We start from the raw sequence: 461,373 nt of genomic DNA, 5'->3' as shown, positions 1-461,373 counted from the left end.
TGGACACCATCAACCTCGACGTGCCACTGGCCGTACCGGGCGTTGAGACTGGCCTGCTGAACCCACGCAACACCTGGGCTGACAAAGCCGCCTACGACGAAGCCGCCAAAGCACTGGCTGGCCTGTTCATCGAGAACTTCAAGAAGTTCGACGTGAGCGACGCGATCAAGGCTGCCGGTCCTCAGTTGTAAGCGTTGGTTTGATGCCATGAGAAAACCGCCTTTCGGGGCGGTTTTTTTATGGGCGTGATTCAGGCCGGCAGAAAACGTAACTGCCATTATTCAAGCCAAATGGGCGCTCAACGACCAGAATAATGGCACTTATGCGTTTGGCCCTATGCCCTCCAATTCTGGTGTATCCCACCGCTGGGCCTTGATCGCTTGGTAAAGCATTCCGATAGTCAGTGGGACTTTGTCGCCACGCCCCTTCGCCCTGCGCTTGAAGAAGACATCAAACCCTTGCGGTTGAAAGCAGCGATAGGCGTCGCCGAGACAAAATGGTAATAAATCACTCGAGCTCCACCTCGTTTTCCGTGTCCCTTTGCGGATCCCTCCTGTTCCTTCAATAACGTCGCCAGCCGAAGGGTTCAACACCCGCAGCTTCTGCAACGCGATATAGGCATCGTCATCCAGTAACTCTTTGGCTCGACGAGTGAAGTTTGGAGTCCCAATGAAAATCATTGTTGATGTGCGCCACTGGTTGACTTTAGGGCAACGCCGATCAGACTCAATGGACTTTCATCTATTCAATTGTGCCGGTTGTTTGATTGTTCTCACGTAGAAAGTGGGAACGATCTGTTCACTCGACTTTAGGCTGGCGCTTTCCAGTTGAGCAGGCGTTGCCGGGCGATGTCGAGCAGGTCGTTGCCGTCCTGGGTCAGCAGGTACAGCGCGCTGACGATATTGGGGATGTCGCTGGTGTCGGCCTCTTTGAAGCACAGGCAGTACAGGGTTTCCAACAGGTTGCTGGCGGCGCGGATGCGTTGGTGGGCGGCGTCGAGGATCTCGACCGGATCGGCTTCGGTGTCGATCACCAGTACCGGAGTATCGCTGTAGCGGGTTTTGAGCGGGCGATAGCGGTCGTTGAGTGATTCGGGGTTGTTCATCAAGGTCAGTCCTGTACGAAGTCGGCAAGTGTGCCCGGCAGGCCGAGACACTGTTTTCAGCCGCGCCGCAAACTATAGAAGGGCGTGAGGCGGTGCCACAAGACGGCTGAGATGGACAGGTTTTGTAGGGTCTTTACTGGCTTTTGAGGAAGAAGCCTACGAGTTGATGGCGGTTTTTTACCCTGAAACTGGCAGTGGTAAAAATACCTACGGCTTTATCAGTCGACGCGTCGAAATGCTCGGTAAAGGGTGCTTCAGAAACGGTAGGGTGTTTCGAGTTTTGTAGTGAATGGGCCGCCTCTTCGCGGGCAAGCCCGCTCCCACAGGTTTAGCATCGTCCTCAATTTTGTGAACGGCGGGGATCCTTGTGGGAGCGAGCTTGCTCGCGATGGCGCCCTGACAGTCGCTCCATTCCATAAGCCTTGCGATTCTGCCGAACCATCCGCTGTATCATCCCGAATCGTTTTGCCCCCCGACCTTTTCTCGACTCGCTGCCATCGCCGACTAGGCTTTGCACTTCGCAGCGGTCAACGGAGTGACAGCTTATGCACAACACCCTGGAACAGGTTTTCGGTTATCCACAGTTTCGGCCCGGCCAGGAGGCGGCGGTCAGCGCGGTGCTGGCGGGGCGCTCGGCGGCGGCGATTTTCCCCACGGGCTCTGGCAAGTCCCTGTGCTATCAGCTTTCGGCCGTCTTGCTGCCACACCTGACGCTGGTGGTCTCGCCGTTACTGGCGTTGATGCAGGATCAACTGGCGTTCCTGCAGCGCCACGGCATTGCCGCGGGCAGTATCGATTCGGCCCAGAGCCGCGATGACGCCAGCGATGTCATGGCCCGCGCCAAGTCCGGCGAATTAAAGATTTTGATGATCTCGGTGGAGCGCCTGAAAAACGAGCGCTTTCGCAACTTCTTGCAGCAGGTGCCGATCTCGCTGCTGGTGGTGGACGAGGCGCATTGCATCTCGGAGTGGGGCCACAACTTCCGCCCCGACTACCTCAAGCTTCCCGACTATCAGCGCCAGTTCAACATTCCTCAGGTATTGCTACTGACGGCGACAGCGACGCCCAAGGTGATCGCCGACATGCAGGCCAAATTCGCCATCGCCCCCGACGACGTGGTGACCACCGGTTTCTATCGGCCGAACCTCAATCTGCTGGTGGAACCGGTGCGCGGGCAGGACAAGCGCCGACGTCTTGTCGAGTGGATGAACCAGCGTCCCGACCAGCCGAGCATCGTCTACGTTACCCTGCAGAAAACCGCCGAACAGATCGCCGAGCACCTGAGCCGCAACGGCATTCAGGCCGAGGCCTATCACGCCGGGTTGCCCCATGAACAACGCGAAGCGATCCAGAAGCGCTTCATGGGCGGGCAGTCCAATTGCATCGTCGCCACCATCGCGTTCGGCATGGGCATCGACAAGAGTGACATCCGCAACGTGGTGCATTTCGATCTGCCCAAATCCATCGAAAACTACAGCCAGGAAATCGGCCGTGCCGGGCGTGACGGACAGCCATCCGACTGTCTGGTCCTGGCCAACCGCGACAGCCTTAACGTGCTGGAAAACTTCGTCTATGGCGACACCCCGGAGCTGGACGGCATCCGCCGCGTGCTCGACGAAATGCAGGCCGCCGCGCCCGAGGGGCAATGGGAGTTTTTGCTGGGGCCTTTGGCGGATCAGAGCAACATTCGCCAACTGCCACTCAAGACCTTGCTGGTGCAACTGGAACTGCGTGGCCTGATCGCCCCGCGTTACGCCTACTACGCTGAATACCGATTCAAGTATTTGCTGGAGCCCGAGGCGTTGCTGACGCGTTTCGAGGGCGAGCGCAGGGATTTCGTCGAAGCGATCATCCAGACCTCCAGCCGCGCACGGACCTGGGCCACGGTGAATTTCGAGGCGCTGTATCAGCAGCATCAGGCCGAGCGCAGCCGTGTGGTCAAGGCGCTCGATTACTTCCAGGAGAAGGGTTGGGTCGAGCTGGAAAGCAAGCAGATGACCGAGGTCTACAGCCTGCTGCAAACCGGTTTCGATAGCGTCGCGTTGAGTGAAGAGCTGCACGGGTATTTCACCCGGCATGAACAAACCGAAATCGCGCGGATTCACGCCATGCTGGACCTGTTCGCTACCGAGCATTGCCTGGGCTATCGCCTGGCCGAGTATTTCGGCGACACCAACGCCCCCACGCAATGCGGACATTGCTCGGTGTGTCACGGGCAGGTGGCGCGATTGCCGGAGCCACCGCCATTGCCGGCGCTTGTGGATAAAAACTTCGAGGCCTTGTGTGGGGACTTTATCCACAGGCATCAACAGCACACGGGCGGCGTGCCATCGGCGGAGCGGGTGACGCGGTTTCTGTGCGGGATCAGCGTGCCGCTGTTCACCAAACTCAAGGCGCGGGCGATCTCGGGGTTTGCGGTGCTTGAGGATTATCCATACGCCGAGGTACGTGGGTGGGCTGAACAGCACCTGGCAAGCGCGGTGTCCCCCGACGATGCTTCGTGACACGGTTTTCGACGTAGACTGGCAGCCCGACTCCAGGAACCCACGCTGATGCCTCAACGCTCCGATTACCCGCATTTCCAACCCATCACCACGCGCTGGCACGACAACGATGCCTACGGGCACGTGAACAACGTGACCTACTACAGCTTCTTCGATACGGCGGTGAACACCTACCTGATTGAGGTCGGGGGGCTGGACATCCACGATGGCGAGGTGGTGGGCTTCGTGGTGAGTTCGGCCTGTGATTACTTTGCTTCCGTCGCTTTCCCGGACCGCATCGAGATCGGTTTGCGGGTAGGCAAGTTGGGCAACAGTTCGGTGCAGTATGAGTTGGCAGTGTTCAAGGCCGGGGAGGATGAAGCCTGTGCGGCGGGGCGCTTCGTGCACGTGTTTGTGGATCGTGCGTCAAATCAGCCGGTGGCGATTCCCGGGCAGTTGCGCGCAGCGCTGGAGCGCCTGGTGGTTTAGACGGGCAAAAAAATCGCAGCCCGTGGGCTGCGATTTTTTGAAGTACCGGCTGACGAGGCGATCCAGGCCTCAGTCGCGATAGTACCTGTGGTGCTTGCGATGACCGTAGGCATGGCCGCGACCAGGGTGGCCGTCACGGTAGTAACGACGATCATCATGGCCACGATAGGAGCGACGATCGTCTTCCTCGTTGCTCTTGTTGCCCATGTAGTTACCCAGCGCGCCACCCGCGCCGCCGCCTGCTGCGGAGCCGATCAGGCTGCCGGTGGTGCCGCCCATGCTGCGGCCGACCACGTTACCGCCTGCTGCGCCCAGCGCACCACCAATGGCGGCTTCACCGCGGCTGTGTTTGTTTGCGCCGACTGCGCTACCACCCGCGCCACCCAGGGCCGCGCCAATGGTGGAACCCGTATTGCCGCCTAACGACTGACCGACGACTGAGCCCAGAACCCCGCCCAATGCGCCGCCCACACCTGCTTCGGTGGTGCCGCCAGCGGAGGCGAAGCCACTGACCAGGCCAAGGGACAACAAGAGAATCGAGGAGAACTTCATAGAGGAACCTCAAGGGGATGACGGCGCGATCCTGAGGCTGTGTCATAAGTGTGACAATCGAAATCCGACGAGTAACACGACTTGCGCACATTTCTATAAGTTGCTGTTTTTTCGGCGGAACTTAACGGTTTTTGGCCGGTCTGTTGCTACTTGGCAAAGGCCGTTTTTACGCAAAAACGGCCTTTTTTGTGGGCGATGGGAAAGTGTCGAATCATCTCATCATGTGTTGCCATGTCGGACGCCATCGCGGGCAAGCCACGCTCCCACAGTATTTAAGTCGTACATGGGAAATGCATATAACTCAAACCCTGTGGGAGCGTGGCTTGCCCGCGATGGGGCTCGACCTGCCGCCGCTTAAGCCGACCTGGCCATGATCAACCCGGTCTCGCTCGCCGCTTCCAGGCGGATGGCGACGAACTTCGACGTTGGCGTATGGCTGCCATCCCCGGTGCTTTCCAGCGGCACCAACGGGTTTACCTCCGGATAGTAGGCCGCTGCCTGCCCGGCCGGGATATCAAACGCCAGCAGCGTGAAGCCTTTCACCCGACGCTCCAGGCCGTCATCCCAGATCGATACGATGTCCGCCTTCTGCCCTGGCTTGAAGCCCAGGCGAATGATGTCGGCTTCGTTGACGAACAACACGTCACGCTGGCCTTTGACCCCGCGATAGCGGTCATTGAGCCCGTAGATCGTGGTGTTGTACTGATCGTGGGAGCGCATCGATTGCAGGATCAGGTCCGGCCGTACGCCGGTGGCGCGGGTGCGCTCGTGCACCAGGTCCTTGGGCAAAACGTTCGGGCGGAAGTTGGCCCGGCCTGACGGGGTGTTCCACTTGCGCGCACCGGCGCTGTTGCCGAGGTAGAACCCCCCTGGATTCTTGATTTTCTCGTTGAAGTCCTTGAAGCCGGGGATGGTGTCGGCAATCAGGTCGCGGATGCGCCTGTAGTCGGCCACCAGCCAGTTCCAGCCCACCGGGTAGTTGCCCAGTGTGGCTGCCGCAATGCCGGCCAAAATCGCCGGCTCCGAACGCATCTGGTTCGACAGCGGCTCCAATTGGCCGTTGGAGGCGTGGACCATGCTGAACGAGTCTTCGACGGTCACCGCTTGGGGGCCTTCGGTTTGTCGGTCGATATCGGTCCGGCCCAGGCACGGCAAGATCAGCGCGTCCTTGCCGTGGGCCAGATGGCTGCGATTGAGCTTGGTGCTGATTTGTACGGTCAGGTCACAATTGCTCAGGGCCTGGAAGGTCCTTGGGCTGTCGGGGGTGGCTTGAGCGAAGTTGCCGCCCAGCGCCATGAACACTTTGGCGCGGCCTTCAGCCATGGCGTGAATCGCCTCGACCACGTTGTGACCGTTTTCACGTGGCACTTTGAATGGGAAACGACGCTCCAGCGCATCGAGGAACGCCACCGGCGGGCGCTCGTTGATGCCCATGGTCCGATCGCCCTGTACGTTACTGTGGCCACGCACCGGGCACAGGCCCGCGCCCGGACGCCCGATGTTGCCGCGCAGCAGCATCAGGTTGGCGATTTCCTGGATGGTCGCCACCGAATGGCGATGCTGGGTGATGCCCATGGCCCAGCACATGATGACGTTCTTGCCTTTGGCGTACATGCGCGCGGCTTGCTCGATTTCCACCAAGGGCAGGCCGGACTGCTCGACGATCTGCTCCCACGGGGTATCGTCAATGACGGCCAGGTAATCCAGCACGTTGACGCTGTGTTCATTGAGGAAATCGTGATCGAACACGGCAGGTTCACCCGCCTTCTGCGCGTCGCGCTCCCACTGCAACAGGAACTTGGCCATGCCCCGCATGATCGCCATGTCGCCGCCCAGTGCCGGGCGGAAGTACGCGGTGTTGGTCGGCTTGTCACCATTGGTGAGCATTTCGATCGGGTGTTGCGGGTGCTGGAAGCGTTCCAGGCCCCGTTCTTTGAGCGGGTTGATACACACCACTTGAGCGCCACGTTTCACCGCATCGCGCAGCGGTTCGAGCATCCGTGGATGGTTGGTGCCGGGGTTCTGGCCCCAGACGAAAATGGCATCGGCGTGCTCAAAGTCATCGAAGGTCACAGTGCCCTTGCCGACACCAACGCTCTGCGCCAACGCGACACCACTGGCCTCGTGGCACATGTTCGAGCAGTCGGGGAAGTTGTTGGTGCCGTAGGCGCGCACAAACAATTGATAGAGAAAAGCCGCTTCGTTACTGGCCCGTCCCGAGGTGTAGAACTCGGCTTGATCCGGGCTCGACAGCCCGCGCAGATGCTTGGCGATCAGGGCAAAGGCATCGTCCCAGCTGATGGGTTGGTAGCGATCGGTCTCGGCGTTGTAGCGCAACGGCTCAGTCAGGCGGCCCTGGTATTCAAGCCAGTAGTCGCTCTGCTCCAGCAACGAGGTGACGCTGTGTCTGGCGAAGAATTTGCCATCGACACGCCGTTTGGTCGCTTCCCAGTTCACCGCTTTGGCGCCGTTCTCGCAGAACGCCACCATGCCGCCTTCCAGCGAATCGCCCCAGGCGCAACCGGGGCAATCGAAGCCGCCGTTCTTGTTGGTCTTGAGCATCATGCGCAGGTTTTTCAGCGCGTTGTCGCTGGTCAACCAGGCTTGGGCGACGCTAATCAGCGCGCCCCAACCACCGGCCGGACCTTTGTAGGGTTTGTAGCGAGGAACGGGTGTCTGGTCGGCTTGACGGTGTTGACTCACGCTTGATTCTCCAAAGCCGGGCTGTAAACCCGTGGCGCATTCTTCTGTGGCAAATGGATGAGATTGAGGTTGTGGCGACGGGCCCATTGCACGGCAAGGCCTGTGGGTGAAGACAGGCTGACCAGGGTCTGGATGCCGGCGCGCAGCACTTTCTGGATTAATTCGAGGCTGCAACGGCTGGTGACAATCGCCAGTCCGCCGCTGATCGGGATATTGCGACGGATCAGGCCGCCAATCAGTTTGTCGAGGGCGTTGTGCCGGCCGATGTCTTCGCGACCCAGCAACAATTGGCCCTGATCGTTCATGAACACCGCAGCGTGCACCGCACCGCAATACTGGCCCAGCGGCTGGAACTCACCGATGCGCTGGCGCAGGCCGTCGAGCCATTCGGCGGGCGGCAACGGTGCGCCGGGCAGCACCTGCAGGTCCGGCAATGCCTGTTCGACCGCTTCCACGCCGCAGAGCCCGCAACCGCTGGTGCCGGCCAGTTGCCGGCGCTGTTGCTTGAGGTTCCAGAACGCGCGGTTGGCAATGGTCACTTGCGCGTATTGCGCCGAACCCGAGCCGCTGAGTTGCAGGTCATAAATCTCGCCAGCGTCCTGGATGATGCCGCTGCCAAGACTGAAGCCGACGACGAAGTCTTCAAGATCGGTCGGTGTCACCAGCATGACCGCCTGGCTGATGCCGTTGTAGGCAATCGCCAGCGCGACTTCCTCGGCCAACGCTGTGCTGGCCGATTCAGAGTATTGAAGGTTGCTGTAGCTGTAAGTCTGGCTGGCAGCGGGCTCGGGCGTTTTGGAGGCGGGCGCCGAGCAGTCAGGGCGCTTGGCGTTCATGGCATCACCGACGATTTGATCAGCTTTAAGACTAGGCGCGACAACATGTCACGTCTAATTGCTATTACTGATCCACCGATAGATGGCGTCGATCAAGCCTTCGCTAGCGATTGTTGCAGGATCGCAAAACACGCTTCCGCCAGCGCCGATCGTGGGGCGCTGCGCCGCATGATCAACCCCAGTCGGGCCAGGGTCTGGGCATCGTCGATGGGGTGCAGGCGCAGATGGTCGGTGAGTTGTTCAAAACCGCCATCCAGCGGCATCACGGCACAGCACAGACCCCCGTGCACTGCCTGTAACAATTGATGCACCGCGTCGGTTTGCAGCAACGGTTGCGGCGTCAGGCCTCGGATGTGGAAGTTGTGGTCGATGGACTGGCGAAAGTGCATGCCACTGGTGAGCATCCCCAGCGGCAGTTCGATCAACGATTCCCAAGTCAGTGGCGACTCGCCAAAGGAGAAAAAACGCTGATCGTAAAGCAGGCCCATGCGCGCTTCGCTGAACGTCAGCGACTCGAAGCGTTCGCTGTCCAGGCGTTCCAGGTAAGAGACGCCGATATCCAGTCGATTATTCGCCAGTTGTTCGAGGATCTGCTCGGAGCTCAACGCCGACAGTTCGAAGCGCAGGTTCGGGTGTTGCGTGTGCAGGCGTTGCAGCAGCGGCAGTGGATCGAAACTCGACAACGGCACCACGCCCAGGCGCAACGTACCGACCAGGTTGCCGCGACAGGCGGCGGCCTCGGCGTACAGGCCATCGTAGGCGGCCAGAACCGTGCGCGCCCAGGCCAGCACCCGCTCGCCGGGCGCGGTGAAGCCTTCGAAGCGCTGACCGCGATTGACCAGCGGCAAGTCGAGTTCTTCTTCGAGGTTGCGCAGGCGCATGGACAGGGTCGGCTGAGTGATGTGGCAGCGCGCGGCGGCCTGGCCGAAGTGGCGTGTTTCGTCGAGAGCGATGAGGAATTTCAGTTGTTTGATGTCCATCTTCGCTCCAGGGCGGCTCCAGGGGGTTGAGCAAGTACGGATTCTATCGCCAGGGGGAAGCGGCGTCATTGGTCGGGTTGGATCCACAAGCCACAGGGATGGTCTAGGCTTTTGCGTCTGAACATTTAATTCCCATGGAGAGCACCTGATGAGCCTGTTCAGTTTTCTAAAAGAAGCCGGTGAAAAAATCCTCGATGCGCTGACGCCGGACAAGGCTGAGGCCAACAGTGAAGCGTTGACCAAGCACGTGCAAAGCGCGCTGACGGGGATCGACACGTCGAAGATTCAGGTGAAGGTCGAGGGCGATAAAGTCATTGCCAGCGGCGAAGCGAATACGCAGGAAGAGAAGGAAAAAATCCTCCTGGCGCTGGGCAACGTGGCGGGTGTCAGCGGCGTTGAAGACCAGATTACCGTGACCGGGCCCGTCGTGGTGGCGGCCAAGTTTGTCGTGGTCGAGAAGGGTGACACGCTGAGCGCCATCTCCCTGCGCGTTTATGGCAACGCCAACCTGTACAACAAAATCTTCGAAGCCAACAAACCGATGCTCAAGGACGTGAACAAGATCTATCCGGGACAGTCGTTGCGGATTCCCGAGTAAGGCTTTAGCCCGTGTGATGGCCATCGCGGGCAAGCCACGCTCCCACAGCGTTATACGCAATCTTGTGGGAGCGTGGCTTGCCCGCGATGCCGGCGCCTCGGTCTCAGAGGCCTTCGATAAGCGTCCGATAATCCTCCACCGCCGCAAACTCTGCCGTGTCCTTCGGCCCCTTTCGGCTGTCCGGCTCTTTCACCGCCAGTAAATGCGCCACACCAAATTCCCGGGCACTGCGCAGGATCGGCAGGGTGTCGTCGATGAACAGGCTGCGTGCCGGGTCGAAGTCGATGTCGGCCTGTAACGCCTCCCAGAACTGCGGGTTTTCCTTGGGGAAACCGTAGTCGTGGGAGCTGATCAAGCGTTCGAAGTAGGGCGCCAGTTCGATTCTTTCGAGTTTCAATGACAGGGAGTCGCGGTGGGCATTGGTGATCAGTACCACCCGTTTACCCGCCCGTTTGATCGCCGCCAGGAAGGTGTCCGCATCCGGGCGCAGGGCGATCAGGTGCGCGGTTTCCAGTTTCAATTCGCGCACTGGCAGCTTGAGTTCGGCACTCCAGAAATCCAGGCAGTACCACTGCAACAGACCGGCATTGCGTTCGAACAGCGGTTGCAGTTCCAGCTCGGCCATGGCCCGGCTGACCCCGTGCAAGTCGGCATAACGCTGGGGCAGGTGCTCCAGCCAGAAATGGTTGTCGAAGTGCAGATCCAGCAGCGTGCCGTCCATGTCCAGCAGAACGGTGTCGATGTCGTGCCAGGGCAGCAGGGGCATAAAAAACTTCTCCAGCGGTAAAAAAGGTATCCGAAGACAACAATCAGGATAGGCCGGGTATAGTAACCCGCTATTGCCCAGGAGCCGCTCATGCGCCAGAAACCCACCGTCCTCGCCCGCGAGATAGTCGCCACCAGCCGTTTGTTCTGTGTCGAAGAACTGAAGCTGCGCTTTTCCAACGGCGTGGAGCGCACTTATGAGCGATTGGTCGGCAAGGGCGCCGGGTATGGCGCGGTGATGGTCGTGGCGATGCTCGACGCCGAGCATGCGGTGCTGGTCGAAGAGTATTGCGGCGGCACCGATGCCTATGAACTGTCACTGCCCAAAGGCTTGATCGAGCCGGGTGAAGACGTGCTGGCGGCGGCCGAGCGGGAGCTCAAGGAAGAGGCTGGTTTTGGTGCCCGGCAATTGGAGCATCTGACCGAGTTGTCATTGTCGCCCGGCTACATGAGCCAGAAAATCCAGGTGGTACTGGCCACGGACCTCTATGAAGAACGTCTGGAGGGTGACGAGCCGGAGCCGATGGGCCAGAGCAAGGTCAACCTGCGCGAGCTGTCCACTCTGGTGCAGAACCCACAGTTCACTGAGGGGCGAGCCTTGGCGGCGCTGTACCTGGCCCGTGACTTGCTGACTCAACGCGGAGTGTTCCTGCCATGAATTTCTCTCATCCATTGATGGCGCCGGTGGTCGAACTGGCGTTGCAGGCGGGCGAAGCGATCCTGCCGTTCTGGCGCACAGGCACGGCGGTGACGACCAAGGCCGACGACTCTCCGGTGACCGCCGCCGACCTGGCTGCCCATCACTTGATCCTGGCCGGCCTGACGGCACTCGATCCGAGCATCCCGGTGCTGTCCGAAGAGGACGCCAACATCCCCCGGAGCGTGCGCGCCGGGTGGCAGCGCTGGTGGTTGGTAGACCCATTGGATGGGACCAAAGAGTTCATTTCCGGCAGTGAAGAGTTCACGGTCAACATCGCCCTGATCGAGCAGGGCCGTGTGGTGTTTGGCGTGGTGTCGATGCCGACCAATGGGCGCTTTTACGTGGGCGGTGCCGGATGGGGGGCGTGGCGTGGTGACAGGGGCGAAGCGCCGCTGCCGATTCAGGTTCGCGAAGTGCCGCCGGCGGGTGCCCCGTTCACAGTGGTCGCCAGCCGTCGCCATTCCAGCCCTGAGCAAGAACGTTTGCTGGCCGGGTTGAGCGCCAGTCTGGGTGAGTTGGAACTGGCCAATATCGGCAGTTCATTGAAATTTTGTCTGTTGGCCGAAGGGGCGGCGGATTGTTATCCGCGCCTGGCACCCACCTCGCAGTGGGACACGGCCGCAGCGCAAGGCGTGCTGGAAGGGGCGGGTGGCGAGGTGCTGGAGCTGAGCGGTGCGCCTTTCAGCTATCCGGCCCGGGAATCGTTGTTGAATGAGTTCTTTTTGGCACTGCCGGCGAAGGCGGCGTGGCGGGAGAAATTGCTCGAGCTGGCCCGCTCCTGACGTTTTCTTAGATCTGTGGCGAGGGAGCAAGCGCCCTCGCCACAGGGTTTTGCATCGTCCTCACGTTCAGCGGTGCAGCACGTACTGCCCGGTGAACGTCACGGCATCTTCCTCGCTTCCCGCATTCACGACCCGGGTATGCAGTGTCAAACGCGCCCGGCCGTAACGCTGGTACATGGTCAGGAATTTCTTCCACACCGCTGCACTCGGCGCCTGGCAAATGGCGTTCGCATCGCCGGTCACAGGGAGCGGGTAGCTGATCTGCCCTTCCTGAATCACGATGTGCCCGTCTTCAATCCCTTCTTCTTTCAGTCGCAAATGCAGCCAGCCCCAGCCGGCCAGTACCGCGCCGCAATACAGGCTGCCGCCGAACATGGTGCTCTTGTGGTTGACGTTGGCGTCCAGCGGCAAATACAAGCGCAGCTGCTGATCGTGCCAGTCGAGCACTTTGAGGCCCATGTCCCGCGTGAGGGGGATGTCGTGATGGAGGACGGTTTCCAGGTAACGACTGTCGCGGTTCATGCGGGGCCTCATGTTTGAAGTGGATGATTAGACAGTGGGTCAATCGAGTTCGTCGGTGTGGCTGGAGACGCCGCTGTCGGCGAAGCTCAGGCCGTGCTTGCGCAGCTTGTCGTGCAAGGTCTTGCGTGGAATGCCCAAGGCTTCGGCGACGCTGCGCAGCGAACTGTGCGAGCGCGCCAGTTCGGCGGCGATCAGGGTTTTTTCGAAGTTTTCCACTTGTTCGCTCAGGCCACCGCTGACCACCGCCAGCGGCGCCCCGGCCGTGTCTTGCAGCCCTGAGTTGTCCAGTGCCAGCTCCAGGCCGAGGGCGAAGCGTTCGGCGGCGTTTTGCAGTTCGCGCACATTGCCGGGCCAGGTGTGACGCAACAGCTGCGCGCGTTGCCCGGGTTGCAGCTCGTGGGGCGGCAAGCCATGGCGGGCACTGGCTTCATCGGCGAAATGCTGGAACAGCATCAAGGCATCTTCGCCGCGCTCGCGCAGGGGGGGAATACGCAGCGGTGCGACGTTCAGTCGGTAATACAAGTCGGCGCGAAAACGCCCTTGATCGGCAGACTGGCGCAGGTCTTCCTTGGTGGCGGCGATGATACGGATGTCCAGCGGGATCAGTTGATTGCCACCCAGGCGTTCGACCACCCGTTCTTGCAGCAAACGCAGCAACTTCACCTGCACATCCAGGCTCATGCTTTCGATTTCATCGAGGAACAGCGTGCCGCCGTTGGCGAATTCGAACTTGCCGATGCGACGCTTCTGCGCCCCCGTGAAGGCGCCCGGCTCGTGACCGAACAGCTCGCTTTCGACCACCGATTCGGCCAGTGCGCCGGCGTTGATTGCCACGAACGGACCGCTACGCCGATTGGACAGGTCATGCAACGCCCGCGCGACCACTTCTTTACCCGCCCCGGTTTCGCCAAGGATCAGTACGTCGGCTTTGGTCGCCGCCAGGGCCCCGATTTGTTCGCGCAGGCGCAGGATCGAGGGCGACTGCCCGACCAGACGGGTGGTCAATTCATTGCGGTCGCTCAGGGCCAGACGCAGGCTGCGGTTGTCCAGCACCAGTCGGCGCAAGGCCAGGGCGCGGCGCACACTGTCGAGCAGGGCGTCGCTGGCGAAAGGTTTTTCCAGGAAGTCGTAGGCGCCGGCGCGCATGGCTTGCACCGCCAGTGGCACGTCACCGTGACCGGTAATCAGCAGCACCGGCAACTCCGGGTCCTGGGCGTGGAGTTCAGTCAGCAGTTCCAGGCCGTCCATGCCCGGCATGCGGATATCGCTGACCACAACGCCCGGCCAGTCGCGTTCCAGCTGTGCGGCCAGGCCCTTGGCTTCGGCCAGCGGCAGGATTTTCAGGCCGGCCAGATCCAGCGTCTGGCTCAAGGCCTGGCGCAGGTGGGGATCGTCGTCGATCAACACGACCTGGATGCGGTTGTCGATGGTCATGCACTTCGGTCCTCGGACGGTTGCAGGCTCACACCCGGTGCGCCTGCGCGCAGCTTCAGGGTAATCAATGCGCCACCTTCCTTGTGGTTGGCGAACGACAGTTCACCGCCAAAGGCGCGCATCAGGGTTTCGCAGATCGCCAGCCCCAACCCCAGGCCCTGGGTGCGGGTCTTGGTGGTGTAGAAGGGCTCGCTGGCGCGGCCAAGGGCTTCCATGCAAAAGCCGGGGCCGTTGTCGCGAATGTACAGGTGGACGCCGTCAGCGGTGGATTGGGCACTTAGCCAGAGTTTGCGCGGCGGGCCTTTTTCCGTCAGGGCGTCCAGGGCGTTGGCCAGCAGATTGCCGAGCACCTGGCGCAGACGGGTTTCCCCGGCCTCGACCCACAGGGTGGCGGCGGGTAAATCGCGGATCAGTTCGACCTCCATGCTGCGCCGACGCTTGGCCAGCAACGCCAGGGCGTCGTCCAGCGCCGGTTGCAGGGCGACGCTTTCCGGGGCGTGGCGATCACGGCGGGCAAAGGCGCGCAGATGGGCGATGATCGAGGCCATGCGCCCGGTCAATTCGCTGATCAATTTGAGATTGCTCCGGGCGTCGTCGGTGCGCTGGTGATCGAGCAGTACTTCGGCGTTTTCCGCGTAGCTGCGAATCGCGGCCAGCGGTTGGTTGAGTTCGTGGCTGATGCTCGCCGACATCGTGCCCAGCGCCGACAGTTTGCCGGCCTGCACCAGATCGTCCTGCGCGCGCACCAGTTCCTGCTGGGCCTGTTCGCGCTCCAGCACTTCCTGTTTGAGTCGACGGTTGAGGCCTTCCAGATCGCTGGTGCGCTCGGCGACCCGGGCTTCCAGTTCGCGTCGGGCCTTGGCTTCGAATGCGATTCGGTCGAGGTAATGGCGGCGGCGCTGCATCATCAGGCCGAGCAGTAGCATCAGCACCAACAGCGTCGCGCCACCGATGGCGACGACCGTTCGCACCGGGCGGTCAATCAGGGTGCGCGGCGCGAGAATGCTGACGTCCCAGCCGGTTTCCGCGATCGACTGGGTCTGGGTCAGCCAGGCGTCGGGGTTGAGATTCAAGGGCTTGGGCTCGCGCGTCGGATAAGGCTGGATCGCGGTGATCGCCTGGCTCTCTTCATCGTTCAGCGGACGGGTCGCGCGAAAGCGCCATTCCGGTCGCGAGGTGATGATGACGACGCCGTTATGGTCGGTCAGTAGCAACTGTTCCGGGGTTTTGCCCCACAGGCTTTCGGTGTGGTCGAGATCAACCTTCACCACCAGTACGCCGATGATTTTCTCGCCCTCACGCACCGCCGCGGCGAAGAAGTAGCCGCGTTTGGCGGACGTGGTGCCCAGCCCGAAAAAGCGCCCGAGCCGGCCGGCCATGGCTTCGCTGAAGTACGGACGGAAGGCAAAGTTACGGCCGACGAAGCTGTCGTGCTTGTCCCAGTTGGACGCGGCCAGGGTCTTGCCTGTGGTGTCCATCAGGTACATGACTTCGGCCCCGGTCTGGGCGCTGATGTTCTTCAGCAGGCGGTTGGCGTTGCCTTGGGTGACGCCGTCGTCCGGCGCACCGAGCACGGCGCGCAGGGCCGGCAGATCGCCGAGAATCTGCGGCAGTACCTCATAGCGATGCAGGGTGCCCAGCAGGTTGGCGACATAGAGATCGAGGGTCTGCCGGTTCTGGCTGGCCAGCTCGCTACGGTAATAGCGCTCGGCCAGATGCTCCAGCGGCCACAACAACGGCGCCAGGCACAAGGCGAGCAGCGCCAGGCTGCGCCAGCGAGGTCTGCGGGGGAGGGTCGGGGTCATAAGCATCGAGCGCCTGTGGGTACAGGCGCATTATGCCTAGGCTTGCGGGCGCAGTCTGCGCACCTGGGGGCAGGTGCGCCTGCGCGGTGAAGCTTCAGGTCGGGTTTCAGGCAAATACTTCGGCGTCCTTGAGCAATGCCCCGACCTTATCCTTGGCCGACAGTTGCGGTGCGGCGTCCAGTTGCCAGTCGATGGCCAGGTCCGGGTCATCCCAACGAATGCAGCGCTCGGCCGACGGGTTGTAGTAGTCGGTGGTCTTGTAGAGGAATTCGGCGTAGTCGCTCAACACCACGAAGCCATGGGCAAAGCCTTCAGGAATCCAGAGCTGGCGATTATTGGCGGCGGACAGACGCACCGCGACCCATTTTCCGAAATGCGGCGAGCTGCGGCGGATGTCCACGGCGACGTCGAGCACTTCACCGGCCGTGACTCGAACCAGCTTGCCCTGCGTGTTTTGCAGTTGGTAATGCAGGCCACGAAGCACGCCTTTTTGCGAGCGCGAGTGATTGTCCTGAACGAACGGTGTGTTCAGGCCGGTCGCTTCTTCGAAAGCCTTTGCGTTGAAGCTTTCGTAAAAGAACCCCCGCTCGTCACCAAACACCTTGGGTTCGATGATCAGAACACCGGGCAGGTCGGTGGTGACTACATTCATGGTGTTTCTCCAGTGCTAGGCGTAGATGGTCGACATTCTTGCGTAGAGTCTTGTTCAAGACGAGTGGCGCGTCATTTTTCTTTTTCCGTTTACCCGGCCGGCCCGTCGTCAGACGGGTGAAGGGGGTTGCGTATCGCCCCAAGCAGTGGCGATATAGGCGCCTAATAATATTTCAGGGGTCGTTGTATGCCGCTCGCCACGTTGATTCATCGCGCCAGTTTGCCCAGTCCGCAAGTGTCTGCGGAGCAAGCGCATGAGCTGTTGCAGGAGCATTACGGGCTCGGCGGAAGGTTGCAGGCCCTTGGCAGCCAGCAGGATTTGAATTACCGCGTTGACAGCGACCAGGGCCGTTTCGTCCTGAAAATCTGCCGGGGCGACTATTCGGCGCTGGAACTGCAAGCCCAGCACGCGGGGCTCAAACATCTGGGCGAACACCCGGACGTGCACGTGCCGCGGGTGATTCCCGCGAAGAATGGTGCGGACCTGCTGACGCTGGAAGTCGGTGGCCAAGCGGTACACGTGCGCTTGCTGGACTACATCGAAGGCCAGTCCCTGACCCATCTGGACCATTTCAATCGCACGGTGGTGGCCGGTTTCGGTCGCTTGTGCGGCGAGATGGACCTGGCGCTGGCGGCTTTCGATCATCCGGGGCTGGAGCGCACCCTGCAGTGGGACGCTCGCCATGCTCAGGCGTTGATCGCGCATTTGTTGCCGGTGATCCAGGACTACACTCAGCGCCAGTTGATCGCCGAAGCGGCGGAGCAGGCCGAACGCCATTTGCAGCCACTGGTGGACAAGCTGCCGGTGCAGGCCATCCATATGGACATCACCGACGATAACGTGGTGTGGCAGCGCGATGCGCAACGCCACTGGCAGCTGCAGGGCGTGATCGATTTCGGTGATTTGATCCGCACCTGGCGCATCACCGACCTGTCGGTGACCTGCGCGGCGTTGCTGCATCACGCCGATGGCGACCCGTTCTGCATTTTGCCGGCGGTGCAGGCTTATCACGCGGTCAATCCGCTGACCCATGAAGAACTGCTGGCGTTGTGGCCGCTGATCGTCGCTCGTGCGGCGGTGTTGGTGCTCAGTGGTGAGCAGCAAGTCAGCATCGATCCGGGCAATGATTACAGTCGTGACAACCTGACTCACGAGTGGGAAATTTTCCGCGTCGCCACGTCGGTGCCATTGGCCTTGATGGAAGCGGCGATCCTGACGTCGGTGGGCCAGAACCTGCCGGAAATTGGCAGCGAAGGCTTCGCGCCGCTGCTGCCAAGCCTGGTCGGTCGCGAGTTTGCCTTGATCGATCTGGGGGTGCTCAGCCCGCATTTCGACGCCGGTAACTGGGAGCAGGAGGGCGTGGATCAGCGGTTGCTGGACGAAGCGGCCGCCGCCCACGGCCTGGCGGCCAGTCGTTACGGGCAATACCGCTTGTCCCGCACCCGACCGGACAGCGCCATCGAACCGGACACCTGTCCGTTGCACGTCGAATTGCGCGTACCCGACGGCACGGCGGTCGAATCGCCGTTTGCCGGCATGATCCATCAACCGTCGCCTGGCGTGTTGCAACTCGACGGCCCGCAACTGAGCGTGCGGCTCCAGGGCGTCACACCGTCACTGCATACCGGGGCGGCGCTGGTCAAAGGACAGGTGCTGGGTACGGTCAGCGGGCCGCTGATCGTGCAACTGGCCCGTGGTGCATCGTTGACGGCACCGTTGTTCTGCACGCCTTCACGTGCCGCCGCCTGGCAAGCGTTGTGCCCGTCACCGGCGGCGCTGCTGGGGCTGGCCTGCGATGCTGAAGCCGAACTCGACGCACACACCCTGTTGGCCCGTCGCGACGCCAGTTTCGCCCGCACGCAAAAACACTATTACGTCGACCCGCCGCGCATTGAACGCGGCTGGCGCAACCACCTGATCGACATGCAGGGCCGCTCCTACCTCGACATGCTCAACAACGTCGCGGTGCTGGGGCACGGCCATCCGCGCATGGCAGCGGTCGCCAGTCGCCAGTGGTCGTTGCTCAACACCAACTCGCGGTTCAACTACGCGGCAGTCGCCGAGTTTTCCGAGCGCTTGTTGAAGCTGGCGCCGGACTCCATGGACCGCGTGTTCCTGGTCAACAGCGGCAGCGAGGCCAATGACCTGGCGATCCGCCTGGCGTGGGCCTACAGCGGCGGCCGCGACATGCTCAGCGTGCTGGAGGCCTATCACGGCTGGACGGTGGGCGCCGATGCGGTCTCGACCTCGATTGCCGACAACCCGAAAGCCTTGAGCAGTCGTCCGGACTGGGTGCACCCGGTGACGGCACCGAACACGTATCGCGGCGAGTTCCGTGGCCCGGACAGTGCGCCGGACTATGTGCGCAGCGTTGAACACAACCTGGCAAAAATCGCCGAACAAAAACGCCAGCTGGCCGGCTTCATCTGCGAGCCGGTGTACGGCAATGCCGGTGGCATTTCGCTGCCGCCGGGGTACCTGAAGCAGGTCTATGCCATGGTTCGTGCCCGGGGCGGTGTGTGCATCGCCGACGAAGTGCAAGTCGGTTACGGGCGCATGGGTCATTTCTTCTGGGGCTTCGAAGAGCAGGGCGTGGTGCCGGACATCATCACCATGGCCAAAGGCATGGGCAACGGCCAGCCTCTGGGGGCGGTGATCACTCGCCGGGAGATCGCCGAAGCACTGGAAGCCGAGGGGTATTTCTTCTCGTCCGCCGGCGGCAGTCCGGTGAGCTGCCAGGTCGGCATGGCGGTGCTGGATGTGATGGAAGAGGAAAAACTCTGGGAAAATGCTCAGGTCGTTGGCGGATATTTCAAGGAGCGTCTGGAAGCGCTGATCGACATTCATCCGCTGGTGGGCGCGGTGCACGGTTCCGGGTTCTACCTGGGCGTGGAATTGATCCGCAACCGCGAAACCCTGGAACCGGCGACCGAGGAAACCACCGCGCTGTGCGATCGTTTGCGCGAGTTGGGCATCTTCATGCAGCCGACGGGCGATTTCCTGAACGTCCTCAAGATCAAACCGCCGATGGTCACTTCGCGCCGCAGCGTGGATTTCTTTGTCGACATGCTTTCGAAGGTGCTCGCCGAGGGGCTGTAATTCCATACCCCTGTAGGCGCGAGCCTGCTCGCGATGAGGTCGTGTCAGTCACGGATTTTTTGATTGATACACCGCCATCGCGAGCAAGCTCGTTTCCACAGGAATGGTGGCATAAGTTCGATTGTTATCGGGTTTAAGTGTGTATTTTTAGACGTAAGGCATATTTGTCACTTTTAAAGCCGATTTTTATCGGCTATAAAGTCGCCAATGCCAGGGCGTGGATAAACCATGCCCGACCGTCACGCACTTGCCCGGAGATGATTCATGAGCCGTAACGTTACCGTCGCCGCCACTCAGATGGCCTGTTCCTGGGACCTTGAAGGCAATATTGAAGTCGCTGAACGGTTGGTCCGTGAAGCCGCCGCCAAAGGCGCGCAGATCATCCTGATCCAGGAACTGTTCGAGGCGCCGTACTTCTGCCAGAAGCCGAACCCGGATTACCTGCAGCTGGCCACGACGGTCGAAGACAACGTCGCCATCAAGCATTTCCAGAAAGTCGCCAGGGAACTGCAAGTGGTGCTGCCGATCAGCTTCTACGAATTGGCCGGCCGCGCTCGTTTCAACAGCATCGCGATCATCGACGCTGACGGCAGCAACCTCGGGATTTATCGTAAAAGCCACATCCCGGACGGTCCTGGTTACCACGAGAAGTACTACTTCAACCCGGGCGATACCGGCTTCAAGGTCTGGAATACCCGTTACGCGAAAATCGGCGTGGGCATCTGCTGGGACCAGTGGTTCCCCGAGGCTGCGCGCAGCATGGCGTTGCAAGGCGCGGAAATTCTGTTCTACCCGACCGCCATCGGCAGCGAGCCCCACGACAAGACCATTTCGTCCCGCGATCACTGGCAACGCGTGCAACAGGGGCACGCCGGCGCAAACCTGATGCCGCTGATCGCCAGTAACCGCATCGGCAACGAAGAGCAAGATGGCTACGACATTACCTTTTATGGTTCGTCGTTCATCGCCAACCAGTTCGGCGAGAAGGTGCAAGAACTCAACGAAACCGAAGAAGGCATTCTGGTTCACACCTTCGACCTCGAAAAACTCGAACATACACGCAGCGCGTGGGGCTCCTTCCGCGACCGCCGCCCTAACCTGTATGGTGCTATCAAAACCCTCGACGGATCCCTGGAGTCCTGACTGCCATGACGACTATGAACAGCACCCCTCGCGCAGACGGCTTCTACATGCCGGCCGAGTGGGCACCACAAACCCAGACCTGGATGATCTGGCCCGAGCGCCCGGACAACTGGCGCCTGGGCGGCAAACCGGCGCAAGCCGCGCACGTGGCGGTGGCCAAGGCCATCGCCCGTTTTGAACCGGTCACCGTGGCCGTTTCCGCCGGCCAGTATGAAAACGCCCGTGCCCGTCTGGACGCGCCGAATATCCGCGTAGTGGAGATGTCCAGTGACGACGCCTGGGTCCGGGATACCGGCCCGACGTTCGTCATCAACGACAACGGCGAAGTCCGTGGCGTGAACTGGGATTTCAATGCGTGGGGCGGCTTTGACGGTGGCCTGTATTCGCCGTGGAACCGCGACTCGCAGGTGGGTGGCAAAATCCTCGAGATCGAGCGCAGCCCGCGCTATCGCACTGAAGGCTTTGTGCTTGAAGGCGGTTCGATCCACGTCGATGGCGAGGGCACGCTGATCACCACCGAAGAATGCCTGCTCAATCGCAATCGAAATCCGCACCTGAACCGTGCAGAGATCGAAGCGGTGCTCAGCGCACATCTGGCTGTGGATAAAATCATCTGGCTGCCGGACGGTCTGTTCAACGACGAAACCGACGGCCATGTGGATAACTTCTGCTGTTACGTGCGTCCGGGCGAAGTATTGTTGGCCTGGACCGATGATCCGCAGGACCCGAACTACCCGCGTTGCCAGGCTGCGATGAACGTGCTGAAAAGTAGCACGGACGCCAAGGGGCGCCCTTTTACAGTGCACAAAATGCCGATTCCGGGACCGCTGTATGCGACCGAGGAAGAATGCGCGGGTGTCGATCCGGTGGACGGCACTCAGGAGCGTAACCCGACTGTTCGTCTGGCCGGTTCCTATGTGAACTTCCTGATCGTCAACGGCGGCATCATCGCTCCGAGCTTCGACGACCCGCTGGATGCGCCGGCAAAAGAGATCTTGCAGAGCCTGTTCCCGCAACACGAAGTGGTGATGGTGCCAGGCCGCGAACTGTTACTGGGCGGCGGTAACATCCACTGCCTTACCCAACAACAGCCAGCGCCGCACAAAGAGTGAGTGCAGTTGTAACAGCTTGAGTTGATTGCAAATTCGTTCTGGCAAACGTTTTCGCGCCCAGCTTCACGGCAAGCCCGCAGCCCTACAGGACTGCGGGCTTTTTTGTATCCGCTTGTCGGCTGCCTGCACACATTGGCATAGCTCTTGTATCTGTGATGGTGCAATGCAGGGAGGGGGAGAACTTAGTTGTTCTGTCATAAACCTTGGATAAAGTCAGGCCGCTCACAAACCAGGAGAGAGCGCAGAAATGAACGCCGAAGTGAATGTGGTGAGCGAGCGGGCGTTGCATCCCCTGGCAGTAACCAGCGAATCGCTCCAGATCCTGGCGCACTGGTTCAAGTCCAATGGGACGCGTCAGATCGCAGACAGTGATCCGCGCCGGATGATAATCGAGCGTTACCCCGCTGGCTTGTTCAGCGAGGCTGAGCTAGATGCGTTGTGGGATGTGATGGAAGGATAAGTAGAAAAACAACGGATTGATCAACGAAGAACGCTGCCGGCATGGCAGCGTTTTTTTATGTCCGAAGCACCCTCATCGACCTCGGCCCATGGCCTGGAAAGCAAGCCGCAGGACATTCATCTCGCTTGCGTCAGGCGCTGCCGGCAAAAGTGCCTTCCGCCGAATCGATGGCTGTACCATTTGATGTTTTCTGCCAAGTAAAGTCATTTCTTAGACGATTTTTGCCTAATTACAGACGATTCATCAAATTGACACACCCTTGAGGCCGCAGCTACGATTCGGCCCAACGCCTGTGGCTGACTGCCATAATCCAAAATAATAAAAAGGCCCGCCGCGAGTCATCGTGGGCGGGCTTTTTTGTTTGCGAAATGAAAAAAGAGCGCGAAAGTGCCATTTCAGCCGTTCGACACAGCGCGTACCTACCCGTAATAAGGAAAACAAAATGTTGAACAAGCGAATCAGCCTGATCGCTCTGGGGATTTTGAGCACTTCACAGGTCATGGCTAACGACCAGGCCGAATCCAAGGGGTTTGTTGAGGACAGCAGCCTCAAAGTACTGCTGCGCAACGCCTACATGAACCGTGACTACAAAGACGGCAACCCGGATAAATCCGAGTGGGGCCAAGCGGCCATCGGTACATTCTCGTCCGGCTTTACCCAGGGCACCGTGGGCGTGGGTGTGGACGCTTTCGGTTTGTACGCACTTAACCTGGAGCGCAGTGAAGACCGTAGCGGCGCCCAAGGCATCGACTTTTTCAAAAAAGGTGACAGCGGCCAACCGGCTAACGACCTGTCCAAGGGCGGCGCAGCCGTCAAATTCCGCCTATCCAGCACCACGCTGACCTACGGCGACCAGATGCCGGCCCTGCCGGTATTGAGCTACGACAACGTGCGTCTGCTGCCGGAAAGCTACACCGGCACCCTGATCACCTCCAAGGAGATCAAAGGCCTGGAACTGAACGCCGGTCGCTTCACCGCCGAATCGCGCAAAAGCGCTGAAGGCCGTGACAGCGGTGGCTTGAAGTCGATCAACGTGTTGGGCGGCAGCTACCAGTTCACCGAGCAATTCAAGGCAGCGCTGTACGCTTCCGACGTCGAAGACGTACTGAAGAAACAATACGTGAACGCCAACTACGTGTTCCCGATCGACAAGGATCAGTCCCTGACCCTGGACTTCAACGGCTACCGTACCAAGCTGGACGATTCTTACGTACGCGACAACAACCTCACCGGCGACGACAACAAGATCTGGAGCCTGGCGGCGACATACGCCACCGGCCCACACTCGTTCATCCTTGGCTACCAGCGCAGCACGGGTGACAGCAACCTGGGTTACCCATACGGTGGCTACCAGAAGGATCAAGGTCGCGTCGGTGACGGTGGCAACACCATCTACCTGTCCAACTCCTACTGGTCCGACTTCAACGCCGAAGACGAACGCAGCTGGCAACTGGGCTACGGCCTGGACTTCAGCGCCTTCGGTGTTCCTGGCCTGAGCTACAACTTCGCCTACGTGCGTGGTGACAACATCACCACCTCCACCAGCACAGACGGCACTGAGCGCGAAATCTTCAACCAGTTCAAATACGTCGTGCAAAGCGGCCCGGCCAAAGACCTGAGCGTGAAACTGCGCAGCTCTGTCCTGCGTGTTTCGCAGAAGTCGAGCGAGTACAACGTCAGCGGTAACGAAGTGCGCGTGTTCGTGGATTACCCGATCAACATTTTCTGATGATCGATTGCGGTATCGAAGCCTGATGCAAGGCTGAGCGCAAAGAGAAGCCCCGACTGGTTCGGGGCTTTTTTGTGGGGGCTCGTACAGCCACCATTACGCGATATCGCAGACACAAAAAAGTGCAGGTGCAGCGGGGGCGCCATGTTCAGTTGTTGCCGGAGTGAGGTGCGCTCCCTCCAGTACACCGCACATTTTTTCGCTCAGTCGACATAGGTCACGTATCCGGCCATCAAGTTCGGCCGCTCGAACGTATCGATTTCCTCGACGCGCTGATGCATTTCGCTGACGATCTGCTTGAACGTCGCATCATCCATGTCGATCCAGTAACGCGGGTTGCGGCCGGTGAGGCGGTCGTATTCGGCGGTGGTGGGGTCGAGGTGGCGGTATTCTTCGTACTGCGGCAAGTCCGGCAACGGGCGGCTGACGTCCATGTAGTTCTGGATGAAATCCCACAGGGCGCAAGGCGGTTGGAAGTCGGGACCGGGGCACAGCAGCGCGCCGAAGTTGATCATGATGTTGCGGTAGCGATGGGCGAGGTAAAGCACGTTCAACGGCATGCCCTGACTGTCCGGGGACGTGGCGATGTAGGCGTCAAACTCGTAGAACGGCGCGGTGAGTTCACCGATGGTGCCGTTCTTTTTGTATTCACCGTTGTTTTTGTAGTCGAAGACCGTGACCAGGCCGGTGCGGCGGTTGAGCTCCCAGATGGGGCCTCGGGAGGGTTTTATCCAGAGGTTGGGGAACTTATCTATTACCAACTTACCTATTGCCCAGGAGCCCAATGGAATTCCAAGGGTTATGGATGAATATTTTGTGATATTAAGCGCCGTCTCCTGCCAGCTCTCTTCGGCATTAATTAGTATTAAAGTGGAGATGGAAAGCAATATAAACAAAGAAAACCAAAATAAAAATTTCCCTATAGAGTACAAATAAATCCAGAAGTGTGATGCGCCTGAAAAAAGTGCATATCTGAAACATTCATGATCGTCTCTGACGTGGAAATCGACATGTTCGAATGAGCTTGAAGTATAGGTCCCTGCGGCTATTTGCTCTTCACGTTCTTTTTTAGATTTTTCATGAAGGCGAAGTTTCTTTGGCGAAAATTTTTCGAGAAAACTCGCAGGCGCTATTTCATCCGGACTACCCCAAGGTAATCTGACCTTGGCAAGCCGCATGATCCATGAACGCTCAGCAGAGCGTTCTTGTTGGGGAACTTCCGTCGCTCCATAAGCAGTCTTGGCGTAATACGATGTATTGCTCATGAATCAGTATTCCGCGATCTGTTTGTCACTTCGTCTGCCCAGTAGAGTGCACCCACGCTGCCGAAATCGGGTTTTATATGGGTGGCAAAAAACGGCGTACCATCCTTCGGTGGTGGCGCAGGAAAATGCCAGCGTTGATTAAGTTGCTCCAGTACACACTGAGCCCGGACTTGCCATTGATGGGCGATGCCGGATGAGCCGGTTACCGGGTCGAAGGCGTAGCTCGCTGGGGTTTTGAAAAACAGTTCCAGCCCCTGCGGTAGCAGCCGTTGGGCATTGGGTGGAACGAGGCGGCTATCGATCAGTTTTGTGAACGGCACCGTTTCACTTTTGAGGCGACCACCTTTGAGTTCGAAGGTATTAAGTCGACAGTGGGCATTGATGTTCAGGGTGCCGAGGTTTGCAATTAAGCCCGGCAAGTTACTTTCAATGCGAATGCAGGTATTGGACGAGATCACTTGAAAAGGTGTCCTGGCGCGAAAGTCGAGTTTGGCATTAGGGACGAATTGAGGGTTGGGGCCTATGTTGATGCGAATGTCGGCAAACAAACTGATCAGGTAATAAAAACCACGTTGCGGATCCAGCAGGTGCACGTTATCTGAATGAACTTGCGTGCCGAACGGGCCATTGACCAGCCACTCTTCGATGGGCTTGTCGCTCAGCCACCAGGCCAATCCGGCACCGATCACGATCAATATCAGCGCTGCCCAGCCACCTGGGCCCAGACCGAGAAAGGTGATGCCGCTAACAACCAAATTACTGAGAGCGCTGATGGCGCCGCCCGCAGCCATCATCAGATAGCCCCAGCTGGCATCGTCGCCCCATTTCCACGCAAACCAGGCATCTGTCAGGCATATACCCGAAAAAATCAGACCACTGGCCATTTGTGCAAATAGGCGTCCGGTGAGTTCCTTCGCTAAATGTTCTGCTAGACGGCCGAAAAATTTCTGAGCGGCCTCAACAGGGATATTGAATAGCACTTTTCGCCCAACCGCTAAAACAGACTGTGTACTGGCAAATTTTACCGTCAACATTTCTAGCGCAATAGTAAGATCAACTGCTGCTCCGCCCATCCCGAGAAATGCTCTTCCGAATCCTTTCTCTCTTTCGGTTTGTTTGAACGAATTGTTCTCCACCCTCACATTCCAAACCTCCAACATCAAAACCCCCGCCGCAAACGGCAACGAGCCCAGCACGCGATGAACCCGGCTGTTAGCCGACTCGACATGCTCATCCACGCCCCGCTGCAACGGACTTTTCACGTACGCATCACCCGTCGCCCGCGCCTCCACATCGGCTTTGTAAACCGCGTTGATCCGCTGATTCAGCACGCTGAGATTGTTCGCCGTCGGATGCTTCAGCGGGATCGCCAGCAGCGTGTGATGGGTTTCGCGAAGGGCGTACGGGGTGTCGAGTACGTCGTCGCGCACCTTCAGCGGTCGGCCCTGGGCATCCAGGTACTGACCCATCACCCGGTGTGGCCGCTGATCGCCGGACGGCACATCGGTCAGGCCAAAAACGTAGTAATGCTGCGGGTCGGCGTCACGCCGCTGGATGAAGTGCGCGTCGCCAAAGGTCTTGGGCATCAGGCTGCGCAACAGCCCCACGCCGAGGCCGTGCAGATAGGTGCTGGCGGGCATGGCCTGGCCGGTGTGTGGCCCGGACGGTTTGTTCACCGCGCTGCTGGCGGTTTCCAGGGCGCCCGCGAGGTTTTCGTAGATGCCGATCAGGCTACCGGCGGCCGCTTTCGATTGCCCGGTGAGGGTGCTGTTCAGGCTGCCGCTGGCCAGCAGGTCTTTGAGCAAGTGGCCGTCGAGGTGGTCGACCTGCGGGTAATAGGGCCCCGGGTGACTTTCGAATGCGGCGAGGTCATCGGCGCGTAAATGACCATCGCCCTCGTTGAGGTTTGTCTGGGTGGGTGGCACATAGGGCGCGGCCAGCGCCGCTTCATCGACGGCGGGCCAGAGCATCGGGTGCAGCGGGTGCGCCGGGTCGTGGGCGATGTCGTTGAGCAGGGTCTGGCCGACGCTGGCCCGTGGACTGTAGAGACTCACGCCGCTCAGCGCGTTGGTGACGTCGCCGTTGCTGGCCAACGGATCGAGTTGCGCGGGCACCGTGGCCAGGGCCGCGAACGTCTGGCTCACGGCAAACAGCGCGGCGAGGTAGTCAAAGCCGTCCTGACTCAAATGATCGGCCAGGGTTTGCTGCGTGACCGGTTGCTGCAGGCACTCGGCCAGCAGCGCCTGCGCCATGTTCAGTTGTTGCCAGATCAAGGCGCGCTCGGCGCTGGCGGTGAAACGGTTGATGTCGCGGCGCCCGGCCTCCTTCACTTTGTCGAAACAGGCGTGCAGCGGGTTCTTCTGGCCGCCGAGGGTGGCCGGCACGATCAGTTGCTGGACCATCACCGCGCTGGCGTGGTGGGGATAAAGGCTGGCGCGCTCGGCATACAGCGCCAGCAATTGCTGTTGCTGCCGGATCTGCGAAAGCAGGTGCCGCAAACGGTAGCGCGGGTCCTCCAGCAGCACGCCGCACACGCGCCGTTGGCGGGCGGTCTCCAGCACGTCGACGACGCTGGGCTGGGGTTGCCACAGATCCGCTTCATCGTCTGGCGGGGTCTTTCCTTGCAAGCGCTGCAACAGCGTGGCGAGGCAGTCGGCCCAGGCGCTGCTTTCGAACGTGGCGGGCACATCCGGCGTGGCGCCCTGCTCCCACTGAGCCAGGCAGCGCCTGGCTTCGAATTTGCGTTGTGCGGCAAATTGCCCCGACAGGTCGCATACGTAACGCCCCGGATGCTCCAGCCCATATTCGAAACCGCTCTGGCGTGCCCGTTGCGGGGCGATCAGGCTGAGCGGAAAAGCGCGTTCGGCCAGGTTGCGCCAGGTGACGCTGGCTTTCGTCGCGCTGTCGGACGCCTGGGCATCCCACGCATTGAAGCGCCCGAAGGCCTCGAGCATCGCCTGCCCGTCGGGCTGCGGGTCGAAAAGCCGTTCGAACGTCTGACTGTCGCACGGCAACGTGGGGCTCTGACAACGCCGGGCGCGTAACTCCGGGTCCTCCTCGAGGCGTTTGACGCGGGCAGCACTGAGCTGGATCTCGCTGAAACACAGTTGCACCGCTTCGGCCGGTTGCCGATTCCAGGTGGCGGGCAGCCAGATGTCGCTGAGTGCGACACCCCTGGCCAGGCGGTAGTCGTCGCACAGATCCTGGCCTTCGCGAAACATCGGCACGTCAATGTCGTGGTAAGTCGTGCGTTCGCCGTCCTGCCGCACTTCCAGTTCACGCCACAGGCGCCCGCGGTAAAACACATAGACAAAGCCGCTGCGGCACAGGACCGGCGTGCCGAGGTCGTGGCGGCTGCGCGCACCGGGCAGCGCGACGAAAGGCACGACGGGGACGATCTGGTTCCACTGCGCATCCAGTTGGCGCGGGGTGATCCGTACGTCCTCCAGCAACGGCAGGCGAATGGGCGCCCCATGGGTCGTGGCAATTTCCAGCCACAACTGATGCTCGTACCGGGCGTACCAGTTCCACACGAACAGCTCGCAGTGGACGCTGAATAAACGCTCCGTTTCGCGATCCACCTCATCGGTCAGGGCCGGCAGCGGTTCAATGCCTGACCGGTCGAAGAGCACCAGGCGCTGGTCTTTGGAATGGCCGGTGCCGATCACCTGGACGATCAGCCTGTCGGGCTCGCAGCAAGGACCGGCGGACAATCTTCCCAGGCGCTTCATGACTTAACCTGCGTGCAGTGGGTGCTGCGTTTCAGATCAAGGCGCAAAGGTCGGCGGATGGCTTCCTTGCCGGTGGACTCAAGGACTTGCAGGTTCTGATTGAATCCCTGTTTGTCCTGGATAAAAGAGGCTGGGTCGGCAGGGCTGAACATCACACATCCCTTGTGCTGGTTTAGTAAGGGCGGGACTGTGGATGAGTGAATACGGGATTAATGCAGGGCGGCTCGGTTTCTTGTGTGGGAAACGTGTTTTTGTTGTGTGGGATTTTTCGTTTGGCTCTTCCAGAAAAAGAAGGCCCCACATTACTGCGGGGCCTTCCTTGAGATTTCGGAGCGAAACCTGGAAGCGGGGGAAAACAGACGGGAATCCTTTTCACATAGAGCACTGTCTATGAACCGAATTACTAATTACACAGCGTAACTAATGATGTTCCCATCCCCACCTTTATCCCCTCCAGCGAACGCCATACATTGAGCTCCAACGCCTCTCCCATCATCCCGACGGGAAGGTCACTGGAGATTCCTCAATGCCTTTCGTAAGCGTGCGCATCACCCGCGATGGCGTGACCACTGAGCAGAAAGCTCAGGTGATCGCGGAAATCACTGAAACACTGGAACGTGTCCTCAACAAGCGTCCAGACCTGACCCACATCGTGATCGAGGAAGTCGACACCGATAACTGGGGTTACGCCGGGATCACCACCACTCAGTACCGCCAGCAACTGGCGCAAGAGGGGCAGTCATGACGCCGTCGGTGACCATCGATTTCGTCTCCGACGTGGTGTGCCCATGGTGCGCTCTGGGGGCGACGGCGCTCGAGCAGGCCATCGAGAACGTGGCGGGTGAGGTTTCGGTCGAGCTGACCTACAAGCCTTTCGAGCTGAACCCGAACATGCCGGCCGAAGGCGAAAAAGCCGTCGAGCACCTGATGCGCAAATACGGTCGTACCGCCCAAGACGTCGCCAATGGCAAAGCGATGCAGATCGAACGCGGCAATGCCATCGGCTTCAAGTTCGACCTGGAGAAGCGCACCCACTTCTACAACACCTTCGACGCTCACCGCTTGCTGCTTTGGGCGTTGGAGCAAGGGCGTCAGGTGGCGCTGAAGAAGATCCTGCTTCGCGCTTACTTCAGCGAAGGCCAGAACCCGAGTGATCAGCAGACGCTGGCGCGGTTGGCGGCAGAAGCCGGGTTGGACCAGGAACAGGCGAGCGAGGTGTTGGCGTCTGGCGCGTACGCCGCCGAGGTGCGTGAACTTGAGGCTTTTTACCAGCAGCGCGGTATCAATTCGGTCCCGGCCCTGGTGTTGAACGACCGTCATCTGGTGTCCGGTTCGCAATCGGTCGAGTACTACGAGCAGATGTTGAGACAAATGGCGTCGGCCTCCGCCGAAGCCTGATTACTTGTTTTTTCAAATCATCATTTATCAGCAGAGGTTCATCATGAGCAATTCGAAAAAAGTCGTTGTCATCACTGGCGCATCCCAAGGTCTCGGCGACGGCATGGTCAAGGCCTTCCGTGAACTCGGTTACCAGATCGTCGCCACTTCGCGTTCGATCAAGCCGTCGACCGATCCGGACATCCTCACTGTGGCCGGCGACATCGGCGAACCGGCCACCGCACAGCGCGTCATCCGTGAAGCGATCGCACGTTTTGGCCGTATCGATACGCTGGTTAACAATGCCGGGATCTTCATCGCCAAGCCGTTCACCGCGTACACCGCTGAAGACTACGCCAACGTGCTGTCGGTGAACCTCAACGGCTTCTTCTACATCACCCAGCTGGCCATTGCCGAGATGGAGAAAAACGGCAGCGGCCACGTCGTCAACATCACCACCAGCCTGGTGGACCACGCCATCGACGGCGTGCCATCGGTACTGGCCTCGCTGACCAAAGGTGGCCTGAACGCGGCGACCAAATCCCTGGCCATCGAGTACGCCAAGCGCGGCATTCGGGTGAACGCAGTGTCGCCAGGCATCATCAAGACCCCGATGCACGGCGAAGAAACCCACGCCGCACTGGGCGCTCTGCACCCGGTCGGGCACATGGGCGAGATCGATGACATTGCTAACGCGGTCGTGTACCTGGACGGCGCCAAATTTGTCACTGGCGAAATCCTGCACGTCGATGGTGGTCAGAGCGCGGGTCACTAAGACCCGGGTTTTAAAGCGGTAGAAACAACAAAGCCCTCGTATTGCTGCGAGGGCTTTGTCGTGGAACCTGTCCTGTCATTCTATTCCTGGCGTTCATCCATCTGTATCAAGACGCCGGGTTGTTCATGTCAGGTGACGGATTGCCGAAGTTGTTCAAGCCTCAGGTCAAGCTCTGGCAAGAGGCGGTTGTGTGAAAGGACCGTCCGCTGGTGGCCCTGTAATCACTCGACTGCGATCGTCAATTCCGGGTTGCCGAAGCCTTTGAGTTCTGCGTTCGATTTCTCGAAATAACGGCGCCAGAAACCTTCGAGGTTCTGGATCATCTTGCCGCTACGATAGCCGTTCTTGATTTGTGTAGGCACGAATGCGGCGCCGTGAACGTAGACCCTGGCCCCGGAAAAATCTGCCAGCAATTGCTGTTTTTCGACCTTCGCCAATTCCACGGCAGGGTTTATCTCGCGGATGCCGTTGTTGGTGTAGAAGCTGCCGAAGTCACTGTATTCGAGCATGTCGGACATCAGCAGGATGACCCGCTCGTTCACGCCTTCGGCATTTTTGATGTCATCGCCGATGGACTTCAGGCTGAACAGGATTTCGCTGCGCGGAATGTCCGAGCTGGATTTGCCCATTGCGTTGGAAAAAGCCTTTCCGAACCGTTGGTACAACGCAGCAGACTGACCCTTCAGGCAGGCATCGAACTTTCGGCTGGCCATCATCGGTACGTCGCCGAGTACGGCCGGATCGATCGGTTTTTCAAGCTCGCCGGCGAATTGCAGACGGGTGTAGTGACCTTCCAGGTAGGCGCTGAACGAGTAAAGCCGCAGCTTGTCACCGGGCTGGATAAAGCGCTTGATGTGGCCCCAGGCGGTTTTTTGCAAGTCAGGCGTCAATGGCGTTGTCTGATCGACAACGACGGTCAGTAGGCGGCCGGAAGGTGCACTGCGAAAGTTCTCGATTTTCGCTTGGGCGTAGCAGCTCGGGACATCATTGCGCTCCGCTGCCACGAGGGCAGCGGGGGCAAATGCCAGAGCCAGGATCAGGCTCTTGAACTTCATTAAGCCTCCGACTTGTCGAGTAGCTGGAGTTTGCGGGCGCGGCGGATGACGGCGGCGTCCACGCCTTTTTTGTTGGCCACGTAGTCGATGTCGTCTTCCTCGTAGCCGGTCAGGTCGCCGAAGGCGTTGTGATCAAAGGTTGTCTGCGCAGGTGCGGCAGTCGGCGTCGGCGTCGGGGCTGCTTCAACGGCTTGGGCGACTTCGGCCACGGGGGGCTCGACCGGTGCAACAACGGCGGCGGTCGTTGGTGCCGCGTTGGGTTTGGCGTTAAAAATGCTCAGTCCGGCAAACTGCTTTTTGAAATCTGCCAGCGTCGGATCATTGTCGGCGATTTGCTCGAAACGAGGGCCGGCCACCGAGATCAGGTCGTTGATCCTTGCGTTGTCACCGGCTTCAATCGCGGCGGACAGATCTGCCACGACCTTCTTGAAGTAGTTTTCAATGACCTTGCGGCTTTCTTTGCCCAGGTTGTCGGTGACATTCTTGCGCGCCTTGGCTGCGTTCTTTTCGTCTTCCTGGGCGATATAGGACTCGAACGTGCGGTTCAACAGGTCCGAACGCAGCGCTTCCAGTTCTTTACCGCCGACGCGGAACACCTTCATTTGCAAACCTTGCAACGTGCCCAGCGAGGCCTGGGCATCGTTGGCAACCCCACGGGCTTTGTTGGCGTGGTAACGCATGAAGTCGTCGGCGCTGGAGAATTTGTGCGTCCGTTCCCAGGCCTTGCGTGAGTGTGTGCCGGCAAAACCGAAGATGAAGGCCAGGTACGTCGAGCTCGCCTGGATAAAGATAAACAGACCGCTCAGTACGGCAAAGGTGACCAGCGATGCACGGTGCAACGAATCGATCTGATCTTGAGCCGATTTGTGGGTGGCACTGTCGGACAGGGTTTTCATGTCATCCGGAATCGGCACGTTGTCTGCCGCCGGGAAGTCATCTGCGGACTGCATCACTGCAGGTGGATTGGCGATCAAGTCGGATTCTTGAGCGTTGAGCGTCTCGGTACGGACCCAAAACGCGGCCACCGCCAGACCAATGATGAATACGCCATAGCCGATCAGCATGGTGAAGCGCTTGGCTGGCATGTCGCCATCTTTGTCCACTTTTACGCGGTTCAGCATTTGTTGATAGGGCGCGCAGCTATCGTCGTCGTTGGTGTTGTCGATGGTGATGATGTGAGTACTGATCATGTCGCCGCCCGCGCCTGTGCGGCGCAGGTTTTCATAAGACATGATGTTGTCGACGACGCGGTTCTTGTAGAGCGCGCGGCCGGCAAATTCGGAAAGGAACAAACCGATGATCGAGATCACCAGGCCGATGGCGAAAGCGCCGGCCAGTGCGGTGTTTGGTGTGGCCAGTGTCAGGGCAAAAGGCGCCAGCGCGAAACCGAAGGCCGTGGCCTCGATCAGCATCAGGACGATGATCAGCGTCCACAGGCCAAGGCCTTTCTCCCGCCGGCCGTCCTCCTGGATCTTGCCGAGGTAGTCCTGGCTGCGACGGAAATTGGCTTCCGAGGGCTGATGTTCCCGGTAGTACTTATCGTAGAACGAGCACAGCTCCAGCTCGGATGAAAGAAAACCGATGGGCTTGGCGTTGGTATCGCTTGGCTTTTCCTTTTCACCGGGATGTTTGACCCAGTGACTGATGCGGCCAAGTCCGGGCAAGCGAATACGGACTTTCATAAGCCAGTACTTGAATGACGACCAGTAGACAATCACCGGGATTGAAAGCAGGACGGTAAAGACCACCGGAATGATCACGTACCAGTACGCGGTGAAAAACGAACGGAAAATTTCGAGCATTGCGTGTCCCTCTAGACTTATCGGCGCTTCGGTGTGAACTGAGCGACGTAAGCGTCACCCTGTTTCGGGTAATAGATTTCGCCAGCGATGGCGCTGCCAGCACGCTTGTCGAAAACGATGTCCATGCAAGTCACTGGGGACTTGGACTGGTCGACGGCAAACACCCGATAAAGAATCTTGTTCTCCCCTTCATAGGTATTAGCGACGGAGAGGTATGGCTGACTCTGATGCTTTTGCGGGGTTGCGTAGTCGGTGATGAACTGCATTTTCGGCGCTTGAGCGACCTTGGCGTCGTCACGCAAAACCGCAATCGGGCCAACGGTGACGGAGTGACCGTTGACCGCAGTTGCCCAGGGCTTGCCAGTCAGGCCAGGGAAGAATTCGTTGGTCGCGAACTCGTTCAGCGGCTTGTCATCGGCCAGGTTCTTGACTTGGCCTTCGATACGGGGAAGGTCGGCGACACATGAACTCAAGGGTGCAGTCGCATTGGCGGTGCCAATCAAGGAGAAGGGCGAGCTTTTGGGTGTGATGCCCATGGCCAGGATCGAGCGAGTGTCGGTGACAGCATTACCGCCGAAGTCGACACCTCCTTCACCGCCCAGCGGAACAATGGCTGATTTGGCAGGGGAAGCCGTCGTGGAGGCCGGCGCCTGGGCAACCGGTTGTGGCACTTGCACCGCAGGCTGTTGACTCGCCGTCACGACAGGTTTGGCCGGGGTCGATTTAGCCACGGCCGGTTTGGCCTTGGCCGCAGGCGCGGTGCCATGTGCCAGGTACTTGGCGTTACTGCGCTCGCTACGGACGCGTTCAACCAGCAATTTCTCGTTGTCGATCTCGACGAATTCGACGCGACGGTTCTCGGTACGACCTTGCTCTGTGTCGTTACTGGCGAGAGGTCGAGACGCCCCGGCGCCCTGATAGTAAATGTCCTGGCGAGCGATACCGGCATCCGCAAGGATCTGGCCCACGGCACGAGCGCGTTGCTCGGACAGTTTCTGGTTGAATTCAGCCGCACCGGTCGCATCGGTGTGGCCAACCACCAGAATCTTCTTGAGCGTCTGAGGGGTTTGTTGGGGGGCTGGTTGCTTGTCGGCCAATGCTGCGGCCAGGCGCGTCAGTTTCCGCCTGCCTTCAGTGGTCAGCTCCGCGGAACCAACAGCAAACATTTCGGATGACTGCAGTTGAGCTTCAACACCCACGGACTGCACGTTCGGTGTGGCCGCAGGCTGGGCGACGTTGGCATTCAACTCGCTGACCTGCATCACCAGGCCTTCTTCTTTTGCGACAGCCTGAAGCTTCTGCACCCGCTCGCGGTACAGCAGCGCGACGCCACACCCGGCGCCTGCGCCGATCAATGCACCTTTCTTGTAGGCATTGGCGTCGCCCTTGGTTAACGCGACGACTGCAACCCCCAGGACCGCACCCACCGCGCCACCGGCAACGCAGGCGCTTGTCCCGGAAGACTGCCCCATGTACTGATCGACGTGGGCGCAACCACTAAGGCCAACGGCAATCGCGACGGCGAGCGCTGTCGGTCTCAAAACATGATTTAAAAACATCCGAATGCCATCTCCCCATTCCATAGTCCGTCAAACTGACGGATTTTTCTTCGGCCAATGGCCGAATGCTCCAGGCCCGAGGGGATCAAGACCCCCTGGGTGTCTTCTGATTGTTTGAAAAAACGCTTTCCAAAGGCCCGATCTCTCGAACCTGCGCAGCAATGTTCGAAAACAGAACGTCAAGGCCAGGCGGCATGCCCGTTGGATTGTTTGATGTGAAGGAATGCCTTCACCGTCCTGATCCAGGGTCGGTGTGGCTTTACGCTTGTCTGGGGTCTTGCGTGGTATTGCAGACGAACAGCACTAAAGCCGCGCGCATGGGGCGCAGCCGCAAGAAAATGCGTGATGCCTGGGTTGAGGCAGAAGCTCATGGGAAAAATATCCGTATAAGTGCAAGCCCTGAGGGCCGACACATCCATGTCCGTATGCCGCTGTACTCGCGAGAAGGAGTGCAGGGGAACCACTGTGGCAATGATACTGCTGTTTTGCTACGTGGTGGCACTCTGATATGCAGAAAAGCCAATGAGGTTGTGGGCAGAAGCGAGGGGGGAGCTGGGAGGAGAGGGGGGCAGAAACAACAAAGCCCCTGCATTTCTGCAGGGGCTTTGTTTTGTATGGTGCCGGCACCAGGAATCGAACCCGGGACCTACTGATTACAAGTCAGTTGCTCTACCATCTGAGCTATACCGGCGTGTCAGGGCGACGATTATAGCGATTGGATTGGTTATGTAAACCCCTGAATTCTGACTATTTTTGCTTTTGTGTCAGTCCGGCCCTGCGGACTCTTCCGCAGAGCCGGGCGGCGGGATTGCCTGGAGGGGTCAAACGCTGTTTTTGACGGCGTTGATCAGGTCTTGGCTCAGCACTTGCGCGGGCGCTACTTGCACGCTTTGGGTGTAGAACGGCGGCAGGTTCTGGGCCAGTGTCGACAACGCTTGAGCCGTGGTGTTGCCCGGCAATAGCACGTATTGCAGGTTGGACGGATAGCTCTGCGGCACGGGGCCTTCCATGGTCGAGCCGTATGCACCGAAGGTCATCACTGCCTGCGGGGTGGTGGGGTCGGGGGCATACAGAAAGACGAAGGTGCCGTACTTCGGATGGGTCAGGTATTGCTCGGCCTGAGCGCGAACGGCCGGATCGGGGTCATTCATCAGTGTCCAGCGCATGACCGCGTAGTTACGGGTCGTTTCCATAAACGCTGTACGAATCGGTGACTGATTCTCGAGGCCTCCCAGGCACACCAGCAAATTGCCGAACGGGTCGATGAGTACCACCGAATTGAATACCGGACTTTGCTGCGCGGTTTTGACCAGTGCGGGGGCAAGTTCTGCGCCGGGGTCGCGCGGGTTCGCCGATTGCACGGTCAGCGCAAATGGACTGAGTGCAGTGAGTGCCTGGCGCACTTTGCTGTTGGCCGGGAGCGTGGACGGATTTTTCAGCTGGTCTGGCGGCAAACCGCTGTTGTTGCTGGCCTCGCGCACCGTGTTGACGCTGGCGGAGAAGATCGAGCTGGTGAGGAAATACGCGGCCGAGTCGATGGACTGGCCACCGAACACGGGGCTGGTTGACCCCTGATAGGCTCGGCTGACCGGCGCTGCAATCGCGTAGTAGCCCCAGGTGTTCTGCGCTTGCTGGCGAATGTGCGGTGGTAGCGACGGAAAAGTGAATTGGCTGTTGTAGTTGATGCCCGCGTAGTCATCGATTGCACTGACGGCAACATTGAAACCTGCGGTCAGTAGCGAGCCGGCGCACATGGCGCAGGGGTCCAGCGTAGTGACGATGGTCAGTTGGTCGGGAGGGGGCAGCTTCAGTGGCGAGGCGTTTTCGTAATACCAGTCCACCAGTTGTCGTTCGCCGTGGGCAGTAGGGTCGTGGGGCAGGAACTCAGTCGTGCCACCGCCGGGAAACGGCATTAATACGTTGTTGTGCAGCGCAGCAATCACTTGCCCTGTTGCATTGTTGATGATGGCGCCACCCACCGCGAAGGTTTGCTGCAATGCAGCTTCAATGGCTTGGTTGGCAACGGCGTCGACGGCTTCCTGCGCATTGTTCAGTGTGCTCATGGTTTCTCAGCTCCTTGCTGACTGATCGCCAGACAATTCTGACGCTGGGCAAAGATAGTTGAGGTTTTCAGCGTCGTTTATGTTCTTTTGGTTTAACGCTTATGCACAACGTCGTTGTCGGCGCACGCAATCGTGCGTGAATTTGTGGACTCGTTCTCATCTGGTCCGCAAATCACTGTTTTTCAGGTTTTTTATTCAGGTGTACGAAATCTGAACAGTATCGTTTCACCCCTGAAACAGCTGTTAATGTTGGATCCACGAAATTTTCATCAACAGAGTTATCCACAGGCTGCACAGCCTTAAGGGCGTTCTGCCAATAACAGGAAATTGCGCGGCGTCAGCGGGGTTTCGCAGAAGGTGCCGAGGCGTACGGTGTAGCCCTGATCGAGCAGGAAAAGCGCTCGATCGAGTACCAGCCAAAGCTCCAGTGGGCGTCGGAAAAGGCCACGCAACAGCTCAAGATTGCGCACTTGCGCCAGGCGCTGCCAACCGCTGGCTTCCAGTACCCCCCAATTTTGCTGGCCGACTGTGGATAAGTCTTTGAGTCGGGCCAGATGCTGGCAGTACTCGGCGAAGGGGCTGTCCAGCCAGGCGCTGGGCAAGGAAGGCGTTGGCAGGTACTCATCCACGCCACGCACCTGGCGTTGCAGCAGGTCGAAGGCCAGTCGCCGGGCCATGGAGGTGTCGCGCTGACGACGGACGCGCGCACCCGCGGTAACGGTTTCGCTCATCGGCAGTGCGAGATCGTCGATAGAGAGCTGTAGCTCGGAGTGCCTGGCGGCCGAAGATATCGGTGAGTACTGGGGAAGATTGATTCGGTTATAGCAGCAAGGCGCGATGGCGATTTGTTTGCAGCCCGCTGCGCTGGCCAGATGGATCAGTTGCACGTGCAGATCACCACAGGCATGCAGGGCTACCGGTGTGTGGCCAACGCTCAGTAACGTAGCGGTATCCGCCGCGAGCACATCCTGCTCGACATGCAGCGCATGCAGTTGATGACGTTGGCTGAGTGCCTGGCCGCTGGCAACCAGCGCCGGGTCGTATTCGAGGCAGGTCAGTTGTTGACCGGTTTGCAGCAACCGTCGGCCCAGGTGCCCTTTGCCCGAGCACCAGTCCAGCCAGTGCCTTGGTGCCTCCGCAAACTGCAATCGACTGGCGAAGGCTTCGATCTGTTGCCACTTGCGTCCCGGTACATCCACGTTCAGTCGATGACCCGCAGCCTCCAGTGCATGCGCCGGCAACTCACCCACTGCAGCCAATTCAAGGGACATCGCCGCCAATGAAGCAAAAGGCTCCGGCGCGTCCAGCAGGGCAGGTTGGTTGTGGGCGTTTTCTGCGTCTTCCAGGGATCGGCCACGTAGCCAGACGGCCAATTCGGGGTAGGTCGTTTCCCAGGGAAGCTGCAGATGAGTAAACGGTCGAGGCTTCCACAGCGCCTGATGCTGTGTCAGAAACGCATCCAGCGCGGTGAAGCGGGCGAGCAGGGCCTCGCCCGTCAACACCTGGGAATCAACGCCCTTGGCAGGCATCGACGCGCAACCAGCGCTCCAGCAGCTTGAAGCCGCGCACCAGCACGTAAGCCATCGCCAGGTAGAACATGCCGGCGGCGAAGAAGATCTCCACCGGCAGGTAGGTCCGGGCAATGATGGTGCGGGCCATGCCGGTCAGTTCCAGCAGGGTCACGGTGCTGGCCAGGGCGCTGGCCTTGAGCATCAGGATCACTTCGTTGCTGTAGGCCGGCAGGCCGATGCGCGCGGCACGGGGCAGGATGATGTAGATCAGCGCCTTGGCCTTGGACATGCCCAGGGCTCGCGCCGCTTCGATTTCGCCCGGCGGAATCGCCTGGATCGCGCCGCGCAGGATCTCGGCGATGTAGGCCGCGGTGTGCAGGGTCATGGTAGCCGTGGCGCACCAGAACGGATCGCGCAGGTAGGGCCACATCGAGCTGTTGCGGATCACATCGAACTGCGCCAGGCCGTAATAGACGAGGAACAGTTGAACCAGCAACGGCGTGCCACGGAAAAAGAAGATGTAGCCGTACGGAAATGCCCGCACCCACCACAGGCGCGATGAACGAGCGATGCCCAGCGGAATCGCCAGCAGCAGGCCGGCGATCACGGCGATGGCCACCAGCTCCAGGGTCAGGGTTGCGCCCTGGGCCAGTTTTGGCAGCCACTTGATGATGATTTCCCAGTTCATTGGGCGCTCCTCGCGAAGCCGCGAGCGGCGCGTTTTTCCAGGAAGTGCATGCCGGTCATGGCCAGGATCGTCAGGCTCAGGTACATGAATGCGGCGACCATATAGAAGGTGAACGGTTGCTTGGACACGGTCACGCCGATTTGCGCGTGACGCATGATTTCTTCCAGGCCGATCACTGACACCAGTGCGGTGTCCTTCATCAGGATCATGAACAGGTTGCCCAGGCCGGGCAGGGCGATGCGCCACATCTGCGGCATGATCAGTTTGGTGAAGATGCGCCATTTCGACAGGCCCAGGGCTACACCGGCTTCACGATGGCCTTTGGGAATGGCGAGGATCGCACCGCGAAACACTTCCGTGGCGTAGGCGCCGAAGCACAGGCCCAGGGCGATGACGCCGGCGGCGAAGGCGTTGAGTTCCAGGTCGGGGTTGCCGAAGAACTCGCCCAGGGCGCGCATCAGGTTGACGGTGCCGAAGTAGATCAGCAGGACCCAGAGCAATTCCGGGATACCGCGAACCAGGGTCGAATACGTGCCGCCAAGCCATTGCAGCGGCTTGTACGGTGAAGTCTTGGCCAAGGCGCCGAGCAGACCGAGTACCAGTCCCAGGCACAAGGCCGAGAGCGCCAGTTTCACAGTCATCAGCGCGCCGGCGGCGAGCGCCGGGCCGAATCCGTAGAGGTCGATAATCATGGATTTCTTTTCAAATCGCGGCAGGCAAGGCCGGGGACCAGCGCCGTCAGCAGGCGGCACCGGTCCGGCAGGTCAGTATCAATAGATGCTGAACGGGAAGTACTTGTCGTTGATTTTCTTGTAGGTACCGTCAGCAACGATTTCTTTCAACGCGGCGTTCAGCTTTTCGCGGATCGGGTCGTTCTTGCGAACGGCGATGCCGATCTTGTCGCTTTCTTCCACCGGGTCGCCCTTGAATTCGTAGGCGCGTCCGGCGTCGCTTTTCAGCCACTCGTAGTTGACGTACTTGTCCGCCAGGATGCCGTCCAGGCGACCGGAAGTCAGGTCGAGGTAGGCGTTTTCCTGAGTGTCGTAGAGTTTGACTTCAACGCCTTCCATGTTGTCTTCCATCCAGGTGCCGGCGAGGGTCGCACGTTGTGCGCCGATCACTTTGCCTTGCAGGGAAGCCTTGTCGGTCTTGAACTCTTTATCTTTCGGCGCGATGAATTGCAGCTTGTTGGAGTAGTACGGGTTGGTGAAGTCCACCGCTTGCTTGCGCTCGTCGGTGATCGACATCGACGAGATCAGGAAGTCGAACTTCTTGGCGTTCAGGGCCGGGATGATGCCGTCCCAGTCGGACGTCACAACGGTGCATTCGACTTTCATCTTGGCGCACAGGGCTTCGCCGATTTCCTTGTCGAAGCCAACAACGTTGCCACTGGCATCTTTATTGTTGAACGGCGGGTAGGCCGCTTCGATGCCCATCTTCAGGGTTTCGGCCATGGCACCGGCGCTGAAGGCCAGGGTGACGGCGGCAGCCAGGAAGATCTTTTTGTAGTTCTGCATGCGGGTAGCTCCGTTAGCGGTTGCTGGACATGAATTGTTTGCAGCGTGCCGAAAGCGGGTTTTCAAACACCTGCTGTGGCGATCCTTGCTCTTCTACCAGGCCCTGGTGGAGAAACACCACTTCGCTGGAGACCTGACGGGCGAAGCCCATTTCATGGGTGACCAGCAGCATGGTGCGGCCTTCTTCGGCCAGTGCGCGGATGACATTAAGTACTTCCTGGACCATTTCCGGGTCAAGGGCGGAGGTGGGCTCGTCGAACAGGATGACCTTGGGCTGCATGGCCAGGGTGCGGGCGATGGCCGCACGCTGTTGCTGGCCGCCGGACAGTTGCGCCGGGTAAGCATGGCGCTTGTCGGCGATGCCGACCTTGGCCAGCAAGGCTTCGGCGACCTCGATGGCTTCGGCCTTGCTCTGGCCGAGCACGCGGCGCGGGGCCTCGATGATGTTGTCGAGCACGCTCATGTGCGGCCACAGATTAAAGTTTTGAAATACAAAACCAATTTCACTGCGCAGACGGTTGATCTGCTTACCGTCGGCAGCGACCAGTTCGCCATTCTTGGCGGCTTTGAGCTTGAGTTCTTCGCCGGCTACCAGGATCTGGCCCTGGTGCGGGTTTTCCAGCAGGTTGATGCAGCGCAGGAACGTGGACTTGCCGGAACCGGAAGAACCCAGGATCGAGATCACATCGCCATCGCGGGCTGTCAGCGAGATGCCTTTGAGCACCTCCAGCGAGCCGTAGCGTTTGTGCAAGTTGCGGATTTCAAGCGCGGGCGTGGCCTCAGCCATGTGCGTTCCTCATTGTGTTTTGCGCTCCTGCTGTTGGTGGCCTTCCTGGCGAGGCGGCCAAGCTAGCATAGCGTTTCAAAGGCAGCCAACAGCGCTACGGGCAGTAAACGGGTGGCATGGGGCAGGTTGTCGCATCGGCACAGCAGACTGTCGCCCCATCAACAACCGAACAGTCGTTTGAACCCTGCTTCTGGAGAGAAAGCCAGGCGGCTGTTCTAAAAAAGGGCGCGATGTTGCCAGCTTTGGCGGGGGGTTGGAAGCGCTAACAGGCCAAAGGTTGCCGATCTGCCCTTTTATCGTGCGTCGAGCTATTTTTGTGTGTGTTTCCGGTGCGCGGGATTGTCACTTCAAGTGAGTCGCAGGGTAACGTTCTGGCAAAGTGCCATTAATATCAAGGGCTTGCGATGACTGTCCGGTCAGGTGGAAAGCGCCGGAATAGGCGGCTTTGAAACATTTTGGCGCAATTATTGCGTGCAGATTCCGGAACACCTCCGTTTGTTTCTTTTTACACAGAAGGCGCCGAGGGGGTGAACGCATTCGCTTCTCCTTACAAAGGTAGTTTCAATGAGCAGTACCCATAGCTCTAATGGCCTCGAACAGGGGCTCAAACCGCGTCATGTGACCATGCTGTCGATTGCCGGGGTAATCGGTGCCGGCCTGTTCGTCGGCTCGGGTCACGCAATCGCCGCCGCAGGCCCGGCCGTCCTGTTGGCCTACGCCGCCGCCGGTATGCTGGTGGTGTTGGTTATGCGCATGCTCGGCGAAATGGCAGTCGCCTCGCCGGACACAGGCTCCTTCTCGACGTACGCCGATCGCGCGATCGGTCACTGGGCCGGTTTCACCATCGGCTGGTTGTACTGGTGGTTCTGGGTGCTCGTCATCCCGCTGGAGGCCAACGCCGCCGCGACCATCCTGCATGCCTGGTTCCCTAACGTGGCTATCTGGGCCTTTGCCTTGGTGATCACGATGTTGCTGACAGTGACCAACCTGTTCAGCGTGAAGAACTATGGCGAGTTCGAATTCTGGTTTGCCCTGGTCAAGGTCCTGGCGATCATCGGTTTCATTGTGCTCGGCGTGCTGGCGATCTTCGGCTTCCTGCCAGGCAGCCAGGTCAGCGGCGTTTCGCACCTGTTCGATACTCAGGGCTTCCTGCCAAACGGCATGGGCGCGGTGTTGGGCGCGATCCTGACCACCATGTTCTCCTTCATGGGGACCGAGATCGTGACCATCGCGGCCGCGGAATCGAAGAACCCTGGCAAGCAAATTTCCAAGGCCACCAACTCGGTGATCTGGCGGATCGGCTTGTTCTACCTCGTATCGATCTTCATCGTCGTGGCCCTGGTGCCGTGGAACGATCCGCTACTGGCCAGCCTGGGTTCCTACCAGACCGTGCTTGAGCGCATGGGCATTCCGAATGCCAAAATGGTTGTTGATATCGTGGTATTGGTCGCCGTGACCAGCTGCCTGAACTCGGCGCTCTACACCTCGTCGCGCATGTTGTTCTCCCTGGGCAAGCGCGGTGATGCGCCGGCCATGTCCACCCGCACCAACAACAGCGGCACGCCATACTGGGCGGTGATGTTGTCCACAGGTGCTGCGTTCCTGGCGACATTCGCCAACTACGTGGCCCCGGCGGCAGTGTTCGAATTCCTGCTGGCCAGCTCCGGTGCCATTGCGCTGCTGGTGTACCTGGTGATTGCGATCTCACAACTGCGCATGCGCAAACAGCGTATGGCTCGCGGCGAGAAAATCGTCTTCAGCATGTGGCTGTTCCCGGGCCTGACCTACGCGGTGATCGTGTTCATCGTCGGCGCCTTGACCATCATGCTGTTCCAGGAGGCCCATCGTGTGGAAATCCTCGCGACCGGCCTGCTCGCCGTCATGGTGGTTGCGGCCGGCCTGCTGGTGGCTCGCCGTCGTCGTAGCGAGAAGATGATTGGAGCGGTTGCGCGCTGAGTCTCTGACTCAGGCCAAGCGTTGTTGAAATAAAAAAACGGCCGCTGTCAGCGATGACAAGCGGCCGTTTTTATTTGTCTCGAAATCTTTACTCGCCTTTCGCTTCCTGGGCATCCAGCGTCTGGCGATAGCTGTCGAGTGCATCGCCGAAGTCGCTGATGAACTGCGGGTCGGTCAGCCAGGCCTGGGCGGTATCGCGGTCCATGCCGTCGGCCCACATGCGATAGTCGATCAGCATGTCGGCAGCCAGGTGGGTGGCGGCCATGGCTTCGTTGTCGGCGTTTTCCATGTCCAGCAGTTCGGGATGGTCGTTGATGATCCCGGCGAGATCGGTCAGCAGGGTCAGCAGCATGTCATTGCGACCGATGGCTTCCGCGTCGCGCATCTTGCTGAACATCGCCAGGGTGTATTCCGGGATCGGCTCGCCGATTTCGCCCAGGTCATCGTCCAGCGCGGCGGGTTTTCTGCCGTGGATGTTGATTTGCCTGGCTTTGGCTTTTGCACGTTTGGCGCGTTTCTGTTGCTTGTTCAGGGAGGCCATGGGAACTCAGTTCGGTTTCTGTTGGGTTTGGGTCGCGATGGCGTCGGACGCCGCCACGTAATCAGCCTGGAAGGCCGGGGACTCGATCCACGCCAGGGCGCCGGCTTCATCGGTGTCGGCGGACCATTGGCGATACTCGATCAGCGCGGCGAGGATGAAATCCATCGCGCCTTCTTCGCCTTCCTGCTCGTAGACCAGTTCCAGCAGCGGGTCTTCGAGGAAGGCCGTGCACATGGCTTGCTGGCTGATCTTTTGCGCGTCGATCATTTTCTTGAACAGTTCGGTCAGGTCCACCGACTCGAAGTCGATGCGGTCGTCGTTCGGGTCCAGCTCAACCGGCGCGGCGGCCCGTTGCGTGCGGTTCTGCTTGGCCTTGGCCTTGGCGCGGGAGGCGCGTTTTTGCTGCTTGTTGGCGGAGGCCATGGGCGTCGTTCCGTAATTCGTTGAAAGGGCGGCTTATTCAGCTGCGGGGCACCGTCCGCCCGGGTGTGCCGGGGGCCAGCTCACCGTTTTGCAGCCAGGACAATGCAATGGGCCATAGTGTGGCTTGGTATGCGCTGCGAAAAAAGGCGAAATGCCCAACTTCTTTTTCGCCGATGTCTTGGGGCGCAATGCGCAGGTGGGTGTTGCTGGCGTGGGTGAAGTAGCCGAGCAGGCGTTCGATGGCCGGGATCGTGCCATAGGGGTCGTCGCTGATGCTGATGGCCAGGGCTTTCGCGGTGACAGCGGCAAAATTTCTGACATGGAGATCCTGGCCGCTGGGGCGCCTTTCGTAACGAGCGGTGGGCGTACACCAGTCACGGACCACGCCGGCGGGCGTGTCTTCCAGCCAGCCGAGGCGCTTGCCGGGAAAGTAACCGTAGATCATCGTGATCAACGGCATCACCACATGCCACTTGCCCAGCATCCGCCAGCGATGAGCCGGCGCATAGTCGCGCCAGTACGCGAATTGCGCGCCAACGGTCAACAGGCGGCGGATAAGCCGTCCCGACGCTCCCAGGCCCGCTGCACAGCCTCCAAAGCTGTGTCCGACCACATCGATCGGCTGATTGGGAAACTCACGCTGTGCGCGCTTGAGCATCGCTTCGAAATCCAGGGCGCCCCAGTCGGACCATGACGCCTTCAATCCTTTCAGCGACGCGGGGCGCGATTCACCGATGCCGCGGTAGTCATAGGTGATCACGTCGAAGTCATTGGCAAACAGGTAGTCGGCGAATCGCGAGTAGTGACGGCAGCGCACCGAGGTGGCGGCGTTGATGATGACGACCGGGCGCTGAGTGTCCCTGGCAGCGTGCCGCCAGTTGAAACCTCCGAGTAAAAAGCCATCTGCGGCGGGCTCCTTGAAGGGCTCGCCGAGTGCGTCACTTGCCAGCGGCAGCTCGATTTGAGTGGCGGCGAGGGGTGGGGTTTCCTGCAAGTTCATCGGTGCCCGTCCTTTGCGGATAGTTGCCAACGATAGTCTTCACGCGGCAGATGAACAATCCATCGGGGTTATCGTTGGTTCTGACTCAGCGGCGCTTAGCAGTCCGGGGTCGTTTCGTGCTCGCCCCAAGACTGAATCAATCTAAAACTCCTGCCTTCGCGCGCAAATCAAAAGAAGGGTAACGAATGGGTTCTGAAGAGCCCGGGAGTCACCATCATGAAAACCTTCCATTCACTGCTGTTGCCCATCGCCACCGTCGGCGTATTTGTGTTTTCAGCCATATCGCCTGCCGCCAGCCTGGAGCCCGTTGACGGTTCGGGCGTGCAGATTCAGCGTCAAGAGGAAAACGGAATTGCCTATCTGTCTGGCGGCATCGGTGAAGATGAAGCGCACGCCATCCAGCAGGCCACAGGCTACAACCTGCACATGACCTTCTCCGTTGGCCCCCTGAACGAGTACATCCCTGATGTGAGCGTGGTCATACAGAAAGACCACGGACAAACCGTGCTGACATTGAACGAGGCCGGCCCGTTGGTTTATGTGCAATTGCCCGCTGGCAAATACACCGTCGTCGCCTCGCGTAACGGCGAGGAGCGGCGTGACACGGCGGATATCGGCAGCGGAGCGGCCCGCAACATGGTCTTTCACTGGAACAGTAAAAGTTAGCGAGTGGGCAAAAACCGGGGGAGGGAAATAGAACCCTGAACCTTTTGATTCAGGGTTTTTTGTATGTGTGGGCGGTGATTGGTTGGGGGGAGCCGGTTGATTGGAGTGCTCATAACCAAGCCAGCGATTGGATCACCGCAACGCGCAAGGGGTTGGTTTCTACGCTTAGCAGCTTGATGGCCAAGGCGCAGCAGACCACGATCAACATGGGTTTGATCAGTCGTGGACCGACTCGAACAGCGGCTCTGGCACCCAGTTGCGCGCCGACGAAGGCTGCCAAAGCCATGGCGATGGCCACTGGCCAGATGATCACGCCTTTGGTTATGAAGATCGAAAGAGAGCCGAGATTGCAGGAGGCGTTGGCCAGTTTGGTAAAACTCATGGCTCGCATCATGCCCAGGCCGCAGAGAAGTACGAATCCGACAATGAAGAAAGAGCCCACGCCCGGGCCAAATATGCCGTCGTAGAAACCCAGGATCGGCGCCAGGGTAAAGGAAAACAGCAGAATGCCGATTCTTTTGCGTCGATCTTCATTGGCCAGCTTTGGAGATAGCGCAAAATAAATGGCCACCAGAATCAGCATGATGGGCACGCATACTTCCAGATAGCGCTTATCAATAGAGCTGACCAGTAAGGCGCCACTGGCGCCACCCATAAATCCGCAGATAACCAGGAAGCGGCCTTCACGCCACTCGATAAGTCCTTTGCGAGCAAAGGTCACCGTGGCAGAAACAGTTGCCGACGCGGCCTGGAACTTGTTCGTTGCAATCGCGCTGATCGGATCTACCCCTGCCAGAAACAAGGCAGGCAAAGTGATCAGGCCACCCCCACCGGCAATCGCATCAAAAAAGCCGGCGCAGAAAGCGACGAGCGCCAACATGCCAATGAGATCCCAAGACATTACATTCCTCCCTGTTGGTAATTGGCCGGCAATCACATGATTGGTCATGCAACGGCCCGAACTTAAGCAATCAGCCCTGCACCAGTAATGGATCCTCTGAAATTACGATAGGGGTGGAAAATTTTGAAAGTCCGAAAGTACGGACCAGAGTCGGTGCACCAGTAAGGCACCACTGCGTGGAGGGGTAAGCGCGAGATGGCGCGGGAGTTCGGTTCTTTGATTTGCGGCTCGTCATTGATTCTGATGAGTCCATCATCCAAGCCGTTCTCAAGTCCGCAAACAGCCGTTTTTCACTGGCTGCTTGCGGAATGCATTGCGCTAGGGTTTTCGGTTTGCCAAAGCGCAATGGATGGATTGCCGAACAAACACCTGGGGGGATGTGTTAGCGGATGCTGCGGATGTTGCCTTTGTTGCCTTTTACCGTGACGGAAACTTTTTTGAAGATGAAGTAGTTTTCTTCGTTCACTTCATAGCGAGGGGCGACGATCAGATCGGCTCCGGAGGATTTGACCGCTTTGTAGGCCGCAGCCGATTTGACGGCGCTGACGGGATCCAGACCCAGACCGCTCAGGCCACCGCTCTCGCCGCCGTAGCTGACGCCATCCGCAAACTGGGAGTCGCCACCAAACTTGAGGACGCCGAACAGGACGTTAACCGAAGATTGGCCGGAGATGGTGTCACCGACGGCGATGTCTGCTTTCAGGTCTGCTTTGACGGTGCTGTCGATCGGCGAAGAAGGTTGGCTGTTGTTGTAGCTGACGCAGCCGCTTGCTGTCGCAATAATTGTCGACAGGGCGAGGAACTTCAAAAGCGTATTCAAGAAATGTTTCCTTACTTTGAAACGTTGAATGCAGGCAGATTTGCTGCTGCAAAAGTTTCACTTTGTAAGGGGGGTGCGCTCAATGAGACGTATCCCAAGGTGATGTGTGAGGAGGGGGATGCGACTAGAGAGAAAAGGGCGTGGCTGGCGTAGGAATTTTCGGCGGTGTTAGGACTGGACAAATCACGGGCATAAAAAAAACCCTGAATCTTGCGATTCAGGGTTTTCGGTATTTGGTGCCCAGAGACGGAATCGAACCGCCGACACGGGGATTTTCAATCCCCTGCTCTACCGACTGAGCTATCTGGGCAACGGGGCGCATTAAAAGGGTTTTTCGGATTTACGTCAACGACTTTTTTAAAATTTCTTAAATTAATTCCGTCGCTTACGATCCGCCCCCCGATTTTGCAGGGTTACTCTGCAGGCGGAACGTAGCCTTCAGCCTTGGCGTAATCCTCGCCGGAGAAGTACTTGTCCATCTCGCCCTGCAAATATTTGCGGTCTTCGGCGTTCATCATGTTCAGGCGTTTTTCGTTGATCAGCAGGGTCTGGTGCTTTTGCCAGTCGGCCCAGGCCTTGGCCGAGACGTGGTCAAAAATGTCCTGGCCCTTGGCGCCCGGGAATGGAGCGCGCTCCAGGGCTGGCAATTCTTCTTTGTACTTGCGGCACATGATGGTGCGGGTCATGACGACTCTCCTGCGTTCAATACGGCGGCCGCGCGTTCGAGCAAGGTTTTGACCGGGGCGGCAAGGCCCAGGCGCGGCGGGGTGGCGAGGTTATACCAGAGCCAGTCGGCCTCGGCCACGTGGTGGCCGTCCTCCTGGACCTGTACCAGCCAGGGTTCGATGGATAACTGAAAATGGCTGAAGGTGTGCACCAGGTTCGGCAGGGCCTGTTGGTTGCCCAGCGCCAGAGAGTGCTGCGACGCCAGGTGCTGCAGGTCGTCGAGGTCATCGAGTTCCGGCAGGCTCCACAAACCGCCCCACAGGCCCGTGGAAGGGCGACGGTAGAGCAGAATCGCGCCGTCGCCATTGGCGAGCAGCGGCATCAGCGTGCGCTTCTGTGGCACGGCCTTGCGCGGTTTGGGGATCGGGTAGCGTGTCTCCAGACCGAGCATGTGCGCTTCACAGCCCTTTTGCAGCGGGCAGAGCAGGCAACTCGGCTTGCTGCGGGTACAGAGCGTGGCACCCAGATCCATCATCGCCTGGGTGTAGGCGTTGACCCGGTCATGGGGCGTAAAGCGTTCAGCGTTGGCCCAGAGCTGTTTGGCGACCTTGGGCTCGCCCGGATAACCCTCTTGCGCCGTAAACCGCGCCAGCACGCGTTTGACGTTGCCGTCGAGGATCGGCGCGCGCAGGCCCATGCTGATGCTGGCAATGGCCCCGGCTGTCGACAGACCGATGCCCGGAAGGTCGGTGAGTTTTTCCACGTCCCGCGGAAATTCGCCGCCGTACTGTTCGACGACGATCTTCGCGGTCTTTTGCAGGTTGCGCGCACGGGTGTAGTAGCCCAGGCCTGTCCACAGGTGCAGCACTTCGTCTTCCGGCGCAGCGGCCAGGGCTTCGACCGTCGGCAGCGAGGCCATGAAGCGGTCGAAGTAATTGAGCACGGTGCTGACCTGGGTCTGCTGCAGCATGATTTCCGAAACCCACACCCGATACGGGTTGATGTCCTGCTGCCAGGGCAGGTCGTGACGGCCGTGGCGGTCGTACCAGTCCAGCACCGCCGTTGAAAACTGCTCGGCTTTCATCGCTTGAACAGCCCCTTGAGTGCATCTTTCAGTTCAGGGCTGACTTTGTCGCCCAGCTTCTCGTCGATTTTTTCGCTGATCTTGTCGCCTGCCAGTTTGCTCGCGACCTGACCCATGCGCTCGTTATCGAGACGGCAAGCCTTGGCACCGAGCTCCAGCGGGCCGCGGCAACGCAGTGGCCACTCGATGCCGACAAACTTGTCGCCCACCTGGCAAGCGGGGTCCGGCATGGCGCTGGTATCGCCTTCGACGATGATGCCCACGCGGTAATCCATGCCCAGCACCCGCAGGTCGACATCACCGTCACCCTTGACGGTCATGCCCGGGATGCGCACTTTCAGGTCCGGGTTGCTGGCCACGCCGTTGTGGAAGGTCAGGTTGCCCTTGAGCTCCTGGAACGGTGTGTCCTTGCCCCGTGGCTCGCCGCTGAGGCTTTTGCGGTTGAGCGTGGCGATGCCCTTGCACAGTTGTTGTTCAAGGTTGGCGTTGAGCAACACGCCATTGTTGATGACGAAGCCGGCGTTGCCATTGAGGGTTTCGATCAGCGCTTTCTGGCTGTTGCCGTTGCCGGTCAGGTTGCTGTTGAGTGTGACCAGACCTTTGACCGGTGGATTCTTGCCCTGGCTTTCGAGGATTTTCTCCACCGGAACCCGGTTGATTTTCGTCTGCAGGTTCAGCGCGGGTACCTGCTGGCGTACATCCAGGGTGCCGGTGGCTTCGAAATTGCCTCCGTACAGATCGCCACGCAGGTTTGTCAGGGTCAGCAGTCCGCCCTGGCCGTTGGCCTTGAGCACGGCGTTCTGGATTGGCAGTTTGTCCAGGGTCAACTGGCCGAAGGTCAGATCGGCATCCACATCAAGTTTGCTCAGGCGCTCCACCGGCAACAGGCGCTCGCTGCTCCAAGCCCCCTTGGTCGGTGCCTGTGGCAGTGGTGTGCTGCCCGCGCCGGCCAGGGCATCCGCTTCGGTGCTGGCGACTTCGGCCTGACGCACTTGCGTCGCGCTGTTGGCCTCCGCCGATTTTGGCCGCAGGTAACGGTCGACATTGAAGGTGTCGGCCTTGAGCACCGCCCGCAGCGATTGCTTGGCGAAGTCCTCGACGGCGATGCGGCCACTGAAGGTGCTGTCGTCGACTTTGAGGTTGATGTCGTCCAGTACAAGGCTGCTCGGCGTGCCCGACAGGCGACTGACCAGTTCGACCTTGCTCAGGCTGCCCTCGGCCATGGCCGGGAGGGTCTGACCGATGCTGTCGACGAACTTCGCCAGATCAAACTGGGCGATCGAGAGGCCGCCACTGACCTGCGGCGTCTTGTCGAGGTCATTGACCTTCAGTTCACCCAGCGCACGCAGTTGGTTAGCGGAGATTTTGATGCCGGTCCACTCGGCGACGTTGGCCGCCTTGTCCAGTAACAACTGGCCCTGGGCGGCGAAGGTCATGGTCTTGCCTTGCAGCGGGTCGCCGGCCACTTCGCCGGACAGTCGCATGTCTTCGAGTTTGTAGCGCTGCAAGGCGCGTTCGAAACGCAGCTCGCCGTTGAGTTCGGTGCGCACCCGCAGAACCGGCTGGTTGGTACCCAGGAAAGCGGTGAGTTTGACCGGGATACTGGTCGAGTCATGCACCGGGCCGGTACTGAGCTGAATGCTTTCGGCGCTGAACTGCTTGCCGGTCTGCTCGTCGTTGTATTCAACGCGGGCGTTATTGATGGTCAGGCTGTCGATGTCGAGGCGGATCGGCTGGGACGGTTTTTCAACCTGGGCCGTGGTTGGGGGGGGCGATTCATTGGCGGTAGCGGCAGGCGTGCCAGCAGTGGTCGGCGCCGGGACCTTGCCGATGTCTTGCCAATTGCCGTGGCCATCCTTATCGCGGGTCAGGCGCAGATTCAGGCCTTCGACGCGCACATCGCTCATTTGCACTTCACGGCGCAGCAGCGGCAGCACGCGGACCGACAGGCCGAGCATCTGCAAGTCGGCAAACGGTTCGGTGGGCTTGGCCAGGGTCGCAACACCGGCATCGTGCAACTCCAGGCCCAGCCATGGGAACAGGCTCCAGCCGATATCGCCATTGAGCGTCAGCTCGATGTGGGCCTTGTCGCGGGCTATCTGGCGAATCTTGTCTTTGTAGTCGTTGGGATCGAAGAGGTGGGTCAGGGCAAAGCCCAGCGCCACAATGATCAGCAACAGCCCGAGAAGCACCAGACCCAGGATTTTGCCGAACGCTTTCATGGGCGAGTCCTTTTAATTAGTCGAATTCGTAATTTAGCCGAGGAGTATAGCGCCCCAAAACGGACGACCGGTCAGCGATCATTCCGCCAGAGCATCCAGCGGTACATGCAACTTGGCAGCCAGTGCTTGGGCTTCCAGATGTCCGGCGGGGGCCAGAAGACGCAATGAGGCGCCCGATTGCGCAGCCATTTTCTGCACTTCGCACACCAGGCGTTCTGCTACCCCACGACGACGGGTGATTTTTCGTACGCACAATTGAGACAAATACCAAGCGTCGGGGTGCCGTTGCAGGCGGGCAGCGCCCAACAGTCGGTCGTTGAAGCGTCCTGCAATCAGCGAACCTTCCTGCAGGCAGCTTTCAATCAGCTGTGTATCTGTGGCAAACGGTGTGAACAGCCAGTCCGGGGCATCGCGGTAAATTTTCTGCAGGTCTTGCTGATCCTGGTAGGTGGCTTCGTTCAGCGGCTCGACAATGATCGGCATATCGTTTCCTGTCAGTTATAAACGGATTGCTCCCTGTCGGAGATGCCGGCGGCTCGGGCCGTTCGGCAGCACCCACAGGAGAAGAGATCGGATAACGTACAAAACATGATGTCAGTTTGGTTTTACTGTCACGTGCAAATGGTAACCTTCGTCCGTTCGTCGGTCCTTCTGCGGCGAGTCGTCGCAGCAAAATGCAGCTTTAGCCTGAAAAAAACGGTCGTGCCTGCGTGCAATCAAGGCTGAGGGTGAGGAGTGACTGACGCACCATACTAATAATTGGGGGATACACAATGACCACGAGCATAGCGGCGGACGGCTTGAAAGCCGATCAGCCCGCGTTCCTGTCCAAGGAGCGCATCATCGCCAAGCCCGGTTTCAACCGTTGGCTGGTGCCACCGGCCGCGCTGGCCATCCACTTGTGCATCGGCATGGCCTACGGTTTCTCGGTGTTCTGGCTGCCACTGTCCAAGGCGCTGGGCATTACCGCTCCGGTGGCTTGCGCGCCGGACATGAGCTTCATCGCTCAAGTCTTTTCTTCGCAATGCGACTGGCCGATCTCGATGCTCGGCTGGATCTACACCTTGTTCTTCATCTTCCTGGGTTGCTCGGCAGCGATCTGGGGTGGCTGGCTGGAACATGCCGGGCCACGCAAGGCTGGCGTTGTGTCGGCGCTGTGCTGGTGCGGTGGTCTGCTGATTTCGGCGCTGGGTGTGTACACGCACCAGATCTGGCTGATGTGGATCGGCTCCGGTGTGATTGGTGGTATCGGCCTGGGCCTGGGTTATATCTCGCCAGTGTCGACCCTGATCAAGTGGTTCCCGGACAAGCGTGGCATGGCCACCGGCATGGCGATCATGGGCTTCGGCGGTGGCGCGATGGTCGGTGCACCATTGGCTGCGGCGTTGATGGGGCATTTCGCCTCGCCCACCAGCGTCGGCGTGTGGCAGAGCTTCCTGGTGATGGCCGCGATCTATTTCGTGTTCATGATCGGTGGCGCCTTGTCCTACCGCGTGCCGCCTACTGGCTGGAAGCCTGAAGGCTGGACCGCGCCGGTGAAGAAAGCGTCGAACGCGATGATCACGCATCGCCACGTCCACGTGAATGTGGCGTGGAAGACCCCGCAATTCCGTCTGGTGTGGCTGGTGCTGTGCCTGAACGTGTCCGCCGGTATCGGCATCCTGGGCATGGCTTCGCCATTGTTGCAGGAAGTGTTCGCCGGCAAGTTGCTGGGTAATGGGCTGACGTTTGGTCAGCTGGACGCGGCGCAACTGGCTTCGATTGCCGCGATCGCCGCGGGCTTCACTGGTCTGCTGAGCCTGTTCAACATCGGTGGCCGCTTCTTCTGGGCTTCGTTCTCGGACTATCTGGGCCGCAAAAACACCTACTTCGTGTTCTTCGCCCTGGGCTTTGCCCTGTATGCGCTGATCCCGAACCTCGGTCATTTGGGCAACATCTCGCTGTTCGTGGCGGCGTTCTGCATCATTCTGTCGATGTACGGCGGTGGCTTTGCAACGGTGCCGGCTTATCTGGCTGACCTGTTCGGTACGCAAATGGTCGGTGCGATTCACGGTCGTCTGCTGACCGCGTGGGCGGCGGCGGGTGTGTTGGGTCCGGTGTTGGTGAACTACCTGCGCGAGTATCAGCTGAGCATCGGCGTTGAGCGTGCGGCTGCCTACGACATCACCTTGTACATCCTCGCCGGCCTGCTGGTGCTGGGCTTCCTGTGCAACCTGCTGGTGCGCCCGGTGGCCGACAAGTATTTCATGACCGACGCCGAACTGGCCGCCGAACAGGCGCTGGGCCACGACAAGGGCGCTGACAGCAGCACCGTGCTGGAGTGGAAAGCTGATGCGGGCTCCAAGCCGTTGGCGGTGGCGGCGTGGCTGGTAGTGGGCCTTCCGTTGGCGTGGGGTGTGTGGGTGACCCTGCAAAAAACGGCAGTGTTGTTCCACTAAGGAACTGGCCCGAGTATTTTCAGGCCGATACCGAACCTGTGGGAGCGAGCTCGCTCCCACAGTTGTTTCATACCGTCCAGAATGGCTTGTATGGACATGTACATCGCCGACACCCCCGGATTCACTCCGTCAGCGATATCACCTCCCGTGTTTCTGTTTCCGGCCCGCGCCCCTATAATGGTTGCCTTTTTCGCCCAATGATTTTGCGGAGCTGGTGATGGCCGAACGTAAGGCGTCTGTCGAGCGCGACACTCTGGAAACCCAGATCAAAGCCTCGATCAACCTGGATGGCACCGGAAAGGCCCGATTTGAGATCGGTGTTCCTTTTCTTGAGCACATGCTCGACCAGATCGCCCGTCACGGGCTGATCGACCTGGATATCGTCAGTAAAGGCGACCTGCATATCGATGACCACCACACGGTGGAAGATGTCGGTATCACCCTGGGTCAGGCATTCACCAAAGCCATCGGCGACAAGAAAGGTATCCGTCGCTACGGTCACGCCTACGTGCCGCTCGATGAAGCGCTGTCGCGCGTGGTGATCGACTTCTCCGGCCGTCCCGGCCTGCAGATGCATGTTCCGTATACCCGCGCGACTGTCGGCGGCTTCGACGTTGACCTGTTCCAGGAATTCTTCCAGGGCTTCGTCAACCACGCCAATGTCACCCTGCACATCGACAACCTGCGTGGCCACAACACCCACCACCAGATCGAAACCGTGTTCAAGGCTTTCGGCCGCGCCCTGCGCATGGCCGTCGAACTCGATGATCGCATGGCCGGGCAAATGCCATCGACCAAGGGCGTCCTGTAATGCAGACAGTTGCGGTTATCGATTACGGCATGGGCAACCTGCACTCGGTGGCCAAGGCCCTCGAGCACGTCGGTGCCGGCAAGGTCCTGATCACCAGCGATGCGAATGTGATTCGCGAAGCCGACCGGGTGGTTTTCCCCGGCGTCGGCGCGATTCGCGATTGCATGGCGGAGATCCGTCGCCTGGGCTTCGACTCGCTGGTGCGTGAAGTCAGCCAGGACCGTCCGTTCCTCGGCATCTGTGTCGGCATGCAAGCCTTGCTCGACAGCAGTGAAGAGAACGACGGCGTCGACTGCATCGGCCTGTTCCCGGGCCAGGTGAAGTTCTTTGGCAAGGATCTCGTCGAAGACGGCGAACACCTGAAAGTCCCGCACATGGGCTGGAACGAAGTGAAGCAGAAGGTGAGTCACCCGCTGTGGCACGATATTCCGGACCTGGCGCGCTTCTACTTCGTACACAGCTACTACATCGCCGCCGCCAATGCGCGTCAGGTGGTCGGTGGCGGTCACTACGGTGTCGATTTCGCCGCGGCGCTGGCCGATGGCTCGCGTTTCGCCGTGCAGTTCCACCCGGAGAAGAGCCATACCCATGGCCTGCAGTTGCTGCAGAACTTCGCTGCGTGGGACGGTCGCTGGTAAATGGCCATCAAGAAATCCAGGCCGCCGATCCTCACGCTCACCCCTGAGCAGGAGAGCGAGGCCAACAGCAAGATCAAGCGTTTCATGGAAGACCGCTTCGAACTCGACCTCGGCACATTCGAGGCGGCTGAGATTCTTGAGCTGTTTACCCGTGAAATTGCTCCGCACTATTACAACAGGGCGATTTTCGATGTGCAGACGCACCTCAAAGAGAGGTTCGAAAGCATCGAAAGCGACCTGTGGGCGCTCGAAAAAAGCAGTTGAAAGCTTCAAGCTTCAAGCTGCAAGAATTAGTACGCGTGCTTGCTTGCAGCTTATAGCTTGCAGCTTGCAGCTCTTTTGACGAAGGAAAAAGCATGCTCATTATTCCCGCTATCGATCTTAAAGACGGTGCCTGTGTTCGTCTGCGCCAGGGCCGCATGGAAGATTCCACAGTGTTCTCCGATGATCCGGTGAGCATGGCTGCCAAGTGGGTCGAGGGTGGTTGCCGTCGTCTGCATCTGGTCGACCTGAACGGCGCCTTCGAAGGCCAGCCGGTCAACGGCGAAGTGGTGACCGCGATTGCCAAGCGCTATCCGAACCTGCCGATCCAGATCGGCGGCGGTATCCGTTCCCTGGAAACCATCGAGCACTACGTCAAAGCGGGCGTGAGCTACGTGATCATCGGTACCAAGGCCGTGAAGGATCCAGCGTTCGTTGCCGAAGCCTGCCGCGCGTTCCCCGGCAAGGTGATCGTCGGCCTGGATGCCAAGGATGGTTTCGTCGCCACCGACGGCTGGGCTGAAATCAGCACCATTCAGGTCATCGACCTGGCCAAGCAGTTTGAAGCCGACGGCGTGTCCGCCATCGTTTATACCGACATCGCCAAAGACGGCATGATGCAGGGCTGCAACGTACCGTTCACCGCCGCGCTGGCCGCTGCCACCAGGATCCCGGTGATCGCTTCCGGGGGTATCCACAACCTGGGCGACATCAAGACGCTGCTCGACGCCAAGGCGCCAGGCATCATCGGCGCCATCACCGGCCGGGCGATCTACGAGGGCACGCTGGATGTGGCAGAAGCTCAGGCTTTCTGCGATAGCTACGCGACCAGCTCCAAGCTGTAAGCTACAAGCTGCAAGTTAGAAGCGTGACTGCGGTCCGTTCTTTCTTGTAGCTTGAAGCTTGAAGCTTGCAACTCTTAATCGGAGATTAAGCATGGCCCTGGCCAAACGCATCATCCCTTGCCTGGACGTGGATAACGGCCGGGTGGTCAAGGGTGTGAAATTCGAAAACATCCGCGATGCCGGTGACCCGGTGGAAATCGCCCGTCGCTACGACGAGCAGGGCGCGGACGAGATTACTTTTCTCGACATCACCGCCAGCGTCGATGGTCGCGACACCACGTTGCATACCGTCGAGCGCATGGCCAGCCAGGTGTTCATCCCGCTGACCGTGGGCGGTGGCGTGCGCACCGTGCAAGACATTCGCAACCTGCTCAATGCCGGTGCGGACAAGGTCTCGATCAACACTGCAGCAGTGTTCAACCCGGAGTTCGTCGGCGAAGCGGCGCAGCATTTCGGTTCGCAATGCATCGTGGTCGCGATCGACGCGAAGAAGGTTTCCGGCCCGGGCGAAACCCCGCGCTGGGAAATCTTCACCCACGGCGGGCGCAAGCCGACCGGCCTCGACGCGGTTGAGTGGGCGAAGAAAATGGAAGGCCTGGGTGCTGGCGAGATCCTGCTGACCAGCATGGACCAGGACGGCATGAAAAACGGCTTCGACCTGGGCGTCACCCGGGCCATCAGCGATGCGCTGGGGATTCCGGTGATCGCTTCCGGCGGCGTCGGCAATCTGCAACACCTGGCCGACGGTATCCTCGAAGGCCACGCCAGCGCGGTGTTGGCAGCGAGTATCTTCCACTTCGGCGAATACACCGTGCAGGAAGCCAAGGCTTATATGGCCCATCGCGGAATTGTGATGCGCTAAGCTCTGCGCGAAAACTGCCTGCGCGACAATCATGCTGCGTTAAAAACAGGCTCGGAATGCTCATGTAGGCCCCTACAGTCGAACGCGACCCCGGCCGTTCCTCGCCTGTTTTTGCCTTGCCTGATTGCCGCTCGGCAAGTTTTCGCACAGACCTTCAACAAACCGATGCAGGCCAGTGGACATCATGGCGGGCTCAAGGCACTCTTGGGTACGCCATGGATTTCGGTAGCCAGACAATGTTTAAACGCCTTCTGCTTGTCCTCGCCAGCGCTTGCCTGTTGTTCCTCAGTGGAGTGCGGGCGGCAGACAATCCCGCCACCGACATAGTGTTGCTGACGGAAAACTTCCCTCCGTACAACATGGCGAAGAATGGCAAGAACTTTGCGCAGGACGAAAACATCAATGGCATCGCCACCGATATCGTCCGCGAAATTTTCAAGCGCGCCGAGATTACCTACAGCCTGACGCTACGTTTCCCATGGGAACGAATCTACAAACTCACCCTGGAAAAGCCCGGCTACGGGGTGTTCGTCATGGCGCGGCTGCCTGATCGCGAAAAACTCTTCAAATGGGTTGGCCCCATCGGTCCGGACGACTGGATCATGTTGGCCAAAGCTGACAGCAAAATCACCCTCGAAACCCTGGATGACGCCCGTCAATACAAGATTGGCGCCTACAAAGGCGACGCGATCGCCGAGACACTGGCCAAGCAGGGGCTCAATCCCATCGTGGTGCTACGCGATCAGGATAACGCCAGCAAGCTGGTCAACGGCCAGATCGATCTGTGGGCGACGGGAGATCCGGCCGGGCGCTACCTGGCGCGTCAGGAAGGCGTAAACGGGCTCAAGACCGTATTGCGGTTCAACAGTGCCGAGTTGTACCTGGCGTTGAACAAGGATGTGCCGGACGAGATGGTGGCCAGGCTTCAGGCGGCGCTGGATCAACTGCGCAAGGAAGGCAAGGTGGAAGAGATCATGGCGCGGTATCTCTAAAGCCGCTCTGCGGAGTTTTTTGCATTCCCCCGTGGGGGTGCGTGCTGCCGCTAACTAGCGGTACACCCCGTCCTTTCCATGGGCAGCTGTCGCCCTATTGCTGCGTACACTGATCATCTGCTTGATATCGATCCAGTTGATGCCCTGAGCCTTGAGCTTGGGCAGTTCGCGCTCCAGGACCGCCAGCGTCTGCGGATACGGATGCCCGATCATCACCGCCGAACCCTGTTTTTGCGCCAGGCTGATCGCCGTCTGGAGCTGCGTGAGGATCGCCGCCTCGGTGCGCTCGTCGTCCAGGAACACATCCCGAGAAACACTCGCCAGGCCGATCTTCTGCGCTTCGGCAGCCGCCACGGTTTGCGCGCTGGTGCGGCTATCGACGAAGAATTTGTGCCTCCCCTGCAAGTTCGCCATCAACCACGCCATCGCTGGTTGCTGAGCGGTCATGCGACTGCCCATGTGGTTGTTGATTCCGGCGGTGAAGGGCACTGCTTTGAACGCGGCGTCGAGGCGTTTCTCAAGTTCTTCGATGGGCAGGTCAGGGTGCCAGGCGAACGGACCGGTGGCCGGGTCCATGGGCATGTGCAGGATGACGATTTTGCCAGCGCGATGGGCCTCGCGAGCGAATTCGCCGGCGTGGGGCGTGTCGGGCATGATCGCCGTAGTCACCGGGCCGGGCAGCGCCAGCACACGACGATCCCGGGGCAAATTTTGCCCCAGGTCATCGATGATCAGGCTCAGATAGGCTTTGTGAGGCTTCTGCCTGGCGGGCTCCGCGTGAACAGTACCCGCCAGACAGCACAACAGCACGAGGATGAAGCGCAGCGTCATCCTCAACGGCCGGACGTAATGCTCAGCCCTTTGAGCAGGCTCAGGGCCTGGGCCAGTTGGTAATCATCGTCCTGCGGCATTGGCTTGGCCTTGCCGCTGGAACCGGTTGGTTTGTCGGCGCCGCCGTTGCCATTGCCCAGGTGGCCTTGCAGATCGGCTTCCTTGAAGTACTCGCCGTCCTGCTCGTTGGTGATCTTGGCCTTGCGCACCTCGATGTCCGGCACGATGCCCTGCGCCTGGATCGAGCGGCCGTTCGGCGTGTAGTACAGCGCCGTGGTGATCTTCAGCGCGCGGTCGTTGTTCAGCGGCAGCACGGTTTGGACCGAGCCTTTGCCGAAACTGGTGGTGCCCATCAGCACGGCGCGTTTCTGATCCTGCAGGGCACCGGCGACGATTTCCGAAGCCGAGGCGCTGCCGCCGTTGATCAGCACGACCATTGGCACGGCTTCGCTTTCGTCCTTGCCGGTGGCCGAGAAGCGCAGCTCGGAGTTGGCGATGCGGCCCTTGGTGTAGACGATCAGACCTTTGGTGATGAAGTGGTCGACCACTTCCACTGCCGCTTGCAGCACCCCGCCAGGGTTGTTGCGCAGGTCAAGAATAATGCCGTTGAGCTTCTTGCCGTTTTCCTTGCGCAGCTTGGCCAGAGCCTTGGAGACTTCTTCGCCGGTCTTGACCTGGAATTGGGTGATGCGGATGTAGCCGTAGCCGGACTCCAGCAGCTGGCTCTTCACGCTCTTCACTTGGATGATGGCGCGGGCCAGGGTCACGTCGAACGGCGTACCGCCATCGCGCACCAGGGTCAGGGTGATTTTCTGGCCGATCTTGCCGCGCATCTTGTCCACGGCTTCGGTCATGCTCTGGCCGCGAGTCGGCTGGCCATTGATCTTGACGATGAAGTCGCCGGCCTGGATGCCAGCCTTGGAGGCCGGGGTGTCATCGATGGGCGATACCACCTTGATGAAGCCGTCTTCGGCGCCGACTTCGATGCCCAGACCGCCGAATTCGCCGCTGGTGCTTTCCTGCAGTTCGGCGAAGTCTTCCGGGCCCAGATAGGCAGAGTGCGGATCAAGGTTGCTGAGCATGCCCTTGATGGCGTTTTCCAACAGGGTCTTGTCGTCTACCGGCTCGACATAAGCGGCTTTGATCCGATCCATGACCTCGGCAAAGGTGCGCAACTCTTCCAGGGGCAATGGCGCCTTGGTGGTCGCAGCAGTGCCAGCAGGCGCGACGGCCGGGGCCGGTTGAGCGGCAAACGCCAACGGCGCGCCGATCACCAGGGCGATCGTCAGGGCCAGCGAGGTAAGGCGGGACAAATGCAGCATGTCGAACGAACTCCTGAATTAGGCGGCACGCTTATCCTTGCGCGCGGCACCATTGCGCCGGATCACTCGGGTGACCCTGCTGACGAATAGCAAAATACAGCGCTGGTGTGTCCTGCCCGCCACTGTTACCGACAGTGGAGATGGACTCACCGGCTTTTACCACGTCACCCGCAGACTTGAGCAGCGTCTGGTTGTGACCGTAAAGACTCAAAAAACCGTTGCCGTGGTCGAGAATCACCAGCAACCCGGCACCGCGCAACCAGTCGGCGAACACGACGCGACCGCCGTGAACCGCATGCACCGCGCTGCCGGCGGAGGCGCCGATCATCACGCCGTCCCACTTGGTCCGGGCATCGTCGCCACGGCTTTCACCGAAGCGTGCCAACAGTCGACCGTCGACAGGCCATGGAAGTTTGCCTCGGGTTGACGCAAATGGACCGCCAAACGTCTCGCCTGAACTGGAGACCAGTGCGCCAGGTGTCGATTTAACGGGTTTGCGTGGGGCGTCGTCGGTGGCTTCTGCCTGTGCCTGGGCCTCACGTAAACGCTTTTTTTCGGCTTCCTGCTGGGCTATCAGCGCTTTTTGCCGCGCTTCTTCAGCCTCACGAGCCTGGCGGGCCAGGGTTTCTTCGATGGTTTTAAGGACTTTAGACAGGTCTGCCTGATCCTGCTCGCGGGCGGCCAGTTTCTGGTCGCGCGCCTTGACGTCGTCATTGAGCTTGGCCAGGACTTGCTGGCGCTCCTGGCGAACTTTCTCGAGTTCGCCGCGCTGGGTTTCCAGGCTGCTTTGCTGCACGAGCAATTGCGCTTGCTGGGCGGCGATGTCTTTTTCGACATTAGCCAGCTGGCGCAGGGTTTCGTTGAAGTTCTTCAGCTGTTCCAGGCGGGCCTGGCTCAGGTAGTCGTAATAGGTGAGGGTGCGGGCGAATTTCTCGGGGTTCTGCTGATTGAGCAGCAGCTTGAGATACTCCTGACGGCCATTCTGGTAGGCCGCGCGGGCCTGGATGGCGATCAGTCGTTGCTGTTCAGTGCGTGCGCTCTGGAGTTTTTTTTTCTCTGCATCGAGCCGCTGCAGCTCGGATTCGCTCTTCTTCAGCTCTTTTTGCAGGGCTTCGACCTGCTTCTCGAGCTTGCCCATTTCGGTCTCGGTGCCTTTCAGATCTTTCTGGATACCGGATTTTTCTTCCTGCAATTTGCCCAGCAGTTTTTTCAGCTCGGCAATGTCCTGGCGCGTAGCGTCCAGCTGCTGTTGGGTTTGCGCGCGCTCGTCAGCAAAGGCCGGTTGGAGCAGGCAAGTCAGAGCGAGGGCTATCAGGACGCGAAGCATAGAGGCGGGCGACACCAGGGAAAGGGACGGCCTAGTATGCCCGCCCCACGCTGCAAAAAAAACGCCCAATTGGGGCTGTGTGATAACTGGAGGGGAATGCAGGGGGAATTAGGCTTCCAAACCGCCAAAAACCACTGTGGGAGCGGGCTTGCCCGCGATGGCGGCCTGACATTCAACATAGAAGTTGGCTGGCAGATTGCTATCGCTGGCAAGCCAGCTCCCACAGGGATTAACGGTGATTACACCAAAATGGAAGTCCCGGTCATTTCCGCCGGTTTTTCCAGGCCCAGCAGTTTCAGCATGGTCGGGGCCACATCCGCCAGCACGCCGCCTTCGCGAACCTTCAGGTCGCGCTTGCCAACATAAATGAACGGCACCGGCTCGGTGGTGTGCGCGGTGTGCGCTTGACCGGTGGATTCATCGGACATCTGCTCGACATTGCCGTGGTCGGCGGTGATCAGCGCTTCGCCACCGACTTTTTCCAGGGCTTCGACGATACGGCCGACGCACTGGTCCAGGCATTCAACGGCTTTTACCGCCGCGTCGAACACGCCGCTGTGGCCAACCATGTCGCCGTTGGCGTAATTGACGACGATCACGTCATAACGCTGGTGTTCGATGGCATCGACGATGCGATCGGTCACTTCCGGCGCGCTCATCTCTGGCTGCAAGTCATAAGTGGTGACTTTCGGCGACGGAATCAGGATGCGCTCTTCGCCCGGGAACGGTTCTTCGCGACCACCGGAAAAGAAGAAGGTCACGTGGGCGTATTTCTCGGTTTCAGCGATGCGCAGCTGAGTCTTGCCGTTTTTCGCCAGGTAATCGCCCAGCACGTTTTCCAGGCTGCCGGCGGCGAAGGCGGCTGGCGCGGGAATGCTGGCGGCGTATTGGGTCAGCATCACGAAGCCGGCCAGTTTTGGCTGGCGCGCGCGTTCGAACTCCTTGAAGTCGTCTTCAACGAAAACGCGGGTCAGCTCGCGGGCGCGGTCGGCGCGGAAGTTCATGAAGACAACGGCGTCGCCGTCCTCGACTTTCACCGGTTCACCGATGGAGGTGGCCTTGACGAACTCGTCGCTCTCGCCACGCTCGTAGGCCGCTTGCAGGCCTTCCTGGGCGGTGGCGGCGTTGAATTCGCCCTGGCCATCGACAATCAGGTTGTAGGCCTGGGCTACGCGGTCCCAGCGGTTGTCGCGGTCCATGGCGAAATAACGACCGATGAGGCTGGCGATGCGGCCCTTGCCCAGCGCCTGGAAAGCCGCGTCCAGCAGTTCGATCGACGATTGCGCGCTTTTCGGTGGGGTATCGCGGCCATCGAGGAAGGCGTGCAGGTAGATTTTTTCCGCGCCGCGCTTGGCGGCCAGTTCAGCCATGGCGACCAGGTGATCCTGGTGACTGTGCACCCCGCCATCGGACAACAGGCCCATGAAATGCACGGCTTTACCGGCGGCAACAGCTTTGTCCACGGCGGCGCAGATGGTCGGGTTCTCGAAGAACTCACCGTCGCGGATCGATTTGGTCACGCGAGTGAAGTCCTGATACACCACGCGGCCAGCGCCGAGGTTCATGTGGCCAACTTCGGAGTTACCCATCTGGCCATCCGGCAGGCCGACGTCCATGCCGCTGCCCGAGATCAGGCCGTTCGGCGCGGTGGCCCACAAACGGTCGAGCACAGGCTTCTTGGCGGCATAGATGGCATTGCCTTCCTGGCTTTCACTGTGACCGAAGCCGTCGAGAATCATCAGGACCAAAGGTTTAGGCGTGGTAGTCATGGAATCCACTCGTGGCTGAGATAAAAAGGGGTGATGGAAAAGGGAGTGGCAGTTTAAAGCGAAGTTCCTGCGGCGTCACCGCCGGACGGGGTTTGGCCCACCTTGGTGGCTGTGTATACTGGCCGACATTTTAACGCCCTGGAACCTCCTTCGATGGTTGCTCACCTGATTGAATTTGCCACTAACCACTACATTCTCGTCGGTATCTTCGTCGTACTGCTGGCGTTGCTGATTGCCTACCAAATGCAGGGCGGCGGCCGTAGCCTGAGCACCGGCGAACTGACCGCACTGGTCAACAAGGACGCCGGGGTAGTGGTCGACATCCGTCCGAGCAAGGATTTCGCCGCTGGTCACATCGTGGGCGCGGTGAACATTCCCCAGGACAAACTGGCCGCCCGCATCGGCGAGCTGGAAAAACACAAGGCCAAGACCATCATTCTGGTCGATGCCCTGGGCCAGACCGCCGGCACTCACGCTCGCGAGCTGATGAAATCCGGCTTCACCGCCGCCAAGTTGTCCGGTGGCGTTTCCAGCTGGAAAGCCGACAACCTGCCGCTGGTGAAGTGATATGAGCAACGTCGTCGTCTATTCCAGCGATTACTGCCCTTATTGCTCGCGAGCCAAGTACCTGCTCGAGAACAAAGGCGTGGCCTTCGAAGAGATCAAGGTCGATGGCAAGCCGCAGGTGCGCGCCGCAATGGCTCAAAAAGCCGGACGTACGTCCGTGCCGCAGATCTGGATCGGCAGCACCCATGTTGGCGGTTGTGATGATTTGTTTGCCCTGGAGCGCGCCGGCAAGCTCGACGCGATGCTCAAGGCCTGACTGCTGTATTCAAAACAAGCAAACCTAAAAGACCCCTGGATCAAGAAGGATCTGCGATGACTGACCAACAGAACACTGCTGCGAACGAAGAAGAAACTGCACCGCAATTCTCCTTGCAGCGCATTTATGTCCGTGACCTGTCCTTCGAAGCCCCGAAAAGCCCGGCGATCTTCCGCCAGCAGTGGGAACCGAGCGTCGGTCTGGACCTGAACACCCGTCAAAAGGCTCTGGAAAACGATTTCCATGAAGTCGTGCTGACCCTGTCGGTCACGGTGAAGAACGGTGACGAAGTGGCGTTCATCGCTGAAGTGCAACAGGCCGGGATCTTCCTGATCAAGAACCTGGATGACGCTTCGATGAGCCACACCCTCGGCGCGTTCTGCCCGAACATCCTGTTCCCGTACGCTCGCGAAACCCTGGACAGCCTGGTGACCCGTGGTTCGTTCCCGGCGCTGATGCTGGCTCCGGTTAACTTCGACGCGCTGTACGCGCAAGAGCTGCAACGCATGCAGGCGGCTGGCGAGACTCCAACCGTTCAATAAGCGGGTCCAAATGTGGGAGCGAGCTTGCTCGCGATGAGGTCATCAGCTTCAACATTGATGTTGACTGAAACACCGCCATCGCGAGCAAGTTCGCTCCCACATTTTTTTGCGGTGTTATTTGAAGCCGTTCTGCCGCCAAGCCTCGTACACGGCCACGGCTACGGTGTTGGACAGGTTCAGGCTGCGGCAGCCTTCGCGCATCGGCAGGCGCAGGCGTTGTTCGCCGGGCAGCGCGTCCAGCACTTCGGCGGGCAGGCCACGGCTTTCGGGGCCGAACAGGAAGGCATCACCCTCGGCGAAGCTGGCGTCGTGGAATGGCCGCGAACCCTTGGTGGTGAAGGCGAACACTCGCGGATGGCCGAGGCTTTCCAGGCAGCTCGCAAGGTCTGCGTGGCGTTGCAGGGTGGCATACTCGTGATAGTCGAGGCCGGCCCGGCGCAGTCGCTTGTCGTCCATCTCGAAGCCCAGCGGTTCGATCAAATGCAGGTGGCAGCCGCTGTTGGCGCACAGCCTGATAACGTTGCCGGTATTCGGCGGAATTTCCGGTTGGAAGAGGATGACGTGAAACATGCACGGCTCCGAAGGTAAAGATGAGCGGCATTCTACGCCGCAACCCGACTCTCGTTCGAAACTATTCCCGCGCGTGATGGGTTCGCTGGCGATTGTCGGGGTGATGGTCGGGATGATGATCGGACGCCTGACCACGCCCGACCCCAGCGAACTGCAGCAGGTCGAAGTGATGGATAACGGGCTGGTGGTCTGGTTCAACAATGAACCCAAGGTCCATGGCGAGATTGTCGATGGCAGTGTCGCGTTGTTGTTCGAAGCCGAAGGCAAGGTGCAAAAGGGTCAACTCAAGCTCAACGGCAAGGACGTCAACTGGCGAACGCGTTTGAGTGATGGGGGGTTGTTGCTGACGCTGGTGGCGGCCCGGCCCCTGCAGGGCGACTGGACCGGAAGCGAGGTCGATGACCGCTGGCGGCTGGAGATCCATCTCCGAGAGCAATAAAAGAGGGAATCCCCGGCCTGCCTGTACCAAGGTTCCCAAAACGGGAGGGTTCACGCATTGCATCGTGAACCCGGTGTAAAGGGGGAATCCCCGGCCTGCCTGTACCAAGGTTCCCAAAACGGGAGGGTTCGCGCATTGCATCGTGAACCCGGTGTAAAGGGGGAATCCCCGGCCTGCCTGTACCAAGGTTCCCAAAACGGGAGGGTTCGCGCATTGCATCGTGAACCCGGTGTAAAGAGGGAATCCCCGGCCTGCCTGTACCAAGGACCCCAAAAACGGCGGCTCGTCGCTAGTGCGGTGTGAGCCCGGTGTAAAGGGGGAATCCCCGGCCTGCCTGTACCAAGGTCCCCGAAACTGGGTAGTGAACTGAATCACTGAATGGACTATTGCAGGGGGCGTGCCAGGTTTTAACAATATGAAACAGATATCCGCCGGATAACGCTGAAAGCCCCGTATTTCGGGGCTTTCGTGTTTTTTCGATTGGGGTTCGATTGCGAATTCAGGCGAGATGTCGGATCAGAAGTAGTGCCCGATTGCAGGTCACGGTGCGTTGCGGCGGTGCACAGGGTGCTAAATGTTGGCCGGCAGCAATGATGTTGAATGTGCCGGCCCCATCGCGAGCAGGCTCGCTCCTACAGGGGAGTGGTGTTCACGCGATTGCGAAAACACTCAGGACCCACGGTGGGAGCGAGCCTGCTCGCGATTGGATGCTGTGGTGAGTGAAGCACTGAAGGTTGCTTAACCTTCATCCCCCTCATCGTCATCCCCGCCATCGACCTTCATCCCCAGCTCCTTGATCTTGCGAGTCAGGGTGTTGCGACCCCAGCCCAGCAACACGGCGGCATCGCGACGACGGCCTGCGGTGTGCTTGAGGGCGGTTTCGATCATGATCCGTTCGAACGCCGGCACCGCGCTGTCGAGCAGACTCGACTGGCCACGCGCCAGCGCCTGATCAGCCCATTGGCGCAGCGCCTGCTCCCAATTGGTCACCGGTGCCGAATCCTGAGGCAGGCTCAGCAGCTCCGGCGGCAAGTCACCGATGTGCACTTCACGGCCTGATGCCATGACGGTGATCCAGCGGCAAGTGTTCTCCAGCTGACGCACGTTGCCCGGCCATGGCAGGTTTTTCAGGTATTCCTCGGTTTCGTTTTTCAGCAGCTTCGGCTCGACGGCCAGCTCCTGCGCGGCACGGCTGAGGAAGTGCTTGGCCAGGGTCGGGATGTCTTCGCGACGATCCGACAGGCGCGGAATGTGGATGCGGATCACGTTGAGGCGGTGAAACAAGTCCTCACGGAATTTCCCGGCGTGCACCAGGGTTTCCAGATTCTGGTGCGTTGCGGCGATGATTCGCACATCGACCTTCACCGGCACGTGACCACCGACGCGATAGAACTCGCCATCGGCCAGGACCCGCAGCAGCCGAGTCTGGGTGTCGGCCGGCATATCGCCGATTTCATCGAGGAACAGCGTGCCGCCGTCCGCCTGCTCGAAACGCCCGCGCCGCAGGTTAGCCGCGCCGGTGAAGGCGCCTTTCTCGTGGCCGAACAGCTCGGATTCCATCAGGTCTTTGGGGATCGCCGCCATGTTCAGCGCAATGAACGGCGACGCCGCGCGCGGACTGTGACGGTGCAGGGCGTGGGCCACCAGTTCTTTACCGGTACCCGATTCGCCATTGATCAGCACGGTGATGTTGGAGTGGCTCAAGCGCCCGATGGCGCGAAACACTTCCTGCATCGCCGGCGCTTCGCCGATGATTTCGGGGGTGCGGGTCAGGGTCGGGGCGACTTCGAGTCCTTGCTGTTCCTGGGCGTGCTGGTTGGCGCGCTTGACCAGGGACACCGCCTCGTCGACATCGAACGGCTTGGGCAGGTATTCGAACGCACCGCCCTGGTAGGACGCGACAGCGCTGTCCAGATCGGAGTGCGCGGTCATGATGATCACCGGCAGCCGTGGGTGTTGTTCGCGAATCCGTGCCAGAAGGTCCAGGCCGCTGGCGCCTGGCATGCGGATGTCGGAGATGATCACGTCCGGCTGCTGGCGAGCCAGGCGGCTCATCACGCCATCGGCGCTGTCGAAGCTTTGCGTGGTCATGCCTTCTTGTTGCAAGGCTTTTTCCAGGACCCAACGGATAGAACGGTCGTCATCGACGATCCACACGGTTTCACTACGGCTCATGTCGATGTGGCTCCTTGTTCCAGTGGCAGAAAGATCGAGAAAGTGGTGTGGCCCGGGTGGCTGTCACACTCGATCAGGCCCTGGTGCTGGCTGATGATGTTCTGGGTAATGGACAGGCCCAGCCCGGTACCGTCCGGACGGCCGCTGACCATGGGAAAGAAAATGGTTTCCTGTAGTTCCGCAGGAATGCCCGGGCCGTTGTCGATGATTTCGATCTTGGTCACCAGACGATGGCGTACGTGGCCGATGGTGAATTGGCGCATGGCACGGGTGCGCAGCGTGATGCGGCCCAGGCGCAGCTCGTTCTGGCTGCTGATCGCTTGCATTGCGTTACGCACGATGTTCAGCACGGCCTGAATCATTTGTTCGCGGTCGATCAGGACGTCCGGAATGCTTGGGTCGTAATCGCGCACCAATGTGATGCAGCCCTGACTTTCGGCCTCGACCAAGTGACAGACGCGCTCCAGCACTTCATGGATGTTGCACATGGCCAGCGACGGCAGTTTGTTGGAGCCGAGCATGCGATCCACCAGATTACGCAGGCGATCGGCTTCTTCAATGATCACGTTGGTGTAGTCGCGCAGGCTTTCTTCCGGCAGTTCGCGGGCCAGCAATTGTGCCGCGCCACGAATCCCGCCCAGCGGGTTCTTGATTTCGTGCGCCAGGCCACGCACCAGCATCTTGCTGGTTTCCTGTTTCGACAGCTGCGCTTCTTCCTTGGTGATCCGCAACAAACGGTCACGGGGATGGACCTCGAGCAATAGCAGGGTGTCGCCATTGCTCAGGATCGGCGTGACCGCGTAATCGACCGTCAGGGTCTGGCCGGTGAGGGCGGTGAGCATCGCTTCGCGCTTGGTGAACGGATGCGCCTGCTGCACCGCCTGGCGCAAGGAATTCAGCGCCTCGGTGGACTCGGTGAACAGCTCGCTGATGAACTGCCCGTGGCTGCGCTGGCCGCTGATGGCCAGGAGCATTTCCGCGGCCGGGTTCATGTACTCAAGGCGCAATTCGGCATCGAGCAGGATGGTCGCCGTGGTCAGGTTGTCGAGTAGCAAGCGGTGTAGTGCGTCACTGATGGTCATTCAGGACCTCTTTTGGCGCATGAATAAAGAGCTGATGCGAGGAAACTGCAAAAACCAAACCAAGGCTCCGAAAAGAAGCGTCGTCCCCCTGAAACAGGCGTTTGACGCTCGATTGCGTGGCGCTCTGCCAGCTTTTGCGGGTACTTTCGAACCAAAATGGGTTGGATTTCGACGTGAGTGCAACCAATCGCACCAATATAGTGCGCAAACCTGAACGAGATGGGGAGAAGCGCAGGCGTAGATTTTTTGTGGCGGGTCGGCCGCTGAAGACCCGATTCCGGCAGCGTGAACCGGCAAGCGATCAGCGCCAGGCGTTCAACGCTTATGCACCCGTTGCAGGGTAAAAGTCACGGTTGGGCTTTGCTGTATGACCGTATCGCCATCGATCACTTGCACGGCGATACGATGCTGGCCGCGATCGATATTCACCAGTTGCAGGATCGGTACGTTACCGGGTTGGCCATACGGTTGATCGTCCAGCCATAGTCTGAGCAGATGCGTTCCTTGCAGGCGAGGCTTGATGAGTACGTTGACGGTGAAGGTGCCGTCGTTGGCGCGCAGGGCTTCGGTGACGGGCAGGCCAGTGAGTTCCAGTACCTCATACGTGACGTGAGGTTGTTCGGGGTTGGCGGCTTTGTCTGGCGGTTCCGGTTTTCTCGGTGGCTGACTTTCGACACTGTTGAGTGGTGGCAACTCGACCGGTTGGGCTTTAACGCCATCTGGCGGTTGATTGCTGTATCCGGTGTTGCCATCGGCGTCGGTGTATTTGTAAATCTGCGCCATCACGGGAAAAGCCAAAGACAGCAGCAAAAGCATTGATAACAGCCGCATTCAGACTCCAGGTGGGCCGCGAGGATTACTCCGACAATGGAATACCTTGGCTGCCAGCATAGAACACAATAAGTTCTACCGGCTTGTTACCGGTCTTTCCACGATGCGTGATATTGACCATTTCAGCCAGCGCGTCGCCCTGTTTGAAGTGCTGGATCTTGCCGTTGTCCCTGCTCTCCACCGTCAATTCGCCCGCAAGAATGTATGCCGCGTTGGGGATCGGGTGGGTATGCCAGTCGAGTTCGGTGTTGGCAGGTATCTTGAGTTTGAGCATTGACAGTTCGGGTGCGGAGTCGGGGTAGCGAATGTAAGGCGTGCTGTCCCAGGATGTGCTGGTTTGCAGCAGGATTTTGCGTTCGATACCCGCCGGAGGTGAGGCGGGGCTGCAGCCCAGCAACGCAGTGGTCAAAGTGGCGATCAGGGGTGTGAGCAGGCAGGTCTTCATTCTTCCATCCATTGAATTCAAGCAAGTCGATATAGGCTACGAGCTACTCGAATGGATTGATGCCGGACGATGCTGTGAATGTCCGAGGAGAATGAGCAAGCCGTTGTCGGAAACTGCCCACAAAAAAGGCCTTCCGAAGAAGGCCTCTTTTTTGTCACGCCGCTTGCGCAGGCGCTACCGGATTAGCAGCTGTAGTACAGCTCGTATTCCAGTGGGTGTACGAAGGTACGAACCTTGATTTCTTCTTCGCTTTTCAGGGCGATGTAAGCGTCGATGAAGTCGTCGCTGAAAACGCCGCCTTTGGTCAGGAACGCACGACCTTTGTCCAGCTCTTCCAGGGCTTCTTTCAGGCTGCCGCAAACTTGTGGGATCTCTTTCGCCTCTTCAGGCGGCAGGTCGTACAGGTTTTTGTCAGCTGCATCGCCAGGGTGGATCTTGTTCTGGATGCCGTCCAGGCCAGCCATCAGCAGTGCGGCGAACGCCAGGTACGGGTTGGCAGCCGGGTCCGGGAAGCGCGCTTCGATACGGCGGGCTTTCGGGCTCGACACGTAAGGAATACGGATCGAAGCGGAACGGTTGCGAGCCGAGTAGGCCAGCATTACTGGAGCTTCGAAACCTGGAACCAGACGCTTGTAGGAGTTGGTGGCCGGGTTGGTGAAGCCGTTCAGGGCCTTACCGTGCTTGATGATGCCGCCGATGAAGTACAGGGCGGTATCGGACAGGCCGGCATAGCCTTCGCCTGCGAAGGTGTTCTTGCCATCTTTCCAGATGGACATGTGTACGTGCATGCCCGAACCGTTGTCGCCGTACAGAGGCTTAGGCATGAAGGTAGCGGTACGGCCGTAGGCATCGGCAACGTTGTGCACGACGTACTTCAGGGTTTGGGTTTCGTCGGCTTTCTTCACCAGGGTGTTGAACTTGACGCCGATTTCGTTCTGGCCGGCAGTTGCCACTTCGTGGTGGTGAACTTCGACGGTCAGGCCCATTTCTTCCAGTGCGTTGCACATGGAGGTACGGATTTCGTGGTCGTGGTCGAACGGTGGAACCGGGAAGTAGCCGCCTTTGACGCCTGGACGGTGGCCCTTGTTGCCGCCTTCGATGTCCTGGTCGGACATCCAGGAACCTTGTTCGGAGTAGATCTTGAACATGGAACCGGAAATGTCGGACTTGAACTTGACTTGGTCGAAGATGAAGAACTCTGGCTCTGGACCGGCGAACACGGTGTCACCGATACCGGTGGCTTTCAGGTGCTCTTCGGCGCGCTTGGCGATCGCACGTGGGTCGCGATCGTAGCCTTGCATGCTCGAAGGTTCGATGATGTCGCAGACCAGGATCAGGGTCGGCTCTTCGGTGAACGGGTCGAGAACGGCGGTGGAATCGTCCGGCATCAGGATCATGTCGGAGGCTTCGATGCCTTTCCAGCCAGCGATGGAAGAACCGTCGAACATCTTGCCGACTTCGAAGAAGTCTTCATCCAGCGCGTCGCGAGCCGGCATGGTCACGTGGTGCTGAGTGCCTTTGGTGTCCGTGAACCGCAGATCAATCCACTTGACGTCATGATCTTTGATGAGTTGAACCGACTTCGACATAGTGTCCTCCGGGTGGCTTAGGGCTGGTAGTGGATGCCCTTAAATGTTTGTGATGCCGGCGCGAATACTCTGCCAAGGCAACCTGCCTCACAAGGGAGCAAATTGCATGCCAGTGCCCCAGCATGGGTTTTTTGCCCCAATTTCACGCTTATAGAGGTGCGAGGCCTATAAATGCTTGAATTAGCGCCCCTTAATGTGGCGCTCAGACCTCAAAGTGACCTGTTTTGGTGCGTGCAAAACCTTCTGCACATTAACTGGTTAAACCTTGAGCAATTTCCGCTATAATCCGCGCCCCCCTTTTTCGGCTGGCCCAGCGCGCGCTGTTTTCATGAAACTAATCGTAAAAGTCTTTCCCGAGATCACCATCAAGAGCCGCCCGGTACGGATGCGTTTCATCCGCCAATTGGCCAAGAACATCCGTGCCGTGCTCCGCGATCTGGACCCGGCTGTGGTGGTGAACGGTGTGTGGGACAACCTCGAGCTGGAAACCCGTGTCAGCGACCCCAAGGCCCTGAAAGAGATGGGCGAGCGCCTGAGCTGCATGCCGGGCATCGCGCACTTCCTGCAGATCGACGAATACCCGCTGGGCGATTTCGACGACATCGTCGAAAAGTGCAAGCAGCACTACGGTGATGCACTGGCCGGGAAGATTTTTTCGGTGCGCTGCAAGCGCGCCGGCAAGCACCCATTCAGCTCAATCGACATCGAGAAATATGTCGGCAGCCAGTTGCGCCGTCAGTGCGGTGCCGCCGGGATCGACCTGAAAAAGCCGGAAGTCGAAGTCCGCATCGAAGTTCGCGACCAACGGTTGTTCGTGATCCACAGCCAGCACAACGGCATCGGCGGTTATCCGCTGGGTGCGCTGGAGCAGACGCTGGTCTTGATGTCCGGCGGTTTCGACTCGACCGTCGCCGCCTACCAGATCATGCGCCGTGGCCTGATGGCCCATTTCTGCTTCTTCAACCTGGGCGGCAGGGCCCATGAATTGGGCGTTATGGAAGTCGCGCATTTCATCTGGAAGAAGTACGGCAGCTCCCAACGCGTGTTATTTGTCAGTGTGCCATTCGAGGAAGTGCTGGGAGAAATTCTCGGTAAAGTCGATAACAGTCATATGGGCGTAGTATTGAAGCGTATGATGTTGCGCGCTGCGTCCCAAATCGCCGATCGCCTGCACATTGACGCATTGGTTACCGGTGAAGCGATTTCCCAGGTTTCGAGCCAGACACTGCCGAACCTGTCCGTGATCGACTGCGTGACCGACAAGCTGGTGCTGCGCCCACTGATCGCCAGCCACAAGCAGGACATCATCGACCTGGCCAACGAAATCGGTACCGCCGACTTCGCCCGGCACATGCCGGAGTACTGCGGGGTCATTTCGGTGAACCCCAAGACGGCGGCCAAGCGCCATCGGGTGGAGCACGAAGAGAAAGAATTCGACATGGCGGTGCTTGAGCGTGCGCTCGAGAACGCCAAACTGGTGCCGATCGATCGCGTAATCGATGAATTGGGCCAGGACGTTCAGATTGAAGAAGTCAGCGAAGCGCTGGCCGGTCAGATCGTGATCGACATCCGCCACCCGGATGCCGCCGAGGATGACCCGCTGGAACTCGCTGGTATCGAGGTACAAACGATGCCGTTTTATGCTCTGAACGCTCGTTTCAAGGAACTGGACCCTACTCGCCAGTACCTGTTGTATTGCGACAAAGGCGTGATGAGTCGCCTGCATGCCCACCATTTGCTCAGTGAGGGGCATGCCAATGTGCGCGTTTATCGACCGAGCTAAGTGCCCGGGGCTGTTTGCCTGTGGCTTGCGTCACCGGCCCCCCGACGCCGCCGTCAAGCTGTAACGGCTTTCACGGACGCTACTGTTAATCGCTGCCACGACCTGTCAGCACACCGAATCCTCTGATCGAGATACACAAGTGATCGAAAATCTACGCAACATCGCCATCATTGCCCACGTTGACCATGGTAAAACCACCCTGGTAGACAAACTCCTGCGTCAATCCGGCACCCTGGAGCGCAACGAGCTCAACGACGAGCGCGTGATGGACTCCAACGACCAGGAAAAAGAGCGCGGTATTACCATTCTGGCGAAAAACACCGCCATCAACTGGAACGGCTACCACATCAACATCGTGGACACCCCGGGCCACGCCGACTTCGGCGGTGAAGTTGAACGCGTAATGTCGATGGTCGACTCCGTTCTGCTGCTGGTTGACGCTCAAGACGGCCCTATGCCGCAAACCCGTTTCGTGACCAAGAAGGCTTTCGAAGCCGGCCTGCGTCCAATCGTGTGCATCAACAAGGTTGACCGTCCAGGCGCGCGTCCGGACTGGGTTCTGGACCAGATCTTCGACCTGTTCGACAACCTGGGTGCCACCGAAGAACAGCTGGACTTCAAAGTCGTCTACGCCTCGGCCCTGAACGGTATTGCCGGTCTGGACCACAACGAAATGGCTGAAGACATGACCCCGCTGTACCAGTCGATCGTCGACAACGTACCGGCGCCGGCTGTTGACCGTGACGGTCCGTTCCAGATGCAAATCTCCGCACTGGACTACAACAGCTTCCTGGGTGTTATCGGCGTTGGCCGTATCGCTCGTGGTCGCGTCAAGCCGAACACTCCGGTTGTGGCGATCAGCGCCGACGGCAAAAAGCGTAACGGTCGTATCCTGAAGCTGATGGGTCACCACGGTTTGCACCGTGTCGACGTTGAAGAAGCAGCTGCCGGCGACATCGTGTGCATCAGCGGTATGGACGAGTTGTTCATCTCCGACACCCTGTGCCAGCTCGACACCCCGGAAGCGATGAAGCCTCTGACCGTTGACGAGCCAACCGTTTCCATGACCTTCCAGGTAAACGACTCGCCTTTCTGCGGTAAAGAAGGCAAGTTCGTGACTTCCCGTAACATCAAGGAACGTCTGGACAAAGAGCTGCTGTACAACGTTGCACTGCGCGTTGAAGAAGGCGACTCGGCTGACAAGTTCAAGGTTTCCGGCCGTGGTGAGCTGCACCTCTCGGTACTGATCGAAACCATGCGTCGCGAAGGCTTCGAAATGGCTGTAGGCCGTCCGGAAGTGATCATCCGTCTGGTTGACGGCGTGAAGCACGAACCGTACGAAAACGTGACCATCGACCTGCCGGAAGAATCCCAAGGCAAGGTGATGGAAGAGATGGGCCTGCGTAAGGGCGACCTGACCAACATGGTGCCGGATGGCAAGGGCCGTGTACGTCTGGAATACAACATCCCTGCTCGTGGTCTGATCGGTTTCCGTAACCAGTTCCTGACCCTGACCAACGGTGCTGGCATCCTGACCTCGATCTTCGACCGTTACGACGTGATGAAGTCCGGCGACATGTCCGGCCGTCAGAACGGCGTTCTGGTTTCGGTTGAAACTGGCAAGGCGCTGACCTACTCCCTGGAAACCCTGCAGGCGCGTGGCAAGCTGTTCGTTGAACACGGTCAGGAAATCTACAACGGTCAGATCGTTGGTCTGAACAGCCGTGACAACGACCTGGGCGTTAACCCTACCAAGGGCAAGAAGCTCGACAACATGCGTGCTTCGGGTAAAGACGAAACCATCGCCCTGGTTCCACCTGTTCGCTTCACCCTGGAACAGGCTCTGGAATTCATCCAGGACGACGAGCTGTGTGAAGTCACTCCTAAGTCCATCCGTCTTCGCAAGAAGATCCTGGACGAAAGCGAGCGTACCCGCGCTGCCAAGAAAGCCAAGGCGTAACCTTTAGCCTGGCTCAACGAAAACGCCCCCGGTCGAAAGGCCGGGGGCGTTTTTGTTTGTCTGCGATTAGTCTGGAGTTCGTGCGGTGTCGGTGCTGCCCTCTTCGCTGGCAAGCCAGCTCCCACAGGGTTTTGAGTCGTACATGAAATTTTTGTACGACAACAATCATTGTGGGAGCTGGCTTGCCAGCGAAGGCGGCCGATCAGCCACCGCCAATGTCAGGCGGAATCAGAACCGCTCGATATGCCGCGAATTTTTCTCGCGCTCCACTTCTTTGGGCTTGTACGCGCAATACCCCGGCCGCGGGCCGATTTTCGGGTGGTTTCGGCAGGTGTCCGGGCGCTTTTCATAAATAGTGCACAGACGGCTCTTACGATCCAGGTACAGGCAATCGTTGTTGCTCATGCGCTGAAGGGTGAAGATCTCGGACTTCTGGTTGTAGCGCTCGACGATCCCTTCCTTCTGCAGGCGCTTGGCGATGTTCTTCGGCGGGTCGCCGCGCTCGAACTCGTCGACGATACCGATACGGATCAGATCCTTGATCTTGACCTCGACAGGCAGCGTGCAGCAGCTGGATATGCAGGAGCCGCACATCGGAGCAGAGTACTTGGCCCAGGTATCGAGTCGGTCGATCTCCGCGGCGGCGATCAGGTTCGGCTTCATCATCGGTTGTTACCAGCATGCATCAGGGCGCGCGATCATACCGGGACTGGTGGATTTTTGAACAACCTTTCGCCAGATTTTTTGCGTTGGGTGGCCGATTGGCCATAAATTCGGCACGGCCCCTGCATTGATTCCAGTACACGACAATGTATTAACGATCTAAGTCGCACTAACAGGAAAAACTGCCGAACCAGAGCCTCTACCGCCTGTCAGACCGTCTAGGCTCAGACAACTCAAAGCTCGCTCGAGGTCTTATCGATGACTCAAGAACCACTTGTTCGCGAAGCAGAGGTGGCCGCATTCCGCGACGCCGTCTTGACCAAGCTCACCTACGCGGTGGGCAAAGACCCGGATCACGCCTTCGACCATGACTGGTTCGAAGCCATTGCGCTGGCGGCGCGTGATCACATGGTGGAGCACTGGATGGACCATACGCGCCAGATCTACCGCAAAGGTCAGAAGCGCGTTTACTACCTGTCCCTGGAATTCCTCATCGGCCGCTTGCTCTACGACAGCCTGAGCAACCTCGGTTTGCTGGACGTGGCGCGTGAAGCGCTGACCGAGCTGGGCGTCGACCTTGAACGCATTCGCTTGCTGGAGCCCGACGCAGCGCTCGGCAATGGCGGCCTCGGTCGTCTGGCGGCGTGCTTCATGGAAAGCATGTCGACCCTGGGCATCGCCGGTCATGGCTATGGCATTCGGTACGAGCATGGCTTGTTCCGTCAGGCCATTGTCGACGGCTGGCAACAGGAGCAGACCGAACACTGGCTGGATTTCGGCAACCCCTGGGAGTTCGAGCGGCCGGAAGTGGTGTATCCGATTGGTTTCGGCGGCAGCGTCGAGACCGTGACCGATGAAGGCGGCAAGTCCAGGCAAGTCTGGCACCCGGCGGAAACCGTGCGGGCCATTGCCTACGACACGCCGGTGGTCGGCTGGCGCGGGGCGAGCGTGAACACGCTGCGACTGTGGCGTGCGCGGGCCATGGAAGATCTGCACCTGGAACGTTTCAACGCCGGTGACCACCTGGGAGCGGTCGCCGAAGTGGCCCGGGCCGAAAGTATCTCCCGCGTGCTCTACCCGGCCGACAGCACCGAAGCCGGCCAGGAACTGCGCCTGCGCCAGGAATACTTCTTCGTCGCCGCGTCCCTGCAGGATTTGCTGCGCCGCCATCGCAACATGCACACCTCGGTACTGACGCTGGGCGATCACGCGGCGATCCAGCTCAATGACACCCACCCGTCGATTGCCGTGGCCGAGCTGATGCGTCAATTGGTCGACGTCTACGATGTGGCGTGGGACGCCGCCTGGCAGGTTACGGTCGACACGTTGTCCTACACCAACCACACGCTGTTGCCCGAAGCGCTGGAAACCTGGCCGGTCGGCTTGATGGAGCGCATGCTGCCGCGGCACATGCAGATCATTTACCTGATCAACGCCCAGCACATCGACTCGTTGCGGGCCAAAGGCATTCACGACTTCGACGTGTTGCGCGCGGTATCACTGATCGAAGAAGACAACGGCCGCCGCGTGCGCATGGGCAACCTGGCATTCCTCGGCTCCCACAGCGTCAATGGCGTGTCCGGGCTGCACACGCAGTTGATGCGCAAAACCGTGTTCTCCGAACTGCACAAGCTCTATCCGGACCGGATCAATAACAAAACCAACGGCATCACCTTCCGCCGTTGGCTCTATCAGGCCAACTCCGAACTGACGTCGATGCTGGTCGATGCCCTTGGCCCGCAGCTGCTGGACAACCCTGAAGATCGCTTGCTCGGTCTGGAACCGTTCGCCGACAAGAGCGCATTCCGCAAGGCGTTTGCCGAGCAACGGCTGCACAGCAAAAGAGCCCTGGCCTACATCATTCACGAACGGCTGGGGGTGGCGGTCAACCCGGCGGCCATGTTCGACGTGCAGGTCAAGCGCATCCACGAATACAAACGGCAACTGCTCAACCTGATGCACACCGTGGCGCTCTATCAGGCGATTCGTGCCGAGCCGGAGGTCGATTGGGTGCCGCGGGTGAAAATCTTTGCCGGCAAGGCGGCGGCGAGTTATCACCAGGCCAAGCTGATCATCAAACTGACCAACGACATCGCCCGGGTGGTGAACAACGACCCGACCGTGCGTGGGTTGCTGAAAGTGGTGTTCCTGCCCAACTACAACGTCAGCCTGGCGGAAAGCATCATTCCGGCGGCGGACTTGTCCGAGCAGATCTCTACCGCCGGCTACGAAGCCTCGGGCACCAGTAACATGAAATTCGGCCTGAACGGCGCGTTGACCATTGGCACACTGGACGGCGCCAACGTGGAAATGTGCGAACGCATCGGCGCCGAACACATGTTCATCTTCGGTCTGAGTGCCCAGCAAGTCGAAGCGCGCAAGCAGAACCAGGAGTTCAGCGCAGTGCCGGACATCGCCGCATCCCATCGGCTCAGCGACGTGTTGCAAGCCATTCGTAGCGGGGTGTTCTCGCCGGATGATCCGTCCCGTTACACCGGACTGATCGATTCACTGGTGGATTACGACCGCTTCCTGGTGTGCGCCGATTTCGACTCCTACTGGAATGCGCAAATGCGCGTCGAAGCCCATTGGCATGACTCGAACGAATGGTGGCGCTCTGCGGTGCTGAACACGGCGCGGATGGGCTGGTTTTCGTCCGACCGGACCATTCGTGAGTACGCGACCGATATCTGGAAGGCACTGGAGTAACTATTCGCCCGGCCCGATATACTGGCGCCCGGGAAAGATCGCAGCCTTCGGTGGCGCCTACAGGTGAACATATCGTCCTGTAGGCGCTGCCGAAGGCTGCGATCTTTTGGGGCTGGCCAGGCTAGTCTTTCAGGGATTGTGCTCAAGGATATCGACCATGCAATGGATGTTCATGCTGATTGGCCTGGTGCTGGGCTGGATACTCGATGAGTCGTTCAGCGATGCGCTGCTCGGCGCGTTACTCGGGTTGGGCATCGGCCAGGCCATTCGCATCGCTCGATTGGGTTCCCAGGCCAACGAGCAGCGTCGCTTGCTGGAGCAGGCGCAGGTCGCGCTGCATGCGGTCGAGCAACGGCTCGCGGTGCTGGAAGTCACCAGCGTTGCAGCGTCTGAAACCCGCGAACCGGTCATGGGTGAAACTGTTCCCGTCCCGGACCTCGTTGGTGCGCAAGCCCCGGCCGAAACCCCGGAATTGATCTGGGAGCTGCCGCCCGAACTCGAACCCGTCGCTGCTGCGGCCACCGAAGCCAGTCGTCCGTCACCGGTCGATGCGTGGAAACCGGAGCCGGTTGCCCGCGAGGCACAATCCCCTGCCATTCCTCGCGGCCCCAATTTCATCGAGCGCGCGATCAGCGGTGCCCGTGCGTGGCTGTTCGGCGGCAACACCGTGCTGCGGGTCGGCGTCGTGCTGTTATTCCTCGGTCTGGCCTTCCTGCTGCGTTACGCCACTGAAGGCATGGTGGTGCCGATCGAGTTGCGTTACGCCGCAGTCGCGGCGGTGGCACTCGGTCTGCTTGGGTTGGGTTGGTGGCTGCGAACACGCAACAACCATTACGCGTTAATGCTGCAAGGCACCGGTATCGCGGTGTTGTACTTGACGGTGTTTGCGGCGATGCGTCTGCACCCGTTGCTCGAACCCTCGGCGGCGCTGGGGTTGCTGGTGGCGGTGACGGTGTTTTCAGCGATTCTGGCCATTACCCAGGATGCCTTGGGGCTGGCCGCTGCCGCCGCGCTGGGTGGGTTCGCCGCGCCGATCCTGACCTCTACCGGTGCCGGCAATCACGTCGCTTTGTTCAGCTACTTCGCGCTACTCAATGCCGGCATCCTCGCCATCGCGTGGTTCAAGGCCTGGCGCCTGCTGAACCTGATCGGCTTTGTCGGCACCTTCGGTATCGGCTTCGCCTGGGGGCTGCGTTCCTATACGCCAGAGTTGCTGTGGAGCACCCAGCCGTTTCTGATTCTGTTCTTCCTGATGTACCTGGCCATCGGCCTGTTGTTTGCCCGACGAAAGCTGCTGGAGATGAGCGACGCGCCCGAGGATGACAGCCGTGAAGCGCTGCTGCACTGGTCGGCGCGCAAAGGCGATTACGTCGATGGCACGATGCTGTTCGGCCCGCCATTGGTGGGTTTCGGATTGCAGTTCGCCTTGGTGCAGCACCTGGAGTTCGCCGCTGCGTTCAGTGCCTTGGCACTGGGCATGATCTACATGGGGCTGGCGCGGGCATTGATGGGGGGCCGGGCGCTACTGCTGGCGGAAACCTGCCTGGCGCTGGGCGTGATCTTCGCCAGTCTGGCGATTCCACTGGGGCTCGATGCGCGGTGGACATCCGCGGCATGGGCGGTGGAGGGGGCGGGTATTTTCTGGCTTGGCTTGCGTCAGCAACGACCGCTGGCCCGCGCGTTTGCGTTGTTCCTGCAATTGGGGGCGGCGCTGGCGTTTCTGAGCGAGTTGCGCGGCGGCGAGAGCAGCTTGCTGGACGGCGCGCCGCTGGGGGCATTGATGCTCGGCGCCGCGCTGCTGTTCAGTTTTTATCAACTACACAAAGCCTTGCCTGAACAGGTCTCGAATTGGGAACGACAGGGCCTGCCGGTGCTGGCTTGCCTCGGCCTGACGTTTCTCTATCTGCTGGCGCCGCTGTTCTTCTTCACCCATGGCACGGCGATCAGTTGGGCGCTGGCGGGGCTGGCGACCCTGTTCGTCGGCTTGCGCCTGCAATCGCGCACCTTCCTGTTCACTGCGTTTGCCGTGCAGTTGTTGGGCGGCGCGCTGTTCCTGTTGCGCCTGCAAGGCGCCGGCGACGAGTCTGGCGCGGTGTTGAGCGCCGGTTGGAACGGATTGCTCAGTGCATCCTTGATCGGCTTGGCGTTGATCGTCGGCATGCTGTTGGCGGCGCGTGATGACAGGGTACGCAGCGATGTGCGACTGCTGCGCGGATTGTCGGTGGTGTTATTGGCCGGTCTGATGCTGATCAACCTCGCGGTGTTGTTTGTCCTGCCATGGCAAACGGCGAGTGCGGTGTGGGCGGCCAGTGGTTTGTTGATCATCTGGCTGAGCCTGTACCTGAAGCAGCGGGTGAGTTTTGCCTTTGGCCTGGTGTTGCAGGTGATTGGCGGCGCGGCCTTCCTGATGGCCGGGCCGGAGTTGCTCGGGCCGTTGACCAGTGAAGGTTTGCGCCCCTTGGCCCATGGCGGTTTCTGGACGCCGCTGGTCTTGGGGTTGGCTGCACTGGTCGGGGCCTGGCGTTTGCAGCTCGGCAACCATGACACGGCGTTCGCTGTGCTGAACTTGCAGCGTTTGTCCGATGTGTTGCTGGTGTGGGGCGCGGGCTGGTGGGCGCTGGCGTGGATCAGTGAAGTACTGCGTTTTGCCCCGCTGAATCTGCAAGCGACTTTGCTGCTCGCCGTTGCCGCGCTAAGCGTTGCGCTATGGGGGTGGCTGACGCTGCGCCTGAAATGGCCGTCGCTGGGTTTACTCTGCACGTTGCTGATTCCGGCGGCTGGCCTGGTGTTGCTCGGCGCCTGGCATGGGCGTTATCACCCGGCGGCCAATGTCGGATGGCTGGCGTGGTTGGGCGTGTTTGTCGTGCACTTCATCGCGTTGCGACGTTTGGCTCCGATGCTGCCGGGGCGGGCGCTGAGTGCCGCCCACGTACTCGGCTGCTGGCTGTTGATCGGTGTGCTGGCCCTGGAACTGCGCTATGGCCTGCTGCTGTTGTCCGAGCAGTACAACGCTTGGCGCTGGTTGGGTTGGGCGATCCTGCCGAGCCTGTATCTGGTGCTGATGGCCGCTGCGCGTGCATGGCCTTGGCCGGTTTCGGCTTATCCCCGCGAGTACCGCGTGTATGCCGCCGCGCCGTTGGCCTTGCTGATGCTGGGCTGGTTCTGGCTGGCCAATATCGTCAGTGACGGCACCGCCGAACCGCTGCCGTACGTGCCGTTGATCAACCCGCTCGAATTGGGTTTGTTGTTTGCGCTGTCCGGTGTCTACGCCTGGTCCCGCAGCGCGGTGACACAACGGGTTATCGGCAGCGTTTACGCCGCTTGCGCCACGCAACTGATCGCCGGTGTCTCGTTGTTCGCGTTCTTCACTGCGCTGGTGATGCGTACCGCGCACCATTGGGGCGGTGTAGCGTTCGAGCTGGATGCGTTGCTCGAATCCATGTTGGTGCAGGCCGGCCTGTCGATCGTCTGGACCTTGATGGCCTTGGGGCTGATGATTGGTGGCCATTTGCGCCACCGTCGCGAAGTCTGGTTGATCGGTGCGGCGCTGATCGGCGTGGTGGTGGCCAAGCTGTTCTTTGTTGAGTTGAGTAACCGCGGCGGTCTGGCGCGGATCGTTTCGTTTATCGGCGTTGGTGTATTGCTGCTGGTGGTGGGCTATTTCGCCCCGTTGCCGCCCAAGCGCGCCGAGCCTGTGCCGGAAGCTGAAAAACCGGCCCCGGAATCCGAAGGAGTGTCGTCTTGAGTCATAAGCTGAACCTGGGCTGGTTGGGCGCAGTTGCAATGGGAATGGCCATGGCCGCTGTTGCCCAGGACAAACCGGCGGACTTCGCCACGCAGGTGCCGTTGTCCGTCAGTGGCGAAGGCCCGTGGTATCGCCTCGATTTGCCCATGGTCGTGCAACTGAATGCACGGCAGACCGACCTGAGCGATGTACGTGTGTTCGACGCGGCGGGTGATGCACAGGCCTACGCCCTGGCCCGGGAAACCGCGCAAACCGCTGACAACCGCAGGCTGACCGACGTGAAATGGTTCCCGCTGTACAACTCGATGGACGCCACCGAACACGCGCCAAGCGTGCGGGTGCAGTCGAGCGCCAATGGCACCCTGGTCGAGGTGCAGCCCTCCAGTCAGCTGGAGGCCGGCGAAGAAGCGTTGCGTGGCTGGTTGCTCGACGCCAGTGCCATCAAGGCGCCGTTGCAGCAGCTGATTCTCGACTGGACCAGTGAGCGCGATGGTTTTCAACGTTTCAGCATCGAGGCCAGCGACGATTTGCAGCATTGGCAGTCCTGGGGCGAAGGACAGGTGGCGCGGCTGACCTTTGCCGATGAGCGGGTCGAACAACACGAGGTCGGTCTGCCAGGACTGTCGGCGCGCTATCTGCGCTTGCTGTGGGACACCCCGTACTCGGCACCGACCCTCACGTCGGCGCAACTGGAAAGCGCCAGCTCCCGCCGCCTGCCGCTGCCGTTGGTCTGGTCGCCAGCGTTGGCCGGCAGCAGCGTGAAGGCCGGTGAATACACCTGGCAGTTGCCGATGGGGCTGAACGTCGAGCGGGTGCAGGTCGAGTTGAGCCAGCCCAACAGCCTGGCGCCAGTGACCTTGGACGGGCGTCGGGACAGCAGCCTGCCATGGCAACCGATGAGCAGCGCTTTGCTCTATCGCCTGACGCAGAACGGCCAGGATGTGGTGCAGAACGAGCTACAGCTGCCGGGGCAAACGGTCCAGCAGTTGAAACTGACCGTGGACGAGCGCGGCGGCGGTCTGGGTGCTCAGGCTCCGATGGTCAAGTACGCCGTGCGCGCCACGCAATTGGTGTTCCTGGCTCGCGGGCCGGGGCCTTATACCCTGGCGCTGGGAAGTTCCACGGTGAAGGCCGCTAACTTGCCGTTGTCGACGCTGATTCCGGATTACAGCGCTGCGAAACTGGCGACGCTGGGCAAGGCTTCGGTCGAGGGTGGGGGTGTGGTTACGCCGGTTGCCTCGCCGGTGCAGGCGTCCACAGGCACTGACTGGAAGAAATTCGGCCTGTGGGCCGTTTTGTTGCTGAGCGTGCTGTTCCTGGCGGCGATGGCGTTCAGTCTGCTGCGCAAACCGCCCGCCAAATCCTGAACTCGGGTGCTTCGCACCCCATCGCGAGCAGGCTCGCTCCCACAAGAAAGCGCAGTACCCGTGGGAGCGGGCTTGCCCGCGATAGCGGTCGATCAGTCAATGGAAAGGCTGAAATGACCGCTACTTTTCGGCTCACACCCGGACCATTTCCAACTACGCTGAACCCCGCGCATGAACTCTCTTCGGTCGATCACGTCTGATAGGAGGAAATGCGCCCCGACTCGCGTTAAACTGCGCGGGTTTTTAGCCCCCCATTCCTCCGGAGCCTTCCATGTCCCGCGTTACCTTGAGTCGCTATTTGATTGAGCAGACCCGTAGCAACAACACTCCTGCCGATCTGCGCTTCCTGATCGAAGTGGTGGCGCGTGCCTGCAAGGAGATCAGCCACGCCGTTTCCAAAGGCGCCCTGGGCGGCGTTCTGGGCAGCATGGGCACTGAAAACGTCCAGGGCGAAGTGCAGAAGAAGCTCGACGTTCTGTCCAACGAGATCCTGCTGGAAGCCAACGAATGGGGCGGTCACCTGGCTGGCATGGCGTCCGAAGAAATGGACAATGCTTACCAGATCCCGGGCAAATACCCGAAAGGCGCCTACCTGCTGGTTTTCGACCCGCTGGACGGTTCGTCGAACATCGACATCAACGCACCGGTCGGTACCATCTTCTCGGTGCTGCGCTGCCCGAGCGAATACCTGAGCCAGAACGAAGCCCTGAACGAAAAGGCCTTCCTGCAGCCAGGCACCCAGCAAGTAGCCGCCGGTTATGCCATCTACGGTCCGCAGACCATGCTGGTGTTGACCCTGGGCGACGGCGTCAAAGGTTTCACCCTGGACCGCGAAATGGGCAGCTTCGTACTCACCCACGAAGACATCACCATTCCTGAAACCACCCAGGAATTCGCCATCAACATGTCCAACCAGCGTCACTGGGAAGCCCCGGTGCAACGCTACGTCAGCGAATTGCTGGCGGGCGAAGAAGGCCCGCTGAAAAAGAACTACAACATGCGCTGGGTCGCCGCGATGGTGGCTGACGTGCACCGCATCCTGACCCGTGGCGGTCTGTTCATGTACCCACGCGACAGCCGCGAGCCATCGAAGCCGGGCAAACTGCGCCTGATGTACGAAGCCAACCCGATGTCGTTCCTGGTGGAACAGGCGGGCGGCGCGTCCACCGACGGCCACCAGCGCATCCTCGACATCAAGCCTGACGGCCTGCACCAGCGTGTTGCGGTGTTCCTCGGCTCGAAAGAAGAAGTTGCACGTGTCACGGGTTACCACAAGGAATAAACCATGAACGCGCCCTGGCAGCCGTTGCTCGAATGGTGGTTCGGTAAAGCCGAATCTTCCAGGGAGGTGGCGGCTGACAAGGGCACGTTATGGTTCGGCAAGCGTGACAGCCAGGACCTCGAAGCGCGCACGCGTTTCGGGGGCCAGGTCGAGCAGGCGCTGACCGGCGGTTTGACCGATTGGGCGCAATGCCCCGAAGGTTGGCTGGCTCTGGTGCTGCTACTCGATCAACTCCCGCGAATGATCTTTCGCGACTCCCCCAAGGCTTTTTCCGGCGACACCAGGGCTCAGGCGCTGGTAGCGCAAGGCATGGCTGCGGACTTCGATCGCCAGTTGCGCCCCATTCAGCGGGTGTTCATCTACCTGGTGTTCGAACACAGCGAACATCTGGCGGTACAGAACGAAGGTGTCTCGCGTTACATCGAACTGGTGGCGCAACAGCCGGACGTCGATCGGGCGCTGTTTGCCGACTATCTGGATTACGCCGAAAAGCATCAGAAAGTGATTGCGCAGTTTGGACGGTTTCCCCATCGCAATGCGGTGTTGGGGCGGGCGTCTACGGCTGAGGAGTTGGCGTTTCTGTCGAAGCCGGGGTCACGGTTCTAGCTTTTTGGGGCGGCGGCTTCCATCGCCAGCAGGCTGGCTCCCACATTTGATCTGTGGCGCTCACAAATCCCCTGTGGGAGCTAGCCTGCTAGCGATTGTGCCGGTAGCAGCACCTCAGATTCTGAAACTACCCACCAGATGCTTCAATCGCACCGCCTGCTGCTCCAGATCTGAACACGCGCGCAAATCCCCTGTGGGAGCTAGCCTGCTAGCGATTGTGCCGGTAGCAGCACCTCAGATTCTGAAACTACCCACCAGGTGCTTCAATCGCGCCGCCTGCTGTTCCAGGTCTGAACACGCGCGCAAAGTCGCCTGCAGGTTCTCCACACCTTCCTGGTTCAGCGTGTTGATCTCGGTGATGTCGACGTTGATCGATTCCACCACGGCTGTCTGTTCTTCGGTCGCGGTGGCGACCGACTGGTTCATGCCGTCGATTTCGCCGATGCGCTGGGTCACGCTGCCCAGGCGTTCTCCGGCCTGGTTGGCGATGCCGACACTGCTTTCGCTCTGGCGCTGACTGTCGGTCATGATGGTGACCGCTTCCCGCGCGCCGACCTGCAGTTCTTCGATCATCTTCTGCACTTGCTGTGCCGAATCCTGAGTGCGGTGGGCGAGGTTGCGCACCTCATCGGCCACCACTGCAAACCCGCGTCCGGCTTCACCGGCACGCGCCGCTTCAATGGCAGCGTTCAGCGCCAGCAGGTTGGTCTGCTGGGAGATACTGGTGATCACGTCCAGAATCTGCCCGATGTTGACGGTGTTGCTGTTGAGCGTCTCGATGTTGCCGCACGAATCGCTGATCTTCGCCGAGAGCTGCTGCATCGCGCTGATGGTTTTGTCCACCACCTGCTGACCGTCTTCGGCCAGGCTACGGGCATCGCTCGAATGCTGGGAGGCGAGGGCAGCGTTCTGGGCGATTTCCTGGGCGGCGGCGCCGAGCTGGTTGATCGCCGCAGCGACGCTGCTGGTACGCGAGGCCTGCTGGTCGGAGTTGAACATCGACGAGTTCGAGGCGGCCACCACACGCAGCGCCACTTCGTTGACCTGGCCGGTGGCCGAGGACACTTCAATGATCGAGGTGTGAATGCGTTCGACAAAGCGGTTGAATGACAGCCCCAGCGCGCCGAATTCGTCGTGACCGTGAATGGTCAGGCGTTTGGTCAGATCCCCTTCGCCTTCGGCGATGTCATGCATGGCGCGACCCATGGCCAGCAACGGCTGCATCAGGAAACTGATCAGCATGCTCAGCAACGCGATGATGATCACCACGGCAATCACCATGGCGATGAGCGCCGAGGTGCGGAATTCGCTGAGCATCGAGAACGCGGTGTCCTGGTCCAGCACCAGCGCCACATACCAATCGGCTGAAGGCACGCCGTTGACGTGGGTGAACGAGATGAACTGTTTCTTTGCGTCGACCTCGATTTCTTTCAGGCCCGGGCTGACTTTCGGCACACCGTTGGGGTAGGCATCGGCCAGGTTTTTGAGCACCAGTTTGCTGTCCGGATGGATCAGGATCTTGCCGTCGGCGCTGACAATGAAGGCATGACCGTGACCGCCGAAGTTCAGCGAGTTGATGATTGCACTGATGCTGGACAGGTCGATGTCGGCGCCGGCGACGCCGATCATCTGGCCCTGGCGTTGTACCGGGGTCGCGACGGTGATCACCAGTTTGCCCGACGAGGCGGAGATATACGGTTCGGTGACGATGGTCTGCTGCGCGCCGGTGGCCGCCTTGTACCAGCCACGGGCGCGCGGATCGTAGTCCGCCGCACGGTTACCGGTCGGGACCGAGAACATGACGCCGTCGGCACCGCCGAAGTAACTCAGCTGGAAGTTGCCGGTGTAGGCGGGCAAGTCGATGATGCGTTTCAGGCTGGCGGGGGCGCTGCCATCGGCGCTGACCTGTTGGGCCATCGATTGCAGCAACTGTATGCGGCTTTCCAGCCAGGTCTGAATATTACGGGTGGTCAGGCTGCCGAGTTCCTGCATCGAGGCTTCGGTGCTGTTATGCAGCGTTTGACGCTGGCGATAGTCGTTGAACAGGATGAAACAAGCGAATGCAACGGCCACCACGAGGGCAGCAGCCAACAAAATCTTGTGGCTGAACTTCATGTTTCTGGTCATTAAATGAACTACCGCGGAAAGACAGGACAACAAAGGTGGGGGCAAGCGCCACGGTCGTGGGCTTTGCGCTGCCTTTTATGTCGACAGAGTGGCGCCAAAGATTAGACGCTTTTTTGCGAAACCCGACGAAATGCTCAAGAGCCAGGCGAAGTGGCTGAATCTTCGGCAATAGGCGGACGAGCGGCCCAATAAATAGGCGCTCGGCCAGGGAACCAGACAGGGGTTTTCTCTTCTAAGGTTCAGTTTGGCTGCCATGCCAATCCCCTTCACCCCTGGAGTTACACCATGTCGCTGCGATCCATTGCCTTGCTTTCGTTCTGCGTGCTGTTGGCTGCGTGCAGCAAGGTCAATCAGGAAAACTACTCGAAGCTCTCTGCCGGCATGTCCAAGGCCGACGTAGAAGTCTTGTTGGGCAAGCCGGCCGACTGCTCTGGCGCGCTGGGCATGTCCAGTTGCACCTGGGGTGACAAGAACAGCTTTATCAGCGTGCAGTATGCCGGTGACAAAGTGCTGATGTTTTCCGGCCAAGGCCTGAAGTAAACCGGGGCTACGTGCCCACGGGAGAAAAACAATGAAGCGGTTGTTGATAATGCTTTTTGCCGGCCTGGTATTGGCCGGCTGTGCCACTTCTGGCCAGGATCCGTTGGCGCCCAAGACCGCCAACAGCGTCAACCTCAAGCGTTACCAGGGCACCTGGTACGAGTTGGCACGTCTGCCGATGTATTTCCAGCGCGACTGTGCGCAATCCGAAGCCCACTACACGCTCAAGCCGGATGGCAACGTGGCGGTGCTGAACCGCTGTCTGACAGCGCAATGGCAATGGGAAGAGGTCAAGGGCACGGCTTATCCACAGGTGCCGGGCAAGACCGACAAATTGTGGGTCGAGTTCGATACCTGGTTTTCGAGGCTGATTCCGGGTGTGGCGAAGGGCGAGTACTGGGTGTTGTACGTCAGCGATGACTACAAGACCGCGATCGTCGGCGACCCGAGCCGACGTTACCTGTGGCTGCTGTCGCGCACGCCGACCGTCAATGGTGTGGTGCGTGAAGAACTGCTGAGCAAGGCGCGTCAGCAGGGATACGACACCACGCGGCTGATCTGGCGAGCGTCGGACACGCAGATGGCCAAGACCTCGAACTAATAGCACATGACCCTGTAGGAGCGAGCCTGCTCGCGATGGAGTATCAGACACAAGATGTCGACTGACACACCATCACGAGCAAGCTCGCAACCACAGGTTTTTGTGTCAGTTCAGAAGTTCGCGCAGCACCTGGGTGAAGGCACGGTTGCTTTCCTCTTCCCCGGCATGACGCCCGTCGCGCACGACCCACTGACCGTTCACCAGCACGTCCCGCACCTGACGGTCGCCACCGGCAAACAACCATCGGTTCAGAATCCCGTCGCCACTGGCCGTTGCCAGGTACGGATCGTTGCCGTCCAGCACCAGCCAATCCGCACGCTTGCCCACTTCCAGCGCACCGATCGGTTGTCCCAGCGCCTGAGCGCCGCCATCCAGCGCCGCGTCATACAGGGTGCGCCCGACCATGGGCTGATCCGCGCCATACAAGCGATTGCGCCGTTGATCGCGCAGACGCTGGCCGTATTCCAGCCAACGCAATTCTTCCACCACGCTCAATGACACATGGCTGTCGGAACCGATGCCCAGGCGTCCGCCTTGTGCGAGGAAGTCCACCGCCGGGAAAATCCCGTCGCCCAGGTTGGCTTCGGTGGTCAGGCACAGGCCGGCAATGGCGCGACTCTTGGCCATCAGCGTGACTTCTTCCGTGTTGGCGTGGGTGGCGTGGACCAGGCACCAGCGCTGATCGACTTCGGTATTTTCGTACAGCCATTGCAGCGGGCGGCGACCGCTCCAGGTCAGGCAGTCGTCGACTTCTTTTTGCTGTTCGGCGATGTGGATGTGCACCGGGCACTGCTTGTCGCTGGCGGCCAGCACTTCGCTGATCTGCTGCGGTGTCACCGCGCGCAGCGAGTGGAAACACAGGCCCAGCGACTGGGCCGGTTGCTGCGCCAGAATCGGCTGCAGGCGCGATTGCAGCTTGAGGTAGCTGTCGGTGCTGTTGATGAAGCGGCGCTGGCCCTCGTTCGGCGTCTGGCCACCGAAGCCGGAGTGGCTGTAGAGCACCGGCAGCAGGGTCAAACCGATACCGGCGGAACGGGCGGCCTGGCTGATACGCAGGGCCAGTTCGGCCGGGTCGGCGTAAGGCTGGCCGTTGTTGTCGTGGTGGACGTAATGAAATTCCGCCACCGAGGTGTACCCGGCCTTGAGCATTTCGATGTACAGCTGACGGGCGATGACGCCGAGTTGTTCCGGGCTGATTTTTCCGACGAGGCGATACATCAAGTCGCGCCAGGTCCAGAAACTGTCGTTCGGATTCCCCGCCACTTCCGCCAGCCCGGCCATGGCCCGCTGGAAGGCGTGAGAGTGCAGGTTCGGCATGCCGGGCAAGAGCGGACCGCTCAGCCGTTCGGCGCCCTCTGCGTGGGAATCGGCCTGGATTTGGGTCAAGACGCCATCGGCGCTGACCTCAAGACGTACATTGTTGGCCCATCCACTAGGCAACAGCGCGCGTTCGGCAAAGAAGGCGGACATGGTTCAGCACCCCATCGTGTGTTATTTGTATATACATATACAGACGTTTGCCTGCCCGGTAAACTCCGGCAAGCTAGCAACCCTATTCAAACGAACAAGGATTAACCGTGCCGACTCCGCCTCCAGTCTCTCCGTTGGCCGCGAACATGGGCGACAGTCCGGCGCCCTTGTACGCCCGCGTCAAACAAATGATTACCCAGCAAATCGACAGTGGAAACTGGCCGCCGCACTACCGCGTTCCGTCGGAAAGCGAGCTGGTCAATCAGTTGGGCTTCAGCCGCATGACCATCAACCGCGCCCTGCGCGAGATGACCGCTGACGGTCTGTTGGTGCGCATGCAAGGCGTCGGCACGTTCGTCGCCGAGCCGAAAAGCCAGTCCGCGCTGTTTGAAGTGCACAACATTGCCGATGAAATCGCTTCCCGAGGCCATCGCCACACGTGCAAGGTCATCACCCTGGAAGAAGAGGCCGCCGGCTCGGAACGCGCCCTGGCCCTCGACATGCGCGAAGGGCAGAAAGTCTTCCATTCGTTGATCGTGCATTTCGAGAACGATATTCCGGTGCAAATCGAAGACCGTTTCGTCAATGCGCTGGTGGCGCCGGATTACCTCAAGCAGGACTTCACCCTGCAAACGCCTTACGCCTACCTCAACCAGGTCGCGCCGCTGACCGAAGGCGAGCACGTGGTCGAGGCCATTCTGGCTGAGCCGTCCGAATGCAAATTGCTGCAGATTGAAAAAGGCGAGCCGTGCCTGCTGATTCGTCGCCGCACCTGGTCCGGCCGTCAGCCGGTGACCGCCGCCCGTTTGATCCACCCTGGTTCCCGTCATCGTCTGGAAGGCCGGTTTCATAAATGAACGAGTTGAAAGTTTTACGCGCCAAAGACTATCCGCGCATGCCCTGGAAAAACGGCGGCGGCAGCACTGAAGAAATCAGCCGCGATGCCGGCACCGGCCTGGACGGCTTCGGCTGGCGCCTGTCGATTGCCGACATCGGTGAGTCGGGCGGTTTCTCAACTTTCGCCGGTTACGAGCGGATCATCACCGTGTTGCAGGGCGACGGCATGACGTTGTCGGTGGACGGCCAGAACACGCGACCGCTGTTACCGCTCGACCCGTTTGCCTTCAGTGGCGAGAGCAAAGTTACCTGCGCGCTGCTCGGTGGAGCGATCCGCGATTTCAACCTGATCTATGCGCCGCAGCGCTACCGTGCACGGTTGCAGTGGCTGGCCGGCGAGCAGCGGTTTTTCAGCGAGGCCAGCACACTGCTGGTGTTCAGCGTGAGCGAGCAATCTGACGTATCGGTCGATCACCGCGTCCAGCCATTGGGGCTCCATGATTGCCTGCAGCTGGAGGCCAATGACGGGTTGCTGGACGTCACCATCAAGGGTTTGTGCTGCGTGATCGAACTCACCTCGCGCGGCTGATCCCGATTACTCCCGTTCGAGGGTAAAGCCTCGAACGGTTGCCTCCAGTTCACTCGACATCCTTTTCAGCGCCTGGATGGTTTTCACCACGTCCTGTTGCGCCACGACATTCTCCTCGACCCGCTGCGCCACGGTTTCCACATTGCGTGCCACGTCTTCGCTGGCTTCGCGTTGTTCCTGCAAGGCATGGGAAATCTGGCTGACGGCGTTGAGTGACGCATCGAGCACGGCCTTGACGTCATTCATCGACGCGCCCGCGCTGTCGATCAGCTGCTGGCCCTGAAGCACCCGCTCGCGGCCCGTGTTCATGCTGCTGCTGGCTTTTCGCATGCCGCTTTGAATGGTGCTCACCAGCACCACAATCTCGGCGGTGGAACGGGTCGTGCGGGTCGCCAGCTCCCGCACCTCGTCGGCCACCACGGCAAACCCGCGACCTTGCTCGCCGGCCCGCGACGCCTCGATGGCGGCATTGAGGGCGAGCAGGTTGGTCTGTTCGGCAATGCTGTGGATCACGTCGACAATGTTCCCGATGGCGTTGGAGTGCTGGGTCAATTGGTCGATTTCACTCGACGTCTGGGTCACCAGTTGGGCGATCTGCTGCATCTCGATGATAGAGCGGTCCATGCTGGCAATGCCCAGGGCGGTGATCTGCTCGGCCTTTTGTGTGGTGTCGTGCGCCCGGGCGGCGTTTTCGGCGATGTGCGTGATGTTGGCTGACATCTGCTCTGCCGCGGCGGCAATGGAAGAGGTCGCGCCATTTTGCTCGGCGGCCTGCTTCAGGCCTTGCTCGGACGAAATGCTCAGGTTCAGGGTCGAGGACTCGATGTACCGCGAGGCCTCGCGTACCTTGCCGATCATGCTGGCCAGGCTGCGCCGCATGGCCTCGACCGATTGCATGACACCTGTGGGGCTCGCGTTGCCGATCGCCGGATCGCCGAGCATGCCCTGGGCAATCCGTGTGCTGATATTGGCCAGTTCGTGGGGCTCGGCGCCCAGGTATCGCGCCAGTCTGGCACCGAACAGCAGCGCATAAAGGCTGCCACACAACAGTGCGAAGGCCAGGACCCCGGCCATCAGCCTGATGTTGATCTCGTAAAGTGCCTCGCTGAGTTCGAACTGTTGGCGAGCTTCTTTCAGTTGAGCATCCGTCAGTTGCGAAAACAGTGAGGTCAGCGGGTCGATCAAGGGGTACAGCTGGTGTGCGGCGAAATCCTCCAGGCGCTGACTGGAGGCGTCGTTGCGGTTCAAGACCGCCTGCAATCGCTGGAGCGGCGCTTCGGTGGCCTGCATCAGCGGCGTGATTTCGTTGATCAGTCGCACCTCTTCATCAATCAGGCGGGTCGACAGGTAGGTGCGCCAGAGTGGATCGATCTCAAGCATTGCCTGGCGTATCTGTTGCGCCGCCTCGACGCCACTGTGGATGCCATCGCGGGCCTTGTGGATGGCATCGACGATCTGGACGGAATACAGCTCGGAAATTTTCTTCAGGTCCTGTTGCGGGATGACCCGGTCGAGGTAAACCGTTTCCAGTCCCTGGACCGTAGCGCGCATGCCGTACAGGCCCAGTGCGCCGATGCCGGTCACGCTGCTCAGCAGGATGCCGGCCAGCAACAGGAGATGGGTTTTGACTTTCCATTGTTTCATTGCGCGTTCCTCGCAGGAGTGACTTCAGGGGGCTTGCTCGTGAAGTCGGCGAGGATCATTGGAGGTGGAGTCGGACGCTTCTGATGAGGTTGTAGGGTGTTTCTGGAATGCGCTTAATTGGGCATCACGTGTTACCGAACGCCCCAACGTGGCGCAAAACCACGTTGCAGTAACCGCCGTCACCCCCGCAAAAAATCCCCGCGAAAAATCCCCGCGAAAAATTTTATCCACGGCAGAACCCGCGATTCAGGCGCTCTCCAGTCGTTTCAGAGTTTTTCTTGAATGCCTGTCCAGAAAGTTGGCCGCTTGATTGCATATGCTTGTATGTACAAGTAAAGACGTATGCGTATGAGTCGATCGAGACTCTCCGCAGCGTCCACTGTTTCGCTTGTCGCGCAACGATGCGCACAGGCTGCTTGCCCCCTGCCAGGGTTGGTTTGAATTGATCGCTGAGGAGTCTTTTTCGTGACTGACAATACCCAGAAACCTACGAAATACCGTGACGTCGAAATCCGCGCTGCCCGCGGCAACAAGCTGACCGCCAAGAGCTGGCTGACCGAAGCGCCGCTGCGCATGCTGATGAACAACCTCGACCCGGAAGTGGCCGAGAACCCGAAGGAACTGGTGGTTTACGGTGGTATCGGTCGTGCGGCGCGTAACTGGGAGTGCTACGACAAAATCGTCGAGAGCCTGACCCACCTGAACGACGACGAGACCCTGCTGGTGCAATCCGGCAAGCCGGTCGGCGTGTTCAAGACCCACGCCAACGCCCCGCGCGTATTGATCGCCAACTCCAACCTGGTGCCGCACTGGGCGAACTGGGAACACTTCAACGAACTGGACGCCAAAGGCCTGGCCATGTACGGCCAGATGACCGCCGGCAGCTGGATCTACATCGGCAGCCAGGGCATCGTCCAGGGCACCTACGAAACCTTCGTCGAAGCGGGTCGCCAGCACTACAACGATGATCTGAAAGGCCGTTGGGTCCTGACTGCAGGTCTGGGTGGCATGGGTGGCGCTCAACCTCTGGCCGCCACCCTGGCCGGTGCCTGCTCGCTGAACATCGAATGCCAACAGGTGAGCATCGATTTCCGTCTGAAAAGCCGCTATGTCGATGAGCAAGCCAAAGACCTCGACGACGCGCTGGCTCGCATCGAAAAATACACCGCCGAAGGCAAGGCCATCTCCATCGCGCTGCTGGGCAACGCCGCGGAAATTCTGCCGGAACTGGTCCGTCGCGGCGTGCGCCCGGACATGGTGACCGACCAGACCAGCGCCCACGACCCGCTCAATGGCTACCTGCCAGCCGGCTGGACCTGGGACGAATACCGCGCTCGCGCCAAGACCGAACCTGCCGCTGTGATCAAGGCCGCCAAGCAATCGATGGCGGTGCACGTCAAAGCGATGCTCGACTTCCAGAAGCAAGGCATCCCGACCTTCGACTACGGCAACAACATCCGCCAGATGGCCCAGGAAGAAGGCGTTGAAAACGCCTTCGACTTCCCGGGCTTCGTACCGGCGTACATCCGTCCGCTGTTCTGCCGTGGCATCGGCCCGTTCCGTTGGGCGGCACTGTCGGGCGATCCGCAAGACATCTACAAGACCGACGCCAAGGTCAAGGAACTGATCCCGGACGACGCGCACCTGCACAACTGGCTGGACATGGCCCGCGAGCGCATCAGCTTCCAGGGCCTGCCGGCACGTATCTGCTGGGTCGGCCTGGGCCTGCGCGCCAAACTCGGCTTGGCGTTCAACGAAATGGTACGCAGCGGCGAGCTGTCGGCGCCGATCGTGATCGGTCGCGACCACCTCGATTCCGGCTCGGTTGCCAGCCCGAACCGTGAAACCGAATCGATGCAGGATGGTTCCGATGCCGTATCCGACTGGCCACTGCTCAACGCCCTGCTGAACACCGCGAGCGGCGCGACCTGGGTGTCCCTGCACCACGGCGGCGGTGTCGGCATGGGCTTCTCCCAGCACTCGGGCATGGTGATTGTCTGCGACGGTACCGACGAAGCGGCCGAGCGTATCGCTCGCGTGCTGCATAACGACCCGGCCACCGGTGTCATGCGTCACGCCGATGCCGGTTACCAGATCGCCATTGATTGCGCCAAGGAACAGGGCCTGAACCTGCCGATGATCACCGGCAAGTAATGCTTGCCCCTGTAGGAACGAGCCAGCTCGCGATGGTGTGTCAGTCGACACAGCGCTGAATGACACTCCATCGCGAGCGGGCTCGCTCCTACAGGGGAGCCCACCCACCCACAATAACAATCCACAGAGGTTGAACCATGGCTGTCAGCAGCGAACGTGCTGGTAACAAACCGTTGATCGAAAAGCGTTCGATCGACTACATCCCGGAGGCGGAAAGACACGGTCGTCTGTTGAGCCAGTTCACCCTGTGGATGGGTGCCAACCTGCAAATCACCGCGATTGTCACCGGGGCCCTGGCCGTGGTGTTGGGCGGTGACGTGTTCTGGTCGTTGATCGGTCTGTTGATCGGTCAACTGCTCGGCGGCGCCGTCATGGCCCTGCATGCCGCGCAAGGGCCCAAGCTGGGCCTGCCGCAGATGATCTCCAGCCGTGTGCAGTTCGGCGTTTATGGCGCGGCCATCCCGATCGTGCTGGTCTGTTTGATGTACCTCGGTTTCACGGCAACGGGAACCGTGCTTTCCGGCCAGGCGCTGGGCCAGTTGTTTGGCGTCAGCGACAGCGTCGGCATCCTTCTTTTCGCCAGTGTCATCGTGCTGGTCACGGTGCTTGGTTATCGAGTGATCCATTGGATCGGCCGTGTTGCCAGTGTCATTGGCGTGATTGCCTTTGTTTATCTGTTCAGTCGTTTGATGAGCCAGGTTGACGTTGGCGCGCTGTTGCAAATTCGCCACTTCAGCTGGAGCAGCTTCCTGCTGGCGGTGTCGCTCGCGGCGTCCTGGCAGATCGCTTTCGGCCCTTACGTGGCTGACTATTCCCGCTACTTGCCGAGCAAGATTTCCTCGGTAAAAACCTTTTTCGCCGCGGGTGCGGGTTCGGTCATTGGCGCACAGGTGGCGATGGTCCTTGGCGTGTTCGCCGCCGCGTCGGCCAACGGGCAATTCGCCGGCCATGAAGTGGCCTACATCGTGGGTCTGGGCGGTACCGGTGCCACTGCTGCGCTGCTGTACTTCAGCATCGCGTTCGGCAAGGTCACCATTTCCACGCTGAACTCCTACGGCAGCTTCATGTGCATCGCGACCATCATCAGCGGTTTCCGGGGTGATCTGAAGGTCACGCGCTTGCAGCGTCTGGTCTTCGTGCTGGTCATTGTCGGTGCCGCGACCCTGATGGCGTTGCTCGGTCAGCACTCGTTCCTCGGTGCGTTCAAGTCCTTCATCCTGTTCCTGCTGGCGTTCTTTACGCCATGGAGCGCGATCAACCTGGTGGACTACTACTGCATCACCCGCGAGCGTTACGACGTGCCGGCGCTGGCCGACCCGAAGGGTCGCTACGGTCGTTGGAACGTCCTCGGCATCAGCGTCTATGTTTTCGGGGTGCTGGTGCAGTTGCCGTTCATTTCCACCAAGTTCTACACCGGTTCGCTGGTCGCCGCCCTGGGTGATGTGGATATTTCCTGGATCATCGGTCTGGTGCTGCCAGCAGCCCTGTACTACGTGTGTGCGAAAAAATGGCACGGCACAGTGCCCGATCACCTGATTCTGCCGGTCGAGCAGAACAGCGTTGTACAACCTGAAACACGTGGGGCCGGCCGCGCTGCGGCGCAGGCCTGATTGGACGTTGCCAGGGCTGGATGCCTCTTGACTGCCGTAAGCCAATTCATGATTAGGAGCGTCACAACAATGAAATCGAACAAGACCCTGCTGACCACTTTGCTTTCCATGGGCCTGCTGGCCAGCGCCGGCGCCACTCAGGCGGCGGGTTGGTGCGAGTCGGGTAAACCGGTGAAATTTGCCGGCCTGAACTGGGAAAGCGCCATGCTCCTGACCGACGTGCTGCAAGTCGTGTTGGAGAAAGGCTACGACTGTAAGACCGACAGCCTGCCGGGCAACTCCATCACCATGGAAAACGCCCTGAGCAGCAACGACATCCAAGTATTTGCCGAAGAGTGGGTTGGCCGCAGCGAGGTCTGGAACAAGGCTGAGAAGGCCGGCAAAGTCATCGGTGTGGGTGCTCCGGTCGTGGGTGCTGTCGAAGGCTGGTACGTGCCGCGCTACGTGATCGAAGGCGATGCCAAGCGCAAGCTGGAAGCCAAGGCGCCGGATCTGAAAGCCATTGCCGATCTGGGTAAATACTCGGCGGTTTTCAAGGACGCCGAAGAACCGTCCAAGGGCCGTTTCTACAACTGCCCGGCCGGCTGGACCTGCGAACTCGACAACAGTGAAATGCTGAAAAGCTACGGCCTGGAAAGCAGCTACACCAACTTCCGCCCAGGCACCGGCCCGGCGCTGGATGCTGCCGTATTGTCGAGCTACAAGCGTGGCGAGCCGATCCTGTTCTACTACTGGTCGCCAACGCCGCTGATGGGCCAGGTCGACGTGGTCAAACTGGAAGAAAAACCAGGCGTCGACAAGACCGTGAGCATCAAGGTCGGCCTGTCCAAGACGTTCCATGACGAAGCGCCGGAACTGGTGGCCGTGCTGGAAAAGGTCAACCTGCCGATCGACCTGCTGAACCAGAACCTGGGTCGCATGACCAAGGAGCGGATCGAGTCGCCAAAACTGGCCAAGATCTTCCTGAAGGAACATCCTGAAGTCTGGCATGCATGGGTGAGCGAAGACGCAGCCAAAAAGATCGACGCTGCGCTTTGAAAACTACTGCGCTCGACAATACTGCGTTGAAAGCAGGCTCAAAATGCTCATTGACTAAAGTCAACTCCGCTTTCTCGCCTGCTTTCGCCTTGTCTTGCCTTCGCTCGCTACGTTTTCAAACAGCTTGTTTATAAGGGCAAGCTTTTCAGCACCGCAAGCGGTGCTGAAAAGCCCTTGATTGAGAGCTTCTTATGTTTCCCGAAAGCTTTACCTTTTCCATCGCCGACTGGGTCAACGGTTGGGTCGATTCACTGGTCACCAACTACGGCGACGTGTTCCGGCACATCTCCGACACCCTGTTGTGGGCCATCGTCAATCTCGAAAGCCTGCTGCGCGCGGCGCCCTGGTGGCTGATGCTGGCCATCGTGGCGGGCGTGGCCTGGCACGCGACCCGTAAGGTCGTGACCACCGTGGTGATCGTCGGCTTGTTGTTCCTGGTAGGGGCGGTCGGCCTCTGGGACAAGCTGATGCAAACCCTGGCGCTGATGATGGTGGCGACGATCATCTCGGTGCTGATCGGCATTCCGCTGGGCATTCTTTCGGCGCGCAGCAATCGCCTGCGTTCGGTGCTGATGCCGTTGCTGGACATCATGCAGACCATGCCGAGCTTCGTGTACCTGATCCCGGTGCTGATGCTGTTCGGCCTGGGCAAGGTCCCGGCGATTTTCGCCACGGTGATCTACGCCGCACCGCCGCTGATCCGTCTGACCGATCTGGGTATTCGCCAGGTCGACGGCGAAGTGATGGAGGCAATCAACGCCTTCGGTGCCAACCGCTGGCAGCAACTGTTCGGCGTGCAACTGCCGCTGGCCCTGCCGAGCATCATGGCGGGTATCAACCAGACCACCATGATGGCCCTGTCGATGGTGGTGATCGCCTCGATGATCGGCGCCCGTGGCCTGGGTGAAGACGTGCTGGTGGGGATTCAGACCCTCAACGTCGGACGTGGCCTGGAAGCCGGTCTGGCGATCGTGATTCTGGCAGTGGTGATCGACCGCATTACACAAGCGTACGGTCGCGCACGGCATGAGGTGAGCAAATGAACATGGCTACCGTGAGCAAGATCGAAGTCAAAAACGTCTTCAAGATTTTCGGCAACCGTGCCAAGGACGCGCTGGCCATGGTTGGCCAGGGCAAGACCAAGGATCAAGTGCTGGCCGAAACCGGCTGCGTGGTGGGTGTGAACGACCTGTCGTTGAGCATCGGCAGCGGTGAAATCTTCGTGATCATGGGCCTGTCGGGTTCCGGCAAATCCACCCTGGTACGCCACTTCAACCGCCTGATCGATCCGACCAGCGGCGCGATCCTGGTGGACGGCGTGGACATCCTGCAATACGACATGGAAGCCCTGCGCGAATTTCGCCGGCGAAAAATCAGCATGGTGTTCCAGAGCTTCGGCCTGTTGCCGCACAAGACCGTGCTGGACAACGTCGCCTACGGCCTGAAGATCCGTGGCGAGAGCAAGCAAATGTGCGCCGAGCGCGCGCTGCACTGGATCAACACCGTGGGCCTCAAGGGCTACGAAAACAAATACCCGCACCAGCTCTCGGGCGGTATGCGTCAGCGTGTGGGCCTGGCCCGTGCCTTGGCGGCGGACACCGACATCATTTTGATGGACGAAGCCTTCAGTGCGCTTGACCCGCTGATTCGCGCCGAAATGCAGGACCAGTTGCTGGAACTGCAAAAGACCCTGCACAAAACCATCGTTTTCATCACCCACGACCTCGACGAGGCCGTGCGCATCGGCAACCGCATCGCGATCCTCAAGGACGGCCGCCTGATCCAGGTCGGCACGCCGAAAGAGATCCTGCATTCGCCAGCCGATGAGTATGTCGACCGCTTCGTGCAGCGTCGGGCGGCGGTGGTTTAAGAGATTTTGCGGTGAGTGAGCTGGCCTCTTCGCTGGCAAGCCAGCTCCCACAGCAATAGGTTGTGTTGCACAGAGGGTGTGCACACCCCTGAACACTGTGGGAGCTGGCTTGCCAGCGATGGCGTCGGCGATGCTGCATCAATATTCAGGTATGAGGTTGAAGATGTCCCAGGCTGAAAAAATCGTTATCGCTGACGCTTCCGTGCGTTGGCAGGATGTGGTCGCCGTCGCCCGTCATGGCGCACAGCTGGAGCTGTCGGCGCCGGTCTGGGCACGGATTGAAAACGCGCAGGCCATCGTCCAGCGCATCGTCACCAGCGGCGAGCGCGCCTACGGCATCAACACCGGCCTGGGCGCGTTGTGCAACGTTTCGCTGCAGGACGAACAACTCAGCCAGTTGTCGCGCAACACCCTGCTGAGCCACGCCTGCGGCGTTGGCGCCCCGCTGAGCGATGAGCAGACTCGCTCAATCATGTGCGCCGCTATCGTCAACTACAGCCACGGTAAATCCGGGCTGCATCGCCAAGTGGTTGAAGCGCTGCTGGCGCTGCTCAACCGTGGCATCACCCCGCAAGTGCCATCCCAGGGCTCGGTGGGCTACCTGACCCACATGGCTCATATCGGCATCGCCCTGCTGGGCGTCGGTAATGTGAGCTATCGCGGGCAGATCGTTTCCGCGCAGCAGGCCCTGGCAGAAGAAGGGCTGCAACCGGTCAAGCTGGGTGCCAAGGATGGGTTGTGCCTGGTCAACGGCACGCCCTGCATGACCGGCCTGAGCTGCCTGGCGATCGCCGATGCCACGCGCCTGCTGCATTGGGCGGATGTGGTCGGCGCCATGAGTTTCGAAGCCCAGCGCGGCCAGATCGACGCCTTCGATGCCGAGATCATCGCGCTCAAGCCGCATCCGGGCATGCAGCAGGTCGGGATCAACCTGCGGGCCTTGCTCGATGGCAGCGAGGTAATCGCACAGAGCAAAGGCATCCGTACCCAGGACGCCCTGAGTATTCGCTCGATCCCGCAGGTGCACGGCGCGGCCCGCGACCAACTGGTGCACGCGACCCGACAGATCGAAACCGAACTCAACAGCGCCACCGACAACCCGCTGGTGCTGGGCACCGCAGACAATTACCGCGTGGTGTCCCAGGCCAACCCGCACGGCCAGTCCGTGGCACTGGCGGCGGACCTGCTGGCCATCGCCATGGCGGAAATCGGCTCCATCGCCGAGCGTCGCCTGGACCGTTTGATCAACCCGCACGTCAGCGGTCTGCCGGCCTTCCTGGTGGCCAACCCGGGGGTGAACTCCGGGATGATGATCGTGCAATACGTCGCCGCTTCCTTGTGCGCGGAAAACCGCCAATTGGCGCAACCGGCGGTGCTCGACAACTACGTCACCTCGGGCCTGCAGGAAGATCACCTGAGCCTGGGCACCAACGCCGCGCTGAAACTGCACCGCGCCCTGGAGAACTGCACGCAGATCCTCGCCATCGAGTACTTGCTGGCGGCCCAGGCGTTTGAATTTTTGAAAGAGCAGCGCTTCGGTGCGGGCACTGATGCGGCGTGGCGCCTGCTGCGTGAGCGGGTTCCGGCCTACGATCAGGACCGTTGGTTGGCACCGGACATTGCTGCGGCAGCCGCTGTCTTGAAAGAACCGGATTTGCTGCACAAGGCTTTGCCGAGCCTGAACTGATTTCCACACAAAACCAGCGTGCCAAGGCGCGGCTCCCCAAAAGGGAGACGCGACGGACAACGGACATCTCCGGAGCGTCTGGTTAGTTAGTAAAAAACTCTCAAAAGGAGCACAAAATGACTGCGCTAAACCTGATCCCCGGTCAACTGAGCCTGGCCCAACTGCGTGATGTTTATCAGCAACCCGTGACACTGACCCTCGACCACAGCGCTTCGGCCCAGATCGAAGCCAGCGTCGCTTGCGTGGAACAGATCCTCGCCGAGAACCGTACCGCGTACGGCATCAACACTGGTTTCGGCCTGCTGGCTTCGACCCGCATTGCCAGCGAAGACCTGGAAAACCTTCAGCGCTCGCTGGTGCTGTCCCACGCGGCCGGTGTCGGCCAGCCGATCAGCGACGACCTGGTGCGCTTGATCATGGTGCTCAAGGTCAACAGCCTGAGCCGTGGTTTCTCCGGCATTCGCCGGGTGGTGATCGATGCGCTGATTGCCCTGATCAACGCCGAGGTTTACCCGCACGTTCCGCTGAAAGGCTCGGTTGGCGCGTCGGGCGACCTGGCGCCTTTGGCCCACATGTCACTGGTGCTGCTGGGCGAGGGCAAGGCGCGCTACAAGGGCGAGTGGATGGAAGCGACCGAAGCGCTGAAAGTCGCCGGCCTGACCCCGCTGACCCTGGCCGCAAAAGAAGGCCTGGCGCTGCTCAACGGCACCCAGGTGTCCACCGCATTTGCCCTGCGCGGCCTGTTCGAAGGCGAAGACCTGTTCGCCGGCGCCCTGGCCCTGGGTGGCCTGACCGTTGAAGCGGTACTGGGCTCGCGTTCGCCGTTCGATGCGCGCATCCACGCCGCCCGTGGCCAGAAGGGCCAGATTGACGCCGCTGCCGCCTATCGCGATCTGCTGGGCGAGCGCAGCGAAGTCTCCGACTCCCACGAGAACTGCGAAAAGGTCCAGGACCCGTACTCCTTGCGCTGCCAGCCGCAAGTCATGGGCGCGTGCCTGACCCAGTTCCGCCAGGCTGCCGAAGTGCTGGCCATCGAAGCCAACGCCGTCTCGGACAACCCGCTGGTGTTCGCTGCTGAAGGCGATGTGATCTCCGGCGGTAACTTCCACGCCGAACCGGTGGCCATGGCCGCCGACAACATGGCGTTGGCCATTGCCGAAATCGGCTCCCTGAGCGAGCGCCGCATCTCGCTGATGATGGACAAGCACATGTCGCAACTGCCGCCATTCCTGGTGGCCAATGGCGGCGTGAACTCCGGCTTCATGATCGCCCAGGTGACCGCGGCGGCACTGGCCAGCGAGAACAAGGCCCTGTCCCATCCGCATTCGGTGGACAGCCTGCCGACGTCCGCCAACCAGGAAGACCATGTGTCCATGGCCCCGGCGGCGGGCAAGCGTCTGTGGGAAATGGCCGAGAACACTCGCGGGATTCTCGCCGTTGAATGGCTGGCAGCGGTTCAAGGCCTGGACCTGCGCAACGGTCTGAAGACCTCGCCGAAACTGGAACAGGCCCGGGCGATTCTGCGTAAAGAAGTGCCGTTTTATGAGAAAGACCGTTTCTTCGCGCCGGACATCAACGCGGCCACCGAGTTGCTGGCGTCGCGTTGCCTGAACGACCTGGTGTCGGCGAAGTTGCTGCCGAGCCTGTAATGGCCAATCGCGGGCAAGCCCGCTCCCACAGGCTTTTGCTGTGAACACAGGATTGCAGGCAACCCTGATTACTGTGGGAGCTGGCTTGCCAGCGAATCGATTTTGAACAAGACGAGGACTTGGGATGAAAACCCTCTGGCAACACTGCCACGTCGCAACCATGGCGCAAGGCGTCTACTCGATCATCGAGGATGCGGCCATCGTGACGTCCGGTGCGCACATTGAGTGGGTTGGCCCGCGCGCTGAATTGCCCGCAGGCGAGTACACGACGGTCACTGATTTGAACGGGGCCTGGGTGACACCGGGCCTGATCGACTGCCACACCCACACGGTGTTCGGCGGTAATCGCAGCGGTGAATTCGAACAGCGCCTGCAAGGCGTCAGCTACGCGGAAATCGCAGCAGCCGGCGGTGGCATCGCCAGCACCGTGCGCGCCACCCGCGCGGCCAGCGAAGATGAGCTGTTCGCCAGCGCCGCCAGGCGTCTGAAAAGCCTGATGCGCGATGGCGTCACCAGCATCGAAATCAAATCCGGTTACGGCCTCGACCTGGCCAACGAACGCAAGATGTTGCGGGTGGCCCGTCGCCTGGGCGCCGAGCTGCCGATCAGCGTGCGCAGCACTTGCCTGGCCGCCCATGCGTTGCCGCCGGAGTATGTGGATCGCGCCGACGACTACATCGATCACATCTGCGCCGAGATGCTCCCGGCCCTGGCTGCCGAAGGGCTGGTGGATGCGGTGGATGCGTTCTGCGAATACCTGGCGTTTTCCCCGGCGCAGGTCGAGCGGGTGTTCATCACCGCTCAGGAACTGGGGTTGCCGGTGAAACTGCATGCCGAGCAATTGTCGTCCCTGCACGGTTCGACCCTGGCGGCGCGTTACCACGCACTGTCCGCCGATCATCTGGAGTTCATGACCGAAGATGATGCCATCGCCATGGCCAAGTCCGGCACCGTCGCTGTCCTGTTGCCCGGCGCTTTTTACTTCCTGCGCGAAACCCAATTGCCGCCGATGGACGCCCTGCGCAAGCACGGGGTGAAAATCGCCATCGCCAGTGACCTCAACCCCGGCACTTCACCGGCACTGTCGTTGCGCCTGATGCTGAACATGGCGTGCACCTGTTTCCGCATGACCCCGGAAGAAGCTCTGGCCGGCGCCACGATTCATGCCGCCACTGCTCTGGGCATGGCCGATACCCATGGTTCGCTGGAGGTGGGCAAGGTCGCGGATTTTGTCGCCTGGCAAATCGATCGCCCCGCTGACCTGTCTTACTGGCTGGGCGGTGATCTGGAAAAACGCGTCGTGCGTCACGGCGTCGAAACGAGTCTGTAGGAGAGCAGTTGTGGATAAGGTTCTGAACTTCAAACAAGGCCGCGTGCCACTGCTGATCAGCATGCCCCACGCCGGTGTGCGCCTGACCCCGGCGGTCGAGGCCGGGTTGATCCCGGCCGCGAAAAGCCTGCCGGACACCGACTGGCACATCCCGCAGCTTTACGATTTCGCCGCCGAACTGGGTGCCAGCACCCTGGCTGCCGAATACTCGCGGTTCGTCATCGACCTGAACCGGCCGTCCGACGACAAACCGTTGTACGTGGGTGCGACCACCGGCCTGTACCCGGCGACGCTGTTTGACGGTGTGCCACTGTTCCGCGAAGGGCTGGAGCCTTCGAAAGAAGAGCGTGCGACTTATCTGGAGCAGATCTGGACGCCATACCACAGCACCTTGCAGCAGGAGCTGGCGCGCCTCAAAGCCGAATTCGGCTATGCGCTGCTGTTCGATGCGCACTCCATCCGCTCGATCATCCCGCACCTGTTCGACGGCAAACTGCCGGACTTCAACCTCGGCACCTTCAACGGCGCCAGTTGCGATCCACAGCTTGCGACTCAATTGGAAGCGATCTGCGCCGCACACCCGGACTACAGCCATGTGCTGAACGGACGCTTCAAGGGCGGCCACATCACCCGGCATTACGGCAACCCGGCGCAGAACATCCATGCCGTGCAACTGGAGTTGGGGCAGTGCACGTACATGGAAGAGTTCGAGCCGTTCCGCTATCGGGCGGATCTGGCGGAGCCGACGCAGGTGGTGTTGAAGGCGTTGTTGCAAGGATTGTTGGTATGGGGTGAGAAGCATTACAGCGCTTGAGGCCCTGGTGTGACGCTTGCGGTGAGGGTGCTTGCTTGCGCCTCGGCGGCGAAGCCGTCGTAAAACCGGAAAGTCGGGTTTTTCTGGCGAAACGCGGTTGAATGATAGGAGGACTGCTGCGCAGTCCGGCGGGCGCAAGTGCCCTTTCATCGTAACAGCCGGGTGATTGGGCGATTACTCTTCGGGACATTCAAGAAGATGCCTACAAGTCCTGTTGCCGTATGCCGAGCTTTTCCTGTCTGAAAGTAATTACTGTTTGAACGAGAGGGAACTCGTTACTCAAGTCATTATTTTTGGAAGGTGTATCAATGAAATTTAAAGCAATAACAGCTGCGATATTAAGCGCGTGCGCATTGGAAGCTCAGGCATTGGACATTGATCATTGCCCTTTGCCCCAGCATATAAAAAACACACTGGGTATCTATACGGCACCGACTGTGAGCCGCAAGGGGCAATGGATCGGGACCGCGTCCGCTTCTCGCACAGCGGCAGATGACCGTTATTCAACAGCGGCGGTGTCGGCTTTCCAGGGTGCGGTGTTTTATACGACAGAGCAAAATGGTACGAGCCGCGGGGTTTTGAGTCGCTGTATGTACTTGAATGACAGTAGAGAGCGCTTGGACTTGTACTATCGCCCGGACGTACGACCCGATCTCGCGGTCAAATTGCTTGACCTGAAACATTGGAAACTTCAGCCCGCGACTTCCACCGGATTAGTTACTTACATGTGCAAAAACAAGCAGCAGGGTGGATGCGTTTTTGCGGTCGTTGAATGACGTATTCCAGGCCGCTGACTGACCGTCATTGCCGTGCAAAAAAACACGGTCAGCACAGTCCGCTTTTTCCGCTCCTTTGCTGCATGAACATCTCAAGCATCGGAACAGGTTTTTGTGTCGAGGGAGCCGACGCGGGTGGTGTTGAAGTAGTTGTTGCAAGGCCTGCTCGCCTGGGGTGAAAAACACGACGGGCATTAAGGCTTCTGTAGGAGCGAGCCTGCTCGCGAAAAACGTCAGGTCAATGTGCGCATTCAGACAGCCCGCGTCATCGTTGTCCTCCATCGTCGGAACGCCGCCCGGATCAAGCTCGCTCCTACAGGCCAGCCTGCTAGTCGCCACCGTGCAAAACACGGTCGCCACAGTTCGCTTTTACCCCTCGTCTGCTGCGTAATGTTCTGGCCACGGTGCACAAAGACACCGAACCCATAACAATCCGCTGCCGCACGAGATCATTCTGATGAAAAGACTGTTCACCCGCTGTCTCTCAATCCTCTGCGGCACCGCTCTGCTGAGCACCAGCGCCCTGGCGGCTGATGACGCTTCCTGCAAAGCCGTGCGCATGGGCGTGGTCAACTGGACCGACGTGATCGCCACCAGCGGCATGGCCGATGTATTGCTCAACGGCCTCGGCTATGAAAGCAAGCAAACCAGCGCCGTGCAGCAAATCATCTTCGCCGGCATTCGCGACAAACGCCTGGATATTTTCCTCGGTTACTGGAAACCGGCGATGGACAAAAACATCGCGCCGTTCCTGGCCGCCAATCAAGTGAAGGTCCTGGACAAACCAAGCCTGGCCGATGCCCAGGCAACGCTCGCGGTGCCTGACTATGTCGCGGCCGCCGGTTTGAAAACCTTTGCCGATATCGCCAGGTTCAAGGATCAGCTCGGGGGCAAGATCTATGGCATCGAACCGGGCAGTGGCGCCAACACCACGATCAAAACCATGATCGAGACCAATCACTTTGGCCTCAAGGACTTCAAACTGATCGAGTCCGGAGAGGCCGGCATGCTCGCTGCCGTGCAACGGGCGGTGAATCGCAAGGAGTTCGTGGTGTTCGTCGGCTGGACCCCGCACCCGATGAACATCAACATGAAAATCGCGTACCTGACCGGCAGCGAAGACGTCTACGGGCCGAACGAAGGGGCGGCGACCGTTTCCACCGTGACCGCCCCGGATTACGCCGAGCGCTGCCCGAACGTCAATCGGCTGCTGGAGAACCTGACCTTCACCGCCGCCCAGGAAAGCCAGTTGATGGTGCCGATCATGGAACGCCAGACGGCGCAGGACGTTGCCAGAAAATGGCTGCGTGAACACCCGGAAGACCTTCAGCGCTGGCTGGCAGGTGTCAGCAGTTTTGACGGCAAGGATGGCGTGGCGGCGGTGCAGGCCAGTCTGAAAAACTGACACCCAAACCCTGTAGGAGCGAGCTCGCTCGCGATAAACCCGAGAACCCCGCGGGGTATCAGGCTTACCGCGTTATCGTTGGCCATTATCGCGAGCAGGCTCGCTCCTACAGGGGTATACATTCCCCCTCCCTGAACGGGCAGCAGTCTCATGGCGCCTTATCCGCTTTCCGAACAGATGACGGCTTTCGTCGAGAAAACCGTCAGTTTCAACAGCACTGACAGCAGCCTCGCCGGATTGCGCCAGGCCTACAGCGAGATGTGCAGGGCGTTCACCCCGCCACGTCCCGCCGGCCTCTACGTGGTGGACTTTGAATTGTCCGGCGTCCCGGTGCGGTCCTATCAACCGCCGGTTTCGCCGCCGACCGGTGGTGCGCCGTGCATCGTCTATCTGCATGGCGGCGGTTGGGTCGTAGGGGGCCTGGACTCCCACGACTTCATTTGTGCCGAACTGGCGTCGACCCTGGGCGTGCTGGTGATTGCGGTCGATTACCGGCTCGCGCCGGAGCATCCGTTTCCGGCGGCGTTCGATGATTGTCTGAAGGCCTGGCGCGGGTTGCGAAGCGGGCCTTTCCGTCTCGACCCCCAACGCACGCTGGTGGCCGGTGACAGCGCCGGTGGCAATCTGGCCGCTACACTGTGCCTGGCATTGCGTGACGCGGGTGAGCCCGTGCCGGCCGCGCAAGTGCTGATCTATCCCGGACTGGGTGGCGATCAACATCTGGCTTCGCGCAGTGAGTGCATCGATGCTCCGTTGCTGAGCAGCAGTGATGTGGATTGTTACCACGCCTTGTACCTGCGGGGCTCCCCGCAGCCTGGGCCCTATGCGATGCCGTTGCTCGCCGCAGATCTTCGCCGATTGCCGCCGGCCTTCATCGCGGTGGCGCAATTCGATCCGCTGCGCGATGACGGTGTGCTGTATGCCGAGCGACTTAATGCTGCCGGCGTAGCAGCGACGTTGTATTACGGCGAGGGCCTGGTACACGGTTGCCTCCGGGCGCGGGGACAGGTTGCCGAGGTCGACAGGCTCTATGAAAACCTGCTCGGTTATCTGGCGCCCAGACTCTGACTCTGCAAGGGCATGCTCATTGGCGTAATTCGGGTTTATGATGCCCAACGGCAGAATAATTGAAGTCCCCCCAGGGATGACCCAGACCCCTTACGGAGCGCGCAATGCAGACTTTGTACCCGCAGATCAAACCCTACGCCCGGCATGATCTGGCTGTCGATGAAACCCATACGCTCTACGTCGACGAAAGCGGTTCACCGGAAGGGTTGCCGGTCGTGTTCATCCACGGCGGCCCCGGCGCCGGGTGTGACGCCCAGAGTCGCTGCTACTTCGATCCAAATCTGTATCGCATTGTTACCTTCGATCAGCGCGGTTGTGGTCGTTCCACCCCCCACGCCAGCCTGGAAAACAACACCACCTGGGATCTGGTCGCCGACCTTGAGCGGATTCGCAAACACCTGGGCATTGAGAAATGGGTGCTGTTCGGTGGCTCCTGGGGTTCGACCCTGGCGCTGGCCTACGCGCAAACCCACCCGGAACGTGTGCACGGTCTGATCGTGCGCGGGATTTTTCTCTGCCGGCCGCAGGAAATCGAGTGGTTCTACCAGGCCGGTGCCAGTCGTCTGTTCCCCGATTACTGGCAGGACTACATTGCGCCGATCCCGCTGGACGAGCGCCACGACTTGCTCACGGCTTTCCACAAGCGCCTGACCGGCAACGATCAAATCGCTCAGATGCATGCGGCCAAGGCCTGGTCCACCTGGGAAGGCCGGACCGCGACCCTGCGTCCCAATCCGCTGTTGGTCGATCGTTTCTCCGAACCGCAGCGTGCACTGTCGATCGCCCGTATCGAGTGCCACTACTTCACCAACAACGCATTCCTCGAGCCGAACCAGTTGATTCGCGACATGGGCAAAATCGCCCATTTGCCCGGCGTGATCGTCCACGGTCGTTATGACGTGATTTGCCCGCTGGATAACGCCTGGGAACTGCACCAGGCCTGGCCGAACAGCGAGCTGCAAATTATCCGTGACGCCGGTCATGCCGCCGCTGAACCGGGGATTACCGACGCCTTGGTGCGTGCCGCTGATCAGATGGCCCGGCGCCTGCTCGACCTGGCTCCTGAAGAAGCATGAAGGGGCTGCTGCAGCGCGTGCGTGGCGCGCGGGTCGAGGTGGCGGGCGAGGTGGTCGGAGCAATCGACCAGGGTTTGCTGGTGCTGGTAGCCGTCGAGCCCGAAGACACTCGGGCCAGCGCCGACAAACTTCTCAATAAGCTGCTTAACTATCGAGTGTTCAGTGACGCCGAGGGCAAGATGAACCTGTCCCTGGCGGACGTGGGCGGCGGGTTGCTGCTGGTCTCGCAGTTCACCCTGGCCGCCGACACCAAGAGCGGGTTGCGCCCGAGTTTCTCGACCGCGGCCCCTCCGGCCCTGGGCGAGGAGCTTTTCGACTATCTATTAGGCAAAGCGAAACAGGTGCATGGCACTGTGGCATCAGGTAGATTCGGCGCGGATATGCAGGTGCACCTGGTCAATGATGGCCCGGTAACCTTCCTGTTACAGACGTAAAACCGCTTGAAACCCTGTTTTGCGCCGTTTTCGACTGAAAACAGGGGTTTTTCCCGATAAATACTTTGTTACCCCTGATGCGTTGTAACGCGGGCTACTAGATAATCGCGCGCTACGGGGATCAGCGTTCGTTGGTCCATTTTGACTTAGGTAGAGACTTGTCCTGAACCGTTTGGGGAATCATTTAGCCCCATCGGAGTCGGAACAATGCTCGCCAACTTGGCAAGAGTGGTCTGTAAGGCCGGTTTTTTCGTACCGGATTCCGTACATACCCTTTAACTGGCCGTTGGTTTTTTGATCTGTTTTCGGCGAGGGTTGCTCGTGATTGTTAGTCCCTGTAACGCACCAAAATTGTCTGCCAAACGGTTTCGTAGCGCTCTGGTAGCGGGCTCTGCTCTGCTCACCTTGCTCAGCGCCGGCCAGCTTTGGGCTTTCAATCTGGATGATGTCTCGGCCAAGGCAAAAGAATTGGCCGGGCAAAAATACGAAGCGCCGCGCAGTAACCTGCCGAACGAATTCCGCGAGATGAAATTCGCGGACTATCAGAAAATTCGTTTTCTGACGGAAAAAGCCGAATGGGCGGACCAGAAAACCCCGTTCAAGCTGTCGTTCTATCACCAGGGCATGCACTTCGATACGCCGGTGAAAATCAACGAAATCACGGCGAACAACGTCGAAGAGATCAAATACGACCCAAGTCGCTTCGACTTCGGCGACGTGAAATTCGATCCAAAAGCCACCGAACAACTGGGCTACGCCGGATTCCGTGTGCTGTACCCGGTCAACAAGGCTGACAAGCAAGACGAAATCATGACCATGCTCGGCGCGAGTTATTTCCGCGTTGTCGGCAAGGGCCACGTCTATGGCTTGTCCGCTCGCGGCATGGCGATCGATACCGCGCTGCCGTCCGGCGAAGAATTCCCGCGTTTTCGCGAATTCTGGATTCAACAGCCCAAACCGGGCGACAAGCACCTGGTGATCTTCGCGTTGCTGGATTCGCCACGGGCGACCGGTGCCTATCGCCTGATCCTGCGTCCGGGCAGCGACACCATCGTCGACGTCAAGGCGCAGATGTTCCTGCGTGACAAAGTCGCCAAGCTTGGCGTTGCGCCGCTGACGAGCATGTACCTGTTCGGCGCCAACCAGCCGTCGAAAGTGCTGAACTACCGTCGCGAATTGCATGATTCCAGCGGTCTGTCGATCCACGCCGGTAACGGCGAGTGGATCTGGCGTCCGCTGAACAACCCGAAACACCTGGCCGTGAGCAACTTCTCGGTCGAAAACCCGCGCGGTTTCGGGCTGCTGCAACGTGGTCGTGACTTCAGCCACTACGAAGACCTCGACGACCGCTACGACAAGCGCCCAAGTGCCTGGATCGAACCGAAAGGCGATTGGGGCAAGGGCTCCGTCGATCTGGTAGAGATTCCGACCGCCGACGAAACCAACGACAATATCGTGGCCTTCTGGAGCCCGGAAAAACTGCCGGAACCTGGCCAGCCGCTCGATGTCGCATATCGTATGCACTGGACCATGGACGAAGCGTCCATCCACGCTCCGGACAGCGCCTGGGTCAAGCAGACCCTGCGCTCCACCGGTGACGTGAAACAGTCCAACCTGATTCGTCAGCCGGACGGTAGCGTCGCCTACCTGGTGGACTTCGAAGGCCCGTCCCTGGCGGCACTGCCAGAGAATACCGACGTTCGCAGCCAGGTGAGCGTTGGCGACAACGCCGAGCTGGTGGAAAACAGCGTGCGTTACAACCCTGAAACCAAGGGCTGGCGCCTGACCCTGCGCATGAAGATCAAGGACCCGAGCAAGTCCACCGAGATGCGTGCGGCGCTGGTTCAGAACGTCACGCCTGCCGACCTGGCCAAGACTTCGATTCCGGCCTCCAGCTCCTCCGTGGCCAAGGCCGACAAGGTCGCCGCCAAACAACAGGAGAAAGCGGACAAGGAAGCCAAGCAGGCCGAGGCCAAACAGGGTGACGCCAAGCCGGTTGCAGAAGCCAAGGACAAGGCCAATAAAGACGCCAAGCAGCCTGTCGCTGCCGATGCGGCCCCAGCCACACCGGAATCGGCATCGACTGAAGAAGTCCTGACCGAGACCTGGAGCTATCAGTTGCCTGCCGATGAGTAATTCACACGTACAGCCAGAGACTCTGTCCGAGTACCTGGCGCACCTGCCGATGACCGACCAGCAGCGCGCGGAACTCGCGGGCTGCCAGTCTTTCAGCGAACTGCACGAACGCCTGTCGTCCCAGGCGTTCGACGCCCCGACCGATGCCGCCCAGGCCTCGGTCGGCAAGCGCCTGACCCTGAGTACCGCCGAAGAGTTGCAGGACGCCGAAATGCTGGTGCTCGACGCCAACGGTCGGGTCTGCCTTAAGGCGACCCCGCCGATCCGTCGGACCAAAGTCGTGCCGGAGCCATGGCGCACCAATATCCTGGTGCGTGGCTGGCGCCGGTTGACCGGCCGCACCAATCCACCCGCGCCGCCAAAAGATGAGCGTGTGCTGCCGGCTGCGCGCTGGCGCACTGTGGGTTCGATCCGTCGCTACATTCTGTTGCTGCTGATGCTGGGCCAGACCATCGTGGCTGGCTGGTACATGAAAGGCATCATGCCGTACCAGGGCTGGTCGTTCGTCGACCTCGAAGAAGTCCTGCACCAACCGCTGCTGCAAACCGCCACGCAAGTGCTGCCGTATGCGTTGCAGACCAGCATCCTGATCCTGTTCGGAATTCTGTTCTGCTGGGTTTCCGCCGGTTTCTGGACGGCACTGATGGGCTTCCTGGAGTTGCTCACCGGTCACGACAAGTACCGCATTTCCGGCGCCAGCGCCGGCAATGAGCCGATTCCGAAAGACGCGCGCACTGCATTGGTGATGCCGATCTGCAACGAAGACGTGCCTCGGGTATTTGCCGGTCTGCGCGCGACCTTCGAGTCGGTCGCGGCCACGGGCGACCTGGATCGCTTCGACTTCTTCGTCCTCAGCGACAGTAACGACGCCGACATCTGCGTTGCCGAACAACAGGCCTGGCTGGACGTCTGCCGCGAGGCCGGTGGCTTCGGCAAGATCTTCTATCGCCGCCGTCGTCGTCGCGTCAAGCGCAAGAGCGGTAACCTCGACGACTTCTGCCGTCGTTGGGGCGGTGACTACAAATACATGGTCGTACTCGACGCCGACTCGGTGATGAGCGGTGAGTGCCTGACCAGTCTGGTGCGCTTGATGGAAGCCACGCCGGACGCCGGGATCATCCAGACCGCGCCGCGTGCGTCGGGCATGGACACCCTGTATGCGCGCATGCAGCAGTTCGCCACCCGTGTGTACGGCCCGCTGTTCACCGCCGGCTTGCACTTCTGGCAGTTGGGCGAATCCCACTACTGGGGCCACAACGCGATCATCCGCATGAAGCCGTTTATCGACCACTGCGCCTTGGCGCCGTTGCCCGGTAAAGGCGCGTTTTCCGGTGCGATTCTGTCCCACGACTTCGTCGAAGCCGCGTTGATGCGCCGTGCCGGCTGGGGCGTGTGGATTGCCTACGACTTGCCTGGCAGTTACGAAGAGCTGCCGCCGAACCTGCTGGACGAACTCAAGCGTGACCGTCGCTGGTGCCACGGCAACCTGATGAACTTCCGCCTGTTCCTGGTCAAGGGCATGCACCCGGTGCACCGTGCGGTGTTCCTCACGGGCGTGATGTCTTACCTGTCGGCACCGTTGTGGTTCTTCTTCCTCGTGCTGTCGACCGCGCTGCTGGCGGTCAACACGTTGATGGAGCCGCAATACTTCCTCGAACCGCGCCAGCTCTATCCGCTGTGGCCACAATGGCACCCGGACAAGGCCATTGCGCTGTTCTCGACCACCATCGTGCTGCTGTTCCTGCCGAAACTGTTGAGCATCATCCTGATCTGGGCCAAGGGCGCGAAAGAGTTCGGTGGCAAGTTCAAGGTGACCCTGTCCATGTTGCTGGAGATGCTGTTCTCCATGCTGCTGGCGCCGGTGCGGATGATTTTCCACACCCGTTTCGTCCTCGCCGCGTTCCTCGGCTGGGCCGCGACCTGGAACTCGCCGCAGCGTGACGACGACTCCACGCCATGGAGCGAAGCGGTCAAACGCCACGGTCCGCAAACCTTGCTCGGCTTCTTCTGGGCCTTGCTGGTGATCTGGCTGAACCCGAGCTTCCTCTGGTGGCTGGTGCCGATTGTCGGTTCGTTGATGCTGTCGATCCCGGTATCGGTGATTTCCAGTCGTGTCGGCCTGGGCCTCAAGTCCCGTGACGAGAGCCTGTTCCTGATCCCCGAGGAATACAATCCGCCGCAGGCGTTGCTGGCCACTGACCAGTACACCCACGAAAACCGCTGGCATGCACTGAACGACGGCTTCATCCGTGCGGTGGTCGATCCTCAGCAGAACGCCCTGGCGTGCTCGCTGGCGACCTCCCGTCACCGTGAGGCGGAACCGATCGAGTGGCTGCGCGTCGAGCGGGTACGGCATGCGATGAAAGTCGGGCCTGAAGGGCTGACCAACAATGAGCGCGTGCAACTGTTGAGCGACCCGGTGGCATTGGCTCGCCTGCATGAGCAGGTCTGGAGCGAAGGTCACCAGGAGTGGCTGGGCGCGTGGCGCAAGTCGGTCATGGCCGACCCCCATGCACCGCTGCTGCCGCTCAAGCCCGTGAGCGTTCAGCCACAGTTGGCCTGATGAAAAAACCCGCGAAAGCGGGTTTTTTTATGATCGTTCGCCAGTGATGGGGCCACCAGCATCAGGCAACAAATCCTGCCTAAACCCTTGTGCAATCGAGTGAGTGCGTTAGCATCCGTCCCCGAATGGGTGCGCCCGGACCGTTTCGTGTCCGTATCTGTCTGTTTTTATTCGAAAACTGTCGATTTGGCGCCGCAAATGCAATGGTTTTGGGGGCTTGAAGATGAAGAAGTATCTGTCGATGCTGCTGGTCGGCGTCACGGCATTGGTTGCAGTCAACGCGGCACAGGCCGGTGCCATCGATGACGCGGTCAAACGCGGCACCTTGAAAGTCGGCATGGACCCGACCTACATGCCATTCGAAATGACCAACAAGCGTGGCGAGATCATCGGTTTTGAAGTCGACCTCCTCAAAGCCATGTCCAAGGCGATGGGCGTCAAGCTGGAGCTGGTGTCCACCGGTTACGACGGCATCATCCCGGCCCTGCTTACCGACAAGTTCGACATGATCGGCAGCGGCATGACCCTGACCCAGGAACGTAACCTGCGCCTGAACTTCAGCGAACCCTTCATCGTGGTCGGCCAGACGTTGCTGATCCGCAAGGAGCTGGAGGGCACCATCACGTCCTACAAAGACCTGAACACCGCCGACTACCGCATCACTTCCAAACTCGGCACGACGGGCGAATTGGTCGCCAAAAAGTTGATCGCCAAAGCCAAATACCATGGCTACGACAACGAGCAGGAAGCCGTGCTCGACGTGGTCAACGGCAAGGCGGATGCCTTCATCTACGACGCGCCTTACAACGTGGTCGCGGTGAACAAGGTCGGCAACGGCAAACTGGTGTTCCTCGACAAGCCGTTCACTTACGAGCCCCTGGCGTTTGGTCTGAAGAAGGGTGATTACGACAGCATCAACTTCATCAACAACTTCCTGCACCAGATCCACGAAGACGGCACCTACGATCGTATCCATGACAAGTGGTTCAAGAGCACCGAGTGGCTCAAGGACATGGAGTAACACTCGGTCACGTAGACCGCGTCGCTGCAATCGCGAGCAAGCTCGCTCCCTCGGTTGATCCGGTTGAACCCAGGTTTTGTGCCCGGCACAACCCCTGTGGGAGCGAGCTTGCTCGCGATTGCGGCCTGCCATGCGACACAGAATTCGGAACTTGCAAAATAGATGAAACAGAAAAAAGCCCAATGGCCCTGGCACGTATTGACCGTGCTGGTGCTGATCGGCCTGGCTGGTGCGTTGTATTACGCCACCTCGCTGATGTCCTACGAATGGCGCTGGAACCGCGTTCCGCAATACTTTGCCTACCACGCCGAAGAGTCCCAGCGCGCCGCCGACATCTCCACCGTCAGCGAACTGGTGCGCAAGGGCGACAAGGCTGAAGTGACCCTGCGCAACGATGCGGGCGACGAGCAACGCCTGATCGTCGATGACAACAGCCTGCAAGTCGCCCAGGGCGATGATGTGGCCGAAGGCGATGTCATCGGCGTGACCCGTCATTGGGCCGCAGGACCGTTGCTGTGGGGCCTCTGGACCACCCTGTGGCTGTCGGTGGTGTCCGGTGTGCTTGGCCTGTTGATCGGTCTCGCCACCGGTCTGTGCCGGCTGTCGAACAACCCGACCCTGCGTGACCTCTCGACCCTTTACGTCGAACTGGTCCGCGGTACGCCGTTGCTGGTACAGATTTTTATTTTCTACTTCTTCATCGGTACGGTGATGAACCTGTCCCGGGAGTTCGCCGGGATCGCCGCGCTGTCGCTGTTCACGGGTGCCTATGTGGCGGAAATCATCCGTTCCGGCGTGCAGTCGATCGCCCGTGGCCAGAACGAAGCCGCGCGTTCGCTGGGCTTGAGTGCCGGCCAGTCGATGCGTCACGTGGTGTTGCCGCAAGCGTTCAAACGCGTGCTGCCGCCCCTGGCCGGGCAGTTCATCAGCCTGGTCAAGGACACTTCGCTGGTGTCGGTGATCGCGATTACCGAGCTGCTGAAAAGCGGTCGCGAAGTCATCACCACCTCGTTTTCGCCGTTCGAAATCCTGTTCTGCGTCGCCGGCCTGTACCTGTTGATCAACCTGCCGCTGTCGAAAATCGCCAGCCGGCTTGAGCGGAGGCTCGCGCAAAGTGATTGAAGTCCGCGATCTGGTAAAAGTCTTCGACACCCGTGGCCAGGTGGTGCGCGCGGTGGATAACGTCAGCACAACCGTCGCCAAGGGCGAAGTGTTAGTGGTGATCGGCCCCTCCGGTTCCGGCAAGTCGACCTTTCTGCGCTGCCTCAATGGCCTGGAAGAATTCGATTCGGGTTCGGTGAGCATTGACGGTGTGCAACTGGCCGACCCGAAAACCGATGTGAATGCCTATCGTCGCGAAGTCGGCATGGTGTTTCAGCATTTCAACCTGTTCCCACACATGACCGTGCTGGAAAACCTCTGCCTGGCGCAGAAGGTCGTGCGCAAGCGTGGCAAGAAAGAGCGCGAGGCCAAGGCCATGGCGTTGCTGGAAAAGGTCGGTATTGCGCAGAAGGCCAATGAGTTCCCCTCGCGCCTGTCCGGCGGCCAGCAGCAGCGCGTGGCGATTGCCCGGGCGCTGGCGATGGAGCCGAAGGTCATGCTGTTCGACGAGCCGACGTCGGCGCTGGATCCGGAGATGGTCGGTGAAGTGCTGGACGTGATGAAAAACCTGGCCGTGGAAGGCATGACCATGGTTTGCGTCACCCACGAAATGGGCTTCGCCCGGGAAGTGGCGGACCGGGTGCTGTTCTTCGATCACGGCAAATTGCTCGAAGACGCCTCACCGGCGGAGTTCTTCAATGCACCGAAGGATCCGCGGGCGCAGGCGTTTTTGCGGCAGGTCCTTTAAAAGCAACGGCCTGGGGGGCCGCTCATCGCTAGCAGGCTAGCTCCCACAGGGTTTGGTGTGGACACCAAAAATCCACTGTGGGAGCCAGCCTGCTGGCGATTGCATCACCTCGGTTCTAAGCGAGCTGAGGCAAATGAATCACCTCAAACCCGGAACCGCCCCACCAGCATCTGCAGATGAGTCCCCAGCCGCGCCAGCTCAGCGCTGGACGCCGCCGTTTCTTCGCTCGCCGCTGACGTCTGATCCGACACATCCCTCACGTTCAGCACGCTGCGGTTGATCTCTTCCGCCACGGCGCTCTGCTGCTCGGCAGCGGCGGCAATCTGCTGGTTCATCGCCTGGATCGCCGACACGGTGCGGGTGATGCTTTCCAGTGAGCCACCGGCGCGGCGGGTCAGTTCGACGCTGCTGTCGGTCAGGCTGCGGCTGTTGTCCATGATGGTCGCCACTTGCTGGGTGCCGCTCTGCAGGCCGACGATCAGTTCTTCGATCTCTTCGGTGGATTTCTGGGTGCGCTGGGCCAGGCTGCGGACTTCGTCGGCGACCACGGCAAAACCGCGCCCGGCCTCACCCGCGCGCGCCGCTTCGATCGCTGCGTTCAGCGCCAGCAGGTTGGTTTGCTGGGCCACGGACTTGATCACGTCGAGGACGCTGCCGATCTTGTCGCTTTCACACTTGAGCTCGCCCATGGCCTCGGTGGAGTGACTGACTTCCAGGGCCAGGCGCTCGATCTGTGCGATCGCTTCAGCCACCACCTTGTCGCCTTCACGGGCCTGCTGGTCGGCAGCGACAGCGGCCTCGGAGGCTTCTTCGGCGTTGCGCGCGACTTCCTGCACCGTGGCGGTCATTTCATTCATGGCGGTCGCCACCTGGTCGGTTTCGACTTTCTGGCTATTGACCCCGGCGCTGGTCTGCTCGGTGACCGCCGACAACTGTTCGGCGGCGCTGGCGATTTGCGTGACACCATCACTGATGCCGCCGATCAGTTCGCGAAGGCCCAGGGTCATGCTCTGAATGGCACGTTGCAACTGGCCCAATTCGTCCTGGCGTTTGGAGGTCAGGTTGTGAGTCAGGTCGCCGGCAGCGATGCGCTCGGCCACTTTGAGGGTCTGACCCAGCGGGATCACGATCTGCCGGGTGATCGACCACGCGGCAAACAGGCCAAAGGCGAGCGCCAGTGCGGTGGCCAACAGCAACGTGTTCTTGGCGTGGGCGACATCGGTGTCACGCACGATCGTTTGCGAAATGGTGAGCTTCTTGCTGACGTCGATCAGGATCTGACCTTGCGCCGCCATGCGTTGGAGCGCGTCGACGCTAGCGACCTGGGCATCACGGAACTGTCTGACCGCCGCGCGGTAGGCTTTGAGGGATTCGGCGGCCTGCTGCAGATTGGCGGTGTGTTGTTCCGGCAGTGTGGATGGCAGGTTTTCGAGGTACTTCAGCGTGCTGTCAATGGCATCCAGTGCGGGCTGCTCGGCCTCGGTCTTGCCGCTGTAGGTGTAGCCGCGAACCTGGAAGCGTGCTTGCTGAAGCAGTTTGCTCAGGTTGATCACGCTGTTGAAGGCGCTGAGGCTGTCGCCCTGCAGCATCGATTTTTCCACTTCGGCCACGCGAGCCGCCGCGTTGTCTGCCGTGGCGCCGAGTTTGCTGCGGGCGTCTTCACGACTGGTACCGGCCTGGATCATGGCGGCGAAGGCTTGCTTGTACTGGCCGACGGCGGCCAGTTGCTGTTCGATCATGGCCGCGTCGGCAGGCTGATCGATCATCTTGCGGGCGGATTGCAGGCTGGTGTCGAGCTTGACCAACTGCTCGTTGACGGCGCCCGTGCCTTGTTCGCCATGCTGCATTTCATAGTTAAGGCGCGCAACGCGCAGGTCTTTGGTCAGGTCGTTGATTTCGGAAATGAATGCCAGCTTATCGCCGCGGCTCGTCACGTCGCTCAGGCCGGTCCAGCCGGTGACCGTGGTCAGCAGCGTCAGCAGCAAGACAAGACCGAAGCCGATGCCCAATTTGCGATTAACGCCTACGTTTCCCAGCTTATCGGCCAGCCATGGGTACATGCTGCAACTCCCTCAAACAACATATTGATTTTGAGGGTATATCGGCGGGCGAGCCGGGTTCTGTAGGCGTCGCCCGACGGGTGGCAGATGAAAGGCCTGTGGGCGAGCCTGCTCAGGGGGGAAGTGTCTGGTTTAGAAGAGTCGTGCCAGCAGGGCGGTGACGGCGGTCTCAACCCGCAGGATGCGCTCGCCCAATTGCACCGGCTGCAAACCGGCTTTGCCGAACAAGTCGATTTCGTAAGGAATCCAGCCACCCTCCGGACCGATGGCCAGGGTCACCGGTTCGCTCAGCGCGCGCGGGCAGGGCGGGTAATGGCCCGGATGGCCGACGAGGCCAAGGGTGCCTTCGACGATGGCCGGCAGGCGATCTTCGACGAACGGCTTGAAGCGTTTCTCGATGACGACTTGCGGCAGCACGCTGTCCCGGGCCTGTTCGAGGCCGAGGATCAACTGCTCGCGAATCGCTTCAGGCTCCAGGAACGGGGTCTGCCAGAAGCTCTTCTCGACGCGATAGCTGTTGACCAGCACGATTCGTGGCACACCCATGGCCGCCACGGTCTGGAACACCCTGCGCAGCATCTTGGGCCGTGGCAGGGCCAGCACCAGGGTCAATGGCAGCTTGGCCGGCGGTGGCTGGTCGAGGGTGACGCGCAATTCCGCTTCATCGGCATCCAGGCGCAGCACCTCGGCCGAACCCATCAGCCCGTCGATACGCCCGACACGCATGCTGTCGCCGACTTCGCAGCGGTGGACTTCCTGCATGTGGGTCAACCGGCGATCACGCAAGATCACCCGGTCGGCCGCGATGAAGTCGGCCGATTCAAGGAGCAGGAGGTTCACGCTTGGGTCGCTGGCGGCTGGTCGTTGTGATCGTCAGCCGGCTGATCGTCCGGATGTTCGCCGCGCTTGCTGACCAGGCTGCCAAACAGGATGCCGATCTCGAACAGCAGCCACATCGGTACGGCCAGCAGGGTCTGCGAGAAGATATCCGGCGGCGTCAGAATCATGCCGACCACGAAGCAGCCGATGATCACGTACGGGCGGATTTTCTTCAGGTATTTGACGTCGACCACGCCGATCCAGACCAGCAGCACCACGGCCACCGGAATCTCGAACGCGACACCGAAGGCGAAGAACAGCGTCATGACGAAGTCGAGGTAGCTGGTGATGTCGGTCATCATTTCCACGCCGGCCGGCGTGGCGGCGGCGAAGAATTTGAAGATCAGCGGAAACACCAGGTAATAGGCGAACGCCATGCCGGTGTAGAAGAGCATGATGCTGGAGATCAGCAAGGGCACGGCAATGCGCTTCTCGTGCTTGTACAGGCCCGGCGCGATGAAGCCCCAGATCTGGTGCAGGATCACCGGGATCGCCAGGAACAGCGACACCATCATCGTCAGTTTCAGCGGCGTCAGGAATGGCGACGACACATCGGTGGCGATCATCGTCGCGCCTGCTGGCAAATAGGCGCGCAGCGGCGTCGAGACGAAGGTGTAGATCTGCTGGGTGAAGGCGAACAACCCGGCGAAGATGACGAAGATCGCCGCTACGCAGCGCAGCAGGCGGGTACGCAACTCGGTGAGGTGCGAAACCAGCGGCATGTGCTGGTCGTTTTCAGGAAGATCGCTCATGGGGCTCGCGGCGGCAGTGTTGGGTCATGAGGAGCCGGCGCGACAGGCGCGGCGGCTGGAGCAGCGGGTTCAACCGCAGGTGCCGCCACAACGGGCGCCGCTTCGGTTGTCGCGACAACGGGGGCTGGTGCAGGCGTTGGCGTGGCAGCCGCGGGTGTGTGGATCGACTGCTCGCCCACATGCTCCACCGGCGTCGGCTCCTGCTGGGTCGGCGTGAAGATCTTCCGCGCCTCCTGCTCAAGCGACAGGATGTGCTCGTTGTGCAGTTGCCGACGAATCTCGTCGGCACCGATTTCACGTTCAACTTCCTGTTTGATCGCGTTGAAGCTGCGCTTCAGACGCCCGACCCACAGGCCGGCGGTGCGCGCAGCGCCCGGCAGACGCTCGGGCCCCAGCACCAGCAGGGCGACGAGGCCGACGAGCAGCAGTTCAGAGAAGCTGATACCAAACATTAGTCAGTGCTCACACGTCTTTGCGGATCGGCTCTTCGACTTTTTGCGCCTGCACGTCGATGGTGTGCGGCTGGTTGACAGAGGGCTGTGGTTGAGCGGGCGGAACAGGTTGGGCCGGCGTCGCGGTCGGATCAGCCGGTTTTTCGTCGTCGTTCATGGCTTTGCGGAAGCCTTTGATCGATTCGCCGACGTCGGTGCCGAGGTTTTTCAGTTTCTTGGTGCCGAACACCAGTACCACGACAACCAGGATGACGATCCAGTGTTTCCAGTCAAAAATGCCCATGCTGCTGCTCCTCTCTAATCGTTATTCAGGCGGACGGGCGCGAGGCTTTCTCGGCGTGTCCGGACAGACCGAAGCGACGGTCCAGTTCATCGAGTACAGCCTGTGGATGCTGCCCCAATTGAGCGAGCATGACCATGCTGTGGAACCACAAATCGGCGGTTTCATAGATCACATCGCTGCAGTCGCCGCTGATGGCGGCGTCCTTGGCGGCGATGATGGTTTCGACCGACTCTTCGCCGACTTTTTCCAGAATCTTGTTCAAGCCCTTGTGGTACAGGCTGGCGACGTACGAGCTATCGGCAGTGGCGCCTTTGCGCTCTTCCAGCACAGCGGCCAGACGGGTCAGAGTGTCACTCATGTTTGTGTCCTGCGGAATAGATGGCATTAGGATCTTTCAGGACCGGGTCGACGGTTGTCCAGTCGCCGTTCTCGAAGACGCGATAGAAGCAGCTCTGGCGGCCGGTATGGCAGGCAATGTCGCCGATCTGTTCGACCATCAGGATGATCACGTCGGCGTCGCAGTCCAGGCGCATTTCGTGCAGCTTCTGCACGTGGCCGGACTCTTCGCCCTTGCGCCACAGCTTGCCACGGGAGCGCGACCAGTAAATGGCGCGGTTCTCGGCAGCGGTCAACGCCAGTGCTTCACGGTTCATCCAGGCCATCATCAGGACGCGCCCGGTCTTGTGATCCTGGGCAATCGCCGGCACCAGGCCATCAGCGTCCCATTTGATCTCGTCCAGCCAGTTTTTCATGTTCCGTCCCGGAGCAGCGGCGAGCTTTAAGCTGCAAGCTGCAAGTAAAAAACAATCTGCGTCGTGCTAACGAATCGCTTGAAGCTTGAAGCTTATCGCTTGCAGCTCAATCCGGCTATCGACGAACGACCAGATACAAGCCGACGGCCATCATGATGCCGGCCGGCCAATACGCCAACTGGTTCAACGGCCCACCGGCGGCGAGAAGGGCGCCACCGGCCAGATGCGCGGTACCGAGCAGGCGCAGGAACCAGTCGTCGCGAGGTCGATGCCAGGGTGGCGGCGGGTCGTTGGCATGGGGTTGGGACATGCGTTCGAGCAGGTCGCGGGCCATGTTGGCCAGGTGCGGGATCTGCTCGAACTGGCTCTGCACATTGCCGAGCAAGGCTTTGGGGCTGACCCGCTCGCGCATCCAGCGCTCCAGGAACGGCTGGGCGGTGTTCCACAGGTCGAGGTCCGGATACAGCTGACGGCCCAGGCCTTCGATGTTCAGCAGGGTTTTTTGCAGCAGTACGAGTTGCGGCTGCACTTCCATGTTGAAGCGCCGCGCGGTCTGGAACAGGCGCATCAGCACCTGGCCGAATGAAATATCTTTTAACGGTTTTTCGAAAATCGGCTCGCACACGGTACGGATCGCCGCTTCGAACTCGTTGAGCTTGGTCTCCGCCGGCACCCAGCCCGAGTCGATGTGCAATTGCGCCACGCGACGGTAATCACGCTTGAAGAACGCGAACAGGTTGCGGGCCAGGTAATCCTGGTCTTCCGGGGTCAGGCTGCCGACGATGCCGCAGTCGATCGCAATGTACTGCGGACTCCACGGGTTCACGGTGCTGACGAAGATGTTGCCAGGGTGCATGTCGGCGTGGAAGAAGCTGTCGCGGAACACCTGGGTGAAGAAAATCTCCACGCCGCGTTCGGCCAGCATCTTCATGTCGGTGCGCTGGTCGGCCAGGGTCGCCAGATCGGTGACCTGGATGCCGTAGATGCGCTCCATCACCAGCACTTTCGGCCGGCACCAGTCCCAATAGACCTGCGGCACATACAGCAACGGCGAACCGTCGAAGTTGCGCTTCAGCTGGCTGGCGTTGGCGGCTTCGCGCAGCAGGTCGAGTTCGTCGTAGATGGTTTTTTCGTAGTCGCTGACCACGTCCACCGGGTGCAGCAGGCGAGCGTCGGCGGAGAGTTTTTCGGCGGCGCGGGCGAGGATGAACAGCCACGCCAGATCCTGGGCGATCACCGGTTTCAGCCCTGGACGAATCACTTTGACCACGACTTCTTCGCCGGTTTTCAGCTGCGCGGCGTGCACCTGCGCCACCGAGGCCGAGGCCAGCGGTTCGACATCGAAACGGCTGAAGACTTCGCTGATTTTCTTGCCCAGCTGCTCTTCGATCAGCTTGACCGACAGCTGCGAATCGAACGGCGGGACGCGGTCCTGCAGCTTCATCAGCTCATCGGCGATGTCTTCGGGCAGCAAGTCGCGGCGGGTGGACAGGATCTGTCCGAACTTGATGAAAATCGGCCCCAGGTCCTGCATCGCCAGGCGCAGTCGTGCGCCCCGGCTCAGGTCCAGCGTCTTGCGCGGGAACCAGCGCCACGGCAGGGCGTAACGCAGCGCCCGCAGAAACCAGGGCAGCGGCAGGGCGAACAGCAGGTCATCGAGGCGGTAGCGGATCACGACGCGCTGGATGCGCAACAAACGGCGGACGGCAAGCAGCTTCATGCGTTATCGCTTGGGTCGAGGGATCGGGAAAGGCGCTCGAAACGCGCCTCGAGACGTTCCAGATCGAGCTTGATCTGGTCCAGTTCACTGAATCGGGCTTCGGCTTCGCGCTGACCGACGAGGGTGCGCGATTCTTCGGCCAGGTATTCGCCAAGGTTCTGGCCCAGGCTGGCGAACCCTTGCTGATACCAGCGGGCGCGGCTGCGCAGGTGACCACCGACCAGTTGTGTGGCGACAGGGCCGAGCCAGCGTGAGAGTTCGTACTCCCAGTCCAGCTCCAGGTCCTGAAGGATGGCTGCCAGCTCCAGCAGCACGCCGCTGTCACCCTCGAGCTCGACCTCGGGCCCATGCAACACCGACGTCTTGTCCTTGCTCATCGCCAGTTTCAGCAGGCTCGAGGCCGGGGCCCGCAAGGTGCAGTCGGCACCGGTTTCCCACTGGGAAGCCAGCATCAGGCCTTCGTCGCTGGGCAGGATGAACACTTGAAACGCCGGGCTGCGGCAATCGACGGCAATCACCCTGCCGCTCAAATGCGCCAGCCGCGGCAGCGCCGTGCTGTCGAGGCGCAGCACCCGGTTCAGACCGAGTTCAACGCTGGCGAGCAGGCCGGCGAGCAGCATCAGGGCTTGATGCCGCGGTGCAGGGCGACGATGCCCGCGGTCATGTTGTGATAGGTCACGCGGTCGAAACCGGCCTCGACCATCATCGACTTCAGGGTTTCCTGATTCGGGTGCATGCGGATCGATTCGGCCAGGTAGCGATAGCTTTCCGAATCGTTGGTGATCAGCTTGCCCATCAGCGGCATGAAGGCGAACGAGTAGGCGTCGTAGGCTTTGGACATCAGCGCGTTGGTCGGCTTGGAGAACTCCAGCACCAACAGGCGGCCGCCTGGCTTGAGTACGCGAAGCATCGAACGCAGGGCATCTTCCTTGTGCGTGACGTTGCGCAGACCGAAGGCGATGGTCACGCAGTCGAAGTGGTTGTCCGGGAACGGCAGTTTTTCCGCGTCGGCCTGGACGAATTCAACGTTGCCGGCCACACCGAGGTCCAGCAGGCGGTCACGACCGACCTTGAGCATGGATTCATTGATGTCGGCCAACACGACCTGGCCGGTCGGGCCAACGAGGTGCGAGAACTTGCGGGTCAGGTCGCCGGTACCGCCGGCGATGTCCAGCACGCGATTGCCTGTGCGTACACCCGACAATTCGATCGCAAAACGCTTCCACAGGCGGTGCATGCCACCCGACAGGAGGTCGTTCATCAAGTCGTACTTGGCGGCTACCGAATGGAAAACCTCAGCGACTTTTTCCGCTTTCTGGCTTTCCGGAACGTTTTTGAAGCCGAAGTGAGTGGTGGGTTCGGCATCGCTGCCTTTGCGCTGATCAGTCATATCGCTGTCACCAAAATAGAATGCGCGACATTCTAATCCCCAAGGGATGCTTTGTCTTGGCAAGGCTGAAGGTAAGATGGATCACCCTCGGGACGTTTTGCCGCATCAGTGGTCAAGATTCACCGAACAAGCATTCATAAAGCAGGAGTCATTCGATGGCCCATATTAGTGTTGAGCGTGCCCACGGCCTGGGTAAGGAAGCGGCTCGCGAGAAGGCCAACAAGCTGGCGCAGAAACTTTCCGATCAATATGGCCTTGAGCCGCAGTGGTCTGGCGACACCTTGAACCTCAAGCGTTCGGGTGTGAAAGGCGCAGTGCATGTCAGTGACGATTCGATCAAGGTCGATGTGGAACTTGGCCTGATGATGTCGGCCATGAGCGGCATGATCAAATCGGAAATCGAAAAGGCGCTGGATAAAGCTTTGGCCTGATCAGGTGCTTTCCATGAAATGAGGTCCCTGTGGGAGCGGGCTTGCCCGCGATGAGGCCGGCACATCCAGCATCTTTATTGGATGACCCACCGCCATCGCGGGCAAGCCCGCTCTCACAGGTTTCGTGTTTGCTCTGCTTGCTGTTTATGTCAGTTGTTAGGGTGCCGTTTCTAATTTTTCTCCCTACTTTGTGCCAGAGCCCGACACTTTCACGGGCAGTTCCTCAAACCTTTTGCGCGTGAGGTGCACCATGGCCAAAGTTATTTTGAAGAAAAAAATCGACGCATCGACCACCGCCCTGAGCGACGTCAAATCCTATGCCCGCAAGATCTGGCTGGCAGGCCTGGGTGCCTACACCAAGGTTGGCCAAGAGGGCAGCGACTACTTTCAAGAGTTGATCAAGGCTGGTCAAACTGTTGAAAAGAAAGGCAAAAAAGCGGTCACTGAAAAGCTTGAAGCGGCGAATGCCGAGATCGATGAAGCAAAAGACGAAGTGCGCACTTTCAAAGGCAAGGTCGAAGTTCAACTCGACAAAGTGGAGAAGGCGTTCGACACGCGTGTCGCAAGTGCCTTGAATCGTATCGGCATTCCGTCTAAACATGACGTTGAGACACTCTCTGCCAAGCTCGATGAGCTGACGGCATTGCTCGAACGCGTCGCGCGTAAATCTTAAGGAGAACGGGATGGCTGGCAAAAAGAATACTGAAAAAGAAGGCAGCTCGTGGATCGGGAAAGTCGAAGACTACTCCCGAAAAATCTGGCTGGCGGGTTTAGGCGTGTACTCGAAGATCGACACTGACGGCAGCAAACTCTTCGATGCATTGGTTAAGGACGGCGAAAAAGCCGAGAAGCTGACCAAGAGCGCGGTTGGCAAAACTGTCGACGCCGCCAAGGACTCCGCTTCTTCGGCCAAGTCGCGCATCAGCGGCGTGAAAGATCGTGCACTGGGCAAGTGGGACGAGCTGGAAGGCGCTTTCGACAAGCGTCTGAACAGCGCTATCTCGCGCCTGGGCGTACCGAGCCGCAACGAAGTCAAGGCACTGCACAGCAAGGTCGATACCCTGACCAAGCAGATCGAAAAGCTCACCGGTGCCAAGGTTGCGCCTGTCGCGGCGAAAACCGCGGCCGCCAAACCAGCGGCTAAACCAGCCGCCAAAACCGCTGCCAAGCCACTGGCTAAAGCGGCGGCTAAACCGGCTGCCAAGCCAGCGGCGAAAACGGCCGCTGCCAAACCCGCTGCAGCCAAACCAGCGGCTAAACCGGTTGCCGCAAAAGCCGCCGCTAAACCTGCTGCCAAGCCTGCCGCCGCCAAGCCTGCAGCGAAAACCGCAGCGGCCAAGCCGGCAGCCAAACCAGCAGCAAAACCTGCCGCTGCGAAGAAGCCAGTGGTGAAAAAACCGGCCGCTCCAAAAGCTGCCGCACCAAAACCAGCAGTGGCTGCCGCAACGCCGGCAGCACCGGTCAGCTCGTCGAACTCCGCGACCGCGCCGACCCCTGCTGTAACCCCGACTGCCGCGCCGGCACCTTCGACGCCAACCAGTCAGTCCTGATTTTTTCAGGGCTCAAAAGAACGCCCGGCCTGCCAAGGCCGGGCGTTTTTGTTTGTGCAGCATTTTGAAAGCACCACAAACCTGATGTGGGAGCGAGCCCTGCTCGCGATGAGGCCATCACATTCAAAAATTTTGCCTACTGACACACCGCCATCGCGAGCAGGCTCGCTCCCACAGGGATAGGTGTGATCAGCATTAGTCGTGGTCTTCCAGGTACTGCATCGCGAGTCGCTCCGTCGCCACCTTGATCGGCGGCAGCAGATGAGGCGCCACCAGCATCATGATCTGGTAGACCACCAATCGCACTTCACCTTCGCGATCGAGAATCCGTTGATAGTCCAGCGAGAACAGCAGCGTCATGGTGATCTGCTCCACCAGTTGCCCCAGCGCCTGGGTGTCGCTGACCAATTGCCCCTGGGCTTTCAATCGCGCCAGTAACGACGCCAGCGTGCGCTTGAGTGCATTGAGCAGGTTGCGGATGCCCTTGGCCAGCTTCGGCAGGCGGCCGGCCAGGTTCGACAGGTCCTGGAACAGAAACCGGTAGTGGGCCAGGCGTTCGACGATCAGGTGCAGGAACAGCCAGTAATCTTCCGGTGCCAGTTCAACGTCCGATGGCGGGTCGAGCAGCGGGGCCAGCTCATTCTGGAAGCGTTCGAACAACCCGAGAATCAGCGGCTCCTTGCCGTGGAAGTGGTAGTAGAGGTTGCCGGGGCTGATGCCCATTTCGTTGGCAACTTCCATGGTGGAGACGTTTGGTTCGCCCTTCTGATTGAACAACTGCAGGGCACATTCGAGGATGCGGTCGCGGGTTTTCATCCAGTCTTCTTATTGATCGGGTGATGCCACGGCCGGTCGGGGCCGTGGGTCGTTGAGTGTCAGCGCACGCGCACGTAAGTACCGGGTGCCGCCTCCATGGGTGGATAGTTCTGGTTGCCGAGGGCCATCTGGGTTTCCTTTAGCGCCCCCGAGCGTTCCTGAATCCAGCTCAGCCACGGGGTCCACCAGCTGCCATCGACGTGCTTGGCATCGTAGTACCAGGCCCGTGGATCACTGCTCAGTTTGCCGTTCTCGACGTAGTTGGCTTTCGGGTTGTTCGGCGGGTTGAGAATGCTCTGCACGTGTCCGCTGTTGGACAGCACGAAGCGGCGATCACCCCCGAGCAGCAGCGTCGAGCGATACACCGCGTCCCACGGTGTGATGTGGTCATTGATACCGGCCACGCTGAAGCTGTCGACGGTGACCTTCTGCAAGTCGATCGGCGTGCCACACACTTCCAGGCCGCCCGGGTGGGTGAGCGGGTTGTGCTTGAAAAAATCCAGCAGGTCGCCATGCAGGGCCGCCGGCAAGCGCGTGTTGTCGTTGTTCCAGTAGAGGATGTCGAACGCCGGGGGTTCTTTGCCCAACAGGTAGTTGTTGACGAAATAGCTCCAGATCAAGTCGTTGGGTCGCATCCAGGCGAACACCTTGGCCATGTCGCGACCGTCGAGCACGCCTTTCTGGTAGGAACGACGCTTGGCGGCTTCCAGGGTCTGTTCGTCGGCGAACAGGGTCGCTGGCGAGTCCAGCTGACTGTCGAGCAGGCTCACCAGATACGTCGCGCTGGAGACCCGGCGCAGTTGCCGTTTGGCTTGCAAGTGACCTTGCAACGCAGCGATGGTCAGCCCGCCGGCGCAGGCGCCCATCAGGTTGACTTCGCGGGCACCGGTGATCGCCCGGCACACATTCATGGCTTCTTCAACCGCCTCGACGTAGGTCGACAGGCCCCATTCGCGGTGACGCACATCCGGGTTGCGCCAGCTGATCACGAAGGTTTGCAGGCTGTTCTTGAGGGCGAACTGGACAAAGCTGTTGTGCGGGCTCAGGTCGAAAATGTAGTACTTGTTGATCTGCGGCGGAACCACCAGCAGCGGCTTGGAATACTGCTTTTCGCTCATCGGCTTGTACTGGATCAGTTCCAGCAATTCGTTGCGAAACACCACGGCGCCGGTGGTGGTGGCGACGGTCTTGCCGACTTCGAAAGCCTGTTTGGTGACTTGCCGGGGCAGGCCGTCGTTGTGCAGCAAGTCATCCACCAGGTGACCGATCCCGCGCACCAGGCTGTTGCCGCCGGAGTTGAAGATCTCCTTGATCGCCAGTGGATTGAGCAGGCTGTTGGACGGTGACACGGCATCGTTGAGCAGGGCGAAGGCGAAATGCGCGCGGGCACGATCGTCCGGGCTCATGTTGCTGTCGTCGATCCAGCTCTTGACCTGCTTTTGCCAAGCCAGGTAGGCCTGCAAGCTGCGACGGTAAAACGGGTTGAGGCTCCAGGCCGGGTCGGCGAAACGGCTGTCCTGTGGATTGGTCGGGTGCAGGGTCTCACCGAGCAGCACACGGCCCAGCTGCCCGCCCAGTTTCAGGGCGTGCCGGGCGCTGTGCACCGGGTTGCGCAGGCCATGGGCGGCAACGCTGCGCAGGGTCGAAATCAGATCCCGGCCGCGCAGGCCGGTAATCGCACTCTGTGCGTTGATGAACGCGGCGGGAGTGGGCAAAGTGTCCCGCGCTGGTTTGTCACGCATGAGTCAACACTCCTTCGTTTTCAGGCCAAAAACACACAACCGAACCAGAACACCATAGACGCTGTTTCGGGTTGTTGCGCGGCGCGGCGTCCTGCCGCCCGTCAATGAGCCGCTAACCGCCCAATGGCGCCGGGTGAGGATGCATCACGGCGCGTTGTCGTTCTTCTTCGAGGAATTTCATGATGATCGGCGCCACCGCTTCGGCTCGTGTGATCAAAAACAGATGGCCGTCATCGATGATGTGCAGCTGGGCATTGGGAATCCGCCAGGCCAGCAAGCGCATGTTGATCAGCGGGATCAACGGATCGTCATCGCCCGCCAGTACCAGGGTCGGCTGATGGATCTTGTGCAGCCAGTGGATGCTGGTCCAGCCGAGGCCGGCAAACAGTTGCCAGTAGTAACCGAGCTTGCCTGCCGAACGCACTTTTGCCGCATGGCTCGCGGCCAGTGTCGGGTCGCGGCGAAATGAGCCGCCGTAGATCATCGGTGCAATGCGAATCACGTGCGACGGCTGGATGTAGCGCCTCGGACTGGCCATCATCCACAGCACTTTCGGCTTGCCCGGCACCATCACCGCGCCTGCGGCGGTGGCGGCCAGCACCAGTTTCTTGCAGCGCTCCGGATAGTCGTAGGCGAACTGCTGGGCAAGGGCGCCGCCCCAGGACACGCCGATGACGTTGACCTGCCCGTAGTCGAGGTAGTCGAGCATGCGTGCCGTCAGTTTGGCCAGGCCCGGAAAGCGATACGGTCGATTCGGCGTCGAAGAGCCACCGACACCGGGCACGTCGAAAGCGATGACTTCCAGGTCCGGGTCCAGTGCCGCGACGAACGGAAACACCAGCTCCAGGTTGGCGCCGATGCCGTTGAAAATCAGCAAGGGCGTCAAGTGAGGCTTGCCGGGGCGTACCGCCGTGCGGAGGGTCTGGCCATCCAGGTCGACGGTACGAAATATGAACGGTTGCGGCATGCTTCTGGCCCTGTTTATGAATTCATCCCCGACCCCTGTAGGCGCGAGCCTGCTTGCGAAAAATGTTAAGGCAACGCGTTAATTCAGACAGCATGCGTTTTCGTTAACGTCCATCGCGAGCGAGCTCGCGCCTACAGGAAGTGCGGGGTGCGTCAGTTACCGCTCGTGTACGTAAGTGCCTGGCGCAGTCTCGCCTGCCGGAAAAGCCTTGTTGCCCAGTTTCGCCGGGGCCTTTTTCAGTTCGCCCGAACGCTGGGCCTGCCAGGCCTGCCAGTGCAGCCACCAGGAGTCGGTGTGCTTGGTGGAATTCTCTTGCCACTCCTCGGCATTGGCAGCCATTTCGGTGCTGGTCATGTAACGGGATTTCGGATTGCCCGGCGGGTTCAGGATGCTCTGGATATGCCCGCTGCTGGACAGCACGAACTCGACATTGCCGCCGAACAGTTGCGCCGACTTGTAGCAGGACTTCCACGGGGTGATGTGGTCGTTGGTGCCGGCCAGGGAAAAGATGTCGGCCGTGACCTGCTTCAGGTCGATGGGCGTGCCGCACACTTCCAGTGCATTGGGGCGAATCAGCGGGTTGTTTTTGAACATCTCGATCAGGTCGCCATGGAACGCGGCGGGCAACCGGGTGGTGTCGTTGTTCCAGAACAGGATGTCGAACACCGGCGGTTCGTTGCCCAACAGGTAGTTGTTGACCCAGTAGTTCCAGATCAGGTCGTTGGGACGCATCCACGCAAAGACTTTCGCCATGTCGCGGCCTTCCAGTACGCCGGCCTGGTAGGAGTGGCGCTTGGCGGCTTCGAGGGTCTGCTCGTTGACGAACAGGGCGACGTCGCTGTCCAGCGTGGTATCGAGCACGCTGACCAGCAGGGTGAGGGCGTTGACCTTGTTCTCGCCGATTGCAGCGTAGTGGCCTAGCAGGGCGGTGCAGGTGATACCACCGGAGCAGGCGCCGAGCATGTTCACATCTTTGCTGCCGGTGATGGCGGTGACCACGTCGACCGCTTCCTTGAGCGCCTCGATGTAGGTCGACAGACCCCACTCGCGCTGTTCCTTGGTCGGGTTGCGCCAGCTGACGATGAAGGTCTGCACATTATTGCGCAGGCAAAACCGCGCCAGGCTCTTGTCCGGGCTCAGGTCGAAAACGTAGAACTTGTTGATCTGTGGCGGCACCACCAGCAATGGACGCTCGTGGACTTGCTCGGTAATCGGCTTGTACTGGATCAGCTCCAGCACATCGTTGCGAAAGACCACTGCACCGTCGGTCACGCCGAGGCTCTTGCCGACCTCGAACGCGCCCATGTTAACCTGGCTCGGCATGCCGCCGTTGTGCACAAGGTCCTTGGCCATATGCGAAAGACCATCGAGCAGGCTCTTGCCGCCGGTTTCGAAGAAGCGTTTGACGGCCGCCGGGTTGGCCGCCGTGTTGGTCGGGGCCATGGCTTCGGTCATGAGGTTGATCACGAAGTGCCCGCGAGCGGCGTCACTGGCCGAGAGTTTGCTGTCATCGATCCAGTCGTGGAGTTCCTTGCGCCACGCCAGGTAGGTTTGCAGGTAGCGTTTGTAGAGTGGGTTCTGGCTCCAGGCCGGATCGGCGAAGCGACGGTCGTCGCTGCCCGGTTGCAGTGCGGATTTGCCGAACAGCACGTTCTTGAGTTCAAGGCCGAAGTGCGCAACATGCTTGGCGCTGTGCACCGGTTGTTTGATGGCCTGCCTGAGCACCATTCGAGCAGAAGCCAGTAGATCCTTTCCACGCAGTCCAACGACAGGATTCAGTCCCAAGGTGTTTTCCGAGGCCTGATACTTCAAGTCATCGTTATTCTTGTTACTCATCTACGACGCTCCATTGTCCTGAGACGAGTACCCGGGGCCTGCTGTGCAGCTACACAGCCAATGCCAGGTACTACTGCTCGGGTGACCGTTAGTGCTGCATCGCTGCTTTTGTTTCGCAGAGAACACTGCAGGGAACTTGCCAGCTCCATTGGTTACCCGAGTTTAATTTTTTTCGCAAGCAGGCCAATGACTGACCTTACGGCCAAGCATTCAAACAGATGAAATTAGAAAATGCCCTCTAAAGAGCAAGAGGCTCAGGCTAGAGCATCAGCTTGACGACGGATTCGTTCGGGTCGCGGGTTTTTCCGGCAGCTTTGAGCTCGGCAAGATAATCCTCCCAGAGTGCGTCATGACGGCGCCCCAGCTCATAGAGGTATTCCCAGGTGAACAGGCCGCTGTCATGGCCGTCATCGAAGGTCAATTTCAGTGCGTACTGACCGGCCGGTTCTATCTTGTTCAGGCCTACGTTGATTTTGCCAAATTGCAGGATGGGTTTGCCGTGGCCCTGGACTTCGGCGGAAGGAGAGTGCACGCGAAGGAATTCGGCGGGCAGGGTGAATTCCTCGCCGGTCGCGTATTTGAGCGTCAGGGTTTTCGAGGCTTTGTGCAGTTTGATGTCGGTGGGAAGTTGGGTCATGACCTGAGTTCCGTTAGGGGTGGAACCCTGTAGGAGCGAGCTTGCTCGCGATGGCCGTTAACGATAACGCGTGTTGTCTGAACAAACGCGTCGCTCTCGGGTTCATCGCGAGCAGGCTCGCTCCTACAAGTGTTGCTTACAGGATATAACGGGACAGGTCTTCGTTCTGCGCCAATTCGCCGAGGTGGCTGTTGACGTAGTCAGCGTCGATCTGGATCGCCTTGTCGTCATGGGCACTGGCCAGGTCGCCGGCGCTGAACGACACTTCTTCAAGCAGGCGCTCAAGCAGCGTGTGCAGACGACGGGCACCGATGTTTTCGGTTTTCTCGTTGACCTGCCAGGCGATTTCCGCAATGCGTTTGATGCCGCTTGGCTGGAACTCGATGGTCAGGCCTTCGGTTTTCAGCAGTGCACAGTATTGCTCGGTAAGCGAAGCGTGCGGTTCGCTGAGAATGCGTTCGAAGTCTTCCGGCGACAGTGCCTTCAGTTCGACACGAATCGGCAGGCGACCTTGCAGCTCCGGCACCAGATCGCTCGGCTTGCTCAGGTGGAAAGCGCCCGAGGCGATGAACAGGATGTGGTCGGTTTTGACCATGCCCAGTTTGGTGTTGACGGTGCAACCTTCGATCAGTGGCAGCAAGTCGCGCTGCACACCCTCGCGGGACACATCGGCGCCGCCGACATTGCCGCGCTTGGCGACCTTGTCGATTTCGTCGATGAACACGATGCCGTGCTGCTCGACCGCTTCCAGTGCCTTGGCCTTCAACTCTTCATCGTTGACCAGGCGACTGGCTTCTTCGTCGCGCACCATTTTCAGCGCTTCCTTGACCTTGAGCTTGCGGCTCTTGCGTTTGCCTTTGCCCATGTTGGCGAACAGGCTCTGCAATTGGTTGGTCATTTCTTCCATGCCCGGTGGCGCGGAGATATCGACGCCGGCGATTTCGGCGACTTCGATTTCGATCTCCTTGTCATCCAGTTGACCTTCGCGCAGGCGCTTGCGGAACAGCTGACGGGTGTTGGAATCCGAGGTCGGGGCATCGTCGTTGCTGAAGCCCATGCGCGGTGGCGGCAGCAGCGCGTCGAGGATGCGCTCTTCAGCGGCGTCTTCGGCGCGGTGGCGAACCTTGATGATTTCCTGTTCGCGCAGCAGTTTGATCGCCGCATCGGCCAGGTCACGAATGATCGATTCGACGTCGCGGCCGACGTAGCCGACTTCAGTGAACTTGGTGGCTTCGACCTTGATGAACGGTGCGTTGGCCAGTTTGGCCAGGCGACGGGCGATTTCGGTTTTACCGACACCGGTCGGGCCGATCATCAGAATGTTTTTCGGGGTGACTTCAACGCGCAGCTCTTCGGGCAGCTGCATCCGGCGCCAGCGATTGCGCAGGGCAATGGCGACGGCGCGCTTGGCATCGTCCTGGCCGATGATATGGCGATTGAGTTCGTGGACGATTTCACGGGGAGTCATGGACATAGTATTTGGCGGACCTCAAGCAAGAATGAGCCGTGGCGCGATGGCCGGAGCGGACTTATTCGGCGCAGTCCTGCTCCTCAATGGTCTGGGTGTGGTTGGTGAATACACAGATGTCGCCGGCAATGCCCAGGGCGGTCTCGACGATTTCCCGGGCCGACAGATCGGTTTTCTTCAGCAGTGCGCTGGCGGCGGCCTGGGCGTAAGCGCCACCGGAGCCCATGGCGATCAAGCCATCTTCAGGTTCAACCACATCGCCGTTGCCGGTGATGATCAGCGAGGCGTCTTTGTTGGCGACGGCGAGCATGGCTTCGAGGCGGCTCAGTGAACGGTCGGTTCGCCATTCTTTGGCGAGTTCGACGGCGGCACGAACCAGGTGGCCCTGATGCTTTTCCAGCTGGCCTTCGAAACGTTCGAACAGGGTAAAGGCGTCAGCGGTGGCGCCGGCAAAACCGGCGATGACCTGACCGTGGTACAGGCGGCGAACTTTTTTCGCGTTGCCTTTCATCACGGTATTGCCAAGGGATACCTGGCCGTCGCCGCCCATGACGACTTTGCCGTGGCGGCGAACTGAAACGATGGTGGTCAAGGGAAGAGTCTCCACGCAGCGGGGCGAAAATGCCTTATGCCCACTCATATGGGGGTGGTGAAGTGGATTTCAACTGTAGGACGGGAGAGGGGACGAGTGGTGTATTGCGATGGTGATGGAGTGCCGCTGTCACCGTTGTGGCGAGGGAGCTTGCTCCCGCTTGGCTGCGAAGCAGCCACAAACCCGGTCCCCGCGGTCTGCCTCATGGACCGCAAATGCTGGTTTTGGGAGTGCTCCGCACTCCAGCGGGAGCAAGCTCCCTCGCCGCAAGGGGCGTTATCGGCTCTGGCGCTGTTGTAACAACAGGTTGCTGAAGCCGGCGCCGGCCAGTTGTTTCTGGGCGGTGGTCAGTTGTTCGCGGTTGCTGAACGGTCCGACCAGAACCCGATACCAGGTCTCGTCTTTCACTGTGCCGGATTCGACCGCCACCGCCTGGCCGAGCAGGATGATCTGCGCACGAACCTTGTCGGCGTCAGTTTGCTTTCGGAACGAACCCGCCTGGAGGAAGAACTTGGTCACCGGCGCGGCTTTGGTGACGGGTGGCGCGGGTGGCGGCGTGATACCGGACAGCGCCGCCTGAGCGCGGGCGGTGTCGATCTTCGCCGCTTCCGCCGGTGTAACCGGCGTCGTCGGAACGGCCGGCACTTGCGGCGTCGGCAGGGTTTTTTCCGGCACGGCATCCGGCGGCACGATGACTTCCGATTCCGGCAGCAAGGTGTAGAAGTCGTACTTCGGCTTCACCGGTTGCGTCGGGCTCGGCGGGGTCTTGTTGGCCTCGGCGATCTTGGTGGCTTTCTGCTGTTGTTGCTCCACCTTCTCGCGTTTGACCGTATCGCTGCCCTTGCCCGGCTCCAGCTTCATCAGGAATACGATGAATGCGCCGACCGTCAGGCCGATGGCCATCCACAGCCAACCCGGAATCGGCTGCTTCGCTGGAGCTTGGTAACGGCTGGCGCCACGCTTGGGTGCAGGTTTTTTCTTGGCAGCCAACTTACATACGCTCCAGAGTTTCCAGGCCCAAGAGTTCCAGGCCTTGCTTGAGGGTGCGTCCGGTCAGCGCGGCGAGGCGAAGGCGGCTCTGCATTTGCGCCGGGGTATCGGCGGCGAGGATCGGGCAGTTCTCGTAGAAGCTGGAGAACAGGCCGGCGACGTCATACAGATAAGTGCAGAGAATGTGCGGCGTGCCTTTTTCAGCCACGTTATTCAGCACTTCGCCGAATTGCGCGAGTTTTGCCGCCAGTTCGTGTTCGTGGGGCGCTTCGAGGACGATCTGGCCGTCGACTTCGCTGAAGTCCTTGCCGAGTTTGCGGAACACGCCGGCCACGCGGGTATACGCATACAGCAGGTACGGGGCGGTGTTGCCTTCGAAGTTCAGCATCAGGTCGAAGTTGAAGCTGTAGTCGCTGGTGCGGTGCTTGGACAGGTCGGCGTATTTCACCGCGCCGATGCCCACGACCCTGGCGATGTTGCGCAGCTCGGCTTCGGCCAGTTCCGGGTTCTTGTCCTTGACCAGGGTGTAGGCGCGTTCCTGGGCTTCGGTCAGCAGATCGATCAGCTTCACGGTGCCGCCATCGCGGGTCTTGAACGGGCGGCCATCAGCGCCGTTCATGGTGCCGAAGCCCATGTGCTCCATGTCCATCGGGTGGGTCACGAAGCCGGCCTTGCGCGCCACGGCGAACACTTGCTGGAAGTGCAGGGCCTGACGCTGGTCGACGAAGTACAAGGCGCGGTCGGCCTTGAGCTTGCCGCTGCGGTAGCGCACGGCGGCCAGGTCGGTGGTGGCGTAGAGGTAGCCACCATCGGCCTTGACGATGATCACCGGCAGCGGATCGCCGTCGGCGTTCTTGAATTCATCGAGGAACACGCACTGGGCGCCATTGCTCTCGACCAGCATGCCAGCGGCCTTGAGGTCGTTGACCACGTTGATCAAGTCGTCGTTGTAGGCGCTTTCGCCCATCACGTCAGCCATGGTCAGCTTGACGTTCAACAGCTCGTAGATTTTCTGGCAGTGGGACAGCGAGATGTCCTTGAACTTGGTCCACAGCGCCAGGCAGTCCGGGTCACCGGCCTGCAACTTGACCACCAGGCCACGGGCGCGATCGGCGAATTCTTCGGATTCGTCGAAGCGCTGCTTGGCGGCGCGGTAGAAGTTTTCCAGGTCCGACAGCTCGTCGCTGGTGATCGGGTTTTCCTGCAGATAGGCCATCAACATGCCGAACTGGGTGCCCCAGTCGCCAACGTGGTTCTGGCGGATCACTTCGTCGCCGAGGAACTCGAGCACCCGTGCCACGCCGTCGCCGATGATGGTCGAGCGCAGGTGGCCGACGTGCATTTCCTTGGCCAGGTTCGGGGCCGACAGGTCAACCACCGTGCGTTGCACCGGGCCGGCCTTGCGAACGCCGATGTGCTCATCGGCCAGGGCGGCGTCCAGGCGGGTCGCCAGGGCATCGGTGTTCTGGAAGAAGTTGAGGAAGCCGGGGCCGGCGATTTCGGCCTTGGTGACATTTTCGTCAGCCGGCAGCGCGGCGATGATTTTCTCGGCCAGGTCACGCGGCTTCATGCCGGCAGGCTTGGCCAGCATCATGGCGATGTTGCTGGCGAAGTCGCCGTTCTTCTTATCGCGAGAGTTTTCCACCTGGATCGCCGGCGTCAGGCCTTCAGGCAACACACCTTCGTTGACGAGTTGGGTGATGGCTTGTTGGATCAGCTGGCGAATGGTGTCTTTCATGGTCTTCTCTTTCGACCGCTGGCGCGGCGGCGCATCGTGCGCTGGTGGAAAAACTGGGCATTATCCGTGGCGAAGACGGGCTTGCCAACCTTAGCAGGCAGGATGTGGATGTGTGGTGACAATTAAGGCCCCATCGCGAGTAAGCTCCCACAGGTTTTGGGGTGGATACAGGTTGTAGTTCCACCCTGGAACCACTGCGGGAGCGAGCGTGCTCGCGATGGCGGTACCCAAATCAATACAAATCGACCGGATCCACATCCAGCGACCAGCGCACCGCCCGCCCGCTCGGCATCTGCTCCAGCACCAGCAACCAACTGGCAAGCAAGCGATGCAGCGGCCCCCGCGCGGTGGCTTGCAACAATAGCTGTGCACGATAGCGTCCGGCGCGGCGTTCCATCGGTGCCGGTACCGGCCCCAGCAATTCGATGCCGGTCAAACCCTGTTCGGCCAGCAGGCGTTCGGCCTCGCTGCACGCCTCGTCGAGAAATCCTTCGGCCTGTCCCGGCTTGTGCGCTTCGGCTCGCAGCAGTGCCAGGTGCGCAAAGGGCGGCAGGCCTGCCGCGCGGCGTTCACTCAAGGCTTGCTCGGCAAAGGCGAAATAACCTTGCTCGGTCAATTGCACCAGCAGCGGGTGATCGGCCAAATGCGTCTGGATGATCACCTTGCCCGGCTCTTCGGCACGCCCGGCACGCCCGGCGACCTGGACAATCAGCTGTGCCATGCGCTCGCTGGCACGGAAGTCACCGGAAAACAGCCCGCCATCGGCGTCGAGAATCGACACCAGGGTCACCCGTGGAAAGTGATGCCCTTTGGCAAGCATTTGTGTGCCCACCAGGATGCAGGGCTGGCCTTTCTGGATGGTCGCGAACAACTGATTCATGGCGTCTTTGCGCGAAGTGCTGTCGCGGTCCACCCGCAAAACCGGGTAGTCGGGGAACAAAATGCCCAGTCGCTCTTCGGCCCGTTCGGTACCTGCCCCCACCGGACGCAAATCGACCTTGTTGCATTTCGGGCACTGGCGCGGCACTCGCTCGACGTAGCCGCAATGGTGGCAGCGCAACTCGCCGTGGCGCTGGTGCACGGTCATCCGCGCATCGCAGCGCTGGCATTCGGACATCCAGCCGCAATCGTGACAGAGCAGGGTCGGTGCGAAGCCGCGGCGATTGAGGAACACCAATACTTGTTGGCCAGCAGCCAGCGTCTGACCGATGGCTTGTTGCATCGGCCCGGAAATGCCGCTGTCCAGTGGGCGACTTTTTACGTCAAGGCGCAGAAAGCGTGGCTGCTTGGCGCCACCGGCGCGCTCATTCAGGCGCAGGAGGCCGTAGCGTCCGGTGTAGGCGTTGTGCAGGCTTTCCAGCGAGGGTGTAGCGGAGCCGAGCACGATCGGGATGTTTTCCTGGCGGGCGCGCACCAGGGCCAGGTCGCGGGCGTGGTAGCGCAGGCCTTCCTGCTGTTTATACGAGCCGTCGTGTTCTTCATCGATGATGATCAGGCCGGGATTCTTCATCGGCGTGAACAGTGCCGAGCGGGTGCCAATAATGATATCGGCTTCGCCGTCGCGGGCGGCGAGCCAGGCATCGAGGCGTTCACGATCGTTGACGGCCGAGTGGATCAGGGCGATGCGCGCATTGAAGCGCTGTTCGAAGCGCGCCAGGGTCTGCGGGCCGAGGTTGATTTCCGGGATCAGCACCAGCGCTTGTTTACCGGCCTCCAGGGTTTCGCGGATCAGTTGCAAATAGACTTCGGTCTTGCCACTGCCGGTGACGCCGGCCAGCAGGAACGCGTGATAACTGTCGAATCCGGCGCGAATCGCTTCATAAGCGGCGCGCTGCTCCGGATTGAGCGGCAGTTCAGGCTGCGCCAGCCAGTGTTCGTGGCGTGCGCCGGGAGCGTGCTTGCGTATCTCTACCTGCACCAGGTCTTTAGCCAGCAACAGGTCGAGGCTGTCCTTGCTCAGCATCAGTTTGCTCAGCAATTGATGTGCGACGCCGTGGGGGTGCTGGGCCAGCGTCGCCAGTGCTTCACGTTGGCGCGGGGCGCGGGCGATCCGCGGGTCATCGAGGCTGGCGCCGGGGGCAGCGGACCAGAAACGCTCCTGGCGCGCCTCGGCCAGTTCGCCCTGACGCAGCAGCACCGGCAGCGCCCAGCTCAAGGTGTCGCCGAGACTGTGCTGGTAATACTGGGAAGTCCACAGGCATAGCTTGAACAGGGCGGGTGGCAGCGGCGGCGTGGCATCGAGCAATGCCAGCGCGGGCTTGAGTTTTTCCGCCGGGACTTCGCTGGTGTCGGTGACCTCCACCAGAATCCCGATCATCTCCCGCCGGCCGAACGGCACCCGCAGGCGCATGCCGGGATGCAACTGGGCGCGCAGGACCCCGGCCGGAGCTCGGTAGTCGAACAGGCGGCGCAGCGGCGAAGGCAAAGCGAGGCGCAGGATGGCGTCGGGCACGCGGGGAGTCTCGATAGACAGGCAACAAAAGGGCTAGGCGCATAACGTGTGGGAGCGAGCCTGCTCGCGATGACGGCGTGTCAGTCAGCATTCATCGCGACTGGTACACCGCTATCGCGAGCAGACTCGCTCCCACCGGGGATCGCGTATTGGCTCGGGAGCCTAGCAGACGGTCGGTCTCAGGGACAGCTTGCGTGATTGGCATTGTCTGGTAGAATCCGCGGCCTAATTACGTGCGGTATTCAACAATAGTGTTGGGTGGCGGCACGCTAGCCCGAGGAACACATCATGAAAGCTGATATCCATCCAGAATACCCAGCAGTTGCTGTTACCTGCAGCTGCGGCAACAAGTTCGAAACCCGTTCGACCTACGGCAAAGCCCTGGCGATCGACGTTTGCAACGAATGCCACCCGTTCTACACCGGTAAGCAAAAGACTCTGGACACTGGCGGCCGCGTTCAGCGTTTCGCAGACCGTTTCGGTGCTTTCGGCGCGAAAAAGGCCTAAGGCCGATCAACTTGGGAGGCCGTTTCGGTTTTTCCATGCTGATGAAAAAGGCGTCCCTTGCGGGCGCCTTTTTTGTGTCCGCGATTTGGCTCTCCGGCGCCCAGGCCTTCTGCCCGGCACCGAGTGGTCTGGCATCGGTCGCGGTGCAGCGGGTAGTGGACGGTGACACGCTGCGCCTCGCGGATGGTCGCAGTGTGCGCATGATCGGCTTGAATACGCCGGAGCTGGGCAAGAAAGGCCGGTCCCACGAACCATTTGCCGTGGCGGCGCGAAAGCGTCTCGAAGCCTTGGTGGCCGCGAGCGGCGGACGGGTCGGATTGCTTCCCGGCAAGGAAGGCAAGGATCACTACGGCCGTACCCTGGCCCATGTCTACGGTGCCGAGGGTGCCAACCTCGAAGCGCAGATGCTCGCCGAAGGACTCGGCTTTCAAGTGGCAGTCGCACCCAATGTCGATTTGGTCGACTGTCAGCAAGCGGCAGAACGCAGCGCCCGACAGGCCGGTCTTGGTGTGTGGCGACAGTCACCTGTACTAAAGGCGGAGCAGATCAATACCTCCGGGTTTGCCGTGCTCAGCGGTCGTGTGAGCAAGGTTCAGCGCAATCGCGGCGGGGTTTGGATCGAGTTGCAGGATTCGGTTGTATTGCGCGTTGCACCCAATGTGCTGGACAGATTCCCCGCTGCCACGCTTGATGGCCTCAAAGGCAAGCAAGTCGAGGCTCGCGGCTGGGTGCTGGATCGTTCGCGCAAGGGCGGTCTCAAGGAGGGGCAGGCGCGCTGGATGTTGCCGTTGACCGATCCGGCGATGCTTCAGGTCGCGCACTGATAAAAAATTGTAGACATTTTTTATGTCGATTGTGAACAGTCTATCCCTTGTGTTCCGCGGCTCTTGGCCCAAAGTCGTAGGTCAGGGTGCTTGACAGGGGTGACCGGTCAGTCTTGTGGGGATTTTGCGAGGCGCGTATCCTCGCTGACCAGTCTGTCCAACAGTAAAAGCGGAATGCCCCCATGTCTGATTTGAAAACTGCCGCTCTCGAATATCATGCCAATCCTCGTCCAGGGAAGCTGAGCGTCGAGCTCACCAAGGCCACCGCTACCGCCCGCGACCTGTCGCTGGCCTACAGCCCCGGCGTAGCCGAACCAGTACGCGAAATCGCTCGCGACCCTGAACTGGCCTACAAATACACCGGCAAAGGCAACCTGGTTGCAGTCATTTCCGATGGCACCGCGATTCTGGGTCTGGGTAACCTCGGCCCATTGGCCTCTAAGCCAGTCATGGAAGGCAAGGGCGTGCTGTTCAAGCGCTTTGCCGGCATCGACGTTTTCGACATCGAAGTCGACTCCGAAAGCCCGCAAGCCTTCATCGACACCGTCAAGCGCATCTCCATCACCTTCGGTGGCATCAACCTGGAAGACATCAAGGCGCCTGAGTGCTTTGAGATCGAACGTGCTCTGATCGAGCAGTGCGACATCCCGGTATTCCACGATGACCAGCACGGTACCGCTATCGTGACCGCCGCTGGCATGATCAACGCCCTGGAAATCGCCGGTAAAACCCTGCCGGAAGCCAAGATCGTTTGCCTGGGCGCCGGCGCTGCCGCGATCTCCTGCATGAAGCTGCTGGTCAGCATGGGCGCGAACATCGAAAACATCTTCATGGTTGACCGTACCGGCGTGATCCACTCCGGCCGTGACGACCTGAACCAGTACAAGGCTGTCTTCGCCCACGCGACCGACAAACGTACCCTGGCAGACGCTCTGGAAGGTGCAGACGTGTTCGTCGGCTTGTCCGGTCCGAACCTGCTGAGCGCTGAAGGCCTGAAATCCATGGCGGCCAACCCGATCGTGTTCGCTTGCTCGAACCCTGATCCGGAAATCTCCCCGGAACTGGCACACGCGACCCGTAACGACGTGATCATGGCCACCGGTCGTTCCGACTACCCGAACCAGGTCAACAACGTACTGGGCTTCCCGTTCATCTTCCGTGGTGCCCTGGACGTTCGCGCCAAGCGCATCAACGAGGAAATGAAAGTGGCTGCGGCCAACGCCCTGCGTGAACTGGCCAAGCTGCCAGTACCTCAGGACGTGTGTGATGCCTACGGTGGTGCGCCGCTGGAATTCGGTCGTGAGTACATCATTCCGAAGCCAATGGACAAGCGCCTGATCACCCTGATCTCCGACGCTGTGGCCAAGGCCGCAATCGAGACCGGTGTGGCGACCCTGCCGTATCCGAAGAACTACCCGCTCAAAAGCGTGGATGACGTGTTCAACGGCTAAGCCGTTGTAGCGCTTCAAAAGAAAGCCCCGGCTCGTGAGAGTCGGGGCTTTTTTTGTTGTCTGGAGGGTCGATGGCGCAGTTGTGTGTGCTGCCAAACCCTGTAGGAGCGAGCCTGCTCGCGAAAAATAGTCAGACAACGCGGGTATTCAGACTACCCGCGTCATTGTTGACGACCATCGCGAGCAGGCTCGCTCCTACGGGCTGCTTCTCTAGAACAGGTCGATCGGCGCCGATTCATCCGCTGGCAGCGGGCTGCCCGGCGCATTGCCGTTGCCCAGTTCGCTGGCCGACGGTGGCGTGTCTTCGGCCTTGAACAGTTCGAAGTAGGCTCCAGGCGTGCCTGGGCTTGCCGCACGGCCACTGACCGGGTCGACGCGCAAGCTCAGGATGCCTTCCGGCTCCGGTTGGGTGTGTGGTGGCAGGCCTTTAAGCGCGGCGCCCATGTAGGTCATCCAGATCGGCAGCGCGACGGTGCCGCCGAACTCCTTGCGCCCCAGGCTTTCCGGCTGATCGAAGCCGGTCCAGACGGTGGTCACGTAATCGGCGTTGTAACCGGAGAACCAGGCGTCCTTGGACTCGTTGGTGGTCCCGGTCTTGCCGGCGATGTCAGGGCGACCCAAGGCCAGTGCACGGCGGCCGGTGCCGAGTTTGATCACATCTTCAAGCATGCTGTTGAGGATGTAAGTGGTACGGCCATCGACGATGCGCTCAGCCACGGCCGGTGCCTGTGGCGCCGGTTGGGTAGTTGGCGCTTCACCCGGCATTGCGTTGACCGTGAAGGCCTGGGCGGACGGTGCGGCGATGCCGTCGTTGGCGGCGCCGCCTTTCGGCACGCTTGCCGGGTTGGCGACGAACAGCGTGTCGCCGTTGCGGCTTTCGATCTTGTCGATGATGTAAGGGGTGATCTTGTAGCCGCCGTTGGCGAAGGTGCTCCAGCCGGTGGCGATCTCCATTGGCGTCAGGGTCGCGGTGCCCAGGGCCAGGGACAGGTTGGGCGGCAGATCCTGCTTGTTGAAGCCAAAGCGGGTGATGTAGTCGATGGTTTTGCCAACGCCCATCGCCTGCAGCAGGCGGATCGACACCAGGTTACGCGACTTGTACAGCGCTTCGCGCAAGCGGATCGGGCCGAGGAAAGTGTTGGTGTCGTTTTTCGGACGCCAGACCTTGTCCAGGTACTCATCGACGAACACGATCGGTGCGTCGTTCACCAGGCTGGCGGCGGTGTAGCCGTTATCCAGCGCAGCGGCGTAGACGAAAGGCTTGAAGCTCGAGCCCGGCTGGCGTTTGGCCTGCAAGGCGCGGTTGTAGTTGCTCTGCTCGAAGGCGAAGCCACCGACCAGCGCGCGGATCGCGCCGTTTTGCGGATCAAGTGAAACCAGCGCGCCCTGGGCCTGCGGGATCTGGCTGAACTTCAACGAATTGTCCGCCTGACGTTGCACGCGAATCAGGTCCCCGACCTGGGCCACGTCGGACGGCTGCTTCGGATTAGCGCCCATGCTGTTGGTGTTCAGGAACGGACGCGCCCATTTCATGCTGTCCCAGCTGACGTGCTCGTCGCCATTGCGGGTCAGCACCTGCAGGCCGTTCTTCTCGACCTGAGTGACGATGGCCGGTTCAAGGCTGCTAATGGTGCGCTGCTTGGTCAGCTCGGTCGCCCAGGCCTCGCGGGTCTTGCCCGGCAGGCGCGACTCAGGGCCGCGATAGCCGTGGCGCTGGTCATAGGTCATCAGGCCTTCATGGACCGCGGTGTTGGCCATTTCCTGCAGATTGCTCGGCACGGTGGTGGTCACGCGGAAACCTTCGGTGTAGGCGTCGCTGCCATAACGGCCGACCATTTCGGCACGGGCCATCTCGGCAATGTACGGCGCATTCACTTCCGGCGTCGGGACGTGATAGCTGGCGTTCAGCGGTTCGTTGATCGCGGTGGTGTAGTCGGCCTCGCTGATTTTGCCGAGCTTGTACATGCGCCCCAGGATCCAGTCGCGACGCTCTTTGCTGCGGGCCGGGTTGGCCAGCGGGTTGAAGCGCGACGGGGCTTTGGGCAGGCCGGCGATCATCGCCATCTGCGCGAGGCTGACGTCACGAATCGATTTGCCGTAATAGACCTGCGCCGCCGCCTCGATACCGTAGGCGCGGTTGCCCAGATAGATCTTGTTGACGTACAGCTCGAGGATCTCGTCCTTGGTCAGTTGCCGTTCGATCTGCAAGGCCAGGAGGATTTCAGTGGTCTTGCGCGAGAAGCTGCGTTCGCTGGTCAGGAAGAAGTTCTTCGCCACCTGCATGGTGATGGTGCTGCCGCCGGACTGGATGTGCCCGCTTTTCACCAATTGGGTGGCGGCACGCATCAGGCTGCTGGGGTCGACGCCGTAGTGATTGGCGAAGTTATCGTCTTCAGCACTTAGTAACGCATTAATGAAGTTGGGGGGAATGTCGGCGAAACGGATCGGTGTACGGCGCATTTCGCCGAATTCTGCGATCAACTTGTTGTCGCTGCTATAGACCCGCAAAGGGATCTGCAACTGGATGCTTCGCAACGCCTCTACGGACGGCAATCCGGGGCTAAGGTAGAGAAACGCCCCGCTCAGACCCAGAAGCAGTCCGCAGAAAACCGCGACGATGGACCAACCGAAAAATTTCAGCAGACGAATCAAGGCTTTTGGATATCCAGGGCAAAGAATGAATTAGGCATCAGGGTTCAGGCTAAAGGCGAACGACCCGCGCTTGAGAAAAGCGGAAAAAAACGCTGGGCATTATAAGCATTTTTCCGCCAGAAGCGTCATTTGCGCTGATGTCAAGACGGGCGGATGGAACGCAAAACATAAAGCAGAGTCCGTAACTCACGGATAGTCATAGGGAATTGCCAGTGCCAGGACTCTTCAACAAAAAGGCCGATACGCTTTTGGGTATCGACATCAGCTCCACTTCGGTGAAGCTTCTGGCGCTGAGCCGCCAGGGCGCCCGTTATCGGGTCGAGGCCTATGCGGTCGAACCGCTGCCCGCCAACGCCGTTATCGAAAAAAATATTGCCGAGCTCGATGCTGTGGGCCAGGCGCTCTCTCGCGTGTTGATCAAGGCCAGAACCCGCCTCAGGAACGTGGCTGTGGCGGTGGCGGGCTCGGCAGTGATCACCAAGACCATCGAGATGGACGCCGGACTTTGCGACGACGACATGGAAAACCAGTTGAAGATCGAGGCCGATCAGTACATTCCCTATCCGCTGGACGAAGTCGCCATCGACTTTGAAGTACAGGGCGCTTCAGCGCGCAATCCCGAGCGGGTCGATGTGCTGCTCGCGGCCTGCCGCAGGGAAAACGTCGAGGTCCGTGAGGCAGCCCTGGCTCTGGCCGGCCTCACCGCTCGCGTGGTCGACGTCGAGGCTCATGCCCTGGAACGATCATTCGGGTTGCTGGCCAATCAAACGGTGCTGCCCAAGGACGGCCCGGTGGCAGTGGTCGACATCGGGGCGACCATGACCACCCTGAGCGTATTGCACCACGGGCGCATCATCTACACCCGCGAACAACTGTTCGGTGGCCGGCAGCTGACGGAGGACATCCAGCGCCGCTACGGCCTGACCCTCGAACAGGCGGGGTTGGCAAAGAAGCAGGGTGGTTTGCCGGATGATTACGTCAGTGCAGTGTTGCAGCCGTTTCGCGAGGCGCTGGTGCAACAGGTATCGCGTTCATTGCAGTTTTTCTTCGCTGGCGGCCAATACGACGCTATCGATCACATCCTGCTGGTCGGCGGCTCCGCGTCAATCTATGGGCTGGAACGGTTGTTCGAGGAGCGTTTGGGCACACCGACCCAGGTGGCCAACCCATTTGCCGGAATGACGTTGAGCGCCAAGGTCAACGCCGCCGCCCTGGCCAGCGACGCGCCGGCCATGATGATTGCCTGCGGGCTGGCCCTCAGGAGCTTCGACTGATGGCGCGGATCAATCTTTTGCCCTGGCGCGAAGAGCGGCGCGAGGAGCGTCGAAAACGTTTTTTATTGATTTTGGCAGGCGTGCTGGTGGGATCGGCGGGTGCGGTGCTGGTTGCGAATCAAGCCATCAACGGCGCCATTGAACGGCAAGTCGCCCGTAACAATTACATCAATCAGCAGATTGTCGTGGTCGACGAGCGGATCAAACAGATCGGCGAGCTCAAGGCGCGTCGCCAGCAATTGCTCGAGCGCATGCGCATCATCCAGGACCTGCAAGGCAATCGGCCGATCAGTGGGCGAATTTTTGATCAGTTGGCGCGGACCCTGCCTGACGGGGTGTATTTCACCGAAGTCAAAAGGGTCGGCAAAACCTTGTCGATTTCTGGCGCCGCTGAATCCAACAATCGTGTTTCCGACCTGATGCGCAACTTGAACGCTTCGGACTGGTTCGATGCACCGAGCCTGACCGAAGTCAAAGCGACCACTGCGGGTCAGTTGGATCAGGCCAATGTCTTCCAGTTGACCGTTCGTCAGACTCAACCGGTCGCCGTGGAGGATGAACAATGAGTCCTTCCGGATGGCTGGAAGAGCTGCGCAGTATCGATATTCACGAACTGGGCACCCACAACATCGGTTCATGGCCACCAGCGATCAAGGTTCTTGTGGGCGTGTTGGTCATGATTCTGGTCCTGGCGCTCGGTTACAGCATTTCCACAAGTGAGGTTCAGAGCCAGCTCGACCTCAAGCGCGAAGAAGAGACGGCCCTCAAGGAGCAGTTCGCCACCAAGGCGCACAGTGCGGCGAATCTGGCGCGCTATACCCAGCAACTGAAAGAGATGGAAAACTCTTTTGGTGTGCTGCTGCGGCAACTGCCCAGTGATACCGAAGTGCCCGGCTTGCTGGAGGACATCACTCGCACAGGTCTGGGTAGCGGGTTGGAGTTTGAAGAGATCAAGCTGCTGCCGGAGGTGACCCGGCCGTTCTACATCGAACTGCCGATCCAGATCACCGTGACCGGTACCTATCACGACCTGGCCACGTTCGTCAGTGGTGTGGCCGGGTTGCCGCGCATCGTTACCCTGCATGATTTCGACCTGGCACCGGCCAAACCCGACGGCGGCCCGAAGCTGCGCATGAGCATCCTTGCCAAGACCTATCGCTACAACGATCAGGGGGCGCATCAATGAGCCCGATTCGTTGTTTATCGATGGTCGTGTCGCTCGTCGTCCTTGCCGGCTGTGGCGGTGGCGATGACTTCGGCGACCTGGATGCCTACCTGGACGAAATGCGCCTGCGCGCACCAGACAAGATTGAACCAACGCCCACAATCCGGTCTTACCCGACATTCACTTACAACGCAGCCAACCTGCGCAGCCCGTTTTCACCCCAGGTCAGAATCGACCTGTCCGGTCAGAAACACGGCTCAAGCAACGTCGAGCCCGACCCCGACCGAATCAAGCAATACCTTGAGGGGTTCAACATCGAGCAGTTTGAAATGGTCGGCACGATCTCCAATGCGGCGGGCTCCTTTGCATTGCTGCGCGGGGCTGGCGGGGTGCACAGGCTGAAAGTCGGTGATTACCTGGGGCGTAATGACGGGCGGATCGTCGCCATCAGCGGCTCACAAGTGGATGTGGTCGAAATCGTCCCCGACGGCGAAGGTGCCTGGCTGGAACGGCCGCGGACCCTCCCTCTGAAAGAGCACTCATAGTGGAACTGGAAAAATGAACAGGACTTTCTCAGCCCTCGGAATGACGCTATGGATAGCGTTGTTGTCGCCGATGGCACAAGCGGCCAGCCTCAAGGCGCTGGATGTTGCGGCGCTGCCGGGAGACCGCGTCGAGTTGAAGCTGGCATTCGACGAGCCGCCACCGGCCCCTCAGGGTTACACCACAGCATCACCGGCGCGGATCGCACTGGATCTGCCGGGTGTCGTCAGTCAATTGGCGAACAAAACCCGTGACCTGGGCGCTGGCAATGCCCGAAGCGCGACAGTGGTGGAAGTCGAGGATCGTACGCGTCTGATCATCAATTTGACCCAATCAGCCCCCTACAGCACGCGAGTCGAGGGCAACAACCTGTTCGTGGTGGTCGGGCAGGGCGGCAAAATCGCGGCGACCACATCTCCCACCATCGCAACGCCGGCCCCGGCGCGCCCCCCAATGCCATCGAGCAAGGCTATTCGCGGTGTGGATTTCCAGCGGGGTACCCAGGGCGAAGGCAATGTGCTGATCGATCTGTCGGATCCGTCGATTGCGCCGGACATTCAGGAGCGCGACGGCAAGATCATCGTCGGGTTTGCCAGGACCCAATTGCCCGACCCCTTGCGCGTGCGTCTGGATGTGAAGGATTTCGCCACGCCGGTACAGTTCGTCAACGCCAGCGCCACGGGTGATCGGGCCACCATCACGATCGAGCCCGGCGGCGGCGCCTTCGACTACTCAACCTATCAGACCGAAAACAAACTGACCGTCAGCGTCCGTCCGGTGACCGCCGACGACCTGCAAAAGCGGGATGCCGACCGCCATGCCTACAGCGGCGAAAAACTTTCTTTGAATTTTCAGGACATCGACGTGCGCTCGGTGCTGCAACTGATCGCTGATTTCACCAATCTCAATCTGGTCGCTAGCGACACCGTGCAGGGCGGCATTACCTTGCGCCTGCAGAACGTACCTTGGGATCAGGCGCTGGATCTGGTGCTGAAAACCAAGGGGCTGGACAAGCGCAAGATCGGTAACGTCCTGCTGGTGGCGCCGGCCGACGAAATTGCCGCCCGGGAACGTCAGGAGCTGGAATCGCAAAAACAGATCGCCGATCTGGCACCGCTACGGCGGGAACTGTTGCAGGTCAATTACGCCAAGGCGGCGGATATCGCCAAACTCTTCCAGTCGGTGACCAGTGCCGAGGCGAAAGTCGACGAACGGGGCTCTATTACCGTCGATGAGCGTACCAACAACATCATTGCCTACCAGACCCAGGATCGACTCGACGAACTGCGGCGAATCGTTGCCCAGCTGGATATTCCGGTGCGTCAGGTCATGATCGAAGCGCGAATCGTCGAAGCCAACGTCGATTACGACAAAAGCCTGGGCGTGCGCTGGGGCGGTTCCGTCCAGAACAGGGGCAACTGGAATACATCCGGGGTCAGCAACGGCGCCAACGGCTCCTCGACCATTGGCACGCCGGGCAGCACCAGCACCAATTCACCGTTCGTCGATTTAGGGGCGGCGAACAACACCTCGGGGATCGGCATTGCGTTCATCACCGATAACGTCTTGCTGGACCTTGAGCTGACGGCCATGGAGAAGACCGGAAACGGGGAAATCGTCTCGCAACCTAAGGTCGTCACGTCCGACAAGGAAACCGCCAAGATCCTCAAGGGCACCGAGATTCCCTATCAGGAAGCCAGTTCCAGCGGCGCGACTTCGGTGTCCTTCAAGGAAGCATCGCTGTCGCTGGAAGTGACGCCACAGATTACTCCGGACAACCGGATCATCATGGAGGTCAAGGTCACCAAGGACGAACCGGACTACCTGAACAAGGTCCAGGATGTGCCGCCCATCAAGAAAAACGAGGTCAATGCCAAGGTCCTGGTCAACGATGGAGAGACCATCGTCATTGGCGGTGTTTTCTCAAATACTCAAAGCAAGGTTGTAGATAAGGTGCCATTTCTTGGCGATGTGCCGTATCTTGGCCGCCTTTTCCGGCGTGACGTGGTTTCGGAGAAAAAATCCGAGCTGTTGGTGTTTCTCACTCCGCGTATCATGAATAACCAGGCGATTGCTGTGAGTCGTTGATTCTGTGCGAAATTTGATTCTTGTAGGACCGATGGGCGCTGGAAAAAGCACCATCGGCCGGTTGCTGGCCAAAGAGCTGCGCTTGCCATTCAAAGATTCCGATAAGGAAATTGAATTACGCACGGGCGCCAATATCCCATGGATCTTCGATAAAGAAGGCGAACCGGGCTTTCGTGACCGCGAGGAGGCAATGATTGCCGAGCTGTGCGATTACGATGGTGTGGTGCTGGCGACCGGCGGCGGTGCAGTAATGCGCGAAGCCAATCGTCGGGCCCTGCACGCCGGTGGGCGGGTGGTTTATCTGCATGCCTCTGTCGAGCAGCAGGTCGGCCGTACGTCCCGCGACCGCAATCGGCCCTTGTTGCGCACCGCCGATCCGGCCAAGACCCTTCGGGATCTGCTGGCGATCCGCGATCCGCTGTATCGGGAAATCGCTGATCTGGTGGTGGAAACCGATGAGCGGCCGCCACGCATGGTCGTGCTCGATATCCTGGAACGCTTGCAGCAGCTGCCTCCCCGTTAATGCGCGGCGCGAAATGCGCTATCCTCGGCGTCCTGCCGCAACCGCTCAAGGTTGTGGCGAACGGCGACCCAGCGGCGTCAATAACAGCAAAGGCCGTGGACATTCGTTAACTCAAGGCGGAACGCCTGATTCCATCTTCACTGTGGGGACACATGCAGACACTCAAGGTCGATCTAGGCGAGCGCAGCTACCCGATTCATATTGGCGAAGGTTTGTTGGATCAGCCTGAGCTGCTGATCCCGCATATTCGCGGACGGCAAGTGGCAATCATCTCCAATGAAACGGTCGCGCCGCTCTATCTTGAACGTCTGACTCGCAGCCTCGCGCAGTTCTCGGTGATTTCCGTCGTGTTGCCCGACGGCGAAGCCTTCAAAACCTGGGAAACCCTGCAACTGATCTTCGATGGCCTGCTGACCGCACGGCACGACCGCCGTACCACGGTGATCGCCCTGGGTGGCGGTGTGATCGGTGACATGGCCGGTTTTGCTGCCGCCTGCTATCAGCGCGGCGTCGATTTCATTCAGGTTCCGACCACACTGCTGTCGCAAGTGGACTCCTCGGTGGGCGGCAAGACCGGGATCAACCACCCGCTGGGCAAGAACATGGTGGGTGCCTTCTATCAGCCGAATGTGGTGCTGATCGACACGGCCTCCCTCAATACCCTGCCGGCCCGCGAACTGTCCGCCGGTCTGGCTGAGGTCATCAAATACGGGCTGATCTGTGATGAGCCGTTCCTGACCTGGCTCGAAGACAACGTCGATCGCCTGCGTAATCTGGATCAGCAAGCCCTGACCTACGCCATCGAACGCTCCTGCGCGGCCAAGGCAGCGGTGGTCGGCGCCGACGAAAAGGAAACCGGTGTTCGTGCCACCTTGAACCTGGGCCACACCTTCGGTCACGCCATCGAAACCCACATGGGGTATGGTGTCTGGCTTCATGGTGAGGCCGTCGCTGCTGGCACCGTAATGGCGCTGGAAATGTCCGCCCGCCTGGGCTGGATCAGCGAACAGGACCGTGATCGCGGCATTCGTCTGTTCCAGCGCGCCGGGCTGCCGGTCATTCCGCCCGAGGAGATGACGGAAGCCGATTTTCTCGAACATATGGCAATTGATAAAAAAGTGATCGACGGTCGTTTGCGCCTGGTGCTGCTGCGCCAAATGGGCGAGGCAGTGGTGACCGACGATTATCCGAAAGAGGTTTTACAGGCCACGCTGGGAGCGGATTACCGCGCCCTGGCTCAGCTTAAAGGTTAATAAGATCGCGATGACTAGTTTGCATGCGGACGAGGCTTTCCTCGGCCATTACCAGTTGAGTCATGACCCTTTTGCTCCACGGGTGCCTGGCTTCAAGTTTTTCCCGGCCCAGCGCAAACCGGTGCTGGGACAGCTGCACCACCTGGCGCGTTACAGCCAGTTGCTGTTGGTCGTTACAGGGCCCCAAGGCAGCGGCAAGACGCTGTTGCGCCAGGCCCTGGTGGCCAGCACCAACAAACAGTCCGTGCAAAGCGTGGTGGTTTCCGCCCGTGGCGCAGGCGATTCGGCTGGCATCCTGCGGCAGGTTGCCCAGGCGCTGGACGTTGCCCAGGCCGAGATCGGCGCGATTCTGGCGCAGGTGGTGCAACTGGCGCTGACCGGTCAGGAAGTCTATCTGCTGGTGGATGACGCCGAGCAACTCGACGAGTCCGCGCTCGAAGCCTTGATGGCCCTGGCCGCCGGCGCGCCGGAAGGCCGTCCGCACGTGTTCCTGTTCGGTGAGTCCTCGCTGATCGCTCAGCTGGAGCAGTTGAGCCTGGAGGAAGAGCGTTTCCACGTCATCGAGCTGCAGCCTTATACCGTAGAGGAAACTCGCGAATACCTGGACCAGCGCCTCGAAGGCGCTGGCCGGGGTATCGAACTTTTTACCGCGGATCAGATCTCTGATATTCATGAAAGCTCCGACGGTTGGCCTGGCAACATCAATCAGGTCGCCCGCGATGCCATGATCGAAGCCATGATTGCCAGCCGCACAGCGGTCAAGCGTCCAAGTATGGGGTTCAATATGCCGAAGAAACACGTATTGGCGATTTCCGCCGTCGTTGTGGTCGCGGTGGCCGCCGCCTGGTTGATGCCGGGTCGCAACAAAGCGCCGACCACGGGTGCGCCTGCCAACGAACAGGCGCAACTGCCACTTGGCCAGGGCCAACCGCAAGCCAATGGTGGTGCGCCGTCTGTCGAATTCGCCGGCAATACGCAGCCGATGCCGTTGCCGTTGGTCGGTAATTCGCAACCGGTCATGCGTGGTCCGCTGGCCGAAGCTGCGGGTGGCATTTCCGAGGGAGATGATGGCGTGCCGGTCGAAGGCTCCAGCGCCACGCCGCCGACCGTGACCACGACTGCGCCGCCTGTGGGCGTGCCTGCCGGTCCTGCACCGACACCCGCAGCCAAGCCGACGCCTGCTCCGACTCAAGTCGCTACCGCCAAGCCAGCGCCGGTTCCAGCGGCCAAGCCTGCACCCGCGCCCGTGGCTAAAGCCGCACCAGCGGCCAAGCCGGTCGAGAAGCCAGTCGAGAAACCTGCCGCCGTGGCCAAGGCCGCGGGCGGCACCTGGTACGCAGGTCAGGCTCCGGGCAACTACGTGGTGCAGATCCTCGGCACCAGCTCTGAAGCGGCCGCGCAAAACTTCGTCAAGGAGCAGGGCGGCGAGTACCGCTACTTCAAGAAAGTCCTCAACGGCAAGCCGCTCTATGTGATCACCTACGGCAGTTTCGCCAATCGTGATGCAGCCGTTTCCGCCATCAAGGCCTTGCCAGCGAAGGTTCAGGCTGGTAAACCTTGGCCTCGCACTGTCGCCAGCGTCCAACAGGAACTGGCAACAACTCGCTGAAGATTCGGCGGCCTTACCCAGGCCGCCTCTCCAAGCACCTCAAAATTTCTACAAGCGCGCCGTCTCTACAGACCGCGTGCCTTGTGGTGTCTGCGTCACAGTAGTCTTTGAGTCGTTGCGGTCAAGATTAAAAAAAGTTTTGACTAGCACAGCAGATCGCTTTAAACCTTTCACAAATGCGACATGAATTTGCGACATTTCGTCGTCAAATTTGTGAGGCCCAGTGACGGTGTGTACAATGACCTCCCTTTTGCCCCCGCAAAGCCGGCGTACGTTCGGTGTGGATGGTAAGTGGTTGAATTAAAAAGAAATTTGCCTCGATAAGAGGCAGCCTGGTGAGAAAGTGTCTATGAAAGCAGGTCTGTACCAACCAGATGAATTCAAGGATAACTGCGGTTTCGGCCTGATAGCTCATATGCAGGGCGAGCCCAGTCATACCCTTTTGCAAACGGCCATCGAGGCCCTGACCTGCATGACCCACCGCGGTGGGATTAATGCCGACGGCAAGACCGGTGACGGTTGCGGTCTGCTAATTCAAAAGCCGGACGTGTTCCTGCGAGCCATCGCCCAGGAAACGTTCGGCGTCGAACTGCCCAAGCAATATGCCGTGGGCATGGTCTTCTTCAACCAGGACCCGGTCAAAGCCGAAGCCGCTCGCGAGAACATGAACCGCGAGATCCTGGCCGCCGGCCTGCAGTTGGTCGGCTGGCGCAAAGTACCGATCGATACCAGCGTCCTCGGCCGCCTGGCCCTTGAGCGCCTGCCGCAGATCGAGCAGGTGTACATCGGCGGTGAAGGCCTGAGCGACCAGGACATGGCCGTCAAGCTGTTCACTTCCCGTCGTCGCTCGTCCGTGGCCAACGCCGCCGACGTCGATCACTACGTCTGCAGCTTTTCCCACAAGACCATCATTTATAAAGGCCTGATGATGCCGGCGGACTTGACCGCCTTCTATCCAGACCTGAGCGATGAGCGCCTGCAAACCTCGATTTGCGTGTTCCACCAGCGCTTCTCCACCAACACCCTGCCGAAATGGCCGCTGGCTCAACCGTTCCGCTTCCTGGCGCACAACGGCGAGATCAACACCATCACCGGCAACCGCAACTGGGCCGTGGCCCGTCGCACCAAGTTCACCAACGATTTGATGGACCTGGAAGAACTCGGCCCGCTGGTCAACCGCGTCGGTTCCGACTCCTCCAGCATGGACAACATGCTCGAGCTGATGGTCACCGGTGGCATCGACCTGTTCCGTGGCGTGCGGATGATCATTCCGCCTGCGTGGCAGAACGTCGAGACCATGGACCCGGATCTGCGTGCGTTCTACGAATACAACTCGATGCACATGGAACCGTGGGACGGCCCGGCCGGCGTGGTCATGACCGATGGTCGCTACGCGGTGTGCCTGCTCGACCGTAACGGTCTGCGTCCGGCGCGCTGGGTCACCACCAAGAACGGCTTCATCACCCTGGCCTCGGAAATCGGTGTCTGGAACTACCAGCCTGAAGACGTGATCGCCAAGGGCCGTGTGGGCCCTGGCCAGATCTTTGCCGTGGACACCGAAACCGGTCAGATCCTCGACACCGATGCCATCGACAACCGCCTGAAGTCTCGTCATCCGTACAAGCAATGGCTGCGCAAGAACGCCCTGCGCATCCAGGCGACCATGGAAGACAACGACCACGGTTCGGCGTTCTACGACGTCGACCAGCTCAAGCAATACATGAAGATGTACCAGGTCACGTTCGAAGAGCGCGACCAGGTGCTGCGTCCGCTCGGCGAACAGGGCTACGAAGCCGTGGGCTCCATGGGCGACGATACGCCGATGGCCGTGCTGTCCCAGCGCGTGCGCACGCCGTACGACTATTTCCGCCAGCAGTTCGCGCAGGTGACCAACCCGCCGATCGACCCGCTGCGTGAAGCCATCGTCATGTCGCTGGAAATCTGCCTCGGTGCCGAGCGCAACATTTTCCAGGAGTCGCCGGAGCACGCCTCGCGCGTGATCCTCAGCTCGCCGGTCATTTCTCCGGCCAAGTGGCGCTCGCTGATGAACCTCGATCGTCCGGGCTTCGAGCGCGCGATCATCGACCTGAACTACGACGAAAGCGTCGGCCTCGAAGCGGCGATCCGCAACGTTGCCGATCAGGCTGAAGAAGCCGTGCGCGCCGGTCGTACCCAGGTCGTACTGAGTGACCGTCACATCGCCCCGGGCAAACTGCCGATCCACGCTTCCCTGGCCACCGGCGCGGTGCACCATCGCCTGACCGAAAAAGGCCTGCGTTGCGACTCCAACATCCTGGTGGAAACCGCGACAGCGCGTGACCCGCATCACTTCGCGGTGTTGATCGGTTTCGGTGCCTCTGCCGTTTATCCGTTCCTGGCTTATGAAGTGCTGGGTGACCTGATCCGTACCGGTGAAGTGCTGGGTGACCTCTACGAGGTGTTCAAGAACTACCGTAAAGGCATCACCAAAGGCCTGCTCAAGATCCTGTCGAAGATGGGTATCTCGACCATCACGTCCTACCGTGGCGCGCAGTTGTTCGAAGCCATCGGCCTGTCCGAGGAAGTCTGCAACCTGAGCTTCCGTGGCGTGCCAAGCCGCATCAAGGGTGCGCGTTTCGTCGACATCGAAGCCGAGCAGAAAGCCCTGGCCACCGAAGCCTGGAGCCCGCGTAAGCCGATCCAGCAAGGCGGCCTGCTGAAGTTCGTCCACGGTGGCGAATATCACGCGTACAACCCGGACGTGGTCAACACCCTGCAAGCCGCTGTGCAGCAGGGCGACTACAGCAAGTTCAAGGAATACACATCGCTGGTGGACAACCGCCCGGTGTCGATGATCCGCGACCTGCTGAAAGTCAAAACCCTCGACACGCCGCTGGACATCAGCGAGATCGAACCGCTGGAATCGGTGCTCAAGCGCTTTGACTCCGCCGGTATCTCCCTGGGCGCCCTGTCGCCGGAAGCTCACGAAGCCCTGGCCGAAGCCATGAACCGCCTCGGTGCGCGTTCCAACTCCGGTGAAGGCGGCGAAGACCCTGCGCGCTACGGCACCATCCGTAGCTCGAAAATCAAGCAAGTTGCCACTGGCCGTTTTGGCGTGACCCCGGAATACCTGGTCAATGCCGAAGTGCTGCAGATCAAGGTCGCCCAAGGCGCCAAGCCAGGCGAGGGCGGTCAACTGCCGGGCGGCAAGGTCAACGGTCTGATCGCCAAGCTGCGTTATGCAGTACCGGGCGTGACCCTGATTTCGCCACCGCCGCACCACGACATCTACTCGATCGAAGACTTGTCGCAGCTGATTTTCGACCTGAAACAAGTCAACCCGAAAGCGCTGGTCTCGGTGAAGCTGGTAGCAGAAGCGGGCGTCGGCACCATCGCTGCCGGCGTGGCCAAGGCCTACGCGGACCTGATCACCATCTCCGGCTACGACGGCGGGACCGGTGCATCGCCGCTGACCTCGATCAAATACGCGGGCGCCCCGTGGGAACTCGGCCTGGCCGAAACCCACCAGACCCTGCGCGGCAACGACCTGCGCGGCAAAGTCCGGGTACAAACCGACGGCGGCCTGAAAACCGGCCTCGACGTGATCAAGGCCGCCATCCTCGGCGCTGAAAGCTTCGGCTTCGGCACCGCGCCGATGATCGCCCTGGGTTGCAAATACCTGCGCATCTGCCACTTGAACAACTGCGCTACCGGCGTTGCGACCCAGAACGAGAAGCTGCGCAAGGATCACTACATCGGCACCGTCGACATGGTGGTGAACTTCTTCACCTACGTCGCCGAAGAAACCCGCGAGTGGCTGGCCAAGCTGGGTGTGCGCTCCCTCGAAGAGCTGATCGGCCGTACCGATCTGCTGGAAATCATCGAAGGGCAGACCGCCAAGCAGCATCACCTGGACCTGACCCCGTTGCTGGGCAGCGATCACGTGCCGGCGGACAAGCCACAGTTCTGCGGCGTGGACCGTAACCCGCCGTTCGACAAGGGCCTGCTGGCCGAGAAAATGGTCGACATGGCCACCTCGGCGATCAACGACCTGAGCGGCGCCGAATTCGCCCTGGATATCTGCAACTGCGACCGTTCCATCGGCGCGCGGATCTCCGGCGAAATCGCCCGCAAGCACGGCAACCAGGGCATGGCGAATGCGCCGATCACGTTCCGTTTCAAAGGGACTGCCGGTCAGAGCTTCGGCGTGTGGAACGCCGGTGGTCTGAACATGTACCTGGAAGGCGATGCCAACGACTACGTCGGCAAGGGCATGACCGGTGGCAAGCTGGTCATCGTTCCGCCGACGGGCAGCGTCTACAAGACTCAGGACAGTGCCATCATCGGCAACACCTGCCTGTACGGCGCCACGGGCGGCAAGCTGTTCGCCGCCGGCACCGCGGGTGAGCGTTTCGCCGTGCGTAACTCCGGTGCCCACACCGTCGTGGAAGGCACCGGCGATCACTGCTGCGAGTACATGACCGGTGGTTTCGTCTGTGTGCTGGGCAAGACCGGTTACAACTTCGGCTCAGGCATGACCGGTGGTTTCGCCTACGTGCTCGACCAGGACAACACCTTCGTTGACCGGGTCAACCACGAACTGGTGGAAATCCAGCGGATCAGCGGCGAGGCGATGGAAGCCTACCGTAGCCACTTGCAGCGCGTGCTGAACGAGTACGTCGAGGAAACCGACAGCGAGTGGGGTCGTGAGCTCGCCGAAAACCTCGACGATTACGTGCGCCGTTTCTGGCTGGTCAAACCTAAGGCGGCGAGCTTGAAATCTCTGCTTTCCAGTACTCGTGCGAGTCCGCAGTAAACGACGCAGCAGCAAGCGGCAAGCTTCAAGCCGCAAGTTAACAGCAGTGCGCGTTGTGCCTGCCACCGTGATTGTCTTGCAGCTTGAAGCTTGTAGCTTGAAGCTGTCGTGTAAGAGGTTTTGAAGATGGGCGAACGTCTCAGCAACGACTTCCAATTCATCGAGGTCGGGCGCAAGGATCCGAAGAAGAAACTGTTGCGTCAACGCAAGAAAGAGTTCGTGGAAATCTACGAACCGTTCAAACCCCAGCAGTCGGCCGACCAGGCCCACCGCTGCCTGGGTTGCGGTAACCCGTATTGCGAATGGAAGTGCCCGGTGCACAACTTCATTCCCAACTGGCTCAAGCTGGTGGCCGAGGGCAACATCCTCCAGGCCGCCGAGCTGTCGCACCAGACCAACACCCTGCCGGAAGTCTGCGGCCGGGTGTGCCCGCAGGATCGTCTGTGCGAGGGTGCCTGCACCCTTAACGACGGTTTCGGCGCGGTCACCATCGGTTCGGTAGAGAAGTACATCACCGACACCGCGTTCGCCATGGGCTGGCGCCCGGACATGTCCAAGGTCAAACCGACCGGCAAGCGCGTCGCGATCATCGGTGCGGGCCCGGCGGGCCTGGGTTGTGCCGACGTGCTGGTGCGCGGTGGCGTGACCCCGGTGGTGTTCGACAAGAACCCGGAAATCGGCGGTCTGCTGACCTTCGGTATCCCTGAGTTCAAGCTGGAAAAGACCGTGCTGAGCAATCGCCGCGAAGTCTTCACCGGCATGGGTATCCAGTTCCGCCTCAACACCGAGGTGGGCAAGGACATCACCATGGAGCAACTGCTCGAAGAATACGATGCGGTCTTCATGGGCATGGGCACCTACACCTACATGAAGGGCGGCTTTGCCGGTGAGGACCTGCCGGGCGTTTACGACGCACTGGACTTCCTTATAGCCAACGTCAACCGCAACCTGGGCTTTGAAAAGTCGCCGGAAGATTTCGTCGACATGAAAGGCAAGAAGGTCGTGGTGCTGGGCGGTGGTGACACGGCGATGGACTGCAACCGTACGTCGATCCGCCAGGGCGCCAAGTCGGTGACCTGTGCCTATCGTCGTGACGAAGCGAACATGCCGGGCTCGCGCAAAGAGGTGAAGAACGCCAAGGAAGAAGGCGTGAAATTCCTCTACAACCGTCAGCCGATTGCCATCGTCGGTGAGGACAAGGTCGAAGGCGTGAAAGTGGTCGAGACCCGTCTCGGCGAACCGGACGCCCGTGGCCGTCGCAGCCCCGAGCCGATTCCGGGCTCCGAAGAGATCATCCCGGCCGACGCCGTGGTCATCGCCTTCGGTTTCCGTCCGAGCCCGGCGCCGTGGTTCGAACAGTTCAGCATCCAGACCGACAGCCAGGGCCGCGTTGTCGCGCCTGAGCAGGGTCAGTACAAGCACCAGACCAGCAACCCGAAGATCTTCGCCGGTGGCGATATGGTCCGCGGTTCCGACCTGGTGGTGACGGCGATCTTTGAAGGCCGTAATGCGGCTGAAGGGATCCTGGATTACCTGGGCGTCTAATCCGCGTCCAACTGGCTGCAACGCAATACCTGTGGGAGCTGGCTTGCCAGCGATAGCAGCACCTCGGTCTACCTGACAAACCGAGGTGTCTGCATCGCCGGCAAGCCAGCTCCCACAGTGTTTTGTGCTGCTACAAAACCTGCATTTCACCGCGACAAATTGACCCGATAGACAAAAGGCTGACCTGCATCCGTGCCTTTTGCGCCCGGCTCTGAGAAAATGCCCGCACTTTTTTTCCGGATGCCGACATGACTGCCCTGAAGAACGACCGTTTCCTGCGCGCCCTGCTCAAGCAACCCGTAGACGTCACTCCCGTGTGGATGATGCGTCAGGCCGGTCGCTACCTGCCGGAATACCGCGCCAGCCGAGCCAAGGCCGGCGATTTCATGAGCCTGTGCATGAACCCGTCGTTCGCTTGCGAAGTCACGATGCAGCCGCTCGACCGTTATCCACAACTGGATGCGGCGATCCTCTTTTCCGACATCCTGACCATTCCCGATGCCATGGGCCAAGGCCTGTACTTCGAAACCGGCGAAGGTCCACGCTTCAAGAAAGTCGTCAGCACCCTGGCCGACATCGAAGCCTTACCGATTCCCGATCCGCAGAAAGACCTCGGCTACGTGATGGACGCGGTCAGCACCATCCGCCGCGAACTGAACGGCCGAGTGCCGCTGATCGGCTTCTCCGGCAGCCCGTGGACCCTGGCCACCTACATGGTCGAAGGCGGCTCGTCGAAAGACTTCCGCAAGACCAAAGCCATGCTCTACGACAACCCGCAAGCCATGCACCTGCTGCTGGACAAGCTCGCGCAGTCGGTCACCAGCTACCTCAACGGCCAGATCATGGCCGGTGCGCAAGCGGTGCAGATCTTCGACACCTGGGGCGGCAACCTGTCGGCGGCGGCTTATCAGGAGTTCTCCCTGGCCTACATGCGCAAAATCGTCAGCGGCCTGATCCGCGAGCACGAAGGTCGCAAGGTGCCGGTGATCCTGTTCACCAAGAACGGCGGCCTGTGGCTGGAAAGCATCGCCGACGCCGGTGCTGATGCACTGGGCCTGGACTGGACATGTGACATCGGCAACGCCCGTGAGCGTGTCGGCAGCAAAGTCGCACTGCAGGGCAACATGGACCCGACCGTGCTCTATGCCAAGCCAGAAGCGATTCGCACCGAAGTCGGGCGCATTCTCGCCAGCTACGGCAAAGGCAGTGGTCACGTGTTCAACCTCGGTCACGGCATCACGCCGGAAGTCGATCCGGAACACGCTGGCGCCTTCCTGCGCGCGGTGCATGAGTTGTCGGCGCAGTATCACGAGTAACGGATTCTGCAATGATCAGAAGCCTGTTCGGCCTGGTGCCGGACAGGCTTTTTTTATGCCTTTCAACTTCGTGTTTAGTCGAGAGGGAGCTTCTTGTAAGAAGTTTTTCATTTCTTGTCGGATGTAGGCGCATAGAGACTGATCCTGCGGTAAGCAGAGATTTTCCCTACATAGCAAACGAATTTATCCAAGTAAGGTTTCGGACCCTTGCGCAGCCCCTCGCTGAGCAATGTCGCAAACATTGGCGCCCGTTCTGCGCGTCTTGATCTTCGATAAGTAGTCTGGAATTCATTTGATGAAAAATACGTCTTATAAGGGAAGTGCGTTCGCTGCCTGCACCTCCTCAATGATCCTGTTATCGGCAATGTTGGCATCCCAAAGTGCTTCCGCTCACGGCTACCTGGAAGTACCGCCTTCGCGCGCACTGGCTTGCCAGAAAGGCTTGAACACCAACTGTGGCGGCGCGCAATACGAACCACAAAGCGTCGGCGAAACCTTCAAGGGCTTTCCGGCCGGCGTGGGTGGTGCGCCTCTGCAAGGACCGGTCGACGGCAAGATCCCGAGTGGTGGTCACTCGCTGTTCTCCGCCCTGGACGCTCAGTCCGCCACGCGTTGGCACCTGACGGAAATCAAGGACCGCAACATCGATTTCCAATGGCGCTACACGGCTGTGCACCCGGCCACCAAGCATGAATACTTCATTACCCGCAACAACTGGAACCCGAACGAAGCGCTGAAACGCGCCACCTTCGAAAGCACGCCGTTCTGCACCATCGACGGCGGCAATCAGAAGCCGGAGTCCGGCGCCAAGCACAACTGCAACATCCCCGCGGACAAAAACGGTCACCACGTGATTCTGGCGATCTGGACCGTCGGTGATACCGATGCGGCGTTTTACAACGCGGCGGACGTGAACGTCATTGCCGAGCCTGAGTTGCCGGGCGGCTGGTCTTCCGTGGGCGGCATCGCGCCTTCGACCGCCTTGCTGGTAGGTGACAAGGTCAAGGCCCGTGCCTTCTCCGCCAATGGCGAGAGCTCGAACTACAGCGTTGAAATCTCCATCGACAACGCTGAAGACGGTTCGCCAAACAATTGGTCGTTCAAGCTGGCCGAAGCCATCAACAAGGCTCACACCCTGGTCCGGGCAGGCGTTCGCGATGAAAACGGAACCATTGAGCCGGTCAAGGGCAACAACAGCCTGTATGCGCAAAAAGAAAGCGGTGTAATCCGCTACGAAGTGCAGCTGGACATGAGGGAAGACGCTGCCGCGCGCATGGCGGTGGCGTCCCAGCAACCGGAATACGTTCTGGACAAAGGCCAGGCCAAGGTCGAGTTCAGCATGATTGCCAACCGCAAGATGAACGTCGAAGCGACCCTGCACGACGAGCACAACAAGCTGGTCGGTTCCACCTCGGCACAGGTCGACAGCGGCTCGACATCGCTGACTCTGGATGTGCGCAGCAACCCGGGCAAACACACCCTGACGCTGGTGGGCACCACCCTGGATGGCCGCACTACTCGCCAGGACACCCAGGCCACCCAACTGACCGGTGATGGCGCCGGTGCCGACTATGACTTCGTGTTCCCGGAAGGCATCAGCGACTACACCGCCGGCACCAAAGTGTTGCAGCCAAAGACCAACGAAGTCTTTGAATGCAAGCCGTTCCCGGAGTCGGGCTACTGCAAGCAATACAGCCCGACCGCCACTGGCTTTGAGCCGGGTGTCGGTGCGCACTGGCACATGGCGTGGAACAAGCTCTAAGTCCCGCCGCAGTACTTCAGGCGACCTCTTGAGGGTCGTCTGAAGGCGAACTCTTCTGTTGGATAATCAAGTGAACCAGTCGTGACGTTTTCACTGATGACGGTTACCCGTTTCGGCTTACGCCTGCGCAACGTTGGCCTGCTGCTTTTGCCGGTGGGCTACAGCGTGTTTCTGGCGTGGCAGGAGTGGCGCTTTCGTGAATTCTTCGTTCGGCCCCCCCTGACAGTGACCACTGTAACGGCTGCCCCCGCCACCCTCCGTGACGCTCTCGATGCCACGGCAGTGGCCACCGTGCTTGGCCTGACGACACAAACCGCGCTGCTTGCCAGTGCCGAACCGCTGACCTTGCAAGCGAGCTTTGTCGTCAGCAGCGGTTTATCCCGTGCCTTGCTGACCGATGCCCAAGGCTCGCGCATGTATCAAGTGGGCGAGCGCCTGCCCGGTGGCAGTGTTCTGCGCCGCGTCGAGGCCAATCAAGTGGTGTTGTGGAACAAGGGACGAGAGGAGCGATTGACGCTGCAACCACCTGTCGCGCGTTTCCTGCGCCCAGTCGAATCCCCCGTCGATGCACGACCTCCCGTTATTTCTACGCGTTATCTACGCCCGATTATCGGGCCGTCAGAGTGATCAAACCCATGAACAGCTTCACTGGCGCGCAAGCCTTGCGTTCCATGTTTCTCATTGTCGTCCTGGCGATCGTGCCTCTTCCCGGCGCACTTCAGGCCGCGGAAGAAAAGTGGCAGTTGGCGATGAACAACGCCGAGCTGCGCGACATCGTCGAAGAGATCTCCTCCATTCTCGGCACCACCGTGGTGCTTGATCCCAGGGTTTCCGGGCGTATCACGGTGATGTCCCGGCAGGCCCTCGACCGTGAGGGCGTTCGCCGGCTGTTTTACGCCGTGTTGGATGCCCACAACTTCACGGTGATCGACGAGGGTGACCGGATCCTGATCACGCCTGTGACCGACGCCAAGACCCGCGCCAGCGGCTCGGCGCAAAATGCCACGGCCTCGCAATTCGTCACCCGGGTCATTGAGCTCAACACCAGCAGCGCCAACGATATTGCCGGTCTGGTCCGGCCTTTGGTGTCGGTCAACGGCTATGTCGGGCCTTCGGCGTCGGCCAATGCGCTGGTGATCACGGACACGACCGCCAATGTGCAACGAATTACCCAAGTGGTGCGGCAACTGGATGCCGGAAAGAACAGCCTGCATGCGGTGGTTCAACTGCGTCATGCCCAGGCCAGCGACGTGGCTCCGGTGATGGAGGCCTCTCTGGGCAAACGGACTGCCGATACGCCAATCCAGGTGCTGGCGGATACCCGAACCAATCGTCTGATTCTCATTGGCCCGGCCGCCGTCCGCCAACGCTTGGCCGGCCTGGCCCGTCGTCTCGACATCCCTGCCACCGAGTTGCCTGACAACGCCCGGGTGATCCGCCTGCGCCACAGCGATGCCAGGCAATTGGCGGAGATTCTGGAAACCATGGGCCAGGGCCGCAAAGCTGCACCGACCCTGAGCGGCAGCAAGGAAACGGCCTCCGGTGCGACATTCATGATCAAGGCCGATGAAAGCCAGAACGCGTTGGTGCTGATCGCCGAGCCAGCGCAGGTCAGGACCATCGAAAGCATCGTGCGTCAGTTGGATCAGCCGCGAGCGCAGGTGTTGATCCATGCGGCCATCGTCGAAATTTCCGGCGACATCGCCGAAGCCGTGGGTGTGCAGTGGGGCCTGAACACCGGTGACGCCAAAGGCTTCATCAACTTCCCCGGCACCGACATTCCCATTGTCGGCGGCCTGACGTTCGACGAGAAAAAATCGGCGCCCGAAGGTGCGCTGTTGCGTCTGGGAAGCGACCGTTTCGGCGCATTGATTTCGGCGCTGGCCAGCAACACCCGCAGCAACCTGCTGTCCACGCCGAGCCTGTTGACGCTGGACAACCAGGAAGCGGAAATCATCGTCGGCCAGAACGTGCCGTTCAAAACCGGTTCCTACGCCACCAACAGCAGCGGCGCGGATAACCCGTTCACCACGGTCGAGCGCAAGGACGTGGGCATCAGCCTGAAGATCAAGCCGTACATCAATGAAGGCTCGACCTTGCGCCTGGAGGTCGAGCAGGAAGTCTCGGACATCGCGCCCTCGATATCGGGCATCGACTCTTCGGACCTGATCACCAACAAACGAGCGCTCAAGAGCACCATCCTCGCCGACGACGGCGAAATCATCGTGATTGGCGGCCTGATCCGCGACAGCGTGCGCACCCAGAAAAGCGGTGTGCCGCTGCTGCGCGACATTCCCTACCTCGGCGCGCTGTTTCGCTGGAACCGCGATACCCAGACCAAAAGCAACCTGATGGTGTTCTTGCGGCCGACCATCGTGCGCAGCAAGGAAGACCTGGTCGAGGTCAGCCGGCAGCGTTACAACGCGCTGCATGACTTGAGTCAGAGCGGGGCGCGGGGCAACAACTCGTTGCTGCTGCCCGCCGATGCGCGTCAGTTGTTCGAACCGGGTTCCGATGCGCCGCTGTTCGATCTGCGCAAGCCAGCGACGAGTGCGCCATGACCGCCGTGAGCGATGTCTGCGAGCCGCTGCCGTTCGGGTTTGCCCGGCGTTTCGGTGTCTTGCTGGAGCGTGACGGTGACGAGTGGGGGCTGGCGCTGCGCGCCGATACGTCGCTCACCGCGCTGGCCGAAGCACGGCGGATATGCGGTCGGGAACTGCCGCTGCGGCTGTTGCCAGCGCCGGTATTTGCCGCACGTCTGGCAGCGGCGTACCGCGAAGGTCAGAGCGCGGCGGAACAGGTCGCTCAAGGGCTGGATGAGGACCTGGACTTGCTCAGTCTGGTGGATCAGGTGCCGCAAACCGCCGACTTGCTGGAACAGCAGGGCGATGCGCCGATCATTCGCCTGATCAACGCGCTGCTCAGCGAAGCCGTGCGCGAACAGGCCTCGGATGTGCACCTGGAAACCTTCGAGCAGTACCTGTCGGTGCGCATGCGCGTCGATGGGCAATTGCGCGAAATGCTCCGGCCACGGCGTGAACTGGCGACGCTGCTGGTGTCGCGGATCAAGGTCATGGCGCGGCTGGATATCGCTGAAAAGCGCGTGCCCCAGGATGGCCGCATGGCCCTGCGCCTGGCCGGGCATGAAGTGGATGTGCGGGTCTCGACCCTGCCATCGGCGCACGGTGAACGAGTGGTATTGCGCCTGCTCGACAAACAGGCCGGGCGCCTCGAATTGCAGCGCTTGGGCATGCCGGACGGGACCCTGGCGGACCTGCGCGAACTGCTCGGCAAACCCCACGGCATCCTGCTGGTCACCGGGCCGACGGGCTCCGGCAAGACCACCAGTCTGTACGCGGCGTTGAGCAGCCTGAACGACCAGACGCGCAACATCCTCACCGTCGAAGACCCCATCGAATATCACCTGCCGGGTGTCGGCCAGATGCCGGTCAATCCGAAGGTGGACATGACCTTTGCCCGCGGTTTGCGGGCGATTCTGCGTCAGGACCCGGACGTGGTGATGGTCGGCGAAATCCGTGATCGCGAGACGGCGGAAATCGCCGTGCAGGCCTCGCTCACCGGTCATCTCGTGCTCTCGACCTTGCACACCAACAGCGCGGTCGGCGCGGTCACGCGGCTGGTGGACATGGGCGTCGATGCCTATCTGCTGGCGTCGTCGCTGGTGGGCATTCTGGCCCAACGCCTGCTGCGCACCCTGTGTCCGCATTGCAAGGCGCCTTACAGCGCTGATGCAGCCACCCGCCAGCGGCTGGGGTATGACGCGACGACGCCATTGCAACTGTTCCGGGCGGTAGGTTGTGAACAGTGCCAGCACGGTTATCGCGGGCGCATCGGCATCTACGAATTGATCAGTGTGACGCCGGCCATTTCTGCGCTGATTCATCAGGGGGGCAGCGAACAGGCGTTGCTCAGCGAGGCGCGCAAAGCATCGCACAGCCTGTTTCAGGACGGTCGACAGCGGGTGATCGACGGCCTGACCAGCCTTGACGAGTTACTGCGTGTGACTCGGGAGGACTAAGGCATGCCGACATTCGACTACCGCGCCGACGACGCCCAGGGCCGCCGCTGCAAAGGCCGGCTTGAGGCTGACAGCCCTCGACATGCCCGGCAGCTGTTACGCGAGCGCGGCTTGTGGCCCCGTGACGTGAGCGAGATCCGGGTGACTGCCGGCACCAAGACCTCGTTTGGTACCGGTCGTTTGAGTGCCGCCGATCTGGCATTGCTGACACTGCAGCTGTCTACCTTGGTCCAGGCCGGTCTGCCGCTGGAGGAAGCCCTCGATGCAGTGGCCAAACAGAGTGCCAAACGTCGGGTTGCCAGCCTGATATCGGCCGTCAGAAGCCGAGTGATGGAGGGCCATGCGCTGGCCACGGCCTTGGCCCGGTTCCCCAAGGCCTTCCCCGAACTGTTCCGCGCCACGGTCGCCGCGGGTGAGCGCTCCGGTCATCTGGGCCATGTGCTGGAGCAACTGGCTGCGTATACCCAGGCGCGTCAGGCCTCGCGGCAAAAGATCCAGATGGCCTTGGTCTACCCGGCGATTCTGATGCTGGCCAGCGTGGTGATCGTCGGTTTTCTGCTCGGTTACGTGGTGCCGGACGTGGTGAAGATTTTTGTCGACAGCGGTCAGGCACTGCCGTGGCTGACCCGAGCGCTGATCAGTGCCAGTGACGGACTGCGCAGCCATGGCCTGATGTTGCTCGGCGTGATCGCGATGGTGGTGGGTGTCTGGCGCTGGAGCCTGCGTCAGCCAGTCTGGCGGCTGCGCTGGCATCGCCTGATGCTGAACCTGCCGGTGATCGGCGAAGTGCTGCGGGCGATGGAGGCCGCGCGGTTCGCCAGCACCCTGGCCATCCTCGGCAAAAGTGCGGTGCCGCTGGTCGACGCCCTGGAAATCGCCGCCGCCGTCATCGGCAACCTGACTATTCGCGCACGCATGGCCGACGTGGCCCGCTCGGTCCGCGAAGGCGGGACTCTGACCCGTGGCCTGGAACAGAGCGGCGACATCCCGCCGATGATGCTGCACATGATCGCCAGTGGCGAACGGGCCGGCGAACTCGACCGCATGCTGGCCCGCGCCGCCGAACAACAGGAAAGCAGCCTGGCGGCGCGCATCGCCCTGGTGGTCAGCCTGTTCGAACCGGCCATGCTCGTGCTGATGGGTGGCGTCGTGCTGCTCATTGTGCTGGCCATCTTGCTCCCGATTCTCAGCCTCAACCAATTGGTGAATTGACCTTGAACGCCCTACATCGCAGAACATCCCAGCGCGGTTTTACCCTGATCGAAATCATGGTGGTGGTGGTCATCATCGGCATTCTCGGGGCCATCGTGGTGCCGCAGTTCATGAGCCGCCCCGACCAGGCCAAAGTCACCGCCGCCAAAGTCGATATCCAGGCCATTGCCACGGCCCTGGAAATGTATCGCCTCGACAACTTCCAGTACCCCTCGACCCAGCAGGGCCTGGAGGCCTTGGTCAAGCGTCCGTCCGGGCAGCCGGCGGCACGAAACTGGAACCCTCAGGGCTACTTGAAAAGTCTGCCCGTCGATCCGTGGAGCACGCCCTATCAGTACCTCAACCCGGGCGTGAAATCGGCCAATGGCGGCTATGACTTGTACTCCCTGGGTTCCGACGGCGTGGTCGGTGGCGAAGGGCACGCGGCTGACATCGGCAACTGGGGTGGTTGAACCATGCCAAGTCGCTGCAGGGGGTTTACCTTGCTGGAATTAATGATCGTGATCGTGTTAATCGGCGTGCTGGTGGGCATGGTGAGTTTCGCCACCGGCATGAACCCGGCGCGTCAGGCCAGGCAGGAAGCGGTTGCGCTCGCGGGCATGATTGGACAGCTACGCCAGCAGGCGGTGCTCGAAAGCCAGGAGCATGGTGTGCGCCTGAGTACCGACGGCTACCGGGCGATGCGGCTCGGTGTGCGCGGCTGGGAACCCGTGTCGTCGTTTCATCGATGGCCCGACCATCTGCGCCTGCGCCTGAAACACGACGGTTATTCCGTGAGCCTCGGCGCCGACGAAGGCCCTCCGCAATTGCTGATGCTCAGCAGCGATGAAACCAGCACCTTCACCCTGACGTTCGAGACCCGTGGCAGGGACTGGTTGAGCCTGTCCAGCGACGGTATCAGTGAGGTGGTGATCGATGGCTAGGCCGTCGATCCTGCCTCGCATGGACGGATTCACCCTGCTGGAAATCATGGTGGCGCTGGCGATATTCGCCACCCTGGCGACGGCTGTATTGTCCGCGAGCCAATACGTCGTGAAGCAGGCGGCAGTGGTCGAAGAGCGACTGATCGCGGCCTGGGTGGCGGACAACGCGTTGGCCGAATGGCACCTGCAATCCACGCCGGCCATAGGGCCGCAGCAACGGCTTGTGCACATGGATCGGCGTGACTGGGTCGTGCGTCAGCGCGCCCGCAACGGCAGCGACCCGCGTCTGCTCGAAGTCGATGTCGAGGTCAGCCTTGCCGGTCGCGAGCAGGTGCTGCACCGCGCCAGTGGCTGGATACTCAATCGCCATGAATAGGCAGGCCGGGTTCACCTTGCTGGAGTTGGTGATCGCCTTGGCGATCTTCGCCCTGTTGGGGCTGGCCAGCTGGACGCTGTTCGACGGAGTGGTGCGTGTTCAGCGCAGCACCATGACCCACGAAGGTGAATTCAGGCGTCTGCAACGCGCCGTGGCGGTGATCGAGCGCGATCTGCTGCACGTCACCGAACAGCCGATCATGCTGGGGCAAACGCAGCTGCAATTGCAGCGTGGCAACTGGCGCAACCCACTGGATCAAGCCCGCAGTGAACGCCAAGCGCTGACCTATCGCCTCGACAACGGCGTGTTGTGGCGTGACAGTCGAGCCGAAGGCACGCAGATCGAGCAGCGGCAAAAACTGCTCGAGGATGTCCGGCACTTGAGCTGGCGCCTGTTCGATCGCCAGGCCGGTTGGCGCAGCGATTGGCCGACCGGCCAGGCGGTCGATGCCCCGCTGGCGCTGGAAGTGCAACTGTCGACAGGTCGTTTCGAGTCGATTCGGCGGGTGCTGTTGTTGCCGGGGGCCTGGCCATGAAGACGAGCCAGCGAGGCATGGCCTTGATCAGCGTGTTGCTGGTCATGAGCCTTGCCCTGGTGATCATCGGCGGGGTGCTGCGCAGCCATCGGCTGTTGCTGCAGAGCAGCGCTCAGCAGTTGCAGCAGATGCACTTGAAGCAACTCGCCCTGGCCAATGAAACCTGGACGTTGCTGCGGTTGCAGGACGCCGGGCAAACGGCAGGGAGCCCGGTCGATCTGACTCAGGATTGGGCAACAGTCCGTGGTTACGAGGTTGAAGACACGCAAGTACGGGTCGCGGTCGAGGACCTGGCCGGACGTTTCAACGTCAATGCCCTGTTGATTCAGGGTCAGATTGATCAGGTCACGCTCAATCGCTGGCATCGCCTGCTGGCGTTGCTCGAATTGCCCGCACTGCCATTGGCGCCGGTGGGCGCGTTGCGAGAAACGAGTCAACTGCGCCTGCTGCCGGGTGTCGACGGTGAACGGCTGCGTCGGCTGGAGCCTTGGGTCGCAACGTTGCCCAAAGAAGCCGCGCTGAACATCAATACGGCCCCGGAAGTAGTCTTGCGTTCAATCGACGGCCTCGACGCGGCAACGGTAACCGCGTTGCTGCGCCAGCGCTCGACAACGTCTTGGCCGAGCGTTCAGGCCTTCACCCAAGACCCGATGCTTGAGGGGCTGGGCTTGAGCAGCCACGGCCTGGGCATCGATAGCCGCTGGTACCGGATCACGGTCCAGGTGACCCAGGGGCAAAGCCGTTTGCGCCTGGCCACCGATGTCGAACGCGATCCTAAAACACGCCAACTGAAGATCCTGCAACGGCGTGTGCTGCCGTCGAATTCCCACGAGATAAACCCATGAAAACCTGGCTCTACCTGACGGCCGAAGGCCTGGCCACGCCGTCGCTCGACTGGCCCTGTTGTGTGTGGTCGTCGACCGGCCAACGACGTCTTATGCCGCTGATCCAGGCGGCGCCGGGACTGAAGGGGCAGGCCGTCGACCTGTTGTTGCCCATGGAACTCTGCAGTTGGGTACGCAGTGAGCCCTGGCCCGCCAGACGCCGACCCGCTGCACAAACCATCGCCTTCGCCGTTGAAGATCAACTGGGTGAATCACTGGAAAAACTGCACCTGAGCGTCGGCACTCGCGACCCGCAAGGGCGTTATCCGGTGATGGTGATCAATCGCGAACGCTTCACCGCCGTGCTTCAGCTGTTGAAGGAGGCGGGCATCGAAGTGCGTTCGGTCTTCGTCGATGCCGATCGGTTGCCACGGGACCAGACGCTCGGCGTCTGGTGGTTCGGCCGCTGGATGCTCGGCGGTGGTTTGTCCGCTCGTCTGACGTTGGCGGAGGATGGACTGACACTGCTCAAACCGGGGCTGCCCATCGATATTCAGTGGCGTGACGAGCGACAGGAGAGGGCCGATGCGGATCAATGGCTGACCCAGGCGTCGCCACAGGCCATCAATCTGCTGCACGGTGATTTTGCCCGGCAGCGCAAGCGTCTGCCCTGGCGTCTGGGTGGGTTGGCCATGGCCATGCTGTTGGCGCTGAACTGGGGCGCCAGTGAAGCGCGAATCCACTTTCTCGACAGCCAGGGCCGTGAGCTCCACAGCCGCAACGAACAGCAGTTCAAGGCGCTTTACCCGGAACAGACACGCATCGTCGATCTGGCGGCGCAACTCGGCGCCCTGCAAATCCAGGGCGCGGAGCCACAGGCCAGCCGTATCGCCGGCCTGGTCAATCTGGTCGAGCAAGTCATTGGGGCCAGTCCGGTCGAAGTCCAGCGCATCGAGTTTCGCCAGGGTGACGGCTGGAAAATCCAGCTGACCGCCAACAGCTTTGCCGAGCTTGAGTTGCTGCGCGAGCGTGGGCGGCAACAGGGAACGCCCGTGCGCATCGACAACGCGAGCAAGAACCAAAACGGTGTCCAGGCAACCCTGACCGTGGAGCAAGAGGCATGAAGCCACACGAGCTTAAAGCAGCGACGTTACGACGCTGGGCGCGTCTGTCCATTCGAGAGCAGAGGCTGCTAGGGGGGCTGAGTGTGTTTGTCCTGAGTGTCGCGGCGTTCAGTCTGCTCTGGCAACCGACGCAACAACGACTGATGACGGCCGAGCGTCAGTATCAACAGCAGCTGGCGCTGGCGGCCCGACTGCAACAGGCGCGACCTTCCAGCCATCGGCCAACACCGGTCGATCAGCCCCTGTCGTTGCGCATCAGCGAAAGCGCAGCCACCGCAGGGCTTGAGTTGCAGCAGATGGACAGCGACAACGACCTGCTGCGCCTGACCGTCCGTGGTGAAGCCATGACATTGCTGCCATGGCTGGACCGCATCGAACGTGACGGTATTGCGCTGCAGTCGCTGACCCTGGAAAAGCGCGACGCCGTGCTGGAGGCGCGAATGGTGCTCAGATAGTCGCGCCGGTGCCCGGCAACGGCGGCAACTTCGCCAGTTTCAGCGCGACCAGCAGCGCCACCAACAGCAGCCCGCCGATGAATAAACCGATACCGTTCCAGCCGCCCAGGTGCCAGAACACCCCGCCCGCCGTGCCGGCAATGCTCGAACCGGCGTAGTAGCTGAACAGGTACAGCGACGATGCCTGGCCCTTGGCCTTGGTGGCGCGGCGGCCGATCCAGCTGCTGGCCACGGAGTGGGCGGCGAAGAAACCGAAAGTGAACACCAGCATGCCGAAGATCACCAGCGGCAGCGCTGTGAACATCGTCAGGGCAAGACCGGCGAGCATCAGCACGATGGTGCTCCAGAGCACCTTGCGCCGGCCGAGTTTGTCGGCCAGCGAGCCGATTTTCGCCGAACTGTAGATACCCGACAGGTACACCACCGACAGCAGCCCGACGAAGGCTTGCTCCATGTGGTACGGCTCGGCCAGCAGCCGATAGCCGATGTAGTTGAACAGCGTGACGAACGCGCCCATCAACACGAAGGCTTCGAGAAACAGCAGCGGCAGGCCAGCGTCGCGAAAGTGCATGGTGAAGCCATCGAGCAGGCTGCGCGGGTGCAACGAGCGGGCGCGGAAGTTGCGCGATTCCGGGAGGATTTTCCAGAACACCGCCGCCGCAATCAGTGCCAGGCCACCGATCACCAGCATTGCCGTGTGCCAACTGACGAAGTCGATCAACACCCCGGTAATCAGTCGCCCGCTCATCCCGCCGATGGCGTTGCCGCCGATGTACAGGCCCATCGCCAGGCCGATGTGATGCGGGTGAATTTCTTCGCTCAGATAGGTCATGGCCACCGCCGCCAGGCCACTCAGCGACAAACCGATCAGCGCGCGCATCAGCAGCACCCCGTGCCAGCTCGGCATCATCGAACTGGCGATGGTGCACAGTGCGGCGGCGAACAACGCCGCGACCATCACCGGTTTGCGCCCGACGCGATCTGACAGGGGACCGGTGATCAACAGGCCGATAGCGAGCATGCCAGTGGCCACCGACAGGATCAGGCTGCTTTGCGCCGCGTTGATCGAATACTCGTGGGACAACAGCGGCATCATCGGCTGCACGCAGTACAGCAGGGCAAAGGTCGCGAAGCCACCGCAGAACAGCGCCAGCACCGTGCGCATGAACGCCGGCGTGCCTTTTTCGATGTAGATCTCCTTGAGTTCAGCGACGACATCGTCCTGTACGGCAGGTGGAACTTCATGGGCAAGTGGGGCGACAGCAGTTTTCACGTTGGACCTCGGGAGGGGCGCAGCCGGTCAGGCAATGAAAAAAGCATATAGCTGGCTAATGATTCAATCCAATATATTGTTCGACCTGTTTGATAGCTTTTACGACCTAATGGAAATCCCATGGAATTGCGTCATCTGCGCTACTTCATCGCCGTTGCCGAAGAACTGCATTTTGGCCGCGCCGCCCAAGTGCTGGGCATCTCGCAGCCACCGCTGAGCCAGCAGATTCAGGCGCTGGAACAGGAGGTCGGAGCGCGGTTGTTCGAACGTACCAATCGTCGGGTCGAGCTGAGCGAGGCGGGTCGACTGTTTCTCGAAGAGGCTCGGCTGGTGCTGGCCCAAGTCGACAAAGCGGCAGATGTCGCCCGCCGGGCCCAGCTCGGTGAGTTGGGTGAATTGAAGATCGGTTTCACCTCGTCGGCACCGTTCAACTCGACCATTCCCCAGGCGATTTTCTCGTTTCGCCAGCGTTTCCCGGCGGTGCACCTGAACCTGAGGGAAATGAGCAGCACCCAAGTGGCCGATGCGCTGGTGGACGAATCGATCGAGGTCGGCATCATGCGGCCATTGGGCCTGCCGGACTCCCTCAGCGTGGTGGAGTTGATGCGCGAGCCGCTGGTGGCGGTGCTCAGCTCCAAGCACCCGTTGGTCAAGGACAGTGAAGAGGGATTGTTCCTGTCGGCCCTGGCTCTGGAGCCTTTCGTATTTTTCCCGCGCAGTTACGGCAGTGGCCTGTACGCACAACTCCTCAGCCTGGCCCGCGACGCCGGCTTCAGCCCGCACTTCGCCCAAGAGGCCGGCGAGGCGATGACCATCATCGGTTTGGTGGCGGCGGGTTTGGGGGTGTCGGTGTTGCCGGCGTCCTACCAGCGGATGCGCATTGATGGCGTGGTCTATCGACCCTTGCTCGACCCGGCGGCGGTGTCGGCGGTGTGGCTGGTGCAACGCAAGGATCAGAAATCGCCGATGGCGAGAGCGTTTGTGGAGTTGTTGACGAGGAAGGTTGAGCCGCTGAAGCCGTGACGGTGTGAACACAATATTCCCTGTAGGAGCGAGCTTGCTCGCGATGGACTAAAGAACACCGCGTGCATCCAGGAAGCACGTGTCATCGTTAAGGACCATCGCGAGCAAGCTCGCTCCTACAGATCAGAGTTTTCGCCGCTGCCCGTGGGACATTTCTGAACTACCCAGGATAGGCTACAGCGCCTTGCGACGTTGCCTGCAACTACCCCAGAATCCGCCGGCTTGTGCGCTTCGGGGGCCATCGTTAACTTGATCGGCGTCACTGATGGTCAGTGATCGGGTTTAGTAGCCCGTTCCGAAGTAAGCGCATTAGCGCTCCTGATAGGCAGGTATTCCCGTACCTGCCCTTGATGGCAGCCGTGCGCAGGGCGTCTTCGGGCGCGCCGGGGTACATCGGCCGGTCTACTAACCTGCGTACAGCTGCCACCCTTTTGATAAGTCGCGATGAGGTGTCGGCCCGATCTGCTACAGGACGCTTAATCATGACCGATTCAGAAAATTCAGCGGACACCGGTCCGCACGCGCCACACCGGCCGAGCAGCATCTTCCTCATCGACCCCGATATCGACAACCACACCCTGCTGGAACACGCCTGTGTGTCCCTGGCCTCCGCCAACGTGATGGCCATGGATTTCGCCAGGTACCTGAAGGGGTCGCAGAGCGACACCTTGGTGGGGATCCAGCAATTGATCATGCTGGGCGAGCTGGCGGTCAATCGGGTGCTGAATACACTCGATCCGCCCTAACCATTGTAGGAGCGAGCTTGCTCCGGGCGGCGTGCCGACGATGGACGTCAACGATAGCGCGCGGTGCCTGAATGACCGAGTTGTTTGGACGTTTTTCGCGAGCAGGGCTCGCTCCCACAAATAGGATTCTGCTTACGCCCAGCGCTTGAAAATCAACGAAGTATTCACCCCGCCAAACGCAAAGTTGTTGTTCATCACGTACTGGTTGCTCATCTGCCGAAACTCGCCGCGCAGGTAATCCAGCTTGCCGCAGTGCGGGTCGACTTCGTCGAGGTTGAGGGTGTGGACGTACAGGTCGCGGTTCATCATTTCGATGCTGAACCAGGATTCCAGTGCGCCGCAGGCGCCGAGGGTGTGGCCGAGGAAGCTTTTTTGCGAGCTGATCGGCATGTGCTCGCCGAACAGGGTGCTGGTGGCCAGGGTTTCGGCGATGTCGCCCTGTTCGGTGGCGGTGCCGTGGCCGTTCACGTAGCCGATGTCCGAAGGCTTGAGTCCGGCGTCTTCCAGCGCCAGTTCCATGGCCCGGCGCATGGTGACTTGCTCCGGACGAGTGGTGTGCTGGCCGTCGGCGTTGCTGCCGAAACCGACGATCTCGGCATGGATGTGCGCGCCACGGGCCAGGGCGTGCTCCAGTTCTTCCAGCACCAGCATGCCGCCGCCTTCACCGATCACCAGGCCATCGCGGCCCTTGTCGTAGGGGCGTGGGCTGGTTTGCGGGGCGTCGTTTTTCAGGCTGGTGGCGTAGAGCGCGTCGAAGACCATGGCTTCGGTCGGGCAAAGCTCTTCGGCGCCACCGGCCAGCATCAATGGCAGGCGGCCGAACTTGATCGCCTCGTAGGCGTAGCCGATGCCCTGGCTGCCGCTGGTGCAGGCGCTGGAGGTCGGGATCAGGCGGCCGGTGAGGCCGAAGAAAATGCTGATATTCGCGGCCGTGGTGTGCGGCATCATGCGCACGTAGGAGTTGGCGTTCAGGCCCTCGGCGACCGAGTTGAGTAGCATGTTGCCGAACGCCTTGATCTCGTCGGTGCTGCCGGTCGATGAGCCGCAGGCGACGCCCATGCGTCCGTCCTTGATCGATTCGTCGCCCAACAGCCCGGCGTCGGCAAGCGCCATCTCCGCCGCACCCACCGCAAGCCGCGACACCCGGCCCATGCTGCGCAGTTGTTTGCGCGTCCAGTGGCTTGGCACCTTGAAGTCGTCGATGGGGCCGGCCAGACGGGTGTTGAGTTCGGTAAAGCGATCCCATTCATCCATGCGACGGATGCCGCTGCGGTTGGCCGCGAAGTGGCCGACGATGGTTTCCCAATCGCTGCCCAGGGACGTGATGCCGGCCATGCCGGTGACGACGACGCGCTTCATCAGCACAGGCCTCCGTTGACGGCCAGAACCTGCCGGGTGATGTACGAGGCTTCCGCCGACATCAGGAAATTCACCGCACCGGCCACCTCTTCAGGGGTGCCCATGCGTTGAGCAGGGATCATTTTCATCAGTTCTTCCACCGGCACGTTTTCATCGAGCATGGCTGTGTCGATCAGGCCGGGTGCGACACAGTTGACGGTGATTTTGCGCTTGCCCAACTCGATCGCCAACGCCTTGGCAGCACCGATCAACCCGGCCTTCGAGGCGCTGTAGTTGACCTGGCCACGGTTGCCGATCAGCCCGGACACCGAGGTAATGCAGACAATTCGCCCGGCGGCGCGACGACGGATCATCGGCATCATCACCGGGTGCAGCACGTTGTAGAAACCGTCGAGGTTGGTGCGCATCACCACATCCCAATCATCCTCGCTCAGCGCCGGAAAAGCACCGTCACGGGTCAGGCCGGCGTTGAGCACTACGCCGTAATAGGCGCCATGGGCCTCGACGTCGGCCTCAAGGATGGCTTTGCAGCGGGCGCGGTCGGACACGTCGAATTGCAGGACGCGGGCCTGGCGCCCCAAGGCTTCGATGTCGGCCTTCACTGTTTCGGCGTCTGCCAGGCCGCTGCGGCAATGCAACACGATATCGTGCCCGGCCTGGGCCAGGCGCAGGGCGATGGCGCGGCCGATACCACGGCTGGAACCGGTGACCAGTACGGATTCAGTCATGATTGTGTTCCTTGTGACGAGCCTTCGGGCTCTGAAAGATATTGAGTCGGCTGGGGCGGGCGATACACGTTCAGACGGGCGGTGGCGTGAATGCCCGGCGCATTGATGTGGCATTCGAACACGCCCATGCCGTTATCGTCTTCGAGCGAGCGGAGGCCGTGGATGGTCAGCTCGGTGCCGGCCGGGAAGCTTTCGACATTGCATTCGAATTTACGACTGCCGAGCAGGAAACCGAGCGCTACGGCATCGCCGCGCTGGCGCGCATGGCAACCGGCGAAGGCGGCGACACTCTGGGCCATCAGTTCAATGCCGACCCAGGCCGGCAGGCTGCCGTCCGGTTGGCTGAACAGGCCATCGGGCCTGACGGTGAGACGGGTGTGGATCTGCTCTTCATCGAACGCCAGGATCTGCTCGATGAGGATCATGTCGCCAGCGTGGGGCAGCAGTTCGGCGAGCGGCCAGTCAATCATGGGGCGTCTCCGATAATCAGGCTGACGTTATTACCACCGAAAGCGAAGGAATTGCTCATCAGGTAGCGGGGACCAGTGGACGTCAGGCGCGTGGCCGGGGTCACCCAATTCAGGGCGGGCAGTTCAGGGTCCGCCTGGCCATCCCAGACGTGCGGCGGCAGAGCGTGCTCGCGATTGCCGGTGCTCAGGCTCAACCAGCAGAACGCCGCTTCCAGCGCCCCGGCGGCGCCGAGGGTGTGGCCGGTCATGGGTTTGGTCGAGGAGCACGGCACCCCTTCAGGGAACACCGCCGCGACGGCATGGCTTTCCATGGCATCGTTGTGCGCGGTGGCGGTGCCATGCAGGTTCAGGTAGCTGATCTGTTGTGGTTGCAGCCCCGCGCGATGCAAGGCTTTGCGCATCGCTTGTCGGGCGCCGCGGCCGCTCGGTTCCGGTGCGGAAATGTGATGCGCATCCGAGCTGGCGCCACTGCCCAGCAGGGCAATCGCTTGACCGTCGCCGGGCTGCTTGCTCATCAGGAACAGCACGGCGGCTTCGCCGATGTTGATGCCGTTGCGGTGGCGCGAAAACGGGTTGCAGCGCTGCCCGGACACGGCTTCCAGCGCCGAGAAACCGTTGAGGGTCAGCTTGCAGAGGGTGTCGACACCCCCGCACAGCACCACGTCGCACACGCCCAGGTCCAGCAGACGCTGGGCGCTCATCAGGGCACGGGCGCTGGAGGTGCAGGCCGTGGAAATCACGTAGGCCGGCCCGCTCACCTGCAGCCAGTCGGCGAGGAAATTGGCCGGTGCACCGAGTTCCTGTTGCTGATAGTCGTAGTCGGCCGGGAACTGCTGGTCGCGAATGTAGTGGGCCAGGCCCTGGCTGGCTTCGTCGATGCCTGAGGTGCTGGTGCCCAGTACGATGCCGATGCGATCGCGGCCGTAGGTCTGGATCGCGCGGTCGATGTCCGGGCGAATTTGCAGGGCGGCTTCCAGCAGCAATTGGTTGTTGCGGCTGCGTTGCCGGATCAACTCGGGTGGAATCGCCGCCAGCTCGCCTGCGACCGTGCCTACCGGCAACGACCGCTCCGGTACCCAGCCGGCTTCGCTGCGCATGCCGGAGCAATCGCCGGCAAACAGGTTACGCGTCACTTCCTGCTTGTCGCGGCCCAGGGCGCAGATCACGCCGAGGGCATTCAGGTAGGCGGTCATGGTGCCTCCCCGCTCAGGGGCGTGACTTGATATTTCGGGCCTTTGGGCAGGTTCAATTCAAAGCTCATCGGTTGTGAATAACGAACGTCCCAGCGTTCGGGCAGGGAGCGTTGCGCGCCATGTTGCCAGGCAGCAGGATAGTTGCCGTGCAACTCGTCCTTGGGCGTCAGGGCAAACAGCAGCGCCGCGAACAGCTCCCGGGCTTCGGGGTTGGGCGGCAGCAGGCCGTCGGCGTGCCAGGTTCCGTCGACCAGCTTCTGACGTGCCTGCGGGATGCCCAGCAGGTCCATCATCGACCAGCGGATGCCCGGGCCTTCACGCTGGATCACCAGCACCCAGTCCTGGCGTTGTTCGGCCTGCAGGCGCTGGATGTGCAGTTGCAGCGGCAGCGACAGGTTCGGAGTGTGCTCGGGCAGCGGCGGCTGGCTGGCGCAGGCGCTCAGCAGCAGGGCCGCGGCAAACAGCAGAAATCGCAGAACGTCCGCTATCCCTGTGGGAGCGAGCTTGCTCGCGATGACGGCAGTACAGTCGGCATTCAGGGTGACTGATCCACCGCTATCGCGAGCAGGCTCGCTGCCACAGGTCATGCATGCTGAGTGACGGATGGTGAGCATCAAACTCCACCTTTCAACGGTTTGCGCGCCACCACATTGACCAGGGTTTCTTCCCGTTGGCCAAAGGGTTTTGGCTGGCACAGACCCAAGCGTTCCAGCAGACCGAAATCCTTGGCGCGGCTCCACCAGAGGTACGGATAAGACACATTGTGCGAACCGAATTCAAAACCCTGGCCCCGGATCATTTCCAGATACTGTGCGGCACTTTTTTGCACGTGCATCGGATGCCGGAACAACCAGCGAATCACCCAGGTATCGATGTAAGCCTCGGTGGATTCGGCGAACATCAGGTAGCCGCCCGGCTTGAGTACGCGGTAGAACTCGGCCAGTGCCTTTTCCTGTTCCACCAGATGATGGAACGTCTGGTGACAGAACAGCAGGTCGACGCTGGCGTCCGGTACGCCCAGGGTGGCGCAGTCGCTGCCGATCAACTCCACGGCAATACCCTGATAGACCGCTTCTTCACGGCTCTGGTTCAGGCTGTGGGGGTCAGCGTCCACGCCAATCAGACGTTCGGGCATGAACGTCTGCTGTAGGTACTTGAACGACTTGCCTTGACCGCAGCCCGCGTCCAGCAGCACCGGATTGCTCGGCAGCGCCTCGCTGAACAGGCTGCGCAAATCGTCGATCGCCACGCGCAGCACGCGGTACTGCCAGGTGTAGCTGCGCAGGAACCACAGGCCGAAACGGGTTTCTTCGACGTAGTTGTCGCTCAAGTAGCTCATGTCGCATCCCGTGCGCAGAGTTGGGAAATCACTTTCAGACGGCGTTTGGCTTCGCTGACGAACGGGTTGCGCTCGTCCCAGGCGTAGCCGGCCAGAATCGAGCTGATCATGCGGCGGATCTCCCCGGAGCTGCCCTCGTGATAAATCACGTCCTGGAAGGTCCCGGCGTACCAGCCTTCGACGTAGCAACGAAAGGTATCGACTCCGCGCTTGAGCGGCCCGGCGAACTCCTTTTCCCAGTCGACGGTTTCGCCTTGCAACTGCCGGTGCAGGACGCCGGCGGCCATGCTCGCCGAACGCATGGCAATGGTCACGCCGGACGAGAACACCGGGTCGAGGAATTCGGCAGCATTGCCCAGCAACGCGAAGCCCGGCCCATGCAGGGTCTTGACGTTGGCCGAATAGCCGCCAATGGTCCGCGCGGGCGTGTCCCACACCGCGTTGTTCAGCACGCCGGACAGGCTTGGCGTCTCGGCAATGAAACCGCGCAGGCAATCGTCCAGATCGTCGGTGCGGCCCTCGAAATGCTCCGCTGCGGCGACCACGCCGACCGAGCAGCGACCGTTGCTGAACGGGATGGTCCAGAACCAGACATCGCGTTTGTCGGGATGAGTGGTGACGAGGATCTTGGTGCGGTCGAAGGTCGGGCTGTCGATGCCGTCTTCGATATGGGTGAACACCGCCTGGCGCACCGGGAAATTCGACGGCGCTTCGAGGTCGAGCAAGCGCGGCAGCACACGACCGTAACCGCTGGCGTCGAGCATGAAGTCAGCCTCGATGCGGTATTCGCTGCCGTCCTCGCGACGCACGCCGAGTAGCGGGTGCGGCAAATCGACCTCGACACTGACGATGGCTTCGCCGTAGCGGATTTCCACGCCTTGCAGCGCGGCCTGATCGGCCAGCAGTTTGTCGAAGTCGGCGCGCTGGACCTGGAAGGTCGTCGGCTTGCCCTGGGTAAAGGTGTCACCGAAATCGAAAGCGCTGTAACGCTCGCCCCAGGCAAACGCAGCGCCGGTTTTCACCTGGAACCCCGCCGCATTGACGGCGTCCAGCATGCCCGCCTCTTCGACGAAGTCCAGACAGTGCGCCAACAGGCTTTCGCCGATGGAAAAGCGTGGGAAATGCTGACGCTCGATCACCAGCACGTCATGACCCTGGCGTTTGAGCAGCGCGGCGGCGATGGCACCCGAAGGGCCTGCGCCGATGACCACGATCTGGCGACGTTCCATTTCAACGGTTGGCATGGGGGCTCCTTGCCGGGGCGGCAGCTTTCAGGGGAATCCGGTGCATGCCGGCCAGTGCCGGCAGCAGTGTCGCGATCAGGCCCATCAGCATCAGCGCAAAGTACAGCGCCGGGCTGATGAGCAGTTGTTGCAACAGCAGGTTGAGAAACACGATCTCACTCAAGCCGCGAATGTTCAGCAACACGCTTTCCCGCCAGCGGCTCGCGCCCTGGAACGAAGCGCCGGCCCAGCCGAGGCCTAGCCAGTTGCCGAGCATTTTGCTGGCAATCGGTAACAGCAGCAGGGCCGCCAGTTGCACCCAGCCAAGACTGTCCATGGCGCTGTGCACATTAATCTGCACGATGCCGAACGTGAGGATCAGCGGGATGGCGATGTACGTCTGCAGAAAAATCATCCAGCGCACCGGAAACGGCAGTATCAGCGGCGCCTTCAGGGCGGCCATGAGCAGCAGATAACCGATGCCGAAAATCAACGCATTGAGCTTGTAGTGTTCGGCCACCACCAGCAGCGCGAAAAAGCATCCGCTGTACAGCCATGCCTGGCGCAGGCCGAGCAGGCGCAGCAGCACCGGCAGACAGGCGCCGGCCAGCGGCAGCAGCAAACTGCTCAGGTGCAGGGTGCCCTGGGCGATGGCGAACAAGGTCCAGCAAGTGAGGTCGATGAGGATCGCTGTCTGCACCAGTCGCCGGGTGGCGGCAGGCGGGTAATTGATATGCCGAAGGTACAGGTACAACACCGGAATGGCGGTAATGGCGAACAACAGGCCGACCGCCAGCGAGCTGATCCAGGGCTGCGGTGGCAGCAGCCAGAACGCCGTGGCCAGGCCGCAGGCAAACGGAATACAGAAACTCGGCAGGGCGATTTTCAGGCTCTGGCGATCCAGGTGCAGGTCGATCACGTCACTGAGGATGTAGCCCAGCAGCAGCGCGAAACTCAGGCTGTAGAGGTTCTTCAGCCAGATAGGCGACACCAGCGCCGCACCGCTCAACTGCCAGTGGGGTTCGATCCAGAAATACATCAGCAGCGGCAGGCCAACGGTTGCCAGCAATAACTGGCTGACGATCGGGATCAAGCCCAGATGCCGGCCCAGTCGGGTCGCCACGGCAAACAACGCCAGGGCCATCGCCCAAAACAACGCAACGATCATTGTGCCGGCTCCTCAATGGTGGGCGATGGCCTGTGTTTTCCGGCCCAGGGGGCGAGCATGAAGCTGAAGATCAGGCCCAGGCTGACCGACAGACCGAAGTTGCTCACCGCTGGCGTGCTCGACACCGCCAGCAGGCCGAACGACAGCCAGGTGGTCAGCGCCGCCAGCAACGTGCCCAGCAGGCTCACGGCGGCGCCGCCGACCTGCTCGCGCATGAGGATCGCGTAATCGACGCTGATGGCCGTCACCAGCAGCAGGCCGAACAGGCTGAACAGGGTCAACGGCTGCCCCAGCCAACCGAGGCTGGCGAGGCTGCACAGCGCCGCCAGCAGTGGCAGGGAGACAATACGCAACGCGCCGCCGAGGCCAAACGGCAGCATCAGCACCAGCACAATCAGCGCGCAGGAGGCGAGTTTCAGTTCGGCGGCACTGATCTGGGTGGCGGCGAAAACGTTGTTCAGTTCACCGAGCCGGTCGACCAACTGCACCCCTGGCAGATCCAGTGCCTGGATGCGCAGCAGTGACGGGTTGTTCAGGCCTTGCAGGCTGACCATCGCCGCCACGCCATCATCGGTCGGCCCCAGCCACAATGCCCGATACGGTTCGGCCAAGGGCCCGGCCAGTGCCGCGTCGATGTCTTCGACGGGCAGTGCCTGCAAGGTTTTCAGCTCCGCTTGCAGCGCCTCGGCCGGCACGCCGACATCGAGCAGCGGCTGCCAGACGCCGGGCAATGTGCTCAATGCTTCGCGCACCCGGTGCTGTTCGCTCGGCGGGCTCACCAGTTGGTTGAGCGACAGGTAACCCTGAAGCTTATTCAGGTTGATCAGCTGATCCAGGCGTTCGCTCAGGGCGGTCTGGCGTTCGAGCAGTTCCTGTTGATTGGCCGCGCGCACCAGGAAGAACTGACTGGTGGGCTGATAGCCGGTGATGCGGGCAATGGTCTGGGCTTCGTCAGTCAATTGCTGCGGTGCGCCGACCCATTGGCGAATGTCATTGCGGGTCCCGAGCTGCAGCAGGCCGCCGACGCAGAAGGCCATCAGCAGTGCAAACAGCACGGGCGTGCGCAGGCGCTGGAGCAACGCTTCACGTATCCCCAGCAAATACTCACAAACCCGCAACGGCCATTGCGCCGGACGCAGATCCACACCCTTGAGCAACGCCGGCAGCAGGCACACGGCGGACAAATAGGCCCCCAGCAGACCCGCCGCAGAGAACACCGCGATCTGCGTCAGCGCCGGAAATGGCGTCCAGGCCAGGGCCAGGTAGCCGATGGCGCTGGTGATCAGGCTCAGGGTCAAGCCGGGCAAGGTCAGGCGCAGGGCCGGCCAACTGTGCCAGGGTTTCAGGCTCCAGCTTTTGGACAGGTAATGCAGTGGGTAGTCGACCGCCACGCCGATCAGGCTCGAACCCAGCACCAGCGTCATCACATGCATGTGGCCGAACACCGTCACGCAAGCCACCGCGCCGAACAGCATGCCCACCAGCACCGGAACAAACGCCAGCAACACGCGCCAGCGGCGGAAGGCCAGCAACAGCAGCAACAGAATCCCCACCGTGGCACCGCCGCCGACCCAGGTCATCTCACGGGCGGCTTGTCGTTGCCCGCTGGCGGCGTACAGCAATCCGCTGGCCGCGAGCAGTTGCACGTCAGACTCGGCCGCTTGTTCACGACTGTGCTGGAGCAGGTCGGCCACTTGCAGCGGCAGGTTCATGTCGAAGGCGTTGCCGGTGCTTCGCGCGCGCAGCAGCACCCAGCTTTTGCCATCGGCATCGGCGATCAAGGCACCGCTGCCGATGTCCAGTTGCACCGAACCGTGCTGCGGCTGGCTGTTCTGGATGCGCCCGGTCAGGCCGAGCCAGTCGTCCTGGCTCGACACCAGGCTGAAACCGGTGAACGGGTCGAACAGTGCTTGCACCCGCTGCTGGATAAAGGCGTCTGGATGTTCGATCAATTGCTGTCGGTCGTCAGCCGAAAGCATCGCCAGCCGGCCCTGCAGCAGTTGCGTACGCAAAGCCGGCAAGTCGGCTTGCAGGTTCCACTGGACCTTCTCGAACAGCCCGCTGGCCTGCCATTGATCGCCCAGTTTCTGCGCCATGGCGATGGCTTGCTGGCGGTCGGCATGACCGACCAGCACCAGCATCTCGCGGTTCAGCGGTTCCTGCATGCGTTGTTCAGCGCGCAGTTCCAGCGCGTCCGGGGTCGTGCCGGGCACCAGTTCCATCAGGTTGGCCGACAGCGGTGCACCGTTACGCCATTGCCAGCCGGCGAGCGCCAGCACCGCCAGCAGCAGGATCAGGAACAGCCGGGGAAGCGCGCGTTCACTCGGCAAAGTCGTGTTGCTCCGCGTCACTCAACGGTTGGGCGCTGGTGCTGTCCTGCATGCGCAACAGGGTGCTGTCGCCCTGGGTTTCCAGCAGCTCGATGCTGTGCACCAGTTCGCCGCCGGTGATGTTGATCTGGGTGAACACCTGCTTGAGCAGCATTGAGCGCGGCACCAGCGTCAGCCGCCAGTCCTGCGCTTCGCCGCTCAGCGACAGTTCGAAATCCCGCTGCAGCCCGCTGCTATCGCCTTGCAGAACAGCGAGGAACAGACGGTTCTGCTCGGCCCCGGCGCTCTTGCCCGGCAACATCTGCCAACCGCTGGCATCACGCCGGGCAATGCCTTGGTCGGTTATGCGGTAATCCTGCTGCAGCGGCGTTTTGAGCAGCCACAACAGACCGTGGTTTTTCGCCAGGACGAACGTGCCCTTGCTGGTCAGCGGTTGAGGCAGCGCACGCAGGTGTTTTTCCTGGATGAACTGGCCATGGATCACCTCGGGCCTGGCCAGTTGATCGCTGAGTTGTTGCAGGTCGAAGGCGTTGGCCAGCCCTGGAATGCCCAGCAACACGCAGAACACGGTAGGCGCGAGCCTGCTCGCGAAAAACCTGAGGGCGCCGCGGAGTGTCAGGTGCCCAGGGTTATCGTTAACGACCATCGCGACGGTGCGACGATTCGACAGGCTCGCTCTTACAGGGGAACGGGGGAGGCAGAAAATCATGCCAGCATCCTCTCGACAGCGTCGGTAAACACCTTGGGCGAGGCCAGCTGCATTTCGCGGTTGTGCATGCTGACAGCCACCTGCACGGAGACGGCGCGGGTCAAGCGTTCGCCGGTTTCCACGTCACTGATCAGGTAGTTGATCTTCAGACGGTTTTCCCACTCCACCAGATTGGCCCGCACGTTCAGCTTCTGGCCGAACACCGCGCCGCGCACGTAGCGCAACTGCAGGTCGATGACCGGCCAGGCATAGCCCGAGTCGGACATGGCGCTGTAGTTGTGGCCGATTTTGTCGAGCAGCGCACAGCGGGCGACTTCCAGGTATTTGACGTAGTGGCCGTGCCATACGACGTTCATGCTGTCGACGTCAAAGAACGGCACGAGGATTTCCGTATCGATGTGAAGCACTCCTTTGCTACGCATGCAGCCTCCAGTGTTGTTCAGCGATACGTTGCAGGCACAGGCGCAATTCACCTTCCAGCGCGCGGTCTTCGATGACCGGCGGGAAGTCTTTGGCCAGTTCCTCGTGCATGGTCGCCAGGGCCGGTGGCAGCGGTCGGGCGTCTTCGGCCTGACCGCGCAGCCAGACGCCCTGGTTGGCGGCCAGCAGCGTGGCGGCGGCGACCTGTTCGGTCAGTTCCAGTACGCGAATCGCATCGCGGGCGGCGATGGTGCCCATGCTCACCTTGTCCTGGTTGTGGCACTCGGTGGAGCGCGAGAACACGCTGGCCGGCATGGTGTTTTTCAAGGCTTCGGCGGTCCAGGCGCTGGTGCCGATCTGCACCGCCTTGAAGCCGTGGTTGAGCATCGCGCGGTCGGCGCTGGCGCCGGACAGGTTGCTCGGCAAACCATGGTTGTAACGCTCGTCCACCAGCAGCGCGAGTTGTCGATCCAGCAGGTCGGCGACGTTGGCCACGAGGTTTTTCAGGCTGTCCATGGCGAACGCGATGTGGCCGCCGTAGAAGTGCCCGCCGTGCAGCACGCGTTCGGCCTCGGCATCGATGATCGGGTTGTCGTTGGCGCTGTTGAGTTCGATCTCGATGAACGAACGCAGCCAGTTCAGGCTGTCGGCCAGCACGCCGAGGACGTGGGGCGCGCAGCGCAGGGAATAGCGGTCCTGCAGGCGATGCAGCGGCGCGGTCGGCGCGTCGATCGCCAGGTCCTTGCGCAGCCACGCGGCCACTTGCATCTGCCCCGGGTGTGGCTTGGCGGCGAACAGGCGTTCGTCGAAATGCTCCGGATTGCCTTGCAGGGCGACCACGTTCAGCGCGGTGATGCGCGTGGCCAGTTGCAGCAGGTAATCAGCACGGGCGTAGGCCAGGCAAGCAAGCCCGGTCATGACGGCGGTGCCGTTCATCAGGGCCAGGGCTTCTTTGGGTCGCAGCACCAGCGGCTGCCAACCGAGTTCACGATGCACGTCGGCGGCCTGGCGCCGTTCGCCGTGGAACATCACTTCGCGCTCGCCGGACAGGGTCGCGGCGACATAGGACAGCGGCGTCAGATCGCCGCTGGCGCCCACCGAGCCTTCTTCCGGAATCAGCGGCAGGATGTCGTGCTCGAGGAACGCTTGCAGGCGCTCCAGCAATTCCACCCGAACGCCGGACACGCCGTGACAGAGCGACTGCAAGCGCGCCGCCAGCACGGCGCGAGTGGCCTGGGCATCAAGCAGTTTGCCCAGCCCGCAACCGTGGAAGGTGTACAGATGACGCGGCAGCGCTTCGACATGATGCAGCGGCACCGCCACCACGCAGGAATCGCCGTAACCGGTGGTCACGCCATAGATCACGCCTTCCTTGTCCAGCAGGGAATCGAGGAATTGCGCGCCCTTGGCGATGCGCCGGCGGAACTCGGGGTCGCCTTGCAACTGCGTCGGCACCTGACGGTTGGCCAGGGCCAGCACGTCTTCGATGCGCAAAGGGAGTTCGCCGAAGGTTACCGGCTCAAGCGTTGGCGTCGTCATCGGTCTTCCAGAAAGGGTAAAAGTTGAACCATTGTTGAGGGGCTTCGAGGCAATAGTGACTCAGGCGCTCGGCATAGCGGGAAGCCCACTGATGAATGACCTGCTCACGGTCGCTGCGCTTCCAGGTGATGGCGTCAGCGAAGGGTTCGAGGGTCAGCCGATAATCGCCATCGGGTTTCTTCAGGCACAGCAGCAGGTTGACCGGGCATTTCAACAGGCCGGCCAGCAGCCACGGCCCCTGCGGGAATTTTGCCGGATAGCCAAGGAAGTCCACGGTCACGCTGCGCCCGCCATGCAACGGCACACGGTCGCCGGCGATGGCCAGCCATTCGCCGCGCTCCAGGCGTTCATGCAGTTGCAGCATGATCACCGGGTCCAGCTCGCTGACCTGGATCAGGCGCAGATTGGTCGCGCCCGCTTCGCCCAGCAGACGGTTGAAATGCTCGGCGTGCTTGGTGTGCACCAACACGTTCATCGTGACCTTCTCGCCGATTTCCGCCAGTGCGCGGCACACTTCGAGGTTGCCCAGGTGCGCGCCCACCAGCATCTGCCCGCGAGTGCCGCGCAACTGGTTGCGCAACAATGCCGGGTCGATGATTTCGATCTGCTCGATGCTCAGCTTGCCGTTCCACACATCGAGCTTGTCGAGCATGGAATCGGCGAACGCCATGAACTGGCCAAACACCCGCCACTGGTTCGGCCGCAAATCGGGGCGAGCGCTCCAGTCAGCCAGCCGTTGCTGGTACTGCCAGGCGCTGTGGCGAGCGCTGCGGCCGAACAGGAAAAAGTACAACACGATGCCGTACAGCAACGGGCTCAGCAGACGCCGACCGAGCACTTTGGCGGCGAACGCGGTGAACTTCATCAGCCAGAAACTGCCGCGCTCCTCGCGATCGGCCCAGTGTTGCTTGTCTGTATTCATGTGCGCCACCGCCGCCAGAGGATCAGGGGCGAGCGCAACAACATGCCGAAGAACAGCCGGGTGTGCATGCGCGAAATCAGTACGTTGTCGTGGAACATCCGGAAGTGCGAAACGCCGTCCAGCGGGTAATGGACTTTGGTTTGCAGCCAGACCATGGGCAGATTGCGCCAGGCCAGGCGCACCAGGATGTCCGAGTCGAAATCCATGCGCTTGCCGATTTTCGTCGACTCGATCAGCGCCAGGGTCGGCGGCAACGGATAGAGGCGAAAGCCGCACATGGAATCGCGAATCTGCAACGACAGGGTGTTGATCCAGACCATGACGTGCGTCAGGTAGCGCGCATACAAACGACCCTTGGGCACGCTGTCGTCGTATTGCGGGTAACCGCAGATCACGGCCTCGGGATGGGCACGGGACAGTTCGATAAAGCGTGTGACGTCCTGCAGGTCGTGCTGGCCATCGGCATCCACCTGCAAGGCATGGCTGAAACCCAGGCGCGACGCTTCGCGCATCCCGGTCATCACTGCGCCGCCCTTGCCCTGATTGGTGGCGAGGCGAATCAGGTGAACGTCGTCGCGCAGGGCCAGTTGATCCAGGACGTCGGCGCAGGATTCATCGCTGGCGTCGTCCACCAGAATGCACGGCAGATGACGGGTGAGCAGGGCGTCGACCACGGTGGTGATGGCGGTTTCGTGGTTGTAGACCGGGATAACGGCGCAGGGTCTATGCATGTTGGCTTTCACCTGAAAGTCCGAGGTGACCGCATCGCGAGCAAGCTCGCTCCCACAGAGGCGCTGCGTTGTTCACAAATTCAATGTGGGAGCGAGCCTGCTCGCGATTGAGTGCGCAGCACTCACTGAAGCTACACATGTGCAGCCTCCAGCAAAATCCGCCCGCTGGAGCAGGTGGCGGTTTCATTGCGGTAGGCGAAGTACAACTTGCTGCGTGCCGGGTCGAAACGCAGGTGCAACTGGACTTCATCGCCGGGGCGCACCAGTTGCTGGAACTTCAGCACTTCCATGCCGGCGAATTTTTCCGGCAGGTTCATCAATTGTTGGCCGAGCTTCAGCGCCCACTCCACTTGCACCACACCGGGCAATACCGGCGCCCGAGGGAAATGCCCGCTGAAGTAGGCGAGGTCGGGCGGCACGGCCAGTTGCAGGCTCCACTCGCCTTCGGTTTCGATTTGCTCCAGCACCTGCGGCGCCTTGGGGCGCGGCGCCAATAACAGGGCTTCGACATCGGCCTGGGGCAGTTTGCCCTGGCTGTTCAGCGGCAGTTGTCGCAGCAGGCGCCAGCGCCGTGGCAGGGCCAGGGCTTCGCAATGCTGACTCAGGTGTTGGCGCAGTTCCTGGGTGAGGGTGCGTCGGCCTTGATTGCGCAGGGCATGCAGACCGGATTCGCTCAGGACCAGCAGCGCACCCAGGGAGGCGCGGTTTTCCTGAACCACGCCGAGCCGCGCTTCGACGACCCATTCATGGTCGACCAAGGCCTTTTCCAGCATCGGCAGCGAGATGCGCTTTTCTTCCAGCTTGACGATCCGGTCCAGCCGTCCGAGCAGTTCGAAACGGCCATCCGCCGCGATGCGCACAGCGTCGGCGGTGTGTTCGACATGACCGGCCGGCAAGTAAGGCGAGGTGATCAGCAGCGCGCCGTCAGTGTCCTGGCTCAGTGCCACGTCGGCGAAGGGCTGCCACAGATCGTGGCCCTGACGCCAGGCGATACCGCCGGTTTCCGAACTGCCGAGGATTTCCGTCGGCCATTGATGCAGGCGTTGCTGCAGGCTTTGTGCGGCGTCTGCCGGCAGTGCACCGCCAGACGAAAATACCCGGCGCACCGTGCTCAAGGCCGGCCAATCGAGGTTGTCACCCATGCGCTTGAGCAGTGCCGGGCTGGCGACCCAGGCAAAGGCCGGGTACTCGCGACTGGCGCGTTGCAGGTCTTCGGGAAAGGCCAGTTGTTTGCGCACGAACGAACGCCCGGCGCACAGCGGCCACAGCACCCGAAACAGCAGGCCGTAAATGTGTTGAGTCGCCACGCTGCCGATGATGCAGGCCGGTCCCAGGTCGGCGCCCCACAGTTGCTCCAGGGCTTGGACTTCGTTGACCAGTTGGCGCAGGGTTTTGTCGATGCGCTTGGGTTCGCCGCTGGAGCCAGACGTGCACAGGCTCAGCGAACAGCGGTCCAGGTCCAGTGCCGCGGCGCTGAGGGGCGGCGCGTTGAAATCGGACAGGTGCGCGTCATCGGGCTGATCGGTCAGCCACAGATCGACGTCGCTCGACCAGCGCTGGCGGGTCTGGGCTTGCAGATCGGTCGGCAGCAAGACACTGACGCCGGCACGCCAGGCACCGAGCAGGGCGATCGCCAGGTCGGCGGCGTCTTCAAGGTGCACGGCAACGCGCTGCACACCCTGGGCTTGCAGGCCGGCGGCCAGGCTCAGGGACTGGGCGCACAGTTGTGCGTGATTGAGCGGGGGTTCGGCCGTTACGGCACGATCCGCTTCAGCCTTGAGCAACAGCTGCTCAAGTTTTATCCAATTCATGGGCGGCCTCGTACCCGTTGTCGTATTAGCCATTCAATGGCAAACATCAGGCCTATCAATCCGTAGGAAATCAGGCCGGTGTATAACATCCACCAGCTCAGCGGCGCCCACAGTGTCAGGGCGGCAGCACACAAACCGTTGCAGAGAAAAAAAACGCTCCAGGCGATGGTCACCTGGCGGGTGTAACGAACGCCTTTGGCCGGCAGGTGCGGTTCACGCAGACGGGCCAGGCGTTCGACCATGGGCGGGCCGTATATCAGGCTGAGTCCGAACAGCGCCAACATGAAACCGCTGATCAACACCGGATACCAGCGCAACAGCACCGGGCTGTCGAACAGCGCCAGCAACAGGCAGAACACGATCGCCACCATGGCCATCCACCGGCTACCGGGTCGTTGCCGACCGGTCAGTGCGCGGGCCAGCCACAGGCTGCCCAGCAGCAGTCCGAACTGCCATGGGGCGAAGTGCTCCATGCCGAAATACACCGCGAAGGGGTACAGCAGGCCCGCCAGCAGCAGGCCGAGGCCAATCAATCGGCTCATGCGGCCGGTTGAACCAGACGGTAGACCGCCTCGACCACGTCGCTGACGGTGCGCACCGACTTGAATTCTTCGGCGGCGATTTTCTTGCCGGTCTGACGTTTGATGTGATCGATCAGGTCGACCGCATCAATGCTGTCGATTTCCAGGTCCTGATACAGGTTGGATTCGAGGCTCACACGCTCGGGCTCCAGCTCGAACAGCTCTACCAAGGCATCGCGCAGGGTGTTGAAAATGTCGTCACGAGTTTGCATGGTCCGGTCTCAAGCTGCCTGTTTTGCAGTGACGAACGCCGCAAGGCTCGCCACGTTACTGAAGTGATTACGCGTGTCCTTGGCGTCGGCATCGATTTTGATGCCGTATTTTTTCTGGATCGCCAGGCCGAGTTCCAGCGCGTCTACCGAATCCAGGCCCAGGCCTTCGCCGAACAGCGTCTGGTCGTCGCCGATGTCTTGGGCGCTGATGTCTTCGAGGCCCAGGGCTTCGATGATCAGATTTTTTATTTCCAGCACCAGGTTTTTAGTGTGCAGATCGCTCATCTTCGGCGAGCTCCTTAATGAAGTAAGAATGCAGATAGTCGTTGAGCTTTCGCGAGGCCTGCGGAGCCGGGCCCAGCGCGGCGAAGGCCTGTGGGTCTATATCGGCCCCGACACGAAAACTGAAGTGCACGCGTCGTTTCGGGATCCGATACCAAGGCTCGGCCTTGGTCAATGTGGTCGGGCTGACCTTGATAACGACCGGGGTGAGGATTTTCGCACCCCGCAGCGCTATTGCCGCCGCCCCCCGATGAAAGGCCGGCGCCTGGCCGGGTTGGGTGCGGGTGCCTTCGGGAAAGATGATCAGGGTTTGGCCATTTTTCAGTGCATCGGCGGCGGCATCGAGCATCTCCATGCTGCCGTCGTTGCTGATGTAGTCGGTGCGGCGCAACGGACCGCGGGTGAACGGATTCTCCCACAGGCTTTGCTTGACCACGCAGTTGCTGTGGCGCACCAGGCCAATCAGGAACACCACGTCGATCAGCGACGGGTGATTGGCGATGATCATCTGCCCCGGACGGCCGAGTTTTTCCGCGCCTTGAATGTCGTAGGTCAGCACACCGACACGGGCCATGAAACGGACGAAAAACCAGAAGCAGCGACTGACGGTTTGCCGCGCGCGCAAGCGGTGGGTCTGGGCATCGCCGGGAAGGCAGCCGAGCAGCGGGAAAATCACCAGGCGCAGGCACATCCCGCCCACCCCGAACAGGGTGAAGCTTGCGGCGGTCGCCAGCAGGCGCCAGTAATAGGCGTCGCGGTTTTTCTCGGTCAAGGGCTGCGTTGCCAAGTCCATACACGATTTTTCCAGGCATGTTGGCAGGTGGTTTGCTGGCCCAGCAGCATGCACAACAGATTCAGTGCATGGGGCCAGCGAACGTTGGACAACGCATCCGCGGGGCTGTTCAGGGACAGCTGCCAGTCATTTCCGGGGGTGATCAGCAGGCCGACGGCATACGGGAAGGGCACATCGTCGATCCAGGTCGAGTAGGCCTGGGGCGGTTGTTCTTCGGTGATGATCACTAATACCGCGGGCGCGCCTTCGTTCAGCAGTGCCGCAGCCTCCAGCATGCCATGCTCCAGGCCATCGCCAGCCGCGGCCAGGGCGGTCATTTCGCTGGTTTCGCCGCGCATGATCGACCACAGGCCAATAATCGCGTTGTGCACGGAAAGGCTGAACTGGGTCGGCGACAGCGGCTGCTCAGCGGCCAGATCGCTGAGGATGTCGAAGGTCCGAGGGGTTTCACCGTGACGGGAAATGAAGACCAGCGGCAAGTCCTGGCGACCCTCGGCCAATGGCCAGCCGACACTGAAGGCCATCCGCGCCAGACGGCTGAGACGCCGGCGCTGCATCGCCGGCAGAAACGACACGTCAGGGGCTGCATCGCTGCCCGGCAGCACGACGGGCTGTCGGCACCAGGCCTGCCAATCGGCCACGCTCTCGAGTCCCGGGGCCCACGCGCGCCATTGGGCGATGTTGAAGTTGATCACAGACATTCATCCCGCCCTTGCGGGCTTGCTTGACGCGGTGATGACTGAAAGCCACGACTCACCCGCGCGGCGCTTGGCGCCGAGTGGCGCGCATTATCGCGGTGCGGCGAACGCGTAGCAAATACTGGTTACATTTTGCTCAACGTTATGTACAGAACAGGTTCGAAAAAATTGAACATTTGACAATTATTCCGATTATTGCGCGGCCCGTTTGTCGGTTCTGTCGGTGATTCATGCCGTTTTTTGAGGCGGGCTAGCCACTGAGCGTGCAGTCCCTCTCCAACGAGGTAGCGAAGCAGCGTCGAGGACCACTACACTCGGTCATTCTTTGATACACGGAGGTTTTGACAATGCGGCGCGTGGTGTTCAATCAGAAAGGTGGCGTAGGCAAGTCCAGTATTGCCTGCAATTTGGCGGCGGTCAGTGCCAGCGAGGGTTATCGCACCCTGTTAGTGGACCTCGATGCCCAGGCCAACTCCACTCAGTATCTGACGGGACTTACCGGCGATGATATCCCGATGGGTATTGCCGACTTTTTCAAGCAAACCCTGTCTTCCGGGCCGTTCTCCAAAAAGAACAAGGTCGATATCTACGAAACCCCGTTCGATAACCTGCACGTCATCACGGCCACGGCCGAGCTGGCGGATTTGCAGCCAAAGCTTGAAGCCAAGCACAAGATCAACAAGCTGCGTAAGTTGCTCGAAGAGCTCGGTGAAGATTACGACCGTATCTACCTCGACACGCCGCCCGCGCTGAATTTTTACGCCGTATCGGCACTGATTGCCGCCGATCGTGTGCTGATCCCCTTTGATTGCGACAGTTTTTCGCGCCAGGCCCTTTATGGCCTGCTGGCGGAAATCGAAGAATTGAAGGAGGACCACAACGAAGGGCTGGAAGTCGAGGGCATCGTGGTCAACCAGTTCCAGGCGCGTGCCAGCCTGCCGCAGCAAATCCTTGACGAACTGATCGCCGAAGGCCTGCCGGTATTGCCGGTGTACCTGGCCACTTCGGTGCGCATGCGCGAATCCCACCAGGCCAATACGCCGCTGATCCATCTCGACCCGCGGCACAAGCTGACCCAGCAGTTCGTCGAACTGCACAATCTGCTGGAAAACGCCTGATCCTTTCTGATTGCAAAAAAAACCTGTGGGAGTGGGCTTGCTCCCACAGGTGTCATTCAGATTCCTTGGCTACGCAGCCAGCTCATCAGCTGCGGTAACGGGAACGCCCCGCTCTGACGTGCGACTTCCCGGCCGTTCTTGAACAGAATCAGGCTCGGAATCGAGCGAATGCCCAACTGCGCCGACAATTGCTGGTTCGCCTCGCTGTCCAGCTTGGCCAGTCGACACTTGCCCGCCAATTGCCCGGCCGCCTGCTCGAACACCGGTGCAAACGACTTGCACGGCCCGCACCAGTCCGCCCAAACGTCCACCAGGAGCGGCAAATCGCCCTTGATCTGGCTGGCGTAATCGCCTTGTTTCAACTCAAACGGTTTGTTCAGCAGAACCTCGGCCTTGCAGCGCCCGCATTTGGGGTGGTCGTTCAGGCGTTCGGCCGGGATGCGGTTGAGGCCGTTGCAGTGGGGGCAGGGGATGAGGAGTGGGTCGGTCATCTGGTAGGTCCGGTAGGAAGCGGGTTCTCCTTATCTGGAGACGCCCGCTCTGGTTTTCAATCATGCACCGACTTCAGGAAGAACAACTGATCTCCAGGTGCTTGCCCCATTCCGGTGGCCGTTCGGCGTAGCTTTCCATTCCCGGTTGTTCCTCGAACGGCTTGCTCAGCACCGCGTGCAGCCGTCGGACTTCCGAGTAATCGCCACGTTCCGCCGCATCGATGGCCTTTTGCGCCAGGTAGTTACGCAGGATGTACAGCGGGTTGACCGCATGCATCCGGGCACGGCGTTGTTCCTGGTCCAGCTCGCCTTCCCGGGCGACCCGGGCGGTGTACTGCTCGCCCCAGGCATCGAAACCCTTGAGGTCGACGAAGTCGTCGCGCAAGCGAGCGACGGCTGCTTCAGGTGATTCTTCGCCCAGGCGGCGGAAGAACAGGCTGTAATCGACGCCGCTGTTTTGCATCAGTTGCAGCAAGTGCTCCAGCAGTTTCTGGTCATCGTCTTCGGCCGTGGTCAGGCCGAGGCGGCGACGCATCAGGTCGAGGTAGTGGGCCTGGAACAGCGGCAGGTACAGCCCCAGGGTTTCGCGCAGGGCCTCGACGCTGATGAACGGCGTCAGGGCCTGAGCCAGGGCGCTGAGGTTCCATTGGCCGATGGGCACCTGGTTGCTGAAGGAGTAGCGGCCCTGATCGTCGGAGTGGTTGCAGATGAAGTTGGCGTCGAAGTCGTCGAGGAAGGCGAACGGGCCGAAGTCGAAGGTGATGCCCAGGATCGACATGTTGTCGGTGTTCATCACCCCGTGGCAAAAGCCGTACGCCTGCCATTTGGCGATCAGTTCGGCATTGCGCTCGACGATCTCGCGGAACATCGCCAGGTAGGGCTCCGGCTGTTCCAGGCACTCTGGAAAGTGCATGGCGAGGATGTGGCCGCCGAGTTCTTTCTGCTGCTCGGGACGTTTGGTGTAGTAGAAATACTCGAAATGCCCGAAGCGCACGTGGCTCGGTGCCAGGCGCAGGACCATGGCTGCCCGTTCCTGCTTCTCGCGCCAGACCGGCGTGTCCGAGCCGATCACGCACAGTGCCCGGGTGGTCGGGATGTTCAGGGCGTGCAGGGCTTCGGAGGCGAGGAATTCACGGATCGACGAGCGCAGCACCGCCCGTCCGTCGCCCATGCGCGAAAAGGGCGTCTGGCCGGCACCCTTGAGGTGCAGGTCCCAATGTTCGCCGGCCTCGTTGTACACCTCGCCCAGCAATAACCCGCGACCGTCGCCCAGCTGCGGGTTGTAGGAGCCGAACTGATGACCGGAGTAGACCATGGCCCTGGGAATGGCATCGGCCCACAGCTTGTGGCCGCTGAACAACTCGGCGAACTCTTGGGTTTCAGCGACGGCCGGGTCGAGGTCCAGTAGCGCCATGGCGGCAGGGCTGGCCACGACCAGGCGCGGGTTGTCGATGGGCTCGGGCAACACATGGGCGGAAAACGCATCGCCCAGGCGGTCGAAGCGATTATCGAAGGTCAGTTCGTCGAGGGCTTTCAAAGGCCGTCTCCAGCAGAATGTCCGAGCATTCTGCTGGGGAATGGCCGGTTAGTCGAGTTTGGCGGCGGGCGGCTCTTGCTGCGGTTTGCCATCAATCGGCTGCGCGATGGTTTTGGTTTCCGGTTCGACCGGCACCAACTTGTATTCCTCACCGTGGAGGTTCTTGAGGTAGATCTCCATCTGCCGGAACGAGATGTTGATGTGCTGCTTCTTGAATTCGCGGTTGATGAAGCGGTTGACCTCGTCGATCACCGGGTTGCGGTCGCCGAGATCGCGCACGTGCATGCGCAATTCGTGGTCGAGGGTGCTTTCGCCGAAATTCAGGAAGTACACGTTCGGTTCCGGTTCCTTCAGCACGCGCGGGTTTTCCCGTGCGGCCTTGAGCAGCAGTTCCTTCACCAGGTCCAGATCGGAACCGTAATCCACGCCGAGCTTGAGGGTCACTCGGGTGATGGTGTCGGTCAGCGACCAGTTGATCAATTGCCCGGTAATGAACGTCTTGTTCGGGACGATGATGTCCTTGCGGTCGAAGTCGGTGATGGTGGTGGCACGGATGCGGATCTTGCTCACCGTGCCCGACAGGTTGCCGATGGTGATGGTATCGCCGATCCGCACCGGGCGTTCGAACAGGATCATGATGCCGGAGATGAAGTTGGCGAAGATCTCCTGCATGCCGAAACCGAGGCCGACCGAGAGGGCCGCCACCAGCCATTGCAATTTGTCCCAGCTCACGCCAAGGGTCGACAGTGTCGAGACGAAGCCGACGCCAGCGATCACGTAGGACAGCAGTGTGGTGGTGGCGTAGGCGCTGCCCTGGGCCAGGTTGAGCTTCGACAGCACGAACACTTCCAGCAGGCCCGGCAAGTTGCGCGCCAGGGCGAAGGTGATGCCGATGATGATCAGCGCGCCGAGCATGTCGCCGATGCTGATCGGCACCATGCTCATGTTGGCGCCGGTGCCGCTGGTGTATTCGTAGAGGGTGATGTTGTCCAGGTACGAAAACACGGTGATCAAGTCAGCCCAGACCCAATACAGCGCTGCCATGAAGCCGCCGAGCAGTGCCAGGCGGATCAGGCGCAGGGACTGTTCGTTGACCTTTTCGATGTCCATGGTCGGTTCTTCGATGACCGCTTCGCCGTCGCCGGCCTCTTTGGCCGCCTGACGCTTGGCCAAGGCGCGCTGGTAGGCCAGGCGCCGGGCGGCCACGCTGAGGCCGCGCACGAAGGTGGCCTCGATCACCAGCCAGAACATCAGCAGGTAGAGGGTATTGATCAAGCGGTCGCTGAGTTTGAGCGCGGTGTAGTAGTAGCCGAAGCACACGGCGACGAACAAGGCGACCGGCAGCGCCGTGAACAGAATCCCCAGCGCCTTGCGGAACAGTGAAGCGGTTTCGTGGTTCGGGCTGCTGATCAGCAGGCGGCTGAGCAACAAGGTCATCAAGGCGTAGCAGATCAGCACCACCGGCATGCCGAGCACGTCATCGGCCAGCGCCGCCGGTTGCAGTTCGGCCACCGCCACCACAGTGACCAGTGCCATGACGACCATGCCCAGACGGCGGATCCAGCCGCGCAGGAATTCCACCTGGGGCTTTTCCCAGCGGAAATGCAGTTCTGCCACACCGCCCGGCGCGAGTATCCGATAGGCGGTGTAGAACACCAGCCAGGCCCCGGCCATTTGCAGCAACGCCGCGCCCATATTGGCGTTCTGCCCTCGGGCGTCGATTTGCAGGGCCAGGCCGCACAAGCCCAGGCCCAGCGAGACCGGCATCGCCAGCAGGATGTTGATCAGGATCGCCTGGGGCGTGTGCCACTGGCTGTCGCGCTTGAAGTGGCCGATGTCCTGGTGAACCTTGTTCAGGCGCGCATACAGACTCTTGCGTCGCCAAAGCAGGGCACCGATCAACAGCGCCAGGGGCAGGAACAGCAGCGGTCGCTGGGTCAGGCCATCGATCAGTTCGCTCAGGCTTGAGGCCCACGGCAGGCTATCGACCTGGCGTTGCAGGCGTTCCGGCACGCTGCGCATCCATTCGAGGTCCAGCGGTTTGTTGCTGGGAATCCAGAACATCTGCTCATCCAGCGTCGCCCGCAGGCTTTGCGCGGTGCTGAGCAATTGCTTCTGATTCAGTTGCAGCGTGATCGATTCATTGAGCATCGCGCTCAGTTCACGGTTCAGGCGCTCCAGCAGGTCGACGCGGGTCGTGGCCAGTTCCATCAGGCTTTTGCGCAGTTGCGGGGTCACTTGCTCCGGTGGCTGGGTCGACAGCAGGTTGTCGACATAAGCGGCCGGGTTGCTGAGCAATTCTCGTTGCTGGCTGACTTCGAACTGATACAGGCGAATGTCGGCGATCTGGTCGGCCAGATTGCGATCGACCCTCAGGCGCGGCAGCGCCTGTTTCTGCTTGTAGAGAATCTTGGACAGCAGCAGGCTGCCCTTGAGCACGCTGATTTGCTCATCCAGGGCGGAATCGCTCTGGGTCACGCTGTCCAGTTGTTGCTTGGTTTGCAAGTTCTGCTGGGTGACCTCGTTGAGGCGGTCAGTGCTCTTGAGCAGGTAGTCGGAGAGCTTCAGGTTGGCCGTGCTTTCGGTGGCCAGCAGGCTGCTGCCCCCGGCTTTCTGCGCTTCGATGGACTGTTGCGTCACTGTTTCCTGGGATTGGGCCAGACGCTTCTGGTTGATCAGGTTTTGCAGCTCCTGGATTTCCTGATCGAGACGGTCGGATTTTTCCGAGAGCAAGTCATGCTGGCTGTTGCCCAAATCCTGCAGCTGGGTATTACCGGCCAGTTCCTGGCGACGGAGCGGAATCAGCGCATTGAGTGCCGCCAGCTCGGCGTTGAGCTGGTCGCGCTGCTCGGCGCTCAAGGTCTTGCCGCTGTCCTTGCCGGTCTTGAGGATGTTGTTGATCTGCTGGATGCGTGTCTGGCTGGCGGAAATTTCCGCCTGAGCGCGCTCGGGGCGCGTCTGCGCGGTAATGATCAGGCTGTTGGCATCGCCCAGGGCTTTTTGCAAATCGCTTTGCTGGGTCGAGCGCTCGGTCAGCATTTGCTCGAGTTGCTGAATCGACTCTTTGGTGAAGCGTTGCGCCACCGGCACGACACTGGTGGCCTTCAGACGCGTCAATTCGCGCTGGTTCTCGATGGTCTGTTTGGGGGCGCTGGCCAATAGCTGCTTGAGATCGCTCAGCTTTTGCTCGTAATCACGCCGGTTGTTGAGCTGTGTCAGCGTGTTTTGCAGGACCGATTGCAGGGCCTTTTGATCGGCTTCCGGCAGTTTGCGGTCGGCGATCTTGTCCAGGCTCGCCTGCACGGCTTCGCGGGTGGGCGGTTCGGCGGCTTGTAACGTACCGACGGAGAGACTCAGGCCCAGAAGGACCATGACGAAAAAGGTGCGCAGGCTTGACATAGAGACCGATCAAAAAACGAAACGAAGAATGGAGTTTAGAGGAAGAGTCCGGGCCCCGGGCGACTTCCTTCGGGGAATTTGACGCCCACTTTGGCGATCTTGTTCCCCTCCATCACCGCGACGGTCCAGATCGTGTTGTTCCACTCCACCTGGTCGCCGACGACTGGAGCACCGCCCACTTTCTGGGCAATGAAGTGGCCCAGGGACATGTCCGGGTCAATGCCTTCGACTTTCAACCCGTACAGGGCCGCAACCGCGGCCAACTGGGCATCTCCTTCGAGTACGAAGTCGCCGAAGAAGCGCAAATCGAGACCCCGCTGCGGTGCCTGGCTGAACAGTTTTCCGAGGGCTGGAAGGTTGTGTTCATGGCCAATGACACAGAGTAAATCATCGACTTCGAGCACCGTACTACCCGACGGATGGAGCAGTTGCTGGCCGCGAAACAGGGCGGCGATGCGGGTGCCTTCGGGCATTTTCAGCTCGCGAAGGGGCGAGCCGATGCACCATTTCTCGGCACCGAGGCGATAAACGAACAGCTCCCATTCACTGGTGACGTGCACTTCCAGGGCCGAGCGGGAGATCGGCGCGGGCTCTGGCGGGACGGTCACTTTCAACAGTTTTGCCACCCACGGCAGGCTGGTGCCCTGCACCAGCAGCGAGACCAGCACGATGAAGAACGCCAGGTTGAAGTAGAGCTGGGCGTTGGGCAGGCCGGCCATCAGCGGGAACACCGCGAGAATGATCGGCACCGCGCCACGCAATCCGACCCAGGAAATGAACGCCTTTTCTCGGCCATGGAACGCCTTGAAGGGCAGCAGGCCGACGACCACCGACAGCGGTCGGGCAAACAGAATCATCCACAGCGCCAGGCCCAGCGCCGGCAGTGCAATCGGCAGCAGGTCATGGGGTGTGACCAGCAGCCCCAGCACCAGGAACATGCCGATCTGTGCCAGCCAGGCCATGCCGTCGAGCATGTGCAGGATGCCGTGGCGACTGCGCACCGGACGGTTGCCGATCACCAGGCCGCACAGGTACACCGCCAGGAAGCCGCTGCCATGCAAGGCGTTGGTCAGGGCAAACACCACCAGGCCCCCGGCGATGACCAGGATCGGATAGAGGCCGGTGGCCAGATTGATGCGGTTGACCAATTGCAGCATGAGCCAGCCGCCGCCCAGGCCAATCAGGCCACCGATACCGAACTCGCGCAGCAGGTGGGTCAGCAGGCTCCAGTGCAGGCCGGTCTGGCCGCTGGCGAGCATGTCGATCAAGGTCACCGTGAGGAACACCGCCATCGGGTCGTTGCTGCCGGATTCGATTTCCAGACTCGCGGTCACCCGCTCGTTCAGGCCTTTGCCGCCCAGTAGCGAAAACACCGCCGCGGCGTCGGTGGAGCCGACGATGGCGCCGATCAGCAAGCCTTGAATCAGATTGAGGTCAAACAGCCAGGCGGCGGCCATGCCGGTCAGCCCGGTGGTAATCAACACGCCGATGGTCGCCAGCGACAGCGCCGGCCACAACGCCACGCGGAAACTCGAGACCCGGGTGCGTAACCCGCCATCGAGCAGGATCACGGCCAGTGCAAGGTTGCCGACCAGATAGGCCGTCGGGTAGTTGTCGAAAATAATGCCACCGCCATCGACGCCGGCGGACATGCCGACGGCCAGGATGATCACCAGAATCGGGATGCCGAGGCGCGAGGAAAGTGAGCTCACCAGAATGCTCGCACCTACCAGCAACGCGCCGATCAAGAACAGGCTGTTGATGGTCGTCGCATTCAAAGGCAGTACTCCGGAAAGCTGAAAGGCGGGCACAAACTGACCATGCAGTCTGCGTGCCAGCGATTCTAACCTGTTGAAATGTGATGCTGTCAAAAAGCTTTTGAAACGCAGAACTCTGTAGGAGCGAGCTTGCTCGCCATGATTTCAATGACGACGCGCTGAGTCAGGCAGTACGCGTTATCGTTGACGTCCTTCGCGAGCGAGCTCGCTCCTACAAGGAGCGGTTACAGGCTGAACCGCCCGACCATGCTGTTCAGGTCAACCGCCAAACGCGACAGTTCGCTACTGGCTGCACTGGTCTGGTTGGCACCGGTGGCCGATTGCACCGACAGGTCACGGATGTTCACCAGGTTGCGGTCCACTTCACGGGCCACCTGCGCCTGCTCTTCAGCGGCGCTGGCGATGACCAGGTTGCGCTGGTTGATTTCGACGACGGCGCTGTTGATGGTGTCCAGCGACATTCCGGCACCACGGGCGATGTTCAGGGTCGACTCGGCGCGCTCGGTGCTGTTTCGCATCGAATCCACCGCGTGCTCGGTTCCACTCTGGATGCTGCCGATCATGCGTTCGATTTCGCTGGTGGACTGTTGGGTGCGATGGGCCAGGGCCCGTACTTCGTCCGCCACCACGGCAAAGCCGCGACCGGCTTCACCTGCACGAGCAGCCTCGATCGCGGCGTTCAACGCCAGCAGGTTGGTCTGGTCGGCCAGCCCGCGAATCACGTCCAGCACCTTGCCGATGTCGCGGGACTCATTGGCCAGGTCGCCGATGAGGGTCGCGGTGCTTTGCACGTCGGCGCTCATGCGTTCAATGGCGCTGACGGTTTCCTGCACCAGATCACGGCCATCCCCGGCAGACGCGGTGGCGCTCTGCGAGGCTTCGGAGGTGCTGACGGCATTGCGCGCGACTTCTTCCACGGCGCTGGTCATTTCGTTGACTGCGGTTGCAGCCTGCTCGATCTCGTTGTTCTGCCGGGTCAGGCCGCGAGCGCTTTCGTCGGTGACGCTGTTGAGTTCCTCAGCGGCAGAGGCCAGTTGCGTGGCCGAGCCGGAAATGCGCAACAGGGTGTCGCGCAGCTTGTCCTGCATCTTCGCCATCGCCGCCAGCAGGCGGCCAGCCTCGTCCTCGCCATCGACCGTAATCGGGCGAGTCAGGTTGCCTTCGGCGATGCTCTCGGCGGCACCCAGGGCATTGGCAATGGGTTTGGTGATGCTGTTGATCAGCAACCAGGCGAGGGCCAGGGTCAGTGCGGTAGCCGCCACCAGCAAGGCGATGACCAGATCGAACGCCGAATCATATTGATCGGCGGCCTGCTGGTTGGTGTCGCGGGTCTGCTGGGTATTGATCTCCAGCAGACGGTTCAACACGGCGTTCACAGCCTCGGAGTTGTTGAGCAAATCGGTGTTGAGCAGGTTGCGCAGTTCATCGACCTGATTGTTGCGCGACAGGGTCTTCATCCGGTCTTCGATCTGGCGGTATTGCCCCAGCAGTTGCACGTATTGATCGTAGGCCGCGCGTTCCTGAGGGCTGGCGATCAGTTTTTCATAGGTCGCTTGTGCGGCGTGGATCTGCTGGTTGCGCGTCTCCAGCAATTCCATGGTTTTTTGCTGGACGTCCGGTTCGCGATTGACCAGCAAGCGATACGACAGCACGCGCAGGCGCAAGGTGAGTTGGGTGAACTCATCGAGGCTCTGGATGCTCGGCACGCTGTTCAAGGTGATTTCTTCGGCGGCGCCACGGATCTTGCTCATCTGATTCAAGGCAAACACCCCCAGAATCATCATCAAGCCGCCGATCAGGGCGAAGCTGAGGAACGCCCGTGGAGCGATATTCATATTTCGAAGGGACATGGCGGTTACCGAAAAAGGCGCACCTGAGCGGTGCCGAGGCTGACGTATGGAGGGCTTATCGGTCATGCGCCTCAAGTCTTGAGCCCTTGCGCGGTTTTTGCCGTTAACCGGTCGTTATCTGTAGGAGCGAGCCTGCTCGCGATGGACGTCAACGATTACGCGGGCTGTCTGGAAGAACGCGTAATCGTTGACCACCATCGCGAGCGAGCTCGCTACTACATAAGGGCTGGCGACGAAGTGCAGGAACCAGATGAGCCAATCACAGTCTTTAAAACTCGCGAGGACAGTCGCCGTCAGGAAGATCAAGGCTTTGCGCCCGTATAACCCTGGCATCCACCGTGACTTTTCTTTATCGTACGCGCCCTTTGAAAACCCCGGAAAAATCAAAATGTTGGAAGCATCCCTTAGCCAATTGGAACAACTGGTCAGCGACCTGGTGCAACAGAACCAGGGCCTGCTCAGCACCAACCAGGCCCTGAGCGCAGAACTGGCCCAGGCCAAAGATGAAAACGAAAGCCTGCAACTGAGCCTGATGGAGCAGGAAGAGAAGCAAGGCGCCACCGCAGCCCGCATCCAGGCTCTGGTTGAGCGCGTCAGCGCAGGCCCAGTCAACGCATGAGTTACAACGCCGCAGGGGTAAGAGTCGTCTCGATTCTGGGGGAGGACTATTCGATCAAGGCGCCGGCCGGGGAAGAGCAAACCCTGCTGGACGCTGCAATGATGCTCAAGGCTGCCCTGGCCGAAACCAAAAGGAAGTACCCGACGCTGATCGGTGACCGACTGCTGGTGCTGGCCGCGATGAACCTGTGCTCGCAGCAGATCGAAATGCAGAAGCAACACAAGCTCGAACTCGACCGTTACCAAGAGCAAGTCAGCGCCACGGTTGAAGTGATCTCCAAGACGATCAATCAGGCCTGATCGGCTTTGCGCACAACCAAAGAATAAATTGTCGATTTAGTTGTATACAATCGGCACGGCTGTTGCAGTGTTTCAGCCTCTTATTCTTTGGGGGTGCTCCATGCAGTTCTGGCGACGCAGTATTCAATGGCAGTTGATCCTGAGCATGGGCACCGCCCTGCTGGTCAGCATTCTGATTGTGGTTGGCATTTATACCCTCGTGGTCAACCGCCTCGCCGAGCGCTATCTGGTCGAACAAGCTCTACCGTCAAGCATCGAAGCGATGCGCAACGACATCGAGCGCATCCTCGTTCAGCCCCTCACCGCCGCCAAGGACATCGCCAGCAACAGCATGGTGCGCGACTGGCTGGCCGAGGGTGAAAACAGTGCCCAGAGCGCGACGTTCACCACGTACCTCGAAGGCATCAGGGCCGAACACAAAGCCTTTACCGCGCTGATTGTCGGGACTGCCTCCAACCATTACTTCACCGAAAAAGGCCTGGACCGCACCCTCAGCCGTACCAACCCCAAGGATGCCTGGTTCTATTCATTCCTCGACAGCAACCAGCCGCGCACCCTCAATATCGACAACGACACGGCCACCGGAGAATTGGCGCTTTTCATCGACCTTAAAGTCGAGAAGGCCGGCAAAGTCGTGGGCGTTGCCGGCCTTGGCCTGAGCATGAAAGAGCTGTCGGAGCTGATCCACAATTTCAACTTCGGCGAGCGCGGCAAGGTCTATCTCGTGCGTTCCGACGGTTTGATCCAGGTTCATCCCGAGGCGCAGTTCAGCGGCAAACGCACCTTGGCCGAGCAGATCGGCGCGTCAGCCGCCCAAACGGTGATGGGTCAACCCTCTACCTCCAAAACGTCTGCCACCCACAGTGGCTTTGTGCGTGATGGCGAGGATTTCCTGGCATTGAGCCTGCCGCTGCGCGACCTGGGCTGGACCCTGGTGGCCGAAGTGCCGCAGTCGCAGATCTACGCCGAAGCCCGTCGCGCCCTGTGGATGAGCAGCGGCATTGGCCTGGCGGTGGCGCTGGTGTGCCTGTTGCTGGTGGTGTTGCTGGCCCGTGGGTTGGTCCGGCCGATTCGTCAGGTAACAGCGGCATTGGTGGCCATTGGTAGCGGTGGTGGAGATTTGACCCAACGGTTAGATTCCAGCCGCGCCGATGAGCTGGGTGATCTGGCTCGCGGCTTCAATTGCTTCCTCGACAGTCAGCGCAACATGATCGGTGAAGTGCTGACCACCAGCGAGCAATTGCGCACAGCGGTCGGCCAAGTGGCGCGGGTGGTGGATAACACGGCCGAGCGCTCCGGGCGTCAGCAGGAAATGACCGACATGGTCGCCACGGCGGTTCATGAAATGGGCCTGACCGTGCAGGAAATCGCGCAGAACGCCGGCAATGCAGCCGTCGCTTCGCAAAACGCTCGCGATGAGGCGTTGCAGGCACGGGAAGTGGTGGGTGGGTCTATCCGGCACATCGAGAGCATGTCCGATGAAATCGGCGTTGCCGCCAGCGCCGTGGGCGAATTGGCCAATCAGGTGGCCTCCATCGATCAGGTATTGGCGGTGATTCGCGGCATCTCCGAGCAGACCAATTTGCTGGCGCTGAACGCCGCCATCGAGGCGGCGCGGGCCGGTGACATGGGGCGTGGATTCGCCGTGGTGGCCGATGAAGTGCGGACCCTGGCACGACGCACGCAAACGTCCACCGACGAGATTCAGCAGATGATCGGCAGCCTCAAGCAAGGCGCGGAGAATGCGGTGTCGTCGATGCATTCCGGGCAGGCCGCGACCGGCACCGGGGTTGAGTCGAGCCAGCGCACCGGGGCATCGTTGACCGCGATTACCGGGCAGGTCGAGCGTATCAGCGACATGAACCACCAAGTGGCGACGGCGACGGAAGAGCAGTCGGCAGTGACCGAAGAGATCAACCGCAACGTGCAGGGCATCTCCGATCTGGCGCGGGCGACGGCGGGGGAGGTCCGGGCTTGTCGGGAGGACTGTCAGACGCTGCAGCGGCTGGCGGATGATCTGGCGCGGCAGATGGGTGGGTTCAAACTCAGTTGATGTGTTGACTGTGGTAACGGCTTCGCGGGCAAGCCCGCTCCCACAGGGTTTGTGTGTTGAACACAGGTTTTGTGAACAACAGGGATTCCTGTGGGAGCTGGCTTGCCAGCGAATGGATGTCAGCTACAGCACAAGGCTGGGATCAGAACCACTCATCCTGCATGCCCAGACACACATCATCCCGAGCCTCAAGAATTGTCAGTTCATGATGGCAAGCCGGCACTTCCCAGGTCAGGAAGTACCGCGCCGCTTGCAGCTTGCCTTTATAGAAGCTCACATCCGCCGCGTTGCCCTTGGCCAGTCCTTCCTCGGCGCGGATCGCCTGTTCCAGCCAGCGCCAGCCAATCACCGTATGCCCGAACACTTTCAGGTACAGCGCCGAGTTCGCCAGGCTGCTGTTAACCTTGCCCTGGGCCAGATCGGTCAGCAGGCCGATGGTCACGGCCTGCAGGCGCGCCACCAGTTGCTCCAGCGGCTCGCGCAGTGCGGTCAGCGATTCAAACGCGTGTGCACGTTTGCCGGTGTCGGCGATCAGGCGGATCAGTTGCTTGAGCCCTGCGCCACCGTTTTGTGCCAGTTTGCGCCCCAGCAAGTCCAGCGACTGAATGCCGTGGGTGCCTTCGTGGATCGGGTTCAGGCGGTTGTCGCGGTAGTACTGCTCCACCGGGTATTCGCGGGTATAGCCGTGGCCGCCGAGAATCTGGATCGCCAGTTCGTTGGCCTTCAGGCAAAACTCCGACGGCCAGGACTTGACGATCGGCGTCAACAAATCCAGCAGTTCATGGGCCTGCTTGCGCTCGGCTTCGGTCTCCAGGGTGGTGGTGTCATCGAACAGTCTTGCGGCGTACAGCCCGAGGTCGAACGAGCCTTCGACGTAAGCCTTCTGGGTCAGCAGCATGCGTTTGACGTCGGCGTGCTGAATGATCGCCACCGGCGCGGTGTTCGGGTCCTTGCTGTCCGGTACGCGACCCTGGGGCCGCTCGCGGGCGTATGCCAGGGAGTACAGATAACCGGCGTAACCAAGCATCACCGCGCCCATGCCGACACCGATCCGTGCCTCGTTCATCATCTGGAACATGTAGCTCAAGCCATGGTGCGGCTTGCCCACCAGATAGCCGACACACTCGCCGTTATCGCCGAAGTTCAGCGCCGTGGACGTAGTGCCGCGCCAGCCCATCTTGTGGAACAGCCCAGCGAGCAAAACGTCGTTACGCTGACCGAGGCTGCCGTCATCGTTGACCAGAAACTTGGGCACGATAAACAGCGAAATGCCTTTCACCCCGGCCGGTGCGTCCGGCAGCTTGGCCAGCACCATGTGCACGATGTTTTCCGACAGCGGGTGATCGCCGCCGGAGATGAAGATTTTGTTGCCCTTGAGTCGATAAGTGCCGTCAGGCGCCGGTTCGGCCCGGGTCCGAATATCCGACAGCGATGAGCCGGCATGGGGTTCGGTCAGGGCCATGGTGCCGAAGAAGCGGCCGTCGATCATCGGTTGCAGGAAGCGGCGCTTCTGCTCCTCGGTACCGAAGCTTTCGATCAGGTTCGCCGCGCCCATGGTCAGGAACGGGTACGAGGTCGACGCCGCGTTGGCCGACTGGAAATGCGCGAAGCAGGCCTGGGACAGCAGTGTCGGAAGTTGCATGCCGCCCGCTTCGAAACTGCGCGCCGCATTGAGGAAGCCGGCTTCAAGAAAGGCATCCACCGCCGGTTTCACTTCCGGAATCAGGATCGCCTGACCGTCCTCGTAGCGCGGTTCGTTCTCGTCACCCTTGCGGTTGTGCGGGGCGAAGAACTTCTCGGCGATGTTGCGGGCGGTGCCAAGCGCGGCATCGAAGGTTTCGCGATTGTGCTCGGCGAAACGCTCACGCTGGGTCAGGCCCTCGGCATCGAGGACTTCATACAGCTCGAAAGCCAGATTGCGGGAACTGAGCAACGTCTCGGACATGGCGACCTACCTTTTATTGGGATGGGCCGAGTCTAGGCGTGGGAATAAAGGCTGAACAGGATGATTGATGAGGGTGATGGTGGGGTGCGGGCAACGCTAATCAAATGTGGGAGCGAGCCTGCTCGCGATGACGGCTGCACATCCAAAAAAGATGTGGCTGACAGACCGCTATCGCGAGCAGGCTCGCTCCCACAGGGATTGCGCAAACCGGGCACCCATTGCAGGTGCCCGGTCTTGTTGCGGTTTAACCGATGGTCATCAGGCTGGCGTTACCACCCGCTGCGGCGGTGTTGACGCTCAATGCGCGCTCAATCACCAGGCGCTCCAGCGCAATGTTGGTTTCACCTTGCGACAAGCCCTGCACGCCAACGATGGCGCCGGCACGCTTGGCCACTTGTTGGCAGACCGCACGCAACTGATCGGAATGGCCATGATGCAGAACCGCATCAAACACCACTTCATCCTTGTTCCAGTCGGAAACCAGCTTGATGCGCGCCTGAATGTCCTTCGGCAAGCGTGCGAACAAGGCCTTGGTCAGTTCAGCTTCCGGCCATACCGCCGAACCGCCTACCGCCAATACCGCTGCCAGTTGCGTCAGCAGATCGCCTTCGACTTCCGCCAGGCACAGCACGTGCTCGCGCGGCAGGATCGCATAGCTGTTGCGCTCGCCGGTCGGGCCGGCCAGCAGGCGGGTGATGCCGCTTTGCGATTGGGCGGCGAACTGCGCGCACAGGGCGCCCAGGTCGGCGAGCTTGTTGCTGTCGGCCCAGGCTTTCAGGGCGGTCAGCGGTTTGCTCATGGTTTCACGCAAGCGAACGTCCGGTGCTGCGATGGCGTCGCCACGGGCGAAGGATTGTTCAATCGCATCGGTAGGACGCGTCGACAGCAGGCGGTACAGGTACAGCGGACCACCGGCTTTCGGACCGGTACCCGACAAGCCTTCGCCGCCGAACGGCTGGACGCCCACCACGGCACCGACGATGTTGCGGTTGACGTAGACGTTACCGGCGTTGACGTTATCGATCACCTTGGCGATGGTCTCGTCGATGCGGGTGTGCACGCCCAGGGTCAGGCCGTAGCCGGAGGCGTTGATCTGGCCGATCAGTTGGTCGATGTCTTTGCGCTTGTAGCGAACGACGTGCAGCACCGGGCCGAAGATCTCCCGTTGCAGTTCGTCGAAGCTTTCCAGTTCGATCAGCGTTGGCATTACGAAGGTGCCGCGCTTGATTTCTTCGGCATCGGCGATGGCCACCTGGTACACGCTGCGACCTTTGTCGCGCATGGCCTGGATGTGCTTCTCGATGCCGGCCTTGGCTTCGGCGTCGATCACCGGGCCGATGTCCACGGACAGGCGCTCGGGGTTGCCGAGGCGGCTTTCAGCCATGGCGCCCTTGAGCATTTCGATGACGCGGTCGGCGGAATCTTCCTGCAGGCACAGTACCCGCAGGGCCGAGCAACGCTGGCCGGCGCTGTCGAAGGCCGACGAAACGACGTCGATCACCACTTGTTCGGTCAGTGCCGAAGAGTCGACGATCATCGCGTTCTGGCCACCGGTTTCGGCGATCAGCGGAATCGGACGACCCTGGTTGTCGAGGCGGCCGGCGATGTTGCGTTGCAACAGGCGAGCGACTTCGGTGGAGCCGGTGAACATCACGCCCTTGACGCGATCATCGCCCACCAGGCCGGCACCGACGGTTTCCCCACGGCCTGGCAGCAGTTGCAGCACGCCTTCCGGAATCCCGGCTTCGAGCAGCAGGCGCACGGCTTGAGCGGCGACCAGCGGGGTTTGTTCCGCAGGCTTGGCCAGTACCGGGTTGCCGGCCGCCAGCGCAGCGGCGACTTGACCGCTGAAGATCGCCAACGGGAAGTTCCACGGGCTGATGCACACGACAGGGCCCAGCGGACGGTGCGCGTCGTTGGTGAAATCGTTGCGCGCCTGCACCGCGTAGTAACGCAGGAAGTCCACGGCTTCACGCACTTCGGCGATGGCGTTGGCGAAGGTCTTGCCGGCTTCGCGAGCCAGCAGGCCCATCAGCGGCTGAATCTCGCCTTCCATCAAGTCGGCGGCGCGTTCCAGGATCGCGGCGCGCTCGGCAGGCGGTGTGGCCTGCCAGATCGGCGCAGCGTTCAGTGCGCACTGGATGGCGTTGTCGACGTCTTCGACAGTCGCTTCCTGCACGTGGCCGACCACGTCACGCAGATCGGACGGGTTCAGCACCGGCGCAGGGGTTTCAGTGCTGGAGGCGCAACCGAGCATCGGCGCGGCTTTCCAGTGGTTGTGCGCGGTCGCCAGCAGGGCGCAGGACAGGGAGGCCAGGCGATGTTCGTTGGCCATGTCGATGCCGCTGGAGTTGGCGCGCTCGGCGCCATACAGGTCACGCGGCAGCGGAATGCGCGGGTGCGGCAGGCCGAAGCCGCCTTCCAGCGTCGCCATTTGCTCGATGCTGGCCACTGGATCGGCCACCAGCTCCTGAATCGAAATCGACTGGTCGGCAATACGGTTGACGAACGAAGTGTTCGCGCCGTTTTCCAGCAGGCGACGTACCAGATAGGCCAGCAGGGTTTCGTGAGTGCCGACCGGAGCGTACACGCGGCACGGACGGTTCAGCTTGCCTTCGGAAACCTTGCCGACGACCTGTTCGTACAGCGGTTCACCCATGCCGTGCAGGCACTGGAATTCGTACTGGCCCGGGTAATAGTTCTGACCGGCGATGTGATAAATGGCCGACAGGGTGTGGGCGTTGTGCGTGGCGAACTGCGGGTAGATGACTTCCGGCACCGACAGCAGTTTGCGTGCGCAAGCGATGTAGGACACGTCGGTGTACACCTTGCGGGTGTACACCGGATAGCCTTCCAGGCCTTCGACCTGGGCGCGCTTGATTTCGCTGTCCCAGTACGCGCCTTTTACCAGGCGGATCATCAGGCGATGACGGCTGCGGCGAGCCAGGTCGATCACGTAGTCGATCACGTACGGGCAACGCTTCTGGTAAGCCTGGATCACGAAGCCGATGCCGTTCCAGCCGGTCAGTTGCGGCTCGAAGCACAGGCGCTCGAGCAGATCCAGCGACAGCTCGAGGCGGTCGGCTTCTTCGGCGTCGATGTTCAGGCCGATGTCGTACTGCTTGGCCAGCAGGGTCAGCGACAGCAGGCGCGGGTACAGCTCGTCCATCACGCGCTCGTATTGCGCGCGGCTGTAGCGCGGGTGCAAGGCCGACAGCTTGATCGAGATGCCCGGGCCTTCATAAATCCCGCGACCGTGGGACGCTTTGCCGATCGAGTGGATGGCTTGTTCGTACGAGGCCAGGTACTTCTGGGCGTCGTGTTCGGTCAGCGCGGCTTCACCGAGCATGTCGTAGGAGTAACGGAAGCCCTTGGCTTCGAATTTGCTGGCGTTGGCCAGGGCTTCGGCGATGGTTTCACCGGTGACGAACTGCTCGCCCATCAGGCGCATCGCCATGTCGACGCCCTTGCGGATCATCGGTTCGCCGCTCTTGCCGATGATGCGGCTCAGGGACGAGGTCAGGCCTGTTTCGTTATGGGTAGAGACCAGTTTGCCGGTCAGCAACAGGCCCCAGGTCGCGGCGTTGACGAACAGCGAAGGGCTGTTACCCAGGTGTGGCTGCCAGTTGCCGGTGCTGATCTTGTCGCGGATCAGTGCGTCACGGGTGCCTTTGTCCGGGATGCGCAGCAGCGCTTCGGCCAGGCACATCAGCGCCACGCCTTCCTGGGACGACAGGGAAAATTCCTGCAGCAGGCCTTGAACGATGCCGGCACGACCGCCCGCGCTCTTCTGATTGCGCAGTTTTTCGGCAATCGAGGCGGCGAGTTTGTTGGTGGCTTCGGCCATTGGCGCCGGCAGGCGAGCCTGCTCGATCAGCATCGGCACCACTTCCGGTTCCGGACGACGGTAAGCGGCGGTGATCGAGGCGCGCAGCACCGATTGCGGCAGGATGCTTTCGGCGAATTCGAGGAAGCACTGGTGCGCGTGGTCGACATGGACTTCGCCCGTGTCGTCAGCGTCCTTGCTGGTCAAACCGTTCAGCTCGGTCAGGGTTGCACCACCCTCGAGTTTCTCCAGGTAATTGAAAATTGCCTGCTTGATCAGCCAGTGCGGCGTGCGATCAATCGAGGTCGCGGCAGCCTTGAGGCGTTCGCGGGTCGGGTCATCAAGTTTGACCCCAAGGGTGGTGGTAGCCATGTTTTTATCCTCATGTTTGCCACGACTGCGTGGCATCAGCTGGCGGCAAGATTAGCCGTGCGCCGAAAGAGGTGCAACCGGGTGCAACCCTTTTTTTGTCGGAATATTCAGCAGCTCGTCAGGAAATAAATTCTGGTACGAACGTACTGTGCCTGCTTGGTGCTTTTGCTTCTATCGCGTCGTATCTACTGCGCTAAAAGGGAGCAAAAAGGCCTGCTTTTGCTGAAAATCCGATTAGGTGCAACTAATTCTCCAGAAATGGGTTGCACCTTATTTACTTTGTTGAATAGCATTCGCGCCCCAAGGTGCAACCAGTCATAAAGGCTGGTGCACCGGCTGATGGCTTTCCTGGGGAAACATCAGTCATAAATGCGCGGGATCCCGGATCGTCTGTCAAACGTCATCGTTTGCGAGCGGTTCACCAGCCGCCGCTACATAAAAACAAAGCCAGGGCGTAACTTAATGAGCGTAAGCAACCCAACCCTGATCACGTTCGTGATCTACATCGCAGCCATGGTGCTGATCGGCTTCATGGCCTATCGCTCCACCAACAACCTTTCTGACTACATTCTCGGCGGTCGTAGCCTGGGCAGCGTCGTCACGGCACTGTCCGCGGGCGCATCCGACATGAGCGGCTGGTTGTTGATGGGCCTGCCGGGCGCCATCTACATGTCCGGTCTGTCCGAAAGCTGGATCGCCATCGGCCTGATCATCGGTGCCTACCTGAACTGGCTGTTCGTCGCCGGCCGTCTGCGCGTGCAGACCGAGCACAACGGCGATGCCCTGACGCTGCCGGACTACTTCGCCAGCCGTTTCGAAGATAAAAGCGGGCTGCTGCGGATCATCTCTGCGGTCGTGATCCTGGTGTTCTTCACCATCTACTGCGCTTCCGGCATTGTGGCCGGTGCCCGTCTGTTCGAAAGCACCTTCGGCATGTCCTACGAGACCGCGCTGTGGGCCGGTGCTGCGGCGACGATTGCCTACACCTTCGTGGGCGGTTTCCTGGCAGTGAGCTGGACGGACACCGTACAAGCCACCCTGATGATTTTCGCCTTGTTGCTGACGCCGATCATCGTGCTGCTGGCTACCGGTGGCGTCGATACCACGTTCCTGGCCATCGAAGCGCAAGATCCAAGCAACTTCGACATGCTCAAGGGCACGACCTTCATCGGCATCATCTCGCTGATGGGCTGGGGCCTGGGTTACTTCGGCCAGCCGCACATCCTCGCGCGTTTCATGGCGGCGGATTCGGTCAAATCGATTGCCAACGCCCGTCGCATCTCCATGACCTGGATGATCCTGTGCCTGGGCGGCACCGTTGCGGTAGGTTTCTTCGGTATCGCTTACTTCTCGGCTCACCCTGAAGTGGCCGGTGCCGTCACCGAAAACCATGAGCGCGTGTTCATCGAACTGGCGAAAATCCTGTTCAACCCATGGGTGGCCGGTGTCCTGCTGTCGGCAATTCTGGCGGCCGTGATGAGCACCCTGAGCTGCCAACTGCTGGTGTGCTCCAGCGCCCTGACCGAAGACTTCTACAAAACCTTCCTGCGTAAAAGCGCTTCCCAAGTTGAACTGGTCTGGGTCGGCCGTGCCATGGTGCTGCTGGTTGCCCTGATCGCGATCGGTCTGGCGGCCAACCCGAGCAACCGCGTACTGGGGCTGGTGAGTTATGCATGGGCCGGTTTCGGTGCTGCATTCGGTCCGGTCGTGCTGATCTCGGTGATCTGGAAAGACATGACCCGCAACGGCGCACTGGCCGGTATCCTGGTCGGCGCGATCACCGTGATCGTGTGGAAACACTTCGAACTGCTGGGCCTGTACGAAATCATCCCTGGCTTCATCTTCGCCAGCCTGGCGATCTACATCGTCAGCAAACTGGGTAACCCGACTAGCGGCATGCTGTCGCGCTTCGCTGCTGCCGAGGCAGATTTCCGTTTGAACAAGTGATAAGCGTGGGCTGAGTCTCAGCTCTATCCACCGATACGGCCCGTCTCCTACTGGAGGCGGGCCGTTTTTTTTGAGGGTTGGGATCTGGCCGGTCTGCCTTGAGTTCAGGTCGGTCATGCTGCTGGTCTGGGTTCACTGCAACGTCAGGCGCACGAAATTTCCGGGCAACGTCTTCGGACATTTCCTTCAAAACGTAACGGTTTTCGTGAACTGTTGGCGCGTCGGTTTCATGGGTAGTCTTTGGCGGTCACTGACCATTCAGTGATGGGGTGTAGGAACCCGTTAAGACCAGTTGAAACGCTTTGGTGTCGACACCTGATTTGCGGCCACTAACGTGCGTCCGTAAGATCTGTTGCGGCGGCTGTGCGCGGGCACGCTTCGGCGTGGTCGAGTTCTCTGGTCTCGATATTCCTACCCCGCGTATGGCTGCCACCCAAGCCCGTAGGAAGGCCGATGGTAGCCCCGCTTCTACCAGAGGTTAAAAAATGAAAACCATACATCCCGATCCACCCTACGAAAAACCGACCCCTCATCCCGACAACCGCTTCATGGCATTGACCAGCAACTGCAGCGACATGCCCACCCTGTTCGTCGACACCCACGCGCCGCTCGATGTTTTGTATGACGCGGCCAACCATCGCATTCGCGCCGTCACCCAGGTGCTTGAAAACCTGTCGATGCGCGGTTCGATCGAGTGCGAGTCCTTTATCCTCAGCGACTTTGCCTTGCTCTGCGCCATTTCGTTGCGCGATGGCTGCGATGTGCTGGATGTGGTTGGGCGGCGGTTGCGGGCTCGGTCGCCGCTGTAGTGTAGGGGGCCGCTCTGTCGCCAACCCCTGACTTGCCGGCCGGTAAAAGGTAAACTTCCCGGCCTTCGCAGGAGCAGCCATGAATTATCGTCACGCCTTCCATGCCGGCAATCACGCCGATGTGTTCAAACACCTGACCTTGACCCGCCTCATCGCCCTGATGTCGCGCAAGGAACAGCCGTTTGCCTATCTCGACACCCACGCCGGCATTGGTCTGTATGACCTCCAAGGCGATCAGGCCAGTCGTACCGGTGAGTACCTGGAGGGCATCGCGCGTTTGTGGGATCAGCCGGACCTGCCGCTCCTGACCGCCGATTACATGCAGGTGCTGCACGAAATGAACCCGGATGGCCAGTTGCGCTATTACCCGGGCTCGCCGGAGTTGGCGCGGCGCCTGACCCGTCCGCAGGATCGTGTTTTGCTCAATGAGAAGCACCCGGAAGACGGCGTATTGCTCAAGGACAACATGGCCGGCGATCGTCGGGTCAAGGTGCACTTGGGCGAGGGCTGGCATGTGCCGCGTGCCTTGCTGCCGGTGCCGGAGAAGCGCGCGGTGATGTTGATCGACCCGCCGTTCGAACAGCTCGACGAGATGCAGCGCTGCGCGGCGTCCTTGAAAGAGGCGATTGGCCGGATGCGGCAAACCGTGGCGGCGATCTGGTACCCGGTGAAGGACCAGCGTGCGTTGCGCCGTTTCTATCAGGACCTCGCCGGTACGGGCGCGCCGAAGTTGCTGCGCGTGGAGTTGCTGGTGCATCCGCTGGATACGCCAAACAGCCTGAACGGTTCCGGGCTGGCGATTGCCAATCCGCCGTGGGGGCTGGAGGAAGAGTTGCGTGAGTTGCTGCCGTGGTTGTCCGAGAAGCTCGGGCAGACCCAGGGTGGGTGGCGCATGGATTGGTTGATTGCCGAGAGTTGATTCTGTACCTGTAGGAGCGAGCTTGCTCGCGAAGGTCGTGAACGATAACGCGTAAACCCGGATGCTTCGCGGTGCACCCGGGTTTTTCGCGAGCAGGCTCGCTCCTACAGGTTTGTTGACCGATTAAATCGGGCAAGTCACGCCGGTACCGCCAATCCCGCAATAGCCTTCAGGGTTTTTCGCCAGGTATTGCTGGTGATACGCCTCGGCGTAGTAGAAGGTCGGGGCTTCATCGATTTCGGTGGTGATGATGCCTTTGCCGGCCTTGGTCAGTTCGGCCTGGAACACCTGCGCGCTCTTCTTCGCCGCTTCCAGTTGCTCTGGTTTGATGGCGTAGATCACCGAACGGTATTGGGTGCCGATGTCGTTGCCCTGGCGCATGCCCTGGGTCGGGTTGTGCAGTTCCCAGAACATCTTCAGCAGCTCTTCGTAGCTGACTTTTTCCGGCTCGTAGACCACGAGCACGACTTCGCTGTGGCCGGTCAGGCCCGAGCAGACTTCTTCGTACGTCGGGTTCGGCGTGAAACCGCCGGCATAACCCACGGCGGTGCTGTACACGCCTTCACGCTGCCAGAACCGACGCTCCGCGCCCCAGAAACAGCCCAGGCCGAAGATGGCGAACTCGACGTTGCCGGGGAACGGACCCAGCAGCGGGTTGTGGTTGACGAAGTGTTTGTCCGGCACCTTGATCGGGGTTTCGCGGCCGGGCAGAGCTTGTTCTTTAGTAGGGAGCACGTTTTTGTTCACCAGAATTTCCGAGCGCAGAACCATCATCAGTCCTCTCAGTCAGGTTGAGATGTAAATAATCAGACCGCCAGTGTGCCCAATACCGTCCATTTACGCACTAACCCTGTGGGGCCAGGTGTGCTGTCAGGCGGTCGGGCCGCGCGGGTAGCGTTGGAGCTTTTCGATCAGCTCGGAGCCCGGGATCGGTTTGTCGAACAGGTAGCCCTGGCCAACGTCGCAGCGATGGCGACGCAGGAAGGCCAGTTGCTGGGCGGTCTCGATGCCTTCAGCCACGACCTTGAGTTTCAGGTTATGGGCCATGGCGATCACCGCGGAGGTGATTTCCATGTCGTCCTGGTTGTCCGGGATTTCGTGAATGAAGCTTCGATCGATCTTAATGATGTCGATGGGGAATTTTTTCAAGTAACTGAGCGACGAATAGCCGGTGCCGAAGTCGTCCATGGCCAGGGTCAGGCCCAGGCGCTTGAGCTGGTCGAGTTGCAGGTGGGTGTCTTCGGTGGCCTCCAGCAACAGGCCTTCGGTCAGTTCCAGTTCCAGCAAGTGGGCGGGCAGCGCTTCTTCCTTGAGGATGTTGGCGATGGAGGCCACCAGGTCCGGGTCGGAAAACTGTTTGGGCGACAGGTTGATCGCCACCTGAAGATTGCCCATGCCCGCGGCGGTCAGCTCTTTGCTCTTGCGACAGGCCTGGCGCGCGATCCATTTGCCGATGGGAATGATCAGGCCGGTTTCCTCGGCCACGCTGATGAACTGGTCCGGACGGATCATGCCTTTTTCCGGATGATTCCAGCGCAGCAGCGCTTCCATCCCCAGCAGGCGACCGCTGCGCAGGCACAGCTTGGGCTGGTAGAACACATCGAGTTCGTTCTGGGTCAGGGCGCGGCGCAGGTTGTTTTCAACGAACAGCTTGTAGCTGGCCTCGGCGTTCAGGGCTTCGGTGAACACTTGCACCTGGTGTTTGCCGTTGGCCTTGGCCTTGTGCAGCGCCAGGCCGGCGTTACGCATCAGGGTCTGCGGGTCGCGTCCGTGCAGTGGCGCGCAGGCCAGGCCCACGGAGCCGGTCACGCTGATCAACTGGTTGTCGACGAACATGGGTTTGTCGAGGGTTGCCAGCAGTTGATTGGCCACTTGTTGGCTTGTCGCCAGGTCGCTGTTGTCCAGCAACACGGCGAATTCGTTACTGGCAAAACGCGCCAGGCTGCCACTCGGGATAAGGCTGTTGCGCAGGCGTCGGGCCAGGCTGATCAGCAGTTTGTCGCCGGTCTGGTGACCGAGGCTGTCGTTGATCCGCTTGAAGTTATCGATGTCCACCAGCAACAGGCTGATCGGGGTGTCGGCATCGCGGGCGAAGCGTTCGTCGAGGTTGCGGATGAACGCCGGGCGATTGCCCAGGTTGGTCAGGTTGTCGGTGTAGGCCAGGCGCTCGATGCGTTGCTGGGCGAGCTTGGTCTGGGTGATGTCTTCGTAGATGCCGATGTAATGGGTCAGCTCGCGATTGTCGCCGTAGACCTTGGAAATCGACAACTGGCCCCAGTACGGTTCGAGGTTTTTGCGCCGGCTCTTGAATTCGCCTTGCCAGCTGTTGCTCTTGGCCAGCGCCGAGGGCGCGTCGAACAACAGTTCGCTGAGGTTTTCCAGGGCCGGCAGTTCCGACAGCCGCTGGCCATGGACTTCTTCGGTGCTGTACTGGGTGATCGCGGTGAAGCTCGGGTTGACGTACTCCACCACCCCATCGCAATTGACCAGCAAAAAGGCGTTGGCACTTTGCTCGACCGCCCGCTGGAACAGGTGCAGCGCGCTGGTGGCGGTGCGCCGGTTGTGATTGCTGATGACCTGGGCGAACTGATCGGCCAGTTCGCCGGCAAAGGCGATTTCGTCCGACTGCCAGAGGCGGGTCGCACCGGATTGCTCCAGGCACAGTACGCCGACCACTTGGCCATCGACCCGAATGCTGGCGTCGAGCATCGCGTTGACATTGCGTGGGAGCAGGCTTTCGGCCATGTCCCGGGTGCGCGGGTCGCGAATGGCGTTGTGGGCATCGATGGCGCGGCCGGTTTGCAAGGCTTCAAGGTAGTCGGGGAAATGGCTGGCGTCGATGGGCGCCGGCAGCAGGTATTCCCCGCTGGTGCGGTGATAGGCCGAGATGGGCACCAGCATCGAGCCTTCCAGGTTCCACAGGCTGGCGCAGTCGATTGCGTAGATATCACAGGCGCTGCGCGTAATCAGCTCGGCGGCTTCTTGCAGGGAATTGTTGCTGCTGTAGCGTTGGCGGGTCAGCAGCAGGATCAGGTCCTGCTGGGCGCGCGCCCGTTCCAGATGCTGCAGTTGTTCCTGCTGGGCGCGCTGGTTGAGTTCCAGGGCGATTTGCAGGCGCGAGTTCTGGTTTTCGAGATCCAGTGCCGGCAGCAAGGGGTCATCTTCGAACAGGCCGTCGATCACCAGCAGGTAACCGCGCAGCAGGTGTCGATTGTGTTGCTTGTAGGGTTCGCCCATTTCCAGCAGGTTCAGCGAGCCGGAGGCGGTGTGCAGGGTGTAGCGGATCAGGTAGTGCGAGTTTTCGCTCAGTTGGTGCTGGATCGCATCATGCAATTGATAGCGCGCTTCCGGCTCCATCAGGCTGGCGTAGGGCGAGCCGACCAGAGCGCACAGCTCCATGGCCGGCAGGCCGAACTGGCGTTCGCAATTGGGATCAAGAAACAGCAGCGCCCAGCTTGCTTCATTCAGCCGTTCGAAACGCAGCATGCCGAGCCGCGAGGGCACAGGCAACTGCGTCACTACCTCGGCCACCATACGGCTGGCGGCATCGGGTTGGCTTTTCATGGAGGGAAACTCGCTTCGAATTTGCTGAATGCGCCGGGCTTTCGCCCCTTTACTGTTGCCTGCCGCAAGGTTGCATCATTGCGATACCGACTGACAAGAGACATGAAGGCCAAGTGCTATAAGAATATGTCCTTCGAAGTGAAGATTTCTTCAATCGGCGTCAGGATTAAAGGTGTTGGCAGAACAGAGCGCAACCTTTTGGCAGCTATATATGGAAATGGCGGACCTCTTGGCAGTGCCACGGACTGCGACTTTTTCTCCTAGCGCAACGAAATACGGGTCGCCTGTAGAAGGTTGCCATCCCGATCGTGATAGCGCACATGAATGTGCTGCGTATCGACGATCACGTGCGCGAAGTTGTCCTGGCTGATCACTTTGCCGGTCAGTTGCTGGTGATAGTCCCCCGCAGCGGTTCTGACCAAGGGTTGGTCGAGGATGAAGGTTTCGGCTTTGGCGTAGGGCAGCATTTTGCTGTTGCACAGCGGTGAGGAGACGATGGTGTGGAGTTCGAAGTCAGGGTCTTCACTGTGGGTCAGGCGGCTGGTCAGGGAGCCGTGGACGTCATCGGAAACGAAGACGACATTCTTGATGCGGTGAGTACGAATCGTCTCCAGCAGTCGTAGCCGTTGCTCGGGGAAGGCTTGCCAGGCGTCATCGTCCGAGCGCTTGCAGTCAGGGTAGAGCATCACGCTGGTGACCACGAATTTGACCCGCGCCGGGCTGTGGATCAGCCATTTGCACAATGCGTATTCCTGCTCGGCATCCAGAATGCGGCGGTCGGCTGCCGAAAGATTGCGCCGTGTTCTGCTGTCGGTGACAAACCATTCGATATCGCCTTCTGTGAACAGATACCAATATTTGTCCAGTTCTCTATTTATTTTCCCGCTGGCAGAAAGTTCGTGCGCAGGGCTGTGGCTGGCTTGATATAACTCGTAGGCCTTTGTTGCATTGGCATATAAGTGGTCGTCGGATTTGTTCTTGTTGGCTGGCCAGTTGTCCTCGATTTCATGATCATCGAGGATCATATAAGTTGGCAGGCTGGACATTAACTTTGCGATGTTCGGTTGCGAGAATGCCACGCGGTACTTGTGAATAATTTCCCCGAGTTCCCGGTCGGGGGCGAGGAAGTTCAGATCATCGACGTAAATCTGATCACCTGTCATTAACATGGCGCTGACGGGCGGCTCGGCTTGTTCGACCACATTGGATATCGAGGCAAAAATCCTGTCGCCCACATGAGGCGCGGCGGCAATGCCCGCGGTGATGCGCAGATAGCGGCAAGACCCCACAATGTAGGCTCTGGGCAGGGTCTGCTGGCTGGAGCGGGTGCGAAAGCGGTGGATCTGTCGCGGCCATTGCAGCGGCAGCTCCTGAACCGTCTCCACGGTGTGCACCGGGTTCATCGGGCTAAACCAGCCGGCCTGGTATTCATGGTCGGTGTCGGCAGCCAGATCGTTGAGCGCAATGACTCCGGACATGTCGCGCAGGCTGTCGAGTTTTGCGAAAGTGCCTTTTGACCAGCGTTCTTCACCCCGTCGTCGATAGCGAATGCCGGCAAATACCAGGGCGCCGTTATGTTTATCTCCGCGTAAGAATATTCGGACGTGGTTAGTTGTTGTATGGCCAATAATCGGGCCCACTGTTGGTTGAAACATATTCGATTCCATTCGGCGTTCTGCCATTCGGTCAGGTGATATTTTTTGGGTATGTGCAATAACGGTGTAACTAAGACTAATTATTGAACCCTGAAAAATATCGAGCCGAAATGGATTGGAGTTGTGGGCGATATCAGCCACAAATGTAGGAAGGCATTCTTTTCAGTTAAAAGTTTCGGGCAAAAAAAAGCCCCGCCAAATTGGCGGGGTTGAGGTACGAGCGTGGCGCTCGGAAAACGGAACGCGACAGGCCCTCCGGTGAAGGAGGGCCGGCCGGGGTTACAGCAGGATGGTGCGGATGTCCGCCAGCAGGTCGCTCAGACGCTTGGTGAAGCGTGCAGCAGCGGCGCCGTTGATCACGCGGTGATCGTAGGACAGCGACAGTGGCAGCATCAGTTTCGGCTGGAAGGCTTTGCCGTCCCAGACTGGCTGGATGGTTGCCTTGGAAACGCCGAGGATCGCCACTTCCGGCGCGTTGACGATCGGCGTGAAGCCGGTGCCGCCAATGTGGCCGAGGCTGGAAATGGTGAAGCAGGCGCCTTGCATGTCGTCAGCGGTAAGCTTCTTGTCGCGGGCCTTGGCAGCCAGAGCAGCCGCTTCAGCCGCAAGCTGCAGCAGGCTCTTCTGGTCGACGTTCTTGATGACCGGTACCAGCAGGCCTTCTGGCGTGTCGACCGCGAAGCCGATGTTCACGTACTTCTTGCGGATGATCGCCTTGCCGCTCGGAGCCAGCGAACTGTTGAAGTCCGGCAGTTCCTTGAGCAGGTGGGCGCAGGACTTGAGCAGCAGCGGCAGGATGGTCAGCTTGACGCCAGCCTTCTCTGCAACGGCTTTTTGAGCGATACGGAACGCTTCCAGCTCAGTGATATCAGCCGAATCGAACTGAGTCACGTGCGGGATGTTCAGCCAGCTGCGATGCAGGCTCGACGCGCCGATTTGCATCAGGCGGCTCATCGGCACTTCTTCGGTTTCACCGAAGCGGCTGAAGTCCACGACCGGAATCGGCGGGATGCCCGCGCCACCGGTTGCGCCGGCCGCAGCGGCCGGTGCTTCCTTGGCCTTCTGCATCATGGCTTTGACGTAAACCTGCACGTCTTCCTTGAGGATGCGACCGTGCGGACCGCTGGCGCCCACGGCGTTCAGCTCGACACCGAATTCGCGGGCCAGTTGGCGCACGGCCGGACCGGCGTGAACCTTGGCGCCAGGCTTGGCTGGAGCCGCAGCCGGGGCAGCAACCGGTGCGGCCGCAGCAGGAGCAGCAGCGGCGGCTGGAGCTGGAGCACTCGGAGCAGCGGCGGCAGGTGCCGGAGCAGCAGCCGGTGCGGCGCCTTTGACTTTCAGCTTCAGGATCAGGTCGCCGGTACCGACTTCGTCGTCCAGCTTGATCGAAACGCTTTCCACCACGCCAGCGGCAGGCGACGGGATTTCCATGCTCGCCTTGTCGGATTCCAGGGTGATCAGCGACTGGTCGGCTTCAACGCTGTCGCCGGCCTTGACCAGGACTTCGATGATCTTGGCCTTGCCCGACGAACCGATGTCCGGAACGTGGATGTCCTGAACGCTGTCGGCCACCGGTGCGGCCGGAGCAGCAGCAGCGGCTGGCGCTGGCGCAGCGGCGGTAGGTGCGGCAGCCTGGGCCGGAGCGGCCGCAGCCGGCGCCGCAGCACCCGCCACTTCCAGGTCCAGAATCAGGTCGCCGGTGCCGACTTCGTCGTTCAGCTTGACGCTGATCGCTTTGACCACGCCAGCGGCAGGCGACGGGATTTCCATGCTGGCCTTGTCGGATTCCAGGGTGATCAGCGACTGATCAGCCTCGACGGTGTCGCCGACCTTGACCTGGATCTCGATGATCTGGGCCTTGCCCGACGAACCGATGTCCGGCACGTGCACTTGCTGAACCGAAGCGGCAGCAGGTGCAGCGGCAGGCGCGGCCGGTGCTGGAGCGGCGGCAGGAGCAGCTTCTGCTTTTGCAGCAGGCGCAGCGGCAGCCGCCGGGGCCGCCGCAGCGGCACCTTCGACTTCCAGCTCCAGCAACTCGTCGCCTTCTTTCAGGCGATCGCCCAGCTTCACTTTCAGGCTCTTGATGATGCCGGCCTTGGGAGCAGGGACTTCCATGCTCGCCTTGTCCGATTCCAGCGTCAGGATGCTCTGATCGGCTTCGATACGGTCGCCGACCTTCACAAACAGTTCAATTACTTCACCTTCACCGCTGCCGATGTCAGGTACGCGAATGAGTTCGCTCACAAAATCTCTCCTCAGCAGTCCAGTGGGTTGCGTTTTTCCGGGTTGATACCGAACTTGGCGATGGCCTCGGCCACCACTTTAGGTTCGATGTCACCACGGTCAGCCAGGGCTTCCAGGGCTGCCAGCACCACGAAATGACGGTCGACTTCGAAGAAATGACGCAGTTTCTTGCGGCTGTCGCTGCGACCGAAACCGTCGGTGCCCAGGACTTTGAATTCCTTGGACGGTACCCACTGACGGATCTGCTCGGCGAACAGTTTCATGTAGTCGGTAGAGGCGATGACCGGACCTTTGCGGCCGTTCAGGCACTCTTCCACATAGCTGAGCTTAGGCTTCTGGCCAGGGTGCAGACGGTTGCTGCGCTCAACGGCCAGGCCGTCGCGACGCAGTTCGTTGAAGCTGGTAACGCTCCACACATCGGCGCCGACGTTGAACTCTTCACGCAGGATCTTCGCGGCTTCGCGGACTTCACGCAGGATGGTGCCGGAGCCCATCAGCTGAACGTGGTGCGCCGCTTCGCGGTTGTCTTCCTCGAGCAGGTACATGCCCTTGACGATGCCTTCCTCGACACCGGCCGGCATGGCTGGCTGCTGGTAGGATTCGTTCATCACGGTGATGTAGTAGAAGATGTCCTGTTGTTCTTCGGTCATCTTCTTCATGCCGTCCTGGATGATCACCGCCAGCTCGTAGCCGTAGGTTGGATCAAAGGTGCGGCAGTTCGGGATGGTGGCCGCCAGGATGTGGCTGTGACCGTCTTCGTGTTGCAGGCCTTCGCCGTTGAGCGTGGTGCGGCCGGCGGTGCCGCCGATCAGGAAGCCACGGGTACGGCTGTCGCCAGCGGCCCAAGCCAGGTCGCCGATGCGCTGGAAGCCGAACATCGAATAGAAGATGTAGAACGGCAGCATTGGCTGGTTGTGGTTGGAGTACGAAGTACCGGCAGCGATGAAGGAGCTCATGGCGCCCGCTTCGTTGATGCCTTCTTCGAGGATCTGGCCCTTCTTGTCTTCCTTGTAGAACATCACCTGGTCTTTATCGACTGGCTCGTAGAGCTGGCCGACGGAGGAGTAGATGCCCAACTGACGGAACATGCCTTCCATACCGAAGGTACGGGCTTCGTCCGGGATGATCGGGACGATGCGCGGGCCGATTTCCTTGTCCTTGACCAGTTGCGCCAGGATGCGCACGAAGGCCATGGTGGTGGAGATTTCACGGTCGCCCGAGCCGTCGAGGATCGCCTTGAGGGTATCGAGGGACGGGGTCGGTACGCTGAAGCTCTGTGCGCGACGCTGTGGTACGAAACCGCCCAGTGCAGTGCGGCGCTCGCTCAGGTAGCGGGCTTCGGCGCTGTTTGGCTCCGGCCGGAAGAACGGCAGGTTTTCCAGCTCTTCGTCCTTGACCGGAATGTCGAAGCGGTCGCGGAACAACTTCAGGCTGTCGACATCGACTTTCTTGGTGTTGTGCGCGGTGTTTTTCGCTTCGCCGGCACCGGTGCCATAACCCTTGATGGTCTTGGCCAGGATGACGGTCGGTTGTTCTTTGTGGTTGACCGCTTCGTGGTATGCCGCATAGACCTTGTACGGGTCGTGGCCGCCACGGTTGAGCTTCCAGATCTCGTCGTCGGACAGGTCTGCAACCATCGCCTTGAGTTCTGGCGAGTTGAAGAAGTGTTCACGCACGAACGCGCCGTCTTTGGCTTTGTAGTTCTGGTACTCGCCGTCGATGACTTCGTCCATGCGACGTTGCAGGATGCCGTCGACGTCCTTGGCCAGCAGTGGGTCCCAGAAACGGCCCCAGATGACTTTGGTCACGTTCCACTGAGCACCGCGGAACACGCCTTCGAGTTCCTGGATGATCTTGCCGTTGCCGCGAACCGGGCCGTCGAGGCGCTGCAGGTTGCAGTTGATGACGAAGATCAGGTTGTCGAGCTTCTCGCGGCCAGCCAGCGAGATCGCGCCCAGGGATTCCGGCTCGTCGCACTCGCCGTCGCCCAGGAAGCACCAGATTTTTTGCTTGCCGGCAGGAATGAAGCCACGGGCTTCCAGGTACTTCATGAAACGTGCCTGGTAGATCGCCTGGATCGGGCCCAGACCCATGGACACGGTCGGGAACTGCCAGAAGTCAGGCATCAGCCACGGGTGCGGGTAGGACGACAGGCCCTGACCGTCGACTTCCTGGCGGAAGTTGTTCATCTGGTCTTCGGTGATGCGGCCTTCCATGAACGCACGGGCGTAAACACCTGGGGAAGTGTGGCCCTGGAAGTAGATCAGGTCGCCGCCGTGCTCGTCGGTCGGGGCCTGGAAGAAGTAGTTGAAGCCGATGTCATACAGGGTCGCGCTGGAAGCGAAGCTGGAGATGTGACCGCCGAGGTCAGAATCTTTCAGGTTCGTACGCATTACCATGGCCATCGCGTTCCAGCGTACCAGCGAGCGAATGCGGCGTTCCATGAACAGGTCGCCAGGCATGCGTGCTTCGTGGGTAACGGGGATCGTGTTGCGGTAAGGCGTGGTGATGGCGTAAGGCAACTGCGAACCGCTGCGGGTCGCGAGTTCACCCATACGGGTCATCAGATAGTGAGCACGGTCTTCGCCTTCTTTGTCGAGAACCGATTCCAGGGCGTCCAGCCATTCCTGGGTTTCGACGGGATCGAGGTCTTGCATGGCTTGCTCCAGGGCGGAAAGGCTACCAGAATCGGTTGCCTGAGTTAGCGACTGGCCTTGTGGGCAGACGTTATGAATTCTTGGATTGCCGATAGGTTGTTCCGGCGGCGTGTAGTTTTACTACAAATCATCCGGCATTTCAGCCTTGTTAATGTATATACGAGTAGTAAAACTACAGATAAGCGGCTTGTGGCCCCCGGCTGCGTTGTGAGAATAATCGTTAAGGTTGGTCTTTTGCCAACCGAAAAAGGTGAAAGCTTGATGCTGGCTGCCAAAAAAAAAGAATTTTCAGCTATTTCTAACTTTTGTTCGACAGTCCTCCAGGTAGTGTGTTTGCCCGATTCACTACATGCAGCCCAATACACGCCGATCAAGGATAGACCATGAGCCTCCCTTCGCTCGCCGAACTGCCCGCCATTCTGCTGCCGTTTGTCACCCGTGCAGAGCAGTCGTTTCGTACCGCCGTCAGCGCTTTGGACGATGACCATGGCCTGTCCGCCTGGACGCCTGAACGCTGGGCGCAATTTGCCCGCGTGACCGCCGCCAGCGATTTCGTGATTGAACAGAGTGTTCGTGACCCTTTGATGTTGCTGGACCTGGTGCGGTCCGGCGAACTGGATCGCTGCTTTGCTCCCGGCGAGTTGTGCGCGCAGATTGCCGCGGCGGTGAGCGCCGCCGAGACCGATGATCAGCTCGGTCGCGCGTTGCGCCGTCAACGTGCGCGTCATCAGGTACGGATTATCTGGCGTGACCTGACCCGCCAGGCCGATCTGGTGCAGACCTGCCGCGACCTTTCCGACATGGCCGATGCCAGCATCGACCAGGCCTATCAGTGGCTGTACTCGCGCCATTGCCTGCAGTTCGGCGTGCCGACCGGTCGACGCAGTGGCCAGCCGCAGCAAATGGTTGTCCTCGGCATGGGCAAGCTCGGTGCGGTGGAACTCAATCTGTCGTCGGACATCGACCTGATCTTCGCTTACCCCGAAGGCGGCGAAACCGTTGGCGTGAAACGTCCGCTGGATAACCAGGAATTTTTCATCCGTCTTGGCCAGCGCCTGATCAAGGCGCTGGACCCGATGACCGTCGACGGCTTTGTGTTCCGCGTCGACATGCGCCTGCGGCCTTACGGTTCGGCGGGCGCCCTGGTCCTGAGCTTCAACGCGTTGGAGCAGTACTACCAGGACCAGGGCCGCGACTGGGAACGCTACGCGATGATCAAGTCGCGGGTGGTGGCTGGCGATCAAGTGGCCGGCGCGCAACTGCAAGAGATGCTGCGCCCCTTCGTTTACCGGCGTTATCTGGACTTTTCGGCCATCGAAGCGCTGCGCACCATGAAGCAGCTGATCCAGCAGGAAGTGCGGCGCAAGGGCATGGCCGACAACATCAAGCTGGGCTCCGGTGGCATCCGGGAAGTCGAGTTCATCGCCCAGGCTTTCCAGTTGATCCATGGCGGCCGCGACTTGAGCCTGCAACAGCGTCCACTATTAAAGGTATTGAGCACGCTGGAAGGTCAGGGTTATCTGCCGCCGGCGGTGATCAGCGAGCTGCGCGAAGGCTACGAATTCCTGCGATACACCGAACATGCGATCCAGACGATTGCCGACCGCCAGACGCAGATGCTGCCCGATGGCGAACAGGATCAGGCGCGCATTGCCTTTATGTTGGGCTTCGCCGATTGGGCGGCTTTTCATGAGCAACTGATGTATTGGCGCGGCCGCATTGCCTGGCACTTCGCCCAGGTGATCGCCGATCCCGACGAAGACGGTGTCGAAAGCGAAGTGGTGGTCGGTGGTGAGTGGTTGCCTCTATGGGAAGAGGCTCAGGATGAAGAGGCGGCCTGTCGCCAGTTGCAGGAGGGCGGTTTCACCGATGCGCCCAAGGCGCTCAAAGCCTTGGCCGGCCTGCGCGGCAGTCCTCAATTACGCGCCATGCAGCGTCTGGGGCGCGAGCGCCTCGATGCGTTTATCCCGCGCTTGCTGGCTCAAGCGGTGGAACACGCCAACCCGGATCTGGTGCTGGAGCGGGTGCTGCCACTGGTGGAAGCCGTGGCTCGCCGTTCGGCGTATCTGGTGCTGCTGACCGAAAACCCCGGCGCCTTGCGACGCCTGCTGACCTTGTGCGCGGCGAGCCCGTGGATCGCTGAGCAGATCACGCGCTTCCCGTTGCTGCTCGACGAACTGCTCAACGAAGGCCGGCTGTTCAAGCCACCCCTTGCGCCGGAACTGGCCGCCGAATTGCGCGAGCGGCTGACGCGGATTCCCGAAGACGACCTCGAACAGCAAATGGAAGCCTTGCGCCATTTCAAACTGGCGCACCGCTTGCGGGTGGCCGCGTCGGAAATCGCCGGCAGCCTGCCGCTGATGAAAGTCAGTGATTACCTGACCTGGCTCGCCGAAGCGATTCTGGAGCAAGTGCTCGCCCTGGCCTGGCGTCAAACCGTGGCCAAGTACGGTACGCCGCTGCGCACAGACGGTACCCTGTGCGATCCTGGCTTCATCATTGTCGGTTATGGAAAGGTCGGCGGCCTGGAGTTGGGGCATGGTTCGGACCTGGATCTGGTGTTCATCCATGATGGCGATCCGCAAGCGGAAACCGACGGGCCGAAGCCTATCGACGGTGCGCAATTCTTTACCCGCCTGGGGCAACGGATCATTCACTTGCTGACGGCCCAGACCAACTCCGGCCAGCTCTATGAAGTGGATATGCGCCTGCGACCGTCCGGTGCGGCAGGGTTGCTGGTGAGTTCGCTGGGGGCTTTTGCCCGCTATCAGGAAAACGAAGCCTGGACCTGGGAGCATCAGGCATTGGTTCGGGCTCGGGTGCTCGTGGGCAGTGAAGATGTTGGCCGGGCGTTCGAACAGGTTCGCGCGTCGATCCTGGGCAAGACGCGTGATTTGCCGACCTTGCGCCAGGAGGTCAGCGAGATGCGCGCCAAGATGCGCGACAACCTCGGCAGCAAGGGCACTGCCGCCGGCACCGCGGCAAATGCCTTCGAGGCCACGGCGCCGTTCGATCTCAAGCAGGACGCCGGAGGTATCGTCGATATTGAATTTATGGTGCAATACGCGGCCCTGGCGTGGTCCGAAACACATCCGCCATTGCTGCGCTGGACGGACAATATCCGCATTCTGGAAGAGCTGGAGCACGAAGGCCTGATGCCCGCCGAAGATGCCAGCCTGTTGCGAGAAGCCTATAAAGCTTACCGCTCCGCCGCCCATCGGCAGGCCTTGCAGAAGGACCCGGGGGTGATTCCCGGCGACCAGTTCGCGGACGAGCGGCGTCAGGTCATGCGGATCTGGCGTGAGTTGGGGCTAAGCTGAAACGGGATATTTGATACGCCAATATCCCCTGTAGGAGCGAGCCTGCTCGCGATGAACTTGAGAGCGCCGCGGGGTGCCAGACTTGCCACGTTATCGTTAACGACCATCGCGAGCAGGCTCGCTCCTACAGTAGATTTGCGTTGTTCTGTAGAATTTTCGAGGCGGGGAGGCATAGGCCTCCCCGGATCGTTTTTGGAAACCACATGAAAATTCTGATCGTTGGGCCCAGTTGGGTCGGTGACATGGTGATGGCGCAGACACTGTTTCAGTGTCTCAAACAACGCCACCCGCAATGCGAAATCGACGTGCTGGCCCCCGAGTGGAGCCGGCCGATTCTTGAGCGCATGCCCGAAGTCCGCCAGGCCTTGAGCTTTCCGCTCGGTCACGGCGCGCTGGAGCTGGCGACGCGTCGGCGTATCGGAAAATCCCTGGCCGACCAGTACGACCAGGCGATCCTGTTGCCCAATTCCCTGAAGTCGGCGCTGGTGCCGTTCTTTGCCGGCATTCCCAAGCGCACCGGTTGGCGCGGTGAGTTCCGTTACGGCCTGCTCAATGACGTGCGCACGCTGGACAAGGAACGTTACCCGCTGATGATCGAGCGCTTCATGGCCCTGGCGTACGAGCCGGGTGTTGAATTGCCCAAGCCTTACCCACGGCCGAGCCTGCGGATCGACCCGGTGACCCGCGAAGCGGCACTGGCCAAGTTCGGTCTGGCCCTCGATCGTCCGGTGCTGGCGCTGTGCCCGGGCGCCGAGTTCGGCGAGTCCAAGCGCTGGCCGTCCGAGCACTACGCCAAGGTCGCCGAAGCGAAGATCCGCGAGGGCTGGCAAGTCTGGCTGTTCGGTTCGAAAAACGATCACGCCGTGGGCGAGGACATTCGTTCGCGCCTGATTCCCGGTTTGCGCGAAGAATCGGTGAACCTCAGTGGTGGCACTTCGCTGGCCGAGGCGATCGATCTGCTGTCCTGCGCCGATTCGGTCGTGTCCAACGACTCCGGCCTGATGCACGTCGCCGCCGCCCTGAATCGTCCCCTGGTGGCGGTCTACGGTTCGACGTCGCCGGGTTTCACGCCGCCGCTGGCCGAGCATGTCGAGATCGTGCGCCTGGGCATCGAATGCAGTCCCTGCTTCGACCGCACCTGCCGCTTCGGTCATTACAACTGCCTGCGCCAGCTCATGCCGCAAGCGGTGAACGAAGCCTTGCAGCGTTTGCAGGGCACTGTGGTCGAGGTCCAATAGCTTGCGGGTACTGCTGATCAAGACTTCATCGCTGGGCGACGTGATTCATGCGTTACCGGCATTGACCGATGCTGCGCGGGCGATTCCCGGCATCAAGTTCGATTGGGTGGTGGAAGAGGGTTTTGCCGAGATCCCGACCTGGCACCCGGCGGTGGGCAAGGTGATTCCGGTGGCGATCCGTCGCTGGCGCAAGAACATCTGGCAGACCATCAAGAGCGGGGAGTGGAAGCGCTTCAAGCAAAGCGTTCGTGCGACTAAATACGATCTGGTCATCGATGCCCAGGGCCTGCTGAAAAGCGCCTGGCTGACCCGTTACGTCAAGGCGCCGGTGGCCGGCCTCGATAAAAGCTCGGCACGCGAGCCGATCGCTGCGCGTTTCTATGATCGGCGCCTGGCGGTTGCCCGTGGCCAGCACGCGGTGGAGCGGGTCCGTCAGTTATTCGCCATCGCCCTCGGCTATGACCTGCCCAAGGGCTTGGGCGATTACGGTCTGAGCGTCGAGCGTCTGGTGGAATTGCCACGCAAGAATCCTTACGTGCTGTTTCTGCACGGCACCACCTGGGACACCAAGCACTGGCCCGAAGCCTACTGGCGCGAGCTGGCCGAGCGTGTCGGGTATCTGGGCGTCGGGGTGAAGTTGCCTTGGGGCAATGCCGTCGAGAAGGCCCGCGCCGAGCGCATCGCCAAAGACATGAAGCACGTCGAAGTGCTGCCCAAGCTGAATCTGGCCGGTGTTGGCAAAGTGTTGGCCGGCGCGCAAGGCTGCGTGGCAGTGGACACCGGCTTGGGTCATCTGGCCGCTGCACTGGATGTGCCGACGCTGTCACTGTTCGGCCCGACCAATCCGGGCCTGACCGGGGCCTATGGCAAGTCGCAGATTCACCTGGCCAGCGACTTCCCTTGCGCGCCGTGCCTGCAAAAGAAATGCACCTATCAACCGACGGCCGAAGATGCCCGTCGGTTCGACCTGAAACGCGAGTGGCCGCTGTGCTTCACGCGTCTGAATCCTGAGCGTGTCGCGAGCCGACTGAGCACGTTGTTACTGGCTGAGGAGCTGCGCTGATGCAATTGGCATTTGTCCTGTACAAATATTTCCCCTTTGGCGGCTTGCAGCGTGACTTCATGCGCATTGCCCTGGAGTGCCAAAAGCGCGGTCACCAGATTCGCGTCTACACGTTGATCTGGGAGGGGGACGTGCCGCCGGGCTTTGAAGTGCTGGTCGCACCGGTCAAGGCGTTCTTCAACCACCGGCGCAACGAAAAACTCAGCGAGTGGATGGAGGCGGACCTGGCCAAGCGTCCGGTCGATCGCTTGATCGGCTTCAACAAAATGCCGGGCCTGGACGTCTATTACGCCGCCGACGGTTGCTTCGAAGACAAAGCGCAAAACCTGCGCAACTCGCTGTACCGTCGCTGGGGTCGCTATCGCCACTTCGCCGAGTACGAGCGCGCGGTGTTCGCCAGGGATGCCAAGACTGAAATCCTGATGATTTCCGAAGTGCAGCAACCGTTGTTCATCAAGCACTACGACACGCCGCTGGAGCGCTTCCACCTGCTGCCGCCAGGCATTGCCCAGGACCGTCGCCGCCCGGCGGATGCGGACGAAATCCGCGCCGGCTTCCGCGCCGAATTCAGCTTGAAGGATGATGAGCTGCTGTTGGTCCAGATCGGTTCCGGATTCAAGACCAAAGGCGTGGATCGCAGCCTCAAGGCCTTGGCCGCGTTGCCCGCTGATCTGAAGAAACGCACCCGGCTGTTTGTAATTGGTCAGGACGACCCCAAGTTATTCCAGATGCAGAGCGCCACGTTGGGGCTTGGCGATAACGTGACGTTCCTCAAGGGTCGCAGCGATATTCCGCGCTTCCTGCTCGGTGCCGATCTGTTGATCCATCCGGCGTACAACGAAAACACCGGCACTGTGCTGCTTGAAGCGCTGGTGGCCGGGTTGCCGGTGCTGGTGAGTGCGGTGTGCGGTTACGCCCATTACATTGCCGAGGCCGATGCCGGCCTGGTGCTGGACGAACCGTTCGAGCAGGCGCAATTGACGCAGTATCTGACGGGCATGTTGAACGACGCTCAAGCACGGGCGGCCTGGAGCCGCAACGGTGTGGCCTTCGCCGAGACGGCCGACCTCTATAGCATGCCGCAGCACGCGGCCGATGTGATTCTGGCGGAGCACGCTGAATGAAGTTGATGCTGGCTGAACCGTTCAAGAGCCTTTGGGCTGGACGCGACCCGTTCGCGGAAGTCGAGGGGCTTCAGGGCGAGGTGTACCGCGAGCTCGAAGCTCGCCGCACCCTGCGCACTGAAGTGGACGGCAACGGGTTTTTCGTGAAGATTCATCGTGGCATCGGCTGGGGTGAGATCTTCAAGAACCTGCTCACCGCCAAGTTACCGGTACTCGGCGCGGGCCAGGAGTGGAAAGCCATCCAGCGCCTGCAGGAAGTCGGCGTGCCGACCATGACCGCCGTGGCTTACGGCGAAAAGGGCAGCAACCCGGCGGATCAGCATTCGTTCATCGTCACCGAAGAGCTGGCACCGACCGTCAGCCTCGAAGATTTCAGCATCGATTGGGTCAGACAACCGCCGGAGCCAAAACTCAAGCGTGCGCTGATCGCCGAAGTGGCGCGCATGACCGGCATGATGCACCGCGCCGGGGTCAACCATCGCGATTGCTACATCTGCCACTTCCTGCTGCACACCGACAAACCGGTCACCGCAGACGACTTCAAGCTCTCGGTGATCGACCTGCACCGCGCCCAGACCCGCCCGGCGATCACCCGGCGCTGGCGCAACAAGGATCTGGCGGCGCTGTATTTTTCAGCGCTGGATATCGGATTGACCCGGCGCGACAAGTTGCGTTTCCTCAAGGGTTACTTCCAGCAGCCACTGCGCCAGATCCTCGCCGAAGAAGCGTCGCTGCTGGCCTGGCTCGAAGGCAAGGCCAACAAACTCTACGACCGTAAGCAGCGATATGGGGATGCGCTCTGATGTCGGGCTGGACACTGGAACCGGCATACAGCGATCTGGCAGACGACTTCGGCAGTCTGGAGGCAGTGTTTGCGCTTGAGGGTGAACGCCTGACACGTGATCCGCTGTCCGAGGTCATCCGCGTACAGCGCAATGGCGTCAACTATTACGTCAAACGCTATGTCGGGGCAGGCAAAGGCCTGCGCCGCTACCTCGGCAAGCCGAGGGTGAAAATGGAATGGCAGAACCTCAAGCGCTTCGCCAAATGGGGCATTCCCACCGCCGAGGTCGTAGCGTGGGGCCTGGAGCGGCGCGGCGCGGCTTACGATCGAGGGGCGATGATCACCCGCGAGCTGCCGCATACCGAAGACTTGTCGGCGCTGGCCGACCGGCACGACCTGAAACTGGCAGACCGTGCGTGGGTCGACACGGTCAGCCGCCAGTTGGCCGGCTACACCCGGACCATGCACGATCACCGCTTTACCCATAACGATTTGAAATGGCGCAACCTGCTGATCGACGATCAGGCCAGGCTGTTCCTGATCGATTGCCCCAACGGTGATTTTTGGCGCGGTTTCTGGCTCAAGTACCGCATTACCAAGGATCTGGCGTGTCTCGACAAGGTCGCCAAGTATCACTTGTCGGCTACCCAGCGCCTGCGCTTTTACTTGCAATACCGCCAACGGACCCGGCTCAATGCGGCCGACAAAAAACGGATCCGGCACGTGGTGAGATTTTTCGAGGGGCGTGAATGACTGATTTCCTGGCGGCTGAAGACCGTGAGCTGCTTGAGCGCCACGGTCTCGGCACTTTCGACGCCCTCTGGACCCGGCAGCTGGATGCCGTGGACGAGCCCAACTCTGTTCCTGGCGGCTGGAGCAGCGTGTTTCGACTGAACCTGGAAGGTCATGGTTTTTACCTCAAGCGCCAAAGCAACTACCTGATGCGCACTTTGCATGCGCCTTTTGGCGAGCCCAGTTTCGCCCGCGAATTCCGCAACATCAGCCGCTACGAAAAGCTCGGTATTCCGGCGTTGGAAGCGGCGTTCTTCGGTCAGCGCAGAGTCAATGGCGAAGTCCGGGCCATTCTGCTGACACGTGCCCTGGATGGCTGGGATGACCTGGATTCGCTGTTGCAGCGCTGGTCGGACCTGAGCGAGGCGCAGCACTCGGCCATATTGCGGGCCTGCGGGCAATTGGCGCGGCTTGTGCACAGCCGGCGCCAGGTGCACGGCTGTTTTTATCCCAAGCACATATTTCTGCGGGCCACCGGTGACGGCTATCAAGCCCAGTTGATCGACCTGGAAAAGACCCGGCCGTTGCTGTTTGGTCAGCGTGACCGGGTCAAGGATCTGGAGCCGTTGCTGCGTCGGGCGTCTGTGTGGAGTACCGCGCAAGTACGCGAGCTGTTGGCCGCGTACCTGGATCAAGCGCAGGACAGTTCGCTGGTCGATAGCTGGGCAGCGCGACTGACCGCGCGCCGCGACCACAAGGAGCAACGCTGATGCACTTGTCCGAGCTGAAAAACGCTGGCCGTAGCCCGAGCCTGCCGCTTAGCCTCTCGTTGGCCGATGCCGCCGGGCCGGCCGATTTGCAGTTGCTGAGCCTGTTACGGGTTTTACCGGGGCAGCGTTATGTGGGCGCCGGTATCTGGCGCGGACGCCCGGTATTGGCCAAGCTGTTGGTGGGCAGCAAGGCGGCGCGGCATTTTCAGCGAGAGCTGGCTGGCGTTCGTCTACTCGCCGAACAAGGACTGACCACGCCACTGTTGTTGGCCGATGGCCTCAAGGATGGCGAGGGCGGTTGGCTGCTGTTCGATTTTCTTGAGGGCGCCGAAAGCCTCGATGATGCCTGGAAGCGGGTTGAACACCTGCCAATGCTGGCCGATGAGCAATCAGCCGTCCTCGCAGAAGCCCTGGGCGCGATCGGGCAAATGCACCGCAAGGGCCTTTGGCAGGAAGACTTGCACCTGGACAACCTCTTGCGCCAGGGCAATCGCCTCTATTTGATCGATGGCGCCGGGATCCGCAGCGAAACGCCTGGCCAGCCATTGTCGCGCCAGAAAGTCCTGGAAAACCTCGGGGTGTTTTTTGCCCAGTTGCCCAAGTCAATGGAGCCGTACATCGAGGAGTTGCTGGTCTATTACCTGTTGAGCAACGGCGAGCATGCCTTGCCCATGGAGGCCTTGCAGAAACAGATCGACAAGGTCCGCAGCTGGCGCCTCAAAGACTTCCTGATCAAGGTCGGTCGCGATTGCACGCTGTTCAGTGTCCGGCGTGGCGCATTCGGTTTGCAGGCCATTCGTCGCGAAGAAGAGGCGGCGATGCTGCCGGTTCTGGCGCAGGCCGATGCCTTGCTCGATCAGGGCCATCTGTACAAGACTGGCGGCGCGGCGAGTGTCGGCAAGGTCGAGGCGGGCGGTCGTACACTGGTCATCAAGCGCTATAACATCAAGGGTTTCGCCCATTGGCTCAAACGCTTCTGGCGCCCGAGTCGTGCCTGGCATTCCTGGCGCGAAGGCAATCGCCTGGCGTTCCTTGGCATCGCTACGCCCAAACCCCTGGCGTTGCTGGAGAAGCGTTTTTTCTGGCTGCGCAGCCGTGCCTATCTGGTCACCGAGTATCTACCGGGGCCGGATATCATCGAGCGTTTTGCGCCTTACGTTGAAAATGGCGACGCTCCAGAGGCCGAGTTGTTGGCGCTGGATCACCTGTTCGCCGAATTGATTCGAGCGCGCATCAGTCATGGCGATTTCAAGGGGCACAACCTGTTCTGGCAGCAGGATCGCTGGGCGCTGATCGACCTGGATTCGATGTGTCAGCACGGCTCGCTCGGCAGCTTCGCGCCGGCGTATGCGCGGGATCGGGCGAGGTTCATGCGTAACTGGCCGCAAAGCAGCGCCCTCTATCGAGTCATCGATGAGCGTTTGCCCAAAGACATCGTCAGTGCTGACTGAATCGCCTTCGTAAGCCAGTCGAGGAGGCCCGAACAGCCAGCAATAAATCGGGACAAGTCCCTGGGAATTGTCCTACGCGATCTTGAGAAGCCATGAACTGTGGCCTGAATGACCACGGTGCTAGTTTGCCTGACGTTCTCGGAGGGCAGACTTTGACAATGAAAATGGCGGTTGCATTGGGTGCCATCGCACTGACGCTGGTGGGTTGCGGAACCGTTACAACGGTGCTGCAGGAGGATGCAGACGCGGCTCGGGGGCTTCGAAGGCAAAAAACCTATTGCCAGTCCATTCCTCGGGTCTACAGCGGGTTGGCCTACGATTTTTGTGTATTAAATGCGCCGCCCGATCCCACGGGTATCCTCGTTCCATTCGTTCTGCTGGACCTTGCCCTGTCGGGAGTACTGGACACCGTTGTGTTGCCGTACACGATTTACCAGCAGGGCATGGAGGGCAATGTCCGCATTTACTGGCGGCCTGCACGCGGATAATCAGTGATGCTGTCACCGCTGTGAGTGCTTGCCGCTGCTTTTAAGCTATAATCCCGCCCTTTAGCTGTCTCTCGCCGCTTGCGAGGGCGCATTATTTTTTGAGGCGCGTTGCGCCTGCATGCAGACTTAAGAGGCTAGACCCCTGTGGCATTGACGATTCTTGGCCTGTCCGGCGCCCTTAGCCATGATCCTTCCGCAGCCCTGTATATCGACGGCAAGCTAGTCGCGGCTGCCGAAGAAGAGCGCTTTGTGCGCGATAAACATGCAAAGAACCGCATGCCTTACGAATCGGCGAAGTTCTGCCTGGAACAAGCCGGCATCAAGCCTTCCGACGTTGACGTGGTGGCGATTCCGTTCGCGCCCATCAGCCTGTTCGGCAAGGCGCGCTGGCATTACGCCAAGCGTTACTGGTACGCCCCGGATCGCGCCCTCGACGCGATTCTGATGGGCAACCGTCGCTACAAGCGCTATCGCAACAAGATCGTCTGGTGCCTTGAGCAGCTGGGCTTCGATCCGAAGAAAATCAAGATCGAGCCGGTCGAGCACCACTTGGCCCACGCTTCCAGCGCTTACCATTGCTCTGGCTTCAAAGAGAAAACCGCGATTCTGGGGATCGATGGCAAGGGCGAATACGCCACGACCTTCTTCGGTTACGGTGAAAACGGCAAGATCCACAAGATCAAGGAATTCTTCGATCCTGACTCCCTCGGCGGCCTGTACGGCGCGATCACCGAGTTCCTCGGTTTCGAGATGCTGGACGGTGAGTTCAAGGTCATGGGCATGGCGCCGTATGGCGATGCCAGCAAGTATGATTTCTCGCGCCTGGCCTCGTTCGAAAACGGCGAACTGGTGATCAACACCGACTACGCCAACGTCATCGGTCTGCGCCGCTATAAAGAGAAGGGCAAGGGTTTCTACTTCTCGCCGAAGCTGATCGAGTGGCTGGGTCCGAAGCGCGAAGGCGATATCGCCGACGAGCCTTACATCCACTACGCCGCGAGCATGCAAGCGCTGTTCGAAAAAATCTCGCTGCAGATGATCGACTACTACCTGGGTGACGTGCTCAAGCAGACCGGCAAGCTGGCCTTCGCTGGCGGCTGCGCGCTGAACGTCAAGCTGAACCAGAAAATCATCGCCCGCGACGATATCAAGGAACTGTTCGTGCAGCCTGCGTCCGGCGACGCCGGCACCGCGGTCGGCGCCGCAGCCTATGTGTCCCACGCCCGTGGCGTACCGGTCGAGAAGATGGAGCACGTCTACCTCGGCCCGTCGTACAGCAACGAAGATGTGATCGCCGCGTGCGCCCGTCACGAGAACAAGCCGAAATGGCGCAAGCTCGACAACATGCCGGAGCAGATCGCCAAAATCATGGTCGATGGCAACCCGGTGGCGTGGTTCCAGGGGCGCATGGAGTTCGGTCCGCGTGCGTTGGGCGGTCGTTCGATCATCGGTTGCCCGAGCGTGCCTGGTGTGGCGGATCGCATCAACCACCAGATCAAGTTCCGCGAGCGCTGGAGGCCTTTCTGCCCGTCGATGCTCGACACCGTGGCGCCGCAAATGATCAAGATCGATCACCCTGCACCGTTCATGACCTTCACTTTCGAAGTGGCTGAAGAGTGGAAAACCCGCGTGCCGGAAGTCGTCCATGAAGACGGCACTTCCCGTGCCCAGGTGCTCAAGCGCGAATACAACCCGCGCTATTACGACATGATGAAGGCGCTGGAAGTGTTGACCGGTAACGGCGTGTCGCTGAACACCTCGCTCAACCGTCGCGGCGAACCGATGATTTGCTCGCCGACAGATGCCTTGAACATGTTCTTCGGTTCCGATCTACAGTACTTGATCATGGAAGACATTCTGGTGGTCAAAGAGGGCGCCAACGCTTATGACACGCTCGGCTGAACGCCATGTGCTGCAGTTCTGTCACGGCTATGACGGCCCGTTTCTGGACTGCGCCCGGCAGTACGCCAGCCTGTTCGCGGGGACCGGTTATCGTGTGACCACGGTGTTTCTGACCGGGGTTGCCGACGCCGAAGTCGCCGCGGCTTGTGCCTGCGATGAAGTGTTGTTCATGGAATACAGCTCCAGGGCCATTCGTGGCCTGAAGCTGGGAGCCATCGGCGATCTGCGCAAGATCGCCGCTTCGCGTAATTTCAGTTTCTGCATTGCCCATCGTTTCAAACCAATCTATATCGCCTTGCTTGGCACTTCGCTGCCCGTGATTGGCGTGCATCACGCGTTTGGCGATTACAAGCGCCGCAGCCGTAAACTCTTCGCACACATTTTTCGCAAGCGTCTGAGCCTGCTCGGGGTGTCCGATGCGGTTCGCGATGACATGCGTGAATGCTTGCCCAAGTGGCCGGCGGCGCGGATTCAGACGCTCTACAACCGCATTGATGTGCCGGCCTTGCAGGCCAGCCAGGTGTCGGCCGGTGAAGCGCGGGAAATCCTGGGCCTGTCGCCGGATGCCTGGATTGTCGGCAACGTCGGGCGGCTGCACCCGGACAAGGATCAGGCCACTTTGCTGGAAGGTTTTGCCACGGCTTTGCCGGGTTTGCCGGCCAACAGTCAACTGGTGATCCTCGGCAAAGGTCGTCTCGAGGAAGACCTCAAGGCCCAGGCCCGCGAGCTGGGAGTTGGCGACCGTGTCCTGTTTCTCGGCCAGGTACCCGAGGCGCGCCGTTATTTCCGCGCCTTCGATGTGTTTGCCCTCAGCTCCGATCACGAGCCGTTCGGCATGGTGCTGCTCGAAGCCATGGCCGCCGGTGTACCGTTGCTCGCCACGGCGTGTGGCGGGGCGAAGGAAGTGGTCGAGGGTGTGGGCATTCTGTTCCCGCTGGGCGATGCTGAACACCTGGCCCAAGGGCTGCAACATCTGGCGGCAATGAACGAACAGCAACGTCACCGGTGTGCCGAGCTGATGCTTGATCGCCTGCATGAGCGCTTCTCCGACCGCGCGGTAGGCGATGCTTTCTGGCATTTGCCACACGTTATCGAAATGGCGCCGAGGGGCTGATGCTCAACCGATTTCAAGGCTGGCGCGAACGTGGCTGGTCGGTAGCTGATGCTTCGACCTATGCCCAGGCCTGGCAGCGTTATGGCGGCAGTGTCGCCACTCATCCATTGGTGGTCGAACGGCTGGCTCAGTTGGCCGACATTCCGGTTCGTTACCTGGCCTGGGAGCAAAGTGGCGAAGTCAAGGCGGCGATTCCGACCTGGGGTCGTGATCTCGCCCTGTCCAAGGACGTGCTCAAACGCAAGGGTAAAAAGGGCCTGTTCGATCTCGGCAATGCCGAGATCATTCTTCCGGCCGCAGAAGATGCCCAGGTGCCCCTGCGTCATCGCGCTCGTTATTTGTCGGCCCTGAACGAAAACCGTTTCACCGGTATCAGGCTGCAGGCCGAACAGTTGGCCATGGCCCGTACCCCCGAAGAGCTGTCGAAGAAGTTTCGCTACAACCAGCGCCGTGAACTCAGGTTGCTGGAAGAAGCGGGCGGGGTGGTGCGAGCGGTTTCCGAGTTTTCCAGTGTTGAGCTGGCGGCGATCTACTGTGACCTGTTTCAGCGCCGCTGGGGCTTTCCGGCGACGGGCGCGGAACGCATGGCCGAGGTCATCGAGTTGTTGCGTGAGCTGTTGATCGGTTCGGTGATTTTCCTCAATGATGCGCCGATTGCGATACAGCTGGTTTACCGCGTCGAGACGCCGCAGTGGATCAGCGTCGAGTACATCAATGGTGGCGTCGACCCCGAAACCCGAGAATTCAGCCCCGGCAGCGTGCTGAGTTTTCTCAATACCCAAAGTGCCTGGGAGCATGCCCGGGCGCTGGATAAACCCTTGCGCTTTTCCTTCGGTCGCGCCGACCGGGAATACAAGGATCGCTGGTGCAACCCCGTGCCGGTCTTCACCGTATGAGTCAGCCCGTGAGCCGAAAACAGCAACTGCTCAAGCGCCATCGACGCAACAAGCGTATCAGCCTGCTCATGGCGCTGGCGCTGTTGATCGCCAGTGGCGTCGTGGTGGCCTGGTGGTTGCCACTGGTGCTCGCGGTTCTGGGCTGGATTGCCCACGAGGCCTGGTTTGCCGACCATCTTTTCTATTCGCCCAAAGACGATTACCAATACAGCTTCCCGCCGTACACGCCACAACCCAAGGTTCATTTGAGCGGTGAGCATTTACGGCTCGATGACGGTGTCATGTTGGTCGACGACGCGACACTGGTGCTGGCGCTGCGGGTTGAAAGTACCTGGCTGGGGCGCTTTATCGATCCGGTGGTCGAGTTGTCAGGTGGCGATAACCCTGACCGACAAACGTTCGAGCGTGGGGTCAATGGTCTGCGCTATCTCAACTTGAGTGGTCAGGCGCAGGTGCTGTCGCGCGGAGAGTTGCGTTTGCGCGGGCGTTTCTGCCGGCTGCTCGGTGAGCCTGTGCTTTGGGCTTTCGAGCATCCGGATTTTCGCCGTCAGCGGGTGATGGTGATTGCGCCCCATGCCGATGATGCCGAGCTGGCGGCCTATGGCTTGTACAGTCAAGCCGACGAGGCCTGGATCGTCACGCTCACCGCCGGTGAAATAGAAGCCGAACACTTTCAGCAGGTCGGTCTGAACAAGGTCGAGGCTGCGCGTTTGAAAGGGCGTTTGCGAGCCTGGGACAGTATTGCCGTACCGCGCTGGGCCGGGGTTCCCGAAGCCCATTGCGTGCAACTGGGCTACTTCTGTCTGCAATTGGCAGCCATGCAAGCCTCGCCTGCCCAGCCAGTGGGTTCGCGGGAGGCGGATCTAAATGACACGCGATTGTTCCGCCACCTCAATCCCTTTGCTCTGCCGGGGGACGTAGACGGTTCGCCGACCTGGAACAATCTGTTGGCCGACCTGCGCGAGCTGTTGTTGCGAGCCCGCCCCGAAGTCCTCGTATTGCCACACCCGACCCTCGATCCACACCCGGATCACATCTGTGCTCAGGAAGCGGTCCTTGAGGCACTGCGAGGGCTGACGTGGCAGCCGACCACCGTGCTCGGTTACGCCAACCACCTGCATGACAATGATCGTTGGCCAATGGGTGATGCCGGCCAAGGTATCGCGTTGCCGCCAGCCTTCGATTCGTCGATGCCGATGCAGCCTTATTGCCTGCCTGTTTCTTTAGCGTTGCAACGCGATAAGGCCATGGCACTGGGCATGATGCACGACTTGCAGCCACCGATGCCGTTCAAGCGACGGGTGCGGCGATTGATACAGTGGTTGCTGGCCAGTAGAGTGCCCCCCCTCTATGGAGAAAATGATTTCTTTCGCAAGGCAGTCAGGCGTCAGGAGTTGTTCTGGCTTCTGAAGCGTTTTGAAACATCTGTGAAGCAGAACTGAAGCACCGCGCCGCCTAGTATGGCGGCGTTTTGAGCATTTACAGGTGAATTTTTTGTGATCAATCCATCCCCGCGAATATTGTTTCTGATGCCTTATTTCGGTCGTTGGCCGTTCTGGATGCCGTTTTTTCTGGAGAGCTGCCGCCGCAATCCCGACATCGACTGGTTGTTTTTCAGTGACTGCGGGGTTCCCGAGAATTTGCCGCCTAACGTCACCGTCGAGAGCATGACGTTCAGTGACTACTGCGGGATGGTGTCGGAGCGGCTGGACATCGACTTTGCGCCGAAGGAAGCTTACAAGCTGTGCGACATTCGGCCGGCGTTCGGGCTTATTCACGCCGACCGCCTGCAAGGCTACGATTTCTGGGGCTTCGGCGATATTGATCTGGTGTATGGTGACCTGCGCAGTTACTTCACTGCGGATCGCCTCGCTTCTTATGATCTGTTTTCCACCCACGAGCGACGAGTCGCGGGGCACCTCTGCCTGATCAGGAATACCACCCGCAAGCGCGAGTTGTTCCGCCAGATCAAGGACTGGAAAACACGCTTCACCGATCAGAAACATCACGCACTGGATGAGGGCGCATTCAGCCGAATCTTTCTATGGCGCAAGAATTTTCCCGAGCCTTTGTTCAAGCTGGTGGGCAAGTTCAACCCGTGGCGTCGCACCAGCGAATTCACCGAGGCATTCAGCACCCCGGGTGGTTGCATAAAGTGGCATGACGGCACGGAGAATTTTCCGCACAAATGGTATTGGCGCGATGGCAGTGTGAGTAATGATCGCGATGGCGATCGCCGGTTTCCGTATTTCCACTTTGTCTGCTGGAAGCGCAACGAGTGGCCACGGTTGCCAGAACCTGATCCGGCCGAGGTCAAGCGCCTCGCTGCTGAACCCGCCTGGGTTATCGACGCGACTGGTTTTCATCGGGGAGAGTTATGAGTCAACGGTCAAAGGTTCTGCAGTTGCAGCCTGACTACAACGTCAAGGCCCATGATTTTGCTGATCTCGCGGAGCAGATCGTCAAGGCCCTGCCCAGCGATCGCTATGAAGTCACCGCAGCGTTTTTGCGAGGCAAGCCTGGACCTGGCGAGGCGGTGAGCCGTGCCGACCGTTCAGTGTATTTCGAGTTTTCCGACAAGGCACTCAAGGGCATGCGCCTGCGTGCCATGTGGCGTCTGTATCAGTTCTGCCGCAAAGAGAAATTCGATGTGGTGATCTGCAACCGTTTCAAGCCAGTGAACATGATGCTGACACTCAATCGTTGGTTGAAAGTGCCTCTGTGTATTGGTATTTCCCATGGGTTCGGCGAGTACGACCGGTTTTATCGGCGCCGCCAGACTCAGCGTCTGATCGATCGGCACTGGCGTTTTGTCGGCGTGTCGCCAGCGGTCAAGCAATACCTGCTGGATTGTGACTGCGGCTTCACTGATCAGAATACCTATGCCATCACCAATGCCATCGACATCGAACAGGCCGAAGGCTTGCAGCACAGCCGTGAGCGTGCCCGCGAGTTGTTGGGCATCGATCCGTCGGTGCGGTTGATCGGTGCGCTGGGGCGCTTGGTGCCGATCAAGGGGCACACGTATCTGTTGCAGGCGTTCGCTGCTATCAAGGATAAGTATCCAGCCACTCAATTAGCGATTATCGGCGCCGGACGGGAAGAGTCGCGTCTGGCTGCCGAGATCGAGCGCCTGGGGTTGAGCGGTCGTGCGCATTTGCTCGGTTTCAGGGAGAACGCCTTGCAATACGTTCGCGCGTTTGACATCTGGACCATGCCATCCCTGGCTGAAGGCCTGGGTCTGGCGCTGCTCGAAGGCATGAGCGGCCATCTGCCGGTGATTGCTTCGAACGTGCCAGCCATGCTGCCATTGATCCAGGGCGCAGGTGGTCTGCCCATCACGCCTGCCGATGTGCCGAGCCTGGTCGCGGCCTTGGACAACTACCTGGGTCTGTCGGACGAAGAGCTCAAGGCCAAGGGCGAGCAAGCTTATCGTTATCTTCAGGAACAACATGACATCGAGGTGTTCCGCCAGGAATACCTGAACCTGATCGACTCTGGTTTGAGCCAGGCCCGCAAGGAACAACCATGAGCAACGCTCAACCTCTCGTAACGGTCATCATCGCCTCGTATAACCATGGTCGTTATATCGAGCAGAGCATTCTCAGTGTCCTAAATCAGACCTATCAGAACATCGAACTGCTGGTGGTCGATGATGGTTCCAGCGATGACAGTGTTGAGCGAATCAACGCTTTGCAGGCCCAACACGGGTTCGATTTCCGGGTCCAGAAGAATCAGGGGCTGACCAACACCCTGAACGGCGCGATTGCCCGTTCCAGCGGCAGCCTGATCGTGCCGTTCGGTTCCGATGACATCATGCTGCCGGACCGCATTGCCATCCAGGTCGAGTACATGGACGGCAAACCTGAAGTCGGGATTTGCGCCGGCAACATCGAGCTGATCGACGCTGACGGCAACCTGTACCCGGAGAAGCGTCAGCGTCGCGATGTGCCGTTCCGTCGCCTGGACTTCGACGACATGTTCCTGGAGCGCAAACCCTATCCTCCTGCACCGACCCTGATGATCCGCCGCGAAGCGCTGGACAAAGTGGGCGGGTTTGACCCGAACATTCGCCTGGAGGATTTGCTGATCGAGTTGAAGGTGACCCGCGCCGGTTACTTCATCGATGGTTTGAACGTGGTGATGGCGCGCTATCGCAAGCACGCCACCAACTCCTACAAAAATCATCGCTTCATGATCGACAACATTCTTCGATCCTACGCGCTCTTTAGCGACCATCCGTTGTACGACGAGGTGCGCTACAAGTTCCTGAGCTCCATGTTCCTGAAAACCGCCAACCGTGATCGCAAGCTGGCCCGCGAGCTGCTGGCACAGATCCCGTTCAAGGCCTGGAACAAGAAGACCTGGCGTGGCCTGGGCCGCCTGTTCTTCTCACCGCTGGAAAAAGATTGAGCCAGGATTGGTTTCAACCGCTTTGCAGTGATGGTATCGAAGGTTTCCTTGCTTGCGCCCGCCAGCCCGTGCGGTCGTTCAACCAAGTGGGGCGGATGTTTCCGAAAGTCTTTTTTGAGTATTCCTGTTTTGACGTAGCCAGTGCAGGGTTTTCTTGCCCGCGTTGATGCCTGGTTTCTCGATATACAGGTAGGTCATGCTGCTGATCAAAATCAGCAAGCAGCTACCCAGGGCGAGCAGTGGCAGGAAAACCCGGATTTCGCGGGCGTCCAGGTGCAACATCAGCGGCAGTCGCTGCATCAGCACCCAGATCAAGAAGCCATGCAGCAAGTAAGTGCTATAGCTGATCTCTCCGAGCCAGCGGATGCTGCGTGGTCTAAGGGCTCCAAACAGAGGGTTTCCAGAAGCTACGATCACGAAAAACAACGAAATCAGCAACAACGATTCCAGGCTGAAGGCGCGGTCGAATGCCGTAAATGCAATGGCTAGCGCCAGCAAGGCAATTGCACCGGCCAGAGGGGTCTTGCCCCAGGCCAGCAAATGCGGGCGGCGAATCCAGTACGCCGCTGCAATGCCACCGAGAAAGCCGGCCAGGAAATGTTTCTTCAGTGAGTGCTCCCAGCCAACCAGTTGATACAGGGCATAAATGCCGATCAGGCACAGCACCGTCTGTAGCCAACCGCCACGATAGACAAAAATCAGTCCAGCCAGTGGCAGGGCCATGTAGAAGAACACTTCGTAAGCCAGGGTCCAGGTGACATTGGAGATCAGCATCCCGGTTTGGTGGTATTGATTGACGTCCGGTCGGTCGAAGGTCAACCAGGACAGGATCTGTCCAATGAACTGGGTGCCAGAGTCCTTGAGTTCCCAGTTCTGCAGATAGAACACCGTCACAAAGACCAACGCCATCAGTGGCAGGTAAAGCGGGTAGAGGCGAAAGAGTCTCGATACCGCAAAGGCCAGCCAGTCATGTTGCCGCCCTTGGGTGAGCAACCGGTCCCAGAACAGAAATCCGGTGATCATGAAAAACAGCGCAACGCTGCCCTGGCCAAGTTGCGAGTAGAAATTGCTCGGCGGTAAATCGATCTTGCCCGTGCTCAGGAATATCCAGGTAATGATTGAATGGTGGATAAACACGCCGAACGCGAGATATCCGCGCAGTCCATCAATGCTGGCAAAGCGACTGTTACCCGCATGTTCCAGATGATCGGAGATTTTCGGTACGGCGCGTAGCACAAGTGCAGCGGTCACGATGGCGAGCAGGTAGGCCGCTATCGCGTAAATCGGATTGATTTCATTCATGGGTGAGCCCGGACCGGGGAGTTTCCGGTCAGCACTTGTTTGTGCAGGTTATCCACGTCGGCTTTCGATGCCATCGCAGCGTATCCATTGAGCAGCGCTTCGAAATGATCCTCGAACAGCCAGCGCTTATCGACGGTATAACGCTGCATATGACGCAAATTACGCTGACGCAGGGACGGACTCAATGATGAAGGGTAGATGCGCATATCCGCCAGATCGATCAGCCCGAACTCACCGTCTTCCAGTACCAGCACGTTCCCCAAGTGGAGAGAGCGGAAGTAGACACCTTGCTCATGCAGTTGCGCCATGAATTTGCCGAAACGTTCCACTAGCGTCTGACGTACCGAGGGGGCGGTAATGCCTTGCAGGACTTGGCGCAAAGTGTGCCCTGGCAAGGGCGAGTAGTGCACGGCGGTACTGCCGTCTTCGAGCCGGTACAGGTCAAGGATGGGGGGGGTCGGAATACCCATCGTGCGCAGTTGCACACTGTTAATGGCAAAACGTTGGGAATACGGGTTGAAACTGCCCGATGTATACCACCGGCGGCGTCGAAACAGCTTGAGGAAACTGCCGTCGATCAGGCGCAGGACCTTCGGCCCCAAACCATCTTCTTCGACGATTTGCGCATTGGCAGTGAGCTGTTGCAGGGCGCTCGCGGTCACTGTTTTGATCGGCATGGCCAGTAAGCGTCTGGCCCGCAGGTTGATGCTCAATGCGGCAATCAGTGCCAGGGGAATCCACAACAGGAACCAGTGCTCTTTTGGCCGGGAAATAATCCCTCCGCCTTCAGTCAGGCCTGCTCCGATGCCAAATACCAGCCAGGCTGAAGCGATGATAAACAGCGGTTGCAGGCGGTTGCGCCAGCTACACAGAAGGCCTTGAGCCTGGAAGAACAGCCAGGGTAACAAGCCGACAATACCGACGTAATAGAGCACGCCAAGTGCAAAACTATGGGGCTCCATCAGGTTGAATCCGATGCCGGGGTCGAGGGTCAGGTCGGCGTTGAAGCCATGTCCGATCCACGGGTGATTGGCAATTTTTTGCAGAGCCATCTGCCATATCTCGAAACGGTAGGAGTCACCCCGTTCATTGATCATTCGCGAAAACATCACGGCAACGGTGGCACCCGTGACGAAGAGTGCGCCAAGCAAGGCAACGGATCGCCGATTCCAGCAAATGAAGCTTAGCCAGAGCGCGGCCAGTGTCAGTGCGACCAGTGGTGTCCTTGAGCCGGTAGCCATCACTGCGGCGAACATGACCGCCATTGCGGGAATGCTCAGCCAGAGTATCTGGTGACGCTTGCAAGTCATGCTCAAACTCAGCCAGTAGGTGCAGAAAAAACCGAATAAATGGGAGCTGAGCAGCGGATTGTCGAAGGCGCCAACACCAATCAGGCGCATGCCCGGTTCGTAGACGCGGGCAAACATGTACAGGTTGTAGATCGATGCGATCAACGCCACCGTTGCTGCGCAAAACAGCAACGGCTGGATAATTTCGCTGCGAAAACGCACCAGCAGGTAGCACCCGGCGAACAGCAGCAATGTGTGCAAGGGTGGTTTGAACTCACCACCGATATTTTGCTCGCTTGGACCCCAGAACAGGCTGAGCAGCGCCCAAGCCACGAACAGCAGTACTGCGACGAAGATTGGCTCGTTGAGCAGTTCTTTGCCCACCCGCGGGCGCAAGCACAGTGCTAGCAGCGCTGGAATGCTGAACAGGCCATAAAAAAGTTTGTGGAGCAGACTGCGCCCTGGAAGAAAAAACAGCGCGCAAAGCAGCAACAAATAACCGAGCGGCAAAATCCACAGGCAAATGAAATCGAAGACACGATTGGAAGTATTGTTCAGGCCGTTTAATTGCATGCTGAGTGATTCATTCCTGAGTTGAACGACCATGTTAAGGCTGGGCGGGCTGGATATAGGTTTGGGGGCGTCACAATACCAGTCTTTACGCGATTGCCAGAACCCTGAAGAAGCTGTGCTAAAGTCTGCGTCCTTTTTATCGACATTCGCGTGATATGACCGACTCCAGTCTCTCCGCAAGCCCATCGAGCTTGAAAATCTACTTCCGCCTGCTCGGCTATGTCCGGCCGTACATCAGTATGTTCCTGATCAGCATTGTCGGATTCCTGATTTTCGCTTCGACGCAGCCAATGCTGGGCTACATCCTGAAGTACTTCGTCGATGGCCTGTCCAATCCGCAAGCAGTGCTATTCCCGACCGTGCCGTACCTGCGCGACTTGCAGCTGCTGCAGGCAGTGCCCTTGCTGATCATTCTGATCGCAGCGTGGCAGGGGCTGGGGTCCTATCTGGGCAACTACTTCCTGGCCAAGGTCTCCCTTGGGCTGGTCCATGACCTGCGAGTCCAGTTGTTCAACAACCTGTTGGTGCTGCCGAACCGATACTTCGACAAGCATAACTCGGGTCATCTGATTTCACGTATCACCTTCAACGTGACCATGGTCACGGGGGCGGCGACAGATGCGATCAAGGTCGTAATTCGTGAAGGCATGACGGTGATCTTCCTGTTTGCCTCGCTGCTGTTCATGAACTGGCGCCTGACGCTGGTGATGGTCGCCATCCTGCCGCTCATCGCCGTGATGGTGCGTACGGCGAGCAAGAAATTTCGCAAACAGAGCAAGAAGATCCAGTTGGCGATGGGCGATGTGACGCATGTGGCCTCGGAAACCATCCAGGGCTATCGCGTGGTTCGCAGTTTCGGTGGTGAGGTTTACGAAGAAAAGCGTTTCTTCGAAGCCAGTCAGGGCAACACCGACAAGCAGTTGCGTATGACCCGTACCGGTGCCATCTACACGCCATTACTGCAACTGGTGATCTATACCGCCATGGCGGCGCTGATGTTCCTGGTGCTGTACCTGCGTGGTGACGCGTCCGCTGGTGACATGGTTGCCTATATCACGCTGGCTGGCCTTTTGCCCAAGCCCATCCGTCAATTGTCCGAGGTCAGCTCGACCATCCAGAAGGGGGTCGCAGGTGCCGAGAGCATCTTCGAGCAATTGGATGTCGAGCCTGAAGTCGATACCGGCACCATCGAGCGTGATGTTGTCAGCGGTCGTCTGGAGGTGCGTAACCTCAGTTTTACTTATCCCGACACCGAGCGTCAGGTGCTCGACGACATCAGCTTCTCGGTAGAGCCAGGGCAAATGGTCGCGCTGGTGGGACGTTCCGGCAGTGGCAAGTCGACGCTGGCCAACCTGATCCCGCGCTTCTATCACCACGACAAGGGCCAGATCCTCATCGATGGCGTTGAGGTGGAAGAATACAAACTGCTGAACCTGCGCAAGCACATCGCCCAGGTGACTCAGCATGTAACGCTGTTCAGCGACACCGTGGCCAACAACATTGCCTATGGCGATCTGGCCGGCGCGCCTCGTGAAGATATCGAGAAAGCCGCGAGAGACGCCTACGCGATGGATTTCATCAAGCAGTTGCCTGAGGGGCTTGATACCCAGGTTGGCGAAAACGGCGTATTGCTGTCCGGTGGCCAGCGGCAGCGCCTGGCGATTGCGCGGGCACTGTTGAAGAATGCACCCTTGCTGATTCTCGACGAGGCCACGTCGGCACTTGATACCGAATCCGAACGCCACATTCAGGCTGCGCTGGATCAGGTCATGAAAGGCCGCACCACTCTGGTGATTGCTCACCGGCTGTCGACCATCGAGAAGGCTGACCTGATCCTGGTCATGGATCAGGGGAAAATCGTCGAGCGTGGCACCCACGCTCAACTGCTGGCGCAAAATGGCTACTACTCGCGTCTGAATGCCATGGGCCTGGATGCCCCGACGCAAGACATCGCTTGAGACCGATAGCCGAGTGAGCATGGTTCACCCTTGTACACACCGGGCGTGCAATGCGCCCGGTGGCAATGGCAGCAATCTGCGCGTCGGCGATTTGCCGCGTGGGACGTTATCGGGGTGTTTGTGAGCGAGCCGCTGGAAACGGACGCCTGCAGGCGCTTGCCCGATGTCCTGCTCAAAAAATGAGCAAAAAAACCTGCTGAATGATCCGGTTGCAGCCGCACAAGCCCATGCCCACCCTGTGTTAATATCGCGCCCCTGTTCATTTTGTATGTGGGTTGCTCCATGAAGTTGTCCATGCCGCGATTCGATCAAGCCCCTGTCTTGGTGGTCGGCGATGTCATGCTCGACCGTTACTGGCATGGTGGTACCTCACGGATTTCCCCTGAGGCACCCGTACCGGTCGTTAAGGTCGAGAACATTGAGGACCGCCCGGGCGGTGCCGCCAACGTTGCGTTGAACATTGCCGCGCTCGGCGCGCCGGCCTCGCTGGTTGGCGTGACAGGCGACGATGAAGCCGCCGACAGCCTGGTCAATAGCCTCAAGGGCGCAGGTGTGCGGGCGCTGTTCCAGCGTATTGCGCACCAGCCGACCATCGTCAAACTGCGGGTCATGAGTCGTCACCAGCAATTGCTGCGTATCGATTTCGAAGAGCCGTTCTCCACCGACGCCATGGCGCTGGCGGTGCAAGTCGACGAATTGCTCGAAGGCATCAAGGTGCTGGTGCTGTCCGACTACGGCAAAGGCGCGCTGAAAAATCATCAGGTGCTGATCCAGGCGGCCCGTGCCCGTGGCATTCCGGTGCTGGCTGATCCCAAGGGCAAGGATTTCTCGATTTACCGGGGTGCGAGCCTGATCACGCCGAACCTCAGCGAGTTCGAAACCATCGTCGGTGGCTGCGCCGATGAGCACGAGCTGGTGAGCAAGGGCGCGAAGCTGATGCACGATCTCGAGCTCGGCGCCTTGCTGGTGACCCGTGGCGAGCATGGCATGACCCTGCTGCGTCCGGATCATCCGGCGTTGCACCTGCCGGCCCGTGCCCGTGAAGTGTTTGACGTGACCGGTGCCGGCGACACAGTGATTTCCACCCTGGCGGCGGCCATTGCTGCCGGTGAGGAGTTACCCCATGCGGTAGCCCTGGCCAACCTGGCCGCGGGCATCGTGGTCGGCAAGCTGGGTACGGCGGCCATTAGCGCACCGGAACTGCGCCGCGCCATTCAGCGTGAAGAAGGTTCCGAGCGTGGTGTGCTTGGTCTCGAGCAGTTGTTGCTCGCCGTTGACGACGCCCGTGCGCACAACGAGAAAATCGTGTTCACCAACGGCTGCTTCGACATCCTGCATGCCGGTCATGTGACGTATCTGGAACAGGCGCGGGCCCAGGGTGATCGCCTGATCGTCGCGGTCAACGACGACGCATCGGTGAGTCGCCTGAAGGGGCCGGGTCGTCCGATCAACAGTGTTGACCGACGCATGGCGGTACTGGCGGGGCTGGGTGCTGTTGACTGGGTGATCAGTTTCCCGGAAGGCACGCCGGAAAACCTGCTGCGCGAGGTCAAACCTGATGTGCTGGTCAAGGGTGGGGACTACGGGATTGACCAAGTGGTCGGCGCGGACATCGTGGCGGCTTACGGCGGCACCGTGAAAGTGCTGGGGCTGGTGGAAAACAGTTCCACTACCGCGATTGTCGAGAAGATTCGCAAGTCCGAATAACGCAGCTTTTGTAAGAGCGAGTTTGCTCGCGAAAAACCTGGGAGCACTGCGGGGCGCCAGGTTTTCCGCGTCATCGTTGGCCTCCATCGCGAGCAGGCTCGCTCCTACAGGGTACGCGGCACGATCTTCTTCAGCAGCAGCTTTGCCTTCCCCCGCAAGCGGGCCAGTCCGGAATCCTTCCCCGGTGGCGTCAAGCCTTGCTGGCTCACCCAATCCTTCCAGCGGATCCGCTCATCCCTCACCAGCCAGCCTTCCTGTCGGGCAAAGCTTTCAGCCAAGTACAGTCCGCGCGTGCTGGCCGGGTGCAACTGATCCTTTTTCAAGGTGTAGAGCTCAGCCATGGGGCGGCCGTCCTGCAAGGGCATCAGGTACAAATCGGGACGCTTGCGATCGAGTCGGGCGACCAGTTGATCGCCTTCCAGCCGTTCATCAACATGAAACAAACTCAAGGATTTGGCTTCCTTGGGCACGTCCAGGCGCAAATCGTAGATCAATTGCAGCGACGCCGTCGGCAGATGCACGTAGGCGCGCGGTCGTTCGATCAACTGCAGATTGGCGCAACGCACCGGCCGAGCCGAGCCGGACAGCGGCGTCAGGCGAAACGGCAAGGCCTCGCGGTAGTGCAGGGCCGACGAGTAGGGCGCCGGCAACCAGGTGTCGTTGAAGCGGCCGCCGAGCCAGCCTTCCGGGGTTTCCAGCAGGCATTCTTCGGCAATCTCCTGGATGGCGGTGTGCAACGGCAGGTTCAGCTCGTGGGCCGGGACATAACCGGAGATCAGCTTGAGCACCACGTCGCCACGGTCCTGGCGACGTTGACGCACCAGCACCCAGTAATCGCGATTCTGCCAGTGCAGCGTCAGGCGTACCGAAACGCCGAGATTGGCCAGTTCAAGTGAAAACCGCTCCGTGTCGGCGACCGTCACCGGACGGCGACGCTGCAGGATCTGGGAGAAATTCAGCGGCCTCCCGACACTCTGATAGCTCAGGCCTTCGGGAGTCGCTTCGACGTATAACGGCAGGGTCTTGAAGTTGCTCGGGTTCTTTCTTATGAGCGTACGCGGCATGTCGGCTCCTGCTTAAGGCCGCGTGGGCGGCGTCAGTTGCTACGTAGGACCTGGGCAACGGTCGCGACGTTGTGGGCGAGGTGCAGCGGATTGATGGTCCCGACAATAGCACTGGCAACACCCGGATGTTCAAACAACAATTCGAAACTGGCGCGCACCGGGTCCACGCCCGGGCTCAGGCATGCGTGACCGCTGGCGAGGGCTTTTTTGACCAGAATGGCTTTGCCGTGAGCAGCAGCATAGTCAATGACAGCCTTTTCGGTTTGCTCGTTCAGATTGTAGGTGACCATCGCGCAATCACCTTGCTCCAGGGCCTTCAAGCCGCCGTCGACGGTTTTTCCGGAAAAGCCGAACCCGCGAATCTTGCCCTCGGCCTTGAGTTCGGCGAGGGTCGCATAGACTTCGCAGTCGTTGAGGATCGCCAGGTCATTACCATCGGAATGCACCAGCACCAGGTCGATAAAATCCGTTTCCAGACGCTGCAGGCTGCGTTCGACCGAGAATCGGGTGTGCGCGGCGCTAAAGTCGTGCCGCGACAGGCCGTCGGCGAATTCTTCACCGACCTTGCTGACAATCACCCAATCCTGACGCTGGCCGCGCAGTAAAGGGCCGAGGCGCTCCTCGCTGCGACCGTAGGCCGGAGCGGTGTCGATCAGGTTGATGCCCAGGTCGCGGGTCAGCTTGAGCAGCATGCGCGCTTCGTCGTCGTCAGGGATCTGAAAGCCATTGGGATATTTCACCCCTTGATCACGGCCGAGTTTCACCGTACCCAGGCCCAGCGGCGACACCAGCAGGCCGGTGCTGCCCAAGGGGCGATGCAGGTCATGCAGGGTGGGTTGGCTCATGGCAGCAGTTGCTCCCACGCCGTGACGCCCATCGGCGGCTTTGGCAATTCGGGGAGTGGCGCTGCCGGGACCGGTTGAATGCCATCGCGGGCAAGGCTCGCCATCACCCGGTCGGCGAAGTCCGGCGCCAACGCCAGTTTGGTTGGCCAGCCCACCAGCAGTCGGCCCTCCTCGGCGAGAAACGCGTTGTCAGGGCGAGTCAGGCCCGATTGCAGCGGCTCGGCGCGATCCACGCGCAAGGTGGCCCACTGCAAGGTGCTCAGGTCGATCCATGGCAGCAACTGGGCGAGTTCTTTCTGCGCAGTGGCGATTTGCTCCGCAGGCTCACGGTTGACGCCTTCGGTTTCGGCGATATCGCCGCCCAGATACCAGACCCATTGGCCATCGGCGGCCGGGTGCGTGGTGACGGTAAGGCGCGGTTTGGTGCCGCCGCCCAGGCAGTGGGCGTAGAGCGGTTTGAGGCTCGGGCCCTTGGCGATGATCATGTGCAATGGCCGCCGCTGCATGGCAGGCTGGCTCAGGCCCAACGCTTCGAGCAGCGCAGCCGTTCCGCCGCCGGCGCTCAAGACGATGCGTTGGGCGCGGATCTCGCGCTCGTCCACCTTCAGGCCGACCAGCACGCCACCTTCAAGCAGCGGCTCGATCTTCTGGCCGGCAAGCAAACCGTCACCCGCCAGATCGGCCAGGCGCTGGATCAGGCTCGGCACATCGACCACCAGTTCCGCCAGGCGATAGACTTTGCCCTTGAAGCGTTTGTCCTGAAGGGCGGGCGGGAGTTGATCGCCCTTGACCTGATCGACACGACCACGCACGGCTTTACTGGCGAAAAAACTGGTGAGGTTGCCGGCGATCGTGCCCGGAGACCACAGGTAGTGCGCTTCGGACAGCAGGCGCACGCCGGACAGGTCCAGTTCGCCGTCACCTGCCAGGGCCTCACGCCAGCGGCGCGGCATGTCGGCGATGGCTTCCGAAGCCCCGGTCAGGGCGCCATGCAGCGCGTATTTGGCGCCGCCGTGGATGATGCCCTGGGACTTCAGGCTTTGCCCGCCACCGAGACTGGCGCTTTCCACCAGCACGGTCGAAAACCCCTGGCGGCGCAGGCGCGCATTCAGCCAGAGGCCGGCGACACCAGCGCCGACAATCAGAACGTCGGTGGAAATAACGGATGGCATGCAGCGACCTCAGTGTTTGAGTGAAGCTGCAAGTTTCAAGCTTCAAGCTATAAGCTGCAAGCAAGACCTCTTGTTGCTTATAACTTGAAGCTTATGGCGGCAGTTAATGCCCGGCAGTTTTCGAGAACAACTGAATGACAACAACGCCCAACACGATCAACGCCATCCCCAGCATCGCCGGCACGTCCAGCTTCTGCCCGTAGATGAACAGCGCCGCGACGCTGACCATCACGATCCCCATGCCGGCCCAGACCGCGTAAGCCACGCCCACCGGCACGCTGCGTACCACCAGCGTCAGCATCCAGAAGGCAATCCCGTAGCCGACGATCACCAGCAGCAGTGGCAGTGGGGTGCTGAAGCCTTTGACCGCTTTCATCGAAACAGTGGCAATCACTTCGGCGCAGATGGCAATGGCCAGGTAGTAGTAAGCGGTCATGGGTCAATCCTCGTATGAAGTGTTGCTTTCTGAGGTGGCATTCTAGAGATTCGTCAGATGCGGTAAAGTCATTACCTATCTGTTATTGAGATGGGTTTGGGCGTGAGTATGCAATGGAACCTGGAGCAGCTGCGCTTGTTCGTCAGCGTGGCGGAGCAACGTTCGTTTTCCGCCGTGGCACGGAACCAGCGCAAGGCGCAGTCGGCGGTCAGCAGTTCGATCGCGCTGCTGGAGGAAGACCTGGGCGTCAGCCTGTTCGACCGCAGCAGTGGTCGACAGCCAAAACTCACCGAAGCCGGCAACGCCTTGCTGGAAGAAGCACGGGAAGTGCTGCGTCAATGTGAGCGCCTCAATGGCCGGGCATTGGCGATGATGCGCGGGCAGGAGGCGCGTCTGCGTCTGGCTCAGGATGAGGCCATGCCTTACCAGCCGGTCATCGAAAGTTTCGAAGCGCTGGCTGAGCGCTTTCCCAGCCTGGAGGTGCAATTGACCAGTGCGGCTCAGGGCGAGGTGGCGCGCAAACTGGTGGAGCGTCGCGCCGATCTGGGCTTGTTGTTTTTTCACGACCAGATCCCCGAAGCGCTGGAGCGCCGCGTGCTCGGCAGCGTGGAAATGGTCACCGTGTGCGGCGTCGACCACCCGCTGGCGAAGCAGGCTCAGGTTGATCGCCAGGCGCTGGCCCGGTATCGCCAGCTGCTGATGTCGACCCAGTCCAGCCTCTATCCCGGCAGCGAGCCGGCCAGCCCGCAAGTCTGGCGGGCCGACAGCTTTTACGTGATGGCGGAATGGCTGGTGCGCGGCCTCGGCTGGGCCTGGCTGCCGCGCCACGTGGTGCAGTACCCGACCTATCAGGGGCAAATGGTCGAGTTGAGCAGCGAGTGGACCCCGCCGGCGTTGGTGGTGGAACTGGTCTGGCGCCGCGATGAACCCCTCGGTCCGGCGGCTCGCTGGCTGGCAGAACGTTTTGCCGTGCACTTGCAGGCGATCGGCGAAAAACCCGATAAACTCCGCCGCCATGAATAGAACTCTGTATACCGCGCTGTTTTATCTGGGGCTGCCTTTGGTAGCGATTCGGCTGTGGCTGCGGGCGCGCAAGGCGCCGGCCTATGCCAAGCGCATTGGCGAGCGTTTCTCCTTTGGAATGCCGGCGATGCAGCCGGGTGGTCTCTGGGTGCACGCGGTGTCTGTGGGCGAGAGCATTGCCGCTGCGCCGATGATTCGCGCTTTGCTGCAACGATATCCACAACTGCCGATTACCGTCACTTGCATGACCCCGACCGGCTCGGAGCGCATCCAGGCGATGTTTGCCAATGAGCCACGCATCCAGCACTGCTATTTGCCGTACGACTTGCCGTGCGCTGCCCGGCGCTTCCTTGATCGGGTCCAGCCAAGGTTGGCGGTGATCATGGAGACAGAACTGTGGCCCAACCATATCCATGAATGCGCCAAACGCGGGATTCCCGTGGCGTTGGCCAATGCGCGCCTGTCCGAACGCTCGGCGAAAGGCTATGGCCGCTTTGCCAAACTGACCGGGCCGATGCTCGCCGAAATGAGCCTGTTCGCGGTGCAGACCGAAGCCGAGGCCCAGCGCTTCCGCAATTTGGGGGCCCGGGCGCCAACCGTTGAGGTGACCGGCTCAATCAAGTTCGACCTGACCATCGACCCGCAGCTGTTGCAGCGAGCCGCCGAACTGCGGGCCCAATGGCAGGCGCAGGAACGCCCGGTGTGGATCGCGGCCAGTACCCACGAGGGCGAAGACGAGGTGGTGTTGGCGGCCCATCGTCAGTTGCTGGCGAGCCATCCCGATGCCTTGCTGATTCTGGTGCCGCGCCATCCCGAGCGTTTCAATGCGGTGTTCGAGTTGAGCCGACAGCAGGGCTTTGCCACGGTCCGTCGTTCCACGGGCGAGCCGGTCACTGCCGCGACGTCAGTGTTGCTGGGCGACACCATGGGCGAATTGCTGTTTCTCTATGCCTTGGCCGACAGTGCCTTCGTCGGTGGCAGCCTGGTGCCCAATGGCGGGCACAACCTGCTGGAACCGGCGGCGCTGGCCAAGCCAGTGTTGAGCGGTCCACATCTGTTCAACTTCCTCGAAATCGCCGCGCAGTTGCGCAGTGCCGGGGCGTTGCAGGAAGTGGAGGATGCCGAAGGGTTGGCACTGGCGGTGCAGCGTCTGTTCGAATTGCCCAGGGATGCGCAGCGGATGGCGGAGGCGGGGTTGAAGGTGATGCGCACCAATCAAGGCGCATTGCAGCGGTTGCTGGATGGGTTGGGGCGGTTGATCGAGCGGGCGTGAATCCATTCCTGACCCATTGTGGCGAGGGAGCACGCTCGCTCGCCACAAAAGTCTTTCGCCAGGACTTTTTTGTTACTGACCCGGTCTTGCATTCAACTGGTCAGCCGCTGCCTTGGCCAGATCCGGCGGCAGGAAGTCCTTGTCCGGGTTGTAGTCAGGCTTGAGCCACCGCGCCAGGTCCTGCAAATCTCCCGGGTTCAACGTGCCGGCCTGTTGCTTGAGGCGCAGGTTGTCGAGGATGTAGTCGTAGCGGGTGTTGTTGTAGTTGCGCACCGAGGTGTACAGCTGGCGCTGCGCATCCAGCACGTCAACGATGTTTCGTGTTCCCACCTGATAACCGATTTCGGTCGCTTCCACCGCACTCTGGTTGGAAATGATCGACTGCTTGCGCGCCTGTACCTGTTCGACGTCGGTATTCACTGCGCGGTGCAGGTCGCGGGTGTTTTCGACGATTTGCCGGCGCAGGGATTCACGTTGCTGCTCGATCTGATCCAGTTGTGCATAGGATTGGCGCACCTGGGAGTTGATCAGGCCGCCGCTGTAGATCGGGATGTTCAGCTGCAGGCCCACCGAGGTTTGCTCGACGTTGCCCCCGTACGGTTGGGGAAAGCCGTTCGGATTGCTGAAGCCCAGGGCGTCGTTATCGCCTTTTTCGTATTTCGCCACGGCGTCAATGGTCGGCGCGTGGCCGGCCTTGCGCTGCTTGAGGGTTTGCTCGGCAGCGCTGACGGCGTAGTTGCTGGCCAACAGATTGAGGTTCTGTTTGGCCGCCGTTTCGACCCAGGCCTTGGCATCGTTCGGCGCTGGCGGCAGGATCGGCAGGTTGTGGCTGATGCCCTGGATCGAGTTGTACTGACGGTTGGTCAGGGTGATCAGCGCTTCAAATGCATCATCCACCTGGCGCTGCGCGACGATACGGTTGGCGCGTGCGGTGTCGTAGCTGGCTTGTGAGTTGAGCACGTCGGTCTTGTCCGAGAGACCGACATCGAAGCGCTCATTGGACTGATCGAGCTGGCGTTTGAACGCGGCTTCCTCGGCCTTGGTCGAGGCCAGGTTGTCCTGGCTGCGCAGTACGTTGAAGTAACTGTTGGCGGTTTGCAGGATCAGGTTCTGCTCGGTTGCCGAGAGTTGCAGCGCGGCCTGCTCATTGACGTCCTTGGCGGCCTGGAACTGGAACCAGCGATCGGCACGGAACAACGGCTGCGCCAGCGTGGCCTGGTATGAATGAGCATTGCGGTTGGCGGTGGTCGACGGCTGATCGAGCGAGGTGCGCGCGCTGGACACTTGCGCGCCACCCGAGAGATTAGGCAGCAGGCCGGCGCGGGCCTGGGGCACGACTTCCTTCTGGGCACCGTATTGGGCCATGGCGGCGGCGAGATCGGCGTTGTTGTTCACCGCTTCCTGATAGACGCTGACCAGATCGGTTTTGTTGGATAAGGGCGCTTCTGCCCAGGCCATTCCATTGGACGCACAAGACACGGCCAGGGCCAGTGAGAGTTTGCGCAGCATAGGCGTTCCCTAAAATTAATATTACACAAGTAATTTGAGCGCCAAGGCTAAGGCGCGACACGTGCAACGTCAATGCGCGCGACGGCGTAGCGAGTGTAGTGGTGCATCGGGACGCCAACAATCCTGCAATTGCGCCATTCATCATGGTATTTGCCGCAGAGTTGGCGTTCTTTGCCAGTTGTGTCTAGACTGGCCGGGTTCTTGTCGGGGTGCCTTGCTATGAGGCTGAGATCGAATAATTTCGGATCCCGTTGAACCTGATCAGGTTAGCGCCTGCGTAGGGAACAAGATTTCTCGTCACCCGGCGAGTCCTCTTGTGCTTCGTCCGGGATGTTGTTCGACAATCGAACACCCCTCGAGCACTGAGCACAGCACTGCTGGAATTCCCAGCGCCCGTGCGTCCATTCGTTTACAGGTTCGCTCCGACAAAAATCCACTGCCTGGATGCTGTCTGGAGAGCCCGTGATGACGACAAAAGCAAAAAACGACACCCACCTGAGCGAATCGGCCAAGGTCGACGAGCAGTCGGTTCAGCCTTTTACCCGCTCGCAAAAAATTTATGTGCAGGGCTCTCGCCCGGACATTCGCGTGCCGATGCGCGAAATCAGCCTGGACGTGACCCCCACCGATTTCGGTGGCGAAATCAATGCCCCGGTCACTGTCTATGACACTTCAGGCCCGTACACCGACCCCAACGTCATCATCGACGTGCGCAAGGGCTTGGGCGATGTGCGCTCGGCCTGGATCGACGACCGGGGTGATACCGAGCGCTTGCCTGGCCTGAGCTCGCACTTCGGCCAGGAGCGCCTGGCCGATCCGGAACTGACCAAGCTGCGCTTCGCTCACGTCAACAACCCGCGCCGCGCCAAGGCGGGGGCCAACGTCAGCCAGATGCACTACGCGCGCAAAGGCATCATCACCGCCGAGATGGAATACGTCGCCATCCGCGAAAACATGAAGCTGCAAGAGGCCCGCGCTGCCGGCCTGATGAAACAGCAGCACGCCGGTCACAGCTTCGGCGCCAGCATCCCGAAGGAAATCACGCCGGAGTTTGTCCGCGAAGAAATCGCCCGTGGTCGCGCAATCATTCCCGCCAACATCAACCACACCGAACTGGAACCGATGATTATCGGCCGTAACTTCCTGGTGAAGATCAACGGCAACATCGGCAACAGCGCCCTGGGTTCGTCCATCGAAGAAGAAGTGGCGAAACTGACTTGGGGTATTCGCTGGGGTTCGGACACGGTCATGGACCTGTCCACCGGCAAGCACATCCACGAAACCCGTGAGTGGATCATCCGCAACTCGCCGGTGCCGATCGGTACCGTGCCGATTTACCAGGCGCTGGAGAAGGTCAATGGGGTCGCTGAAGACCTGACCTGGGAGCTGTTCCGCGACACGCTGATCGAGCAGGCCGAGCAGGGCGTCGACTACTTCACCATCCACGCCGGCGTGCTGTTGCGCTATGTGCCGATGACCGCCAAGCGGGTGACCGGCATTGTTTCCCGTGGCGGTTCGATCATGGCCAAGTGGTGCCTGGCGCACCACAAGGAAAACTTCCTCTACACCCATTTCGACGAAATCTGCGAAATCATGAAGGCCTACGACGTCAGCTTCTCGCTGGGCGATGGTCTGCGTCCGGGTTCGATTGCCGACGCCAACGACGAAGCGCAGTTCGGCGAGCTGGAGACCCTCGGTGAGCTGACCAAGATCGCCTGGAAGCACGACGTGCAATGCATGATCGAAGGCCCGGGTCACGTGCCGATGCAGTTGATCAAAGAGAACATGGACAAGCAGCTCGAGTGCTGCGACGAGGCGCCGTTCTACACGCTTGGCCCGCTGACCACCGACATCGCGCCAGGCTACGACCACATCACCTCGGGTATTGGTGCGGCGATGATCGGCTGGTTCGGTTGCGCCATGCTCTGCTACGTGACGCCGAAGGAGCATTTGGGTCTGCCGAACAAGGATGACGTGAAGACCGGGATCATCACCTACAAGATCGCCGCTCATGCCGCCGACCTTGCGAAGGGGCATCCAGGCGCGCAGATTCGTGACAATGCCTTGAGCAAGGCGCGTTTCGAATTCCGTTGGGAAGATCAGTTCAACCTCGGCCTCGATCCGGACACCGCTCGCTCGTATCACGATGAAACCCTGCCGAAGGATTCGGCCAAAGTCGCGCATTTCTGCTCGATGTGCGGGCCGAAGTTCTGCTCGATGAAAATCACCCAGGAAGTGCGCGAGTACGCGGCCAACCAGCGGATCGAAGCATTGGACGTGGACGTCGCCCAAGGCATGGCCGAGCAGGCCGAGCGCTTCAAGAAAGAAGGCAGTCAGCTGTACCAGAAAGTTTGACCTGACCTGAAAGGGTGGGGCCTACAGGCCCCATCGCGAGCAGGCTGGCTCCCACACTGGATTTGTGAACGCCACAAGTCCCTTGTGGGAGCCAGCCTGCTGGCGATAGCGGTCAACACAACAACAAATGTCCCTCTGAGATAACACCCTTGAGCATTCAACCCAGCACTTACTCCCCCGATATCGCGGTGCCGTCTGACAGGCGTGTGTTCGGCGGCCGTGATCTGTTTTCCCTGTGGTTCTCCCTCGGCATCGGCCTGATGGTGCTGCAGACCGGTGCGCTGTTGGCGCCAGGTTTGGGGCTGTCCGGCTCGTTGCTGGCGATTTTTCTAGGCACGCTGGTCGGCGTTCTGCTGCTGGCCGCGGTTGGCGTGATCGGCAGCGATACCGGCCTGTCGTCGATGGCCGCGCTCAAACTCAGCCTCGGCGCCAAAGGCGCCAGCCTGCCGGCGGTGTTGAACCTGCTGCAACTGATCGGTTGGGGCTCGTTCGAAATCATCGTCATGCGCGATGCCGCCAGCCTGTTGGGCGCGCGGGCCTTCAGCGAAGGCAGCCTGCTGTCCCATCCGATGCTGTGGACGCTGTTCTTCGGTGCGCTGGCGACCTTGTTGGCGGTCAGCGGCCCGTTGACGTTCGTGCGCCAGATCCTGCGCAAATGGGGCATCTGGCTGCTGTTGGCCGCGTGCACCTGGCTGACCTGGAACCTGTTCGCCAAGGCTGATCTGGCGGGCTTGTGGGCGCAGGCCGGTGATGGCTCGATGCCGTTCGCCGTGGGCTTCGACATCGCGATTGCCATGCCGCTGTCGTGGCTGCCGCTGATCGCCGACTACTCGCGTTTCGGCAAGCGGGCGAAAAACGTATTCGGGGGCACCGCGATCGGTTTCTTTATCGGCAACTTCTGGCTGATGAGCCTGGGCGTGGCCTACACCCTGGCGTTCGCGCCGAGCGGTGAAGTCAATGCCTTGCTGCTGGCTCTGGCCGGTGCAGGCCTGGGGATTCCGTTGCTGCTGATTTTGCTGGATGAATCAGAGAACGCCTTTGCCGACATTCACTCGGCGGCGGTGTCCAGCGGGATTCTGTTGCGCTGGAAGGTCGAGCACCTGGCGTTGGCCATCGGGGTGGTCTGCACCTTGATCGCCTTGCTGGCACCCTTGGCTCAGTACCAGAACTTCCTGTTATTGATCGGTTCAGTGTTTGCGCCGCTGTTCGGCGTGGTGCTGGTGGACCACTTCATCCTGCGCAAACGCAGTGGCCAGGTCGCGTCAGCCGCTTTGCGCTGGCCGGCGCTGCTGGCCTGGCTGGGCGGGATCAGCACCTACCATCTGCTGGCCAATCTGTATCCGGACATCGGCGCAACCCTGCCGGCGCTGGTGCTGGCAGGGCTGCTGCAACTCGTGCTGGGCCGGGCCTTCAGTTACGGCCGGGAAACAGCTCGGGCTTGATGATGCCGTTAAGGCGAGGGTAGGGGATCTTCAGTTCGACATGGCCCAGCGCGTAAGGCGCGATGCTGCTGGTTTCGTACTTGAGGATCACCCCACCATAGGTCAGCGCCACGTTCTGGGTTTTCTGGAACGGCCAGCTCTTCACGAACTCCGGTTCCTGATCGAGCTTGGTGCTGATCAGCCAGCTGTTGTGCGCCACCTGCGCGGCTTTCCAGAACGCGTCTTCCTGTCCCGGCACCAGCATGTCCGACAGCGTCAGCACCTTATGTTGTTGACGTGAGTAGTTGATGAAGCCGCGGCCCGGAATCCCATGGGCGCCGCCGTTGTCCAGGTAGCTGGACAGTTCGACAATCACCAGGCCGTCATGCTGCTCGCGTACTTTCGATTGCAAATAACTGCTGTTGCGCGGGCCGGCGGTGCGCAAAAACTGTTCGCGATACGCGGCCAGTGTCGGCGCCACGGGGGCATCGGGCGAGGTGCGGGTCATTTGCAGCAGGCGTTTTTCGATGATGCCGTCAAGCGTAGGTTCGGCCGGGAAGTGCACGATATCAATATTCACCAGCGGGCAATCCTGATCCTTGCAGCCAGGCTTGAGCTGTTCGGAGGCGTCGCGAGTGGTTTCCAGCGGCGCCCGATAGTTGGGCTGGAACAGACTCTGGCAGGCACCCAGGGTCAGGGCGATGGCGGCCACGGAGGCGATTTTAAAAAGCGACATGGTTGTCCTTCATAAAACTGGGAAAGGCGAAAAGTTACCCGCTTCGACTGTCAACGAAGCAGTCAGTTCGCCACTAAGCTAATTAGAGTGGGTTTCGCCCTCACCGTCTATCCCGCTGACGGGAAAGGGGCTGCATCAAAGGTCTCCGGCGCGTTAGGATGGCGCGAAGTCGAGGTGGGAGCCTCGTACAGGATTAGCAGTAACGAGGATTGTCATGACTGATTTTGCCACCGCCACTCCGACCGCCGTTGATATCGTTCGGCGCGAACAGTGCTACCAGGGCTTCTACAAGCTTGATCGCCTGCACTTGCGCCACGAATTGTTCGCCGGTGGCATGAGTCGCGAGATCAATCGTGAAGTGTTCGTGCGCCATGATGCCGTGTGCGTGCTGCCTTACGATCCGCAGCGCGATGAAGTGGTGCTGATCGAGCAGTTCCGCGTCGGCGCCATGGGCAAGACCGACAATCCCTGGTTGATCGAACTGGTCGCTGGTCTGATCGACAAGGAAGAAGTACCGGAAGAAGTTGCTCGCCGCGAAGGGCAGGAGGAAGCTGGGCTTGTTTTCGGGGCGCTGTGGCCGATCACCCAATATTTTCCATCGCCGGGCGGCAGCAATGAATTCGTGCATTTGTACCTGGGGCGTTGCGAGACAATCGGGGTCGGCGGCCTGCATGGGCTGGAGGAAGAAGCAGAAGATATCCGCGTCTCGGTCTGGGCCTTTGAAGATGCCCTGCAGGCCGTACGCGACGGACGTATTGCCAACGCACCAAGCATCATTGCCTTGCAATGGCTGGCTTTGAATCGCGTTGAAGTGAGGGGGTTATGGTCGTAAACAAGCTGCGCGATCGCTATCGGGTAGATCTGGTGGGGCTGCAAGCGTCCTGCGAGGCGAACTACGCGCGACTGATGCGACTGCTGCCGGACATGCGCAACGAGCCGGCCGCGCGGCGCATCGCCGTGACCCATGGCGATCAGATGCTCGGGGTGCTGGCGCTGGAAGTGCTGCAAGTCTGTCCGTACACCACGACCCTGCAAGTGCGCCAGGAACACAGCCTGCCGTGGCTGCCGGTGCCGCAACTGGAAGTACAGGTCTACCACGACGCCTGCATGGCCGAAGTGGTCAGCGCCGAACATGCGCGGCGCTTTCGTGGCATCTATCCTTACCCGAACGCCTCGATGCACCAGCCGGATGAAAAAGCCCAACTGAACATGTTTCTGGGCGAATGGTTGAGCCATTGCCTGGCGTTGGGGCACGAGTACGAAGTCGTACGTTAATTGTGAGCCGCAGTTGTGAACTGCGTCAGGTTCACAGGTTTCCCCTTTAGGTCGTCCCCCAGCATAATTGCGCCATTCATCCATTCCCGTGATCACGCCCTGGGAGAACACCTTGCCGAGCGTATCCACATTGAGTGCCGCCGATCCGGCGTTTCTGGTGCAAATTTCCGACAGCCATCTGTTCGCCGAGGCGGATGGCACGCTGCTGGGCATGAATACCTGCGACAGCCTGCAAAGAGTCATCGAGCTGGTACGCCAGCAACAGCCGCAGATCGACCTGATCCTGGCCACGGGTGATCTGTCGCAGGACGGCACGCTGGAGTCTTACCAGCGGTTTCGCGACCTGACCGGGCAACTCGGTGCGCCAGCCCGCTGGATTCCCGGTAACCACGACGAGCCGTTGATCATGGCCGAGGCGGCGGTGCAGAGCGCGTTGCTGGAATCGGTGGTCGACATCGGCAATTGGCGGATCACGCTGCTTGATTCGGCCGTGCCGGGCTCGGTGCCGGGGTATTTGCAGGACGAACAGTTGCAACTGCTGGCGAGCTCGTTGAGTGAAACGCCGGAGCGTCATCACCTGGTGTGCTTCCACCACCATCCAGTGTCGATCGATTGTGCCTGGATGGAGCCGATCGGGCTGCGTAATCCCGAGGCGTTGTTTGCTGTGCTGGACCGTTTTCCACAGGTGCGCGCCGTACTTTGGGGGCACGTGCATCAGGAAGTCGATCAATGGCGTAATGATGTGCGTTTGATCGCTTCGCCTTCGACCTGCATTCAGTTCGAACCGGGCAGCGATGATTTCATGGTCGGGGAGCAAGCGCCGGGGTATCGCTGGCTGCGGCTGTTGCCGGATGGCCAGCTCGAAACCGGAGTGGAGCGCGTCACCGGTTTCGACTTCCAGATCGATTACAGCTCCAACGGCTATTAATCATTCCCCAAGATCACATTGCGGCCTTCGCGAGCAGGGCTTCGTGAGCGGTGCAGATCCATTGTGCAAGCGAGCTCGCTCGCGAAGGCGTCCGCCCGGGCGACCCGATTTCACGGGTATCCCCGATTCCCCCGACACCCTGTAAACTCCGCCTCTTTATCCGACGCACAGGGAGTTCAAATGTCCGGCTCGATCCTTTATATCCACGGGTTCAACAGCGCGCCTGCGTCGAAAAAGGCCACTCAGTTGAGCGAAGTGATGGAGCGTCTGGGCTTGAGCGATCGATTGCGCGTGCCGGCCTTGCATCACCATCCCCGCGAAGCCATCGGTCAGCTGGAGCAAGCGATTGAGGCGCTCGGACGGCCACTGCTGGTCGGCAGCTCACTCGGCGGCTACTATGCGACTCACTTGGCCGAACGCCATGGCCTCAAAGCCCTGTTGATCAACCCTGCCGTCAGTCCGCACCGGATGTTCGACGGGTTTCTGGGGACGCAGAAAAACCTGTATACCGATGAGACCTGGGAACTGACCCATGACCATGTGACGGCCCTGGCCGAACTGGAAGTGCCGGCGCCGCAGGACCCGCAGCGCTATCAGGTGTGGTTGCAGACCGGCGACGAAACGCTGGACTATCGCCTCGCCCAGCAGTATTACCGGGCTTGTGCCTTGCGTATTCAGGCCGGCGGCGACCACGGTTTCCAAGGGTTTGCCGAGCGTCTTCCGGCCATGCTGAGTTTTGCCGGCATAGGCGCAGATTTGTATCAGGCGATTGATTTCAGCGCACTGTGAACCGTTGCCCCTTTTTCATTGAATCACTGACGACGAGACCCTATGGCCACTCCCAGCGCTAGCTCTTATAACGCAGACGCCATCGAAGTCCTCTCGGGCCTCGACCCGGTGCGCAAGCGCCCCGGCATGTACACCGACACCACTCGGCCAAACCACCTCGCCCAGGAAGTCATCGACAACAGCGTCGACGAAGCCTTGGCCGGGCATGCCAAATCGGTGCAGGTCATCCTGCACGCCGATCACTCGCTGGAAGTCAGTGATGACGGTCGCGGCATGCCGGTGGACATTCACCCGGAAGAAGGCGTTTCCGGCGTCGAGCTGATCCTCACCAAGCTCCATGCGGGCGGCAAGTTTTCCAACAAGAACTACCAGTTCTCCGGCGGTCTGCACGGGGTCGGTATTTCGGTGGTCAACGCCTTGTCGACCGAAGTCCGGGTCCGCGTAAAGCGTGACGGCAACGAATACCAGATGACCTTCGCCGACGGTTACAAGAAAACCGAGCTGGAAGTGATCGGCACCGTTGGCAAGCGCAACACCGGCACCAGCGTGTTCTTCGCCCCGGACCCGAAATACTTCGATTCACCGAAATTTTCCATCAGTCGCCTCAAGCACGTGCTCAAGGCCAAGGCCGTCCTGTGCCCGGGGCTGCTGGTCAGTTTTGAAGACAAGGCCAGCGGCGAGAAAGTCGAATGGCATTACGAAGATGGCCTGCGCTCCTACCTAGTCGACGCGGTCAGCGAGTTCGAACGCCTGCCGGACGAGCCGTTCTGCGGCAGCCTGGCCGGTAACAAAGAGGCCGTGGACTGGGCGTTGCTGTGGCTGCCGGAAGGTGGCGACGCGGTGCAGGAAAGCTACGTCAACCTGATCCCGACCGCCCAGGGCGGTACCCACGTCAACGGCCTGCGCCAGGGCCTGCTCGACGCGATGCGCGAGTTCTGCGAATTCCGCAGCCTGTTGCCGCGTGGCGTAAAGCTGGCGCCGGAAGACGTCTGGGAACGCATTGCGTTCGTGCTGTCGATGAAGATGCAAGAGCCGCAATTCTCCGGTCAGACCAAGGAGCGTCTGTCGTCCCGTGAAGCGGCGGCGTTCGTTTCCGGAGTGGTCAAGGATGCGTTCAGCCTGTGGCTCAACGCCAACCCGGAAACCGGCATGCTCCTGGCGGAACTGGCGATCAACAACGCCGGCCGCCGCCTGAAAGCCAGCAAGAAAGTCGAGCGCAAGCGCATCACCCAGGGGCCGGCCCTGCCGGGCAAGCTCGCCGACTGCGCCGGGCAGGACCCGATGCGTTCCGAGCTGTTCCTGGTGGAAGGTGATTCCGCCGGCGGTTCGGCCAAGCAGGCGCGGGACAAAGAGTTCCAGGCGATCCTGCCGTTGCGCGGCAAGATCCTCAACACCTGGGAAGTGGACGGCAGCGAAGTACTCGCCAGCCAGGAAGTGCACAACATTGCCGTGGCCATCGGCGTCGACCCTGGCGCGGCGGACATGAGCCAGCTGCGCTACGGCAAGATCTGCATCCTCGCCGACGCCGACTCCGACGGTCTGCACATCGCGACCCTGCTCTGTGCATTGTTCGTCCAGCACTTCCGTGCGCTGGTCGATGCCGGCCATGTCTATGTCGCCATGCCGCCGCTGTACCGGATCGACCTGGGCAAAGAGATTTACTACGCCCTGGACGAAGCCGAGCGCGATGGCATTCTCGATCGCCTGGTGGCGGAGAAGAAACGTGGCAAGCCGCAGGTCACCCGATTCAAAGGCCTGGGTGAAATGAACCCGCCGCAGCTGCGCGAAACCACCATGGATCCGAACACCCGGCGCCTGGTGCAACTGACGCTGGATGATTTCGAAGCGACGTCGGAAATGATGGACATGCTGCTGGCGAAAAAACGCGCCGGCGACCGCAAGACCTGGCTGGAATCCAAAGGCAACCTGGCCGAGGTTCTGGGCTGATGCGTCTGGGCTTTGCCCTGGCGTGTGCATTGCTGCTGACCTCGATCACGGTGTCTGCCGAGCCGGCACCGTCGTTGCGTCTGGTGTCCGAGCATGCCATCGAAGGCATGCGCGGGGGCAACCTGTCCGGGCTGGCCCTGTGCGGCAAGGACTTGTGGGCGGTCTCCGATCGCGACGACGATCAGATCTACCGACTCGATACCCAGGCTGGCGTCTGGCACGCGCAAGCCGTGGGCATCGGCGTTCCGCCGGTGCCTGACAGCGGTTTGCCCTGGGGATTGCGTTCACGGACCTGGGTGGCTTCGTTCGTGCGCGGCGGTGATCTGGATTTCGAAGGCATCACCTGCGACAGCGCCGGCAATCGCTACATCGTCAGCGAAGGCCATGCGGCCGTCCTGCAAGTGCCGCTAACGGGGCCAGCGTCCTGGCTGAAAATCTCGCCGATGATGGTGCGCGAAGCGCGGGCCAGCGGCATGCTGTTGCAATTCAATGCATTGTTCGAAGGGTTAGCGATCAATTCGACCGGGGACCAGTTGTGGCTCGCCGCCGAGCGCCAAAGCCGCGGATTGGTACTCATCAAGCGCAAGCAGACCGTGTGGGATTGCGACGGTGGCTGTGTGCTGTTGAGCGAATCGGGCATGGAAATGCAGCCGCCGCAGTTTCCCAAGGCCAAGGCGGTTTCACGGGATTTTTCCGATCTGTCATTGTTCAACGGCAAGCTGTTCACCCTGGAGCGCAATGCCTATCAGATCTGTCGCCGGGACCCGCAAACGGCCAAAGTGGAGCGCTGCTGGTCTTATGCTGACGAGTTGTTGAAGGAAAGCCGTCGCTATCCACAGAACTATGGCCTCGAAGAGGCATTGATCGTGGACGCTGACGGCGCGTGGATGGGTGTCGACAACAATTTCGGTGCCCGCGCCGATGGCGAGTTACGGCCGATCGTCTGGCGCTTTGCCGCGCCTGAAGGTGGCTGGAGTGCCAAGCCATGAGTCAGCAACTACCGGGCAAGCGCGCCGGCCGGGTGTTGATGGTGCTGGCCTGGTGCGCCGCGCTGTTCCTGGCGACGCGGTTTTTTGGCCAGTGGGAAGAGCGCCAGCAAAACCCGAATGTGGCGGTGAGCTCGGAGCAGGGCGAAGGTTTTATCGAAGTGAAACTGGTCAGCAATGGCCAGGGGCATTTCGTCGCCAGCGGCCATATCAACGGTCAGCCGGTGGATTTCATGCTCGATACCGGGGCGACCGATGTGTCGATCCCGGCCAGCCTGGCCGAGCGGCTGAAGCTGGAGAAAGGCTTCGGGGTGACCCTGAGCACGGCCAACGGTTTGAGCGAGGGGTATCGAACCCGCATCGACCGGCTGCAACTGGGCGACATCGTGTTGCGTGATGTACGCGCACTGGTCGCACCCGGTTTGCATGGCGATCAAGTGCTGCTCGGCATGAGCGCACTGAACAAACTTGAATTTACCCAGCGCGGTGGCACCATGCTGCTGCGCCAGACAACGAATTGATGAGGCCCGCATGAGCGATATCCTTGCAGACAGCTTGGACGGCGTAGAACGCCGTTCGCTGGCTGACTTCACCGAAAATGCCTACCTCAACTACTCCATGTACGTGATCATGGACCGTGCCTTGCCGCATATCGGCGATGGCCTGAAACCGGTCCAGCGGCGCATCATCTACGCCATGAGCGAGTTGGGGCTGGACGCCGACTCCAAGCACAAGAAGTCGGCGCGTACCGTCGGTGACGTGCTCGGTAAATTCCACCCCCACGGCGACTCGGCTTGCTACGAAGCCATGGTCCTGATGGCCCAGCCGTTCAGCTATCGCTACACGCTGGTGGACGGCCAGGGTAACTGGGGTGCGCCGGACGATCCCAAGTCCTTCGCCGCCATGCGTTACACCGAGGCGCGGTTGTCGCGTTACTCCGAAGTGCTGCTCAGCGAACTGGGCCAGGGCACTGCGGACTGGGGGCCGAACTTCGACGGTACCCTCGACGAGCCGCTGGTGTTGCCGGCACGTTTGCCGAACATCCTGCTCAACGGCACCACCGGTATCGCGGTGGGCATGGCCACCGACGTTCCGCCGCACAACCTGCGCGAAGTCGCCAGCGCCTGCGTACGTTTGCTCGATGAGCCCAAGGCCACGGTCGAACAGCTCTGCGAACACATTCAGGGCCCGGATTACCCGACCGAAGCGGAAATCATCACACCGCGCGCCGATCTGCTGAAAATCTACGAAACCGGTCGCGGTTCCGTGCGCATGCGCGCCGTGTACCACGTCGAAGACGGCGACATCATCGTCACCGCGTTGCCGCATCAGGTTTCCGGCGCCAAGGTGCTGGAACAGATCGCCGCGATGATGCAGGCCAAGCCGTCCAAGGCCCCGCAGATTGCCGACCTGCGCGACGAATCCGATCACGAGAACCCATGCCGGATCGTGATCATTCCGGGCGCACGCAAAAACTTTGACCACGATGCATTGATGCAACACCTGTTCGCCAGCACCGAGCTGGAGTCGAGCTACCGGGTCAACATCAACATCATCGGGCTGGACGGCAAGCCGCAACTGAAAAACCTGCGGGCCCTGCTAGTCGAATGGCTGGAGTTCCGGGTGCAGACCGTTCGTCGTCGCCTGCAATTCCGCCTCGACAAGGTCGAGCGTCGCCTGCACCTGTTGGACGGTTTGCTGATTGCCTACCTCAACCTGGATGAAGTGATTCATATCATCCGTACCGAGGAGCATCCGAAAGCCGCACTGATCGAGCGCTTTGCCCTGAGCGAGATCCAGGCCGACTACATCCTCGACACCCGTTTGCGTCAGTTGGCGCGACTGGAAGAGATGAAGTTGCGTGCCGAGCAGGATGAACTGCTCAAGGAACAAGCCAAGCTGCAAGCCTTGCTGAGCAGTGAAGCCAAGCTGAAAAAGCTGGTGCGCACCGAGTTGATCAAAGACGCCGAAACCTACGGCGACGACCGTCGCTCGCCAATCGTCGAGCGCGCCGAAGCCAAGGCCCTGACCGAGCACGATCTGCTGCCGAACGAGAAAGTTACCGTCGTGCTGTCGGAAAAAGGCTGGGTTCGTTCCGCCAAGGGGCACGAAATCGACGCCACCGGGCTCTCCTACAAGGCCGGGGATGGCTTCAAAGCCCTGGCGGCGGGGCGCTCCAACCAGTTTGCGGTGTTTATAGACTCCACGGGTCGCAGCTATTCGGTGGCGGCGCACACCTTGCCATCGGCCCGTGGACAGGGCGAGCCGCTGACCGGCCGTCTGACGCCACCGCCGGGGGCCAGTTTTGAATGCGTGCTGATGCCCGAGGACGACGCGCTGTACGTCATTGCTTCCGACGCCGGTTACGGTTTCGTGGTCAAGGGTGAAGACCTGCAGGCCAAGAACAAGGCCGGCAAGGCGCTGTTGAGCCTGCCGAACAACGCCAAGGTGATCCTGCCGCGTCCTGTGGCTGATCGTGAGCAGAACTGGCTGGCTTCGGTGACCACCGAAGGTCGCCTGCTGATCTTCAAAATCAGCGATCTGCCACAATTAGGTAAGGGCAAAGGCAATAAGATCATCGGTATTTCCGGTGAGCGAGTGGCCAGTCGTGAAGAGTATGTGACGGACATCGCCGTTTTACCGGAGGGCGCCACCTTGGTGCTGCAGGCCGGAAAACGCACCTTGTCATTGAAAGCGGACGACCTCGAGCACTACAAAGGTGAGCGTGGGCGTCGTGGTAACAAATTGCCACGTGGCTTCCAGAGGGTAGATGCGCTGCTCGTCGAAAACCTCAATTAGGCGTACTAGAGGCTCCGATCTACGATTTAACCCGTAGATCGGCGCTTTCGCGCTGGAGTCGGAACGCATATTCACGGATGATATGGCCTTTCAAGCGCCGGCGTGGCCGAGCGTTCTTCATATTTATTGAGTATTTTCACTGTGGTCAGCCTTGTGGCGATCACCTGGATGGGACGATGACTGCTCTGCGCCTTCCTTTTATCTTGATGCTCGCTGGCGTTCTTGGCCTGGCGGGTTGCAGTGTTCACCAGCCGGTGTCGCTGTATCAACTGGACAGCGGAAGTCCGGTTCAGCCTGCGCAAAGCGCGGGCATGGCGGTTTTGTTGGGTCCGGTGACCGTCGCTGACTACCTGCAACGCGAAACCCTGTTGCAGCGTCAACCCGATGGCAGCCTGCAAGCTTCGCTCGATGGTCGCTGGGCCGGTAGCTTGTCTTCCGATATCGACCAGTTGTTACTGCGTCAGGTCGCCGGTCATCTGGACAGCCAGCGTGTCGTTCTGGCGCCCGCCAACCTGGGCTTCACGCCGGATGTGCAGGTGCTGCTGACCATCACGCGACTGGACTCGGGTGAAAAGCAACCGGCGATCCTCGATGCGCAATGGCGTTTGATCGACCGCCGTGGTCAGGTGCGCGATAACCGCATCATTCATCTGCAGGAACAACATGCCGGTAACACGGCGGCCCAGGTTCAGGCTCAGGGTGTGTTGCTGCAGCGACTGGCGGAACAGTTGTCTGTCGCGCTCAAGCCGTTGGCCAACCAGCCACCGATTGCCGAAGCGCCACGTAAACCGGCCGCCAAACCTGCGGCACCGGCGGTAGAACAGGAAAAACAGCCGAAGATCCCGATGGCTGCACCGATTCGCACGGATATGGAAGTGTTCCGCTTCTAAGTCTGGATCGAGTCAAACCAAAGCCCGCCTTGTGCGGGCTTTGTTGTTTCTGCTGATTGGAGACTTCCAGTGCGGCGGATGGCCTCATCGCTGGCAAGCCAGCTCCCACAAGGGTATCTGTTGAGCGCAGATTGTGTGTACGACATCAACCGCTGTGGCAGCTGGCTTGCCAGCGATAGCGACTGTACAGGCAATAAAAAACCCGCAGACGAGTGATCATCTGCGGGCTTCAATATGTAAGGCTGAAAGATCGCAGCCTTCGGCAGCTAAGGCTTACGCCCGGCGCTCATGCATCCGCGCCAGCTGTCGTTCAAGCATCGACGGATAAGGCTCCATCAAACGCTCCACACAGCAAGCACCTTCAGGGCTGGCAATCGGGCGGATCCGCGCGCGCTGGCGGATCAGTGCGTCGTCGCTGATCTTGCGCTCTACCAGCAGCAGGTTGCGGCTGTGTTGCGACAAGGCCAGGGCATCCTGGGCGGTGTCGGTCAGCAGCAGGTCGATCTGGCTCAGGCCGAACAGGTCGTCGCCCAGGGTCAGGCCCAGTTGCAATTGCAGGGTGATGCCACTGTCGGCGACTTCGATCTGCAGCTGATGGCCCAGCGCCCGCAGCAACTCGCCGCAGCAGATAGCATTGGTCAGGTAATCGTCGCCGCTGTCTTCGGTATGGAACAGCATCAGCGTGCTGCCGTCGTTCAGGGTGTGCAATTCGCTCTGATAGAGCGAGGCGGCCTGGTCTAGGCAGTCGCGGTAGCGCTCGAGCAGTTCTTCCAGGCGTGTGCGAGGCAGGCGACGCAGTTGCTCCTGAGAGCCCAGTTGCACGGCCAGTATGGCGCTGTGCTGCGGCACGTTCGAAACGACAGGTCGAGCGGCCGGAATCGGTGCGCTGTCTGTCGAATCATCGAGCAAATCGGCGAAGGCATCTTCGTCATCGTCTTCGACGGTGCTGATGGTACGCCGTGGTGCAGCTTTCATCGCCGCCATTGGACGGCTTTCGTCAAAGCTTGGGTCGCGCAGATTGCGTACTTCGAAACCCGGCTCTGCGTCGTCGATGTCATCGAATTCCGGCTCTGGCACGGGCTCCGGCTCGGCAGGTTCCGGCGCGAAGTTGGCGTGCAACTGGCGAGCCAGGTCACCAATTTCGTCCTGACGCTCGGTGGCCGGGGTGTATTCGTCGATATTGCGCAGCCACACCCGCAATTGCAGGAGCGGCGTGGAGATGTGTCGGCCCAGGCGCAGGCTCAAGGCCAGGGACAGGGCCAGCAGAATCGCGCTCAGGATGCCCATGCTTTGCAGGCTGATGGTCATCGGTTGCTGGAACTGGTCCATGTCGAGGCTGATGCGCAGTTGACCGGCGGTCACGTCCTGGAAGGTGATCTTGCTCTGGTACATGCCCTCGGCTTCACCCAGCAGGCCATGCTTGGGACGCTGTCCGGCTTCGGCGAGGATGCGGTTATCCACGCTATAGATGGCGGCGTGGGCCACCAGCTTGTTCTTGGTCAGGTTGTTGAGCAGTACGTTGAGGCTGAGGATGTCGTTGGACACCAGCAGCTCGGTGGCCGAGGTGGCCGTCTGCGTGGTCAGGCTTTCGCCCAGCGCATCCGCTTGTTCGTGCATGGCCTGCTTGAACTGCAAACCCATCACGCAGGCGTAGATGACCAGGGCCAGAGCGACCAGGATCACGTTATGGCTGGCGATGCGCAATGCAATCGGTACACGGCGGTGGCGCAGTGCCCGGAAGATTAGCAGGAAGAAGTTGTCGGTTTTTACTGGCGTGGGCCGGTTCACTTGAGCTCGGCTCTTTTATCTGTGAAGTTGACGCGCAGTATAGCGACAGGGTCTAGACCGGCAAAGCGCTCACGGTGCCCGATGGTCACTGAAAGTGGGTAGAATGCGGTTTTTTTCCACCTGCGGGGGTGCGCCTTGCGCGAAATCGTCCTGATAAACATCACGGGAGTCGACCGTCCCGGTCTGACTGCGGCCATTACCGGCGTTCTGGCCCAGGGTGGTGTGAACATTCTCGACATCGGTCAGGCGGTGATCCACGACACCCTGTCGTTCGGCATCCTGGTTGAAATTCCTGGTACCGAGCAAGGCAAGTCGGTGCTCAAGGACATCCTGTTCAAGGGCTACGAGCTCGATCAACAGGTCCGTTTCACGCCAGTGTCCGAAGAGGATTACCAGCAGTGGGTCGGCAACCAGGGCAAAAAACGCCACATCGTGACCCTGCTGACCCGCAAAGTGACGGCCGGGCAATTGCAGGCCGTGAGTTCAATCACCGCCAAATATGGCCTGAACATCGACCACATTGATCGGTTGTCAGGGCGCATGCCGCTGGATACGCCGGCGGATAAAGGCAAGGGCTGCATCGAGTTTTCCGTACGTGGCGAAGCGGCCGATCCGCAGGCGCTGCGTGCCGAATTCCTCAGCGTCGCCCAGGAATTGAACGTCGACATCGCCTTCCAGGAAGACTCGCTGTTCCGTCGTAACCGTCGCCTGGCGGTGTTCGACATGGACTCGACCCTGATCGAAGCCGAAGTGATCGACGAACTGGCCAAGGCCGCCGGTGTGGGTGACCAGGTCTCGGAAATTACCGAGCGGGCGATGGCGGGTGAGCTGGACTTCCGCGCCAGCTTCAAAGAGCGTCTTGCCTTGCTCAAGGGGCTGGATGTTGGCGTACTCGATTCCATCGGTGCATCCCTGCGCCTGACCGAAGGCGCTGAAACCCTGTTCGCCGAACTCAAGCGACTGGGTTACAAAACCGCCATTCTGTCGGGCGGGTTCACCTACTTCGCCAAGCAATTGCAGGCCAAGCTGGGTATTGACTACGTGTTCGCCAACGAGCTGGAAGTGGTGGATGGCAAGGTGACAGGCGTGGCGATCGAGCCGATTGTCGATGCGCAGCGCAAGGCTGATCTGCTCAAAGAGTTGGCGCACAAGGAAGGTTTGCGTCTGGAGCAGACCATTGCGGTCGGCGACGGCGCCAATGACTTGCCGATGCTGGCAATTGCCGGGTTGGGCGTGGCGTTTCGCGCCAAGCCGCTGGTTAAACAGTCGGCGAAGCAGGCAATTTCAACCCTGGGGCTCGATGGCGTGTTGTATCTGCTGGGCTTCCGCGATCGCGACGGACAACTGTAACGCCGCAAATCACCTGTAGGAGCGAGCCTGCTCGCGATGGACGTTAACGATGACGCCGGCATTCTGAATGTCCGCGGCGCCGTCACGTTTTTCGCGAGCAGGCTCGCTCCTACATTTGTGTGTCTCTATCAGGCTTTCGGTGAGCCCATTCCCTGGCCCATCTGCACCGGCGAACCTGCCGCCAATTCTTCAGCCCACTTCACTTGATCCGGCCCGAACAGCACGATAGCGGTCGAACCCAGTTTGAAGCGGCCCAGTTCCGCACCCTTTTCCAGATGGATCGGCGCACGAGCGGCCTCGTCGTAACGGAAGGTTTTCAGCTCGCGTTTCGGCGGCGTCACCAGCCCGGCCCACACGGTTTCGATCGATGCCACGATCATCGCGCCGACCAGCACGACGGCCATCGGCCCGCGTTCGGTGTCAAAGATGCACGCCACACGCTCGTTGCGGGCGAACAGTTCCGGCACGTTTTCGGCGGTGGTCTGATTCACCGAGAAAATCCGGCCCGGGATGTAGACCATTTCGCGCAGGGTGCCGGCCAGCGGCATGTGCACACGGTGGTAGTCCTTCGGCGACAGGTAAATGGTCGCGAAATCGCCACCCATGAACGGCGCGGCGTTCGCCGCATCGCCGCCCAGCAATTCCAGCACGCTGAAGCTGTGGCCCTTGGCCTGGAACACGCGGCCGTGTTCGATCGGCCCGAGTTGGCTGACCGCGCCGTCGGCCGGGCTGAGGATCGCGCCCGGTGTCTGGTCCAGAGGACGCGCGCCGTCCTTCAGGGCGCGGGTGAAGAAGGCGTTGAAGTGCTCGTAGGCCGTCAGGTCTTCGACCAGTGCCTGGGACATGTCCACCTGATAACGTTTGGCGAACCACGCGGTGAATGCATTCTTGAACCAGCGCACGCGGCATTCGGCGATGCAGCCGGCCAGTCGCGAGAGCAAATGGTGTGGCAGCAGGTACTGGCTGAGGATAAACAGACGCTTATTCATTAACTGTCCTTAAAAACCTTAAATCTCTACAGGGGTATCGGGGTGGTTGCCCCATTCGCCCCAGGAGCCGGCGTAGCCTTTGACCCGCGGATAACCGAGGGACTTGGCCACCAGATAGGTGAAGCCAGAACGGTGGTGAGTCTGGCAGTGGGTAATCACTTCTTTGTCTTTGCTGATCCCGAGTTGTTCGAGGATCTGCGGCATGTCGGTGCGGATACGCAGGTTCCGGGCCTTGTCCATGCCGGCGGTCCATTCGAAATTGACCGCGCCAGGAATGTGTCCGCCCTTGGCCGCCAGGACTTTCTCACCGGAGTACTCCAGCGGCCCGCGCGCGTCCCAGATCGCCAGGTCGGCGGCGCCGAGACGGCTTTGCAGGTATTCGCGGGTCGCGGTGGGTTCGTCGTGCAGGGTCAATGCAACCGGGCCACCCACAGCAGCGGGGACCTGGATCGACATGGGCAAGCCTTCTGCCAGCCAGGCCGTCAGGCCGCCGTCGACATAGTGATAGTTGCGGTGACCAATGACGTCCAGAAGCCAGATAAAACGCCCGGCCCAACCGCCGCCCTCGTCGTCATAAACCACGTAGACCGCATCGGGATTGTGCCCCAGCTCACCGAACAACGCTTCGAGTGCGGCTTGCGACGGCATCAGGCCTGGGGCGGGCGCCTGGCCGAGCTGTGTGCGTTTCGGATCGACAAACCGCGCACCGGGAATATGCCCTTCGGTGTAGCGGGCGCTGCTGGTCAGGTCCACCAGAATCAGATCACGGGCATCGAGGCGAGGGAGCAAGTCGCTCGGTTCGATCACCAGCGGCAAGCCAGAGAAGTCAGACATGTGAGGTCTCCAGAGCACAAAAGGGAGGATTGTAGCGCAGCGCTATTGGCCGCGGCGGCTAAAGTTATGCAGCGCTTTCTCGATGCACTGTGCCGTTTTGCCGAAGGCTTGCACGGTGATTTCCGAAAACGGCCCGCCGCCCTGATCCGCCACGACAATCATGATCACCCGGCCATTGTTGACCAGTGAGCGCAGCAGCAGGTGTTCGCCGCTGAACTGCGCGCGCAGGCCGTTGGGCAGCAGGGCTGAAAATTGTGCGTTGTTGGTCGGGTTAATCCGTACCTGGGCCTGTTGCGAAAGCAAGCGTTGCAGCACGGTGCTTTGGCTGACCGCAAAGTTCATCGCCGCCACTTCTTTGGGCAGTCCCGCCGTTTGGTGCACTCGCAGGTTGGCGTGGGTGCGGTCGGCCATCAGGATCATCACGCGGCGCATGCCGCAGGCGACGAGGGCGTCCCGGGCAGCGATGGTCAAGTGCATGGCATTGGTGAAGTGACTCGGTTCGACCAACAGCTCGGCGCATTGCTTGCGCCATTTCGCCAGGTCCTCGGCGGTGGGCGCGGGTGCCGGCAGCAAAGCGGCATGGACGCGATTCATGCCCCACGGCCAGATCAACGCTTCGGCGGGGTGCCAAAGGTCAGGCATGGCGTGATGGCGCGCACTGTTGGCGGCCTGCTGGTGCAATTGCTGTTGCACGTCTTCCATCGGTACTTGCAGGTATAGGCTGGTCAGATACTGCCACCGCTGGCTGTGCGGACTGTCCCAGGCCTGGTGCGCCGACAATGCCAGACCGTTGGCCAGCAACACGGTATTGGCCGGTTGATTGAGCCAGCGGCGCAGGGTCGGATCGTCATCGAGGCGGTTCTGCTGGCGCAATGGATGCTCGCTGTCGCGGGCAATGCGCAGAACCTTCACCAGTTCCCGTTGCTCGGTGAGCAGCAGACGGTAGCCCTGCTGCACCCAGATCGGCAGGCGCCATATGTCCGCCAGGGCCTGGCCGATGTCCAGCAGGCGTACGCCAAACAATTGCTTTTCGACCCTGCGCGCCGACTCGCCTTTATGAATGACCCTTAGTTCCCAGTCCTCCAGCAATTGCGGGTGAGTCAGGGCCAGTGGCCATAGCGGCGACAGAAACAACAGGCTGCCCCAGTAGATGTCCTGCCACAGGCGCGCCAGGCGACTGGCAAAAAAACCATTGGCCTGTTGCGTGGCGTGCTGGCTGATCATCTGCAACTGACGCAGGGCTTTGGGGATGTCGGTTTGCGGCAGTACGGGCATCCGGTCGAGCAATTCTTCAGTGCGTTTGAGGCCAAGGCGATTGATGGCGACCTCAAGGTTTTCCGCCGGCTCGGTCATGCTGCCATGGGTATGCCGGTTGGCTTCGCGGATCACGCTCAAGGCCAGGGGCGGGCTTTCCTGCATCAATTCGGCGATGTCGCGCAACGAGCTGCGATGGTCGCGAATGGCCAGCCAGACACGGTCATGGATGGCCTTGGGAACCGGCAGGCGCACATCATCCAGAAGCTTGACCCAGCCTTCGAGTGTGGTCGGTTTTGGAATTGGAACGTTCGTTTCGTTAACCATGGTGGAGGCGATCATCGTCAGCGTTAACTGTGCCCGGAGTGGGTCAAATTGGCTTTTCGCCTGAACTGGCTATAGTCTGGCGCAGTTTTGCCGATAAGTAGAAGAAGAGATTTTTTAACTTCCGAATATGACCTTGAACCCGACTCAGTAAGTGCTCTCCTACCTATGGCTAAAATTATCGGCATCATCGTCGTATTCGCGAGCGTGCTCGGCGGATACGTGCTCTCCCACGGCAAAATTGCAGCCCTGATCCAGCCTTTCGAGGTGATGATCATCGGCGGCGCGGCCCTCGGCGCATTCTTGCAGGCCAACCCCGGCTACATGACGATGCACGTGCTCAAGAAGTCCCTGAGCATGTTCAGCTCGCGTTTCAGCCACGGCTTCTACCTTGAAGTCCTGGGCCTGATCTACGAAATTCTCAACAAGAGCCGCCGTGAAGGCATGATGGCGATCGAAGGTGACATCGAAGATGCCGCCGCGAGCCCGATCTTCGCCAAGTACCCGGCGGTCCTGAAGGATGAGCGCATGACGGCGTTCATCTGCGATTACCTGCGCATCATGTCTTCCGGCAACATGGCACCTCATGAGCTTGAAGGGCTGTTTGACATGGAACTCTTCAGCCTCAAGGAAGACCTGGAGCATCCATCCCACGCCGTGAACGGCGTCGCCGACGCCATGCCCGGTTTCGGTATCGTCGCGGCGGTACTGGGTATCGTGGTGACCATGGCGTCCCTGGGCGAAGGTGACCAGAAGTCCATCGGCCTGCACGTGGGTGCGGCACTGGTCGGTACGTTCTTCGGTATTCTCGCCGCCTACGGCTTCTTCGGTCCGCTGGCCACTTCCCTGGCCCACGATTCCAAGGAAGAACTGAACGTCTACGAAGCCATCAAGGCCTCGCTGGTCGCCTCGGCTTCCGGCATGCCGCCATCGCTGGCCGTGGAGTTCGGACGCAAGGTTCTGTACCCGGCGCACCGTCCTAGCTTCGCCGAGCTGGAACAAGCGGTCCGCGGTCGTTAAGCATGGAGAACAATCAGCCGATAATCATCAAGCGCGTCAAGCGCTACGCCGGTGGGCATCACGGGGGCGCCTGGAAAATCGCCTTCGCCGACTTCGCCACGGCGATGATGGCGTTCTTCCTGGTGTTGTGGCTGTTGTCCACGGCGACGCCGGAGCAGAAGATCGCCATCGCCGGTTACTTCAAGGACCCGATCGGCTTCTCGGAAAGCGGCACGCCGTACATCATCGATCTGGGCGGCACGCCGACCCTGGCGCCGGAAAACACCCTCAACCCCGAGGTGAAGTCCCAGCCACAACCGGACAAGGTAACCGTCGACGCCGAACAGGTCGAAGGCATGGCCGAGATGGTCGAGAAGGAGCGTCTCGAACTGTTGCTGCAAGAGTTGCAGAACAAGGTCGAAGAGAATCCGCAGCTGCAGAAATTCAAAGACCAGATCATGTTCGAGATCACTCCGGACGGTTTGCGCATCCAGATCGTGGACGCCGAAAACCGGCCGATGTTCGACTCCGGCAGTGCTCGCTTGAAGCCGTATTTCGAAGACATCCTGCTGGCCATGGCCGACACCATCAAAGCGGTGCCGAACAAGATCAGCATCAGCGGCCATACCGATGCCAAGCCGTACACCGGCACCGGTGATTTCGGCAACTGGGAACTTTCGGCCAACCGTGCCAACGCCGCCCGCCGTGCGCTGGTCGCGGGAAGCTATCCGGATCAGCAGGTGGCGCGTGTCGTGGGGTATGCCTCATCGGCGCTGTTTGATCGTGAACATCCGTTCAATCCGATCAACCGTCGTATCGACATCATCGTGCTGACCAAGAAAGCCCAACGCGCCATCGAAGGCTCGCAAGGGGCCGAACCTGCCCCTGATGCCACGAAAGGAAGCGAGACGCCCGGAGCAGCGCCGGCTACCCCCGCCGATCCAAATGCGTTGCCGGCGGACAAGGAACCGCTGCCGGCCCACGAGCTTCGTGAGCGTCTGAATTTGTTCGAAGATCCGGCGCCGAAACCGTCAGCACCCGGGAGTGCGGCACCAGCCCCCGCCACTGCACCGGCCCCAGCGCCGAAGCAGTGATCCACAAAAAAGGCCGACATCGCTGTCGGCCTTTTTTGTGGGCGCGATTTCAGAAACCGCGAGAGATTCTGGATTTGAGGTCAGTATGAAAGCGATCGGCGTTAGTCCTGTTGACGCTTCGTACAGATTCGCTGCCGGTGAGCGATTCCAGTGACATCGAGCGTTTGAGTGTCGCTTCATCGCGATAGGCCTCGATGAAAAAATCGATGTCCTTTTCACGCGTCAGTTTCGGCCATTTATCGAGGTACAGCGGCAATTCTGTCGGTCCGGTCTTGAACGAGCAGATGCGCCGGTTGGTAATGGTCGCCTCGCCAATTTCGAACGGCACCCACCAGGACAGCGCGGTTTTTTCCGATACCACCGCCAGCAAATGCGTGCACTCACTGATATTGCGGGTGATTACGCCGGTGATGTCGTCGGTGGTCTGGGACTCTGGGTCCATCACATCCAGATAAGTTCTGATGTTGGCCTGCATCAGGCGGCTGTTGATGTTCATCGCATAGGCGCGATCCATGTGGCGGTAGCTGATAAACACAGGCATCAGAAATGTCCCTTGATGGCCAGTTCGCGGTAATAGGCGCCGAGGGCGGTGAGGCGGCATCCGGTGGAGTGAATGGCCGCGTAATACATATGTTCGGCATCCACTGGTTCGACCAGGCTGTGGCGGTTGCACTTTTGCAGTTGGGCGAAGACTTCGCCGTGCTCCGGGTTGAATTCAGGTTCGGTGGGCTCAAAGCTGGGGGCGAGGGGGTAGACCGACTCCGCTTCGGCAAACCACTCGGGCAGCTTGCGCAGGATTTCCTTGGGGATCAGCGGCGAGACCTCGCGCAGGGAAATGAACTGCGACACATTGGTCTTGAACACCGGCCGCTGCTCCCAGGCGTCGAGGGCGTTGTCGACGAATGAATAGAGGCTGCCGGGCGTAATTTTGCCGAGAATGTTCGCGGCACCGCCATGCAATGCCTGAAGCAGCAAACCGGTGAAGACTCCGTGGCCGGCGCCTTCCATCGCCGGCTGTTCTTTTTTGCACGCCGTCAGAATGGTCATGCCCTCGCCAATCACGCTGCTCTCGCTGCGCAATGCGCGTATTTCGCCGGCCGACCCGCCCTGGCAGCAGTCGAGAATGATGACCTTGTTTTTGATTTTCGTGGCTTTGCTCGCCCAGTTCAGGATATCGCTGATCCGGATGCCGTCCTTTGCGGACTTGTAATCCTGAGGGATCAGCATGCCTTCGTCGGTATCGAGGTCGAAACTGCCGTGGCCGGCGAAATACAGCAGCGCGACGTTGCAGTCACCGGAGAACAGTTCGCGGATCTGGTCTTCGAGCTTTTCGCGACTCAAGTAGTCTTCGGCGGAGGTGAGCACGATGTTCTTGAAGTTCGGATCTCCATTGGCGTCGGTCTTCAATACCGAGGCCATGGCCATCGCGTCGTTGTTGCAGCCAATCAACTGGGAAACATGGGTGTAGTTGTTAATGCCGATAAACAATCCCTTGCGCATGGTTACACCGCCGTATGCTGACGAATGGCACTGACAATGCTGTTGGTGTTCCACGCACATTCGGCATGTGCGGCGTCCCGCACCACCGTGGAAATACGCTCGGCGCCGAATGGTTTGATCGCAATGATCACCTTGCCCATGCGCTTGGCGATTTCGATCTCTTTGTTGATCCATTTGCTGTAGGCCGAATACATCCCGGCCATGATCAGCACCGCCGAACAAGGGCGGATTTTGTTTTCAATGGCCAGCTCAAGTTGCTTGTCGGTTTGTGCGCCAACGATTGGATTGTGTGGGGGGACTGAAAAGTTCTTGAAGGTGAAGGTCGGGTGCGCGGTGAGCAGTTTTACCAGTCTGTCGTGGGCATCGGAGTAGTTCCACGAATGGCTGATGAACAGGTGATAGGTTTGCATGGGTGCCCTCGGTGTCGCCTGAATGCGAAGAGGGTTCGAATGTATGCAATTGAGTGGCGCTAACAAGGCTTGCGCGGTGAATCAGAAATGCCCTGCAAGTGCGTGGGCAGGTGTCTTACAGAGGCGTCTGACGTTTAAGGCGAGAGGGTATTTGTAGGCAGGAACGAGCGATCGCCCGCCCCACTGGGGGCAGGGCGGGCGATGCGTCTGTTTAGTAGCCGTTTTCCGGCAGGCTGGCGATGATCGAGCGGTAGCTGTTCATTCGTTGCTGTTGCACGCGGCCATCTTCCAGGGCCTTGAGCAGGGCGCAACCAGGCTCGCGGTCGTGCTTGCAGTCGCGGAAGCGGCAGGTGCCGAGCAGGTCGTTGAACTCGATGAAACCGGCTTCGACGTCGGCACGGCTGACGTGGCCCAGGCCGAATTCGCGGATGCCCGGGGAGTCGATCAACTCACCGCCACCGGGGAAGTGGAACAGTCGCGCGGTGGTGGTGGTGTGCGTGCCCTGGCCGGACAGTTCGGACAGCGGGCCGACGCGGGTTTCGACGTTGGGCAGCAGGCTGTTGACCAGCGATGACTTGCCGACACCGGACTGGCCGACGAACACGCTGATGCGTCCGTCCAGCTGCTGTTGAAGTTGCTCCATGCCGTTGCCATGGTGCGCCGACACTTCCAGCACCGGGTAACCCAGCGTGCGGTAAACCGCGAGCAGAGCGTTCAGGGCCGGCGCGTTGTTTTCGTCGATCAGGTCGAATTTGTTCAGCAACAGCAACGGCTTGATGCCCGCATGTTCGGCCGCCACCAGATAACGGTCGATCAGATTGGCATGGGGTTCGGGCAGCGGGGCGAAGACAATCACGATCATGTCGACGTTGGCCGCAACTGGCTTGAGCTGGCCACGGCTGTCCGGACGACAGAGTTCGGTGTTGCGTGGCAATTGGGCCACGATCACGCCGATGCCCTGGTTGCCGGCACGCCAGACCACTCGGTCGCCGGTCACCAGCGCCGGCAGGTTGGCGCGCAGGTGGCAACGGAAAACCTCACCGGCCTGTTCGCCATCTACGGCCTCGACTTCGACTTGCACGCCGAAGTGCGCGATCACCAGACCGTGCTGTTCCGGGCCGAGGTCGCCGCCCTCAAGTGCCTCGACAGCCGAGGACTCGCGTTTGGCGGCGCGGGCAGCGCGTTCGCCCTGAATCTTTTCGATGCGCCAGTTTTGACGACGATTGAGTTGGCGTTTGGCCATGGGTGTTCCGTATAAAGAATGCAGCGATTAGGTAAAACGGCCGCGAGTTTAGCACGCCCGGCCACCGGCCTAGGCTAAACTGCGCAGCATTGCCTAGGAGCCGACACATGCAAAACCCGCAGAATCTGATCTGGATTGACCTGGAAATGACCGGTCTGAACCCGGATACCGACGTCATCATCGAAATGGCCACCATCGTCACCGACAGTGACCTGAACACTTTGGCCGAAGGCCCGGTGATCGCCATCCATCACAGCGACGAAGTCCTCGCCGGCATGGACGAGTGGAACACCCGTCAACACGGCGGTTCGGGGCTGACCCAGCGCGTGCGCGAGAGCCGCATCAGCATGGCCGAGGCCGAAGCCGAAACCATCGCGTTCCTCGAAAAGTGGGTGCCGAAGGGCAAGTCGCCGATCTGTGGCAACAGCATCTGCCAGGATCGTCGCTTCCTTTATACCCACATGAAATCCCTGGAAAGCTATTTCCACTACCGCAACCTCGATGTGTCCACGCTTAAGGAACTGGCGGCGCGCTGGGCGCCGGATGTGCGTGACAGCTTCAAGAAAGGCAGTACCCACCTGGCCCTGGACGACATCCGCGAGTCCATCGCCGAGTTGCAGCACTACCGCAAGCATTTCATCAAGTTCTGATCATGCATCGCGAGGGCCATTGTGGCGAGGCAGCTTGTCGGGACGCCGCACCGCCCCGCTCGGCTGCGCAGCAGTCGTAAACCTGTAAACGCGGTCTGACTGGAAGGCTGCAAGGGAGCGCTTAGCACGCCAACAGGGCGGTGCGGCGTCCCGGCTAGCCCCTCGCCAAAGGTTTTCCGATTGCCCTCTTTTGGTGCTTGGGTGAAGTGAGTAGACTGCGCGCCTTTCTGCAAGGACCGCCACCATGTTGCTGATGCTCTACCTGATCGCCATCACAGCCGAAGCCATGACCGGCGCCCTGTCTGCGGGCCGTCGCGGCATGGACTGGTTTGGCGTGGTCTTGATTGCGTGCGTCACGGCGCTGGGCGGGGGATCGGTGCGTGATGTGCTGCTGGGGCATTACCCCCTGACGTGGGTCAAACACCCGGAATACCTGGTGTTGACCTCTGTCGCGGCCATGGTGACGGTGTTCACGGCACGCTGGATGCGTCACCTGCGTTCGCTGTTTCTGGTGCTCGATGCCGTCGGTCTGGTGGCGTTTACCCTGATCGGCTGCATGACCGCCCTGGAAATGGGCCATGGCATGCTGGTCGCATCGGTCAGCGGGGTCATCACCGGGGTGTTCGGCGGCATCCTGCGGGATATCTTCTGCAACGATATTCCACTGATCTTCCGTCGTGAGCTCTACGCCAGCGTCTCGTTCGCCGCGGCGTGGTGCTACATGCTTTGTCTGTACCTGAATTTGCCCGGCGAACAGGCCATCCTGATCACCCTGTTCGGCGGTTTCCTGTTGCGCTTGTTGGCGATTCGTTTTCACTGGGAAATGCCAAAGTTTGTCTATAACGATGAGCAGTGAAGGATCTGCATAACGTGCAAGCGAAGATGCGGTAATTATTTAACGCAGGCTGGGTGGTTGGTTTTTATAAGCTGAAGTTCAACTTCGGTTTATAGGCTGCTTGTATGGTTGATCTATGTTTAGAACATTGCACTGATGATGGTCATAAGCGATTCATTGAAGAAAAAATTCCGGATTGGCTAACCCAGGCATCACCCGACAGACGCTTGGCTTTGCGGCAAGCGCCTGTCATCGTTCCTGAATGGTACCGAATGGTATCAGCGGCTTCACACGCAGAGTTGGCGCAGGCTGTCAAAGCCAGCTGGATATCCCAGGCCAAGCTGGACCGGGTGTTTGAGTCGTTGGCCGATGCCCGTCGGTTTGCCGAGCCCTTGCTGCGCCAGGCGCTGAAGAATCGTTTTGGCGTCGAACTCGATGTTACCCACTCATACGTGCGGCTCTATTTGCCCAAAGGCATTTTGCCGGGGTATCAAGTTAAAACCCTTTCCCTGTTAGACGCGGCCCTGCATAACTTTGAGAAGAAGGAAACCGCTGACCAGTACTTTGATAATGCATCCTGTTTTATCAGCGAACCTGATAGCCATGGCCATTTTCATGTATTGCCCATTAACGAACGAATAACGATCGGCGCCTTTGCTTCAATGTGCCGCGAACTGGATATCGGCGGTCAGTACGCATCACAATTGGAGGCGATTCTGTTACCCAGGGATTCAGTGGCCCGGGTCGGACTGGCGTTCAGGGTCAAGACCAGTCAAAAAGATGCGTTCAGGGCGGCTGTGCTCCTGGCGCGGATGAAAGGTGACATCGGCACCGATTCCCTGGCGTCGCTGCTGCGGCTGCTGGATGGCGTGGCGAGTCTGGCGTTGCGCTGCTACCAATTGCAGATCATGACGGCCCGGCTGACCGGGATCATGGTGCTGGCGGGTGATCTGGAAGGCTCATCGCGCGTGGAACCGTTGATCGTGTACGTGCCTGACGATCCGCAGCATCCGATCAAAGAGTACCCGTCGGCCCTGGCGTTCAAGACGGCATTGACGGAGCAACTGCGTTCACCGGCCTATCAACGGTTTTTTGCCCGGTTTATCGCCCATGAGCAGCGCGGTTATTTTTTTGCCGCGCTCGACCAGCACTTGAATGCCGAGACCTGGCACGCAGTACAGCCGGGTGACCCACGGCCGGCCTGGCGACGCACGCCCGTTGACAACCCCAAGTTGCGATTCCACGCGCACCCGGTTCAGGGTGATCCATGGCAATGGCTGTATCAGGACAAGCTCGACAAAATCCTCAATGACGCGCGCATCATCGCCGTGCCCACGGCCGATGAGGATCGCCAGTCGCGCTGGGCGCTGTGGGACAGCCTGGAAAACGTGGCTTCGATCGTCGTGCAGGTCGCAACCCTGGTGGCAATGCCCTTCGTGCCGTTTCTGGGTGAAGTGATGCTGGCGTATACCGCTTATCAATTGCTCGATGAAGCCTTTACCGGTGTTCTCGATTGGGCTGAAGGGCAAGTGTCCGAAGCGGCTGATCATCTGCTGGTCATCGCCGAGAACCTCGCGCAACTCGGCGCTTTCGGGGTGGTGGGGGCTGTGGCCGGAAAGGTGCTTCCCCTCAAGCCGTCGGCGTTTATCAAGGGGCTTAAACCGGTAGCACTGTCCGACGGTCGCATGCGTTTATGGAATCCCGACCTGCAACCCTACGAACAAACCGCCGCGCTGCCGACCGGCGGCATACCGGACGAGCAGGGGCTACAGCATCACGCTGGCAAAACCTTTCTGACGCTTGAGGGGCGCACTTATGCAGTGGGCGCCGAGGCTGAAGGCGGTACATATTCCATTCGCCACCCGCAGCGGGCCGACGCCTACCGACCGCGACTCGCCCACAACGGCGCCGGCGCCTGGGCCCACGAGGTCGAGCGACCGATGCAATGGCAGGGTGCGCAACTGTTCCGGCGGCTGGGGCACTCGGTTGCAGAATTTTCCGACGAGACCGCGCAACGCATATTGGCGGTCAGCGGGATCGATGAAGCGATGCTGCGGCACCTGCACGTTCACGCGCGGCGTCCACCGGCCTTGCTGGAGGATACGATTCGACGTTTCAAGGTCGATGAGCGGGTTCGGGCATTCCGTGAATACGTCGCGAGCCCGGACCCTGGCATTTACGCCAAGGCTGACGTGTCTCTGCAATTGGAGCTGCTGAAGACGCAGGAGGTGGTGTTGTCCGAGGGGCAGTTGCTTGACGGCAACGTGATTCAAACCGTTGTGACCACACTGGAAGAGGGGGCCCTGAAAAGACTCCTTGGGTTAAGCACCGCGCCAGGTGACGCGCTGCCGTCAGTGACGGTTCGTGCCTCGCTGCTGCGCAGCCGCATGGCGCAATGGGCACAAACCCGTCGCGAACAGTTGTTCGAGGCCCTTGAGGAGGCTTTCGAGTCAGGTGCGGACAGCCACACCCGGCAGATGCGCCGGATTTTTCCACGGTTGCCGCGCACGATCGCGCAGGAGTTGTGGGCCGAGTCCGGAGCCGCCGAACGCCTGCACCTGCACAACAGGCATGGCATGCCGCGGCGAATGGCTCACGAAGCGCTGTACTACCTGCGTGAATTGCGCCTGAACCGCGCCTATGAGGGACTCTACCTGGAGGCGCAATCAAGCACGGATACGGACATGCTGGCCCTGCATATGCTCGAAACGCTCGACGGCTGGTCGGCGGACATTCGCATCGAAGTGCGTGACGTCGATGTGGCGGGCGCTCTGCATGACAGCATCGGCCGCCCCGATGCGCCGATACGCAAGGTTCTGGTCAGGCAACAGGGGCGATACGAGGCCTTTGATGAGCATGGCGAGGCGCTCCATGGCCTGGATAATCTGTTCGGTGCTGTCCAGCATGCGTTGCCCCAGGCGCAGCGCGAAGCCATTGGTTTGCCTCACGTCGGGCAGGGGGGGGAGTTGGAGCAGGCCATCAGGCGTCGGCCATTGCTGCCGCGGTCCGAATTGCGAGCGTTGTTCGGGCAACCGCCTCTGGAACCCGGTACGCGCTCTCCCATGGGGCTGGCGGTTGGTCGTTCTGGTTATTTGCTGGGCGGTGGTGACAGCCTGCCCGCGGCATCCGGCGCGATTGAGCCGCGCTTGCGCAGGCTGTTTCCCACGTTGGCGGAAGAAGATTTACAGACCTTGCGAGAGACCCGCCTGGGTGCCGATCCGTTGCCAGCCCTGGCCCACCTGGAAAATGAACACCTGACACTGCTCAATGACCTGCAGATCTGGGCCGACGATGTGCCCGCCCGTCACCCTCTGACGGATGTTGCACTGTCTGCCGAAGTGAGCGCCGCGCAAAGGCGTAACCGCGCCGCTTTCATTGAGGTGGTGAAGGCCTGTTGGCGCCGGCAACTGACCCCGGAAAACCGCTTTGACACTAGCCGGTTCTTTTCAAAACTGGACGTCATTGGCGACTTGCCTGAACTGTCGGCGGATTTCAGTCATGTGTCCGAGTTTTTGCTGGTCAACAGCAGTGGTTGTCTAAGGGCGGGCCGCTTTCTTGAACGCTTCCCCAATCTTCAGTTCCTGACGATGAGGGGCGTTCGCCTGGAAGCCTTCCCTGTCGAGACCTTTCAGATGCGATCACTCATCTGCCTGACGCTCGAGAATTGCAACCTTCGTTTGACGCAGGCTACTGCAGAAGGGTTGGCTCATATGGAGAACCTTGAAGAGTTGGACCTGGACAATAATCCGTTGGGTCTCAGCCCTCAGGTGGTCCACATGAAGAAGCTTGAGCGGCTCCACTTGAAGTCCACCGGATTGAGGGAAGTGCCCGATGGACTGTTTGGGTTGGAAAAATTGGCGTTTGCCGACTTGACGTTCAATGACATTGTAGAAATGCCTGATGAGTTATTCGATGTGCCTGATACCCGCCCTGTGAATTACAACTTTACGGATAACCCCCTGAGTGCTGCGAGTCAACAACGTGTTGCCGAATATAAAAACAATTTCAGCATTGATAAGCAGATCCTGATTCAGGTGGATGACGAGTTGGTAGACGAATTTCATGATCTGGGTATCGAAACGGAATCCGATGAAAGTGGGCTGGAAACGGGTGATGAAAGTAGTGTGGATGACGACTGAACACAATCGATGTATTGATTGTTGTTGCGATTGCTGCGTGTTTTTCTGAGGGCTGTAGCCGGTCTGGTTTTAGAAATATCAAGTCAAGAAGAGCTGAGATGGTCACGCGCCAAGTGCTTAAGTTAGAGGGCGTGCGGTCTTCAGCTCTTCCGTTTCTTCGAGTGCTGAGTGTTCTCGGTGGTTATAGGGGGGAGTGGAAATAGTCTGTTAATCTTATGAATGGTCGCGATCTATCTTTCTTGTTATTTGTTTTTGGTAAGCGCGTGTAGTCAGGCAGTTGGTGAAGTTGCCAGTTGTTGGGTGCAGCATCCAATGCAGCCAAAAGGTTGCTACTAAAAAATGGCAAGGAATATGGATATGAGTGATTCGAAAGAAGTTGGTGTCGAAGTGGGTTCTGTTGCAAATGCTTTGCAAGCCCAGGCATCCGTGCAGATCGATAAAGTTACCCGGCTTGAAGTCAGATTCGAAGCGCCTGGCGTTGAGTCGAAACGGTTATATGCCAATGGCAGAATGCAAGTGAGGGTATGGGTCTTTGTAGAAGCCCAGGATGCAGATGGCAATGCTGTTTCGCTGCCATATTTTCCTGACCTGGTTTCGGCAAGGCTGATTGAATATCACACTGGCAAGCCCTTGCAGCAGGATGTCTATACCGGCAGACCGTTGCAGGGCTGGAACTCCAGCCATGTCGAGAACAAGTATTCCCACGAGGTGCCGGGATGGGGGCTGTCGTCCTTGGTCAGCGATCGTCTTTCCGCATTTCGACAGGCACCTCTGGTGTTTTGGGTGTCGTCCTCTGTGGTCGGACAGACACAAGTCGCGGTAGAGGTGACGCTGCAAGGGAAAGTTTACAGAAGTAACAATACAACTAACCCAGGTGGCACAAAAATAAACAATAGTGTCGTTCTTCATGCTGAGAAAAAGGCGACTTATGCCGTTGAACAATTTCGCTGGGAGTCGGAGCAGCTCAAGGTTGGTGATGCATTTAACAGTTTTAGCTTATACCATCTGGGGCTCTATCTTGGTTCGAGACAGGTTGAACTGTTCTCTTGGGAAAGTACCAGGTACAACCCGGATGACAGATACCCAATAGAGTTTTGTCGGGTGCGCCCGAATAGTCTCGCGTGGGCGATCAAGTATTTCACTGGTGTTTTACCTTCTGCTACTCAGAAAAGTGTTCGAGTCAATTTGCCCGGCGGGCAATACGATATCGAAGTGCATAAACGTTCTGGGGAGCTCTCGTTGGTTAATGGTTTTTCGTCAAGACTTGGCGGTAATTTTCAGACTCGAAATGAGGTGTTTCCGTTTACCGTTATTGATGAATACGGTAATGATCATGCCCTGTCGATCGAAATAGACGAGCATAATCTCAAGTTTAATCTGCGCAGGGGTTGATACTCGCTTGGCGCCTGAATTTTTTCGGAAGTTTGGCGCCAGTCTCGTCTCTATGAAAGAGACTGGGATTCATGCTGATGGGAACGTCAAATGACTACAAGTAATTCAAGAAATATTTATTCGAATGCTTTTAATTTTCATGATTTTATTTCCGGGGGGGTCGACCCACGTACGGGAATTTATACCTGCTCCATAACGATGGGTGAAATCAAGTCCGGTGGGTTAAATGGCCCCTCCTTGCCGATCAACCTGTATTTCAATCCGCTCAATGGCGCTGATATCGGTTTGGGGGTGGGATGGTCGCTGGCATTGACCCGCTATGACTCGGCGGCGCAGACGCTAACGCTGTCCAGTGGCGAAAGTTATAAGGCCAGGACATTGGCCACACGCTTGGCCTTCGATGAACTGAAGCTGGAAACCATCAAGGCCAGTCGTCCCGCACCCAATCGCTACGACATTGTGCATAAGAACGGCCTGCGTGAAGAACTCGAAGTCTACGGTGCGAGTGACATAGCGGTTCCAAAGCGGATTGTCGCGCCAAATGGCGGCAGCATCACGCTCGATTACACCGCTATAAACGATCAGCCAATACTCAGGGAGGCGAGGGACGATCAGCGTATTTTGCTGAGTGTTTCGCGCACCCCTGGTGCAGTTCGCCTTGTTCAATACCCCGGCACCCCCTGTGAGGCGCGCTTTGTTCTGTCGCTCGTCAATGACCGGGTTGTATCCATTGATTTGCCGACCGGTGATGCGTGGATCCTGACGTACGAGGATATCGAAGGTCGAAGTTATCTGAAGCAAGTCGACTCGCCGCTGGGTGCACGCGAGTTCATTGGTTATCAGCAGCAGGGGCATCGGTTTCCGCGCGGAGCTCCCCTGCGATCCATTCCCTATGTCAACTCGCATACGGTGTTCCCTCGGCATAATCAGCCGGCGATAACCACCAATTACGAGTTTTCCGACAACAATTTTCTGGGCTTCGACGCCGAGGGCATCAAGTGGACGGAGGAAGGAGATAATCTTTATCAGGCTTCAGACGACTATTCCTATACTTCGACCGAGCGCTTGATGCTGGATGGGAAGGTTCATCGCTCTACTGTCCGTACCTACAACAAATATCATCTGCAGGTCTCGGAGGTGGCGAATTGCAAGAAGGTGGCTACCTCGCAACGGATTGAGTATCACCTTGATCCGCGCAGAGATTTTTCAGAGCAACCAGCACAGTTCAGGTTGCCAAGAATTCAGACCCTGCGTTACCACGACCGCGAGACGAACACATCGCGGGACGAGGTTCTGCGTACCGAATTCGATGCTTTTGGCAACTTGCTCAAACAGGTCGAACCGAGTGGCGTGACCACGGTTTGTGAGTTCTACCCGGCGGCGGGCGCCGATGGCTGTCCGGCGGACCCTTTGGGTTTCGTGCGGTTCGAGAAACAGCGAACAGTCTTTCCAGCACCTGGATTCGCTGCGGCCGAGACCACCACCACACGTTATCGTTATCAGCTACAGCGTGGGGTGAACGGCGCATCAGTGCAGAACATCGTCCGCGTGCACGAGCAATTTCTTGAACGGGTACAGGGCAGCGAGACGCTCTGCTCTCAAACTGACCTGGTTTACATCGATCGCCCCACCGATCCCCTGGTTCACGGTCTGCTGGAAAAGCAAACCATCACCTGTAATGGCCAATCGACCCAATCTGAATTCCAGTACAGCCATGGTGGCACGACCCGCACGCTGCAAACCACGCTGATAGGATTTGATGGCACCCGCAAAACGGTCACCACCGCCTATTCGGCCCTCAATGGGGTGAAATCATCCGAGCGCAACGAGGATGAAGGGACCGTTGTCTTCGAGTACGACGCTCTTGGCCGAGTGGTGACGGAGACCGTGGCGCCTGACACCGCATATACCGCCAGGCGCCGCAATATCTATCAGCCTGCGGTTGGCAATAGCACGCCGGCGACGATTGTCAGCACTGACGTAAACGGCCAGCAGCAGCGCGTCACTTTTGACGGTCTCGGGCGTACGATTCGTATCGAGGAGCAAGACAGCGACCACCAGGCCGATGGGCCGCTACGCCTGGTTTACTCGGCGCAATACGACGCGGCGGGCCAGCTCATCGAAGAAACCGGCACTGACTGGTTGCAGGGCGCTCCCCTGGCGATAAAAACCGCCTTCATCTTTGATGATTGGGGGCAGGTAAAAACCACACTCCATGGTGACGGTCGAAAAGAGCACGTGGAATTCGATCCAGTGACCCTTCGCAAAGAGCAGTGGCAGGAAGGCATGGGCAAGACCGTCACGCTCTACCAGGGTTTCGGCAAACCCGAAAGTGTCGAGGTGTTCGACCTGAAGGGAAGGAGTCTGGGCAAGACCCTTCACGAATATGATGGCCTGGGAAGGGCTGTCAGTCGAACCGATCCGGTGGGGAATACAACGCGTTATCAGTACGACGTATTCAATCGACTCCGGCGCAGTGTATTGCCCGATGGCCATGCTGTGGAAACCGAGTATGCACTCCATAGTCCCGGACAAATGCCCGTCGAGGTCAAAGTCGCGGGCCGTAGTCTGGGTCAGCAGGCCTTTGATGGGGTCGGACGGCTGATCCAGAGCAACGTCGGCGGTCGAGTGACCAGGGTGGGGTTCGAGTCGGGCTTCAGCAAGCCCGCCTGGGAGCAGGCACCAGGCGGTGAAAGGATCGAATACCAGTACGAACGCAACCTGGGCGGGCAAGTGATTCAACGCAGTGCCAATGGATCAGTGGCCAGGTATGCCTACCATCCGACGCTCGGCCTGCCGACGATGTGTATGGAACAAGGACGCGAGACCCGTTTCGAGTATTACCCTTCCGGGCGACTCAAGCGTGAGCTGTCCATCGTGGGAGAAAAGCAGGACAAGGCTCTCTATAGCTATTCCTTGGGGGGGCGTCCCCTCACGTGCACCGATGTGCTCGGTCACCGACACACGACGGATTACGATGAATGGGGGCGTCCAAAATCGTTTGAACAACATGCACTCAAAGCCGCATTTGCCTACAACGCGTTGGGCCAATTGACTGAGGTCGACGCCCAAGACATGAAGGGGGAAAGTTCGCTGGTCACCCGACTGGCTTACGATGATCTGGGGCGCGAAATCTCACGCCGTTTCGAGGCCAGCGGATCAGGCAGCCAAACCCTGACTTCAAGTTACACACCGACCAGCAAGTTGGCGCAGCGCACATTGAAAAGCGGCGATGACGTCATACGTGACGAGCGCTTCACGTACGACTCGCGGGGGCGCCTGAACCATTACAGCAGTCGTGGCACGCACCGACCGCGCGACCCATATGGCAAAGAGATCATCAAGCAAACCTACGTGTTTGATGCGATGGACAACATCGTCTCCCTGGAAACCGAATTTCCCGGCGGTAAAAACCTGGCTTCCTTCGATTACAGTGCCAGCGATCCTACTCAATTGATCGGCATCCGGCACAGCCACAAGGATTATCCGGCGCCGGTCGTGCTGGAGTATGACGCCAACGGTCAGTTGATCAGGGACGAACAGGCCCGCAGGCTGACTTACGATGCGCTAGGGCGCCTGACTCAAGTGGCCAGCGCCGTCGGGGACGTGGTGCGCGGCTATCACTACGACGCGCAGGATCGGTTGGTCGAACTGTCGCAGCCGGTCGACCCGCCGACCCAGCGATATTACCGCGAAGGCCGCGTGCTGAACGAAGTGTGCGGCCGGGACCAGAGCACCTGCTTGCGCAATGCCGGCATTTTATTGGGGCAGAACCGGCAAGGGCAGGGCGCCGGCACCAGGTTGTTGGGTGCCGACCAGCAGCAGAGTGTGTTGAGCGAAGTCACTGGGTCGCGGCGCCAGGATTTTGCCTACAGCCCATATGGACATCGTCTGGCAGAGGGCGGCCTGTTCAGCGTGCTGGGTTTCAGTGGCGAAGCGCTCGATCCTTCGACAGGCTTGTACTTGCTGGGCAATGGCTACCGTGCCTATAGCCCTGTGCTTATGCGCTTTGTCAGCCCGGACAGCATGAGCCCGTTCGGCGCCGGCGGATTGAACCCCTACGCCTACTGCGGCGGCGACCCCATCAATCGGGTGGACCCGACAGGGCATTTCTGGAAAGCCTTATTGGGGATAGCAATGTCTATTGCCGGCCTTGCCCTGAGTGTCGTGACAATGGGCGCAGCCACGCCACTGGCGGTTATTGGCCTGACGCTGGCGGCGGCATCTACAACGTTGGGGATTGCCGGCATCATTGTCGACGAAGTGGCGCCGCAGTCAGGCATCGGAGAGATTTTGGGCTGGGCCAGCCTAGCCACTGGTGTGCTGTCGGCAGGGGCCGGTTTGGGCGCCTTGGGCAAAAGTGCCACGCAATGGGGGGGTAAATTGGCTAATGCCTTCAAGCCCGGGTTGAGTGGAAAACCCGCGGATGCAGCGAGGGCCATGGCCAGGGGAATGGGACAGGGAACTTCAAGGTCGGCTCGGGCCGCGACAGCCGGTATGGATGACGCTTTCAGAGGGAACGGCCCCTGGAAAATCAAGCTGGCCAAGCCCGACAAGATCATCAAGCAACTGGGCAAATCCCAACAGGGCGAGTACGACAAGTTCAAGAACGCCATTTATCACGGGGGAGTCGACCCTTCCGAGGCCGCGCGAAACATGGATAACCCTTATCCAAAAATGCTGCAAAGCGTCTCCAAGGCTGGTCGAGACGCCCAAGGCAACGCAACCAACAAAGTCAACATGTGGGAGGTGCGGATCGGAGGGAAAGATCGTGTCACGTATCTGGTGGATGATACTGATCGGTTAGTCACCATTCTGGAAGTGGGAGGGCATACCTGACCCGGCACTCCGGCTAAGCCTGTCGGGCCGAGTGTTGACGCAGTGCCCACTCCACATGCTCTCTGACCAGTTCCGACGGGTATTCCCGCCGCGCCTTCAACGCTTCCAGCACCGGAATCGTTGAAGGCGCATTGCCCAGGCCCACCGCCAGGTTACGCAACCAGTTTTCATAACCCGTGCGGCGCAACGGCGAGCCTTCGGTGCTGTTGAGGAATTTATCCTCGTCCCACATAAACAGGTTGGCCAGCTCGGCGTTGTCCAGATTGTGCCTAGGCTTGAAGTCGCTTTCACCGGACGGCCGGGCGAAGCGGTTCCACGGACAGACGATCTGGCAGTCATCGCAACCGAACACTCGATTGCCGATCAGTGGTCGCAAGTCTTCGGGGATCGCGCCTTTGAGTTCAATGGTCAGGTAGGAAATGCAGCGCCGGGCGTCCAGCACATAGGGGCCGACGAAGGCGTTGGTTGGACAAATATCGAGGCAGGCACTGCATCGGCCACAGTGCTCGGTGGCGTGGGGCGGGTCCACCGGCAACGGCAAATCGACAAACAGCTCGGCCAGGAAGAAATAACTGCCGGCCTTGCGATTCAAAACCAGCGTGTTCTTGCCGATCCAGCCCAGGCCGGCCTGTTCGGCGATGGCTTTTTCCAGGACAGGCGCACTGTCGACAAAGGCGCGATAGCCGAACGGGCCGATTTCAGCTTGAATCTTTTCCGCCAGTTGTTGCACGCGTTTACGGATCAATTTGTGGTAATCGCGGCCCAAGGCATAACGTGAGACGTAGGCTTTTTCCGGCTGGGCGAGCATTTGCGCCATTTGCGTGTCGCCCGCCAGGTAGTCCATGCGCAGGGAAACGACTCTCAATGTGCCCGGCACCAGTTCTTCCGGGTGCGAGCGTTTGCTGCCGTGGGCGCCCATGTAGTCCATTTCGCCGTGGTAGCCGGCGTCGAGCCAGCGCTCCAGGTGCTGCTCATGCTCGCCCAGGTCGAGACCGCTGATGCCGACTTGCTGAAAGCCCAGCTCGCGGCCCCAGTCCTTGATGGATTGGGCGAGAGTGGGCAGGTCTGGAGTAATAGCGGGCATGAGGCGAGAGAAACCGGAGCTGAGGTGCGTATAATTCTGCCAGACATCGGAGCCTGAAGACGCATGCCGCACACTAAAGATGATTTACCCGACGCGCTGTACAGCGCCGCACAGGTCCGGGGACTTGATGCGAGCCTGATCGCGGCCGGAACAAAGGGCTTCGAATTGATGCAGCGTGCGGCTCGGGCAACCTGGCGAGCGCTGGTTCGTCAGTGGCCATCGGCGACCGAATTGAGCGTGTTGGCAGGGCAAGGCAACAATGCCGGTGATGGCTATCTGGTGGCGGTGCTGGCCCGGCGCGCCGGATGGACGGTGCGGGTATTGGCGGTAGGCGATCCGCAAAGGTTGCAAGGCGATGCTGGCCTGGCACATGCCGAGGCCGTGTCTGAAAAGGTCTCTATTGAGGCGTGGCGCGAGCAGTCGCAATTGCGCGGTGTCGTGCTCGACGCCTTGCTCGGCACGGGTCTGAGCGGTGACGTGCGCGACCCGTATGCCAGTGCCATTGCTGCGATCAATGCCAGCGGTCTGCCGGTGGCGGCGGTGGATATCCCTTCCGGTCTGAGCGCCGATACCGGGCGCATCCTCGCTCACGCGGTCCGGGCGGACCTGACCGTGACGTTCATCGGTTTGAAAGTGGGTTTGTTCACCGGTGACGCGGCGGATGTGGTGGGCGAACTGGTGTTCAACGACTTGCACGCCGATCCGCAGTTACTTGAAAGCGCGCCGGTCAGCGCCCGTCGTCTGACGGCTGGCAAGCTGCCGTGTCTGGCTGCGCGTCAGCCTGCTTCCCATAAAGGCAAATTCGGCCATGTGCTGCTGATCGGCGGCGATCGCGGTTTCGGTGGTGCGATCCTGCTGAGTGCGCAAAGTGCGCTGCGCAGCGGTGCCGGCATGGTGTCGGTGGCCACTCGCAGCGAACACGTGCCTGCCGCATTGGCCAGGATCCCCGAGGCGATGGTGGTGGGCGCTTCGTCAGCCAATCAACTGATGGGATTGCTTCAAAAGGTTTCCGTGTTGGTGGTTGGCCCAGGCTTGGGCCAGGCGGCTTGGGGGCGCAGTCTATTGTCGGCTGCCGCCAACGCGCCGTTGCCGCAAGTCTGGGACGCCGACGCGCTGAACATGCTGGCTGAGGAGCGGGTGAGGTTGCCCAGGGATTGTGTGATTACCCCGCATCCGGGCGAAGCGGCTCGCTTGTTAGGCATCAGCACGGCGCAAGTTCAGGCGGATCGGCCCGCCGCGGCCCATGCGCTGAGCAAAAAATATACAGCGGTCGTGGTGCTCAAAGGCGCCGGCAGTTTGATCGCCAGTCCGGACGGGCGGCTGGCAGTGTGTCACCAGGGGCATCCGGCGATGGCCACCGCCGGGTTGGGTGATGTGCTGGCGGGTTTGGTCGGCGCGTTGCTGGCCCAAGGCATGGAGGCATTCGACGCCGCGTGCCTGGCGGTCTGGCTGCATGCCAATGCCGGTGAGCAACAAGGTAAATTCGGCCGTGGGCTGGCGGCCAGTGATCTGATTCCAGCCATTCGTCAGTTGTTGGAGGAGCAAGCACCGTGTCTGAAGTAACCCTGTACCTGGCTGATGAAGCGGCGATGACTGAATTGGGTACACGCATCGCCCAAACCACGAAAGGGCACGGTCTGATCTTTCTCGAGGGAGATCTGGGGGCGGGGAAAACCACGCTGTCCCGGGGCATCATCCGTGGCCTGGGGCATGTCGGGGCGGTAAAAAGTCCGACCTTCACTTTGGTTGAGCCCTACGAGATCGGCGATATTCGTGCCTTTCATTTCGATCTGTATCGCCTGGTCGATCCGGAAGAGCTGGAGTACCTCGGCATCCGCGACTATTTCGAAGATGACGCGCTGTGCCTGATCGAATGGCCTGACAAGGGTGCAGGCTTTTTGCCAAAGCCCGACCTGACCATTACCATTAGCCCGCATGACAGCGGGCGTTCGCTGAAAATTTTGCCTCAAGGCTCGCGTGGCGAGTCCTGGTGTGCCGCTTTGGCATTGGAATCCAAATAAATGATGGGGTTAGGTATGCGCTTTCGCGCGTTGGTTGCTGCCGTTGGGGTGTTGTTTTTGGCGGTAACCGTCGACGCTGTGGCCGACACGAAGGTCAACAGTGTTCGCCTGTGGCGGGCGCCGGACAACACGCGACTGGTGTTTGATCTGACGGGCCCGGTGCAGCACAGTGTCTTTACCCTGACATCCCCGGATCGCCTGGTCATCGACATCAATGGCGCGACCCTGGGTTCGCCGTTGAGCGTCAACACCTCGAATACCCCGATCACCGCCATGCGCTCGGCCCAACGCACGCCGACCGACCTGCGGGTGGTCATCGACCTGAAAAAGGCTGTCACCCCGAAAAGTTTCTCCCTGGCACCGAGCGCGCAGTATGGCAATCGGTTGGTGGTCGATCTGTTCGACAATCCGTCCGACGCCGCGCCACCTCCAGCGCCGACGCCTTCGGTCGCGACCGTGCCGGCAGTGCCGGTTACTCCTGCGGAACCTGCAATCAAGCTGCCGCCAGCGCCGGCCGGCAAGCGCGACATCATTGTCGTGATCGACGCCGGCCACGGCGGCGAAGACCCGGGTGCTTCGGGCTCTCGCGGTCAGCGCGAAAAAGACGTGGTGCTGGCCATCGCCCGCGAACTGCAACGCCAGGTGAGCGGCATGAAAGGCTTCCGTGCCGAACTGACCCGTACCGGTGACTACTTCATTCCCTTGCGCGGCCGTACCGAAATCGCCCGCAAGAAGGGCGCCGACCTGTTCGTTTCGATCCACGCCGATGCCGCGCCTTCAGCTGCCGCATTCGGGGCCTCGGTGTTCGCCCTGTCTGATCGCGGCGCCACGTCGGAGACTGCGCGCTGGCTGGCCGACAGTGAAAACCGTTCCGACTTGATCGGTGGTGCCGGCAACGTCAGCCTCGACGACAAGGACCGCATGCTCGCAGGCGTGTTGCTCGACTTGTCGATGACGGCGTCGCTGACCTCCAGCCTGAACGTCGGTCAGAAAGTCCTGACCAACATCGGCCGGGTCACGCCGTTGCACAAACAGCGGGTGGAGCAGGCCGGGTTCATGGTGCTGAAGTCGCCGGATATTCCGTCGATTCTGGTGGAAACCGGGTTCATCTCCAACGCCAATGAAGCCTCGAAACTCGCGGCGTCGAGCCATCAGCAGGCGTTGGCGCGCTCTATCAGCAGTGGCGTGCGTCAGTTCTTCCAGCAAAACCCGCCACCTGGCACCTACATCGCCTGGTTGCGTGACTCGGGCAAAATCGCCCAGGGCCCGCGTGACCACCGGGTGAGCCCGGGCGAGACGCTGGCGATGATCGCCGTGCGTTACCAGGTGTCGCCGGCCACGCTGCGCAGTGCCAATAACCTGTCGAGCGACGAACTCAAGATTGGTCAGCACCTGACCATTCCCGGCACTGAACTGGCGGCCAAAGAATGAATCAGGTGCTGACCAACGCTGCCCGTATCGAGCTGCTCAGCCCGCGACTGGCGAACCAGATCGCCGCCGGTGAGGTGGTTGAGCGCCCGGCGTCGGTGATCAAGGAATTGCTGGAAAACAGCCTCGACTCCGGCGCCAAACGCATCGATGTCGATGTGGAGCAGGGCGGCGTCAAACTGCTGCGGGTGCGTGATGATGGCAGCGGCATTTCCGCCGATGACCTGCCGCTGGCGCTGGCCCGTCATGCCACCAGCAAGATCCGTAATCTGGAAGACCTTGAGCAGGTCATGAGCCTGGGGTTCCGTGGTGAAGCCTTGGCGTCGATCAGTTCCGTGGCGCGTTTGACCCTGACGTCGCGCACTCGCGATGCCGATCAGGCCTGGCAGGTGGAAACCGAAGGCCGTGACATGGCGCCCCGCGTGCAGCCAGCCGCCCATCCGGTGGGGACCTCGGTGGAGGTCCGCGACCTGTTTTTCAACACACCGGCGCGGCGCAAATTTCTCAAGACCGAAAAAACCGAATTCGATCATCTGCAGGAAGTGATCAAGCGTCTGGCCCTGGCGCGTTTCGACGTGGCGTTCCATTTGCGCCACAACGGCAAGACCATTCTCAGCCTGCACGAGGCCCACGATGATGCGGCCCGCGCCCGGCGAGTGGCCGCGATCTGCGGTCCGGGCTTCCTGGAACAGGCACTGCCGATTGAAATCGAGCGCAACGGTCTGCATCTGTGGGGCTGGGTCGGGTTGCCGACCTTCAACCGTAGCCAGGCGGATTTGCAGTATTTTTTCGTCAATGGCCGTGCGGTACGCGACAAACTGGTGGCCCACGCGGTGCGCCAGGCTTATCGCGACGTACTGTTCAATGGCCGGCATCCGACCTTTGTGCTGTTCTTCGAAGTCGATCCGGCGGGCGTCGACGTCAACGTGCACCCGACCAAACACGAAGTACGCTTCCGTGACGGGCGCATGGTCCACGATTTCCTCTACGGTACGTTGCACCGCGCCTTGGGTGATGTGCGTCCGGAAGATCAACTGGCTGCGCCGGTAGCGACGGCCCTTGTCCGTCCCACGGGACTCGAGGCAGGTGAGTTCGGTCCCCAGGGCGAAATGCGCCTGGCCGCCAATGCGCTGCTGGAGCAGCCTCAAGCGCAACCGTCGTTCAATGCGCCGGCCGGCTCGGGATCTGGTTCGGGCTATCAGTATCAATACACCCCGCGACCTCAGTCCGCGGTTCCCGCCGCTGAGGCCCAGGCTGCCTATCGTGAATTCTTCGCGCCGTTGCCGGAGGCCAATGCTGTAGCGCTGCCGGCCGGTCAGGACGATATCCCGCCGCTGGGTTACGCGCTGGCGCAGCTCAAAGGCATCTACATCCTTTCGGAAAACGCCCAAGGGTTGGTGTTGGTGGACATGCACGCCGCTCACGAGCGGATCATGTACGAGCGCCTGAAAGTCGCCATGGCCAGCGAAGGCTTGAGCGGGCAGCCGCTGCTGGTGCCGGAGTCCCTGGCGGTCAGCCAGCGCGAGGCCGATTGCGCCGAAGAGCACGTCGCCTGGTTCCAGCGTCTGGGCTTCGAACTGCAGCGGCTTGGCCCGGAAACACTGGCCATCCGGCAGATTCCGGCCTTGCTCAAGCAGGCTGAAGCCAATCGACTGGTCGGCGACGTGTTGGCCGACCTGATGGAGTACGGCACCAGTGACCGGATTCAGGCGCACCTGAACGAATTGCTTGGGACCATGGCCTGCCACGGCGCCATCCGGGCGAACCGACGTCTGGCCCTGGCGGAAATGAACGGTCTGTTGCGCGATATGGAAAACACTGAGCGCAGCGGTCAATGCAACCATGGCCGACCGACCTGGACCCAGTTGGGCCTGGACGATCTGGACAAACTGTTCTTGCGCGGTCGTTGATGAGCCAGCTCCCACCTGCGATTTTCCTGATGGGCCCGACTGCCGCCGGCAAGACCGACCTGGCCATCGAACTCACCAAAGTCCTGCCTTGCGAACTGATCAGTGTCGATTCGGCACTGGTTTACCGTGGCATGGACATCGGTACTGCGAAGCCGTCGAAAGAACTTCTGGCGCAATTTCCCCACCGTTTGATCGATATTCTCGACCCCGCCGAGAGCTATTCCGCCGCGGATTTTCGCCGGGACGCCCTCGAGGCCATGGCCGATATCACCGCGCGCGGAAAAATTCCGCTGCTGGTCGGCGGCACAATGCTCTACTACAAGGCCTTGCTCGAAGGGCTGGCAGACATGCCAGCCGCCGATCCAGAGGTTCGCGCGCAGATCGAAGAAGAAGCTGCACGCCTTGGCTGGCAAGCCTTGCACGAACAATTGGCAGTCATTGATCCGGTTTCTGCGGCGCGGATTCATCCGAACGATCCACAGCGACTCAGTCGAGCGCTGGAAGTTTATCGCGTCAGCGGTCGAAGCATGACCGAGCTGCGCTTGCAACAATCTGCGCAAAGTACTGACGCAGCCGCTTCGGGACGGCAACAATTGCCCTATACTGTCGCGAACTTGGCCATTGCTCCGGCAAATCGTCAGGTATTGCACGAGCGAATTAAACAAAGATTCACTTTAATGTTGGAACAGGGATTCATAGACGAGGTCGTAGCCCTGCGTAAGCGAAGTGACCTGCATGCCGGGTTGCCGTCTATACGTGCGGTAGGTTATCGACAAGTCTGGGACTACCTGGATGGCAAGCTGACGTCAGCCGAGATGCAGGAGCGTGGAATCATCGCCACGCGCCAATTGGCGAAGCGCCAGTTCACCTGGCTGCGCAGTTGGGCTGATTTACATTGGCTGGACAGCCTCGATTGCGACAATCTGCCGCGCGCCTTGAAATACTTGGGGACCATCTCCATATTGAGCTGAGTCCTTGCAATTGCCGTCTATCCTTGGGGGTGTGACGGCCAAAGTCATCTGTTTACCTATTTTTTTATATTGAATCCTTAAAGGAGTGCGGCACATGTCAAAAGGGCATTCGCTACAAGACCCTTACTTGAATACTTTACGTAAAGAAAAAGTTGGGGTCTCCATCTACCTGGTCAACGGTATCAAGCTGCAAGGCACGATCGAGTCTTTCGACCAGTTCGTCATCCTGCTGAAAAACACCGTCAGCCAGATGGTCTACAAACATGCTATTTCTACAGTAGTGCCGGTTCGTCCAATTCGTCTGCCTAGCGCAACCGAATCCGAAGCAGGTGATGCTGAGCCAGGTAACGCCTGATAGGAGTCTCCTTTGTTCTTTGAGCGCCACGGTGGTGGTGAGCGAGTCATCCTCGTTCACTTGGATGGACAGGACCCTGAGGCGCGCGAAGACCCGCAGGAGTTTCAGGAGTTGGCTAATTCGGCCGGCGCCGAGACCGTTGCGTTTTTTAACGTGCCGCGTCATCGGCCAACCGCCAAATTCCTGATTGGCAGCGGCAAGGTCGAGGAACTGCGCGACCTGGTCAAAGCTGAAGAGGCCGATCTGGTGATTTTCAATCACGTCCTCACGCCCAGCCAGGAACGCAACCTCGAACGTGTTTTCGAGTGTCGCGTGATCGACCGTACCGGTCTGATTCTCGATATTTTCGCCCAACGCGCCCGTACCCATGAAGGCAAGCTCCAGGTAGAACTGGCCCAGCTTGATCACATGAGCACCCGGCTGGTTCGTGGCTGGACTCACCTTGAACGCCAGGGTGGCGGTATCGGCATGCGTGGCCCGGGTGAAACGCAACTGGAAACAGACCGCCGTTTGCTGCGGGTACGGCTGCGACAGATCAAGGGCAGGCTGGAGAAAGTGCGCAGCCAGCGCGAACAGTCGCGGCGTGGTCGTTCGCGTGCGGATATCCCTACCGTGTCGCTGGTGGGGTATACCAACGCCGGTAAGTCCACGCTGTTCAATAACGTGACGAAATCCGACGTCTACGCGGCTGACCAATTGTTTGCCACGCTGGACCCTACCCTGCGTCGTCTGGATCTGGACGATCTGGGGCCGATTGTCCTGGCGGACACTGTAGGTTTCATTCGCCACTTGCCCCACAAGCTGGTCGAGGCATTTCGGTCCACCCTCGAAGAGTCAAGCAACTCCGACCTGTTGTTGCACGTGATCGATGCGGCCGAACCCGATCGCATGTTGCAGATCGAGCAGGTGATGGTGGTGCTGGGCGAGATTGGTGCCCAGGACTTGCCGATCCTCGAGGTCTATAACAAACTCGATTTGCTTGAAGGTGTTGAGCCACAAATCCAGCGCGACGAAAACGGCAAGCCCCAGCGGGTCTGGCTGTCGGCGCGTGATGGCACTGGCCTGGAATTGCTTGAGCAAGCCATTGCCGAATTACTTGGCAGTGATTTGTTTATCGGTACCCTGCGCTTGCCGCAACGATTCGCTCGACTGCGTGCGCAGTTTTTCGAACTCGGCGCGGTGCAAAAAGAAGAACACGACGAAGAAGGCATCAGTTTGCTGGCCGTTCGTTTGCCCCGGGTCGAGTTGAATCGACTGGTAAGCCGCGAAGGATTGCAGCCGATGGAATTCATCGAGCAACACACTTTGCAATAAAAGCCTGAGAAAGCGGTTGTGCCGTGGTGACAGGCATTCTGTAGCATTGGTCGGCGCGCCGTGGGTGCGTCTTTGCTTTATCAGATGGAGAGCGCTATGGCTTGGAATGAGCCGGGTGGCAACTCGAATAATCAGGATCCTTGGGGTGGCAAGCGTCGCAATAATGGCGACCGCAAGGGACCACCGGATCTCGACGAGGCCTTCCGAAAGCTGCAGGAAAGCCTGAACGGGTTGTTCGGTGGTGGTAAGAAACGTGGTGATGACGGCAGTGGTCCGGGCAAGAGTGGCGGCTTTGGCGGCCTGCTCGGTATCGGCTTGGTCGTGCTGGCGGCCATGTGGCTGTACAGCGCGGTCTATGTCGTGGACGAGCAGGAGCAGGCTGTCGTGCTGCGCTTCGGCAAGTACTACGAAACCGTGGGCCCGGGCTTGAATATCTATTTCCCGCCGATCGACAAGAAGTACATGGAAAACGTCACGCGTGAGCGTGCGTACACCAAGCAGGGTCAAATGCTGACCGAAGACGAAAACATCGTCGAAGTGCCGCTGACCGTGCAGTACAAGATCAGCAACCTGCAGGATTTCGTGCTGAGCGTCGATCAGCCGGAAATCAGTCTGCAGCACGCGACCGACAGCGCCTTGCGCCATGTGGTGGGTTCCACCGCCATGGACCAGGTGCTGACTGAAGGTCGTGAATTGATGGCCAGCGAAATCAAGGAGCGTCTGCAACGCTTCATGGATACCTATCGCACCGGTATCACCGTCACTCAGGTCAACGTACAGAGCGCAGCAGCACCGCGCGAAGTCCAGGAAGCCTTCGATGACGTGATTCGGGCCCGTGAAGACGAGCAGCGTTCGCGCAACCAGGCTGAAACCTATGCCAACGGCGTCGTGCCGGAAGCTCGTGGTCAGGCCCAGCGCATTCTCGAAGACGCCAATGGCTACCGTGACGAAACCGTCTCGCGCGCCAAGGGTGAGGCTGATCGCTTCACCAAACTCGTTGCCGAGTACCGCAAGGCTCCTGAAGTGACCCGTCAGCGTCTGTACCTGGACACCATGCAGGAAGTCTTCAGCAACACCAGCAAGGTGCTCGTGACCGGCAACAAGAATGGCCAGAGCAATCTGCTGTACTTGCCGCTGGACAAAATGGTCGAAAGTGGTCGCAACACCAGCACTCCGGTGACCGGTGCGGCAGCCGCCAGCAATGAAGCGAATACGCGTGCGGCAGCTGATCTGCAGCAACAGCAAGCACGTACCAGGGAGAGTCGCTGATGAGCAATAAATCGCTGATCGCCCTTATTGTCGGCGTCGTCGTGGCGATCGCTGCCTGGAACTGCTTCTACATCGTGGCTCAGACCGAGCGTGCGGTGTTGCTGCAGTTCGGTCGCGTGGTTCAGGCCGATGTACAACCTGGCCTGCATGTGAAAGTGCCCTACGTTAACCAGGTGCGTAAATTTGACGCACGCCTGATGACACTGGATGCACCGACACAACGCTTCCTGACGCTGGAAAAGAAAGCCGTGATGGTCGATGCCTACGCCAAGTGGCGGGTGAAGGACGCAGAGCGTTTCTACACCGCGACGTCCGGTCTCAAGCAAATTGCCGACGAGCGCCTGTCCCGTCGCCTGGAGTCTGGTCTGCGTGACCAGTTCGGTAAGCGCACCTTGCACGAAGTGGTGTCGGGTGAGCGTGATGCGCTGATGGCGGATATCACGGCTTCGCTGAACAAGATGGCTGAAAAAGAGCTGGGCATTGAAGTTGTCGATGTTCGGGTCAAGACCATCGATCTGCCGAAGGAAGTGAACCGTAGCGTGTTCGAGCGTATGAGCACCGAGCGTGAGCGTGAAGCTCGCGAGCACCGCGCCAAGGGTAACGAGCTGGCTGAAGGCATCCGTGCCGATGCCGATCGTCAACGCCGCGTGTTGCTGGCTGAAGCCTATCGTGAATCTGAAGAGATTCGCGGTGACGGTGATGCCCAGGCCGCTTCGATCTATTCCAAGGCCTATGGTCAGGACCAGGAGTTCTACGCGTTCTACCGTAGCCTGCGCGCCTACCGTGAAAGCTTTGCGAATAAATCCGACGTCATGGTCCTGGACCCAAGCAGTGACTTCTTCCACTACCTGGAAAAAGCCAAGCCTTGATACGGCGTTGACCCGAATCATTCCGCCGGGCGGCTAACGCCTCTGGCGGGGTGATCCTTTGGCAAAACGTGTGTATGATGCGGCAGCCGGGAAATTCCCGGCTTTTTTGCGTCTGCACGTTTGATTGCTGTTTTTGGTGCACGCGTACGAGTCGAAAGGCTCGACAGGTTTTTCGAGGAAAGTGGTTGGCGAAGCCGGTTGAAGGCTTTTCGCTCCGTTGTTCATGCGCGGAACAATCATTTTCTGCTTCACTCAAGGCTCGGCCGAGGGCTGGCTGGCCGCCCGGATATAGGGGAATGGCGTAATGGCAACGGTAGACCGCTGGCTGCTGCCAGATGGCATCGAAGAAGTACTGCCACCGGAAGCGGCGCGCATTGAAGTTGCGCGTCGCCAGGTGTTGGATCTGTTCCAGAGCTGGGGTTACGAGTTTGTCGTGACTCCCCATATCGAGTACCTGGAATCCCTGCTGACCGGCGCGGGCCAGGACCTGGATCTGCGTACCTTCAAGGTTATCGACCCGCAGTCGGGCCGGCAGATGGGTTTCCGCGCGGACATCACGCCGCAGGTGGCACGTATCGATGCGCACACCCTGCGTCGCGAAGGCCCGAGTCGTCTGTGCTATGCCGGCAGCGTGCTGCATGCTCAGCCACGCGCCTTGTCGTCCTCGCGCAGCCCGATCCAGCTGGGCGCCGAGTTGTACGGCGATGGCAGCCCCGGCAGCGATGTCGAAGTCATCAGCCTGATGCTGGCGATGCTGCAACTGGCCGATGTGCCGGACGTGCACATGGACCTCGGTCATGTCGGCATCTATCGCGGCCTGGCTCGCGCCGCCGGTTTGTCCGGTGAAGTCGAGCAGCAGTTGTTCGATGCGTTGCAACGCAAGGCCATCGACGAGGTCATTACCTTGACCGAAGGTTTGCCTGCCGATTTGTCGGGCATGCTGCGGGCGTTGGTCGACCTGTGCGGCGGTCGCGAAGTACTGGCCGCTGCGCGTGAGCGTCTGGCCGGGGCGCCGGCCCCGGTTCTGGCGGCGCTGAACGATTTGCTGGCGATTGCCGAGCGTTTGTCCGTGCGTTTCCCGGATTTGCCGCTGTACTTCGATCTGGGCGAATTGCGCGGCTATCACTACCACACGGGTGTGGTGTTCGCCGTGTTCGTGCCGGGCGTTGGCCAGTCAATTGCCCAGGGCGGTCGTTACGACGACATCGGCGCCGATTTCGGTCGCGCCCGTCCGGCAACCGGCTTCTCCACCGATTTGAAAACCCTGGTGACCCTGGGGCGTGCTGAAATCGAGCTACCGTCTGGCGGTATCTGGATGCCTGACAGTACGGATGCGGCACTCTGGCAGCAGGTTTGCCAGTTGCGCAGTGAGGGTCAGCGTGTCGTTCAGGCCTTGCCTGGACAACCTTTGGCCGCCGCCCGTGAAGCGGACTGCGACCGGCAATTGATTCAGCAGAACGGGCTTTGGCAAGTATCGCCACTGGCTTCTTGAGTTTTCCTGCCGGCCACCGCCGGTACCAAGTTTGCGCGAATGAGGACAAGTGTTATGGGTAAGAATGTCGTAGTCCTGGGCACCCAATGGGGTGATGAGGGCAAAGGCAAGATCGTTGATCTGCTGACCGAACATGCTGCCGCCGTAGTGCGCTACCAGGGTGGCCACAACGCTGGCCACACCCTGGTGATCGACGGCGAAAAAACTGTCTTGCACCTGATCCCGTCGGGCGTGCTGCGCGAAGGCGTGCAGTGCCTGATCGGCAACGGCGTGGTGGTTGCACCTGACGCTCTGATGCGGGAAATCAACAAGCTGGAAGAGAAAGGTGTGCCGGTGCGTGAGCGCCTGCGCATCAGCCCGTCCTGCCCGCTGATCCTGTCCTATCACGTCGCACTGGACCAGGCCCGTGAAAAAGCGCGTGGCGAGCTGAAGATCGGCACCACCGGTCGCGGCATCGGCCCGGCTTACGAAGACAAGGTTGCACGTCGTGGCCTGCGCATCGGTGACCTGTTCCACCGCGAGCGTTTCGCCGCCAAGCTGGGCGAGTTGCTGGACTACCACAACTTCGTACTGGTCAATTACTACAAAGAGCCTGCAATCGACTTCCAGAAGACGCTGGACGAGTGCATGGAATACGCCGAGCTGCTCAAGCCGATGATGCTGGACGTCACCGCCGAGCTGCACCAGCTGCGTCGCGCTGGCAAAGACATCATGTTCGAAGGCGCCCAGGGTTCGTTGCTGGACATCGACCACGGTACCTACCCGTACGTCACCAGTTCCAACACCACCGCTGGCGGTATCGCGACTGGTTCGGGTGTTGGTCCGATGTTCCTGGACTACATCCTCGGCATCACCAAGGCCTACACCACGCGTGTCGGTTCGGGTCCGTTCCCGACTGAACTGTTCGACGACGTTGGCGCGTTCCTGGCCAAGCGTGGCCACGAGTTCGGTGCAACCACCGGCCGTGCCCGTCGTTGCGGCTGGTTCGACGCCGTTATCCTGCGTCGCGCCATCGATGTGAACAGCATCTCGGGCCTGTGCCTGACCAAGCTGGACGTTCTGGACGGCCTGGAAACCATCAACATCTGTGTTGGCTACAAGAATCAGGACGGCGCAGTGATCGACGCACCGACCGACGCCGACAGCTACATCGGCCTGGAGCCGGTGTACGAAGAAATGCCGGGCTGGAGCGAATCGACCTTGGGTGCCAAGACCCTGGAAGAGCTGCCTCAGGCTGCACGCAACTACATCAAACGTGTCGAAGAGTTGGTCGGTGCGCCGATTGACATTATTTCGACGGGCCCGGACCGCAACGAAACCATCGTTCTGCGTCATCCGTTTGCTTGATAACACATTGATGTGAAACACAAAGGGCCCATAATCGGGCCCTTTGTCGTTTTTGCCTGCTGAACGGCATGACCTTTGCTGTGAACATTGAAAAGAGCCTCCTTTCAGGTGTGCTATCAATTTAATGGCGCCAAAGCAGAGGGATTTCTAGTGTCGGCCGTTCTCTCATTGTTACAAAGCCGTTTGTTGAGGCCTGTGTTCGTTACGCTTGGTATCGCCCTATTGGTGCAAGTGGTGGTGGCGGTCGCTCTGACGCGGAGCACGGTGACTGCTTTGGAAGCCGATCTGGGCATGCGCCTGGGCGCGGACAGTCAGAAGCTCTCTGGCGAACTCGAGCAGGCGGGGCGTGAAGTCACGTCAAGCCTCGATAGCCTCTCCACCAGCACGCGTCAGCGCCTCACGGCCGGGTTGTCCTCGCGTTTGGAGGAGGAGCAGGCACAACTGCGCGAGACGTTGGAAAAGGACCTGAAGGATTCCGCCGGCGACATGGCGCAACTCCTGGCATCGGTTGCGCCGCGCGCCATGTGGGACAACGACATTCCAACCTTGTCCGAGTTCGCGCGCAGGGCCCAGCGCAACCCCAATGTACTGTTCGTGGTGTATGACGACGCCACGGGTCAGCACCTGACGCGCTACCTCAACCGGGAGAATCCGATCAACAAGGCGCTTCTGGAGAAAGGCCAGGGCGAGCGGGCGCTGGACAAAGTGCTGGATGCGGCGAAGAACGATCCTTCGGTCTTCTATATCGAAGCCTCGATCAACCCCAATGGCGTGGAAATCGGCAAGGTCTTGATGGGTGTCTCGACCGCGTCGGTGGAAGCCGATCTGGCGGCGTTGGACAAACGCTTCTCCGCCTTGATCGCCAGCAGCGATCAATTGGTGGGTGACAGTCTGAAGGGGGCGGCGGCCGATAGTGCGACCGCCATGCGTTCGCGACTGCAATCGGCCCAGTCCACGGCGGCTGAAATGAAAGCCAATACCACCAGTACCGTGCAAGAAGCCGCGGCCACCCTGCGCTGGCGTATCGGTATATGCCTGGCGGTCGTGGGCTTTGGTGTCCTGCTGTTGCTGGCGGTGGTGCTTGGGCGTCGAGTGGTCAATCGCCTGAGAATGCTGATCATCGCCATGGATGACCTGGCGGCGGGCGAGGGTGATCTGACCAAGCGCGTGCAAATCAACAGCAAGGACGAGATCGGCGACATGGCGTCGGCGGTCAATCGGTTTGTGGATAAGTTGCAGCCGATCGTGCGCGAAGCAGGCGACGTAGCCCAGCGGACTGGCGTGGAAATCGGCGCCATGACCCTGCGCAATGCCGGAGCCGATGCGGCAGCGGGTATGCAGCGCGATGAAGTGGCCGAGAGTCTGCGTGCTTTGTCGCAAATGGCAGACGAAGCCCAATCTGAAAGCCAGGCCATGCAGGCGGCTTTGAAACAGGTCGTGGATATCCGTCAGGCCACTGACGAAAACACCCGGACTTCGGCGAAAGTCGGCAGCCTGATCGAGGCGCTGGCGGGTCAAGTCGAAACCGGAGCGCAGGTGATCGAGCGACTTGCGCAGCAAAGCGAGCAGATTGAGGTGGTGCTGACGGTCATTCACGGGATTGCCGAGCAGACCAACCTGCTGGCACTGAACGCGGCCATTGAAGCGGCGCGCGCGGGTGAGACCGGGCGCGGGTTCGCGGTGGTGGCGGACGAAGTGCGGGCGCTGGCGAGCAAGACCCAGAGTTCCACCGGCGATATTCAGGCGCACATTGTGGCGTTGCAGCAGGGTGCACGTGAGGCGGTGGCGGCGATTGGCCAGGCTGGGCGCCAGGCGGACGAAGGCTTGTTGGTGCTGCGGGACAGTGCGCGTCTTCAGCAATCAGTGCAGGCCTCGGTGGAGCAAGTGCATGCGGCGATCGGTCTGGCGACCCAGGCCGCCGCGCAACAGGCTCAGGGTGCGCAAGCGGTGCGTGGTCGGGTCGAGACCATTCATGCGCAGGCCGAGAAAGCGGCTCAGGCAGTGGTGGAAACCACGGCCAGTGGCAAGGTGCTGGACGGCTTGGCAGCGCAGTTGAAGGCGAGTCTGGGGCAGTTCAGGGCTTGAATGATCAAAAGATCGCAGCCTTGGGCGGCTGCGATCTTTTGCTTGATCAGCGGGTCAAGTACATCCGGGTTGTTAATAAATAAACGGGTAGCCCCGACACCAATATCAATAACGCCGCATAAGGCGCCGCCGCCGCAAATTCCACGTTCGCGGTATGCGCCCAGACTTCCGTTGCCAGTGTGTTGAGCCCGGTTGGACTCAATAACAACGTCGCCGTCAGCTCCTTCATCGCATCAAGGAATACCAGCGCAAAAGCCGCGCCCAGCGCTGGAAAGATGATCGGCAGGGTCACCCGGCAAAACGCACTGAATGACGACGATCCCAGCGTGCGTGCCGCCTCTTCCAGTTGTGGAGCTGCCTTGTTCAGTGCCGTACGAATCGGCGCCTGAGCCAAGGGCAGAAACAGCAGCGCATAAGCGATCAGCAACAGCGCCGAAGTCTGATACAGCATCGGCACATAGTGCAGGGCGAAATACACCAGGGCCAGCGCGATCACCAAGCCAGGCAATGCATGCAGCAGATAGGGCAGGCGTTCGGCCCAGATAGCCAATTGGCCTTTATAGCGCACCACCAGCAAGCCCACTGGCACCGCCAGCACCAGGCACAGCGCTGCGCCACCCAACGACAGCGCCAGGGATGAAAACAATGCCTCGCCAATGGCCGCCGCCGGGAATGCCGCCGAGGAGCCCACGGCCAGCCAGTACCCGAGCATGCCCAATGGAATGCCGCTGCCAATGATCGCGAGCAACGCGCAGTAAAGTTGCCCGGCCATCGTCCAAGGACCGAGAAGAACCTGTGCCGCCTGTCGTGCCGCGCCTTGGCCGGTACGCACATGCCGGCCCTTGCCGCGCACGCGCAGCTCCAGCCATAGCAGTGCGAGGCACAACGCCAGCAATATCGCCGAGAGCATCGCTGCATTGGCGTTGCTGAATTCCAGCTCGAACTGTTGATAGATCGCGGTGGTGAAGGTTTGCAGGCCAATGATCGACAGTGCGCCAAATTCCACCAGCATGTGCAGGGCGATCAGCAATGAGCCGGCCAGCAGCGATGGCCAGAGCAGGGGGAGGGTAATCTTGAGGAACACGCCCCAGCGATTTTGCCCCAGGGTGCGGGCGGACTCTTCCAGGCAGGGATCGAGGTTGCGCAGAGTCGCCGCCACGGGCAGAAATATCAGCGGGTATTTGGACAGTGTCATCACCAGGATCGCCCCGCCCAGCCCTTCGAAATGGGCGCTCAGCGAAACCCAGGTGAAGCTGCTGACAAACGCCGGAACGGCGAAGGGCAAACACAGAATCACGCCCCACAGTCGCCGCCCCGGCAGATTGCTGCGCTCCAGCAGCCAGGCCAGCGACAGGCCGATCACGCAACAGGCCAGCGTCACGCCGAGCATCAGCGCGAGGGTGTTGCGCAGCAGGCCGAACACGTAGGGCCGCCACAGCAAATGCACTGCTTCGGCCCATCCTGCTTGCCAGGCCTTTAGCCCGACATAGGCCAGCGGCAACAGGCTGAGCACAACCAGCACCATGACCGGTAGCAGCAACCAGATTGAAGGCCACTTGCGTCGAGGTCTGTAAGCACTGCGCATGGCGCAAGCGGAAAGCGATGCGCTCATCAGTTCAGGCCAACGTCGCGTTCCAGGTCCAGGGCTTCTTCGGCGTTACCGAGATCGGCCGGAGTGACTTTCGGTGCCTCCAGTTCGCTGAATGGCTTGAGGCCGCGATCGGACTCCATGCCTTTGTGCAGCGGGTATTCGGCGGTGGTCTGGGTGATCACGCGCTGCCCTTCTTCGCTGGCCATGTAGGCGAGCAATTGCTGGGCTTCTTTTGGATGCTTGCTGGATTTCAGTACAGCGGCGCTGGACACCGTGATCAACCCACCGACGTCGCCTCCGGTGAAGTAGTGCAGTTTCGAGTCGAGCTGGCCTTTTTCGCGCTGCAAGGCGAACCAGTAGTAATTGTTGACCAGTACCGTGGCGACTTCGCCGTTTTCTACTGCTTTAAGCGCGACCATGTTGTTGCTGTAAGTCTTGCCGAATGCGCGCAGGCCAGTCAGCCACTCTTCGGCGGCGTCCATGCCGTGAACCTTGATGATCGCAACCGCTTGCTCCTGAAACGCGCCGCTGGAGGGCACGAAGCCGACCTTGCCTTGCCATTTCGGGTCGGAGAAGCCCATCACTGACTTGGGCAGGTCTTTTTCATCAATCAGTTTCGGGTTGTACGCGACGACCCGGACCCGGGCGGTGATGCCGATCCAGGTGCCATTGCCGGCGACATACTCTTTGGGCAGCACGGCGAGCGTGGCTGGGTCGGTCTGAGCCAGCAGGCCTTGTTCGCCGAGTTTGTTCAGTGGCGGTGATTCTTCGGTGTAGATCACGTCGGCGGGGGAGCGATCACCTTCTTCGACGACCTGGCTGGCGAGCTGGTTGCTGCTGCCTTTGCGCACGTTGACGTGAATGCCGGTCCGGGTTTCGAAGGCTTTGGCGAGGGCATCGCCGACTTCCTTGTGTTGCCCGTTATAGAGGGTCAGGGAAACCGGGTTGGCGGCTTGGGTGAGGGGCGTGGCGAGCGCCAGGCCGAGCAGGCTGAGGGTCAGGCCGCGGCGCAGGGTATTTCGAAACATCATTCGCAGGGTTCCTCACTGTCGCATTGCAAAAACTTGCAACAATGATAAACGATATTGTTTCTCAAATGCGCACTGCTGATTCTTGTGGCGGGGCGTGCTTGCTCGCGAAAAACGACAGGACAACGCGGTGCTTCAGTTGCCCCGCGTTTTCGTTAACATCCATCTCGAGCAGGCTCGCTCCTACGAGGGAGTGTTGATTTTTTGAAAGCCAGAAACGCAAAAACCCGCTTTCGCGGGTTTCTGTGAAATCCAAGGCCGTAACCTTGAATTTGAATTGGTGCCCAGAAGAAGACTCGAACTTCCACGGCCGTAAGGCCACCAGCACCTGAAGCTGGCGTGTCTACCAATTTCACCATCTGGGCATTCATCTTCAGCGTTGCCGCTGTTGATGTGGCGCACTATACGGAGCGCGATTTGATCTGTAAACCCCTGATTTAAAATAAATAAATCAACGGTCTGAAATGCAAAAACCCGCTTTCGCGGGTTTTTGTGTGAGTCTTGAAATTGAACTAATCTCAAACTCGAATTTGGTGCCCAGAAGAAGACTCGAACTTCCACGGCCGTAAGGCCACCAGCACCTGAAGCTGGCGTGTCTACCAATTTCACCATCTGGGCAGTATCGGCAACGTTGTCCGTCGTCGATGGCGCGCACTATACGGAGCGTCTTTTTAACTGTAAACCCCCGACATCAAAAAAACCTGAAAAATTTCACCAGCGGTCTTCAAATCAGCTTTGTGACGTCGATAAAAGGCTTTAGAAGGGCCGTCATAGCTTGAAATTTCCCGTTTCATTACGCCTATGCCAAACTAACCCGTATATAGACAAGGTGAAAACTCTCTAATGGCCGATTGGCAGTCCCTCGATCCCGAGGCCGCTCGTGAAGCGGAAAAATATGAAAACCCTATTCCTAGCCGCGAACTGATCCTTCAGCACCTTGCTGATCGAGGTTCGCCTGCTAACCGCGAGCAGTTGGTCGAAGAGTTTGGTCTGACCACAGAGGACCAGATCGAAGCCCTGCGCCGCCGTCTGCGCGCGATGGAGCGCGATGCTCAACTCATCTATACCCGTCGTGGCACTTATGCACCGGTAGACAAGCTCGACCTGATCCTGGGCCGCATCAGCGGTCACCGTGACGGCTTCGGTTTCCTGGTACCGGACGATGGCAGTGACGACCTGTTCATGAGCCCGGCGCAAATGCGTCTGGTGTTCGATGGCGACCGTGCCCTGGCGCGGGTGTCCGGCCTCGACCGTCGCGGTCGCCGCGAAGGCATGATCGTCGAAGTGGTCTCCCGTGCTCACGAGACTATCGTCGGGCGCTATTTCGAAGAGGGCGGTATCGGTTTCGTGGTTGCCGACAATCCGAAGATCCAGCAAGAAGTGCTGGTGACGCCGGGTCGCAACGCCAACGCCCAGATCGGTCAGTTCGTCGAAGTGAAGATCACTCACTGGCCGACGCCACGCTTCCAGCCTCAGGGCGATGTGGTTGAAGTCGTGGGTAACTACATGGCGCCGGGCATGGAAATCGACGTCGCCCTGCGCACATACGACATTCCTCACGTCTGGCCTGAGGCGGTGCTCAAGGAAGCGGCCAAGCTCAAGCCCGAAGTCGAAGAGAAAGACAAAGAGAAGCGCATCGATCTGCGTCATCTGCCGTTCGTCACCATCGACGGCGAAGATGCCCGTGACTTCGATGACGCGGTCTATTGCGAAGCCCGTAAGGGCAAGTTGCGCCTGTTCTCGGGTGGCTGGAAGTTGTACGTGGCGATTGCCGACGTATCCAGCTACGTGAAGCTCGGTTCGGCGCTGGACGCTGAAGCCCAGGTGCGCGGCAACTCGGTGTACTTCCCCGAGCGCGTGATCCCGATGCTGCCTGAGCAGCTGTCCAACGGTCTGTGCTCGCTGAACCCGCAGGTCGATCGTCTGGCCATGGTTTGCGAGATGACCATCTCCAAAACCGGCGAAATGACCGACTACTGCTTCTACGAAGCGGTGATCCACTCCCATGCACGCCTGACTTACAACAAAGTCAGCGCCATGCTCGAAACGCCGAAAGCCACCGAAGCGCGCAAGCTGCGTGGCGAGTACACCGATGTCGTGCCGCACCTCAAGCAGCTGTACTCGCTGTACAAGGTGTTGCTGGCGGCCCGTCATGTGCGTGGCGCGATCGATTTTGAAACCCAGGAAACCCGGATCATCTTCGGCTCCGAGCGCAAGATCGCGGAAATTCGCCCGACCGTGCGCAACGATGCCCACAAGCTGATCGAGGAATGTATGCTGGCGGCCAACGTGGCCACTGCCGAATTCCTGAAAAAACACGAAATCCCGGCGCTGTATCGCGTCCACGATGGTCCGCCACCGGAGCGCCTGGAAAAACTGCGCGCCTTCCTGGGTGAGCTCGGCCTGTCCCTGCACAAAGGCAAGGACGGCCCGTCGCCGAAGGATTACCAGGCACTGCTGGCCGGTATCAAGGATCGTCCGGATTTCCACCTGATCCAGACCGTCATGCTGCGGTCGTTGAGCCAGGCGGTGTATAGCGCTGATAACCAGGGCCACTTCGGTCTGAATTACGAGGCTTACACCCACTTCACCTCGCCGATCCGCCGCTACCCGGACTTGCTGACTCACCGGGCAATCCGCAGCGTCATCCATTCGAAGCAGGACACCCCGCACGTTCGCCGTGCTGGCGCGATGACCATTCCGAAGGCGCGTATCTATCCGTACGACGAAGCGGCCCTGGAGCAACTCGGCGAGCAGTGCTCGATGAGCGAGCGCCGTGCCGACGAAGCGACCCGCGACGTGGTCAACTGGCTCAAGTGCGAGTTCATGAAAGACCGTGTGGGCGAATCGTTCCCGGGTGTGATCACCGCCGTAACCGGCTTTGGTCTGTTCGTCGAACTGACCGATATCTACGTCGAAGGCCTGGTGCACGTCACCGCGTTGCCGGGCGATTACTACCACTTCGACCCTGTGCATCACCGCCTCGCCGGTGAGCGTACCGGTCGCAGCTTCCGTTTGGGCGACACTGTTGAAGTGCGGGTCATGCGCGTCGATCTCGACGAACGCAAGATCGACTTCGAGATGGCCGAAAAAACCATCAGCGCGCCGATCGGTCGTAAAAAACGCGGTACTGAAACTGCGGCGCCAGCGGCATCTGCTGCAAAAACAGCCGCAGAGCCGGTGCCGGAGAAAACCGGTCGTCGTCCTGCCAGAGAAAAGGTTGTAGAGGCCTATCGCCCAAGCGATGCGGCGGCGAAAAACGCCGAAGTACGCAAAAGCCGTGAAATGAAGCAGGCCTTGCTGGCCGATGCGAAAAGCGGCGGTAAAGCGGCGTCTGCGGGAAAGACCGGAAGGTCGACGCCTGAAAAGGCCGTCGGCGGCAAGCCTGCCAAACCGAGCAAACATCGTAAAGGCCCGCCAAAAGCGGGCTCGGCCCCAGCCAAAAGTGGCGGGGCGCGTAAACCTAAGGCCAAGCCATGAGTCAGTTGGAAAAAATCTACGGCGTGCATGCTGTAGAAGCATTGCTGCGTCATCACCCGAAACGCGTCAAGCAGATCTGGCTGGCCGAAGGTCGCAGTGATCCGCGCGTACAGACGTTGATCGAGCTGGCCAACGAGAATCGTGTCCAGGTCGGCCAGGCTGAGCGCCGTGAAATGGACGCTTGGGTCGAAGGTGTGCACCAGGGTGTAGTCGCGGACGTGAGCCCGAGCCAGGTCTGGGGCGAAGCGATGCTCGACGAACTGCTCGACCGTACCGAAGGTGCGCCGTTGCTGTTGGTCCTCGACGGTGTAACCGATCCGCACAACCTGGGTGCCTGCCTGCGTTCCGCCGATGCGGCGGGCGCGCTGGCGGTGATTGTTCCGAAGGACAAGTCGGCGACCCTGACGCCGGTTGTGCGAAAAATCGCCTGCGGTGCTGCGGAAGTGATTCCGCTGGTCGCCGTGACTAACCTGGCGCGCACCCTGGAGAAACTCCAGCAGCGTGGCTTGTGGGTTGTCGGTACGGCGGGGGAGGCCGAAGTCAGTCTGTATGACCAGGACCTGACCGGTCCCACCATCCTGATCATGGGTGCCGAAGGCAAAGGCATGCGCCGCCTGACCCGCGAGCATTGCGACTACCTGGTCAATTTGCCGATGGCCGGTAGCGTCAGCAGTCTCAACGTTTCCGTGGCGACGGGCGTATGTCTGTTCGAGGCGCAGCGTCAGCGCCGCGTCAAGGCTGCGGTTGCCGCCAAGAAGGCCTGATCCGGCTGCAATCCCTGTGGGGGCGAGCCTGCTCGCGATAGCGGTGTAACATTCGGCATCAATGTTGAATGTTGTGTCCTCATCGCGAGCACGCTCGCTCCCACAATGGTTTCTGGCCAGCCAAAAAATGGCGGGCAAACGAACTGTTCAAATAATCACCAATTACCTTGCGCCTCTCTCGCCCCTTCTCTACAATTGCGCCCCTTGCTGCGATGGCAGGCACGCATGTGTCTAGCGTCCACAAGTCCATAAGTGTCATTCACTCCTTGTCTGACCGCTTTTGAGCGGCAGGCTACAACCCGTAAGGAGCATTCATGCGTCATTACGAAATCATCTTTTTGGTCCACCCGGATCAAAGCGAGCAAGTCGGCGGCATGGTTGAGCGTTACACCAAGCTGATCGAAGAAGACGGCGGCAAAATCCACCGTCTGGAAGATTGGGGCCGTCGTCAACTGGCCTACGCAATCAACAATGTTCACAAGGCTCACTACGTGATGCTGAACGTTGAGTGCACTGGCAAGGCCCTGGCCGAGCTGGAAGACAACTTCCGCTACAACGATGCAGTGATCCGTAACCTGGTCATCCGTCGCGAAGAAGCCGTTACCGGCCAATCCGAGATGCTCAAGGCTGAAGAAAACCGCAGTGAGCGCCGTGAGCGTCGCGACCGTCCTGAGCACTCCGACGCTGAAGGCGTTGATGGTGATGACAGCGACAACAGCGATAACGCTGACGAGTAATCCACGGACCTTTTGAGGAGCCAATTACATGGCACGTTTCTTCCGTCGTCGTAAATTCTGCCGCTTCACCGCTGAAGACGTGAAAGAGATCGATTACAAAGATCTCAACACTCTGAAAGCTTATGTATCCGAGACCGGCAAAATCGTTCCAAGCCGCATCACCGGTACCAAAGCTCGTTATCAGCGTCAGCTGGCCACCGCTATCAAGCGCGCCCGCTTCCTGGCCCTGCTGGCCTACACCGACAGCCACGGCCGCTGAGACCGGGCAGTCGACACGTAGCAAAGGATTGAATGTATGCGTGCCTTAGCTGAGTTCATCATGCGGGGCCGTATGCAGGCCACTCTGGTAGTGGCCGGATGCGCGGCATTGCCGTTGTTGTATTGGTTGGGTGCTGCCGCCGGATGCCTTGTGCTCCTGCGGCGCGGATTGAGGGACGCCTTGGGCGTTCTTGCTCTGGGGCTGCTGCCGGCGTTGATCTGGTGGCTGAAATTCGACGATCCACGGGCACTTCTGGTGCTGCTGGGGTCTGCGAGCCTTGCGTTGGTTTTGCGCGCAAGCGAGTCCTGGAACCGCGTGCTGCTGGTCAGCATAGCGATGGGAGTGGTGTTTTCAGTGGTGCTGGGGACGGCTTTTGGTCCTCAGATCGAGATGCTGGCGCAGGCTTTGATAAAAGTCATGCCGTCGCTACTCGGTGAGGTCTACCAGAAGATGTCGGTAGACGAGCAAGCGCGTTTCGCGTCCCTGATTGCACCAATCCTGACCGGCCTGATTGCGGCTTTGTTGCAAATCGTCAGTGTGCTGAGCCTGATTGTCGGGCGCTACTGGCAGGCGTTGTTGTACAACCCGGGTGGTTTCGGTCGCGAGTTTCGCGCCATTCGAATCCCGCTGGGTCCCGCGATGTTGCTGCTGGCCGGCATGGTTGTGACACCGAACTTCGGTGTCCAGATGTCCATGCTCGTGCCGTTGTGCAGCGTACCGCTGGTTTTCGCCGGGCTGGCCCTGATTCACGGGCTGGTGGCGCAAAAGCGACTGGCCAGATTCTGGCTGGTGGGGTTGTACGTCACGCTGTTGCTGTTCATGCAGCTGATCTATCCGTTGCTGGTGGTCCTGGCCATCGTCGACAGCCTGATTGATTTTCGCGGTCGTCTGGCGCCGAAAGACGCCGATAACGCGAACGGTGAAGGTTAAAAGTTAAGAGGATTTTCACATGCAACTGATCCTTCTGGAAAAAGTCACCAACCTGGGCAACCTGGGTGACAAAGTGAACGTTAAGGCTGGTTACGGTCGTAACTACCTGCTGCCTTACGGCAAAGCTACCGCTGCGACCCCAGCCAACCTGGCTGCGTTCGAAGAGCGTCGCGCTGAGCTGGAAAAAGCTGCAGCAGACCGTAAAGCATCGGCTGAAAGCCGCGCTGCCCAACTGGCTGAGCTGGAAGTGACTATCACTGCCACCGCTGGTGACGAAGGCAAGCTGTTCGGTTCGATCGGTACTCACGACATCGCTGATGCACTGACCGCCTCTGGCGTTGAAGTTGCAAAAAGCGAAGTTCGTCTGCCGAACGGCACCATCCGCAACGTAGGTGAATTCGACGTAGCCGTGCACCTGCACGCCGAAGTTGAAGCCACCGTACGCGTTGTCGTGGTAGCAGCTTAAGCAGCACTTGTCGGCTGGCACCCTCGGGTGCTTGCCGGTAACATCGGGCACGATCCTGTTTACAGGTCGTGCCCTTTGTCTTTCTGGCAGTTCCGTTTTTTAACCCCTGCTTCTCCAAAAAATACCAAGTGGCCATGAACGAAATTTCCGCTCCCGAGCAATACGATCTGCAAACCGCCGCGCTGAAAGTGCCGCCGCATTCCATCGAAGCCGAACAGGCTGTACTCGGTGGTCTGATGCTGGACAACAACGCCTGGGAACGCGTCCTCGATCAAGTCTCCGACGGTGATTTCTATCGACATGACCACCGCCTGATCTTCCGTGCGATCGCCAAACTGGCCGATCAGAACTCGCCGATCGACGTCGTGACCCTGGCCGAGCAATTGGACAAGGAAGGTCAGACTTCGCAAGTCGGCGGCCTTGGGTATCTCGGCGAACTGGCGAAAAACACGCCGTCCGTCGCCAACATCAAGGCCTATGCGCAGATCGTTCGTGAGCGGGCCACCTTGCGCCAATTGATCGGCATCAGCACCGAAATCGCCGACAGCGCGTTCAACCCGGAAGGCCGTACCGCCGCCGAGATTCTCGACGAAGCCGAGCGGCAGATCTTCCAGATTGCCGAGGCCCGGCCGAAAACCGGTGGCCCGGTGGGCGTGAATGACCTGCTGACCAAGGCCATCGACCGCATCGACACCCTGTTCAACACCGACAACGCCATCACCGGCCTGTCCACCGGCTACACCGACCTCGACGAGAAAACCAGCGGTCTGCAACCGGCCGACCTGATCATCGTTGCCGGCCGTCCATCCATGGGTAAAACCACCTTTGCGATGAACCTGGTGGAAAACGCCGTGCTGCGCAGCGAGAAAGCGGTTCTGGTTTACTCGCTGGAGATGCCAGGTGAATCGCTGATCATGCGTATGTTGTCGTCCCTGGGACGCATCGACCAGACCAAGGTCCGTTCCGGCCAGCTGGAAGACGACGATTGGCCGCGCCTGACCTCGGCGGTCAACCTGCTCAACGACCGCAAGCTGTTCATCGACGATACCGCCGGCATCAGCCCGTCTGAAATGCGCGCCCGGACCCGGCGTCTGGTGCGTGAGCACGGTGAAGTCGGCCTGATCATGATCGACTACCTGCAACTGATGCAGATCCCCGGTTCCAGCGGCGACAACCGGACCAACGAGATTTCCGAGATCTCCCGGTCCCTGAAGGCGCTGGCCAAGGAATTCAACTGCCCGGTGGTGGCGTTGTCCCAGCTCAACCGTTCCCTGGAACAGCGGCCGAACAAGCGCCCGGTGAACTCCGACTTGCGGGAATCCGGAGCGATCGAGCAGGACGCCGACGTCATCATGTTCGTGTATCGCGACGAGGTGTACCACCCGGAAACCGAGCACAAAGGCATCGCCGAAATCATCATCGGCAAGCAGCGGAACGGGCCGATCGGCTTTATCCGCCTGGCATTCATCGGCAAGTACACCCGGTTCGAGAACCTGGCACCGGGTAGCTATAACTTCGATGATGACGAATGATTTATAGCGTCTGAGCTGACGCCATCGCGAGCACGCTCGCTCCCGCAGGGCAGGTCGAAGCTGTGGGAGCGAGCTTGCTCGCGATAGGGTCGCCGCAATTTCCGACCATAGCCGTCGGAATTGGTCAAAATTTGTGCTATATTCCGCGCCCGCGAAATTCAATGAAAGCCAACACCGGTTATCGACATGCAAGCAGCCAAGCCGTTATTTGACTATCCCAAGTACTGGGCCGAATGTTTCGGGCCAGCGCCATTCCTGCCGATGAGCAGGGAGGAGATGGATCAGCTTGGCTGGGATTCCTGCGACATCATCATCGTCACCGGTGATGCCTATGTCGATCACCCGTCGTTCGGCATGGCGATCATCGGCCGGCTGCTGGAGTCCCAGGGCTTCCGCGTCGGGATCATTGCCCAGCCAAACTGGCAGTCCAAAGACGACTTCATGAAGCTCGGCGAGCCGAACCTGTTTTTCGGTGTCGCGGCCGGCAACATGGACTCGATGATCAACCGCTACACCGCCGACAAAAAAATCCGTTCCGATGACGCTTACACGCCGGGTGGCCTGGCGGGCAAGCGGCCGGACCGCGCGAGCCTGGTTTACAGCCAGCGCTGCAAGGAAGCCTACAAGAATGTGCCGATCGTGCTCGGTGGCATCGAAGCGTCCCTGCGCCGTATCGCTCACTACGATTACTGGCAAGACCGCGTTCGCAACTCGATCCTGATCGACGCCTGCGCCGACATCCTGCTCTACGGCAACGCCGAGCGTGCGATCGTCGAAGTCGCCCAGCGCCTGTCCTACGGTCACAAGATCGAAGACATCACCGACGTGCGCGGCACCGCGTTCATCCGTCGCGACACGCCGAAAGACTGGTACGAAGTCGACTCCACGCGTATTGACCGTCCGGGCAAGGTCGACAAGATCATCAACCCGTACGTCAACACCCAGGACACTCAGGCCTGCGCCATCGAGCAGGAAAAAGGTCAGGTTGAAGATCCGCAGGAAGCCAAGGTCGTGCAGATCCTGGCCAGCCCGAAAATGACCCGCGACAAGACCGTGATCCGTCTGCCGTCGGTGGAAAAGGTCCGTAACGACGCGGTGCTTTACGCTCACGCCAACCGCGTGCTGCACCTGGAAACCAACCCGGGCAACGCCCGCGCACTGGTCCAGAAGCACGGCGAAGTCGACGTCTGGTTCAATCCGCCACCGATTCCGATGACCACCGAAGAAATGGACTACGTGTTCGGCATGCCCTATGCGCGCGTTCCGCACCCGGCGTACGGCAAGGAAAAGATTCCGGCCTACGACATGATCCGCTTCTCGGTGAATATCATGCGTGGCTGCTTCGGCGGCTGCACCTTCTGCTCGATCACCGAGCATGAAGGCCGGATCATCCAGAACCGTTCCGAAGAGTCGATCATTCGCGAAATCGAAGAGATCCGCGACAAGGTTCCAGGTTTTACCGGCGTCATCTCCGACCTTGGCGGCCCGACCGCGAACATGTACCGCATCGCCTGCAAAACGCCGGAAATCGAATCCGCGTGCCGCAAGCCGTCGTGCGTGTTCCCGGGTATCTGCCCGAACCTGAACACCGATCACTCGTCGCTGATTCAGCTATATCGCAGTGCCCGTGCCTTGCCGGGTGTGAAGAAGATCCTGATCGCTTCCGGCCTGCGTTACGACCTCGCGGTCGAGTCGCCGGAATACGTCAAAGAGCTAGTGACCCACCACGTTGGCGGTTACCTGAAGATCGCCCCGGAACACACCGAGGAAGGTCCGCTCAACCAGATGATGAAACCGGGCATCGGCAGCTATGACAAGTTCAAGCGCATGTTCGAGAAGTACTCCAAGGAAGCCGGCAAAGAGCAGTACCTGATTCCGTACTTCATCGCTGCCCACCCAGGCACCACTGACGAAGACATGATGAACCTGGCCCTGTGGCTCAAGGGCAACGGTTTCCGTGCCGACCAGGTGCAGGCGTTCTACCCGTCGCCGATGGCCACCGCCACCGCGATGTACCACTCGGGCAAGAACCCGCTGCGCAAGGTCACCTACAAGAGTGACGCGGTGACCATCGTCAAGAGCGAAGAGCAGCGCCGTCTGCACAAGGCGTTCTTGCGTTATCACGACCCGAAAGGCTGGCCGATGCTGCGTGAAGCATTGATCCGCATGGGCCGCAGCGACCTGATCGGGCCGGGCAAGAACCAGTTGATCCCGTTGCACCAGCCGTCCACCGACAGCTACCAGAGTGCCCGTCGCAAGAACTCGACGCCGGCCGGCAGCCATAAAGTGGCCAAGGAAACGACCAAGATCCTGACCCAGCACACCGGCCTGCCACCACGCGCCAGCGACGGCGGTAACCCGTGGGACAAGCGTGAACAAGCCAAGGCTGCGGCATTCGCCCGTAACCAGCAGGCGGCCAAGGAGCGCAAGGATGCGGCCAAAGGCAAAGGGCCGAAACCGGCTCGTAAGCCGGTCGTACCGCGCTAAACCGCGCTTGGGCTGAACAAAACGCCAACCTTCGGGTTGGCGTTTTGCATTTCCGGGCCGCGTAACGCCACAAATATGTGCAGCGTCGCCAAACCAATTCCCCGCCTCGCCCGATTTTGGTGCTGTACTGCCTCCAGTAACCGGAGAAAGCGCCAGCACTGCTGGGTGGCATAAGTCTTGCGCGCTTTCACATACGCTTAGGGCTCGCAGGAGGCACGCCGTGTCGATTCATGTCGCATTGCATCACATTACGCATTACCGCTACGACCGTGCCGTTGAGCTCGGTCCGCAGATCGTTCGCCTGCGTCCGGCCGCCCACAGTCGCACGCGGATTCTGTCCTATGCGCTGAAGGTTTCGCCCGAGCAACACTTCATCAACTGGCAGCAGGACCCCCAGGGCAATTACCTGGCGCGGTTGGTGTTTCCGGAAAAAACCGATGAGCTGCGGATCGAAGTCGACCTGGTGGCGGAAATGGCGGTGTTCAATCCGTTCGATTTCTTCCTTGAGCCCTACGCGGAAAAAATTCCGTTCACCTATGCCGCCGATGAGCGCAAGGAGCTGGCTCCCTACCTGGAAACCTTGCCGCTGACGCCGAAGTTCAAGGCGTACCTGGAGGGCATCGACCGCACACCGTTACCCGCTGTGGATTTCCTCGTCGCGCTCAATCAGCGACTGAGCGAAGACATCGGCTACCTGATCCGCATGGAACCGGGCGTGCAAACGCCCGAGCACACCCTTGAACACGCCTCCGGGTCTTGCCGCGATTCCGCGTGGTTGCTGGTGCAACTGCTGCGTAACCTCGGACTGGCCGCGCGTTTTGTCTCCGGCTACCTGATCCAGCTGACGGCCGACGTCAAAAGCCTGGACGGTCCCTCGGGCACGGATGTGGATTTCACAGACCTGCACGCCTGGTGCGAGGTGTATCTGCCTGGCGCCGGCTGGATCGGCCTGGATGCGACCTCGGGGCTGTTTGCCGGTGAAGGCCATATTCCGTTGGCTTGTAGTCCCGATCCGTCCTCCGCGGCACCGATCAGTGGCCTGGTGGAACCGTGCGAGTGTCAATTCAGCCACGAAATGTCCGTGGAGCGGATTTGGGAGGCGCCTCGGGTCACAAAGCCCTACACCGAAGAGCAGTGGCTGGCGATTCAGAGCCTGGGCCGGCAGATCGATGCCGACCTGCTGGAAGGCGATGTCCGCCTGACCATGGGCGGCGAGCCGACGTTCGTCTCCATCGATGACCCGGACGGTGCCGAGTGGAACACCGCGGCGCTGGGGCCGGACAAACGTCGCCTGTCTGCCGAACTGTTCCAGCGCATGCGTCAGCACTACGCGCCCAAAGGTCTGGTGCACTTCGGCCAGGGCAAGTGGTACCCCGGCGAGCAATTGCCGCGCTGGTCGCTCAATGGCTACTGGCGCCGCGATGGGGTGCCGATCTGGCACAACCCCGCGCTGATCGCCGACGAGCAGCAAGACTATGGCGCCGATGGCGAACTGGCCGGGCGATTCCTGGCAAGTGTCGCCGAACGCCTGAAAATTCCGACACGTTTTGTGTTCCCCGCCTACGAAGACAATTTCTATTACCTCTGGCGCGAAGGCACATTGCCGCAGAACGTCAGCGCCGAAGATTCACGTCTCGAGGAACCGCTGGAGCGTGCGCGACTGCGTAAAGTCTTCAGCCAGGGCCTGGATAAGGTGATTGGCCAGGTCTTGCCGCTGGCGCGGACCGCCAAGGGCGATCAGTGGCAGAGCGGACGCTGGTACCTGCGCGACGAGCACTGTCGCCTGGTGCCAGGGGATTCACCGCTGGGCTATCGCTTGCCCCTCGGCTCGCAGCCCTGGGTGAAAGCCGCGGAATACCCGTTCATTCATCCGCAGGACCCGAACCAGGATTTCCCGGCATTGCCTGACACCGCTCAATTGCAAAGCCAGGGCCCTGCCGTTGTGGCCGATCGTGCGCCGAAAATCGACGAATCCGCCGACTGGCTGACCCGCACCGCCTTCTGCGCCGAGGCGCGGGAAGGTCGGTTGTACCTGTTCATGCCGCCGCTGGAGCGGGTTGAGGACTACCTCGAACTGGTCGCTGCGATTGAAGCCACCGCTGAAGAGCTGCATTGCCCGGTATTGCTGGAAGGCTATGAACCGCCGAGCGATCCGCGTTTGAGCAACTTCCGCATCACGCCGGACCCGGGGGTGATCGAGGTCAACGTGCAGCCGTCCGCCACCTGGGATGAATTGGTCGAACGCACTGAATTCCTTTACGAGCAGGCGCGGCAAACCCGGCTCACCACCGAGAAATTTATGATCGATGGCCGCCACACCGGCACCGGTGGCGGTAACCACTTCGTACTGGGTGGCGCGACACCGGCCGACTCACCGTTCCTGCGGCGTCCGGATCTTCTGCGCAGCCTGATCAGCTACTGGCATAACCACCCGTCCTTGTCCTATCTGTTTTCCGGGCTGTTCATCGGCCCGACATCGCAGGCGCCACGGGTCGATGAAGCGCGCAACGATGCCCTGTATGAGCTGGAAATCGCCTTTGCCCAGATGCCGCAACCCGGCGAGGAATGCGCGCCGTGGCTGGTCGACCGGTTGCTGCGCAATCTGTTGATCGACGTGACGGGCAACACTCACCGCGCCGAGTTCTGCATCGACAAGCTTTACTCGCCGGACGGTGCAACGGGTCGCTTGGGATTGCTTGAGTTGCGTGCCTTTGAAATGCCGCCTCACGCACGCATGAGCCTGGCTCAACAGCTGCTGCTGCGGGCGCTGGTCGCACGTTTCTGGCGCGAGCCTTATGCACCGCCGAAACTGGCGCGCTGGGGCACGGAGCTGCACGACCGGTTCCTGTTGCCGCACTTTATCGAGCAGGATTTCGCCGACGTCATTGTCGACCTCAACGCCGCCGGTTATCCGCTGCGGGCCGAGTGGTTTGCGGCGCATCTGGAGTTCCGCTTTCCCAAGGTCGGCGATTACGCCGTCAGTGGCATTGCGCTGGAACTGCGCCAGGCACTTGAGCCGTGGCATGTACTGGGCGAGGAGGGCGCGGTCGGTGGCACGGTGCGCTACGTGGATTCGTCCCTGGAGCGTCTGCAGGTCAAACTCAACGGGTTGCCGCCGCAGCGCTATTTACTGACCTGCAACGGTATCCCGGTGCCGCTGCAGCCCACCGGGCGCGTCGGCGAGTTTGTCGCCGGGGTGCGTTTCCGTGCATGGCAACCGGCCAACTGCCTGCAACCGACCATTCCCGTGCATGCGCCGCTGGTGTTCGATCTGCTCGACACCTGGATGGGGCGTTCGCTGGGCGGTTGCCAGTATCACGTGGCCCATCCGGGCGGGCGCAACTACGACAGCTTGCCGGTCAATGCCAACGAGGCCGAGAGCCGCCGGATGGCGCGCTTCTTCCGGATCGGACACACCCCCGGGAAACTTCCTGTGCCGATTCTGGAAATTAACGACGAACTGCCGATGACGCTCGATTTACGACGTTTCTAAACCGTACGCGACGCCCGGATGTTTCGTCTATCCGGGCGTCATGAGCCTGCGTTAGTCTGACCTTTCCCTGCTGTCTGCCGAGCTTTCCAATGCCTGACCTGCTTGACCGCTACCCGCTGACGGCGGGCACTTATCATGAACTGCTCGACGACAGCGGCGCCGTGCGTGCGCACTGGCGCCGGCTGTTCGACCAATTGCAGCGCAGCACGCCTGCGCAACTGGTGCAGCGCCAGGCACTGCTGGCCCGGCAGATTCATGAAAACGGTGTCACCTATAACGTTTACGCCGACCCCAAGGGCGCCGATCGTCCCTGGGAGCTGGACCTGCTGCCCCATGTGATTGCCGCCGATGAATGGGAACAGCTGTCGGCCGGCATCGCCCAGCGCGCCCGATTGCTCAATGCCGTGCTGGCCGACCTGTACGGCCCGCAACGCCTGATCGCCGAAGGCTTGCTGCCGGCGGAGCTGGTATTCGGCCACAACAACTTCCTCTGGCCCTGTCAGGGTATCAATCCGCCTGAAGGGGCCTTTCTGCATTTGTATGCCGTGGATCTGGCGCGCACCCCCGATGGTCGCTGGTGGGTGACGGCAGACCGCACGCAAGCACCGTCCGGGGCCGGTTACGCGCTGGAAAACCGCACCATCGTGTCCCGCGCCTTTCCCGAGTTGTACCGCGATTTGAAGGTGCAGCACCTGGCCGGGTTCTTCCGCACGCTCCAGGAAACCCTGGCGCGCCAGGCACCGAGCGATGAAGAGGTGCCGCTGGTGGTGCTGCTGACGCCGGGGCGATTCAACGAAAGCTATTTCGAACACCTGTACCTGGCGCGTCAGCTCGGTTACCCGCTGGTGGAGGGCGGCGACCTGACCGTGCGCGACGCCACGGTCTACCTGAAAACCCTCAGTGGCCTGCGCCGGGTCCACGCGATCATGCGCCGGCTCGACGACGACTTCTGCGATCCGCTGGAGCTGCGTACCGATTCGGCTCTGGGTGTGCCGGGCTTGCTTGAGGCCGTGCGGCAGGGGCGGGTGTTGGTGGCCAACGCCCTGGGCAGCGGCGTACTCGAATCGCCGGGACTGTTGGGGTTCCTGCCGAAGATCAATCAGTTCCTGTTTGGTGAAGAGCTGATTTTGCCGTCCATCGCCACTTGGTGGTGCGGCGAAGCGCCCGTGCTGGCACAGGCCCTGGAAAAATTGCCGGAATTGCTGATCAAACCGGCATTTCCGTCCCAGAGCTTTGCACCGGTATTTGGCCGTGATTTGAGCGAAAAACAGCGGCAATCGCTCGCTGAGCGCATGCAGGCGCGTCCTTACGCTTATGTTGCGCAAGAACTGGCTCAACTCTCCCAGGCGCCCATCTGGCAGGCCGAGGACGGTCAACTGCAACCCCGGGCCATTGGCATGCGTGTGTACGCCGTGGCCAGTCGCGATGGTTACCGAGTCCTGCCCGGTGGTTTGACCCGCGTCGCCGCCGAGGCGGACGCTGAAGTGGTGTCGATGCAGCGCGGCGGGGCGAGCAAGGACACTTGGGTCCTGGGCGACCGGCCGCCGAGCGGCGAGCAATGGAAAGCCCAACGCAACATCAGCGTACATGATTTGGTGCGCCGCGATCCGTATCTGCCGTCGCGGGTGGTGGAAAACCTGTTCTGGTTCGGCCGCTACTGCGAGCGCTGCGATGACAGTGCGCGGTTGTTGCGGATCATGCTGGCGCGCTATGTCGACGGCGATGACCCGCAGGCGCTGGACGCGGCGGTCGATCTCGGGGAGCGCCTGATATTGCTGCCCGAAGAAGGCGAACTGCCTGAGCGCTTGCTGGCCGCGATACTGGGCGATGACTGGCCCTTCAGCCTGCGTTCCAACCTGCAACGTTTGCAATGGGCGGCCTCGCAGGTGCGTGGCAAGCTCTCGCGGGAAAACTGGCAGGCGCTGGTGGAATTGCAGCGCGAAGCCATGGAGCTGGAAACCGAAGAGCCGGACTTCGGTGAGTTGCTGGATTTTCTCAACCGACTGGTGATGTCCCTGGCGGCATTGTCAGGGTTTGCACTGGACGACATGACCCGCGACGAAGGCTGGCGCTTTTTGATGATCGGCCGGCGGATCGAGCGCCTGCAATTTCTCAGTGGCAGCCTGGCGGCGTTCCTGCGTGGCGCCGGGGCCTTCGATCAGGCGGGGCTGGAATGGCTGCTGGAACTGGGCAACAGCAGCATTACCTACCGTTCGCGTTACCTGGCGGTGGCGCAATTGATTCCGGTGCTCGACCTGTTGCTGCTCGACGAACAGAACCCTCATGCCGTGCTGTTCCAGCTGAAACTGGTGACCCGCACGCTCAAACGCCTGAACGACGATTTCGGCGTGCCCCGTGAAGCCGGTCTGCCCCAGTTGGTGGAACGCCTGGGGCGCTTCGATCTGGGTTGCCTGGAAAACCCGTTGTTTGGCGCCGCCAGCGTGCGCGCGGCCGTCGAGGGGCTGGCCGATCTGCTGCAAGAAATCGCCGATGCCAGCGGGCAAGTGTCGGATCGCCTGGCCTTGCGCCATTTCGCCCATGTCGATGATGTCAGCCAACGCACGGTGTCCGTCTGATGAGTGCCCATTACCAGATCTTGCACGACACCCATTATCACTACGACAGCCCGGTATCCCTGGCCCAGCAACTGGCGCACCTGTGGCCGCGCCCCTGTGCCTGGCAGCGCTGTACCGCACAGCAATTGCAGATCAGCCCGGAACCGACCTCGCGCCGTGATGAGCTGGATGTGTTCGGCAATCCGTTGACCCGGCTGGCGTTCGAACGTCCCCATGATGAATTGCTGGTCAATGCGAGCCTTATGATCGAAGTGCTGCCCCGGCCGGTGCTGGATTTCAATCAGTCTCCGGCCTGGGAAGACACCCGCAATGCGCTGACCTACAGCAGCCAGCCACTGTCCCCACAAATCCTGGACGCCTGCCGCTACCGGTTCGAATCACCCTACGTGCATCTCAAGCGCAACTTCGTCGAGTTCTCACAGAGTTGTTTTCCTCCGGGGCGGCCATTGCTGCTGGGGGTTCAGGCCCTGATGGAGAAAATCTTCAGTGAGTTCACCTTCGACGCCGAAGCGACGCAAGTGGCGACGCCCCTGGTGGAAGTGCTGGAACGTCGGCGGGGTGTCTGTCAGGACTTCGCCCACCTGATGCTCGCTTGCGTGCGTTCCCGTGGATTGGCCGCGCGGTACATCAGTGGCTACCTGCTGACACAACCGCCACCGGGCCAGCCACGACTGATCGGCGCCGATGCCTCCCATGCCTGGGTTTCGGTGTTTTGCCCGGTGCTGGGTTGGGTAGATTTTGACCCGACCAACAACGTGCAACCGGCGCTGGAGCACATCACGCTGGCCTGGGGCCGGGATTTTTCCGATGTCTCGCCATTGCGCGGGGTGATTCTGGGCGGAGGAAACCATGACCCGGAAGTGCGTGTCACGGTGATGCCTTTGGAATAATGAAGATCAACTGTAGGAGCGAGCCTGCTCGCGATGGGCCAACGGGTGCCACGTTAATCCAGATAAAAACGCGTCACCGTTGGCGATCATCGCGAGCAAGCTAGTGCGTGGTCTGTTCTGGATAGGGTGTTTCAGATCGGTCTGTGAGGGCCGGCAGCAACGCTGCCAGCCCTGGACACAGATCCGGTGGGCCTGACTGGATCATCCGGCCCGGAGGGACTCAGGCGTCCGGCGCCTGATCTTTCGGTGCATCAACATCATCTTCTGCAGCGACTTCACCGTCAGGGTTCAGTTCAGTGTCTTCAGCCATCGCTTTCTTGCGCTGAAGCTTTTCCTCTTTCTTCTGTTCCTTGGCCAGGTCACGCTGACGTTTGGCGAAGGAGTAGTTGGGTTTAGCCATGGGCGATCCTCTGGGGTCGAAGGTGAGGTTGAGCGGCGCGTATTCTGCCCTGTATCGGTGCCAAGTCGTTAGTCGGGTTTTTGCTCGACCCACTTGGGCAGTACGGTGGGTTGCCACTGATCGAGGGCGTCGAGCAGAGATTTTGGCGATTCGCTCACCTGCAGCATGTCACGGTGCGCTGCGCGAACGAAGCCTTCGCCGACGATATGATCGAGAAAACCGGTGAGTTTGCTGTAGAAACCGTTCACTTCCAGCAAGCCCAGCGGCTTGCCGTGGTAGCCGAGTTGGCCCCAGGTCCAGACCTCGAACAGCTCTTCCAGCGTGCCCAGGCCGCCCGGCAGGGCGATGAAGGCATCGCTGAGTTCGGCCATCCGTGCCTTGCGCGCATGCATGCCGTCCACCACTTCCAGGCGAGTCAGCCCTTTGTGGCCGATTTCCTTGTCCATGAGGCTTTGCGGGATGATGCCCACGACTTCGCCACCGGCCGCCAGCGCGGCATCGGCCACGATGCCCATCAGTCCGACAGCGCCGCCGCCGTAAACCAGCGTCAGCTTACGCGCAGCCAGTGCCCGGCCGAGGGCCTCGGCCGCTTCCCGATAAGCGGGATGGGTCCCGGTGCTGGCACCACAAAATACACAAACGGATACTAAAGACATGCCTTACTCCATGGTCGATCAGGGCCACAGAGTAAAGGCAGGCGCGCGACGCTCCAAGGGCTAGACTTCGCGCTTGGGTGTTTCGTAAGTGCCGCTGGCGCCACAGGCGTAGGCGGCAAGCAAGCTGCACAACAAGCTATTGAGGGACATGGCAGACGCTCCAGTTGGGGGTGATGGCCTGATCATAGGCCCGGCCCAGAGGTATGGCTGGTAGATTGTCTCGATGGGTGTCATAGCCCGAAAGTTGTATACAATTTTTGATTCAGGTCATAGGAACTTGCGAAGTTTTCAGGCAGTCTTCTGTCCACTCGCATTTCTGTTAACCCTGCCTTGGAGATTCACCATGTTTGCCAAACTCGTTGCGGTATCTCTGTTGACACTGGCCAGCAGCCAACTGATGGCTGCAGAGTGCAAAACGACTATCGACTCCACTGATCAGATGTCCTTCAACACCAAGGCCATTGAAATCGACAAGAGCTGCAAGACCTTCACCGTGGAACTGACCCACTCCGGCGCTTTGCCGAAAACCGTCATGGGCCATAACTGGGTGCTGAGCAAAGAAGCCGACATGCAGCCGATCGCCACCGACGGCCTGGGCGCCGGTATCGAAAAGAACTACTTGAAAGAAGGTGATGCTCGCATCATCGCGCACACCAAGGTCATCGGCGCCAACGAAAAAGACTCGGTGACCTTCGACGTGTCGAAGCTCGATGCCAACGAAAAGTATGGTTTCTTTTGCTCGTTCCCGGGCCACATCTCGATGATGAAAGGCACCGTGACGCTGAAGTAAGCCGAAGCACCGCGTTAACGTTCATCGCGGGCAAGCCCGCTCCCACAGGTACGGTTGTGGTTCATGTGGGAGCGGGCTTGCCCGCGAAGAGGCCGGTTGCATCGCCACATCCTGCGGCCAAAGAAAAGCCCGCTGAAGATCAACGCTTCAGCGGGCTTTTTCATTCATTTACGAATCAAGGCGCAAACGGCATCACCCGCTTGTGGTGCGTCTTGTTGTAAGTGCCAACGATGATCTTGAACGCTTCCTCGCGCACCGGTTCGCCATGCAGAAAGGCGTCGATCTCGGCGTAAGTCACGCCGTGGGACGCTTCGTCCGGTTTGCCAGGAGACAGGTCCTCGAGGTCGGCGGTCGGTACTTTCTCCACCAGCGACTCCGGCGCACCGAAGCTGCGGGCGATCGCCCGGACCTGGTTTTTCACCAGGCCACTGAGCGGTGCCAGATCACAAGCGCCATCGCCGAACTTGGTGAAAAAGCCCATCACTGCCTCTGCCGCGTGATCGGTACCGATCACCAGGCCGTGGGCAGCGCCGGCGATGGTGTACTGGGCGACCATGCGCATCCGCGCCTTGGTGTTGCCGAGTACGAAGTCCACCGAGACCGCGTGCTTGCCTTCAAAGGCCGCGACTTCGTTGGCCAGCGACTTGACCGCCGGACCGATGTTCACGGTGTGGCGCTCGTCCGGATCGATGAAATCCACGGAGGCCTGGGCGTCGTGTTCATCGAACTGGGTTTCGTACGGCAGGCGCACGGCGATGAACTTGTATTGGTCGTCTCCCGTGCGCTGGCGCAGTTCACGCATGGCACGCTGGGCCAGCAGGCCCGCGGTCAGGGAATCGACACCGCCACTGATGCCCAGTACCAGGGTCTTGAGCCCGGAATTGACCAGGCAGTCTTGGATAAAGGTAATCCGCCGGGCGACTTCAGCCTTGAGGGCGGCCTCGTCGGCAAACGGCGGTTGGACCTTGAGCTGTTCAGCAATCTCACGCTGTACGGCTTGCATGAATTCACTCCTTGCTAGATACGCTGGGAAGGGCAGGAACTTGGAAAACATGTCGCAAATAGGCGACGAAATTCGGGTCTTTGCAGTGAGTCTTGCCGGGCTCGTCGGAGATCTTTGCCACCGGTTGGCCGTTGCAGGCGGTCATTTTAAGCACGATGCTCATCGGTTCGACACCCGGTATGTCACACGTCAGGTTGGTGCCAATGCCAAAGCTGACGTTGATCCGCCCGCGCAACGCACGGAATATTTCCAGGGCCTTGGGCAGTGTCAGGCTGTCGGAGAACGTCAGCGTCTTGCTCATCGGGTCGATGCCGAGCTTGTGATAGTGGGCGATGGCTTTTTCCGCCCAAACCACCGGATCGCCCGAGTCATGGCGCAAACCGTCGAAAAGCTTGGCAAAAAACAGGTCGAAATCACCGAGGAAGGCATCCATGGTGATGCAGTCGGTCAGGGCGATGCCCAGCAGGCCACGGTATTCTCGGACCCAGCAATCGAGCGCCGCGATCTGGCTGTCGACCAGTCGCGGGCCGAGCTGCTGGTGGGCCATGATCCATTCGTGGGCCATGGTCCCCAGCGGTTTCATGTCCAGTTCCCGGGACAGGTGCACGTTGCTGGTGCCGACAAAACGTCCCGGGAAGTCATGCTTGAGCACGTTCACCACTTCTTCCTGCACACGGTACGAGAAGCGGCGGCGGGTGCCAAAATCGGCGACCTGCAATTCGGACAGCTCGTCGCTGCTGGCGTTGGCGGTCAGCCAGTCGAACTTGCGATAGAGCTGCTCGCGCGCCTGTTCCAGAACGACTTCCCGATAGCGGTAGCGGTTGCGCACTTCACTGACGATCGCCAGCATCGGCACTTCGAACAGAATCACGTGAAGCCAGGGGCCGCGCAGGCGGATGAACAGTTCGCCGTTTTCGATACCGGTATGGACGTAGCGCAGGTTGAAGCGAAACAACCCGAGAAAGCGCAAGAAATCCGGCTTCATGAAGCTGATGCGTTCCAGGAAACTCAGCTGGTCGGCGCTCAGGCTCAACTCGGCCAGGCGCTCGAGCTGGTAACGGATTTCCGCCAGATAAGGGCGCAAATCCTCACTGTTGCGGCAACGAAACTCCCATTCGACTTCCACGTTCGGGTAGTTGTGCAGCACCGCCTGCATCATCGTCAGTTTGTAGAAGTCGGTGTCGAGCAGGTTCTGCACGATGCGATCGGCAAACACACTCTCGCTCATAACGGGATTCTCCAGCGTTGCAGCGGTATTGATCGGTGGCGCTAGTGGCGCATATCAGAGGGCTGGATTGCCAGCGATTTCTTGGATCACAACAGATCCCCTGTGGGAGCAAGCTCGCTCCCACAGGGGATGGCTAAAGCCTAAAGTGGTGGCGGCTGCGGGCTATCAACCTGCTCCAGCATCCACTTCACGAAATCCCGCACCTTGGGCACTTCCGCCGAATGCTCCGGGTACGCCAGGTAATACGCATCGGTGCTGGGCATCGCATGCTTCCAGGGAATGACCAGTTTGCCGTCCGCCAGCTCTTCTTCCACCAGAAACCGTGGCAGCAGTGCCACGCCACAGCCAACCTGCGCGGCGCGGATGCACATGTAGAAGGTTTCGAAACGCGGGCCGTGGTAGCTGTGTTCGGTGTGGTAGCCCTGACTGTCGAACCAGTCATGCCAGGCCTGGGGGCGCGAGGCGTTTTGCAGCAGGACCAGATCGGTGAGTTGCGTGGGATCGGTGAACGGCTCGGCCGGCAGGCTGCCGGGGGCGCAGACGGGCACCAATTCTTCACCGAACAGCTTCAGGCATTCGGTGCCGGGCCGTGAGCCCTGGCCAAAGTAGAACGCCAGGTCGCTGCGCCCTTGCAGCAGGTCGTCGGCCTCCTGTTCGCTGCACAGGTCCAGGTGAATCGATGGATGACGCAGGCGCCAGCCTTTGAGGCGTGGCACCAGCCAGCGCGCGCCGAACGTCGGTGGCGTCGAGACGCGCAGGACTTCGGTTTCACCGCCATAGGAGCGCAGGTAATGGGTCGACATCTCGACTTGCGTGAGGATTTTTCTGACCTCGACCAGGTACAAGTCGCCCGCTGGCGTCATTTGTAGGCGTCGGCGCACCCGGCGAAACAGCAAGTGTTGCAACAGCTCTTCGAGTTGCGCGACCTGTTTACTCACCGCACTCTGGGTCAGATTCAACTCTTCGGCGGCCCGGGTGAAGCTCAGATGCCGGGTCACGGCTTCGAAACACTGCAGTGCAGCGATCGATGGCAAATAGCGTTTGTTCAGCATGGGCGGTCCTTTGTTCTTGTCTCTTTATTGCCAGCAATGCACAGCATGAATAAACGGAATGATATCTCTCTTAAAGGTCGTTTGTTGAGTAACCTCCGGAGAGCTAAAACTACAGGCCTGATCAGCCGTGATTTTCCGGCTGCACCCGTTCCGTTTTTTGCTTGAGGAGTCACCCATGGTTGCCGCATTGCTTGATCGTCTTGGTGTAAACCCGGCCCTGTACCAGAACGGCAAAGTGCCGGTGCATTCGCCTATCGATGGCAGCCGCATCGCCGCCGTGAACTGGGAAGGTGCCGCCGAAGTGGAGCAGCACATCAGTCGCGCAGATCATGCGTTCGAGCTGTGGCGCAAGGTTCCGGCGCCACGCCGTGGCGAACTGGTGCGTCAACTGGGCGACATCCTGCGTGAATACAAGGCCGATCTCGGTGAGCTGGTGTCCTGGGAAGCCGGCAAGATCACTCAGGAAGGCCTGGGTGAAGTTCAGGAAATGATCGACATCTGCGACTTCGCCGTCGGCCTGTCCCGTCAGTTGTACGGTCTGACCATCGCTTCCGAGCGTCCTGGCCACCACATGCGCGAAACCTGGCATCCGCTGGGCGTCGTCGGCGTGATCAGTGCTTTCAACTTCCCGGTCGCGGTCTGGGCCTGGAACGCCACGCTGGCACTGGTCTGTGGCAACCCGGTGATCTGGAAGCCATCGGAAAAAACCCCGTTGACCGCACTGGCCTGCCAGGCGCTGTTCGACCGCGTGCTGAAGAACTTCAGCGATGCGCCTGCGGGCCTGAGCCAGGTCATCATCGGTGGCCGCGATGCCGGCGAAGCCCTGGTCGACGACCCGCGTGTCGCGCTGGTCAGCGCCACCGGCAGCACCCGCATGGGCCGTGAAGTGGCGCCGAAAATCGCCGCGCGCTTCGCCCGCAGCATTCTGGAACTGGGCGGCAACAACGCCATGATCCTCGGCCCAAGCGCCGACCTGGACATGGCCGTTCGCGCCATCCTGTTCAGCGCCGTCGGCACTGCCGGTCAGCGTTGCACCACGTTGCGTCGTCTGATTGCCCACGAATCGGTCAAGGAAGAGATCGTCACCCGCCTCAAAGCCGCTTACTCCAAAGTGCGTATCGGCCATCCACTGGAAGGCAACCTGGTCGGCCCGCTGATCGACAAGCAAAGCTTCGAAAACATGCAGGACGCGCTGGAGCAGGCCCTGAGCGAAGGCGGCAAGGTATTCGGCGGCGAGCGTCAGCTTGAAGACAAATTCCCGAACGCTTACTACGTTTCCCCGGCCATCGTCGAAATGCCGGAGCAGAGCGACGTGGTCTGCCACGAAACCTTCGCGCCGATCCTGTACGTGGTCGGTTACAGCGATTTCAACGAAGCCCTGCGTTTGAACAACGCTGTACCGCAAGGCCTGTCTTCGTGCATCTTCACCACCGACGTGCGTGAAGCCGAACAGTTCATGTCGGCGGTGGGCAGCGATTGCGGTATCGCCAACGTCAATATTGGCCCGAGCGGCGCGGAAATCGGCGGCGCGTTTGGTGGTGAGAAAGAAACCGGCGGTGGTCGCGAGTCCGGCTCCGACGCATGGCGCGGCTACATGCGCCGTCAGACCAACACCGTGAACTACTCGCTGGAATTGCCATTGGCTCAAGGCATCACGTTCGATTAAGCGTCAGTCGTACAGTGATCCCCTGTGGGAGCGAGCCTGCTCGCGATGGCGGTGCGTCAGTCACTTAGTGGTCGACTGGCAGATAGCAATCGCGAGCAGGCTCGCTCCCACATTTGAACTTTGTGTTGGTTAGGTTTCTGTTGGAGTCTGGCAATGCCGTTACGCGAAGAGTGTCTTTGGGAAAAACTGACGCCGCAAAGGCCTGACAACGCGGCGCTCAAGGGAGAGGTGAAGGTCGATGTCTGCGTCATCGGCGCCGGTTTTACCGGTCTGTCGGCGGCCGTGCATTTGCTGGAGCAGGGTAAAACGGTTTGCGTGCTCGAAGCCCATCGCGCCGGTCATGGCGGTTCCGGGCGCAACGTCGGGCTGGTCAATGCCGGCATGTGGATTCCACCGGACGACATTGAAGCCGGGTTTGGCGAGGCGGTCGGCAGTCAGCTCAACCGCATGCTCGGTGCGGCACCGGCCCTGGTGTTCAGCCTGGTCGACAAATACAACATCGATTGCCAGTTACGCCGTGAAGGCACGTTGCACATGGCGCACAACGCCCGCGGTGAAGCGGATCTGCGCAGTCGCGAAGAACAGTGGAAGCGCCGTGGCGCGCCGGTCGAGCTATTGACCGGGCAGGCTTGCGAACAAGCCACGGGCACCAAAAAGATTGCCGCCGCCTTGCTCGACCGGCGTGCCGGCACGGTCAATCCCATGGCCTACACCACGGGGCTGGCCAAAGCGGCCATCGGCCTCGGTGGTCAATTGTTCGATCATTCTCCGGTCACCCGACTCGAACGTCAGGGCCAGCGCTGGTCGGTGCAGACCGCACAGGGCTCGGTACTGGCCGAGCAAGTGGTGATTGCCTCCAACGCTTACACCGAGGGCGACTGGACGGAATTGCGGCGCAATTTCTTCCCCGGTTATTACTACCAGGTGGCGTCGGTGCCGCTGACGGAAGAGGCCGCGCAACACATTCTTCCGGGTGGCCAGGGTTCTTGGGATACCCGCCAGGTGCTCAGCAGTATTCGCCGCGATAAAGACGGCCGTCTATTGCTCGGCAGTCTGGGCAACGGCAATCAGAAACCGACCTGGTTCCTCAAGGCGTGGGCCGATCGCGTCCAGCAGCATTACTTCCCTTACCTCAAACCGGTGGAGTGGGAGTGCACCTGGACCGGTCGCATTGCGTTCACCCCCGATCATTTGATGCGTCTGTTCGAACCGGCGCCCGGTTTAGTGGCAGTCACCGGTTATAACGGCCGGGGCGTGACCACGGGTACAGTCGTCGGTAAAGCCTTTGCCGATTATTTGTGTAACGGAAATCCTCAAGCGCTACCGATTCCCTTTGCACCCATGCAGCCATTGGCCGGGGTCGGGTTGCGCAGTTGTCTTTATGAGGCGGGCTTTTCGCTGTATCACGCGGGCCAGTGCCTGCGGATCGTCATTTGATGATTGAAATCGTGCTGGAGAGCGGCGCTTTTTCGCGCAGCGACTAGCCTGTAATGGTGCGGGTTGTAGCAGTACCGCACCAGCAGTGTGCAGTTCGGTGACGTGCGTTGTTACAGGCGGGTTGCACACCGTTTGGTGTAGGGGTTGCAATGATGGCACGGGAGGGTTGCGCCTCAATAAATAAAAGGTTTCACCTTCTCCGGTTTAGACGGTTGCACACCCAATGAAAATGGGATCGAAACAGTCAAAATAACAATAAAGCAGCGACTTTTTTCAGAATAAAAAACCGATGGCACGGCACTTGCTCTGAGCATTAATGAAGTCGCAGTGCCAACTAAAAAAACCTTGGAGCACCACCTCATGTCCCAGACGTTTTACAAGAAAGGCTTTCTGGCCCTCGCAGTGGCAACTGCGTTGGGTGTTTCTGCGTTTGCTCAGGCTGACATCAAGATCGGCGTAGCGGGTCCAATGACGGGCGCCAACGCGGCATTTGGCGAGCAGTACATGAAGGGTGCGCAGGCAGCTGCCGATGCGGTCAACGCAGCGGGCGGCGTAAACGGGGAAAAAATCGTACTGGTCAAGGGCGATGACGCCTGCGAACCGAAACAGGCTGTGACGGTCGCCAAGGACCTGACCAACCAGAAAGTCGCCGGCGTGGTCGGTCATTTCTGCTCCTCGTCGACCATCCCGGCGTCCGAGATCTACGACGAAGCGGGCATCATCGCCATCACTCCAGGCTCGACCAACCCACAGGTTACCGAACGCGGCCTGAGCGCCATGTTCCGTATGTGCGGTCGTGACGACCAGCAAGGCATCGTGGCCGGCGACTACATCGTCGACGTGCTCAAGGGCAAGAAGGTTGTCGTGCTGCACGACAAGGACACCTACGGCCAGGGTCTGGCAGATGCCACCAAGGCTCAACTGGTCAAGCGCGGCGTGACGCCAGTGCTGTACGAAGGCCTGACCCGTGGTGAGAAAGACTTCAGCACCATCGTGACCAAAATCCGCGGTGCTGGCGCCGATGTCGTCTACTTTGGCGGTCTGCACCCGGAAGCCGGTCCTCTGGTTCGTCAACTGCGTGAACAAGGCCTCAAAGACGTCAAGTTCATGTCCGACGACGGCATCGTGACCGACGAACTGGTGACCACCGCTGGCGGCCCGCAATTCGTCAACGGCGTGCTGATGACCTTCGGCGCCGACCCACGCCTGCTGCCAGACAGCAAGACCGTGGTTGACGAGTTCCGCAAACATGGCACCGAGCCAGAGGGCTACACCCTGTATGCCTACGCTTCGGTCCAGACCCTGGCAGCAGCGTTCAACGGCGCCAAATCCAACAAGGGTGAGGACGCTGCCAAATGGCTGAAAGCACACCCGGTCAAGACCGTCATGGGCGAGAAGTCCTGGGATAGCAAGGGCGACCTGAAAGTCTCCGACTACGTGGTTTACGAGTGGGACAAGGACGGCAAATACCATCAACTGGAAAAACAGAAGTGATATGAACAGCTGATTTGCCCGACGCCCTGGGTGTCGGGCAATCCTGAAACATGTCCGTGCAGTACCTGTCTTTTCTCGTAGAGCTGCACACAACCGTGTTGCGCCGGCGGCTGAACCCCGGTCCGTCGCAACCGGCTTCTGTGCAGTCTCTCAAATGCGTGAGATTGCGTTATGGATGGTATTTTCCTGCAGCAACTGGTCAACGGCCTGACCCTCGGGTCGGTCTATGGCCTGATCGCCATCGGCTACACAATGGTCTATGGCATCATCGGCATGATCAACTTCGCCCACGGCGAGGTTTACATGATTTCCGCTTACCTCGCGGCAATCAGTCTGGCTCTGCTGGCATACTTCGGTATTGAATCCTTCCCTCTGCTGATGCTCGGCACTCTGATCTTCACCATCGTCGTCACGGCGGTGTATGGCTGGGTCATCGAGCGTGTCGCCTACAAACCCCTGCGTAACTCCACCCGACTGGCACCGCTGATCAGCGCCATCGGTATTTCGCTGATCCTGCAAAACTATGCACAGATCGCCCAAGGCGCGAAGCAACAAGGTGTACCGACCTTGCTGACGGGTGCCTGGCGCGTCGACATCGGCACCGGTTTCGTGCAGTTGACCTACACCAAGGTCTTCATTCTGGTCGCTGCGTTTGCCGGCATGGCCGTGCTGACCTACATCATTAAGTACACCAAGCTCGGCCGCATGTGCCGCGCAACACAGCAAGATCGCAAGATGGCCTCGATCCTCGGGATCAACACCGATCGGGTGATCTCCTATGTGTTCATCATCGGTGCAGCGATGGCGGCCCTGGCCGGCGTGCTGATCACCATGAACTACGGCACATTCGACTTCTATGCCGGCTTCATCATCGGCATCAAGGCGTTCACCGCCGCCGTACTCGGCGGGATTGGTTCGCTGCCTGGCGCCATGCTCGGCGGGATCATTCTCGGGATTTCCGAGTCGCTGTTCTCTGGTCTGGTCAACTCGGACTACAAAGACGTTTTCAGCTTCTCGCTGCTGGTTCTCGTTCTGGTCTTTCGGCCTCAAGGCCTGCTCGGCCGTCCTCTTGTGTCGAAGGTGTAAGCGATGTCTTCAACCACTAAAAAATCCATTGATGTCAAAAAAAGTCTGGTTGACGCGATTCTTGCCGGTCTCATCGCCCTGATTGTGTTCGGACCGATCGTCGGCGTCGTGCTCGACGGCTACGGCTTCAACCTGGAAACGACCCGGGTGGCATGGATTGTCGCCATCGTCATGGCCGGTCGCTTTGTCTTGAGCCTGTTCCTGCAAACCCCGAAGGGCCTGAAAATCCTCGAAGGTTTTGAAACTACCGGCTCCGGGGTGCATGTACTGCCACCCGATTACAAATCCCGCTTGCGCTGGATCATCCCGCTGGTGATCGTCATCGCGGTGGTGTTTCCGTTCTTCTCCAACTCCTACCTGCTGGGCGTGGTTATCCTCGGCCTTATCTATGTGTTGCTGGGACTGGGGCTGAACATCGTGGTCGGCCTGGCCGGCCTGCTCGACCTGGGTTATGTGGCGTTCTACGCCATCGGGGCCTACGGTCTGGCGCTCGGGTATCAGTACCTGGGACTGGGTTTCTGGACGGTGCTGCCTCTGGCGGCGATCACCGCCGGTCTGGCCGGTTGCATCCTCGGGTTCCCGGTGCTGCGCCTGCACGGTGACTACCTGGCGATCGTGACCCTGGGTTTCGGTGAAATCATCCGCTTGATCCTCAACAACTGGCTGTCCCTGACGGGTGGCCCGAACGGCATGCCGGCACCGTTGCCGACATTCTTCGGCCTCGAGTTCGGCAAGCGGGCGAAGGATGGCGGGGTGCCTTTCCACGAGTTCTTCGGTATCGCCTATAACCCGGACGTGAAGTACTACTTCATCTATGCGGTGTTGTTCCTGGTGGTGCTGGCTGTGCTCTACATCAAGCATCGTCTGGTCAAGATGCCGGTGGGGCGTGCCTGGGAAGCCCTGCGTGAAGATGAGATCGCCTGCCGCTCCATGGGGCTGAACCACGTACTGGTCAAGCTCTCGGCGTTTACCATCGGCGCTTCGACGGCCGGTCTGGCCGGCGTGTTCTTTGCCACCTACCAGGGCTTTGTGAACCCGACCTCGTTCACCTTCTTCGAATCGGCGCTGATCCTCGCCATCGTGGTGCTCGGCGGCATGGGTTCGACCATCGGTGTCGTGATGGCAGCCTTCGTGCTGACCGTGGCCCCGGAACTGCTGCGCGGCTTTGCGGAGTACCGCGTGCTGCTGTTCGGCATCCTGATGGTGTTGATGATGATTTGGCGACCGCGCGGCCTGATTCGGATCAGCCGCACCGGTGTGACCCCGCGTAAAGGAGTAGCGCCATGAGCGAAGTCGTACTCTCCGTAGAGAAGCTGATGATGCACTTCGGCGGCATCAAGGCGTTGAATGATGTCAGCCTGCAGGTCAAGCGCAACTCGATCTTCGCCCTGATCGGCCCCAACGGTGCCGGCAAGACCACCGTGTTCAACTGCCTGACCGGGTTCTACAAGGCCTCGGGCGGCAAGATCGAACTGAATGTGCGCGGCGAGAAAACCAACGTCATCAAGTTGCTCGGCGAATCGTTCAAACCGACCGATTTCGTCTCGCCGAAATCCTTCGCCAGTCGCCTGTTCTACAAGGCGTTCGGCGGCACCCACCTGGTGAACCGTGCCGGCCTGGCGCGGACCTTCCAGAACATTCGCCTGTTCAAGGAAATGTCGGTGCTGGAAAACCTGCTGGTGGCCCAGCACATGTGGGTCAACCGCAACATGCTGGCCGGCATCCTCAACACCAAGGGCTATCGCAAGGCCGAAAGCGATGCGTTGGACCATGCGTTCTACTGGCTGGAAGTGGTGGACCTGGTGGACTGCGCCAACCGTCTGGCCGGTGAACTGTCCTACGGCCAGCAACGTCGCCTGGAAATCGCCCGGGCCATGTGCACCCGTCCGCAGATCATCTGCCTCGACGAACCGGCCGCCGGCCTCAACCCTCAGGAAACCGAAGCGCTGAGCGCGATGATCCGGCTGCTGCGCGACGAGCACGATCTGACCGTGGTGCTGATCGAACACGACATGGGCATGGTTATGAGTATTTCCGACCACATCGTGGTGCTGGACCACGGCATTGTCATTGCCGAGGGCGGACCTGATGCGATCCGTAACGATCCGAAAGTGATTGCGGCCTACCTGGGCGCTGATGAAGAGGAAGTGGTGCTATGAGCCAACCCATCCTCGAATTGAAGGATCTGGACGTGTTTTACGGGCCGATCCAGGCCCTGAAGAAAGTCTCGCTGCACATCAACGAAGGGGAAACCGTCAGCCTGATCGGCTCCAACGGCGCCGGCAAGTCGACCCTGCTGATGTCGATCTTCGGTCAGCCACGGGCGGCGGACGGGCAGATCATTTATCAGGGGGTGAACATCACCCAAAAGTCGTCGCACTACATTGCCTCCAACGGCATCGCGCAATCGCCGGAAGGGCGGCGGGTGTTCCCCGACATGACCGTCGAGGAAAACCTGCTGATGGGCACCATCCCGATCGGTGACAAGTACGCCAAGGAAGACATGCAGCGCATGTTCGAACTGTTCCCGCGGCTCGAAGAGCGGCGCAACCAGCGCGCCATGACCATGTCCGGCGGCGAGCAGCAAATGCTCGCCATCGCCCGTGCGCTCATGAGCCGCCCGAAACTGCTGCTGCTGGACGAGCCTAGCCTCGGGCTGGCGCCGATTGTGGTGAAACAGATCTTCGCCACCCTGCGGGAACTGGCCAAGACCGGCATGACCATCTTCCTGGTCGAGCAGAACGCCAACCACGCCCTGAGGCTTTCGGACCGGGCCTATGTGATGGTCAACGGCGAGATTCGCATGACCGGCACCGGCAAGGAGCTGCTGGTCAACGAGGATGTGCGTAACGCCTATCTCGGCGGGCATTGATTCCACCTGATGTAATCCAAGCCCCGGCGCGCAATCGCCGGGGCTTTTTTACACCTCCAATTCGCCACAATCCCTTGTAGGAGCGAGCCCGCTCGCGAAGGTCTTCAGTACTACGCGTTTATTCAGAATATTCGCGTTTTCGTTAACGTCCATCGCGAGCAAGCTCGCTCCTACAGTGGGCTGTGGTGTGCCTTCGGGAAATTGTGGAAAACAAATTAGCCAAGCTCTGAAAGCGCGACATAAAGCCGCTGCAAATAGTTGTTTTACCGAGGTTTTGACTTGTCCCCGTTTGCTGTGGAGCTGGCTGTGAATAACGTGGGAGTAGCTGGCTGAACGCCTTTGAATTCGAGGCCTGCAGGCGTGTGGTTGTTTTTTGATCAGGCGTTTTTGCGCAGCCATGAGGCCGCTTTGTCAACCTTTTTATTGGCGTCGAAAACCGCTTGAAAAGGCGTGGACAAGCCTGTGGATAAGTCTGTGATTAAACTCTGGAAAGACCCGGATAAAGGCCGTAGTTAGAGGCTTGGCGCCATCATCGACTTGACCGCCCGGTCGGGTTGTTTGCCCTTTGGTGCACAGCAGACCAATGAGGGTCAAGTAAAAAAATTTCAAAATCCGTCGCAAAGCCTTGTGGATAGCGGCTTTCAGCTTTTTACACTTGCCCCCAAAGACTGTGGACCCACCTGTGGATAACATGCGCGCACCTGTCTGCAGGCCACGCTGGACAAGGGGTGACGAGGTCTGATCGTTTTTTGTACAGGTTGGGTGGTGGTTGCCGCTGTGGACAAGGCCGGGCATGCTGCCTGCTGATTTTCTATTCCAATGGCTGTCGATCAGCCGAAGCAAGGAGAACACGATGTCCAACACCCTGTTTATTACCGGCGCGACCTCCGGTTTTGGTGAAGCCTGTGCCCGTCGTTTTGCCGAGGCCGGCTGGAAACTGGTGCTGACCGGTCGTCGTGAAGAACGCCTCAACGCGCTGTGCGCCGAACTGTCGAAGCAGACTGAGGTTCATGGCCTGGTCCTCGATGTGCGTGACCGCAAGGCCATGGAAGAGGCCATCGCCAACCTGCCGCCGTCCTTCGCCAAGCTGCGCGGGCTGATCAACAACGCTGGCCTGGCCCTGGGCGTTGACCCGGCACCCAAGTGCGATCTGGATGATTGGGACACCATGGTCGACACCAACATCAAAGGCCTGATGTACAGCACCCGTCTGCTGCTGCCGCGCCTGATCGCCCATGGTCGCGGGGCTGGCATCGTCAACCTGGGTTCCATCGCCGGCAACTACCCGTACCCGGGCAGCCACGTGTATGGCGCGAGCAAGGCGTTCGTCAAACAGTTCTCCCTGAACCTGCGCTGCGATCTGCAAGGCACCGGCGTGCGGGTCAGCAACATCGAACCTGGCCTGTGCGAGAGCGAGTTCTCGCTGGTGCGTTTTGCCGGTGATCAGGAGCGTTACAACGCCACTTACGCCGGTGCCGATCCGATCCAGCCGCAAGACATCGCCGACACCATTTTCTGGGTCCTCAATGCGCCGGCCCATATCAACATCAACAGCCTGGAGCTGATGCCGGTGAGCCAGACCTGGGCCGGGTTTGCCATTGATCGCAGTGGTGGCAAGGCTTAAGACCGCGTAACGACCATTCGCTGGCAAGCCAGCTCCCACAGGGCATTGCGGTGTGCAAGCTATCTTTGCGCACAACAATCCACTGTGGGAGCGGGCTTGCCCGCGATAGCAATCTATCGATCAGGCGAGATACTCGGCCAACCCGCGATAACAGGTCGCCAAGTGATAAGGCGTGGTCGACGGCATGTCCCGACGGCTCACTTGACCCTGCTCGTCACGGCACTCGTACCAGCCACGCGAGTGCAGCGAATGCTGTTGCAGCGCCTGCAGCTGGCGCAACACCGCTGGCTCGCTGTCCGGACGCAGGGTCAACGCGCGCAGGTATTCGGCCTGGGCCCAGATGCGCTGTGTGGCGTCCCGACAGCCGCCGTCCGGTCCGAAGTCGAGCATGGCCCGCACCGCACCAGTCTGTTGATCGACCCCCAGTTGCTCGGTGAAGGCAAAGGCGCGCTCCAGGGACGCATGCAGTGTCGAGTCGCGTAGCAGCGGCGATGACTCCAGCAGGAAATACCATTCGAACTGGTGCCCCGGTTCAAACCAGTTATCCACAGCGCCCAGCGGTTTTTCCATCAACACGCCGTGTCGCGGATCGATGAAGCGCTTCTGCATGGCTGTGCATAACTCGAGGAGTGCCCGTTGCACGGCGCGGTCTTCGCGTACCGAGAGCGTGGCGAGAAAGGCTTCCGCCAGATGCATCAACGGGTTCTGCAGCGGCCCGCTGCCCAGGGAGCACCAGTTGCGGTCGAGGCTGGCTTCGTAGAGGCCGTCACCCGTGGCGAATCGCCGGGCGATCACTTCCAGGGCGGCGTTGAGCACCGACTCCACCAGCGGCTCGCGCACTTTGTCCCAGTAATGGGCGCAGGCGAACAGAATGAAGGCGTGGGTGTAGAGGTCTTTGCGCTGATCCAGCGGCGCGCCGTGCGGGTCGATGCTGTAAAACCAGCCGCCATGCTCGGCGTCGTGAAAATGCCGCTGCAAAGAGCGGAACAGGGCTGCCGCGCGTTCTTCGGCGGCCGGCACCTGGCCGATCAGGCTGGAAAACAGGTACAGCTGTCGCGCACAGGCCATGGCCCGGTAGCGTTGAGGGGGCAGAGGCTGATGCTCGGCATCCAGCGCCTCATAGGGCAGCGCCATGTCGGCATTCCAGCCGGGGCCTTGCCAGAGGGGCACGATCACGTCCTGGAAGTGCTGTTGCACCGAGGAGAACAGGGCGGTCAGTTCAGGCTGGGAGGCGGAGCGGGAAACATGCGGCATTGGCTGGCGTCGTCACGGCAGGGGCGATTGCGCGACATGTTAGCAGGCCTGAGCGGTGTGTTGTCTGTCAGGCCGCTTTCGCGAGCCGGCTCGCTGCCACAGGGGCAGGCATTTCAATGTGGGAGCGAGCCTGCTCGCGAAGAGGCCATCACAGGCTATAGAGAATCAACCTGCCAACAACCACACTCCCGTCGCCGCCGAAGCCGCACCCGCCAGTCGAACCAACGGCGCTGCTGCCCGGGGCAGCACGCGTACCATGGCATAACCCGCCGCATGCAATGCAGCTGTCGCCACTACAAAACCAGCGGCATAGGTCCAGGGGCTCGACATGTCCGGCAGTTCCAGGCCATGGGCCACGCCATGGAACAGCGCGAACAGCGCTGTTGCAGCCACCGCCACGCTCAACGGCGGACGCACCGCCAGCGCCACGGCCAGGCCCAGCGCCAGCACGGACGCGGCAATCCCGCTTTCCAGCGCCGGCAGGTTCAGCCCTTCAAAGCCCAGCAGCCCGCCCATCAGCAGGGTGCCGACGAAGGTGCACGGCAGCACCCAGCGCGCGGCGCCTTGTTGCTGCGCCGCCCAGAGGCCGACGGCCAGCATCGCCAGCAAGTGATCGAGGCCGCCGAGCGGGTGGCTGATGCCGGCGATCAAGCCGTTGTCGCCGTGCCCAGGGTGGGCGAAGGCGAGGGTCGGGGTCAGCAGCAGTGCCAGGGTGCCGAGGATGCGTTTGAGTGTCATGGATAAGCTTCCTTGTTGATAAGTGATGATCAGGCTGCCGTCAGCAGGCCCTGGCGCTCGATGAAGGCGATGATCTCCTCCAGGCCCTGGCCGGTTTTCTGGTTGCTGAATACGAAAGGCTTGCCGTTGCGCATGCGGGTGGTGTCGCTGTCCATCAAGGTCAGCGATGCCCCCACCAGCGGTGCGAGGTCGATTTTGTTGATCACCAGCAGGTCGGATTTGCAGATCCCCGGCCCGCCCTTGCGCGGCAGCTTGTCGCCGGCCGACACGTCGATCACGTAGATGGTCAGGTCCGACAGTTCCGGGCTGAAGGTGGCCGACAGGTTGTCGCCGCCGGACTCCACCAGAATCAGGTCCAGGCCAGGAAAGCGCCGGTTGAGTTGATCCACGGCTTCGAGGTTGATCGAGGCATCTTCGCGAATCGCCGTGTGCGGGCAGCCGCCGGTTTCCACGCCAATGATGCGTTCCGGCGCGAGCGCTTCATTGCGCACCAGAAAGTCGGCGTCTTCGCGGGTGTAGATGTCGTTGGTGACCACCGCCAGGTTGTAGCGGTCGCGAAGGGCCAGGCACAGGGCCAGGGTCAAGGCGGTTTTGCCGGAACCGACCGGGCCGCCGATGCCGACGCGCAGAGGTTGTGTGTTCATGTGACTCTCCAGAATAAAAGGTCCTAGGAACGGAACAGACGGCTGTACTGGCGCTCGTGGGCCATGCACGCCAGGGACAGGCCGAAAGCGGCGCTGCCATAGTGTTCGGGGTTGATTCGCGTAGCGTCCTGCTGGGCTTGCTGCAACAGCGGCAGCAACTCGCTGGTCAGGCGTTGCGCGGCTTGCTGGCCCAATGGCAGGGTTTTCATCAGCACCGCCAGTTGGTTTTCCAGCCAGCTCCAGAGCCAGGCGGCCAGCGCGTCCTGCGGACTGATCTGCCAGGCGCGAGCGGCCAGCGCCCAGCCCAGGGCCAGGTGCGGTTCGGCGCGTTGTTCGAGGAAGGTGCGGGCCGGTGCATCGAGTTCGGGCAAGCCATTGAGCAGTTGTTGCAGGGAGTAGCCCATTTGCCGGCTTTCCTGATGCAGCTCGCGGGTTTCCCGACTGGCGCGGTGTTCTTCGCAGCACTGCAGCAGTTCGCTCCAGTTGTCCTCGGCTGCCGCCATGCAATGGGCCAGTAACAGCGGGGCCTCGAAGCGGGCCAGGTTCAACAGCAACTGATCGCTGATCCAGCGCCGAGCACTGGCAGGGTCATGAACGCGACCGTTCTCCACGGCCATTTCCAGGCCTTGGGAATAGCTGTAGCCGCCAATCGGCAATTGCGGACTGGCCAGACGCAGCAGCGCCCAGGCCGGGTTCATGGGCGCACGCCGAACTGGTGCAGTTTGGGCGGGTAGTTGAAGTCTTCATCGCCGTGGCGCGAATGGTGATGGCCTCCGCCGTAAGCCCCGTGTTCCGGCTGGAACGGCGCTTCGATGTGCTCGGTGGTGGCGCCGAGTTGTTCGAGCATGGCCTTGAGCACGTAGTCATCGAGCAGGCGTAACCAGCCGTCGCCGACCTGCAAGGCGACGTGCCGGTTGCCCAGGTGATAGGCGGCACGGGTCAGTTCGAAGGCATTGGCGCAGGTGACGTGCAGCAGTTGTTCGGGGCGGGCGCAAACGCGGACGATGCGCCCGTCTTCGGCCTGCAGGCATTCGCCGTCATAAAGAGGCGACTGACCACGTTCCAGAAACAAACCGACGTCTTCGCCCTCGGCACTGAAACAGCGCAGCCGGCTTTTGCTCCGGGCTTCGAAGGTCAGGTGCAACTCGGCGGCCCAGACGGGTTGAGGGTCGATTCTGCGGTGAATCACCAGCATCGGAAAGCTTCCAGCAATGGACAATGCTCAGGCTAGAGCAAGGGGCTTGCCAATCGATGGAATTGTAGGAAATGCCTGTGGGAAAGGTAAGGCGAGGTCGGTCTTGGTGCAGGTTTTGGGTGATTTTGGTGCGTTGTTTTTTTGAGCGCACCGATTTAATGCGCGACGATTGGCTGGGGGGCGCGAACCTGCTCGACAGGGTTATTCAGTGCTGCCGAGCCCTTGCCAGTGCTTCAAGCCAATAAAGATGAACCGCAGTTGCTGGGTAATCTTGGCCTGAGGGGTCAGGTGTGCAGGCAGCGCCTCTAGAGGCGGGTCGATGATGTCTGGCAACGTGGCGAACACGCTTTTGACGATCAGGTCCGCCATAACGCTCAGGCCGGCGATGTCCAGGTGTTGCAGCTTCGGCATCAACGACAGGTCGGCGGCCAGGTCCGAGCTGATGTCCTCGCGCAGGCGGCCGATGGCCTGGCGCACCGGCAGCGAGCCGCCGTACTGCTCGCGGGCGAGAAACAGAAATTGCGAGTGGTTGGCGCTGACGACATCGAGAAAGATCCGCACCGAGGCGTCTATGATGCCGCCCATGACAAACTCGTTGTGCCGCACCAGGCGGATGGTTTCACGGAAGGTCTGACCGACTTCGCTGACCAGCACCAGACCCAGTTCGTCCATGTCGGCGAAGTGCCGGTAAAAACCCGTGGGGACAATCCCGGCGGTTTTCGCCACTTCGCGCAGGCTCAAACTGCCGAATCCTCGGCCGCCTTCCATCAAATGGCGAGCAGCGTCCATGAGGGCAGTGCGGGTTTGTTGCTTCTGTTCGGCGCGGGGCAGCATCGCAAGGGCGTTTTCTGGAGAAGGAGAGCGGCGCACTCTAGCAAATCGGCTTTGCTGGCGTCGAACGACGAGAGGAGATCAATTGCACAGAGGCGATTTCTATCAGGTGAATCGCCAGAAAATCAAAAGCCCAATCGAGTGATTGGGCTTTTTTCATGGCCGCCATGGGCTTAGCTCATAGCGCTGTTGCGTTCGATCACACGATCACCACCACCTTCGGCCAGGGTTTGACCAGGGGTGCGGTCAGAACCATCGGCAGCCAAGGTTTGGCCTGGAGTACGGTCGGAGCCGTCGGCAGCCAGGGTTTGGCCAGGGGTGCGGTCAGAACCATCGGCAGCCAGGGTTTGGCCTGGGGTACGGTCGGAACCGTCGGCAGCCACAGTTTGGCCCTGAGGGGTCTTGTCGTAGCCATCTTCAGTGATCAGACCTTTTTCTTTCAGGCGATCGTTACCACCTTCGGCCAGGGTTTGACCAGGAGTGCGGTCGGAACCGTCAGCGGCGAGGGTGTGGCTGAACGCCGAGTGGCTGTCTTTCACTTGTGGAGTGGCTTGCTCGGCGGCCGGCAGTGCAAATGCAGTGCTGGCCAACATAGAGAGTGTCAGGCTAAGCAGAAGTTGGCGTTTCATGTTCGGGTGCTCCGTAGGAGGGCGATAAATTGGGTACGAAGGCAATGCTACTCTCGATAAGTCGATATAAAAGTTCATAAACGCAATGGTAATAATCAACGGAATTGATTGTTCTCTGCAGCCCTTGTAAAACGGGCCTTTGCGGTGCACCGAGGTGGGTATTTTCGACTCACTGGCGCCACGCAAAAGTGCGGGGAAGGTAACGCTGGGGGCGCAAGAGCGCTGCGTTCGGTGGGGCGATGGCGGCAAAATCGGCTTTTCGATTAAACCTGCGGGCGGTTTTTCAGTCGTAGATTCCATAGCGGGCCGGTTCTGGCTCCGCGTTTCTTATATGCGTCGCGGTCGGGGCGCTCAGTCGTATCAGGAGCCCTGTGCAATGACGCGCACTCGTAAAATTCTCGCCTGGAGCATCGTCAGCCTGGTTGTTCTGCTGGCGGCCCTGGTTCTGATCATCGTGTTCTTCGATTGGAACCGGATCAAACCAGCCCTCAATGCCAAAGTCTCTGAAGAACTGCACCGCCCGTTCGCCATCAACGGCAACCTGGCGGTGGTCTGGCGGCGTGAACTCGATGAGGGTGGCTGGCGGGCGTGGGTGCCCTGGCCGCATGTGGTGGCCGAGGACCTGAGTCTGGGCAACCCGGACTGGTCGAAAGCGCCGCAGATGGCCAGTCTCAAGCGTGTCGAACTGCGCATCTCGCCCCTGGCCCTGCTGGCGCAGCGCGTGGTGATCCCGCGCATTGACCTCACTGAGCCCAATGCCGAGTTGCTACGTCTGGCCGACGGTCGCGCCAACTGGACCTTCAAGTTCGACCCCAAAGACCCGAATGCCCAACCGTCTCCGTGGGTGGTGGATATCGGCGCGATCGGCTTCGACAAGGGGCACGTCACGCTGGATGACCAGAGCCTCAAGACTCAACTCGACCTGCTGATCGACCCGCTGGGCAAACCGATTCCATTCAACGAGATCGTTGGCGACAAAGCCGCGAAAACCGCGCAAGAAAAGGGCGCAGCCCCCCAGGACTACGCCTTCGCCTTGAAGGTCAAAGGCCAATACCACGGGCAGAAACTCGCGGGTCAGGGCAAGATCGGCGGCTTGCTTGCCTTGCAGGATGCCGCCAGACCGTTTCCGCTCCAGGCACAGGCAACGATTGCCGACACCAGCGTCGAACTGGCCGGCACCCTGACCGATCCGCTGAATCTTGGCGCCCTGGATCTGCATCTGAAACTGGCCGGCACCAGTCTGGGCAATCTCTACCCGCTGACCGGCGTGACCCTGCCGGACACACCGCCTTACGCCACCGACGGTCACTTGATCGCCAAGCTGCACGAGCCGACTGGCGCGGTGTTCCGCTATGAGGACTTCAACGGCAAGATCGGCGCCAGCGACATCCACGGCAGTCTGGCTTACGTCGCCAGCCAGCCTCGGCCGAAACTCAGCGGCTCGCTGCTTTCCAATCAATTGTTGTTTGCCGACCTGGCGCCGTTGATCGGTGCCGATTCCAATGCCAAACAGAAGGCCCGGGGTGGTGAGAGCAAGCAACCGGCGGACAAAGTGTTGCCGGTCGAAGCATTCAAGACCGAGCGTTGGCGCGATATGGACGCGGATGTCGAATTCACCGGCAAGCGCATAGTCCACAGCGAAAAACTGCCGTTCAACGATCTTTATACGCACCTGGTGCTCACCGATGGCGTCCTCAGCCTCGAGCCGCTGCGATTCGGCGTGGCGGGCGGCAAACTGGATGCGCAGATTCGCCTGAACGGTCAGACCGAGCCGCTGGAAGGCAAGGCCAAACTCACGGCCCGGGGGTTCAAGCTCAAACAGTTGTTCCCGACCTTCGAACCGATGAAAACCAGTTTCGGCGAGCTCAATGGCGATGCCGACATCACCGGTCGCGGCAACTCGGTGGCCAAATTGCTGGGCAGCGCCAACGGCACTCTGAAGATGCTGATCAACGACGGTGCCATCAGTCGCGAATTGATGGAGCTGGCCGGGTTGAACGTCGGTAATTATGTGGTCGGTCGGATCTTTGGCGACAAGGAGGTGAAGATCAACTGCGCGGCCGCCGACTTCGACATCAAGACCGGCTTGGCCACCACGCGGCTGTTCGTGTTCGATACCGAGAACGCGATCATCTACATCGATGGCACGGCGAACATGGCAACCGAGCAACTGGACCTGACCATCACCCCGGAATCCAAGGGCTGGCGCTTGATTTCGTTGCGTTCGCCGCTGTACGTGCGGGGCAAGTTCATCAAGCCTGATGCCGGGGTGAAAGCCGTGCCGTTGATGTTGCGCGGCGCCGGCATGGTCGCATTGGGCGTGATCGCCGCGCCGGCGGCAGGCTTGCTGGCGCTGGTGGCCCCGAGTGGGGGCGAGCCGAATCAGTGTGCGCCGCTGCTGGAGCAGATGAAGTCGGGCAAGGCCCCGGTGACCGTCAAGCCCACCCGGTAATCGGGCGTCCATCAGGGCCCCATCGCGAGCCGGCCGCTGAGCCTCGCCTACCGCTGATCAAGTTGCTCTCTGTCGGTGGGATCGTCGCGGGGGGGCTGAAGCCGGGTGGATGTCATAAACTGGTGTATGAGTTGTCATCTTTGCTGGCGATGCTTGGCGAGTCTTTGCTTCGCGCCTTGCATCGCCTCATCGATCATCAGGATGTCCGCCCATGTCGCAAGATTCCGCTCCGCGTTACCCGCTGGTGCTGGTCCCGGGAATGCTCGGGTTTGTCCGGTTGCTGCTTTATCCCTATTGGCACGGCATCATTTCCGCGCTGCGTCAGGGTGGGGCGGTGGTGATTGCGGTACAGGTTTCGCCGCTGCATTCCAGCGAAGTGCGCGGTGAGCAACTCTTGGCGCGGATCGACGAGATTCTGCGCGAGACGGGGGCGGAGAAGGTCAACCTGATCGGCCATAGCCAAGGCTCGCTGACCGCCCGATACGCCGCCGCCAAACGCCCCGACCGGGTGGCGTCAGTGACCTCGGTGGCGGGGCCGAATCACGGCTCGGAGCTGGCGGACTACCTGCACGAACACTATCCCCATGACAGCGTCAGAGGGCGGATGCTGAGCAGCCTGCTACGGTGGATCGCGGCGCTGATGAGCCTGCTCGAAACCGGCTATCGCGGGCCGAAGCTGCCGGTGGATATCCATGCGTCCCATCATTCACTCACCAGCGCAGGCGTGGCGTTGTTCAATCAACGTTATCCACAAGGTCTGCCCGAATCCTGGGGTGGGCACGGACCCGAAGAGGTCAACGGCGTGCGTTATTACTCCTGGTCCGGGACCCTGCAGCCAGGCAAGACCGATCGCAGGCGCGATCTGCTTGATGGCACCCATCGCAGTTGCCGATTGTTCGCCAAAACCTTCGTGCGCGAATCCGGGTATTGCGACGGTATGGTCGGGCGCTACAGCTCGCACCTTGGAAAGGTGATTGGCGACGAGTTTCCGCTGAACCATTTCGACATCGTCAATCAGCCTTGGGGGTGGGTGGGCAAGGAGGCCGAGCCGATCCGGTTGTTTGTCGAACATGCGGCCCGGTTGAACGCGGCAGGCCTTTAGACCGACCCTGTGGCGAGGGATTACGCGCGGCCCAACACCGTGGTCCATCGCTCGGACAGAATCACCCCGCCCAAGGTCAACAAGCCGCCCACCAAGTGATACAGCGCCAACTGCTCATGCAATACCACCGCCGCAATCAGCGCGGTGATCAACGGCAGCAAGTTGAAAAACAACGTGGTCCGGCTCGGTCCCAGGCGCACCACGGCCTGCATCCACGCCAGGGGGGCGACCATCGAGGCCAGCAGGCAGGCGTACAGCACCAGCGGAATATTCTGCAAAGTCGGGCCGACTTTCGGTGAGGCGAGAAACAGTGGAAACAGCACCACCACCGCAACCAGTACCTGCAAGTACAGCAACACCAAGGGCGGCAAGCGCAGCTGCCATTTTTTCAGCAACGTGCTGTAGATCGCGTAGGCCAGGGTGGCGATCAGCATCATCGCATCGCCCAGGTTCACGCCATGCTCGAGCAGTACACCCAGGCTGCCGGACGAGATCACCACCAATACCCCGGCAAACGACAGCACCGCACCGGCCAGTGCGCCGATGGTCAGGCGCTGGCCGAGGCTGATGATCGCCATGGCCAGTGACATCAAGGGCATCAACGACAGGATGATGCCCATGTTGGTGGCCGAGGTCAGTCCTGCGGCGAAGTACGCCAGGCTTTGGTAAACCGCCATGCCGAGCACGCCGAGGACAAAGATCTTGCCCAGGTTCGGGCGGATCGCCGGCCAATGGGCGATCACCGGTTTGAGCATGAAGGGGGTGAACAGCAGTCCGGCCAGCAGCCAGCGGTAGAAGCCGATCTCGGCGGGGAAGATCGCCCCGGCCGACATTTTGGTGATCACGGTGTTGCCGGCCCAGATAAAGATGGCCAGCAGGGGATACGCGTATTGCATCAGGGAAAAACCAGAACGTTAATGAAGGGTGATTATCCCCTGTCTGGATGCAAGCCTATACTTCGATCCAGACAACCCGCCCCTGATTCCGGACAGCATGAACCGAAAACACATCGACCTGCTGGATTTCAGCGAACTGCCTTCAGCGGTCTACTTCCGCTACGCCGACTTCGATACCCATGAATTCGCCGCACCGCACCGCCACCCCTGGGGCACGCTGGAGTATGCGGCCCACGGGGTGCTTCATATGGAGGTCGACGGCAACCGTTTCATGTCGCCGCCGCAATATGCGGTGTGGGTGCCGCCGCAAGTCGAGCACAGTTTCTACAGCCATCAGCCGATCAATTACCGTGCCGTATGCCTGGCGCCGACGGTTTGTGCCGATCTGCCACAGCAGGCTTGCACGCTGGCCATCAGCGACATCCTCAAGGCGATCCTCAAGGACTTCGCGGCCCGGGACGTGAAGATCCCCGAGCGGGAGGCCGACAAACGTCTGGCCCAGATCCTGGTGGACCAGTTGCAACAGGCGCCGGTGCATGAGTGTTACTTGCCCTACGCCAGCACGCCCGGGCTGCTGGGCATACTCGAAGCGCTGCAAGCCGATCCCGGGGATAATCGGCCACTGGCGGATTGGGCCGGGCGCATTCATGTCAGTGAACGCACCCTGGCGCGGCAGTTTGTCCGCGAACTGGGCATGAGTTTCGGCGAGTGGCGCCAGCGTTTGCGCTTTCTGACGGCGATTGAGGCGCTGGACAGCCACCGCAGCATTCAGGAAATCGCCTTTGACCTGGGCTATAGCACCGGCTCGGCATTTATCGCGATGTTCCAGCGCCAGGCTGGATGTACACCGGATTACTATCGGCGCAATAAGATGTTTTAACCAACTTGTTGAGATGTTTCATACAGCATTATCCGAAACAAGCTTCACGGGGGCAGGATTGAGGCGTTGTAGGCTTCGACGCTCTTTATATAAGTTGGTGGGTAACTATTGTGAATGACTTAATAATTGGTTCTGGACGAGCTCCGGAAACTTCCGATATTGAACACCAGGAAAGTATTCATTCGGTTTTTATAAAAAGCGCGATTCCCGACTGGATGACCAATGCCTCGCTGCAGCGAATCGCTGATTTGCGCACCACTCCCAAAGTGCTTCCCGAATGGAGCAAAGCGGCAACCTACCTGGAACATCTGGCCGCGAAAGGTGCCATGCAGGCCAGTTGGCAGGCGCAGAATACAGTCGATCGAATGCTGGGGAAGCTGCAAGATGTGGTGTCCTTCACCCAGCCGCTGCTGACCCGTGCCCTCAATGACCAGTACGGTCTGCGACTGGATGTTCGTGAAACTTTTCTGCGCTTGTATTACCCGGCCAAAACATCGGCCTGGTCCTTTAACATTACAGGTGGTGTCAGTAGTCGAACGGTTTCTTTACTCGATGCGTCGCTGCACAACTTTGCCGAAGGCGAAGTGTTTACCACCGACTCTGCATTTATCACAAAGCCTGACGCAGTCGGTCGCTTTGAAATAAAGAAGTTGGGTATAACGGTCCAACAGTTCAAGGCTCTTTGCCGAACGCTGGATATCGGCGCCCGCTATCAGACCTATCTGCAAAGTTACCTGTTGCCCGAAGAGGCCATGGCCCGGGCGTTGCTGCAAAAGCGTATTGTCGCCAGCCAACAGAGCGCCATGAAAGCCGCAGCTCATTTGGCATTGATGAAAAAAGACATCGGGACCGAGGCGTACCTGACGGTATTGAACCTGGCCCTGGGCAAGCGGGGGCTGGTGTTTGATGGCTCGCCGGTACGCTTCTATCACTTGAACATGCTCGACACCCGTCTGACCGGGATTGTGCTGATCGCCGCCGATCTCGACACGCCCAATGCCAATGTCCGCCGCGTTATCGCTTATGTGCCGCACGATCCAGAGCATCCACTGAAGGAGTATTCCTCGTCGGTCGATTTCGTGCGTGAGCTGACCCGCCAGCTGCAGAGCGATGATCAGACGCCCCCTTCATCCCGGCGACGTTACCAGGCGTTTTTCAGTCGATTCGTGGACCATGCCCAGCGGGGTCATTTCTTCGCCGCGCTCAACGCGAAATTGTGGGAAGTCACCTATCACGGTGCGCAGCCTGGCTCCAATTTGCCTGCCTGGCGCGAAACCCGGGTTGAACGCCCTGACTTGCGATTGACCACCGTGTCGTTCGAAAGCGACACCGCCAACCGTTATAACGGCGACCTGTGGCCTTATCTCTATCAGCGGCAGGTGGACAAGATCCTTTCCGACGGGCGCGCGCTGGCCGTGTCCAGCGCCGATGCGGACAGTACCGCGCGCTGGGCCTGGATTGAAAACCTGGAAAAAATGCTCAGCGACATCCTGCAAGTGGCCCTGTTCGTCGCCACTCCGTTTGTGCCGGTGCTGGGCGAGCTCATGTTGGGGTACGTCGTCTATCAACTGGTCGACGGGGTCGTGGAGGGCGTCGTGGAGCTTGCCGAGGGCGAGTATGTGGAAGCCGCGGAGCATCTGGTTGGGGTCGCTGAAAACCTGATTCAGTTGGGCACCTTTGCCGCGGGAGGGGTTATCGCCACCCAAGTGCTGAAGCCCAGGTTGTCGTCATTTCTCGAAGGGTCCCGCCCCGTCACGCTGAGAAACGGTGAACAGCGGCTATGGGGGCAAAATCTGCAGCCCTACCAGCAACAGAATCTGCGCCTGGCGGCGGACTCCAAACCTGACCTCCATGGCCTGCATCAGCACCAGGGCCGGCAGATTTTGCCGCTGGATGATAGCCATTTCGAACTCAAGGTCGATTCGCGCACCGGCAAGCACCGCGTCCAGCATCCGACCCGCCCCGAGGCCTATCAGCCGGTGGCAAAGACTAACGGTACGGGGGCTTTTGTGATCGAGGGCGAGCAACCCCATGCCTGGGATGCCGATACGCTGATCAAGCGACTCGGCCCGTCGGTCGAGGGGTTGACGGACAGGCTCGGTGACATCCGCACCGTCAGCCGTGCGGACATCGGCGCGCTTGTACGCATGTACGCCGATAACGAACGCGCAATCCCTTTGCTGAGCGATACGGTGACCCGGTTCAGGATCGACCGGGACATCGACACCTTCATCCGCAACATTGGCAGCGCCCGCGCTCAGGATTATCTGCAGGCCGATCCGCTCTGGCAGTTTCAACTGCTGGATGGCATGTGGCCCGGCAGGGCGATCGAGCTCAAGGGCGCCGACGGCCGTGTGTTGTACAGCATCGGGGCCGGTGAAGAACCGGTGTCTTTCTCGACGGATCAACTGGCGGACACGGATCTGATCGACGTCCTGCTGTTGTTGCTCGATGACGCCCAGACCCGTCAACTGCTGGGTGATGAACCCGATGCACCGGTCGGTGACCGCATGCGCAATGCCGAGCGTTTGCGGGGGGAGTTCGCGAAACGGGCGGAACAGCGTAAGGCTTCGTTGTTCGACAGGCGTTACCGAAGTGTCGAGCGCGCTGTCAGTGCCGAGGCGAGGTTCATCCAGGACGAGGTCGCCGGATTGCCCGGTATCGTCGCACAGGAGCTGGTGGTGCTGGCGCGTCCGGATGAGCTGCAGGCGCTCAAACTGCGCAAGCTTCCCCAGCGGCTTGAAGGCTTGGCCCGTTGGGCGCTCAGGGATGTGCGGATCAGCCGTGCGTACGAGGGATTTTACCTGGAGTCGGTCGACAATCCGGACTTCGACGCCCTGGCGTTGCATTCCCTGGAAAACCTGCCTGGCTGGAATGCCGACGTCAGGATCGAGCTGCGTCATTACCGCTTCGACGGGCAAAAACTGGACAGCATCGGTCCTGATGACGCTGGGATCAGACGTACGCTGGTCGTGAGCGACAGCGGCGTTTTCCAGGCGTGCGACGAGCAGGGTAACGTCCTGCATTCAGGCGCTGATTTGTTTACCTCGATCCTGCAGGCGCTACCCGATGCCGAGCGAAATGCGTTGCAGATTCAGATCGGCCAGGGCCCGGTCCTGAAGGCGGCATTGCGCGACAATGCCCTGAAACCCTACAGGCTGTTAAGCGTACTTTCCGATTTGCCGGAGCTGAAAAGCGCGGCATTCGATCCGACAATCATGCGTCTGCGTGGCGGAGCCCCCACGCAGGCGGGCGAACTCGCGCAGCTGCAAACGGTCGAGAAAGAATTTCCGGAATTCGTCAGCGGAGCGTTCCATCCGAGCGTTCCCTCGATTGAACGATACAACTTCCTGCGCGGCCTCAAGCTGATGGTCGACACCTTGTACCTCGATTGCCAGGGCTTACTCTGGGATGGACTTGCCAAGGCGAACGGCGAGAGCGCCGAGGCCAATCTGAGAACCGTACAAAGTATTGAAGTGTTGCCTGATCTCAAGAATCTGATGTCGACCGAACAGTATCTGGCATTGATCGAGCGATTGTTCCCCGAGGATGGCTTGGTGGCGCTTACGGAATCCGAGCGCAATCTGGGTGCCCTCGCGCGCAATCTCGAGCAAACCGGGCGTCTGGATGAGTATCAGGCGCTGCAACGTGCCGTGAGGGACAACATGCCGACGTCCAGCGAGCGATGGGCCCCGTTGGAAAGCTATGCAAACGATTTGATATCAGACGTCACGACGGCAGCCCAGCCGACTGAAGTGACGCCCCAGGTCATGGCTGACTTGCAACTGGCACAGCGCGCCATCTATCGATCCAAGGAACTGCTGCCTCTGTCGGGCAACCAGTTGGTGAGCATCTGGGAAAACGGCGGTTCAGCGATCGCGAAAATCAAGGGGCTGCGAGGGCTGGATCTTCACGAAGGGCAATTCACCGCTCGCCTGACCATTGCCGAACATGCGCGTAAAGCCATTGAAATCAAGGGGGGTAACTGCTCGGAAAATTCCAAGGTGACCTTTGCGTTGTTGGCCAGCCAACCGAGAACCTCCCGGATCCACCTCGTCAAAGCCACCGCATTCGATCATCAGTACGTGGTGATCGGCGATGACTTGACCAATCTCAAGCAACTGGTCGTTGCCGATTCGTGGCCGGAGTTCCCGGCCGCGCATACGGCGGACAACGGCTGTTTCCAGTTCGAACTGCCGCCCATTGAAACCCTTGAGCCAGGTCCGGCAAGCGCGGAATTTGCCTTTATCAACGATGTGCCGGCTGGCCGGGCTGCGTTGCCGGAGGTTTCGCAGAGCAACACCTTCCGGCAGATAAAAATCAACAAACTGTATAAGTCGGGGGCTTTCACCCAGTTCACGTCTGTAAAGGCGCTGGGCACGCAGTACAGTCTGCCGGGAGAGGTTGGGGTGTCGTTCGAGCGAGTGCCTGTCTCAGTGATCGAAAATCGCATCTCGGCCTGGGAAGGCTATAACCTGGCCTTCAAGGATCTTTTGGCCGAAGAGGCCGCAATCGAATCTGCGGGGCAATGATCGTTTATGTCTGGAGGAAGGTGTAACAAGGCTTGACTACACTCCTCGGGGAGGCTGCATCGCTCGATGCGGCGACAAGGAGAAAACTCCATGAAGATAGTGCGTGTCCCGTTGTTGATGATCGGTTTGCTGCTCTGTTCCCAGGGTTTCGCGGCCACTGAACAACAGAACAAAATGACCACTTGCAATGCCGACGCTACCGCTAAAAGCCTCAAGGGCGATGAGCGCAAAGCCTTCATGAGCAATTGTCTGAAAGCCGCTCCAGCGGCCAACGATGCCGGCAAAGCCCTGACCCCTCAGCAAGAGAAGATGAAAACCTGTAACGCCGACGCCACCACCAAAGCCCTCAAGGGTGACGCGCGCAAGGCGTTCATGAGCGATTGCCTGAAGAAAAAATGAGTCATGGGCCGGGGCGCGGGCCTGCGGTGACTGTTCGGGCCTCATGGCGGGCTTGCCTGCGATGGGGCCGGTACGGCCGCAGAAAAATAACCGAACGCCGCACCACCAAGGTCGTCCCACACAATCTCTAGTGCTGCCACCGGATCGCTGGCAGACTGCCCATCCTTTTACGCCGTTCGTTTTGAGGCTGTATGCCAACGTTTTCTCAGCGTCAAGTGTTGCTGGTCATCAGCTGGGTCATCATTTTCGGCGGGCTGCTGCTGGTGATTCCGTTGCGGTTGCTGCCCAGCCTGCTGGCCGGGTTGCTGGTGTTTGAACTGGTCAACATGCTCACCCCGCAGCTGCAGCGGCTGATCGAAGGGCGGCGCGCGCGCTGGCTGGCCGTGGCGTTGCTGGGGACATTAGTGGTCAGTGTGCTGACGCTGATCTTCGCCGGCGCCATCAGTTTTCTGCTGCACGAGGCGGAAAACCCAGGCGCTTCCCTCGATAAATTCATGCACGTTGTCGACCGCGCTCGCGGACAGCTGCCGCCGTTCATCGACGCTTACCTGCCGGCCAGCGCCGCCGAGTTTCGCGTGGCGATTGGCGAGTGGATGAGCAAGCACCTCAGCGACTTGCAACTGGTGGGCAAAGACGCGGCGCACATGTTTGTGACACTGCTGATCGGAATGGTGCTGGGTGCGATCATTGCCTTGCAGCGCGTTCCGGATCTGACCAAGCGCAAGCCATTGGCCGCGGCGCTGTTTGATCGCCTGCACCTGCTGGTCCAGGCATTCCGCAACATCGTGTTCGCGCAGATCAAGATTTCCCTGCTCAATACATTCTTTACCGGGATTTTTCTGGCGGTGATCCTGCCGCTGTTCGGCATCAAGCTGCCGCTGACCAAAACCCTGATCGTGCTGACCTTCCTGTTGGGACTGTTGCCGGTGATCGGCAACCTGATGTCAAACACCCTGATCACCATCGTCGGCCTGTCGCTGTCGATCTGGGTGGCCGTGGCGGCATTGGGTTATCTGATCTTTATCCACAAGCTCGAATACTTTCTCAATGCGCGCATTGTCGGCGGACAGATCAGTGCCAAATCCTGGGAGTTGCTCCTGGCGATGCTGGTGTTCGAGGCCGCGTTCGGCCTGCCTGGGGTGGTGGCAGGGCCGATTTATTACGCGTATCTGAAGAGCGAGTTGAAGCAGGTAGGGATGGTTTGACGGTAGCTATTAGCTGCAAGCTTCAAGCTGCAAGTAAGAGCCCAGAGCTAACACCGTCCTACTTTTACTTGAAGCTTGAAGCTTGAAGCTTGAAGCTGCAAGTAAGAACCCAGAGCGAACACCGTCCTGCTTTTACTTGAAGCTTGAAGCTTGAAGCTGCTCCTCAGCCATAGCGTTTTGCGGCCTCGATGGCCAGACCACTGCCGATGCTGCCAAAGATATTCCCTTCCACGTGCCGCGCATTCGGCAGCATCGCCGAAACGCTGTTGCGCAGGGCCGGAATCCCGCTCGAACCACCGGTGAAGAACACGGTGTCCACCTGATCGACCCGCACATCGGCGTCCGCCAGCAACCGGGTCACGCTGTCGCGCACGCGCTCGAGCAGGTTCTCGATGGCTGACTCGAACAGTGCACGGCTCAATTCCACGCTCAGGCCGGGTTCGATGCGGTCCAGCGCGACGTGGCGGCTGTGGGCATGGGTCAGCTGGATCTTGGTTTCTTCCACTTCCATGGCCAGCCAGTGTCCGGCGCGCTGTTCGATCAACTTGAACAGGCGATCGATGCCACCGGTGTCTTCGATGTCATACCGCATGCTGCCCAGCGCCAGGGTCGACTTTTGCGAGTACACCGAGTTGATGGTGTGCCAGGTCGCCAGGTTCATGTGGTGGCTGGTGGGCATGTAGGCGCCACTTTTCATCCGGCTGCCGTAGCCGAACAGAGGCATCAGGCCCTGCAGGCTCAGTTGCTTGTCGAAGTCGGTCCCGCCGATGTGCACGCCACCGGTGGCCAGGATGTCGTCGTGACGGTTGTCGTGGTTGCGACGTTCCGGGGACAGGCGCACCAGGGAGAAGTCCGAAGTACCACCGCCGATGTCGACAATCAGCACCAACTCTTCTTTTTCGATGGTCGACTCGTAGTCGAATGCCGCGGCAATCGGTTCGTACTGGAAGGACACGTCTTTGAAGCCGATGGCGCGGGCGACGTCCACCAGGGTGTTTTCCGCTTCCTGGTCGGCCATTTCATCGTCATCGACAAAGAACACCGGGCGACCCAGCACGACTTCTTCGAATTCCCGACCAGCGGCAGCCTCGGCACGCTTTTTCAGCTGCCCGATGAACAGTCCGAGCAGGTCCTTGAACGGCATCGCCGTGCCCAGCACGCTGGTGTCGTGCTTGATCAGCTTGGAACCCAGCAGGCTCTTGAGCGAGCGCATCAGGCGCCCCTCGTAGCCTTCCAGGTACTCGTGCAGCGCCAGCCGGCCGTACACCGGGCGACGTTCTTCCATGTTGAAGAAGACCACCGAAGGCAGGGTGATCTTGTCGTCCTCCAGCGCGATCAGCGTTTCCATGCCAGGGCGAAGCCAGCCGACGGTGGAGTTGGACGTGCCAAAGTCGATGCCACAGGCACGGGCTGGAGATGCGTTTTTCATGTCTTTCAAGTTCCGGTTAAAAAACGGCCGCGCAGTGTATGTCAGTGCGGCACAGAATCGAAGGCCGACCATCCGCTAAATCTGCCGATCAACCGCTTGAAAGACGCGCGATCACCCCCAAACTACCCTGCATCAACCGGACAGCCGCAGGGCAATCGCAAGAAGCCCCGCCGGCTGCCGATAAACTTATGAAGCGCTGCCCGGTCACAAATTTGAGATCGGTCAAACTCTGTGCGGCAAATAAGGCGCATGCTGTGTCAGGTGGCGCGATTTCGATAACGGATGGTGATTCCCACGATGGACTTCAAAGACTATTACAAGATTCTCGGTGTGGAGCCGACCGCAGACGACAAGGCGATCAAGGCCGCCTATCGCAAGCTGGCGCGCAAATACCACCCCGACGTCAGCAAGGAAAAGGACGCCGAGGCCAAGTTCAAGGATGTCTCCGAGGCCTACGAGGCGTTGAAAAGCGCCGACAAACGCGCCGAATACGACGATTTGCGCCGCTATGGCCAGCATGGTCAACCGTTCCAGGGGCCGCCAGGCTGGCAAAGCCGTGGCGGTTTCGGTGGTGGCGGTCAGGACACTGGCGATTTTTCGGACTTCTTCAGTTCGATCTTCGGTAACCGTGGCCCCGGCTTTGGCGGGGCAGAGTCGCGTCGCAGCAGCGGGCGTCGAGGACAGGACGTGGAAATGGAACTGGCGATTTTTCTGGAAGAAACCCTTTCGAGCGAGTCGAAGAAGGTCACCTTCCAGGTGCCGCAGTACAACGCCGCCGGCCAGCACGTCAGCAATACCACTAAAAGTCTGAACGTGAAGATCCCCGCCGGCGTGACCGACGGCGAGCGCATTCGCCTCAAGGGCCAGGGCGCGCCGGGTGTCGGTGGCGGCGCCAATGGCGATCTGTACCTGACCATCCGTTTCGCGCCGCACCCGAAATTCGATGTCGAAGGCGAAAACCTGATCATCACGCTGCCACTGGCTCCCTGGGAACTGGCCCTGGGCACCGAAGTGGCCGTGCCGACCCTGACCGGCAAGATCAACCTCAAGGTGCCGGCCGGCAGCCAGAACGGCCAGCGCATGCGCGCCAAGGGCCATGGCCTGCGGAGCAAGGCGGGCGAGCGGGGTTACCTGTTCGTGCAACTGAAGGCCGTCATGCCGAAAAAGTCGGACGATGACATTAAGGCCCTGTGGCAGGAACTGGCGCAAAAAGCCGCGTTCGACCCGAGAGAAAATTTCTGATCCAAGACCCGGAGTAGCCCGTAATGAGCAGCCCTCTGATCGTTCAACTGGACCTGGCCGAATTCTGTGAGGCGACCGACCTGTCGGACGTCTACGTGATCGAAATCGTCGAACACGGCATCCTCGAACCCCAAGGGGGCACGCCGAAGGATTGGCGCTTCACCGATTACGAACTGACCCTGGCCAAGCGCGCCGCCAAGCTGCGGCGCGACCTGGAACTGGAATGGGAAGGCGTCGCCCTGGCGCTTAACCTGCTCGAAGAGGTGCAGCAACTGCGGGCGGAGAACCGGATGTTGCGGCAGCGGTTGGGGCGGTTGGTGGTGGAGTAAGTCGCCCTCGACAGGCCAGTTCCAAGGTCTGTTGGATGCGACTCACTTGCGATTACAAACAGTCGATTGCCCTTGTTGATGGTCAACGCATTCAGCGTTGACTTCCCTTGCGTCTCGTTCGTTCTGCTAGCTCGGACATGGAGATTTTTTCGACGCTGCTCTGTGTGGGGTTGCCATTAAGGTCGTAACTCACGGAGTAGTAACGCGTGGCGCCATTTTGTAGCTTTCTTGGCTCAGGAGCAGGGGCCTGAGGAAATCGAAAGGCTTCACTTTCCCAGATCTTCCGGTACCGGGCAGGCTGGCCTGGGCGCTGATTAGGGCTAAGGATGCCCACCTGACCACCGGTATCATTAAAGCGGGGTGTCTGCTTCTTGGGCGGAATGGGGGGAGGCATTCGATTCGCATGTCCGATGTCCACTGTGTCAGTGGTTACAACCGTATTGGTCGTTCTGGTGAGTGCCGGTAAGGTTTTGTAGGTGGGCTGGTTCTCTGTATTGTCAAAGGCGGGATTGGTCATCCCTGCCCGTGATGCGGTGGGGTTGGTTGGGGCTGCGGCAGCGGTTGGGACGAGCGGCCGTAAGCTGGAGGCGCTGGATGTTCTTGCAATGCCTCTCTGTAACCCCCAAAAATTCCGGAGCCCCATATGCCCCGTCGGATCCGAAAAATTCACCGGATCGCCCGCGCAATACATATACGCATTCAAACCACCCTCCCCAAACGGACTCCAACTGTCCGGGCTATGAAAACGCATCAGTCGCGAGTTGTAGACGCGATAGCCATTGCCCAGGAAATACCAGTTCAATGCCTCGCGAAACTGGCCATTGAATCCCAAGCGCGGGACCTCCTCCTGTTCGGCGGATTGAAAACCAAAGGCGGAATACGCCATGCGATTGATTCTGCCGCCACTGATATTGGCCAGCACCGAGCTTTTGCTGTCGGTGGCCAACAAAAGAGTGTGCAGCAGACGCAAGGGTTGGTCACTGTTTGCCGAGCCGGTCATGGGAGGTCTGCCTTAGAGGTTGGATACGTACGCCCAGTTGTACTCGGACGGCGAAAAACCGGGAACTATCAGAACTGATAGTCAGGGCAGAGAACCGGATGTTGCGGCAGCGGTTGGGGCGGTTGGTGGTGGAGTAATCGCCACAAAAGCCCGCCGGTCGCAACGGCTTCAAACCTTTCTGGGAAGCACCACGGTAAACCGCGTGCCGTCCTCTTCATTCGAACTGACCTCAATCGTCCCCTTGTGGGCATCCACCACCTCCTTGACGATAAACAACCCCAAACCCAGGCTGGTTGAAGGTTGGCCCAGTTCTTCGCCGGCGTTGCGCACCAGTGGATCGAAAATCGTGGCGATGGCGTCTTCGGGGATGGGTATTCCGTAGTTGTGCACGGTAAGACGAACGGAGAGCGGCTCGCCTTTGAGGGTCACGATTACGTCGCGTTTGTTCGAACCATGCTGCAAGGCGTTGCCGATCAGGTTTTGCAACATCTGGGCGATGCGCCCCGGATCCCAGTTACCACGAGCGTCGCCCAGCACTTGCAGCGTCGGATCGCACTCCGGATTGCCCGCACAGGCTTCGGCAATCGCCGCGTGTGCTGCTTCGGCCATGTCCATGGGCGCCGGTTCGATCGGCAGGCTCCGCCCCAGGCGGCTGCGTACCAGTTCCAGTAAATCGCTGACCATCACCGCCATATGGCGCGTCCCGCGCTGGATGTGGGACGCGCAGGCCAGGGCATCGCCCTCCAGTGTGGTTTTGCGCATCAGCAGTTCGGTAGACATGCTCACCGCTTGCAGCGGCGCGCGCAGGTCGTGGCCGAGAATCGCCAGAAAGATGTCCCGCGAACGATTGACTTGTTCGGCATAGGCCGCCGTGGACTCGGCCAGGGCTTCGTCGATGGCTTCATTGAAGCGAATCATGTCCTGGAAGTAAGCCAGGTTGGGGCTGTCCAGGCTGTCGACCCACAAACGAATCACAGTGGCGCGCAAATGGCGAAATTCGCTGGTCATCTGCACCAGATCAAACCCCACGTTGTGGCGCAATTCGCCATGACTGGCGCCGGCCTCATCCAGGCTTGGGGTTTTTTCCGGCCCTTCGCCGCGGGCTTTGGCCGCCTGTTCGCTGGGGGTCTGAGGCTTTGTCATGTCCCTGGCCGCGGCCAGCAGGATCGACTTCGCATGGTCGCGCAGCGAAACGCTATCCATCGATTGCGCGGCCGGGGTGATGGTTTTGGCGAATTGCTCCCACTCATCGACGATTCGATTAACGTTCAAGGCGATGAATTCGGAAAGACGCATGGTGGTTACCTGAGCATGAATCGGGGACAGCGATTCGAATATTAGTCTCTTTGGCGGGAAAAATACGACCGCTGATGCGACGGCATGACCCAGCGCATTTGTGGCGGTACATACCTATCGATAGCTCTTTGATTTTCGACCCGTTTGCACCTGTTTTATGGAGTGGTCCAGCAGGAATTTGCTCTTTTTTTTCCCGCTCCGGTGAATGAACCTGTGGCTTCCTATCCTGTCATCAAGGTGATTGAACAGTGTCTGATTTGCATGGAAGCAACGTGCGGGCAACGCCCGCGCAAAATAATGGGGTTTATTACCGTCGTATACTCGCGGTACTACCTGAGGCGATCAAAAAGGCCTCGATGTCGAGACTGGAAAGCCTTGAAACGCTCAGGCCAGAGCCCCCTGAGTGGTATAGCAGTGCACGGGAAACAGACCGCCAATACCTGAAGGAATTGATTGAAGAACAGGGGCGTCTGCAAAACGTACTGGACAAGACCCTGGGCGATTTGCAGCACGACATCAATGCCTTCGCCGAGCCACTGCTGCGTACGGCAATGCAATCGAATTTCAAAAACGTCAAAGGCATCGACGGGCTCAGCGTACAACTTGAAGTGCCCAGCAAAATTGGCCTTGTCATTGATACCGGGGCCAGTCGCGTTCGGCAGTCCACGTTGCTGGAGGCGGCGCTGCACAATTTCGAGGAATCTGAAACCACCGAGGACGCCTGGCGCAGCAACTCCGGCATCTATCGCAAGGATGAGCGTGGCGCTCCTGCGCTTGAGCCCGCGATTTCCTTGTCCGGGTTTGCATCGATGTGCCGCAGCCTCGACCTTGGCGGACAGTACCAGCGGCACATCACATCCGTCCTGCTGCCCGCAACAGCCGAAGCCCGGAGCGCCTTGCAGGACGAATCCGTGGCCAGTGAAAAAGCCACGTTTCAGCTGGCGTCACTGGTCGCGCGATTGAAGGGCGATATCAGCGACCATGCCTACGGCAAGCTCAGGCAAATACGCGAGAGCCAGGCCAATACCACGCTGTACGATCGGCCGTTGCAGTGCCACCGATTGTCGCTGATGGGCTTTCGGTTGACGGGCATCGTGCTGTTCAGCGCCGTGAGCGATCCGTCGCAGATCAAGCAGGCGATCGATGCCTTGACCCCTGAAGGGTTGAAGTTCTGGAGCGAATGGTCGCAGCGTATCCCGGTATTGCCCGGAACAGAGTACGAGCGGTTCAAACTGCTGCAGGCGTTTTTTGCCAATGGGCCCCAGGGTCTCAGCGATGAGCTTCTGCGCCGGGACGACGTCTACCATCAGAGTCGTTTGTCCGGCCACTTGATCGCCTATGTTCCGGATGATCCGGAGCATCCTCTCAAGGAATACTCGTCGCTGACCGAGTTCATGAAAACCCTGATCGGACAGCTGCGCGACGCGAAGTACCAGGCCTTTTTCAGCCGGTTCGTGGCGCAAAAGGACAAAGGGCTGTTTTTCCACCGGGTCAACGAGCGCCTCAAGACGTTTACCTGGCAGCAACGCGAGCCGCTGGACATGGGGCCGTGGTGGCGCGAAACGGCGGTGGAGAATCCCGATGCGGAACCCATTACCAATCAGATCACCGGCGATCTGTGGGCGACACTGTTCGTGCAGCGCCGCGACAAGGCCATCGCCGATGCCCGACGCATCGCGGTGCCGACCGACGACGAGGACGCCAACGCCCGCTTCAAGCGCCTGACCAGTTACCTGGACATCGGCTGGAACCTGTTCAATTTCGCCGCGATGTTGGTGCCCGGTGCGGGCGAAGCGATGCTCGGCATCATGATTGCGCAGATGCTCGCCGAGGTGGCCGAAGGTATCGAAGACTGGAGCAAAGGCGACAAGGAAGAGGCCTCTGCCTACTTCAATGGCGTGCTGATCAACTTTGCACAGTTGGCGCTGATGAGCGCCGGTCATGCATTGCCAAGCGGCCAGCTGACACCGATCAAGGTCTCGCCCTTCGTCGAAGGGCTCAAGCCTGTGGAGGTCGCGGGCAAGCAGCGGTTGTGGAATCCGGATCTGACGCCCTATGAGCAATCGGTCACCGTGCCCAAGGAGGGCGTCGTCGGTGAAAAAGGCTTGTACCGGCATCAGGATCGGGACCTGCTGCGCATCGACGAAAAATGCTATGAAGTCAAACAGGACCCAGACACGGGCCAGCATCGCCTGCAACACCCAACCCGTGCAGACGCCTATCAACCCTTGCTGGAACACAACGGCGCGGGCTTGTGGAAGACGGAGCTTGATCAACCGCTGGAATGGGATCGGCGTCAATTGCTCCAGCGTTTGGGCGCCTCGGTGGACGGATTCACGGATCAAACCCTGGAGCAGATCCTGACCGTCAGTGGCGTTCACGAAGATGCATTGCGCCGGCTGCACGTGGAACACGAAACCCCGCCCGCGCTGCTGACCGATACCCTCAAGCGCTTCAGGGCATACGCCGACGCCGAGGCCTGTGCGGAACAGATTCAGGCCAATCGAGTCGGCCAGGACTGGGGCGATTATGCCGTGCGCTTCATGACGGAACTGCCAGGCTGGCCCGAGGGCAAGGCCATCGAAGTGTTCGAGGGGCCGGGCCTGTCGGGGGCGGCGATCAAGGAGGGCTATGCCGACGCGTTGCCGGCCAACACCTTGCAAATGACCTGGCAGGATTTGTTGGCCGGTGCTTTGCCTGAGCGTGTGGTCGGGTTCTTGGATGAACAGGCCCTGCGCGAAATGCTGGGGCAGTGGTTTTCCGGGGATTCAAAGGCGCGTGTCAAGGCGTTGCGCGATCGCCTGGCCGATCAGGCGCGAGGCAGTAAAAGGCGTTTGTTCGACAAGCTGTACGAGCGCCGGGAGGGTACGGACGATGCCCGATTGAATTTGCTCAAGGGCGACGAGTCCTCGCTCTCGACCAGCGTGGCGCAAGCGCTTCTGGATCACGCAGACCCTTCGGACCTGCAGCATCTGGCCGAGAAAAAACGCGTGCCCTTGAGGCTTTCGCAACAGGCCCGGGAAGCGGCGCACCAGCTCAGGGTGGCGCGAGCGTATGAGGGCCTGTACCTCGGCGAATTGCACAACACCGACACCGAGCGACTGCAGCTGCACTCCCTGGCAGCCCTGCCTGGCTGGCCTGCGGACCTGCGTCTGGAGATTCGTGAATATTCATTTTCGGGCACGTTGCGCGACAGTCTTGGCCCGGAGGACGCGCCGATCCGCAAGGTGCTGATTCTGGGCGAGGATGGCCGATATGAAGCGCGGGATGCGCTCGATCAACATCTGCACGGCGCGGACACGCTTTATGCTGCAGTGCTGCACGCATTGCCCGACCAACAGCGCGTAGCCCTGGGTTATGAAATCCATGATGCAGCGGGACTTGAGCAAGCGATAAAGGCACGGCCGCTGGATCGATCCGTGTTCGAACCGGTCCTGCGGGACAACCCGGTTCTCAAGCCGTCCTACGACCCGAGCGTCATGCGCTTGCGCGGCGGCATGCCAGGTTATGCACAGGTCCCGCGCGGCATGGGATTGCGGCGCCGGGCTCGTTCGCTGTATCCGGGTTTCACTGCGCAAGAGGTTGAAACGCTGTTGACCGAGTTCGCTCAGAACGGTGGATCGGCCCATGAAAGGCTGACCGCGCTGGAGGCCGAGTTCGATCAATTGAACCGGACGATGCAAAACTGGATGACTTCACCGACGGCGTCCTTCCGTTTCACGCCGTCAGGGATTGCTGAATTGCGCGCCCGGGAGCGCTTCTACAAGGCGATCCGGCAATGCTGGCAGCGCAGCGGGCCCGAGGGTGTGCAAGTGGCAGGTGCGGCGCACCCGCAATGGCTGCAGCTCGACGATTTTCCTCTGATCCGTCGGCTGCTTGAGACGCTGCCGAAACTGGATGCCAACTTCGATCACGTCACCAGCCTGAGCGTGCGCAGCGGCGAGTTGCGCAACGAGCACCTGGGGTTTCTCAGCTCGTTTCGCCGGGTGCGTTATCTCAACCTGCAGGACAACCTGCTGACCGCCGTTCCAGAGGTGATCAACGAGATGAGTCATCTCACGGACCTTTCCTTCAATGAAAATCGTATCGAACTGGACGCGTTGGCGGTGGATCGCCTGAAAAAGCTGGTTCAATTGCGGTCGCTGGGCTTGCGGGGCAACCCGTTGAAGCTCGCGCCGAACATCAGCCGCATGCCGCAATTGCAGGTCATTTTGCTCAACGAAACGGGCCTGGACAGCTGGCCCGTCGGACTGTTTTCCCAGTCGCGGCCGCGCAGTATTTACCTCGATCTGCGACACAACCCGATCACCCGGATCCCGGAGGTCGCACCGGGTTCGTTTCGCGCCGAACTGCTGGCGCGCACCTTGATCAGCCGTGAACCCCGCTGGATTTCGCCGGATAACCTCGACACCCTCAAGTCCTACATTGAATCGGTGGGCATGGACCCGGAGCGACCGTACCCACCGCGCGGCACGCTGGACAGCTCTGACTGGTGGATGGGCATGACCGAGCGGCAATGGCAGGAAAAACAGGAAATCTGGAACGAGGTCGAGGATGAGTTCGACTCGGTGCCATTCTTCAATGAAATCCGCAAGCTCACTCAATCGGCCGACTTCACGGCGGGCGGCGCCTACAAGACAGACCTGACCGCCAAGGTCTGGCGCATGCTCGAGGCCATGGCCAAGGACAGTGAACTGCGGGTCAAGTTGTTCAACGAGGCCGCCACGCCCACCGAGTGCGTGGATGGCGGCACGCAACTGTTCAACGCCATGGGCCTGCAGGTGCTGATTCACGAGGCCTATGCCCTGGGCAGCGCGGACCTGATCGAAACTCGGTTGCTGGAGCTGGCCCAGGGCAAGTCGCGGCTCGATGAACTCGGCGCCATTGCCCGCCAACGGGTGGCGGCACGGTTGGCGGCGGGGGAGCGGTTTCGGCGACTCGACGGGCAGGGCAATGTCACCGGGACCATCGATGAAGTGGAAGTGCACCTGGCTTACATGACTGACCTGGCGCAGCGCCTTGATTTGCCGTGGCAGGCCCGGGGCATGCAGTTCCGCAAGATTGCCGGGGTCAGCAAGGAAATGATCGAGGCGGCGTTCCGGCGAATCGTGGCGCTGGAGGAAGGCGACTTGCTCACGGATCGAATCCTTGAACAGCCCTTGTGGAACACCTGGCTGGAGTCTTCCAGCGCGAAAGAACTGGACAGTTTGAAGCGACAGATCGACGCGACCACGGAGTTGCAAGATGCGTTGCTGCGTCGCTCCGAGGCCGTGGAACCGACGGCGAAGGTGGCTTTTGAGGCGGAGATCAAGGCGCTCTGTCGCGAGTTGAACCGCGACGAAAACGCCTTCAGCGAGGGGCAGGTCATGAGTGATGAGGACTACATCAAGGCGTTGACCGACATCGACCGGCAGATCCGGCAGACGCTGAAATCGATCACTCAACAAGCGATCGAACGAGCCCGGTTACCGCGCCTTGAGCTTGAGCCTGGTCAATAACCGCGAGCCCGTACAACAGTCATAAACCTGTGGCGAGCGAGCTTGTTCCGGGGCGGCGCTCCGACAAGCTCCCTCGCCACAGGTACGGTGTTGGTCCTGAACCGAACAGCGCTTTTTCAGGTTCGCGCACGATTATCCAATACCCGATTCACCGCCAGCTCACTGAGCATGATCACCTGCTGAAGCGCCAGCATGGCGTTGCGGCTGGCCCCGTCCAGCATCCCGGCAAACTCGCTCGCCATCACGCTCGCCGACGCCAACGACTCGCAGGCATGGGCCAATAGCGTTTCGTTGTCGACGTCCGGTGCAACGACAAAAATGGTGCTGGGCGAGCGCGTGGCGGCCGTCGTCGGCATATTGGGTTTGAGGTAATAGTCCAGTGCGCGATCAACCGCAGGGTGAAGCTTTTTTGACGGCGTGCAGAGGTGCGCATCGGTGTTTTGAGTTTCTGATCCAGCGGGTGAGTCGGTGACGTTAGGCATGGAGAGTCTCCGTGGAAGGTCTGGAGATGCCACGCTACCCCTCTGACTTCCGACGGCCAACCCTAAAAATACGTCGGATGCTTCCTCGATTTTTCAAGGGTTTTCATCGTTTCTAAACGTTGCGTCTTTGTCCGCTAAACGCATTTCGACAGGGCTTGTTTAAGCGCTTTCAGGGTTATGTCATCAGAGCTACAAAATCTTTGACCATTGCCTACAGTTAAGCCTGTTGACGCGTACGGCAGAAAAAGCAAACCCGATGGCGGTCACCCGCCATCGGGTTTTTCTTTGGACGAGCGGCTTGCACTCAGAACAGGAAATACCGCTGCGCCATCGGCAAGACATCCGCCGGCTCACACCACAACAACACGCCGTCGGCCTTGACCTGATAGGTCTGCGGGTCGACGTCGATGTTCGGCAGGTAGTCGTTGTGGATCAGGTCGGTTTTCTGCACCTGGCGACAGCCTTTGACCACGGCGATTTTCTTCTTCAGGCCCAAGGCTTCGGGCAGGCCGGCCTCCTGTGCGGCCTGGCTGATGAAGGTCATGCTGGTGGCATGCAGCGAGCCGCCAAAGCTTGCGAACATCGGGCGGTAGTGCACCGGTTGCGGCGTCGGAATCGAAGCGTTGGCGTCGCCCATCAGGCTGGCGGCGATGGCGCCACCCTTGAGGATCAGCGTCGGTTTGACCCCGAAGAACGCCGGGCGCCAGAGCACCAGGTCGGCCCATTTGCCGACTTCCACCGAGCCCACTTCATGGCTGATGCCGTGGGTGATCGCCGGGTTGATGGTGTATTTGGCGATGTAGCGTTTGGCGCGGAAGTTGTCGTTGCCTTCACCGTCGCCGGGCAGCGGGCCGCGCTGCTTTTTCATCTTGTCGGCGGTTTGCCAGGTGCGGGTGATGACTTCGCCGACCCGGCCCATGGCCTGGCTGTCGGAGCTGATCATCGAGAACGCGCCGAGGTCGTGGAGGATGTCTTCGGCGGCAATCGTCTCGCGGCGGATGCGGCTTTCGGCGAAGGCCACGTCTTCGGCAATGCTCGGGTCCAGGTGATGGCAGACCATCAGCATGTCCAGGTGTTCGTCGATGGTATTGCGGGTGAACGGCCGGGTCGGGTTGGTGGAACTCGGCAGTACGTTGGCGAAACCGCAGGCCTTGATGATGTCCGGGGCATGACCACCGCCCGCGCCTTCGGTGTGGTAGGTGTGGATGGTGCGACCCTTGAAGGCGGCGAGGGTGGTTTCGACGAAGCCGGATTCGTTGAGGGTGTCGGTGTGGATCGCTACCTGCACGTCGTACTGGTCGGCGACGCTCAGGCAGTTGTCGATGCTCGCGGGCGTGGTGCCCCAATCCTCGTGCAGCTTCAGGCCAATGGCGCCGGCCTTGACCTGCTCGATCAACGGCCCCGGCAGGCTGGCGTTGCCTTTGCCGGTCAGGCCGATGTTCATCGGGAAGGCATCGGCGGCTTGAAGCATCCGGGCCAAATGCCAAGGACCGGAGGTGCAAGTGGTGGCATTGGTGCCGGTGGCCGGCCCGGTACCGCCGCCGATCATGGTGGTGACGCCGCTCATCAGCGCTTCTTCGATCTGCTGCGGGCAGATGAAGTGGATGTGCGTGTCGATACCGCCGGCGGTGAGGATCATGCCTTCACCGGCGATGACTTCGGTGCCGGCCCCAATGGCGATGGTGACATCAGGCTGGACATCCGGGTTGCCGGCCTTGCCGATCGCGGCGATGCGCCCGTCCTTGAGGCCGACGTCAGCCTTGACGATGCCCCAGTGGTCGATGATCAGCGCGTTGGTGATCAGGGTGTCGACCACGTCGGCGGCGAGCAACTGACTCTGGCCCTGGCCATCGCGGATCACTTTGCCGCCGCCGAATTTCACTTCTTCGCCGTAGGTGGTGAAGTCTTTTTCCACTTCGATCCACAGGTCGGTGTCGGCCAGACGCACCTTGTCACCGACGGTGGGGCCGAACATGTCGGCGTAGGCCTGACGGGAAATTTTCATTCGTTTGCCTTGAGATTCAATTGAATTTGAAATCGTTCGCTGCGCTCACTTTCGCGAGCAGGCTCGCTCTCACAGTTGATCGCATTTCCCTGTGGGAGCGAGCCTGCTCGCGAAGGGGCCGGAACAGACACTGCCTTAATCAGAGATTTCCCATGATCCGCCCGGCAAACCCGAACACTCGTCGATGCCCGGCCAGGTCGACCAGCTCGACCTCGCGGCTCTGCCCCGGCTCGAAGCGCACGGCGGTGCCGGCGGGAATGTTCAGGCGCATGCCTCGGCTGGCGGCGCGGTCAAAGGTCAGGGCGTCGTTGGTTTCGAAGAAGTGGTAGTGCGAGCCGACCTGGATCGGCCGGTCGCCGCTGTTGGCCACCGTCAGGCTCAGGGTGCGACGGCCAGCGTTGAGTTCGATGTCGCCGGGCTGGATCTGGTATTCACCGGGAATCATCAATGGGCTCCTTGCAGAATCTTGTAGTAGAGGGCGGTCGGCTTGTAGCGTCCGCTCGGGTCGCAGGCGTAGTCGGGGATTTCGCCGGCTCGGGTGTAACCCAGGGCCTTGTAGAAATCTTCCGCCACAGAGCCCGCTTCGGTATCGAGGTAGAGCATGCCGCGCTTGTGCTGCAGGGCCGCTTGCTCAAGTGCATTCATCAACTGTTGGCCCAACCCTCGACGCCGCGCGTGTTCGCGCACCAGCAGCTTTTGCACTTCGGCACGGTTCAGGCCGTTGGCTTTCTGGCACAGGGTCAGTTGCACGCTGGCCTGCACTTGTTCGTCCTTGACCACCACCCACAGCAGCACATGGCCCTTGTTCAGGTTTTCCTGGACTTCATCGAAATACGCGCGGGCCTGAGTCGCGTCCAGGTCGGCCATGAAACCGACGCTGGCGCCATAGCCCACGGCGTCCAGAAGCAGATCAATCAAGCCCTGACGATAGTGCGCAAAACTCTCAACATTGACGCGTCGCAGTTGGGCGGGGTTCATGGGGTATCACTCCTTGTTGGCGCTCGGTGGTTGCGCGCCAGGATTGAGGGTCAATTGCATAAAGGTCAGGTCCAGCCAGCGACCGAACTTGGTGCCCACCTGAGGCATTTGCCCGGTGGTCACGAAGCCGATGCGCTCATGCAGGCGAATGGACGCGGCGTTGCCGCTTTCGATGGCGGCCACCATCACGTGTTTGTCGCATCCCTTGGCGCGCTCGATCAGTACCTCCATCAGCCGAGGACCGAGGCCGTTGCCGCGCTGGTCGCTGCGTACGTAAACCGAATGTTCGACGGTGTGACGAAAGCCATCAAAAGGCCGCCAGTCGCCGAATGAAGCGTAGCCCAGCACCTGGTTTTCGGCGTTGACGATTACCAGGATCGGGTACGCCTGGGATTGCCGGGCGCTGAACCAGGCCTGGCGATTGCCCAGGTCCACGGCCTGTTCGTTCCAGATGGCCGTGGTGTTGAGCACGGCGTCGTTGTAGATGTCGCGGATGGCCGGCAGGTCGGCATGTACCGCATCGCGGATGTGGTAAGTCATGGCGTGGCCTCAGGCGATCGGTTGATGGACGGTGACCAGTTTGGTGCCGTCGGGAAAAGTCGCTTCGACCTGGATCTCCGGGATCATTTCCGGGATACCTTCCATCACTTGCTCGCGGCTGAGCAGGGTGGTGCCGTAGTGCATCAACTCGGCCACGGTCTGGCCATCGCGGGCACCTTCGAGCAGCGCCGCGGAGATGTAGGCCATGGCCTCCGGGTAATTGAGTTTTACGCCGCGCGCCAAACGCCGCTCGGCCACCAGGCCTGCGGTGAAGATCAGCAGCTTGTCTTTTTCGCGTGGGGTCAGGTCCATTGGTGCAATCCATCAGGGCAGATTAAAAAGGTATTCGGGTACATAAACACGACCCCTGTGGGAGTTGGCTTGCCAGCGATGGGGACCTCAAGGCCGCCAAAAGCATCGCTGGCAAGCCAGTTCCCATAGGGATCGGTGTTCAGGTGTTCCATATTCGGGGTGGGACCGCTTCACGGTCGAGCAACACAGGCCTGAGCATTCGCCACACATCAATCAGCCAGCCACGGGCCAGCAGTGCCTCGCTGGCCAGGCACCGGGCGACCAACAGCCCCGGCAATTGCGTCAGATCCCCGCGTACGGCATGGGGCAGCGAGCGACAACGCTCCAGCAAATCGCTATCGATTTCCCCGGTCACCAACAGGGTGGCGAACACCGGTTGCCCGTCCAGGCCAATCGGTGAGTCGAGCAAACCATCAGCCCCGACAATGCGCTGGCGTTCGTGCCAGAGCAACTGGCCATCGCGGCGGATATCCAGTTGCGCCTGAAAGTGTCCGAGGTCGAAACGCTCGCCGCTGGCCGGGCGACCCAGGGCGACGACATCCCAGTAGAACAACCGCGCATCGCCTTCAAGGTCGATGGCGGTGCTGAGTTCAGCCTGCGCCGCGCTGAAAACGATCGTCTCTTGTGGCAACCACTCCAGTGTCGCACCGGCCGCGACCTGCAATTTCAATTGCTGATAAGCGGGGCCGGCGGCGCGATACCACTTGGCCGCGCCGGGGCTGGTGATCTGTGCCCAGGCATCGCGGCCGACGCTGGCCGAGATGTTCAGGCGATCACCGCCGGCGATTCCGCCCGGCGGGTGGACGATGATGTGCTGGCAGACCTGCGGCCCTTCGGCGTACAGGTGCTTCTGCACCCGCAACGGGCCCAGGTGGCGGCGCTGCACCGGACGTGTGCTGTCACCGAAACGGGCGTAAGCCAGTTCGAGTTCGGCATGCCAACTGGGCGTGAACAACGGCGAGGCGGGTAGATTCATGATGTCTAATTATCGTTAGGATGCTACGGATCAGATCGCAACTTTAGATGGTAACCAGGCCGCGCACACCCTCGGCTTCCATATTTTCACCGCGACCCTGTTGCACGATCTCGCCCCGTGACATCACCAGGTATTGATCGGCCAGTTCGGCGGCGAAATCGTAGAACTGTTCCACCAGCAAAATCGCCATGTCACCGCGGGCTGCGAGCTTCTTGATCACGGCGCCGATCTCCTTGATCACCGACGGCTGGATCCCTTCGGTGGGCTCGTCGAGAATCAACAGGCGTGGACGGCTGGCCAGGGCGCGGCCGATGGCGAGCTGCTGTTGTTGGCCACCGGACAGGTCGCCGCCGCGTCGGTGCTTCATTTGCAGCAGCACCGGGAATAGCTCGTAGATGAACGCCGGGACTGCTTTGGCTTCGGAGCCGGGAAAGCGCGACAGGCCCATCAGCAGGTTTTCTTCCACGGTCAGGCGCCCGAAAATTTCCCGGCCCTGGGGCACGTAAGCGATCCCGGCATGCACCCTTTGATGCGGTTTGAACGTGGTGATCGGCTTGCCTTCCCAATTCACCGCGCCCTCTTTGGCCGGCAGCAGGCCCATCAGGCATTTGAGCAGCGTGGTCTTGCCCACGCCGTTACGCCCGAGCAGGCAGGTGACCTCGCCGACCTTCACGTCAAACGTCAGGCCGCGCAGGATGTGGCTTCCGCCGTAGTACTGGTGCAGTTTGTCGACTTGCAGCATAGGGCCCTCCGGGCAGTTGTCAGCGGCAAGCTACAAGCTGCAAGAAAAAGCCGGACGGCTTTTCGCTCGTAACTTGCCGCTTGTAGCTGAAAGCTTGTAGCTGGCCGATTCACCGACCCAAATAAACCTCAATAACTCGCTCATCGGCCTGCACCTGCTCCAGCGACCCTTCGGCCAGTACGCTGCCCTGGTGCAACACGGTGACGTGGTCGGCAATCGAGCCGACGAAGCCCATGTCGTGTTCCACCACCATCAGCGAATGCTTGCCGGCCAGGCGCTTGAACAGCTCGGCGGTGAATTCGGTTTCGGCGTCGGTCATGCCGGCCACCGGTTCGTCGAGCAACAGCAGTTGCGGGTCCTGCATCAGCAACATGCCGATTTCCAGGAACTGCTTCTGGCCGTGAGAGAGCAACCCGGCGGGGCGATTGACCGAAGGGGTCAGGCGGATGGTGTCGAGCACTTCGGCGATGCGATCCTTCTGCTCGCCGCTGAGCCGTGCCCGCAGGCTGGCCCATACCGACTTGTCGGTTTTCTGCGCCAGTTCCAGGTTCTCGAACACGCTCAGCGCCTCGAACACCGTGGGCTTCTGGAACTTGCGACCAATGCCGGCTTGGGCGATCTGCACTTCACTCATCTGCGTCAGGTCCAGGGTTTCGCCGAACCAGGCATTGCCGTGGCTGGGGCGGGTCTTGCCGGTGATCACGTCCATCAACGTGGTCTTGCCCGCGCCGTTGGGGCCGATGATGCAGCGCAACTCGCCGACGCCGATGTACAGGTTCAGGTTGTTCAGTGCGCGGAAGCCGTCGAAGCTGACGCTGATGTCTTCCAGGGTCAGGATGGTGCCGTGCCGAGTGTTCAGGCCTTTGCCGGCGCGCTGGCCGAGGCCGATCGTATCGCGGCTGGTGCCGGCGTCCTTGTTGGGCTCCACGGGGAAAAACGCCGGTTCGAGCATGAATTCAGCCGTCGCAGTGGTTCTCATTTTACAATCCTCATTGTTCGCCGTTCTTCTTCAGCAAACCGATCACGCCCTTGGGCAGGTACAGGGTCACGACGATGAACAGCGCGCCGAGGAAGAACAGCCAGTACTCAGGGAACGCCACGGTGAACCAGCTCTTCATGCCGTTGACCACACCGGCACCGAGCAGCGGGCCGATCAGCGTGCCGCGACCGCCCAGTGCCACCCAGACTGCCGCTTCGATGGAGTTGGTCGGCGACATTTCACTGGGGTTGATGATGCCGACCTGTGGCACGTACAGCGCACCCGCGAGGCCACACAACACCGCGCTGAGCACCCACACGAACAGCTTGAAGCCGCGCGGGTCGTAGCCGCAGAACATCAGGCGGTTTTCCGCATCGCGCAGCGCGGTCAGCACCCGCCCGAACTTGCTTTGCGCCAGGCGCCAGCCAATGAACAGGCTCGCCACCAGCAACAGCACCGTGGCGAAAAACAGCACGGCGCGGGTACCCGGTTCGGTGATGCCAAAGCCGAGGATCGTGCGGAAGTTGGTAAAGCCGTTGTTGCCGCCAAACCCGGTTTCGTTGCGAAAGAACAACAGCATGCCGGCGAAGGTCAGGGCCTGGGTCATGATCGAGAAATACACGCCCTTGATCCGCGAACGGAAGGCGAAGAAACCGAACACCAGCGCCAGCAACCCTGGCGCCAGCACCACCAGGCACAAGGTCCAGAGAAAGCTGCTGGTGCCGGTCCAGAACCAGGGCAGTTCGGTCCATGACAGGAAGGTCATGAACGCCGGCAGGCCATCGCCCGAAGCCTGGCGCATCAGGTACATGCCCATCGCATAGCCGCCCAGGGCGAAGAACAAACCGTGGCCGAGGGACAGCAATCCGGCATAGCCCCAGACCAGATCCAGCGCCAGGGCGACGATGGCGTAGCACAGGATTTTACCCACCAGCGTCAGCGTGTAGGCCGAAACGTGAAAGGCGCTGTCCGCCGATAACAGCGACAGCAACGGCAACGCCAGCAGCAGGATCAGGATGACTGCACCCACGGCAATCGTGACTTTGGGGCCGGCTTTTTGTGTTGCGGTAACGAGCAGGGGCTGGTTCATCAGTCGATCACCCGTCCTTTCAGTGCGAAGAGGCCTTGCGGACGTTTCTGGATGAACAGAATGATCAGCGCGAGGATGAGGATCTTGCCGAGCACGGCACCGATTTGCGGTTCGAGAATCTTGTTGGCAATGCCCAGGCCGAAGGCCGCCAGCACGCTACCGGCCAATTGCCCGACGCCACCGAGCACCACCACCAGGAACGAATCGATGATGTAGCTCTGGCCCAGGTCCGGGCCGACGTTGCCGATCTGGCTCAGGGCCACGCCACCGAGGCCGGCGATGCCCGAGCCGAGGCCAAAGGCGAGCATGTCCACGCGCCCGGTGGGCACGCCGCAGCAGGCGGCCATGTTGCGGTTCTGGGTGACGGCGCGCACGTTCAGGCCCAGGCGGGTCTTGTTCAGCAGCAGCCAGGTCAGCACCACCACAAACAGCGCGAAGGCGATGATGACGATGCGGCTGTACGGCAGCACCAGATTGGGCAGCACTTGAATCCCGCCCGACAGCCAGGCCGGGTTGGCCACTTCGACGTTCTGCGCGCCGAACACCAATCGAACAAGCTGAATCAGCATCAGGCTGATGCCCCAGGTGGCGAGCAGGGTTTCCAGCGGGCGGCCATAGAGGTGACGAATCACCGTGCGTTCCAGGGCCATGCCGATGGCCGCCGTGACGAAAAACGCCACCGGCAAGGCGATCAGCGGATAGAACTCGATGGCCTGCGGGGCAAAGCGCTGGAACATCAACTGCACCACGTAGGTCGAGTAGGCGCCGAGCATCAGCATTTCGCCGTGGGCCATGTTGATCACGCCGAGCAGGCCGAAGGTAATCGCCAGGCCAAGCGCCGCCAACAACAGGATCGAGCCCAGTGACATGCCGCTGAAGGCCTGGCCGAGCAACTCGCCGACCAGCAGTTTGCGTTTGACTTGAGCCAGGCTGGTTTCGGCGGCGGTGCGCACGCCGGCATCAGTTTCGACGCCCGGTTCCAGCAGACTTTCGAGGCGGGTGCGGGCCAGCGGGTCGCCGGTTTCGCCCAGCAGTCGCACCGCGGCGAGGCGCACGGCCGGGTCGCTGTCGACCAATTGCAGATTGGCCAGGGCCAGGCTGAGGGCGGCGTGAACGGTTTCGTCCTTTTCGCCAGCCAGTTGCTGGTCGAGGAATTTCAGTTGCGCGGGTTTGGCACTTTTCTGCAATTGCTGCGCGGCACCGAGACGGATTTTGGCGTCGGCGGCGAGCAGTTGATGGCTGGCCAGCGCGGTGTCGATCAGACCCCGCAGGCGGTTGTTCAGGCGCAGGGTTTTCGGCTGGCCGTCGATGCTCAACTCACCTTGTTGCAGGGCGTTGATCAGTTCGATGCGCGCCGGATCGGGCTGCGCGGCCCAGGCTTCCAGCAGTTTGGCCTGCTGCACGGGATTGGCGGCGACGAAGTCTTCGGCGTCGCCGGCGTAGGTAGCCATTGGCAGCAAGAGTGCGATGGCGAGGATGAGGCGGTAAAGGGCCGTGGACATAGAGAGTCGCCTTGACGCGGACATTGTGGGAGCGAACCTGCTCGCGATAGCGATGGGTCAGTCACAGAGATCTTGAATGTGCTGCCGTCATCGCGAGCAGGCTCGCTCCCACAGGGATTTGTGTCGGGCCCGAACGCCATGCCCGGGCCCGACCTCCAGTGGCTTAGTTGCTCTTCACCGCATAGTCCGGCTTCTTGTCGTTGCCCGGAATGAACGGGCTCCACGGTTGGGCGCGGATCGGGCCTTCGGTCTGCCAGACCACGTTGAACTGACCATCACCCTGGATCTCGCCGATCATGACCGGCTTGTGCAGGTGGTGGTTGGTCTTGTCCATGGTCAGGGTGTAGCCGGACGGCGCAGCGAAAGTCTGGCCGGCGAGGGCTTCGCGGACTTTGTCGACGTCGGTGGACTTGGCTTTTTCTGCGGCCTGGGCCCACATGTGGATGCCGACATAAGTGGCTTCCATCGGGTCGTTGGTCACCGCTTTGTCGGCGCCCGGCAGGTTGTGTTTCTTGGCGTAGGCTTTCCAGTCAGCGACGAACTTCTTGTTCACCGGGTTCTCCACCGATTCGAAGTAGTTCCACGCCGCGAGGTTGCCCACCAACGGTTTGGTGTCGATGCCGCGCAGTTCTTCTTCGCCCACCGAGAACGCCACGACCGGTACGTCGGTGGCTTTCAGGCCCTGGTTGGCCAGTTCTTTATAGAACGGCACGTTGGAGTCGCCGTTGACGGTGGAGATGACGGCGGTCTTGCCGCCGGCGGAGAATTTCTTGATGTTGGCGACGATGGTCTGGTAATCGCTGTGACCGAACGGGGTGTAGACCTCTTCGATGTCCTTGTCTGCCACGCCTTTGGAATGCAGGAACGAGCGCAGGATTTTGTTGGTGGTGCGTGGGTAGACGTAGTCGGTGCCGAGCAGGAAGTAACGCTTGGCGCTGCCGCCTTCTTCACTCATCAGGTATTCGACTGCGGGGATCGCTTGCTGGTTTGGCGCTGCGCCGGTGTAGAACACGTTCGGCGACATCTCTTCGCCCTCGTACTGCACCGGGTAGAACAGCAGGCCGTTGAGTTCTTCGAACACCGGCAATACCGATTTACGCGACACCGACGTCCAGCAGCCGAACACCACGGCGACCTTGTCCTGGGTCAGCAACTGGCGGCCTTTCTCGGCGAACAGTGGCCAGTTCGATGCCGGGTCGACCACTACCGGCTCCAGCATCTTGCCGTTCACGCCACCCTTGGCGTTGATTTCGTCGATGGTCATCAGCGCCATGTCTTTGAGCGATGTTTCGGAGATCGCCATGGTCCCGGACAACGAATGCAAAATGCCCACCTTGATGGTCTCGGCGGCCTGGACGGTCCAGGTCATGCCCATCGCGGCAATCGATGCCGAGAGTGTGAAAGCCTTGATCAAGCTACGACGCTTCATTGTGCGATCTCCATGAACTTATGAATTTTTCTGGTTGGCAGATGCGGACTACTGAAGGGTCTTTAGCAAGGGCTGTGCCCGGTCGGCAAAAGGCAGGGAAATGTCGTTTTAGTGCGCTCGCGTGCGGTGGCGGCGCACCACGAAGGGACGAGGGCGGGGCGGTGGTGCGAAGGGATGCGTCATTGTGGTGCTGCCGCGTGGCGGCAGCGGTGATGCAGAAAGCTTCAGTTGGGGCCGGGAAATGAGTCGACGTATTGGATCTTGAAATCGGGGAAGGAATCGACGATCTGGATTTTGTAATCCGGGAAGCTGTCGACGGTTTTCCACTTGCCTGGCGAGTCCGGGAACGAGTCGACCTGCTGCACCTTCAGGTCGGGAAAGGAGTCCACCACCTGCACCTTGTAGTCCGGGAAGCTGTCGACGAACTGGATCTTGCCGTAGATCTTCGAGACATCGACGGTGGTATCGGCCCATGCGGCGCTGGCGCCGAATACCAGCAACGACAGGAAAACAGATTTCAACATGAGGCTCATCCTGAGGGTCGTGAGATGCGCAGTGTAAGGAATGTTGAGTCCTGGTGGAATGAGCCTACAGGGATCAGCGGCGGCGCATGAGGCCGATGAAGAACAGCCCGCCGATGGCCGCAGTGGCGACGCCAATGGGCAGGTCTTCCGGGGCAATGAGGGTACGGGCGGCGACATCGACCCAGACCAGAAACACGCTGCCAAGCAACACGCACACCGGCAGCAATCGCCGATGCTCCGCCCCGACCAAACGCCGCGCAATGTGCGGCACCATCAACCCGACAAAGCCGATGGACCCACTGATCGACACCAGCACCCCGGTCATCAGCGAGGCAATCACGAACACCCGTAGCCGGATCGTTCGTGCATTCAGCCCCAGCGTCACGGCGGTTTGTTCACCGGCCATCAACGCGTTCAACGGGCGAGCCATGCCGAGCAGCAACAGCAGCCCCAGCAGAACGCTGGCAGCCGGCACCGCGAGCAATTCCCAGCGCGCCAGGCCGAGCCCGCCGAGCATCCAGAACATCACCGCCGAACTGGCGCGGTGATCGCCCATGAACAGCAGCAGATTGGCCATCGCCATCATCACGAATGACACCGCGACGCCACACAGCAGCAGGCGATCGCTGTCCAGCCGACCGTTGCGGTTGGCGATCATCAGCACCAGCAGCATGCTCGACAAGGCGCCGATAAACGCCGCGATGGGCAACGTCAGCAGGCCGACGATTTCACCCACATGCAACACCACGATCACCGCTCCCAGGGTGGCGCCCGAGGTCACGCCGAGCAGGTGGGGGTCGGCCAGCGGATTGCGCGTCACCGCTTGCAGCACCGCGCCGATCAACGCCAGCCCGGCACCGACCAGTGCACCGAGCAACATCCGTGGCACGCGAATCAGCCAGACGATGTGTTCCTGCCCGGTGCTCCAGTCGGGTACGCCGAGGCCGCAGAGCTTGTGCAGCAGAATCCGCCAGACGACGTCCAGCGGCACCCGCGCCGGGCCGAAACCCAGTGACACCACAGCCGACACCAGCAACAGCGTGCCGAGCGCGATCAGCAACCAAGGGTAGTGACGGTTAATCATTCGCCGTGAAAACCCTTGGCCAGGGTGGCGACGGCCAGCACGTTATCGATTCCCGGCGTGGCCTGCACGTAAGGAATGACGATGAAGCGCTGGTGCTTGATCGCGTCCACCGATTGCAGGGCTTTGTTGTTGAGCAGAAACCGGATCTTTTGATCGGCGGTGATCTCGCTGTAGTCGACGATCACGATCACCTGGGGATTGCGTTCGACCACGTTCTCCCAGTTGACCCGTGTCCAGCTTGCCTCGACATCGTCGAGCACATTTCGCCCGCCAGCGGCGTCGATCAGGGCTTGCGGCATACCGAGGCGGCCCGAGGTCATGGCCCGGTCTTCACCGCTGTCGTAGAGGAACACGCGTGGTTTTTCGGCGGGCAGACCCTGGCGGATCTCGGCGACTTGCGCCTGCATGGCGCCGATCAAGGCGTTGGCGCGATCCTGCACGTCGAAGATTTTGCCGAGGTTGCGCAGGTCGTTGTAGGTGTCCTCCAGCGTGGCCGGCGGGCGCTTCATCACGAAGGCGCAGGACTCGGTCAGCTCATAGACATTGATGCCCAATGGCTGCAGCGTTTGCGGCGTGAGGTCGCCGCCCACGCGCATGCCGTAGTCCCAGCCGGCGAAGAAGAAATCGACGTTGGCATTGAGCAGGGTTTCCACCGACGGGTACTTCGCCGCCAGTTCCGGCAAGCCATCAAGAAGGGTCTGCATGTCAGGCGTTACCGCCTTCCAGCCGGACACACCGCTGTACCCGGCCATCTGTGGCTTGAGGCCGAGGGCGAGCATCATCTGGGTCATGTTGATGTCATGGCTGACCGCGTGTTTTGGCGCCTGCTGGAAGGTCACCTCGCGGTTGCAGCTCTGAATGGTCAACGGGTAGTGCGTGGCCTCGGCCAAGGCGTGGGCGCTGCCCAGCAGTAAAACGAGGGTGAAACTGCGGCGCAGCAGGGAGCGCAAAATCATGGTCGGGTTATCCAGGTCATTTGTGGGTAGCCGTGCAAGGGGTGTTCATCGATCAGTGCTTCGACGCCGAAAACGTTACGCAACAGCGCGGCGTTGAGGACTTCTTTGGGCGTGCCGCTGGCGACGATGCGGCCGTGATTGATCACGTACAGTCGATCGCAAAAGGCGGCGGCCAGATTGAGGTCGTGGATGCTGGCCAACGTGCCGATCTGCAGGCGCTTGACCAACCTCAACAGCTCAAGCTGATAGCGCGGGTCGAGGTGATTGGTTGGCTCGTCGAGGATCAGCAATTGCGGCTGCTGGGCCAGGGCCCGGGCGAGGATCACACGTTGTTTTTCACCGCCGGAGAGGGTGGAGAAGGCATGGTCCTCGAAGCCCTTGAGGCCGACTGATTCCAGGGCCTGGGCCGCGAGATTTCGGTCTTCGAGGGAGTCGCCATCGAACAGGCCTTTGTGGGGCGTACGACCCATGGCGACCACTTCGTTCACGGTCAGGCCGAACGCATCGGGGAATTCCTGCAGGACCACGGCGATGCGTTGCGCGCACCAGCGTGAGGATTGCTTCCAGACGTTGTGATGCTCGAGCCGGACTTCGCCGCCCTGCGGTTTGCTGAAGCGCCAGGCGCAACGCAACAGGCTGGTCTTGCCGCTGCCGTTGGGGCCGATCAAGCCGACGAACTCACCGGCAGCCACGTGCAGCGAAGCATCACGCAACTGGAACTGGTGATGACAGTGGCCCTGGCCCAGGGGCGACCAGGTGATGTTGTTGAGGTGAAGCGAGGTCATGCCGCTACTCTTGAGGCGAAGCTTATGGCCTCTTCGCTGGCAAGCCAGCTCCCACAGGTGTTGTGCAAATTCTGTGGGAGCTGGCTTGCCAGCGAAGGGGCCCGAAAGAAAACCCGGAACTGCCAGGGTGATGCGCGGGGCAGTCTACAGTGCTGACAACCCCGCGCATCTCGCCTGTCTCAAGATGAAGATGAGGCCGACTCAGTTTGCCGGTTCAAGCGCGAAAACAGCACGCGATCCAGCACCCAGATCACCACCAACGAGGCACCCACCAACGGAAAGGCCACGGCCAACGCGAACATGATGACCATCGCGGTTTTCCATTTCGGCAGGTCGTGACGCAGCGGCGGAACCCCGAACTTGCCTTGTGGGCGACGCTTCCACCAGATCACCACGCCACTGACGGCGCTGAGCAGGATCATCAGGCAGATCAGCAGCACAATGATCTGATTGAACACCCCGAACATCTTGCCTTCGTGCAACATCACGCCGATTTCCGTGGCGCGGGCAACGGTGCCGTATTGTTCAAAGCGCACGTCGGCGAGGACCTTGCCGGTGTACTGATCGACATGCAGGGTGGCGTCATTGCGCGGGTCATCGGCGAACACGGCGATGGTGAACACCCCTGTGGCGGTGGTCGGCAAGGTGATGCTGTAACCCGGCTCGACCTTGCGTTGCACGGCGATGTCCTGCACGTCTTGCAGGCTGATGGCCGGTGCCGCAGGGCCAGCTTGCGCGCCGCCATGGGCCATGTGCTCGGCATGGTCACCGGACATCGGCATCGGCGTATTTTCCATGGCCCACGGCACGGTCTGGCGCGTGGCGCTGTTGAGGCTGCGGGCCTCGACGTCGGACTTGGGGACGTCATCCCACATCGCGGCGGGGAACACGTTCCATACTTCGGCGTATTGCTTGCCCCAGAACCCTGTCCAGGTCATGCCGCTGAGCAGCATCACCAGGAGCAGCGAGGCCCCCCAGAACCCGGTCACAGCGTGCAGATCGCGCCAAAGCACCCGTCCGCGACTGTTCAGGCGTGGCCACAGAATCCCCGCCGCCTGGCCGCGCGGCCACCACAGGAATACCCCGGAAACCACCAGTACTACGCCCCAACCGGCCGCCAGTTCGATGAGTCGGTCACCCACGGTGCCGATCATCAGCTCGCCATGAATCGCACGGGCGATGGCTTGCAGGTTCTTCTTGGCATCTTGCTCGCCGAGGATGTCGCCGTGGTACGGGTCGACGAATACATTCAGTTCGTTGCCGCCATTGAGCACGACGAACTGGGCACTGCGTTCGGCGTTGACCGGTGGCAGGTACTGCTTGATCGTTCCTTGTGGATACGCGTCTTTCACGCGCTTGAGCAGGTCGTCGGCCGGGACGGTGTGATGGCCGGCGGGGACGTTGAGCAGGCTGCTGTACATCAATGAATCGAGTTGCGGCTTGAACAGGTAAATCGTGCCGGTCAGGGCCAGCATCACCATAAAGGGGGCCACGAACAGGCCGGCATAGAAGTGCCAGCGCCAGGCCAGGTTGTAAAAATTCACTTTGGGCTGTTTCATCGTGTGTGCTCCGCTTGGCTTGGATCTTTTTGTTGTCTGTTACGGTTGCTGCGCAACCGATCGCGAGCAAGCTCGCTCCCGCAGGGGGAGCGGGTTGCCCTCGAGGGTTAGAAGCTCATATCCACCTTGGTCCAGAACGTGCGCCCGGGCTCCTTGATGGCTTGCGGGTCATTGGCCGGGTAACCGAAACCGGCGTTGCCCGCCAGGTTCAGGTGTTCGGCGTACGCCTTGCCGAACAGGTTGTCGACGCCAGTACTGACCTTCCAGTTCTGGTTGATCCGGTAGGCGCCGTTGAGCGAGAACACGCTGAACCCCGGGGTCTTGTCGAAGTCCTTGCCGACGACATTGCCTTTGTTCTGGTCGATGCGGTTTTGCGCGGCGACCACTCGCCACAGTGCACCGGCGCTCCAATTGTCTTCGCTGTAAGTCAGGCCGAAACGTGCGTCCAGCGGCGGCATTTGCGGCAACGCACTGCCATCGCTGCTGTTCTTGCCCCAGGCGTAGGCCAGGGTTGCGTCGGCTTTCCAGTGGTCGGTGAGCTTGTAGGCCGCGCCCAATTCACCGCCCATGATTCGCGCGTCGATGTTCTCGGCTTGCGAGGTGGTGCCCATCATTCCCGGCGTGTAGTCGAACAGAATGTAATCACGCACCTGACCGACATAAGCCGAGGCCCAGGCTTCGAGCGCTTCGGTCTTGTATTGCAGGCCGACGTCGAGTTGGGTGGTTTTCTCCGGTTTGATCGAATCGAAGGCGTTCACCGAACCGGCAGGACCGGAGTTCGGCGAAAACAGCTCCCAGTAATCCGGGAAACGCTGGGTATGCCCGAGGCCCGCGTACAGCGTGGTCGGGCTGTCAGCCAGATCGTGTTCATAACGAATGAAGCCGCTGGGCAGGGTGTCGGCGCGGGTGTCGTCGGCGGTCGGATTGGGCCGGGTCATCATGCCGGAGCCGGTGGTTTGCCGGTAATCCTTGGCCGAAGCACGGTCCAGGCGTGCGCCGCTGATCAAACGGTCACGCTCGGCGGCATACCAGGTCAGCTCGCCGAACACTCCGTAGTTATGGAAGTCAGCGTCCTTGGTGTAGGGCAGGTTCTGGTAGGTGTCGACACCCATGGCGCTGCGTTGGCGGTGTTCGTTGGTCTGCGCATCGATGCCGCTGATCAGCTGCACATCGGCCCAGTGCCAGGTGGCCTTGATGCGGGCGCCGAGGGTGCGGCGGTCGACGTTAGAGGCCATGGGGCCGGCCATCATGCCGGTGCCGGACGGCGTGCGCAGGGTGTAGTTGTCCATCACGTGGTCGGCGTAGTTGTAGTAGACCTGCGCCTCGAGCTTGTCCAGGACGTCACTGATGTTGGACTTCTCGAAGCGCAGGCCGAGGCTTTCGCGCTTGAACTGCGAACCGTCCATGCCGCGCCCGGCGTAACGGGCCTCGCCGTCGCCCTTGCCGGCGGTCAGTTCCAGCAAGGTATCGGCGTCCGGGGTCCAGCCGACAGCGACGTCGCCGTTCCATTTGTCGTAGCGCGACGCGACGGTGTCGTTGTTGCCGTCTCGATAATCATCGGAGTGCGCGGTGTTGCCGATGACGCGCACGTATCCCAGCGGCCCACCGGCAGCAGCGTCCACCAGCTTGTCGAACCGGCCGTTGGAACCGGCCAGCACGCTGGCATTCACCCGGGTGCCGAGTTCGCCGAAACGTTCCGGTTCACGGTCGAACAGGATGGTGCCGGCCGAAGCGCCAGGCCCCCAGAGCACGGTTTGCGGGCCTTTGATGACGGTCAGCTTGTCGTAGGTTTGTGGAGAAATGTACGAGGTGGGTGCATCCATCCGGCCGGGACAGGCGCCGAGCATCATGCCGCCGTCGGTGAGGATGTTCAGCCGTGAGCCGAACATGCCGCGCAGGACCGGGTCGCCATTGGTGCCGCCGTTACGCACCATGGCGAATCCGGGGATGGTTTTCAGGTAGTCGGCACCGTCGCTGGCCGGCACCGGTTGGCGCGGCTCCTTGGGGTTGGTGACGATGGTCAGCGGTGAACTCGGTGCAACGGCGGTGATGACCGTCGGGCTCAGTTCTTCAACATGATTGGCGTGTTCATCGGCCAGCGCCACCGGCGCCAGAAGGGCTCCGCAAAGGATGGCGGTGGCGTGCCTGAAGCGAATGCTGGCTTCGTTCAGGGTAAAAGAGGCCTGGGCAGAGCTCAAGCGTGAGTCAGCAGAAAACCTGGACATGACAATTTCCATCGAACAGTCGTAAACGACACGGCCGACAACCTGCGCAATCCCTGTGGGACCGAGCTTTGGTTGTCTTGCGGACGTGTGAAATCAGTGGTGGGTGTTTACGCGAGGACGGGCGGGGCGCGGGTGCGAGCACCGGGGAAGAAGGGTTGCCGGGCATGGCCCAGGCGTGGGGAGGGTGTGGTGAAAGTATTGACGGGCGGAGTGTCAAATGCGGTGAATGACACGCCACCGGTGAGCGCCGGGCAGTTGAACAGCAGGCTGCAATAGCCGCATTTTTCCCAGAGGACATGATGCCCGGCTTGTGGCGGGCAGTGCTCGGCGGCGGGTTGCGCACCGTGTTCGGCGTGCTCCATTGCCGACATGTCCATGCTCATGTCCATCGACATGCTCATGGACATGGCCGCACGCGAATCCATCGGCATCGACTGAGATATCAGCGGACCGATGAAAATCATCAGCATGGCGAACAGGCTGATCCAGCTGCCGCGTGTCAGGCTCAATGGCTGACGACGTGACCTGGATGACCTGGCGCTAAGCGCGCGCATGGGCGTTTTCAGCTCAGGCGATTACGGGGTATGCGCGTGTGCTGGCATGCCATCCGGCGCCTGCTTCTGCACCGTGACGTCGACCTTCACGTCACCGGCCTTCTCGAAGTGCAGGGTCATCGGGAACCGTTTGCCGTCAGTGAGCAGGCTGCGGTCTTTCAGGTTCAGGAGCATCACGTGATAGGCCATCGGCGCAAAAGTGACCTCGCCGCCAGCGGGGATCTCCACGCTCGGTACGTGCTGCATTTTCATCATGTCGTTTTGCATGACGTGCTCGTGCAACTGAGCTTCGCCTGCAATGGGGGTATCGGCGCTGAGCAGGCGGTCGGCGGTTTTGCCTTGGTTGTGAATCACGAAGTACGCCGCAACGGTCGGCGCATTGGGCGGCAACTCTTGCGACCAGGGGTGGGCGATTTCCAGTTCGCCAACTTTGTATTCGTGGGCATTGGCAAAGCAGGCAGGCAGCAGCAACGCGGCCAGAACGAGGAATTTGTTCAACATGGCAGTTCTCCGGAACGATTCAAAACGCAGTTCAATTGCGAGAAGGAATCACACCAGAGGGGAAGCGCGGGGATTGAGACTTGGCCATTGCTGGCGCGGCGTCGGGGTGTTGAGGGACGACGGAGGCAAGCTGCGATTGGATTCGAAACTGGCGAAATACAGCTGCGGTTCATGCCCTGGCAGCGCCACCAGCGGCGCGGAACCGGAGCAACACCAGCAATGCTGCATATTGGAGTGTTCGTCGTTTTGCGGTGCCTTCTGCTCAATCTTGCCCAGAGAAATTGCCACCATTTTGGTGCCGCTGGATGAACAGAAACTGCCCCACAACACTTGTTCGGCAGGTGCTGTGGTCGTCTGCGCCATCGCTCCGGACATCGGCATGGCGAGCATGTTGAACAGCACTGCGAAGCAGGCTATCCAGGCAATTGCGAGCCGGTGTCGGGACATGGAGAAAATCCGTTTGGGTGGGCGATCAGGCGCGGGCTATTTAGCCTGATCAGGGCCGATAAGTAAAAAGGCTGCGTGCGGTTTGGTGTCGCAGCCAAGTTCGCTTGTTTCTTATGCTGTCAGTGCGCACGCACCGCATGTACTTGCATATCTACTCCAAGCGTAGCGCGAATGACCGCGAATATCGCAGCCAGGTTGTCCATGCTCGGATTGCCTTTGGCAGATAGCATCCGATGGAGACTTTTGCTGGGCTTCGCTGTTCCCTTTGCCAGTTCTTCGAAACCTACAGTGGCGTTAACGAGGTCACGCAGAATGATCCTGGCCATTTCAGGTTCACCATTGAGAAACAGGGTAGCAGCCTCATCCAACAATGCTTGGGCGAACTCGGGATCACGCTGGGCGCGCTCGGCGATCGTGTGTTTGTAGCTTCGGGTTAGCGCCATGACTCTATCTCCGATTTCGTTGAGCTTTTTTTCGGGTCCGAAATTCGGCTATCAGTATTTTTGCCTGTTTGATGTCGGTTTTTTGCGTGGACTTGTCGCCTCCACCCAAAAGGATGATCAGGCGTTTCCCTTCTTGAACAAGGTAGATCCTGTAGCCGGGGCCCCAATTGATTCGATATTCGCCGAGACCTTCAAACCACTTGATGTTGGATGTATTGCCTAGCTCCAGTCTGAGCAATGCATTGGAAACCTTTAGCGCTGCCTGAGCATTCAAGGTGGAAAACCAGCGCCCAAAGGGGCTTGATTCGTTGTCCTGCACGTATTCTTCGAGTGTGATCACAGGCGGCCTTGAAGGTAACAAATAGGTTACTGTTCATGCAAGCCAATGATCCTGCCTTACTGAGCGCAGGCCGCCAACGCATCAAGTGTTTCCTCGAGCGACAGAAACTCCCGCTCAACCCCCGGCAACACCGGCCGCTTCAACACCAGCACCGGCACCCCACGTTCCCGCGCCACTTCCAGCTTCGGTTCGGTGGCGGTGCTGCCGCTGTTTTTGCTGATCAGCACGTCGATCTGCCGGCGTTCGAACAGCACACGCTCATCCTCGATCAGGAACGGCCCGCGTGCACCGATCACTTCGCAGCGCTCGTTGCCGGGATAAACGTCCAGTGCGCGCAGGGTCCAGAATTGATCCGGCGGGATTTCCTCCAGGTGCTGCAGGGGCTCGCGTCCGAGGGTAAACAGCGGTCGCCGGAAGGGTTTGAGTGCCTGGATCAGTTCGGCCCAGTCGCTGACTTCGCGCCAGTCATCCCCGGGCTGTGGTTGCCACGCCGGACGCCGCAGCGCCCAACAGGCGATGCCACTCAAGCGGGCGGCGGTCGCGGCGTTTTGACTGATTCGGGCGGCGTAGGGATGGGTGGCGTCGAGCAGCAGATCAATCCTTTCATCGCGGATGAACTGCGCCAGGCCCTCGGCACCGCCATAGCCGCCAACACGAACCTGGCAAGTCAGATCCGTCGGCACCCGACCGACACCGGCCAGGCTGTAGATGTGCTGTGGCCCCAGGGTTCGGGCAATCGCCAGGGCCTCGGTGACGCCACCGAGCAACAGCAGGCGTTTCATTGGAAGGCTCCCGCATGGCCAACAATCCCGCCTTGGCGATCGATGGCGAACACTTCGACCTGAACCTGCGCCGGCACCACGCTGCGGGCAAAGTCCAGGGCATGCCGGCACACTTCATCGCCGAGGGCGATCCCGGCGGCGCTGGCCATGGCCAACGCTTGCTGACTGGTGTTGGCTTCGCGGATGCTTTGCTGCAGCGCCGCGTCGGCGCCAACCGCTGCCGCCCATTCGGCCAGTTGTGGCAGGTCGATGCTCGAATGCCGACTGTGCAAGTCCATGTGCCCGGCCGCCAGCTTGCTGATCTTGCCGAAGCCGCCACAAAGGCTGAGTTTTTCCACCGGCACTTTGCGCAGGTGCTTGAGCACGGCGCCGACGAAGTCACCCATTTCGATCAAGGCAATTTCCGGCAGGTTGTAGACCCGACGCATCGTGTCTTCGCTGGCATTGCCGGTGCACGCGGCGATGTGCAGGTAACCGTTGGTCCTGGCGACATCGATGCCCTGATGGATCGAGGCAATGTACGCCGCGCAGGAAAATGGCCGGACGATGCCGCTGGTGCCAAGAATCGACAGACCGCCGAGAATCCCCAGGCGCGGGTTCATGGTTTTCAGCGCCAGTTCCTCGCCGCCTTCGACGTTCACCGTGACCTCGAAACCGCCGCCGTAGCCGAATTCATCGGCCAGTCGGGTCAGGTGATCGGTGATCATTTTGCGCGGCACCGGGTTGATCGCCGGTTCGCCGACGCCCAGCACCAGCCCTGGCCGGGTGACGGTGCCGACACCGCGTCCGGCCTTGAAACTGACACCCGGTTCGCCGATGAGGCGTACCCGGGAGTAGAGCAAGGCGCCGTGGGTCACGTCAGGATCATCGCCAGCGTCTTTGATGGTGCCCGCTTCGGCGCCGTCCTCGGTCGTGCGGCAAAACTCCAGGCGCATCTGCACCTGTTTGCCTTTGGGCAAGATGATCTCCACGGCATCCGAGCTCACCCCGCTGAGCAGCAGGCGAGCCGCCGCAAGGCTGGTTGCCGTCGCGCAACTGCCCGTGGTCAGACCACTGCGCAGGGGGGCGGGTTGTTCGGCGGTTTCGTCACGCATCGAGAGGCTTCGTCACATCCAGCAAGGTAATGGGCAACGCCTGACGCCAGGTATCGAAGTCGCCCAGCGGTTGCGCCTGGGCGATATGAATCCGCGTCAGGTCTCCGCCGTGCCGGTCGCGCCAGGCCATCAGGGTCATTTCACTTTGCAGCGTGACCGCGTTGGCGATCAGCCGGCCGCCGGGTTTGAGGGCGGCCCAGCAGGCGTCGAGCACGCCTTCGCGGGTCACGCCGCCGCCGATGAAAATCGCGTCCGGTCGCTCCAGCCCGGTCAGGGCTTGCGGGGCACTGCCGCGAATCAGTTGCAGGCCGGGGACGCCGAGGGCATCGCGGTTGTGTTCGATCAACTGCTGCCGCCCTGCATCGGCTTCGATGGCTAGCGCCCGGCAGCTTGGGTGGGCGCGCATCCACTCGATGCCGATTGATCCGCTGCCGGCACCGACGTCCCACAGGAGTTCGCCGGGGACCGGGGCCAGACGGGCGAGCGTGACCGCGCGTACATCGCGCTTGGTCAGTTGGCCGTCATGTTTGAACGCCGAGTCCGGCAAACCGGCCAATCTTGACAGGCGTGGCGTATCGGACTCGGCGATGCAGTCGATGGCAATCAGGTTCAGGTCGGCAATCGCGGGATCGCTCCACTCGCTGGCAATGCCGTCGATCCGCCGTTCTGCGGGGCCGCCCAAGTGTTCCAGCACGCTGAGGCGACTGGGGCCGAATCCGCGATCACGCAGCAGTGCGGCGATGGCGGCGGGGCTGCCCCCGTCGTTGCTCAGGACCAACAAGCGCACGCCGCTGAACAACTGCGCATTGAGGGCGGCGACGGGGCGGGCCACCACCGATAACGTCACGACCTCCTGCAAGGGCCAGCCCATTCGGGCGGCGGCGAGCGAGCAAGAGGAGGGGGCTGGCAGAATTTGCAGGTCGTCGCTGGCCAATTGTCGGCTGAGACTGGCGCCGACCCCGAAAAACATCGGATCGCCACTGGCGAGAACACACACGGGCTCACCGCGCAGGGCCAGCACAGGCTCGATGGAAAACGGGCTCGGCCAGCTCTGGCGTTCGCCCCGAATGCACGCCGGCAACAGGTCCAGGTGCCGCTGACCGCCGAAGATCCGTGAGGCATGCAACAGGGCGTGCCGGGCGTTCTTGCCCAGGCCTTTGAAACCGTCTTCACCGATGCCTACTACCGTCAGCCAGGGGGCCATGCCGTTCCTCTTCTGTAAACCGAAGCCAAATCACTCTGCGCAACCTGCGTCGACTCACGCAGGTTGCGCATCATAACGCGGCGGCGAATGCATTCGCCTGTGGCAGCATGCGAAATCGTTGTTGATGGTGATAGAGGTGTTAATCGGGGGGGGATTTAATTTTATTGATGACGCTTTCTCAGGTCGAATCTCTTCATTCTGATTTCGAGCCGCTTTTTCTCGATCATTGATCTTTTGCTTTCAAGTATTCTTTTATCCAGTTTAAGGCTGGCTCGATGCTGGATGATTGTTGCGGGCTGTTCTTCCCAGCTCCAGAATATAAAACTGTTCTTTTTGGCGTTGGCTACCAATTCCAGATTGAACACTGCAACTTCAAGAAAGCCTTTTGAATCATACCGCACAGGGATAACCTGAAAGCGCTTGCCATTAAGGCTTTCCTTATCCAGTGAGGCGATCGCCGGATTGTCCGGTTTCAACGCGTCGAGGGTGTCGATCATGGCGTTCCCTTGTCGGGAGTCGGGCATGCGCTGTGCGCTCTGAATCAGAAAATCCGCGATGCTCGTCGAGATGTCGTATCGCGTGCGAGTGAAGATGGCGTCCTGAAAGACAGACCAGCCAAAAAAATTCAGCGTCACTACATACTCATGTAACCATTTTTCCGAATCGGTAAAGCGGCTGCTGACCAGGTCCGCGGAATGGGTGGCTATTTGTGTGCAAAAGGTAAAATCATCGTAATCCGCTGGAGAGAGTTCACTGATGCATGAAATAAGATTGGGGCCGGTTAATGTTCCGGAGGGTTTGTCCATAACCATACACTGCTCCTTGTAGGTGGTGTTTGTGTTGTGATGCGTGGCTTTAATGGTTGATGAAACTACAAAGAATCATCGGTAGTTGAAATGATGGCGGGTTATAAATTTGATTCTTGCTGTTAAGCATTTTCGTGGCGTTATTGCCTGATTGAATTGCCCCTGTGCAATACAGGCTCGAACAGCGCAAACCGGCCCCTGGATCGCTTTTCGTCGTCAATCTGCGCGGGCTTTTCATCCGGCCAGACAAAGCAGGCATAATGCTGCCCTTCATCTCGTACCGGTCATCCTGTGAATCCACATCAGAAACCCACCCTTTTGCGCCCTTCGGCCTGTCCCGGGTTGTTGCGGGTCGTCCAGGCATTGGACGGTGGTATCTGCCGGATCAAACTGAGCGGTGGCTCGATCAAGGCCCGGCAGGCGATCTCCGTGGCAGATGGCGCCGAACGATATGCCGCTGGGGTGATCGAGGCGACCAACCGCGCCAACCTGCAGATTCGCGGGATTGGCAGCGAAACGGCGGCGTTGATCGACAGCTTGCTCGCCGCTGGATTGGGGCCGAGCCATGCCGAGGGCGATGATGTACGCAATCTGATGCTCAGCCCGGCCGCCGGGATAGACCCTCAGATGTTGTTCGACACCCGCGCACTGGCGGAACAGGTGCTGGACACGCTGCAAACTCATGCGCGCTTCCACGATCTGAGCGCCAAGTTTGCTGTGCAAATCGATGGCGGCGAAGCGCTGGCAATGCTGGAACACCCTCATGATCTGTGGCTGAGCGCGACAGAGCAGGATGGCACCCAATGGCTCGTCTTCGGCCTGGCCGGCACCCCCATGGATGCTGCGCTCGGTGCGGTGAGGCTGGACGATGGTCATGCATTGGTGGTGGCGGTGCTGGAGTTGTTTCTTGAACTCGCACGACCCGATCAGACGCGAATGCGCCACTTGTTGGCCGAATACCCGGTCGCCACGTTCCTCGCCCGGCTGCAGGCGCAGTTGCCAATCAACCCCGTTATTGGCTGGCAACGCCGCGTGAGCCCGGACTTTCTGCACATTGGCGCGCACTCACAGGCACAGGCGAGCCTGGTGTACATCGGCGCCGTACCGCCGCTGGGCCGACTGACCCCGGATATGCTCCGAGGCGCGTCGCAACTGGCGCAAGCGTTCGGCGATTCGAGCCTGCGTTTCACCCCTTGGCAGAGTTTGCTGCTGCCCAATATCCATGAGGAAAACGCCGCTGAAGTCATTCGGCGCCTGGAGTCATTGGGCTTGTTATGCGCAAGCGCTCAGCCATTGTCCCGATTGATCGCCTGTACCGGATCCAGCGGTTGCGGCAAAGGCCTGGCCGACACCAAGGCGGACGCGTTGCAACTGGCTGCTTTGCTGCAACGCCATGGGCATGCATTGAAGGTGCACTTGAGCGGTTGCTCACGATCCTGTGCTGCCGCGCATATTGCTCCGGTCACTTTGCTGGCCGTGACTCCCGGTCATTACGACCTCTATTTTCGCGATGCAGCGCAGCCGGGATTCGGCGCCTTGCACGCACGCAACCTTACTATCGACGCGGTCGGCGCCTTGCTCGACGCCCGCTCACGGAGCCCCCTAGATGCTTGATTACATCCGCGACGGTCAGGAGATCTATCGCAATTCCTTCGCGATCATTCGCGCCGAGGCCAACCTCGCGCGAATCCCGGCCGATCTGGAAAAACTCGCGGTGAGGGTGATTCACGCCTGCGGGATGGTCGATGCCATCGACGGTTTGCAGTTTTCCGAAGGCGCGGGCAAGGCCGGACGCGATGCGCTGGCGGCCGGTGCGCCGATCCTGTGTGATGCGCGGATGGTCTCCGAAGGCGTCACCCGCGCGCGCTTGCCGGCGAACAACCCGGTGATTTGCACCCTGCGCGATGAAAGCGTTCCGGAGCTGGCCCGTGAGTTGGGCAACACCCGCTCCGCCGCCGCGCTGGAGCTGTGGCGCCCGCATCTGGAAGGCAGCGTGGTGGTGATCGGTAATGCGCCGACCGCGCTGTTCTATCTGCTGGAAATGCTCGACGCCGGGGCACCGAAACCAGCGCTGATCCTCGGCTTCCCGGTGGGCTTCGTCGGGGCCGCCGAATCGAAGGCAGCGCTTGCCGCCGACAGCCGTGGCGTGCCCTTCGTCATCATGCAAGGCCGGCTGGGCGGTAGCGCCATGGCCGCGGCCGCCGTCAATGCCCTCGCCACGGAGATCGAATGATGCAGCAACCAGGACGTTTGATCGGCCTCGGCGTCGGCCCGGGTGATCCTGAACTGATTACCGTCAAAGCCCTGCGTCTGCTGCGCGAATCGCCGGTGGTGGCGTACTTCGTCGCCAAGGGAAAAAAGGGCAATGCGTTTGGCATCATCGAGGCCCATTTGCAGGATGCACAAACCCTGCTGCCGCTGGTTTACCCGGTGACCACCGAGGCACTGCCCGCGCCGCTGTCGTATGAGCAAGTGATCAGCGACTTCTACGATACCGCTGGCGAACAACTGGCCGCGCACCTGGATGCCGGTCGAGATGTGGCAGTGATCTGCGAAGGTGATCCGTTCTTCTACGGTTCTTACATGTACCTGCACGATCGCCTGGCCGAGCGCTATGACGCCGAAGTCGTGCCGGGCGTGTGCTCGATGCTCGGCGGTGCTTCGGTACTCGGGGCGCCGCTGGTGTATCGCAATCAGAGCCTGTCGGTGTTGTCCGGTGTATTGCCGCACGATGAACTCAAGCGTCGCCTGGCCGATGCAGACGCGGCGGTGATCATGAAGCTGGGGCGCAACTTCCCCAAGGTCCGCCAGGTTCTGGAAGAGCTCGGTCTGGCCGAACGCGCGCTGTACGTCGAGCGCGCGACCATGGCCAATCAGAAAATCGTCCCGCTGGATGAGGTCGAGCCGATGTCTTCGCCGTATTTCTCGCTGATCATCGTTCCCGGCGAAAGGTGGCAAGGCTGATGCCCCGTCCAGTTCCGGCGATTGTCATACTCGGCAATGGCAGCCTTGCGACCGCGCGCAAGATTCAACAACTCTACCCGGATGCGCTGATCCACGGCCTGGCCGAACGGGTTGAAGGCGCGGACTGTCTCTATCGCGAGTTCGGTGCGACGTTGCGCGATCTATATCGGCAAGACACGCCGATCATTGCATTGTGCGCGGCCGGGATCGTGATTCGCACACTGGCGCCGCTGCTACTGGAAAAGGGCAGTGAGCCGCCGGTGCTGGCCGTGGCTGAAGACGGCAGCGCAGTGGTGCCGCTGCTCGGCGGCTTGGGCGGGGTGAATGTGTTGGCGCGAGAGATCGCTGCTCATCTCGAGGTAGCGGCTGCGATCACCACCAGTGGCGAGCTGCGTTTTGGCACTTGCCTGCTTAATCCACCCAGCGGCTATGCCTTGGGTGACCTGGAGCTGGGCAAGCGTTTCGTCTCCGATTTGCTGGCCGGTGAAACGGTGCGCATCGAAGGTTCGGCGCCCTGGCTGGCGCAGGCGCAGTTGCCTGAGGACGGGCAGGCGCGGTTGACCGTTCATGTCGGCCATGCCGAGCGAGCGGTTGCGGCCAATGAACTGCTGATCTATCCACGTTGCGTGGTGGTCGCGGTAAGGCCCGGCGTTGCGGATTTGCCGAAGGTGATTGGTGATGTTTTGCGTCAGGCCAATATTGCCCGGCAATCGCTGGCCTGCCTGTTGGCTGCCGACACGGAAATGGCTGACCCGGCTCTGCGTGAAGCCGCACTCGAATTGGGTGTCCCCCTGCGTTTTTCCAGCGCGGCTGGAACGCTCAGCGAGCTGGCCCGCGATGCCATCGGGCAGGCTGTTTCCATCGCTGGCGATGAAACCATCAGCGTAGCGATCGCCGAACAGCCAGTGGACCCGCTGCAGATCGGCCGACCTCGCGGGCGCCTGGCGGTGATCGGGCTGGGGCCCGGTGCGGCCGAGCTGATGGTCCCGGCGGTGAAGGCCGAACTGGCGCGTGCCAACGATGTGCTGGGTTATGAAACCTATGTGCGCATGGCCGGACCCTTCCGTGCCGATCAGGTGCTGCATTGCACCGACAACCGTGAGGAAATGCAGCGCGCTCGCCACGCCTTCGAACTGGCGGCCCAAGGGCGGTCGGTGGTGGTGGTGTCGTCCGGCGATCCGGGTGTCTTTGCCATGGCTGCCGCCGTGCTGGAAGCGCTCGACGAGTCCACGGACGTCCATTGGCACAACGTCGATCTCGAGATCCTGCCGGGCGTTTCCGCGTCGCTGGCAACTGCCGCACAAGCAGGCGCACCGCTGGGTCATGACTTCTGCGTGTTGTCGCTGTCGGACAACCTCAAGCCCTGGTCAATCATCGAAAAGCGCCTGGATCTGTCGGCCCAGGCGGACCTGGCCCTGGCGTTCTACAACCCGATCTCGCGCTCGCGCCCGTGGCAGTTGGGGCAGGCGCTGGACATCGTCGCCAGGCATCGCACACCTGAAACGCCAGTTGTGCTGGGGCGCGATATCGGTCGCCCGGGTCAGACCTTGCGGGTGACGACACTCGGGCAATTGACTGCCGATCAGGTGGACATGCGAACGATGGTGCTCATTGGCTCCTCGACGACTCGTGTGATTCCTCGCCCGGACGGTAGTACCTGGGTGTACACGCCACGTAGCTACGGCGATAAGCTCAATCCCGCCCGATAATAACTGCTTCATCTTTTTGTATCGAATAACCCCGGATCGCCCGAACTATTGTTCGGTGGCGGTCCGGTTGGTTTTGTGAGCTTTTTGTTGTGGTCGTAATTGTGTGCGTGATTATTTGATGCGCGCTACATATGTTGTATTTAGTTATGGTTGTTGGTTGAGTGTGGTCGCGTTAGATTTGATTCGCTCCGGGAGGGAGCGGTTTTTAATAAATAAAAGGATATTATTGTGAGTGAGTTTGAAAGTTCTTTAAGCGGTTCTGACCGTATCGATCTGGTAAGGGCGCGCGTTGAAAGGCGCAAAAACGCCGTGGCAGGCAAGCGGCTTAAAAGGTCGGTGCCGTCGACGGTTGCAACGAGTCCAACAAAAGAGCTGGATGCACTGGTGCTCGGCAATAGCCTGATTGGTTATGGTGACAAGATAAGCATTGAGAACATGGCGATTATCGAGAACTTGATCACCATGTCGAAAATGGAGGCTAATTACGAAGTTCCAGGCAATAAAGATCCCAAGGCCTGGTATCACGCCTTTACGACGTGCATGGAAGACCTGGGATGTTTTGTTCCAGATAAAGGCTACTCGAAGTACAGCGCAACGTCGCTGAAGTTGGAAATCGATAATGTCATGGTTGATATTGTCCGGGCTGCCGTCGAGGCGGCCAAAGCGGCCTTCCCAGGCGCCGCGGTGCTTAGTGCGGTCGCGAACTCTACATTGGACGCACTAAAGAAAGAGCCTGAAGCCATCAACTTGCTGAATATAGGGGCGAAGAGTGCTGAAGGCGTACGCTTGTCAACGATTCCCTGCGAACAAATGTCGAATGGAATTATCCTGGTTGCGCTAGCCGCTGTTGATCATCAGGGTGGAGGCCGTGAGGGGGGCGTGCTGTTTGTCGACTGGAAAACTTCCTCGCTGGATATTTTTCACGGGAAGTCGTTCGTAACCTTCAATCCTGCCCGATATGCGGAAATAAGGGCGGACATTGAAGAGTATCTTGGCGAGCATCGAAAGGAAATTTTGGTCAAGCGTTTCAGGCGTCGCAAGTAACACGAAAGGGTCAGAGGCATCTGCTGCCTCTGGCCCGTCTAAAAAATGGCTCGTTGATTGATGCTGGCGTTATCTCTCCCGAGTGAAGTCTCGGATAGGGCGGTGCCAGTCAAGGAATCAGATAGCCCTTGACCCCGGTGAAAATAATCTGCGCCGCCAACGCACACACGAACAACCCCATCAACCGGCTGACGATCTGCAATCCCTGGTCGCCGAGAATGCGCTCGATATGATTGGCCAGGTACAGCACCACGCCGACCGTGAAACTGGCCAGGGCAATACTGAGGATTGCGGTGAGCTTGTCGTCCCAGTGCGGCTGGCTTACACCCATGACCAGCAAGGCACCGATGGTGCCGGGGCCGACCGTAAGCGGGATGGTCAGCGGGACGATGGTCACGTCCTGTTGCACGTTGTCGGTTTGCACTGCCGACTTGCCTTGCGCCATGCCGAGTGCCGAGATGAACAGCACGCTACCGGCACCGATGCGGAACGCATCCACAGTGATGCCGAAGACGCTGAAAATCACTCTCCCGAACAGGTACAGCAAGACGCTGGAAACCAGCGTGGCGATTGCCACTTTCCAGGCCAGGCGACGCTGTTCCTTGCGCGAGTAACCGCGGGTGAGACTGATGAAGCAGGACAATACGAAGAACGGGCTGTAGAGCACCAGCATCTTCAGGTAAACACTGAACAACACGTGAAGCATGGTGCAGGCTCACTGGCGAGGGAAGTCGAGGAGGGGAGTCTATCAGGCGTTGCGGGGTCTGTCGGCTCAGGACGTTGGGGTCGTGGCGCGGTCTTGTTGATCACGCTGGGCAACCCAGTGTTCGATCAGTTCGCGCAATTGCGACAATTCGACGGGTTTGGCCATGTGTCCGTCCATGCCGGCCTGGCGCGCGCGCTCCTTGTGCTCGGCGAGAATGTGCGCGGTCAATGCCACCACGGGCGTGCGAGTGCGCTGGTTGCCGACTTCCCAGGCACGCAATTGCTGGGTGGCCGAGAAGCCATCGAGGACCGGCATCTCGCAATCCATCAGTACCAGGTCATAACGCTGGGCCTTCATGGCTTGCAGGGCTTCTTCGCCATTGCTGGCGGTGTCCGGTTGCAGGTTGAGCTTGCCCAACATGCCGCGGATGACCTTGGTCGAGATGCTGTTGTCTTCGGCCACCAGAATGCGGAAATCGCTGGGGACCTTGATCGGCAGAGGTGGACCCAATGGCTGCTGCATCACGGCGAGGCCCTTGTTGCGCTGGGTCAACTCGTCGGCCAGGGTTGTCTTGAGGGTGTAACCGGCCACGGGTTTGGCGAGGATGCGTTTGATTCCTGAGTTGCGTGCGATGATCTTGCTCGGCGCATTGCTGATGCCGGTGAGCATGATCAGCAGGATGTCATGGTTCAGGCTCGGGTCTTCCTTGATCTTGGCGGCCAGTTGCATGCCGGTCATGCCGGGCATGTTCTGGTCCAGCAGGACCACGTCGAAGTAGTCGCGCAGGTGCGCCTTGGTGCGCAGTAAGGCCAGCGCTTCCTTGCCGGAGGGTACGGCGCTGACGTTCAGGCCCCAGGCGCTGCATTGCTGCACCAGCACTTTGCGGCAGGTGTCGTTGTCGTCCACCACCAACACCCGTGCGCCCTGCAACGGACCGTCGAGGTCGGAAGTCGGGTGCTCGAGACGGTCAGGGTCCAGCGGCAAGGTCAGCCACAGTGTGCTGCCCTGGTTGGTGCCACTCTTGATGCCGAACTCGCCGTGCATCAGGCGAATCAACTGACGGGCAATGACAAGGCCCAGATTACCGCCCAGCCGGTTGGTCGAGAGGAAATGCTTGCTGTGCAATTCGGCGTGCATCAGCGCGTCACGCTCTTCAGCGTCCATGGGTTCGCCGCTGTCCTGTACGGCAATGCGCAGGCGTGGTTTGGGACTGCGTTCGTCGAGCGCGACGACGATCAGGATTTCGCCTTCATCGGATTTTTTAAGGGCGTTTTCAACCAGGCTCAACAGGGTCTGGCGCAAACGTGTCGGATCACCGCTGATGACCCGCGGCACTTGAGGCTGGATGAAGCTGATCAATTCGACGTTCTGCTGTTCGGCCTTGGCGCGGAAGATGCTCAGGCAGTCTTCGATCAGGGCGTTGAGGTCGAATTGCACATCGTCCAGTTCGATCTGTCCGGATTCGAGCTTGGAGATGTCGAGAATTTCGTTGATCAGCGTCAGCAGTTCGTTGCCGGCGCTATGGATCGTCTGCACGTAGTCGCGCTGCTTGACCGAAAGTGGCGTGCCCAGCAACAGCTCGGTCATCCCCAGTACGCCGTTCATCGGGGTGCGGATCTCATGGCTGATCTTCGCCAGAAACTCTGCCTTGGCGTTGATTTCGGCGTTGCTGGCGGCCAGGTCGCGACTGATGCTGAAGCGGTCTTCGGTGATGCTGCGCTGGCGCTCGCTCAAGGCGATGCTCATCAGCAGGCCACTGATGCAAATGAATGCCAGCAGGGTGGTGATCAGGCCATGGGGTTCGATGTGGGTCAGCCCCAGCAGGGCAGGCAGGATGATCAGTATGCCGAGGTTGAACACCACCATGGCGGCCACGAACAACCGCGCCGGGCGATAGCCTTTCTGCCAGTGGAAGGCGCTGACGAACAGCATCGTCAAGCCTGCAAGGGCCATCAGTCCGTAGGTGATGAAGTTCAACGGCAGCGTGTTGACGAACAGCAGTAGCAGCCCTGAGATCGCGATCAACAGAATTTCGCCCGCGATCACTTTGTTCAGCGGGTGGAAACCGAGGGGGGCGAAGAAGCGTAGCGCAAACATCAGGCCACAGGGTGCCGTCAGCAACAAGGCGAGGTACGCGCCAGGGGTTTGCACCGCTTGCCACTCCGCAAGCCAGGGGCCGGCCAGGTTCAACAGCAGGACCAGGCTGAGTATCAGGCAGCCTTCGGATGCCGCCAGCCACAGGCTGCTGCGTGAACGGGTGTATGCGTAACGGATGAGGTTGTGCAGGATCATCATGCCAATGCAGCCCAACAGCAGGCCGTAGATCAGCGTCTGGCTCTGGTTGGCTGCGGTCATGACCGCTGATTGCAAGGTGATGTAAGGGCGTAGCTGGTGTTCGGAAACCAGCCGCAGGTAAACGTCGAGAGGCTTGTTGCTTTGCGGCAACGGCAGCATCAGGTCGCTGCTGGGCAAAGGTCGATCGGTATTGATTTGTTCGCTGCCGGTCTTCGATTGCTCGATCAGCTTGTCGCCGTCCAGCACATACATGTTGAAGTGCAGCAAATCGGGTGCGAACACCCGGAGCAACTGTTCATGCTTGCCGGGAGCAAGCCGGAACCGCAGCCAGAGTGCGCCTTCGGGCTCGGCGGCGGTGAGCTCATCGAGTTCGATAGGGCTGAATTGATTGGTATAGCGTGTGGAACGGATGTCGCTCAGCTGCAGGTCGCCCTGTTCGTCGAGCAAAACGGACCAGCCGCTGCCTTGTGCGGCCTGAGCCGTAAGCATGCAGAGCAAGGTCAGCAGAGTGACGGTAAAACCTATGGCAATCCTGAGCCAGCGCACGGCGAAATCCCTTCGTAGGTTGATGCCAGAATATAACTATGCGCGGCGCCGGAATAGTCAGGCAAGGGCTCGAAGCCCTTGCCCGGCTGAATGGGTAGCTTATTCCTGATTTTCGCCACGCTCGCGGGCAATGGCACGGTAGCCAATGTCCTTGCGATAGAAACAGCCTTCCCAATCAATGTTGGCTGCCAGCTTGTATGCCTGCTGTTGAGCGGCATCGACGCTTGCGCCCATGGCGGTGGCGCACAGCACCCGACCGCCGGCCGTCACGACTTGTCCGTCCTTGAGTGCAGTACCGGCGTGGAAGACTTTGCCTTCCAGTGTCGCGGCTGCATCCAGACCCTTGATGGCCGCGCCTTTGGCGTAGTCACCTGGATAGCCGCCAGCGGCCAGAACGACACCGACGCTCGGACGTGGATCCCATTGCGCTTCAACTTTGTCCAGCGCCTGGGCCAGGGCTGCTTCGACCAGCAGTACCAGGCTCGACTGCAGGCGCAGCATGACCGGCTGGGTCTCAGGGTCGCCGAAACGGCAATTGAATTCGATAACTTTTGGGTTACCAGCCTTGTCGATCATCAGACCGGCATACAGGAAACCAGTGTAGACGTTACCTTCCTCGGCCATGCCGCGAACCGTCGGCCAGATCACCAGGTCCATGACGCGCTGATGCACTTCGTTGGTGACCACCGGAGCAGGGGAGTAGGCACCCATGCCGCCCGTGTTCGGGCCGGTATCGCCGTCACCGACGCGTTTGTGGTCCTGGCTGGTGGCCATCGGCAAGACGTTCTTGCCGTCAACCATGACGATGAAGCTGGCTTCTTCGCCGTCCAGGAACTCTTCGATCACCACGCGGGAGCCGGCGTCGCCGAAAGCGTTGCCCGCCAGCATGTCGCGTACGGCGTCTTCGGCTTCGGCCAGGGTCATGGCAACGATCACGCCTTTACCGGCGGCAAGGCCATCGGCCTTGATCACGATTGGCGCGCCTTTTTCACGCAGATAAGCCAGGGCTGGCTCGATCTCGGTGAAGTTCTGGTAGTCGGCGGTCGGGATCTTGTGGCGAGCCAGGAAGTCCTTGGTGAACGCTTTCGAACCTTCCAGTTGAGCGGCACCGGCGGTCGGGCCGAAGCAGTCGAGGCCGCGGGAGCGGAACAGATCGACGACACCAGCGACCAGCGGTACTTCAGGGCCGACGATGGTCAGGGAAACGTTTTTCTCGGCAAAGTCCGCAAGTTGCTCAAGCGCCAGCACATCGATGGCGACGTTCTCGCACTTGGCTTCAATGGCGGTGCCGGCGTTGCCCGGAGCCACGAAAACCTTCTGCACACGCGGATCCTGAGCGACTTTCCAGGCCAGGGCGTGTTCACGGCCACCGCTGCCAATGATCAAAACATTCATTTCAAAAACCTCGGATGACGCTAATTCTGTTGAGCACCGCAGAGGTGCTTTTCTGTGGGAGCTGGCTTGCCGGCGATGCAGGCAACTCGGTTTATCAGCTAAGCCGAGGGGATGCTATCGCTGGCAGGCCAGCTCCTACAGTTGATCGAGTAATCAGTGACGGAAGTGGCGCATGCCGGTGAATACCATTGCAATGCCGGCTTCATCCGCCGCAGCGATCACCTCAGCATCACGCATCGAGCCGCCTGGCTGGATCACCGCAGTGATACCGGCCTTGGCCGCATTGTCCAGACCATCGCGGAACGGGAAGAATGCGTCGGAAGCCATTACCGAACCGGCTACCTGCAAGCCAGCGTGTTCTGCCTTGATCGCGGCGATACGTGCCGAGTTCACGCGGCTCATCTGGCCAGCGCCGACACCGATGGTCTGACGGTTCTTGGCGTAGACGATGGCGTTGGATTTAACGTACTTGGCGACTTTCCAGGCGAAGATCAGGTCGTGGATTTCCTGTTCGGTCGGTGCGCGTTTGGTCACGACTTTCAGGTCGTCGGCGCTGATCATGCCGATGTCGCGGCTCTGCACCAGCAGGCCACCGTTGACGCGTTTGTAGTCCCAGGCCGCCGCGCGGTCAGCCGACCACTCGCCGCAGGCCAGCAGGCGTACGTTGGCTTTGGCGGCCACGATGGCGCGGGCTTCTTCGCTGACGCTCGGGGCGATGATGACTTCGACGAACTGACGCTCGACGATGGCTTTGGCGGTCTCGGCATCCAGCTCGCGGTTGAACGCGATGATGCCGCCGAAAGCGGATTCGGTGTCGGTGGCGTAGGCCAGGTCGTAGGCCTTGCGGATACCGCCTTCGGCGTCCGGGCTGACGGCCACGCCACACGGGTTGGCATGCTTGACGATCACGCAGGCTGGCTTGACGAAGCTCTTCACGCATTCCAGCGCGGCATCGGTGTCGGCCACGTTGTTGTACGACAGTTCCTTGCCTTGCAGCTGGGTCGCGGTGGCGATGCCGACTTCGGCAGGCTTGGCTTCCACGTAGAACGCCGCGCTCTGGTGCGGGTTCTCGCCGTAGCGCATTTCCTGGGCCTTGATGAACTGGCTGTTGAAGGTGCGCGGGAATTCGCTGCGACCTTCAGTGCTGAGGGTATCAGCGGCCTGGTTCACGGTGCCCATGTAGTTGGCGATCATGCCGTCATAGGCAGCGGTGTGTTCGAAGGCCTTGAGCATCAGGTCGAAACGCTGGGCGTAGGTCAGGCCACCGGCCTTGAGGTTTTCCAGGACGCCGGCGTAATCGCTGGCGTTGACCACGATGGCCACGTCTTTGTGGTTCTTCGCTGCCGAACGAACCATGGTCGGGCCGCCGATGTCGATGTTTTCGATCGCGGTCGGCAGGTCGCAGCCTGGCTTGTTGATGGTGGCTTCGAACGGGTAGAGGTTAACTGCTACCAGGTCGATCGGCTTGATGCCGTGCTCGTTCATGATGGCGTCGTCTATACCGCGACGACCCAGGATCCCGCCGTGGATTTTCGGGTGCAGGGTTTTCACCCGACCGTCCATCATTTCGGCAAAGCCGGTGTAATCAGCGACTTCCACTGCGGCAACGCCGTTGTCCTGCAGCAGCTTGAACGTCCCGCCGGTGGAGAGGATCTCGACGCCCAGTGCTTCAAGTTCTTTGGCGAATTCGAGGATCCCGGTCTTGTCGGAAACGCTGATCAAGGCGCGGCGGATCGGCAGGCGGGTAGTCTGGTCGGTCATTTCAATTTCCATCAAAAGCAAAGGAGTCAGCAAAAAAGGCGACCGGTTTTACGCGGGCGCCTTTCTGGTTTGATTGAATGCTTACAGCAAATCGTACTGCTTGAGTTTCTTGCGCAGCGTGCCTCGGTTCAGCCCGAGCATCTCGCTGGCTTTGGTCTGGTTGCCCTTGACGTAGTTCATCACGCACTCGAGCAGGGGAGCCTCGACTTCGGAGAGCACCAGGTTGTACACATCCGTGACGGCAGCGCCCTCAAGGTGGGCGAAATAATTGTGCAGCGCTTTCTCGACACTCCCGCGAAGGGTCTGGCCTTCTTCACTCGGGGTATTGAGGTGCTGTTTCAAATTCACGTTGTCGCTCACGGGTGTTGTTCCACTCACTAAAGTCTCGGTCATCATCGTCATGCGGCCACCCCCTCTCCGTCCCCTGTCAGGCTCTTGTAACGTTCTGCGAAGAAGCCCTGAACGTTGGCGCATTGTGCTTCCGTATCTTCCAAACGATTGAAGTGGGCGCGAAACTCCCTGGCGCCCGGCAAGGTTGCGAGATACCAGCCCACATGCTTTCGAGCAATGCGTACGCCCATCACGTCTCCGTAGAAGGCGTGAAGCGCAGCCAGATGCTCTAGCAGTATGCGTTCCACTTCGATCAGTTCCAGCGCCGGGAGCTTCTCGCCGGTTCGCAGGAAATGGTCGATCTCGCGAAAAATCCATGGCCGTCCCTGGGCAGCCCGACCAACCAGCAGGCCATCGGCACCGGTCGCATCGAGCACGTATCGGGCCTTCTCTGGCGAGTCGATATCGCCATTGGCGAAGACCGGCATCGACACCGCCTGCTTGATCGCGGCGATGGTGTCGTACTCGGCTTCACCGGTGTACAGATCGGCACGGGTGCGGCCATGGACCGCCAGCGCCGAAATGCCCGCCTGTTCGGCGATCTTCGCCACGGTCAGGCCATTCTTGTTGTCCCGGTCCCAGCCGGTACGGATCTTCAGGGTCACCGGCACATCAACCGCAGCCACGACGGCCTGCAGGATCTCGGTAACCAATGCCTCATCCTTCAACAGTGCGGAGCCGGCAGCCTTGTTGCAGACTTTTTTTGCCGGACAGCCCATGTTGATATCAATAATCTGTGCGCCCAGCTCGACGTTGGCCCGGGCCGCATCCGCCAGCATCTGTGCGTCACCACCGGCGATCTGTACCGAGCGTGGCTCGGGATCGCCTTCGTGGATCATGCGCATGCGCGACTTGCGGGTGTTCCACAAACTCATGTCGCTGGTGACCATTTCGGAGACTACTAGCCCCGCGCCCAGTCGCTTGCACAGCTGACGAAAGGGTTGGTCGGTGACGCCCGCCATGGGGGCGAGAATCAAGCCGTTGTGTAATGTGTATGGGCCGATGCGTACCGCCGACATAGGACTTCCCTGTTGTGGGGCCGGATCATGAGAGTTCGAAAAAGGGTTGGCATGATACCCGCTCTCGATGACTGGATAAAGGCTGAATTGAACAAAATCTGAACAGTTATTCTGTTATCGCCAGCGGTTTGGTCCGGGCGGGTAAAGTCAGAAAGTTGTCGTCAATTCAGGATCGGTGAACCGTTTCACTCCGGTGAGTGGAAGCTGAGGCTGTAGTTCACCGCTTTGGCGCCTGGATCGAGAATGTCCAGTGCGATGTGGATCGGTGTCTGCGGGGGCATTTCGGCCATGCCTTCGAGATCGCCGCTCAGGTACTCGCCGGGCTTGAAGCGACGGCTGGCAATCAGATGGCCATTGAGGTCGGCAAAGCGCAGTTCCAGCAACGGGAATGGCTGGGAGAAAGGCGCGCGGTTGTAGATGATCGCGTCGACCACCAGGGCGCCGTTGAATTCCGGGTGACTGCGCACCACCAGGTTGCTGCTTTTGATTTTCGCGATGTCGACTTTGGATGGCACTGTGCAGCCGATTTGCGGGCACAGTTGCTGGAACCACGGACGGTATTGGTCCTGACGTGCCAGTTCATCGAAGTGGTAAGCAACGTACTGGCCGACGAGCGCACCAGCGCCGAGCACGATCAGCAGTAGCCAGAAGAGTCGGCGACCCCACGGGGAGCGACGTTGTTGCCAGTCCAGTTGCAGCGGATCATCGGTCAGGTCTTGCAACACGTCGGTGCGCACGCCGGGTTCACTGCGTTCGCGTCGCTTGCGCAATGGCTCGATCGAGGGCAGGTCGTCGTCATGTTCGTCGCTTGCAGTGGCCGACAGGCGTTCATGATGAACCGGTGTGTCGAGCGGGTCGTGCAGGCGCAGTTGTGGCGGTGTTGCTTCGTCCTCCGGTTCTACGGGCTCCAGGGACAGCGAAGGTTCAGTGCGCGAGGGTTTGTTCGGGACCTGCTCCGGTTCCGGCAAATCCTCTTCTTCGGTCTGGGCACGATCGGCAGCCGATTCGCTGAACAGGCTGTCGGACCAGGGCTCTTCGGTCTCGCCGGTGTCGCGACGGGCGCTGAGCGTGTCTTCGCGATGCCGGGTGAACTCCGTAGTCGGCTGGATTTCCCGTTGCTCGAGTCGGGCCAGCTCTTCGTCGAGATCGAGGCTGTCGAGGTCCAGCTCGGCGGCCGTCCATTGTTTTTGGCTGATGGCGCGGGGTTCTGCGGGTGGCGGTGCTTCGACGATGGCCGGGACGACCGGTGCGACAGGTTCCTTGCCGGCCTGCTCAAGCAACTGCTTGGCGGCATTGAACACCTGCAGGCATGAGCCGCAGCGAACAACGCCGCGAGCCACGCTCAACTGAGCATGGCTGACGCGGAAGCTGGTTTGGCAATGCGGGCACTGAGTGACGAAGCTGTCGGTCATGCGGCGATCCGGATTATGCAGAGGCTCATTCTAGCGCCGACGGCCGGTGATGCGCACCCAGCCATCGCGATTGGCGATCGGATCCAGGTCGAAGTCCTTGGCATAGGCGGCGGCCACTTCTTCGCCTTGCTCGGCAAGGATGCCCGACAGCGCCAGGCGACCGCCCGTCTTGACCAGTCCGGACAGCTGCGGTGCCAGCGACACCAGCGGGCCGGCGAGAATATTGGCGACCAGCACGTCGGCCTGAACCTGCGGCAAATCTTCCGGCAGATACAGCGGGAAGAGCTCTTCGGCAATATTGTTGCGTCCGGCGTTGTCGCGGGAGGCTTCCAGCGCCTGAACGTCGATGTCGGTGCCCACGGCTTCCTTCGCACCCAGCAGGAGGGCGGCGATTGCCAGAATCCCCGAGCCACAGCCGAAGTCCAGCACATTGCAACCTTTCAAGTCCTGGCCGTCGAGCCATTCCAGGCACAGCGCGGTGGTGGGGTGGGTGCCGGTGCCGAACGCCAGGCCCGGGTCCAGCAACAGGTTGACCGCCTCAGGCTCGGGGGCGGCGTGCCAGCTCGGCACGATCCACAGGCGCTGGCCAAAACGCATCGGCTGGAAGTTATCCATCCAGCTGCGTTCCCAGTCCTGGTCTTCGATGACTTCGCTGTGATGCTCGGGCAACGGGCTGCCGGTCAGCAGCTCGAGGTGGGCCAGTACGCTGGCAGCTTCGGTGCCGCCTTCGAACAGGGCCAGCAGGTGGGTGTGCGACCAAAGTGGTGTGGTATTGAGTTCCGGTTCGAAGATGGGCTGATCTTCGGCGTCCATGAAGGTCACCGACACGGCGCCCACTTCAAGGAAAGCGTCTTCGTAGGTTTCGGCTTGTTCTGGGCTGATGGCGAGACGGACTTGCAGCCAAGGCATGGCGGGCACCTTTGAAAAATATTGATTGCAGCCTAGCGGGCTGCGAGAAGCGCGCAAGTTTACGCGAGCGCGGGGGGTTTGTGGGAGTGGGTTGGCCCGAGCATCAACACATACCCTGTGGGAACGAGCTTGCTCGCGATGAGGCCGGTACATCCGATATCAATCGTAGACGGATACACCGCTATCGCGGGCAAGCCCGCTCCCACAGGGTCGGTGGTGATTCGTTAAATGAAATATCCGGAAACAACAAGGCCGCCCGAAGGCGGCCTTGTTGATGAGGTCGAAGCTTAGTGCTTCTCGCCCGCCAGCTTGTGCTCGAGGTAGTGAATGTTCACGCCCCCTTTGCAGAAGCCTTCATCGCGAGTCAGGTCGCGGTGCAGCGGGATGTTGGTCTTGATCCCGTCGACCACGATCTCGTCCAGGGCATTGCGCATGCGTGCCATGGCTTCGTCGCGGGTTGCACCGTAGGTGATCAGCTTGCCGATCAACGAATCGTAGTTCGGCGGAACGGCATAACCACTGTACAGGTGCGAATCGACGCGAACGCCGTTGCCGCCCGGGGCGTGGAAATGCTTGACCGTGCCAGGGCTCGGCATGAAGGTTTTCGGGTCTTCGGCGTTGATCCGGCATTCCAGCGCGTGACCGCGGATGACCACGTCATCCTGGGTGAACGACAGCTTGTTGCCGGCGGCGATGCTCAGCATCTCCTTGACGATGTCGATGCCGGTGACCATTTCCGATACCGGGTGCTCTACCTGGACACGAGTGTTCATCTCGATGAAGTAGAAGCGACCGTTTTCGTACAGGAACTCGAAAGTGCCTGCGCCACGGTAACCGATGTCGATGCACGCCTTGACGCAGCGGGCGAAGACTTCCTGGCGAGCCTTCTCGTCGATGCCCGGTGCCGGCGCTTCTTCGAGAACTTTCTGGTGACGGCGTTGCAGCGAGCAGTCGCGGTCGCCCAGATGGATGGCGTTGCCCTGTCCGTCGGAAAGTACCTGGACTTCCACGTGGCGCGGGTTAGTCAGGAATTTTTCCAGATAGACCATCGGGTTGCCGAACGCTGCGCCCGCTTCGGAGCGGGTCAGTTTCGCCGAGGAAATCAGGTCTTCTTCCTTGTGCACAACGCGCATGCCGCGACCACCGCCGCCGCCAGCGGCTTTGATGATCACCGGGTAACCGACTTCACGGCCGATGCGCAGGGCGGTTTCTTCGTCCTCCGGCAGCGGGCCGTCGGAACCCGGAACGGTAGGCACACCGGCGGCGATCATGGCGTGCTTGGCCGAAACCTTGTCGCCCATCAGGCGGATGGTTTCAGCTCTCGGACCGATGAAGGCGAAGCCGGATTTCTCGACCTGTTCGGCGAAGTCGGCGTTTTCCGCGAGGAAACCGTAGCCTGGGTGAATGGCGGTGGCGCCGGTCACTTCGGCCGCGGCGATGATCGCCGGGATGTGCAGGTAAGATTGGGCGGCCGATGCAGGACCGATGCAGACGGACTCGTCTGCTAGGCCCAGGTGCATCAGTTCCTTGTCAGCCTTGGAATAAACGGCGACGGTCTTGATGCCCATCTCTTTGCAGGCGCGCAGAATCCGCAGTGCGATCTCACCGCGGTTGGCGATCAGAACTTTTTCCAACTTCGCAGTCATCAAAGGCTCTCCGCGGTTCAAACGATGGTGAACAGCGGTTGGTCGTACTCAACCGGCTGGCCGTCTTCGACGAGGATGGATTCGATCACACCGCTGGTTTCAGCTTCGATGTGGTTCATCATCTTCATGGCTTCAACGATGCACAGGGTGTCGCCTTTCTTCACGGTCTGGCCGACTTCAACGAAGGACGGCGAGGTTGGCGAAGACTTGCGATAGAACGTGCCGACCATCGGCGAACGGGCAACGGTGCCGTTCAGCGCTGGTGCGGCCGGAGCAGCAGAGGCGGCAGCGGCAGCCGGAGCCGCAGCGACAGGCGCGGCAGCTGGGGCATGCATCGGAGCCGGTGCGTAATACTGCTGAGCCGGGGTCTTGCTATGACGGCTGATGCGTACGGACTCTTCGCCTTCCTTGATCTCGAGCTCGTCGATGCCGGACTCTTCCAGCAATTCGATCAGTTTCTTAACTTTACGGATATCCATGAATCATCAACTCCCAAGGGTCGGTCAGGGGCGTTTAACGCTTGTTGTTCAAGCTGTTGCCTGTCTTTCAAGCTGCTCTAGGGCGGCCTCCAGGGCCAGTCGATAACCGCTGGCGCCAAGGCCGCAGATCACTCCCACCGCTACGTCGGAGAAGTAAGAGTGATGGCGGAAAGGTTCACGTTTGTGCACGTTAGACAAATGCACTTCGATGAATGGGATGCTCACCGCCAGCAGCGCGTCACGTAATGCGACACTTGTATGTGTAAAAGCTGCTGGGTTGATCAAAATGAAATCCACGCCTTCAGTGCGAGCGGCGTGGATGCGGTCGATCAATTCGTACTCGGCATTGCTTTGCAGGTGCAGCAAATGGTGGCCGGCTTCACGGGCCCGGCGTTCCAGGTCCTGGTTGATCTGCGCCAGTGTCGTGGCGCCGTAGGTGCCCGGTTCACGGGTGCCAAGCAAGTTCAGGTTGGGTCCGTGCAGAACCAGTAGGGTCGCCATCGGCTGTTCCTTTGTTATCCGTGTGCAATGGTCAGAACCCGGCGACTATGCCGCAAAGCCTTTGTGACTGTCCAGTTCTCTGCAATAGCCAGCACGATGCCCGATGTTTGCGCGAGTTATATGACCGCTTGATTAAATCTGGTCATTCGCCCTGGCAACACGTTCGGCGAAGTCCGGCGCATTGATCTCGCCGATCACCCGTACTTGCGCACGTTCGATGCCGTCCTTGCCGAAAAACATCAGTGCCGGAGGCCCGAACAGTTTGTAGCGGTCGAGCAGGGCGCGTTGCTCGGCATTGCTGGCGGTGATGTCGAAGCGAATCAGCCGGTAGCCCTTGAGCCGTTCAACAACCGTGGAGTCGTTGAGCACTTCGTGTTCGATGACTTTGCAACTGATGCACCAGTCGGCGTACCAGTCGAGCAGCAGCGGAGTGCCCGACGCGCGGGCTTCGGCCAGTGCGCGGTCGAGGTCGGCCGGGGTGCTGACGGTCTGCCATGCATTGCTGTTGGGCGCTGGCGGGTTGCCGGCAACCGTGCGCGTCTGACCGATCGGGTTGAACGGATCGGTCTGTCCGCTGAACGCGCCATACCAGCAGGCCAGCGCATAAAACAGCAGAAACAACCCGAGCAATTGACCCAGGCGTTTTCGAGGCGGTTTGTAGACGAACTCCAGCGCGCCCATGAACAGGCCGACACCACCGGCCAGCAAGCCGATCAACAGCAAGGTGACCTGCCCGGGCATGACGCGGCTGAACAGGCCGATCGCCAGCCCGAGCAGTAATACGCCAATCGCGTTTTTCACGTAGACCAGCCACGGCCCGCTCTTCGGCAACCAGGCGGCTCCCCCCGTGGCCACGAGCAGCAACGGTGCACCCATGCCGAGGCCGAGCATGAACAGTTTCAGGCCCCCGCCCAAGGCATCGCCGCTGGCACTGATGTATAGCAGCGCGCCGGCCAGAGGTGCCGAGACGCAAGGTGAAACCAGCAGGCTCGAGACCACGCCCAGCACGGCGGCGCCCCACAACGAACCGCCTTCGGTGCGTCCGGCGATGCGATCGAGTCGGCTGCTGATCGCGTGTGGCAACTTGAGTTCGAACACGCCGAACATCGCCAGGGCGAACACGGCAAAAAACATCGCGAACGGCACCAGCACCCAGGCTGATTGCAGGCGTGCCTGCAAGTTGAGCTGCGCGCCAAACAATCCCATCAAGGCACCGAGGAGGGCGAAGCAGGTGGCCATCGGCAGTACATACGCCAACGACAGATTGAACCCGCGCCAGCCACCGACCTGACCGCGCAACACTACGCCGGAAAGAATCGGCAGCATGGGCAGTACGCAGGGAGTAAAGGTCAGGCCCAGGCCCGCGAGAAAGAACAGCGCCAGTTCACGCCAGCCCCAGTCACGGGCTGTCGTTGCGCCGTCGCCGTTGATGTTCAGGCGTTCGGTCTCGGGTGGGTAGCACAGGCCTTTATCGGCACAGCCCTGATAGGTCACGGCCAGGGTAAAGGCGCGTTGATCAGTGCGCGGCAGTTCCACGTCGAGAATGCCGTGGTAGACCTCGACGTCGCCAAAGTACTCGTCATGCTTCTTTTGCCCGTCCGGCAGTCGTGCAGTGCCGAGGACGACATCGGCTGGATCGGCGCGAAACTGAAAGCGGTGGCGGTAGAGGTAATAACCTTCGGTGGCCACGAAGCGCAACTTGATCGATTGCGGCGTGCTTTCCACCAGGCTGAGCTGGAAGGCTTCGCGCACCGGCAGGAAATCGGCGCTGTTGTTGATCGAACCCAGCGTCGAACTGGGCCGACTCTCCAGCAACCCGGTGGCGGTGGCCGGCAGGGCGAGCACTAAAAGCAGCAGGCAGAGCAAACGGCGCATGACAATCTCGCGTATCGGAATTGGGGGCATGATAGCGGACAGTCGTTCGGTGTGCAGAGCCACGGATGTGTGGTGAGTGAACTGACGCCATCGCGGGCAAGCCCGCTCCCACAGTGATCTTCAGTGAGCACAAACATTGTGTACTGCCAAGAATCCAGTGGGAGCGAGCCAGCTCGCGATGGCAATCTGTCAGACGCGGAACGCCTGAACGGCCGTATGCAGTTGCCCGCCCAACACCAGCAGGTTCTCCCCTTGCTCTCGCCCTTCGCCAATGCGCAGCAAGTTATCCCCACCCAGTTGGTGAATCCGCTCGCTGTGATCGCGGATCTCGCTGACAGCGCCACTCTGCTGGGCGGTGACATCGGCAATGCGCACGGCTGTCTCGGAAATGGTCTGGATCGCTCCGACGATTTTATCCAGCGCACCGTCGGCCGCCTGGGCCTGATTGGCGGTGGCTTCGGCGTGTTCGACCTGGGCGCGCATGCCTTCGACCGATTGCCGCGCGGCAGTTTGCAGGCCGGCGATCAGGGTCTGGATTTCTCCCGTGGCGCCGGCGGTGCGTTGTGCCAGAGAGCGCACTTCTTCGGCCACCACGGCAAAGCCGCGCCCCATTTCCCCGGCGCGAGCCGCTTCGATGGCCGCGTTCAGGGCCAACAGGTTGGTCTGGTCGGCAATCGAGCGGATCACGGTCAGCACACCGCCGATGGTGGCCGATTCCTCGGCCAGGTGTTCGATCATCTGCGCATTGCCCTGCACTTCACCCACCAGCGCATGCAGGCCGGTGAGGCTCAGGCCGATGACTTGCTGCCCGTGCGCGACGGCCTGGCCAGCGTGGCGGCTGGCATCGGCAGCCTGACTGGCATCGCCGGCCACTTGTTGAATGGTCGCCTCCAGTTCGCTGAGCGAATCACGGATCATGGCCGTGTCACCGGCCTGATGTTCGGCGCCGCTGTGCAGGTCATTGCTCAACTCTGCCAGGGTTCGGCTGCTGCCCGCGACCTGCTCGGCGTTGAGGCGGATGGTGCCCACCAGATCCACCAGATAGGCGCGCAGGCGATTGAGCGAGGCTTCGATGTCTTGCAGTTCGCGGTTGGTTTTGCCCAATTGAATGTCGCGACTGAAATCGCCTTCGGCCCAGGTGGACAGGGCCGGAGCGAGGTTGGTCAAGGTTCGGGCCAGCTTGCGTTGCAGGGTGTCGATGAGCAGGGCGATCAGCAAAATCAGACCGATCATCACGCCTTGCATCAATCGCACTTCGCTCTGGATCTGTCCGTGTTGGGCGCGTACCACGGGCTCAAGACCGGCGATCGCTTGCTGTACGGCGGTGATTTTCAGGTGGGTCGCGGCACTGAGGTCGGCGCGTTTCTGGATCTGCTCGCGGGTACGCGCCAGTTCCGCCGGGTAGCGGGTGAGGAGGCTGTTCAGTTCACGCTTGAGGCCGACGCCGGCATCTTCCGCAACGGCTTTTTCAGTGTTTTCCAGCCCCATCATGGCGGCGAAATCATCCGTATTCGATTCAGCGCTGACGGCCACGCCCAGCAGTGGCAGGGCATCCAGCTGCTCAGCCTGGGCACGGATGTTGGCGACTTCGCGCTCGACATCGGCAGCCAGTTCGCTGCGGCCGCTGCTGACCAGTTTGTCGCGGGCCAGGGAAAGTTTGCCCAGGTGCTGGGCGGCGGCGAGCAATGGTGTCAGGTAAGCCGCGTTGCCACTGGCGTACTGGCTGAGTTGGTCAAGGCTGGCGCCGAGTTCCCGTTCGGCTTGCAGCAACAGGGCTTGCGGGTCTCCCGCGAGTTTGCCGGCGGCGAGCAGGTCGGTTTTGCTGAACTCGTCCAGGGTCGACAGGCTGGGGCGCAAGGTTTCGGCCAAGGCCGGCGGCAATTCGCCGAGTTCGTTCTGTAAACCATCGATCGCCTGGCTGGCGCTGCTCAAGCGCAGGGCATCGCCGCTGGCGAGATAGTCTTCGACGTTGCGCGCGACTTCATTTTGAAACCGCTGGGACAGGCCGAGGTATCGCTCCATCAACAGATAGGGGCGCTCGAGGGCCTTTTGCGACCACCAGAGTGTCGCGCCAAGGGCTACGCAGACGGCGACTAAAAGAAGGGTATTGAGATTGGTCAGCAGCTTCAGACGCATCGTGTCTACCAACGGCAGAATGATAAGCGCCTGAATTTATTGCGTTTCTGTTACAGGGTTATGACTGATGGAGTGATTTGCGATGAAAAGGTGGCACTTTGCTTTGGCGTCCTGGCCGCCTGTACGCGATTGCGTCCGGCGTCTTTGGCCCGATAGAGCGCCTCGTCCGCCTGGCTGGCCATCAACAGGCTGTCCGAGTCTTCGCACAACTCGACCACCCCGGCACTGAAGGTGCACCAAAGATCATGGGGTTGAGCGGGGTAATGAATTTCGGCAAACCGCTGACGTATTTCATCGAGGACCCGGTAGGCCGCATCAAGGTCAGTGTCGGGCATGACGATGGCGAACTCTTCGCCGCCGTAACGGCCGATAAAGTCGGTCTTGCGCAGTCGTTGTTTGAGAAACAGGGCCAGGCTCTTGATCACGCGGTCGCCCATGGGGTGGCCGTGGCTGTCATTGACCCGTTTGAAGTGGTCGATGTCGAGCATCGCAAAGCTCAGCGGCTTGTTCTCGCGGCGGGCGCGGAACGAGCAGTCTTCGAGCAATTGCAGAATGTGGGTGTGGTTGTACAACCCGGTGAGGCTGTCGCGGACCATCCGAGCCTTGAGGTTGCGTGCCCGTGCCGCGCGGTTGCGCACGGTGGTGATCAGGTGCCGGGGCTTGATCGGCTTGGTCAGGAAGTCGTCGCCGCCTTCGCTCATGGCGTCGAGTTGCTTGTCCAGATCGTCTTCGGCCGACAGGTAAATGATCGGCACGCTGACGTAACGGTCGTTGTGGCGAATCACCTTGGCCAGTTCCGTACCGGTGCACGCCGGCATGTACATGTCGAGGATGATCAGGTCCGGTTGAAAGTCAGCCAGCTCGGCCATGGCCTGGATCGGCTCGATCAAGGTCCGGGTGACGATCCCTGCGCTATTAAGGAGGCGTTCGGTGTGCAGCGCCTGGGCGCGGGAATCGTCGATGATCAGCACTTTATAAGGCTCGTACTGGGCGACGCAGGTCAGGACTTCGATTTTCTCGAGCAGGCTCGAGGCTTCGAGGGTGCCGGTGAGAAACTCCTGGCCGCCGGCTCGCACCGCGGCGAGGCGAGTCGGGGTGTCGGTTTCGTGCAGGCTGAAGAACAACAGCGGCAAACGATGATCGAGGCCTTCCTGGGCTTCGGCGGCCAGTTTCAGGCCGATGCCGGGGCCGCTGAAATCCACGTCCATGACGATCGCCGCTGGCAAGCGCTCGACCATCGAGGCGCGAAACGCCGCCACGCTGTCCAGGGACTGGGCGCTGAGGCCAAAGAACTCAAGCTGTTTGGCCAGACGTTCGCCACGGTCATGATCCTGCAGCATCACGTAGATCGGCTTGCGCAGGGGTGGCAGAAAGGTTTGGTCGAGCTGATCGCCATGACGCAGGCCGGTACGCGACAGGCGCTGCATCAAGCGATTGAGGTCGGTGATCAGGCCGCTGCTCAGTCGTCCGCGATTGGCGTCGACAGCTTCCAGCGACTGGCTGATATGGCGTGCCAGTTGCGTGTGTTCCGGTTGCTCGAAACGTTCGGCGAAACGCAGCAGGCGCAGATTGGCCTCGCTCAGTTCCGACAGGTCATTGGTCGACCACTCGCTGCGCTGCAGGCGCTGCCATATCTCAAGAATCTGACGTGCTTGATGAATTACCCGCTGGGCAAAGTGATGCTTGAGGCGCTCGCGGCTGGGGTCTTCTGGCTCGGTCATATCCTGACTACTAGTTAGGGTGCACGCTGAGGGTCGACTGGTGGCTCTATGCTAGCACCTCTTTTCGATTGCATGAGTGTTGTACGTCAATAATCTGCAAGGCGAACTCATTCAGTTTACGACCGATTGGTCCTTAAGAGACTCTTGGTTCCTGCGGAGGCCCGGTGAACAGGCGCTTTCAGGATTTTACTTGTCTGTCGTTCAGCTATTTCCGGCTGGGCGCCGGGCCGCTTCTGTCGGGTTTTTTCTGATTTTTCGCCGACCTGACCCGGAAGGGCTTTTTGCCTGATAGGGTTCAGGGATTCCCCTATACGACATCCGCAAAACTCCGGTGGACGGCTTGAGTCTTTGTGACGGCCAAGGTGCGGCAAATTTCAATGGCTGTCATCGACCTGTAGTGAGTGGCGGGGCGCTTGAGTTCATGAGCAAGGGTTTGCCGCCGTTTCAGGCGGTATTTTTCGGGATAAACCCAACGGCGGGTGCCGGGCCAAGGCACGTTGTTGTATGGTTGTGGTCGAACCGATGAACCCAAGTGATTGAAAGGATATCGCCATGCTGGACTGGAAGAACCGCGCCGGTAGCGCGCCTGAACGTGCCGCTGAACCGAAGTCGGCTACCCGCAGTTATCTGGGCGGCCTGTTGTTCAGTCGGGCGCTGCTCACACTGGTAGTGATCTACCTGGTGGTAACGAGCATTCTGGGCTGGTACTGGAGCCAGGAGCCATCGCTGTTTCCGGTGCAGCAGAATGCCCAAATGGCGGCCGAGAAAGAAGGCAAGCAGATGGTGGTCGGCTATACCACGGTCGAAACCCTCAAGACCGTCGCCGGTACATTGCTGAACAAACCGGGCGGCTACATTTCCAACGACCGTTTCCCGCCGGGCCTGTGGATGGACAACATGCCGAGCTGGGAATATGGCGTGCTGGTCCAGGTGCGTGATCTGAGTCGTGCAATGCGCAAGGACTTCGCCCGTTCGCAATCGCAGTCCACTGAAGACGCCGATCTGGCCAAGGCCGAGCCGCGTTTCAACTTCGACAATAAGAGCTGGGTGTTGCCGTCCAGTGAGTCCGAGTATCAGGAAGGCATCAATTCCCTGAGTCGCTATCAGGCGCGCCTGTCTGATCCGAGCCAGAAGACGGCCCTGTTCTATGCCCGTGCCGACAACCTGAACAACTGGCTGGGTGACGTCGGGACTCGCCTGGGGTCGCTGTCGCAACGCCTGTCGGCCAGCGTCGGCCGAGTCAAGCTCAACACGGCGTTGAAAACCGAAGTCGTGGCGCCGGGTGTGGCGCCGCAGGTTGACGAAGAAATCGTCGAAACCCCGTGGATGCAGATCGACAACGTATTCTATGAAGCCCGTGGTCAGGCCTGGGCCCTGTCGCACTTGCTGCGCGCTATCGAGGTCGATTTCGCCGATGTGCTGGCGAAGAAGAACGCCACGGTCAGCGTGCGCCAGATCATCCGTGAACTGGAAGCTTCGCAGGAGCCGGTATGGAGCCCGATGATCCTCAATGGCAGCGGCTTCGGTGTGCTGGCCAACCACTCGCTGGTCATGGCCAACTACATCTCCCGCGCCAATGCGGCGGTGATCGATTTGCGTCAACTGCTGAATCAGGGCTGAGTCATGGTCGATAGTGCCAAGGAGGCTGCCCACCGGGCAGCTTCGGATGCTGAACAGATCGCCTGGGTCGACGAGCAGGACAACCCGCTCGGAGCCCTGGTGCGTGCCGATCTGCGCGAGCGCGGGCTGATCGGGCGGGGCACCTACATCATGCTGTTCAATTCCGCCGGTGAGCTTTGCGTGCACCGTCGAACCCTGAGCAAAGCGATTTATCCCGGATATTGGGACGTGGCGGCGGGCGGCATGGTGCTGGCCGACGAAAGTTATGCCGAGTCGGCGGCCCGCGAGCTGGAAGAAGAGCTTGGCGTGAGCGGTGTGGAATTGACCGCCCATGACCATTTTTTCTTCGAAGACACCGGCAACCGGCTCTGGTGTTCAGCGTTTTCGGCGGTGTGGGACGGTCCGTTGGTCCTGCAACCGGAGGAGGTACTTGAGGCGCGTTTTCTGCCAATCGACGAAGTGCTTCGGGAAATCGACGAAAAGCCTTATTGCCCGGACTCATTGGCCGCGCTGAAACGCTATCTCAGGGCCCGCGGCGGCGACGTCGCAAAAGAGCTATAAATTGGCGCCGATTGGCTCTTAGCAATCGGCGTTTTTGCCGTTACACTGCGCGACCTTTTGTAGGAACGAGCCTGCTCGCGAAAAACGCAAGGACAACGCGTGCTGCCTGGTGCAGCGCGTTATCGTTGACGTGAATCGCTGGCAAGCCAGCTCCTACAGTGATGTAAATGTAGGAGCGAGCCCGCTCGCGAAAAACGCAAGGACAACGCATGCTGCCTGATGCCGCGCGTTATCGTTGACGTGAATCGCTGGCAAGCCAGCTCCTGCGGTGAAATGAATGTTCTACGGTTTCATTAGCGCTGCCCCTGCCTGAGTGGGGCTTCGCGGTCGATAGCCTTCCCAAGTGCTGCGACCAGTCTTTGTCCTCCCAAGAGGATTGCCGGTGGCCAAAAAAGCCGCATCCTTCGCCGCCCTCGGTGGCCTGGTATTTTCCACCGACGCAGGTCGTCATTGCCCGGATTGCAGTAAACCGGTGGACGCCTGCATCTGCAAACAGACCGTTATTCCGGCCGGCGACGGCATCGCTCGCGTGCGTCGCGAAAGCAAGGGCCGTGGCGGCAAGACGGTGACGACCATCACCGGCGTGCCGCTGGCTGAAGACGCGCTCAAGGAGCTGGCCACGACGTTGAAAAAACGTTGCGGCACCGGTGGGGCGTTGAAAGACGGGATCATTGAAATCCAGGGCGACCATGTCGAGCTACTCTTGGCCGAGTTGACCAGGCACGGTTTCAAAGCGAAGAAATCCGGCGGCTAGCAGCCTCTGTGAAAACCACCCGTGGCTTGACCCGGTCCTGATGAACGTCAGGTCTGGCGTCGTCATCATGGTTTTCACAGAGCCTGTTCATGACCGGTTTCTAAACTCACTGCCGTCGACGGGGTCTACCCCTCGTTGACGAACCGTCATTTTCATTCTTTAGACTGCGCCGGCCTGAATCCAGGCGACGCACTATGACTTCTTTATAGGGGACTTCGATGTCCGTACGACGCACACGCAAAGACGATGGCAGCCAATGGACAGTTGCGGACAGCCGCAGTGTTTACGGGATTCGCCATTGGGGGGCCGGGTATTTCGCGATCAACGACGCCGGTCGCGTCGAAGTTCGTCCGAACGGCCCGAGCAGCGCGCCTATCGACCTGTTCGAGCAAGTCGACCAGTTGCGTAAAAGCGGCTTGTCCTTGCCGCTGCTGGTCCGTTTCCCGGACATTCTGCAAGACCGCGTGCGTCAGTTGACCGGTGCGTTCGACGCCAACATCGAACGCCTGGAATACCAAAGCAAATACACCGCGTTGTACCCGATCAAGGTCAACCAGCAGGAAGCGGTGATCGAAAACATCATCGCTACCCAGAACGTCTCCATCGGCCTGGAAGCCGGCTCCAAGCCTGAGCTGCTGGCGGTACTGGCACTGGCGCCGAAGGGCGGCACCATCGTCTGCAACGGCTACAAGGACCGTGAGTTCATCCGTCTGGCGCTGATGGGCCAGAAGCTCGGCCACAACGTGTTCATCGTGATCGAGAAAGAGTCCGAAGTCGGCCTGGTGATCGAAGAAGCGGCGTCGCTCAAGGTCAAGCCCCAGGTCGGTCTGCGCGTGCGTTTGTCCTCCCTGGCGTCGAGCAAGTGGGCGGACACCGGTGGTGAGAAATCCAAGTTTGGTCTGTCGGCGGCGCAGTTGCTGTCGGTGGTCGAGCGTTTCCGTGCTGCCGGCCTGGATCAAGGCATTCGCCTGCTGCACTTCCATATGGGGTCGCAGATCGCCAACCTGGCGGACTACCAGCACGGTTTCAAGGAGGCGATTCGCTACTACGGCGAACTGCGCAACCTCGGCCTGCCGGTGGATCACATCGACGTCGGCGGCGGCCTGGGCGTCGACTACGACGGTACGCACTCGCGTAACGCCAGTTCGATCAACTACGACATGGACGATTACGCGGGTGTCGTGGTCGGCATGCTCAAGGAGTTCTGCGACGCGCAGAGCCTGCCGCACCCGAACATTTTCTCCGAGAGCGGCCGTTCCCTGACGGCGCACCACGCAATGCTGGTGGTACAGGTCACCGACGTCGAGAAACACAACGACGACGTGCCGCAGATCGAGAACAAGGAAGCGCTGCCGGAAACCGTGCAGTGGCTGGTGGACCTGCTCGGCCCGACCGATATTGAAATGGTCACCGAAACCTACTGGCGCGCCACGCACTACATGAGCGATGTGGCCTCCCAGTATGCCGACGGCAAGCTGACCCTGGCGGAAAAAGCCCTGGCCGAGCAATGCTACTTCGCCGTGTGCCGTCGCCTGCACAACTCGTTGAAGGCGCGCCAGCGCTCCCACCGCCAGGTGCTCGACGAACTCAATGACAAGCTGGCCGACAAGTACATCTGCAACTTCTCGGTATTCCAGAGCCTGCCGGACACCTGGGCCATCGGCCAGGTTTTGCCGATCCTGCCGCTGCACCGCCTCGACGAGGAGCCGCTGCGTCGCGCCGTGCTGCAGGACCTGACCTGTGACTCGGATGGAAAGATCAAGCAGTACGTCGACGAGCAGAGCATCGAAACCAGTCTGCCGGTGCACGCGCTGAAGGACGGTGAAGACTACCTGCTGGGCATCTTCCTGGTCGGCGCCTATCAGGAAATTCTCGGCGACATGCACAACCTGTTCGGTGACACCGACTCGGTGAACATCTATCAGAACGCCGACGGCAGCGTGTATCACGCGGGTATCGAAACCCACGACACCATCGAAGACATGCTGCGTTACGTGCACCTGTCGCCAGAAGAACTGATGACCCACTATCGCGACAAGTGCGCCAGTGCCCGCATCAGTGCCAGCGAGCGCACCCAGTTCCTCGATGCGCTGCGTCTGGGCCTGACCCGTTCGTCTTACCTGTCTTCTTGAGGTAAGCCCCGCTCTCATCAGGTTGTCTGAAAATTTACCGTACGCTGCGGAAACTTCAGATGACCTGGTGCGACACCTCTCTTTCTCTAAGCGAAACGACCTACGTCCTCGCCCATCCAGGCCATTTAGTCCTCTTTTCGCGTAGGTCATTTCCTAAGTTGTACTTCGCCTCTCTACTCGGCCATGTCTCTCGGCGAGAATCCTCGACCGCCCCTCCTGTAGAGAATCGCCGATGTTCGATCCAGTCAACGAACCTGCATTTCGTCTGGACGTAGCTGGTCTGTCCGACGCCTTCGAGGTCCTGGCCTTTACCGGTAGAGAGTCCATCAGCGAGCCATTCGTGTTTGACATTGAGTTGCTGATCGATGACTTGAGCCTTGACCTCTCCAGCCTGTTGTACCGTTCGGCCTCCCTGCATTTCGGGCCATCGGGAAACCGTGTGCACGGACAGCTGCATGAGCTGGTCCAGCGCGACCACGGGCCGCTGGCCAGGCTCTGTCATGTTCGTCTGGGCCCACGGTTGGCTTGCCTTTCCCAGCGTTCCAGCCAACGCATCTTCAGTGCCCGCTCGGTGCCGCAAATCCTCGATCAGGTGCTCAAGGAGCACGGCATCGTCGGTCCGAATCGGCGCTTCGAACTGGGCGGTGATTACCCGCCTCGTGATTTCTGTACGCAGTACCGGGAATCGGATCTGCAATTCGTTCAGCGCCTGTGTGCCCAAGAACGGCTGCACTACCACTTCGAACATCGGCCGAGAGGACACTGCGTGGTGTTTTCCGATGGTCGGGGGTGTTTTTCTCGTGGCGAAAGGGCGTTGTTCAACAGCGATGGCGAACAACCGGCGGTGCGTCGTTTCGAGGTTCGGCAATGCGCGCAGAGTGCAGTGCAGCGCGCGCAATGTCACACGGATCTGCCAACACTGCGCAGCGGGCAGATGATGCCGCTCGCCGAACATCCGGTGGCCGAGTGGAATCGATCGTGGTTGCTGACCCATGTCGAGCATCAGGGCCGTCAGGACCCGGACGTTCCCTACAGCAACCAGGTGCGTGCGATGCGTTGGGAGGTGTCGTTCGAGTCGCCTCATTCTGCACGCAAACCGGTCATGCACAGCCTGCAACGGGCCTGGATTGTTGACGTCGATGAGCCCCTGCCCGATCCGTCCAGGCCTGTGGCGGTGCAATTTGACTGGCTTTATCAAGGCGAGGGGGCAGCGCCCAGTCACTGTTGGCTGCCGATATCACCGGAGCTGGAAGCGGCAAACGTCGCTCGCTTGAGTGAAGGCACGGAAGTGGTGGTGAGTTTCATCGAAGGCGATCCGGATCAACCATTGATTATCGGCGTTCTTAACCCGATGCAGATGCCCGAAGCGGTCGAGACACCCGGCTCGCTCTCTATCGACGACGATCCGCCCGAAGGTATTCAGGGCTGGTTGTGCTCTGGAGAACCCTTGTTGTTGCTGTGCCTGCTTCCCGGGGGCGGCAGTTTCAATCATTGTGAACAGGCTTTTTGTGCCTGTCGGGCGGCGTTGCGGCTTGGCCAGAGTGGTGCGGCATGATCGCCGTCGAGATGCCCGAATCGACCCCGCACTGGTTTTTGCTGGATACACCGGGTGTGCCACAAGCGGGCACTGCCCTGCCGCACCGGTTTGCGCATGCGCGGTGGTTCTGGCTGTTCGAAGGCACGGAGTGGCATGCGCTGCGCGAGCAAGGTCCGGCCCTGATCGATCTGCGGAGCTGTCCGATTCTCGCCCGGGCGTGCCAGCGCGATGCGCGGTACTGGCGTGGCCTGCTGTTGATCAGCGAGACATCGGCATCGGCCTTGCTGGCGCACTTGCGGCGCATGCTCACGGTCGGTTTCGGCGCGCATCACCGCGCCTTGCTGAGTTACTACAACCCTTGCACCGCCAGTTACTTCTTCGATGCCTGCGATGCCGGGGAACTGAGTCGCTGGCTGGGGCCGATCAGCCAGTTGCGCTGGTTCGGTGGCACCTGGGCGGATCGGGCCAACGGCAGCCAGGGCTGGCAACGGCTGCTCAATCCGGGGCTTGCCGTCAGCCCGCTGGCGATCGAAGAGGCACTCAGTCCCCATCAGAAGGCAAGGCTGCAAACCTGCCTGCTGGAGCACCACACCTGGCAATGGTGCAAGTCCACCGGCACCGATTACCGCACGCTGTGGTCCCATCTCCAGGAAGGGCTGAAACTGGGGTTCAGCGAGCGCGCGGTGCTCGATGGCTGGTTATGGCTACGCTTGCAGTACCCGCAGGCCGTGCCCGACCTGCCGCTGCCGGGCGCTACCCAGAAAGAACGCCTCGAACGCCTGCGCAATCGCTGGCAAGACCAGCACCCCTGATAGAAGGTACGACACTGATGGCGAGCAGGATTTGGCGGTTGATAGGCCTGATTGCGGGTGCTGTGTCGCTGCTCGCGATGACTGCCTGTTCGCCCTTGAAAATGCTCAACGCCCTGACGCCCGACGGCACGTTCGACCGGACCGAGGGCATTGCCTATGGCAGCGATCCACGGCAAAAGCTCGATGTTTATGTGCCGCGTCATCCGATGGCCAACGCGCCGGTGGTGGTGTTTTTCTATGGCGGCAGTTGGAACAGTGGCTCACGCAGCGACTACAGCTTTGTCGGCGAGGCGCTGGCATCCCGAGGGATTGTCGCGGTGCTGGCGGACTATCGGTTGTACCCGCAGGTGCGTTATCCGCTGTTTCTCGAAGACGCCGCCGGGGCGGTGGCCTGGACTCATGATCACATCCGCCAGTATTCCGGCAACCCGCAGCGTCTATACCTGATGGGCCACAGTTCCGGCGCCTACAACGTTGCGATGCTGGCACTGGACCCCGGACTGCTGGGGGCGGTAGGCCTGTCGCCGCACGATCTCAGCGGCTGGATCGGTCTGGCCGGCCCCTATGATTTCCTGCCGATCAAGAATCCGGAGGTGCGCCCGGTGTTTTTCTGGCCAGACTCACCGCCGCAATCGCAACCGATCAATCACGTCAGTCACGGTGCACCACCGGCGCTGTTGATGGCATCGACGAACGATGAGGTGGTCAATCCGACGCGCAATACCGGCGGTCTGGCACTCAGGCTGCGTGAGGCGGGTGTGCCGGTGCAGGATCTTTATTTCTCCCGCACCGGCCACGCCACGCTGGTGGCGGCGTTGTCGCGGCCCATGCGCGGTCTGGCGCCGGTGCTGGACGAGGTCACTTCGTTCGTCAGAACGACTCCGTCTCAGTGAGCGCGGGTGAACCAGCCATCGTTTCGCCGCAGACGCCAGGCAATCGCGCCCAGGGTCAGGCTGCGCAACACCATGAACAACAGGAAGGTTATCCACAGGCCATGGTTGCCGAAACCTCGCAACGCCCAACCGAACGGCACCAGCAACGCCACTGTCAGTAGCATGCCGTTGCGCATTTCCCGGGCGCGGGTCGCGCCGATGAACAGGCCATCGAGCAGGTAGCTCCAGACCGCGATCAACGGCAGCGCAGCGAGATAGGGCAGATAGATGAACGCGGTGTCGCGCACACTTTGAATATCGGTCTGCATCTCGATGAACAGATGCCCGGCAAACAGGAACAACGCCGCAAAACCGAGACTCGCCAGCAGCGACCAGCCGCAAGCCACCACCAATGAGCGGCGCAGGGCATCGCGGTCACGAGCCCCGATCGCATGGCCACAAAGGGCCTCGACGGCGTGGGCCAGACCATCCAGTGCATGAGCGGTCAGCAGCAGGCCGTTGAGCAACAGGGCGTTGGCGGCGACGGTGGCATCCCCCAGTCGTGCACCTTGCACCGTGATCAGAAAAAACACCGATTGCAGGGCCAGGCTGCGGATGAAGATGTCGCGATTGACCGCCAGCAGAGGTCGCCAGCTTTGCCACAGCGCCAGTGCGGCCCAGGCGATGTGGCCAGGATAGGCGCGCAGGGCCTGGCGGGTCATCAGCAGGCCGATCAGGGCGCCGGTCCACTCGGCGATGACGGATGCACGGGCGGCACCGACCACGCCCCATTCCAGGCCGAGGACAAACCAGAGATTCAGCGCAATGTTGACCAGGTTGGTGCTCAGCAGAATCACCAATGGCGCGCGGGCGTTCTGCGTGCCGAGGAACCAGCCGACCAGTGCATAACTGGCCAGCGCCGCTGGCAGGCCGAAGAGCCGCGTGTGGAAGAACTCGCGGGTCATTTGGTCCAGTTCCGCCGACGGCTGCATGAAATGCAGGGCGACGCCACTCAACGGCACGCCCAGCGCACCCAACACCACGGCCAGTCCCATGGCCAACAGCAACCCTTGCAATAAAATCTGTCGCAGCGCCGCGCCATCGCCACGCCCGGCCGCCTGGGCAGCGAATCCGGTGGAGCCCATGCGCAGAAACCCCATGGCCCAGGCGAGAAAGGTATACAGGCTGGCCCCGACCGCCACGGCACCGAGCTGATGGGCGTGGGGCAGGTGGCCGATGACGGTGCTGTCGACCAGCGCCACCAGGGGAACGGAAATGTTCGAGAGGATCATCGGCGCAGCCAGCGCCCAGACCCGGCGATGGGTCGGGCGGTCGCGCCAGTCGGCAATCAGCTTGGGCATGCAGGCTCCTTGAGGAGCGGGCATTGTAACGACACATTTTGGATTGCCGCGATCCATTGTAGGAGCGAGGGTGTTAGTGAACCACCCAGCTCAACAACCAGAGGCCCAGCATCAACCAGATGATCCCCATGATGAACGAGGCGCTCATGAACGCGCGGATCGCCGACCACAACAGCACCAGTCCCAGGATCAGCGTGGCGATGCTGATGATCGACGTGTCCATGCCCAGGGCGCGGGACAAGCCTTCGACAAAATTGCTGCTGGCGCGGCTCATCATCTGGAACAAGCCGCTGAGGCCATCAACGATGAAACGGATGACGGAACCGAGGGCCTGGCCGAGCCATTCGAAAAAACCTTCTACCTGCATGGAATGAGCGTCCTGATAATGAAAGGCGGGGTTGCCGGACTTGAGCCTTGGGCTGTCGATTGCGGTGCCGGGTTCCCCACAAGCATAGAGGGTTGTCTTGCCGCTGTGGGAACGACCCCGTGACCACGACTCACCACTGCCGCTTGCCTTCATCCGCCATCCCCCCGAAGCTATACGCCTTCAGGAGAGCCCGATGAACCTTGTTGAACTGACCGAACGCCTGCACGCCATCCGTGACCGCAATGACTGGCGGCAATTTCACAGCCCGAAAAACCTGGCCATGGCCGCGAGCGTCGAAATGTCCGAGCTGTTGGAAATTTTCCAGTGGCTGACCGAAGACCAGTCGCGCCAGTTGCCGGCGGACCAACTGGCCCATGCCGGGCAGGAAGTCGGCGACATCGTCCTCTATCTATTGCTGTTGTGCAGCGAGTTGGGTCTGGACATGAATGAAGTGGTGCGCAGCAAACTGGCGGACAGCGAACGGAGATTCAGCTGATGAGCGATCGTCATTTCGACCAGTTGGCGACCCGCTTCGCCGAAAAAATATACGGCGGCGCCAAAGGTGCGATCCGGCTGGCAGTGCTGCAGGCGGATCTGGCCGAAACCTTGCCGGATCGCCCGCTGCGCGTACTGGACATCGGTGCCGGCCTTGGCCACATGTCGCTGTGGCTGGCACAACGCGGCCACCAGGTGACGCTGGCCGAACCCGCCGAGCCCATGCTCGAAGGCGCCCGCCAGCGCTTCGCCGAGGCCGGGCAAGCGGCAACGTTCATTCAGGCGCCCTGGCAGGATCTGCTCGGCCAACTCAACGAACCTTACGATCTGGTGCTCTGTCATGCGGTGCTGGAGTGGCTGGCCGAACCCCACGCGATCCTGCCGGTGCTGCATCAACTGACCAAGGCAGACGGCTGGCTCTCCCTGGCCTTTTATAACCGTGATGCGCTGATCTACCGCAACTTGCTCAAGGGCCATTTCCGCAAGATGCGCAAGAACGACATGGCGGGCGAGAAGCAAAGCCTGACCCCGCAACAGCCCCTTGATCCACGGGAGTTGGCGGCGCAACTTGAAGGTCTGTGGCAAGTCGAAACCCAGAGCGGCGTTCGGGTTTTTCACGATTACATGCCGGTGGAATTCCAGGCCCGCGCCGAGCTGGTGGACTTGCTGGAAATGGAACTGGCCCATCGTCGTCACCCAAGCTTTGCCGGGCTTGGGCGTTATTTGCACTGGATTTGTCGGCCGGTCTGATCGGAGTATGAAATGAGCAGTCGTTCAGGGTTGTTAGTTCTGTGTCTGGGGTTGGCGGCGTGTCAGGGCAGCAACCCCTATGTGGCAACCTCCAACCCTTTGCCACCGGCGCCGCCTCAGGCAGCCAACACCTTCGATCGCAGCGCTTACCCGGCTGCGCCACGTGATTATGGTCGTTACCGCAGTTGGGCCTGGCTCAATGGGCAACTGCCGCCGGGCAGCGCATGGGCCGACTCGGCGCAGGTCGCCGAAGCGGTCAGCAATGCCCTCGATCAGCGCGGCTTGCGCCCGCTGCATGACAATCGCCCGGCGGACTTGTTTGTCAGCGCCAACCTGCGCCTGGAAACCCGCCTGCGCCAGGTCCAGGATGACTATGGCTATTACGGCGGCGGCTACTACGGCGGTCACGGCGGTTATGGCAACGGCGTTGGCATGTACAACACGGTGCCGATCATCCGTACTTATCAGGAACAGGTCGTGGTAGTGCAGGTCGATATGTTCGACGCACAAAGCGGCCAGCCGGTCTGGAGTTCCAGCGCCGAAACCCTGCGCAAAGGCACGCAGATGGAACAGGCCGATGCGATTCGGGAGGCTGTGGAAAAGGCAATGTCGGCGTATCCTCCGAGTTAGCTTCTGTCGTTATGGAGCGTTTCGCAGGTTCATGCCTTCTACCGGAGAATCATCATGTTCCGCCGTTTCGTTGTACTGGCAGTGGCTGCGCTGCTCAGTGCCTGCGCCGCCAATCAGGTCAATCATGACTTCGACGCCAGCCGCGATTTCTCCGCCTATCGCAGCTGGAGCTGGAAAGAGCCCGCCCTGCAATATCGCCCCGACGACCCACGGATCAAGAGTGACCTGACCGAACAGCGCGTGCGCCAGTCGGTGGCCGATCAACTGGATCAGCGTGGCCTGCGCCCGGCTGCCGCAGATGCCAAGGGCGATTTGAATGTGCAGACCTACCTGATTGTCGAGGAGCGCCAGCAGCAGATCACCACCAACTATGGCGGCGGTTGGGGTAATCCCTGGAACGGCTATTGGGGCGCGCCGATGTACAACGAAACCCGCGTGGTTCCCTACAAGGTCGCCACTCTCCAGATCGATCTGCTCGATGGCAAGGACGGCAAACTGGTGTGGCGCGGCAGTGACGAGCAGATACTCAGCCGCACACCGAACCCTTCGGACCGCAGCGATGCGATACGCGAAACGGTCACCCGGATACTGTCCAACTATCCGCCAAGATAAATACAACACAGCCGGCCTTGAGTGGTGCATTGCGCTTGAGGGCCTCTTCGCTGGCAAGCCAGCTCCCACAGGAATTTTTGTTGTCTGCGATGGCGAGTTGCCAGCAGTCCTGATTTCCCTTGTCTACACTGCTTCACACCAACGGAGGTCGCGCTCGGCAGTGCGCCGGCAAAGGAGTGCTCGATGTCTCCCTGCTTGCAGTTTCGCGGCCCGGCCCGGCAACGGGGGGCGATTGGTTTGATGGCTGCCGGTACGCTGGCGCTGGCGCTGGGTTTCATGCTGTTGGTGATCGATAGCGGCAGGCTTTACCTGGAGCAGCGCAAACTGCAGCGCGTAGCAGACACCGCCGCACTGGAGGCGGTGACCCGCGATGGCAACTGCTTGTCCGGGGCGAGTGCCACCGCTTACGCCACCCAAAGCGCTACCCGTAACGGTTTTACCGTCAACGCCGACAACACGCTGACCGTCAGTTGCGGCACCTTGCAGATCGGCGCCGATCACTTGCGCGCCTTCAGCGCCGACCCGAAGAAGTCCGCTGCCGTTCAAGTCATCGCCACCCGCACGGTGGCCACCAGCGTCGCGGCCGGTATCGGCGCATTGCTCTCCGGTGGGCCGGCCAGCCTCACGACCCGGCTCAGCGCCACGGCCGTCGCCGCCGAACCCAAGATCTCACTGGCGCAATTGAGTATCCGCAGCACCCTGTTGGGCGTCGATAGCTCACAATCCAGCCTCTTGAATCCGTTGTTCTCGACGCTGCTGGGGGGCAATGTCAACCTGACCGTTGGCGGCTGGGATGGCTTGGTCAAGACCGATATCAACTTGCTCAAATTCATGGACCAGCTCGCCCTCGAACTGGGCGTGTCGGCCGGCAACTACACCACGCTGTTGAACACGCAAGGCAGCGTCACCCAGTTCATCAAGGCTGCGGCCACCGTGGTGAACCTCAACGGTGCCACGGCGACCGTCACCACCGCGCTGGCCAACTTGCAGGTAGCCGCCACCAGCGCTTCGCCCATCAAACTGGGTGATTTGCTTCAGCTGCAAACCGGTACGCAGGCGGCAGGGCTGGACGCTACGGTGCAGTTGTTTCAATTGATTCAGGGGTTCGTTCAACTGGCCAACAAGAACAGCGCGGTGACCGCTGTGTTGCCAGTCAATGTATTGGGACTGGCGGGCGTGACTACCCGCATCAAGGTCATTCAACCGCCGCAATTCTCGGCGGTCGGTGACCCGGCGCTGGCGAAAGCAGCGCCGCTGGGCGTGAACAGAATCTACGTGCGCACTGCGCAGGTTCGCATCCTGGTGTCGGTGGACCTGTCGGTGATCAATGCCGTGCTGCAGTTGGTCAACTCGCTGTTGAGCCCGGTGGTGGGGCTGGTCAACACACTGCTGGCGCCCGGTTGCCTCCTGGGCAATTGCACCCAGACCGACCTGCAGATACTGCCCAAAGGGCTCAACCTCGATCTCGGCATTGAAGCCGGCACGGGCAGCAGTTACGTCACGGACTATTCCTGCGCCAGCCCGACCAACAAAAGCCTCACCGCCACCACCAACATTTCCGCAGTGCAGGTCAAGGTCGGCCAGATCGACGACGCCATCTGGCTATCGTCGTCGCCGGCTCAAAGCCTGTCGCCGCTGACGCTGGTCGATATCGGTTCGAAAACCTGCAATTTCTCAGGGTGTGGCGCACGAACCCCTTTCGGCGGTGGCGGCAGCGAAATCATGATCGACAGCCCGGTCGCCGGCACCACCGAGCCCAATTACACCTTTGCCAATCCCCATGAGATCAATGTGTCTGCGGACCCGACGCACCCGGTGATGGTGTCGGGTGTGGTCGGCAGTCTGAAGGGCACACTCGGCGGGATCACGCTGATTCAACACACGCCCACCATCGGCAGTCTGTTGGGCAGTTTGTTGAGTACGTTGCTGTCGACGCTGTCCGACGTCGTCGCGCTGTTGGCATCGGCCATCAGTGGCCTGTTGGCGCCGCTGGTCGACCCGATCGTGAACAGCCTGTTGATGAACCTGGGGATCGACATCAACAAGGTTGACGTCGGCTTCAACCTGACCTGCGGCGAGAAAGGCAAAGCCTACCTGGTGATTTGATCCTCCTGCACAACCGGCAACTCGATACAAAACCGCGCACCCTCGGTGGAGTTGCGCACGCTCAGTTTGCCACCCATGTTTTCGACGATGCCGTAGCTCACCGACAGGCCGAGCCCGGTGCCGATCCCGACCGGTTTGGTGGTGAAGAACGGTTCGAAAATCCGTTCCAGCAGTCGCGGGTCGATGCCGCCGCCGTTGTCCTCGACCCACAGGCGCACCGACTGCGGGTCACGTTCGGCATACACCGCGATCCACGGTTTGAATTCGGGGTTGGTTTCACGCTTGCTCAGCAAGGCATCCCGGGCGTTGACCATCAGGTTGATCAATACTTGTTCAAGCTGATCCACGTAACCGCGCACTTGCACCTCGAACCCGGTTTCGCTGATGCGCAGTTCCACCCCTTTGCCACGCATGCCTTCGGCCAATAACGACAGCGTGCCTTCGATGGCCTGGGCCGGATTGAACGGTTGTTGCTCGATCTCCGAGCGGCGGCCGAACACCCGCATGTGATCGACTACCCGCGCGGCGCGCTGTACCTGCGCATCGATGCGATTGAGCTTGTCGGTCAGGTAATCGACCTGCACGTCGCCGTTGCCCAGGCGCTTGAGCACATTGATGATCGCCATGCGCATCACGTTCAGAGGCTGGTTGATTTCGTGGGCCAGGCCGGTGGCCATTTCGCCGAGGGTGGCCATTTTTGCGCTTTGGGTCAGTTGCTGCTGGGAGCGCCGGACTTCGGTGTTGTCGCGGCCCACGGCCTGAATCTCCAGCAACTGGCCCTGCTCGTCGAACACCCCGCGATCCGACCAGACCCACCAGGCGTGTTCCCGTCCCGGCAATTGCAGGTTGATTTCCGCGGTGCTGACCGGGAACTCCGGGCTCAGCCGGGTCAGGCGCTGGAGGAAGGATTCGCGCTGTTGCGGCGACATCCAGTTGCCCAGGTTCAGCCCCGGCAGTTGCTCGGGCGTGCACTCAAGATACGCCGCCAGTGGCCGGTTGCCGAAGGTCAGGGACAGGTCGGGGCGGTATCGGCAGATCATCGCCGGAGAGTCTTCCACCAGAATCCGATAGCGCTCTTCGCTTTGCTTGACCTGTTCGGCCGCCACGGTCGCTTCGGTGACATCCAGCCACAGGCCCACGGCTTCCACCGGCAGACCCAGGTCGTCGCGCAGCAGCTTGGCCTCGTCGAGCAACCAATGGTAATCGCCACGACTGTCACGCAGTCGATAGCGGGCGCGCACCGAGCCTTCACGCAGCAGTTGCCGGGTACGCTCGAAATAACGATCACGGTCTTCGGGGTGCACCCGTTCAACCAACGCAGTCGTGGCGCAATCGGCGAGCGTCCAGCCGAGCAGCGGCAGCAGGCTGTCGCTGAAGAACGTCGGTTGCAACGCGCCTTCCCCATAACGCTGCACGTAAATCACCGCGGGCGAACTGGCGATCAGATTGTCCAGGCGTGCGTGTGCGGCGGCGGCGTGTTGTTCCTGGTTTTTGATGTCGCTGATGTCGAGCATGAAACCCACCAGGCGCCGATGGCGGCCCACACCCAGGGCCTGGCCTTGCAAGCGATACCAGCTCGGCGGCAGCGCGGCGTCGGGGCGATAGAAACGCACGCACAGCAGTAACGGCGTGCCTTCGTCCAGCAGGTCTTGCAAGCGACTGTGCAGTTCTTCGCGGTCAGCGGGATGCACCTGATCGAGCCAGTCGTTCAGCGCTAAACGCTCGCTGGCAAGGTTCAGGGTGCTGGCCAGCGAGGGCGCCAGTTGCACCTCGGCCCTGTCGCTGAACACTTCCCACCAGCCGGCGCCCAGCAAACCCTGCAGCGATTCCAGGCGCTCCATTTGCAGGTGGTGCCGGTGCTCGCGGGAGCGTTCCAACAAGGGGCCGGCGAGCGCGGCGGCCAATTGCAGCCAATCGCGCTCGCTGACATCAGGGGCCCGTTGCTGCACCGGATAGCAACCACACAGCAACCAGGCCGCCACGCCTTGAGCATCGTGATATGGCACGACGAACCCCTCGGCGTTGCCAAAGATGGCTTGCAGACGGGGGTGTTCGACAGGGTTCAGGTGCTGCGGCGCTGAGCCGTTCAGGCTGTCCAGGCCGGTCCCCAGCCGCTGTCCGGTGTGCCACAGTTGCGGCGCATCGAGGCCTGCAAAATGCTGGTGAATCTGCCAGCCCTGTTCTTGCTCGTCGAGCAATGCCAGGGCGATGCAGGGGACGTGAAAACGCTGGGCCAGGCTTTGCAGTTGATCGGACAGGACTTCGGGCAAGCGCGTCAGGCTGCACAGGCGCAACTGCTCGCTGATCTGCACCGAGAGCAATCGGCATTGTTCGCTCACCCGCGATTGCCGGCGCTCAAGTAGCAGATCGCCGATGTCCAGCAACTGCAGCAGCCAGCCATCGGCCAACGGCTGGACCCAGCCGCGCAAGTGCAGGGTTTGACCACTGAGGGTGTAAAAGTCCAGGTCCAGGGCCTGGCCCTGCCAATCGGCGGGGGAGCCTTCGACGACGAGGCCGCAGTGCGGCAGCAAAAAGTCGAGCAGATGCGGGGCCTGGGCGCCGGGTACCTGCTGGGCCAGCACGTGTCGCAGCGGCCCGGTCAGGTGCAACACGCGACCTTCGGTGTCCAGATGCATCTGTAAGCCGACTCCGGGCATGCTCGGCGCTTGCAGGGCCTCCAGGGGCGGAGGCGGGTGGCGGTTGAGCAAACGCCCGAAGAGTTTATCCCCGGCACTCAAAATTGCAGGCTCGAACTGGCGGTGAGGGTCGCGGGCAAATCAGGCACTTGACCTATTCCCGGCAGGTTCAGAAACGGAATGACTGCATTCAATTTACTGGTGGGGTAGTTGATGCTCACCTTCAGGACTCCGCCGACATAGGTGGTGGTTGCGTCAGTGGCAACGTTGAAGTTCAGACCCGCAGGAATCCACGCCAGTTGCCGGGTCAGTTCCTGCGTGGCGGTGGACTTCAACTGGGCTTCGTAACCGGGAGTATTCGGGTCCAGTGCCACGCTCCGGCGCACGGCTTCGGCCGTCGACTGGTTGAACGACTGCATCAGCAGCAGCGGCAGGCTGTACGTGACAATCGCGTAAAACACGCCGAAAAAAATGACGAAGACCAAGGCGAACTCAATCGCTGCGGCACCTTTTTGCTTGCGCGGGAAGCTGGTTTTCATGAGTGCGTCTACCCTGACATCACTAGGTAATGTCAGCATAGAATCATTCAGCCAAAACGGACGTTTTTTACCGGATGCAGAGCTTTGTCCTACTGATCTGGCTGACGCTATGCGCAGCGCAGGATGCCCGGCAACGGCACATCGCCAATGGCTTGACCCTTGGCGCAGGGGCGTTGGCCCTGGCATGGATGCTGTGGAGCGGAACCACCTGGGTGGGCGCACCCGCAGAACAGGGCGGCTGGGCAGCCCTGTTGGCGCTGGCGTTCACCCTGCCCGGTTATGCGATACGGCGCCTGGGCGCGGGGGATGTGAAACTCATGACCGCCCTGGGTCTGGCGACCGATGGTCGGCATGTGCTGGGCGTGTTCATCGGTGCCGGATTGGCCAGTGTGTGCTGGCTGCTGCTGGCGCCAAGCGTCTGGCTCCATATCGGTCAAAGGCTTAGAGGACGCCTTCGCTATCTGCAGCCTGGAATGTCAAAGAAACAACCCTTCGCGCCGTTTTTGCTCGTGGGCTTGTTGCTGACATTGGCTGTATTTCGTTTTTTTACAGAGTCGGAAAGTGCGACTACTTTCATTCAGTAGTTGTACAGCCCTGAGCTGTGATTGGAAAAACGGTCAGCCTTTGACCTGGCAGGGAGTTGCACGTGAGCAAGCGTAACTCGGCAGTAAAAGTCCTTGTGGTCGACGATCAGCCATTCATCGTTGAAGAACTCTGCGAATTTCTTGAGAGCCGCGGCTACCGTTCCGTTGCCTGCGGGTCCAGCCATCAAGCCATTGAGCGGTTCAACGAAGACCCTGATATCGGCTTGGTGCTCTGTGATTTGCACATGCCGGGTCTGGACGGCATTCAACTGGTTCTGGAGCTGCAACGGCTGTCCGGAAAACACCGCGCGTTCGAGGCGATCATGCTGACCGGGCATGCGGACAAGCAGGATGTGATCAAGGCATTGCGTGCCGGTTTTGCCGATTACTACCAAAAGCCGATTGATCTGAGGGAGCTGCTCGAAGGCTTGCAGCGGCAGGAGCTGGTCTTGCAGGAACGGCACAAGGCGCTGCAACTGGGACACCTGGATCAGAAGCTGCAGTACCTGTCCGAGTCGATCGAGGACCTGTATCAGGACCTGGACAAGGTTCGCCGGACTCCGCTTTCGTCGGTTTCGGGGGAATCGGGCGATGAGGCCGTCAGCGAAGCGGATCGGGTAGAGATCCCGGCGATTTTCAATCAGTTGTCACCCAGGCAACTGGATGTGGCGCGGCTGGTGGGCAAGGGGCTGACCAATTATCAGATTGCCTGTGAGTTGGGGATCACCGAGAACACGGTAAAACTGTATGTGTCCCAGGTGCTGCGCTTGACCCATATGCATAATCGGACGCAGTTGGCGTTGGCGCTTTCGCCGAGCGGTTCCGGGTTGCGGCAGCGGGTGACGGCGCACTGAATATGCCATCGGTTTTTTGGATGGTGGACCTATCCGTTTCCGCGGTAACCGCGACTTATGGCTTCGCCCTTACGGCGACCCTACAGGATTGCGTCCACCCCATGGCCGCAAACCACCAACGCTAATTCCCCGACCCACTGTCCACCTTCCCGCCCGCATCCTGATCAAAGAACTGCGGGATCTCGTGCTGATAAGTCTTCAACCAGCGCTGCATGGTCAGTTCGCGTTCGGTTGCGGTAGCGGTTTGCAGTTTTTGCGAAGCGGCGTTCTTGCTGCTTTGCAGTTGCAGCCAGCCTTCGGTTTCCTGTTGTTGTGGCGAGGCCGGGCCGGGGTCGATGGCGTGGCTGGTGAGGGGCAGGGCCAGCAGGCCGAGGCAGCAGAGGGTGGTCGGTTTCATCCTGGGTTCTCCCTACTGAAGGGCGGGTGCGGTGGCGACGGCGACTTGCGCGGCGACGGTCGGGGCGGACTTGGCTGGCGCCTTGAGTCTTTCCGCTCGGGCCTGGGCCTCGGTGACTTGGGCGGGGCTCAGGCCGAGGCGGCTGACCAGTTCGGCGGCGCGGCTCCAGTCGTCCTGATAGATCAGCAATGTCACCAGATTCAGTCCTGCCAATGTGTTGTTTTGCTTGAGTTCAAGGGCGGTCAGGAATTCGAATCGGGCGTCTTCGACACGCAATTGATTGAGGTACACCACACCGAGGTCGTTGCGGATTTTTTCGTCGGTGGGCGCCAGGCGTGCCGCCCGTTGCAGGTGCGACTGGGCCTGGCCGTTGTCGCCCCGTGCGGCAGCAAGTTGACCCAGGCCATGTTCGGCCTCGGCCGCCTTGCAGCCGCCGAGCAGGCTGCGGTACAGCGGCTCGGCTTCGTTGCGGCCCAGCAGTCGATAGACCTTGGCCTTGCGCAAGCGCACATCGGCCAGGTTGTCCGGCAGGTTCTGCAGATTGGCCAGGCTGGCGTGCAGCTTGCCGTCATTGGCCATGTCGTCCGCAAGGTTCAGCGACAGCTGTTCTTCGGAACTCAACTTGCCGCAACTGGCGGAGTCGGTCAGGGCGTTCCAGGGTGTCTGGCCGTTGCTCGCGCAGCCGCCCAGCAACAGCAGACTCAAACCGGCAATCACTACTTTCATCACGATCCCTCTAAGAAGCAAAGGCCCGGCTCAGGGCGGTGAGGCCCGGGCCGGCCAGTACGATCAATAACGCCGGGAAGAGGAACAGCATCATCACGACGGACATTTTGGCGGACATCTTGGAAATGTATTCCTGCAGGCGCGTCAGGCGCCGGTCATCGAGCAACAGCTTGAGTGCCAGCAGCGACTTCATCGCACCGCCGCCCTGATGGATCAGCTGTTGCAGAATCACGCAGGTGTCGGTGAACTCATCCACCGCCAGCAAGCGGCTCGCCTTGTTCAGTTCATCGCCCAGTTCCAGGCCGGAATCGACCCGGGCCAACACCAGGCGCAGTTCATGGGTGAGCGTGGGCATCAGCTGTTTGCCGTCGTTGCTCAACACGCGCAGCGATTGCTCCACGGCCATGCCTGATTCGAACAGGATGCGCAGCAACGGAATGAAGGTGGAAATCTCGATCGCCAGCTTTTTTTTGCGATGCTGTACAGCCATCGCCAGCAGGCGTTTGGGCAGCAGATAGCCCATGCCGGTGGCAAACGTCGGCGCGACCCAGCGATGGGTGACGTGCGCAAAGAACAGCTCCTGAATCAGCACACTCAGGGCCAGTGCCAGCACTGGCACGCCGACCTGGAACGCCGCATACAGGGCGCGTTTGCGCGCGGTGCGCCAGCCGAGGCCGTTGAGCAGTGTCTGGGTTTCGTTATCGAGTTTGACCGACTGCTGCCCCAGCCGACTGGTGCCCAGGGCCAGCAGCCATTGACTCAAGCGGGGCTCGCTCGGCGCCTTGCCGTCCAGTCGTCGCACCACTTGCCGCGCACGCCGACGCAGTTCCAGCACGACGCTCAACAGCAGCAGCGATGCCAACAGAAACAGCAATGAGCTCAGCAACATGGACAGGTTCATAGGCTACGCAACATCCGCCACAGTGCCAGACAGCCGAACACCTGCAAGAGGAGGGCGCTCACCAGCATCCATTGCCCGGAGCCGTCGTTCCACATGCTGAGCAGGTACTTAGGATTGGAGATCAGAAAGTAGCCGGCGACGGTGACCGGCAGCAGGGCCAGGACCACCGCCGTGACGCGGGTTTCGCCGGTCATGGCACTCAATTGGCGAGCCGCTTGCTCGCGTTCGCGGATCAGCTTGATCAGGTTTTCCAACAACTCGCTGGCGTTGCCGCCATAGCGATGGTTGACCTTCAAGCCGAGTGCGAACAGGCGCAGTTCGTCTTTGTCGTACAACTCGGCAAAGTCCGAGGCGGCGTCGGGCAGACTGACGCCCAACTGCACACTGCGTTGCACCCGGCCCAGGGCGTTTTTCAGCGGGTCTTCGGCAACGTTGATGGCGCCCAGTACCGCATCGGCCAGGGTGCGTCCGGACTTCAGGCTGCGCACCGCATGGTCAAGCAGCGACGGCAATTGCTCGATCATGCGCTTGAGCCGGCGTTGATAGCGCCAACCGATGTACAAGTGTAGAAACAGCGGCGGCAGCAGCAACAGAATGAAAAGACCGACCCAGCCGCCCGCCGCGACCCCGAGCAAGACAGCCAGCCCCCAAAGTGTCAGCCATAGCCCCAGGCGCTCCGTGGGCCGCCCGAGGCCTGCACGCAAAAAGGCGCGATCCAGTGCCACCCAGGACGATTTCTGCACCACCCGTTCGGGTTGCCCCTGGGTCAGGCGTTCCAGGACGCGCTGGGTGCCGGGCTGGCGCAACCCGCGGTAAAGCAGGCGGGCCGACAGGCCGAGCAAGGCCAGGCAAACGAGGATGAGCAGCAGCGATTTGAGCATGCTGTAACCTTCAGTACGCCGAGGGAGAGAGCGCCGATTCGCGACGCAGTTTGTCACCGGCAGGGTTGACCGCTTCGCGCATGAAACCGAAGCCGCTGCGACGGTCGAGGCGGAACAGCGTATTGGTCACATACACATCTTCACGGATGCCGATCACCTCCACGACCTCGCTGACGCAGCGACGGCCATCGGGCAAGCGCGTCAACTGGATCACCACGTCCAGCGCCGCGCAGATCATTTGCCGCAAGGTGCGTTCGGCGATGCTGCGGCCCGTCAGGCCGACCAGGGTTTCCAGGCGCAGCAGCGCATCCTGTGCATTGTTGGCGTGCACGGTGCTCATTGAACCGTCGTGGCCGGTGTTCATGGCGGTGAGCACATCGACCACTTCGACACCGCGGATCTCGCCGAGGATGATGCGGTCCGGGCGCATCCGCAGGGCGTTGCGAATCAGGTCGCTGGACTTCACTTCGCCGTGGCCCTCGGCATTCGGCGGACGGGTCTCCAGGCGCACCACATGAGGGTGGCCCAGTTGCAGTTCGGCAATGTCCTCGATGGTCACCAGCCGTTCTTGGGGATTGATCAGTTGGCTGAGAATGTTCAACAGCGTGGTCTTGCCGGTGCCGGTGCCGCCGCTGATCAGAATGTTGCAGCGCTTGCCCACGGCTTCCTTGAGGAAGTCGTAGATCGCCTGGTCGATGGTCTGCATGGTCATCAGGTCGGTGCTGTTGAGCATGTCCTGGCGGAACTTGCGGATCGACAGGCACGGGCCATCGAGGGCAATCGGCGGAATGATCGCGTTGACCCGGCTGCCGTCCGGCAAGCGCGCATCGACCATCGGCGACGACTCATCGAGCCGCCGGCCGAGGGGCGCGAGAATGCGCTGGATAACGCGTTCGACGTGGTGCGCATCGATGAAGCGCAAATCACTCTGGTGCAGCAAACCGTCGCGCTCGATGAACACCCGGTGCGGGCCGTTGACCAGAATTTCGGTCACCGCCGAATCTCGCAACAACACTTCCAGCGGGCCGAAACCGGTGAGCTCGTCGACGATCTCTTCGGCCAGGCGCTCCATCTCATAACGGGAAATCGCCAGGTGCAGGCGCGCGATGTATTCGGCCACTTTGTCGATGACGAATTGCGACAGCGTCTGCCGCGATCCTTCCAGGAGGTTTTTGCCCGACTCTTCGATCGCATCGATGATGTAGCGGTGCAGCACCAGTTTCAGGCCTTCATGGTCGGTGTTGCCGGCCACGCTGCGTTGCGCCACACCGAACAGTTTTTCGCCGCTCATTGCGCACCTCTCAAACGGCTGAACCAGGACTTGGGCTTGGCCAGGTTTTCGGAACGCTTGGCCAGGCGTTCTCCGAGGGTGCGCAGGCTTTGCGTAAGGACTTCCCGTGGCGCCAGTTCGAACAGGGTCACGCCCTGATTCTTGGCGTTCAGGCGCACCTCGGGGCTGTAGGCGAGGGTGGCGATGACCTCCATGCCGAAGCTTTTGCCCAGGGCGTCGGAGTCCGGCGCGACGGCGCGCAAGTAGCGATCCACCAACAGCCGGGCGTGATCGAGCTTCATGCCTTTTTCGCGCCACAGATTGAGCACTTCGAGGTTGCGGCGGCAGTCGAGCACGTTCTGATCGGTGTACCACAACAGCTTGTCGCAATGGCTGACGAAGGTGCGCAGGGCTTCGCTGTCCGGTTGCCCGGTGAGGTTGACCACGATGTGCTGGAAGTGTTGGCGCAGGGCGCTGAGCAGCATGTACAACTCGGCGGCGCTGGTGTGCTCCAGCGGCTCATCGTGACTGGCGTAGGCGAGGATTCGCACCCCGACTTCGCAACGGGTGAAGGCACTGTCGATCAGGGTCGCGTCGAGTCGGCGCAAATGCCGCAAGGCATCGCCGAAGTGAAACGAACTCTCCAGCCCGAGCAAGGCCAGGCTGTCACCGCGCGGCAGACCCAGGTCGAGCAAGAGGGTTTGCTGTCCGCTCTTCTGCACCACCTGCGCCATGTGATTGGCGAGCAGCGCGCCGTCGGCATTGCTCTGCACGCCATACAGCACGGTCAGGCCACCCAGTTGGGTGCTCGGTGTCACGGCCGGCAGGCGTTTGCTCAGGCGGCGTACCAGCCCGGCGACTTCACTGGAGCGCGAACCATACGAAACGAAATCCCGCGCCCCCGCGCGCATGGCATTGAGCACGAGCTGGTTGTCCATGCCGTCACCCAAGGCGACGATCGCCAGCATCGGCTTGGCTTCCAGGGCGCCCTCGATCAACGCGCATTGGGCCACTACGTGTTCGCGGTCGAGGCCGACGAACACCAGGCTGGCGAAGGTCACATCCACCAGCGCCAGCAGTTCGTCGAGACTGCCGGAGCCGGCACTGACCACTTGACCCAGCGGCGCGAGGGCGCCCTGCAGCCACTCCAGGTCAGTGTGGTTGCGCGTGATCGCGAGGAAGGTCTGGCTCAGGTTCTGGCTCATTGCGATAACCCGCTGCGTTTATCGAAGTCGCCGTTTTCGAGGAAGTACAGGCGATACCAGTTGGGGTCGTAGTTGCGCAGTTTCTCGCCGGGCAACGACGGCAGCTGCGCGTTGGCGGCCAACGGCTGGACCAGATGCGGGGTGACGATCATCAGCAGTTCACGCTCTTCGCGGCTGATCGAAGAACTGCGGAAAAACGCGCCGAGAATCGGAATGTCACCCAGGCCCGGAAACTTGCTGACCTGCGAGCCGTTTTGCGTGCTGATCAAACCACTGATGACAAAGCTCTCGCCGTCAGCCAGGGAGATGCTGGTGTCCGTGCGGCGAATGGTGAACGCCGGCACCGTGGTGCCGCCGATGGTCACGGCATTGTTGTAGTCCAGTTCGCTGACCTCGGGGGCAACCTTGAGGGCGATCTGATCGTTGCTGACCACCGTTGGCGTGAGCGTCAGGCGGATGCCGAATTCCTTGTATTCGATCGAGTAGCTGTTGCTGTTGGCGCTGGGAATCGGGATCGGGATTTCCCCGCCGGCGAGAAAGCTCGCGCTCTGCCCACTCAGGGCGACCAGGCTTGGGCGTGCCAGGGTGTAGGCGAAGCCGCTGCTTTCCATGGCATTGATGATGGCGAGGAAGTTACCGCCACCGGCGACGATATTGAACACGTCGTTGGCCAGGGGAATGCTGGGGGCGGCGATGCGCGGATCGATGTTGCGCAGCGGGAGTACGCGGGGCGTCACCCCGGTATTGGGCACTGTGCCAGGGGAGCCGAACAGGAAATTCGAGTTCTTGCCATAGATCGAGGTGCTGGCTTCTTTGAGTTTGGTCCGGCTGACTTCGACGAAACGGATGTCGGTCTGCACCTGCGACGGCAGCGACGGATCATCCGATGGCAGCCGCGCGGCCCTGGTCATGGCCGCGGTGGCGCGCCCCTGGACGAACACCATGCTTTGGCGCGGTGCACTGGCGCAGGCGGTCCAGACCATCAGGCTGGTGGTGCCGGGGGCCATCCCGGTGAGCAGGAACGCCTGGTTGCCATTGACCCGCACGTCGGCGATCTTCGGGTCCCCCACGGCCAGGCGGGTGATGGGAACGGGCGACTGCAGTTCCTGTTGCTGCCCTTCGCCGATTTCCACGGTGGCGGGTAACGGGCCCAGTGCGGCACAGTTTCCGCCTGCCGCGACGGCGGCGGTCAACGGCATGCCACCGATCAAGACGGCCCAGATCAAACCGTTGAATAACGGAATAATACGTCTGCGCATGGAAAGGCGTCCTTGCTCGATTCAGGGGGTCTGTTGAGTGAGTTCATTGCCGCGAATGACTTCCACGCCCGATTTTCTCGGTGCGACGGGAACACTGGCGACGACGGGTTTGGGCGGTGCGGTCATGGCCAGTTGATTGAACTGGATCAACTCGCGATTGGCGTTGGTGAGGTTGGTCGCAGAATCGCGCTCGCCGGCCCAATAATGGGCCAGGCGTTTCTCATCGGCACTGCGAACGGCCAGGCGTAACACCCCGGCCTGGGTGGCGAGGAGCAGGCGACTCAACAGTGGCGCGGGAACGGCGAGCAGTACGGTACGGGCGTTGGCGCGCTGTTGTTCCAGCTTGAGCTTCTCATCATTGCTGTAGGCCAGGCTGGTGGGTTGGCCATCGTTGGTCAGGCCCAACTGTTCGCCCACCCCCAACACGCGCAATGCCGGAACCACCAGTTGTGCGGAGGGTTGGGGGTTGATGGCGTCCATGCGCAAAAACAGCAAGACGTCGACATAGTCCCCCGGTGCCAGTTGGCCGCCGGCATTGATGACTTCGTCCACGGATACGGCGAGCGCGCGTTCGTCAGAACGAATCATCCGCGCCAGTTTGCTGCCGGCTTCGAAGCTTTCGTCACTGAGCCAGGTTCCGGCACGCAGGCTGCGCCAGGGCGCGCGACCGATCGCTTGATCGAGACGGGTGAGGCTGCCGGCAGGGGCGGTGCGGAGTTTTTCCACGGCCACGTCGGCGGCAGTGATTTGCACGAACGGCGCGATGTCATGCAGCAGCACGACGACGGGTTGGCGGGTGTCTTCTTCCTGTGGTGCCGCTGCCTGAGGAGTGGCGGCTGCCGGGGTGACGATCCCGGTCTGTGCAACCACAGGTGCGGCAGCCGGTTGCCGGCTCAGGGTAAAACCCCAGTAACCGGCAATGACAGCGCCCACCAGAGACAGTCCGGCAAGACCCAGAATGGCACGACTGTTCATGCGGCTCTCCCTTTCCTGCTGCGCAAAAAATTCATATCAGAGAACGAGAAAAATTTGCAATAAGGCAGCTATGAACATTGAACTATTTCGCTATTTGACCCTAGCGCAGCTAGTGCAAAATGCCATTACTGGCACTGAAATATCTGATAAAAGTGAATGATTAAGCTGAAATATCAGGTTATCTGACGCCAACTAAATGACTAATACTTTTGTATTAATGCGTTCTTACAGTTGTTGACCGGGGAAATGCCGACAATGCTGGTGCTGGCATAGGGGAATCATGTTGCGCCGATGCAACACCCGTGGTCATCAAGGAGAACGTCATGTCTGTTGCCAAGGTTGTTCAGAAGATCAAATCCGAGATCGCTTTCTATAAAAGTCTGGCCAAAGATACCGACGGGGCTTCGGGTATTGAGTACGCCATTGTGGCGGCGATGGTGGCGGTGGTGATTGCCGGGCTCAGTACTGGAATGGGTACTTCGATCACTACCATTTTTGGAAAAATCAAAACTGCGTTGGGCTAAGTATTGGTCAGTCGCCAGGGATAAAAACGAATTCTAATTTCAGCGCTAACCCACTCCAGGTGTCTCCTATGAACGCTCCTGTGCTTTCGCGCCAGCAACTTCTACTGGTCGACGACGAGGAAGAGGCGTTACTTGAGTTGGCCGAGTGGCTGGAGGGCGAAGGCTTTATTTGCTTTACCGCGACGTCGGTGAAACTGGCGTTGCAGCATTTGACACTCCATCCGGATATTGCACTGGTCATCACCGATCTGCGCATGCCGGAGGAGAGTGGCATGTCGCTGATCAAGCGCTTGCGCGAGCATACGTCGCGCCAGCATCTGCCGGTGATTGTGATGTCCGGACATGCGGGCATGGAGGACGTGAGTGACATGTTGCGGTTGCAGGTGCTGGACCTGTTTCGCAAGCCGATCTATCACGTACGGCTGTTGGAGACGTTGAACAACCTGTTTCCACTGCCGCGGCTTCAGTTGGTTTATCCCTGAATGTCGCTGTCTGGGTCTGGCGATCGGTTGACGGCTGGCTGACCCGCGAAGGCGGCCAGTAGAACACGACTCCCTCCAATATCCTTCGCCAGCATTGCGTCTTCTTCAGACGTTGTCAGGCAAGCGGCCGCCAATGGCCAGTCATGTGCTCCAGCTCTCCGGCGCCGATCAAGCGCAGATCGCCACTCGACCCCGCCGCACTGGCGAGCAACGTCACCTCGCTGGGCAGACGTACCGGTTTCTGGAATTGCACCGTGATCTCGAGGTTTGCCGTCGACAGGTGATCGGCCAGCGCGGCCAGGGTGCGCGCCTTGTTCCACAAACCATGGGCGATGGCCGAAGGAAACCCGAACAGTTTGGCGCTGGCTGCACTCAGGTGAATCGGGTTGTAGTCGCCGGACACCTTGGCGTACTGCCGGCCGATATCCGCGGGCGCTTTCCAGTGCGCGACTTCGCTCAGCGGCAGTGTCGAGACCAACACCTGCTCGACGGGCTCACCCTCAAGCTTGACGCCGCGACAGAGCATCCGGCTTTCAGCTTCCCACAGCGACCCGAGTTGATCATCGAGGGTGGTCACCAGGTCGAAGGTCGCACCCTTGGCGTGGGGTTGCAGGTTCTGCACTTGCACGCTGACCCGGACCCGATTGACCCCGCCCAGCGGCCGCAGTACGCGAATGCGATTGCTCAGATGAATCAGCCCCAGCAACGGAAACGGAAAGTCCTTGGCAGTCAGCAATTGCATCTGCAAGGCGAACGCGAGGATGTGCGGATAAGTCGGTGGCAGCAAACCATCGTCGGCGAACCCGCAGACCTTGCGATAGTCCGCCAGGCGTTTCGGATCGACATCGACCCAGCAGCGCAGACCGGCATCGGGCAGGGTGATGCCGCTGATTTTGCGTCGCGTCGCCGCGCGTAGATACAGCCCCGGCAGGCTCGGCTCGCGGTTGAGTGTGTGCCAATCAGTGATCATGCCTATGCCCCCAAAACGCTTTGCCCACAGACGCGCAATGCCTGCCCGGTGAATGCGCCCGTGCCCGGCTGCGCCAGCCACGCCACCGCTTCGGCGACGTCTTGAGGCAGGCCGCCCTGGCCCAGGGAGCTCATGCGTCGCCCGGCTTCGCGCAGGCCGAATGGTATGTGTGCGGTCATCTGGGTTTCGATAAACCCCGGTGCCACGGCATTGATGCTGATGCCCCGGGCCTGCAACAGCGGCGCCCAGGCCTGTGCCAGGCCGATCAGCCCGGCCTTGCTCGCCGCATAGTTGGTTTGTCCGCGATTGCCGGCGATGCCGCTGATCGACGCCAGCAGGATGACCCGGCCGTGGTCACGCAAGGTGCCGTTATCGAGCAAGGCCTTCGTCAGGACTTGCGGGGCATTGAGGTTGACCGCGAGTACGGCGTCCCAGAATTCCGGGGTCATGTTGGCCAGGGTTTTGTCGCGGGTGATGCCGGCGTTGTGCACCACGATATCGATGCCGTCGGGCAGCGCTTCGACCAGTTGCGTGGCGGCGTCCTCGGCGCAGATATCGAGGGTGATGCTGCGCCCGCCCAGGCGTGCGGCGAGGGCGTCGAGATCGGTTTTGGCGGGCGGCACGTCGAGCAGAATGACGTCGGCACCGTCGCGAGCCAGGGTTTCGGCGATGGAAGCACCAATGCCGCGCGCCGCGCCGGTGACCAGCGCCTTGCGCCCGGACAGCGGACGGGTCCAGTCGGTCACCGGGGTGTCGCAGGCGTTCAGGCGAATGACTTGCCCGGAGACGAAGGCGCTTTTCGGCGAAAGGAAAAACCGCAGCGGGCCTTCCAGTTGATCTTCAGCGCCTTCGCCGACGTGGATCAGCTGCAAGGTGCCGCCGCTGCGCAGTTCCTTGGCCAGCGAACGACTGAACCCCTCAATCGCCCGTTGGGCACTGGCGGCGAACGGGTCGCTCAAGGTCTGCGGCTCACGCCCGAGAATGACCATGTGCGCGCAGTGGTCGAGGTTCTTCATCAAGGGCTGGAAGAACTCGCGCAGCTGTTTGAGCTGATCGGTCTGCACCAGGTGAGTGGCATCGAACACCACGGCCTTGAGTTTCGGGCCATGGCCGGGAATCCACGCCGTGGCCAGCGAAGGATCGGTGGCGTAACTGTAGATGGCATCGGTCAGGCGATGGGCGAAGGCGCTGACGTTTTCCGCCAGCGGCCCGCCGCCGATCAGCAATGCGCCTTCGATAGGACGCAAGCGGCCCGCTTGCCAACGCTCCAGGCGCACCGGCGAAGGCAGGCCCAAGGCCCCGACCAGACGATGGCCGATGGAGGAATTGGCGAAGTCGATATAGCGGTCAGACATGGAACGCGCTCCAGCAGCTGAGGTTCAAAGTGTGGACCATGAATGGCGATCAGTCGTTCGATCCACGAGATAAGGCCTACGCTTGACCAGACTGTAGGAGCGAGCCCGCTCGCGATGGTGTATCCGTCGAAGTCAATGTAGCTGACACACCATCGCGAGCAAGCTCGCTCCCACAGGGGGCGGTTTTAACTTTCAAATGTTGATAGGGAGCTTTTCATGACTCAGCTGCGCCGCGTCGCGATCATCGGCGGTAACCGGATTCCCTTCGCCCGCTCCAACGGTGCATACGCCACCGCCAGTAACCAGGCCATGCTCACGGCTGCCCTCGAAGGCTTGATCGAGCGCTATAACCTGCATGGCCTGCGCATCGGGGAGGTGGTTGCCGGGGCGGTGCTCAAGCTGTCGCGAGACATGAACCTGACCCGCGAATGCGTGCTCGGCTCGCGGCTGTCACCCACGACCCCGGCCTATGACATCCAGCAAGCCTGCGGCACCGGACTGGAAGCCGCGTTGCTGGTGGCGAACAAGATTGCCCTGGGCCAGATCGACTGTGGCATTGCCGGCGGGGTCGACACCACGTCTGACGCGCCGATCAGTGTCAGTGAAGGCCTGCGCAAGATTCTGCTGCAAGCCAACCGCGCCAAAACCTCCGGCGACAAACTGAAAACCTTCCTGCAGTTGCGGCCCCGCGACCTGATCCCCGAGTTTCCGCGCAACGGCGAACCGCGAACCGGCTTGTCCATGGGGCAACACTGCGAGCTGATGGCACAGACCTGGAACATCCCCCGTGACGCACAGGATCAACTGGCCCTGGAGAGTCATCAAAAACTGGCTGCGTCCTATACGGAAGGCTGGCACAACGATTTGATGACGCCGTTCCTCGGCCTCACGCGCGACAACAACCTGCGTGCGGATTCGACGCTGGAAAAGCTGGCCTCGCTCAAACCGGCCTATGAAAAAAGTGCCAGGGGCACGCTGACGGCGGGCAACTCCACGCCGCTGACCGATGGCGCGTCACTGGTGCTGCTGGGCAGCGAAGCGTGGGCGAAGGAACGTGGCTTGCCCATTCTGGCCTACCTGCGCGACGGCGAGGCGGCGGCGGTGGATTTCGTCAACGGCGCCGAAGGGCTGTTGATGGCACCGGTGTATGCGGTGCCGCGCTTGCTGGCGCGCAACGGCCTGACGTTGCAGGACTTCGATTACTACGAAATCCACGAAGCCTTCGCCGCGCAAGTACTTTGCACCTTGAAGGCCTGGGAGGACCCGGACTATTGCAAGACCCGCCTGGGCCTCGATGCGCCTTTGGGGTCGATCGATCGCAGCCGGCTCAACGTCAAAGGCAGCTCGCTGGCGGCCGGGCACCCGTTTGCCGCGACGGGCGGGCGCATCGTTGCCAACCTGGCCAAGTTGTTGAATGCGGCAGGCAAAGGCCGGGGCCTGATCTCGATCTGTGCTGCGGGAGGGCAGGGCGTCACCGCCATCATCGAGCGCTGATTTTTGAAGGCAGCGAAGGACCTGTGGGAGCGGGCTTGCCCGTGATGGGGCCGGCACATTCAACATCTCTGTTGCCTGACACACCGCTATCGCGGGCAAGCCCGCTCCCACAAGGGGCCACCGGTGTTG

At 60.5% G+C, this 461,373-nt stretch carries 388 protein-coding genes, 4 tRNA genes, 6 pseudogenes and 1 riboswitch (1 of these 399 cut by a window edge); of the genes and pseudogenes, 198 read left to right on the top strand and 200 right to left on the bottom strand.

The window, feature by feature from the left end:
* Window positions 1-191, top strand: the end of a protein-coding gene (locus BLV61_RS14050; protein WP_090465831.1) for a phosphoenolpyruvate carboxykinase. The gene continues 1,351 nt to the left of window position 1, outside the view; the window shows 191 of its 1,542 coding nt (coding positions 1,352-1,542); its start codon lies beyond the left edge, outside the window; it ends in the stop codon at window positions 189-191.
* Between the two features lie 129 nt (window positions 192-320).
* Here the strand turns inward: BLV61_RS14050 and BLV61_RS32115 are convergent.
* The 3 genes and pseudogenes from BLV61_RS32115 to BLV61_RS14040 all read right to left on the bottom strand — a co-directional run.
* Window positions 321-485 (bottom strand): annotated as a pseudogene (locus BLV61_RS32115) (DUF1493 family protein); the annotation flags it as partial.
* Window positions 476-680: pseudogene (locus BLV61_RS31620) on the bottom strand (type II toxin-antitoxin system RelE/ParE family toxin); the annotation flags it as partial. The pseudogenes BLV61_RS31620 and BLV61_RS32115, both read right to left, overlap by 10 nt.
* A 128-nt stretch (window positions 681-808) precedes the next feature.
* Complete coding sequence (locus tag BLV61_RS14040; protein ID WP_047536244.1) at window positions 809-1,105, bottom strand: hypothetical protein; 297 nt, start codon at window positions 1,103-1,105, stop codon at window positions 809-811.
* 545 nt (window positions 1,106-1,650) lie between these two features.
* Here BLV61_RS14040 and BLV61_RS14035 point away from each other — a divergent pair.
* Both BLV61_RS14035 and BLV61_RS14030 read left to right on the top strand, forming a co-directional pair.
* Window positions 1,651-3,609 (top strand): RecQ family ATP-dependent DNA helicase, encoded by a 1,959-nt coding sequence (locus BLV61_RS14035; RefSeq protein WP_090465827.1) that lies wholly within the window; start codon window positions 1,651-1,653, stop codon window positions 3,607-3,609.
* 48 nt (window positions 3,610-3,657) lie between these two features.
* Window positions 3,658-4,077 carry an acyl-CoA thioesterase gene (locus BLV61_RS14030; RefSeq protein ID WP_047536247.1) on the top strand — a complete coding sequence of 140 codons (420 nt, stop codon included), beginning with the start codon at window positions 3,658-3,660 and terminating at the stop codon, window positions 4,075-4,077.
* A gap of 69 nt (window positions 4,078-4,146) precedes the next feature.
* Here BLV61_RS14030 and BLV61_RS14025 read toward each other — a convergent pair whose 3' ends face one another.
* The 4 genes from BLV61_RS14025 to BLV61_RS14010 all read right to left on the bottom strand — a co-directional run bounded on the left by BLV61_RS14025 (window position 4,147) and on the right by BLV61_RS14010 (window position 9,148).
* Window positions 4,147-4,629 carry a glycine zipper domain-containing protein gene (locus tag BLV61_RS14025; RefSeq protein ID WP_047536248.1) on the bottom strand — a complete coding sequence of 161 codons (483 nt, stop codon included), beginning with the start codon at window positions 4,627-4,629 and terminating at the stop codon, window positions 4,147-4,149.
* Between the two features lie 354 nt (window positions 4,630-4,983).
* Window positions 4,984-7,332, bottom strand: coding sequence for an FdhF/YdeP family oxidoreductase (locus tag BLV61_RS14020; RefSeq protein ID WP_047536249.1), 2,349 nt, complete (start codon window positions 7,330-7,332; stop codon window positions 4,984-4,986).
* A complete protein-coding gene (gene fdhD, locus BLV61_RS14015; protein ID WP_047536250.1) occupies window positions 7,329-8,168 on the bottom strand; it encodes a formate dehydrogenase accessory sulfurtransferase FdhD in 840 nt (279 codons plus the stop codon). The genes BLV61_RS14020 and fdhD overlap by 4 nt, the downstream gene beginning before the upstream one ends.
* Before the next feature lie 92 nt (window positions 8,169-8,260).
* Complete coding sequence (locus BLV61_RS14010) at window positions 8,261-9,148, bottom strand: LysR family transcriptional regulator (protein ID WP_047536251.1); 888 nt, start codon at window positions 9,146-9,148, stop codon at window positions 8,261-8,263.
* A 148-nt stretch (window positions 9,149-9,296) separates the two neighbouring features.
* Between BLV61_RS14010 and lysM the strand changes: the two genes are divergently transcribed.
* Window positions 9,297-9,746: a peptidoglycan-binding protein LysM gene (gene lysM, locus BLV61_RS14005; protein ID WP_047536253.1), complete on the top strand. Its 450-nt coding sequence runs from the start codon at window positions 9,297-9,299 to the stop codon at window positions 9,744-9,746.
* Window positions 9,747-9,849: 103 nt separating this feature from the next.
* On the opposite strand, the gene yrfG is transcribed toward lysM, so the two are convergent.
* Window positions 9,850-10,512, bottom strand: coding sequence for a GMP/IMP nucleotidase (gene yrfG, locus BLV61_RS14000; RefSeq protein WP_090465823.1), 663 nt, complete (start codon window positions 10,510-10,512; stop codon window positions 9,850-9,852).
* 90 nt (window positions 10,513-10,602) lie between these two features.
* Here yrfG and nudE point away from each other — a divergent pair, with 90 nt between their 5' ends.
* Window positions 10,603-11,169: an ADP compounds hydrolase NudE gene (gene nudE / locus BLV61_RS13995; RefSeq protein WP_090465821.1), complete on the top strand. Its 567-nt coding sequence runs from the start codon at window positions 10,603-10,605 to the stop codon at window positions 11,167-11,169.
* Complete coding sequence (gene cysQ / locus BLV61_RS13990; protein ID WP_090465818.1) at window positions 11,166-11,993, top strand: 3'(2'),5'-bisphosphate nucleotidase CysQ; 828 nt, start codon at window positions 11,166-11,168, stop codon at window positions 11,991-11,993. The genes nudE and cysQ overlap by 4 nt, the downstream gene beginning before the upstream one ends.
* Window positions 11,994-12,059: 66 nt before the next feature.
* On the opposite strand, the gene BLV61_RS13985 is transcribed toward cysQ, so the two are convergent.
* From BLV61_RS13985 to rfbC, 4 genes are all read right to left on the bottom strand, one after another.
* Window positions 12,060-12,515, bottom strand: coding sequence for a YiiD C-terminal domain-containing protein (locus BLV61_RS13985; protein ID WP_047536259.1), 456 nt, complete (start codon window positions 12,513-12,515; stop codon window positions 12,060-12,062).
* A gap of 39 nt (window positions 12,516-12,554) precedes the next feature.
* Window positions 12,555-13,949: a sigma-54-dependent transcriptional regulator gene (locus BLV61_RS13980; RefSeq protein WP_090465814.1), complete on the bottom strand. Its 1,395-nt coding sequence runs from the start codon at window positions 13,947-13,949 to the stop codon at window positions 12,555-12,557.
* Window positions 13,946-15,754 carry a sensor histidine kinase gene (locus BLV61_RS13975; protein ID WP_047536263.1) on the bottom strand — a complete coding sequence of 603 codons (1,809 nt, stop codon included), beginning with the start codon at window positions 15,752-15,754 and terminating at the stop codon, window positions 13,946-13,948. The genes BLV61_RS13980 and BLV61_RS13975 overlap by 4 nt, the downstream gene beginning before the upstream one ends.
* A 106-nt stretch (window positions 15,755-15,860) precedes the next feature.
* Window positions 15,861-16,406 (bottom strand): dTDP-4-dehydrorhamnose 3,5-epimerase, encoded by a 546-nt coding sequence (gene rfbC, locus BLV61_RS13970; protein WP_047536265.1) that lies wholly within the window; start codon window positions 16,404-16,406, stop codon window positions 15,861-15,863.
* Window positions 16,407-16,592: 186 nt separating this feature from the next.
* Between rfbC and BLV61_RS13965 the strand changes: the two genes are divergently transcribed.
* The 5 genes from BLV61_RS13965 to BLV61_RS13945 all read left to right on the top strand — a co-directional run bounded on the left by BLV61_RS13965 (window position 16,593) and on the right by BLV61_RS13945 (window position 23,949).
* The gene (locus tag BLV61_RS13965) at window positions 16,593-19,505 is read left to right on the top strand and encodes an aminotransferase (protein WP_090465811.1); all 2,913 of its coding nucleotides are present in this window, start codon (window positions 16,593-16,595) and stop codon (window positions 19,503-19,505) included.
* Between the two features lie 264 nt (window positions 19,506-19,769).
* On the top strand, window positions 19,770-20,648 hold the full coding sequence (aguB, locus tag BLV61_RS13960) for an N-carbamoylputrescine amidase (protein WP_090465808.1): 879 nt from the start codon (window positions 19,770-19,772) through the stop codon (window positions 20,646-20,648).
* A gap of 5 nt (window positions 20,649-20,653) precedes the next feature.
* Window positions 20,654-21,760, top strand: a complete 1,107-nt coding sequence (gene aguA / locus BLV61_RS13955) for an agmatine deiminase (RefSeq protein ID WP_090465805.1) — start codon at window positions 20,654-20,656, stop codon at window positions 21,758-21,760.
* Between the two features lie 247 nt (window positions 21,761-22,007).
* A complete protein-coding gene (locus BLV61_RS13950) occupies window positions 22,008-22,220 on the top strand; it encodes a hypothetical protein (protein WP_047536271.1) in 213 nt (70 codons plus the stop codon).
* Window positions 22,221-22,662: 442 nt separating this feature from the next.
* Window positions 22,663-23,949, top strand: a complete 1,287-nt coding sequence (locus BLV61_RS13945; protein WP_090465801.1) for an OprD family porin — start codon at window positions 22,663-22,665, stop codon at window positions 23,947-23,949.
* A 203-nt stretch (window positions 23,950-24,152) separates the two neighbouring features.
* Here BLV61_RS13945 and BLV61_RS13940 read toward each other — a convergent pair whose 3' ends face one another.
* Genes BLV61_RS13940 through BLV61_RS31315 form a run of 3 tightly spaced genes read right to left on the bottom strand, consistent with a single transcriptional unit; the run spans window position 24,153 to window position 29,097 of the window.
* Window positions 24,153-25,214, bottom strand: coding sequence for a hypothetical protein (locus BLV61_RS13940; RefSeq protein WP_244159876.1), 1,062 nt, complete (start codon window positions 25,212-25,214; stop codon window positions 24,153-24,155).
* Window positions 25,211-28,945, bottom strand: coding sequence for a toxin VasX (locus BLV61_RS13935; protein ID WP_090465798.1), 3,735 nt, complete (start codon window positions 28,943-28,945; stop codon window positions 25,211-25,213). The genes BLV61_RS13940 and BLV61_RS13935 overlap by 4 nt, the downstream gene beginning before the upstream one ends.
* Complete coding sequence (locus tag BLV61_RS31315; protein ID WP_161793945.1) at window positions 28,942-29,097, bottom strand: hypothetical protein; 156 nt, start codon at window positions 29,095-29,097, stop codon at window positions 28,942-28,944. The genes BLV61_RS13935 and BLV61_RS31315 overlap by 4 nt, the downstream gene beginning before the upstream one ends.
* Window positions 29,098-29,471: 374 nt before the next feature.
* On the opposite strand from BLV61_RS31315, the gene BLV61_RS13930 reads away from it, so the two are divergent.
* From BLV61_RS13930 to BLV61_RS13920, 3 genes are read left to right on the top strand one after another with little or no spacing between them, the layout of a single operon-like run.
* Window positions 29,472-29,690, top strand: coding sequence for a tautomerase family protein (locus BLV61_RS13930; RefSeq protein WP_008058469.1), 219 nt, complete (start codon window positions 29,472-29,474; stop codon window positions 29,688-29,690).
* Entirely contained in the window at window positions 29,687-30,343 is a 657-nt protein-coding gene (locus tag BLV61_RS13925; protein WP_047536278.1) for a DsbA family oxidoreductase, read from the top strand. Before BLV61_RS13930 ends, BLV61_RS13925 begins: the two co-directional genes overlap by 4 nt.
* A gap of 43 nt (window positions 30,344-30,386) precedes the next feature.
* Window positions 30,387-31,097 (top strand): SDR family NAD(P)-dependent oxidoreductase, encoded by a 711-nt coding sequence (locus BLV61_RS13920; RefSeq protein WP_047539192.1) that lies wholly within the window; start codon window positions 30,387-30,389, stop codon window positions 31,095-31,097.
* 221 nt (window positions 31,098-31,318) lie between these two features.
* Here the strand turns inward: BLV61_RS13920 and BLV61_RS13915 are convergent, their stop codons facing one another.
* The 10 genes from BLV61_RS13915 to BLV61_RS13870 form a co-directional block, all read right to left on the bottom strand.
* Window positions 31,319-32,152, bottom strand: coding sequence for a hypothetical protein (locus BLV61_RS13915; protein WP_047536280.1), 834 nt, complete (start codon window positions 32,150-32,152; stop codon window positions 31,319-31,321).
* On the bottom strand, window positions 32,152-33,954 hold the full coding sequence (locus BLV61_RS13910) for a hypothetical protein (protein WP_090465794.1): 1,803 nt from the start codon (window positions 33,952-33,954) through the stop codon (window positions 32,152-32,154). The genes BLV61_RS13915 and BLV61_RS13910 overlap by 1 nt, the downstream gene beginning before the upstream one ends.
* Before the next feature lie 17 nt (window positions 33,955-33,971).
* Window positions 33,972-35,513 (bottom strand): OmpA family protein, encoded by a 1,542-nt coding sequence (locus BLV61_RS13905; RefSeq protein ID WP_167361797.1) that lies wholly within the window; start codon window positions 35,511-35,513, stop codon window positions 33,972-33,974.
* Between the two features lie 615 nt (window positions 35,514-36,128).
* Window positions 36,129-36,204: transfer RNA gene (locus BLV61_RS13900), tRNA-Thr, on the bottom strand.
* 130 nt (window positions 36,205-36,334) lie between these two features.
* Window positions 36,335-37,576: a nucleoside deaminase gene (locus tag BLV61_RS13895; RefSeq protein WP_090465788.1), complete on the bottom strand. Its 1,242-nt coding sequence runs from the start codon at window positions 37,574-37,576 to the stop codon at window positions 36,335-36,337.
* A gap of 299 nt (window positions 37,577-37,875) precedes the next feature.
* Window positions 37,876-39,105 carry a methyltransferase gene (locus BLV61_RS13890; RefSeq protein ID WP_090465785.1) on the bottom strand — a complete coding sequence of 410 codons (1,230 nt, stop codon included), beginning with the start codon at window positions 39,103-39,105 and terminating at the stop codon, window positions 37,876-37,878.
* Window positions 39,086-39,775 carry an ABC transporter permease gene (locus BLV61_RS13885; RefSeq protein WP_047536287.1) on the bottom strand — a complete coding sequence of 230 codons (690 nt, stop codon included), beginning with the start codon at window positions 39,773-39,775 and terminating at the stop codon, window positions 39,086-39,088. The genes BLV61_RS13890 and BLV61_RS13885 overlap by 20 nt, the downstream gene beginning before the upstream one ends.
* Window positions 39,772-40,467 carry an ABC transporter permease gene (locus BLV61_RS13880; RefSeq protein ID WP_047536288.1) on the bottom strand — a complete coding sequence of 232 codons (696 nt, stop codon included), beginning with the start codon at window positions 40,465-40,467 and terminating at the stop codon, window positions 39,772-39,774. Before BLV61_RS13880 ends, BLV61_RS13885 begins: the two co-directional genes overlap by 4 nt.
* 78 nt (window positions 40,468-40,545) lie before the next feature.
* On the bottom strand, window positions 40,546-41,292 hold the full coding sequence (locus tag BLV61_RS13875; RefSeq protein ID WP_090465782.1) for an ABC transporter substrate-binding protein: 747 nt from the start codon (window positions 41,290-41,292) through the stop codon (window positions 40,546-40,548).
* A gap of 13 nt (window positions 41,293-41,305) precedes the next feature.
* Complete coding sequence (locus tag BLV61_RS13870; RefSeq protein WP_007972784.1) at window positions 41,306-42,079, bottom strand: ABC transporter ATP-binding protein; 774 nt, start codon at window positions 42,077-42,079, stop codon at window positions 41,306-41,308.
* 564 nt (window positions 42,080-42,643) lie between these two features.
* Here BLV61_RS13870 and gabP point away from each other — a divergent pair.
* On the top strand, window positions 42,644-44,035 hold the full coding sequence (gene gabP / locus BLV61_RS13865; RefSeq protein ID WP_047536294.1) for a GABA permease: 1,392 nt from the start codon (window positions 42,644-42,646) through the stop codon (window positions 44,033-44,035).
* A gap of 88 nt (window positions 44,036-44,123) precedes the next feature.
* Here the strand turns inward: gabP and BLV61_RS13860 are convergent, their stop codons facing one another.
* The 3 genes from BLV61_RS13860 to BLV61_RS13850 are packed head-to-tail and all read right to left on the bottom strand — an operon-like array spanning window position 44,124 to window position 45,999.
* Window positions 44,124-44,576 carry a hypothetical protein gene (locus BLV61_RS13860; RefSeq protein ID WP_090465779.1) on the bottom strand — a complete coding sequence of 151 codons (453 nt, stop codon included), beginning with the start codon at window positions 44,574-44,576 and terminating at the stop codon, window positions 44,124-44,126.
* Between the two features lie 6 nt (window positions 44,577-44,582).
* A complete protein-coding gene (locus BLV61_RS13855; RefSeq protein ID WP_047536298.1) occupies window positions 44,583-44,999 on the bottom strand; it encodes a hypothetical protein in 417 nt (138 codons plus the stop codon).
* A gap of 37 nt (window positions 45,000-45,036) precedes the next feature.
* A complete protein-coding gene (locus BLV61_RS13850) occupies window positions 45,037-45,999 on the bottom strand; it encodes an alpha/beta hydrolase family protein (protein ID WP_090465776.1) in 963 nt (320 codons plus the stop codon).
* A 216-nt stretch (window positions 46,000-46,215) separates the two neighbouring features.
* On the opposite strand from BLV61_RS13850, the gene BLV61_RS13845 reads away from it, so the two are divergent.
* On the top strand, window positions 46,216-46,665 hold the full coding sequence (locus BLV61_RS13845; protein ID WP_090465771.1) for a hypothetical protein: 450 nt from the start codon (window positions 46,216-46,218) through the stop codon (window positions 46,663-46,665).
* Between the two features lie 109 nt (window positions 46,666-46,774).
* Here the strand turns inward: BLV61_RS13845 and BLV61_RS13840 are convergent, their stop codons facing one another.
* The 7 genes from BLV61_RS13840 to BLV61_RS13810 all read right to left on the bottom strand — a co-directional run bounded on the left by BLV61_RS13840 (window position 46,775) and on the right by BLV61_RS13810 (window position 52,841).
* Window positions 46,775-47,566 carry a TSUP family transporter gene (locus BLV61_RS13840; protein ID WP_047536304.1) on the bottom strand — a complete coding sequence of 264 codons (792 nt, stop codon included), beginning with the start codon at window positions 47,564-47,566 and terminating at the stop codon, window positions 46,775-46,777.
* Window positions 47,567-47,948: 382 nt separating this feature from the next.
* Window positions 47,949-48,386, bottom strand: coding sequence for a hypothetical protein (locus BLV61_RS13835; protein ID WP_090465768.1), 438 nt, complete (start codon window positions 48,384-48,386; stop codon window positions 47,949-47,951).
* Window positions 48,387-48,620: 234 nt separating this feature from the next.
* Window positions 48,621-48,696 (bottom strand) — tRNA-Phe (locus BLV61_RS13830).
* Between the two features lie 103 nt (window positions 48,697-48,799).
* Window positions 48,800-49,072, bottom strand: coding sequence for an oxidative damage protection protein (locus BLV61_RS13825; protein WP_003220737.1), 273 nt, complete (start codon window positions 49,070-49,072; stop codon window positions 48,800-48,802).
* A complete protein-coding gene (mutY, locus tag BLV61_RS13820; protein WP_090328021.1) occupies window positions 49,069-50,136 on the bottom strand; it encodes an A/G-specific adenine glycosylase in 1,068 nt (355 codons plus the stop codon). Before mutY ends, BLV61_RS13825 begins: the two co-directional genes overlap by 4 nt.
* Window positions 50,133-52,358, bottom strand: coding sequence for an AsmA family protein (locus tag BLV61_RS13815; protein WP_090465765.1), 2,226 nt, complete (start codon window positions 52,356-52,358; stop codon window positions 50,133-50,135). The genes mutY and BLV61_RS13815 overlap by 4 nt, the downstream gene beginning before the upstream one ends.
* A gap of 78 nt (window positions 52,359-52,436) precedes the next feature.
* Window positions 52,437-52,841: an acetyl-CoA sensor PanZ family protein gene (locus tag BLV61_RS13810; protein WP_090465763.1), complete on the bottom strand. Its 405-nt coding sequence runs from the start codon at window positions 52,839-52,841 to the stop codon at window positions 52,437-52,439.
* Between the two features lie 290 nt (window positions 52,842-53,131).
* On the opposite strand from BLV61_RS13810, the gene BLV61_RS13805 reads away from it, so the two are divergent.
* The 7 genes from BLV61_RS13805 to BLV61_RS13775 all read left to right on the top strand — a co-directional run bounded on the left by BLV61_RS13805 (window position 53,132) and on the right by BLV61_RS13775 (window position 59,205).
* Window positions 53,132-54,796, top strand: a complete 1,665-nt coding sequence (locus BLV61_RS13805) for an OFA family MFS transporter (protein ID WP_047536317.1) — start codon at window positions 53,132-53,134, stop codon at window positions 54,794-54,796.
* A gap of 217 nt (window positions 54,797-55,013) precedes the next feature.
* On the top strand, window positions 55,014-55,607 hold the full coding sequence (hisB, locus tag BLV61_RS13800; RefSeq protein WP_047536319.1) for an imidazoleglycerol-phosphate dehydratase HisB: 594 nt from the start codon (window positions 55,014-55,016) through the stop codon (window positions 55,605-55,607).
* The gene (hisH, locus tag BLV61_RS13795; RefSeq protein WP_090465760.1) at window positions 55,607-56,245 is read left to right on the top strand and encodes an imidazole glycerol phosphate synthase subunit HisH; all 639 of its coding nucleotides are present in this window, start codon (window positions 55,607-55,609) and stop codon (window positions 56,243-56,245) included. Before hisB ends, hisH begins: the two co-directional genes overlap by 1 nt.
* Window positions 56,246-56,509: a DUF2164 domain-containing protein gene (locus tag BLV61_RS13790; protein ID WP_090465758.1), complete on the top strand. Its 264-nt coding sequence runs from the start codon at window positions 56,246-56,248 to the stop codon at window positions 56,507-56,509. It abuts the gene before it with no gap.
* Window positions 56,510-56,601: 92 nt separating this feature from the next.
* Window positions 56,602-57,351: a 1-(5-phosphoribosyl)-5-[(5-phosphoribosylamino)methylideneamino]imidazole-4-carboxamide isomerase gene (hisA, locus tag BLV61_RS13785; RefSeq protein WP_090465755.1), complete on the top strand. Its 750-nt coding sequence runs from the start codon at window positions 56,602-56,604 to the stop codon at window positions 57,349-57,351.
* 91 nt (window positions 57,352-57,442) lie between these two features.
* Window positions 57,443-58,213, top strand: a complete 771-nt coding sequence (gene hisF / locus BLV61_RS13780; RefSeq protein WP_007897430.1) for an imidazole glycerol phosphate synthase subunit HisF — start codon at window positions 57,443-57,445, stop codon at window positions 58,211-58,213.
* 236 nt (window positions 58,214-58,449) lie between these two features.
* Window positions 58,450-59,205, top strand: a complete 756-nt coding sequence (locus BLV61_RS13775; RefSeq protein WP_090465748.1) for a substrate-binding periplasmic protein — start codon at window positions 58,450-58,452, stop codon at window positions 59,203-59,205.
* Between the two features lie 54 nt (window positions 59,206-59,259).
* Here BLV61_RS13775 and BLV61_RS13770 read toward each other — a convergent pair whose 3' ends face one another.
* The 4 genes from BLV61_RS13770 to gpmI all read right to left on the bottom strand — a co-directional run bounded on the left by BLV61_RS13770 (window position 59,260) and on the right by gpmI (window position 64,454).
* Window positions 59,260-60,036, bottom strand: a complete 777-nt coding sequence (locus BLV61_RS13770; RefSeq protein WP_090465746.1) for a divergent polysaccharide deacetylase family protein — start codon at window positions 60,034-60,036, stop codon at window positions 59,260-59,262.
* 2 nt (window positions 60,037-60,038) lie between these two features.
* Window positions 60,039-61,358 carry a S41 family peptidase gene (locus tag BLV61_RS13765; protein WP_047536333.1) on the bottom strand — a complete coding sequence of 440 codons (1,320 nt, stop codon included), beginning with the start codon at window positions 61,356-61,358 and terminating at the stop codon, window positions 60,039-60,041.
* Between the two features lie 31 nt (window positions 61,359-61,389).
* Complete coding sequence (locus tag BLV61_RS13760; protein WP_047536335.1) at window positions 61,390-62,685, bottom strand: murein hydrolase activator EnvC family protein; 1,296 nt, start codon at window positions 62,683-62,685, stop codon at window positions 61,390-61,392.
* A gap of 239 nt (window positions 62,686-62,924) precedes the next feature.
* A complete protein-coding gene (gene gpmI, locus BLV61_RS13755; RefSeq protein WP_090465743.1) occupies window positions 62,925-64,454 on the bottom strand; it encodes a 2,3-bisphosphoglycerate-independent phosphoglycerate mutase in 1,530 nt (509 codons plus the stop codon).
* A gap of 153 nt (window positions 64,455-64,607) precedes the next feature.
* On the opposite strand from gpmI, the gene BLV61_RS13750 reads away from it, so the two are divergent.
* Genes BLV61_RS13750 through secB form a run of 3 tightly spaced genes read left to right on the top strand, consistent with a single transcriptional unit; the run spans window position 64,608 to window position 65,819 of the window.
* On the top strand, window positions 64,608-65,021 hold the full coding sequence (locus BLV61_RS13750) for a rhodanese-like domain-containing protein (protein ID WP_047536339.1): 414 nt from the start codon (window positions 64,608-64,610) through the stop codon (window positions 65,019-65,021).
* 1 nt (window position 65,022) lies between these two features.
* Window positions 65,023-65,277: a glutaredoxin 3 gene (grxC, locus tag BLV61_RS13745; protein ID WP_008149430.1), complete on the top strand. Its 255-nt coding sequence runs from the start codon at window positions 65,023-65,025 to the stop codon at window positions 65,275-65,277.
* Between the two features lie 56 nt (window positions 65,278-65,333).
* On the top strand, window positions 65,334-65,819 hold the full coding sequence (gene secB, locus BLV61_RS13740) for a protein-export chaperone SecB (RefSeq protein ID WP_047536344.1): 486 nt from the start codon (window positions 65,334-65,336) through the stop codon (window positions 65,817-65,819).
* 114 nt (window positions 65,820-65,933) lie between these two features.
* Here secB and trmL read toward each other — a convergent pair whose 3' ends face one another.
* The gene (gene trmL, locus BLV61_RS13735; protein ID WP_090465740.1) at window positions 65,934-66,389 is read right to left on the bottom strand and encodes a tRNA (uridine(34)/cytosine(34)/5-carboxymethylaminomethyluridine(34)-2'-O)-methyltransferase TrmL; all 456 of its coding nucleotides are present in this window, start codon (window positions 66,387-66,389) and stop codon (window positions 65,934-65,936) included.
* Here trmL and BLV61_RS13730 point away from each other — a divergent pair.
* Window positions 66,388-66,828 (top strand): hypothetical protein, encoded by a 441-nt coding sequence (locus BLV61_RS13730; RefSeq protein ID WP_090465736.1) that lies wholly within the window; start codon window positions 66,388-66,390, stop codon window positions 66,826-66,828. The genes trmL and BLV61_RS13730 overlap by 2 nt on opposite strands.
* Before the next feature lie 738 nt (window positions 66,829-67,566).
* On the opposite strand, the gene ntrC is transcribed toward BLV61_RS13730, so the two are convergent.
* From ntrC to glnA, 5 genes are all read right to left on the bottom strand, one after another.
* Window positions 67,567-69,003, bottom strand: a complete 1,437-nt coding sequence (gene ntrC / locus BLV61_RS13720) for a nitrogen regulation protein NR(I) (protein ID WP_047536349.1) — start codon at window positions 69,001-69,003, stop codon at window positions 67,567-67,569.
* A complete protein-coding gene (gene glnL, locus BLV61_RS13715; protein ID WP_047536351.1) occupies window positions 69,000-70,085 on the bottom strand; it encodes a nitrogen regulation protein NR(II) in 1,086 nt (361 codons plus the stop codon). The genes ntrC and glnL overlap by 4 nt, the downstream gene beginning before the upstream one ends.
* A gap of 315 nt (window positions 70,086-70,400) precedes the next feature.
* On the bottom strand, window positions 70,401-70,916 hold the full coding sequence (locus BLV61_RS13710; RefSeq protein WP_090465733.1) for a DUF4124 domain-containing protein: 516 nt from the start codon (window positions 70,914-70,916) through the stop codon (window positions 70,401-70,403).
* Window positions 70,917-70,941: 25 nt separating this feature from the next.
* Window positions 70,942-71,361, bottom strand: a complete 420-nt coding sequence (locus BLV61_RS13705) for a cupin domain-containing protein (protein ID WP_052193644.1) — start codon at window positions 71,359-71,361, stop codon at window positions 70,942-70,944.
* Between the two features lie 182 nt (window positions 71,362-71,543).
* Window positions 71,544-72,950 carry a type I glutamate--ammonia ligase gene (glnA, locus tag BLV61_RS13700; RefSeq protein ID WP_047536354.1) on the bottom strand — a complete coding sequence of 469 codons (1,407 nt, stop codon included), beginning with the start codon at window positions 72,948-72,950 and terminating at the stop codon, window positions 71,544-71,546.
* Between the two features lie 328 nt (window positions 72,951-73,278).
* Here glnA and thiI point away from each other — a divergent pair, with 328 nt between their 5' ends.
* Both thiI and typA read left to right on the top strand, forming a co-directional pair.
* Window positions 73,279-74,733, top strand: a complete 1,455-nt coding sequence (gene thiI / locus BLV61_RS13690) for a tRNA uracil 4-sulfurtransferase ThiI (RefSeq protein WP_047536356.1) — start codon at window positions 73,279-73,281, stop codon at window positions 74,731-74,733.
* A 139-nt stretch (window positions 74,734-74,872) separates the two neighbouring features.
* The gene (gene typA, locus BLV61_RS13685; RefSeq protein ID WP_090465730.1) at window positions 74,873-76,693 is read left to right on the top strand and encodes a translational GTPase TypA; all 1,821 of its coding nucleotides are present in this window, start codon (window positions 74,873-74,875) and stop codon (window positions 76,691-76,693) included.
* Window positions 76,694-76,921: 228 nt separating this feature from the next.
* On the opposite strand, the gene BLV61_RS13680 is transcribed toward typA, so the two are convergent.
* Window positions 76,922-77,359: a YkgJ family cysteine cluster protein gene (locus BLV61_RS13680; RefSeq protein ID WP_047536361.1), complete on the bottom strand. Its 438-nt coding sequence runs from the start codon at window positions 77,357-77,359 to the stop codon at window positions 76,922-76,924.
* A gap of 255 nt (window positions 77,360-77,614) precedes the next feature.
* Between BLV61_RS13680 and BLV61_RS13675 the strand changes: the two genes are divergently transcribed.
* The 5 genes from BLV61_RS13675 (at window position 77,615) to BLV61_RS13655 (ending at window position 87,065) form a co-directional block, all read left to right on the top strand.
* Window positions 77,615-80,065, top strand: coding sequence for a glycogen/starch/alpha-glucan phosphorylase (locus BLV61_RS13675; protein ID WP_047536363.1), 2,451 nt, complete (start codon window positions 77,615-77,617; stop codon window positions 80,063-80,065).
* A 157-nt stretch (window positions 80,066-80,222) separates the two neighbouring features.
* Complete coding sequence (locus BLV61_RS13670) at window positions 80,223-83,810, top strand: DUF2339 domain-containing protein (RefSeq protein ID WP_090465727.1); 3,588 nt, start codon at window positions 80,223-80,225, stop codon at window positions 83,808-83,810.
* Entirely contained in the window at window positions 83,807-85,177 is a 1,371-nt protein-coding gene (locus BLV61_RS13665; protein ID WP_090465724.1) for a DUF3999 domain-containing protein, read from the top strand. Before BLV61_RS13670 ends, BLV61_RS13665 begins: the two co-directional genes overlap by 4 nt.
* A gap of 271 nt (window positions 85,178-85,448) precedes the next feature.
* Window positions 85,449-86,459 (top strand): class 1 fructose-bisphosphatase, encoded by a 1,011-nt coding sequence (locus BLV61_RS13660; protein ID WP_047536368.1) that lies wholly within the window; start codon window positions 85,449-85,451, stop codon window positions 86,457-86,459.
* Between the two features lie 3 nt (window positions 86,460-86,462).
* Window positions 86,463-87,065, top strand: coding sequence for a DUF924 family protein (locus BLV61_RS13655; protein ID WP_090465722.1), 603 nt, complete (start codon window positions 86,463-86,465; stop codon window positions 87,063-87,065).
* A gap of 234 nt (window positions 87,066-87,299) precedes the next feature.
* On the opposite strand, the gene BLV61_RS32110 is transcribed toward BLV61_RS13655, so the two are convergent.
* Together BLV61_RS32110 and BLV61_RS32105 are read right to left on the bottom strand one after the other, a co-directional pair.
* The gene (locus tag BLV61_RS32110; RefSeq protein WP_422625966.1) at window positions 87,300-88,064 is read right to left on the bottom strand and encodes a methyl-accepting chemotaxis protein; all 765 of its coding nucleotides are present in this window, start codon (window positions 88,062-88,064) and stop codon (window positions 87,300-87,302) included.
* A gap of 93 nt (window positions 88,065-88,157) precedes the next feature.
* A pseudogene (locus BLV61_RS32105) lies at window positions 88,158-89,180 on the bottom strand (HAMP domain-containing protein); the annotation flags it as partial.
* A 297-nt stretch (window positions 89,181-89,477) separates the two neighbouring features.
* Here BLV61_RS32105 and BLV61_RS13645 point away from each other — a divergent pair.
* A complete protein-coding gene (locus BLV61_RS13645) occupies window positions 89,478-89,732 on the top strand; it encodes a lipoprotein (RefSeq protein ID WP_047536373.1) in 255 nt (84 codons plus the stop codon).
* A gap of 31 nt (window positions 89,733-89,763) precedes the next feature.
* On the top strand, window positions 89,764-90,333 hold the full coding sequence (locus tag BLV61_RS13640) for a lipocalin family protein (protein ID WP_090465714.1): 570 nt from the start codon (window positions 89,764-89,766) through the stop codon (window positions 90,331-90,333).
* 105 nt (window positions 90,334-90,438) lie between these two features.
* Here the strand turns inward: BLV61_RS13640 and BLV61_RS13635 are convergent, their stop codons facing one another.
* The gene (locus BLV61_RS13635) at window positions 90,439-91,803 is read right to left on the bottom strand and encodes a formimidoylglutamate deiminase (protein WP_090465711.1); all 1,365 of its coding nucleotides are present in this window, start codon (window positions 91,801-91,803) and stop codon (window positions 90,439-90,441) included.
* A 146-nt stretch (window positions 91,804-91,949) separates the two neighbouring features.
* Here BLV61_RS13635 and hutC point away from each other — a divergent pair, with 146 nt between their 5' ends.
* Both hutC and BLV61_RS13625 read left to right on the top strand, forming a co-directional pair.
* Window positions 91,950-92,660 (top strand): histidine utilization repressor, encoded by a 711-nt coding sequence (hutC, locus tag BLV61_RS13630; protein WP_161793960.1) that lies wholly within the window; start codon window positions 91,950-91,952, stop codon window positions 92,658-92,660.
* Entirely contained in the window at window positions 92,657-93,229 is a 573-nt protein-coding gene (locus BLV61_RS13625) for a HutD/Ves family protein (protein ID WP_047536382.1), read from the top strand. Before hutC ends, BLV61_RS13625 begins: the two co-directional genes overlap by 4 nt.
* A gap of 6 nt (window positions 93,230-93,235) precedes the next feature.
* Here the strand turns inward: BLV61_RS13625 and BLV61_RS13620 are convergent, their stop codons facing one another.
* On the bottom strand, window positions 93,236-94,873 hold the full coding sequence (locus tag BLV61_RS13620) for a methyl-accepting chemotaxis protein (RefSeq protein WP_090465708.1): 1,638 nt from the start codon (window positions 94,871-94,873) through the stop codon (window positions 93,236-93,238).
* 465 nt (window positions 94,874-95,338) lie between these two features.
* Between BLV61_RS13620 and hutU the strand changes: the two genes are divergently transcribed.
* The 19 genes from hutU to BLV61_RS13515 all read left to right on the top strand — a co-directional run bounded on the left by hutU (window position 95,339) and on the right by BLV61_RS13515 (window position 119,353).
* A complete protein-coding gene (gene hutU, locus BLV61_RS13615; protein WP_090465706.1) occupies window positions 95,339-97,027 on the top strand; it encodes a urocanate hydratase in 1,689 nt (562 codons plus the stop codon).
* 137 nt (window positions 97,028-97,164) lie between these two features.
* The gene (locus BLV61_RS13610; protein ID WP_047536387.1) at window positions 97,165-98,637 is read left to right on the top strand and encodes a purine-cytosine permease family protein; all 1,473 of its coding nucleotides are present in this window, start codon (window positions 97,165-97,167) and stop codon (window positions 98,635-98,637) included.
* Window positions 98,638-98,706: 69 nt separating this feature from the next.
* Window positions 98,707-99,675 carry an ABC transporter substrate-binding protein gene (locus BLV61_RS13605; protein WP_090465703.1) on the top strand — a complete coding sequence of 323 codons (969 nt, stop codon included), beginning with the start codon at window positions 98,707-98,709 and terminating at the stop codon, window positions 99,673-99,675.
* A 191-nt stretch (window positions 99,676-99,866) separates the two neighbouring features.
* The gene (locus tag BLV61_RS13595; RefSeq protein ID WP_047536390.1) at window positions 99,867-100,718 is read left to right on the top strand and encodes an ABC transporter permease; all 852 of its coding nucleotides are present in this window, start codon (window positions 99,867-99,869) and stop codon (window positions 100,716-100,718) included.
* Complete coding sequence (locus BLV61_RS13590) at window positions 100,715-101,545, top strand: quaternary amine ABC transporter ATP-binding protein (RefSeq protein ID WP_052193646.1); 831 nt, start codon at window positions 100,715-100,717, stop codon at window positions 101,543-101,545. Before BLV61_RS13595 ends, BLV61_RS13590 begins: the two co-directional genes overlap by 4 nt.
* A 163-nt stretch (window positions 101,546-101,708) precedes the next feature.
* Entirely contained in the window at window positions 101,709-103,232 is a 1,524-nt protein-coding gene (hutH, locus tag BLV61_RS13585; protein WP_090465696.1) for a histidine ammonia-lyase, read from the top strand.
* A gap of 116 nt (window positions 103,233-103,348) precedes the next feature.
* Complete coding sequence (gene hutH, locus BLV61_RS13580; RefSeq protein ID WP_090465693.1) at window positions 103,349-104,881, top strand: histidine ammonia-lyase; 1,533 nt, start codon at window positions 103,349-103,351, stop codon at window positions 104,879-104,881.
* A 124-nt stretch (window positions 104,882-105,005) separates the two neighbouring features.
* Complete coding sequence (gene hutI, locus BLV61_RS13575; protein ID WP_047536396.1) at window positions 105,006-106,211, top strand: imidazolonepropionase; 1,206 nt, start codon at window positions 105,006-105,008, stop codon at window positions 106,209-106,211.
* A gap of 10 nt (window positions 106,212-106,221) precedes the next feature.
* Window positions 106,222-107,025: an N-formylglutamate deformylase gene (gene hutG / locus BLV61_RS13570; protein ID WP_047536398.1), complete on the top strand. Its 804-nt coding sequence runs from the start codon at window positions 106,222-106,224 to the stop codon at window positions 107,023-107,025.
* A gap of 308 nt (window positions 107,026-107,333) precedes the next feature.
* Window positions 107,334-107,801: a DUF3757 domain-containing protein gene (locus BLV61_RS13565; RefSeq protein WP_090465690.1), complete on the top strand. Its 468-nt coding sequence runs from the start codon at window positions 107,334-107,336 to the stop codon at window positions 107,799-107,801.
* A 457-nt stretch (window positions 107,802-108,258) separates the two neighbouring features.
* Window positions 108,259-109,206: a choline ABC transporter substrate-binding protein gene (locus BLV61_RS13560; protein ID WP_047536402.1), complete on the top strand. Its 948-nt coding sequence runs from the start codon at window positions 108,259-108,261 to the stop codon at window positions 109,204-109,206.
* 150 nt (window positions 109,207-109,356) lie between these two features.
* On the top strand, window positions 109,357-110,274 hold the full coding sequence (locus tag BLV61_RS13550; RefSeq protein ID WP_090465684.1) for an alpha/beta hydrolase: 918 nt from the start codon (window positions 109,357-109,359) through the stop codon (window positions 110,272-110,274).
* A gap of 104 nt (window positions 110,275-110,378) precedes the next feature.
* Window positions 110,379-111,350, top strand: a complete 972-nt coding sequence (pip, locus tag BLV61_RS13545; protein ID WP_047536406.1) for a prolyl aminopeptidase — start codon at window positions 110,379-110,381, stop codon at window positions 111,348-111,350.
* Entirely contained in the window at window positions 111,347-111,784 is a 438-nt protein-coding gene (dtd, locus tag BLV61_RS13540; protein WP_059181779.1) for a D-aminoacyl-tRNA deacylase, read from the top strand. The genes pip and dtd overlap by 4 nt, the downstream gene beginning before the upstream one ends.
* A 321-nt stretch (window positions 111,785-112,105) precedes the next feature.
* Window positions 112,106-113,920 (top strand): glucan biosynthesis protein G, encoded by a 1,815-nt coding sequence (locus tag BLV61_RS13535; RefSeq protein WP_090469897.1) that lies wholly within the window; start codon window positions 112,106-112,108, stop codon window positions 113,918-113,920.
* Window positions 113,913-116,483 (top strand): glucans biosynthesis glucosyltransferase MdoH, encoded by a 2,571-nt coding sequence (gene mdoH / locus BLV61_RS13530; RefSeq protein ID WP_047536410.1) that lies wholly within the window; start codon window positions 113,913-113,915, stop codon window positions 116,481-116,483. The genes BLV61_RS13535 and mdoH overlap by 8 nt, the downstream gene beginning before the upstream one ends.
* A 223-nt stretch (window positions 116,484-116,706) precedes the next feature.
* Complete coding sequence (locus tag BLV61_RS13525) at window positions 116,707-117,504, top strand: transporter substrate-binding domain-containing protein (RefSeq protein ID WP_047536412.1); 798 nt, start codon at window positions 116,707-116,709, stop codon at window positions 117,502-117,504.
* 162 nt (window positions 117,505-117,666) lie between these two features.
* Window positions 117,667-118,626 (top strand): amino acid ABC transporter permease, encoded by a 960-nt coding sequence (locus tag BLV61_RS13520; protein WP_090465681.1) that lies wholly within the window; start codon window positions 117,667-117,669, stop codon window positions 118,624-118,626.
* Entirely contained in the window at window positions 118,619-119,353 is a 735-nt protein-coding gene (locus tag BLV61_RS13515) for an amino acid ABC transporter ATP-binding protein (RefSeq protein ID WP_090465678.1), read from the top strand. Before BLV61_RS13520 ends, BLV61_RS13515 begins: the two co-directional genes overlap by 8 nt.
* Before the next feature lie 143 nt (window positions 119,354-119,496).
* Here the strand turns inward: BLV61_RS13515 and BLV61_RS32100 are convergent, their stop codons facing one another.
* The 11 genes and pseudogenes from BLV61_RS32100 to ubiE form a co-directional block, all read right to left on the bottom strand.
* On the bottom strand, window positions 119,497-120,210 hold the full coding sequence (locus BLV61_RS32100; RefSeq protein ID WP_425272122.1) for a methyl-accepting chemotaxis protein: 714 nt from the start codon (window positions 120,208-120,210) through the stop codon (window positions 119,497-119,499).
* Window positions 120,211-120,354: 144 nt separating this feature from the next.
* Window positions 120,355-121,413, bottom strand: a pseudogene (locus tag BLV61_RS32095) (methyl-accepting chemotaxis protein); the annotation flags it as partial.
* A gap of 132 nt (window positions 121,414-121,545) precedes the next feature.
* Window positions 121,546-122,253, bottom strand: coding sequence for a 16S rRNA (uracil(1498)-N(3))-methyltransferase (locus tag BLV61_RS13505; protein ID WP_047536419.1), 708 nt, complete (start codon window positions 122,251-122,253; stop codon window positions 121,546-121,548).
* The gene (gene tatC / locus BLV61_RS13500; RefSeq protein ID WP_047536420.1) at window positions 122,250-123,044 is read right to left on the bottom strand and encodes a twin-arginine translocase subunit TatC; all 795 of its coding nucleotides are present in this window, start codon (window positions 123,042-123,044) and stop codon (window positions 122,250-122,252) included. The genes BLV61_RS13505 and tatC overlap by 4 nt, the downstream gene beginning before the upstream one ends.
* The gene (gene tatB, locus BLV61_RS13495) at window positions 123,041-123,496 is read right to left on the bottom strand and encodes a Sec-independent protein translocase protein TatB (protein WP_090465671.1); all 456 of its coding nucleotides are present in this window, start codon (window positions 123,494-123,496) and stop codon (window positions 123,041-123,043) included. The genes tatC and tatB overlap by 4 nt, the downstream gene beginning before the upstream one ends.
* A gap of 10 nt (window positions 123,497-123,506) precedes the next feature.
* Window positions 123,507-123,779, bottom strand: a complete 273-nt coding sequence (locus BLV61_RS13490; protein ID WP_047536424.1) for a twin-arginine translocase TatA/TatE family subunit — start codon at window positions 123,777-123,779, stop codon at window positions 123,507-123,509.
* 25 nt (window positions 123,780-123,804) lie between these two features.
* Complete coding sequence (locus tag BLV61_RS13485) at window positions 123,805-124,137, bottom strand: phosphoribosyl-ATP diphosphatase (RefSeq protein ID WP_047536426.1); 333 nt, start codon at window positions 124,135-124,137, stop codon at window positions 123,805-123,807.
* Window positions 124,130-124,531, bottom strand: coding sequence for a phosphoribosyl-AMP cyclohydrolase (gene hisI, locus BLV61_RS13480; RefSeq protein ID WP_047536428.1), 402 nt, complete (start codon window positions 124,529-124,531; stop codon window positions 124,130-124,132). Before hisI ends, BLV61_RS13485 begins: the two co-directional genes overlap by 8 nt.
* Window positions 124,532-124,646: 115 nt before the next feature.
* Window positions 124,647-126,251, bottom strand: coding sequence for a ubiquinone biosynthesis regulatory protein kinase UbiB (gene ubiB, locus BLV61_RS13475; protein WP_047536429.1), 1,605 nt, complete (start codon window positions 126,249-126,251; stop codon window positions 124,647-124,649).
* Entirely contained in the window at window positions 126,248-126,871 is a 624-nt protein-coding gene (locus tag BLV61_RS13470) for a ubiquinone biosynthesis accessory factor UbiJ (protein WP_047536431.1), read from the bottom strand. Before BLV61_RS13470 ends, ubiB begins: the two co-directional genes overlap by 4 nt.
* Window positions 126,871-127,641, bottom strand: coding sequence for a bifunctional demethylmenaquinone methyltransferase/2-methoxy-6-polyprenyl-1,4-benzoquinol methylase UbiE (gene ubiE, locus BLV61_RS13465; RefSeq protein WP_007989286.1), 771 nt, complete (start codon window positions 127,639-127,641; stop codon window positions 126,871-126,873). The genes BLV61_RS13470 and ubiE overlap by 1 nt, the downstream gene beginning before the upstream one ends.
* Before the next feature lie 155 nt (window positions 127,642-127,796).
* Here ubiE and BLV61_RS13460 point away from each other — a divergent pair, with 155 nt between their 5' ends.
* The 3 genes from BLV61_RS13460 (at window position 127,797) to BLV61_RS13450 (ending at window position 129,622) form a co-directional block, all read left to right on the top strand.
* A complete protein-coding gene (locus BLV61_RS13460; protein ID WP_047536433.1) occupies window positions 127,797-128,072 on the top strand; it encodes a polyhydroxyalkanoic acid system family protein in 276 nt (91 codons plus the stop codon).
* A gap of 250 nt (window positions 128,073-128,322) precedes the next feature.
* Entirely contained in the window at window positions 128,323-128,745 is a 423-nt protein-coding gene (locus BLV61_RS13455) for a phasin family protein (protein ID WP_090465668.1), read from the top strand.
* A gap of 10 nt (window positions 128,746-128,755) precedes the next feature.
* Window positions 128,756-129,622: a phasin family protein gene (locus tag BLV61_RS13450; protein WP_090465664.1), complete on the top strand. Its 867-nt coding sequence runs from the start codon at window positions 128,756-128,758 to the stop codon at window positions 129,620-129,622.
* A gap of 195 nt (window positions 129,623-129,817) precedes the next feature.
* Here BLV61_RS13450 and BLV61_RS13445 read toward each other — a convergent pair whose 3' ends face one another.
* The 10 genes from BLV61_RS13445 to BLV61_RS13400 all read right to left on the bottom strand — a co-directional run bounded on the left by BLV61_RS13445 (window position 129,818) and on the right by BLV61_RS13400 (window position 142,860).
* On the bottom strand, window positions 129,818-130,438 hold the full coding sequence (locus tag BLV61_RS13445) for a TetR/AcrR family transcriptional regulator (protein ID WP_047536438.1): 621 nt from the start codon (window positions 130,436-130,438) through the stop codon (window positions 129,818-129,820).
* Window positions 130,439-130,497: 59 nt separating this feature from the next.
* On the bottom strand, window positions 130,498-132,180 hold the full coding sequence (gene phaC / locus BLV61_RS13440; protein WP_090465661.1) for a class II poly(R)-hydroxyalkanoic acid synthase: 1,683 nt from the start codon (window positions 132,178-132,180) through the stop codon (window positions 130,498-130,500).
* A 112-nt stretch (window positions 132,181-132,292) separates the two neighbouring features.
* On the bottom strand, window positions 132,293-133,147 hold the full coding sequence (gene phaZ / locus BLV61_RS13435) for a poly(3-hydroxyalkanoate) depolymerase (RefSeq protein WP_047536441.1): 855 nt from the start codon (window positions 133,145-133,147) through the stop codon (window positions 132,293-132,295).
* 156 nt (window positions 133,148-133,303) lie between these two features.
* Window positions 133,304-134,983 carry a class II poly(R)-hydroxyalkanoic acid synthase gene (phaC, locus tag BLV61_RS13430; RefSeq protein ID WP_090465658.1) on the bottom strand — a complete coding sequence of 560 codons (1,680 nt, stop codon included), beginning with the start codon at window positions 134,981-134,983 and terminating at the stop codon, window positions 133,304-133,306.
* Between the two features lie 259 nt (window positions 134,984-135,242).
* Window positions 135,243-135,620 (bottom strand): gamma-butyrobetaine hydroxylase family protein, encoded by a 378-nt coding sequence (locus BLV61_RS13425; protein ID WP_090465655.1) that lies wholly within the window; start codon window positions 135,618-135,620, stop codon window positions 135,243-135,245.
* Between the two features lie 136 nt (window positions 135,621-135,756).
* On the bottom strand, window positions 135,757-137,094 hold the full coding sequence (gene hslU, locus BLV61_RS13420; protein WP_047536446.1) for an ATP-dependent protease ATPase subunit HslU: 1,338 nt from the start codon (window positions 137,092-137,094) through the stop codon (window positions 135,757-135,759).
* A gap of 55 nt (window positions 137,095-137,149) precedes the next feature.
* Entirely contained in the window at window positions 137,150-137,680 is a 531-nt protein-coding gene (gene hslV / locus BLV61_RS13415) for an ATP-dependent protease subunit HslV (protein WP_007975582.1), read from the bottom strand.
* 276 nt (window positions 137,681-137,956) lie between these two features.
* Window positions 137,957-138,670 carry an SPOR domain-containing protein gene (locus BLV61_RS13410; RefSeq protein WP_090465652.1) on the bottom strand — a complete coding sequence of 238 codons (714 nt, stop codon included), beginning with the start codon at window positions 138,668-138,670 and terminating at the stop codon, window positions 137,957-137,959.
* 1 nt (window position 138,671) lies between these two features.
* Window positions 138,672-140,408, bottom strand: a complete 1,737-nt coding sequence (argS, locus tag BLV61_RS13405; RefSeq protein WP_090465649.1) for an arginine--tRNA ligase — start codon at window positions 140,406-140,408, stop codon at window positions 138,672-138,674.
* A gap of 232 nt (window positions 140,409-140,640) precedes the next feature.
* The gene (locus tag BLV61_RS13400) at window positions 140,641-142,860 is read right to left on the bottom strand and encodes a primosomal protein N' (RefSeq protein WP_090465646.1); all 2,220 of its coding nucleotides are present in this window, start codon (window positions 142,858-142,860) and stop codon (window positions 140,641-140,643) included.
* A 288-nt stretch (window positions 142,861-143,148) separates the two neighbouring features.
* On the opposite strand from BLV61_RS13400, the gene rpmE reads away from it, so the two are divergent.
* The 3 genes from rpmE to BLV61_RS13385 all read left to right on the top strand — a co-directional run bounded on the left by rpmE (window position 143,149) and on the right by BLV61_RS13385 (window position 145,642).
* Window positions 143,149-143,367 carry a 50S ribosomal protein L31 gene (rpmE, locus tag BLV61_RS13395; protein ID WP_018929146.1) on the top strand — a complete coding sequence of 73 codons (219 nt, stop codon included), beginning with the start codon at window positions 143,149-143,151 and terminating at the stop codon, window positions 143,365-143,367.
* Between the two features lie 35 nt (window positions 143,368-143,402).
* Window positions 143,403-144,191 (top strand): thermonuclease family protein, encoded by a 789-nt coding sequence (locus BLV61_RS13390; RefSeq protein WP_090465643.1) that lies wholly within the window; start codon window positions 143,403-143,405, stop codon window positions 144,189-144,191.
* A gap of 182 nt (window positions 144,192-144,373) precedes the next feature.
* A complete protein-coding gene (locus tag BLV61_RS13385; RefSeq protein WP_047536459.1) occupies window positions 144,374-145,642 on the top strand; it encodes a malic enzyme-like NAD(P)-binding protein in 1,269 nt (422 codons plus the stop codon).
* 210 nt (window positions 145,643-145,852) lie between these two features.
* On the opposite strand, the gene BLV61_RS13380 is transcribed toward BLV61_RS13385, so the two are convergent.
* Complete coding sequence (locus tag BLV61_RS13380; protein ID WP_425272121.1) at window positions 145,853-148,291, bottom strand: penicillin-binding protein 1A; 2,439 nt, start codon at window positions 148,289-148,291, stop codon at window positions 145,853-145,855.
* A gap of 215 nt (window positions 148,292-148,506) precedes the next feature.
* Between BLV61_RS13380 and BLV61_RS13375 the strand changes: the two genes are divergently transcribed.
* The 23 genes from BLV61_RS13375 to gspM all read left to right on the top strand — a co-directional run bounded on the left by BLV61_RS13375 (window position 148,507) and on the right by gspM (window position 175,655).
* Complete coding sequence (locus BLV61_RS13375) at window positions 148,507-149,568, top strand: pilus assembly protein PilM (protein ID WP_090465639.1); 1,062 nt, start codon at window positions 148,507-148,509, stop codon at window positions 149,566-149,568.
* Window positions 149,568-150,134: a PilN domain-containing protein gene (locus tag BLV61_RS13370; protein WP_090465636.1), complete on the top strand. Its 567-nt coding sequence runs from the start codon at window positions 149,568-149,570 to the stop codon at window positions 150,132-150,134. Before BLV61_RS13375 ends, BLV61_RS13370 begins: the two co-directional genes overlap by 1 nt.
* Entirely contained in the window at window positions 150,131-150,754 is a 624-nt protein-coding gene (locus BLV61_RS13365) for a type IV pilus inner membrane component PilO (protein WP_090465634.1), read from the top strand. Before BLV61_RS13370 ends, BLV61_RS13365 begins: the two co-directional genes overlap by 4 nt.
* Window positions 150,751-151,278: a pilus assembly protein PilP gene (locus tag BLV61_RS13360; RefSeq protein ID WP_090465631.1), complete on the top strand. Its 528-nt coding sequence runs from the start codon at window positions 150,751-150,753 to the stop codon at window positions 151,276-151,278. Before BLV61_RS13365 ends, BLV61_RS13360 begins: the two co-directional genes overlap by 4 nt.
* 13 nt (window positions 151,279-151,291) lie before the next feature.
* Window positions 151,292-153,364 carry a type IV pilus secretin PilQ gene (locus BLV61_RS13355; RefSeq protein WP_090465629.1) on the top strand — a complete coding sequence of 691 codons (2,073 nt, stop codon included), beginning with the start codon at window positions 151,292-151,294 and terminating at the stop codon, window positions 153,362-153,364.
* 4 nt (window positions 153,365-153,368) lie between these two features.
* Window positions 153,369-153,887: a shikimate kinase AroK gene (aroK, locus tag BLV61_RS13350; RefSeq protein ID WP_047536474.1), complete on the top strand. Its 519-nt coding sequence runs from the start codon at window positions 153,369-153,371 to the stop codon at window positions 153,885-153,887.
* A gap of 152 nt (window positions 153,888-154,039) precedes the next feature.
* Complete coding sequence (gene aroB / locus BLV61_RS13345; protein ID WP_090465626.1) at window positions 154,040-155,140, top strand: 3-dehydroquinate synthase; 1,101 nt, start codon at window positions 154,040-154,042, stop codon at window positions 155,138-155,140.
* A gap of 10 nt (window positions 155,141-155,150) precedes the next feature.
* Window positions 155,151-156,749 (top strand): AAA family ATPase, encoded by a 1,599-nt coding sequence (locus BLV61_RS13340; protein WP_090465623.1) that lies wholly within the window; start codon window positions 155,151-155,153, stop codon window positions 156,747-156,749.
* Between the two features lie 349 nt (window positions 156,750-157,098).
* Window positions 157,099-161,544 carry a glutamate synthase large subunit gene (gene gltB, locus BLV61_RS13330; RefSeq protein WP_090465620.1) on the top strand — a complete coding sequence of 1,482 codons (4,446 nt, stop codon included), beginning with the start codon at window positions 157,099-157,101 and terminating at the stop codon, window positions 161,542-161,544.
* A gap of 126 nt (window positions 161,545-161,670) precedes the next feature.
* Window positions 161,671-163,089 carry an FAD-dependent oxidoreductase gene (locus BLV61_RS13325; RefSeq protein WP_047536482.1) on the top strand — a complete coding sequence of 473 codons (1,419 nt, stop codon included), beginning with the start codon at window positions 161,671-161,673 and terminating at the stop codon, window positions 163,087-163,089.
* A 248-nt stretch (window positions 163,090-163,337) separates the two neighbouring features.
* Window positions 163,338-164,405 (top strand): uroporphyrinogen decarboxylase, encoded by a 1,068-nt coding sequence (gene hemE, locus BLV61_RS13320; protein ID WP_047536484.1) that lies wholly within the window; start codon window positions 163,338-163,340, stop codon window positions 164,403-164,405.
* Between the two features lie 295 nt (window positions 164,406-164,700).
* A complete protein-coding gene (gene gbpA, locus BLV61_RS13315; RefSeq protein WP_047536486.1) occupies window positions 164,701-166,167 on the top strand; it encodes an N-acetylglucosamine-binding protein GbpA in 1,467 nt (488 codons plus the stop codon).
* A 96-nt stretch (window positions 166,168-166,263) separates the two neighbouring features.
* Complete coding sequence (locus BLV61_RS13310; RefSeq protein WP_047536488.1) at window positions 166,264-166,794, top strand: type II secretion system protein N; 531 nt, start codon at window positions 166,264-166,266, stop codon at window positions 166,792-166,794.
* A gap of 8 nt (window positions 166,795-166,802) precedes the next feature.
* Window positions 166,803-168,728: a type II secretion system secretin GspD gene (gene gspD / locus BLV61_RS13305; RefSeq protein WP_090465616.1), complete on the top strand. Its 1,926-nt coding sequence runs from the start codon at window positions 166,803-166,805 to the stop codon at window positions 168,726-168,728.
* Window positions 168,725-170,206 (top strand): type II secretion system ATPase GspE, encoded by a 1,482-nt coding sequence (gspE, locus tag BLV61_RS13300; protein WP_090465613.1) that lies wholly within the window; start codon window positions 168,725-168,727, stop codon window positions 170,204-170,206. Before gspD ends, gspE begins: the two co-directional genes overlap by 4 nt.
* 3 nt (window positions 170,207-170,209) lie before the next feature.
* Window positions 170,210-171,418 (top strand): type II secretion system inner membrane protein GspF, encoded by a 1,209-nt coding sequence (gene gspF, locus BLV61_RS13295; RefSeq protein WP_090465612.1) that lies wholly within the window; start codon window positions 170,210-170,212, stop codon window positions 171,416-171,418.
* Window positions 171,419-171,420: 2 nt separating this feature from the next.
* Entirely contained in the window at window positions 171,421-171,870 is a 450-nt protein-coding gene (gspG, locus tag BLV61_RS13290; protein ID WP_090465609.1) for a type II secretion system major pseudopilin GspG, read from the top strand.
* A 3-nt stretch (window positions 171,871-171,873) separates the two neighbouring features.
* Window positions 171,874-172,341: a type II secretion system minor pseudopilin GspH gene (gspH, locus tag BLV61_RS13285; protein WP_090465606.1), complete on the top strand. Its 468-nt coding sequence runs from the start codon at window positions 171,874-171,876 to the stop codon at window positions 172,339-172,341.
* On the top strand, window positions 172,334-172,717 hold the full coding sequence (gene gspI / locus BLV61_RS13280) for a type II secretion system minor pseudopilin GspI (protein WP_090465603.1): 384 nt from the start codon (window positions 172,334-172,336) through the stop codon (window positions 172,715-172,717). The genes gspH and gspI overlap by 8 nt, the downstream gene beginning before the upstream one ends.
* On the top strand, window positions 172,710-173,252 hold the full coding sequence (locus tag BLV61_RS13275; protein ID WP_047536501.1) for a type II secretion system protein GspJ: 543 nt from the start codon (window positions 172,710-172,712) through the stop codon (window positions 173,250-173,252). Before gspI ends, BLV61_RS13275 begins: the two co-directional genes overlap by 8 nt.
* The gene (locus BLV61_RS13270) at window positions 173,249-174,097 is read left to right on the top strand and encodes a type II secretion system protein GspK (protein WP_047536503.1); all 849 of its coding nucleotides are present in this window, start codon (window positions 173,249-173,251) and stop codon (window positions 174,095-174,097) included. Before BLV61_RS13275 ends, BLV61_RS13270 begins: the two co-directional genes overlap by 4 nt.
* Window positions 174,094-175,200: a type II secretion system protein GspL gene (gene gspL, locus BLV61_RS13265; protein WP_047536505.1), complete on the top strand. Its 1,107-nt coding sequence runs from the start codon at window positions 174,094-174,096 to the stop codon at window positions 175,198-175,200. The genes BLV61_RS13270 and gspL overlap by 4 nt, the downstream gene beginning before the upstream one ends.
* Window positions 175,197-175,655, top strand: a complete 459-nt coding sequence (gspM, locus tag BLV61_RS13260; protein ID WP_047536507.1) for a type II secretion system protein GspM — start codon at window positions 175,197-175,199, stop codon at window positions 175,653-175,655. The genes gspL and gspM overlap by 4 nt, the downstream gene beginning before the upstream one ends.
* Here gspM and BLV61_RS13255 read toward each other — a convergent pair.
* Window positions 175,648-176,928 (bottom strand): MFS transporter, encoded by a 1,281-nt coding sequence (locus BLV61_RS13255; protein WP_047536509.1) that lies wholly within the window; start codon window positions 176,926-176,928, stop codon window positions 175,648-175,650. The two genes, gspM and BLV61_RS13255, sit on opposite strands and share 8 nt — an antisense overlap.
* Window positions 176,929-177,048: 120 nt before the next feature.
* Between BLV61_RS13255 and BLV61_RS13250 the strand changes: the two genes are divergently transcribed.
* Together BLV61_RS13250 and BLV61_RS13245 are read left to right on the top strand one after the other, a co-directional pair.
* Entirely contained in the window at window positions 177,049-177,951 is a 903-nt protein-coding gene (locus BLV61_RS13250) for a LysR family transcriptional regulator (protein WP_090465600.1), read from the top strand.
* 482 nt (window positions 177,952-178,433) lie between these two features.
* Window positions 178,434-178,697 (top strand): DUF6124 family protein, encoded by a 264-nt coding sequence (locus BLV61_RS13245; protein WP_047536513.1) that lies wholly within the window; start codon window positions 178,434-178,436, stop codon window positions 178,695-178,697.
* A gap of 132 nt (window positions 178,698-178,829) precedes the next feature.
* Here BLV61_RS13245 and BLV61_RS13240 read toward each other — a convergent pair whose 3' ends face one another.
* The 20 genes from BLV61_RS13240 to BLV61_RS13145 form a co-directional block, all read right to left on the bottom strand.
* The gene (locus BLV61_RS13240) at window positions 178,830-180,056 is read right to left on the bottom strand and encodes a beta-ketoacyl-ACP synthase (RefSeq protein ID WP_047536516.1); all 1,227 of its coding nucleotides are present in this window, start codon (window positions 180,054-180,056) and stop codon (window positions 178,830-178,832) included.
* A complete protein-coding gene (gene fabG, locus BLV61_RS13235) occupies window positions 180,056-180,784 on the bottom strand; it encodes a 3-oxoacyl-ACP reductase FabG (RefSeq protein WP_047536518.1) in 729 nt (242 codons plus the stop codon). The genes BLV61_RS13240 and fabG overlap by 1 nt, the downstream gene beginning before the upstream one ends.
* On the bottom strand, window positions 180,781-181,254 hold the full coding sequence (locus BLV61_RS13230) for a hotdog family protein (RefSeq protein ID WP_090465596.1): 474 nt from the start codon (window positions 181,252-181,254) through the stop codon (window positions 180,781-180,783). The genes fabG and BLV61_RS13230 overlap by 4 nt, the downstream gene beginning before the upstream one ends.
* Window positions 181,251-182,447, bottom strand: a complete 1,197-nt coding sequence (locus BLV61_RS13225; RefSeq protein WP_090465593.1) for a beta-ketoacyl-[acyl-carrier-protein] synthase family protein — start codon at window positions 182,445-182,447, stop codon at window positions 181,251-181,253. Before BLV61_RS13225 ends, BLV61_RS13230 begins: the two co-directional genes overlap by 4 nt.
* Entirely contained in the window at window positions 182,444-183,061 is a 618-nt protein-coding gene (locus BLV61_RS13220) for a hypothetical protein (RefSeq protein ID WP_090465590.1), read from the bottom strand. Before BLV61_RS13220 ends, BLV61_RS13225 begins: the two co-directional genes overlap by 4 nt.
* Window positions 183,061-183,786 carry a class I SAM-dependent methyltransferase gene (locus BLV61_RS13215; RefSeq protein ID WP_047536524.1) on the bottom strand — a complete coding sequence of 242 codons (726 nt, stop codon included), beginning with the start codon at window positions 183,784-183,786 and terminating at the stop codon, window positions 183,061-183,063. Before BLV61_RS13215 ends, BLV61_RS13220 begins: the two co-directional genes overlap by 1 nt.
* Complete coding sequence (locus tag BLV61_RS13210) at window positions 183,783-185,030, bottom strand: NAD(P)/FAD-dependent oxidoreductase (RefSeq protein ID WP_047536526.1); 1,248 nt, start codon at window positions 185,028-185,030, stop codon at window positions 183,783-183,785. Before BLV61_RS13210 ends, BLV61_RS13215 begins: the two co-directional genes overlap by 4 nt.
* Entirely contained in the window at window positions 185,017-186,177 is a 1,161-nt protein-coding gene (locus BLV61_RS13205) for a sodium:proton antiporter (protein ID WP_090465587.1), read from the bottom strand. The genes BLV61_RS13210 and BLV61_RS13205 overlap by 14 nt, the downstream gene beginning before the upstream one ends.
* Window positions 186,174-188,507 carry an MMPL family transporter gene (locus tag BLV61_RS13200; RefSeq protein WP_244159873.1) on the bottom strand — a complete coding sequence of 778 codons (2,334 nt, stop codon included), beginning with the start codon at window positions 188,505-188,507 and terminating at the stop codon, window positions 186,174-186,176. Before BLV61_RS13200 ends, BLV61_RS13205 begins: the two co-directional genes overlap by 4 nt.
* Entirely contained in the window at window positions 188,497-189,216 is a 720-nt protein-coding gene (locus BLV61_RS13195; protein ID WP_090465578.1) for an outer membrane lipoprotein carrier protein LolA, read from the bottom strand. Before BLV61_RS13195 ends, BLV61_RS13200 begins: the two co-directional genes overlap by 11 nt.
* Window positions 189,213-189,638: an acyl-CoA thioesterase gene (locus tag BLV61_RS13190; RefSeq protein ID WP_090465575.1), complete on the bottom strand. Its 426-nt coding sequence runs from the start codon at window positions 189,636-189,638 to the stop codon at window positions 189,213-189,215. Before BLV61_RS13190 ends, BLV61_RS13195 begins: the two co-directional genes overlap by 4 nt.
* Window positions 189,631-191,175 (bottom strand): HAL/PAL/TAL family ammonia-lyase, encoded by a 1,545-nt coding sequence (locus BLV61_RS13185; RefSeq protein WP_090465573.1) that lies wholly within the window; start codon window positions 191,173-191,175, stop codon window positions 189,631-189,633. Before BLV61_RS13185 ends, BLV61_RS13190 begins: the two co-directional genes overlap by 8 nt.
* Entirely contained in the window at window positions 191,156-192,097 is a 942-nt protein-coding gene (locus BLV61_RS13180) for an LpxL/LpxP family acyltransferase (protein WP_090465570.1), read from the bottom strand. The genes BLV61_RS13185 and BLV61_RS13180 overlap by 20 nt, the downstream gene beginning before the upstream one ends.
* Window positions 192,094-192,828, bottom strand: coding sequence for a glycosyltransferase family 2 protein (locus tag BLV61_RS13175; protein ID WP_090465568.1), 735 nt, complete (start codon window positions 192,826-192,828; stop codon window positions 192,094-192,096). Before BLV61_RS13175 ends, BLV61_RS13180 begins: the two co-directional genes overlap by 4 nt.
* A gap of 131 nt (window positions 192,829-192,959) precedes the next feature.
* On the bottom strand, window positions 192,960-194,639 hold the full coding sequence (locus BLV61_RS13170; protein WP_090465566.1) for an acyl-CoA synthetase family protein: 1,680 nt from the start codon (window positions 194,637-194,639) through the stop codon (window positions 192,960-192,962).
* Complete coding sequence (locus tag BLV61_RS13165; protein ID WP_090465561.1) at window positions 194,636-195,181, bottom strand: COG4648 family protein; 546 nt, start codon at window positions 195,179-195,181, stop codon at window positions 194,636-194,638. Before BLV61_RS13165 ends, BLV61_RS13170 begins: the two co-directional genes overlap by 4 nt.
* A complete protein-coding gene (locus BLV61_RS13160) occupies window positions 195,178-195,432 on the bottom strand; it encodes an acyl carrier protein (RefSeq protein WP_028622164.1) in 255 nt (84 codons plus the stop codon). Before BLV61_RS13160 ends, BLV61_RS13165 begins: the two co-directional genes overlap by 4 nt.
* 9 nt (window positions 195,433-195,441) lie before the next feature.
* Window positions 195,442-195,717, bottom strand: a complete 276-nt coding sequence (locus BLV61_RS13155) for a phosphopantetheine-binding protein (RefSeq protein ID WP_047536547.1) — start codon at window positions 195,715-195,717, stop codon at window positions 195,442-195,444.
* A complete protein-coding gene (locus BLV61_RS13150; RefSeq protein WP_047536549.1) occupies window positions 195,698-196,507 on the bottom strand; it encodes a lysophospholipid acyltransferase family protein in 810 nt (269 codons plus the stop codon). The genes BLV61_RS13155 and BLV61_RS13150 overlap by 20 nt, the downstream gene beginning before the upstream one ends.
* Window positions 196,483-197,208: a beta-ketoacyl synthase chain length factor gene (locus tag BLV61_RS13145; RefSeq protein WP_090465558.1), complete on the bottom strand. Its 726-nt coding sequence runs from the start codon at window positions 197,206-197,208 to the stop codon at window positions 196,483-196,485. The genes BLV61_RS13150 and BLV61_RS13145 overlap by 25 nt, the downstream gene beginning before the upstream one ends.
* Window positions 197,209-197,552: 344 nt before the next feature.
* On the opposite strand from BLV61_RS13145, the gene BLV61_RS13140 reads away from it, so the two are divergent.
* Window positions 197,553-198,323, top strand: coding sequence for a ParA family protein (locus tag BLV61_RS13140; RefSeq protein WP_047536553.1), 771 nt, complete (start codon window positions 197,553-197,555; stop codon window positions 198,321-198,323).
* Between the two features lie 56 nt (window positions 198,324-198,379).
* Here BLV61_RS13140 and trxC read toward each other — a convergent pair whose 3' ends face one another.
* The 6 genes and pseudogenes from trxC to BLV61_RS32085 form a co-directional block, all read right to left on the bottom strand.
* Complete coding sequence (gene trxC / locus BLV61_RS13135) at window positions 198,380-198,814, bottom strand: thioredoxin TrxC (protein ID WP_030129872.1); 435 nt, start codon at window positions 198,812-198,814, stop codon at window positions 198,380-198,382.
* Between the two features lie 73 nt (window positions 198,815-198,887).
* The gene (gene selO / locus BLV61_RS13130; protein WP_047536555.1) at window positions 198,888-200,351 is read right to left on the bottom strand and encodes a protein adenylyltransferase SelO; all 1,464 of its coding nucleotides are present in this window, start codon (window positions 200,349-200,351) and stop codon (window positions 198,888-198,890) included.
* 48 nt (window positions 200,352-200,399) lie between these two features.
* Entirely contained in the window at window positions 200,400-203,750 is a 3,351-nt protein-coding gene (gene mscK, locus BLV61_RS13125) for a mechanosensitive channel MscK (protein ID WP_047536557.1), read from the bottom strand.
* A 35-nt stretch (window positions 203,751-203,785) separates the two neighbouring features.
* Window positions 203,786-205,528, bottom strand: a complete 1,743-nt coding sequence (locus BLV61_RS13120) for a potassium/proton antiporter (RefSeq protein ID WP_047536559.1) — start codon at window positions 205,526-205,528, stop codon at window positions 203,786-203,788.
* 224 nt (window positions 205,529-205,752) lie between these two features.
* Window positions 205,753-206,616, bottom strand: a complete 864-nt coding sequence (locus BLV61_RS32090) for a methyl-accepting chemotaxis protein (protein WP_425272120.1) — start codon at window positions 206,614-206,616, stop codon at window positions 205,753-205,755.
* Window positions 206,608-207,363 (bottom strand): annotated as a pseudogene (locus BLV61_RS32085) (MCP four helix bundle domain-containing protein); the annotation flags it as partial. The pseudogene BLV61_RS32085 and the gene BLV61_RS32090, both read right to left, overlap by 9 nt.
* A gap of 403 nt (window positions 207,364-207,766) precedes the next feature.
* Between BLV61_RS32085 and BLV61_RS13105 the strand changes: the two are divergent.
* From BLV61_RS13105 to BLV61_RS32075, 4 genes and pseudogenes are all read left to right on the top strand, one after another.
* Window positions 207,767-207,997 (top strand): hypothetical protein, encoded by a 231-nt coding sequence (locus BLV61_RS13105; RefSeq protein ID WP_090465549.1) that lies wholly within the window; start codon window positions 207,767-207,769, stop codon window positions 207,995-207,997.
* Window positions 207,994-208,296, top strand: a complete 303-nt coding sequence (locus tag BLV61_RS13100; protein WP_090465546.1) for a cell division protein ZapA — start codon at window positions 207,994-207,996, stop codon at window positions 208,294-208,296. Before BLV61_RS13105 ends, BLV61_RS13100 begins: the two co-directional genes overlap by 4 nt.
* A gap of 100 nt (window positions 208,297-208,396) precedes the next feature.
* A pseudogene (locus tag BLV61_RS32080) lies at window positions 208,397-209,467 on the top strand (HAMP domain-containing protein); the annotation flags it as partial.
* A 36-nt stretch (window positions 209,468-209,503) separates the two neighbouring features.
* Entirely contained in the window at window positions 209,504-210,349 is an 846-nt protein-coding gene (locus BLV61_RS32075; protein WP_404943273.1) for a methyl-accepting chemotaxis protein, read from the top strand.
* A 142-nt stretch (window positions 210,350-210,491) separates the two neighbouring features.
* On the opposite strand, the gene BLV61_RS13090 is transcribed toward BLV61_RS32075, so the two are convergent.
* Both BLV61_RS13090 and putA read right to left on the bottom strand, forming a co-directional pair.
* Window positions 210,492-212,294 carry an acyl-CoA dehydrogenase gene (locus BLV61_RS13090; RefSeq protein ID WP_090465540.1) on the bottom strand — a complete coding sequence of 601 codons (1,803 nt, stop codon included), beginning with the start codon at window positions 212,292-212,294 and terminating at the stop codon, window positions 210,492-210,494.
* 244 nt (window positions 212,295-212,538) lie between these two features.
* Entirely contained in the window at window positions 212,539-216,492 is a 3,954-nt protein-coding gene (putA, locus tag BLV61_RS13085) for a trifunctional transcriptional regulator/proline dehydrogenase/L-glutamate gamma-semialdehyde dehydrogenase (RefSeq protein ID WP_090465537.1), read from the bottom strand.
* A 462-nt stretch (window positions 216,493-216,954) separates the two neighbouring features.
* Here putA and putP point away from each other — a divergent pair, with 462 nt between their 5' ends.
* The 3 genes from putP to BLV61_RS13070 all read left to right on the top strand — a co-directional run bounded on the left by putP (window position 216,955) and on the right by BLV61_RS13070 (window position 220,167).
* Window positions 216,955-218,439 carry a sodium/proline symporter PutP gene (gene putP / locus BLV61_RS13080; protein ID WP_047536576.1) on the top strand — a complete coding sequence of 495 codons (1,485 nt, stop codon included), beginning with the start codon at window positions 216,955-216,957 and terminating at the stop codon, window positions 218,437-218,439.
* A 485-nt stretch (window positions 218,440-218,924) separates the two neighbouring features.
* Window positions 218,925-219,248 (top strand): hypothetical protein, encoded by a 324-nt coding sequence (locus BLV61_RS13075; protein ID WP_090465534.1) that lies wholly within the window; start codon window positions 218,925-218,927, stop codon window positions 219,246-219,248.
* Between the two features lie 79 nt (window positions 219,249-219,327).
* Entirely contained in the window at window positions 219,328-220,167 is an 840-nt protein-coding gene (locus tag BLV61_RS13070; RefSeq protein ID WP_090465531.1) for a 23S rRNA (adenine(2030)-N(6))-methyltransferase RlmJ, read from the top strand.
* Between the two features lie 123 nt (window positions 220,168-220,290).
* Here the strand turns inward: BLV61_RS13070 and msrA are convergent, their stop codons facing one another.
* From msrA to aceE, 5 genes are all read right to left on the bottom strand, one after another.
* A complete protein-coding gene (msrA, locus tag BLV61_RS13065) occupies window positions 220,291-220,938 on the bottom strand; it encodes a peptide-methionine (S)-S-oxide reductase MsrA (protein WP_090469893.1) in 648 nt (215 codons plus the stop codon).
* A gap of 99 nt (window positions 220,939-221,037) precedes the next feature.
* Complete coding sequence (locus tag BLV61_RS13060; RefSeq protein ID WP_090465528.1) at window positions 221,038-223,731, bottom strand: putative bifunctional diguanylate cyclase/phosphodiesterase; 2,694 nt, start codon at window positions 223,729-223,731, stop codon at window positions 221,038-221,040.
* Window positions 223,732-223,991: 260 nt separating this feature from the next.
* A complete protein-coding gene (locus BLV61_RS13055) occupies window positions 223,992-225,386 on the bottom strand; it encodes an alkaline phosphatase D family protein (RefSeq protein WP_090465525.1) in 1,395 nt (464 codons plus the stop codon).
* Between the two features lie 279 nt (window positions 225,387-225,665).
* Window positions 225,666-227,630, bottom strand: coding sequence for a dihydrolipoyllysine-residue acetyltransferase (aceF, locus tag BLV61_RS13050; protein ID WP_090465521.1), 1,965 nt, complete (start codon window positions 227,628-227,630; stop codon window positions 225,666-225,668).
* 11 nt (window positions 227,631-227,641) lie between these two features.
* Window positions 227,642-230,287 carry a pyruvate dehydrogenase (acetyl-transferring), homodimeric type gene (gene aceE, locus BLV61_RS13045; RefSeq protein WP_047536585.1) on the bottom strand — a complete coding sequence of 882 codons (2,646 nt, stop codon included), beginning with the start codon at window positions 230,285-230,287 and terminating at the stop codon, window positions 227,642-227,644.
* Between the two features lie 383 nt (window positions 230,288-230,670).
* Between aceE and glnE the strand changes: the two genes are divergently transcribed.
* The 16 genes from glnE to BLV61_RS12960 all read left to right on the top strand — a co-directional run bounded on the left by glnE (window position 230,671) and on the right by BLV61_RS12960 (window position 249,582).
* Window positions 230,671-233,607 (top strand): bifunctional [glutamate--ammonia ligase]-adenylyl-L-tyrosine phosphorylase/[glutamate--ammonia-ligase] adenylyltransferase, encoded by a 2,937-nt coding sequence (gene glnE / locus BLV61_RS13040; protein WP_090465518.1) that lies wholly within the window; start codon window positions 230,671-230,673, stop codon window positions 233,605-233,607.
* Between the two features lie 203 nt (window positions 233,608-233,810).
* Window positions 233,811-234,845 (top strand): lipopolysaccharide heptosyltransferase II, encoded by a 1,035-nt coding sequence (gene waaF, locus BLV61_RS13030; RefSeq protein WP_047536589.1) that lies wholly within the window; start codon window positions 233,811-233,813, stop codon window positions 234,843-234,845.
* Window position 234,846: 1 nt separating this feature from the next.
* Window positions 234,847-235,908, top strand: coding sequence for a lipopolysaccharide heptosyltransferase I (gene waaC, locus BLV61_RS13025; protein WP_047536591.1), 1,062 nt, complete (start codon window positions 234,847-234,849; stop codon window positions 235,906-235,908).
* Window positions 235,908-237,032, top strand: coding sequence for a glycosyltransferase family 4 protein (locus tag BLV61_RS13020; protein WP_090465512.1), 1,125 nt, complete (start codon window positions 235,908-235,910; stop codon window positions 237,030-237,032). Before waaC ends, BLV61_RS13020 begins: the two co-directional genes overlap by 1 nt.
* Window positions 237,029-237,835 carry a lipopolysaccharide core heptose(I) kinase RfaP gene (rfaP, locus tag BLV61_RS13015; protein ID WP_047536595.1) on the top strand — a complete coding sequence of 269 codons (807 nt, stop codon included), beginning with the start codon at window positions 237,029-237,031 and terminating at the stop codon, window positions 237,833-237,835. Before BLV61_RS13020 ends, rfaP begins: the two co-directional genes overlap by 4 nt.
* A complete protein-coding gene (locus BLV61_RS13010; RefSeq protein WP_047536597.1) occupies window positions 237,835-238,569 on the top strand; it encodes a lipopolysaccharide kinase InaA family protein in 735 nt (244 codons plus the stop codon). Before rfaP ends, BLV61_RS13010 begins: the two co-directional genes overlap by 1 nt.
* A complete protein-coding gene (locus BLV61_RS13005) occupies window positions 238,566-239,318 on the top strand; it encodes a lipopolysaccharide kinase InaA family protein (protein ID WP_090465509.1) in 753 nt (250 codons plus the stop codon). The genes BLV61_RS13010 and BLV61_RS13005 overlap by 4 nt, the downstream gene beginning before the upstream one ends.
* Complete coding sequence (locus BLV61_RS13000) at window positions 239,318-240,769, top strand: lipopolysaccharide kinase InaA family protein (RefSeq protein WP_090465507.1); 1,452 nt, start codon at window positions 239,318-239,320, stop codon at window positions 240,767-240,769. Before BLV61_RS13005 ends, BLV61_RS13000 begins: the two co-directional genes overlap by 1 nt.
* Before the next feature lie 152 nt (window positions 240,770-240,921).
* Entirely contained in the window at window positions 240,922-241,257 is a 336-nt protein-coding gene (locus BLV61_RS12995; protein ID WP_090469890.1) for a YceK/YidQ family lipoprotein, read from the top strand.
* Between the two features lie 144 nt (window positions 241,258-241,401).
* The gene (locus BLV61_RS12990; RefSeq protein ID WP_047536605.1) at window positions 241,402-243,159 is read left to right on the top strand and encodes a carbamoyltransferase family protein; all 1,758 of its coding nucleotides are present in this window, start codon (window positions 241,402-241,404) and stop codon (window positions 243,157-243,159) included.
* Window positions 243,143-244,273: a glycosyltransferase gene (locus BLV61_RS12985; protein WP_090465503.1), complete on the top strand. Its 1,131-nt coding sequence runs from the start codon at window positions 243,143-243,145 to the stop codon at window positions 244,271-244,273. Before BLV61_RS12990 ends, BLV61_RS12985 begins: the two co-directional genes overlap by 17 nt.
* Entirely contained in the window at window positions 244,273-245,169 is an 897-nt protein-coding gene (locus BLV61_RS12980) for an antimicrobial resistance protein Mig-14 (RefSeq protein ID WP_047536608.1), read from the top strand. Before BLV61_RS12985 ends, BLV61_RS12980 begins: the two co-directional genes overlap by 1 nt.
* An 8-nt stretch (window positions 245,170-245,177) precedes the next feature.
* On the top strand, window positions 245,178-246,611 hold the full coding sequence (locus BLV61_RS12975; RefSeq protein ID WP_090469887.1) for a PIG-L deacetylase family protein: 1,434 nt from the start codon (window positions 245,178-245,180) through the stop codon (window positions 246,609-246,611).
* A 54-nt stretch (window positions 246,612-246,665) separates the two neighbouring features.
* A complete protein-coding gene (locus BLV61_RS12970; protein ID WP_090465500.1) occupies window positions 246,666-247,550 on the top strand; it encodes a DUF6625 family protein in 885 nt (294 codons plus the stop codon).
* Window positions 247,547-248,701 (top strand): glycosyltransferase family 4 protein, encoded by a 1,155-nt coding sequence (locus tag BLV61_RS12965; RefSeq protein WP_047536612.1) that lies wholly within the window; start codon window positions 247,547-247,549, stop codon window positions 248,699-248,701. The genes BLV61_RS12970 and BLV61_RS12965 overlap by 4 nt, the downstream gene beginning before the upstream one ends.
* Entirely contained in the window at window positions 248,698-249,582 is an 885-nt protein-coding gene (locus BLV61_RS12960; RefSeq protein WP_047536614.1) for a glycosyltransferase, read from the top strand. The genes BLV61_RS12965 and BLV61_RS12960 overlap by 4 nt, the downstream gene beginning before the upstream one ends.
* A 78-nt stretch (window positions 249,583-249,660) precedes the next feature.
* On the opposite strand, the gene BLV61_RS12955 is transcribed toward BLV61_RS12960, so the two are convergent.
* Together BLV61_RS12955 and BLV61_RS12950 are read right to left on the bottom strand one after the other, a co-directional pair.
* The gene (locus BLV61_RS12955; RefSeq protein WP_090465497.1) at window positions 249,661-250,884 is read right to left on the bottom strand and encodes an acyltransferase family protein; all 1,224 of its coding nucleotides are present in this window, start codon (window positions 250,882-250,884) and stop codon (window positions 249,661-249,663) included.
* Entirely contained in the window at window positions 250,881-252,746 is a 1,866-nt protein-coding gene (locus BLV61_RS12950; RefSeq protein ID WP_090465492.1) for a bifunctional O-antigen ligase/aminoglycoside phosphotransferase family protein, read from the bottom strand. The genes BLV61_RS12955 and BLV61_RS12950 overlap by 4 nt, the downstream gene beginning before the upstream one ends.
* Before the next feature lie 155 nt (window positions 252,747-252,901).
* Here BLV61_RS12950 and msbA point away from each other — a divergent pair, with 155 nt between their 5' ends.
* Window positions 252,902-254,704, top strand: a complete 1,803-nt coding sequence (msbA, locus tag BLV61_RS12945; protein WP_047536617.1) for a lipid A export permease/ATP-binding protein MsbA — start codon at window positions 252,902-252,904, stop codon at window positions 254,702-254,704.
* 282 nt (window positions 254,705-254,986) lie between these two features.
* Window positions 254,987-256,411, top strand: a complete 1,425-nt coding sequence (gene hldE / locus BLV61_RS12940) for a bifunctional D-glycero-beta-D-manno-heptose-7-phosphate kinase/D-glycero-beta-D-manno-heptose 1-phosphate adenylyltransferase HldE (protein WP_047536618.1) — start codon at window positions 254,987-254,989, stop codon at window positions 256,409-256,411.
* A 104-nt stretch (window positions 256,412-256,515) separates the two neighbouring features.
* Here hldE and BLV61_RS12935 read toward each other — a convergent pair whose 3' ends face one another.
* The 4 genes from BLV61_RS12935 to BLV61_RS12920 form a co-directional block, all read right to left on the bottom strand.
* Window positions 256,516-257,475, bottom strand: a complete 960-nt coding sequence (locus tag BLV61_RS12935; RefSeq protein WP_047536620.1) for a hypothetical protein — start codon at window positions 257,473-257,475, stop codon at window positions 256,516-256,518.
* 32 nt (window positions 257,476-257,507) lie between these two features.
* Window positions 257,508-258,320, bottom strand: a complete 813-nt coding sequence (locus BLV61_RS12930) for an aldo/keto reductase (RefSeq protein ID WP_047536622.1) — start codon at window positions 258,318-258,320, stop codon at window positions 257,508-257,510.
* Window positions 258,317-259,492 carry an NAD(P)/FAD-dependent oxidoreductase gene (locus BLV61_RS12925; RefSeq protein WP_090465487.1) on the bottom strand — a complete coding sequence of 392 codons (1,176 nt, stop codon included), beginning with the start codon at window positions 259,490-259,492 and terminating at the stop codon, window positions 258,317-258,319. Before BLV61_RS12925 ends, BLV61_RS12930 begins: the two co-directional genes overlap by 4 nt.
* A gap of 103 nt (window positions 259,493-259,595) precedes the next feature.
* A complete protein-coding gene (locus BLV61_RS12920) occupies window positions 259,596-259,928 on the bottom strand; it encodes a DMT family transporter (RefSeq protein ID WP_008004867.1) in 333 nt (110 codons plus the stop codon).
* A gap of 108 nt (window positions 259,929-260,036) precedes the next feature.
* On the opposite strand from BLV61_RS12920, the gene BLV61_RS12915 reads away from it, so the two are divergent.
* Window positions 260,037-260,951 carry a LysR family transcriptional regulator gene (locus BLV61_RS12915; protein ID WP_090469884.1) on the top strand — a complete coding sequence of 305 codons (915 nt, stop codon included), beginning with the start codon at window positions 260,037-260,039 and terminating at the stop codon, window positions 260,949-260,951.
* Window positions 260,944-262,224, top strand: coding sequence for a lipid IV(A) 3-deoxy-D-manno-octulosonic acid transferase (waaA, locus tag BLV61_RS12910; protein WP_090465484.1), 1,281 nt, complete (start codon window positions 260,944-260,946; stop codon window positions 262,222-262,224). Before BLV61_RS12915 ends, waaA begins: the two co-directional genes overlap by 8 nt.
* A 72-nt stretch (window positions 262,225-262,296) precedes the next feature.
* Here the strand turns inward: waaA and BLV61_RS12905 are convergent, their stop codons facing one another.
* Window positions 262,297-263,733, bottom strand: a complete 1,437-nt coding sequence (locus BLV61_RS12905) for a TolC family outer membrane protein (protein WP_047536629.1) — start codon at window positions 263,731-263,733, stop codon at window positions 262,297-262,299.
* Window positions 263,734-263,928: 195 nt separating this feature from the next.
* A riboswitch (TPP riboswitch) is annotated at window positions 263,929-264,034 on the top strand.
* A 164-nt stretch (window positions 264,035-264,198) separates the two neighbouring features.
* On the opposite strand from BLV61_RS12905, the gene thiC reads away from it, so the two are divergent.
* Both thiC and cytX read left to right on the top strand, forming a co-directional pair.
* Window positions 264,199-266,088 (top strand): phosphomethylpyrimidine synthase ThiC, encoded by a 1,890-nt coding sequence (thiC, locus tag BLV61_RS12900; RefSeq protein WP_047536631.1) that lies wholly within the window; start codon window positions 264,199-264,201, stop codon window positions 266,086-266,088.
* A gap of 149 nt (window positions 266,089-266,237) precedes the next feature.
* Window positions 266,238-267,530: a putative hydroxymethylpyrimidine transporter CytX gene (gene cytX, locus BLV61_RS12895; RefSeq protein WP_090465481.1), complete on the top strand. Its 1,293-nt coding sequence runs from the start codon at window positions 266,238-266,240 to the stop codon at window positions 267,528-267,530.
* Here cytX and BLV61_RS12890 read toward each other — a convergent pair.
* Entirely contained in the window at window positions 267,499-268,245 is a 747-nt protein-coding gene (locus BLV61_RS12890) for an RsiV family protein (RefSeq protein ID WP_047536636.1), read from the bottom strand. The genes cytX and BLV61_RS12890 overlap by 32 nt on opposite strands.
* Before the next feature lie 214 nt (window positions 268,246-268,459).
* Here BLV61_RS12890 and BLV61_RS12885 point away from each other — a divergent pair, with 214 nt between their 5' ends.
* The 9 genes from BLV61_RS12885 to BLV61_RS12845 all read left to right on the top strand — a co-directional run bounded on the left by BLV61_RS12885 (window position 268,460) and on the right by BLV61_RS12845 (window position 277,859).
* Window positions 268,460-269,077: an NUDIX domain-containing protein gene (locus tag BLV61_RS12885; RefSeq protein WP_090465476.1), complete on the top strand. Its 618-nt coding sequence runs from the start codon at window positions 268,460-268,462 to the stop codon at window positions 269,075-269,077.
* Complete coding sequence (locus BLV61_RS12880) at window positions 269,068-269,520, top strand: DUF1249 domain-containing protein (RefSeq protein ID WP_046819863.1); 453 nt, start codon at window positions 269,068-269,070, stop codon at window positions 269,518-269,520. Before BLV61_RS12885 ends, BLV61_RS12880 begins: the two co-directional genes overlap by 10 nt.
* A gap of 112 nt (window positions 269,521-269,632) precedes the next feature.
* Window positions 269,633-270,448 carry a 3',5'-cyclic-AMP phosphodiesterase gene (gene cpdA / locus BLV61_RS12875; RefSeq protein ID WP_090465473.1) on the top strand — a complete coding sequence of 272 codons (816 nt, stop codon included), beginning with the start codon at window positions 269,633-269,635 and terminating at the stop codon, window positions 270,446-270,448.
* A 180-nt stretch (window positions 270,449-270,628) separates the two neighbouring features.
* Window positions 270,629-271,237 (top strand): YqiA/YcfP family alpha/beta fold hydrolase, encoded by a 609-nt coding sequence (locus BLV61_RS12870; RefSeq protein ID WP_090465470.1) that lies wholly within the window; start codon window positions 270,629-270,631, stop codon window positions 271,235-271,237.
* Window positions 271,238-271,279: 42 nt separating this feature from the next.
* Complete coding sequence (parE, locus tag BLV61_RS12865; RefSeq protein ID WP_047536650.1) at window positions 271,280-273,184, top strand: DNA topoisomerase IV subunit B; 1,905 nt, start codon at window positions 271,280-271,282, stop codon at window positions 273,182-273,184.
* Complete coding sequence (locus tag BLV61_RS12860; protein ID WP_090465467.1) at window positions 273,184-274,173, top strand: esterase-like activity of phytase family protein; 990 nt, start codon at window positions 273,184-273,186, stop codon at window positions 274,171-274,173. Before parE ends, BLV61_RS12860 begins: the two co-directional genes overlap by 1 nt.
* On the top strand, window positions 274,170-274,691 hold the full coding sequence (locus BLV61_RS12855) for a retropepsin-like aspartic protease family protein (RefSeq protein ID WP_090465464.1): 522 nt from the start codon (window positions 274,170-274,172) through the stop codon (window positions 274,689-274,691). Before BLV61_RS12860 ends, BLV61_RS12855 begins: the two co-directional genes overlap by 4 nt.
* Before the next feature lie 10 nt (window positions 274,692-274,701).
* Window positions 274,702-276,969, top strand: a complete 2,268-nt coding sequence (gene parC / locus BLV61_RS12850) for a DNA topoisomerase IV subunit A (protein ID WP_047536659.1) — start codon at window positions 274,702-274,704, stop codon at window positions 276,967-276,969.
* A gap of 176 nt (window positions 276,970-277,145) precedes the next feature.
* A complete protein-coding gene (locus BLV61_RS12845) occupies window positions 277,146-277,859 on the top strand; it encodes a PqiC family protein (RefSeq protein ID WP_047536663.1) in 714 nt (237 codons plus the stop codon).
* 273 nt (window positions 277,860-278,132) lie between these two features.
* On the opposite strand, the gene BLV61_RS12840 is transcribed toward BLV61_RS12845, so the two are convergent.
* On the bottom strand, window positions 278,133-279,647 hold the full coding sequence (locus tag BLV61_RS12840) for an AhpA/YtjB family protein (protein WP_090465459.1): 1,515 nt from the start codon (window positions 279,645-279,647) through the stop codon (window positions 278,133-278,135).
* 135 nt (window positions 279,648-279,782) lie between these two features.
* Here BLV61_RS12840 and serB point away from each other — a divergent pair, with 135 nt between their 5' ends.
* Window positions 279,783-280,997, top strand: coding sequence for a phosphoserine phosphatase SerB (gene serB / locus BLV61_RS12835; protein ID WP_047536669.1), 1,215 nt, complete (start codon window positions 279,783-279,785; stop codon window positions 280,995-280,997).
* Between the two features lie 128 nt (window positions 280,998-281,125).
* Here the strand turns inward: serB and asd are convergent, their stop codons facing one another.
* Genes asd through BLV61_RS12820 form a run of 3 tightly spaced genes read right to left on the bottom strand, consistent with a single transcriptional unit; the run spans window position 281,126 to window position 284,401 of the window.
* Window positions 281,126-281,986 carry an archaetidylserine decarboxylase gene (asd, locus tag BLV61_RS12830; protein WP_047536672.1) on the bottom strand — a complete coding sequence of 287 codons (861 nt, stop codon included), beginning with the start codon at window positions 281,984-281,986 and terminating at the stop codon, window positions 281,126-281,128.
* An 18-nt stretch (window positions 281,987-282,004) separates the two neighbouring features.
* Window positions 282,005-282,820: a rhodanese-like domain-containing protein gene (locus tag BLV61_RS12825; protein ID WP_090465456.1), complete on the bottom strand. Its 816-nt coding sequence runs from the start codon at window positions 282,818-282,820 to the stop codon at window positions 282,005-282,007.
* A 42-nt stretch (window positions 282,821-282,862) separates the two neighbouring features.
* Complete coding sequence (locus tag BLV61_RS12820; protein WP_090469881.1) at window positions 282,863-284,401, bottom strand: HDOD domain-containing protein; 1,539 nt, start codon at window positions 284,399-284,401, stop codon at window positions 282,863-282,865.
* 165 nt (window positions 284,402-284,566) lie between these two features.
* Between BLV61_RS12820 and motA the strand changes: the two genes are divergently transcribed.
* Both motA and motB read left to right on the top strand, forming a co-directional pair.
* Window positions 284,567-285,418, top strand: coding sequence for a flagellar motor stator protein MotA (gene motA, locus BLV61_RS12815; protein WP_047536678.1), 852 nt, complete (start codon window positions 284,567-284,569; stop codon window positions 285,416-285,418).
* Window positions 285,419-285,420: 2 nt separating this feature from the next.
* Window positions 285,421-286,491, top strand: a complete 1,071-nt coding sequence (motB, locus tag BLV61_RS12810; RefSeq protein WP_047536681.1) for a flagellar motor protein MotB — start codon at window positions 285,421-285,423, stop codon at window positions 286,489-286,491.
* Window positions 286,492-286,540: 49 nt separating this feature from the next.
* Here the strand turns inward: motB and BLV61_RS12805 are convergent, their stop codons facing one another.
* From BLV61_RS12805 to rsgA, 4 genes are all read right to left on the bottom strand, one after another.
* Window positions 286,541-287,032, bottom strand: a complete 492-nt coding sequence (locus tag BLV61_RS12805; protein ID WP_047536684.1) for a toll/interleukin-1 receptor domain-containing protein — start codon at window positions 287,030-287,032, stop codon at window positions 286,541-286,543.
* Window positions 287,032-287,991 carry a caspase family protein gene (locus BLV61_RS12800; protein ID WP_047536687.1) on the bottom strand — a complete coding sequence of 320 codons (960 nt, stop codon included), beginning with the start codon at window positions 287,989-287,991 and terminating at the stop codon, window positions 287,032-287,034. The genes BLV61_RS12805 and BLV61_RS12800 overlap by 1 nt, the downstream gene beginning before the upstream one ends.
* A 2-nt stretch (window positions 287,992-287,993) precedes the next feature.
* The gene (locus BLV61_RS12795; protein ID WP_047536690.1) at window positions 287,994-288,401 is read right to left on the bottom strand and encodes a TIR domain-containing protein; all 408 of its coding nucleotides are present in this window, start codon (window positions 288,399-288,401) and stop codon (window positions 287,994-287,996) included.
* A 211-nt stretch (window positions 288,402-288,612) separates the two neighbouring features.
* On the bottom strand, window positions 288,613-289,644 hold the full coding sequence (gene rsgA, locus BLV61_RS12790) for a small ribosomal subunit biogenesis GTPase RsgA (RefSeq protein ID WP_047536692.1): 1,032 nt from the start codon (window positions 289,642-289,644) through the stop codon (window positions 288,613-288,615).
* Between the two features lie 107 nt (window positions 289,645-289,751).
* Between rsgA and orn the strand changes: the two genes are divergently transcribed.
* The 5 genes from orn (at window position 289,752) to BLV61_RS12765 (ending at window position 301,499) form a co-directional block, all read left to right on the top strand.
* A complete protein-coding gene (gene orn, locus BLV61_RS12785) occupies window positions 289,752-290,294 on the top strand; it encodes an oligoribonuclease (RefSeq protein ID WP_047536695.1) in 543 nt (180 codons plus the stop codon).
* Window positions 290,295-290,538: 244 nt separating this feature from the next.
* Entirely contained in the window at window positions 290,539-291,150 is a 612-nt protein-coding gene (locus tag BLV61_RS12780; protein WP_047536697.1) for a trimeric intracellular cation channel family protein, read from the top strand.
* A 329-nt stretch (window positions 291,151-291,479) separates the two neighbouring features.
* Complete coding sequence (locus tag BLV61_RS12775; protein ID WP_244159871.1) at window positions 291,480-295,268, top strand: dermonecrotic toxin domain-containing protein; 3,789 nt, start codon at window positions 291,480-291,482, stop codon at window positions 295,266-295,268.
* Window positions 295,269-295,625: 357 nt separating this feature from the next.
* A complete protein-coding gene (locus BLV61_RS12770; protein ID WP_244159869.1) occupies window positions 295,626-296,660 on the top strand; it encodes a hypothetical protein in 1,035 nt (344 codons plus the stop codon).
* A gap of 90 nt (window positions 296,661-296,750) precedes the next feature.
* Window positions 296,751-301,499 (top strand): RHS repeat-associated core domain-containing protein, encoded by a 4,749-nt coding sequence (locus BLV61_RS12765; protein WP_090465450.1) that lies wholly within the window; start codon window positions 296,751-296,753, stop codon window positions 301,497-301,499.
* Between the two features lie 13 nt (window positions 301,500-301,512).
* Here the strand turns inward: BLV61_RS12765 and queG are convergent, their stop codons facing one another.
* The gene (gene queG, locus BLV61_RS12760) at window positions 301,513-302,583 is read right to left on the bottom strand and encodes a tRNA epoxyqueuosine(34) reductase QueG (protein ID WP_090465447.1); all 1,071 of its coding nucleotides are present in this window, start codon (window positions 302,581-302,583) and stop codon (window positions 301,513-301,515) included.
* A 63-nt stretch (window positions 302,584-302,646) separates the two neighbouring features.
* Here queG and BLV61_RS12755 point away from each other — a divergent pair, with 63 nt between their 5' ends.
* From BLV61_RS12755 to BLV61_RS12700, 12 genes are all read left to right on the top strand, one after another.
* Window positions 302,647-304,146 (top strand): NAD(P)H-hydrate dehydratase, encoded by a 1,500-nt coding sequence (locus tag BLV61_RS12755; RefSeq protein WP_090465444.1) that lies wholly within the window; start codon window positions 302,647-302,649, stop codon window positions 304,144-304,146.
* Entirely contained in the window at window positions 304,134-304,604 is a 471-nt protein-coding gene (gene tsaE / locus BLV61_RS12750; protein ID WP_090465440.1) for a tRNA (adenosine(37)-N6)-threonylcarbamoyltransferase complex ATPase subunit type 1 TsaE, read from the top strand. The genes BLV61_RS12755 and tsaE overlap by 13 nt, the downstream gene beginning before the upstream one ends.
* A complete protein-coding gene (locus tag BLV61_RS12745; protein ID WP_047536714.1) occupies window positions 304,605-306,035 on the top strand; it encodes an N-acetylmuramoyl-L-alanine amidase in 1,431 nt (476 codons plus the stop codon).
* A gap of 8 nt (window positions 306,036-306,043) precedes the next feature.
* The gene (mutL, locus tag BLV61_RS12740; RefSeq protein WP_167361839.1) at window positions 306,044-307,942 is read left to right on the top strand and encodes a DNA mismatch repair endonuclease MutL; all 1,899 of its coding nucleotides are present in this window, start codon (window positions 306,044-306,046) and stop codon (window positions 307,940-307,942) included.
* A complete protein-coding gene (gene miaA / locus BLV61_RS12735; RefSeq protein WP_090465434.1) occupies window positions 307,942-308,913 on the top strand; it encodes a tRNA (adenosine(37)-N6)-dimethylallyltransferase MiaA in 972 nt (323 codons plus the stop codon). Before mutL ends, miaA begins: the two co-directional genes overlap by 1 nt.
* A 94-nt stretch (window positions 308,914-309,007) precedes the next feature.
* On the top strand, window positions 309,008-309,268 hold the full coding sequence (gene hfq, locus BLV61_RS12730) for an RNA chaperone Hfq (protein ID WP_007902656.1): 261 nt from the start codon (window positions 309,008-309,010) through the stop codon (window positions 309,266-309,268).
* Window positions 309,269-309,280: 12 nt separating this feature from the next.
* Window positions 309,281-310,582: a ribosome rescue GTPase HflX gene (gene hflX / locus BLV61_RS12725; RefSeq protein ID WP_046819838.1), complete on the top strand. Its 1,302-nt coding sequence runs from the start codon at window positions 309,281-309,283 to the stop codon at window positions 310,580-310,582.
* Between the two features lie 96 nt (window positions 310,583-310,678).
* Entirely contained in the window at window positions 310,679-311,851 is a 1,173-nt protein-coding gene (gene hflK / locus BLV61_RS12720; protein ID WP_047536727.1) for an FtsH protease activity modulator HflK, read from the top strand.
* Window positions 311,851-312,720: a protease modulator HflC gene (gene hflC, locus BLV61_RS12715; RefSeq protein WP_090465431.1), complete on the top strand. Its 870-nt coding sequence runs from the start codon at window positions 311,851-311,853 to the stop codon at window positions 312,718-312,720. Before hflK ends, hflC begins: the two co-directional genes overlap by 1 nt.
* 304 nt (window positions 312,721-313,024) lie before the next feature.
* Window positions 313,025-314,212 (top strand): ATP phosphoribosyltransferase regulatory subunit, encoded by a 1,188-nt coding sequence (locus BLV61_RS12710; RefSeq protein WP_047536733.1) that lies wholly within the window; start codon window positions 313,025-313,027, stop codon window positions 314,210-314,212.
* A gap of 54 nt (window positions 314,213-314,266) precedes the next feature.
* On the top strand, window positions 314,267-315,559 hold the full coding sequence (locus BLV61_RS12705; RefSeq protein WP_047536735.1) for an adenylosuccinate synthase: 1,293 nt from the start codon (window positions 314,267-314,269) through the stop codon (window positions 315,557-315,559).
* Window positions 315,560-315,709: 150 nt separating this feature from the next.
* Complete coding sequence (locus BLV61_RS12700) at window positions 315,710-317,644, top strand: methyl-accepting chemotaxis protein (protein WP_047536738.1); 1,935 nt, start codon at window positions 315,710-315,712, stop codon at window positions 317,642-317,644.
* Window positions 317,645-317,690: 46 nt separating this feature from the next.
* On the opposite strand, the gene BLV61_RS12695 is transcribed toward BLV61_RS12700, so the two are convergent.
* From BLV61_RS12695 to BLV61_RS12680, 5 genes are all read right to left on the bottom strand, one after another.
* On the bottom strand, window positions 317,691-319,256 hold the full coding sequence (locus BLV61_RS12695; RefSeq protein WP_090465428.1) for an ABC transporter permease: 1,566 nt from the start codon (window positions 319,254-319,256) through the stop codon (window positions 317,691-317,693).
* Window positions 319,256-320,266: an iron ABC transporter substrate-binding protein gene (locus BLV61_RS12690; protein WP_090465425.1), complete on the bottom strand. Its 1,011-nt coding sequence runs from the start codon at window positions 320,264-320,266 to the stop codon at window positions 319,256-319,258. The genes BLV61_RS12695 and BLV61_RS12690 overlap by 1 nt, the downstream gene beginning before the upstream one ends.
* Window positions 320,267-320,327: 61 nt before the next feature.
* Window positions 320,328-320,519: a hypothetical protein gene (locus BLV61_RS30895; protein ID WP_139213628.1), complete on the bottom strand. Its 192-nt coding sequence runs from the start codon at window positions 320,517-320,519 to the stop codon at window positions 320,328-320,330.
* Between the two features lie 22 nt (window positions 320,520-320,541).
* A tRNA-Leu gene (locus BLV61_RS12685) sits at window positions 320,542-320,628 on the bottom strand.
* A gap of 166 nt (window positions 320,629-320,794) precedes the next feature.
* Window positions 320,795-320,881: transfer RNA gene (locus BLV61_RS12680), tRNA-Leu, on the bottom strand.
* A 225-nt stretch (window positions 320,882-321,106) separates the two neighbouring features.
* Here BLV61_RS12680 and rnr point away from each other — a divergent pair.
* The 11 genes from rnr to BLV61_RS12625 all read left to right on the top strand — a co-directional run bounded on the left by rnr (window position 321,107) and on the right by BLV61_RS12625 (window position 337,877).
* A complete protein-coding gene (rnr, locus tag BLV61_RS12675) occupies window positions 321,107-323,743 on the top strand; it encodes a ribonuclease R (protein ID WP_047536743.1) in 2,637 nt (878 codons plus the stop codon).
* Window positions 323,740-324,507, top strand: coding sequence for a 23S rRNA (guanosine(2251)-2'-O)-methyltransferase RlmB (gene rlmB / locus BLV61_RS12670; RefSeq protein WP_090465419.1), 768 nt, complete (start codon window positions 323,740-323,742; stop codon window positions 324,505-324,507). Before rnr ends, rlmB begins: the two co-directional genes overlap by 4 nt.
* Window positions 324,508-324,821: 314 nt before the next feature.
* On the top strand, window positions 324,822-325,244 hold the full coding sequence (rpsF, locus tag BLV61_RS12665) for a 30S ribosomal protein S6 (RefSeq protein WP_008035342.1): 423 nt from the start codon (window positions 324,822-324,824) through the stop codon (window positions 325,242-325,244).
* Window positions 325,245-325,272: 28 nt separating this feature from the next.
* A complete protein-coding gene (gene rpsR / locus BLV61_RS12660) occupies window positions 325,273-325,503 on the top strand; it encodes a 30S ribosomal protein S18 (RefSeq protein WP_002551829.1) in 231 nt (76 codons plus the stop codon).
* Window positions 325,504-325,539: 36 nt separating this feature from the next.
* A complete protein-coding gene (locus tag BLV61_RS12655) occupies window positions 325,540-326,433 on the top strand; it encodes a YybS family protein (protein ID WP_047536780.1) in 894 nt (297 codons plus the stop codon).
* A gap of 19 nt (window positions 326,434-326,452) precedes the next feature.
* The gene (gene rplI, locus BLV61_RS12650) at window positions 326,453-326,899 is read left to right on the top strand and encodes a 50S ribosomal protein L9 (RefSeq protein ID WP_007939577.1); all 447 of its coding nucleotides are present in this window, start codon (window positions 326,453-326,455) and stop codon (window positions 326,897-326,899) included.
* A 134-nt stretch (window positions 326,900-327,033) separates the two neighbouring features.
* The gene (gene dnaB / locus BLV61_RS12645) at window positions 327,034-328,431 is read left to right on the top strand and encodes a replicative DNA helicase (protein ID WP_090465414.1); all 1,398 of its coding nucleotides are present in this window, start codon (window positions 327,034-327,036) and stop codon (window positions 328,429-328,431) included.
* A 186-nt stretch (window positions 328,432-328,617) separates the two neighbouring features.
* A complete protein-coding gene (locus BLV61_RS12640) occupies window positions 328,618-330,918 on the top strand; it encodes a YgiQ family radical SAM protein (protein WP_090465411.1) in 2,301 nt (766 codons plus the stop codon).
* 220 nt (window positions 330,919-331,138) lie between these two features.
* Entirely contained in the window at window positions 331,139-334,411 is a 3,273-nt protein-coding gene (locus BLV61_RS12635; RefSeq protein WP_090465408.1) for a transglutaminase family protein, read from the top strand.
* Window positions 334,412-334,500: 89 nt separating this feature from the next.
* Entirely contained in the window at window positions 334,501-336,987 is a 2,487-nt protein-coding gene (locus tag BLV61_RS12630; RefSeq protein WP_090465403.1) for a circularly permuted type 2 ATP-grasp protein, read from the top strand.
* Window positions 336,987-337,877 carry a transglutaminase family protein gene (locus BLV61_RS12625; protein ID WP_047536795.1) on the top strand — a complete coding sequence of 297 codons (891 nt, stop codon included), beginning with the start codon at window positions 336,987-336,989 and terminating at the stop codon, window positions 337,875-337,877. Before BLV61_RS12630 ends, BLV61_RS12625 begins: the two co-directional genes overlap by 1 nt.
* Window positions 337,878-338,097: 220 nt before the next feature.
* Here BLV61_RS12625 and BLV61_RS12620 read toward each other — a convergent pair whose 3' ends face one another.
* The gene (locus BLV61_RS12620; protein WP_047536798.1) at window positions 338,098-338,277 is read right to left on the bottom strand and encodes a hypothetical protein; all 180 of its coding nucleotides are present in this window, start codon (window positions 338,275-338,277) and stop codon (window positions 338,098-338,100) included.
* Window positions 338,278-338,345: 68 nt separating this feature from the next.
* Window positions 338,346-338,933 (bottom strand): LOG family protein, encoded by a 588-nt coding sequence (locus tag BLV61_RS12615; RefSeq protein ID WP_090465400.1) that lies wholly within the window; start codon window positions 338,931-338,933, stop codon window positions 338,346-338,348.
* Window positions 338,934-339,276: 343 nt separating this feature from the next.
* On the opposite strand from BLV61_RS12615, the gene azu reads away from it, so the two are divergent.
* Window positions 339,277-339,723 carry an azurin gene (azu, locus tag BLV61_RS12610; RefSeq protein WP_090465398.1) on the top strand — a complete coding sequence of 149 codons (447 nt, stop codon included), beginning with the start codon at window positions 339,277-339,279 and terminating at the stop codon, window positions 339,721-339,723.
* A gap of 175 nt (window positions 339,724-339,898) precedes the next feature.
* Here azu and nadE read toward each other — a convergent pair whose 3' ends face one another.
* The 3 genes from nadE to BLV61_RS12595 form a co-directional block, all read right to left on the bottom strand.
* Window positions 339,899-340,726 carry an ammonia-dependent NAD(+) synthetase gene (gene nadE / locus BLV61_RS12605; protein WP_047536805.1) on the bottom strand — a complete coding sequence of 276 codons (828 nt, stop codon included), beginning with the start codon at window positions 340,724-340,726 and terminating at the stop codon, window positions 339,899-339,901.
* Window positions 340,727-340,730: 4 nt separating this feature from the next.
* On the bottom strand, window positions 340,731-341,954 hold the full coding sequence (pncB, locus tag BLV61_RS12600) for a nicotinate phosphoribosyltransferase (RefSeq protein WP_047536807.1): 1,224 nt from the start codon (window positions 341,952-341,954) through the stop codon (window positions 340,731-340,733).
* A gap of 140 nt (window positions 341,955-342,094) precedes the next feature.
* Entirely contained in the window at window positions 342,095-343,006 is a 912-nt protein-coding gene (locus BLV61_RS12595; protein ID WP_047536810.1) for a LysR family transcriptional regulator, read from the bottom strand.
* A 175-nt stretch (window positions 343,007-343,181) separates the two neighbouring features.
* Between BLV61_RS12595 and amaB the strand changes: the two genes are divergently transcribed.
* The 8 genes from amaB to BLV61_RS12550 all read left to right on the top strand — a co-directional run bounded on the left by amaB (window position 343,182) and on the right by BLV61_RS12550 (window position 353,185).
* On the top strand, window positions 343,182-344,672 hold the full coding sequence (gene amaB, locus BLV61_RS12590) for an L-piperidine-6-carboxylate dehydrogenase (RefSeq protein ID WP_047536813.1): 1,491 nt from the start codon (window positions 343,182-343,184) through the stop codon (window positions 344,670-344,672).
* 153 nt (window positions 344,673-344,825) lie between these two features.
* A complete protein-coding gene (gene amaA / locus BLV61_RS12585; RefSeq protein ID WP_047536816.1) occupies window positions 344,826-346,109 on the top strand; it encodes an L-pipecolate oxidase in 1,284 nt (427 codons plus the stop codon).
* Between the two features lie 360 nt (window positions 346,110-346,469).
* Complete coding sequence (locus BLV61_RS12580; protein WP_047536819.1) at window positions 346,470-347,603, top strand: ABC transporter substrate-binding protein; 1,134 nt, start codon at window positions 346,470-346,472, stop codon at window positions 347,601-347,603.
* Window positions 347,604-347,774: 171 nt separating this feature from the next.
* Window positions 347,775-348,689 carry an ABC transporter permease subunit gene (locus BLV61_RS12575; protein ID WP_047536821.1) on the top strand — a complete coding sequence of 305 codons (915 nt, stop codon included), beginning with the start codon at window positions 347,775-347,777 and terminating at the stop codon, window positions 348,687-348,689.
* A 3-nt stretch (window positions 348,690-348,692) separates the two neighbouring features.
* The gene (livM, locus tag BLV61_RS12570; protein ID WP_047536823.1) at window positions 348,693-349,976 is read left to right on the top strand and encodes a high-affinity branched-chain amino acid ABC transporter permease LivM; all 1,284 of its coding nucleotides are present in this window, start codon (window positions 348,693-348,695) and stop codon (window positions 349,974-349,976) included.
* On the top strand, window positions 349,973-350,848 hold the full coding sequence (locus BLV61_RS12565; RefSeq protein WP_047536826.1) for an ABC transporter ATP-binding protein: 876 nt from the start codon (window positions 349,973-349,975) through the stop codon (window positions 350,846-350,848). The genes livM and BLV61_RS12565 overlap by 4 nt, the downstream gene beginning before the upstream one ends.
* Window positions 350,845-351,561: an ABC transporter ATP-binding protein gene (locus BLV61_RS12560; protein WP_047536828.1), complete on the top strand. Its 717-nt coding sequence runs from the start codon at window positions 350,845-350,847 to the stop codon at window positions 351,559-351,561. Before BLV61_RS12565 ends, BLV61_RS12560 begins: the two co-directional genes overlap by 4 nt.
* An 853-nt stretch (window positions 351,562-352,414) precedes the next feature.
* Window positions 352,415-353,185 carry an SDR family oxidoreductase gene (locus BLV61_RS12550; protein ID WP_090328573.1) on the top strand — a complete coding sequence of 257 codons (771 nt, stop codon included), beginning with the start codon at window positions 352,415-352,417 and terminating at the stop codon, window positions 353,183-353,185.
* A 120-nt stretch (window positions 353,186-353,305) separates the two neighbouring features.
* Here the strand turns inward: BLV61_RS12550 and BLV61_RS12545 are convergent, their stop codons facing one another.
* From BLV61_RS12545 to BLV61_RS12515, 8 genes are all read right to left on the bottom strand, one after another.
* On the bottom strand, window positions 353,306-354,439 hold the full coding sequence (locus BLV61_RS12545; protein ID WP_090465395.1) for an AGE family epimerase/isomerase: 1,134 nt from the start codon (window positions 354,437-354,439) through the stop codon (window positions 353,306-353,308).
* A gap of 165 nt (window positions 354,440-354,604) precedes the next feature.
* Window positions 354,605-355,177 (bottom strand): HupE/UreJ family protein, encoded by a 573-nt coding sequence (locus BLV61_RS12540; protein WP_047536837.1) that lies wholly within the window; start codon window positions 355,175-355,177, stop codon window positions 354,605-354,607.
* Between the two features lie 29 nt (window positions 355,178-355,206).
* Entirely contained in the window at window positions 355,207-355,821 is a 615-nt protein-coding gene (gene ureG, locus BLV61_RS12535; protein WP_047536839.1) for an urease accessory protein UreG, read from the bottom strand.
* Between the two features lie 23 nt (window positions 355,822-355,844).
* Complete coding sequence (locus BLV61_RS12530; protein ID WP_090465390.1) at window positions 355,845-356,519, bottom strand: urease accessory protein UreF; 675 nt, start codon at window positions 356,517-356,519, stop codon at window positions 355,845-355,847.
* Window positions 356,516-357,016: an urease accessory protein UreE gene (gene ureE / locus BLV61_RS12525; RefSeq protein ID WP_047536845.1), complete on the bottom strand. Its 501-nt coding sequence runs from the start codon at window positions 357,014-357,016 to the stop codon at window positions 356,516-356,518. Before ureE ends, BLV61_RS12530 begins: the two co-directional genes overlap by 4 nt.
* A 201-nt stretch (window positions 357,017-357,217) precedes the next feature.
* Window positions 357,218-357,850, bottom strand: a complete 633-nt coding sequence (locus BLV61_RS12520; protein ID WP_047536848.1) for a TetR family transcriptional regulator — start codon at window positions 357,848-357,850, stop codon at window positions 357,218-357,220.
* A gap of 37 nt (window positions 357,851-357,887) precedes the next feature.
* Complete coding sequence (locus tag BLV61_RS31880) at window positions 357,888-358,016, bottom strand: hypothetical protein (protein WP_256590140.1); 129 nt, start codon at window positions 358,014-358,016, stop codon at window positions 357,888-357,890.
* 4 nt (window positions 358,017-358,020) lie between these two features.
* Window positions 358,021-358,476 carry a hypothetical protein gene (locus tag BLV61_RS12515; RefSeq protein WP_090465385.1) on the bottom strand — a complete coding sequence of 152 codons (456 nt, stop codon included), beginning with the start codon at window positions 358,474-358,476 and terminating at the stop codon, window positions 358,021-358,023.
* 376 nt (window positions 358,477-358,852) lie between these two features.
* Between BLV61_RS12515 and BLV61_RS12510 the strand changes: the two genes are divergently transcribed.
* Both BLV61_RS12510 and BLV61_RS12505 read left to right on the top strand, forming a co-directional pair.
* On the top strand, window positions 358,853-360,928 hold the full coding sequence (locus BLV61_RS12510) for an AsmA family protein (protein WP_090465382.1): 2,076 nt from the start codon (window positions 358,853-358,855) through the stop codon (window positions 360,926-360,928).
* Between the two features lie 211 nt (window positions 360,929-361,139).
* Entirely contained in the window at window positions 361,140-362,030 is an 891-nt protein-coding gene (locus BLV61_RS12505; protein ID WP_090465379.1) for an esterase/lipase family protein, read from the top strand.
* A gap of 20 nt (window positions 362,031-362,050) precedes the next feature.
* Here BLV61_RS12505 and BLV61_RS12500 read toward each other — a convergent pair whose 3' ends face one another.
* A complete protein-coding gene (locus BLV61_RS12500) occupies window positions 362,051-362,926 on the bottom strand; it encodes a DMT family transporter (RefSeq protein WP_090465376.1) in 876 nt (291 codons plus the stop codon).
* Window positions 362,927-363,023: 97 nt separating this feature from the next.
* On the opposite strand from BLV61_RS12500, the gene BLV61_RS12495 reads away from it, so the two are divergent.
* The 4 genes from BLV61_RS12495 (at window position 363,024) to BLV61_RS12480 (ending at window position 369,942) form a co-directional block, all read left to right on the top strand.
* Complete coding sequence (locus BLV61_RS12495) at window positions 363,024-363,806, top strand: AraC family transcriptional regulator (protein WP_208604209.1); 783 nt, start codon at window positions 363,024-363,026, stop codon at window positions 363,804-363,806.
* A 215-nt stretch (window positions 363,807-364,021) separates the two neighbouring features.
* Window positions 364,022-368,338, top strand: a complete 4,317-nt coding sequence (locus tag BLV61_RS12490) for a dermonecrotic toxin domain-containing protein (RefSeq protein ID WP_244159866.1) — start codon at window positions 364,022-364,024, stop codon at window positions 368,336-368,338.
* Between the two features lie 90 nt (window positions 368,339-368,428).
* Window positions 368,429-368,737, top strand: a complete 309-nt coding sequence (locus BLV61_RS12485; RefSeq protein ID WP_047536865.1) for a PsiF family protein — start codon at window positions 368,429-368,431, stop codon at window positions 368,735-368,737.
* Window positions 368,738-368,928: 191 nt separating this feature from the next.
* Entirely contained in the window at window positions 368,929-369,942 is a 1,014-nt protein-coding gene (locus BLV61_RS12480; RefSeq protein ID WP_047536867.1) for an AI-2E family transporter, read from the top strand.
* Between the two features lie 163 nt (window positions 369,943-370,105).
* Here the strand turns inward: BLV61_RS12480 and BLV61_RS12475 are convergent, their stop codons facing one another.
* Window positions 370,106-371,371 carry an Hsp70 family protein gene (locus BLV61_RS12475; protein ID WP_047536869.1) on the bottom strand — a complete coding sequence of 422 codons (1,266 nt, stop codon included), beginning with the start codon at window positions 371,369-371,371 and terminating at the stop codon, window positions 370,106-370,108.
* 297 nt (window positions 371,372-371,668) lie between these two features.
* Here BLV61_RS12475 and BLV61_RS12470 point away from each other — a divergent pair, with 297 nt between their 5' ends.
* On the top strand, window positions 371,669-372,613 hold the full coding sequence (locus tag BLV61_RS12470; protein WP_047539226.1) for a DnaJ C-terminal domain-containing protein: 945 nt from the start codon (window positions 371,669-371,671) through the stop codon (window positions 372,611-372,613).
* 23 nt (window positions 372,614-372,636) lie between these two features.
* Window positions 372,637-372,942, top strand: a complete 306-nt coding sequence (locus BLV61_RS12465; RefSeq protein ID WP_047536870.1) for a chaperone modulator CbpM — start codon at window positions 372,637-372,639, stop codon at window positions 372,940-372,942.
* A gap of 91 nt (window positions 372,943-373,033) precedes the next feature.
* On the opposite strand, the gene BLV61_RS12460 is transcribed toward BLV61_RS12465, so the two are convergent.
* Both BLV61_RS12460 and BLV61_RS12455 read right to left on the bottom strand, forming a co-directional pair.
* Window positions 373,034-373,942 carry an RHS repeat-associated core domain-containing protein gene (locus tag BLV61_RS12460; protein ID WP_090465372.1) on the bottom strand — a complete coding sequence of 303 codons (909 nt, stop codon included), beginning with the start codon at window positions 373,940-373,942 and terminating at the stop codon, window positions 373,034-373,036.
* Window positions 373,943-374,110: 168 nt separating this feature from the next.
* Window positions 374,111-375,238, bottom strand: a complete 1,128-nt coding sequence (locus tag BLV61_RS12455; protein WP_090465369.1) for a sensor histidine kinase — start codon at window positions 375,236-375,238, stop codon at window positions 374,111-374,113.
* 248 nt (window positions 375,239-375,486) lie between these two features.
* Between BLV61_RS12455 and BLV61_RS12450 the strand changes: the two genes are divergently transcribed.
* Complete coding sequence (locus BLV61_RS12450; RefSeq protein ID WP_090465365.1) at window positions 375,487-380,736, top strand: NEL-type E3 ubiquitin ligase domain-containing protein; 5,250 nt, start codon at window positions 375,487-375,489, stop codon at window positions 380,734-380,736.
* Between the two features lie 116 nt (window positions 380,737-380,852).
* Here the strand turns inward: BLV61_RS12450 and BLV61_RS12445 are convergent, their stop codons facing one another.
* The 27 genes from BLV61_RS12445 to BLV61_RS12315 form a co-directional block, all read right to left on the bottom strand.
* Window positions 380,853-381,218 (bottom strand): DUF6124 family protein, encoded by a 366-nt coding sequence (locus BLV61_RS12445; RefSeq protein ID WP_090465361.1) that lies wholly within the window; start codon window positions 381,216-381,218, stop codon window positions 380,853-380,855.
* 304 nt (window positions 381,219-381,522) lie between these two features.
* Window positions 381,523-383,223, bottom strand: coding sequence for an urease subunit alpha (gene ureC / locus BLV61_RS12440; protein WP_090465358.1), 1,701 nt, complete (start codon window positions 383,221-383,223; stop codon window positions 381,523-381,525).
* A gap of 139 nt (window positions 383,224-383,362) precedes the next feature.
* Window positions 383,363-383,668, bottom strand: coding sequence for an urease subunit beta (locus BLV61_RS12435; protein ID WP_090465355.1), 306 nt, complete (start codon window positions 383,666-383,668; stop codon window positions 383,363-383,365).
* Window positions 383,668-384,201 (bottom strand): GNAT family N-acetyltransferase, encoded by a 534-nt coding sequence (locus tag BLV61_RS12430; protein ID WP_047536889.1) that lies wholly within the window; start codon window positions 384,199-384,201, stop codon window positions 383,668-383,670. Before BLV61_RS12430 ends, BLV61_RS12435 begins: the two co-directional genes overlap by 1 nt.
* A 6-nt stretch (window positions 384,202-384,207) precedes the next feature.
* Entirely contained in the window at window positions 384,208-384,741 is a 534-nt protein-coding gene (locus tag BLV61_RS12425; RefSeq protein ID WP_047536891.1) for a GNAT family N-acetyltransferase, read from the bottom strand.
* 9 nt (window positions 384,742-384,750) lie between these two features.
* The gene (ureA, locus tag BLV61_RS12420) at window positions 384,751-385,053 is read right to left on the bottom strand and encodes an urease subunit gamma (RefSeq protein ID WP_007937143.1); all 303 of its coding nucleotides are present in this window, start codon (window positions 385,051-385,053) and stop codon (window positions 384,751-384,753) included.
* 139 nt (window positions 385,054-385,192) lie between these two features.
* On the bottom strand, window positions 385,193-386,029 hold the full coding sequence (locus BLV61_RS12415; protein WP_090465352.1) for an urease accessory protein UreD: 837 nt from the start codon (window positions 386,027-386,029) through the stop codon (window positions 385,193-385,195).
* Between the two features lie 43 nt (window positions 386,030-386,072).
* Complete coding sequence (gene urtE, locus BLV61_RS12410; protein ID WP_047536898.1) at window positions 386,073-386,771, bottom strand: urea ABC transporter ATP-binding subunit UrtE; 699 nt, start codon at window positions 386,769-386,771, stop codon at window positions 386,073-386,075.
* A gap of 109 nt (window positions 386,772-386,880) precedes the next feature.
* Window positions 386,881-387,750, bottom strand: a complete 870-nt coding sequence (urtD, locus tag BLV61_RS12405) for an urea ABC transporter ATP-binding protein UrtD (protein ID WP_047536900.1) — start codon at window positions 387,748-387,750, stop codon at window positions 386,881-386,883.
* Between the two features lie 10 nt (window positions 387,751-387,760).
* Complete coding sequence (gene urtC, locus BLV61_RS12400; protein WP_047536902.1) at window positions 387,761-388,840, bottom strand: urea ABC transporter permease subunit UrtC; 1,080 nt, start codon at window positions 388,838-388,840, stop codon at window positions 387,761-387,763.
* Window positions 388,840-390,342, bottom strand: a complete 1,503-nt coding sequence (gene urtB, locus BLV61_RS12395) for an urea ABC transporter permease subunit UrtB (RefSeq protein ID WP_047536904.1) — start codon at window positions 390,340-390,342, stop codon at window positions 388,840-388,842. Before urtB ends, urtC begins: the two co-directional genes overlap by 1 nt.
* Before the next feature lie 163 nt (window positions 390,343-390,505).
* Window positions 390,506-391,771, bottom strand: coding sequence for an urea ABC transporter substrate-binding protein (gene urtA / locus BLV61_RS12390; RefSeq protein WP_047536907.1), 1,266 nt, complete (start codon window positions 391,769-391,771; stop codon window positions 390,506-390,508).
* 224 nt (window positions 391,772-391,995) lie between these two features.
* Complete coding sequence (locus BLV61_RS12385; RefSeq protein ID WP_090465349.1) at window positions 391,996-392,295, bottom strand: 7(1) septoil knot domain-containing protein; 300 nt, start codon at window positions 392,293-392,295, stop codon at window positions 391,996-391,998.
* A gap of 73 nt (window positions 392,296-392,368) precedes the next feature.
* Complete coding sequence (locus tag BLV61_RS12380) at window positions 392,369-393,379, bottom strand: FecCD family ABC transporter permease (protein WP_090465345.1); 1,011 nt, start codon at window positions 393,377-393,379, stop codon at window positions 392,369-392,371.
* Window positions 393,376-394,335, bottom strand: coding sequence for an ABC transporter substrate-binding protein (locus BLV61_RS12375; protein ID WP_090465341.1), 960 nt, complete (start codon window positions 394,333-394,335; stop codon window positions 393,376-393,378). Before BLV61_RS12375 ends, BLV61_RS12380 begins: the two co-directional genes overlap by 4 nt.
* Complete coding sequence (locus tag BLV61_RS12370) at window positions 394,332-395,120, bottom strand: ABC transporter ATP-binding protein (RefSeq protein WP_090465339.1); 789 nt, start codon at window positions 395,118-395,120, stop codon at window positions 394,332-394,334. Before BLV61_RS12370 ends, BLV61_RS12375 begins: the two co-directional genes overlap by 4 nt.
* A gap of 179 nt (window positions 395,121-395,299) precedes the next feature.
* Complete coding sequence (locus BLV61_RS12365; protein WP_090465335.1) at window positions 395,300-396,679, bottom strand: PepSY-associated TM helix domain-containing protein; 1,380 nt, start codon at window positions 396,677-396,679, stop codon at window positions 395,300-395,302.
* 107 nt (window positions 396,680-396,786) lie between these two features.
* Window positions 396,787-398,904 carry a TonB-dependent copper receptor gene (locus BLV61_RS12360; protein ID WP_090465331.1) on the bottom strand — a complete coding sequence of 706 codons (2,118 nt, stop codon included), beginning with the start codon at window positions 398,902-398,904 and terminating at the stop codon, window positions 396,787-396,789.
* Window positions 398,905-399,011: 107 nt separating this feature from the next.
* Window positions 399,012-399,458 (bottom strand): DUF2946 domain-containing protein, encoded by a 447-nt coding sequence (locus BLV61_RS12355; protein WP_090465328.1) that lies wholly within the window; start codon window positions 399,456-399,458, stop codon window positions 399,012-399,014.
* Between the two features lie 21 nt (window positions 399,459-399,479).
* Window positions 399,480-399,959 (bottom strand): copper chaperone PCu(A)C, encoded by a 480-nt coding sequence (locus BLV61_RS12350; RefSeq protein WP_090465325.1) that lies wholly within the window; start codon window positions 399,957-399,959, stop codon window positions 399,480-399,482.
* A 48-nt stretch (window positions 399,960-400,007) separates the two neighbouring features.
* Complete coding sequence (locus BLV61_RS12345) at window positions 400,008-400,406, bottom strand: DUF2946 domain-containing protein (RefSeq protein WP_047536932.1); 399 nt, start codon at window positions 400,404-400,406, stop codon at window positions 400,008-400,010.
* 119 nt (window positions 400,407-400,525) lie between these two features.
* Window positions 400,526-400,849 carry a helix-turn-helix domain-containing transcriptional regulator gene (locus tag BLV61_RS12340; RefSeq protein WP_047536935.1) on the bottom strand — a complete coding sequence of 108 codons (324 nt, stop codon included), beginning with the start codon at window positions 400,847-400,849 and terminating at the stop codon, window positions 400,526-400,528.
* Window positions 400,850-400,853: 4 nt separating this feature from the next.
* Window positions 400,854-401,189 carry a type II toxin-antitoxin system RelE/ParE family toxin gene (locus BLV61_RS12335; RefSeq protein WP_047536938.1) on the bottom strand — a complete coding sequence of 112 codons (336 nt, stop codon included), beginning with the start codon at window positions 401,187-401,189 and terminating at the stop codon, window positions 400,854-400,856.
* 56 nt (window positions 401,190-401,245) lie between these two features.
* The gene (locus BLV61_RS12330) at window positions 401,246-401,971 is read right to left on the bottom strand and encodes a cobalt-precorrin-6A reductase (RefSeq protein WP_090465322.1); all 726 of its coding nucleotides are present in this window, start codon (window positions 401,969-401,971) and stop codon (window positions 401,246-401,248) included.
* Entirely contained in the window at window positions 401,968-403,065 is a 1,098-nt protein-coding gene (locus BLV61_RS12325) for a cobalt-precorrin-5B (C(1))-methyltransferase (protein ID WP_090465319.1), read from the bottom strand. The genes BLV61_RS12330 and BLV61_RS12325 overlap by 4 nt, the downstream gene beginning before the upstream one ends.
* Window positions 403,058-404,269: a precorrin-6y C5,15-methyltransferase (decarboxylating) subunit CbiE gene (gene cbiE / locus BLV61_RS12320; RefSeq protein WP_090465315.1), complete on the bottom strand. Its 1,212-nt coding sequence runs from the start codon at window positions 404,267-404,269 to the stop codon at window positions 403,058-403,060. The genes BLV61_RS12325 and cbiE overlap by 8 nt, the downstream gene beginning before the upstream one ends.
* A 161-nt stretch (window positions 404,270-404,430) precedes the next feature.
* The gene (locus tag BLV61_RS12315; RefSeq protein WP_090465311.1) at window positions 404,431-405,081 is read right to left on the bottom strand and encodes a hypothetical protein; all 651 of its coding nucleotides are present in this window, start codon (window positions 405,079-405,081) and stop codon (window positions 404,431-404,433) included.
* A 285-nt stretch (window positions 405,082-405,366) separates the two neighbouring features.
* On the opposite strand from BLV61_RS12315, the gene cobG reads away from it, so the two are divergent.
* The 5 genes from cobG (at window position 405,367) to BLV61_RS12290 (ending at window position 410,792) form a co-directional block, all read left to right on the top strand.
* On the top strand, window positions 405,367-406,689 hold the full coding sequence (gene cobG / locus BLV61_RS12310; RefSeq protein ID WP_090465308.1) for a precorrin-3B synthase: 1,323 nt from the start codon (window positions 405,367-405,369) through the stop codon (window positions 406,687-406,689).
* Complete coding sequence (locus BLV61_RS12305) at window positions 406,682-407,308, top strand: precorrin-8X methylmutase (protein ID WP_047536952.1); 627 nt, start codon at window positions 406,682-406,684, stop codon at window positions 407,306-407,308. The genes cobG and BLV61_RS12305 overlap by 8 nt, the downstream gene beginning before the upstream one ends.
* Window positions 407,308-408,039 carry a precorrin-2 C(20)-methyltransferase gene (locus tag BLV61_RS12300; RefSeq protein ID WP_167361838.1) on the top strand — a complete coding sequence of 244 codons (732 nt, stop codon included), beginning with the start codon at window positions 407,308-407,310 and terminating at the stop codon, window positions 408,037-408,039. Before BLV61_RS12305 ends, BLV61_RS12300 begins: the two co-directional genes overlap by 1 nt.
* Window positions 408,039-409,748, top strand: a complete 1,710-nt coding sequence (cobJ, locus tag BLV61_RS12295; protein ID WP_090465302.1) for a precorrin-3B C(17)-methyltransferase — start codon at window positions 408,039-408,041, stop codon at window positions 409,746-409,748. The genes BLV61_RS12300 and cobJ overlap by 1 nt, the downstream gene beginning before the upstream one ends.
* 228 nt (window positions 409,749-409,976) lie before the next feature.
* Entirely contained in the window at window positions 409,977-410,792 is an 816-nt protein-coding gene (locus BLV61_RS12290; RefSeq protein WP_244159864.1) for a hypothetical protein, read from the top strand.
* A 109-nt stretch (window positions 410,793-410,901) separates the two neighbouring features.
* Here BLV61_RS12290 and BLV61_RS12285 read toward each other — a convergent pair whose 3' ends face one another.
* The 14 genes from BLV61_RS12285 to gcbA form a co-directional block, all read right to left on the bottom strand.
* Window positions 410,902-411,498, bottom strand: coding sequence for a MarC family protein (locus BLV61_RS12285; RefSeq protein WP_047536956.1), 597 nt, complete (start codon window positions 411,496-411,498; stop codon window positions 410,902-410,904).
* A 66-nt stretch (window positions 411,499-411,564) separates the two neighbouring features.
* Window positions 411,565-414,339 (bottom strand): hybrid sensor histidine kinase/response regulator, encoded by a 2,775-nt coding sequence (locus tag BLV61_RS12280; protein ID WP_090465299.1) that lies wholly within the window; start codon window positions 414,337-414,339, stop codon window positions 411,565-411,567.
* Between the two features lie 99 nt (window positions 414,340-414,438).
* On the bottom strand, window positions 414,439-415,734 hold the full coding sequence (purD, locus tag BLV61_RS12275) for a phosphoribosylamine--glycine ligase (RefSeq protein WP_090465296.1): 1,296 nt from the start codon (window positions 415,732-415,734) through the stop codon (window positions 414,439-414,441).
* Window positions 415,735-415,887: 153 nt separating this feature from the next.
* Window positions 415,888-417,495 (bottom strand): bifunctional phosphoribosylaminoimidazolecarboxamide formyltransferase/IMP cyclohydrolase, encoded by a 1,608-nt coding sequence (gene purH, locus BLV61_RS12270; RefSeq protein ID WP_047536964.1) that lies wholly within the window; start codon window positions 417,493-417,495, stop codon window positions 415,888-415,890.
* An 81-nt stretch (window positions 417,496-417,576) separates the two neighbouring features.
* Window positions 417,577-417,897, bottom strand: coding sequence for a DNA-binding transcriptional regulator Fis (fis, locus tag BLV61_RS12265; protein ID WP_015093301.1), 321 nt, complete (start codon window positions 417,895-417,897; stop codon window positions 417,577-417,579).
* Entirely contained in the window at window positions 417,894-418,904 is a 1,011-nt protein-coding gene (gene dusB / locus BLV61_RS12260) for a tRNA dihydrouridine synthase DusB (protein ID WP_047536969.1), read from the bottom strand. The genes fis and dusB overlap by 4 nt, the downstream gene beginning before the upstream one ends.
* A 185-nt stretch (window positions 418,905-419,089) precedes the next feature.
* A complete protein-coding gene (locus BLV61_RS12255; protein WP_090465291.1) occupies window positions 419,090-420,316 on the bottom strand; it encodes a DUF3426 domain-containing protein in 1,227 nt (408 codons plus the stop codon).
* A 30-nt stretch (window positions 420,317-420,346) separates the two neighbouring features.
* The gene (gene prmA, locus BLV61_RS12250; protein ID WP_047536977.1) at window positions 420,347-421,225 is read right to left on the bottom strand and encodes a 50S ribosomal protein L11 methyltransferase; all 879 of its coding nucleotides are present in this window, start codon (window positions 421,223-421,225) and stop codon (window positions 420,347-420,349) included.
* Window positions 421,226-421,512: 287 nt separating this feature from the next.
* Window positions 421,513-422,871, bottom strand: coding sequence for an acetyl-CoA carboxylase biotin carboxylase subunit (accC, locus tag BLV61_RS12245; RefSeq protein WP_047536979.1), 1,359 nt, complete (start codon window positions 422,869-422,871; stop codon window positions 421,513-421,515).
* A gap of 17 nt (window positions 422,872-422,888) precedes the next feature.
* Window positions 422,889-423,350 carry an acetyl-CoA carboxylase biotin carboxyl carrier protein gene (gene accB, locus BLV61_RS12240; RefSeq protein ID WP_090465287.1) on the bottom strand — a complete coding sequence of 154 codons (462 nt, stop codon included), beginning with the start codon at window positions 423,348-423,350 and terminating at the stop codon, window positions 422,889-422,891.
* 48 nt (window positions 423,351-423,398) lie between these two features.
* The gene (aroQ, locus tag BLV61_RS12235; protein ID WP_047536984.1) at window positions 423,399-423,851 is read right to left on the bottom strand and encodes a type II 3-dehydroquinate dehydratase; all 453 of its coding nucleotides are present in this window, start codon (window positions 423,849-423,851) and stop codon (window positions 423,399-423,401) included.
* Window positions 423,852-423,983: 132 nt separating this feature from the next.
* Window positions 423,984-425,726, bottom strand: a complete 1,743-nt coding sequence (locus BLV61_RS12230; RefSeq protein WP_090465283.1) for a protein-disulfide reductase DsbD — start codon at window positions 425,724-425,726, stop codon at window positions 423,984-423,986.
* 189 nt (window positions 425,727-425,915) lie between these two features.
* Window positions 425,916-426,644: a methyl-accepting chemotaxis protein gene (locus tag BLV61_RS32070; RefSeq protein WP_371919886.1), complete on the bottom strand. Its 729-nt coding sequence runs from the start codon at window positions 426,642-426,644 to the stop codon at window positions 425,916-425,918.
* A gap of 1,268 nt (window positions 426,645-427,912) precedes the next feature.
* Window positions 427,913-429,583, bottom strand: a complete 1,671-nt coding sequence (gene gcbA / locus BLV61_RS12220) for a diguanylate cyclase GcbA (RefSeq protein WP_090465275.1) — start codon at window positions 429,581-429,583, stop codon at window positions 427,913-427,915.
* Between the two features lie 552 nt (window positions 429,584-430,135).
* Between gcbA and BLV61_RS12215 the strand changes: the two genes are divergently transcribed.
* The 7 genes from BLV61_RS12215 (at window position 430,136) to BLV61_RS12185 (ending at window position 437,892) form a co-directional block, all read left to right on the top strand.
* Window positions 430,136-431,203, top strand: coding sequence for a DUF2333 family protein (locus BLV61_RS12215; protein WP_047536993.1), 1,068 nt, complete (start codon window positions 430,136-430,138; stop codon window positions 431,201-431,203).
* Window positions 431,204-431,206: 3 nt separating this feature from the next.
* Window positions 431,207-431,764, top strand: a complete 558-nt coding sequence (locus BLV61_RS12210) for an NUDIX hydrolase (protein ID WP_047536994.1) — start codon at window positions 431,207-431,209, stop codon at window positions 431,762-431,764.
* 382 nt (window positions 431,765-432,146) lie between these two features.
* A complete protein-coding gene (locus BLV61_RS12205) occupies window positions 432,147-432,518 on the top strand; it encodes a translation initiation factor Sui1 (RefSeq protein WP_047536996.1) in 372 nt (123 codons plus the stop codon).
* 218 nt (window positions 432,519-432,736) lie between these two features.
* Entirely contained in the window at window positions 432,737-434,650 is a 1,914-nt protein-coding gene (gene speA / locus BLV61_RS12200; RefSeq protein ID WP_047536999.1) for an arginine decarboxylase, read from the top strand.
* 232 nt (window positions 434,651-434,882) lie between these two features.
* Window positions 434,883-436,205, top strand: a complete 1,323-nt coding sequence (locus tag BLV61_RS12195) for a type VI secretion system Vgr family protein (protein WP_090465271.1) — start codon at window positions 434,883-434,885, stop codon at window positions 436,203-436,205.
* Window positions 436,202-436,999: a DUF4123 domain-containing protein gene (locus BLV61_RS12190; protein ID WP_047537005.1), complete on the top strand. Its 798-nt coding sequence runs from the start codon at window positions 436,202-436,204 to the stop codon at window positions 436,997-436,999. The genes BLV61_RS12195 and BLV61_RS12190 overlap by 4 nt, the downstream gene beginning before the upstream one ends.
* Window positions 437,000-437,016: 17 nt before the next feature.
* Window positions 437,017-437,892 (top strand): alpha/beta hydrolase, encoded by an 876-nt coding sequence (locus BLV61_RS12185; protein ID WP_090465269.1) that lies wholly within the window; start codon window positions 437,017-437,019, stop codon window positions 437,890-437,892.
* On the opposite strand, the gene BLV61_RS12180 is transcribed toward BLV61_RS12185, so the two are convergent.
* On the bottom strand, window positions 437,886-439,232 hold the full coding sequence (locus BLV61_RS12180; RefSeq protein ID WP_090465266.1) for an MATE family efflux transporter: 1,347 nt from the start codon (window positions 439,230-439,232) through the stop codon (window positions 437,886-437,888). The genes BLV61_RS12185 and BLV61_RS12180 overlap by 7 nt on opposite strands.
* 73 nt (window positions 439,233-439,305) lie before the next feature.
* Window positions 439,306-439,599: a hypothetical protein gene (locus BLV61_RS12175; RefSeq protein ID WP_090465262.1), complete on the bottom strand. Its 294-nt coding sequence runs from the start codon at window positions 439,597-439,599 to the stop codon at window positions 439,306-439,308.
* Between the two features lie 193 nt (window positions 439,600-439,792).
* Between BLV61_RS12175 and BLV61_RS12170 the strand changes: the two genes are divergently transcribed.
* From BLV61_RS12170 to BLV61_RS12150, 5 genes are all read left to right on the top strand, one after another.
* On the top strand, window positions 439,793-440,095 hold the full coding sequence (locus tag BLV61_RS12170; protein WP_090465259.1) for a MazG-like family protein: 303 nt from the start codon (window positions 439,793-439,795) through the stop codon (window positions 440,093-440,095).
* Window positions 440,095-440,844 (top strand): methyltransferase domain-containing protein, encoded by a 750-nt coding sequence (locus BLV61_RS12165; RefSeq protein ID WP_090465255.1) that lies wholly within the window; start codon window positions 440,095-440,097, stop codon window positions 440,842-440,844. The genes BLV61_RS12170 and BLV61_RS12165 overlap by 1 nt, the downstream gene beginning before the upstream one ends.
* Before the next feature lie 12 nt (window positions 440,845-440,856).
* Complete coding sequence (locus tag BLV61_RS12160; protein WP_047537024.1) at window positions 440,857-441,474, top strand: DUF4136 domain-containing protein; 618 nt, start codon at window positions 440,857-440,859, stop codon at window positions 441,472-441,474.
* A gap of 54 nt (window positions 441,475-441,528) precedes the next feature.
* Window positions 441,529-442,086 carry a DUF4136 domain-containing protein gene (locus BLV61_RS12155; protein WP_090465252.1) on the top strand — a complete coding sequence of 186 codons (558 nt, stop codon included), beginning with the start codon at window positions 441,529-441,531 and terminating at the stop codon, window positions 442,084-442,086.
* Between the two features lie 183 nt (window positions 442,087-442,269).
* The gene (locus BLV61_RS12150) at window positions 442,270-444,192 is read left to right on the top strand and encodes a pilus assembly protein TadG-related protein (RefSeq protein WP_090465249.1); all 1,923 of its coding nucleotides are present in this window, start codon (window positions 442,270-442,272) and stop codon (window positions 444,190-444,192) included.
* Here BLV61_RS12150 and BLV61_RS12145 read toward each other — a convergent pair.
* Window positions 444,177-446,930 carry a PAS domain-containing protein gene (locus tag BLV61_RS12145; protein WP_090465246.1) on the bottom strand — a complete coding sequence of 918 codons (2,754 nt, stop codon included), beginning with the start codon at window positions 446,928-446,930 and terminating at the stop codon, window positions 444,177-444,179. The genes BLV61_RS12150 and BLV61_RS12145 overlap by 16 nt on opposite strands.
* Window positions 446,927-447,367 (bottom strand): TadE/TadG family type IV pilus assembly protein, encoded by a 441-nt coding sequence (locus BLV61_RS12140; protein WP_047537036.1) that lies wholly within the window; start codon window positions 447,365-447,367, stop codon window positions 446,927-446,929. The genes BLV61_RS12145 and BLV61_RS12140 overlap by 4 nt, the downstream gene beginning before the upstream one ends.
* Before the next feature lie 74 nt (window positions 447,368-447,441).
* Here BLV61_RS12140 and BLV61_RS12135 point away from each other — a divergent pair, with 74 nt between their 5' ends.
* Together BLV61_RS12135 and BLV61_RS12130 are read left to right on the top strand one after the other, a co-directional pair.
* Entirely contained in the window at window positions 447,442-447,951 is a 510-nt protein-coding gene (locus BLV61_RS12135) for a prepilin peptidase (protein WP_052193649.1), read from the top strand.
* 62 nt (window positions 447,952-448,013) lie between these two features.
* The gene (locus BLV61_RS12130; RefSeq protein ID WP_090465243.1) at window positions 448,014-448,805 is read left to right on the top strand and encodes a response regulator transcription factor; all 792 of its coding nucleotides are present in this window, start codon (window positions 448,014-448,016) and stop codon (window positions 448,803-448,805) included.
* 121 nt (window positions 448,806-448,926) lie between these two features.
* Here BLV61_RS12130 and BLV61_RS12125 read toward each other — a convergent pair whose 3' ends face one another.
* Genes BLV61_RS12125 through cpaB form a run of 8 tightly spaced genes read right to left on the bottom strand, consistent with a single transcriptional unit; the run spans window position 448,927 to window position 456,419 of the window.
* Window positions 448,927-449,202, bottom strand: coding sequence for a DUF3613 domain-containing protein (locus BLV61_RS12125; protein ID WP_047537042.1), 276 nt, complete (start codon window positions 449,200-449,202; stop codon window positions 448,927-448,929).
* Between the two features lie 12 nt (window positions 449,203-449,214).
* Window positions 449,215-449,928, bottom strand: a complete 714-nt coding sequence (locus BLV61_RS12120; RefSeq protein ID WP_090465239.1) for a tetratricopeptide repeat protein — start codon at window positions 449,926-449,928, stop codon at window positions 449,215-449,217.
* Window positions 449,929-449,938: 10 nt separating this feature from the next.
* Window positions 449,939-450,817: a type II secretion system F family protein gene (locus BLV61_RS12115; protein ID WP_425272100.1), complete on the bottom strand. Its 879-nt coding sequence runs from the start codon at window positions 450,815-450,817 to the stop codon at window positions 449,939-449,941.
* An 8-nt stretch (window positions 450,818-450,825) separates the two neighbouring features.
* Window positions 450,826-451,710: a type II secretion system F family protein gene (locus BLV61_RS12110; RefSeq protein ID WP_090465236.1), complete on the bottom strand. Its 885-nt coding sequence runs from the start codon at window positions 451,708-451,710 to the stop codon at window positions 450,826-450,828.
* A gap of 10 nt (window positions 451,711-451,720) precedes the next feature.
* On the bottom strand, window positions 451,721-453,001 hold the full coding sequence (locus BLV61_RS12105) for a TadA family conjugal transfer-associated ATPase (RefSeq protein ID WP_090465233.1): 1,281 nt from the start codon (window positions 452,999-453,001) through the stop codon (window positions 451,721-451,723).
* On the bottom strand, window positions 452,998-454,185 hold the full coding sequence (locus BLV61_RS12100) for a CpaE/TadZ family protein (RefSeq protein WP_047537056.1): 1,188 nt from the start codon (window positions 454,183-454,185) through the stop codon (window positions 452,998-453,000). The genes BLV61_RS12105 and BLV61_RS12100 overlap by 4 nt, the downstream gene beginning before the upstream one ends.
* Complete coding sequence (locus tag BLV61_RS12095) at window positions 454,182-455,444, bottom strand: type II and III secretion system protein family protein (RefSeq protein WP_090465230.1); 1,263 nt, start codon at window positions 455,442-455,444, stop codon at window positions 454,182-454,184. Before BLV61_RS12095 ends, BLV61_RS12100 begins: the two co-directional genes overlap by 4 nt.
* A 21-nt stretch (window positions 455,445-455,465) precedes the next feature.
* The gene (cpaB, locus tag BLV61_RS12090) at window positions 455,466-456,419 is read right to left on the bottom strand and encodes a Flp pilus assembly protein CpaB (protein WP_090465227.1); all 954 of its coding nucleotides are present in this window, start codon (window positions 456,417-456,419) and stop codon (window positions 455,466-455,468) included.
* Between the two features lie 323 nt (window positions 456,420-456,742).
* Here cpaB and BLV61_RS12085 point away from each other — a divergent pair, with 323 nt between their 5' ends.
* Window positions 456,743-456,943: a Flp family type IVb pilin gene (locus BLV61_RS12085; protein ID WP_090465224.1), complete on the top strand. Its 201-nt coding sequence runs from the start codon at window positions 456,743-456,745 to the stop codon at window positions 456,941-456,943.
* Between the two features lie 68 nt (window positions 456,944-457,011).
* Window positions 457,012-457,425, top strand: coding sequence for a response regulator (locus tag BLV61_RS12080; RefSeq protein ID WP_047537065.1), 414 nt, complete (start codon window positions 457,012-457,014; stop codon window positions 457,423-457,425).
* A gap of 115 nt (window positions 457,426-457,540) precedes the next feature.
* Here BLV61_RS12080 and BLV61_RS12075 read toward each other — a convergent pair whose 3' ends face one another.
* Window positions 457,541-458,395, bottom strand: a complete 855-nt coding sequence (locus BLV61_RS12075; protein WP_047537067.1) for a MaoC family dehydratase — start codon at window positions 458,393-458,395, stop codon at window positions 457,541-457,543.
* A 2-nt stretch (window positions 458,396-458,397) separates the two neighbouring features.
* Window positions 458,398-459,750, bottom strand: coding sequence for a 3-oxoacyl-ACP reductase (locus tag BLV61_RS12070; protein WP_090465221.1), 1,353 nt, complete (start codon window positions 459,748-459,750; stop codon window positions 458,398-458,400).
* 216 nt (window positions 459,751-459,966) lie between these two features.
* Here BLV61_RS12070 and BLV61_RS12065 point away from each other — a divergent pair, with 216 nt between their 5' ends.
* Complete coding sequence (locus BLV61_RS12065) at window positions 459,967-461,244, top strand: acetyl-CoA C-acetyltransferase (RefSeq protein ID WP_090465218.1); 1,278 nt, start codon at window positions 459,967-459,969, stop codon at window positions 461,242-461,244.
* Window positions 461,245-461,373: the final 129 nt, after the last annotated feature.

It is taken from the genome of Pseudomonas mohnii (assembly GCF_900105115.1).
GTDB classification, from domain to species: domain Bacteria; phylum Pseudomonadota; class Gammaproteobacteria; order Pseudomonadales; family Pseudomonadaceae; genus Aquipseudomonas; species Aquipseudomonas mohnii.
Note: the sequence above shows the minus strand (reverse complement) of the source record. Positions and strands in the feature narration are given on the sequence as shown.

Bases quoted from the DNA above. Each gene is read 5' to 3' on its own strand.
- hslU (WP_047536446.1), bottom strand. From the start codon at position 137,094: ATGTCCATGACTCCCCGTGAAATCGTCCACGAACTCAATCGCCATATC.
- BLV61_RS13055 (WP_090465525.1), bottom strand. From the start codon at position 225,386: ATGTTTCAACCAACAGTGGGCCCGATTATTGGCCATACAACAACTAAC.
- aguB (WP_090465808.1), top strand. From the start codon at position 19,770: ATGAGCCGTAACGTTACCGTCGCCGCCACTCAGATGGCCTGTTCCTGG.
- BLV61_RS12445 (WP_090465361.1), bottom strand. From the start codon at position 381,218: ATGCCTAACGTCACCGACTCACCCGCTGGATCAGAAACTCAAAACACC.
- BLV61_RS14040 (WP_047536244.1), bottom strand. From the start codon at position 1,105: ATGAACAACCCCGAATCACTCAACGACCGCTATCGCCCGCTCAAAACC.
- BLV61_RS12705 (WP_047536735.1), top strand. From the start codon at position 314,267: ATGGGTAAGAATGTCGTAGTCCTGGGCACCCAATGGGGTGATGAGGGC.
- BLV61_RS12870 (WP_090465470.1), top strand. From the start codon at position 270,629: ATGTCCGGCTCGATCCTTTATATCCACGGGTTCAACAGCGCGCCTGCG.
- BLV61_RS12255 (WP_090465291.1), bottom strand. From the start codon at position 420,316: ATGACCGACAGCTTCGTCACTCAGTGCCCGCATTGCCAAACCAGCTTC.
- BLV61_RS13565 (WP_090465690.1), top strand. From the start codon at position 107,334: ATGAAATTTAAAGCAATAACAGCTGCGATATTAAGCGCGTGCGCATTG.
- gspH (WP_090465606.1), top strand. From the start codon at position 171,874: ATGCCAAGTCGCTGCAGGGGGTTTACCTTGCTGGAATTAATGATCGTG.
- putP (WP_047536576.1), top strand. From the start codon at position 216,955: ATGAGCGTAAGCAACCCAACCCTGATCACGTTCGTGATCTACATCGCA.
- aroQ (WP_047536984.1), bottom strand. From the start codon at position 423,851: ATGGCGACCCTACTGGTTCTGCACGGACCCAACCTGAACTTGCTTGGC.
- BLV61_RS13645 (WP_047536373.1), top strand. From the start codon at position 89,478: ATGTCGCTGCGATCCATTGCCTTGCTTTCGTTCTGCGTGCTGTTGGCT.
- grxC (WP_008149430.1), top strand. From the start codon at position 65,023: ATGAGCAACGTCGTCGTCTATTCCAGCGATTACTGCCCTTATTGCTCG.
- BLV61_RS13710 (WP_090465733.1), bottom strand. From the start codon at position 70,916: ATGCGGCTGTTATCAATGCTTTTGCTGCTGTCTTTGGCTTTTCCCGTG.
- BLV61_RS12285 (WP_047536956.1), bottom strand. From the start codon at position 411,498: ATGCTTCACGTGTTGTTCAGTGTTTACCTGAAGATGCTGGTGCTCTAC.
- BLV61_RS12955 (WP_090465497.1), bottom strand. From the start codon at position 250,884: ATGAATGAAATCAATCCGATTTACGCGATAGCGGCCTACCTGCTCGCC.
- BLV61_RS12780 (WP_047536697.1), top strand. From the start codon at position 290,539: ATGTTGCTGATGCTCTACCTGATCGCCATCACAGCCGAAGCCATGACC.
- rfbC (WP_047536265.1), bottom strand. From the start codon at position 16,406: ATGAATGTAGTCACCACCGACCTGCCCGGTGTTCTGATCATCGAACCC.
- lysM (WP_047536253.1), top strand. From the start codon at position 9,297: ATGAGCCTGTTCAGTTTTCTAAAAGAAGCCGGTGAAAAAATCCTCGAT.
- BLV61_RS12150 (WP_090465249.1), top strand. From the start codon at position 442,270: ATGTCTCCCTGCTTGCAGTTTCGCGGCCCGGCCCGGCAACGGGGGGCG.
- BLV61_RS12860 (WP_090465467.1), top strand. From the start codon at position 273,184: ATGCGTCTGGGCTTTGCCCTGGCGTGTGCATTGCTGCTGACCTCGATC.
- parC (WP_047536659.1), top strand. From the start codon at position 274,702: ATGAGCGATATCCTTGCAGACAGCTTGGACGGCGTAGAACGCCGTTCG.
- glnA (WP_047536354.1), bottom strand. From the start codon at position 72,950: ATGTCGAAGTCGGTTCAACTCATCAAAGATCATGACGTCAAGTGGATT.
- BLV61_RS14030 (WP_047536247.1), top strand. From the start codon at position 3,658: ATGCCTCAACGCTCCGATTACCCGCATTTCCAACCCATCACCACGCGC.
- BLV61_RS13190 (WP_090465575.1), bottom strand. From the start codon at position 189,638: ATGCGTAGCAAAGGAGTGCTTCACATCGATACGGAAATCCTCGTGCCG.
- BLV61_RS12490 (WP_244159866.1), top strand. From the start codon at position 364,022: ATGACCAATGCCTCGCTGCAGCGAATCGCTGATTTGCGCACCACTCCC.
- BLV61_RS12615 (WP_090465400.1), bottom strand. From the start codon at position 338,933: ATGTCTTTAGTATCCGTTTGTGTATTTTGTGGTGCCAGCACCGGGACC.
- BLV61_RS13210 (WP_047536526.1), bottom strand. From the start codon at position 185,030: ATGCCAACCGTTGAAATGGAACGTCGCCAGATCGTGGTCATCGGCGCA.
- BLV61_RS31880 (WP_256590140.1), bottom strand. From the start codon at position 358,016: ATGGCGGCCATGAAAAAAGCCCAATCACTCGATTGGGCTTTTGATTTT.
- BLV61_RS12430 (WP_047536889.1), bottom strand. From the start codon at position 384,201: ATGAACCCCGCCCAACTGCGACGCGTCAATGTTGAGAGTTTTGCGCAC.
- BLV61_RS13950 (WP_047536271.1), top strand. From the start codon at position 22,008: ATGAACGCCGAAGTGAATGTGGTGAGCGAGCGGGCGTTGCATCCCCTG.
- BLV61_RS13850 (WP_090465776.1), bottom strand. From the start codon at position 45,999: ATGAACTTGCAGGAAACCCCACCCCTCGCCGCCACTCAAATCGAGCTG.
- waaA (WP_090465484.1), top strand. From the start codon at position 260,944: ATGAATAGAACTCTGTATACCGCGCTGTTTTATCTGGGGCTGCCTTTG.
- BLV61_RS13825 (WP_003220737.1), bottom strand. From the start codon at position 49,072: ATGACCCGCACCATCATGTGCCGCAAGTACAAAGAAGAATTGCCAGCC.
- BLV61_RS13915 (WP_047536280.1), bottom strand. From the start codon at position 32,152: ATGAAGTTCAAGAGCCTGATCCTGGCTCTGGCATTTGCCCCCGCTGCC.
- asd (WP_047536672.1), bottom strand. From the start codon at position 281,986: ATGAATAAGCGTCTGTTTATCCTCAGCCAGTACCTGCTGCCACACCAT.
- BLV61_RS13655 (WP_090465722.1), top strand. From the start codon at position 86,463: ATGAACGCGCCCTGGCAGCCGTTGCTCGAATGGTGGTTCGGTAAAGCC.
- BLV61_RS13445 (WP_047536438.1), bottom strand. From the start codon at position 130,438: ATGAAAACCCGCGACCGCATCCTCGAATGTGCCCTGCAGTTGTTCAAT.
- BLV61_RS13010 (WP_047536597.1), top strand. From the start codon at position 237,835: ATGTCGGGCTGGACACTGGAACCGGCATACAGCGATCTGGCAGACGAC.
- BLV61_RS12530 (WP_090465390.1), bottom strand. From the start codon at position 356,519: ATGAACCCGGCCTGGGCGCTGCTGCGTCTGGCCAGTCCGCAATTGCCG.
- BLV61_RS12115 (WP_425272100.1), bottom strand. From the start codon at position 450,817: ATGTTGCTGAGCTCATTGCTGTTTCTGTTGGCATCGCTGCTGCTGTTG.
- glnE (WP_090465518.1), top strand. From the start codon at position 230,671: ATGAGCCTCCCTTCGCTCGCCGAACTGCCCGCCATTCTGCTGCCGTTT.
- BLV61_RS13980 (WP_090465814.1), bottom strand. From the start codon at position 13,949: ATGACCATCGACAACCGCATCCAGGTCGTGTTGATCGACGACGATCCC.
- BLV61_RS12915 (WP_090469884.1), top strand. From the start codon at position 260,037: ATGCAATGGAACCTGGAGCAGCTGCGCTTGTTCGTCAGCGTGGCGGAG.
- nudE (WP_090465821.1), top strand. From the start codon at position 10,603: ATGCGCCAGAAACCCACCGTCCTCGCCCGCGAGATAGTCGCCACCAGC.
- rsgA (WP_047536692.1), bottom strand. From the start codon at position 289,644: ATGGCCAAACGCCAACTCAATCGTCGTCAAAACTGGCGCATCGAAAAG.
- BLV61_RS12825 (WP_090465456.1), bottom strand. From the start codon at position 282,820: ATGTCTGACTTCTCTGGCTTGCCGCTGGTGATCGAACCGAGCGACTTG.
- BLV61_RS12845 (WP_047536663.1), top strand. From the start codon at position 277,146: ATGACTGCTCTGCGCCTTCCTTTTATCTTGATGCTCGCTGGCGTTCTT.
- cbiE (WP_090465315.1), bottom strand. From the start codon at position 404,269: ATGGCCCCCTGGCTGACGGTAGTAGGCATCGGTGAAGACGGTTTCAAA.
- mutY (WP_090328021.1), bottom strand. From the start codon at position 50,136: ATGAAAGCCGAGCAGTTTTCAACGGCGGTGCTGGACTGGTACGACCGC.
- BLV61_RS13090 (WP_090465540.1), bottom strand. From the start codon at position 212,294: ATGTCCGAGACGTTGCTCAGTTCCCGCAATCTGGCTTTCGAGCTGTAT.
- fdhD (WP_047536250.1), bottom strand. From the start codon at position 8,168: ATGAACGCCAAGCGCCCTGACTGCTCGGCGCCCGCCTCCAAAACGCCC.
- gabP (WP_047536294.1), top strand. From the start codon at position 42,644: ATGAGCAGTACCCATAGCTCTAATGGCCTCGAACAGGGGCTCAAACCG.
- BLV61_RS13705 (WP_052193644.1), bottom strand. From the start codon at position 71,361: ATGAAGACCTGCCTGCTCACACCCCTGATCGCCACTTTGACCACTGCG.
- urtC (WP_047536902.1), bottom strand. From the start codon at position 388,840: ATGAACCAGCCCCTGCTCGTTACCGCAACACAAAAAGCCGGCCCCAAA.
- BLV61_RS13310 (WP_047536488.1), top strand. From the start codon at position 166,264: ATGACGGTTACCCGTTTCGGCTTACGCCTGCGCAACGTTGGCCTGCTG.
- BLV61_RS12930 (WP_047536622.1), bottom strand. From the start codon at position 258,320: ATGAGCCAACCCACCCTGCATGACCTGCATCGCCCCTTGGGCAGCACC.
- rfaP (WP_047536595.1), top strand. From the start codon at position 237,029: ATGAAGTTGATGCTGGCTGAACCGTTCAAGAGCCTTTGGGCTGGACGC.
- BLV61_RS12925 (WP_090465487.1), bottom strand. From the start codon at position 259,492: ATGCCATCCGTTATTTCCACCGACGTTCTGATTGTCGGCGCTGGTGTC.
- BLV61_RS12965 (WP_047536612.1), top strand. From the start codon at position 247,547: ATGAGTCAACGGTCAAAGGTTCTGCAGTTGCAGCCTGACTACAACGTC.
- BLV61_RS32100 (WP_425272122.1), bottom strand. From the start codon at position 120,210: ATGAATGAAATGACCGCCACGGTGCAGGAAGTCGCGCGCAACGCCGAA.
- BLV61_RS12960 (WP_047536614.1), top strand. From the start codon at position 248,698: ATGAGCAACGCTCAACCTCTCGTAACGGTCATCATCGCCTCGTATAAC.
- BLV61_RS13385 (WP_047536459.1), top strand. From the start codon at position 144,374: ATGTCTGATTTGAAAACTGCCGCTCTCGAATATCATGCCAATCCTCGT.
- gspE (WP_090465613.1), top strand. From the start codon at position 168,725: ATGACCGCCGTGAGCGATGTCTGCGAGCCGCTGCCGTTCGGGTTTGCC.
- BLV61_RS12085 (WP_090465224.1), top strand. From the start codon at position 456,743: ATGTCTGTTGCCAAGGTTGTTCAGAAGATCAAATCCGAGATCGCTTTC.
- miaA (WP_090465434.1), top strand. From the start codon at position 307,942: ATGAGCCAGCTCCCACCTGCGATTTTCCTGATGGGCCCGACTGCCGCC.
- BLV61_RS13105 (WP_090465549.1), top strand. From the start codon at position 207,767: ATGTTGGAAGCATCCCTTAGCCAATTGGAACAACTGGTCAGCGACCTG.
- BLV61_RS14025 (WP_047536248.1), bottom strand. From the start codon at position 4,629: ATGAAGTTCTCCTCGATTCTCTTGTTGTCCCTTGGCCTGGTCAGTGGC.
- ntrC (WP_047536349.1), bottom strand. From the start codon at position 69,003: ATGAGCCGTAGTGAAACCGTGTGGATCGTCGATGACGACCGTTCTATC.
- BLV61_RS12455 (WP_090465369.1), bottom strand. From the start codon at position 375,238: ATGCGTCTTTCCGAATTCATCGCCTTGAACGTTAATCGAATCGTCGAT.
- argS (WP_090465649.1), bottom strand. From the start codon at position 140,408: ATGAAAGACACCATTCGCCAGCTGATCCAACAAGCCATCACCCAACTC.
- BLV61_RS13765 (WP_047536333.1), bottom strand. From the start codon at position 61,358: ATGCTGCATTTGTCCCGCCTTACCTCGCTGGCCCTGACGATCGCCCTG.
- trmL (WP_090465740.1), bottom strand. From the start codon at position 66,389: ATGTTTCACGTCATCCTCTTCCAACCGGAAATTCCGCCGAATACCGGC.
- BLV61_RS14010 (WP_047536251.1), bottom strand. From the start codon at position 9,148: ATGGACATCAAACAACTGAAATTCCTCATCGCTCTCGACGAAACACGC.
- BLV61_RS12690 (WP_090465425.1), bottom strand. From the start codon at position 320,266: ATGATGTTTCGAAATACCCTGCGCCGCGGCCTGACCCTCAGCCTGCTC.
- BLV61_RS13180 (WP_090465570.1), bottom strand. From the start codon at position 192,097: ATGAATACAGACAAGCAACACTGGGCCGATCGCGAGGAGCGCGGCAGT.
- rpmE (WP_018929146.1), top strand. From the start codon at position 143,149: ATGAAAGCTGATATCCATCCAGAATACCCAGCAGTTGCTGTTACCTGC.
- BLV61_RS13145 (WP_090465558.1), bottom strand. From the start codon at position 197,208: ATGTCTGTGATCAACTTCAACATCGCCCAATGGCGCGCGTGGGCCCCG.
- BLV61_RS13370 (WP_090465636.1), top strand. From the start codon at position 149,568: ATGGCGCGGATCAATCTTTTGCCCTGGCGCGAAGAGCGGCGCGAGGAG.
- BLV61_RS12520 (WP_047536848.1), bottom strand. From the start codon at position 357,850: ATGCTGCCCCGCGCCGAACAGAAGCAACAAACCCGCACTGCCCTCATG.
- dusB (WP_047536969.1), bottom strand. From the start codon at position 418,904: ATGTCGGCGGTACGCATCGGCCCATACACATTACACAACGGCTTGATT.
- BLV61_RS12880 (WP_046819863.1), top strand. From the start codon at position 269,068: ATGGTCGTAAACAAGCTGCGCGATCGCTATCGGGTAGATCTGGTGGGG.
- BLV61_RS13075 (WP_090465534.1), top strand. From the start codon at position 218,925: ATGAAAACCATACATCCCGATCCACCCTACGAAAAACCGACCCCTCAT.
- amaA (WP_047536816.1), top strand. From the start codon at position 344,826: ATGCCGTTACGCGAAGAGTGTCTTTGGGAAAAACTGACGCCGCAAAGG.
- fabG (WP_047536518.1), bottom strand. From the start codon at position 180,784: ATGACTGAATCCGTACTGGTCACCGGTTCCAGCCGTGGTATCGGCCGC.
- ureG (WP_047536839.1), bottom strand. From the start codon at position 355,821: ATGAACACACAACCTCTGCGCGTCGGCATCGGCGGCCCGGTCGGTTCC.
- gspF (WP_090465612.1), top strand. From the start codon at position 170,210: ATGCCGACATTCGACTACCGCGCCGACGACGCCCAGGGCCGCCGCTGC.
- hutI (WP_047536396.1), top strand. From the start codon at position 105,006: ATGAAAACCCTCTGGCAACACTGCCACGTCGCAACCATGGCGCAAGGC.
- BLV61_RS13590 (WP_052193646.1), top strand. From the start codon at position 100,715: ATGAACATGGCTACCGTGAGCAAGATCGAAGTCAAAAACGTCTTCAAG.
- BLV61_RS12755 (WP_090465444.1), top strand. From the start codon at position 302,647: ATGCCGCACACTAAAGATGATTTACCCGACGCGCTGTACAGCGCCGCA.
- BLV61_RS13770 (WP_090465746.1), bottom strand. From the start codon at position 60,036: ATGACGCTGCGCTTCATCCTCGTGCTGTTGTGCTGTCTGGCGGGTACT.
- BLV61_RS12905 (WP_047536629.1), bottom strand. From the start codon at position 263,733: ATGCTGCGCAAACTCTCACTGGCCCTGGCCGTGTCTTGTGCGTCCAAT.
- BLV61_RS12165 (WP_090465255.1), top strand. From the start codon at position 440,095: ATGAGCGATCGTCATTTCGACCAGTTGGCGACCCGCTTCGCCGAAAAA.
- BLV61_RS12350 (WP_090465325.1), bottom strand. From the start codon at position 399,959: ATGTTGAACAAATTCCTCGTTCTGGCCGCGTTGCTGCTGCCTGCCTGC.
- BLV61_RS12920 (WP_008004867.1), bottom strand. From the start codon at position 259,928: ATGACCGCTTACTACTACCTGGCCATTGCCATCTGCGCCGAAGTGATT.
- BLV61_RS12330 (WP_090465322.1), bottom strand. From the start codon at position 401,971: ATGAAACGCCTGCTGTTGCTCGGTGGCGTCACCGAGGCCCTGGCGATT.
- BLV61_RS13150 (WP_047536549.1), bottom strand. From the start codon at position 196,507: ATGGACTTGGCAACGCAGCCCTTGACCGAGAAAAACCGCGACGCCTAT.
- BLV61_RS12315 (WP_090465311.1), bottom strand. From the start codon at position 405,081: ATGGTTATGGACAAACCCTCCGGAACATTAACCGGCCCCAATCTTATT.
- BLV61_RS13170 (WP_090465566.1), bottom strand. From the start codon at position 194,639: ATGAATTGGATAAAACTTGAGCAGCTGTTGCTCAAGGCTGAAGCGGAT.
- BLV61_RS13620 (WP_090465708.1), bottom strand. From the start codon at position 94,873: ATGAAACAATGGAAAGTCAAAACCCATCTCCTGTTGCTGGCCGGCATC.
- BLV61_RS12425 (WP_047536891.1), bottom strand. From the start codon at position 384,741: ATGACTTACCACATCCGCGATGCGGTACATGCCGACCTGCCGGCCATC.
- orn (WP_047536695.1), top strand. From the start codon at position 289,752: ATGCAAAACCCGCAGAATCTGATCTGGATTGACCTGGAAATGACCGGT.
- BLV61_RS12435 (WP_090465355.1), bottom strand. From the start codon at position 383,668: ATGATTCCCGGTGAATACCAGATCCAGCCCGGCGACATCGAACTCAAC.
- BLV61_RS13360 (WP_090465631.1), top strand. From the start codon at position 150,751: ATGAGCCCGATTCGTTGTTTATCGATGGTCGTGTCGCTCGTCGTCCTT.
- BLV61_RS13490 (WP_047536424.1), bottom strand. From the start codon at position 123,779: ATGGGCATTTTTGACTGGAAACACTGGATCGTCATCCTGGTTGTCGTG.
- BLV61_RS12480 (WP_047536867.1), top strand. From the start codon at position 368,929: ATGCCAACGTTTTCTCAGCGTCAAGTGTTGCTGGTCATCAGCTGGGTC.
- BLV61_RS13670 (WP_090465727.1), top strand. From the start codon at position 80,223: ATGCAATGGATGTTCATGCTGATTGGCCTGGTGCTGGGCTGGATACTC.
- BLV61_RS12305 (WP_047536952.1), top strand. From the start codon at position 406,682: ATGCTTGATTACATCCGCGACGGTCAGGAGATCTATCGCAATTCCTTC.
- hflC (WP_090465431.1), top strand. From the start codon at position 311,851: ATGAGCAATAAATCGCTGATCGCCCTTATTGTCGGCGTCGTCGTGGCG.
- hemE (WP_047536484.1), top strand. From the start codon at position 163,338: ATGACTGCCCTGAAGAACGACCGTTTCCTGCGCGCCCTGCTCAAGCAA.
- BLV61_RS13205 (WP_090465587.1), bottom strand. From the start codon at position 186,177: ATGATCGTTGCGTTGTTTTGGGCGATGGCCCTGGCGTTGTTTGCCGTG.
- BLV61_RS13930 (WP_008058469.1), top strand. From the start codon at position 29,472: ATGCCTTTCGTAAGCGTGCGCATCACCCGCGATGGCGTGACCACTGAG.
- BLV61_RS12095 (WP_090465230.1), bottom strand. From the start codon at position 455,444: ATGCGCAGACGTATTATTCCGTTATTCAACGGTTTGATCTGGGCCGTC.
- BLV61_RS12890 (WP_047536636.1), bottom strand. From the start codon at position 268,245: ATGTCGCTTTTTAAAATCGCCTCCGTGGCCGCCATCGCCCTGACCCTG.
- BLV61_RS13100 (WP_090465546.1), top strand. From the start codon at position 207,994: ATGAGTTACAACGCCGCAGGGGTAAGAGTCGTCTCGATTCTGGGGGAG.
- BLV61_RS13885 (WP_047536287.1), bottom strand. From the start codon at position 39,775: ATGAACTGGGAAATCATCATCAAGTGGCTGCCAAAACTGGCCCAGGGC.
- gspL (WP_047536505.1), top strand. From the start codon at position 174,094: ATGAAAACCTGGCTCTACCTGACGGCCGAAGGCCTGGCCACGCCGTCG.
- BLV61_RS13550 (WP_090465684.1), top strand. From the start codon at position 109,357: ATGGCGCCTTATCCGCTTTCCGAACAGATGACGGCTTTCGTCGAGAAA.
- BLV61_RS12105 (WP_090465233.1), bottom strand. From the start codon at position 453,001: ATGAGCGGCGAAAAACTGTTCGGTGTGGCGCAACGCAGCGTGGCCGGC.
- BLV61_RS13920 (WP_047539192.1), top strand. From the start codon at position 30,387: ATGAGCAATTCGAAAAAAGTCGTTGTCATCACTGGCGCATCCCAAGGT.
- BLV61_RS12415 (WP_090465352.1), bottom strand. From the start codon at position 386,029: ATGAATCTACCCGCCTCGCCGTTGTTCACGCCCAGTTGGCATGCCGAA.
- yrfG (WP_090465823.1), bottom strand. From the start codon at position 10,512: ATGCCCCTGCTGCCCTGGCACGACATCGACACCGTTCTGCTGGACATG.
- BLV61_RS13675 (WP_047536363.1), top strand. From the start codon at position 77,615: ATGACTCAAGAACCACTTGTTCGCGAAGCAGAGGTGGCCGCATTCCGC.
- phaC (WP_090465661.1), bottom strand. From the start codon at position 132,180: ATGCGTGACAAACCAGCGCGGGACACTTTGCCCACTCCCGCCGCGTTC.
- BLV61_RS13845 (WP_090465771.1), top strand. From the start codon at position 46,216: ATGAAAACCTTCCATTCACTGCTGTTGCCCATCGCCACCGTCGGCGTA.
- BLV61_RS12565 (WP_047536826.1), top strand. From the start codon at position 349,973: ATGAGCGAAGTCGTACTCTCCGTAGAGAAGCTGATGATGCACTTCGGC.
- BLV61_RS12155 (WP_090465252.1), top strand. From the start codon at position 441,529: ATGTTCCGCCGTTTCGTTGTACTGGCAGTGGCTGCGCTGCTCAGTGCC.
- parE (WP_047536650.1), top strand. From the start codon at position 271,280: ATGGCCACTCCCAGCGCTAGCTCTTATAACGCAGACGCCATCGAAGTC.
- BLV61_RS13220 (WP_090465590.1), bottom strand. From the start codon at position 183,061: ATGCTCACCATCCGTCACTCAGCATGCATGACCTGTGGCAGCGAGCCT.
- BLV61_RS12075 (WP_047537067.1), bottom strand. From the start codon at position 458,395: ATGATCACTGATTGGCACACACTCAACCGCGAGCCGAGCCTGCCGGGG.
- mscK (WP_047536557.1), bottom strand. From the start codon at position 203,750: ATGTCAAGCCTGCGCACCTTTTTCGTCATGGTCCTTCTGGGCCTGAGT.
- BLV61_RS32090 (WP_425272120.1), bottom strand. From the start codon at position 206,616: ATGCAGGACAAGCTGCGCGACACCCTGTTGCGCATTTCCGGCTCGGCC.
- BLV61_RS13985 (WP_047536259.1), bottom strand. From the start codon at position 12,515: ATGAACCGCGACAGTCGTTACCTGGAAACCGTCCTCCATCACGACATC.
- BLV61_RS12175 (WP_090465262.1), bottom strand. From the start codon at position 439,599: ATGCAGGTAGAAGGTTTTTTCGAATGGCTCGGCCAGGCCCTCGGTTCC.
- hutC (WP_161793960.1), top strand. From the start codon at position 91,950: ATGGGCGACAGTCCGGCGCCCTTGTACGCCCGCGTCAAACAAATGATT.
- BLV61_RS13625 (WP_047536382.1), top strand. From the start codon at position 92,657: ATGAACGAGTTGAAAGTTTTACGCGCCAAAGACTATCCGCGCATGCCC.
- BLV61_RS13140 (WP_047536553.1), top strand. From the start codon at position 197,553: ATGCGGCGCGTGGTGTTCAATCAGAAAGGTGGCGTAGGCAAGTCCAGT.
- tatB (WP_090465671.1), bottom strand. From the start codon at position 123,496: ATGTTTGGTATCAGCTTCTCTGAACTGCTGCTCGTCGGCCTCGTCGCC.
- BLV61_RS13880 (WP_047536288.1), bottom strand. From the start codon at position 40,467: ATGATTATCGACCTCTACGGATTCGGCCCGGCGCTCGCCGCCGGCGCG.
- ureC (WP_090465358.1), bottom strand. From the start codon at position 383,223: ATGAAAATTTCCCGTCAGGCCTACGCCGACATGTTCGGCCCCACCGTC.
- BLV61_RS13750 (WP_047536339.1), top strand. From the start codon at position 64,608: ATGGTTGCTCACCTGATTGAATTTGCCACTAACCACTACATTCTCGTC.
- gpmI (WP_090465743.1), bottom strand. From the start codon at position 64,454: ATGACTACCACGCCTAAACCTTTGGTCCTGATGATTCTCGACGGCTTC.
- dtd (WP_059181779.1), top strand. From the start codon at position 111,347: ATGAAGGGGCTGCTGCAGCGCGTGCGTGGCGCGCGGGTCGAGGTGGCG.
- BLV61_RS13890 (WP_090465785.1), bottom strand. From the start codon at position 39,105: ATGCCTGCCAAGGGCGTTGATTCCCAGGTGTTGACGGGCGAGGCCCTG.
- BLV61_RS13275 (WP_047536501.1), top strand. From the start codon at position 172,710: ATGAATAGGCAGGCCGGGTTCACCTTGCTGGAGTTGGTGATCGCCTTG.
- BLV61_RS13635 (WP_090465711.1), bottom strand. From the start codon at position 91,803: ATGTCCGCCTTCTTTGCCGAACGCGCGCTGTTGCCTAGTGGATGGGCC.
- gspM (WP_047536507.1), top strand. From the start codon at position 175,197: ATGAAGCCACACGAGCTTAAAGCAGCGACGTTACGACGCTGGGCGCGT.
- BLV61_RS12475 (WP_047536869.1), bottom strand. From the start codon at position 371,371: ATGAAAAACGCATCTCCAGCCCGTGCCTGTGGCATCGACTTTGGCACG.
- rplI (WP_007939577.1), top strand. From the start codon at position 326,453: ATGCAACTGATCCTTCTGGAAAAAGTCACCAACCTGGGCAACCTGGGT.
- dnaB (WP_090465414.1), top strand. From the start codon at position 327,034: ATGAACGAAATTTCCGCTCCCGAGCAATACGATCTGCAAACCGCCGCG.
- BLV61_RS13595 (WP_047536390.1), top strand. From the start codon at position 99,867: ATGTTTCCCGAAAGCTTTACCTTTTCCATCGCCGACTGGGTCAACGGT.
- BLV61_RS12365 (WP_090465335.1), bottom strand. From the start codon at position 396,679: ATGAAACAGCCCAAAGTGAATTTTTACAACCTGGCCTGGCGCTGGCAC.
- BLV61_RS12340 (WP_047536935.1), bottom strand. From the start codon at position 400,849: ATGGCGCTAACCCGAAGCTACAAACACACGATCGCCGAGCGCGCCCAG.
- cobJ (WP_090465302.1), top strand. From the start codon at position 408,039: ATGCCCCGTCCAGTTCCGGCGATTGTCATACTCGGCAATGGCAGCCTT.
- azu (WP_090465398.1), top strand. From the start codon at position 339,277: ATGTTTGCCAAACTCGTTGCGGTATCTCTGTTGACACTGGCCAGCAGC.
- BLV61_RS13215 (WP_047536524.1), bottom strand. From the start codon at position 183,786: ATGAGCTACTTGAGCGACAACTACGTCGAAGAAACCCGTTTCGGCCTG.
- BLV61_RS13230 (WP_090465596.1), bottom strand. From the start codon at position 181,254: ATGATTGACTGGCCGCTCGCCGAACTGCTGCCCCACGCTGGCGACATG.
- ureE (WP_047536845.1), bottom strand. From the start codon at position 357,016: ATGCTGGTGATTCACCGCAGAATCGACCCTCAACCCGTCTGGGCCGCC.
- hisH (WP_090465760.1), top strand. From the start codon at position 55,607: ATGCAGACAGTTGCGGTTATCGATTACGGCATGGGCAACCTGCACTCG.
- rpsF (WP_008035342.1), top strand. From the start codon at position 324,822: ATGCGTCATTACGAAATCATCTTTTTGGTCCACCCGGATCAAAGCGAG.
- livM (WP_047536823.1), top strand. From the start codon at position 348,693: ATGTCTTCAACCACTAAAAAATCCATTGATGTCAAAAAAAGTCTGGTT.
- BLV61_RS32070 (WP_371919886.1), bottom strand. From the start codon at position 426,644: ATGATCCGTGATTCGCTCAGCGAACTGGAGGCGACCATTCAACAAGTG.
- aguA (WP_090465805.1), top strand. From the start codon at position 20,654: ATGACGACTATGAACAGCACCCCTCGCGCAGACGGCTTCTACATGCCG.
- BLV61_RS12375 (WP_090465341.1), bottom strand. From the start codon at position 394,335: ATGATTTTGCGCTCCCTGCTGCGCCGCAGTTTCACCCTCGTTTTACTG.
- BLV61_RS12360 (WP_090465331.1), bottom strand. From the start codon at position 398,904: ATGTCCAGGTTTTCTGCTGACTCACGCTTGAGCTCTGCCCAGGCCTCT.
- BLV61_RS13455 (WP_090465668.1), top strand. From the start codon at position 128,323: ATGGCCAAAGTTATTTTGAAGAAAAAAATCGACGCATCGACCACCGCC.
- rnr (WP_047536743.1), top strand. From the start codon at position 321,107: ATGGCCGATTGGCAGTCCCTCGATCCCGAGGCCGCTCGTGAAGCGGAA.
- BLV61_RS12325 (WP_090465319.1), bottom strand. From the start codon at position 403,065: ATGCGTGACGAAACCGCCGAACAACCCGCCCCCCTGCGCAGTGGTCTG.
- BLV61_RS12070 (WP_090465221.1), bottom strand. From the start codon at position 459,750: ATGTCTGACCGCTATATCGACTTCGCCAATTCCTCCATCGGCCATCGT.
- BLV61_RS13925 (WP_047536278.1), top strand. From the start codon at position 29,687: ATGACGCCGTCGGTGACCATCGATTTCGTCTCCGACGTGGTGTGCCCA.
- BLV61_RS12540 (WP_047536837.1), bottom strand. From the start codon at position 355,177: ATGACACTCAAACGCATCCTCGGCACCCTGGCACTGCTGCTGACCCCG.
- BLV61_RS12355 (WP_090465328.1), bottom strand. From the start codon at position 399,458: ATGCGCGCGCTTAGCGCCAGGTCATCCAGGTCACGTCGTCAGCCATTG.
- cpaB (WP_090465227.1), bottom strand. From the start codon at position 456,419: ATGAACAGTCGTGCCATTCTGGGTCTTGCCGGACTGTCTCTGGTGGGC.
- BLV61_RS12795 (WP_047536690.1), bottom strand. From the start codon at position 288,401: ATGCAAACCTATCACCTGTTCATCAGCCATTCGTGGAACTACTCCGAT.
- prmA (WP_047536977.1), bottom strand. From the start codon at position 421,225: ATGCCTTGGCTGCAAGTCCGTCTCGCCATCAGCCCAGAACAAGCCGAA.
- BLV61_RS12545 (WP_090465395.1), bottom strand. From the start codon at position 354,439: ATGCCGCATGTTTCCCGCTCCGCCTCCCAGCCTGAACTGACCGCCCTG.
- BLV61_RS12655 (WP_047536780.1), top strand. From the start codon at position 325,540: ATGCGTGCCTTAGCTGAGTTCATCATGCGGGGCCGTATGCAGGCCACT.
- BLV61_RS13450 (WP_090465664.1), top strand. From the start codon at position 128,756: ATGGCTGGCAAAAAGAATACTGAAAAAGAAGGCAGCTCGTGGATCGGG.
- thiI (WP_047536356.1), top strand. From the start codon at position 73,279: ATGAAACTAATCGTAAAAGTCTTTCCCGAGATCACCATCAAGAGCCGC.
- BLV61_RS12515 (WP_090465385.1), bottom strand. From the start codon at position 358,476: ATGAAACGCCAACTTCTGCTTAGCCTGACACTCTCTATGTTGGCCAGC.
- fis (WP_015093301.1), bottom strand. From the start codon at position 417,897: ATGACGATGATGACCGAGACTTTAGTGAGTGGAACAACACCCGTGAGC.
- urtA (WP_047536907.1), bottom strand. From the start codon at position 391,771: ATGAAGCGTCGTAGCTTGATCAAGGCTTTCACACTCTCGGCATCGATT.
- hutH (WP_090465696.1), top strand. From the start codon at position 101,709: ATGTCCCAGGCTGAAAAAATCGTTATCGCTGACGCTTCCGTGCGTTGG.
- BLV61_RS12180 (WP_090465266.1), bottom strand. From the start codon at position 439,232: ATGCCCAAGCTGATTGCCGACTGGCGCGACCGCCCGACCCATCGCCGG.
- BLV61_RS12065 (WP_090465218.1), top strand. From the start codon at position 459,967: ATGACTCAGCTGCGCCGCGTCGCGATCATCGGCGGTAACCGGATTCCC.
- BLV61_RS13250 (WP_090465600.1), top strand. From the start codon at position 177,049: ATGGAATTGCGTCATCTGCGCTACTTCATCGCCGTTGCCGAAGAACTG.
- hisI (WP_047536428.1), bottom strand. From the start codon at position 124,531: ATGAAAAACTGGCTGGACGAGATCAAATGGGACGCTGATGGCCTGGTG.
- gltB (WP_090465620.1), top strand. From the start codon at position 157,099: ATGAAAGCAGGTCTGTACCAACCAGATGAATTCAAGGATAACTGCGGT.
- BLV61_RS13975 (WP_047536263.1), bottom strand. From the start codon at position 15,754: ATGACCCCGACCCTCCCCCGCAGACCTCGCTGGCGCAGCCTGGCGCTG.
- BLV61_RS12640 (WP_090465411.1), top strand. From the start codon at position 328,618: ATGCAAGCAGCCAAGCCGTTATTTGACTATCCCAAGTACTGGGCCGAA.
- BLV61_RS12820 (WP_090469881.1), bottom strand. From the start codon at position 284,401: ATGGTTAACGAAACGAACGTTCCAATTCCAAAACCGACCACACTCGAA.
- BLV61_RS12185 (WP_090465269.1), top strand. From the start codon at position 437,017: ATGGCGAGCAGGATTTGGCGGTTGATAGGCCTGATTGCGGGTGCTGTG.
- BLV61_RS13425 (WP_090465655.1), bottom strand. From the start codon at position 135,620: ATGACCCAACTTCCCACCGACATCAAACTGCACAAAGCCTCGAAAACC.
- BLV61_RS14035 (WP_090465827.1), top strand. From the start codon at position 1,651: ATGCACAACACCCTGGAACAGGTTTTCGGTTATCCACAGTTTCGGCCC.
- BLV61_RS12695 (WP_090465428.1), bottom strand. From the start codon at position 319,256: ATGAGCGCATCGCTTTCCGCTTGCGCCATGCGCAGTGCTTACAGACCT.
- BLV61_RS13270 (WP_047536503.1), top strand. From the start codon at position 173,249: ATGAAGACGAGCCAGCGAGGCATGGCCTTGATCAGCGTGTTGCTGGTC.
- urtE (WP_047536898.1), bottom strand. From the start codon at position 386,771: ATGCTGCAAGTCGACAAACTGCACCAGTACTACGGCGGAAGCCACATC.
- BLV61_RS12800 (WP_047536687.1), bottom strand. From the start codon at position 287,991: ATGCGCAAGGGATTGTTTATCGGCATTAACAACTACACCCATGTTTCC.
- BLV61_RS13855 (WP_047536298.1), bottom strand. From the start codon at position 44,999: ATGGCCTCCGCCAACAAGCAGCAAAAACGCGCCTCCCGCGCCAAGGCC.
- pncB (WP_047536807.1), bottom strand. From the start codon at position 341,954: ATGAGCGAGAGTGTGTTTGCCGATCGCATCGTGCAGAACCTGCTCGAC.
- BLV61_RS13805 (WP_047536317.1), top strand. From the start codon at position 53,132: ATGACCACGAGCATAGCGGCGGACGGCTTGAAAGCCGATCAGCCCGCG.
- BLV61_RS13840 (WP_047536304.1), bottom strand. From the start codon at position 47,566: ATGTCTTGGGATCTCATTGGCATGTTGGCGCTCGTCGCTTTCTGCGCC.
- BLV61_RS12125 (WP_047537042.1), bottom strand. From the start codon at position 449,202: ATGAAACCGACCACCCTCTGCTGCCTCGGCCTGCTGGCCCTGCCCCTC.
- glnL (WP_047536351.1), bottom strand. From the start codon at position 70,085: ATGACCATCAGTGACGCACTACACCGCTTGCTACTCGACAACCTGACC.
- BLV61_RS13485 (WP_047536426.1), bottom strand. From the start codon at position 124,137: ATGAGTGACACTCTGACCCGTCTGGCCGCTGTGCTGGAAGAGCGCAAA.
- BLV61_RS13730 (WP_090465736.1), top strand. From the start codon at position 66,388: ATGCACGGCTCCGAAGGTAAAGATGAGCGGCATTCTACGCCGCAACCC.
- BLV61_RS13460 (WP_047536433.1), top strand. From the start codon at position 127,797: ATGGCCCATATTAGTGTTGAGCGTGCCCACGGCCTGGGTAAGGAAGCG.
- BLV61_RS13005 (WP_090465509.1), top strand. From the start codon at position 238,566: ATGACTGATTTCCTGGCGGCTGAAGACCGTGAGCTGCTTGAGCGCCAC.
- trxC (WP_030129872.1), bottom strand. From the start codon at position 198,814: ATGACCGACCCACTCCTCATCCCCTGCCCCCACTGCAACGGCCTCAAC.
- BLV61_RS12885 (WP_090465476.1), top strand. From the start codon at position 268,460: ATGACTGATTTTGCCACCGCCACTCCGACCGCCGTTGATATCGTTCGG.
- rlmB (WP_090465419.1), top strand. From the start codon at position 323,740: ATGAGTCAGTTGGAAAAAATCTACGGCGTGCATGCTGTAGAAGCATTG.
- BLV61_RS12495 (WP_208604209.1), top strand. From the start codon at position 363,024: ATGAACCGAAAACACATCGACCTGCTGGATTTCAGCGAACTGCCTTCA.
- BLV61_RS12380 (WP_090465345.1), bottom strand. From the start codon at position 393,379: ATGATTAACCGTCACTACCCTTGGTTGCTGATCGCGCTCGGCACGCTG.
- accC (WP_047536979.1), bottom strand. From the start codon at position 422,871: ATGACTGCGAAGTTGGAAAAAGTTCTGATCGCCAACCGCGGTGAGATC.
- BLV61_RS13240 (WP_047536516.1), bottom strand. From the start codon at position 180,056: ATGAAGCGCGTCGTCGTCACCGGCATGGCCGGCATCACGTCCCTGGGC.
- BLV61_RS12080 (WP_047537065.1), top strand. From the start codon at position 457,012: ATGAACGCTCCTGTGCTTTCGCGCCAGCAACTTCTACTGGTCGACGAC.
- BLV61_RS13605 (WP_090465703.1), top strand. From the start codon at position 98,707: ATGAAATCGAACAAGACCCTGCTGACCACTTTGCTTTCCATGGGCCTG.
- thiC (WP_047536631.1), top strand. From the start codon at position 264,199: ATGACGACAAAAGCAAAAAACGACACCCACCTGAGCGAATCGGCCAAG.
- amaB (WP_047536813.1), top strand. From the start codon at position 343,182: ATGGTTGCCGCATTGCTTGATCGTCTTGGTGTAAACCCGGCCCTGTAC.
- BLV61_RS12745 (WP_047536714.1), top strand. From the start codon at position 304,605: ATGATGGGGTTAGGTATGCGCTTTCGCGCGTTGGTTGCTGCCGTTGGG.
- accB (WP_090465287.1), bottom strand. From the start codon at position 423,350: ATGGATATCCGTAAAGTTAAGAAACTGATCGAATTGCTGGAAGAGTCC.
- BLV61_RS13860 (WP_090465779.1), bottom strand. From the start codon at position 44,576: ATGGCCTCCCTGAACAAGCAACAGAAACGCGCCAAACGTGCAAAAGCC.
- BLV61_RS12140 (WP_047537036.1), bottom strand. From the start codon at position 447,367: ATGAAAACCAGCTTCCCGCGCAAGCAAAAAGGTGCCGCAGCGATTGAG.
- waaF (WP_047536589.1), top strand. From the start codon at position 233,811: ATGAAAATTCTGATCGTTGGGCCCAGTTGGGTCGGTGACATGGTGATG.
- BLV61_RS13810 (WP_090465763.1), bottom strand. From the start codon at position 52,841: ATGCCGATCATTGTCGAGCCGCTGAACGAAGCCACCTACCAGGATCAG.
- BLV61_RS13365 (WP_090465634.1), top strand. From the start codon at position 150,131: ATGAGTCCTTCCGGATGGCTGGAAGAGCTGCGCAGTATCGATATTCAC.
- BLV61_RS12765 (WP_090465450.1), top strand. From the start codon at position 296,751: ATGACTACAAGTAATTCAAGAAATATTTATTCGAATGCTTTTAATTTT.
- BLV61_RS12485 (WP_047536865.1), top strand. From the start codon at position 368,429: ATGAAGATAGTGCGTGTCCCGTTGTTGATGATCGGTTTGCTGCTCTGT.
- BLV61_RS12465 (WP_047536870.1), top strand. From the start codon at position 372,637: ATGAGCAGCCCTCTGATCGTTCAACTGGACCTGGCCGAATTCTGTGAG.
- motB (WP_047536681.1), top strand. From the start codon at position 285,421: ATGGAGAACAATCAGCCGATAATCATCAAGCGCGTCAAGCGCTACGCC.
- urtD (WP_047536900.1), bottom strand. From the start codon at position 387,750: ATGAGAACCACTGCGACGGCTGAATTCATGCTCGAACCGGCGTTTTTC.
- gspD (WP_090465616.1), top strand. From the start codon at position 166,803: ATGAACAGCTTCACTGGCGCGCAAGCCTTGCGTTCCATGTTTCTCATT.
- BLV61_RS13775 (WP_090465748.1), top strand. From the start codon at position 58,450: ATGTTTAAACGCCTTCTGCTTGTCCTCGCCAGCGCTTGCCTGTTGTTC.
- BLV61_RS13940 (WP_244159876.1), bottom strand. From the start codon at position 25,214: ATGAGCAATACATCGTATTACGCCAAGACTGCTTATGGAGCGACGGAA.
- BLV61_RS12110 (WP_090465236.1), bottom strand. From the start codon at position 451,710: ATGCTCAAATCGCTGCTGCTCATCCTCGTTTGCCTGGCCTTGCTCGGC.
- cysQ (WP_090465818.1), top strand. From the start codon at position 11,166: ATGAATTTCTCTCATCCATTGATGGCGCCGGTGGTCGAACTGGCGTTG.
- BLV61_RS13520 (WP_090465681.1), top strand. From the start codon at position 117,667: ATGAAACAGAAAAAAGCCCAATGGCCCTGGCACGTATTGACCGTGCTG.
- BLV61_RS12630 (WP_090465403.1), top strand. From the start codon at position 334,501: ATGCCTGACCTGCTTGACCGCTACCCGCTGACGGCGGGCACTTATCAT.
- ureA (WP_007937143.1), bottom strand. From the start codon at position 385,053: ATGGACCTGACCCCACGCGAAAAAGACAAGCTGCTGATCTTCACCGCA.
- hisB (WP_047536319.1), top strand. From the start codon at position 55,014: ATGGCCGAACGTAAGGCGTCTGTCGAGCGCGACACTCTGGAAACCCAG.
- purH (WP_047536964.1), bottom strand. From the start codon at position 417,495: ATGACCGACCAGACTACCCGCCTGCCGATCCGCCGCGCCTTGATCAGC.
- BLV61_RS12980 (WP_047536608.1), top strand. From the start codon at position 244,273: ATGCTCAACCGATTTCAAGGCTGGCGCGAACGTGGCTGGTCGGTAGCT.
- BLV61_RS13610 (WP_047536387.1), top strand. From the start codon at position 97,165: ATGGCTGTCAGCAGCGAACGTGCTGGTAACAAACCGTTGATCGAAAAG.
- BLV61_RS12950 (WP_090465492.1), bottom strand. From the start codon at position 252,746: ATGCAATTAAACGGCCTGAACAATACTTCCAATCGTGTCTTCGATTTC.
- msbA (WP_047536617.1), top strand. From the start codon at position 252,902: ATGACCGACTCCAGTCTCTCCGCAAGCCCATCGAGCTTGAAAATCTAC.
- aroB (WP_090465626.1), top strand. From the start codon at position 154,040: ATGCAGACACTCAAGGTCGATCTAGGCGAGCGCAGCTACCCGATTCAT.
- BLV61_RS13905 (WP_167361797.1), bottom strand. From the start codon at position 35,513: ATGTTTTTAAATCATGTTTTGAGACCGACAGCGCTCGCCGTCGCGATT.
- BLV61_RS13525 (WP_047536412.1), top strand. From the start codon at position 116,707: ATGAAGAAGTATCTGTCGATGCTGCTGGTCGGCGTCACGGCATTGGTT.
- tatC (WP_047536420.1), bottom strand. From the start codon at position 123,044: ATGAGCGATCTTCCTGAAAACGACCAGCACATGCCGCTGGTTTCGCAC.
- BLV61_RS13945 (WP_090465801.1), top strand. From the start codon at position 22,663: ATGTTGAACAAGCGAATCAGCCTGATCGCTCTGGGGATTTTGAGCACT.
- ubiE (WP_007989286.1), bottom strand. From the start codon at position 127,641: ATGACTGATCAGCGCAAAGGCAGCGATGCCGAACCCACCACTCACTTC.
- purD (WP_090465296.1), bottom strand. From the start codon at position 415,734: ATGAATGTTTTGATCATTGGCAGCGGTGGCCGTGAACACGCCCTGGCC.
- BLV61_RS13390 (WP_090465643.1), top strand. From the start codon at position 143,403: ATGCTGATGAAAAAGGCGTCCCTTGCGGGCGCCTTTTTTGTGTCCGCG.
- BLV61_RS12500 (WP_090465376.1), bottom strand. From the start codon at position 362,926: ATGCAATACGCGTATCCCCTGCTGGCCATCTTTATCTGGGCCGGCAAC.
- BLV61_RS13160 (WP_028622164.1), bottom strand. From the start codon at position 195,432: ATGCAAACTCGTGACGACATTTTCAACACCCTGCGCGATGCCTTGGTA.
- BLV61_RS12770 (WP_244159869.1), top strand. From the start codon at position 295,626: ATGAGTGATTCGAAAGAAGTTGGTGTCGAAGTGGGTTCTGTTGCAAAT.
- BLV61_RS12170 (WP_090465259.1), top strand. From the start codon at position 439,793: ATGAACCTTGTTGAACTGACCGAACGCCTGCACGCCATCCGTGACCGC.
- BLV61_RS12505 (WP_090465379.1), top strand. From the start codon at position 361,140: ATGTCGCAAGATTCCGCTCCGCGTTACCCGCTGGTGCTGGTCCCGGGA.
- BLV61_RS12575 (WP_047536821.1), top strand. From the start codon at position 347,775: ATGGATGGTATTTTCCTGCAGCAACTGGTCAACGGCCTGACCCTCGGG.
- BLV61_RS13175 (WP_090465568.1), bottom strand. From the start codon at position 192,828: ATGCATAGACCCTGCGCCGTTATCCCGGTCTACAACCACGAAACCGCC.
- gspI (WP_090465603.1), top strand. From the start codon at position 172,334: ATGGCTAGGCCGTCGATCCTGCCTCGCATGGACGGATTCACCCTGCTG.
- BLV61_RS13245 (WP_047536513.1), top strand. From the start codon at position 178,434: ATGACCGATTCAGAAAATTCAGCGGACACCGGTCCGCACGCGCCACAC.
- hisA (WP_090465755.1), top strand. From the start codon at position 56,602: ATGCTCATTATTCCCGCTATCGATCTTAAAGACGGTGCCTGTGTTCGT.
- BLV61_RS13660 (WP_047536368.1), top strand. From the start codon at position 85,449: ATGTCCCGCGTTACCTTGAGTCGCTATTTGATTGAGCAGACCCGTAGC.
- BLV61_RS12710 (WP_047536733.1), top strand. From the start codon at position 313,025: ATGGCAACGGTAGACCGCTGGCTGCTGCCAGATGGCATCGAAGAAGTA.
- BLV61_RS12460 (WP_090465372.1), bottom strand. From the start codon at position 373,942: ATGACCGGCTCGGCAAACAGTGACCAACCCTTGCGTCTGCTGCACACT.
- BLV61_RS12190 (WP_047537005.1), top strand. From the start codon at position 436,202: ATGATCGCCGTCGAGATGCCCGAATCGACCCCGCACTGGTTTTTGCTG.
- BLV61_RS13875 (WP_090465782.1), bottom strand. From the start codon at position 41,292: ATGCAGAACTACAAAAAGATCTTCCTGGCTGCCGCCGTCACCCTGGCC.
- BLV61_RS12855 (WP_090465464.1), top strand. From the start codon at position 274,170: ATGAGTCAGCAACTACCGGGCAAGCGCGCCGGCCGGGTGTTGATGGTG.
- BLV61_RS12580 (WP_047536819.1), top strand. From the start codon at position 346,470: ATGTCCCAGACGTTTTACAAGAAAGGCTTTCTGGCCCTCGCAGTGGCA.
- speA (WP_047536999.1), top strand. From the start codon at position 432,737: ATGTCCGTACGACGCACACGCAAAGACGATGGCAGCCAATGGACAGTT.
- phaZ (WP_047536441.1), bottom strand. From the start codon at position 133,147: ATGCCGCAACCGTTCATATTTCGTACCGTCGACCTGGATGGCCAGACC.
- BLV61_RS13070 (WP_090465531.1), top strand. From the start codon at position 219,328: ATGAATTATCGTCACGCCTTCCATGCCGGCAATCACGCCGATGTGTTC.
- mdoH (WP_047536410.1), top strand. From the start codon at position 113,913: ATGAGTAATTCACACGTACAGCCAGAGACTCTGTCCGAGTACCTGGCG.
- BLV61_RS13640 (WP_090465714.1), top strand. From the start codon at position 89,764: ATGAAGCGGTTGTTGATAATGCTTTTTGCCGGCCTGGTATTGGCCGGC.
- BLV61_RS12385 (WP_090465349.1), bottom strand. From the start codon at position 392,295: ATGTTGAAATCTGTTTTCCTGTCGTTGCTGGTATTCGGCGCCAGCGCC.
- queG (WP_090465447.1), bottom strand. From the start codon at position 302,583: ATGCCCGCTATTACTCCAGACCTGCCCACTCTCGCCCAATCCATCAAG.
- BLV61_RS13165 (WP_090465561.1), bottom strand. From the start codon at position 195,181: ATGAGCCGATTGATTGGCCTCGGCCTGCTGCTGGCGGGCCTGCTGTAC.
- BLV61_RS31315 (WP_161793945.1), bottom strand. From the start codon at position 29,097: ATGTTCAGCCCTGCCGACCCAGCCTCTTTTATCCAGGACAAACAGGGA.
- BLV61_RS13910 (WP_090465794.1), bottom strand. From the start codon at position 33,954: ATGCTCGAAATTTTCCGTTCGTTTTTCACCGCGTACTGGTACGTGATC.
- BLV61_RS12985 (WP_090465503.1), top strand. From the start codon at position 243,143: ATGACACGCTCGGCTGAACGCCATGTGCTGCAGTTCTGTCACGGCTAT.
- urtB (WP_047536904.1), bottom strand. From the start codon at position 390,342: ATGTCCACGGCCCTTTACCGCCTCATCCTCGCCATCGCACTCTTGCTG.
- BLV61_RS12370 (WP_090465339.1), bottom strand. From the start codon at position 395,120: ATGACCTCGCTTCACCTCAACAACATCACCTGGTCGCCCCTGGGCCAG.
- BLV61_RS13470 (WP_047536431.1), bottom strand. From the start codon at position 126,871: ATGCTGCTCGCCGGCCTGCTCGCCAGCGTTGAACTCGGTCTGAACCGG.
- hutH (WP_090465693.1), top strand. From the start codon at position 103,349: ATGACTGCGCTAAACCTGATCCCCGGTCAACTGAGCCTGGCCCAACTG.
- gcbA (WP_090465275.1), bottom strand. From the start codon at position 429,583: ATGACCGAGCCAGAAGACCCCAGCCGCGAGCGCCTCAAGCATCACTTT.
- BLV61_RS12595 (WP_047536810.1), bottom strand. From the start codon at position 343,006: ATGCTGAACAAACGCTATTTGCCATCGATCGCTGCACTGCAGTGTTTC.
- BLV61_RS12215 (WP_047536993.1), top strand. From the start codon at position 430,136: ATGCTGGACTGGAAGAACCGCGCCGGTAGCGCGCCTGAACGTGCCGCT.
- hfq (WP_007902656.1), top strand. From the start codon at position 309,008: ATGTCAAAAGGGCATTCGCTACAAGACCCTTACTTGAATACTTTACGT.
- BLV61_RS12230 (WP_090465283.1), bottom strand. From the start codon at position 425,726: ATGCGCCGTTTGCTCTGCCTGCTGCTTTTAGTGCTCGCCCTGCCGGCC.
- BLV61_RS13195 (WP_090465578.1), bottom strand. From the start codon at position 189,216: ATGATTTTCTGCCTCCCCCGTTCCCCTGTAAGAGCGAGCCTGTCGAAT.
- aceE (WP_047536585.1), bottom strand. From the start codon at position 230,287: ATGCAAGACCTCGATCCCGTCGAAACCCAGGAATGGCTGGACGCCCTG.
- BLV61_RS13560 (WP_047536402.1), top strand. From the start codon at position 108,259: ATGAAAAGACTGTTCACCCGCTGTCTCTCAATCCTCTGCGGCACCGCT.
- BLV61_RS12345 (WP_047536932.1), bottom strand. From the start codon at position 400,406: ATGTCCCGACACCGGCTCGCAATTGCCTGGATAGCCTGCTTCGCAGTG.
- BLV61_RS13355 (WP_090465629.1), top strand. From the start codon at position 151,292: ATGAACAGGACTTTCTCAGCCCTCGGAATGACGCTATGGATAGCGTTG.
- BLV61_RS13815 (WP_090465765.1), bottom strand. From the start codon at position 52,358: ATGAAAGCGTTCGGCAAAATCCTGGGTCTGGTGCTTCTCGGGCTGTTG.
- ubiB (WP_047536429.1), bottom strand. From the start codon at position 126,251: ATGAAGCTGCTTGCCGTCCGCCGTTTGTTGCGCATCCAGCGCGTCGTG.
- BLV61_RS13895 (WP_090465788.1), bottom strand. From the start codon at position 37,576: ATGAGCACACTGAACAATGCGCAGGAAGCCGTCGACGCCGTTGCCAAC.
- BLV61_RS13340 (WP_090465623.1), top strand. From the start codon at position 155,151: ATGACTAGTTTGCATGCGGACGAGGCTTTCCTCGGCCATTACCAGTTG.
- pip (WP_047536406.1), top strand. From the start codon at position 110,379: ATGCAGACTTTGTACCCGCAGATCAAACCCTACGCCCGGCATGATCTG.
- BLV61_RS13760 (WP_047536335.1), bottom strand. From the start codon at position 62,685: ATGCTTCGCGTCCTGATAGCCCTCGCTCTGACTTGCCTGCTCCAACCG.
- secB (WP_047536344.1), top strand. From the start codon at position 65,334: ATGACTGACCAACAGAACACTGCTGCGAACGAAGAAGAAACTGCACCG.
- BLV61_RS12625 (WP_047536795.1), top strand. From the start codon at position 336,987: ATGAGTGCCCATTACCAGATCTTGCACGACACCCATTATCACTACGAC.
- BLV61_RS12550 (WP_090328573.1), top strand. From the start codon at position 352,415: ATGTCCAACACCCTGTTTATTACCGGCGCGACCTCCGGTTTTGGTGAA.
- BLV61_RS12470 (WP_047539226.1), top strand. From the start codon at position 371,669: ATGGACTTCAAAGACTATTACAAGATTCTCGGTGTGGAGCCGACCGCA.
- hisF (WP_007897430.1), top strand. From the start codon at position 57,443: ATGGCCCTGGCCAAACGCATCATCCCTTGCCTGGACGTGGATAACGGC.
- BLV61_RS12160 (WP_047537024.1), top strand. From the start codon at position 440,857: ATGAGCAGTCGTTCAGGGTTGTTAGTTCTGTGTCTGGGGTTGGCGGCG.
- BLV61_RS12560 (WP_047536828.1), top strand. From the start codon at position 350,845: ATGAGCCAACCCATCCTCGAATTGAAGGATCTGGACGTGTTTTACGGG.
- BLV61_RS12100 (WP_047537056.1), bottom strand. From the start codon at position 454,185: ATGAGCCAGAACCTGAGCCAGACCTTCCTCGCGATCACGCGCAACCAC.
- hflK (WP_047536727.1), top strand. From the start codon at position 310,679: ATGGCTTGGAATGAGCCGGGTGGCAACTCGAATAATCAGGATCCTTGG.
- BLV61_RS12620 (WP_047536798.1), bottom strand. From the start codon at position 338,277: ATGGCTAAACCCAACTACTCCTTCGCCAAACGTCAGCGTGACCTGGCC.
- motA (WP_047536678.1), top strand. From the start codon at position 284,567: ATGGCTAAAATTATCGGCATCATCGTCGTATTCGCGAGCGTGCTCGGC.
- BLV61_RS13185 (WP_090465573.1), bottom strand. From the start codon at position 191,175: ATGACGACGCCAACGCTTGAGCCGGTAACCTTCGGCGAACTCCCTTTG.
- BLV61_RS13000 (WP_090465507.1), top strand. From the start codon at position 239,318: ATGCACTTGTCCGAGCTGAAAAACGCTGGCCGTAGCCCGAGCCTGCCG.
- BLV61_RS12120 (WP_090465239.1), bottom strand. From the start codon at position 449,928: ATGAAAGTAGTGATTGCCGGTTTGAGTCTGCTGTTGCTGGGCGGCTGC.
- BLV61_RS12935 (WP_047536620.1), bottom strand. From the start codon at position 257,475: ATGCCGCGTACGCTCATAAGAAAGAACCCGAGCAACTTCAAGACCCTG.
- BLV61_RS13935 (WP_090465798.1), bottom strand. From the start codon at position 28,945: ATGAAGCGCCTGGGAAGATTGTCCGCCGGTCCTTGCTGCGAGCCCGAC.
- putA (WP_090465537.1), bottom strand. From the start codon at position 216,492: ATGGCTACCACCACCCTTGGGGTCAAACTTGATGACCCGACCCGCGAA.
- msrA (WP_090469893.1), bottom strand. From the start codon at position 220,938: ATGGTTCTGCGCTCGGAAATTCTGGTGAACAAAAACGTGCTCCCTACT.
- BLV61_RS12210 (WP_047536994.1), top strand. From the start codon at position 431,207: ATGGTCGATAGTGCCAAGGAGGCTGCCCACCGGGCAGCTTCGGATGCT.
- BLV61_RS13965 (WP_090465811.1), top strand. From the start codon at position 16,593: ATGCCGCTCGCCACGTTGATTCATCGCGCCAGTTTGCCCAGTCCGCAA.
- BLV61_RS13680 (WP_047536361.1), bottom strand. From the start codon at position 77,359: ATGATGAAGCCGAACCTGATCGCCGCCGCGGAGATCGACCGACTCGAT.
- BLV61_RS13325 (WP_047536482.1), top strand. From the start codon at position 161,671: ATGGGCGAACGTCTCAGCAACGACTTCCAATTCATCGAGGTCGGGCGC.
- BLV61_RS12510 (WP_090465382.1), top strand. From the start codon at position 358,853: ATGACGCGCACTCGTAAAATTCTCGCCTGGAGCATCGTCAGCCTGGTT.
- BLV61_RS12135 (WP_052193649.1), top strand. From the start codon at position 447,442: ATGCAGAGCTTTGTCCTACTGATCTGGCTGACGCTATGCGCAGCGCAG.
- phaC (WP_090465658.1), bottom strand. From the start codon at position 134,983: ATGAGTAACAAGAATAACGATGACTTGAAGTATCAGGCCTCGGAAAAC.
- BLV61_RS13155 (WP_047536547.1), bottom strand. From the start codon at position 195,717: ATGAGCGATCTGCACACTAAAAACCTGGTGCTGGAAATAAAAAATCTG.
- BLV61_RS32075 (WP_404943273.1), top strand. From the start codon at position 209,504: ATGATCGGTGAAGTGCTGACCACCAGCGAGCAATTGCGCACAGCGGTC.
- BLV61_RS13020 (WP_090465512.1), top strand. From the start codon at position 235,908: ATGCAATTGGCATTTGTCCTGTACAAATATTTCCCCTTTGGCGGCTTG.
- gbpA (WP_047536486.1), top strand. From the start codon at position 164,701: ATGAAAAATACGTCTTATAAGGGAAGTGCGTTCGCTGCCTGCACCTCC.
- nadE (WP_047536805.1), bottom strand. From the start codon at position 340,726: ATGCAAGCCGTACAGCGTGAGATTGCTGAACAGCTCAAGGTCCAACCG.
- BLV61_RS32110 (WP_422625966.1), bottom strand. From the start codon at position 88,064: ATGTTCAACTCCGACCAGCAGGCCTCGCGTACCAGCAGCGTCGCTGCG.
- BLV61_RS12195 (WP_090465271.1), top strand. From the start codon at position 434,883: ATGTTCGATCCAGTCAACGAACCTGCATTTCGTCTGGACGTAGCTGGT.
- rpsR (WP_002551829.1), top strand. From the start codon at position 325,273: ATGGCACGTTTCTTCCGTCGTCGTAAATTCTGCCGCTTCACCGCTGAA.
- BLV61_RS13790 (WP_090465758.1), top strand. From the start codon at position 56,246: ATGGCCATCAAGAAATCCAGGCCGCCGATCCTCACGCTCACCCCTGAG.
- BLV61_RS12300 (WP_167361838.1), top strand. From the start codon at position 407,308: ATGCAGCAACCAGGACGTTTGATCGGCCTCGGCGTCGGCCCGGGTGAT.
- BLV61_RS13060 (WP_090465528.1), bottom strand. From the start codon at position 223,731: ATGAAAAGCCAACCCGATGCCGCCAGCCGTATGGTGGCCGAGGTAGTG.
- BLV61_RS13870 (WP_007972784.1), bottom strand. From the start codon at position 42,079: ATGGCTGAGGCCACGCCCGCGCTTGAAATCCGCAACTTGCACAAACGC.
- BLV61_RS12805 (WP_047536684.1), bottom strand. From the start codon at position 287,032: ATGCCTGTGTTTATCAGCTACCGCCACATGGATCGCGCCTATGCGATG.
- hldE (WP_047536618.1), top strand. From the start codon at position 254,987: ATGAAGTTGTCCATGCCGCGATTCGATCAAGCCCCTGTCTTGGTGGTC.
- BLV61_RS13225 (WP_090465593.1), bottom strand. From the start codon at position 182,447: ATGACCGCCTACCTGAATGCCCTCGGCGTGATCTGCGCCCTGGGCCGC.